Here is a 452,994-nt window from a genome sequence, read left to right on the forward strand (position 1 = left end):
ACGCGAATGTCCGAGAGCCGGTTCGAGCCGCCGCGCAGGCGGCGCATCATGAAGGTGATGCGGTGGCGCACCGAGAGCCAGTTCGGCGTCAGCTCCTCCTGCTCCATCAGCTCTTCGAAGGCGGCGACGATGCCGTGCTCGGGCGGAAGATAGAGCACGGAATTGCCGAGCTGGCGCGGCCGCTCCCAGGCGAAATAGGGTTTTGCCGGATCGATCTCGACGGGCTTCAAGAGCAGCACGTCGGCGTCGAGCCAGAGGCCGAGGCCCTTCGCCATCAGCTTCATGCGGAAGAAGTCGCTGAACTGCAGCGTGGTCCAGTCACGCCAGCTGCCGTCGGGCTGCGGCGGCCGCAACCGCTCGGAGAATGCGTGCGGCAGGATCGCCTCGGCCTCGGCGTTGGCAACGCCGGCGGGCAGGCCGGGAATGGTGTCGAAGCTGTAGACCGTGACCTTGTGGCCGGCAGCGAGCTGCGAGCGCAGACAGGTCTGGCGCAGCGCATCCATCGGGCCATGCCAGAAGGTGACGATCTCGGGGAGCATGCGCGAGCCATACGGATAAGCAGGGCAAAGAAAAAGCCCCGGCGCTGACAGCACCGGGGCTCGAACGAAAATCCGAGATCAGGCCCAGGCGCGCTCGCGCTTGAGTTTCTCTTCATAGGAATCGATCGAGGCCTTCTTCTCCATGGTGAGGCCGATGTCGTCGAGACCGTTGATGAGACAGTGCTTGCGGAACGGATCGATCTCGAACTTGACCTTGCCGCCGTCGGGGCCGCGGATCTCCTGGTTCGGCAGGTCGATCGTCAGCGTCGCGTTGGCGCCGCGCTCGGCGTCGTCGAACAGCTTGTCGAGATCTTCCTGCGAGACGCGGATCGGCAGAATGCCGTTCTTGAAGCAGTTGTTGTAGAAGATGTCGCCGAACGAGGTCGAGATCACGCAGCGGATGCCGAAGTCGAGCAGCGCCCAGGGCGCGTGCTCGCGGCTCGAGCCGCAGCCGAAATTGTCGCCGGCGACCAGCACCTTCGCGTTGCGATAGGCGGGCTGGTTGAGAACGAAATCCGGGTTCTCGCTGCCGTCGTCCTTGTAGCGCTGCTCGGAGAAGAGCCCCTTGCCAAGGCCGGTGCGCTTGATGGTCTTGAGGTACTGCTTCGGAATGATCATGTCGGTATCGACATTGACGATCTTCAGCGGCGCCGCGACGCCTTCCAGCGTGGTGAACTTGTCCATGGTTGCGCTTTCCCGCACGTGGTTCAGGGAGCCGGTATTTATCGCGATCGGGGGCCGAATCCTAGGCCGAATTGGGCAGGTCTGCCTTACCTCTCCTGCTTGCGGGGTATGAGGCTGGACTGGTGCGGCGTCGGGATTTCACCTCTCCCTTGGGATTTCACCTCTCCCCGCCGGGGAGAGGTGAAGAAGCTCCGCTCTACTCCGCCTTGGCCTCAATCGCGGCCATATCGTCGTCCGAAAGGCCGAAATGGTGGCCGATCTCATGGATCAGGACGTGGCGGACGATATGGCCGAGGCTTTCGTCGTGCTCGGCCCAATAATCCAGGATCGGCCGGCGGTAGAGCCACACCATGTTGGGCAGCCGCGCCACGTCGCCAAAGCTCTGATGCGGCAGGCCGACGCCCTGGAACAGGCCGAGCAGGTCGAACTCGCTCTCGCAGTCCATTTCGTCCAGGACCTCCTCGGTCGGGAAGTCGTCGACGCGGACAATCACGCCCTCGCAGAGCTTGCGAAATTCCACCGGCAGGCGCTCGAACACATCGTGAGCCATCGCTTCCATCTCGGCCAGCGACGGCGCTTTCAATTCCGTCCACATGGACCCCTTCTTACCGCGGGTTCCGCGGCGATGCATCTGGCTTTATAAGCGCGGCGAGGTTGACGGGCGCGACCAAAACGGGGAGCGTGGGCCTTGAATGGGACGTTTCAGGTGGGCGGAAAAATGCGAGCGAAAACAGCGCTGACTCTACTGTGCATGGGGTTGTTTTCGCAGTTTTGCGTTGGCGCGGAAGCGCAGACCGCCGACCCCGAGATTCGCTTCGCCCAGGCGGTTCCGCCTGACGACATACCCCCGCTGCGCAAGCGGCCCCCGGCGCGCTTGCGCGTCACGCCCTATTACAGCCCGGATGGCGTCTATCCGCGCTACAATCCCGGCCCCGACGCGGTCCGCGTCTGCAACGCGACCTATGTGCAGGAGTACCGGCCGAGCGGCACGGTGATCGTGCCGCGCGTGAGCTGCTACTGGCGCCGGGGCTGACCAGTTCAATGCCCGCGCCAGCCAACAGCGCCGTGGCCTCGTGAGGGTCGTGATGGCGCGATGGATTGGATTGGCTATTGCCGTGGCGCTCGCTGCCGGCGTGCCTCGCGCTTCCGCGGCGCAAAGGGCGACGATACCGGAGGCGTCGGCGGGGATCGCGGTTTTCGATGTCCGGCGACACGCGCGAGCCCGTGACATTGCGCGGCCTGCTGCGCGCCACGATCCACGCTACTACGCGCGGCCCGTCTACTATCGTCCTTATCCTTACCGCGTGCCGGTACCTTTCGTGTTCGGCTACGGGCCGTTCTGGACGCGCTAAAGCATGATCCGGAAAAGTGCGAAGCGGTTGTCCGGAAAGATCATGCGTAAACAACAAGCTGAAGCGCGATGACGATTCATCCAAATCTCATCGCACTTTAGCCCGCGGGGTCGAATCCCCTGACCAGCAGCACGGTCGCCTGTGCGCCGGCTTTGCGATCACGCGAGATCTCTTCGTACTCGGGCGAGTTCGAGAAGGCGAGGAATGCGGCCTCGTCGGCAAACGACATCATGACAAGCTTGTCATGCGGCCACGCGCCCTCGAGTACGCGCGGATGTTCGTCGGCGGCGAGCAGGCGCCCGTTGTACTTTCTGAACACGTCGAAGAACCGCGCCTGATAGCGGTCATAAGCTGCGCGGTCCGTCATCTTCAATTGCGCAATGGCGTAGACAGTCATTTGCAAAATTCCTTCCGTCGCGGCACTGCGTCGCATCGCCGAGGCCCAGTGTCGTTCATTCATGGCGCGTTCACATCGCCGTCCGCAATTTAATCTTGGGAGCGACCGTAATTGAACAGCGATGGCACGGCCGAGACGTCGCGTCGCAGCTCTGCTGTCCAGATTCAGGGAGGGTTCCATGCTGAGGATGTTGGGTCGTCGGGCTCGCCCGATGCGCGTGCTCGGGATCGCGGCCGCCGCGACGCTGATGCTGTCGGCCGGCACCGCGCGTCGCGCTGAAGCACTCACCTTGATCAATCCGGCGACGTCACCCGCGACGAAGGCCGCGACCGACGATCTCGTCACGCAGATACGTCACGGCGGCGGCGGACATGGCGGTGGCGGTCATTTCCACGGCGGTGGTGGCTTCCGCGGCGGTGGCGGACATTTCGGCGGCTTCCGCGGTGGCGGCTTCCATGGCGGCGGCTTCCGCGCTGCGCCGGCCTTTCACGGCGGCGGCATTCGTTACGGCGGATTTCGCCACTATGGCGGCTATCATCGTTACGGGATCTATCGTCCCCATTACGGCTATCGTCACTTCCACCGGCGCTATTATGTCGGGGGCTACTATCCCTACTATCACTATCCGCGTCGCTGCCGGATCATCTGGACCTATTACGGCCCGCGCCGCGTCTGCCGCTGGCCCCGCTGGCACTATCCGTACCGGTATTATTGGTGAGGTGATTTAGCACCGTCATTCCGGGATGGCGGCGCAAGCGCCAGACCTGGAATCTCGAGATTCTCGGGTGCGCAATAGCGCACCCTGGTTCGATGCTTCGCATCGCCCGGAATGACCGTGGATAATGGCGGCGCTTTAACTCAGAGCCAATCCTTCAGCTTCCAAGACGAAGCCTTCCACCGCATCAGATTCTCGAGCTTCCACTGCCGAAACATCGCCGGCGGCCAGCGGCTGAGCTTTGACGTCTCCTCCACCTCCGGCTTGGCAACGACGCGCAGCGGCGCCGCACGCCGGCGGTGCTGGCGCGTCGCTTCGCTGATCAGGTCGACATATTCAGGCTTGTTGGCCATGGCTTGCGTCCTCGCGAGATCGTCGCGAGGACGCAGTGTCGTTGTGGGCGCTTAACGGCGCTTTGCCGCGATCGCTACAATTGCAGGAACCGGCTTAGCGCCACTCCCGGACGTCGACGAAGTGACCCGCGATCGCCGCGGCCGCCGCCATCGCCGGCGACACCAGATGCGTGCGGCCCTTGAAGCCTTGGCGGCCCTCGAAGTTGCGGTTCGAGGTCGAGGCGCAGCGCTCTTCCGGCTTCAGCTTGTCCGGGTTCATCGCAAGGCACATCGAGCAGCCCGGCTCGCGCCATTCGAAGCCGGCCTTGATGAAGATCTTGTCCAGACCTTCAGCCTCGGCCTGCTCCTTCACGATGCCGGAGCCCGGCACGACCATGGCGTTGACGTTCGCCGAAACGGTCTTGCCTTCAGCAATCTTCGCCGCTGCGCGTAAGTCTTCGATGCGGCCGTTGGTGCAGGAGCCGATGAAGACGCGGTCGAGCTTGATGTCGGTGATCTTCGTCCCCGCGGTCAGGCCCATGTACTTCAGCGCGCGATGCTTGGAGATGCGCTTGGCCTCGTCCTCGATCTTGTCGGGATCGGGCACGATGCCGGTCACCGAGATCACGTCTTCGGGCGAGGTGCCCCAGGTCACGATCGGCGGCAGTTTTGCAGCATCGAGGCGCAGCTCGTGATCGAAATGCGCGCCTTCGTCGGAGCGCAGCGTCTCCCAATAGCGCATTGCCGCATCCCAGGCCGCGCCCTTCGGCGACTTCGGCCGGTCGCGCAGGAAGTCGAAGGCCTTCTGGTCGGGCGCAACGAGGCCGGCGCGGGCGCCGCCCTCGATCGACATGTTGCAGACCGTCATGCGGCCTTCCATCGAGAGCGCGCGGATCGCATCGCCCGCATATTCCAGCACGTAGCCGGTGCCGCCCGCGGTGCCGATCTCGCCGATGATGGCGAGGATGATGTCCTTGCCGGTCACGCCGTCGGGCAATTTGCCGTCGACGGTGACGCGCATGTTCTTGGCCTTCTTCTGGATCAGCGTCTGCGTCGCCAGCACGTGCTCGACCTCGCTCGTGCCGATGCCGTGGGCGAGCGCGCCGAACGCACCATGCGTCGAGGTGTGGCTGTCACCGCAGACGATGGTGGTGCCGGGCAGGGTAAAGCCCTGCTCGGGGCCGATGACGTGGACGATGCCCTGGCGCTTGTCGAACTCGTTGTAATATTCGATGCCGAATTCCCTGGCGTTCTCGGCCAGCGCCTTGATCTGCTCGATGCTCTCAGGATCCGGATTCGGCTTGGTGCGATCGGTGGTCGGCACGTTGTGGTCGACGACCGCGAGCGTCTTCTCGGGCGCGTGGACCTTGCGCCCCGTCGCGCGCAGGCCTTCGAACGCCTGCGGCGAGGTCACCTCATGCACCAGGTGACGATCGATATAGAGCAGGCAGGTGCCGTCCTCGGCTTCGTGCACCAGGTGGTCGTTCCAGATCTTGTCGTACAGGGTGGTCGGCTTGGACATGAGCTTGAGCTCCGGGAATGTTGGTAAGCGGATAGCGCGCCTGGCGCGCGGGCAACAAAATCGTCAGCGCAGCTTTTAGGCTGCGCGCGTAAGCTCTGACGTTGCCGAGGTCGCGAAGCGTCCGAAGAACCGGCCAGGCAGCCGCGAGCGATCGTCGATGACGATGCGCTGGACGGGGGCGAAGCTGGTCAGATCTGGAAACATTCCAAGAATATATAGCAGGCCGAACTGGAATCGCGAGTGGTTTCAAATGACCGCCACGCACACCATGCATGAGGAGCGCGCTCTTGGCGCGCGTCTCGAAGGATGAAGGCCCGGCCGGTGGCCTCGCCCTTCGAGACGCGCGTTCCGCGCTCCTCAGGGTGAGGGACGGGCACCTTGCGCGCCGCACTGACGCAACAAAAAAGCGCGGAGCCGAGCCCCGCGCTTTCGAAAAACTTGCCAGGTGGCGAGGTTTACTCGCCGACGGCAGCAGCGCGGTCCTGCTTCTCGACGATGCGGGCCGACTTGCCGCGGAGATTGCGGAGGTAATAGAGCTTGGCGCGACGCACCTTGCCGCGACGCACCACCTTGATCGAGTCGATCATCGGCGACATCACGGGGAACACGCGCTCCACGCCCTCGCCATAGGAGATCTTGCGGACGGTGAAGCTCTCGTTGAGACCGCCGCCGGAACGGCCGATGCAGACGCCCTCATAGGCCTGCACGCGGGTGCGGTCGCCCTCGACGACCTTCACGTTGACGATCACGGTGTCGCCGGGGCCGAATTCCGGAATGTCCTTGCCAGCGGACAGCTTGTCGAATTGCTCTTGTTCGAGCTGCTTGATCAGGTTCATGGGTAAATCTCCATCGGCGCGCCCAGCCTTGAAGAAACGGGGGCTGCGTGAAATTCGTCTATCCAGCCATTGCGGATTTGGCCGCTCCTATAAGGCAAGCCGGAGCGTTTGTCACCCGTCTGTCTTGTTTTTTGGCGTTTTTTGGCGGCCGGCCCGATTCGGGGCCTTGACCGGGATTTGAGCCCATAGATCCGGCCGTCGGGCCGCCGTCAGGGCCTCGGATTCGGCCCGCCGCCAGGCCGCCACCTTGGCGTGGTCGCCCGAGGTGAGGACCCCCGGGATCGGAACCCCCTCGAACAGCTGCGGGCGGGTGTATTGGGGGTATTCCAGAAGGCCGTCCGAAAAACTTTCCTCGGTTCCCGAGGCCTCCTTGCCCATCACGCCCGGCAGGAGCCGAACACAGGCGTCGATCAGGGCGAAGGCCGCGATTTCACCCCCCGACAGGACGTAATCGCCGATCGAGACCTCCTCCAGGCCGCGCCGGTCGATCACCCGCTGGTCTACCCCCTCGAACCGTCCGCAGACGATCAGGGGCCCGGGGCCTTGGGCGAGCTCGACCACCCGGACCTGGGTCAATGGCCGACCGCGGGGGCTCATCAGCAAGCGCGGCCGCTCAGCACCAATCCCAGCGGCATCGATGGCCGCCGCCAGCACATCCGCCCGCAGCACCATGCCCGGCCCGCCGCCGGCCGGGGTGTCATCGACGCTGCGGTGGCGATCGGTGGCCGAGGCCCGGATATCGCGCGCCTCGAGCTGCCACAGCCCGGCGGCCAGCGCCCGGCCGGCCAGACTCACGCCGAGCGGTCCCGGAAACATCTCCGGAAACAGCGTCAGCACGGTTGCGCGCCAGGGTGAGGGGTTGGTCATTCGATCTCAGTTCTCGCCGTCCCCGACAAGCGCGCCTCAAGCGCGCGCAGATCAGGGACCCATAACCAGCGCAGCCAGTTTTGCGATGGTTGGAGGCTCCAGCTTAGCCAAAAACCACGGCTTGTGGTTATGGGTCCCCGCTTTCGCGGCGACGACTCGGAGCGAGAGTTTCGCCCCGCTCCTCGCCCTCGATCTCGAGCGGCGGCGCGATCACGACGCGGCCGCCCTCGATGTCGACCTCCGGCACCACGGCGTTGGAGAACGGCAGCAGCATCGTCGCGCCCTTGGGCGGGGCAATCTCGATGATGTCGCCGGCGCCGAAATTATGGATCGCGAGCACGCGGCCGAGCGTCTCGCCGTCCGTGGTGACGGCGGCGAGCCCGATCAGATCGGTGTGGTAATATTCGTCCTCGTCGGTCGCGGGCAGCTTTTCGCGCGGAACGTAGAGCTCGACGCCGTTGAGGCGCTCGGCCTCATCGCGGGTCGTGACGCCCTTGAACGTCGCCACCAGATGATCTTTCGCCTCGCGCGCCGTCGCGACCTCGAACTGGCGCTTGCCGTCCTTGGCGAGAAGCGGCCCGTAGCGCCTGACGGCAAACGGATCTTCGGTGAAGGTCCACAGCTTGACCGCACCGCGCACACCATGCGCGGCGCCGATCCGCGCGACGCAGACCAGCGCCGACATGTCCTAGCCTCAGCCCTTGGCGGCGGCTTCGGCCTGCGCCTTGCGCTCCTTGCGCGGCACGGCCTTCTCAGGGTTGTTGCGCGCTTCGCGCTTCTTGACGCCGGCGGCGTCGAGGAAACGCGCCACGCGATCCGACGGCTGCGCGCCCTTGGCGAGCCAGGCCTTCACCTTCTCCATGTCGAGCTTGAGGCGGGTCTCGTTGTCCTTCGGCAGCAGCGGGTTGAAATGGCCGAGACGCTCGATGAAGCGGCCATCACGCGGAAAGCGCGAGTCGGCGACGACGACGTGATAGACGGGACGCTTCTTGGTGCCTGCGCGAGCGAGGCGGATAACGACGGACATTCAGTTCTCCTTCAAAGTACGTTTTGTTCGGTTGATTGGTATTCCGCGTTGCGTGAGGCCTGTTGCGGTCCCCCGCGACGAATTCCTCATTTCTTCTTGCCCGGGAAACCGCCGAGGCCCGGCAGCGTTGGCTTGCCGCTCAGCCCGGTGAGACCAGGAAGGTTCGGCAGGCCAGTGCGAAGACCAGGCGGCAGATCCTTCGGCAGGTTGGGCAGGCCTTGTCCGCCGCCACCCTGCATCTTCTCCTGCAGCGCTTTCATCTCTTCCGGCGAGGGCATCTTCATGCCGCCACCAAAACCCATCGCCTGCGCGATGCCGGCGAGCGGGCCGCGCTTGCCCGAGCCCATGGCCTTCATCATGTCGGCCATGTTCCGGTGCATCTTGAGCAGCTTGTTGACGTGCTCGACGCTCTGGCCGCTGCCGGCCGCGATGCGCTTCTTGCGGCTGGCCTTGAGCAGGTCCGGATGACGGCGCTCCTCGCGCGTCATGGAATCGATGATCGCGACCTGGCGCTTCAGGATCTTGTCGTCGATGCCGGCCGCCGCGATCTGGTTCTTCATCTTGGAGATGCCGGGCATCATGCCCATCAGGCCGCTGATGCCGCCCATGTTGGACATCTGCAACAGCTGCTCGCGCATGTCGTTGAGGTCGAACTGACCCTTGCGCATGCGCTCGGCGGTGCGCGCGGCCTTTTCGGCGTCGATATTGGCGGCGGCACGCTCGACCAGCGAGACCACGTCGCCCATGCCGAGGATGCGTCCGGCGATACGATCAGGATGGAAATCTTCCAGCGCATCGGTTTTTTCGCCGGTGCCGATCAGCTTGATCGGCTTGCCGGTGACGGCGCGCATCGACAGCGCGGCGCCGCCGCGGCCGTCGCCGTCGACGCGGGTCAGCACGATGCCGGTGAGGCCGACGCGCTGATCGAACGAGCGCGCGAGATTCACGGCGTCCTGGCCGGTGAGCGAGTCCGCAACCAGCAGCACTTCGTGCGGATTGGCGGCGGCTTTGATTGCAGCCGCTTCCGCCATCATCTCTTCGTCGAGCGTGGTGCGGCCGGCGGTGTCGAGCAGCACGATGTCGTAGCCGCCGAGCTTGCCGGCTTCCAGCGCGCGCTTGGCGATCTGCGGCGGCTGCTGACCCGCCACGATCGGCAGGGTCGGAATGTCGAGGTCGCGGCCGAGCACGGCCAGCTGTTCCATCGCCGCGGGGCGGTAGACGTCGAGCGAGGCCATCAGCACCTTGCGCTTGTCGCGCTGGACCAGGCGGCGGGCGAGCTTTGCGGTGGTGGTGGTCTTACCGGAGCCCTGCAGACCGACCATCATGATCGGCACCGGCGGCACGGCATTGACGTCGATGGTCTGGCCTTCGGCGCCGAGCGTGTTGATCAGCTCGTCATGGACGATCTTGACCACCATCTGACCGGGGGTGACCGACTTCACGACGGTGGCGCCGATCGCCTGCTCGCGGACGCGCTCGGTGAAGCTGCGCACCACCTCGAGCGCGACGTCGGCCTCGAGCAGCGCGCGGCGCACTTCGCGCATTGCGGCGTCGACGTCCTTTTCGGTCAGCGCACCGCGCCCCGTCAGACGATCGAGAATGCCACCAAGCCGTTCCGACAGATTGTCGAACAATGCCGTTGTCCTGTTGCTGCCTTCCCGACGGGAAGAGCGCTCCGTTATTCACCGCTGTCATGCCCCGCGGAGGCGGGGCATCCAGTACGCCGCGACTTCTCGGGTCCAGCCGAGCCGCCTCGGGGGTACTGGATCCCCCGCCTTCGCGGGGGATGACCACCTTCCTGGCAAACGATCTTCCAAACACCTTTGCGCCCGAGGGCGCACAGCGCTGTCGGGCGTTGACCTCCGGCCTCGAGGGCCGGTCGGCGGGTCGAAAAGAAAGCCTTTCCGAGAAAGTGGCGGGGTTAAACGCCGCTCACGCCCAAAAGTCAAGGAAAGTTAGGATGCCGCCGTGCCTTTGGTAGGGCAAGATACTGAAAATGTGCCCCTTTTGGTGACGGGTTCCTTTTCCGCCAGGCTGGCCCATATAGCCGGTGATGCCTTACCGTCCCGACCATCCCTGGTAGCCCGCCGTGCCGGTCACCCGCCGCCGCCTATTCGGACTGCTCGCCGGAGCCGGTGCTCTGGTCGGCATCCCCTCCTTCTGGATGTCCAGCATGAAAACCTATGACGGCCCCGCCTCCGACCATTTCAACGGCCTGCACTTCTTCGATCCGGACGGGGCGCCGCCGAAATCGCTTCGAGAGGTTTTGCGCTGGCAGTTCGACGGCGGCCGGCAGCGCGCGAAATGGCCGGACTGGGCTCCCAGCGCCCATGCCGACACCCCGCCGGAGCGTGTCGACGGTGACAAGGTGCGGCTCTCCTTCGTCGGCCACGCCAGCTGGCTGATCCAGGCGGGCGGTCTCAACATCCTCATCGATCCTGTCTGGTCAATGCGGGTCTCTCCGGTCGCCTGGGCCGGACCGAAGCGGCACAACGATCCCGGCATCGCCTTCGAGAAGCTGCCGAAGATCGACGTCGTGCTGGTCTCGCACGGGCACTACGATCATCTGGACATCGCGACGCTGTCGCGGCTCACCAAGAATTTCGCTCCGCGCGTGGTCACCCCGCTCGGCAACGACGTCACGATGCGCAGCGCCGATCCCACCATCAAGGCCGAAGCATTCGACTGGCACGATCGCGTCGAGCTCGGCGAAGGCGTCGCCGTGCATCTGGTGCCGACCCGGCATTGGACCGCGCGCGGCCTGTTCGACCGCAACAAGGCGCTGTGGGCGAGTTTCGTGTTGGAGACGCCGGCCGGCAAGATCTACGTCGTCTGCGATTCCGGCTATGGCGACGGCAGGCACTTTCGCCGCGTCGCCGAGAAGCACGGGAAGCTGCGCCTGGCGATTCTTCCGATCGGTGCCTACGAGCCGCGCTGGTTCATGCGGGACCAGCACATGAATCCCGAAGACGCCGTGAAGGCGCTGGCCGATTGCGGCGCCGAGGCCGCGCTCGGGCATCACCACGGCACGTTCCAGCTCACCGACGAAGCAATCGACGCGCCGGCCAAGGCGCTGGTCGAGGCCCTCGATGCCGCGAACATTCCTCAGGAGCGGTTCGTGGCGATGCAGCCCGGGCAGGTCGTGGAGATTTAGCGCGCGCGATTTACTCCGCTGTCACCACACATACAGCCCGTCGTCCCGGACAGGCGCGCCTCGAGCGCGCGCAGATCCGAGACCCATATCCAAGGGAGATGTTTGGCGACGACTCGGAGTGGGAGTTCTGCCCCACATTGTTCTCTGGTTATGGGTCCCCGCGCTCGCCATCGCGTTCGCGGGGACGACAGCGAAATTGGATCGCGCAGTGTGCCTCTTACGGCCTACTGTCCCTGCTTGATCGCCCAGCTCACATTCACCGTCACCGACAGCGTTTCCTCGCCCGGCGCAACGGCGGCCGGCGCAGCCATCGGGGCCGTCGCCATCCGCGCCTTGAACAGCGGTACTGGGCCGCCGCCCTCCGACACGTTGAGCGGCGCGCCCAGCGTGACGCCGGTGGCCTTGGCATAAATCTCCGCCTTGCGGCGGGCGTCCGCCACCGCCTGCTCGCGCGCGTCGTCGAGCAGTTTTGACGCCTGCGTCACCTCGAAGGAGATGTTGCCGATGTCGTTGGCGCCGGCGCTGACCAGCGTGTCGATGATGCCGGCCACCTTGGTCACGTCGCGGATCTTGACGGTGACGCGGTTGGAGGCGCGAAAGCCGACCACGGGCGAAGCACCGGTGGATTTGTTCTGGCCGTATTGCGGCTGCAGCGACAGGCGCGAGGTCTGGTAATCCGTCTCGGCGATCCCTGCGCCCTTCAGCGCCAGCAGCACCTTGCCCATCGCGGCGTTGTTGGCATCGGAGGCTTCTTTCGCCGTCTTGGCGTCGTTGGCGACGCCGGCATCGATGTGCGCGAGATCGGGCGCCGCGGAAATCGTGGCCTCGCCGCTCACCGTGATGGCGGACGGAAAATCGTCGGCGCGTGCGGAGGCGGTCAGCACGGCGGTGGCGAAAACGGCGGCGAGCAGGGCAGGCTTTTGCATCAGTCTCACTTCAGCGGCACGAAAACATTGATCACGAGCTTGTCCTCCGCCGTCTTCAGGGGATCGGTGAGGTACTCCTCGATGAAGGTGTCCTTGGCTTCCAGCTTCTTGTCGTCGAGGTGATTGGTGATCGCCTCATAGGTGTTGTCCATGTTGTCGTAGGAGCCGCGATGGACGAATTTCAGCGCCTTGCCTTCAGGCGATTTGCCGATGCTCATGTCCTTGGGCAGGTTCTTGGGCTCCTGGTCGACCGGGATCTCGGCGAGGAAGGTGAAGCCGGTGTCGTCGGTCGAGGTGTAGACGATCATCGAATTGCCTGATGGCTTGATGCCCTGCTTGTCCAACAGCGTGTTCAGCGCCTTGAAGGCATCGATCAGGGTGTCGAAGGCCGAGTCCCAATTGGCCGTGCCCTTGACCATCACGACCTTCTTGGCCTCGAGCGTGGTTTCGAGGCCAAAGGGATCGGCGGTCTGCACCGGGGCAGGAGTAGCGGCCGCGGCGGGCGGTGGGGCGGTCGGGCTGGGCGCGGCACTGGCCGCGGGTGCTGGCGATGCTGAAGGAGCGGGTGAGGCGCTGGCCGCTGGGGCGGGTGTTGCCAAAGGTGCGGGGGAGGGCGAGGCCGACGGGGCCGGCGAGGGGCTGACCGACGCGGCGGGCGCCGGGCTCGGGGTTTGCGCCAGAACCTCGCGCAGTCCAAATGACAGGCCAAGCGACAGGACCGCTGCCGGGACCAGTGCGGTCAGAGCGAAACGACGAAACCTGATCATTTTATTCTCCCCAAGATTCTCCCCAAGACCTTGCCCACCAAGGCCCAAATCCGGCTTTAGCGTCCCCGTTCGCGCGAACCGCGCCGTTCTAACACGCGAGCGCTGAATTCGTCCCATGACAGATGCGTCATAGCAGACGTCTCGGCACCGGCCGCAAATCGCTGGCCAAGCGGCCGAGGATCGCCATATAAGACAGGCGAAATTCGGGAACTTTCATGAGCGCGCTGGCCAACCACGCATTTGCCAAGATGAACGGCATCGGCAACGAGATCGTCGTTGTCGACATGCGCGATTCCGCAGGCCGGGTGACGCCGGACGATGCGCGCGCGGTGGCGTCCGCGAACGGCGGCGTGGCTTACGACCAGCTCATGGTGCTGCAGAAGCCGCGGCTCGACGGCACCGAGGCCTTCATCAGCATCTACAACAATGACGGCTCCGAAGCCGGCGCCTGCGGCAACGGCATGCGCTGCGTCGTGCGCCGCATCTTCGAGAAGACCGGCCAGACCACGGCGACCTTCGAGACCGCCGCCGGCCTGCTCAATGCCTGGCAGGGGCCGGCGCCCGATCTCTACACCGTCGACATGGGCGCGCCAAAATTCGGCTGGCAGGACATTCCGCTGGCGGAAGAGTTTCGCGACACCCGCTACATCGAATTGCAGATCGGGCCGATCGACAATCCGATCCTGCATTCGCCCTCCGTCGTGAGCATGGGCAATCCGCATGCGGTGTTCTGGGTCGACGACGTCAACGCCTACGATCTCGGCCGCTTCGGTCCGCTCCTGGAAAACCATCCGATCTTCCCGGAGCGCGCCAACATCACGCTCGCCCAGATCGTCGATCCCCAGCACATCACGATCCGCACCTGGGAGCGCGGCGCAGGCCTGACCAGGGCCTGCGGTTCGGCGGCTTGCGCCACCGCCGTCGCGGCAGCGCGGCTGAAGCGCGCCGCGCGCAAGGTCGAGATCGCATTGCCGGGCGGCAGGCTCGGCATCGAATGGCGGGAGCGCGACGACCACGTGCTGATGACGGGCACCGCGACCTTCGAATATGAGGGCCATTTCGATCCGGCGCTGTTCGCGCCGGTCGCCTGATGGCCGTCGACATCGTCACCTTCGGCTGCCGCCTCAATGCCTTCGAGGCCGAGGTGATCCGCAGCAAAGCGGAGGGCGCGGGCCTTTCCGACACCATCGTCATCAACAGCTGCGCCGTCACCAACGAGGCGGTGGCGCAGGCGCGCCAGTCGATCCGCAAGCTGAAGCGCGAGCGCCCCGAGGCGCGCATCGTCGTCACCGGCTGCGCGGCGCAGACGCAGAGCCAGATGTTCGCTGAGATGGCCGAGGTCGATCGTGTCGTCGGCAATGACGACAAGATGCGATCGTCTGCATGGCAGGAGACGCGCAGCGCCTTCGACTTTGGTGCCAGCGAAAAGATCGCTGTCAGCGACATCATGGCCGTGAGGGAGATGGCGCCGCATCTTATCGACGGCTATGCGAGCGGTCTGCCGCGCGTGTTCGTGCAGGTGCAGAACGGCTGCGATCATCGCTGCACCTTCTGCATCATCCCGTTCGGCCGCGGCAATTCGCGCTCGGTGCCGATGGGCGCCGTGGTCGAGCAGGTGCGAGCGCTGGTCGAGCGCGGTCATGCCGAGATCGTGCTGACCGGGGTCGATCTCACCAGCTATGGCACCGACCTGCCCGGCGCGCCGAAGCTCGGCATGTTGACCAAGCAGATCCTGAGGCACGTGCCGGAGCTGAAGCGCCTGCGCATCTCCTCGATCGATTCGATCGAGGCGGATGCCGATCTGCTCGACGCCATCGCCGACGATTCGCGGCTGATGCCGCATCTGCACCTGTCGCTGCAGTCCGGCGACGATATGATTTTGAAGCGCATGAAGCGACGGCATTCGCGCCGGGACGCCATCGTGTTCTGCGACCAGGTCCGCCGGCTGCGACCCGACGTTGCCTTCGGCGCCGACATCATCGCGGGCTTCCCGACCGAGACCGAGGAGATGTTTTCGCGCTCGCTCGAGCTCGTCGAGGAATGCGGCCTCACCTTCCTGCACGTCTTCCCCTACTCCCCGCGCCCCGGCACGCCGGCTGCGCGGATGCCGCAGGTGGCGGGTCCCAAGATCAAGGCGCGTGCGAAACGGCTGCGGGCCGCAGGCGAAGCGGCGCTGCGGCGGCGGCTGCAAGCCGAGATCGGCGCGACGCGCGATGTGCTGATCGAGAGCGGGGAGCAGGGCCGCACGGAGCATTATCTGCCGGTGGCGATTGCGGGCGAGCGGGTGGGGGGCATCGTGCCACGAGTGATTGCCGGCGTTGATGGCGAGCGGCTCACCACATAGTCGGTGTCGTCGCCCGGCTCGACCGGGCGACCCAGTACGCCGCGGCTTCTCAGTTTGATCTCCGCCGTCTCTGGAATACTGGATTGCCCGCCTTCGCGGGCAATGACGGCCGAGTGTGTGATGAGCAGCGCGCCCCCTACAGCGCTCTTACCTGCCAGAACCGCAGCGTGCGCTTGGCGTTCTCCGCCGTCATTCTCGCATAGTGTCCCTGCGCCCTGGCGATGTCCGCGGGCTTCATCGCACCTGTCGCGAAGCGGCTTTCGAGCACGGCCACGGTGGTCTCCCAGCTGAGCTGCGCGGCCTTGCACGGCACCAGCAGACCGTCTTCGCGCAGACTCTGCATCAGCGGGCGAATCACCTCGATCGTCGATCCGGACAACGCCGCCAGGGCCGCCACCGTCTCCTCATAGCGCCGCTGCCCGGCGAAGCCGAACAGCGTCGCCTCATCGAGCTGGCCGGTCGCCTTGAGATTCGCAATCGCGCGCTTGGCGCCCTCGAAATCGCGAACGCCGGACATCTCGCGCTCGACGCCGATGGTGACGGCTGCGATCGCGCTCTGGATTTCCTCGAACAGATGCGGCGGCGCGCGCGACAACAGGCGGGTGCGCACGGCATCCGTCGCCGAGCGCAGCAATTGGCGCCGCAGCTCCGATGGCAGATCGACGCGGATGCCGACGCTGACCGCGAGCTCCGGATCGCTCTCGGCCTGGCCGACGATGATGGCAAATCCGCCTCCGGAGACGCGTGCGCCGGGATTGGCCGCGAGCCTCCGGCTGACGCTGGGATAGCGGCGCGCCAGCAGCGCGTCGGTAACGATCTCCTTCAGCCACCAGCGGCCGGCGACCGCGAGCAGATGCGGCTCGCCCTTGCTTGATGCGATCTTCACCAGCTCGCCATCGTCGAGGCGCGCGGATTCCTGCAGCACCGGGCCGGCGATGCGGATCTCGTCATTGTTGGCGAGCCGGCGGATCACGGACGGCGGCGCCTGCGCGATCGGCGCGAGCTGCGCGCTGATCTCGGCCAGCGCCACGCGCGCGCCCATGTCGGCGATGGCGCGCAGCTCGATGGTGCCGATCAGGCGCGCGAGCACGTCGTCGAACAGCGCGATCTGCTCGTCGTCGAAATTGCCGGCGGAGCACAGGAACAGCTCGGTGACGCGCCGGGCCGTCTCCAGCCCCTTTTCCGGCGAGCCCATCCGAATCGCGGATTCGACCTCGTCGATGATCGATAGCCCGGCCTTGGTCATCACGCGCGGCTCGTCCTGAGCGGTTACGGAAGCTTTTTCTAAGCAACCGTGATCATTAGAGGCGAGCACTGAACGTTTCGTAAACCATGGTGATCCTCATCCTGAGGAACCCGCAAAGCGGGCGTCTCGAAGGATGGAGGCCGAGGTCTGGCAGCGGGGCTTCATGGTTCGAGACGGCCGCTGCGCGGCCTCCTCACCATGAGGGTCAGGCAGTTGGGTTACTCCCCATTCCAGCCGCAGGCCCTGAGCTTCTCATGCATATGAGGCGGGGCCGGCGCCACCACGCGGATCGGTTCCTTGTTCCGGGAGATCGGCACCACGATCTCGCGGGAATGCAGATGCAGGCGCGGCTCGCCGAAGCGCGGGCCGTTGCCGTAAATGTTGTCGCCGAAGATCGGCCAGCCCGTCGCGGCCGAATGCACCCGCAATTGATGGGTCCGGCCGGTGACGGGTTCCATGGCGAGCCAGGTGAAACCGTCGCCGCGGCCCATCACCCTCCAATTGGTGATCGCCTTCTGCCCTTCCGGATCCGGCTTCTGCCACCAGCCGCGTTCGGCATTGAGCCGGCCGAGCGGCATGTCGATCGTGCCCTCATCTTCGGCAGGGCCGCCCTCGACCACCGTCCAGTAGGTCTTGCCGATCTTGCCGTGCTTGAACAGCAGGCCGAGCGAGGCGGTTGCCTTGCGATGGCGGCCGAGCACGAGGCACCCCGAGGTGTCCTTGTCCAGCCGGTGGGCCAGCACCGGCGGCCGCGGCAGACCGAAACGGAGCGCGTCGAAGCAGGCTTCCAGGTTCGGCCCGCCCTTGGGGCCGCGATGCACCGGCAGGCCGGCCGGCTTGTCGATCACCAGCATCAAGCCGTCGCGATGAAGCACGCGCGCCAGGATTTCGTCTGATGTCAATTCGGGAACATCGAGCAAGGACAACGACTTTCGGTCAAGACTTTCGTTTGCAGGCCGGAACGGCTAACACGCCATCATGAACGATACCACCTCCGACACCCCAAAACTGAGCTGGTGGCGCCGCCTGTCCAACGGGCTCAAGCGCACCTCGTCCTCGCTCGGGACCGCGGTCGCCGACCTCGTCACCAAGCGCAAGCTCGACCGCGCCATGCTCGACGACATCGAGGACGTGCTGCTGCGCGCCGACCTCGGCACACAGGTCGCGGTGCGCATTGCCGACGCCGTCGGCGCGGGGCGCTACGACAAGGCAATCTCGGCGGACGAGGTCAAGGACGTCGTTGCGACCGAGGTCGAGAAGGTGCTCGCGCCGGTCGCAAAACCGCTCGAGATCGACACGGCCAAGAAGCCGTTCGTCATCCTCGTCGTCGGCGTCAACGGCTCCGGCAAGACCACCACGATCGGAAAGCTCTCGCAGAAATTCGCATCCGAAGGCCGCAAGGTGATGCTGGCCGCCGGCGATACGTTTCGCGCCGCCGCGATCGAGCAGCTCAAGGTCTGGGGCGAGCGGACGAAGACGCCGGTCATCGCGGCCGCGCAAGGCTCGGATTCGGCAAGCCTTGCCTTCAACGCGCTGACCGCGGCGAAGGAGCAGAACACCGACGTGCTCCTGATCGACACCGCCGGCCGCCTGCAGAACAAGGCCGAGCTGATGAACGAGCTTGAGAAGGTCGTGCGTGTCATCCGCAAGGTCGATGATACCGCGCCGCATGCGGTGCTGCTGGTGTTAGATGCCACCGTCGGCCAGAACGCGCTGTCGCAGGTCGAGGCCTTCCATCGCACCGCCGGGGTCACCGGCCTCGTGATGACCAAGCTCGACGGCACGGCGCGCGGCGGCATCCTGGTGGCGCTCGCCGAGAAGTTCAAGCTGCCGGTGCACTTCATCGGCGTCGGCGAGGGCGTCGACGATCTCGCGCCGTTCACCGCGCGCGACTTCGCCCGCGCCATCGCCGGAATCGAATAGCCTCATCCTTCGAGACGCCGCTTGCGCGGCTCCTCAGGATGAGATCGTGCCACATAAGAGGTCCTCATCCTGAGGAGACCGCGAAGCGGTCGTCTCGAAGGATGGGAGAGACGGAAGAGAGAATGGACAAGACCCAGCCGCATCCGCTGTTCAAGCTTGCGACCGAGCTCGGTCCGCTGCTCGTGTTCTTCTTCGTCAATGCGAAGTTCAATCTGTTCGCCGCGACCGGCGCTTTCATGGTTGCGATCGTGGCGGCGATGGCCGCCTCCTACGTGGTGACGCGCCACATCCCGATCATGGCGATCGTGACCGGCGTGATCGTGCTGGTGTTCGGCACGCTGACGCTGGTGCTGCACGACGAGACCTTCATCAAGGTCAAGCCGACCATCATCTACGGCCTGTTCGCCGTGATCCTCGGCGGCGGCCTGCTGTTCGGCCGCTCCTTCATCGCCGTGATGTTCGACCAGATGTTCAACCTGACGCCGCAGGGCTGGCGTATCCTCACGCTGCGCTGGGCGCTGTTCTTCGCCGGCCTGGCCGTGCTGAACGAGATCATCTGGCGCACCCAGAGCACGGATTTCTGGGTGAACTTCAAGGTGTTTGGCGTGACCACGCTGACCATGATCTTCGCCATCGCCCAGATGCCGCTGACCAAGCGCTACGGGATCGCGCCGGCATCGCTGGAAGCAAGCGAGGCGGAAGCGGGGGATGTCAGGAAGGGGTAGGGCGAAGCGTCGCTCCACATATCGCTGTCATGCCCCGGCTTGAGCGGGGCATCCAGTACGCTTATCCGATTGGCGTCTCTGGAATACCGGATCGCCCGATCAACTCGGGCGATCACAGTTGAGTATGCGGCGCGAGCGCGGCGATCAGCTCCCCGCCTTCAACGCCTTCTCCAGCTGCGGCATCAACACCGTCCGCAAATTGTCCGGCGTGATCGGGCCGACCAGCTTGTAGGCGATGGTGCCCTCGCGGCTGACGACGAACGTTTCTGGCACGCCATAGACGCCCCATTCGATCGAGGCGCGGCCGTTGGCATCGACGCCGACGCGGCCGAACGGGTTGCCGTAGCGGCCGAGGAAGCGCCGCGCGTTGTCGGAGGCGTCCTTGTAGTTGATGCCGACCAGTTGGAAGCGCTTGTCCTTGGCGAGCTCGGTCAGGAGCGGCGCCTCGTCATGGCACGGCACGCACCAGGACGCCCAGACATTGACCAGGGTGACCCTGCCCTTGAAGGCGGCGGGATCGAGCCCCGGCACCGGCGCATTGTCGGCCTGCAAGCCCTCGAGCGGCGGCAGCATCGTCTGCGGCGCCGGCCGGCCGATCAGCGCCGAAGGAATTCGCGAAGGATCGCCGCTGCCGAGCCGGAACCAGAACAGCAGCGCGAGGCCGAGGAAGGCAATCAGCGGCAGTGCCATCAGAAAGGTGCGCCGCTGCGGCGACGCGGAGCTCGACCGGTCGCTCATCGCCGCTCCGTCGCGCTGCGGCCTGAGCGGCGGGTGATGCCGCGCTCCTCCAGCTCGCGCAAGCGCTGCGTCTGGCTGCGATAATCGAGCATGACCCACCCGATGAGGATCACGATCACGAGTGCGGCAGCCGCGTAAGACGCCACAATGAAGGACGCGTAAGGACCGAGCGACATGATCACGCCGCCCCTTTTGACGCGTTTTCTTGATGTGAGCCGGTGCCCAACTCGCTCGAGAACGCGACGCGGCTCGCCTGCATCATCTGCAGCGAGCGGACGCGGCGGCGCAGGATCTCGTTGCGCATTGCCGCCAAATGCAGCGTGACGAACAGCAGCGTGAAGGCGATCGCCATCACGAGCAGCGGGATCAGGAAGGATTTGTCGAGCGTCGAGCCGCCCATGCGCATCACCGAGGCCGGCTGGTGCAGCGTGTTCCACCAGTCGACCGAGAACTTGATGATGGGCAGGTTGATCGCGCCGACCAGCGTCAGCACCGCGGCGGCGCGCGCCGCACGCGAGGGATCGTCGACCGCACGCCACAGCGCCATCAGGCCGAGATACATCAGGAACAGGATCAGAACGGAGGTCAGCCGCGCATCCCATTCCCAATAGGTGCCCCACATCGGCCGGCCCCACAGCGAGCCGGTGAGCAGAGCGAGGAAAGTGAAGCTGGCGCCGATCGGAGCAGCCGCTTTCGCGGCGACGTCGGCGAGCGGATGCCGCCACACCAGCGTGCCTAGCGAGGCAATGCTCATCACGCCCCAGACGAACATCGACAGCCAGGCATTGGGCACGTGGATGAACATGATCTTGACGGTCGCGCCCTGCTGATAGTCGTCCGGCGCGTATGCGGATTGATAGAGGCCGATGGCGAGCAGGATGACGGTCGCAGCCGCGAGCCACGGCAACACCCGCGCCGTCAGCGCGAGGAACCGGGTGGGGTTGGCGAGGTCGATCAGCGTCATGGTATCGTGATAGTCACCGGGGGCCGCTCAGGCAATCAGCACGAAAGTCCGTCGCGAAAGTTGATCGGGGTCAAGGTCAGTCCAGTCCATGCCGCAGGCTCGCCGCCGCCGCGAACGGGCCGATCACGAAGCTGACCAGCGAGAGGGCGCATAGAATCGAGAACGGCGCGCCGAAGGTCATCGGGCCGACGATCACCGCCTGCGAGGCCGCGACCCCGAAGATCAGCACGGGAATCGACAACGGCAGCACGAGAACGGCCATCAGCAATCCGCCACGGTGCAGCGTCACCGCCAGCGCCGCACCGATCATGCCAGTGAAGGTCAGGGCCGGGGTTCCCGCAAGCAGCGTCAGCGCCACCGCACCGGTCGCGACCATGTCGAGGTTGAGCAAAAGGCCGAGCAGCGGGGTTGCGACGATCAGCGGCAGGCCGGCGGCCAGCCAATGCGCCAGCGCCTTGGCGGCGCAGGCGAGCTCCAACGGCATCCGGCCCATCGTGATCAGGTCGAGCGAGCCGTCCTCGTGGTCGGCCATGAACAGCCGGTCCAGGGTCAGCAGGCTCGCCAGGAGCGCGCCGAGCCACAGGATCGCCGGTCCCAGCCGCGACAGCAGCGCCAGATCCGGCCCCACCGCGAACGGCATCAGCACCACCACGGTCAGGAAGAACAGCACCCCGATCAGCGCCCCGCCGCCGACGCGAAGCGCGATCCTGATGTCCCGGAGGATCAGGGCGGACAGGGCGGTCATGGGGTGCTCCCATTGTGCCCCAGGGGCGGTGCGCTCCCTCCCCCGCGTGCGGGGGAGGGCCGGGGAGAGGGTTTCTCGACAACGAAGATTCCCCCAGAGGAGAGAGCCCTCATCCGGGGCCATAGCCGATGCAAAGCATCGGCGTTTTTGAGGGACGGCGGCCAAGGGCCGCCTATGCCGGCCTCTCCCGCAAGCGGGAGCGGCGAGGGAGCGGAGAGGGCGGCGCCAGGCCGCTTGGAAAGCTGAGGGTGCATCGGAATCACGCCGTATCCCCGATCCGCAGCTCGCGCGATTCGATCCCGAGCGGCGCGTGGGTGGCGGCGACGATCATGCCGCCGCGCGACAGGTGCTCACGCATCAGGCCGCCGAACATGTCCTGGCCGGCCACATCCAGCGCCGTGGTCGGCTCGTCCAGGAGCCAGACCGGGCGGCGCACGGTCAGCAGCCGGGCCAGCGAGAGCCTGCGGCGCTGGCCGGCTGAGAGGAAGGCTGCGGGCAAATGGGTGGCATGGTCGAGGCCGACTTTGGCGAGGCTCTCGGCCGCCTCAAAACGCTCGCCGCCGAGAAAATCAGCCCAAAATGCCAGATTTTCCTCAACGCTCAGCGCCGGCTTCAGGGCATCGCGATGGCCGAGATAGTGGCACTGCTCCGCCAAGGTCAGCTCGCCGTCGCCTCCGTCCAGCGCGATCGTCCCGCCGGCGGGAACCAGCAGGCCCGCGATCAGCCGCAGCAGCGAGGTCTTGCCCGATCCGTTGCGACCCATCACCGCCAGGGCTTCGCCCGAGACGGCCGCGAAATCGAGGCCGGCGAACACCTCGCGCCCGCCCCGCACGCATCTGAGCCCATGACCTGCCAGCCGCATCTCGCCTCGCTTCAACCAGCTCACAGCCAGGCCTCAGGAAATCTTGGGGTAGCGCATGGGAATTTTTGGCTCAGCGGTTGCTGCGGCACGATTGTGGCTGTGGCGGTGCGGTTAGAAAGCTTCTATAAGCCCGGAACTAGTTGATGCAGCAACTCAACCTGCCCCTGCAAGCGGCCCAGCCTGATACGCTGACGGTGTTAAAATACCCTGCCGGGTATAACTAACAATTGGGATCTCCTACATGACCTCGCTCGACAGCTTCAAATGCAAAAAGACCCTCAAGGTCGGCGCCAAGACCTATGTCTATTACAGCCTGCCCACAGCCGAGAAGAATGGTCTGAAGGGAATTTCGAAGCTTCCCTATTCGATGAAGGTCCTGCTCGAGAATCTGCTGCGCAACGAGGACGGCCGCTCGGTCAAGAAGGAAGACATCGTCGCGGTGTCGAAATGGCTGCGCAAGAAGTCGCTGGAGCATGAGATCGCCTTCCGCCCGGCGCGCGTCCTGATGCAGGACTTCACCGGCGTGCCCGCGGTGGTCGACCTCGCCGCGATGCGCAACGCGATGCAGAAGCTCGGCGGCGAGCCTGAGAAGATCAATCCGCTGGTGCCGGTCGACCTCGTCATCGACCACTCCGTGATCGTGAACTTCTTCGGTGACAACAAGGCCTTCGGCAAGAACGTCGTCGAGGAATACAAGCAGAACCAGGAGCGCTACGAGTTCCTGAAGTGGGGTCAGAAGGCGTTCTCGAACTTCTCCGTGGTGCCGCCCGGCACCGGCATCTGCCACCAGGTCAACCTCGAATATCTGGCCCAGACGGTCTGGACCAAGAAGGAGAAGATGACGGTCGGCAAGAAGACCGGCACCTTCGAGGTCGCCTATCCCGATTCGCTGGTCGGCACCGACTCCCACACCACCATGGTCAACGGTCTCGCCGTGCTCGGCTGGGGCGTCGGCGGCATCGAGGCGGAAGCCTGCATGCTCGGCCAGCCGCTGTCGATGCTGCTGCCCAACGTCGTCGGCTTCAAGCTGAAGGGCGCGCTGAAGGAAGGCGTCACTGCGACCGATCTGGTGCTGACCGTGACGCAGATGCTGCGCAAGCTCGGCGTGGTCGGCAAGTTCGTCGAGTTCTTCGGCCCCGGCCTCGACCACCTCTCGGTCGCCGACAAGGCGACCATCGCCAACATGGCGCCCGAATACGGCGCGACCTGCGGCTTCTTCCCGGTCGACGCCGCCGCGCTCGACTACCTCAAGACCTCCGGCCGTGCCTCGGCCCGCGTCGCGCTGGTGCAGGCCTATGCCAAGGCGCAGGGCCTGTTCCGCACCGCCAAGTCGCCCGATCCGGTGTTCACGGAGTTGCTGACACTGGACCTCGGCGACGTCGTGCCGTCGATGGCCGGCCCGAAGCGTCCCGAAGGCCGCATCGCGCTGCCTTCGGTCGCCGAAGGCTTCTCGCTCGCGCTCGCCAGCGAGTACAAGAAGGCCGAGGAGCCGGCGAAGCGTTTCCCGGTCGAAGGCAAGGACTTCGATCTCGGCCATGGCGACGTCGTGATCGCGGCGATCACCTCCTGCACCAACACCTCGAATCCCAGCGTGTTGATCGGTGCGGGCCTGCTCGCGCGTAACGCGGCGGCCAAGGGCCTGAAAGCGAAGCCGTGGGTGAAGACCTCGCTCGCCCCGGGCAGCCAGGTCGTGGCCGAGTATCTCGCCAATTCCGGCCTCCAGAAGGATCTCGATAAGGTCGGCTTCAACCTGGTCGGCTTCGGCTGCACCACCTGCATCGGCAATTCCGGTCCGCTGCCGGAGGAGATCTCGAAGTCGATCAACGACAACGGCATCGTCGCCGCTGCCGTGCTCTCCGGTAACCGCAACTTCGAAGGCCGCGTCTCGCCGGACGTGCAGGCGAACTATCTGGCCTCGCCGCCGCTGGTCGTTGCGCACGCGCTCGCCGGCAGCGTCACCAAGAACCTCGCCACCGAGCCGCTCGGCGAGGGCAAGGACGGCAAGCCGGTGTACCTGAAGGACATCTGGCCGACGGCCAAGGAGATCAACGCCTTCATGAAGAAGTTCGTGACCGCGTCGATCTTCAAGAAGAAGTATGCCGACGTGTTCAAGGGCGATACCAACTGGCGCAAGATCAAGACGGTCGAGAGCGAGACCTATCGCTGGAACATGTCTTCGACCTATGTGCAGAACCCGCCTTACTTCGAAGGCATGAAGAAGGAGCCGGAGCCGGTCACCGACATCGTCGAGGCGCGCATCCTCGCCATGTTCGGCGACAAGATCACCACCGACCACATCTCGCCGGCCGGTTCGATCAAGCTCACCTCGCCCGCCGGCAAATATCTCAGCGAGCATCAGGTGCGCCCCGCCGATTTCAATCAGTACGGCACGCGTCGCGGCAACCACGAAGTGATGATGCGCGGCACCTTCGCCAACATCCGCATCAAGAACTTCATGCTCAAGGGCGCGGATGGAAACATCCCTGAGGGCGGTCTGACCAAGCACTGGCCCGACGGCGAGCAGATGTCGATCTACGACGCCGCGATGAAGTACCAGGAAGAGAAGGTGCCGCTGGTGGTGTTCGCCGGCGCCGAATACGGCAACGGCTCCTCGCGCGACTGGGCCGCCAAGGGTACGCGCCTGCTCGGCGTTCGCGCCGTGATCTGCCAGAGCTTCGAGCGTATCCATCGCTCCAACCTGGTCGGCATGGGCGTGCTGCCGCTGACCTTCGAGGAAGGCACCTCCTGGCAGTCGCTCGGCCTCAAGGGCGACGAGAAGGTGACCATCCGCGGCCTGCAAGGCGACCTCAGGCCGCGTCAGAAGCTGACCGCGGAGATCGTCTCCGGCGACGGTTCGTTGCAGCGCGTTTCGCTGCTCTGCCGCATCGATACGCTGGACGAGCTCGACTACTACCGCAACGGCGGCATCCTGCACTACGTGCTGCGCAAGCTCGCGGCGTAAGCGCGGATTTGTGAACGATGGCTCACTGCGAAGTGAGTAGAAGCCCTGACGAAGGCGGCCTATCAAAAGGCCGCCTTCACGCGTTTGCGGTACGCTTCAGATGGGCCCGCCCGGCGGAAAACCTCCCTTGGACGGTTGCCTGGACGAATGTGCCGCGCCCCGTAAGACTACGGTGACCATCAGGCGATAAGATTTCCCTCTCACGAGCAATGGTGTGCGGCGTTCGACATGACGACAATGACGGCTACTCATCCGATTTCCCGCTGGTCTGGTGCCCTCTGGTCGGGAGCTCTCGGCATCTGTGCGATCATCGCCGTCATACGCCCCGCCGAGGCTGATCCCCGCGCCGTTGTCGAATTATTTACCTCGCAGGGCTGTTCGTCCTGTCCGCCCGCCGACCAGATCATCGGCGATCTCTCCAAGGATCCCTCGGTCATCGCGCTGAGCATGCCGATCGATTATTGGGACTATCTCGGCTGGAAGGACACGCTGGCGGATTCGCGCTTCTCTGCGCGGCAACGTGCCTATTCGCGCATGCGCGGCGACCGCGAAGTCTACACACCGCAGGTCGTCGTCAACGGCTCCACGCATGTGATCGGCAGCGACCGCGCGGGCATCGAGAGTGCGATCGGCAAGACCGACAAGGGCGCCGGCGTGATGAGCGTGCCGGTGACGATGTCACTCTCGGGCAAGCAGATCAACGTCTCGGTGGACGCAAGCAAGGAGCCGACGGTCTCGCGCGGTGAAGTCTGGATCTGCTCGATCGCCAAGTCGGTGCCGATCGCGATCACCCGCGGCGAGAATCGCGGACAGCAGGTCACCTATCACAACGTGGTGCGCAACCTGCTCAAGGTCGGCGACTGGACCGGGCGTCCGGAAAGCTGGACGGTGCCGATCGAGAACCTCACGCGCGACGGCGTCGACGGCGCGGTGGTGTACGTCCAGGACGGCAGTCGTGAGAAGCCGGGCCCGATGCTGGGCGCGGCGTACACGTCGCTGCATTGATTCGTTTCTATCGCTACGTTCGCTCCCACTCCTCATGGTGAGGAGCGCACCCTTGCGCGCGTCTCGAACCATGCAAAGCCCCCGCTGATGCAGCTCGGCCTTGCATCCTTCGAGACGCCGCGCGAAGAGCGCGGCCCTTGGGATCGCGGCCTTTGGGATGAGGGGAGGGAATCTTCGCGCGGATGTTCGGAGAGAGTGGGCGCCGGAAACATCCCGACACAAACCAAAAAGGACCAACTTGCGTTGGCCCTCCTTGCCGTGCGTACAGACCCGATCCTGTTCGACCCCGGGGGGCTGGGGGCTGAGGAATCCGGAACCGAAAGGACCGGGTCAACGCACGCGATTCTTTTCGCAATGCAGGGCGGCAGGCGCTTGGCGGAAAAGCGGCGAGACTAAGATTCTTGAGCACGATCCCGTGACGGTTTGCCGCGACAGAGTTCCACCAGTGCGTGCGTCCCGATCCCCGTCCAATTCGATCGGTTGAACCCCTTGCGGTGCGGAACGGTTGGCGCGATCATGCGATTGTCATGAACTCGGTTCCGGTGACGGTTTTCGCGGATGCGGTTCATTGCAGTGCGATGAGGAGGCGCTTCCCATGAGCCTGATCTCGGAGGATGCCGATCCGAGCGAGCAGCGCGCGGCGGCGCGCTCCGCCGCGAATGCGCAGCCGAACCGGGTGACGTTCAACCGGCTCGAGCTGCATCGTATTCTCAATCTCTATGGCCGCATGGTCGCCGACGGCGAGTGGCGCGACTACGCCATCGACTTCCTGAAGGACCGCGCGGTGTTCTCGGTCTATCGCCGCGCCTCGGAAGTCCCGATCTATCGCATCGAGAAGGATCCGCGGCTCGCGCGCAAGCAGGGCATGTACAGCGTGATCTCGGCGACGGGCCTGATCCTGCGCCGCGGCCACGAACTCGAGCGCGTGCTGCTGGTGATCGATCGCAAGCTGGCCGTGGTGTGACGACCGTTGGTCGTCATTCCCGGGCGCGACGAAGTCGCGAACTCCGGCGCGCGGTTGCGCGCCCTGAGAATCTCGAGCTTGTCCATAACCTCTGGATTTCCGGGTTCGCGCTGACGCGCACCCCGGAATGACTGTGCAGTGCAGAACTACTTCCCCGGCACGCTCGTCGCCCCCTCGCCGAGGTCGCGCTGCATCATCACCGTGTCCAGCCAGCGGCCGAATTTCAGCCCGACATTGGGATGCGTGCCGATCATCTTGAAGCCGGCCCTGGTGTGCACGCCGATCGATCCGGCATTGGCGGAATCGCCGATCACCGCGATCATCTGGCGGAAGCCGCGCGCCTCGCATTCGGCGATCAGCCGTTCCAGCAGCAGAGTGCCGACACCGCGGCGGTGGAAGGAGGGATCGAGATAGATCGAGTTCTCCACCGTAAAACGATAGGCCGGCCGCGGGCGGTAGGCGCCGGCATAGGCGTAGCCGGCCACGCGCCCGTCCAGCATGGCGACGAAATAGGGATAGCCGCCCTCGATCAGCGCACGATAGCGGCGCGTCATCTCGGCAAGATCGGGCGGCTCCAGCTCGAACGTCGCGGTGCCCTCGCGGACGGCCTGTTGGTAGATGGCGGTAATGGCAGGAAGGTCGGCCTCGGTGGTGGGCCTGATTTCAGGTGCGGACATGGGGGCTGAGATTAGAGCCTTCCCGCGACTGCTGGAAGGGGGCAACGCTGCTTCCCCGCCGTCATTGCGAACGCAGCGAAAGCAATCCAGAAATGCATCCGCGGAGGCACTCTGAATTGCTTCGTCGCATCAGCGCAAAATCGCTACGCAATTTTGTCGCGAGCTCCTCGCAATGACGGAGTATGTGGCGGCAGCCACGCCCAAACAAAAACCCCGGCCTCGCGGCCGGGGTTTTGTGTCCTTCTCCCGTCCCAGAGCTTAATCGCGCTGGCCGAGGAGCTGCAGCAGCAGCGTGAACAGGTTGATGAAGTTCAAGTACAGCGACAGCGCGCCGGTGATGGCCGCACGCTCTGCGATGTCACCGCCGGCCGAGGCGTAGCCGTAGATGTAGTCGTTCTTCAGCCGCTGGGTATCCCAGGCGGTGAGGCCCGCGAACACCAGCACGCCGACCACCGAGACGATGAACTGCAGCATCGAGCTGGCCAGGAACAGGTTCACCAGGCTCGCGATGATGATGCCGATCAGGCCCATGAACAGGAACGAGCCCATCCCGGTCAGGTCACGCTTGGTGGTGTAGCCGTAGAGGCTGAGCGCACCGAAGGTCGCCGCCGTGATGAAGAACACCCGCACGATCGAGGTGTGGGTGAACACCAGGAAGATCGACGACAGCGAGATTCCCATCAGCGCCGAGAACACCCAGAACAGGATCTGGGCGGTCGAGGGGGCGAGGCGGTTGATGCCCGCCGAGATGACGAACACCATCGCCAGCGGCGCGAGCATGAACAGCCACTTCAGCGGGCTGACGAACATCGCGTAGCCGAACGGCGTCAGGAACAGCTTGCCGACGCGGACCGCTTCCGGGGTCGGAACGTCGGTCACGGCGGCCATGTAGACGCCGAGCGCGGCAAGGCCGGTGATGGCGAGGCCGATGCTCATGTAGTTGTAGATGCGCAGCATGTAAGCGCGCAGGCCGGCGTCGACCGTCGCGGCGTCAACACGCCCGGCGGCCCTGCCGAAAGGAGAAGCGTAGTTACGGTCTAGGTCCGACATGGTCGAATTCCCGTTGGTTGGTCCGGCCCGGCACGAGGGTCGCCATGCCGCCGGTTCGTCAAACTCTATCTCGGATACCGATGCCAGCCGACTAAATTTTGGCTAACAATCGGGGCTCCGAACCCATTCGATATGTGGGAAACTAACACATTCGCTGCAACCGTCCACGCGCGGCCGAATGTCGCCCTCGCCCGCAATCCCGACGAGCGGACCGTGGTTAATCGCAAGGAATCGTGCGATTTCGCTCCCTTGCGGTTAGCCGCTACCATTTGTCACAAATTCCGCAACACCGTGGCCGGCTTTTTGTTCAACGCCAGCAGCGTGCCGGCGAGCCCGAGCCCGACGGTGACGACCAGGGCGGCCGCGACCACGCCGGCCGCGCTGCCGGCCTGCCAGACGAAGCTCAGCGTCATCAGCCGCGTCACGATCATCCAGGCGGCGATGCTGCCGGCGATCACGCCGAACACCGCGGTGGCGAGCCCGATCAGGAGGTATTCGAGCGCATAGGCGCCGAGCAGCCGCAGCCGCGTCGCGCCCAGCGTCTTCAGGATCACCGCATCATAGACCCGGTGACGGTGGCCGGCGGCGAGCGCGCCGCCGAGCACCAGGATCGCCGAGATCAGGGTCACGGCGCTGGCGCCGCGGATCGCCAGCGCCAGATTGGTCACGACCGAGCCGACCGTCTCCATCACCTCGCGCACGCGCACGCTCGTCACCATAGGGTAGGCGTCGGCGACCTCTTTGATGATCTTGCCGTCGCCTGCCGCATTTCCGCCCGTCTCCGTCAGCGTCGCGATATGGGTGTGCGGCGCGCCCTTGAAGGCGTTGGGCGAGAACACGAGGACGAAATTGATGCCCATCCCCTGCCAGTCGATATTGCGCAGATTGCTGATCTTCGCCGGGATGTCGCGGCCGAGCACGTTGACCACCACCTCGTCCCCGAGCTTGAGGCCTAAACCGTCGGCGATCTTCTTCTCCATCGAGACCAGCGGCGGGCCGGAATAGTCCGCGCTCCACCACTCGCCCTCGACCACCTTCGAACCCTTCGGCAGCTCGGCCGTATAGGTCAGGCCGCGGTCGCTCTGCAGCACCCATTCGGAATCGGTGGTGGGCTTGAGCTCCTCGGCGCGCACGCCGCGCGCGGCGACGATGCGCCCGCGCAGCATCGGCACGTCCTCGACCGTCGCGCCTGGCGCGATCTGGCGCAGGTAGCCGTCGAACTGCTCGGCCTGCGCGCTCGGAATGTCGATGAAGAAGAACGAGGGTGCGCGATCGGGCAGCGCCGCGAGGAACTGCCGCCGCAGATTGCCGTCGATCTGGGTGATGGTGACGAGCACGGCGAGCCCGAGCCCGAGCGACAGCACGACCGACGGCGTCAGAGCGCCCGGCCGGTGGATGTTGGCGATCGCGAGCCGCAGCATCGGCAGTCGCGTCCGCGGCAGCCGCCGCGCCATCGTCATCAGCAGGGCGGCGATGCCGCGCAGCAGGGCGAACACGACGACGGAGGAGGCCACGAACACTGCGGCGATGCGCTTGTCGAACGACAGGCCGATCACGACCGCGATCAGCAGCGCGATCACCACGCCCATGAGGCCCAGATAACTCGCGCGCGGCCGGTGCCATTCGGAGCTGATGGTGTCGCGGAACAGCGCCGCCACCGGCACGTCATGCACGCGCCCGAGCGGCCACAGGCCGAAGGCGAGCGCTGTGAGCAGGCCATAGACGAAGGACAGTGCGAGCTCGTCGGCATGCACCGCCGGCACCACCGGCAGCGGCAAGAGCTTGCCGAACAGCCCGACGATGGCGAAGGGCATCGCCGCGCCGAGCGCAAGGCCGATCACCGAACCGATGCCCGCAAGCAGGATCACTTGCGCCAGATAGATGCCGAACACGTCGCCTCCGGTCGCGCCGACGGCCTTGAGGGCCGCGATCACCTCGAGCCGACGATCGATATGGCTCTTCACGGCATTGGCAACGCCGACGCCGCCGACCAGCAGCGCGGCGAGGCCGACCAGCGTCAGGAACTGGGTAAAACGGCTGATGTTGCGCTCGAGTTGCGGCGAGGCGTTGGAGCGGCTGCGGATCTCCCAGCCGGCCTGCGGCGCGGCGCTGCGCGCGTCCGCGATGAAGGCTTCGGTGGCGCGCTCGTTATTCGCGGTATCGGGCAGCTTGACCCGGTAGACCCAGCGCACCAGGCTGCCGGGCTGGATCAGGCCGGTGGCGCGCAAGGCCTCCTCGCTGATCAGGAAGCGCGGGCCGAAGCCGATGCCGCCGGCGAGCTTGTCGGGTTCGGCTTCGACGGTGGCGCGGATCTGGAACGTTGCGGACCCGATCGTGAGGCGGTCACCGTTCCTAAGCGACAGCCGCGCCAGCAGCGTCGGATCGGCCGCGGCGCCGAACGCGCCGTCACGCATCGCGAGCAGATCGGCCATCGGTAGCGGCGGTGCCAGTGTCAGCTGGCCCAGCATCGGATAGGTGTCGTCGACGGCCTTCATCTCGACCAGCGCGAGCTTGCCATCAGCCGAGCGCGCCATGCCGCGCAGGGTCGCGGCGGTCGAGACGGTGCCGCGCGAGCGCAGGAAGGCGACCTCCTCCGGCTTGGCCTCGCGCTGGAACAGCACGAAGGAGACGTCGCCGCCGAGCAGCGTGCGGCCCTCGCGGGCGAGACCGTCGGAGAGGCTCGCCGACACCGAGCCGACGCCGGCGATCGCCATCACGCCGAGCGCGATGCAGGCGATGAAGACATAGAATCCGCGCAAGCCCCCGCGCAATTCGCGCAGGGCGTAACGCAACGAGAGCGCGACGCCGCCCGGCTTCGCGAACGATTCGACAGCTGCGCTCATGCCGGCGCCGACTGCGTGTCGATGCGCCCGGAGCGCAGGCGGATGACGCGATCGCAGCGTTGCGCGAGCGAGGAATCGTGCGTCACCAGCACCAAGGTCATGCCGCGCTCGGCGTGCTTGCTGAACAGGAGATCGACGATCTGCTTTCCGGTTGCCTCGTCGAGATTGCCGGTGGGCTCGTCGGCGACGAGGATGGCGGGATCGGGCGCCAGCGCGCGCGCCAGCGCCACGCGCTGCTGCTCGCCGCCGGAGAGCTGCGTCGGGTAGTGATGCAGGCGATCGCCGAGCCCGACCGATTGCAGCTCCTGCGCCGCGCGCCTCGCAGCATCGGGATCGCCGGCAAGCTCGAGCGGCACCGCGACGTTCTCCAGCGCCGTCATGGTCGGGATCAGGTGGAAGGACTGGAAGACGATGCCGACCTGGCGGCCGCGGAAGCGCGCCAGCGCGTCCTCGTCGAGGGCATTGAAAGCCGTGCCATTGACCACCACCTCTCCGCTATCAGGACGCTCCAGCCCCGCCATCACCATCAGCAGCGTGGATTTGCCCGAGCCTGACGGGCCGATCAGGCCGATCGTCTCGCCCGAGGCGACGCGCAGGCTGATATCCTTCAGGATATGAACGCGTGCCGCGCCCGTGCCCAATGAGAGATTGACGTTGGAGATGGCGATGGTGTCCATCGCGGCCGTGGCGAGCGAAGAGGAATTGATGCGCGTGTCCATGGTCCGGTCATATGGCAACTCCGCACGCGGGGTCGAGAGGCGTTACGGATTGTTCATGCACATAGCCGTGTTGATGCTCGCCGTGATGACGATTGCGTCCCCCGCTTGGGCGGGCGCGACGAAACCGGTCAAGCTTGTCGTTCTCGGCGATTCCTTGAGCGCCGGTCTTGGCCTCCCGGCCCAGGAGGCATTCCCGCAAAAGCTTCAAAAATCATTGCAGATCAAGGGCATAGAGGTCAACATGACCAACGCCGGGGTGTCCGGCGACACCACCTCCGGCGGCCGCGACCGGCTGGACTGGTCGGTGCCCGACGGAACCGATGGCGTCATCGTCGAGCTCGGCGCCAACGACGCGCTGCGCGGCATTGATCCCGATGTGACGCGCGCCGCGTTGACCGAGATCATCCAGCGCCTGAAGGCGCGCAAGATCGCGGTGATGCTGTGCGGCATGCTGGCGCCGCCGAATTACGGCGCGGACTATGCGGCGCGCTTCAATTCGATTTATCCGGATCTGGCGAAACGATTCGATGTGCCGCTCTATCCGTTCTTCCTCGATGGCGTTGCGGCCGACGCCAAGCTCAATCAGGCCGACGGCATTCATCCGACTGCGGCCGGCGTCGACATCATCGTCGGCAGGATCATGCCCATGGTGGAGGCATTCATTGGCACGATCGCTGAGCAGCGGCGTTGAAAGCGGGCAGTCCCAACCCGAACTCCCAGGGATTTACGGGGGTGAGGCGGGCGAAGCTTCGCAGAGTCACACAACTGCGATAGGAATCAGGGTACCGGTGATTCGTCGCCGGCTCTAATTTGGATATGGTCCTTAGCTCGAGGGCTGTACCCAAGCATCGGGAGTGCGAAACGATGCCGCGTTTGTTCACGGGTCTGGAAATTCCGGCCGAGATCGGCCAGTCGCTTTCCAACTTGAGGGGTGGCCTCCCCGGCGCCCGCTGGATCGATCCCGAAAATTATCACGTCACCTTGCGCTTCATCGGCGACATCGATGGCGCCTCCGCCAACGAGATCGCCTCGATGCTGTTTCGCGTCGACCGCAAGCCATTCGAGGTGAAGGTGCAGGGCCTCACCAGCTTCGGCGGCCGCAAGCCGCGCGCGGTGGTCGCGACCATCGTGCCGAGCAAGCCGCTGATGGAATTGCAGGCCGAGCTCGAACGCATGATGCAGCGGATCGGCCTCGACCCGGAGGGACGCAAGTTCATTCCGCACGTCACGCTGGCCCGGCTGCACGACGCCTCCGACCGCGACGTCGCCGACTATCTCTCGCTGCGCGGCTACTTCCCAAGCAAGGCGTTCATGGCCGAACGCTTCGTGCTGTTCTCCTCGCGCGCCTCTACGGGCGGCGGCCCGTATGTGGTCGAGGACGCCTACGAACTGTGTGAGTAGCGCAGCTTCCGTGCCCCGGCCGCAGAGCCGGGGCCCAGCGCTCCGCGATGAATGAATTTTGGCTATGGACGAAATAGGGGGTCCCGTCTATGCGCAGCAGCGCGTCCGGGACTCGGAACGCATAGCGCCCCGCACCAATTGACGGCTTGCAATTTCCGTCCGTCTCTGGCGGTAAAGGGCCATGCTCTCCACCCCCAGTTCCCCATTCCGCGAGGCATACCAGGCCGAGATCGCCTCTGGCGCGATCGAGCCCGATGCCGCGCAGGCCGAGGTCGCCGAGGCCTATGCGGCGCTCGACCAGCGGCTCGCCACTTACAAGCCGCTGCGCAAGCAGGGCCTGCTCAGCCGCCTGTTCGGCAGCGGCGACAAGGATGATGCCCCGCGTGGGCTCTACATCCATGGCGAGGTCGGCCGCGGCAAGACCATGCTGATGGATCTGTTCTTCCAGCACTGCTCGGTCGAGCACAAGCGCCGCGCGCATTTCCACGAATTCATGGCGGACGTGCACGAGCGCATCTACGACTATCGCCAGAGCATCGCGCGCGGCGAGATCGCCGATGGCGACGTCATCGCGCTGACCGCAAATGCGATCTTTGAGGAGAGCTGGCTGCTCTGCTTCGACGAATTCCACGTCACCGACATCGCCGACGCGATGATCCTGGGCCGCCTGTTCGCGAAATTGTTCGATCTCGGCACCGTCGTGGTTGCGACCTCCAACGTCGCGCCCGACGATCTCTACAAGGGTGGCTTGAACCGCTCGCTGTTCCTGCCCTTCATCAAGCAGATCACCGATCACATGGACGTCGCGCGGCTCGATGCCCGCACCGACTTCCGGTTGGAGAAACTGCAGGGCGTGCCGATGTGGCTGACACCGGCGGATGGCGATGCGGACGCCGCGCTCGACCGTGCCTGGAAGCGGATGTCAGGTGGGGCACAATGCAGGCCGCGCGACATTTCGATCAAGGGCCGCATCCTGCACGTGCCGTGCTCGGCCCACGGCGTGGCGCGGTTCTCCTTCGCCGATCTCTGCGAGAAGCCGCTGGGTGCATCCGATTACCTCAGGCTGGCGCACGAGTATCACACCATCCTGGTCGACCATATTCCAGTCATGGACTTCTCCCAGCGCAACGCCGCCAAGCGGTTCATCACGCTGATCGATACGCTCTATGACAACGCCGTGAAGCTGATGGCTTCGGCCGACGCCAATCCGATCTCGCTCTACCTCGCCACCGAGGGCAATGAGGCCATGGAGTTCAAGCGGACCGCCTCGCGCCTGATCGAGATGAGCTCGGAATCCTATCTGGCGCTGCCTCACGGCCGCAAGGATTCCACCGCCAGCGGCTCGACCAAAGGCCTGGTGGAGACTTAAGTCCTATTTCGCTAGCGCTGTCATTCCGGGACGCGCGAAGCGCGAACCCGGAATCCATCGGGCCACAAGCTCTGTCGCCCGATGCATTCCGGGGCTGCGCCTATCGGCGCATCCCGGATGAGGGGCTGCGTGCCCGAGACGTCGGCAAGCCCGACAATTGGGCATTGGGCGACTTGAACGGGGAAGGCGAAAGGGATAACCACCCGTCTCAGTTTTCACCTCCTTACGTGTCTAAAGGACAGGTTCACATGGCGCGCGACAAGATTGCTTTGATTGGCTCCGGTCAGATCGGCGGAACGCTGGCTCACCTCATCGGCCTGAAAGAACTGGGCGACGTCGTGATGTTCGACATCGCCGAGGGCGTGCCGCAGGGCAAGGCGCTCGACATCGCGCAGTCCTCGCCGGTCGACGGCTTCGACGCGCACTACACCGGCGCGAACTCCTACGAGGCGCTCGACAACGCCAAGGTCTGCATCGTCACCGCCGGCGTGCCGCGCAAGCCCGGCATGAGCCGCGACGACCTCCTCTCCATCAACCTCAAGGTCATGGAGCAGGTCGGCGCCGGCATCAAGAAGTACGCTCCGGACGCGTTCGTCATCTGCATCACCAACCCGCTCGACGCGATGGTCTGGGCGCTGCAGAAGGCCTCGGGCCTGCCGCACAAGAAGGTCGTCGGCATGGCCGGCGTGCTGGACTCGGCGCGCTTCCGCTATTTCCTGGCCGACGAGTTCAACGTCTCGGTCGAGGACGTCACCGCCTTCGTGCTCGGCGGCCATGGCGACACCATGGTGCCGCTGGTGAAGTACTCCACCGTCGCCGGCATTCCGCTGCCCGACCTCGTCAAGATGGGCTGGACCTCGCAGGCGCGCCTCGACGAGATCGTCGACCGCACCCGCAACGGCGGCGCCGAGATCGTCAATTTGCTCAAGACCGGCTCGGCCTTCTACGCCCCGGCCGCGTCGGCGATCGCGATGGCCGAGAGCTATCTGAAGGACAAGAAGCGCGTGCTGCCCTGCGCCGCCTATCTCAATGGCGAATACAGCGTGAAGGACATGTATGTCGGCGTGCCCGTCGTGATCGGCTCCAAGGGCGTCGAGCGCGTGGTCGAGATCGACCTCGCCGGCAAGGACCGCGAGGCCTTCGACAAGTCGGTCGGCGCCGTGCAGGGCCTGGTCGACGCCTGCAAGAAGATCGCCCCCGACCTTCTCGGCCGCTAAGGCGCAAGCAGATACCCCGCCGAAGATCGAAATCCGGTCTTCGGCGGTTTCACTTCCGGACCCCGGCTGCAACCCTTGTTGAAGGCTGGGCGGGGCTCCGGTTCGCAGTCCAGAGACCTTGAAGGCAAAGAATCCGGGTTGCAGTTCCTGTGGTATATGGTATGCCAGCCACAAGACTGAGGTGGGCCCATGGGGTCACCGCCCGCGGGTTCAGGGAGCACCATATGAATATCCATGAATATCAGGCCAAAGCGCTGCTGAACGAGTTCGGCGTGCCGATCTCCAAGGGCGTGCCGGTCCTCAAAGCCGCCGACGCAGAAGCTGCGGCCAAGGCGCTGCCCGGGCCGGTCTGGGTGGTGAAGAGCCAGATCCACGCCGGCGGGCGCGGCAAGGGCAAGTTCAAGGAAGCCTCGGCCGGCGACAAGGGCGGTGTCCGCATCGCCAAATCGGCCGCCGAGGTCGCCGAATTCGCCAAGCAGATGCTGGGCGCAACCCTGGTGACGGTGCAGACCGGCCCGGCCGGCAAGCAGGTCAACCGCCTCTACATCGAGGACGGCTCCGACATCGACAAGGAGTTCTATCTCTCGATCCTGGTCGACCGCGAGACCTCGCGCGTCTCCTTCGTCGTCTCGACCGAGGGTGGCGTCAACATCGAGGACGTCGCGCACAACACGCCCGAGAAGATCGTGACCTTCTCAGTCGATCCCGCCACCGGAATCATGGGCCATCACGGCCGCACGGTTGCGAAGGCGCTCAAGCTCTCCGGTGATCTCGCCAAGCAGGCCGAGAAGCTCACGGCGCAGCTCTATGCCGCCTTCGTCGCCAAGGACATGTCGATGCTGGAGATCAACCCGCTGGTCGTGACCAAGCAGGGCCAGCTCCGCGTGCTCGACGCCAAGGTGTCGTTCGACGACAACGCGCTGTTCCGTCATCCCGAGGTGCTCGCGCTGCGCGACGAGACCGAGGAAGACGCCAAGGAAATCGAGGCGTCCAAGTACGACCTCAACTACGTCGCGCTCGACGGCAACATCGGCTGCATGGTCAACGGCGCCGGTCTTGCCATGGCGACGATGGACATCATCAAGCTCTACGGCATGGCGCCGGCGAACTTCCTCGACGTCGGCGGCAGCGCCAGCACGGAGAAGGTCGCGGCCGCATTCAAGATCATCACCGCCGATCCCAACGTGAAGGGCATCCTGGTCAACATCTTCGGCGGCATCATGAAGTGCGACGTGATCGCCGAGGGCGTCACGGCCGCGATGCGCGAGGTCGGTCTCAGCGTGCCGCTGGTGGTCCGTCTCGAAGGCACCAATGTCGAGCTCGGCAAGAAGATCATCCGCGAATCCGGCCTCAACGTGGTGCCGGCCGACAATCTCGACGACGCCGCGCAGAAGATCGTGAAGGCCGTCAAGGGAGGCTAAGGCCATGGCCCAGGACCATCTCGCCGCATCATCTCCGCTCCCCGAGCATGCGCGTCTCGCCGCGTTCGCCGGCGAATGGACTGGCGAAGAGGTGGTCTTTCCGTCGCGCTGGACGGAGGGCGGACCGGCGACCTCTCACGTCGTCGCGCGCATGGACCTCAACGGATTCTATCTGATCCAGGACGGTGTCCAGATGCGCGAGGGCAAGCAGGTCTTCGCCACCCACGGCATCTTCACCTACGATCGCGACGACCGGACCTACAAACTGTTCTGGTACGATTCGCTCGGCTACACGCCGCCCTCGCCCGCCTCCGGCGGGTGGGTCGGCAAGACCCTGACGCTGGTGCGCGGCTCGCTCCGTGGCAATGCGCGCCACGTCTACGAGATCATCGACGACAATTCCTATTCGTTGAAGATCCAGTTCTCGCCGGACGCGGAAGGCTGGTCCGACGTCCTCACCGGCGTCTACCGCCGCATCCACTGACCCTCTCACTCGTTAGTTCGCGAAAGCAGACCTCATGTCCATCCTGATCGACAAGAACACCAAGGTCATCTGCCAGGGCTTCACCGGCAAGAACGGCACCTTCCATTCCGAGGCCGCGATCGCCTACGGCACCAAGATGGTCGGTGGCACCTCGCCGGGCAAAGGCGGCTCGACGCATCTGGGCCTGCCGGTGTTCGACACCGTGCGCGAGGCGCGTGAGAAGACCGGCGCCGACGCGTCGGTGATCTACGTCCCGCCGCCGGGCGCGGCGGACGCGATCTGCGAAGCCATCGACGCCGAGATCCCGCTGATCGTCTGCATCACCGAGGGCATTCCTGTTATCGACATGGTGCGCGTGAAGCGCTCGCTGATCGGCTCCAAGTCGCGCCTGATCGGGCCGAACTGCCCGGGCGTCATGACCGCCGGTGAGTGCAAGATCGGCATCATGCCCGCCAATATCTTCAAGACCGGCTCGGTCGGCATCGTCTCCCGCTCGGGCACGCTGACCTATGAGGCCGTGTTCCAGACCTCCCAGGAAGGCCTCGGCCAGACCACCGCGGTCGGCATCGGCGGCGACCCGGTCAAGGGCACCGAGTTCATCGACGTGCTGGAGATGCTGCTCGCCGACCCCAAGACCGAATCGATCATCATGATCGGCGAGATCGGCGGTTCCGCCGAGGAGGACGCCGCCCAGTTCCTCAAGGACGAGGCCAAGCGCGGCCGTAAGAAGCCGATGGTCGGCTTCATCGCGGGCGTCACGGCCCCTCCCGGCCGCCGCATGGGCCATGCCGGCGCGATCATCTCGGGCGGCAAGGGCGACGCCGGTTCCAAGACCGAGGCGATGAAATCGGCAGGGATTACAGTGTCCCCGTCGCCCGCGCGCCTCGGCCATACGCTTGCCGAAAAGTTGAAGGGCTAATTCACTTCTTCGTGCTTTTCCGGGCGAAGTTTCGCAGCAAATAGGGTAAAGGGTGCCTGTCGCGTCGAGCCCTGTCGGGGAAGCTCGGCGCCAGCGCCGTTTGTTATGCGCGAACCGAAATCGCCAGGAACTCAAGTATGTCTCGCCAGGACGCGAACGCAGCCTTTGCCTTGTCATCCTTTTTGCAGGGCACCAACGCCACCTACATCGACGAAATCTACGCCCGCTACGAGAAGGACCCGACCTCGGTCGACGCCGAGTGGCAGGAGTTCTTCAAGAGCCTCAACGACCAGCCCGCTGACATCAGCAAGAACGCGGAAGGACCGTCCTGGGAGCGCGACAACTGGCCGCTGACCCCGCGGGACGATCTGACCTCCGCGCTCGACGGCAATTGGGCCGAGGTCGAGAAGGCGGTCGGCGCCAAGATCGCCGCCAAGGCCCAGGCCAAGGGCGCCGATATCTCTTCCGCCGATGTCCTCCAGGCCACGCGCGACTCCGTTCGCGCCCTGATGCTGATCCGCTCCTACCGCATGCGCGGCCACTTCCACGCCAAGCTCGACCCGCTCGGCATCGAAGCCCAGCGCAACCGCGAAGAGCTCGACCCGCGCACCTACGGCTTCAGCGAAGCCGATTACGACCGCAAGATCTTCCTCGATCACGTGCTCGGCCTCGAATACGGCACGCTGCGCGATATCGTCGCGATCTGCGAGCGCACCTACTGCCAGACGCTCGGCGTCGAGTTCATGCATATCAGCAATGCCGCGCAGAAGGCCTGGATCCAGGAGCGCATCGAGGGACCCGATAAGGAGATCTCGTTCACGCGCGAAGGCCGCAGAGCCATCCTGATGAAGCTGGTCGAAGCCGAAGGCTTCGAGAAGTTCTGCGACACCAAGTTCACCGGCACCAAGCGTTTCGGCCTCGACGGCGGCGAATCCCTGATCCCCGCGCTGGAGCAGATCATCAAGCGCGGCGGCAATCTCGGCGTGAAGGAGATCGTGCTCGGCATGCCGCATCGCGGCCGCCTCAACGTCCTGACGCAGGTGATGGGCAAGTCGCACCGCGCGCTGTTCCACGAGTTCAAGGGCGGCTCCGCCAACCCGGAGGACGTCGAAGGCTCCGGCGACGTCAAGTATCACCTCGGCGCTTCCTCGGACCGCGAGTTCGACGGCAACCGCATCCACCTGTCGCTGACCGCCAACCCCTCGCATCTCGAGATCGTCGATCCCGTCGTGCTCGGCAAGGTCCGCGCCAAGCAGGACCAGCACGGCGATCCGCCGGACATGCGCATCTCCGTGATGCCGCTCCTGATGCATGGCGACGCCGCGTTCGCCGGCCAGGGCGTGGTCGCCGAGTGCTTCGGCCTGTCGGACCTGAAGGGCTACCGCACCGGCGGCTCCGTGCACTTCATCGTCAACAACCAGATCGGCTTCACCACCTATCCGCGTTACTCGCGCTCCTCGCCCTATCCGTCCGATGTGGCGAAGATGATCGACGCGCCGATCTTCCACGTGAACGGCGACGATCCGGAAGCCGTCGTGTTCGCCGCCAAGGTCGCGACCGAGTTCCGGCAGAAATTCCACAAGCCCGTCGTCATCGACATGTGGTGCTATCGGCGCTACGGCCACAACGAGGGCGATGAGCCGGCGTTCACGCAGCCGGTCATGTACAAGCGGATCGCGGCCCATCCGTCGACGCTGTCGCTCTATGCCAAGCGCCTGATCGCCGAGGGCGTGGTCACCGAGGGCGAGGTCGACAAGCTGAAGGCCGACTGGCGCGCGCGGCTCGATGCCGAGTTCGAGGCCGGCACCTCCTACAAGCCGAACAAGGCCGACTGGCTCGACGGCAAGTGGGCCGGCTTCAAGATTGCCGACCAGGAAGAGGATGCGCGGCGCGGCGTCACCGGCGTCGACATTGCCACGCTGAAGGACATCGGCCGCAAGATCACCAAGGTGCCGGACGGCTTCCGCGTTCACCGCACCATCCAGCGTTTCCTCGATAACCGCTCGAAGGCGATCGACACTGGTACCGGTATCGACTGGGCGACCGGCGAGGCGTTGGCGTTCTGCTCGCTGCTGAACGAAAAACACCACGTCCGCCTGTCCGGACAGGATTCGGAGCGCGGCACCTTCTCGCAGCGCCACTCGGTCCTGATCGACCAGGAGGACGAAAGCCGCTACACGCCGTTCAACCATCTCGGCGGCGAGCAGGGCCATTACGAGGTCATCAACTCGCTGCTGTCGGAAGAGGCCGTGCTCGGCTTCGAATACGGCTACTCGCTCGCCGAGCCGAACACGCTGACGCTGTGGGAGGCCCAGTTCGGCGATTTCGCCAACGGCGCGCAGGTCGTGTTCGACCAGTTCATCTCCTCGGGCGAACGCAAATGGCTGCGCATGTCCGGTCTCGTCTGCCTGCTGCCGCACGGCTATGAAGGCCAGGGGCCGGAGCATTCCTCGGCGCGTCTCGAGCGTTACCTGCAGATGTGCGCGGAAGACAACATGCAGGTGGTCTACCCGACCACGCCGGCGAACTACTTCCACGTGCTGCGCCGGCAGCTGCATCGCGAGATCCGCAAGCCGCTGATCATGATGACGCCGAAGTCGCTGCTGCGCCACAAGCGGGCGGTGTCGCGTCTCGAGGAGCTCGCGAAGGGCACGACCTTCCACCGCATCCTCTACGATGACGCCCAGATGCTGCCGAACGAAGCGATCAAGCTCGTTCAGGACGAGAAGATCCGCCGCATCGTGCTGTGCTCCGGCAAGGTCTATTACGACCTCTACGAGGAGCGCGAGAGGCGCGGCATCGATGACATCTATCTGATGCGCGTCGAGCAGCTCTATCCGGTGCCGCTGAAGGCGCTGGTGGCCGAGCTGTCGCGCTTCAAGAAGGCCGAAGTGGTGTGGTGCCAGGAAGAGCCGCGCAACATGGGCGCCTGGCACTTCATCGAGCCCTATCTGGAATGGGTGCTGAACCAGGTGAACGGTGCGAGCCGGCGTCCGCGTTATGTCGGCCGCGCCGCTTCCGCCGCGACTGCCACGGGTCTGATGTCCAAGCATCAGGCGCAGCTGAAGGCGTTCCTGGACGAAGCACTGAGCTGAGAAGTTCTTTAGGACTCTGTCATGCCCCGCCCAGTGCGCAATTGCGCACGGGGGCGGGGCATCCAGTACGACGCGGCTTTCGTTCTGATCACGAAGGTCACGGCGTACTGGATTGCCCGCCTTCGCGGGCAATGACGTATGAAATTCATGACCGCTACTGGCGATCCCTTAAGGAAGAGACCATGACTGAAATTCGTGTGCCGACGCTCGGCGAATCCGTCACCGAGGCCACCATCGGCCGCTGGTTCAAGAAGGCCGGCGACCCCGTCGCCGTCGACGAGCCCTTGGTGGAGCTCGAGACCGACAAGGTCACCATCGAAGTCCCGGCGCCCTCCGCGGGCACGCTGAGCGAGATCATCGCCGCCGATGGCGCGACCGTTGCTGTGGGCGCGCTACTTGGTCAGATCACCGATGGTGCCGGCGCCGCCAAGCCCGCCGCCGCGCCGGCCAAGGCTGCTGCTCCTGCTGCTGCCGCTGCTCCCGCGCCGGCTCCCGCTGCCGCCGCCAAGGCGCCGCCGGCCGATGCCCCGCTCGCGCCTTCGGTGCGAAAACTGTCGGCCGAGACCGGCATCGACGCCTCCACCGTTCCGGGCTCCGGCAAGGACGGTCGCGTCACCAAGGGCGACATGCTGGCTGCGATCGAGCGCGCCGCGTCGGCGCCGACCCCGGTCAACCAGCCCGCCGCCGCCGTGCAGGTCCGCGCGCCGTCGCCGGCCGATGACGCCGCCCGCGAAGAGCGCGTCAAGATGACCCGCCTGCGCCAGACCATCGCGCGCCGCCTCAAGGACGTGCAGAACACCGCGGCCATGCTCACGACCTTCAACGAGGTCGACATGACCAACGTCATGGCGCTGCGCGCCCACTACAAGGACGCGTTCGAGAAGAAGCATGGCGCCAAGCTCGGCTTCATGGGCTTCTTCACCAAGGCCGTCGTGCAGGCGCTGAAGGACATCCCGGCCGTCAACGCCGAGATCGACGGCAGCGATTTGATCTACAAGAACTATTACCACATCGGCGTCGCCGTCGGCACCGACAAGGGCCTGGTCGTGCCCGTGGTGCGCGACTGCGACCACAAGTCGATCTCCGACATCGAGAAGAGCATCGCCGATTTCGGCCGCCGCGCCCGTGACGGCCAGCTCAAGATCGACGAGATGCAGGGCGGCACCTTCACGATCACCAATGGCGGCATCTACGGCTCGCTGATGTCGACGCCGATCCTGAACGCGCCGCAGTCCGGTATCCTCGGCATGCACAAGATCCAGGAGCGGCCGATGGTCGTCGGCGGCAAGATCGAGGTCCGCCCGATGATGTATCTGGCGTTGTCCTACGATCACCGCGTCATCGACGGCAAGGAAGCCGTCACCTTCCTGGTCCGGGTCAAGGAGAGCCTGGAAGATCCGGCGCGCCTGGTGCTCGATCTCTGATCCCCAATGCTCTGCGAGCGCCGTCGCGACCGACGCGACGGCGCATGTCGAACCATGGAGGCGCGCGTGACGGATAAAGTCGTTGTCATCACCGGCGGCAGCCGCGGCATCGGGCGGGCGACCGCGCTTGCGGCGGCCGCGCGCGGCTATCGCGTCGTGGTCGCTTATGCCAGCAACAAAAATGCCGCCGACGAGGTGGTCGCGCAGATCGAGGCCAAGAACGGCAAGGCCATCGCGGTGAAATGCGACGTCGCCGAGGAAGGCGACATCCTCAACCTGTTCAGGGAAGCCGACAAGTTCGGCACGCTCGGCGCGCTGGTCAACAATGGCGGCATCGTCGGCAAGAGCGGCGTGCGGGTCGACGAGATGTCGGCCGAGCGCATCCAGCGCGTCATGGCGGTCAACGTCACCGGCTCCATCCTCTGTGCGCGCGAGGCGGTGAAACGGATGTCGACCAAGCATGGCGGCAAGGGCGGCGTCATCGTCAATCTGTCGTCGGTCGCCGCCAAGCTCGGCTCGCCGAATACTTATGTCGACTATGCCGCCTCCAAGGGCGCGATCGATTCCTTCACCATTGGCCTCGGCTATGAGGTTGCGAACGAGGGCATTCGCGTCGCGGGCATTCGCCCGGGCCTGATCGACACCGAAATCCACGCCGCCGGCGGCGAGCCCGACCGCGCCCATCGTCTGGCCCATCTTGTGCCGATGAAGCGCGTCGGCACCGCCGATGAAATCGCCAACGCGATCGTCTGGCTGCTGTCGGACGAGGCGTCTTACGTCACCTCAGCGATTCTCGATGTGTCCGGCGGACGCTGACGCGCCGCGCGGACGCTGACACATCCTCATCACGCCTAACCTTACGGGACTTTCTCATGGCTACCTACGATCTCGTCGTCATCGGCACCGGACCGGGCGGTTATGTCTGCGCGGTGCGCGCGAGCCAGCTCGGCATGAAAGTCGCGGTGGTCGAAAAGAACGCCACGCTCGGCGGCACCTGCCTCAATGTCGGCTGCATGCCCTCGAAGGCGCTGCTGCACGCCTCCGAGATGTTCGAGGAAGCCGGGCATTCCTTCGCCAAGATGGGCGTCAGCGTTCCCGCGCCGAAGCTCGATCTTCCCGCGATGATGAACTTCAAGCAGCAGGGCATCGACGGCAACGTCAAGGGCGTCGAGTTCCTGATGAAGAAGAACAAGGTCGACGTGCTCAAGGGCACCGGCAAGATCTTGGGCACCGGCAAGGTCGAGGTCTCCGCCGACGGCAGGTCGCAGGTGGTCGAGACCAAGAACATCGTGATCGCCACCGGCTCCGACAGCGCGCGCCTCAAGGGCATCGAGATCGACGAGAAGCGCATCGTCTCCTCGACCGGCGCGCTGTCGCTGGAGAAGGTGCCAGGCAGATTGCTGGTCATTGGCGCCGGCGTGATCGGGCTCGAACTCGGCTCCGTGTGGCGCCGGCTCGGATCCGAGGTCATGGTGGTCGAATTCCTCGATCGCATCCTGCCCGGCATGGATGGCGAGGTCGCACGGCAATTCCAGCGAATCCTTGAGAAGCAGGGATTTGCATTCAAGCTGGGCTCGAAGGTCACCGGCGTCGAAGCGAACAGCAAGGCACTGCTCGCGAAAATCGAGCCGGCTGCCGGCGGTGCCGCCGAGACCATCGAGGCCGACGTCGTTCTGGTCTGCATCGGCCGCGCGCCCTACACCGATGGGCTCGGCCTGAAGGAAGCCGGCGTCGCGCTCGATGCGCGCGGCCGCGTCCAGATCGATCCGCATTTCGCCACCAGCCTCAAGGGCGTCTATGCCATCGGCGACGTCGTCGCAGGCCCGATGCTCGCGCACAAGGCCGAGGACGAAGGCGTTGCGGTCGCCGAGATCATCGCGGGGCAAGCGGGCCACGTGAACTACGATGTGATCCCGGGCGTCGTGTATACCACGCCGGAAGTGTCCTCCGTCGGCAAGACCGAGGAGGAATTGAAGCAGGCAGGCACAGCCTATACCGTCGGGAAGTTTCCCTTTACCGCCAACGGCCGCTCCAAGGTCAACCAGACCACCGACGGCTTCGTGAAGATTCTCGCAGATGCGAAGACCGATCGCGTGCTCGGCGTGCACATTATCGGCATTGAGGCCGGCGAAATGATCCATGAAGCCTGCGTTCTCATGGAGTTTGGTGGCAGCGCAGAAGATCTCGCGCGCACCTGCCATGCCCATCCGACCCGCTCGGAGGCGGTCAAGGAAGCCGCGCTTGCAGTCGGCAAGCGGGCCATCCATATGTAGCGACGCGCCCAGCACCGAAACGGGCGGGAACATATGCTGCGCCGCCTCCTTCAACCGGTCTGGGTCCTGCTTGCGATCGTCTTCCTGATCGAAGCCTGGCTGTGGGACCATCTCGAGCCGATCGTCGCGCGGGTCGTCGCAGCCATCCCGCTCGCGCGGTTCAAGCAATGGCTGACGGAGCGCGTCGATGCGCTGTCGCCGGCCATGACGCTGATCGTGTTCGCGGTCCCCATCATCCCGCTGTTTCCGCTCAAGCTGGTCGGCCTGTGGCTGCTGGCGCACGAATACTGGACCAGCGCAGTGTTCACGATCGTTTTCGCGAAGATGGTTGGCGTCGGCGTCACCGCCTTCGTGTTCGACGTGACGCGCGACAAGCTTTTGGAGATGCACTGGTTCGAGCGGATCTATGATCTGGTTCTGAAGGTGCGCGCCAGGGCCGCTGAGCTGGTCGACCCGATCAAGCGCCGCATCCGTCAGCTGATCGCCGGCGATGGCGAGGGCTGGTCTTCCCGCACGCTGCGCCTGATCCAGCGTTTTCGCAAGAGCGTGCACCAGGCGCGCTAGCTCTCTGTCACATATTCGCTGTTCGCCACATACTCGCTGTCATCGCCCGGCGCGATCCAGTATTCCAGAGACAGAGAGAGAGAGATGAGAACCGAGAAGCCGCAGCGTACTGGATGCCCCGGTCAAGCCGGGGCATGACACTGTCTGTGTGGCGTCAAACCGCACGCCACACACCCCTTAATGCAAATGCAACAGATGCGGCCACCACAGGCCGAGCGCGGTCATGATCAGGCCGGCGAGCGTCAGCACGCCGCTGACATAGGCGAGCGCGAACATGCCGGTGATGATGGTCGCCGACGCCAGCACGATGCCGATCTGGAAGGCCGCCGACGCCAGCTCGAAGTGATGGTACTTCGCGGTCGCCTCGTCGCGCTCGTGCTCGGCATGCTTGGCCTTCTCGGCGAGCTGCTCGGTGCCTTCGCCGGTCTCGGGCTCGGAGCGGTAGCGCTGCGCGGTCTTGGTCCAGTCCTCGACCTGTTTCTGTACCGACGCCTTCAGCGCGTCATCGCCGGTGCCGGCGAGCGTCAGCTTGCCCTGCTCGGCCGCGGTCTGCACGACGGTGCGGCGGATGCTCTTGGCCTGGAAGAATGCCCAGAGATTGGCGGCCTCGACGTTCTTGCTGATCGATTCGGTCTGGGCGCCCTTGCCGAGCGTCTCCGAGATCGCAAGGAACAGCGCCAGCACGGCGATCAGAAGGGCGATCTTCTTGTTCGAGCCGGACGCGTGCTCGGCGTGCTCGGCATGCTCCATGCTTTCATGTGCGCTCATATGTCCTCCTGTCTGGTTCCGCACGATTGACCCAACCGCGGGTGCCGCGCAAGAGGCATGCGCGGGATGACAGCTTGATGTCAGGATTCACCGCCGCGGATGCGCGCTGGCATAGACTTCCAGCAGCCGCTCGGAATCGATGCCGGTGTAGACCTGCGTGGTCGAGAGCGAGGAGTGGCCGAGCAATTCCTGGATGGCGCGGAGGTCGCCGCCGCGCGACAGCAGATGCGTGGCGAAGGAGTGGCGCAGTGCGTGCGGTGTGGCGCTGTCGGGAAGTCCCAGCGCGCCACGCAGCCGCTCCATCGCGAGCTGGATGATGCGCGGGCTGAGCGGCCCGCCGCGCGCGCCGACGAAGATCGGCCCTTCCGCGGGCAGCGAATACGGGCACATCGCGACGTACTCCTGCACCAGCTCGAGCACGTTCTGCAGCACCGGCACCATGCGGGTCTTGTTGCCCTTGCCTGTCACGACCAGCACGTCGCCTTCGCCGGGCCGCGGCACCTCGCGGCGCTTCAGGCCGAGCGCTTCGGAGATGCGCAGGCCCGAGCCATAGAGCAGCGCCATCACGGCGGCATCGCGCGCGAGAATCCAGCTCTCGCGTTCCTCGCCGGCGCGCTCGTCGGCGTCGGCAAGACGCTTTGCCGATGCCATCGGCAGTGGCTTCGGCAGGCTTTTTGCGACTTTTGGCGCGCGGATGGCCGACAATGCGCCGACCTTGCCTTTGCCCTCGCGCTCCAGAAAACGTCCAAACGAACGCAGCCCCGCGAGCGCGCGCATCAGGCTCCGGCCGGCAATGTCGTCCGCCCGGCGCATCGCCATGAAGGCGCGGATATCGGTGGCTTCGAGCGCCGCGAACCGTTCGAGCGTGACCCGCTCGCCCCAATGGGCACAGAGGAAATCCAGGCACTGCCGCAAGTCGCGGCCATAGGCCTCCAGCGTCTTCGGCGACAGTCGCCGCTCGGCGCCGAGATGCGACAGCCAGCGCGCCATCTCCTGCGTGATCGAGGGATCGGCGCTGGCGAGCTCGATGTTTGGGGCGGCCGCTTTGCTCATGCGCTCTGGACGTGGTGATTCCGCGCAGTATATCGCATCACACCAGTTTACTGTTCGCTAAGGTCGCCCCGCGGCGCTAGCCTCGCACTCCGGGTTCCGATTCTCCCTCCAAAGACTGTTGATGGATCACACCTCGCGCAGCAGCACCGCCCCCGCCAACGCGACCCGCATGGTCGACGTGCTGGTGCCGGTCGCGCTCGACCAGACCTATTCCTACAAAGTGCCGCGCGGCATGGAGCTGAAGGCGGGCGATCTCCTCAGTGTGCCGCTTGGGCCTCGCGAGGTCCTGGCCGTGGTCTGGGGCGAAAACGCCAACCCGGATCCACGCCTGCACAATCGCCTCAAGGAGGTCGGCGAAAAGCTCGATATCCCGCCGCTCAAGCCCGAGCTGCGCCAGATGGTCGACTGGGTCGCCAATTACACGCTGAGCCCGCGCGGCATGGTGCTGCGCATGTGCCTGCGCATGGGCGAGAATCTCGGTCCTGAGCGGGCGCGCGCCGGTGTACGCTTGGTCGGCGATCCCCCGAAGCGGCTGACGCCGGCGCGGCAGCGGGTGATCGCGCTGCTGTCGGACCGCCTGCTGCACGGCAAGTCCGAGGCGGCCAAGGAAGCCGGCGTCTCCTCGGGCGTGATCGACGGCCTCGTCGACGAAGGCACGCTCACGGTGGAGCCGATGCCGCCGCCTCCGCCGCCGCCGGCGCCCGATCCGGAATTCGGCCGGCCGGATTTCACGCCGCTGCAGCGCGCCGCGGTCGACACGATGCGCGCGCTGGCGGCCAACGGCACCTTCCACGTCGCGCTGCTCGACGGCGTCACCGGCTCCGGCAAGACGGAGGTCTATTTCGAGGCGGTGGCCGAGACGATCCGTCGTGGCAGGCAATCGCTGATCCTGATGCCGGAGATCGCGCTGACCGGACAGTTTCTCGATCGCTTTGCGCAGCGTTTTGGCGTGCGGCCGATCGAATGGCACTCCGAACTGACGCCGCGCACCCGCGCGCGCAATTGGGCGGCGATCTCCGCAGGGACTGCGCCGGTCGTGGTCGGCGCGCGCTCGGCGCTGTTTCTCCCCTATGCCAATCTCGGCCTGATCGTCGTCGACGAGGAGCACGACCAGGCCTACAAGCAGGACGATGGCGTGCACTATCACGCCCGCGACATGGCGGTGGTGCGCGGGCACATCGCAAAAATCCCGGTCGTGCTGGCGTCGGCGACGCCCTCGGTCGAGTCCGAGGTCAATGCGCGCAAGAACCGCTATCAGCGCATCGCGCTGCCCTCGCGCTTCGGCGGCCAGCACATGCCGCATATCGAGGCGATCGATCTGCGCCGCGAGCCGCCCGCGCGCGGCCGCTTCATCTCGCCGCGGCTTGCCGGCGAGATCAGGACCGCGATCGAAAAGCGCGAGCAGGCGCTCTTGTTCCTCAACCGCCGCGGCTATGCGCCGCTGACGCTCTGCCGTGCCTGCGGCCATCGCTTCGCCTGCACGATCTGCGACGCCTGGCTGGTCGATCACCGCTTCCGCCAGCGCCTGGTCTGTCACCATTGCGGTTTCTCGATGCCGCGCCCGCATCTCTGTCCGAACTGTTCGGCCGAGGAATCGCTGGTCGCCATTGGTCCCGGCGTCGAGCGCCTGCAGGAGGAGGCGGCGGCGTTGTTCCCGGAAGCGCGCACCATGGTGCTGTCGAGCGATCTCATCACCTCGATCGAGACGATGCGCTCCGAGCTTGCCGAAATCGCGGAGGGCCGCGTCGATATCATCATCGGCACGCAGCTCGTGGCAAAGGGTCACAACTTCCCGCGGCTCAATCTGGTCGGCGTGGTCGATGCGGATCTCGGTCTGTCCAATGGCGATCCGCGCGCGGCGGAACGGACCTGGCAATTGCTCAACCAGGTGATCGGCCGTGCCGGTCGCGAGCAGGGCCGCGGCGTCGGCTATCTGCAGACTCATCAGCCCGATCATCCCGTGATGCGGGCGCTCGTCGCCTGCGACCGCGAGGCCTTCTACGACAGCGAGATCGATCTGCGCGAGAAGACGCTCTATCCGCCGTTCGGCCGGCTCGCGAGCCTGATCATTTCCGCAGGCGACCGCCCGAGTGCCGAAGGTCTCGGCCGCAAGCTCGTCGCGCTCGCGCCCCGCGACGAGCGCGTCGTGGTGCTCGGCCCGGCCGAAGCCCCGCTCGCCGTCATCAAGGGCCGCTACCGCTTCCGCATCCTGGTGAAATCGGCGCGCGGTTTCGATCTCTCGGACTACTTGCGCAACTGGCTCGCCGTCTGCCCGAAGCCGACAGGCAATCAAAAGCTCGAAGTCGACGTCGATCCGCAGAGCTTTTTGTAGGGGCTAAAGCGCGATGAGATTTGGATGAATCGTCATCGCGCTTCAGCTTGTTGTTTACGCATGATCTTTCCGGAAAACCGCTTCGCACTTTTCCGGATCATGCTTTAGGCACACTCTCTCCACGTCATTGCGAGGAGCCCTTGCGACGAAGCAATCCGGAGTCCTTCCGCGGAAAGATGCTGGATTGCTTCGCTTCGCTCGCAATGACGTGGGAGAGGGGCGGTGGCCAAACAAAAAGCCCGCGGTCCCCCAAGACCACGGGCTTGTTTCAGGCGCGCATCAAACTGATGAAAACTGCGCGTGTAAGGCGAACGCCTTAGGAGACGACTTCCGCGGTGACGCGGCCGACGCCGGCGCCGGTGAGGCCGATGGCGCGGGCAGCGCCGGTGGAGAGGTCGAGGACACGGCCGCGAATGAACGGACCGCGGTCGTTGATGGTGACGATCACGCTCTGGCCGCGATGGGTGACGCGCAGCTTGGTGCCGAATGGCAGTGAACGGTGCGCCGCGGTCAAGGCGTTCTGGTTGAAGCGCTGACCCGAGGCGGTCCGGCTGCCGGACTCGTTGCCGTAATAGGAGGCCATGCCGGAGAAGCTGTGGCCGGTGCCGGAGGTCGGCGTCATCGACGCATTGGCATTCCGCCAATCGGAGCTCGCGTTGGTGTCAGCTTGGGCGTGGTGGCGGTGATGATGCCGGTGATGCCTGGATTTGGCGGAAGCCTCGGTGGCAGTTCCACCGACGAGGAGAGTTGCGGCAACGAAAGCGATCGCCGTGCGCGGCCGGGTCACAGAGCCCAGCGTCTTCAAAGACAGCATTTATCGGTCCCTAAGCTAGTATTGCCACATATGTGGCTAGTGGAGCCCCCATCAGTTTGTGAGCGGGTTGGCATTTCGATTCCTAATGCGGCGTGAATTAGGCAGTAAATCCGCGATGTTTGGTCATGAAATATCTTGTTACCGCCGCGCGATATTCGGTCGACGTGCCATATTCTTCGGCTTTAACGATTTATTAACCTATTGATTACTTGGGATTACTGTAAAGCCAAGTCATCGGCGCGACCATTTAGAATTCGGTAAGTATTCGGCGGGTGGAACTGGCGAGGCCGGATTCACGCCTCAGTGATCCGTGTTCATGGCCGCTATGCGCTGGCGGCAGGAACCAATGGAGAGGTCGCGACCGGGCTCACGCCCATTTTCCGCGACGTGGGAGGACATCGGCGCCAACTCGTCGCCGTCGCTCGCGAGGCCTCCCCGGCTGCGACGAACTGGCGACAGAACCTCATGCCTTTAATTTGGCGTCATGTTGCACCTGCGCGCCTGCTATGTTAGCAAAGCCGCGATTTTAACGAGCCCGGCACCTCCCGTGCTGGTCGAAAATCGAAGTCCCGCTTGAATTCCAAGGGCTTGGATCGCTAGGCGCCGCTTTGTGGCGACGGTTTTTCCCTTGCGAGTTTGACAGCATAAAGAGCGCGTCTGTGGCTGCAGAAGATACGTCCGTTTCAGGTGTGTCCGGCCGTTATGCAACGGCCTTGTTTGAACTGGCCCGCGACCAGAAAGTGGTCGACGAGGTCAAAGCCGATCTCGACAAATTCGATGCCCTGCTGAATGAGAGCGCCGATCTCAAGCGTCTCGTCCGCAGCCCGGTGTTCGCGGCGGACGCCCAGTCCCGGGCCCTCTCGGCCGTGCTGGACAAGGCCGGTATCGCCGGCATCACCGCCAACTTCCTGAAGGTGCTGACCGCCAACCGCCGCCTGTTCGCGGTGGCCGACGTCATTCGCGCCTATCGCGCTCTCGTCGCCAAGTTCAAGGGCGAGACGACGGCCGACATCACCGTCGCCGAAGCGCTCTCGGACAAGAATCTCGATGCCCTCAAGGTTGCCCTGAAGTCGGTGACCGGCAAGGATGTCGCGCTGAACGTGAAAGTCGATCCCTCGATCATCGGTGGCCTCGTCGTCAAGCTCGGCAGCCGCATGGTGGATGGTTCGCTTCGCACCAAACTCAATTCGATCAAGCACGCGATGAAAGAGGCAGGCTGATGGACATCCGCGCCGCGGAAATTTCCGCGATCCTCAAGGACCAGATCAAGAATTTCGGCCAGGAAGCTGAAGTCTCCGAAGTCGGACAGGTGCTGTCCGTCGGCGACGGTATCGCCCGCGTCTACGGTCTGGACAACGTCCAGGCCGGTGAAATGGTCGAGTTCGAGAACGGCACCCGCGGCATGGCGCTGAACCTCGAAACCGACAACGTCGGTGTCGTTATTTTCGGTGCCGACCGCGAGATCAAGGAAGGTCAGACCGTCAAGCGCACCCGCGCCATCGTGGACGCGCCGGTCGGCAAGGGCCTGCTCGGCCGCGTCGTCGACGCGCTCGGCAACCCGATCGACGGCAAGGGCCCGATCCAGGCCGAGAAGCGCATGCGCGTCGACGTCAAGGCGCCCGGCATCATTCCGCGCAAGTCGGTGAACGAGCCGATGGCGACCGGCCTCAAGGCGATCGACGCCCTGATCCCGATCGGCCGCGGCCAGCGCGAGCTGATCATCGGCGACCGCCAGACCGGCAAGACCGCGATCGCGCTCGACACCATCCTGAACCAGAAGCCGCTGAACGCGCAGCCGGACGAGAACATCAAGCTCTACTGCGTCTACGTCGCAGTCGGCCAGAAGCGCTCCACCGTCGCTCAGTTCGTGAAGGTGCTGGAGGAGCAGGGTGCGCTCGAATACTCGATCGTCGTCGCTGCCACCGCGTCCGATCCCGCGCCGATGCAGTACATCGCGCCGTTCACCGGCTGCACCATGGGCGAGTACTTCCGCGACAACGGCATGCACGCGGTCATCATCTATGACGACCTGTCCAAGCAGGCCGTCGCCTATCGCCAGATGTCGCTGCTGCTGCGCCGTCCGCCCGGGCGCGAAGCCTATCCGGGCGACGTGTTCTATCTGCACTCCCGCCTGCTCGAGCGCGCGGCGAAGCTGAACAAGGACATGGGCTCGGGCTCGCTGACGGCGCTGCCGGTCATCGAAACCCAGGCCAACGACGTGTCGGCCTACATCCCGACCAACGTCATCTCGATCACCGACGGCCAGATCTTCCTGGAAACCGACCTGTTCTTCCAAGGCATCCGTCCCGCCGTGAACGTCGGTCTGTCGGTGTCGCGCGTCGGCTCCTCGGCGCAGACCAAGGCCACCAAGAAGGTCGCCGGCAAGATCAAGGGCGAGCTCGCGCAGTACCGCGAAATGGCGGCCTTCGCGCAGTTCGGCTCCGACTTGGACGCCTCGACCCAGCGCCTGCTCAACCGCGGTTCGCGCCTGACCGAGCTCCTGAAGCAGCCGCAGTTCTCGCCGCTGAAGATGGAAGAGCAGGTTTGCGTGATCTGGGCCGGCACCAACGGCTATCTCGATCCGCTCCCGCTCAATAAGGTGCGCGCGTTCGAGGACGGCCTGCTCTCGCTGCTGCGCGGCAAGCACGCCGACATCCTCACCGCGATTCGCGACAGCCGCGATCTCTCCGACGACACCGCTGCCAAGCTGAAGTCGGCGGTCGACGGCTTTGCGAAGAGCTTCGCTTAAGCGGCATCATGGCCGGGCAAAAGCGCGAAGCGCGTCTTCGCATTTGATGTACCGGCTATCGACGTGTGAGGCGGTACGTGGATGCCCGGGGCGAGCCCGGGCATGACGATTGGGGTAGGCTAGCGGCTTGATCCGAGAGATCGAACCGCCGGGGTGAACGAAGAATGGCGTCACTTAAAGACATGCGCGTCCGCATCGCCTCCACGAAGGCGACGCAAAAGATCACCAAGGCCATGCAGATGGTCGCGGCCTCGAAGCTGCGCCGTGCGCAGACCGCGGCGGAAGCGGCGCGTCCCTATGCCAACAAGATGAGCGCGGTGATCTCCAACATCGCCAGCGCCGCGGCGGGCTCGCCCGGCGCGCCCAAGCTGCTGGCCGGCACCGGCAGGGACCAGGTGCACCTGCTGCTGGTCTGCACCGGCGAGCGGGGCCTGTCCGGCGCCTTCAACTCCTCCATCGTGCGTCTGGCCCGCGAGCGCGCTTTGGCGCTGGCCGCGCAGGGCAAGGAAGTGAAGTTCTTCTGCGTCGGCCGCAAGGGCTACGAGCAGCTCCGCCGCCAGTTCGACAAGCAGATCGTCGAGCATCTCGATCTGCGCAGCGTGCGCCAGCTCGGCTTCGTCAACGCCGAGGACATCGCCAAGAAGGTGCTGGCCCGTTTCGACGCCGGCGAGTTCGACGTCTGCACGCTGTTCTACGCGCAATTCAAGTCGGTGATCGCACAGGTCCCGACCGCCCAGCAGATCATTCCGCTGGTTGTCGAGGAAGGCGGTGCGAACGGCAGCGCGACCTCTTACGAATACGAGCCGGAGGAGGACGAGATCCTCACGCGCCTGTTGCCGCGCAATCTCGCGGTGCAGATCTTCCGCGCCCTGCTCGAGAACAACGCTTCGTTCTACGGTGCGCAGATGTCGGCGATGGACAACGCCACCCGCAACGCCGGCGAGATGATCCGCAAGCAGACGCTGGTCTACAACCGCACGCGTCAGGCCCAGATCACTAAGGAACTCATCGAAATCATCTCCGGCGCAGAAGCAGTCTGACCGGACACGAAATTCGGATCGAAGGAGACAGTAAATGGCTACAGCAGCCACACAGATCGGTCGCGTTACCCAGGTCATGGGCGCCGTCGTCGACGTGCAGTTCGAAGGCCACCTGCCGGCCATTCTCAACTCGCTGGAGACCAAGAACGGCAACAACCGCCTGGTGCTGGAAGTCGCGCAGCATCTCGGCGAGTCGACCGTCCGTACGATCGCGATGGACGCCACCGAAGGTCTGGTGCGCGGTCAGGAAGTGACCGACACGGGTCAGCCGATCTCGGTTCCCGTGGGTGATGGTACGCTGGGCCGCATCATGAACGTCATCGGCGAGCCGATCGACGAGGCCGGTCCGATCAAGTCGGAAGGCACCCGCGCGATTCACCAGGAAGCGCCGACCTACACCGACCAGTCGACCGAAGCCGAAATTCTCGTCACCGGCATCAAGGTCGTCGACCTGCTCGCGCCTTACGCCAAGGGCGGCAAGATCGGCCTGTTCGGCGGCGCCGGCGTCGGCAAGACCGTGCTGATTCAGGAGCTGATCAACAACGTCGCGAAGGCGCACGGCGGTTATTCCGTGTTCGCCGGCGTCGGCGAGCGTACCCGCGAGGGCAATGACCTCTATCACGAGTTCATCGAGTCCAAGGTCAACGCCGATCCGAAGAATCCGGATCCCAGCGTGAAGTCGAAGTGTGCGCTGGTGTTCGGCCAGATGAACGAGCCGCCGGGCGCCCGCGCCCGCGTCGGCCTGACCGGTCTGACCGTCGCCGAGCACTTCCGCGACCAGGGCCAGGACGTGCTGTTCTTCGTCGACAACATCTTCCGCTTCACGCAAGCCGGTTCGGAAGTGTCGGCGCTGCTCGGCCGTATTCCTTCGGCGGTGGGTTATCAGCCGACGCTCGCGACCGACATGGGCGCGCTGCAGGAGCGCATCACCACCACGCAGAAGGGTTCGATCACCTCGGTGCAGGCCATCTACGTGCCGGCCGACGACTTGACCGACCCGGCGCCCGCCACCTCGTTCGCGCACTTGGACGCCACCACGGTGCTGTCGCGCGCGATCTCGGAAAAGGGCATCTATCCGGCGGTGGACCCGCTCGACTCGACCTCGCGCATGCTCTCGCCGCTGGTCGTCGGCGAGGAGCACTACGCCGTCGCCCGTCAGGTCCAGCAGGTGCTGCAGCGCTACAAGTCGCTCCAGGACATCATCGCCATTCTCGGCATGGACGAGCTTTCGGAAGAGGACAAGCTGACGGTGGCCCGCGCCCGCAAGATCGAGCGCTTCCTGTCGCAGCCGTTCCACGTCGCCGAAATCTTCACGGGCTCGCCGGGCAAGTTCGTCGAGCTCGCCGACACCATCAAGGGCTTCAAGGGCCTGGTCGAAGGCAAGTACGATCACCTGCCGGAAGCTGCCTTCTACATGGTCGGCACCATCGAAGAAGCCGTCGAGAAGGGCAAGAAGCTGGCGGCGGAAGCGGCCTAAGCCTTCTCATCTCGTCATCGCCGGGCTTGACCCGGCGATCCATCAAAGAGATTTTTGATGGATGGACCCGCGGGTCGAGCCCGCGGGTGGCAAGCGGAAAAACGGATAACCCATGGCCACCTTCCACTTCGATCTCGTCTCTCCGGAAAAGCTCGCCTTCTCGGGTGAGGTCGACCAGGTCGACATCCCCGGCATCGAGGGTGATTTCGGCGTGCTGGCGGGACATGCGCCGGTCGTGGCTGCGATCCGGCCGGGCATTCTCACCGTGACCACGGCTGGCCGCCACGAAAAGATCATCGTGCTCGGCGGTCTCGCCGAAGTCTCCGACAGGGGCCTGACCGTGCTCGCCGACGTCGCGACGTCACTGGCCGAGCTCGACCGTGCCCAGTTCGCCGAGACGATCGCGGAGATGGAAGAGAATCTGAAAGAGCACGAAGGCAGCGAGCTCGATCAGGCCATTGCGCGGCTCGACCACTTCAAGAGCATCCAGCAGCAGCTCAGCTCCACGGCTATGCACTAAGCCCCGGGGCACCGCTCCGGGGCTCGAACAGACATTCCTGCAAAGGCACCCTTCAACAGGCTCAGCGCTCGTCACCACCGTGGCGGGCGCTGAAACTTTGTTGCACCGCGTCGCTGATGGCGGCATTCTGCCTCGCGGATTGTTCCGGGGGCCGGTGGCAGATGAAACGCAAGATCGCAGCGATTTTCGCGGCCGATATTGCCGGCTATTCGAGGCTGGTCGCGGAAGACGAAGAGGAGACGCTGCGGCGTCTCGCCTCCTATCGCGAGGTCGTCGACGATTTCATCGCCAAGGCCGGCGGGCGCATCTTCAACACGGCGGGCGATGCCGTGCTCGCGGAATTTCCGAGCGCGGTCGATGCCGTGCGCTGTGCGATCGACATCCAGGAAAGCTTGCGGACCCGCAACATGGCCTATCCGCCGAGCCGGCAGATGTCGTTTCGCATCGGCATCACCATCGGAGACGTGGTCGAGCGCGATGGCGACCTCCTCGGCGACGGCGTCAACATCGCGGCGCGGCTGGAGGGACTCGCCGAGGTTGGCGGCATCTGCGTCTCCCGCGCGGTGCATGAGCAGGTTGCCAACAAGCTGTCGGTGCAGTTCGCCGATATCGGCGCGCAGGAGGTCAAGAACATCCCGACGCCGGTGCACGCCTACATGGTGGCAATGCGGCGCGAGGACGGGAGCTATGCCAAGCCGCAAATGAAGAAGGCGGCCTCCAAGGTGGCCGCCGCGCCGGTTTGGATGTGGCCGCTGGTCGTCGCCGTGGTCTCGATCGTCGGGATCGTCGTCACCGGCTTCCTCTACAACGCCAAGCTCAAGCAGACCGCGCGTGTGGCAGCGCCGCCGGCCCCGACAAGCGCCGTGCCGTCCGCCAATGCAGCGGCGACGAGCCCGGCGCCGACCGAGGTCGCAAAGGCGCCGGTGGCGTCACCGAACGCCGCCGCCGCGATGGCTCCGATGCCATCACCATCCGCCTCGCCCGTGGTCGGCAAGTTTGCAGCCGACAACGTGCCCTTCATCAACGAGCGCGTCCGCAACTTCCTGGCGGGGGATTATTCCGCGGCCGGCGACTACAAGGCCTTCGCGCTCAATGTCGGCGGCTCCACCGGCTCGGCGTTGAACCAGCCGAACGAGGAGGCCGCACGCAGCATGGCGCTCGAGCAGTGCCAGAAGCGCGCCGATGCGGCGCAATCGCCGCGGCGCTGCGAGCTCTATGCGGTCGGCAATAACGTCGTCTACACGCACGGCAAGCCGCCAATGCCGCCGCAGCCTTGGGTGCGGCACGATGCGATGGTCGAGCGGCCGTTCGTGTCGAAGGATTTTCCGATGGTGCGCGACGCCGGGAAAGTCCGGCTCGAGAACATGTTCGTGCCGGCGGCGAAATCCCGCTCGGTCGCACTCGGCCCGGGCGGGCAATATTTCATGGTGCTGGGCGCATCATCCGACGAGGACGCGGCGCGGCGCTCCCTGGAATCGTGTGGCGCGATTGCCGGCGTTGCCTGCCTGGTCGTCGCGATCGACGACAATTTCGTCGTGCCGATCCCGACCTTGTTCAGGATCACCGGCTTCTTCCATGCCGCCTCCAGCGCCTCGATCGTGGCAGAGGCGCGCGGCGAAGTCGTACGCAAGCTCACCGACGTCATGGGCTGGAACGCCGTCGCCGTCGGCACCGCAGGCCGCCCCGGTCTCGGCCTGAAGGCCGCCGACGAGCAGACCGCCGTCAACACAGCCCTCGCCGATTGCGCCAAGCGCGACAGCGATTGCCACGTCATCGCCATCGGCCCGTTCACGGTGGGACCAATCAATTAAATTTAGTACTTGCTCCGATTGGGCTCGATTAACGCTCCGATGAAGGTGTGTTCCCCTCCCTTGTGGGGTCGGGAAGGGAACGGAGCGAGCGGTGCCCTCACACGCAAATCTCCGCCGAAATTTCTCTCATGATTTCAACCCCATCTCTACTGTGCATGGGGTTGTTTTCGCAGTTTCAGTTTGCGAACGCCGCAAACTCTCGCGCCACCGCGCGGTAGACCTCACGGCGGAACGGCACCACGATGTCGGCGACGCGGTCGAGGCGCTCCCAGCGCCAGGCGTCGAACTCCGCGGGCTGGCCGTTGCGCGGTGTCAGCGGGTCGATCTCGTCGTCGCGGCCGGTGAAGCGCAGCGCGAACCATTTTTGGCGCTGGCCGCGAAACTTTGCGAGGCGATGCGTCTGCGGTCCGTCGTAAGGCGGGAATTCGTAGGTGAACCAGTCGGTCTCGCCGAGATAGTCGGCGCTCGCGACGTTGGTCTCCTCCCAGAGTTCGCGCATCGCTGCATCGCGCAGGTTCTCGCCCTCGTCGACGCCGCCCTGGGGCATCTGCCAGTCGAGGCCGGGCAGGATGATCTCGGGCCCGTCGCCCTTGAAGCGGTGGCCGATCAGGACGCGGCCATCGGTATTGAACAGGGCGATCCCGACGTTGGGGCGGTAAGGTTTGTCGTTGGTCACTTGCAAAGTGTCTCTCTTCGTCATTCCAGGGCGATGCGAAGCATCGAACCCGGCATCTCGAGGTCCCGGGTTCGATGCTTCGCATCGCCCCGGGACGACAATAGAGACTATTGCTCCGCCAGCGCGGAAAATTCCTGCACCACGCGCTCATAGACCGGGCGCTTGAACGGGATGATCAGCCCGGTCAGATTCTTCATCGGCTCCCAGCGCCAGCTCACGAACTCCGCCTTGTGGCCGCCGCCGCCGGGATTCTCGACGTCGATCTCGCTGTCCTTGCCGGTGAAGCGAACCGCATACCATTTCTGGCGCTGACCGCGGTAGCGGCCTTTCCAGGCGCGCCCGGCGACCGTGCGTGGAATGTCGTAAGTGAGCCAGTCCGGGATTTCGCCGAGCCGCTCCACCGAGCGTACACTGGTCTCCTCATAGAGCTCGCGCTTGGCGGCCTCCCAGGTGTCCTCGCCGGGGTCGACACCGCCTTGCGGCATCTGCCAGACATGGGTGTCGTCGACATGCTCGATGCCGCCGGCGCGGCGGCCGATGAACACCAGTCCCTTTGGATTGATCAGCATCACACCGACACAGGTCCGGTAGGGCAGATCCTCGTAACGCGCCATTCCGCCAGACCTCTTGCCTGCACTTGGTGGGCATGCCGGTCCCGCGGGACCCGTGCCGCCAATTCGTTGATTTAGCTGGATTTTGATTTCAGCATCGCGGTTGTCAATGGCACCAAAAGGATACCTCGGTCGCCCAATGTCCTGGTCCAGGCGCCGATGCGCTCGATCGAGACGGGCAGGGCGGAGGCCGTGCCGACAGCGATGCCGCGCTCGCGCGCCGTCGATTCGAGCTTGTTCAGGGCGCGGTCGATCTCGGCCGGGGTCGGCACCGCGTCGATCGCGATGTCGCCCTTGCCGAACGGTATTGCTTGGTTCGCCGCGGCCTGGGGTGCGATGCTGCGGGGCGAGGAGCCGTCGTCGAAGAAGCCGAGGCCGCGCTTGGCCGCCTCGCGGATGATCGGCTGCATCGCGGGCTCAGTCGCGATGAAGCGGGCGCCCATGAAATTGGTGAGGCCCGCATAGCCCTGCATCCGGCTGAGGTGCCAGTACAGGCGATCCATGTTCTGGTCGGCGCTGAGCGAGGTCAGCAGCGTCTGCGGCCCCGGATCGTTGTCGGGGAAGTCGTAGGGCTCCATCGGGATCTGCAGGAAGATCTCGTGGCGCTGCGCGCGAGCCCGTTCGGCGAGCTTGCCGGGGTCGGCGCCGTAAGGCGTGAAGGCCAGCGTCACCGCCGGCGGTAGCTTCATGATGGCATCCAGGGTCTTGGCGGCGCCGACTCCGAGGCCGCCGATCACGATCGCGACCACCGGCATTTTGGCGGCCCTGGCGCGGTCGGCGTCTGCCGCATAGACGTTGAACGGCTTCAGCCCGTCGGCGATCACCGGGATCATGCCGTAACGTGATTTCTCCAGCAGCTTCGGATTGATCCCGGCCATCACGGACGGCGGGGCGGAGGCTGCCTCGTCCTTCTCCGCAGCATCGCCAGCGCCGATCACCACGTCGTGGCGGGCGCCGGTGGAGCCGTCGATCATGGTGATGGTCTTCTGCTCACCGGAGGCGGCCTGCTTCGGCGTTTCCTTGGTGTCCCGCTTGCTCTCCTGGCTGGCCGGTCTCTCGTCCGTGGCCTTGTCGATCGTCCTGGGCTCGCTGATCGCGATTCGCGTCACCGGCTCGCCGCCGAGCGGATCCTTGTTGAAGATGGCGAAGCCGGCAAAGGTGACGAGGAACAGGCCGAGCAGGACGGCCAGCAGCTGCATGGCGGTGAACGGCAGCCGCAGCCGGCGTTTCCGGCGCGGCTTGTCCTGTCCGAGCGGCGCGCTCAGATCATCGGCCGTTTCAGTCATGCACGATCCCGAATCACTCATCCCGACGATACCACGGCGGGGTCAAGCGGCGGCAGGCCGGGAGAGGCCGGGGACGACGGGAGTTCCCAGCAAAAAGGGCGGCTTCAAGAAGCCGCCCTTGTCGTGAGATCGCGCGTGGCGCCGACTTAGTTCGCCGCTTTGGGCTTGTCGGTCGCGGCCTTGTTGTCGCCGCCCGGCGTCGGTGCGGCAGAGGCGCTGTTCTTGATGCCGTGGAGCAGGTCGCCGGCAAGCTTGAGCGCCTTGTCGTCCTTGGCATCCGGCGGGACGTAGGACTGCGAGCCGGTCTTCTCGTCGCCATCGTTCTTCAGATGGCCGCGCAGCGAAGCCTCGCCCTTGGTGTCGGTGCGCGACTTCAGCTCGTCCGGCACGTCCTGCAGCACCTCGATGTCCGGGACGATGCCCTTGGCCTGGATCGACTTGCCCGACGGCGTGTAGTAGCGCGCGGTGGTCAGCCGCAGCGCACCGTTGCCCGAGCCGAGCGGGATGATGGTCTGCACCGAGCCCTTGCCGAACGAGCGCGTGCCGACGATGGTCGCGCGCTTGTGGTCCTGCAGCGCGCCGGCGACGATTTCCGACGCCGAGGCCGAGCCGCCATTGATCAGCACGATGACGGGCTTGCCCTTGGTCAGGTCGCCCGCATGCGCGGTGCGGCGCTGGGTCTCCTCGGCATTGCGGCCGCGGGTCGAGACGATCTCGCCCTTCTCCAGGAACGAGTCGGAGACGGTGACCGCTTCCTCGAGCAGGCCGCCCGGATTGTTGCGGAGGTCGATGATGTAGCCCTTCAGCTTGTCGCCGATCTGATTCGAGAGATTGCCGATCTCGCGCTTCAGGCCTTCGGTGGTCTGCTCGTTGAAGGTGGTGATGCGGATGTAGGCGATGTCATCCTGCTCGACGCGCGCGCGCACCGAGCGGACGCGGATGTTGTCGCGCACCAGGGTGACGTCGATGGGATTGTCCTGGCCCTTGCGGATGATCTTGAGCTTGATCTTGGTGTTGACCGGACCGCGCATCTTCTCGACCGCCTGGTTCAGGGTCAGGCCCTGCACCGCCTCGTCGTCGAGATTGGTGATGATGTCGTTGGCCATGATGCCGGCGCGCGAAGCGGGCGTGTCGTCGATCGGCGAGACCACCTTGATCAGGCCGTCTTCCATCGTGACCTCGATACCGAGGCCGCCGAACTCGCCGCGGGTCTGCACCTGCATGTCGCGGAAACTCTTGGCGTCCATGTAGCTCGAATGCGGATCGAGGCCGGTGAGCATGCCGCTGATGGCGGATTCGATCAGCTTGGTGTCGTCGGGCTTCTCGACATAATCGGAGCGCACGCGCTCGAAGACGTCACCGAACAGATTGAGCTGGCGATAGGTGTCCGCGGTCGCGGCCCTTGCGCTGGAGCCCATGAAGACCGCGCGCGGCTGGGTCACGAACAGCGTCAGCGCCGCGCCGGTAGCCGCGCTGAGGAGGATTACTGAAGTCTTGCGCATCATCCGCGAACCTTCTCGCCTTCATTTGCGGCCCACCATGGGCCTGGATCGATTGGAGTACCGTCTTTACGGAACTCGACATACAGCACAGGTTGACTCGCGTTCGTGGCGAGAATGGAGGCGACTTGAGAGGTCGACCCCATGGTCGCGACCGGCTCCCCCGTGAGCACAAACTGTCCGATGTTGACCGAAATGCGCTCCATCCCGGCGATCAGGACATGATACCCGCCCCCGGCATTGAGGATCAAGAGTTGTCCATAGCTGCGGAACGGGCCGGCGTACACAACCCAGCCATCGCACGGCGTCGTGACCTGGGAGCCGGGCTTGGTCGCCAACGAAATGCCCTTCTGGACCCCGCCGACGCCGTCGGAACCGCCAAAATCCCTGATCTTGTTACCGTTAACCGGAAGCGGCAGGAGGCCCTTGGCCGACGCGAAGGCGATCGCTGGGGTGGTGCGGGATTTATCCTTGAAAGCGCCCGGACCGGACTTGGCACTGGTATTGGCGCTGGCAGCCGCCTTGGCTTCGGCCTGCTTTGCAGCCTCGGCCGCCTTCTCGGCCGCCTTGGCGGCGCTTTGCAGGTCCTGCTCCATCTTGGCGATCAGCCCCTGGAGATCGCCGACCTGCTTTGACAGCGCGAGGGCGCGCGAATTCTCGGCGTCCAAGTCCTTCTCACGCGCCGCCTGCTGGCGCTGCCGCTCGTCGACCAAAGCGGTGAGCCGGGTCTGGTCGTTGCGGACCTTGTCGCGGTCGGAGGCGAGCTGGTCGCGCTCGGTGGCGATGGTCTTGCGCAAGGTCACGAGCTCGCCGAGCTCGCCCGCGATTTTCTCGGCGCGGCTGCGCAATTCCGGGACAACGGCGCCGAGCAGCATCGCCGTGCGCAATGACTGCAGCGCATCTTCGGGCCGCACCAGCAGCGCGGGCGGCGTGCGCCGGCCGGCGCGCTGCAAGGCCGCCAGCACCTCGACGATGTCGGCACGGCGCGAATCGAGCGAAGCGCGCATCTGCTGCTCGCGGCCGTTCAGCGCGCGCAGCCGCGCCTCGGCCTCGTCGATCCTGCTTTCCAGCGTGCGCACATTGGCGGCCGTCTCGATCAGCTGCTGATTGAGCTGGGTGCGATCCTGGCCGAGCGCGGTGATCTCGGCCTTGAGCTTGGCTTGCGCTTCCTCCGCGCTCTTCTGTCTCGCGCGCGCGGCTTCCAGCTCCTGCTCGCGCTGCTTGATCGCATCGGGCGAGACCGCCGCGGTTTGTGGGGGCGTCGCCGTTTGAGCTTGCGCGAAGCTTGCACCGGCAACGCCAGTGATCAGCAGCAGGTTGAGGAGCGGCGCTCGCATCGTGTCGGCAAAGGTGCTCGTTGTGGCGCACATCACGCGCGGTGATAGGGATGGCCGGCCAGGATGGTGGCGGCCCGATAAAGCTGTTCCAGAAGCATGACGCGGACCATTTGGTGCGGCCAGGTCGCAGAGCCGAACGCGATCGCAAGCTTGGCCTTACGGCGCAATTCGGGCGAAAGTCCGTCCGCCCCTCCGATCAAGAAGATGGTATGTCCGGCGCCTTCGTCACGCCAGCGCGCCAGATGCCGTGCGAATACGGTGGAGTCGAGATTCTGGCCGCGTTCGTCCAGTGCCACCAGGATCGACTTTTCCGGAATATGCGCCGAGATCGCCGTGGCCTCTTCGGCCATCCGTGTCGCCGCATCGCGTGCGCGGCTTTCGGCAATTTCGTGGATGCTGAGCTCGCGGAATCCAAGCTTGCGGCCGGCCTCCTCGAACCGCTCGAAATAGCGGTCGGCAAGCTCCCGTTCGGGGCCCTGCTTCAGTCGGCCCACCGCAATGACAGCAACACGCATGATTTCAGAGTCGCGTTGACAAGACCGCGCGCAACGAGCGCGCGCACGACGCTAGCATGCGCGTCAGCCGATTCGAAATCGGCTCAATGAGCCTAGATCGCCTTCGCCGCCCCTGGGCCCTGCGTGTACAATCGCTCGAGATTGTAGAACTCGCGGACCTCGGGTCTGAACACGTGCACGATCACGTCGCCGGAATCGATCAGCACCCAGTCGCAATTGGGCAAGCCCTCGACATGGATGTTCTTGATGCCGGTTTCCTTGAGGCTCTTCGTCACGTTCTCCGCGATCGCGCCGACGTGCCGGTTCACCCGGCCGGTGGTGACGATCATGTAGTCGGAATACGCCGATTTGCCGCGAAGGTCGATGGTGACCGTCTCTTCCGCCTTCATGTCCTCGAGGCGGGAGAGGATCAGGCTCAGCGTCTTGTCGGCGTCGGGTTGCGCCTTCAAGGCCACAGCTTTGGTCGATGTTTTACGCGCAGGCTTGGCAACCTTGGGTAAAACAGGCTTGGACAATACAGATGCGGTCAGGGACCATTCCTTTCACTGTATCGCGAACGCCGAATCCGGCGCTCACTGGCTACACTACATCATGTGGGGTTAAGGGTTTCAATATGCCAGAGAGCTCCCAGCCCGCACACTTTTCGTCTCACTTCGTACCTTTCCAGCTCCCGTCCGGGTTCCGTAAGCCCGTCGAGGAGAGATTCAGCTTCAATCCGGTCAGGAATACCCAGGCCGGCGCCGGCCGATCTGCAAGCAGGGCCGCCTTGTGCTCGGGCAGACGGTAGCGCGATAGCGCCTGGGCGGCGGGCGAGCTGAGGGCGCGAAAGCTCTGTGGCGGACGATCGATCACTGCCATCGGCACCTGGGCGGCGATGCGCCGCCAGTCCTGCCAACGATGGAATTGAGCGAGATTGTCGGCGCCCATGATCCAGACGAAGCGCAAGCCAGGGAAACGGCGGCGCAAGGTGTTGATCGTGTCGATAGTATAGCGGGTGCGAATGACGGATTCGAGACAGCTCACCTCGATGCGCGGATCGTTGGCGACGTCGCGCGCCGCCTGCATGCGCGCGCCGAGCTCGTGCAGATTGCCGTTCTCCTTGAGCGGATTGCCAGGCGTGACCAGCCACCAAATGCGATCGAGCTGCAATCGCTTGAGCGCGAACCGGCTGATCGCGCGATGCGCCTGATGCGGCGGATTGAACGAGCCGCCGAGCAGGCCAATGCGCATACCCTCCGCATGGGGAGGGACTGCTTGCGCCACAAAACGCGGCACGACGAAATTGTTGCTCAATGCCCGCCCTGCAACCTTGCTTACGGCCGCGTTTGCCCTGTGCCGTGAACGCGATATTTGAAGCTCGTCAACTGCTCGGCGCCGACCGGGCCGCGGGCATGGAAGCGGCCGGTGGCGATGCCGATCTCGGCGCCGAAACCGAACTCGCCGCCATCGGCGAACTGCGTCGAGGCGTTGTGCAGCACGATCGCGGAATCGACCTCGCTGAGGAATTTCTTCGCCGCACGCTCGTCGGCGCTCACGATGGCATCGGTGTGATGCGAGCCGTGGTTCTGGATATGCGCGATCGCACCGTCGACGCCGTCCACCACCTTCGCCGCGATGATCGCGTCGAGATATTCGGTGTCCCAATCCTCGTCGTTTGCAGGCTTGACGCGCGCATCCGCTTTCTGCACGGCGTCGTCGCCGCGCACTTCGCAGCCGGCATCGAGCAGCATCTCGACCAGCGGCTTCAGGCTCGATGCAGCAGCGGCGCGATCGACCAGCAGCGTCTCGGCCGCGCCGCAGACGCCGGTGCGCCGCATCTTGGCATTGAGCACGATCGACTTCGCCATGGCGAGGTCGGCGCTGGCATCGACATAGACGTGGTTGACGCCTTCGAGATGCGCGAACACAGGCACGCGCGCTTCCTGTTCGACGCGCGCGACGAGGCTCTTGCCGCCGCGCGGCACGATCACGTCGATGGCCCCGTTCAACCCTGACAGCATCATGCCGACCGCCGCGCGGTCGCGCGTCGGCACCAGCGTGATCGCAGCTTCAGGCAGGCCGGCTTCGCGCAGGCCCTGCACCAGGCAATCATGGATCGCGCGGCAGGAGCGGAAACTGTCCGAGCCGCCGCGCAGGATCACGGCATTGCCCGACTTCAGGCACAGCACGCCGGCATCCGCCGCCACGTTCGGACGGCTCTCGAAGATCACGCCGACGACGCCGAGCGGCACCCGTACGCGCTCGATGGTCATGCCGTTCGGCCGCTGCCAGCTCTCCGTGACGACGCCGATCGGATCGGCAATGCCGCGCACGATGCCGATGCCCTCGGCCATCCCTTCGACCCGCGCCGGCGTCAGCGTCAGGCGGTCGATGAAGGCGGAGGTCGCATTGGCGGAGGCGCGGGCCTCCGCGACGTCCTCGGCATTGGCAGCAAGGATCGCCGCGGAGTTCGCCCGGATCGCCCGTTCCATGGCTTCGAGCGCCCGGTTCTTCTGCTCCGGCGGCGCCAGCGCCAGCACGCGCGCGGCAGCGCGGGCTTTGGTGGCGAGATCGGACATCAGCGCCAAGAGATCGCCAGTCCGATCGGCATTGCCGTCAACGGCTTTGAGGGGGGCGGCCATGGGGTCAAACCTTCTGCTAAGGCAGTGTCCTAGCACGGAAATCCCGCTTTTGCGAAGGGCGGGGAGGGTATGGCAGGGCTTCGGGCGGCGGCGTTCCGACCAGGTCAATGACCCAGCCCGACGTCATTCCGGGGCGGTGCGTCAGCACCGAACCCGGAATCTCGAGACTCCCCGGTGCGCAATTGCGCACCTGAGGTCTGGTCCCTCGGACCATCCCGGAATGACGAAGCAAAGGTCCTTACCCGCCCACCACCAGATCATCCCGGTGGATCATCTCCGCGCGGCCGCTGATGCCGAGGATGGTCATCACGTCAGGGGAGGAGCGCCCTTTGATCCGCTCGGCATCGTCAGCGTCATAGGCGATCAGGCCGCGGCCGACCTCGCTGCTGTCGGGGCCGCGCACGATCACGGCATCGCCCCGGGCGAATTGGCCCTCGACCTTGATCACGCCAGCCGGCAGCAGGCTGGCGCCGGCGCGCAGCGCGGTCACCGCGCCGGCGTCGATGGTCAGCGTGCCCTTCGGCTCCAGCGTGCCCGCGATCCAGCGTTTTCGCGAGGTGATGGGATTGGCGGGCGTGAGGAACCAGGTGCAGCGGCCGCCATCGGCGATCGCCTGCAAGGGATGCTCGATCTTGCCGGAGGCGATCAGCATGTGGGTGCCGCCTGTCGTCGCGATCTTGGCCGCCTCGACCTTGGTGCGCATGCCGCCGCGCGACAGCTCGGACTCGGCATCCCCCGCCACAGCCTCGATCTCCGAGGATATGCTGTCGACGACGGGAATCAGTTTGGCGTTCGGGTTGTTCTTCGGCGGGGCGTCGTAGAGCCCGTCGATGTCGGACAGCAGCACGAGCAGGTCGGCGCTCGCCATGGTGGCAACGCGCGCGGCGAGGCGGTCATTGTCGCCATAGCGGATCTCGGTAGTGGCGACCGTGTCGTTCTCGTTGATCACGGGGATCGCACGCCACTCCAGCAGCTTGCCGATGGTGGAGCGGGCATTGAGATAGCGGCGGCGCTCCTCGGTATCCTGCAGCGTGACCAGGATCTGGCCGGCGTCGATGCCGTGGGCCCCGAGCACCTCCGACCAGATCCGCGCCAGCGTGATCTGGCCGACTGCGGCAGCGGCCTGGCTCTCCTCGAGCTTCAGCGGGCCGCGCGGCAATTTCAGCCGGCTGCGGCCGAGCGCGATCGAGCCGGAGGAGACGACGAGGACGTCGCGCCCTTCCTTGTGCAGCTTGGCCATGTCATCGGCGAGCGCGGCGAGCCAGGACGCCCGCACCTCGCCCTTGTCGGAATCGACCAGCAGCGCCGAGCCGACCTTGACGACGATGCGGCGGAATTGACTGAGTTCGGGGCTGGCCATGGCGCGCTTGGAGATCTGCTCTGCATTGGAAACGGCGGAGCGGAGAGAGCGGCGCCGGTGAGGCCTGCTTTTGCAGCATGACGATGGCCGGCGCAAGGCGCCGAGATGGTAAACGGCCGAAGGCGGCCTTGTCTTGGACGCCGTTCCGGTTCTAATGCGGGCAACCAAAAAAACGGGGCCGGAGAGCAAACCTATGAACCGCCGCAAATTCATCACCGGATGCTTGGGGCTGCCGCTCCTAGCGCAGGCGGGCGGGGCGCAAGCGCAGGCCGGGCTGAGCAAGATCATCTTCCCCTTCGCGGCCGGAGCCGGCGGCGACACGCTGTGCCGGCTCATCGCACAGGAGATGGCCCCGGTGCTGCAACGGACCATCGTGGTCGAGAACCGCACCGGTGGTGACGGCCTGATCGGCATCAAGGCGGTGAAGGGCGCAAGCCCGGACGGCAGCATGGTGCTGGTGACGACGGGGCCGACCATGTACCTGCTGCCGATGGTGGAGACGACACCGAGCTTCGACACGTCGAAGGATTTCATGCCGGTGTCGCTGCTGGCGCGGTTCGAATTTGCGCTGGTGATCAACCCGGCGGTCGATGCCACCGATCTCAAGAGCTTTGTGACTTGGCTCAAGGCGCATCCGGACAGGACCTCGTTCGGGGTGCCGAGCAACGGCACCATTCCGCATTTCATGGGTTCCAAGCTGGAGAAGGATCTCGGCATTCCCCTGACCCGCGTGCCCTATCGCGGCAGCGCCCCGATCCTCAACGACCTCGTCGGCGGCCACATTGCTTTCGGCATCACCACGTTGGCCGACGCGCTGCCGCAACATCGCGCCAAGGGCGTGAAGATCATCGTGGTCGCGAGCGCGGCCCGCTCGCCCTTTGCGCCTGAGGTGCCCACTCTGAAGGAGAGCGGCATCGATCTCGTTGCCGATGCCTGGTACGGCATGTGGCTTCCGGCCGGCAGCCCGCCGGATTTCGCCGCCAAGCTCGGCGCTGCGGCAAGCGCGGCGCTCGCCAAGCCCGAGGTGAAGGAGAAGCTGACGGCGATCGGGCTCATTCCGGTCGGCAGCAATGCGGACGGGCTGTCGAAGGAGCTCGCCGCGAATACGGCGTTCTGGCAGCCGATCGTGAAGGCGACTGGATACAAGATCGAGAATTAGGCCTCGCTCACACTCCAAGAAAGCTGTGCCCTGTTCGCTACATCTTCGCGCGCTGGGCGAGGCCGTCCTTGATTGCGGCGAGCTCTTTCTCGTCCCAGATGCCGATCAGGATGCCGCCCTTCACCTGGAGCTGGTTGTCGGCATAGGAGGCGATTTTCTCGCGCGGTGTCGTGATGTGGTCGTTCGGGTGCAGCGCCCAGTCGAACAGCTCGGCCTGCAGCCGCGCAATGATGCTTGCGCATTCCGGGTCATCGCCGCGGTCGACGTATTCCTCCGGATCGGTTTCGAGGTCGTACAGCATCGGGCGGAAGCCGGAGGCGTGGATGTATTTCCAGCGGCCGTCGAACACCATGAACAGGCGGCAGCGCTCGATCGGCTGGTTCAGCTTCAGCCGCACGTCCTGCATGGCGTAGTCGTATTCGGAGAACGCCACCTTGCGCCAGTCTGATGGCGTGGGCCCGCGCAGCAGCGGCAGCAGCGAACGTCCTTCGAGGATGTGGCCCGGCACTTTGCCGCCGAAATAATCGACGAAGGTCGGCGCGAGATCGATGGCCTCGACCAACGCATCGCTGCGCGTGCCACGCGTGGCGTCGGCGTCCCTGGAGGGATCGATGATGATCAGCGGGATCTTGGCCGACTGCTCGTGGAACAGATCCTTTTCGCCCATCCAGTGATCGCCGAGATAATCGCCATGATCGGAGGTGAACACGATCATGGTGGTCTCCAGCAGTCCGCGCGCCTCCAGGAATTTCATCAGCACGCCCATCTGGTCGTCGATCTGGGTGATCAGGCCCATATAGGTCGGGATCACCTTCTCCCGCGCCTCGTCGCGCGCCATGTTGCGAGAGTAGCGCATGTCCATATAGGCACCGAACACCGGATGCGGATTCTGCCGCTCGCGCTCGGAGCGAATCGCCGGAATCATGTCTTCGCTCGAATACATGCTGGCGTAGGGCTCCGGCGCGATGTAGGGCCAGTGCGGCTTGATATACGACAGATGCAGGCACCACGGCCGACCGTCGGTCTCGGCCTCGCTGATGAAATCCATCGCGCGCCGCGTCATGTAAGGCGTTTCGGAATGCTCGTCGGGCACACGCGCGGCCTTGTCGGCGTGCACCAGCAGCCAGCCGTTCTGCAGCGAGCCGTCGTCAGCCGCACCCGAATTGGCCCAATGCTCCCACGGATTGGCGGCGTCAAAACCTTGGCTGCGCAAATACTCGTCGTATTTCGGCCGCGGCCGACCGGTCGGATGCAGGCCGTCGTCGCGCTCGTAAGGCTCGAAGCCGCACTCGGCGACGTGCACGCCGATGACGGATTCCGGCGGGATGCCGAGCGCCTTCATGCCTTCGAGATCGGGCGCCATGTGGGTCTTGCCGACCAGCACGTTGCGCACGCCGATCTTGCCCAGGTGATCGCCGAGCGTGGGCTCGCCGACACGCAGCGGCCAGCCGTTCCAGTGCGAGCCGTGCGAGCGCATGTAGCGCCCTGTGTAGAACGACATCCGTGACGGGCCGCAGATCGGCGATTGCACATAGGCCTTGGTGAAGAGCACGCCGCGCCTCGCCATGGCGTCGATGTTGGGTGTCTTCAGCGTGGGATGGCCGGTGCAGCCGAGATAGTCATAGCGAAGCTGGTCGCACATGATCCAGAGTACGTTCTTCGCGCGCGCCATGCTTTGTCTCCGCCCCTTCTTGATTTTCTGAATGCTGCTCTATCGATGGCGCGAAGACAACCTCTCCCGGAGGGCCCGGAGGGAGAGGTCGGCATAGGCCGCCTTTGGCGCCCGTACTTGGCAGAACGGCGAAGCAAGCTTCGGCTACGGCGCCGGGTGAGGGGTTGCGCTCTCTCGTGGGACCTGAGCCCCCTCACCCGATTTGCTGCGCAAATCGACCTCTCCCCGTTGGCGAGAGGTATGGAGAGAGCGCCGCCCGCCTTAAGCCGACCACGGCTCCGCTTCGGCGGCGCTCTTGGCTTTGGCCGAGACCGGGCTTTCGCCGATCACATCCGCAAGCGCCCGCAGTGCTTCCTTGACGCCCTGGCCGGTGACGCCGGACAGCAGCAGCGGCGTCTTCTTGGCGGCGCGCTTGAGGCGATCTTTCTGCTTCTTCAGTTCGTCCGGCTCGACCGCGTCGATCTTGTTCAGCGCGACGATCTCGACCTTGTCGGTGAGCTGCCCGCCATAGGCATCGAGCTCCTTGCGCACCGTCTTGTAGGCCTTGCCGGCGTGCTCGCTGGTTGCGTCGACGAGATGCAGCAGCACGCGGCAGCGTTCGACATGGCCGAGGAAGCGGTCGCCGAGGCCCGCGCCTTCATGCGCGCCCTCGATCAAGCCGGGAATATCCGCCAGCACGAATTCGCGGCCGTCGGCATTCACGACGCCGAGCTGCGGATGCAGCGTGGTGAAGGGATAGTCGGCGATCTTCGGCTTCGCCGCGCTGACCTTGGAGAGGAAGGTCGACTTGCCGGCATTGGGCAGGCCGACCAGGCCGGCGTCCGCGATCAGCTTCAGCCGCAGCCAGATCCAGCGCTCTTCGCCGGGCTGGCCGGGATTGGCGTTGCGCGGCGCGCGGTTGGTCGACGATTTGAAATGCGCATTGCCGAACCCGCCATTGCCGCCCTCGGCCAGCACGAATTTCTCGCCGACCTTGGTGAAGTCGTGGATCAGCGTCTCGCGATCCTCGTCGAAGATCTGCGTGCCCACGGGGACCTTCAGCACGATGTTCTTGCCATTGGCGCCGTGGCGGTCGGAGCCCATGCCGTTCTCGCCCTTCTGGGCCTTGAAGTGCTGCTGGTAGCGGTAGTCGATCAGCGTGTTGAGCCCGTCGGCGACCTCGATGATGACATTGCCGCCGCGGCCGCCATTGCCGCCGGAGGGACCGCCGAATTCGATGAACTTCTCGCGGCGGAACGCCACGCAGCCGTTTCCGCCGTCACCGGAGCGGATATAGACCTTTGCTTCGTCGAGGAATTTCATGGGCCATAGGTAGGCCAGCCGGTCCCGTGCGGCAACCCGGATCGATGCGCAAATCGGCCGAAATTCCGCGAATTTCGGCCCTTGCTTAACCAGCCGGTCGCCGTCTGAGCAGGAATTTCTGCGTGCCCTCCAGCACCAGCTCCTTGCGCTGGTTGAACACGGTGCTTTTGAGCGTCACCACGCCGGTGGTGCGCCCCGGCACCAGCTCCGTGACCTCGAGCGCCGGATAGATGGTGTCGTCGGCGAACACCGGCTTGAGAAACCGGCTCGATTGCTCGAGGAAGCCGACCAGGGACTCCTCGACCATGAATGGAAACAGGCCCGCGCCGGGCGCGGTGTGGATCAGGGTCTGGAAGCCGTGGGCGAGCAGATGTGGCATGCCGCGGGCGCGGCAATATTCCACGTCGTAGTGTACCGGATGAGTGTCGCCGCTCGCGGTCTGGAATGCGGCGAACACTGCCGAGGTCTGGGTTCGGCTCGGCAGCACGAAACGTTCGCCGACGACGAAATCCTCAAACCAGCGTTGCGTCGGGATCATGCGATGCTGGGCCGGATCGAAATCGGTCATGTCAGGGCTCTTTCGTCGATGTCGCCTGTATCGCTACCGCGATGCGAAGAGTGCGACAATCGGTTCAATTTGGTGGATGTGGGCTTGTCCGTGTCGCTCTCGTCATTAAAACGGCCGCAAGCAAGATTACTGGCGACGCTCTTTCCCGTCATTGCGAGCGCAGCGAAGCAAATCCAGACGGTCGCTGCGGAAAGATTCTGGATTGCTTCGCTGCGCTCGCAATGACGATCTCTGACAGTCCGATCAATGCCCCTCTTCAAGAATCCCTCCGCCTATGACGATCGCTCCGCGCGCCTCGCCGGCATCGGACTCATGGTGCTGTCGATCTTCATGTTCTCGTTCGGCGACGCCATGGGCAAGTTCCTGGTCGGGACTTATTCGGTGGGACAGCTCTTGTTCCTGCGCGCCTGCGCGGCGCTGCTCTTGCTGTCGCCGCTGATCTGGAAGCAGCGCCACCAGTTCCTGCATCTGGAGCGGCCGGGCCTGCAGCTGTTTCGCGTCGTGCTCTCGACGCTGGAGGTCGCGGCCTTCTTCCTCGCGACGGTCTATCTGCCGCTCGCCGACGTCATTACCTATTATCTCGCCGGTCCCATCTTCGTCACCGCAATGTCGGCGATCTTCTTAGGGGAGAGGGTCGGCTGGCGGCGCTGGACCGCGATCCTGATCGGCTTCTGCGGCGTGTTGATCGCGCTGCGCCCCTCGGCGCAGACGGTCAGCCTGCCGGCACTGATCGCACTCGGCGGCAGTCTCTCCTTCGCAACGCTGATGCTGATCACACGCAGCCTGCGCAAGACGCCCGACATCGTGATGGCATCGTCGCAATTCGTCGGCACGTTCTCGCTGGGCGCCGTGCTGTCGGCGTTCCACTGGGTGCCGCCGAGCCCCGGCAGTCTCGTGATCTTCGCGCTCGCCGGATGCGTCTCGGTGACCGCGCTGTTCTGCGTCAACCGCTCGCTCAAGCTCGCGCCGGCCAGCGTTGTCGTGCCCTATCAATATTCGATGATCGTCTGGGCCGTGATCTTCGGCTTCGTCGTGTTCGGCGACGTCCCATCCATCGCAACACTCGTCGGCGCCACGATCATCATCGGCGCCGGGTTCTACATTTACTTGCGCGAACGGGATTTGGGACGTCCGAGCAGCGAAGTGAATCCGCCAGCGTAGCTCTTACCCTCCCCTGGAGGGACCCTGGAGGGGGAGGGTCGATCGCGCGAAGCGCGAGCGGGGTGGGGTGATCTCTCCGCTCGGGGACTGCTTCCGCTGAGAGACTGTCACCCCACCCCGTCTCACATTTCGCTGCGCTCAATGTGAGCCGACCCTCCCCCTCCAGGGCCTCCAGGGGAGGGTAAGCTATCTCACCCGTCGCGCACTGCTCCAGCTCTTCAGTGAGGCCCACACGCCGCGTGACAGGCGGAAGCAGTCGACGGGCGTGGAGGAGCCCAGCGCCAGGAAGCGGTGCAGCTGCACGCCGCTCCACTGGAAGCCGCACTTTTCCAGCACCTTGCGCGAGGCCGGATTGGTGACGCGGGCGCCGGCATGGAGATGATCGTCCTCGAACTCCTCGAAGAAGAAGTCGATCGCGCCGCGTGCGGCCTCGGTGGCAAAGCCCTGGCCCCAATGCTCGACGCCGAGCCAGTAGCCGAGCTCGGCATTGCCGGGCTTGGAGCAATCGATGCCGACCATGCCGACCGGTCCGCTATCGTGCTCGATCAGGAACACGGTCTCGCTGCCGAGCTCGGCGGTGGCGCGGATGAATTCGGCGGCGTCGTCCTGCGAATAGGGATGCGGCAGGCGGCGCGTGTTCTCGGCGACACGGCGGTCGTTGGCGAGCCGGGCGATGGTCCTGACGTCGGCGAGGGTCGGCCGCCGCAAGGTCAGCCGCTCGGTGGCGACGACGCTGGGTCTCGCCTCCCGCAAGGTCACGCTCGAGAAATCCTGCAACATGTCCGGCTCCGTGAAAGTCACTAAGTCAAAGTGAGCAAAGAAAAGGGGAGGCCGGTTTCCCGCCTCCCCTGGAGCCTTCGATCTCTGTGATCTCTGGGACTCCGCCGGTTCAGTCGGGACCGGCGGACTCCAATTTGATCCACCGTCTATTCAGCAGCCTCTGCGATCGGGAGTACCGATACAAAGGTGCGGCCGTTGGCTTTGGCCTGGAACGCAACGCGGCCCTCGATCTTGGCGAACAAAGTGTGGTCCGTACCCATGCCGACATTAAGGCCGGGGTGCCAGGTGGTGCCGCGCTGACGCGCAATGATGTTGCCGGGAGTGACGATCTCCCCGCCGAACGCCTTGATACCGAGGCGCTTGCCCTTGGAATCGCGTCCGTTGCGCGATGAACCGCCTGCTTTTTTGTGAGCCATGGCTCGTCTCCGAAATCCTGCGTATCTCTAGATCAATTCCTTGACGGAATCATTTCAAAATTTCTCACGCCTCAATTCGTGAATTGGCGTGATCAATTCCGTTTTATTCGGCGGCTTCCGTTGCCGGCTCCTTGGCCACCTTCTCCTTCTTCGGACGCGGGCCCTTGGTGGGCTTGGCGCCATCCGTCAGGATCTCGCTGACGCGCAGCACGGTAATCTCGTCGCGGTAGCCACGCTTGCGGCGCGAGTTCTTGCGGCGGCGCTTCTTGAACGCGATGACCTTCGGGCCGCGCTTGTGGTCGAGCACCTCGACCGCGACGGACGCACCCGCGACCGTCGGAACGCCCAGCACCGGCGTGTCGCCGCCGACCACCAGAACTTCATTCAACTGCACGATCGAGCCGACTTCGCCTTCGATCTTGCCTACTTCCAAGACATCATCCGGCACGACGCGGTATTGCTTGCCGCCGGTTTTGATGACTGCGAACATCGTTTTTTTCCTTCGTGTTCAATCCCGGCCTCGCGACGGGTATCGTCCGGGCCGGCTTTTTGTCAGTCGCTACGGGTTTATGCGAGTCTGCGCGGGCGGGAGTTATCCCTTTGAAAACCCAGGCAAAAACAAGCGGCGCGAGAAACGCCCCGCGCCGGCTGTGGGACTTATAGCCGCCGGGGGCGGAGAGTCAAGGCAAACCGCCGAAAAGGGCCCGAATTTGAAGGATTTGAGCCATTTCCGAACGTTCGGAGAATCTCCGGCCCGCTCTGCAACCAACCGGTTCCCATCCCGTTGTGTCCTCGCAAATTGGACACGCGGGCAAGGGCTACCATGGCTACGGACGAGCTGGTCAAGACAACGGGTATCGCCCAGCACGGGGCGAGCCGCCTGCCGTCGGTCGATGTCGACAGCTTCAACATCGAGATCAAGGACGATGACGGCTTTCTCGGCGATCGCGCCAGCAAGGGGGCGTTTCGCGAGATCCTCGAGGAATGGCGCAAGCCGCTGCGCAAGAGCGGCGAGGATCCGTTCGGCGACGAGCCGTCCGACAAGCTCAGCAAGAAGTCCCTTGATGCCGTCCTGGTCGGCGACGACACCGAGGCAACGGCCGTCGTGCACAGCGCGATCGAGGACTTCGCGCAGGAGCTCGCTTACGTCACGCGGCGATTCCTCAAGACCAAGGCCTGGGCCAAGACCGAATGCATCGTGGTCGGCGGCGGCTTTCGCGCCAGCCGGCTCGGCGAAATTGCCATTGCCCGGGCCGAGATCATCCTGAAATCGGAAGGCTTCAAGGTCGACCTGGTGCCGATTCGATTCGATCCTGACGATGCCGGCCTGATCGGAGCCCTGCACCTCGCGCCCTCCTGGATTTTCGAGGCCTATGACAGCATTCTCGCCGTCGACATCGGCGGAACCAACATCCGCTGCGGCATCGTCGAGACACGGTGGAAGAAGGCGCCCGACCTGTCCAAGGCGGTGGTCTTCAAATCCGATCTGTGGCGTCACGCCGATGACGAGCCGAGCCGCGAAGTCGCGGTGAAGCGGCTGGTCAAGATGCTCGAAGGCCTGATCGAAGACGCCGAGGCCGAAGGCTTCAAGCTCGCGCCGTTCATAGGCATCGCCTGTCCCGGAGTGATCAACGCGGACGGCTCGATCGAGAAGGGCGCGCAGAATCTCCCCGGCAATTGGGAGAGCAGCAAGTTCAACCTGCCGGCGAGCCTCATCGAAGCCATCCCGCAGATCGGCGAGCACGATGCTGCGATCGTGATGCACAATGACGGTGTCGTTCAGGGGCTGTCGGAAGTGCCGTTCATGCAGCACGTCGATCGTTGGGGCGTGCTCACCATCGGCACCGGGCTCGGCAATGCGCGCTTCACCAACCGCCGCAAGGAGAACGGCAACGGAAAAGACCGGGATTCCACGGAGAACGGGAAGAAAAAGGGTAAAGCGGACTAGCTAGCGTTTTCGAGCGAAGTGGAGACCGGTTCGCGTCAAGAAAACGCGTCAGACGAGGACCTGAAGCCCGTCCGGGCTCCAGAGTAACCTTGACCGGTTAGGTTAAGGACCGGATTGCGTTGCGCCATGCGGACTACACGCTAGGGTCGAATCGTCGCTTCCACTCGGCCGGCGAAGCCGCCCTTCCCGGCCAGTATTTCAATGAGCGGCACGGGACCGCCAGTGTTTACCGCGTCTGGCGGTCCCACCCCGTTCTCATCCCCTCAGCTCCAGCCGGCGCGCTGAAAGAACGCCGCGATCTCGGCTGCCGCGCGATCGGGATCTTCCCGATGCGGGAAGTGGCCGACGCCGGGAAACATCGCAAGATCGAGCGTGCTGAACGTCTCGCCCAGCCGATCGGTCCACGCATAGGGAAACAGCGGATCGTGCTCGGCCCAGCGCACGCAGGTCGGCACCTCAATCGTTGGAAGCGGTAGCGCTTCGCCTTTCATCATCGCGATCCGGCCGGCATGCGAGGCGCGATAATGCGCAAAGCCGCCGGCGAGATTGCCGTCTTTGAAGAAATTGTCGGCGAAGGCGTCGAGGACGTCGTCGAAGGCGCCCTTCCGGTGCGCCCAGCACTTGAGGAAATGGCCGATATAGAGCCGGCAGCTCTCGCGGCTCGCGCCGATCAGCGCAGGCGCAATCTCCATCTGGTGGAAGGACTGGTACCAGATGTGGTTGAGCCTATCAGGCGCGGCCATGCGCGGCCCGATCCCGGGATAGACGAAGTCGAAGAAGAAAAGCCCGGCGAGCCGCCCGGGCGCCTGGCGGGCCAGCGGCTGCATCATGGCGCCGCCGACGTCATGGCCGACCACGCCGAATCGGTCGATGCCGAGCCCGTCCATCAGCGCCAGCATGTCCGCCGCGTGGCCTTCCGGCCCGTAAGGGCCATCGGGCTTGTCGCTGTCGCCGAAGCCGCGAAGGTCCGGCGCTACGAGCATGAAGCGATCCGAAAGACGCGCCATGACCGGCTCCCAGGTCAGCCAGAATTCCGGCCAGCCATGCAGCAAAAGCAGCGGTTTGCCCTTTCCAGCGCGGACCAGGTGGAAATCGGCGCCATTGGCCGAGATCGTCAGATGCTCCATGGCGGTTCCTTTCGGAGCAAAAGCGTTTTCCAGCGAAGTGGCCACCGGTTCGCGTCAAGAAAACGCGTCAAAACAAAAATCCAGGGCTCCGTTCCGGTTCATCGGAGCGGAGCTCCAGGCCAAGAGGGACGACAAGGGCTGAACGAGGCAGCGGATTTTCCCCTTTGGCGCCTTGTCTGGCCCGCCATCCTCGCCTATTAACGCCCCCAACCACAGGGGCCGCAGCTCCTATATGGCGCCTTCAGGAGAGGTGGCAGAGTGGTTGAATGCACCGCACTCGAAATGCGGCATAGGTGCAAGCCTATCGGGGGTTCGAATCCCTCCCTCTCCGCCATAATAAAACGTGTCCGGCCCGGAGACATGGGTAACGAAACGTACCTAAGAGATGGGTGACAACCTCGTGCCGATCGGGTTGTCGCGGGGTTTCAAAGTCATCTGCTCCAAGTTCGCTTCAAATTGAGATGGCCTGCAATCTGCTGCATTTCAGCGTGACGCATTCATGGCACGGCTATTTTTGCTCGGCTCGCGCTATCGCCGTCAACCCCGCGCGTGCCGCGCCCCTTCGGGCTTCGGGGTTGACCGCGACAGCGGAGCCAAGCAAGTGGCCTTCCATGCCAAGAATGCACAAGAGCGCGTCTCCGTCAGGGCGCCGTGGTCGTGGCGGGGACATCGGTGATGGGCCTCGGACCGAACGGGTTGTCGAGAGGTTGCAAGGTCTTCTGTTCGAGATCGAAATAGCCGAGATCGTAATGCATGAAGCTGACGAGCCAGATGCCCTCGTCGACCTCCTTGATGCCGAGCTTCTGGCCAGCCAGGACGGTTGAGATGTTGATCCTCTTGCGATGCAGGCAGAGGCGGCCGCAGGCAGTGACGACGACGTCGCGGTCGTGGAAGGGATAGCTCAACTCCGGCAGGCCGGCATAGGCCCGCGCTGAGGCCGTGTAGACCTCGGCAGGGCACTTCATGCCGAGCGCCTCGTGGGGGCGCTCGGTATTGAACTCGTGCACGAAGGCATCGAAGCGCTCCTGCTGTTGCAGGCTGTTGAAGCCAGGCGGCCTGGTGGCCTCCTTCTTGAGGGTGAGGTGCATGCGCTCGTGCCGGCCATTTTGTTGCGGATGACCTGGCTTGATGCGCTCGATGGCGATACCGAGGCGGAGCCACCATACCGAGAGCTTGGAAAGATTGAACAAGGCATTGGGACTGGCAAACGGCACGCCATTGTCGGACCGAATGGCAAGCGGCAGGCCGCGCTCGCGGAACAGGCGCTCGAAGGCGGTCATGGCAGGCTCCTCGCGCGTGGAGTCGAGCGCCTCGCACAGCAGCAGGAAGCGCGCGGCATGATCGCTGACGGTCAGCGGGAAGCAGTAATGGCTGTTGCCAAGCTTGAACTCGCCTTTGAAGTCGGCGCACCAGACATCGTTCGGGGCAGTCCCTTGCGATAGCGACGTGCCGCGCGCGCGATGGCGCGGCCCGCCGCCCCGCCTGACCAGGCCGTGGCGATCGAGCACCGCATGAATGGTGCTTTTGGCCGGCACCCGGACATCGCCGTCGAGCCGTCGCACCAGGAGTTCGCGGATCTTGCGGGCCCCCCAATGCGGCTTCTCGGCCTTGAGCTGGACAATCAGCGTCTCGATCTGGGCCGGCAGTTGATTGGCGTAGCGAACCGGCCGCCTGGAGCGGTCGCTCAGCGCCTCCAGGCCATGTTCCTTGTAGCGATCGAAAATCTTGTAGCCGGTCTTACGGGAGATGCCGAACTCCCGGCAGACATCCGTCATGGCTTCCCCGTCCAACAGGCGGGCGACAAAGCGAAGGCGCTCCTCCATTACCGAACTCGCTTTCCACGGCATCCACACCTCCCGCAGAACAAAAGCGGAAAGTGTAACCCATGTGCCCGGTACGTTCTGTCACCTATGTCTCGGGCCGCTCAACGGCTTCAGGAAAGCCCCGCAAAATCCGGCCTTACCGCACGCCAGAGGTGTCTGGTGTAGCCCCTGCATGGCTTGCCAAGAGAGGCAATGCTAAATCCGAACGTCATTGTCTGCGAGCCTATTGCCTTCCCGACGCCGAATTCATGGCGCGCGACCAGTATCAGGACTTCATCGATGGATTCGGATTCCGCCGAACCCTGCTCTGTCACGGCGATGTTCCGCTCCAGCGCAAGATCAACATGGACTTCGTGCGCCGCTTCCATCTGCTGTCCTCGACAGAACCGGTCGCGCCGGACTTCTGCCTGGCGGATACATCCGAGCTGGAGTTCAAGACCCAGGAGGGAAGTTCGCTACGCGTTTCGCATCCTCTGTTGAAGTCAGCGTATCTCACGCTCGGGAGGGCATGGCCATCGACGCTGACGTTCGATGAATTGGTCGATGAAGCGACCCGCCAGCTGGACCCGCAACTGCCCTCGGCAGAGGATGTTCAGTTACTGGTGGAGGCAATGTTCGTTCTTGCCTGCAGCGGAGAGGTCGGCTTCTTCCTGTCGCGCCCCAAGCTGACACGGCATGTCAGCGACCGGCCTCTCGCCAGCCCGGTCGCACGCATGCAATCGCAGAGCGACACCATGGTTACGAACATGTTGCATCAGACCGTTCGTCTGGAAGATGAGCGTGGATGCCAGGCTCTTCAGCTTCTCGACGGCTCGAGAAGTTTCGATGAGCTGGTCGAAGTGATTTGTGGCGGCATGGCAAATGCCGCTGACCGACATCAGTCCTCGGTAGAGCGGGTAGATCCGGCGGCCGTGGCGGGAGACCTCCGTCAATTCCTGCAAACGGCCGCCAAACTTGGGCTGCTGATTGGCTAGCGTTCAATTCTTGAGGCAACGGATGGGTTGCTCCGAGCAGCGGTGCTATCCGCATGAAGAGGCATTGATTACCCGATCGGAGAGTCCTGTCCGCACTGTCCATATTGGAAGCGCAGGAATCGTTGGACCGGGAAGCTCGATTCGAACTGAGGCGGCTGGTCCGGCGCAAGTTACGTCTTGCGACCGGCCAGCACCCGCCGCAGCACGTCCCACATCCGCGGCTCGTTCATGTGCGCGACGTTGAATCGCATGAAGCTCGTGGCCGTCTGCGCCACGCTGAACACGTTGCCCGGCGCGAGCACGACGTTCTCCTCGAGTGCGGCGCGCGCAACGGCCGTGGCGTCCAGCCCATCGGAAAAGCGGCACCAGAGGAAGAAGCCGCCGCGCGGCATCAGCCAAGGCTCGATTCCCAGCGCCTGAAGTTTGCGCGCGATGTCGCGGCGGGTGCGGGTGAGCTTCCGTCTCAGTTCATCCATGTGCTTGCGATAGCTGCCGCCGGCCAGCACATTGGCGATGATGTCGGTCGCAACCGGGCTCGGTCCGCCAAAGCTTGTCGCGACCTGGAGGTCGACCAATTGCTCGATCCAGTCGGCGCGTCCCGCGATATAGCCGCAGCGCACCGAGGCCGACAGCGTCTTGGAGAAACTGCCGATGCGGATCACGCGATTGAGCCCGTCGAGTGCGGCAAGGCGCGGCGAGCGCTCCGGCTCGAAATCGCCGAAGATGTCGTTCTCGATGATGGTGAGATCGTGCGCGGCCGCCGCTGTCAGAAGCCGGTGCGCGGTCTGCAGCGACGTCGTCGCGCCGGTCGGGTTGTGCAGGGCTGAGTTGGTGATGTAGAGCCGCGGCCGTTCGCTGGCGAGGATCTGTTCGAAGCGCGCGACGTCGGCGCCCGACGGCGTGGTGGGCACGCTGATGATCTTCGCCTGATGCGCGCGCAGCAGCGCCCGAAAATTGAAGTAGCAGGGATCGTCGACCAGCACCGTGTCGCCGGGGCGGAGCAGGAAGCGGCAGATCAGGTCGGTTGCCTGCGTGCCGGAACCCGTCAGCATCAGCTGGTTGACCGAGGCCTCGATCTCGTCTTCGGCGAGTCGCTTCAGCAGCAGCCGGCGCAGAGCGGGCGAGCCGGACGTCGTGCCGTAATTGGTCGAGACGCTCGCATCCGTGCGGGCAAGTGCGCGCGCGGCGCGGCGCAAGGCGTCCTCCGGCATCCAGTCGGGCGGCAGCCAGCCGCAGCCGGGCTTGACCACGCTCGCGTCGGCATCGAGCGATTGCCTGGATACCCAGAACGGGTCGACCGCGCGGTCGCGGCGCGGCTCGGCTTCGGTCAAGGCCAGCGGCGGCATGACGCTCGGCGAAACATAGAAACCCGAGCCGCGGCGGGCGCGGATCAGGCCTTCGGCCGCCAGGCGATCATAGGCTTCCACCACAGTGGACGGCGAAACGCCCATGGCCGCGGCAAGACGGCGGATCGATGGCAGCCGGTCGCCGGCACCGAGCGCGCGGGCAGCGACCCTCGCGCGGATCGCACTCATCACGTCGATCGTCCGCGTTCCGTTGCGCCCCTTTGTCTGCGCCTCGCCGTCCAAACTGTGCGACCTTCCATATCAATACAGTTTGGCAGAATTGTACTGAATTGTCGCTGTCCTTGCCATCGCGGAAGTCCGAAGATCGCCGTCCAAAAGGGGGGGCCATGCACTCTACCGCCACCGGCTGGGGCCACGGGCTTCTCGGCGTCATCATCTTCAGCGGCTCGCTGCCGGCAACGCGCGTGGCCGTCGGCGGCTTCTCCGCGCTGTTCCTGACGTCCGCGCGCGCCGTCATCGCGGCGTTGATCGGGGCGGCGGTGCTAGTCGTGCTCCGTCAGACCCGACCGCAGCGGCACGATCTCGCCTCGCTCGCCATCGTCGCCATCGGCGTCGTGGTCGGCTTCCCCCTGCTGACCGCGCTCGCGCTCCAGCACATCACCTCGGCGCGTTCCATCGTCTTCATCGGCCTGTTGCCGCTGTCGACCGCGATCTTCGGCGTGCTGCGCGGCGGCGAGCGGCCGCAGCCGCTGTTCTGGCTGTTCGCCGTGCTCGGCAGCGCCACGGTGGCCGGCTTTGCCCTCTCCGGCGACGGCGCGGCGTCGCTCACCGGCGATCTCCTGATGGTGGCCGCGATCGTGCTGTGCGGCCTCGGCTATGCCGAAGGCGCCGCGCTGTCGCGCCGCCTCGGTGGCTGGCAGGTGATCTCCTGGGCGCTGCTGCTCGCGCTGCCGTTGATGCTGGCGCTCGCCATCCTGACGTGGCCGCCCGCCTGGAGCGGCGTCGACGTGCCCGCCTGGATCGGGCTCGCCTATGTCTCGGTCTTCAGCATGTTCGTCGGCTTCATCTTCTGGTACCGCGGGCTCGCAATCGGGGGCATTGCGCGCGTCGGCCAGCTTCAGCAGCTGCAGCCATTCTTCGGCCTCGCGCTCGCAGGTCTTCTGCTGCACGAGCCCGTGGCCTGGAGCATGATCGCCGCGACCGCGCTCGTGGTCGTCTGCGTCGTCTTCGCGCGGCGGTTTGCCTGAAGCCTATCGGCCTCACGCCTGCCCCATCACGGTCCGGGTCAGCGCGCTCCTCGCAAACTTCTTCAGCGGCATCGGCTTGCCGAACAGGAAGCCCTGCACGAGGTCGAAGCCGAGCTCGTTCGCCGCGACGAGGTCGGCGCGGCTCTCGACTCCTTGCGCCACCGCGCGTGCGCCGAAGCTCTGGGCCAGCTCGACGATGTGACGGCACACCGTGCGCTTGAGCCGGTCATTGCCGCTGCCGGTGACGAACTGCCGGTCGGCCTTCAGCCTGACGAAGGGAATCCTGTCGAGGCCCATCAGCTCCGGCCAATCGGCGCCGAGATTGTCGACGGCCAAGCCGATGTTGTGCAGACCGACCTCGCGCGCCACCTCGGTCAGGTGGTCGAGATCGCGGGTCGCTTCCTGGCTGTCGATCTCGACGGTCAGTCCGCCGAAGGCCGGATGCGTCGGCACGCGGCGGCAGAGATCGCGCACGGCCTGCGGTTCCCTGAGATAGCAGGCGGGCAGATTGATCGACAGATCGACCGGGCTTTGTTGCTCCAGCAGATAATGCCAGTCTTGCAAGGCACGATCGATCACGAACTCCGAGAGCTCCCGAAAATGCGGATCGTGCGGCTCCGGGATGAAGTAGGCCGGCGGCACCACGCCCCAGGTCGGATGCCGCATCCGCACCAAGGCCTCGGCGCCGCTGCGCACCAGCGTGCGCGCGTCGATCTTGGGCTGGTACCACAGCTCGAGCCAGCCGGCGTGCAAGGCTTCTCCGACATGCACGGCCGGGCTCGGCGCCGGCTCCTCCGGCAGCAGCATCGCAACGCGCTCGCGCAGCGTCTCCGCGGCAAAGGGCGTCGTGAGCGGCGGCAGCATCGCAAGGCCATATTCCTCACCGACCTGCCGCACGGCTTTGACGATGATCGACTCGCGGGCGCCGACGGCGAGAACCCTGCCGGCAAATGCCTCGCGCACCAATATCTCGAGGAATCGTCCCGGCTCGATGCCATCGGCGGCGACGCCGAGCAGGATCAGGTCCGGCAGTTCGGTGGCGAGCACGGTCTTCAGCTCATCGGCGCTGGCACATTCGCAGGTGACGAAGCCGAGATCCTCGAGCACCTCGCTGAGAAAGGCGCGCAAGTGACGCTTGCTGTCGGCCACGCAAGCGCGCGGCGTCACCTTTCGCCGTCCGAAGGTCACAGGCCTCCGGCCGACGAGTTCAGTCATCCCATCGTTCATTACACCACTCCCGTTCCGTGACGTTTTCTTAAACGCTGAGCGTGGGTTCAAATAAGGAGAGCTTCACATCGTTCTTGAATAATTTGAGTAACGTTAAGCCCTGCAATTCGAGCTAATTTGTCGACAGAATCTTCGAGAAGAATTCGCATACCCGAGCACCACACAGGCAACGACAAGTCAGCGCAGGCGAAATCTTCCTCGCGCGTCCGACTGTCGTTGCTTGCCGATGAACTGAGACGAGCGACGCGGTTGCATCGCCATCCGGTTCAACGATGACGCTTCCGCAGGATTAATTGCCGGCGGCTTTTTCGTGTTGCGCCGTGCCGATCGCCTTGTAGTCATACGTCGGATAGAATTCGGTGCGGTAAGCGCCCCACGCGGTATCCTCGATGACGCGGTTGACCTCGCGCAGCCGTCCGGCCGGCAGGCGCAGCGTGATCACCTGTCCGATGCCCATCATCACGTACCAGCTCACGACCTCGACGCCGGGCGGCGGAAACGCCTTGTAGAAGCCCTGCTTGTCGAGCTGCGCATTCAGCTCGTTCAACGGGCGGGACTGGTCATGCTTGAAGAAGACGGTGAGCAGCACCGCATTGTCGGCGGTCGGCGCCGCATTGCCTTGCTGCGGCACCGTCTGCGCCATCGTCGTGGAAGTCAGCGCCAGCGCGACCGTGAGCAGGGCAGACATCGTCAATATCCGTCGGTTCGACCTCATCGCGGATTTCCTTCCCAATGCTCGAGCGATGGATCGGAGCATAGGAGTGATGGCACGGCCGAAGAATTCATTTTCGCGCGATGCGCGCATGTCTCGATTTCGCTCGTGACGGTTCTGCGACAAGGCGCGCCGGATGAGACGGCGCGCGTGTGAAACACATCACATGTGCATTGCCGCAGCTGCGCTATTGGTCCGCGTAGCCGGTGGAGGGCTGTCGAGGATTACAGCTATGTCGATGCGGCGAATGATATCTTGGTGGTTCAGATTCGTGCTGTCAGGGCGATTTATGGATCGCTTCCTGTGCCTGCCGCGGTAGCCGCGCGCAACGTGTTGCTTCGCGACCGAACCCCGATCTAGTTTTGCCCGATCAATTTGCGGAACGCCGCCGCACCGTCCTGCATCGCGTCGCGGCCCTTCCAGGCGAGATAAGTCAGCTTGCCGCCGATCGTGTCGTGGCTGCGCAGGCGGCGCGAGCCGAGGATGTGTCCGACATTGGACGGGAAGCGGCTCACCTCGGCGGACACCAGCGCTGCGATCGCGTCCATCAATTGCCGGAGACGAATGCCCCACTCGCAACTTTCGATGCCGTCGATGCGGACCTTGAGCGCATATTCGGTGTCATAGATTTCGGCGAGCAGGTCGCGGGCGATCAGCACCCGGTTGTGCCGGAGCGCGAAGCGAAGCGCGAGACGCTTGTCGTCGAGCCGGTCGAGGACCATGGGAACGACGCAGGCATAGGGCGTGGCGGCAACGTCTGCGGCGGCCTTGCTCGCAGCGGCCTTGGTGGCGAGCCGCACCAATTGCCAGGACGTCTTCAGGCGCCGCGCCACCAGCGCCAGCGCGAAGGGCACCGCATGGGGATGCGCCTTCTTGAAGGCGTCGAGTTGCGCGGTGATCTGCGCGACCCGGCCGTCGTCGAACTTCGCGATCTTCTCGGGCAGCTCCTCGTCGAACTTCGGCAGCGCATCGCCGGCGCGCAACACATGCAGCATCTTCACGACGTCATCGAAGGCGGTGCGCGAGGCCGTGTATTGCGCGAGTTTGGCACGCGCAGAGTCGGCGCTCTCTGGCGAGGTGAGCGTGCTCTCGAGGACCTTGACGACCTTGGTCTGGAAGGTCGAGGCGATCTTCTGCACTTCCTTCGGGTTGTTGGCCGCGACCTGGTCGTTGATCGCCTTGATGTAGTCGCGCGCCATGGTCGGCAGCAGGTCGCGGCAGATCCATTCCCAGATCGGAGTGAGAGTGTTGCGCGAGATCCGCCCCATATTGGCATGCTCGGGCGCGCCGTCGATCAGCAGCAGCTCCAGCGGCGCGAAGAAATAACGCGAAGGATTGGTGGCGCGCGCCTGGGTCGATCCGTCCTTGCGGAACTCGGCGCGCAGGCGGGACTGGATGTCGGCCGAACCCGGCATGTCGATGCCGCACAGCTCGAGCCGTTCGAGCTCGCTGAGCAGACAGCTGCGCGACAGCGGCGTCAGCCTCTGCAGGAATTCCGACAGCCGATCGATCTCGTTCATGGCACGCAATCTTTCGCAGCGTGTCCCGCGGGCTTGCGGGCCCAATGCGTGGAGGCATTTGCGCGCTCTCAACCTCCCTAGAGAAGCAAGCCGCCGTTAATTATTCCGTAAACCCGGGGCGGAGGTCAGGGGAAGGCCGCGGCCAAGGAGTCCTATCCGCTCAGCCCAGATCTTGGGGAAAGCTCAACCCTTGCATGGTCGGGTGCAGCACCGCGCAAGCATAAATTGTGCCGAAGCCGCTATTTTTGCGCAAAATGGCCTAAATCACCGTAGTCTTACGGAGCAAAAAGTTAACCACAGACAGGCCCAGGTTCCGCTAAATCAGTGACATGGGGTCACAGAATGATACGGCCGGCGATTCGCGGCCGTCGGAATGGCACGAAGGCAGCGCTGCTTCCGCTGAAGAGCCCGAGTTCGTCCGCCTGAGCGCCGTCCGTGCCAAGGCAGCCGACGAAATGGCCGCTGCCATCGCCCGCGAGCTCAACGGCCCCCTGACGGCGCTCCTGCTCTACATGGGCGAGATCAAGCATCACAGCGACCAGCTCGCGCCCGCTACCGGCGATCGCGCCTATTTGCAGCGGGTGGTGGAGAACGCGCTGGCACAGACCGAACGCGTTTGCGGTCTGGTCAAACGGCTGGCCGGCCCTCACAAGGGCGGCCTGCCGATCCCGTCCGGCACGGAGGAGGCAGAATCGAAGGCCGCCCGCGTGCTGCAGCCGCAGCGCCTGCCGAACGCCGAACTCCTCGGCCCGTCCGGCCAGAAGCGGCTGACCAAGCGCGAACGCGAGGTGCTGAGGCTGATCAGCGAGGGCTACTCGAACAAGCAGGGCGCGCTTCGCATGCAGATCAGTCCGCGCACCTTCGAGAGCCACCGCGCCGAGGCGATGCGCAAGCTCGGTGCGCGCAACACCGCGGACCTCGTCCGCGCGGCGCTGCTGCATGCGATCGACTAGGTTTGAGCGGGTCTATTGCGCCGCCGCAGGCGGTGCGGACGAAGCTCGAGACGTTCTCGAGAACTTTGGAAACGCTCAGAAATAATCTTCGGCGAACGGACGTGCGCGCGCGGCGGGACGCAGCGGCTTGATCTCTTCCTTCGGCGCGTTCGGAATGATCGTGATGGTCCAGCGTGGAGGCATGCTCGATTCCTGCTCCAGCACCGAACGCACGAAGCCGGTCACGGTCGACCCGCCGGCCTTCACCGTCGCCATCCGGCCATTGAACTGTGCAATGCGGAAGCGACGAACCTCCTTCTGGTCTGCGGTCTCGTAGGTGAACATGGAAAACCCTCCTGGTTTTCCAGGACTATCGCGACCCATGATTAGCCATCTCTAAAAATCCCAAACCGTAGAAGTACGGCGGATTTTGCGCGGCGGCTCCTGCGCGCGGGCGGCGGCATAGGCGGCATCCATCCGGTCAAGGAGAACGCGGAATTCCGTCTCGCCGAGACCCTCCGTGGTTTTTTCCAGCCGCAACGCCAGCGCTGCGAGCCTGACATAGCCGAACGTCCCGGCCGCGCTCTTCAGCGAATGCGCTTCCCGCGCGATCCTGGCGTGGTGCTGCAAAGGCGAGAGCGTGCGGAACAGTTGCAGGCGCACGCAGGTCTCGCTCCAGAATACATCGCGCACTTCAGAGGCGCCGTCCTCGCCGATCTCGCGCACCAGCGCTTCGTATGCGCGCGGCTCGCGCGCAGGTTCGGCATCGAGCGCCTTCTGTGCAGGCGCGACGGTTACGTCAAACATGGCCTGCCTTGATCAATCACGTTTCGTTGGCGCGCGGCACGTGCCGGCGCGAGGCATGCCCCGTGTCTACCGCATTCGAATTTCAGTTCCGGTAGCAGGATGGCCCGTGTTTGCAGGTCGGCATTAGCCGGCCGTTTACCAATCGAGCGCGGCGATCAGCGCGTGCCGAGCAGGCGGTCGTACTGGGCCTTCACGATGGCGTAGCACTCGCAGGCCGTCTGGCGCAGGCCGTCCAGATTGGTGATCTGGATGTGTCCGCGGCTGTAGTGGATGAAATTGGCCTGCTGCAAGGAGTTGGCGACCAGCGACACGCTGTTGCGCCGCGCCCCGATCATCTGTGCCAGGGTCTCCTGGGTCAGCAGCAGTCGGGAGTCGCCCGACAGATCGTGGGTGTGCAACAGGCACCGCGACAGCCGCGATTCCACCGGATGGGCGGCGTTGCAGCCCGCGGTCTGCTGCACCTGGGCGTAGACCGCCAGCCCGTGGCGCGCGAGCAACGTGCGCAGGGTGCTGCTCTGGTCGGCGGCGATCCGCAGCCGCTCCAGATCCACCACCGAGGCGACGCCGGGAACCAGCACGATGGCGGTGTTCAACGCACACGCATCGCCCATGGTCGAAAGCGTCCCGAGCAAGCTGTCGCGGCCGATCATGGCGACTTGCACATGCTCGCCCTTGGCCAGCTCCACCACCAGCGAGATGACGCCGCGGTGGGGAAAATAGGCGCGCTCGAGCGCCTCACCGGTCTCGACCAGCACGGCGTCGTGGGGCAAATCGACCGTTCGCAGATGCGGGCGGATCAATTCATAGTCGTCTGCCGACAGTGCAGACAGGAAACCGTTGGGTGAACGCACCATCGTTCCCAAAGCTGCCTCCCCGGTTCCCTGCACTCCTCGAAGCGCGGCGTGAAATCACGCCCTACCCGGGTAAGTTGTATCATGTTCATGCCGGGATATGTTGGCGATTGGGGACAAGTTGTCCGTCCTTCGTGATCGGTCTGCGACGCTGCCCCGACGTCGGCATACAGCGATTGCGCGATGCTCCCGTCACGGCACGGCTCCCATCGGGCACAGGCGGTGGCGAGCAGTTGCAGCAACTGATTGGGCGGGTGGCCGCTCGCGGTCATGCAGGTTCAATCCAGCGGGTTCGATAGACGATCGGCGTGGCCTCCGTCCGTCATTCAGTTGCGTGGCGCATAAACAATACTAACCTAAGAGTTGTGGTGTCGTCCATATACCCGTTGGAGGGCAGACGGGGTCTCATTTGCGGCGAGGGAGGTGAATCCGGACTGCGCGCCCTCGAGGGCGAACTGGTCGACCTGATGATCATCGATATCTTCATGCCGCACATGCGCGGGTTCGAATCGATCCGGATCTTCCACGACCCGGCACCCGCTGTTCCGCTGATCGCGATGTCCGGCTACGCTTTCGCAAATCTGAACTCGCCCGCACCTGATTTCCTCCGGATGGCGCTGGAGCTCGGCGCCGCACGCTGTCTGCGCAAGCCGTTCACGCCGCACGCGCTGCTCGCCGCCATCAGCGATTGCCTGGCAGAGCACCGCCCCGACGGCGACATTGCCTCGGCCGCGCGGCTCGGTTAGCGCGGCACGAGCCGCTTCGGCCGTAGGGTAACCGTTCGTTTACCTCAAGCGCGCGGACCGCGCAGGTCGCGGCAACACCGCAAAAGGCGGATCACGAGTGTGCCGCAGCTTGTGTGGCTCGGGCCAATGCCCTGCATGCCGTCTCTATCGTTCTTCATGAGCAGGACTTTCCCGCGCGCCTCGCCGTTATCGGTCTTAGCTCGCATGTCCCTTCGCTGGGGCGCGGAGCCGCTTTTGCCGAAAAGCGCTGCAGCATGCAGTCGACCCGCAAACTTCTCTTCAATATCCGTAGTAGCACGGAGGATGAAATTAACGGGACTGTGAAATGGGATGTCTAACGATCCAGGCTAGGGGCGTCCATGCCCACGGTGGCTCAGGCGTCGCGTTCGGGTCCAGTCAGTAAGGCGTAGCTCATGGATGATCTGTTGCGGGAGTTTCTGACGGAGACCAGCGAGAGCCTGGACACCGTGGACAACCAGCTGGTGAAGTTCGAGCAGGAGCCGAACAACGCCAAGATCCTGGATAACATCTTCCGCCTGGTCCACACCATCAAGGGCACCTGCGGCTTCCTCGGCCTGCCGCGGCTGGAAGCGCTGGCGCATGCCGGCGAGACCTTGATGGGCAAATTCCGTGACGGCATGCCGGTGACCGGGCAGGCGGTGACGGTGATCCTGTCCTCGATCGACCGCATCAAGGAGATTTTGGCAGGTCTCGAGGCGACCGAAGCCGAGCCTGAGGGCAACGACCGCGACCTCATCGACAAGCTGGAAGCGATGGTCGAGCAGGGCATGGCGGCGATGTCGGCGTCGGCCTCGCCGATCGCGTCCGGCTCGGCGCAGCCGATGCCGAGCGGCACCATTCCGGTTGCTGACGCTCCGCCGCTGGCGCCGGATGCCCCGGCTGCTGCGCCGGCCAAGCAGATGACCACGGGCTCGCTGGTCGAGCAGACCCTGGAGCGCCCGTTGCGTCCGGGCGAAGTCTCGCTCGACGAGCTCGAGCGCGCCTTCCGCGAGACCGCGATCGAAGCGCCGGTGCCTGTTGTCAAAGCTGAGGCCGCGCCTGCGCCGGCCGCCGAAGCACCGGTCGCGAAGGAGGCGGCAAAACCCGCCAAGCCGGCGCCGAAGAAGTCGATGGCCGACGAGACGGCGAGCGAGGGCGACCGCGTCGCCAACCAGTCGATCCGCGTCAACGTGGATACGCTGGAGCATCTGATGACCATGGTCTCCGAGCTGGTCTTGACCCGCAACCAGCTGCTGGAGATCTCCCGCCGCAACGAGGACACCGAGTTCAAGGTGCCCTTGCAGCGCCTCTCCAACGTCACCGCCGAGCTGCAGGAGGGCGTCATGAAGACGCGCATGCAGCCGATCGGCAATGCCTGGCAGAAGCTGCCGCGCATCGTCCGCGACCTCTCGAGCGAACTCGGCAAGCAGATCGAATTGGAGATGCACGGCGCCGACACCGAGCTCGACCGCCAGGTGCTCGACCTGATCAAGGACCCGCTCACCCACATGGTGCGCAACTCCGCCGATCATGGCCTGGAGACCCCGGCCGAGCGCCTCGCCAGCGGCAAGGGCGAGCAGGGCACCATTCGCCTCTCCGCCTATCACGAGGGCGGCCACATCATCATCTGCATCGCCGACAACGGCCGCGGCCTCAACACCGAGAAGATCAAGGCCAAGGCGCTCTCGTCAGGTCTCGTCACCGAGGCCGAGCTGGAGAAGATGAGCGAAGCCCAGATCCACAAGTTCATCTTCGCGCCGGGCTTCTCCACCGCCGCCGTCATCACCTCGGTCTCGGGCCGCGGCGTCGGCATGGACGTGGTGCGCACCAACATCGACCAGATCGGCGGCACCATCGACATCAAGAGCGTGGCCGGCGAGGGCAGCTCGGTCACCATCAAGATCCCGCTGACGCTCGCCATCGTCTCGGCCCTGATCGTGGAAGCCGCCGGCGACCGCTTTGCCATTCCGCAGCTCTCGGTGGTCGAGCTGGTCCGCGCCCGCGCCAACAGCGAGCACCGCATCGAGCGCATCAAGGACACCGCGGTGCTGCGGCTGCGCAACAAGCTGCTGCCGCTGATCCACCTGAAGAAGCTCCTGAAGATCGACGACGGCGCCGCCAGCGATCCCGAGAACGGCTTCATCGTGGTGACGCAGGTCGGCAGCCAGACCTTCGGCATCGTCGTCGACGGCGTGTTCCACACCGAAGAGATCGTGGTCAAGCCGATGTCGACCAAGCTGCGTCACATCGACATGTTCTCCGGCAACACCATCTTGGGCGATGGCGCGGTGATCATGATCATCGATCCCAACGGCATTGCCAAGGCGCTCGGCGCCGCCGGCTCCTCGGCCCACGACATGGCGGATGACGCGGCCGGCCATCACATCGGCTCGGGCGAGCAGACCACCTCGCTGCTGGTGTTCCGCGCCGGCTCGTCGCAGCCCAAGGCGGTCCCGCTCGGCCTCGTCACGCGCCTGGAAGAGCTGCCGGCCGACAAGATCGAGTTCAGTAACGGCCGCTACATGGTGCAGTACCGCGAGCAGCTGATGCCGCTGGTCGCCATGGAAGGCGTCACCATTGCCGGCCAGGGCGCCCAGCCGATCCTGGTGTTCGCCGATGACGGCCGCTCCATGGGCCTCGTCGTCGACGAGATCATCGACATCGTCGAGGAACGGCTCAACATCGAGGTCGGCGGTTCGGGTTCGGGCATTCTCGGCTCGGCGGTGATCAAGGGCCAGGCCACCGAGGTGATCGACGTCGGCCACTTCCTGCCGATGGCGTTCGCCGACTGGTTCACCCGCAAGGAGATGCGGCCGTCGATGCACTCGCAGTCGGTGCTGCTGGTCGACGACTCTGCGTTCTTCCGCAACATGCTGGCGCCGGTGCTGAAGGCCGCCGGCTACCGCGTCCGCACCGCGGGAGGCGCGCAGGAGGGCCTCGCCGCGCTGCGCGCGCAAAACTTCGACGTGATCCTGACCGACATCGAGATGCCGGACATGAACGGGTTCGAGTTCGCCGAAGTGATCCGCGCCGACAAAATCTCGCCGCGACGCCGATCATCGGCCTCTCGGCGCTGGTGTCGCCGGCGGCGATCGAGCGCGGCCGCCAGGCCGGCTTCCACGATTATGTCGCCAAGTTCGACCGTCCCGGTCTGATCGCGGCGCTGAAGGAGCAGACCGCGGGCGCCGCCGGCGCCTCCGAGCTGAGCCGGGCGGCGGCGTAACCAACGGGATCAGGAGACACGCTGATGAGCAGCAAGATCCACGCCAGCGAAGGCACCATGGTCGAATACGTCACCGCGATGATCGGCGGCCAGCTGTTCGGGCTGCCGATCTCCCGCGTCCAGGACGTGTTCATGCCCGAGCGCGTCACCCGCGTGCCCTTGTCCTCGCGCGAGATCGCCGGCGTCTTGAACCTGCGCGGCCGCATCGTCACCGTGGTCGACATGCGCGCCCGTCTCGGCCTGCCCAGACCGGAGGACGGCAAGACGGCGATGGCGGTCGGCGTCGACCTGCGCGGCGAATCCTACGGCCTCCTGATCGACCAGATCGGCGAGGTGCTGCGCCTGCCCGAGGACGGCAAGGAGGAGAACCCCGTCAACCTCGACCCCCGCATGGCCAAGCTCGCCGGCGGTGTCCACCGCCTCGACGGCCAGCTCATGGTCGTCCTCGACGTCGATCGCGTCCTCGAGCTCGAAACCAAAGTGCAGATGGCGGCGTAAGCCAACGAAAACATCGAAGCCGGAGAACCAAAATGAAAACGTGTTTGGTCGTCGATGATTCCAGCGTCGTACGCAAGATCGCGCGCCGGATCCTGGAAGGCCTGGAATTCGAGGTCACCGAGGCCGAGGACGGCTCGAAGGCGCTCGAGATCTGTCGGCGCAAGCTGCCCGATGCCGTGCTGCTCGACTGGAACATGCCGGTCATGGACGGTTTCGAGTTCATGGGCCACATGCGCCGCCTGCCCGGCGGGGATCAGCCCAAGGTCGTGTTCTGCACCACCGAAAACAACGTGGCGCATATCGCTCAGGCACTCTCTGGCGGCGCCAACGAGTACATCATGAAGCCCTTCGACAAAGACATCATCGCCGACAAGTTCGCTGAAGTTGGTTTGATCCCGGTCGGACAAGCCATGGTCTGAGTGTGTCTGGCCCAAAGTGTTTGGGCCAGAGTGTTTCCAGTACAGCTTCGAAGAGGCCATCCGTGACCCCGACCGAGTACGAGTATCTGCGTAAGTTTCTGAAAGATAATTCCGGTCTCGACCTGTCCGCAGACAAGCAATACCTGATCGAAAGCCGCCTGCTGCCGCTCGCCCGCAAGGCCGGGCTTTCCGGCATCGCCGAACTGGTGCAGAAGCTGCAAGCCGGCTCGCGCGCGCTGATTACCGACGTGGTCGAAGCCATGACCACCAACGAGACCTTCTTCTTCCGTGACAAGGTCCCCTTCGATCATTTCCGCGACCACATCATGCCGGAGATCATCAAGGCGCGCGCCGGCAAACGCAGCGTGCGGATCTGGTGTGCCGCCGGCTCGACCGGCCAGGAACCCTATTCGCTGGCGATGTGCCTGAAGGAGATGAGCGCGGCCCTCACCGGCTGGCGCGTCGAGATCATCGCCACCGACCTGTCGCAGGAGGTGCTCGAGAAGGCCAAGGCCGGCGTCTACAGCCAGTTCGAGGTGCAGCGCGGTCTGCCGATCCAGATGCTGGTGAAGCATTTCAAGCAGATCGGCGAGACCTGGCAGATCAATCCCGAATTGCGGGCGATGGTCCAGCACCGGCAGCTCAACCTGCTGCACGATTTCGCCCAGCTCGGCACCTTCGACGTCATATTCTGCCGCAACGTGCTGATCTATTTCGACCAGGGCACCAAGATCAACATCTTCAACCGTCTGGCGCGCCAGATCGAGCCGGATGGTTTCCTGGTGCTGGGCGCCGCCGAAACCGTGGTCGGACTGACCGATACGTTCAGGCCAATTGCGGAGCGGCGCGGCCTCTACAGGCCGAACGACCCGCGTGCGGCAGCGGCCAAGCCGGTTCTCGCCGCAGTGGCGCCGCGCATGGCGGCGATGGCGGGACGCTAAGCATGGCTGAAGATGGCAAGGGCGCGGAGCGCGTGACGTTCAGCCGAGGTTATGATGTCTGCATCATGGCTATCGACGGCACCTGGCGGCGTGACTGCAAGCTCAACGCGATCTCCGACACGGACGCCGTTCTCACGGTGGAGGGCTCGATCCAGGGGTTGAACCTGAAAGAGTTTTTCCTGCTGCTGTCGTCGACGGGCCTCGCCTACCGTCGCTGCGAGCTGGTCCGCGTCAACGGCGCCGAAATGGACATCCAGTTCCTGCGCGGCAAGAACAGGAAGAAGCGCGGTAGCGCCGGCGGCCACGACGCCGCGGCGTGATCTGGCCGCAGCCGTCGCCGCTTTTTTCGACACCTTGCTTCACAATTGCTGAAAATATCCGAATCAATTGGCCGCAGCAGCTTTACGCGGCCTAAGCGCGACCCGTGTATCCATCGAAGGTCTCAATCTCAGGATACGGCAATGCCCAGAAGTCCTCTTTCCCCCATCCCTTCAAACCTGCCCGACGTCGCCGAGCGGCGTGCGCTTCAGCTCCTGGTGGTCGACGACGACGCCACGCAGCGCCGCCTGATCACGGTCGCGGCCAAGCAGGCCGGCCACGAAGTCACCGTGGCGCCATCCGTGGCGGATGCGATCGAGAAGCTGCGCGCTGGGCGCTTTGATTGCGTGACGCTCGATCTGGTGCTGGAGGATGGCGACGGCATCGACGTGCTGCGCGAGATGGCGAGCGCGAAATTCACCGGCTCCGTGATCGTCATCAGCGGCATGGACGGCAAGCGCCGCAGTGCCGCCCGCAGCTTCGCCCGTTCCGTCGGGATCGAGCTTCAAAGTTTGCCGAAGCCGCTGGATCTCGCGGCGCTGCGCATCAGCCTCGCCAATCTGGGCAAGACCGCGATGGGGCTGCCGGCGATCCACACCTGGGGTGGTGTCGCCAACGACGCGATCGTGGAACGGCACCGCGCCTAAAGCGCGGAGCTGCCATGCGATCGGGCGCGGTCGCCCGCCGCGCTTCCGGATTCCGACAGGCATTGCAGGGCGTGGCCGAGGCCCGCCAGGCAGGCGTTGAGGGCCGCGTTAGCGATGGCATAACGGGGCGTGACGTCGTCGAGCAAGAAAACGCCCGCGGAACCTTCCGGATCGCTGCCGTGTTCTTGGTCCATGGCCGCGGCGATCCGGCGCATGCTGGTCTCGATCTGTGCGATCAGCAAGCGAAGGTCTGCCGCAATCAACTCACGGCTCTCGCTTTCGGGCATTGCGACAGGAGGCGGCGTATCGGCCAAATTCAGCATGGATATTCTCCGTCTGATGCAATTAGGCGCCATGCCGCTACTTGTGCGTTAAGTCCATGTCCCGTACAAATACGGGTGGGCCGAATCCGCGCCGAACGCCACAAGTGTTGGCGCGGACGCTAGTCCTTCATGCCAACCGGATGTGGCAAATGGCCGAACAAAGCTCTCGCGGTGAAATCTTCGTGGTCGACGACGACCCTGCCGTCCGCGACACCCTGTCGATGGTGTTGAAGGCGGCGGGCTATGAGGTCATCTGTTTTGCGGACGGCGCAGCGCTGCTCTCCGTCGCGCGAAACCGCACACCGGCTGCGATCCTGCTCGACGTGCATATTCCCGGAAAGTCGGGTCTCGACATTTTGAAGGAGTTGCAGGGCGAGGATTATCCGGCGCCGATCTTCATGATCTCCGGGCAGGGCGACATCGCGATGGCGGTGGGCGCGATCAAGGGCGGCGCGCTCGACTTCATCGAGAAGCCGTTCCGCGGCAGCGAGATCGTCGGCCGGCTCGACGAGGCGATCGGCGCCTATGCGCGCAGGCAGGCGGAGAACGCGTCTCCGAAATTCGGCTCGCTGCATTTCCCCGGACGCGAGCCGTTGACTCGGAGGGAACGCGAGGTGCTGGAGCAATTCGCCTCCGGCGCCTCCAACAAGGAAGCCGGCCGCACGCTCGGCATCAGCCCGCGCACGATCGAGGACCACCGCGCCAACATCATGAAGAAGCTCGGCGCGCGCAACGCCGCCGACCTGATCCGCATCGTGATGACCGCGGCCCAGCGCGCCTCGTAGCTCGCAAGGTCTTTTTCTCTCGTGCCCCGGACGCGGCGCGTCACGTAGTGATGCACCGCAGAGCCGGGACACGCGATGGCGCCCTATGCTTGCAGCGCCTTGCGGATGATCCGCGCCAGATCCGATTTGCGATAGGGCTTTGCGAGCAGCAGAACACCCGAATCCAGCCGGCCGTGGTGGATGATTGCGTTCTCGGTGTAGCCTGACGTGTAGACCACCTTCAGATCGGGGCGCGTCTTCTGAAGCTCGTCGGCGAGCTGCCGTCCGTTCATCTTGCCGGGCATGATGACGTCGGTGAACAACAGGTCGAACGGCTTTCCGGCGGCGACGATCGCGAGCGCCTCGGCGGCGTTTGCGGCCTGCAAGGTGACGTAACCCAGCGAATGCAGTTGGGCCAGCACGTAGTCCCGCACCAGCCGGTCGTCCTCGACGACCAGAATCGTCTCGTGTCCACCCTCGATCGTCGCTGGCGTCACGCCCTCGCCGATCGCTGTCGGCGTCTTGCCGGGCGGCAGATACATCTTGATCGTGGTGCCGTGGCCCTCCTCGCTGTAGATCTTGATGTGACCTGCGGACTGTTTGATGAAGCCGTAGACCATCGAAAGCCCGAGCCCGGTGCCCTTGCCCGGTCCCTTCGAGGTGAAGAAGGGCTCGAACACCCTGGTCAACATGTTCGCAGGAATCCCGGTGCCGGTGTCGCTCACGGCGATCAGCATATAGTTCCCCGGCGGCACGTCGTTCGCGCTGGCATACGCCTCGTCGAGATAGGCGGCGCCGGTCTCCAGGATCAGCTTGCCGCCGCCGGGCATCGCGTCGCGAGCATTGAGCGCGAGGTTCAGGATCGCGGTGGTGAGCTGGTTGGGATCGACGATCGCGACGCAATTCTCGTCCTCAAACACCGATTCGATCTGGATCTGCTCGCCCAGCGTCGGCCGCAACAGTTTCGCGGTGTCGACGATCAGCGAGTTGATGTCGATCTCGCGCGGCTGGAGCGGCTGCTTGCGTGCGAAGGCGAGCAGGTGCTGGGTCAGATCGGCGCCGCGCGCGGCGGCCTCGTCGATCATTTTCGTGATGGCCGCGAGCTGCGGCTCCTTCGCGACTGCCTCCGCGAGAATCTCGATCGTCCCGGTGATGACGGTGAGAATGTTGTTGAAGTCATGCGCCACGCCGCCGGTCAGCTGGCCGACGGCCTCCATCTTCTCGGCATGGCGGATGCGCTCCTCGGCGGCGATCTTGTCGGTGAGGTCGCGGTAGAAGACGTTGAACAGCAGGCCCTCGCGGCGCTTCAGGGCGGTGACGCTCAGCTCGGCCTTGAATTCCTTGCCGTCCCGGCGGCGGCACATCAGCTCGCGGCGGCGGTTCAGCATCCTGCTGTCCATGTTCTCCAGGAATTGCTTCAGCCCCGCCCTGACCCTCTCGCGTTCACTCTCGGCGACGATGAGATCGATCGTGTTCTTGCCGAGCACCTCGTCGCGGCGCCAGCCGAACAGCTGCTCGGCCCGCGAGTTCCAGTTCAGGATGTTGCTGGTCTCGTCGGTCTGCACGAAGGCGTCGAGCGAGGTCTCGACGATGTTGCGGGCCAGCCGCTCGCTCTCGCGCAGCGATTCTTGCGCGAGCCGCGCTTCGGTCATGTCGCGTCCCGCAAAGAAGAAGCGATGCGCCGGCTCGGACCAGCTGCCGAGCCAGGACAGCCAGACCTCGCGGCCGCTCTTGTGGAAGCAGCGGGTGTCGGCGAGCTTGATGCGCTCGCCGCGACGCATCGCGCGCATCTCGGCGCGGCACTGCTCCAGATGGTCGGGATGAATGAAGTCGGCGCCGCTGCGGCCGATCATCTCGTCCGGCCGATAGCCGAGAATGGTCTCGCTGCTCGGACTGATCTGCGCGATATGGCCCCGCGCATCCATGATCATGATCAGGTCCTGCGACGTCTCGAAAATCTGGCGCCGCTCTTCGAGCTGCTGCTGCAGCGCCCGCTCGGCGCGCCGCGCCTCGGTCAGGCTGCGCGCGCTCCCGGAGGCGCCGATGATCTCGCCCGACGGTCCCCTGATCGGCGACAGGCCGAGCGAAATCTCGACCGGCGTTCCGTCCTTGCGCAGGCGCACCGTCTCGAAGCGTTCGATCGGCTCGCCCCGCGCGATCCGCCGCAAATAGTCCTTGCCGTGCTCGCGGCGATCGGGCGGCACAATGATCGACGTGGGCTTGCCGATCGCCTCCTCCGCCGAATAGCCATAAAGACGCTCGGCGGCCGGATTCCAGCCCGTGATGATGGCATCGAGCGTCTGCATCACGATCGCATCGTCGGACGATTCCACCGCGGCACTGAACAGGTTCTCGCGCGCCGCGTGATGGCTTCGCGCGGCCTCGGTGCGTCGATGCTCCTCGACCTCTCGTTCGAGCGCGGCCGTTTTCGCCCGGGTTTCCTCGACCATCTGGGCAAAGGCCCGCGCCAGCACGCCGGTCTCGCCGCTGGCATCGACGGGTATGTCCGCCGGTCGGCCGCTGCCGATGGCCTCCACCGCCTTGGTGAGACGCCCGATCGGGCGGGTCAATGAGCGCGCCAGCAGAACTGCGAGCGCGGCCGCGGCGAGAACGGCAAGCACGCCGACGAGCAGGGACGTTTTTTGAATGGCGGCCGGCACGTGGCCGAAGACGGACGGGGGAATGGTCACGATGATGGCGACCCATTCCTTGCTCGCAAGCCGTGCCGGCGCGATGGCCGCACCGCTCGGCCGGCCCGACTCATCGGTTGTGAGCCGCGTGGCTACGTCCGACGTGCCGGCGAGGGCCGAGAAGAACGGAAAGTCATTGCGCCAATCGGTGGGATGGCCGTGCAATGAGCCGAATTCCCGCGTGCGGTCGGGGTGGACGAGATAGTCGCCGCGCGAATTCACGACGTACAGCTCTCCTCCCGAATTCCTGGTCGCGCGGATGCGGTCGAGCGCCGGGCGCATGTCGATATTGGCGATGACGATCCCGAACGGCTTGTTGTCCGGCGTGAACAGGGGTGTCGCGATGCGAAGAGTCGGAACGTGCGGCTCCGTGGTCCCGCCCTGCCGCGTGGCGAGATCGACAGGCGAAACATAGATATCGCCCGGCGCCAGCCGTATCGTTTCCTGGAAATAGGTTCGCTCGCCCTTGCTCTCCAGTTCGTCGTCGGGGACGATCCGGGCCGTTCCATTCGGGCCGGAGCGGTCAACGCGGACCAGCTCGCGCTGGTTATCGTCGAGACCGATGATGCGAAACTGCCCATAGCTGGGCTTGGCATCGATCTCGGCGACAAGCCGCGCCGCGATGCGCTCGCGCCAGGTTTTCTCGGAGACGCCGTCGGAAGCGTCTATTCCTCCACCGAGGTGAGCGCGGATCAGGCCATTGATTGCCGCGGCGGAGCGATAGCCGGTCAAATCGCCGCGAGCACCGGCGACGTAGGATTCGAGATTGGCTGCGAGCAGGCGCGACTGGGCCTCGACCCGCTCCAGCACCCGCGGAATGACGGCCTGTGTGGTGTTGCGATAGCCGAGCCATCCGACTGCGGCCACGGTGACCGCCACCAGCAGGATCATCGCGATGGCCAGCCGCGTTGCCAGCGTCGTCGCAAGTCTCATGGGGATATTCGCAGGAATGGCCGTGGCGCGGCGCCGTTTCTGCCTTGAAGAGGAGGTGTTCTTGTCATCGGCGGCCGGAGCGGACATGGGACCCCTCCGGCTCGCCCGCGGTCAGGCAATCATCGACTACGGCAAGCAGTGCGCCGGGTCGGAACGGCTTTCGCAGGCTTGCCACCGCGCCGAGCTTGGTCGCCATCTTCAGGAAGTCCGGCTCGGCATACGCATCCGGCGTAGCCGAACGGCCGGAGATGACGACGATCGGAATGGCCGGGGCCAGCGCCCGGATGTGACGCATCGTCTCCAGTCCATCCATGCCGGGCATGAAGATGTCGAGAAACAGCAGGTCGAACTGGAGGGCTTCGAACAACGCCAGCCCCTCGCGGCCATCGCCGGCGACCGTCACGTGATGACCAGCCCGTTCCAGCAGCAGCCGGATGGTCATCTGTACGGCCGGATCGTCATCCACGATCAGGATGTTGGCCACGTCTGAAATCCTCCGATATCGGATGGGAATGCCCCAGCGACCGCAAATCAAGCCATAAGGTATGAAACTGTTGCGCGGATTCTCGTCTGCCGGCAAGCACTTCGGAGCCGCTCCGGCCGGAGGCGCCGATTTATTGCGGTGCAACGGCGGGTATGCACGCCTGAGTGCATATCAGAGGCTCGCCTTTGTCCTGCTCAGCGCCTTGCCGGCGATGGACAGCCTGTGAGAAGAGCAGGGCGAATCCTCCGGACAGACAAGAAACAAAATGACAAACAAGAAAAAGACACCCGACCAGCTCCGCAGCGCGCGCTGGTTCGCGCCCGACGATCTCCGCTCGTTCGGCCACCGCTCCCGCGCGATGCAGATGGGCTACGCGCCCGAGGAGTGGAAGGACCGCCCGATCATCGCGATCCTCAACACCTGGTCGGACGCACAGCCCTGCCACATGCACTTCAAGTCGCGTGTCGACGACGTCAAGCGCGGCATTCTGATGGCCGGCGGCCTGCCGCTGGAATTGCCTGCGCTGTCGCTGTCGGAATCGCTGCTGAAGCCGACCACCATGCTCTATCGCAATCTGCTGGCGATGGACGCGGAGGAACTCTTGCGCAGCCATCCCGTCGACGGCGTTGTGCTGATGGGCGGCTGCGACAAGACCACGCCGGCACTGCTGCTCGGCGCGACCTCGATGAACGTCCCGGCGATCTATCTGCCGGCCGGCCCGATGCTGCGCGGCAATTGGAAGGGCAAGACGCTCGGCTCCGGCTCCGATGGCTGGAAATACTGGGACGAGCGCCGTGCCGGAAAGATTTCTGAGAAGGACTGGCTCGATATCGAGGCCGGCATCGCCCGCAGCTATGGCACCTGCATGACCATGGGCACGGCTTCCACCATGACCGCGATTGCCGAGGCGATCGGCATGACGCTGCCCGGCGCTTCCTCGATTCCGGCTGCCGACGCCAACCACATCCGCATGGCCAGTGAATGCGGTCGCCGCATCGTCGAGATGGTCTGGGAGGATCTGACGCCGAAGGTGATCCAGACCCGCAAGGCGTTCGAGAATGCGATTGCGGTGGCGATGGCGATGGGATGCTCCACCAATGCAATCATCCATCTGATCGCGCAGGCCCGCCGCGCCGGCCAGGACGTCGGCCTCGACGATTTCGAGAAGACCAGCCGCAAGGTGCCCGTGATCGCCAACGTCCGTCCCAGCGGCGCTACGTATTTGATGGAAGATTTCTTCTATGCCGGCGGCCTGCCGGCGCTGATGGGCCAGATCAAGCCGCATCTGCATCTCGACTGCATCACCGTCACCGGAAAGACGCTGGGCGAGAACATCGAGGGCGCCGAGGTGCATAATGCCGACGTGATCCGCTCCGTCGACAATCCCATCTATAAGGAAGGCGCGCTCGCCGTGCTCAAGGGCAATCTCGCGCCCGGCGGCTGCGTCATCAAGCCCTCCGCCTGCGCGCCGCGCTTCCTCAAGCATACCGGCCCCGCGCTGGTGTTCGACGATTATCCCTCGATGAAGAAGGCAGTCGACGATCCCAATCTCGATGTCACCGAGGATCACATCCTCATCCTGCGCAACGCGGGGCCGCAGGGCGGGCCGGGCATGCCGGAATGGGGCATGCTGCCGATCCCGACCAAGCTCGTGAAGCAGGGCGTGCGCGACATGGTGCGCATCTCGGATGCACGCATGAGCGGCACCAGCTATGGCGCTTGCATCCTGCACGTCTCGCCCGAATCCTATATCGGCGGCCCGCTGGCGCTGGTGCAGAACGGCGACCGCATCACGCTGGACGTTGCCGCACGCACCATCAATCTCGATGTCCCCGAAGCCGAGCTGGCAAAACGCCGCGCCGCCTGGAAGCAGCCCGAGCGCCGCTTCGAGCGCGGCTATGGCTGGATGTTCACAAAACACATCAAGCAGGCCAACGACGGCTGCGACTTCGATTTCCTCGAGACCGGTTTCGGCGCGCCGATCGGCGAACCGTCGATTTATTGATGCGTCGTTCCGGGGCGTGAAGCGAACCCGGAACCTCGAGATTCCGGGTTCACTCGCTAACGCGAGTGCCCCGGAATGACAGATGAGGATATACAAATGACAAAACTCAGCGAAGCCACCCGCAACAAGCTCAAATCCGTTTCCACCGCCACGGTCGCCACCGCCTTGTTCAAGCGCGGCCTGCGCATCCAGATGATCCAGGATGTGCGTCCCGTCGGCGCGAGCCAGCCGACCATGGTCGGCGAGGCCTTCACGCTGCGCTACATGCCGGCGCGCGAGGACCTCAACACCATCGAGGTCTTCAGGGATCGTTCCCATCCGCAGCGCAAGGCGGTCGAGGATTGCCTGCCGGGTGCCGTGCTGGTGATGGACAGCCGCAAGGACGCGCGCGCGGCCTCGGCCGGTGCGCTCCTGGTCACACGGCTGATGAAGCGCGGCGTCGCCGGCGTCGTCACCGATGGCGGCTTTCGCGACTCCGCCGAGATCGCCAAGCTCGGCATCCCCGCCTATCACCATCGTCCCAGCGCGCCGACCAATCTGACGCTGCACCAAGCGATGAGATCAACGTCCCGATCGGCTGCGGCGATGCGCCGGTGTTCCCCGGCGACGTCATCCTCGGCGATGCCGACGGCGTGATCGTGATTCCCTCGCACCTCGCCGATGAGATCGCGAACGAAACTTTTGAGATGACTGCGTTCGAGGATTTCGTCACCGAGGAGGTCGGCAAGGGCCGCGGCATTTTTGGTCTCTATCCCGCCACTGATCCGCAAACGCGCACCGATTTCGCGGAATGGCGGAAGAAGAACGGTCGCTAAGGCCCGCACTGCTCTAGGTGTTTAGTCCCGGCCCCCGCGCGCAATTGCGCACTGGCCGGGACGACGGCGGTGGGTGTGGCTACACCCCAGCCGCCGCCATCCCCACGGCCCACAGCGCGAACGCGTACACGATCGCGACCTCGTCGAGCCGCTCGAACCGTCCCGAGGCGCCGCCGTGGCCGGCGCCCATATTGGTGCGCAGGAGAACCGGGCCGCCGCCGGTCATGGTGGCGCGCAGGCGCGCGATCCATTTCGCTGGCTCCCAGTAGGTGACGCGCGGATCGGTCAGCCCGCCCATCGCCAGGATCGCGGGATAGTCCTTTGCCGCGACATTGTCATAGGGCGAGTAGGACAGGATGGTGCGAAAATCCTTCTCGCTTTCGATCGGGTTGCCCCATTCCGGCCATTCCGGCGGCGTCAGCGGCAGCGTGTCGTCGAGCATGGTGTTGAGCACGTCGACGAACGGGACCTCGGCAACGATGCCGGCGAACAATTCGCCGGCGCGGTTGGCGACCGCACCCATCAGCATGCCGCCGGCCGATCCGCCATGGCCGACGATCCGCCTGGCACTGGTATATTTCGCCTCGATCAGAGCTCGCGCGCTCGCGGCAAAATCGTCGAAGCTGTTCGTCTTCTTCTCGCGCTTGCCGTCGAGATACCAGCTCCAGCCCTTGTCGGCGCCGCCGCGGATATGGGCGATGGCGTAGACGAAGCCGCGGTCCACCAGCGACAGGCGGTTGGCGCTGAACGAGGCCGGCATCGCCATGCCGTAGGAGCCGTAGCCGTAGAGCAGCAGCGGTGCCGAGCCGTCGAGCTCGATCCCGCGGCGATGGAGGATCGAGACCGGCACCTCGGCGCCGTCATGCGCCTTCGCCATGATGCGCGTGGTGACGTAGTCGGCAACGTTGTGGCCTGACGGAATCTCCTGCCGCTTGCGCAGCACGCGCGTTCGTCTCGCCATGTCGTAGTCGTAGACCTCCGATGGAGTCGTCATCGACGAATAGGTAAATCGCAAATTCGTCGTCTCGAATTCGTAAGAGCCCATCGTGTCGAGCGAATAGGCGGCCTCGTCGAAAGCGATGGCGTGCTCTTCCCCGCCAGCGAGATCGCGGATCACGATCGCCGGCAGCGCATGCGCGCGCTCGAGCCGCACCAGATGGCCGGCATAGAGATCGAGGTCGATGATGTAGATGCCGGGGCGATATGGGATCAGATCGCGCCAGTTCTTGCGCTCGGGTGAGCTGAGCGGCGCGGTGACAATCTTGAAGTCGATGGCATCGTCGGCATTGGTGAGGATAAACAGTTCGTCGCCGCGGTCGGCCAGCGAATATTGCACGCCTTCCTCGCGCGCTGCGACGAGGCGCGGCGGCGCTTCGGGCTTGGCGAGATCGATCAGCCGCTGCTCGCTCGTCTCGTGATCGCCGCCGGCGATGACGCAGAAGCGGCCGCTGGTGCTCTCGTGCAGATGGGTGAACCAGCCGGCATCCTGCTCCTCATAGACCAGCGTATCGTCGGCCTGCTTGGTGCCGAGCCTGTGCCGCCACACCTGCATCGGCCGATGATTGTCATCGAGCTTCACATAGAAGAAGCTCTTGCAGTCCGCGGCCCAGACCACGCCGCCGTCGGTCTCTTCGACGAGATCGTCGAGATCTTTTCCCGTCGCCCAGTCACGCACGCGGATCGAAAAATACTCCGAACCTTTTGTGTCCGCGCTCCAGGCCTGCAGCTTGTGATCGTACGAGTGGCGGCTGCCGCCGAACTTGAAATATTTGTGGTCCTTGGCGAGCGCATCGCCATCGAGCACGATCTCGCCCTCGCCGCCGTCGCGTGGCATGCGGCCGAACAGCTCGTGCTGCCCGCCCTCGCGAAACCGGCGAAAATAGGCAAAGGGCCCATCCGGCGACGGCACGCTGGAATCGTCCTCCTTGATCCGCCCCCGCATCTCGCCCACCAGCGTCTTCTGCAGCGCCGCGGTATGGCCGAGCAGGCTCTCGGTGTAGCCGTTCTCCTCATCCAGATATTTGCGGATGTCGGGATCGAGCACCTTGGGATCGCGCAGCACCTCCTGCCATTTCTCGTCCTTCAGCCAGGCATAGTCGTCGGTCACGGTGATGCCGTGCCGGGTGAATGAATGCGGCCGGCGCGGGGCGACGGGCGGGGTCTTGCTGGCGGTGTTGGGCAAGTCGATCCTCGGAGCTGGGATGTGTCTTGCCTCTATATCAGATCGAATGTGGGGAATTTAAAGAAGGCTGCTGCCTCGCGCTCCCGCTCCGACCCGAGGGCCCGCCATTGGCAGGCGCCTCGAAGCATGCGCTGTGGGCGAGCTATCCGCGACTTTTGATAGATCCGGTCGCGCTGCCGCAAGCGGGCAGGGATGAAGCTACGCCGCCACCTCTTCGCCGAGATACGACACCGCCGCCTCGAGCCCGCCCTTGCCGTGCGGGATACTCAGCGCGTTCAGCCCGACCTCGATCACACCGAGCGTGCCGAGCAGCATCGGCGCGTTGACGTGGCCCATATGGGCGATGCGGAAGGCTTGTCCCGAGAGATCGCCGATGCCGGTGCCGAGCACGACACCGCATTTGTCCTTGCAATAGCGTTGCAGCACGGCCGGGTCATGGCCGTTGCTCATGGTGACCGTGGTCACGGTGTTGGAGCGCTCGCTGGCCTCGGCCACGTTGAAGCCGAGCACCTGGCCTTCCGACCAGACGGAGACCGCGCGGCGCGCAGCTTCGCCGAGCAGGCTGTGGCGGCGGAAGGCGCTTTCAAGCCCTTCCTCGTATAGCAGGTCGATCGCCTGGCGCAGCGCGAACAACAGATGCACCGGCGCGGTGCCGGCATATTTGCGATAGTTCTCGGTGCCCTCGCGCTCGCTCCAGCTCCAATAGGGCGTCGACATGTTGGCCTTCTTGTGCACCTCGAGCGCGCGCGCATTGGCGGCGACGAAGCCGAGACCTGGCGGCGTCATCAGGCCCTTCTGCGAGCCGGACATCGCGACGTCGACGCCCCATTTGTCCATCTCGAACGGCATGCAGCCGAGCGAGGCGACGGTGTCGACCATGTAGAGCGCGGGATGGCCGCTCGCCTTGATCGCCTTGCCGATCGCCTCGATATCGTTCTGCACGCCGCTGGCCGTGTCGACCTGGACGACGACGACGGCCTTGATCTTGTGCTCCTTGTCGCGGCGCAGGCGTTCCTCGACCTCGTGCGGCCGCACCGCGCGGCGCCAGTCGCCCTTGAGCACCTCGACCTCGGCACCCATCAGCGCCGCCGCATTGCCCCAGCCGATCGCAAAGCGCCCGCTTTCCAGCACCAGCACCTTGTCGCCGCGCGACAGTACGTTGCTCAGCGCCGCTTCCCAGGCGCCGTGACCGTTGGCGATGTAGATGTAGGATTTGCCCTTGGTCGCAAACAGTTTCGAGATGTCGCTGAGCAGGCTCTCTGTCAGGTCGAGCATCTGCTTGGAGTAGATGTCGATCGCCGGACGGTGCATCGCCCGCAGCACCTCGTCGGGCATCGTGGTGGGCCCGGGGATGGCCAGAAACTCCCGGCCCGCGCGAACGGTCATTGCTGTCGGTCCTTGTTGCTTGAGAACAGGATGGTGGGTCGCTGAATCATACTTTTACGCGGCGGCAGCGTGTGAGAAAAGCGCGTAAAACGCAGGTCTGGCGTGGTTTTTTGCTTTGAGCATGGTCTCGTCGGAAAGCCGCTTCACACTTTGCGCCAACGCGGCCCTTCGGGTCCGGACCATGCTCTATCGCTTCGTCTCGCGGCAGCCGGCGGCCTCCGCCTCCTCGACCGAGCAGAACCAGCGGGTGCCCTTGCTGATCTTCATCCTGATCTGGGCGTACCAGCGGCTGGTCGGCTGGTGATAGATGCATTCGCCGGCGCTGTTCACATTGCCCTTGATGGTGCAGTCCGGCGAGGGCGCGACCGGTCCCGAGGCCGACGCGAGCAGCACCGCATGCGCTCCCTCCGGCGGCTCGGTGGCCCCCAGGATGGCGGTCTTCTTGTTGCGGACGCGCCAGTCCCAGGGCGCGATGAAGGCGCCCTGCCACATCCCGGCCTTGGCCTCGCGCGCGGCCTTTTCATCCGCCTCATAATCCCGGGACATGTGGGTGTAAGCCAGTGCCCAGCCGCTGCGCACCAGCCATTTCTGGATGTCCTCGCCGCCGACCTCGCAGCGAGCCACGGTGCGCCCGCGCCGGTCGATCGCGCGGGTGTGGCAGACCCAGGTCTTGCCCTCGGCGTATTTGGCGAGCTCGTCGCGGGCCGCGACGCCGCAGGTCCAGCGCTCGCTCTTGGTGTTGAGACAGAGCTGATCGACTGAGGGCGCGTCGATGCCGCCGAGCCGGATGCGCGTGTTGCCGATCACCACGGCATCGCCGGCGCGGACCTTTGCTGTGCCGGTGATGTCGGCAGCGTGCGCGAGCGAGGGGGCGAGGAAAGCAAGCGCAATCAGGAATCTTCGTAACATGCCTGTCCGGGTGTGATGAAAATCTCGATAGACGGCGCAATTGTGGTCGGCTTTTGGCCGCTCGGCCAGCGTTTGCCTGACAGGTGGACTTTCAACTTCCCGTCATTGTCGGCTTCTTACCCTCCCCTGGAGGGTCCCTGGAGGGGAGGGTCGGCATGCTATCGAGCGAAGCGAGATTGCATGACGGGGTGGGGTGATCTCTCCACTCGGGCACTGTTCGTCGCGGAGAGACCGTCACCCCACCCCGCTCGCGCTACGCGCGATCGACCCTCCCCCTCCAGGGGAGGAAGGACACATCACCCCCGCGCCATCGCCCTTTTCGCCGCTGCCAGTGCCATCAGCACGAACGCCGAGGTCACCTCCGGTCCGCCCACCAGAATCCGCGTCGGCGTCTTCATCTTATTCCATTCATAGGCGCGGAACGGGCCGCGGCGGCCGCCTTCGCCGAGGCTCGCGATGATGACGTTCAAGGCGGGCGCGAAGGAGCGCGGGTCGGCGCCGAGATGGCCGAGCGCGATCAGCGCCAGCGCGGCGTCGAACACGTTCATCTCGGCGGCCATCAGCTCGCCCTTGACGTAGGACAGCACGCGGTGGCGGATGAAATCGAAATCGCCGTCGGGATCGATCGCCGCCTGTGCCGACAGCGGCAGTGCCAGGAAGGCGGCATAGCAGCGGCCGAAATAGGCGCTGTAGAGTTCCGGCAAATAATAGATATGCGAGCGCGGATTGGCGAAGGCGCCGCTCGCCGCCAGGCGCCTCTGGAAGCCGATGATCCGATGCACGGTTGCGAGCCGCGCCGGCGTCTCCAGGATCTTCCAGCGTGCGAGGTTGCGAAAGCTGACCTCGAGAATGTCGAGATTGAGCGTCGGATCGAGGTCGTTGCCGTAAGGGCGCTCGCCCGCGAGATTGTCGATCCAGGTCGCAACCCCGCCCTCATAGTCGATATTGTCGTTGAGCGGCACGGTCACGCGCGGCGTGTTGACGCCGGCGCGCACCTGATAGCCCGAGTAGAAATCCAGGAGCGGCTGGTCGATGATGGGATCGGTGCAGCCGGCCTGCGTCGCCGCGGAGATCGAGCAGGCCGTGGTGTCGCAATCCGGCACGTAGATTCCGAAGCCGAGATCCTGCTTGATTTGCGCGAAGTAGCGGGAGAACCGTGGATGCGGCGCCGGCGCCAGCGCGGTGATGACGTTGAAGCGCGCGCCATCGATGCCCTCGACCTCCTCGCGGCTGATGTTGACGCAGAAATCGACCATGTCTGCGATGGCGCGCTCTGCCGCGATCTTGTCGGCCGGCGAGGCGAGCCCGGTCTCGACATAACTCAGCAGCGCCTCGATGAAGAACGCGTCGTAATAGGCGGAGCGGTGGCGGATCTGCACCGGCTCCCACATCGGCTCGGCAATGCCTTTCCAGGGCGGATTGACCACGGCGCGCGCGGGCGAGCGCGCGATGAAGACGCGGGCGAGGTTGAACAGCAGCGAGGAATTCTTGTACCCGCGTGCGTTCAGCCCCGTGAGCGCCATGATCAGCTCACGTCCGCGAAAATCGGGGTCGCCGATCAGGTTGAAGGCGGCATAGGTCGGCAGGAAACCATTGCGGCGGTACGAGCCGAGCAGATGCTGCGCGCAGTCGCGGATCGCGCCGTCGATCTGTGCGCCCTGCGGCAGGGCGGCGTTGAACGGCACCGGCGGCGGCTTGGGATGGTCGAGCGCGATGCTGTCGACGAGATCGGCGATCGGCCGTCCGACCGCCGCCCAGTCTGGCTCGACCTCGTCGCGGGCGCGGGTGAGCGCCTCGCGCAGCCGGCTCAGCTTGGCTTCGTCGCGCAGCTCGGGCAGGCCGGCGCGGCGGAGCAGTATCCGCAGCGCGGGATTGCCAAGTGCGGTCTGGTAGAATTTGGCCAGATGAGGATCGCCACCGGCCGCATCGGACAATACGGGATCGCAGACGTCGTAAAGTGAGGGGCCGTCCTTCCGCGCCGTCAGCGCCCGGCAGGCGGCGCCGGCAAAATAATGAAAGCTCATGAAATACCTGGTCGCGGGGGGCCCGGCCGGGGCCGGCGAGCGCGCAGCCGTTCGCACACCACCCCCTGCAAGTCGTTGAAAAGGCTACCCGGATTCGCGGAAAATACAAATGTGATAGGCGTCACAGAAAGGGCCGGCACGAAGGCTGCATGAGGAGCGTCCGGAAGGCTACGGGGGAGCCAAGAATGCATGAACTTGGTCTGGAGGATTAACCAATATATTCAGACGCTTAGCTCAAATTTTGAGCAATCTATTGCCCCAGGGCCTATATGCGGTTAAGGGTTTGTTTGGTGCGGCGCCGCAAATTGCGCGCAATTCGGGGGCACTTCCCCGGCCAATCCCTCAAACCCAAAGCCGCTATCGCGCTACTCAAACAGTGTGCGCGCGCTTGGCTGGACTTTGGCACAGGAAACAAACCGAGATGAATGTAAAGCAGCTCGACCTTTCCCGACGTACGATCGCCCTCGCCGCAGCCCTCGTCGGCACGGTGTCGCTCGCGATCGGCGCCCATGCTGCTCTCAACATGCGTGCGATCGATGCCGCCAAGGCTGTGACCACCGAACAGATCACCGGTTCGATCGGCCAGAGCTCGCGTCTCGCGCTCGTCATCGGCAATGGACATTATCCCGACGCCAACGCGCCGCTGACGCAGTCCATCAACGACGCCCGGGCGCTATCCTCGTCCCTGCGCAAGAACGGCTTTGACGTCGACATGGTGGAAGACGCGACCAAGGACGACATGGTCCGCGCCGTGGGCCGCCTGAAGTCCCGGATCACGCACGACAGCGTCGTCATGCTGTTCTTCGGCGGCTACGGCGTGCAAGCGGGACGCGAGAGCTACATGCTGCCGGTCGATGCCGTGATCTGGAAGGAAAGCGACGTCCGCCGCCATGGCGTCTCCATCGACGGCGTGCTCGAGATGATGAAGGAGCAGGGCGCCAAGGCCAAGCTCGTCGTGGTCGACGCCTCCCGGCGTAACCCTTACGAGCGCCGCTTCCGCTCCTACAGCCACGGCCTCGCGCCGATCAGCGCGTCCGACAATGCGCTGATCCTCACCTCCGCCTCGCCCGGCAAGGTCGTCGATGACGGCAAGGGCGAGCACAGCGTGCTGGTCAGCGAGTTCCTCAACAATCTCAGCAAGCCGGGCAGCGCCGAGAGCATCTTCAACAAGACCCGCCTCGCCATCTCCCGCGCCTCAGAAGGCGACCAGGTCCCGACCGTGTCGTCATCGTTGCTCGAAGACGTCCATTTCGGCGAAGCCGGCGGTTAGTTTCTTACCCTCCCCTGGAGGGTAGGGGAATCGCATATGGTGCTGGCAGGGTGTTGCCAAGCGGTTGGAACTGGATTCTTTGGGTGTCTCTCGATTCCAGAGGGAGACCTGAATGCGCAAGCTCAAGCGCCTGTTTCGACCGCTCAAGGACCCGCGCGCCAGCAACACCCGACATGATCTTGTGGAGATCCTCGTCATCGCCTTGGCGGCGACGCTGGCTGGCGCCAAGACCTGCACCGAGTTCGAGTTCTTTGGCCAAGGCCGCGAGGAGCTGTTGCGGCGCTTCCTGGAGCTCAGGCACGGCATTCCGAGCCACGATACGTTCAGCAACGTCTTCCGTGCGCTGGATCCGAAGGGGCTGGAAGCGGTTTTGCGCAAATTCAGCAAGAGCTTCGGCATCAAGGGGTGGTCAGCATCGACGGCAAGGCGCTGCGCGGGGCCTACACGCGGGGCCGGCAGGCCACGCCGCTGCATATGGTCAATGTCTGGGCCGCAGGCACTCGCATGGCGCTGGCTCAGAGAAAGGCTCCCAACCGCAACGAGGTTGCCGGGGCTCTCGAAGTTCTCGCGCTGCTCGATCTGGACGGGGCTCTTGTCACCGCCGACGCCTTGCATTGCCGGCCCGATACCGCGCAGGCCATCCTCGATCGGAAGGGGCACTACGTGTTGGCCATCAAGAGTAACCGTGGCCGGCTCTTCAAGGCCGCCAAGACGTTGGTCGATACAGCCCGAAAGCCCGCGCGAGCGAGTCAACGAAGAGCCACTGCCCACGGTCGCGCCGAGCGCCGGCAGGCCATCGTCGCGCCGGCTCCTCAGTTGGCGAAGCAATACGACTTCCCCGCTATCGCCGCAGTCGGTCGCATCGACAGCTGGCGCGCAAACTCTGGCAAGACCGCCAAGCATACGGTCCGATACTTCCTCGCCTCGCGCCTGCTGTCGGCCAAAAAGCTGCTCGAGGTCGTGCGTGCCCACTGGAGCATCGAGAACAACCTGCACTGGGTTCTCGACGTTCTGTTCGACGAAGATGCCTGCCGCAGCCGCAAAGAACACGCCGCCGAAAATCTCGCCCTCATCCGCAAGCTGGCCATCAATACCCTGCAGGCAACGCCCGGTCCTGCCCGCATCAGCCACAAAATGCTCCAAGCCAGATGGAATAATGACTTCCTTCTCTCCGCCCTCGCCCATATGCGATAGCCCTACCCTGGAGGGGGAGGGTCGATCGCGCGAAGCGCGAGCGGGGTGGGGTGATCTCTCCACTCGGGCACCGCTTCAATGGATAGACTGTCACCCCACCCCGCTTCGCATTTCGCTACGCTTCATGCGAAGCGACCCTCCCCCTCCAGGTAGGGTTATCGCAGATGGCGAGGGCGGAGAGAAGGAAGTCATTATTCCATCTGGCTTGGAGCATTTTGTGGCTGATGCGGGCAGGACCGGGCGTTGCCTGCAGGGTATTGATGGCCAGCTTGCGGATGAGGGCGAGATTTTCGGCGGCGTGATCCTTGCGGCTGCGGCAGGCATCCTCGTCGAACAGGACGTCGAGGACCCAGTGCAGGTTGTTCTCGATGCTCCAGTGGGCACGCACGACCTCGAGCAGCTTTTTGGCCGACAGCAGGCGCGAGGCGAGGAAGTATCGGACCGTGTGTTTGACAGCCTTGCCAGAGTTGGCGCGCCAACTGTCGATGCGACCGACTGCGGCGATAGCGGGGAAGTCGTATTGTTTCGCCAACTGAGGAGCCGGCGCGACGATGGCCTGTCGGCGTTCGACGCGGCCGTGGGCGGTGGCTCTTCGTTGACTCGCTCGCGCGGGCTTTCGGACTGTGTCGACCAGCGTCTTGACGGTCTTGAAGAGCCGGCCACGATTGCTCTTGATGGCCAACACGTAGTGCCCCTTCCGGTCGCGGATGGCCTGCGCGGTGTCGGGCCGGCAATGCAAGGCATCGGCGGTGACAAGAGCCCCGTCCAGATCGAGCAGGGCGAGAACTTCGAGAGCCCCGGCAACCTCGTTGCGGTTGGGAGCCTTTCTCTGGGCCAGCGCCATGCGAGTGCCTGCGGCCCAGACATTGACCATATGCAGCGGCGTGGCCTGCCGGCCCCGCGTGTAGGCCCCGCGCAGCGCCTTGCCGTCGATGCTGACCACCCCCTTGATGCCGAAGCTCTTGCTGAATTTGCGCAAAACCGCTTCCAGCCCCTTCGGATCCAGCGCACGGAAGACGTTGCTGAACGTATCGTGGCTCGGAATGCCGTGCCTGAGCTCCAGGAAGCGCCGCAACAGCTCCTCGCGGCCTTGGCCAAAGAACTCGAACTCGGTGCAGGTCTTGGCGCCAGCCAGCGTCGCCGCCAAGGCGATGACGAGGATCTCCACAAGATCATGTCGGGTGTTGCTGGCGCGCGGGTCCTTGAGCGGTCGAAACAGGCGCTTGAGCTTGCGCATTCAGGTCTCCCTCTGGAATCGAGAGACACCCAAAGAATCCAGTTCCAACCGCTTGGCAACACCCTGCCAGCACCATATGCGATTCCCCTACCCCTCCAGGGCCCCTCCAGGGGAGGGTGAAGGATCGCGGCTGCTACTTCGCTGCTTCCGCGCTCGCCATCACCGGACGCACCGGATCGCCTTCGCGCAGCAATGCGCCGGCGCGGGCGACGACGACATCGCCTTCGTTCAGGCCGTCGCGAACCTCGATATTGCCGCCCGACATCAAGCCGATCTCGACACGCTTGGTCTCGACGCGGTTGCGGCGGATCACCTGCACCACGGTGCCGGCGGATGAATATTGCACGGCGGTGAGCGGCACCGCGACGTTGCAGCTTTGCCCGGTCTTGATCAGCGCCCGCCCGCTCGCGTTCAGGAGCAGCCGCTTCTGCGAGGAGATGCCGATATAGACCATGCCCTGCTGGATGTTCGGCTCGACGGTCGGGCCGATCCGGCGCACCTTGCCGCTGATGTCGCCGGCGCCCGCGATCCTCACGGTGGCCTGTTGATTGACGGCGAGCTTGCGCACATCGGTGGTGGCCACGAGGCCGACGAGATCGTATTCGCTGCGCGCCACGATCGTGAATAGCGCCTCGCCCTTGGCCGAGGCGAAGTTGCCGATCTGCGCAGTCGAGGTCGCGATCACGCCCGCCACGGGCGCGGTGACCTGAAGCGTGCCGCCTTCGGGCAGCGCCAGCCGCGCCAGCACCTGGCCGGCGGTGGTGGTGTCGCCCGCTTCCGCCAGCACGTCCGTGACCTTGAGGCCGGGACGCTCGGGCCGCACCGAGGTTTCCTCCCGCGCGATGATCGTGCCGGTGGCTTCGACGATGTCGGAGAAGCAGGATTTCGCGACTTTCAGCACCGTGACCGCGGGTCCCTTGGGCGCATCGTCATCGGCCGCGCCGGCCGGATAGGGACTGAAGACGAGCACGCCGGCGACGGCTGCGGGGTACAGGTTTCGAACGACGGCACGGGACAAATGACGCATCGGAAATTCCACAGGGGCTATGCCTCCAATCGATAGCAGATGGCCGCCGCCCGCACTACGGCCGCGTGGTCCCGAGAGAGGACGCCGCGCCGCCGCGGGCAGTCGCGGCAAGTCCTTGACTACAAGTCCTTGATTACAAGTCCTTGATTAGTCGCAGGATTGGAGAAGAGGTTCGCCCCGAAGACGTCACGCCGCAGGCCGGCGTTGACCGTCAGCCGCGCCGATCGCCCAGCAGCTTGCCGGTGGTCCGATCGATCAGATGCAGCCGCGTGCAGGCCGGACAGGATACGGACACGTGGGTGCGATCGTCCGGCTCATCAGTAAGCCGATGCTGCACGTTCAGGCCGGTCTGAGGCATTTGAAGACGATCTGTCGGTCCATGCCCACTGATATGGCCCGAAGGCGGACGCTGCGAAAATTGCGGATGTTTACGTAAGTCCGTCGCCGCGGCCCCTCACGGCAGGCTCAGGAATTCGACCCAGTTCGGCTTCTTGCCGGTGGGGTAGGATTTCAGCCTGGCCAGTGCGCCGCTGCTCTGGTCGATGGCATAGACCGTCATGCCGTCCGAAAGCTCGCCGACCGCGGCGAGGTAGCGCCCGCTTGGATCGATCTGGAAGCCACGCGGCTGCTTCTCGGTCGGCACGCTGCCGATCGTGGTCAGCTTGCCGCTTGATGCATCGACCTTGTAGGCGGTGAGCGTGCTGGTGGTGCGCTCGGAGGCGTAGAGGAAGCGGCCGTCCGGCGTGATGTGGATGTCGGCGGCCCAAGCCTTCTTATCAGACTCTTTTCCGGAGAACCCTTCCGGCAGCGCGGTGGTGCGCTGGATTTCGTCCCATGCGCCGCTCCGCGCTTCATAGGCGAATGCCGCGACATCGCCGTTCAGCTCGTGGAGGAAATAGACGAACTTGCCGCCTGGGTGAAACACGAAGTGCCGCGGCCCCGACTTTTCCGCCACCTTGTGGGCCGGCGGATCGCTCGGCGTGAGCGTACCGGCCGCGGCATCGAAGGCGAAGCTCAACACCTGGTCGGAGCCGAGATTGGTCGCGAACGCGAAGCGGTTGTCGGGCGAGGGCAGGAAGGCGTGGGCGTTCAGCCCGGTCGGGATCACCTGCTTGGGCTCGCCGACGACGCCGCTGGCAAGAAGCGGATTCAGCGCCACCTTGTTGCCGCCATAGGAGGCGCTGAACAGGAACTTGCCGCTGCGGTCGACGGCGATATGGGCCATGCTGTCCGCGAGCGGTCCGTTGCCGAGATGGCTGAGCTGGCCAGTCTTCGGGTCGATCGCAAAGCTCACCGCGAGGTATGGCTGCGAGCGGACGCCGGCAATCATCACGCGGTGATCGGGTGTGATCGCGAGCGGCGTCGAGGAGCCGGGCTTTTCGACGCCTTTGAAGGCGGCCGTCTGCACCGGTGTCATCTCGCCGCTCTCGCTCATCTTGAACACGCTGATGTCGTTGCTGTCGGCGTTGCCGACATAGGCGAAGGTTTCGGCCATGCCCGCACGGACTCCAGAAATGACAATGAGAGAAGCGAACAGGGAAATGGCGATCGCAGCGCGTGGTGCGCGCGATGCGATGCGTCGGATCGGTCTCAACATGGGCTCCTCCTGAAAGCCGGCTCGCGGCATCCTCCTTTTGCCGCGAGGATAGCGGGAGGCGCGCCGCCGCACCAAATTCCAATTGGGATCGATCGATGCCGAAATGGTATCGGTCGCAGGATGACGAGTTAACGCACCGCCGCCGTGCGGGAGGGCAGATGCGGGCTGGACGGGCGGTCCGGCGGCCCGAGCATGGTCCACACGGTGACTGCAACCAGGGTGGCGGTCATGATGGTCCAGACGATCAGTCGTTTTCGCATCAGGCCAATCCGTCGGTAGAAATCGCGATGCACCAGGGCGCCAGCTCCATCGTGCACTACAAAGATGGGCGGTTCTATGAGTTCGTTCACAGTGCGAAAACGGCCGATCCTGTTGCGAACCAATGCCGTGCGAACGCATTGAACCGCATGCCCCGCGAAAACGATCTCGAAGGAAAGCCCGACATGGGCGGCAAGCATGGCGGTCAAGCCGGTCAGCCCAAGCTTGCGCCGCGGCCGCACCAGGGCGAGCACGACGAGGACGTCGTGGCAAAGCGCCACACCGGCCAAACCGATCGGACACCGCCACCGACCAAACAGAAATAGCGCCCGGCCCGTCCGCGCGTCGTAGGGCCGGGCTCGCGCTGGAAACGCCGGCATCGCGATGCGGTTAGCCCGGTGCGGCGGGCGCGAAAGAGAGTGAAAGCGAGAAAAGGGAGGCTGGCTCGTGTTTTGGATCTATTGGGACACCGCCTGGTCGCTGATCATCAGCGGCATCATGGTCGCCACCATCGTCAGCCACCCCGACGCCGAATTCGCCGAAGTGCGTGCGGCCCGACGTTCGATGTGAGCTTCCCGATCCCGCGGAGCTCGTCGCGGTTCAGGTCATGCTGCCGGGCATGAAGCAGCGGATCATGGGACGGCCGTTGACGTAATAAGGCCAGACCATGGTGCGCCCGGCGCGGTTGGGCTCGGTGATGACAGTGTCGTCGGGCACATTGACCCAATTGCCGAGAAGCCGTACCCGGTAATGTCCGTCCCGCGTCTCCCAGTCGACATCGGCCAGCGCAGTGCCGTCGGCGTCGGCACAACAGGGGCCGCCGCCCTTGCTGTGCAGGCTCTCGAACCAGCCCTTGAGGGGAGAGTTTGCGTAGCGCCCGTCGTCGCGGGCCTCCGCGGAGAGCCCGATGACGGCTGCAACCACCACGAGAGGGATCGTTCTGAAAGACAGGACCGCCATGTCACCTCGCTCGCTTTTCGCACGCGCGCGCCACGACGCCGGCGAAAAGCCGCCTGCGTTGCGCGTGATGCAATGTTGACAGGTGCCCGCCGGCCGGAGTTCCCGGCCGTCTCAGCGAGTCGATAACCACGAACTCGGAGGTTCGATCCTATTCTCGCGGTGACGGTGAACGGTGGCGCGGGGAAAGGCGCCGGACAATTCCGGACTATCGCCCTTCATGCAGCGTCTCGCACGGGCTCACGCGAATTGCATGTCTACCGATCTTCGGCGGCTTGTTGGCGATCGCGATCATGATATCAAGAACAGATGTTACGGACCCTCTGGCGTTTTGATCTCTTGGCGCAAGGATCGTGCAGTCGATCATCCATCTCGCGTCGAACAGTCCGACAGCAGTCAGTCTCCGCTTCACCGCGTTCGCCGTGCAGATGGCGATAGGTATGTAACCAGGCGGCGGGCCGGAGGCGGCCAGTGCGGCAGGAGCGGCGAGTGTCAGAGCAAGCGCCAGCCGTGGCGCGGTGCGAAAAAAATCGGTCACAGGAAATTCCTTAAAAATTATAGCCGCGGTGCGGCCTCGCGCATTTGACGCCGAGGGGACCTCGCCGGGTCATTCCGGACGCGCCGGGATGGAGGCATAATCCCATCGACCGTCTTGCTGCCGCAGCCAAATCGGCGCACTTTGCCGACCTCGGCTGATTTGCCACTCAAGGTCCTTTTCAGATGATCACCGCATCCAAGGCCTTCATTGCCTTTTGTCTGCTGGCGCTGGTCGGCACCGCGCTGGTGATCGGCCCGACCGAGCTGCGCCGCCTGCTGCCGGACGGGACGACGACCATCGTCGCCGCCAAGCCCGAAGCCAAGCCCGACGCCAAGCCCGAGACCAAAGTCGAGGCCAAGGTCGAGCTCAAGGTGGAGCCCGGAGCGGACGAGTCCAAACCAGAGCAGAAGCCGGACCAGCCAAAGCTTGCCGCCAGCGCGCCGCCTGCACCGGCCGCGGAGCCGAAGGCGGGCGCGCTGGGCGAAACCCAGAAGCAGGTCACGGCCGCGCTCGGCGATTTCGCGCCGATCAAGCCGGCGCCGGCGGTTGCGGATGCCGGGCCCCGGTTCGACGTCGCCCGCATCGACAGTCATGGCGAGGCGGCAGTGATTGCGGGCCGCGCCACGCCGGGTGCAAGGGTCGAGCTGCTGCGCGACGGCAAGCCGCTCGATGCCGTGGTCGCCGACGCTTCGGGCCAGTTCGTGATGACTCCGCCGCAGCTTCCTGCCGGTTCCTATGAACTGACGCTCCGGGCCAAGGCGCTTGACGGCACGGTGACGGAATCCGGCCGGACCATGCCGGTGACCATCGCCGAGGCGGCGCCGCCGCCCGCGCCGGCCGCGAAGCAGGATGCGCGGCAGGAGACCAAGCAGGCCGAGAAGACCGACGACAAGCCGGATGTCGTGGCCGCGCTGCCATCGGCCTCGCCGCACCTGGCTTCAGTGCCTGACAGGCAAGCGGCGCGGCCGAGGTTGATCGGCGCGCCGAAGACCAAGGCCTTCGCGCATGCGCCGGCGGCGACGGCGGTCGCATCGGCCTCGCCGGCGGAGGTGCTCACCACTGCACCGGCGGAAGCAGGCGGCAGCCGCGTTATCGCCCGCGGCGACAGCCTGTGGGCGCTCAGCCGGCTCGCTTACGGCGACGGCGCCCGCTACGGGGTGATCTTCAACGCCAACCGCGACAAGATCCACAACCCCGATTTGATCTATCCCGGGCAGACGTTCGTGCTGCCGCAAAAGCCGCAGTGACCCCGCGCCGGCATGGCCGGTGAGCGTTGCGACGCTTTGCCCTGCATCGCCGCGGAACAATCGGTTCCCTCGCGCGTCATTGTGATGCGACGCATTGCGCGCTTGGTGTGGGAGGGAGTGCCAAGACGTGGCCAGATTGGTCAAGTCGGCGGTCAGGTCAGCGATCATTTCGAGGCGCATGGGCTTGGCGCTGGCCGGCGCAGCTCTCGTGATTGCGGCAGTGTTGCTGCCTGACAGGGCCGAGGCGCAGTTCGGGTTGCGTGGCGGTCCGCTCGGGGTTGCGCGTTTCGCCGTCGGCCACATGATGGGCCTGTCGCGGCTGCGCCATTCCCGCATGGCCGTGCGCGGTGGCCGCTACCGCTCCGCCGCGCTGAGGTCGCAAGACCCGCGCGGAGCCGAGCGCGGCCAGCTATCCAATCCTTACGTCCTGCGTGCGGCCCTCACGGCGCAGGCTGCGCTGGCGGGCTGGCAAGGCGGCCGGCGGCCGCAGGGCTGGTGGCGCCATCCCGACGGCAGCTACGGCTGGGTCGGCCCGGTGTTCTGGCCGTTCGCGCATGACGATCTCACCACCGCAATCATCTTCGGCGATGCGACCAGCCTCTCGCTCTACGGCTACGGCGACATCTATGCCGCACTCTTCACGCCCTATGCCGCGCCCGAGCTTGCCGCTTACACCGTGCCGCAAGGCCGGCGCGCGCGAAGAATCCCGTCCGCGGAAACCCTCTGCGAGGCCAGCGACACCGGTGGCCTGCCGGTCGACCGGATCGCGAGCGCCGTTCAGCCGAACGAGCTGCAGCGCACCGCGCTCGACGAGCTCGCATCCGCCTGGAATGCGGCGCGCGACACCATCCGCGCGGCCTGCCCGGCGCAGGCTCCTGCGAATGCCTCCGAGCGCCTCGGCCTGATGCGCGAGCGACTCCAGGCCATGATCAAGGCGACGGACGCAATTGAAGCGCCGCTGACGAAATTCGTCGGCCTGCTCGATGACGACAAGAAAACCAGGCTCAACGCCCTCGCCAATGAGCGTCGCGCCGCGCTGGCGTCCCACCGGGCCAAGGACGCGAGCAAGGACGCGAGCAAGAACGCGACCAAGGACGCGCAGGCGGCCAAGGTCTGCCAGCCCGACTACGATCCCCGCTATGACGAAAACGCGCAGCGCCAATACGAGCAACTCGTCCAGCAGCAATGGCCCGCCGCCGAGATTGCCTCCACGCTCCACCTCGACGAGATCGCCCGCGCCCGCCTCGAAGTGCTGCAGGACACCACGCTGCGCACCATGCAGACGCTCAGCGCCTGCCCGACAGAGCCCGCCGCAACCGCGCAAGCCCGCCTCGCCGCCGTGAAGGCGCGGCTGGCGACGATGCTGGAAGCGGTGAACGGCGTCACTGATGCGCTCGACGATTTCGAGGCGGATCTAAGCGACGAGCAGAAGGCGGCGTTCGAGGCGATCGGGCCGAAGCGGGAGGTGTGAGGACCCGCACGCCCAGTCGAACTTCATCTCCCTGAAGTCGAGCTGCGCGTTGTCGCCGCCCAATCACCGCGGCGGCCGTAAAGCTGCGCCTTGGGGTGCGCGTCACGCCGCCGATGTCAGCGGTCGCGCCCGTTCGATGCGTTTGCACTGGCCTGAACTCTCGATGATGCCATCATGCCAGTGTTTTGCCCGACGTGTCAAAGCACCGGCCAGCCCAGACCGTCGTCACTGTCCGACTTTGATGCTCGGGTAACCCATTGATCTTCCAGCTCCCGCCTACTGTGCATGGGGTTGTTTTCGCAATTTTTGTTTTGGCTACCCCCGTCGCCGCACCACCGCGGCGTCCACCACGTTCTCCACCTCCTCGCGCCAGCTCAAAATCTCCATCGCCAGCACGGGGTGATTGAAGCCCTTGAGCTGGAGGTCGTCGAGGGCGCGGGCCTCGACCCATGGTTCGACCATGCCGTAGACGCGGCGGCTCACCACGATCTGGCCCGCCTTGGCTTCGCCGCAGAGACGGGAGGCGAGGTTGGTGACGCTGCCGATCGCGGCATATTCCAGCCGCTGCTCGAAGCCGACCTGGCCGAGCGTGGCGTAGCCGAGCGCGATGCCGATGCCGAACCCCAGGCTATGCCCGCGGTTGCGCCAGCGCTCGGTCAGCGGGCCGATGGTGTCGCGCATCTCCACCGCCATCTTCACCGCGCGCTTGGTGTGGTCCTCGAACTGGATCGGCGCGTTGAACAGCACCATCACGCCGTCGCCGGCATATTTGTCGAGCGTGCCCTCGTATTTGAAGATCAGCTGGCCGAGCGCGGCGTGATATTCGCGCAGCACGTTCATCGCCTCCTCCGGCTCCGTCGTTTCCGTGAACGCGGTGAAGCCGCGCAAATCGCAGAACACCACCGTGACCTCGCGGCGCTGGCTGGTGAGCAGTCCTTCCGGGCTGTCGGAGGAGGCGATCAGCTGCGCCACCTGCGGCGCCAGGAAGCGCTCGAGCTTGCGGATGCGCTCGATCTCGCCGAGCTGCGTCTTGACGCGCGCCTCCAGCGACTTGTTCCAGTCCTTGAGCTGCTCGGTCTGCTGCTTGAGCTTGTCGGCCTGGGCGCGCACGGTCTCGTTCGCGGCCTCCAGCGCGTGGCTCTTGTGATCGACCTCGGTGAACAGGTGCGCATTGCGCATCGCCAGCACGGCCTGGTTGGCGAAGGTGCGCATCAGGCCGATGATGCTGCCGGCGAACTCGCCGCCGGCGCGGCGCAGCACCACCAGCGAGCCTAGCGTGCCCTGCTGGTCGATCAGCGGCACCACCAGCACCGATTGGAAGCCGGCCGCGAGTGCGACCTCGCGCAGCGGCTGCTCGGCGGCCTCGCCGAGCTCGGCAAGCGCGATCGGCTCGCCGCTTCTGGCGGCATCGCTCAGGATGTTCTCGCCCTGCGCGACGGTGACATGCGCGCCCTCGGCGGATTTGTCGATGCCGTTGGCTTCGACCAGGTCGAAACATCGCGCCTCGGCGTCGAACCCGTAGATCAGCACCGCGTCGGCATGGGTGATCTCGATCGCGCGGGCGGCGATGGTCGCAAGCACGGCGTTGAGATCGAGCGAGGAGGCCACCGCACGGCCGACCTCCTCCAGCACCTTGAGCTCATGGATCGACTGCGCGAGATCGCGGGTGCGCTCCTCGACCTTGGTCTCCAGGTTCGAATAGGTCTCCTGGATCTGGTCGGCCATGCGGTTGAACTGCCCGGCGAGGTCTTCGAGCTCGTCGGAGGTGTGCACGTCGATGCGGTGGCTGAAATCGCCTTCGCCGAGCTTGTGCGCGCCGTCGCGCAGCGCCGTGATCGGGATGATCATGCGGCGGGCGAGCAGCGTGCCGGCGAGGATCGCGACCAACAGCCCCATGCCGATCAGAAGCGCGATGCGCACCAGCTGGTCGCGGATCGGCATCAAGGCCTGCGTGCTCGGCTGCTCGAACAGCACGCTCCAGCCGAGCTTCGGCACCATGCTCGCGGCGCTCATCACGGCTTGGCCGTTGAAGTCGGTGCCCGATGTGTCGGGCTCGTGGCCGGGCGCGATCGCGGCCGCAACCTGCGGCAGCTTGGAAAGGTCCTTGCCGATTTCGGGACCTTTCGACGATGTCGCCAGCACCCGGCCGCGCGGATCGACGACATAGGCGAAGGCTGCCTTGCCGACCTGGGCGTCTGACAGGAAGTCGGAGAGGAAGCTGAGATCGATCTCGGCCACGGTGACGCCGGCATTGAAGCCGGAATGCGCCACCGAGATCGACATCAGCGGCGTCCCGTCGGCGAACCAGGCCGAGGCATAGCTGACGCCGCGGGTGACGGCGTCGGTGAAGCGCACGTCGCGGGAGAGGTCGGCATTGGCGCCGGTCGTGGTCGACTGCCTGGAGACGCGCAGCACCTCGCGGCCGTCGCCGTTGAGCTGGAACAGCTGGTTGACGACCGAGACCTGGTGCAGCAGCGAGGCGTAATCGGCGCGGCGCTTCTCCAACGTGTCCTGGCTCGCGCGCGTCACCCAGCTGATCTGGCGCTCGAGCTCGGAGATCGACTGCTCGATGCGCCGGGCGGCTCCTTGCGCCTTGTCCTCCAGCCCGTTGGTCAGCTGTGTCCTGGTGGCGCGGTACGAGATCCAGGTCTCCATCGCGCCGTTGACGGCGAGGACGAACACGACGAGGCCGACGAGGGAGACGACGTATTTGGCGAACAGACCCTCGCGCAGAGATCGTGTCTTGTCGTTCGCTCCTGCCATCCCGATCCTCTCGCGCCGCCACTGACGCTGCGCGCTGCGGGCCGTAAAGCCCCTTCCGGGCCGTTCTACCACAATTTGGGCCAAGGGACGTCGCGCGGCCGTCGCGCGGCCGGTGTGGTTACTCCCTGTGGACTCCCGGGCAGGAAGCAGAGTGGTGAATTGTCGCAGCCTCATCCGTTCGGAGGACGCCGCAGGCGAGCAAGCCGGTCCAGCCCGCCAATCAACGATTGAAGAGCTGTCGCAGCACGTCGTTCATTGGCTGACTGTCCTGCTGCGCAGGCGGCGGGTCCTCCGGAGCTGGGGCAGGCGAGGCCTGCGGCGCCGGTGTGGAGGGCGTCACCGGCAGGCTGCGACTGCGGCCGGTGCCAGTGCCGGTTGCTGTGCCATTGGAAAGTCCCTGCTGAATCAGATTGCCGATCGCCTCCCCCAAGGGCCCGCCGAGCAGGTTGTTCTGCCCGGGCTGCTGGGCTTGCGGATTGGCATTGCCTCCGCCCGGCGCGGTGGTGCCGCCGAGCCCAAGGTTGCTGCCGAGGTTGCCCAGGATGTTGCCGAGCCCGGCGCCGTCGGGGCCGAACAGGCCTTTGCCCATCTCGCGCAGCTTGGCATAGGCGGCGTCCGGATTGTCCAGCACGCCGGCGATGTCAGGGTAGATCCGCGGCTGCGACCAACTGCCCTGGATCATCACGGGGATGCCGAAGCCGACGGGCTCGGAGGTGCGGCCTTGGCCTTCGGTCGTCATCACGAGCTTCGGCTCGACGCGAAAGCCCATCATCTTGGTGTCGAGGGCGATCGTGCCGGCGCCGGTGACGCGCACCAGCGGCCCGATCAGATTGAGATCGGTCGTCACCGCCTGACCCTTGTCGATGCGGAAGGAGGCCGAAAGCTGCGACAGATCCGTGCTCTGCTCCTGGCTGGGGTCCTGGTTTCGGTCCTGGTTTCCTTGCCAGCCGGACAGCGTGCTCGTCGTCAGCGAGCGGATCATCTGCGCGACATTGATGCCGCGGATAGCGCCATCCTGGAAATTGACGAAGGCCGTGCCCTGCATGTTCGCCATCAGCGCCCGCTGGCTGTTGCCGGCGCTGCGCAAAGCGAGCTTGGCCTGCAGCTTGCCGTCGATACGGTCGAATTCGGCGAGGCCCTGCAGCAGCGGCAGCGCGCGCACGCCGACGAGGTCGGAATGCATCGCAAAGCTCGGCGCGCCGGTGGTCGCATCGAGGACCACCTCGCCCGAGACCTGGCCGCCATAGACGCCGAGATTGGCGGTGCCGGCCTTCAGGACGCCGCCGGCGAGCTTGGCGTCGAGCGCCAGCGGCGCGATGCGCGCATCGCCGATCACGGCTTCGTTCGCGGAGATCCTCACCTGCGCATCGACATAGTTGAGCCCGGAGACGTCGATCGGCGCATTGCTCCAGGGCTGCCCGGACACGCCGTCCGGCGATTTCGCCAGGGGCATCGCGAGCCGCTGGAAATCGAGATCGACCTTGACCAGCGGCTTGCTCGCGATGTCGACCGAGGCCCAGCCGTTGAATGCGCCGTCGCCGAGCCTGCCATTCACGCCGTTGATCATCACGACATCGCCATTGAGCCGCATCTCGGCGTGACCGGTGAGCTGGGACTTCAGCACGCTGGGCATGTCGATGGCGAAATCCACCGGAACCGTCGGCCGTTCGGCCGGCAGTGCCGGCGAGGTTGCCTTGATGTCGAACTTGGTCGGATGCTCGCCGACGCGCGCGGTGCCGGTGATGTTGACCTTGCGGTCGCGGTCGACGATCGCCTCGGCGTTGACGGCGCTGATGCGGCCCTCGACACGATCGCGCAGGCGCGAGAACGCCACTTCGCCTTCGGTGACCTTGATGCGGTCGATCGTGGCAGCATTGGTGCCCAGCGCGATCGGCTTCGACGGGCTGCCGGCATTCGGCAGGCGCTCACGCAGCAGCGGCTGGTAGAATACGGGATGGGCGACGACAAGCTCGCTGATCTCAGGGCGGCCCGACCAGACGCTGGCGAGCGACATGTCGGCCTGCACGCTATCGATCGTCAGGCGCCTGATGCCGCTGCGGTCCTTGGGGTCGGCAAGCGTGAGGTCATTCAAGGTGATGTTCAGCGTCGGCCACAGACTGATCCTGGTGGTGCCGTCGATCGACAGGCGATAGCCGGTGGCGCTCTCGACCCGCGAGGCGATGGTCGAGGTCAGGAAGCCCGAGGGGATCCCGACCACGAGCAGGAGTGCGATCACGATGATGACGGCGGCCAAAGCCCCGCCGACGAATTTCAATGCTCTCATGTCGACTTTCCAACGACGGACAATCGGCGTCGAACCCGCCAGATGCCTCGTCCTTTGCGCCTTAAGTTTATCCCCGGACGGCAAGCGGCTCCAAGCGCGTAAAAATAGTCAGGGGGTACTGCAAAGTTATGTGACTTATGACACACTTCTCCGGCGCGGTTTTACGCGATCCTGAAGTTGATGGTTTCAAGCGATTTGCTGAGAACAATGACCAGGGCGTTCACAAGGACATTGAAATGAGCAAGCAGGCCGAATTTGCGGTCATCCTGAAGATGAACCCGATGTTCGCCGATCTCGGCGCAGACGAGCTCCAGCGGTTGTCCAATCTCTGTCACACGCAGCATTTGGGGAGCGGCGAGCTGCTGTTCCAGAAGGGCGATCCCGGCGATGCGCTGTTCGGCGTGCGTCGCGGCCAGGTCCGCATCGAGACCGGCGCCTCCGACGGCAGCCGGCTGACGCTGAATTTCATGGGGCCGGGCGACCTGTTCGGCGAGGTAGCGGTGCTGGACGGCCAGAACCGCACGGCAGACGCCACCGCGGGCGAGGCCAGCGAATTGTTCGTGCTGCGGCGCGACGATTTCCTCGGCTTCCTCGAGCGCGAGCCAAAAGTCGCGATCAAGATCATCGCCCTGCTGTGCCAGCGCATCCGCTGGCAGAGCGAGCGTATGGAAGAATCCATGCTGCAGCCGCTGCCGGTGCGGCTGGCGCGGCGGCTCTGCGCGCTCGCCGCCGATTTCGGCTCCGAGGTCCACATCTCGCAGGAGCAGCTCGGCGTCTTCGTCGGTGCCGCCCGCGAAAGCGTCAACCGCCAGCTTCAGGCCTGGCGCAAGGAAGCGATCCTCGATCTCCAGCGCGGCCGGATCTTGCTGCGGAACATGACCAAGCTGACCGCGATCGCGCGGAACGAGTAGGCTTACGAGCACGCCTCGTAAGCCTACTCCGCAGCTGGCCGCGCGACGCTCTTCGGTGCCGAAGTCGCCTGCGCCGGTGCGGAGTCGTGATGAGAGGCAACCTCCGCATCCTCGCTGTGCACGATCAGCCGCTTGGCGAAGCGCCAGATCAGGGCGCCGAAATCGTCCATCACCATGAACATCGCGGGCACGAACACCAGCGACAGGATGGTCGAGAAAATCAGGCCGCCGATCACCGCGAGCGCCATCGGCGAGCGGAACTCGCCGCCGGCGCCGACGGCGAGCGCGCTCGGCATCATGCCCGCGGCCATCGCGATCGTGGTCATCACGATCGGGCGGGCGCGTTTGATGCCGGCGTCGATCATGGCCTCCTCGCGCGGCTTGCCCGCACGGATGGATTCGATGGCGAATTCCACCAGCATGATCGCGTTCTTGGTGACGATGCCCATCAGCATCAGGATGCCGATCCACACCGGCGTGGTGAGCTGCTTGCCGGTGACGAGCAGGGCCGCGATGGCGCCGCCGATCGAGAGCGGCAGCGAGAACAGGATGGTGATAGGCTGCAGGAAGGTGCCGAACAGCAGCACCAGCACGGCGTAGACCATCATCAGTCCGGCCGTGATGGCGGTCGCGAAGCCGTCCGACAATTCGTTCAGGCTTTCGGCATCGCCCGAGGGCGAGACCTTCACACCCTTCGGCAGCGTCTTCATCACCGGCAGGTCGTAGATCTTCTTGGTGGCATCGCCGAGCGCGGCGGAGCCGACGAGGTCGGCGGCAACGGTCGCCTGCCGTTCACGATCGTAGCGGTTGATGCTGGTCGGACCCTGGTCGAGCTTGACGTCGGCGATGACCGAGAGCGGCACGCCACCCTTCTCGCCGTGCTCGCCGAGCGGCACGCGCAACTGCTCCAGCGTCTTCAGATTGCCGCGGGCTGCATCCTCGAGTTGCACGCGGATCGGCACCAGGCGATCGCCGACGTCGAACTTGGCGAGCGCGGGCCCGACGTCGCCAATGGTGGCGACACGGATGGTCTGCGACAGGCTTTCGGTGGAGACGCCGAGCCGTGCGGCGAGATCGGCGCGCGGCTCGATGCGCAGCTCGGGGCGCTCCAGCGAGGTCTCGGAGATCACGTTGGAGATGGTGGGAATGCGCTTCATCTGCGTCGCAAGCTCGCTCGCGACGTTGTTGACGATGTTGGGGTCGACACCGGTCACCACCAGCGAGATCGCGCGCAGGCCGTTCTCGTCCAGGAACCAGAAGCGGATGTCGGGAACGTTCTCCAGCTCCTGGCTGATCGAGAATTCGAGCTCGCGCTGGGTGATGTCGCGGCTGTCCTTGGGTGTGTAGTTGATGATCAGGGCTGCGCGCCGGACTTCCTGGGTTCCCGGCGGGACGCGTCCGCCGTCGACGAAGATGCTCTTGACCTCGGGCCGTTTGCGCAGGCGCGCGACGATGTCCTCGGTGACCTTTTCGGTGTAGGCGAGCTGGGTGCCCGGCGGCAGCTCGAGCGCAAGCAGCGAGCGGGCGCTGTCCTGGGCCGGCAGGAAGCCCTGCGGCAGCAGCGTGATGCTCCAGATCGAGGCGGCGAAGATCCCGAGGCCGATCAGCACCGTGATGAAATAGTGCTTCACCGACCAGGCCACGATCCCATGATAGGACCGCAGGATGCGGCCGGGCGGCGGCTCCGCATGCGAACTGTGCTTGAGGAAATAGGCGGCCAGCACCGGCGTGACGAAGCGCGCGGCTAGCAGCGAGAAGAACACCTGCACAGAGACGGTGATGCCGAACTGTTTGAAGAACTGTCCGGCGATGCCCGACATGAAGCTCGCCGGTGCGAAGATCGCGATGATGGTCAGCGAGATCGCGATCACCGCGAGGCCGATCTCGTCGGCGGCCTCGAGCGCGGCCCGGTAGGGCGACTTGCCCATGTTCATGTGCCGGACGATGTTCTCGATCTCGACGATGGCGTCGTCGACGAGAATGCCCGTCGACAGCGTGATGGCGAGGAAGCTGACGAGGTTGAGCGAGAAGCCGAGCAGGTCCATCGCCCAGAACGCCGGGAAGATCGACAGCGGCAGCGAGATCGCGGCGATGATGGTCGCGCGCAGGTCGCGCAGGAACAGCAGCACGATGACGACGGCGAGGATGGCGCCTTCGAACAAGGTCGAGATCGCCGCATGGTAATTGCCTTTGGTGTATTCGACCGAGGTGTCGATCAGCTTCAGGTCGACGTCGGGATAGGCGGTTTTCAGCGCGTCGATGCGCTTCTGCACGGCCTCGGCCACCTTCACGTCGCTGGCACCCTTGGAACGCTTGATGCCGAGCGCGACCACCGGCTCGCCGTTGAAGCGGGCGAAGGTGCGGCGATCGGCGATGGTGTCGGTGACGGTGCCGAGATCGTCGAGCCGGACCTCGCCGCCGCCGAACAGCGGGATCATGGTGCCGGCGAGATCGCCCAGCGTCTTGGCGCCGGCGAGCGTGCGGATCGCCTGGTCGTTCTTGCCGATCTCGGCGCGGCCGCCGGCGACGTCGACATTGGTGCCGCGCAGGCTCTGGCTGACATTGACCGCAGTAAGCCCCATCGCCTGCAGGCGGTCGGGATCGAGCGAGACCAGGATCTCGCGCTCGACGCCGCCGATGCGCTCGACCTGCGCGACGCCGCGCACGCCCTGCAGCGAGCGCTTGACCACGTCGTCGACGAAATAGGAGAGCTGCTCCGGCGTCTTGCCGGGCGAGATCGCGGCATAGGTCACGATCGGCAGGCCGATGACGTCGACGCGCTGGATCAGCGGCTCGGTGACGTTCTGCGGCAGGTTGGAGCGCACGCGCGTCACCGCGTCCTTGACGTCGTTGAGCGCGCGGTCCGTGTTGGTCTCGAGCGCGAACTGGATCGTGGTGACCGAGAGGCCGTCGGTGATCGAGGAGGTGATGTGCCTGACGCCCTCGACGCCGGAGACCGCGTCTTCAACCGTCTTGGTGACCTGGGATTCCAGCTCGGCCGGTGCCGCGCCGAATTGCGAGACCGCGACCGAGATCACGGGGATGTCGGCCGAGGGCAGCCGTGTGATCGCGAGCTTGGTGAAGGAGGTCCAGCCCAGAACCAGCAGGATGATCGAAAAAACGGCGGACGGCAGCGGATGACGTATAGACCATGCCGAGATATTGAGAGCCATCAGCGTACCCGCGTGCGATCGAGTTCATCGGCGAACATGGTCTTGATCTGGTCGCCGTCATGGAGCGAAGAGCCGGCGTCGGCCACGACGATTTCGCCGACCTCGAGCCCTTCCAGGATTTCCGTCGCGCTGTCGGACGACAGTCCGACCCGCACCTTGCGTGTCTCGACAATGTTGCCTTTGACGACCTGCACCGTCAGATGATCGATCGCGGTCTTGGGCACTGCCACGCCGCAGCTCCGCTTGGCGTCGATCGAGGCGCGGGCGAACACGCCGACCTTCAGTGAGGGATTGTTGGTGACGCTGATGCGGACGCGCCCGAGCTGGGTGGCGCGGTCGATTTCGGGCGCAACCAGCCGGACCCGTCCGATCAAATCGGGCGCATCGTCGCGGCTGATGCGCACGGTCGCGCCGGAGCTGAGCTTGGACATGTGCACCGCCGGAACCTGGGCGTCGAGCTCGATCTCATTGTTGACGGCGATGCGGAACATCGGACCTGCCTGCGGCGAGGCCGGCGCGCCGACGACGGTGCGGACCTCGGTGATGAGACCCGGCGCGGGTGCTTTCAGCGAGACCGGGCCTTGTGGGCCGGGCCGCTGCGGCTGGCCCGGAATCTGCGGCGGCGCAGTCAGCCGCGCCAGCTCCTGGTTGTCGGCGACGACGGTGCCCTCGGTAACCAGGAGGTCGGTGACCCTGGACCCCTCCTGGTCGGCAAGGACGACCGCCTCGCGGCGCGGCACGAAGAAGCCGGTCACCCGCACCAGGTCGGAGAAGCAGGCATTGGTCGACTTCGTCACGATGACGAGCGCCGTGCTTGGCGTCTCCTTCACCTCGGGGCGGCGCCGATGCTCGAACAGATAATAGCCGACGCCGAGCGCGAGGACGAACACGACGGTTCCGGCCGGCTTGAGATATTCAGTCAAATTCATCGCGGAATCATCCTGACCTGGCTCACGGCCATCCGCGCGAGGCCCAAACAGAGCGTTTCCCGGAAATAAAGCGGCGTCCCGCAAGGCCGCGGGACGCGCTTCGACAGCGAGACCTTACACCACATCACGACTTGTCACTGCAAAGGATTATGCCGTGCTCACTTCGATGCGGTGGTCTTGTTTTCCATGTTGACGACCTGCACGCGGCGATTGACCTCCGCCAGCGGCTGGCTCGGATTCTTGAGCTTGCTCTTGCCATAGCCGACGGTGACGAGATCGGTCGCGGAGATGTTGTACTTCTCGACGAGGTAGCGCTTGATCGAATCCGCGCGACGCTCCGAGAGGTCCTGGTTGTAAGCTTCGCCGCCGGCGGCGTCGGTGTGCCCTGCGACCACGAAGGTCGAGCCCTTCAGGTCGGGACTGGTCAAGGCACGGCCGAGCGCCTGCACTGATGGCAGCGATTTGGCGCTGATATTGGCTGAGTTGTAGTCGAACGTGATTTCGAGATCGATGTTCGGCTTGTCCTTGGCGACCGCCGCGATGTCCTCGCGCTCGGTCGACGACAATGAGCGCGTCGAGCGGCCGCGCACGGACTGAAGCAGCTTGGTCTCCGCTGCGTTCGGCGCGGGTTCCGTCTGCGGGCCGATCGAGAGGCCGCGGGTCAGGGGCTTCTTCGGCGCCGGCGCGAGCGCGCGGACGATCTCGTCCTCGGTGACATTCTTGCTGGTGCCGTCATCGCCCGCAAACGCAGCTGAGCTTGGCAGTGACAGCGCGGCGCCGACGGTGATGATGGACAGAATCGCGGTAAGCCCTTTTGCAGCCGATCTCATAGCCAGTCCCTCCTGCGCAGCCAGCTCGCGTATTTCAAATTCCAGCAACAGGCCGAAAAGGCCTGTTCCGGCGTCCGCCCATTGGTCTTCCCTGGGCTGTTCAAGGTTCGAGGCTTGGACTGCCTCATTCAAAAAAATATCAACGCACTCCGTAGCTTGCGAATTCCTGAACGATGTTCGGATCCATCGCCTTGGCATTGGCAATGTCCAGTGCCCCTTCCTGGGCCGAGCCGTTGCGTTGCTTGGCAAGGCCGCGTCCATAAAGCGAGGAGGTCAGGCGCGGATTGATCTTCAGGGCCGCGTCGAAATCGGCGATGGCATTCTTCACCGCGCCCGACTTGAGGTTGACCAGCCCGCGGCTGTCGAGCGCATCGACGAAGTTCGGCCGCAGCCGCAGCGCCTCGTTGCAATCCTTCAGCGCGCCCTGGAGATCGCCGACCACGGTGCGGGTCCAGCAGCGGTTGTTCAGCGCCTCGACATCCTTCGAATTGATCCGAAGGGTATCGTCAAAATCCTTGATGGCGAGCGTGTAGGCGCCCTTGCTGGCATAGACCTGGCCGCGCCGATACAGCGCATTCACGTCATCGGGATTGGCGGCGATCTTGGCGGTGAGGCTCTTGATCGTGGGATCGTCAGCCAGGACGGCGGCACTGGGCCCGCTGTCCGTGCTCGGTGCGGGAGCGGGATCAATCGGTTTCACCGGCGGTGGCGGCGGGGGCAGGGCGGCCTCGATCTGCGGTTTCGGCGGTGGGGCCGGCGCAGGCGCGGGGGCAGGTGGAGCAGCAGGGGCGGGTGCCGCAGCAGCATCGGCCGGCTTCGGCGCCGGAGGTGGTGTCGGCGGCGCGGGTGGAACGGGCGGCGGGTTGTTGGCGACGACGGCCGGCGCAGCAGGAGGTGCGGGCGGTGGCGTTGCGGGACGCGATCCGCCGGCTCCCGGAGTGAATGAGAAATCCTCGGCCAATGACGAGGAAATCCACGGCACCTGCTCGCCGCGCGAGGCGCGGGTGACGCCCATCTTGGTGCGGTTCAGCGTCTCCTCGGCCATCAGGTCGGGGACGCGGATTTCCTTCAGTAGCTCCTGGACGAACAGGCTGTGGTCGCCGCCGGCATCCGAGACCACCGAGGCCAGCGCCGCTGAATACATCACGAGCGTACCGTTCGGCGCGATGACAGGTGTAAGGCCCGCCGAGAAGCTGCGGAACCGGCGCTCGAAGGGGTTGCGCCTGGAGGCGTCGATCAGCGCGATCTTGACGCCGGCGCCGCGGGTGTGGAGCTCGCCGAGGACGGTCTCGAGGCTGAAACCATCGCGGCGCACGTCGGACTCCGTCCAGATCTGCGCATCGACCGGCAGCATGTAGCTCTGGCGCGCAGACTGGATGCCGAAGCCGCTGAAGAACACCAGCGCCACCGATCCCGGCTTGATCTTGCTGTAGAGCTTGTCGAAGGCGCGGCGCATGCCGTCGCCGGTCAGGTTCTCGCCGATCTCGACCGAAAAGCCGTCCCGCTTGAGCTCATCGGCGACGTCGCGCGCATCGTTGATCGGTTCCTTCAACGGAGCATCCGCGTCCGGATATTTGGCGTTGCCGATGACCAGCGCAAAGCGGTCACCGGCCGCAAGCGATGGAGCAGTCGGGACGAGCGAGATGAGCAAGGAGAGAAGAAGAAAGAAGCGAATTTTCATATTCAGCGCGGTCCAGCCAAAAAGGCGCCGTTCCAGCTTGCGCCGCGGCGACCTTAACTTACGCTTCCTGCATTATCAAACCGGGGACGGGGGGCGTCAACCGCTTGGAGATTCGGCATTATCGTGACGATGGACGGCAACGCAGGGGGCGTGCCGCGGGCGGAATAGACCGTTGTCATGACAGTACTCGGTGACCTGGTTCGATCCTATCGGCAGCATGCTGGGGTCATCATGGTGATGGAGCTGTGATTGGTCTCACATTGCAGCCCTGCCTCCGCCGCAACGCCCCACGTTTGACCTTTCCTGCCGGCGATGGCTTGGTGTGCTCGATGGTCCCACAACATCCAACTCAGAAAAGCAGACCATGGGAAACGTCTACGAAATCTACGCCCTGCGCTATGCGACGATGTCGCCGCGCACCCCCCACATGAACTTCCTCGTGCCCGACCCGCATGACAGTGCGGCGCAGGATCTCGACTATTTCGTCTGGTTGATCCGGGGGCACGGTCGCGACATCCTGGTCGACACGGGCTTCAATGCCGAGGAGGCGAGCGCGCGGGCGCGCAAGCTGACGCTCAATCCGGTCGATGCGCTGGAGCGTTTCGGCGTCGCGGCATCCGGCATCCGCGACATCATTGTGACGCATCTGCACTACGACCATGCCGGCAATCTCGACCGCTTCCCGAATGCGCGCTTCCATCTCCAGGAGCGCGAGATGGCTTACGCGACGGGCCGCTGCATGTGCAACGGACTGCTGCGACATCCGTTCTCGGTCGAGCACGTCACGCTGATGGTGCGCCATGTCTATGGCGAGCGCGTCACCTTCCATTCCGGCGACGGCGAGGTCGCGCCCGGCGTCACCGTGCATCGCGTCGGTGGCCATTCCGATGGCTTGCAGGTGGTGAAGGTCGAGACCGCGCGCGGGCCGGTGGTGCTGGCGTCCGATGCCGCGCATTACTACGCCAACCTCCAGCGCCGGAGCCCGTTCCCGATCGTCTACAATGTCGGCGACATGGCCGCAGGCTGGGAGACGATCGAGCGCCTCGCCGGCCACCCTGACAGGTTCATCCCCGGTCATGATCCGATCGTGACGGAAATCTATCCGCGTGCCAGCGACAAGGTCGACGCCTGGGCACTGCATCTGCCGCCGACGCGGTCGTTTGCGAAGTGACGGAATCCGGGGCGTCTACTTGTAAGTCCTAAGCGCGGCTCAGATCAGCCAGGCTTGATATCCGCTGTGCACCTGGAAGCAGTGCGCAAACAAGCATCGCCGGAGGCGCGTTGTGGGCCACAAAGGGCCATTGGCGATAACGTCTGAGCTTTCTAAGGCGGCATCGGCGACACCGAAGCTCATTCAGACGGCTGCAAATAGGCGCATGGGCTCGGCAAGTCCCTTAAGCACGGCCGATCCCTGATCGACGAACTTGAGGCCGGCACCTGCTACTAAATCCTTTACCGTGCTCGAGGCCAGCACTTCGCTCGCATGCGCATGCTGAGCTACCCGTGCTGCGATGTGCACAGCAATGCCGCCCACATCGTCGCCCATCATTTCAATCTCGCCGGTATGGACGCCGGCCCGTACTTCGAGATCGAGCGGCCGCACCGCGCTGACGATCCTCTGGGCGCAGCGAACGGCGCGCGCCGGGCCGTCGAAAAGGGCCAGAAATCCGTCGCCTGTAGTTTTAACTTCGCGTCCGCGATGCCGCTCCAGTTCCGAACGCACCGCCGCATGGTGCGCTTCCAGAGTTGAACGCCACTGCCTGTCGCCCACCAACGAGGCTTTCTTTGTCGAATCGACGATGTCGGTGAACAGCACGGTCGAGAGGACGCGATCGCCCTCGATGGTGGTAGCGGACACACCCATGAATTGTCTGATTTCCTCGACAAGCCGATCCTGATCTCCTGACCATGCGAGGTGATCACTACCCGGAAGTTCGATGTAGCGCGCGTGAGGAATTCTCTCTCCAAGCTCGCGGCCGGCGAATGCACGAATGCGCACGTCGTCGCGCCGATGCATGACCAGCGTAGGGACATGGATCGACGGCAGGATGGCCGTTACGTCGATCTCGCGGTTCATGCGCATCAGGTTGATCACATCAGACGGGCTGGCCGCCGAGCGCTCGAACTTGGCGAAGCGCTCCATGGCCCCGGGAATTGCGGCGGCCGACGGAGAGAAACTGGGCAGACTTTTGCCGGTTCCCCAGTTGGACCGGATATCGCGCTCCAGGGTCGCAAAGTCGTCAAACGGAACGGAAGCACCCACCGTGCGCGCATACGTGCCGAACAGGATGAGCCCCGCGACACGTTCAGGATAGGTCGCCGCGAACAGGATCGACATCGGCCCACCCTCCGAAACACCGAATAAATAGGCCCTCTTAGAACCCGCAGCGTCGAGCACGGCGCGGATATCGTCGATCCTTTCATCGAGATGCGGGACACCGACACCACGATCACTGAGACCCGTGCCGCGTTTGTCGAATCGGATCAATCGCGAGAACGAGCCGAGGTCGTTAAGGAAGCGCGCGACGTTGGGATTCTCCCACGCCTGCTCGAGATGCGATACAAAGCCCGGTGTCATGAGCAAGTCCGGACCGCCCTGTCCGGATATTTGATAAGCGACGAAGACGTCGCCGCTGGTCACATAGCGCGTCTCGACAACCATGGCTTCCCTCAAGCCTAGCCCGCTCGGTAGCTTACGGTTAACGGCCAAGCAGTGCAACTGAGTGGCGAAAACTCATGGGTTAGCGTTGCGATGGCCCCAGCTGCTCATGTGCGCTTCGGGTCAAAAGCGCCGATTTGAGTTTCAGCCGGCGACTTCCGGTCTGACCTCTTCTGCGGATACGGTCAGCCTCTGAGACGGGCGGCTGACGTGGTGTCAACGAGCGCCGGCGGGATTCCCACAAGCAGCGATATCGCGGGGAGATTTTCGAGCCGCGACCTCTGGCGGAGAGAATACTGCCAAATATCCTCCGTCACCTGCGAGCTGATATGTGGCGATCTCGCGATAGCCGACGGCGGTCAATTCGCAGCGCAAGAGCGCAATTGGCGTGCCATGCTTCGACGTCGGAAGCTCGAGATCGACAATTCCGACCCGCGCACCCTGCTTCAAGGCGGGCGCGAGATTGTAGAGGAAGGCATAGGGCTGGGCGATCTCGTGATACATATGCACGAGGATTGCGGCATCCAGCGAGGAAGCGGGCAGGCGCGGGTCGTGTGGTTCGCCGAGCGCGAACTGCACGTTCGTCAACTTCAGAAGCTCTGTTCGCTTTGCGAGTTCGATCAGGTAATCCCGCGTGACGTCCTGGGCAATGACAGAGCCGGCGGGTCCGACGAGGCGCGAGAGCCTGACCGTGTGGTAGCCATCGCCTGCTCCAATGTCGCCGACTGTCATGCCTGGTTTCAGCTCAAGAATACGTGCGATTTGACCGGCCTCATCGAGGGCGTCGCGGCGCTCTTCGGCGGCGCGGCGTGGGCTGACGATCCGTGCAACGGGGCGCTGCGGTGAGGGAAACTCGTTTGCAGCGACTCCGGGGGGAGCCAGATAACCTATATCAACGGCGTATGCGCGAGTTGCGGCAAATGCCACAAGTAGCGCCACTATATAAACTGGTGCCGTCACGAGCCTACCAAGCTTTCTCAACCGGTCTAGGCGTCTCCGCCTCTATGCATGCCCGTCCTAATACGCCTGCTTCGCGTCAGCCTCTTCGCTGGTCTGGATCAGATCGAGGCTCTGCTCGATCTTGCCGAGCAGGGCCGACAATTGCTTGCGCTCCTGCGCGGACAGGCAGGCGAGGATCTCGTCCTCACGACGCAGCAATTGCGGGAACAGCTCTTCGTAAAGCGTGCGGCCCTTCCTGGTCAGTTGCAGGCGGAATTCGCGGCGGTCGGCTTCGTTCTCGACCCGCTCGATCAGCTCTGCATGCAGCAGCGTGGTCACCGCGCGGCTGATGGTGGATTTGTGCGTGCGGGTGCACTGCGCGATGTACTGCGCGCTGCAGGCATCAACGCGAAAGCCGAGCGTGGCGAGCACGCGCCAGGCCGGAATGTCGAGGCCGTGACGTTCCTGATATTCGACCGCGAGCGCGGAACTCACCTCCGCTGCCAGCCGGTTGAGGCGGAACGGCACGAACTTGAACAGGTCGAGACGCGGCTTCGGCCGCGATGAAGCCTCGTCGGCCTGGGGTGTCTTCAGCGCGATGTCGCTGGATGTCCTCGCCACGGAGAGCGCTCCGAATTCCAGTTGACGGCCGGCCGGCTCCGGTCCAAAATAGTTGCACGTGAGACTATCTAGCAGATCAGTCCTCTTTTGACCAGAGCCGAGGTTAGTGTATGGCGCCGGCCAATACGCATCAGGCCAAGACCCAGTTCGGCTATCGCCGCCATCCCGATCAGGACCGCCCGGGGCCACGCCCCGCGGCGCATCCGGTCGTGATTGTCGGTGCCGGCCCGGTCGGCCTGTCGCTGGCGATCGATCTCGCCCAGCGCGGCCAGCGCGTCGTGCTGCTGGACGATGCCGACCGCATCGGCGAAGGCTCGCGCGCGATCTGCTTCTCGAAGCGCTCGCTGGAATATTGGGACCGACTCGGCGTCGGCGACCGCATGGTCGACAAGGGCGTGGTGTGGAGCGTCGGCCGGATCTTTCACGGCGAGCAGCAGCTCTACCAGTTCAATCTGCTGCCGGAAGACGGTCACAAGCGTCCGGCCTTCATCAATCTCCAGCAATATTACGCCGAAGCCTATCTGGTCGATCGCATCAACGAACTGCCCGAGATCGACCTGCGCTGGCGCAACAAGGTGACGGCGCTGGAGCAGCGCAACGACTCCGCGCTGCTGACGATCGAAACGCCTGAAGGCGCCTATCGCCTGAATGCGCAATATGTCATCGCCTGCGACGGTGCGCGGTCGTCGCTGCGCCAGATGGTCGGTGCGGAATTTGCGGGCCAGGTGTTCGAGGATCAGTTCCTGATCGCCGACGTCAAGATGACGGCGGAATTTCCCACCGAGCGTTGGTTCTGGTTCGATCCGCCGTTTCATGCCGGGCGTTCGGCGCTCTTGCACCGGCAGCCCAACGATGTCTGGCGCATCGATCTCCAGCTCAACCGTTACGCCGATCCTGTCGTCGAGAAGAAGCCGGAAAACGTGCGGCCGCGGATTGCGCGCATGCTCGGCCACGACAAGTTCGAGTTCGAGTGGATCTCGCTGTACAAATTCCAGTGCCGGCGGATGGACCGCTTCATCCATGGCCGCGTGATCTTCGCCGGCGATTCCGCGCATCAGGTCTCGCCCTTCGGTGCGCGCGGCGCCAACTCCGGACTTGAAGACGCAGAGAACCTGTCCTGGAAGCTCGATCGCGTGCTGCGGGGCAAATCGCCTGCGAGCCTGCTCGAGAGTTATCATACCGAGCGCAGCGCAGCCGCCGACGAGAACATCCGCGAATCCACCCGCTCGACCGATTTCATGGCACCGAACTCGCATCAGGAAGCGCGGCTGCGCAAGGCGGTGCTGTCGCTGGCCAAGGAGACCGAGTTCGGCAAGCGCATGGTCAACGGCGGACGACTCTCGGTGCCGTGCAGCTATGACTCGCCGCTGTCTTCGCTCGATGCGGATGCGTGGCGCGGTGGACCCTCGCCCGGCTGTTCGATGCTCGATGCACCCGTCGCAACGCGCGCCGGCGAGCAGATCTATCTGACGGATGCCTTCCGCAACGGTGGAACGGACTTCACCTTGCTGTCGTTCAGCAATGGCGCGCCGATCGATGCGCCCGATGGCATCAAGGGCATCCGCATTGGTGGCGAGGGCGGACTTGCCGATCCCTCGGGTCTGGCCGCAAAGCGCTACGCCGCCGAGCCGGGCTCCGCCTATCTGCTGAGGCCCGACGGCTATGTCGCGGCGCGCTTCCGCCATTCGACGCGTTCGGCGATCGCGGCGGCGTTGGCGCGGGCCGAAGGTTTGTATTGAGGTTTCGCATGCCGCTTTCAACCAGCTCGAACTTCGCACGTCCGGACGATGCCTTCCGCGCCATCGTCGAGGCGCATCGCGGCCTCACCGAGGAGCAGAGTGCGGATTTCGACGCGGCGCTGGTGCTGATCCTCGCCAATCATATCGGCGACATCGACGTGCTGCGCGAGGCGATCGGGCTCGCCAAGCGCCGCATGATCGATGACCAGCAGCAGCAACAGCAACAACAATAGACTTGTAAGGACGAACTGATGGCGAAGAACTTCGCATCCACCGGCGACCTCTCCGAGAAGACAATCACCTTCGCCGAGATCGGCCCCGATCTCTATGCCTTCACCGCCGAGGGCGATCCGAATACGGCCGTGATCGTCGGCGACGACGGCTGCCTCGTGTTCGATGCGCAGGCGACGCCGGCCATGGCGAACAAAGTGATCGAGCGCGTGCGCGCCGTCACCGACAAGCCGATCAAATATGTCGTGCTGTCGCATTATCACGCCGTGCGCGTGCTCGGAGCCTCCGCCTACAAGGCGCAAGGCATCGTCGCCTCGCAGGAAACCTATCGGCTGATCGAGGAGCGCGGCAAGCAGGATTGGGATTCCGAATACGGCCGCTTCCCGCGCCTGTTCCAGGACGCGCAGAGCATTCCCGGCCTGACCTGGCCGACGCTGACCTTCGAAGGCGAGATGTCGATCTACCTCGGCAAGCGCGAGGTGCGGCTGATGCAGCTGGGTGCTGGCCATACCTCCGGCGACATCGTCGCCTGGGTGCCGGATGCGGAGGTGATGTTCTCCGGGGATCTCATCGAATATCACTCGGCCTGCTATTGCGGCGATGCGCATTTGCGCGAATGGCCGATGACGCTGAATGAGATCCGCAACTTCAATCCCAAGGCGATCGCGCCCGGCCGAGGCGATGCGCTGAAGGGCACCGCTACGGTACGCGAGGCCATCGCGATGACGCGGGATTTCGTCACCTCGCTCTATGGCGCGGCCGAAATCTCGGTTGCCAAGGGCCGCACGCTGAAGGAGTCGATGGCGGCGACCCGCGAGGTGATGGATCCGAAATTTTCGAGTTTCGCCATCTACGAGCACTGCCTGCCGTTCAACGTGTCGCGCGCCTACGACGAAGCATCCGGGATCGATGATCCCGTGATCTGGACCGACAAGCGCGACCAGGAAATGTGGGCCGCCTTGCAAGGAGGAGGATAGTCATGAACATCAATACCTCGCCTGACCAGATCGTTCGCAGCTCGGCCCAGGTCACGCCGGGCTACATGTCCGGCTTCGGCAATAGTTTTGAGACCGAGGCGCTGCCTGGCGCGCTGCCGATCGGACGCAACTCGCCGCAGCGTTGCGCCTACGGGCTCTATGCCGAGCAGCTTTCCGGCTCGCCCTTCACCGCGCCGCGTGGCACCAATGAACGCTCCTGGCTGTATCGTATCCGTCCGTCGGTGAAGCATTCCGGCCGCTTCGAGAAGATCGATGCCGGGCTGTGGCGCTCGGCGCCATGCCACGAATACGATCTCCCGATCGCGCAGCTGCGCTGGGATCCGACGCCGATCCCGAAGGAGGAGCTCACCTTCGTCCAGGGCGTGCAGACCATGACGACGGCGGGCGATGTGAACACGCAAGCAGGCATGGCCGCGCATGTCTATCTCATCACCAAATCGATGGTGGATCAGCATTTCTACAACGCCGACGGCGAATTGCTGTTCGTGCTGCAGCAGGGCAATCTTCGCCTCGTCACTGAGTTCGGCCGCATCGATGCCGAGCCCGGCGAGATCGTAGTGATTCCGCGCGGCGCCAAGTTCCGTGTCGAGATTCCGAACGGGCCGGCGCGCGGCTATCTCTGCGAGAACTACGGCGGCGCCTTCACGCTGCCGGAGCGTGGCCCGATCGGCGCCAATTGTCTTGCCAATGCGCGCGACTTCCTGACGCCGGTCGCGAACTACGAGGACAAGGACACGCCGACCGAGCTGTTCGTGAAATGGGGCGGCTCGCTGTTCAAGACGACGCTGCCGCATTCACCGATCGACGTGGTCGCCTGGCACGGCAATTACGCGCCCTACAAATACGACCTGCGCGCGTTCTCCCCGGTCGGCGCGATCAGCTTCGATCATCCCGATCCCTCGATCTTCACGGTGCTGACCTCGCCCTCGGAGACCGCGGGCACGGCGAATATCGACTTCGTCATCTTCCCCGAGCGCTGGATGGTCGCGGAAAACACCTTCCGTCCGCCCTGGTACCACATGAACATCATGAGCGAGTTCATGGGCCTGATCTACGGCGTCTACGACGCCAAACCGCAGGGCTTCGTCCCCGGCGGCATCTCCTTGCACAATTGCATGCTGCCGCACGGACCTGATCGCGACGCCTTCGAGCACGCCAGCAATGGCGAGCTGAAGCCGGTGAAGCTCACGGGCACCATGGCCTTCATGTTCGAGACCCGCTATCCGCAGCGCGTCACCGCACACGCGGCGAGCTCCTCCACGCTCCAGGATGATTATGCCGATTGCTGGAAGGGCCTGGAGAAGCGCTTCGATCCGAGCAAGCCGTAGTCTTTCTTACCCTCCAGGGGAGGGTGACACCGCCACCGCTGCGCCATGGGAAACCAATGCCCCACCCCAACGACCCCAGCCTCCGCTCCTTCATCGAGGTCGACCCCGCCTCGGACTTTCCGATTCAGAACCTGCCCTATGGCGTGTTCTCGACCGCGGCCAATCCGACGCCGCGGGTTGGTGTGGCGATCGGAGGCTACGTGCTCGATCTCTGGGAGCTCGAGCAGGATTCCCGGCTCGACGTCGGCCCGTTCGGCGTGTTCTCCGGGGCCTCGCTCAATCCCTTCATGGCGTTGGGGCCGAAGGTGTGGGCGAAGACGCGGGCGCGGATCAGCGAACTGCTCCGTCACGATCATCATGAGCTGCGCGACAACGAGGAGCTGCGCAGCCGCGCGCTGGTGCCGATGCGCGATGCGAAGCTCCACATGCCGTTCGCGGTCTCCGGCTACACCGATTTCTATTCTTCCAAGGAGCACGCCACCAATGTCGGCGTGATGTTCCGCGGCAAGGACAATGCGCTGCAGCCGAACTGGCTGCACATGCCGATCGCCTATAACGGCCGCGCCTCCACCGTCGTGGTCTCCGGCACCAGGGTGAAGCGGCCGCGCGGGCAGCTGAAGCCGCCGAATGTGGAGCTGCCTAGCTTTGCGCCGTGCAAGCGGCTCGATTTCGAGCTGGAGATGGGCGCCGTCATCGGCCAGGCTTCGCCGATGGGCGGCATGCTCAGCGAGCAACAGGCCGAGGAGATGATCTTCGGATTCGTGCTGCTCAACGACTGGAGCGCGCGCGACATCCAGCAATGGGAATACGTGCCGCTCGGCCCATTCCTCGCAAAAGCCTTCGCGACCTCGATCAGCCCCTGGGTGGTGACGCGCGAGGCGCTGGAGCCGTTCCGCCTGAAGGGACCGGAGCAGCAGCCGGTGCCGCTCGACTATCTCAAGCAGACCAAGCCACAGAACTACGATGTCGAGCTCGATGTCTCCTTGCGCGCTGCGGGGGCCAATGCGCCCGTCAGCATCAGCCGCACCAACTTCAAATACATGTACTGGTCCTCGGTGCAGCAGCTGATGCACCATGCTTCTTCCGGCTGCGCCATGAATGTCGGCGATCTCCTCGGCAGCGGCACCATCTCCGGCCCGGAGAAGAACCAGCGCGGCAGCTTGTTGGAGATTTCTTGGAACGGCACCGAGCCGGTCGAGCTGCCCGGCGGCACCAAGCGCTCGTTCCTGGAGGACGGCGACAGCCTCGTGATGCGCGGCTGGTGCCAGGGCAACGGCTATCGCGTCGGGTTCGGCGAGGTCGAGGGGACGATTGTGGCGGCGGAGTGAGCCGCCGTCCCTGTCACAACCTCCGTCCTTGCGAGCGCAGCGAAGCAATCCAGAATCTCTCCGCGGCGGCAGTCTGGATTGCTCCGTCGCATCAGCGCAAAATTGCTACGCAATTTTGTCGCGAGCTCCTCGCAATGACGTGGAGAGAGAGCCTATCGTTTCTCCGGCGGCACGTCGCGGATTCGTGCGCAATGCGCTGCGACATCCTCCACGCTGTACTTCAGATGCACGCGCTTGTCTGACGGCACGTGCTTGGCCACGCACACGCCCGGCCGCCATTCCCGCGCCGGCCTGATCGGGCGCGGCACAAATCCGCCGCCGCAGTTCGGGCAGACGTTGAACAGCTTCGTTTCGACGCAATCCGCACAGAACGTGCATTCATAGGAGCAGATCCGCGCATCGGTTGCGTTCGGCGGCAGGTCGCGGTCACAATATTCGCAGTTCGGTCGCAGCTGCAGCGCCATGTTGAATCTCCGGACATGGAGCTGCGATCATCGCAGATCGTGTAGGCAGCGCGAATGCCATAGTTCCCTCGATTTCAGCCGGGCTTGATCTCCTTGAGCGGGAGCCGTGAGCTCTCCTTCAGCCGGTCGAGGACGATCGAGGAGCGCACATGCGCCACGCTCTGGTGCGGCATCAGGACGTCGTTGACGAGGTTGGACAGGCCCTTGAGGTCGCGCAGCACGGCTTTGAGCACGTAGTCGGCATCGCCCGTCAGCGAATACGCCTCCTGGATCTCGTCGATCCGGTTCACCAGCGCGCGGAAGCGCTTGGAGTTGTCCGGTGAGTGGGTCGCAAGCCCCACCTGGATGAAGGCGATCACGCCGAAGCCGAGCGCCTCGCTGGAAAGATCGGCGTGATAGCCTGATATCACCTTTTCCTCTTCCAGCCGCATCCGCCGCCGCGAGCATTGCGAGGCGGAGAGACCCGCGAGGTCGGCAAGCTCCTGGTTGGTGAGGCGGCCATCGTCCTGGAGTGCACCCAGGATCTTGAGGTCGAACGCGTCCACGGAAATCATGCGTCAATCGTCCAATTCATGCACGAGTCGTGCATAAGCTAGCGGAATCGTGTGCCGTTTGCACGCCCCTTGCGCGCTTCATGAAGGACAATTCCTCCCAGCCAGCAATTTGGGAGAACCGTCAATGGGTCCGTTTCCGCATGATGCACCGCCGGCCACTGTTAGCGCCGACAATCCGATGGGCACCGACGGATTCGAGTTCGTCGAATATGCGCATCCCCACCCGGAAGAGCTGCACGCGCTGTTCAAGCTGATGGGCTATGCACCCGTCGCGCGTCATAGAACTAAGAAGATCACGGTCTACCGCCAGGGCGACATCAACTATCTCGTCAACGAGGAGCCGGGTACTCACGGCTATGAGTTCGTCGCCGCGCATGGCCCCTGTGCGCCCTCGATGGCATTCCGCGTGGTCGATGCCAAGGCGGCCTATGACCGGGCGATTGCGCTCGGTGCCGAGCCGGCCGATGTGTCATCCGCACAGAAGACGCTCGACGTGCCCGCGATCAAGGGCATCGGCGGCAGCCTGCTTTATCTGGTCGATCGTTACGGTGACAAGGGCTCGGCCTATGATGCCGAGTTCGAATGGCTGGGCGCACGCGACCCGCGACCGGTCGGTGCCGGCCTGTTCTATCTCGACCATCTTACCCACAACGTTCATCGCGGCCGCATGGACGTCTGGGCCGGCTTTTATGAGAAGCTGTTCAACTTCCGCCAGATTCGCTTCTTCGACATCGAAGGCCGCGCCTCCGGCTTGTTTTCGCGAGCGCTGACCAGCCCCGACGGCAAGATCCGGATTCCGATCAACGAGGACGCCGGCGATTCCGGACAGATCGAGGAATATCTCAAGACCTATCGCGGTGAAGGCATCCAGCACATCGCCTGCGGCTGCCGCGACATCTACCGCACCATCGAAGGCCTGCGCGAAGCCGGCCTGCCGTTCATGCCGTCCCCGCCCGACACCTATTTCGAGCGGATCGATACGCGCCTGCCCAAGCACGGCGAAGACGTCGCACGGCTCCGCAAGAACGGCATCCTCATCGACGGCGAGGGCGTGGTCGAGGGTGGCCAGACCAAGGTGCTGCTGCAGATCTTCTCGGCCAACGCCATCGGCCCGATCTTCTTCGAGTTCATCCAGCGCAAGGGCGACGACGGCTTTGGCGAGGGCAATTTCAAGGCCCTGTTCGAATCGATCGAGGAGGACCAGATCCGCCGCGGGGTGCTGAAGGTGGAGAACGCGGCGTAGGGCGGCAGCCGCGCTGCCCTAGGGTGGGCAAAGGCGCGTAGCGCCGTGCCCACCATCTCTCTGTGATCTCGCTCAAAGTGGTGGGCACGCTTCGCTTTGCCCATGGAATCTACGAGAGCGTGCTCGTCGGCTCTACCTCTTCCACGCCTTCGTCACCGCGGTGATCTCCGCCGCTTCCGGCTCACGCACGGCCGATGGCGTGCGTGAGAATCGCGGCGCGGGTGCCGGCTGCTTCACGCCGTGGCGCTCGATGAAGACATTACGGGCGACCATGTGTGGATGTTGTGTCGCCTCCGACATGGTCAGCACCGGCGCGAAGCAGATGTCGGTGCCTTCCATGATCCTGCACCAGTCCTCGCGCGTCTTGCTCTTGAACACCGCCTTCAGCTTCTCCTTCAGCGCGGGCCAGGCCTTGCGGTCCATCTGCGCGTCGAAATCCGCATCCGTCAGGCCGGCGTGCTCGCGCAGCAGCGCGTAGAATTGCGGCTCGATCGAGCCGATCGAAATGAAGTGCCCGCAGGCGCATTCATAGACGCCATAGAAATGCGCGCCGCCGTCGAGGAAGTTCTGGTTGCGCTCCTCGGTCCAGCGGCCGATCGTGGTCATGTCGAAGAAGAACGACATCAGCGACGCCGCGCCGTCGCACATCGCGGCGTCGACCACCTGACCCTTGCCGGATTTTTGCGCTTCCAACAGCGCTGCGAGCACGCCGACGACCAGATAGAGCGCGCCGCCACCGAAATCTCCGACCAGGTTGAGCGGCGGCACCGGCGCTTCCTTCGTGCCGATCGCGGCGAGCGCGCCGGTGATGGAGATGTAGTTGATGTCGTGGCCGGCGGCGTTGGCGAGCGGGCCTTCCTGGCCCCAACCGGTCATGCGGCCATAGACGAGCTTCGGGTTGCGCGCGAGCACGACGTCGGGCCCGAGCCCGAGCCGCTCCATGACGCCGGGACGGAATCCTTCGATCAGCGCATCGGCGCTGGCCAGGAGGTCGAGCACCTCTGCGATCGCGCCCTTGTCCTTGAGGTCGAGCTCGATCAGCTTGCGGCCGCGGCCCGCGACCGATTTCATGCTCTTCTTGGCGCCGACGCGATCGAGCGTGACGACGTCGGCGCCCATGTCGGCCAGCATCATGCAGGCGAACGGACCGGGCCCGATGCCGGCGAATTCGACGATGCGGAAGCCCGCGAGCGGGCCGGAAGCGCGGCCGGACGAGCCTTCGGATTTGTCTTGGGCTGATTTCTGGGCTGATTTCTGGGCTGATTGATCGAGCACGTTTTTGTTTCCTCGGGTCGCGGGCGGTTGCCGGGATCCGGCAAGCGCCTCCGACGTTCCTCTGTGGGCGAGTTAATTGGCTGATTAACTTTTCCCGCCTTCACGCCAGTGAGGCAAGCGGTTTTCATGCATCGGCGCATAATAAAAGCGGCGCGCACCGAAGTGCGCGCCGCGGAAAATTTGTGCTGAGACGCTGGAGCGGGAGGGTCAGCCCGCTGCCGCCACCGCGCGCTGCGCCATCACCTTGACGAGGTTGGCGCGGTACTCCGCCGAGCCATGGATGTCAGCGAGCAATCCGCTCGCGGGAATGCTGACGCTGTCGATCGCCGCCGGCGACCAGTTCGTCTTCAGCGCGGCTTCGATCGCAGGCACCCGCATCACGCCGTTCTGCGAGGCACCGGTGGCGGCGACCCGAACCTCGCCCGACTTGGTCTGCGCGACGAACACGCCGGTCAGCGCGAAACGCGAGGCCGGATGCGGCATCTTGGAATAGCCGGCTTTCGCCGGAACCGGGAACGACACGGCGGTAATGATCTCGCCGTCTTCGAGCGCGGTCGTGAACAGGCCCTTGAAGAAATCGGCCGCCGCAATCGACCGTTTGTTGGTCTTCACGGTCGCATCGAGCGCAAGCAGCGCGGCCGGATAGTCGGCGGCGGGATCGTTGTTGGCGATCGAGCCGCCGATCGTGCCGCGGTAGCGCACGGCGGGATCGCCGATCAGCGAGGCCAGGTAGGCGAGCGCAGGGATCGCCTTCTTCGCGGCGTCGCTGGTCGCGACATCGTAATGCGGCGTGGCGGCCTTGATGGTCAGCGTATCGCCGGAGGCTTCGACGCCGATCATGTCCTTGATCTTGGCGACATCGATCACGTCGGAGGGACCTGCGAGGCGCTGCTTCATCACCGGCAGCAACGTCTGCCCGCCGGCGAGGAATTTCGCCTCGCTGCTCTTGGCGAACAGGCTGGCAGCCTCGTCGACCGAGGAGGCACGATGATAGGTGGTCTGGTACATCTTGGTTGCTCCTGAAATCTTTTCTCTGTCATTCCGGGATGCGCCGAAAGGCGCAGACCCGGAATCTCGAGGTTGAATTCTTAAGCTCCAGATTCCGGGTTCGACGCTTGGCCTCGCCCCGGAATGACGATGATGAGGCGGTTAAGCCGCGTGGATCGTGCGCCACACCCGGTCAGGGGTTGCGGGCATTTCCAGGTTGTTCTTGCCGATCGCATCCGTGATCGCGTTGATCACGGCCGCAGACGCCCCGATCGCGCCGGCCTCACCGCAACCCTTGATGCCCAGGGGATTGCCCGGGCACAGCGTCGTGGTGTGGGAGAGGTTGAACGAGGGCAGGTCGTCGGCGCGCGGCATGGCATAGTCCATGAACGAGGCCGTGACCGGCTGGCCGTTGGCATCGTAGATCGCGTGCTCGAGCAGTGCCTGGCCAATGCCTTGCGCGAGGCCGCCATGGACCTGGCCCTCGACGATCATCGGGTTGATCAGCCGGCCGAAATCGTCGGCCGCGACGAAGTTGATGAACGAGGTCTTGCCGGTGCCGGGATCGACTTCGAGCTCGCAAATATAAGCGCCGGCGGGGAAGGTGAAATTGGTCGGGTCGTAGAAGGCGCTCTCCTTCAGGCCCGGCTCCATCCCCTCAGGCAGATTGTGCGCGGTGTAGGCCGCAAGCGCGACCATCGGGAACGCGATCGCCTTGTCGGTGCCGGTCACCTTGAACTCTCCGTTCTCGATGACGATGTCGGCTTCCGAGGCTTCGAGCGCATGCGCTGCGATCTTCTTGGCCTTGGACTCGACCTTCTCCATCGCCTTCAGGATCGCGGTGAGGCCGACGGCCGCCGAGCGCGAGCCGTAGGTGCCCATGCCGAACTGCACCTTGTCGGTGTCGCCATGGACGATCGAGACCTGGCTGATGGGAACGCCGAGACGGTCTGCCACGAGCTGGCAGAAGGTGGTCTCGTGACCCTGGCCATGGCTGTGCGATCCCGTGAGGATCTCGATGGTGCCGACCGGATTGACGCGGACCTCAGCCGATTCCCACAGGCCGACGCCGGCGCCCAGGCTGCCGACCGCCTTGGACGGTGCGATGCCGCAGGCTTCGATGTAGCAGGACACCCCGATGCCGCGCAGCTTGCCTTGTGACTTTGCTTGCGCCTTGCGGGCAGGGAAGCCGGCATAGTCGATCGCCTTCATCGCGGCATCGAGCGAGGCGTTAAAGTCGCCGGTGTCGTAGGCCATGATGACCGGCGTCTGGTGCGGGAACTGGGTGATGAAGTTGGTCCGGCGCAATTGGGCCGGATCGACATTCAGCTGCCGCGCCGCCGTTTCCATCAGCCGCTCGATCAGATAGCTCGCCTCCGGCCGGCCCGCGCCGCGATAGGCATCGACCGGCGTGGTGTTGGTGTAGACCCCGATGACCTCGGCATGGATCGCCGGGATGTTGTACTGGCCCGACAGCAGCGTCGCGTAGAGATAGGTCGGCACCGAGGACGAGAACAGCGACATGTAGGCGCCGAAATTGGCGTAGGTCTTCACCCTCAGGCCAATGATCTTGTTGTTGGCGTCGAACGCCATCTCGGCATGGGTGATGTGGTCGCGGCCATGTGCGTCGGTGAGGAAGGCCTCGGTGCGGTCGCCGGTCCATTTGACGGGACGGCCGACTTTCTTCGAGGCCCACAACGCCACCATTTCTTCGGGGTAGATGAAGATCTTCGAGCCGAAGCCGCCGCCGACGTCGGGGGCGATCACGCGCAGCTTGTGCTCGGGCGCGATGTTGTAGAACGCCGACAGCACGAGGCGGGCGACGTGCGGGTTCTGCGACGTCGTGTAGAGCGTGAAGTGCTCTTCCGCCGCGTCGTAATCAGCGATCGCCGCGCGCGGCTCCATCGCATTCGGCGCGAGGCGGTTGTTAGTGACGTCGAGCTTCACCACATTGGCGGCCTTCGAGAAGGCGGCATTCACCGCGCCCTCGTCGCCGATCACCCAGTCATAGACCTGGTTGCCGGGGGCTTCGGGATGAAGCTGCGGCGCGCCGGTCTTGATCGCCGCGTGCATGTCGGCGACCGCGGGAAGCTCCTCGTAATCGACGACGACGGCCTCCGCCGCGTCGCGTGCCAGATTCTTGCTCTCGGCGATCACGACGGCGACGGCCTGGCCGACGAAGCGCACCGTCTCGGGCGCCATCGCCGGCCATGCACCCATCTTCATCGGGCTGCCGTCCTTGGAGGTGATGGCCCAGCCGCAGATCAGGTTGCCGACCTTGTCGTCGACGAGCTGCTTGCCGGTGAGCACCGCGACCACGCCCGGCATCTTCAGCGCGGCGGACGAGTCGATCCCCTTCACCTTGGCGTGCGCGTGCGGGCTGCGGATGAAATAGGCATGGGTCATGCCCGTCAGCTTGATGTCGTCGACGTAACGGCCCTTGCCGGTAATGAAGCGCTTGTCTTCCTTGCGCACGACGCGTGCGCCGATGCCTTCAACACCCATGTCTGGTCCTCCCGACCGGAAATTTGTTGACCCGCGCTTTCCCTCGAAAGCGGCGGTGGTTTTCTTGTTTGCGGCGGCCGCTTTACTCGGCCGCCTGCGCAACCTTCATGCGGCCGGCCGCATCCAGCACGGCTTTGACGATGTTGTGATAGCCGGTGCAGCGGCAGATATTGCCTTCGAGCTCGTGGCGGACGGTGGCTTCGTCGAGCTGTCCACCATGGCGTTGCACGATATCGATCGCCGACATGATCATGCCCGGCGTGCAATAGCCGCACTGCAGGCCGTGATTGTCGCGGAAAGCGGCCTGCATCGGATGCAGTTCCTCGCCCTTGGCGATGCCTTCGATGGTGGTGACGTTGGCACCGTCGGCCTGTCCTGCCAGCATGGTGCAGGATTTCACGGCGCGGCCGTCCATGTGCACGACGCAGGCGCCGCACTGACTGGTGTCGCAGCCGACATGGGTTCCCGTGAGATTGAGATGGTCGCGCAGGAGCTGGACCAGCAGCGTGCGGTCCTCGACGTCGACAGCAACGGCCTTGCCGTTGACCGTCAGTTTGACTGTAGACACTTGGAGTCCTCCCAGAGTGATTTTGATTGGTTCTAATTAGAGACAGCGCGAGCGAAACTTTGCAACTGGGATTTTGGCGACCGCGCGTCATGTAAAAGACATCGTGCGGCCGTCGCAGTCGTACGCTCCGGCCACGACAATCCGCACCGCCGCCGGTGCGTGGCGTGACCTTGCAGGAAGCTTGCGGAAAAGGTCGCTCCGCCATCTGCGATGGCACGTTCGACCGCCGTCATGCGAAGCGCTTTGTCCTGGTGGCGCCTGCCTTGGTCATGCTTGCCGCTTGCCCCTGGACTCGGCGCCGTCGTGCGTCGTTTCTCCCTTGAATGCCTTGTTCGTTGCGCAAATAGGAGCACGCGCTCCCGTCTTTGTAATCGCGATCTTGGTAGTAGGCGGAGACCACTTAAGTCATTGATTTTGCTTATGGCGATGCAGCGAAGCCGCGCCCGCCACGCGGCTCGCCGGCAAGCCGCGTCAGCCACGATCTTCTAGTACTTCCTGGCGATTGATCGCAGCCGGGCCTCCCCCTAGTCGGACCGTACAAGTCAACGACCAAAAGGGTGGAAGCGATGCAGATGAATGACAGTCAGCGGATCCCGGCGTCGAAGGCCACGGTGTGGGCTGCGCTCAACGATCCCGATATTCTCAGGCGCTGCATTCCCGGCTGCCAATCGCTCGAGATGACATCGTCGACGCAGATGACAGCGACTATTGTGCTGAAGGTCGGTCCAGTGAAGGCAACGTTCAGCGGCAAGGTGACGCTGACCGACATCGATGCGCCCAACGGCTACCGCATCATCGGCGAAGGCGCCGGCGGCGTCGCGGGCTTTGCCAAGGGCGGCGCGAAGGTCAGGCTGGAAGAAGAATCGCCTGACCTCACCATACTGCATTACGAAGCCGATGCGCAGATCGGCGGCAAGCTCGCACAGCTCGGCTCGCGACTGATCGAATCGACGTCGCGAAAACTTGCCGCGAACTTCTTCCAAAGCTTTGCAGGCGTGGTAGCGCCATCATCTTGACCGATGCACGCAAGGACAATCGGATTGCGAGCGCGATGCTTCCCAAATCCGATGACGCATTTCGGGCTGCAAAATACGGGCAAGACGCAAGCCGGGACAACGAGATGAGCGGCGAGAGCCGGCAATGATCTGCACTACTACCTTCCGCCTATACTAAGCGCGAAAAGGCGATGCTGTAATTTCGAACCATGGCTCGCGGGCAAACTGCGCGTCACGAGCGCAACGCGCTCAGGCGCCCAACGAGGCGTGCACAACAACATCGCGGAGGGAATACATGACCTTTGGAACGAAGGGCTTCTTGGCTGGCATCTCCATGATTGCGATGCTTGCCGCCGTTACACCGGGCGTTCGCGCCAACGACTCCCTGCTCAAGGCGCAATCCGATTCGAATCAGTGGGCTGTCGCCGGCCACGACTATGGCAACACGCGCTTCAGCCCGCTGAAGCAGATCAACACCGAAAACGCCGGCAAGCTGACGCTGGCTTATTCCTTCTCGCTGGCGTCGCTGCGTTCGAACGAATCCTCGCCGATCGTCGTCGGCAACACGCTCTACGTTTCGAGCTCGTGGGGGCCGAAATACGTCTATGCGCTCGATGCCGCCACCGGCGCGCGCAAATGGACCTGGGAGCCCGACATTCCCGAGGACGTGCTGCAATACGCCTGCTGCGACGTGAACAATCGCGGCGTCTCCTATGCCGACGGCAAGATCTTCGTCGGCCGCCTCGACGGCAAGCTGACGGCGCTCGATGCCGCGACCGGCAAGGCGCTGTGGACGGCGAAGGTGGTCGACTACAAGCAGGGTTCGGTCATCACCTCGCCGCCGCTCGTCGTGCGCGACAAGGTCATCACCGGTTTCGGTGGCGGCGAATACGGTGTCCGCGGTGCGCTCCAGGCCTTCGACATCAACACCGGCAAGCAGGTGTGGCAGACCTACACCGTTCCGTCCCCGGATGAGCCCGGTGGCGACACCTGGAAGGGCGATTCCGCCCAGCATGGCGGCGGCGCGGCCTGGCTGGTCGGCTCCTACGATCCGAAGAGCGACACGGTCTATTGGGGCACCAGCAATCCCGGCCCGTGGAACACGGCGGTGCGTTCGACCGGCGACGGCAATTTCGGCAAGCTGACCAACCTCTATACCGCCTCGACGCTGGCGCTCGATCCCAACACCGGCAAGATCAAGTGGCACATCCAGACCACGCCGGCCGACGCCTGGGACTATGACGGCGTCAACGAAGCCGTGCTCGCGGATCTGAAGATCGGCGGCAGCACCGTTCCGGCGCTCATGAAGGCGGATCGCAACGGCTTCTTCTTCGTCGCCAATCGCGAGACCGGCAAGGTGTTGTCGGCGGAGAAATACGTGTTCTCGAACTGGGCCAAGAAGTGGGACGTCGCCACGATGCGCGCGGTCGAGGATCCCGACAAGCGTCCCGGGCCGAATCATCCCGCCAAGGACATCTGCCCGAACCTGATCGGCGGCAAGAACTGGCAGCCGATGTCGTTCAACCCGCAGACCGGCCTCGTCTACATCCCGTCCAACAATGTCTGCATGGACTGGTCGGTCAGTGATGTCACCTACAAGCGTGGCGTGTTCTATCTCGGCGCCGAATTCCCGACCAAGGAAGGCCCCGGCGACTTCCTCGGCGAGCTCGTGGCCTGGGATCCGGTCGCGCAGAAGAAGGTCTGGTCGATCAAGGAAGACCTGCCGTTCAACGGCGGAACGCTGACCACTGGCGGTGGTCTCGTGTTTGCCGGCAACATCCATGGCGACTTCCGCGCCATCGATGCGAAATCCGGCAAGGTGCTGTGGAGCAAGAATCTCGGCTCCGGCATCGGCGCCGGCCCGGTGACCTACCAGGTCGACGGCAAGCAATATGTCGCCATCGTCGTCGGCCGCACGGCTGCGCTGCCTGCGTTCCTGGGCGAGGTAGGTAAGAAGATGACGGCCGCAGCCCCCGAGGGCGGTTCGCTCTTCGTGTTCTCCGTCCAGTGACCACTCGCGCGCGTATCCCCGAGGTGACGGGATACGCGCGCGTTTTTTTAAGACATGAGCTGCGCCATGGACGAGGCCTGTGCCGCCGCGCCTGGCCCAACAAGCTCCGGCCCAATGACGCCAAGGGAAACGCCAAGGAAAACGCAAAGGGAGACGAGGATGCGTCCGAATCATTCTGCCATCGGTGCGAGCCGATATCGCGCCATCGCAGGCCTGCTCGCATGTGCCGCCGCGCTGGTCGCTCCGGCCTTGCCGCTGCATGCCGAAGAGGCGCAGCCGCTCCGCCTCTGCGCCGATCCGACCAACCTTCCATTCTCTAGCGATAGTCCGTCGCAGCCGGGGTTCTATGTCGAGATCGGACAGGCCCTGGCGCAGGCGCTCGGCCGGCCGATCGCCTATGACTGGTACAAATCCTATTTCGGCAAGCGCACCGTGCGCGTCACGCTGCTCGGCAAGCAATGTGACGCCATGATCGGGCTGCCGCGCTCGGAGGATTTCATGGGACCGGCCGTGATTTTCTCCAACAGCTTCGCCAAGGAGGGCTATGCCCTCGTCGCCGCCAAGGGGCAGGTGTTCGGCGGCATCGACGGCCTCAGGGGCAAGCGCGTCGCCGTGCAGTTCGCCAGCACGCCGCAAAACCTGCTGGCGAGCCGTGACGACATCCAGAAGGTGACGGTGCTGTCGCCCGAGGAAGGCATGCAGGCGCTCGACCAGGGCAGGGCCGACGTCGCCTTCATCTGGGGGCCGGTCGCCGGCTGGCTGAACAAGACCGCCTACAACGGCCGCTATCAGATCGAGCTCACCGAAGGTGAAGGTCTGTCGTGGGACGCCGCCATCGGCTTTGCGAAGACCTCGGCCGAGCTGCGCGATCGCGTCGATGCCGTCTTGCCGCAGCTTCAGAAGACGATCGGTGAGCTCGCGGTGAAATATGGCCTGCCGACCGGCGAGCCGGTTCGTTTCGGCGCAGTGCCGGCAGCAATCACGACGGGGGCGGGAACCGGAGCCGGCGTGGCGCAGGTCGCCAATGTGGTGGCGACCGAAACCAAGGGCGATGCGGCCGCGCCACACGACGATGCCATCGGTGCGGGCAAGGAGATCTTCAACGGAACCTGTGCCCATTGCCACGGTCCCGATGCGGTCCAGAGCGAGCGTAAGATCGATCTGCGGCTGCTGCGTCACCGCTACGGCGATGACATGCGCGAGAAGTTCTGGACGACCGTGCACGAGGGACGGCCGACCAAGGGCATGCCGTCCTGGAAGGAGGTCTTCACCGACGACCAGTTCGACAGCATCTTTTCCTTCCTGCTGACGGTCCAGTCCGAATCGAATGACTGAACGACCTTGACCGAACCCGATCGGGAGAATGTGGTAGCGTCCGTCCGGCACCATCCCGGCGCCGGACGGGGGCCGCATGGTTCTGCCTCTTCCGCTGTCGTGGTGGATGCCTGTACGGTGGACTATTCGGCGGTGCAGTCCTGTGAAGGCGCCATGACCAGCTTCCTGATCATCGACGATCATCCCCTGTTTCGCGAGGCGCTCGGCAATGCGGTGCGGCTGGCCCTGCCGGAGGCGCGGATCTTCGAGGCGATGTCGATCGAGGATGCCCTTCGTGTCCTGATGGCAGAGCAGGGCGAGGGCATCGACCTCGCGCTGCTCGACCTCCTGCTGCCGGATGCGACGGGCTTCTCCGGCTTTCTGCGTTTGCGCGAAGCTTATCCGCGCCTGCCTGTCGCCATCGTGTCGAGCGACGAGGACCAGCGCGTCGTCCGCGAGGCGCTGGAGCTGGGGGCTGCCGGCTATCTGCCGAAGTCGATGTCGAAGCGCGAGCTGGCGCAATCGATCGAGGGCGTGTTGAAGGGATCGGTGTCGGTGCCGAAGGATTTCGTGGCGGCGCCGCAGCGGCGGCGGGCCGAGGCCAGCAAGGCGCTCGAGGTCAAGCTGCGCGAGCTCACGCCGCAGCAGCTTCGCGTGCTCGATCTGCTGCGGCGCGGCTATCCGAACCGGCAGATCGCCCAGGAGCTTCAGCTCGCCGAATCCACGGTGAAGGCGCACATCACCGAGATTCTGCGCAAGCTCGGCCTGTTCAGCCGCAACAAGGCGATCATCGAGGTCGGCAAGGTGGACCTGCCGGATCCAAAGGGCCGGCCCTATGCGCGGGCCGACCGCGGGCGGCCGCAATGACGCGCGATGTCGTGCTTGACGTCGGGCTTGACCTGGGTCAAGCCGGCCTGACCCGGCTGGCACATTCTCGTTCTCGTTCTTGCTTCGAACCCGGCAACGATTTGGGAATGGTTCATACGTGATGCGATTTCTGATTGTCGAAGACCATCCGCTGTTTCGCGAGGCCCTCGAGGGCGCGCTCCAGATGGTGGCGCCGGCGGCCGAGATCCTGCAGGCGACGTCGATCGACGGTGCGCTCGAGCAGGTCGCGGCGACCACCGAGCTCGACCTCATCCTGCTCGACCTGTCGATGCCGGGCACCACAGGTCTTTCGGGCATCATCCGCATCCGCAAGGCATTTCCCAAAATTCCCGTCGTCATCGTATCCGGGCATCAGGATCCGCAGATCATGTCCGGTGCCTTGTCGCTCGGCGTGTCCGGCTACATCCTCAAATCATCGTCCAAGCAGGATCTGGCGGAGTCGATCTGCGAGGTACTGCGCGGCTCGGTCTGTGTTCCCGCCGCCTATCGCGGATTTGTCCGCCCGCAACGTCCGTCCGGCCCCGCGCGGGATTTGCTGAAGCGCCTGCACGAACTGACGCCGCAGCAATTGCGCGTGCTCGAAATGCTCAAGCGCGGCCTGCAGAACAAGCAGATCGCCTATGAGCTGAAGATTTCCGAGACCACCGTGAAGGTCCACGTCTCCGACATCCTGCGCAAGCTGAACGTGCTGAGCCGCACCAAGGCCATCGTGGAAATGTCCCGGATCGATTTCGCGACGCTGGCAGCCGAGGGTGCCACGACCAGGCGCGAGCGGGCACAGCCGGATCAGCAGTGACGCGGTTATCTCGTCTCTGGCTCGCAGGTTGAGCGCACGCGAGCGATGATTTTAAGTTCAAATCATTGGCTTGATGAAATGTAAGATATTACCGGTACTGTGCATGGGGTTGTTTTGCGATATTTGATGTGAGCCCGCGGGCTAGCTCAGCAGGAACGACAGCAGCGCCCGCATCTCGGCAGGCTTGATCGGCTTCTTCAGCACTTCGAGACCGTGGAGGCTCGCTTCCTTCGCCGCCGTTTCGGAATAGTCGGCCGTGATGATCATGGCGGGCGTGTCGAGCTTCAAATGCTACCGGACGTCTGCAATGGCGGACAGGCCGCTCTCGCCGTGATCGAGGTGGAGATCGGCGATCACGGCATCGGGGGCGCCGCCGAGCTCGCCGAGGCGCACGAGCGCGTCCGCGGCCGATCGCGTGGTCGCGACGTCGCAGCCCCACCCCTCCAGCAGCGCGGCCATCGCTTCCGAGCCGTTCGGATCGTTCTCGATCAGCAGGATCTTGGCGCCTTCGAGCCCGCTATAATTGTAGTGCCGCTCGGCGAGCTTGACCTCCTGCACCTCGTCGCCGACCTCGGCGAGGTCGGCGGGCTCCAGCTGCAGGGTGAAGGTCGATCCCCTGCCGAGTTGCGACGACAGCCGCACCTCGTGCCCGAGCACGGTCGCGAAGCGGCGGACGATGGAGAGGCCGAGCCCGAAGCCGGCTTGGTCGGTCGCATTTGCCTCGCCGCGCTGGAATTCGCGGAAGATCGCGTCCTGCTGCGCCTGCGCAATTCCAGGTCCGGTGTCGGAGACCTGGACGCAGATCTGGTCGCCCCGCGGCCGGCATCCCATGACGACGCCGCCGCTGCGGGTATAGCGAACGGCATTGGCAAGCAGGTTCTGCAGGATCCGCCGCAGCATCATCGCATCCGACCTCACCGCGAGCTGTGAGCTGCGGATGCGCAAGGACAGGCCTTGCCGCGCGGCGATCGGTTCGAACTCGTTGCGGAGCTGCTCGAACAAGGGCGCCAGCGCGATCGCGCGCACCTCTGGCTTGAGCGCCCCGGCGTCGAGCTTCGCGATCTCCAGCAGCGACCGCAGCAGGTCCTCCAGCATCACCAGCGAACGGTCGGCCTGGTCGATGAGCAGGCCCGCCTCCTGTGATTCCATCATCTCGGTCAGTGCGGACAGGGTCAGGCGCGCCGCGTTGAGCGGCTGCAACAGGTCGTGGGTGACCGAGATCAGCACCGAGGATTTCAGCGAGCTTGCCGCTTCCGCCTGCTGCTTGGCGCGATAGAGACCCTCATTGGCGCGCTCGACCGAATGCAGCGCCTCGCGCAACTGGTGCGTCCGGTCGCGGACCTTGTGGTCGAGCGCGATGGCGGTTTCGAACAGGGAGAATGCGTTGAGCTGCTGGTCCATCGAGCGCTCGACGCGCGACATCAGCGCGGCATTGATCTTCCTCAGCTTCGCAGCTTCCCGCTGGAGCTGCTCGACGGTTTGCGGATCCTGCCACGTCTCCGTCACGCGGTGCGCCTTCCAATCGCAACCCCGGTGAAGGTCTGGTTCACATGCATCGAGCCGAACTGCTCGCCATAGGTGTGAAAGCCGACCACGCGGTTCTGCCGGTACAGTTCGGACATGTCGCGGGCGAGCTGGTGCTGCTCGGCGTCGAGCCGGCGGAGCAGGCACTCGAAGCCGATATAGAGCGAGACGTCTCCGATCTGGTCACGGATTTCGGCAAACGTCTCGCGGGTCGAGCCGACCAAGCTTTTCGACGATGCCGCCGTCAGCACCATGCCCTCATCGATAGCGCAGAAGAAATGCAGCGAGCCGTCCGGTTCGACGCGCTGGATCGAGCGCGCGTAATAGGAGCCGCCGACGCGCACCAGCACCGGGTGCGACGCAAAGGAGAACGGATCGAGCTTGGCGTCCATGATCCCGACCACACGCGAATATTCCAGTGCGGCAGGCTCTGCGTTCAGCTCCCTCACCGTCCGATTTTCGATGTCGGCCTCGGTCACGACCATCTTCTGCGCCTGCGGCTCGAAATTGTCGCACTTGAAGACGCGGAACGGCAGCGACGTGTTCAGCAGGACCAGCAGCGCGGCGTTGGTGTGCGCCTTGCCGTCGAAGAACACAAACGTCTTCTCGAAGCGCATCCCATCGCCCGCGGATCCGCCGACGACCGGAATGTCGTCCAGCGATGCATAGATCGCGGACATCACCGCTTCTTCGCGCCGGCACAGGCCGTCGATCAGGACCAGGCCGAAGGGACTGCCGCGGTCGACCTGCGGGGTAGCCCGCAACAGCTCGTGCCGGAGCTCGCCGCCGATCCGACGGCCGTCCTCGACGCGGAAGCTGTCGAGGTTGAGAATCGGCCGCACCGCCGCGGAGAACTCGGCGCGGCTGAACGCCAGCGCCACGACGCTGTTCTCGTCCCAGCCATCAGGGGCAAGCTCGCCCGCGGTGGTACAACCGCAGACCTGGGTCTCGTCGAATTGCCGGGTGATCTCGGCGATGAAGTGATGGGGGTCGTAGCTGGGGGAGAGGAACACCAGGATCAGCGCCAGCTCGTCGGACGGGAGCTGGGCCGCCAGTTCGGCCACGGCTTCATCGACGCTCGCAGCCTTCGACTTGGCCACGGCAATGCCAGGCGCACCGTCAAACCGAAAATCGGTTTGCCCCACTCCGTTTCTCCCCTCGAGGACCAGCTCGGTCTAACGCCAAGTGCCTGATAAGTATTCGAGAGTAAGGCGTTTTCCGGTTGGCTGCAACACGGCGCCCGACCCCCCACAAGGCCGGGTGGAGGAGCTCTCCATCCAGAATGCGGGCTGCACGGATTTACCACCCCTTGACGATTCTGCCTTAATTTTGCGCATGGTTCGGAAAGGGCTGCTTCCGGGCCGCAGAATCGCTGCAAGAACATGAGCTGGGGGTTGGGAATGTCCGGACGTATCGCGTCGTCGTCTAAGCGCACACTATTTCCGACCCTCAGGTTCCGCGCAAAAATCATCCTCGGCTTCGCCGCCGTGCTGGTGATCTCGGCCGGCAGCATGGCCTTCTCCTATTTCGGCTTCGAGCGCGTCGCCTCCGGGGTCGGGTCGTACCGCAGCAGCGTGTCCGAGGCCGATCTTGCCCGCAACATCGACCGTGAGCTGCTTGCCTATCGTTCGGCCGTCAAATATTTCGTCGTCACCGGCAAGGAAGACGACGCCAAGGCGGCCCTCGTTGCTGAAGCCAGCCTGAAGGACGCCATCGGCCAGGCCGTCAAGGGTGCCAAGAAGCCGGCGCGGCAGGAGAGTCTCGACAAGCTCACCAAAGAATTCTCCAACTTCTCCGCGACTTTCGCAAAGGTGCTCCAGGCCAAGCGCGACAGTGCGATGCTTGTGCAGAACCAGCTCAGCCGCAACGCCAACCTCCTGAAATACAAGCTCGACGACATCGGCAACAACGCGTCCGACGCCGAAGCACAGGCGATCGAGTTCGGCACCAAGCAGGTCAATGCCCAGTTCCAGACCGCGAGTGCGGCCGCGACCAATTTCGTGCTGACGTCCGACCAGGCGATCGCCACCAGCGCGCTGGCACGGCTGAAATTCGTCGAGAACTCGCTCAGCGCGGTCTACTCCATGGACGACAAGATCGTCGCCGGCCTGAAGGATGCCAGGGGACTGCTCGGTGCATATCGCGAAGCGCTGGAGAAGCTGATCGCCAATGCCAAGCTGGTCGATGATCTCGTCACCGAAATGAACGGCTCGGCCGGTGCGATCCTGCAAGGCGCGACCGCCATGAAGGCGGACCTCGTCGCCGAACAGCAGCGGTTGGATTCGGAGTCGGAGGCGACCATCGGTAAGACCGAGCAGCTGGTGCTGATGCTGGCCGTCGGCGGCACGCTGCTTGGCGCGGTCTTCGCTTTCCTGCTCGGCACCGGCATCTCGCGTCCGATGATCGCGATGTGCAGGGCGATGCGCGAGCTTGCCTCGGGCAATTTCGACGTCGTGCTGCCGGGTTTGGGGCGCAAGGACGAGATCGGCGAGATGGCGGGCGCGGTCGAGGAGTTCAAAGTTCAGGCGGTCGCCAAGGCCGAGCGCGATGCCGCCGCCAGCGAAGTCCAGAACCGGGAGCAGGCCGCCGCGCGTCGCGCCGAGCTGATCCGCTTTGCCGACGATTTCGAGAGCGCGGTCGGCGCCATCGTCTCCAACGTCTCGGCCTCGGCCGTGCAGCTGGAATCGGCGGCCTCCACGCTGACGCGCACCGCCGAGACCACGCAGAGCCTGTCGAGCCAGGTCGCCGGCGTTTCCGAGCAGGCCTCCTCCAACATGCAGTCGGTGGCGACCGCGACGGAAGAGCTCTCGGCCTCGGTCGAGGAGATCGGCCGCCAGGTCCGTGACTCCAGCCGCATCGCCGAAGCCGCCGTGATGCAGGCCAAGGAGACCGACGGCCGCATCGGCAAGCTGTCGCATGCCGCCCAGCAGATCGGCGAGGTGGTCAAGCTGATCACCGCGATCGCCGAGCAGACCAACCTGCTCGCGCTCAACGCCACCATCGAGGCGGCCCGCGCCGGTGAAGCCGGCCGCGGCTTTGCGGTCGTCGCGAGCGAGGTGAAGTCACTGGCGAGCCAGACCGCGAAGGCGACCGACGAGATCTCCTCGCACATCACGGGCATGCAGGGCGCCACGGCCGATCGGTCGCCGCGATCAAGGAGATCGGCGCGACCATCGGCCAGATCTCGTCGATCTCGACCTCGATCGCGAGCGCGGTCGAGCAGCAGGGCGCCGCGACGCAGGAGATCGCCCGCAGCGTCCAGACCGTCGCCCAGGGCACCCAGGCTGCAGCCACCGACATCGGTGAGGTCAACCGCGGCGCCGCCGAGACCGGCTCGGCTTCGGAAGAGGTGCTGAACTCGGCCAAGACGCTGTCGAGCGAAAGCACCCGTCTGCGCGCCGAGCTCGACCGCTTCATGGCGAATATCCGGGCGGCGTAGGCCGCACTGGTCGGGGACGACAGCGGAGATTGGCGTGGCACTCGATTTGTAACGGCGCGGGAAAGCGCGCCCTAGCAATTCCCTGCGTCACCTAACCGGCAGTTGCGGCGCCACAAATTTACTGCAGCTTTATCCTTTGCCCCGTAACGTGCAGAGGAGTCGAGAAGCGGGCTGCTTCCGGGCTGCGCCTGGTTTTCCGCGAATGGAATGGGGTGGGGAATGTCGGTTACGTCCAAGTCGAGCCAATCGAAGCTGCCAACGCTGCGTTTTCGCGCAAAAATCATCCTCGGCTTCGTCGCGGTGCTCGCCATCTTCGCCATCAGCATGGCATTTGCCTATTTCGGCTTCGAGCGGATCGCAGGCGCCGTGGCATCCTACCGCACCAGCGTATCGGAAGCCGATCTGGCGCGGACGGTCGATCGCGAGCTGATCGCCTATCAGGGGCTGGCACGGACCTATACCCTGACCGGAGCGGCGGATGACGAGACCGCAGCCAAGGCCGCCGAAGGGAATCTGAAGAGCGCGATCGCCAAGTCGATGGCGGCGACGACCGGCGCGGCTCGCCGTGAGCAGGTCGGCAAGCTCGAGGTCGAGTTCCAGAGCTTTACGAAAGTCTTCGGCGAGATCATCGCGCTGACGCGCGAGAACAACAAGATCGCGGCCGACGAGCTCAACAGTGTCGGCAACAAGATCCGTTTCAAATTCGACGATCTCGCCGATACCGCTGCGCTGGCGGGCCTCGCCTCGGTTCAGACCACGGCCAAGGACGTCACCTCGCAATATCTCGCGGTCTCCACCTCGGTCAGCGCCTTCGTGGCCAAGCCGGAGCCGAAGACCGCCGACGGCGTGATCGCCCGCGTCAAGTTCCTCGAGACGCTGCTGGTCTCCATCTACGCGAACGACCAGAAGATCACGGATCGCGTCAAGGAGATCGGCGATCTCTTGAAGCAGTACCGCACCTCGTTCGCAAAGCTGACCGAGAACGTGAAGGTCATCGTCAAGCTGAACGGCGAGATGACCAAGACGGCGGCGACCATCCTCAAGCACTCGGCCGAGCTGCGTTCGGATTTGACCGCCGATCAGCAACGCATCGAGGCGAGCGCCAATGCGACGATCGGGGAGACCGAGCAGCTGATGCTGATGCTGGCGCTCGGCGGGCTGGCCGTGGGCACCGTGCTGGCCTTGTGGCTCGGCAATGGCATCTCGCGTCCGATGATCGCGATGTGCAAGGCGATGCGCGAGCTTGCCTCGGGCAATTTCGACGTCGTGCTGCCGGGTTTGGGGCGCAAGGACGAGATCGGCGAGATGGCCGGCGCGGTCGAGGAGTTCAAGGTTCAGGCGGTCGCCAAGGCCGAGCGCGATGCCGCCGCCAGCGAAGTCCAGAACCGGGAGCAGGCCGCCGCGCGTCGCGCCGAGCTGATCCGCTTTGCCGACGATTTCGAGAGCGCGGTCGGCGCCATCGTCTCCAACGTCTCGGCCTCGGCCGTGCAGCTGGAATCGGCGGCCTCCACGCTGACGCGCACCGCCGAGACCACGCAGAGCCTGTCGAGCCAGGTCGCCGGCGTTTCCGAGCAGGCCTCCTCCAACATGCAGTCGGTGGCGACCGCGACGGAAGAGCTCTCGGCCTCGGTCGAGGAGATCGGCCGCCAGGTCCGTGACTCCAGCCGCATCGCCGAAGCCGCCGTGATGCAGGCCAAGGAGACCGACGGCCGCATCGGCAAGCTGTCGCATGCCGCCCAGCAGATCGGCGAGGTGGTCAAGCTGATCACCGCGATCGCCGAGCAGACCAACCTGCTCGCGCTCAACGCCACCATCGAGGCGGCCCGCGCCGGTGAGGCCGGCCGCGGCTTTGCGGTCGTGGCGAGCGAGGTGAAGTCACTGGCGAGCCAGACCGCGAAGGCGACCGACGAGATCTCCTCGCACATCACGGGCATGCAGGGCGCCACGGCCGAATCGGTCGCCGCGATCAAGGAGATCGGCGCGACCATCGGCCAGATCTCGTCGATCTCGACCTCGATCGCGAGCGCGGTCGAGCAGCAGGGCGCCGCGACGCAGGAGATCGCCCGCAGCGTCCAGACCGTCGCGCAGGGCACCCAGGCCGCAGCCACCGACATCGGCGAGGTCAACCGCGGCGCCGCCGAGACCGGCTCGGCTTCGGAAGAGGTGCTGAACTCGGCCAAGACGCTGTCGAGCGAAAGCACCCGTCTGCGCGCCGAGCTCGACCGCTTCATGGCGAATATCCGGGCGGCGTAGGGCGCACTGGTCGGGGATGACAGGGGAGAAAAAGCGCGCGTCTCACTCTTTCCCGAATGCCCGCTTCAGCTCTCCCTTGGCCCGTTCCAGCCGCGTCCGCTGCGTTTTCGGCAGCGTCTTGCCGGCGCGGTTGATGTAGAACGTCAGCATCGACAGCGCGGAGCGATAGGCGCCGGCCTTGCGGCGCCGACTGTGCTCGGCCGAACGCTTCAGCGAGGCCGCGATCTTCTTGGGGTCCTTGAACTTGAACACGCCGCGCTTGAGATCGAGCGCGTCGCTCTCCTGCGTCACGCGTTGCGACCAGCGCTTCGGTGCTGCATGACGACTTGACCTCTTGCGCGTCGTGCTCACCTTGCGACGCGCGCTGCTGCGCGCGCCTGTCTTGCGTGCGCCTGTCTTGCGTGAATGTGTCGTCTTTCTGACCTGAGCCATGCGTCAACTCCTTGGAGCTCAATCGGAAACGGGTGTTCTTGGAGACTGTTCCCGAGGGAACCGGGCCTCGTCGCAAACGTTGTCGCAGGTGGCAGGCAGAATGCCGCACCCCCATGATCGGACCGACCCCGTCCACGGCCTGTGAAGCGGGGCCGCTTCCATTGATCAGACGCAACAACCCGATGGAATTGCAGCAGAACCCAGCGCTGAACTATGCACCCGTAGTCCCGGCGGCGACCGCCACCGACCGTATCGTCGAGACCAGCATTCCCTCGCGGCTCGACGCGCTGCCGTGGAGCGGCTTTCATACCCGCGTCGTGCTGGCGCTCGGCATCACCTGGATTCTCGACGGGCTCGAAGTGACCTTGGCGGGTGCGCTCTCCGGCGCGCTGAAGCAGAGCCCGTCGCTGCATTTCTCCAATCTCGATCTCGGCATCGCCAACTCCGCCTATCTCGCCGGCGCCGTGCTCGGTGCACTCGGCTTCGGCTGGCTCACCGACCGCATCGGCCGCAAGAAGCTGTTCTTCATCACGCTTGCGCTCTATCTCTCGGCTACGGCCGCGACCGCGCTGTCATGGGATGTCGCGAGCTACGCGCTATTCCGCTTCCTCACCGGCGCCGGCATCGGCGGCGAGTACACCGCGATCAATTCGACCATCCAGGAGCTGGTGCCGGCGCGCTATCGCGGCTGGACCGATCTCGTCATCAACGGCAGCTTCTGGATCGGTGCTGCGATGGGCGCGGTGGCGGCTATCGTGCTGCTCGATCCCGCCGTAACCGGCCCCGATCTCGGCTGGCGCCTGGCTTATCTCATCGGTGCCTCCATCGGTCTCGTCGTGCTGTTGATGCGGATGTGGATCCCGGAAAGTCCGCGCTGGTTGATGATCCACGGGCGGCCAGACCAGGCCCACGCGATCGTCGACGACATCGAGCGTTCGGTGATCGGACGCGACCAGGATGCGAGCGAGGAGCGCTTTACGACGGTCCGGCTGAAGATGCGCGATCACACGCCGATCCGCGAAGTCGTGCATACGCTGTTTTCCGCCTATCGTCAGCGCGCGCTGGTCGGTCTCGTGCTGATGAGCGCGCAGGCGTTCTTCTACAACGCGATCTTCTTCACCTTCGCGCTGGTGCTGACCGATTTCTACGGGATCAGCGCCGATCATGTCGGCTGGTACCTGCTGCCCTTCGCCGCCGGCAACTTCCTCGGACCGCTGCTGCTCGGTCGCCTGTTCGACACGCTCGGCCGCCGTGTTATGATCATGTTCACCTACGGTGTCTCCGGGCTGCTGCTGGCGCTCTCGGGTTATCTGTTCACGATCGGCGTGCTCAGTGCGCAGGGGCAGACCATCGCCTGGATGGTGATCTTCTTCTTTGCATCGCCCGCCGCGAGCGCGGCCTATCTCACCGTCAGCGAGACCTTCCCCCTCGAAGTTCGCGCGCTGGCGATCGCGGTGTTCTATGCGGTCGGCACCGGCATCGGCGGCGTGATCGGGCCGGCGCTGTTCGGCGCGCTGATTGACACGGGATCACGCAACAGCGTGTTCGCCGGCTATCTGCTGGGGGCAGTCCTGATGATCGCGGCTGCGATCGTGGCGTGGCGCTATGCCGTCTCCGCGGAACGCAAATCGCTCGAACACGTCGCGCGCCCGCTCGCCTTTATGGAGTAGACTGATGAAATCGGAACTTGCGGAAATGACGTTGGAGCAGAAGCGCACCATGCGGGATGACGATACGCCGGAAACGGTGCCGGTGCCGCATGCGCTGGTGCCGCATCTCGATGAAATCGCCATCCTGCTCGACATCGACGGCACGCTGCTCGACCTGATGCCGACGCCGCGCGAGGTGTGGGTGCCGCCGGGCCTGTCGGAAACGCTGAAGCATCTGACCGAGCGCACCTCCGGAGCGCTGGCGCTGGTCAGCGGCCGCTCGCTCAACGACATCGACCTGATCTTCGCGCCCGATGTATTCCGCGCCGTCGCCGGCCATGGCGCGGAGATGCGGCTGTCGGTGGACAGTGAAGCGGATGATGTCCACGCCCCGCCGCTCGACAAGGAGCTGAAGCGGCGCCTGGCCGCCATCGCCAAGCTGAGCCCTGGCATCCTGCTCGAGGACAAGGGCTATTCGCTCGCGCTGCATTACCGCCTTGCGCCGCATGCGGAGAAGGCGATCTACGAATCCGTCTCGCTGATCCGCGCCGATCTGCCCAACGCGCCGATCGAGGTGCTGCCGGGCAAGTTCGTTTGCGAGATCAAGCATTCCGGCTTCACCAAGGCGAGCGGTGTGCGCGAATTGATGAAGCACGAGCCGTTCAGCGGACGACGCCCGCTCTTCATCGGCGACGACGTCACCGATGAAACGGTGTTTGCGATCATGCCCGACATGGACGGGCTCGCCTTCTCGGTCGGCCGCCGCGCCATGGGCGTGAACGGCCACTTCGACGCGCCGAGCGATGTGCGTGCGTTCCTTGCGCGCCTGCTCGATCCGAGGTGAAACCAAGGCAGCGCCACCTTACAGACACGAATGCATTCAGCGCAGCGCATTGCGCGGCGCAATGAATGCTGCGGAACAGAAACGGAAAAGCTTTGGCGGCGAAATTTGCCGGGTTCCGCAAGCGAAGCCAGTTCCAACGCACGCGCCCGATTTTGGTTTCAATTGGTTGAAACGATGATCCGGAACCATATTGATGAACGGCAGTTAAACGCGGTGGAATGAACAGGAGGGGACGACCTGTGAACTTGATCGTCGTTTCAAATCGCGTCGCCCGCGGCAAACCCAACGAGCCCATGACGGGCGGCCTTGCGGCGGCACTGCTTCCCGTGGTGGAACATTCTGGTGCGATCTGGGTCGGTTCCTCCGGCCGGGTGCGTGATGGCCATCAGAAGGAACCCTTCGCCGAGATCGAGGCGCTCGGGACGGGCGCGATTGCGACGCTGGATCTGCCGGCGGCGCATTACGGCGGTTATTACGAAGGCTTCGCCAATTCCGCGCTGTGGCCGGCACTGCATTCGCGCAGCGATCTGATCCGCGTCTCGCGCGAGGACTATGTCAGCTATCGCGAGGTCAATGCCTTCATGGCGCGGGCCCTGCTGCGCTTCCGAAAACCCAAGACCGCGTTCTGGGTACAGGACTATCATTTCCTCGCGCTTGGTGCCGAGTTGCGCGAGCTCGGCGTCGATGATCCGATCGGCTTCTTCCTGCATACGCCGTGGCCCGTCGCCGCGGTGATCCAGGGCGTGCCCAACCATCGTGAGCTGATCACGGCGATGCTGGCCTACGATCTGCTCGGCTTCCAGACCGAGGAAGATCGCCAGAATTTTCTCGGCTATGTCGGCGGCGAACTCGGTCTCGCCATCGAGGACGGCATTGCGATCTCGCAGCACGGGCGCACGCGCTGCGAAGTGTTTCCGATCGGCATCGATGCGGAGAAGTTCGCTGCCTATGCCGCAAAATCGGCCTCGCATCCTGACGTGTCGCGCCTGCGCCGCAGCCTCAACGGCGAGCGGCTCGCGATCGGCGTCGACCGGCTCGACTATTCGAAGGGTCTCGTCAATCGCATCAGCGCGTTCGACAGGCTCTGGACCGAGCACCCGCAGTTTGCGCGCAGCATCTCGCTGCTCCAGATCGCCAACCCCTCGCGCGGCGGCATCGAGGCCTATGGCAATCTCCAGAACGAGGTCGCGCGCCTCGTCTCCGACGTCAACGGCCGCCACGGCGAGGTCGACTGGACGCCGATCCGCTATTTGAACAAAGGCTTCAGCCAGGCCGTGCTCGCGGGACTCTACCGCGCCGCGCAGATCGGCGTGGTGACGCCGCTGCACGACGGCATGAACCTCGTCGCCAAGGAATATGTCGCCGCGCAAAACCCGGCCGATCCCGGCGTGCTGGTGCTGTCGAAATTCGCCGGCGCGGCCAACGAGCTCGACGCCGCACTGCTGGTCAATCCGCACGACATCGACGGCATGGCCCGCGCGATCGCGATCGCCGCCGCCATGCCGCTCACCGAGCGCAAGATGCGCTGGGACGCGATGATGAAGAAGCTGCGCGGCCACACCATCCAGCAATGGTCCGCCGATTTCGTTGCCGGGCTCGAGAAGTGCCGTACCGAAAAGGCCGCCGTCGCCCCACTCGCAGCCCAGCCGCCGCAGGCGCTGCGCTGGCTGAGGTCGGCGATATCAGGGGTGCGGTTGATTTGACTTTCTTCTCCCTCGCCCCGTTCTTACGGGGAGAGGGTCGGGGTGAGGGGCCTGTTTCCGCAAGGACGGTGACAGTCGGATTCGCGACGCCTCCTCAATAGCAATACGACAGGCCATCCAGGATCGCGCATTGCGGCTTGTTCGGCGCGCTGGGATCGTCCAGCGGCACCACGCCCTTGCCCTGGCCGACGAACACGCCGGGCCCGACATGCACCGAGCTCTTGTTGCCGATGATCACGCTCTGATGCGGCGTCGAGCTCGAGCGGGTGCCGTCCGGCCAGATGATGGCATTCCCCGACAGCACCCCGCGCCGCCCGTCGTCGCAGCTGACGTCGACGCCTTGCCGGGTGCAGACCCGCCCCAGGGCCGGGGCGGCGAGGGCGGAGCCGAGGGCCGAAATCAGGCTCAGGGCGGCGATGGTCTTGCAGATGGTCATGGCGTCCCCGGTGGTGTTTGGCGGCTTCCCGTGAATCGTCGCGCCAAACCCGCCTGCGGTTCAGCCGGCAGGCGTGCCAAGGCACGTGTGGAGGCCAGATATTATCCTGTAAATACAATAAGTTGCGGAAAAATTGCTCGATTTCCCCGCGATCCCTTGCAAAATCATCGGCGCCCCTTCAAGAGAGGGCGCTCCGGAGAGATGGCCGAGTGGCTTAAGGCGCACGCTTGGAAAGCGTGTGTGCGGGAAACCGTACCGTGGGTTCGAATCCCACTCTCTCCGCCATCCCACCAAATGTCCGGCCCGGAGACATGGGTAACGAAACGTACCTAAGAGATGGGTGACAACCTCGTGCCGATCGGGTTGTCGCGGGGTTTCAAAGTCATCTGCTCCAAGTTCGCTTCAAATTGAGATGGCCTGCAATCTGCTGCATTTCAGCGTGACGCATTCATGGCACGGCTATTTTTGCTCGGCTCGCGCTATCGCCGTCAACCCCGCGCGTGCCGCGCCCCTTCGGGCTTCGGGGGTTGACCGCGACAGCGGAGCCAAGCAAGTGGCCTTCCATGCCAAGAATGCACAAGAGCGCGTCTCCGTCAGGGCGCCGTGGTCGTGGCGGGGACATCGGTGATGGGCCTCGGACCGAACGGGTTGTCGAGAGGTTGCAAGGTCTTCTGTTCGAGATCGAAATAGCCGAGATCGTAATGCATGAAGCTGACGAGCCAGATGCCCTCGTCGACCTCCTTGATGCCGAGCTTCTGGCCAGCCAGGACGGTTGAGATGTTGATCCTCTTGCGATGCAGGCAGAGGCGGCCGCAGGCAGTGACGACGACGTCGCGGTCGTGGAAGGGATAGCTCAACTCCGGCAGGCCGGCATAGGCCCGCGCTGAGGCCGTGTAGACCTCGGCAGGACTTCATGCCGAGCGCCTCGTGGGGGCGCTCGGTATTGAACTCGTGCACGAAGGCATCGAAGCGCTCCTGCTGTTGCAGGCTGTTGAAGCCAGGCGGCCTGGTGGCCTCCTTCTTGAGGGTGAGGTGCATGCGCTCGTGCCGGCCATTTTGTTGCGGATGACCTGGCTTGATGCGCTCGATGGCGATACCGAGGCGGAGCCACCATACCGAGAGCTTGGAAAGATTGAACAAGGCATTGGGACTGGCAAACGGCACGCCATTGTCGGACCGAATGGCAAGCGGCAGGCCGCGCTCGCGGAACAGGCGCTCGAAGGCGGTCATGGCAGGCTCCTCGCGCGTGGAGTCGAGCGCCTCGCACAGCAGCAGGAAGCGCGCGGCATGATCGCTGACGGTCAGCGGGAAGCAGTAATGGCTGTTGCCAAGCTTGAACTCGCCTTTGAAGTCGGCGCACCAGACATCGTTCGGGGCAGTCCCTTGCGATAGCGACGTGCCGCGCGCGGCGATGGCGCGGCCCGCCGCCCCGCCTGACCAGGCCGTGGCGATCGAGCACCGCATGAATGGTGCTTTTGGCCGGCACCCGGACATCGCCGTCGAGCCGTCGCACCAGGAGTTCGCGGATCTTGCGGGCCCCCCAATGCGGCTTCTCGGCCTTGAGCTGGACAATCAGCGTCTCGATCTGGGCCGGCAGTTGATTGGCGTAGCGAACCGGCCGCCTGGAGCGGTCGCTCAGCGCCTCCAGGCCATGTTCCTTGTAGCGATCGAAAATCTTGTAGCCGGTCTTACGGGAGATGCCGAACTCCCGGCAGACATCCGTCATGGCTTCCCCGTCCAACAGGCGGGCGACAAAGCGAAGGCGCTCCTCCATTACCGAACTCGCTTTCCACGGCATCCACACCTCCCGCAGAACAAAAGCGGAAAGTGTAACCCATGTGCCCGGTACGTTCTGTCACCTATGTCTCGGGCCGCTCAAAAATGATCTCGTACTTCGATCTGGAGAGAGGCCAGAAACGCGGCCGTTTTCCTGCCTTTTTGCCGACGGAGAGGTCGGCTCACGCATCCAAGCTCGTGCCGGATAGGTCTGGAGAACCGAATTTTCTCCGAATCTTAGAACCCGCAAAATCGGTCCAGTACGGGATTTCAGGGAAAACCAACGGCTTATTTGAGTCGCCGTTTGAATCTCTCTCGCCCACCCAACCACTCTAGAAAAGAGCCAACTCGGGCCTCAAGAAGGCTTCGGAACTATGCCTTAAGCGTGCCTCGGCTCAATCCAAGCAACTGTTCGTACTTCGGTGCATGTCGGCGATCGGGAAGCCGGACAATTCCAGGAAGATTCAAGGTCGTCCGCTTCGACTGTTCGGCAAGTGACCGAATTACGAACAGTTTGCAATAGCCAGCGGCTGTCCCCTGTGAACCTCGGGTCGCCCAACGGGTCCCCTTTCCTCTACTGGGGCCCCTTGGAAAAACCGGGCCAGCCCCGTCTTCAAAAAACCGACTTAAAGGGCGCAGCCGCCGCCCAGCTCCCAACTGCGGTTTGCCCGAGGCTCAAAGCAATTCGACCTTCTTTTAGGTTGCAGCGGCTCGTCCTATCGGAGGAATGACGCCGACTGGCAATTTTCAATTCTTAGCGCCTCACGATGCCCGCTTGGCGGCTTACGGAGCTGCCGCCGAGCGTTACCTGCACGATGACCCCAACACGGCTATCTTCAAGCTCCGGCAATTCGCCGAGCTGCTGTGTAAGAGCGTTGCTGCTCGACACGCCCTCTACCTTGGCGAACGAGAGACTTTCGAGGAAACGCTCAGACGGCTTAGCCTCGAACGCATAGCGCCCAGAGAAGTCGCCGACGTTTTCCATGCCATCCGCAAGATTGGCAATCGAGCCGTCCATGAGGGCGAGGGGACCATCAGGGACGCACTGTCAGCCCTGAAGTTCGGCTGGCAACTTGGGATTTGGTTTCATCGCGTTTAGCCTTCTGTAGTTTCCTTCCGAGTTCGTGGGCGCTGGTCGGTTAAATGCGTTTCCCTCCGCAGAGACATCATCAAATGAAGCGACGCTTGACAATCTTCTTCCTGGTGAAACTTATCCGTCCAAGTTGGCCCACGGGAAAACGTTTTCTGTTCTCCAAAGGGACAAACGGCTTATTGCCATAAAGCAAAGGGGGCAGGTTCGATTTGTCAGACCAGGAGAGCTGGAGCCGGATCCAGAAAAGCGAGAGCGATTAGAGGGAATACAAAGGGTCCTGGCAGATGTTTATCGGAGCGGTCGACAAATCAGCAGGATCTTCGTGAACGAATTGGGCCACGTCGGATATCTTTATCGAGGTCAAGCCTATTTCGTTGGCTTCGCTCCCGAAGGCGATGCGGGCTTCGTCTTCGACGAAACTTAGCAGACCCGATTCGTCGGCCCCTTCTCAATCAGTCTCTCTAGGCGCTCTGAAGGACTCAACTGCATGCCGGAAGTGAATCGGTAGCAACAGTCGGCCGCTGGCCGACTTCTTCCATAACAACTGATTTGCGACATTCATTCGCTTCTGATCGAACGCTGTCACCAGTCCTGAAGGGCTTAGGCCGCTGAGGCTTGCTGAGCCGAAAGCAGCCGCTTCAGCCGGGATGCCGGGATGGCCGGGCTGAACAGATAGCCCTGCATTTGGCTACAGCCGAGCCGTCGCAGGATCTCGCGCTGCGCCTCGGTCTCAAGGCCTTCGGCGGTGGTTGCCATGTGGCGAGCCGCGGCCATATGCACAACGGCCTGGACGATCGGCGAGGAATCTTCGGGCTCACCGATATCGCTGATGAAGCTACGGTCGATCTTGATCTTGTCGAAGGGAAAGCGGTGCAGATAGCTCAATGACGAATAGCCGGTACCGAAATCATCGAGCGCGATGCGCACGCCGAGTTCGCGCAGTTGCTGTAGGATCGTGAGCGCCTCTTCGTCATCGCGGATCAAGACCGTTTCGGTAACTTCAAGCTCAAGCCGTCCCGGCGCCAGGCCGGATTCATTCAGTGCAGCGGCGACATTGAGCGCCAGTGTCTTCGAGCGGAACTGCACCGGCGAAACGTTGACTGCGACCCGGATCTGGCCCGGCCAGTTCGCAGCCTCAGTGCAGGCCTGTTTCAGCACCCATTCGCCGATCTCGCCGATCAGGCCGGTCTCCTCGGCGAGCGGGATGAACTCTGCAGGCGAAACCATGCCCCGTTCGGGGTGATGCCATCTGAGTAGCGCCTCGCAGCCTGTCACGACGTTGGCCGCGAGATCGACTAGTGGCTGGTAGTGCACCTCGAATTCGCTATTGGCGAGTGCCTGCCGCAGATCGAAACCGAGCTGACGTCGCTGCCTGACCTTGGCGTCGTATTCCGCTGCAAAAAAGCGGAATGTGCGGCGGCCATCGGATTTCGCGGCATACATCGCCAGATCCGCACATTTAAGCAATTCTTCGAGATTGTCGCCATGTTCCGGCGCGATTGCTATGCCGATGCTGGCGTCAATCGAAATCTCCTGACCCTTGCAGTACACGGACGCGCGCAGCGTTTTCAAAATCTGATCCGCCAACACCATTAACTCGGCTCGGTCGCCAGTGTCCGCCTTGATGACCGCGAATTCGTCGCCTCCAAGCCGCGCGACAAGATCGTGTGGGCCAACGCAGCTGCGGAGGCGGTTTGCGACTTGGCGCAGCAGCTCGTCGCCGATCTCGTGCCCGAGCGAGTCATTAACGCCTTTGAATTCGTCGACGTCGATATAAAGGATCGCGAACGGCTTGCCCTCGGCGAGCTCCGCCACCCGGCGTTCCAGGTGCCCGCGCATCAGCACGCGGTTGGGGAGATCGGTCAGTGCGTCGTAATGCGCCATATGCGCGATTCGTTCGTCGGCGCGGACGCGCTCGGTGACGTCTTCATGGGTGGCAAGCCATCCGCCCGAGGCGCTCGGTTGGTTCCTGATCTCGATCAGCCGGCCGTCACGGGTCTCCACGACGGAGCTCTGCAAGCGGCCGACGGTACCTAAGATGCCGTCGCAATAGGAATCGACGTCACCGGAGAATGAGCCGGTGTCGTGCCGATGCTTGATCACGTCGCGGAAATAGGCGCCCGGCTTCACCACGTCGGCCGACAGCCCGTACATCTCAATATAACGGCGGTTGCAGACGATGAGCCGCTCGTCCTGGTCGAACATCAGGAGACCCTGCGTCATCGTGTTCATCGCGGTATCCAATCGCTGCTTCTCGATTGAAAGCCGCCTCGTCATCTGGCGGAAGATCAAATAGAGCGTTAGGACCAATAGGCAGATCGATACCACCGCCACGGTAACGAAGAATTTTGTCTGCGTGCGCCAGGTCACGAGCGTCGCATCTAATGTCCTGGTCGCAACCACGACCAGCGGCTCGTCAGTGAGCATCTGCGAGGCGACCAGTCGATCCTTGCCGTCGACCGGGCTTGCGAGCTGGGTGGTGACGAAAGTACGGTCGAAGACAGCCATCTGCTCAGCCGAACCTCTATGGAAGTTTTGGCCGATCATCGCTTCGACATGTGGAACGCGTGCGAGCAACTGCCCATTCTGATGGTGCATCGCGATGGAAGACTCTCCGCTAAGACCTATCGAGGCGAAGAACTCTTCCAGCAGGTCCGGTGTGATCGCACGGGACACGACGCCCAGGAATTCTCCGCGCGGGCCAGAGATGCGTCTGGCGAATACAATTGCCTGCCCGCTGCCGAAACGACCGGGAACGACCTCGACCTCTTCCTGCGAGGCCGGATCATTTTTCAGGCGGTTGAAATAGCCTCGATCGGAGATCTTGATATCGGCGACCGGCCAGCGCTTCGACGAGTTGATCAACACGCCATTGGAATCGAACACATTGGCCCCGGCGATATCGGACCAACCGCTGGCCTTGGCTCGCAGCACCTCATGCATGGCGAGCGTCGCCATTTCGCTCCGGAACGTGTCCGGGGAATCGATGTCATGGCTTTCGAGCTCCACGATGATGCTCTTCTGCAGTACCGAGAAATCTGCAAACTCACGGTCAAAATGCCGCGCAAGGAGTCGCACGGTGCTCTCGAGGCTGGCGCGTCCGCTTTCGATCGCGCTCCGACGAAAGCGATCGACAGTCAGCGCCGTGCCGATCGCGGTCGCGGCCATTAGCACGAACCCGCCAACGATCAGCCAAGTCAGCGGCGCCCCGCTCCAGCGACGAACCAGCGCGCGCGTGCGCGCCTTGAAACGGATTGATGTGCTCATGCAGCCCCCTGTGGGATGCAAAATGCACAAGACTCCACAAGAGCTCGTTACCATCGAAGGTAACGAAATCGTAAACGATTACGTGACTTCGGTGCTGCTCGAGTCGGCGTTCGAGAACGAGGATCGACATGCTGATGTTCATCGCCCAGCCGGCCGACGAAATTGTGTTGGGCGCCAAGGCCATGCTGGCGGACGGCCTGTTCACGCGATTTCCAAAGCCAAACTTCGGCTTTGCTTTGCATGATGGCCCACTCTCATTCAGGGATTTTTTTCCCGGCCGCTGCACGAGCACGGGCAGCCAACAATTTATCAAATACTAGGTCTACCAGTTGCTTGGCGGCCCGTGCAACTCAAGCCTCCTTTCGACCGGAAAACGCTCTGGCCGATTTCGCTATTTATTTCCACTCCACCGATCCAGACCGCGTACTCATGAATCCTCGTCGATCCCGGCTTCGCTCTGGTACCCGCCACCTTTGTGCAATCGAAGCAAATGACGCGATGAGCCTCTTGGCGAAGTCATTGGCTTCCGAACTGTGTCTCCATTATGAGGCTACAATTGCTCGACCTGTTCGCGCAACTGGGAGAGGTCCCGTATAAGCGCGGCCAGCTTCTGCTCGAAATCATCCTTGACCGGTCCGGCCGGCAGTCGGTCGCGAATTTTGTCGGCGCCTATCAGGGCTGTCTGGAGATGCCCAACGGCGGTCCACAGCCTCGCTTTCGTGAGTCTGTCCAGTGCCTCCGCAAGAACGCGCTCACCTTCTTGGACCTCGAACGGTAATAGCGGCCGACCAGCTGGCTTGAAATGAACGACCGTCCCCATGGCTATCTCCAGATCTATTTTTGGATTGCTGGCGTGATTGTTGAATATGCGGCACTGGAAATGACTCGAAATGCGCGCTTAAGCGGCCTGGATGGCAGAGAGAAATCTCTGGACTTCGTGTTCCAAGCGACTGCGTTCTCTCGTGAGAGACTGCGCGGACGATAGCACCTGCGAGGATGCTGATCCTGCCTCGACTGCGCCCTGTTTTACTTCAGTTATGTTCGAAGCGACTTGTGCCGTTCCCCGGGCGGCATGCTGCAAGCTACGCGAAATGTCTCCGGTCGTATTGGCCTGCTCTTCCACGGCAGCGGCAATTGCGGCCGTAATCGCCGAAATGCGATCTATTGTTGTGCTGATATGTTTGATCGCGTCGGCTGATTCCTGCGTTGCGATTTGTATTTCGCTGATCTGCTCGCTTATCTCGCTGGTCGCCCGCGCGGTCTGGCCGGCGAGGGCTTTAACTTCGGAAGCAACGACCGCAAAGCCCCTGCCGGATTCTCCAGCCCGCGCCGCTTCTATCGTCGCGTTCAGAGCCAATAGGTTGGTTTGCCCTGCGATGGTCGTAATAAGGCTGACAACATCGCCTATGCGCGTTGCTGCCGTGGACAATTTTTGGATCCGATGATTGGTTTCTGCAGCCTGACCAACCGCTTCGCTCGCGATTTTGGTCGATGCCTCGACCTGTCGGCCGATCTCGCTAACGGACGATGTCATCTCCTCAGTAGCTGACGCGACAGTCTGAACATTGAGAGATGCTTCTTCGGACGCCGCCGCCACTGTTGCCGAAATATGCAGGGCTGTATCAGCGGTCTTAGATAGAGTCTCTGCAGCCGCTTCCAGTTCGCCGGAGGAGGTGGAGAGCGCGGCCACGAGTTCGCCGATCATTGATCGGAAGCCGCCGGTAATCGTGTCGATCCGCTGACCGCGTAAGATCTTGGCCTCGGCCTCTGCTGCGGCAAGCTTGTCCGCGGCTTGCTTTGCGATGAGGGACTCTTTGAAGACCTGCAGGGCAGCGGCCATTTGGCCGATCTCGGTATGCTTGGCCCGGCTATGGACCACCACGGTAACATCGCCGTTGGCCAAAGCCCGCATTGGCGCAATGATGGATCTAATCCCCATTGAGATGTCGCGCAACAGCAATAGGCCGACGATAGAACTGAGTACCAAGGTGAGGACAAGAGTCCCAACAATGAGAGCAAATGCGAAGGCATAGGTCTGCTCAGCACTCTGACCAGCGGCCGCTGCACGCTTGTTGTTGATGTCCATTGCCTTCAGCAGGGCCTGTCCACTGTCCTGACGCAGCGGCTGCATTTGATGAACGATCAGATCGCTGGCAGTGGCAATATCATTCCTGCGGGACGCAGCGAGCACGTCTGGAACTTGCGCGACATACGCGCTCCAGAGTTGTTGGAAGTCCGTGTAAAGCTTGCGCTCTTCCGGAGAGGAGAGCAGCGGCTCGTAGGCGGCGCCCTCCTTTTCGATGTCGCGCGTCAGATCGGCAAGAAGCTTCTCGGCTGAGGCTTTCTTCGCGGAGTCGGATTCCAGAATGTGATCGCGCACGACGCTGCCGTATCGGATGGTGTAGGCTCTGAGGTTACCGAGCAGGCGGACCGCGGGCAGCCAACGGGATTGGAACTCAGCGACGCCCCCCTGGATGAGCCGCATGTTGCTGATGGCGAGCAGGCCAGTGCCGCCGAACACGAGAAGGAGCAAAGAAATAAAGACGACGAGTTTGCTCCTGATCGAATAGCGCGAAAGCATGGCAAGCGACTCCTGCGAAATGAGCGACAGCACAAATGGAAAATATTGGAAGATGATGTTTCCTAAACGCCGTCATGCTGCAGGCCATCCAGTAAATTTTTTACCAAGATTTAGTTGAAATTTGCGTTGCAGCAATCATTGATTGCACATCTTTTGCGCAAGGCGGGCTAGGATTTAGGCTGTTGGAAATCCCTAAGCCTTCGTAGCAGCGGACATCGCGCATCGATCGAATTGCGAGGAATCATGGACGTTATTTCCACCGTGACCGATGACTGCGGCCAGGCCCTCCGTTTGGTCGGCCCCTGTGATTCAAACTCGCGCACTGGGGGCTCGCGGGCCAAATCCCGCCGAAAAGCAATCGCAGCGATTCGATCTGCTTCAGCCCGTATCTCTACCGCGCTCGCAACCGGATCGAGCGGTTCTTCAACAGGATTAAACAATGTCGCCGGGTTGCGACGCGCTACGAGAGGCTTGCCACCAACTATCTTGCCTTCGTTCAACTTGCATCAATCAGGCTATGGCTCCCCTTAATCAGTCCGCGGCCTAGAGCGCTCGGCCCGCCGTACGGGAAGAGCAGCGCCCGGCTGCTGTCCCGGGCGCAAATGCGATTTAGCCCTGGCTGCCAGCGAGGGTCAGATTAGGCCAATTTGAGGAGGCTTACGTGCTAACCGATTGAGGATGAGTTCGATTTTCGATCTACTCTGCCATTTCGCCATTCATCTAACCCTCGCTGGCAGCAATGGTTACATCGATTGAAAACCGCGCAGGACATGAGGATGTGCCTGACCGGAGGCCTCGCGCGATTCGCGGTTAGGATTCGCCGCTTGCAGTGCTGGCTGTCGCGGGAAGCGCGAGCACATGATCCAAAAATCGGCCTACGAAGACCTTCCCGAAAAAGTCCGCGCAGCATTTTCGGATTGCAAGCTGCTTTCGCTCGTGAAGATGCAGCGCTCTTGAACATGGAGCGCAAAACACTGCGCCGCACGGTTGCCAGAGGTGACATATCGGGCCGCCAGAAAGGGCAGGGCTCAAAGAAGCCGCGGTTGCCTTGACGATTGCCGATGGGGAGCGGAATTTGTCTTCGAGGTTGCTCCACGACATCGATCACGATCTCGCCTAAACTGACGTCTGCTAATGGCTCGTTAGGCGACTATCATTCGAGGAGCGTGGGATATCGGCTTCTGTGAACCCGAAGCCGACCTTAGGCGGCCGCGCCGCGTCCAGAGCGGTTCTGCCTGCATCATCTGTACGGGTGGCTTAGGTTGAATATGCTAGGCTCCATTCGATGGTCCAGTAGTCGACGCGATGAAGTGGGATCGCTTGGCGCAGCAGCGCTGCGCAGATCGCGCGCTTCTTTCAAAGCATTCCAATCAAAATAAAGTGCCCAGCCTCGGCCAGGAAAGTGGCGCTCATGATCGCGACCGTAAGGAACACTTCGCTCGGCGATAGAGGGTTCATGAATGTCTCGCATCTTGTCCCGGCCGAAATCCATGAGCCGGTCATGTAGCTTGTGTCTGAAGATCGCCGGGACCGAGACAATGTCAACAAAGCCATCGCCAATACTTTCGGGAGCCGCCGCTACGACGGCGCGATCCGGATGCCCGGCTCGTCGACCCAGGCTTCCCGCGCAAACCACCCGTGATCGGTGCGGCAGATCGGACAACGGGTGCGAGAGAAAAACACCGCGCGGCGTCCAAAGCTCTCGCGATCAGTCTGGATACCGGTGGGAATCGCGTGTCCGGTTTGCGGACATTTGACCATAACCATTCCCATGTTTCCCTCCCTTGCGATTTGTCTTTGTTGTATTTTGCAAGAAAGCACCGGCCGGTTGGAATACGCCTCTTGTTGGTGCGGGGTTGGGGGGCATCGCGCACCTTGTTGATCGAGCATGGGGCAGTGGGGCGTGCTCGCTCAGCTCGGCTTGCTCCAACCGGCCGGGTCCCTCCTCAAACGAATCTGGATGAGAAATTGAGCGCTCTTTTTTTAGCCCCCGCCTTGGTGGAGAACCCTGGTGAAGTGCTTCCTGATCGGCTCACTCGTTTCCGTCGCGAGCTTCTGGGCAAGCGCCCACAATTCCTTGTTCTGGTCGGAGGCGGTGTCGAACGCCTTGCGCGCTTGCGCCGCCGATAGGGTATAGACGTCGGTCGCTGACTTGCTGCCGAACAGATGGACGAAGAAATCGAGCGCAGAAGCGACATTGGCGTTTGAGATTTCGAACACCTTGAGCCCGTAGTCGGTCGTGCATCTCGCATTGCTCGAATAGGTCTCGCGCAGCGCCTCAGTCATCTCTTCCGATGCGGCCTTGATCTTCTCGCAACCTTCCCGTGCGCGGGCGAGGCCTCGCTCGGTAAGCTCGCGCCCCACGCCAGGCAAGGCGACCTTCGAGAAATCCAACCATGGCGTCCCGAAAACATTCGTTCCGTTCGGCGTCAGTTTCATTTCGCTTTCACTCACGCAACATTCCCTTTCTCAAGCGAAAGCATTCCTCGCGACGCTCGCTTGCGTCACGAGAGCTCACGCTCTGTGTTCGATCAGATTTTGGATGAGCCGTGATGTAGCCCCGACCCAACACGACTTTGTTAAAGAGAAACGGGAATGTCGGTCCGGTTTGCGACTCTCGCCCAAACTTTTTTTGAGATTGTCAACACAACGAAGGTATATGTGAGGAGTGCTGTGCATAACAGGGATATCCCAAGGGTTTGGGAAATTCCTTCCTCAGCGTAAGCATTGCAAAGGAGGCCGGCGCGAGCTGCGTTGGGATGCGCTACGTCCGAGCAAGAATGGACATCATCACGCAACATGCCGTTGAGGGCAGTCCGGACTTCGCATCAGCGATCCTTTGACCGCTGCAACGGAGAGCGTTCGGACCCCGCTCAAGCAGGATACTGGATCTGTTCTACTCTCAGTAGATCTACTGAGAACCTAACTGAGAACGGCCTTCATCGCGCCGCGCGGCTCGACTCCGGGTCAGCTGATGCTCGACGGCGACTTCGTCGCGACCTCATCGGCGTGCTGGAGGGCGAGACATGGCGATCTACCTGCATTTGCAAACCCACGGTATGGCACCGAAGGAGATTGCCTTTATTACAAAGGCTTACGAGCAAACGTTACGCACCCTGTGTGTTCAAGATCGCGATGATCCGCTCACGGAGTTGGTGGCGAAGACAATCATCAAGATCGTTCAAACCGGGATCAAAGACCCTGCACAGATTTCAGCGCAGGCAATCAGCGAACTCGAAATGCGCTAGCGATCTCCAAGACCGCTGGGAACTGAAACATTCCCGCGATCGCTGGGTTGGCTAGTGGGCTTCGGGGCTTCGCAACGTGCGAGGCGTGCCATGACCCCCCTCCCGGTGAGCGATGTGTTTCTCACGGTCGCAATCATGGCCGTGGCCTTCGTGATTGAGATCGGCCTTTTCATCCTGATCGGGATGTTCTGAATGGATCGGAGCGTCCTAGGTGCCTTAATTTCAGCTCAGATTTTTCAAGATTCCCCGCAACCATCGCCCCCGTTCGGCGTCATGCTCTATGGAGGAGCGCAGGCGACATCAGAGGTCCGCGGAATGATGGGCATGACGACCAGCTGAATCGGTCTCGAATGGGCGACATCATCCCTCCGGCACCCCGGCCAGGCGCATGCCCTCGCAGACGCGCTCTCGTTCGGCGAGATATGTCGGATTGTTGCTTGCTTCGCTTACAAGCAAGCGGCTGATGGTAAAGCCTGGATCGAGCTTAAGACCAACCTTTGCGGCGCTTCGCGCCTCATCTCTTTCGCCAAGCAGGCCCAAGGCCGCAGCGAGCCAGAAATGGGCCGCAGGAAAGTTGCGATTGGCCTCAATGCTTCGCCGTAGCCAAGCGACGGCTTCTGTGTCTGCGCCGATCAGTATCTTGGCCATGCCAGCAATATGCATCCAGCGGTGGGCAAAGATATCGCGAGGGGAGAGACGGAGAGCCTCGACGATATGGCCTTCTGTCTCAGCACCGCGACCCATAAAGAACTTTGCGATACCAATGGCGCTGTGAGCACCGACCAAATTGCGATCAATCTCCAAGGCCCGCTCACATTCAGCGATCCCTTGCGCGGACCGGTTTGTAAAAATGTAAGCCCCTCCCAGGATCCTGTGGGCTACTGCGTGGTCCGGGGCCAATGACAGCGCCTTGATCGCATTTGCTTCGGCTGCCGAAAGGTACGCGACTCGGTTATCAGCCAGCAGGGAAGCTCCGATCGTTAGATCAACGAGCGCCAAGCCGACCAATGCTCCGACGCTTCCGTGATCGATTGCCAAGGCGCGTTCGAAAAAGCTGCGCGCCTCGCTCATGTGCTCCACGCCCCTGTATGACCAGGCATAACCTTGAAAGTTCAAGTCCATCGCGTCGGGATTTACAGAACGTTCTGCCCGGCGCGCCTCCGCTGCAATCATTTGGGCATTCAGCGCGTTCGCCAGTCGCGCCACGATTTCGTCCTGCATGTCAAAGAGATCGGCGACCGGCTTGTCGAACCGCTCGGCCCAAAGGTGATTTTCCGTTTCCGAATCGATCAGCTGTACATTGAGCCGGAGTCGCTTGCCACTCCGCTGCACAGAGCCTTCGAGCACGTAGCGGACGTTTAGCTCACGCCCAACCTTCTTAAGGTCAACCGATTTTCCCTTGTAGGTAAATGCCGTATGGCGGCCGATCACGAACGAGCCGCTGATCCGCGACAAGTCAGTGGTCAAACTGTCGGTCACACCATCGGCGAAATGGTCTTGCTCGGGATCACCGCTGAGATTGGCGAAAGGCAGCACGACGATAGAAAGACGAGGGGGAGACGGCAGGTCGAGCTTCGCTCGCGACGGCCCTGGCGCCGAGCTGAGCCCATCCTGGACCACCGCATAGGCCCGAACCGAAAGCGCGATATTCTTGAGGTTCTGGACGCCCAGATCGGCGAATTCGACCCCTACCTTCCCGCGGACATGATCGTAGGCGGAGGACGAGATGCAGATGCCGCCTGGTTCTGCAATGCTCTCGAGCCGTGCCGCAATATTGACCCCATCGCCAAAAACGTCATGCGGCTCGACAATCACGTCGCCGACGTTGATGCCGACACGGAAGGCAATTCGTCCGTCTGCCGCATCGGCAACGGTAAGTTCTCTGATGCGCGTCTGGAACTGCACAGCAGCCCGAACCGCTTCCACCGCGCTCGGAAACTCTGCCAAGAACCCGTCGCCGGTATTCTTGACGATGCGCCCCCCGTGTTCAGAGATCGCGTGTGTAATACCATCCGTGAGGAGCGTAGTCAGTTTGGCGTGCGTGGCCTCCTCGTTAAGATGCATAAGCCGCGAATAGCCCACTACGTCAGCGGCCAAAATCGCCGCCAACCGACGCTCAACTCGGACTGGCCGCTCTTGCACCATTAGCAATCCACCTGGATACTAATTGCACTTGGTAGTCAATTGTACGACGGGACTTCGGAATTGCCCATACGGATGATGTCGTATATTGACCCGAAGGCGACTTCAGCGGTCTACGCCACGTGCCACGATACGATACATCGACCTCCCTTGAACCTTCAATCTGCCCTGTAGACCTACTTGTAAGGCGCAGCGGCCGGACTGACAGTCCTACTCACGCCTGACTCCGCTGGCAGTTGCGCCGATAACCGGAGGACATCAACCATGTTGCGACCATTGGTTCTCTCGTCGATGGTGTCGGCTATGGCAATTCCTGCATTGGCGCAGGACATCAAGCCCGAGCTGGAGAAAATAGGCGCGGCCTATACCGACTGCGTCGCCAAGCACGATGGCGCGTGTGTTGCGTCGCTCTATTCAAAGGACGGCATCCAAGTCAACGTGGTTGGAGAGGTGAAAACCGATCTGAAGGCGACCTATGAAGACTACTTCAAGGGCGGTGAGGACAAGATCGCCGTCAAGGTCAACTATGCCCAACCGCTAGGCAACGACATGGCATTGGCGGCGGGCGATGTCGATGTCACCTTCAATGTCGAGCCGAAACTCCGTCAGCTGTTTTGGTCCGCCGTCTACGTTAAGGAAGGCGGCCAGTGGAAAATCCGCATGCTGACGGCGGCCATCAAGCCGCCACCGCCGCCCACGGAAGCCAACGCCGACAAGAAGTAAACCAAGCAGCGGCGGGCGTCACCAAGCAGCGGCGCGCGGACAATTCGCGCCGCAGTCGAATAGTGACGGAATCTCTCCTTGCAGATTCCGCTGCCTTGGGCTGACATGTCCGGCATGGACTTCCATGCCCGCGGAAAGATATCCGCAACTTTCAAAGTCCGTAAGCTCTCGATGACAGGTCAGCGCTACTTCCTAACCCGGCAACAGCATAGGGGCTGTCCAAGTTTGTCCAACGTGAAGGCGGCGTCTCCCGGAGCGAGGGTCTGCTTCTGGCGCCACTAGCTGCCGATGCTGCCTTTTGGCCCGGAGCTTCCCTTTGCTTGTGCCCCGACTACGTCTGCTTTCGAAGGTAGGGCGGACAGTGCTTGCCGGATCACCTCGGCCAACGGCCGGCTTATGCCATCACGTCTGATATCCGAATGACGGCAGCTCCTGAAGAAAGCGGACGCCCCGTTGCGACAAGCTAACGTCCGCTTTACCCAACTGGGACATAGGCATAGATGCGACCGCACCGAGGCCGGCTCGCTTCTTCTTACAGGCAGAAATGCTGTCCAAAAATGGGAGTGGGCCACGCTGTGTTTTTAGCAGTAAGCTGCCCTACGCGCGGGATATGGCCTGCGTGCCTCTTCTAAAATCTAGAGGCGTACATTGCCCAGTCTTTCGGTTCGGCGCGCATGGACAGCGACTTCCAGGTGTTATGGAAGGACGACGACCGCATCTTTTGCCGGGCATCGCGCCAGGGCTCCGATGGTGGCCGCAAAACTGTGCTGGCCGTGCTTCCTGCCGAGCACGCCCCATCAACGAGCCGGGATCGCTTGGCTCACGAATATGCACTAAAGGACGAACTCGACAGCGCGTGGGCCTTGCGGCCGCTCGAACTGGTCAGCGAGGGCGGCCGACCCGTGCTGCTGCTCGAGGATCCCGGCGGCGAGCCGGTGGAGCGCCAGCTCCAAGCGCCCATGGAAGTGGGAACATTCTTGCATCTCGCCGTCCACATCACGGCGGCTCTAGGCAAGGTCCATCAGCGTGGGCTCGTGCACAAAGACATTAAGCCGCACAACATCATCGTGAATCGCGCGACCGGCGAAGTCAAACTCACGGGTTTCGGCATTGCCTCGCAACTCCGGCGCGAGCGCCAATCACCCGAACCGCCTGAAACCATCGCCGGCACCCTCGCCTATATGGCACCCGAGCAGACCGGACGAATGAACCGCTCGATCGACGCGCGCAGTGATCTATACGCGCTGGGCGTCACCTTCTATCAGATGCTCGCCGGCGCGCCCCCGTTTACCGCAGCCGATCCGATGGAATGGGTGCACTGCCATATTGCGAGGAGGCCTGTGCCGCCCGCCGAGCGTCGGAAGCAAGTGCCCAATTTCCTTTCGGCCATCATCATGAAGCTGCTCCACAAGACCGCCGAGGAGCGCTATCAGACCGCGGCCGGTCTGGAGAGCGATCTCCGGCGCTGCCTCGCGGCCTGGGAGGCTCGGCAGGGGATTGACGACTTCCCCCTGGGCGAGCGCGACATCCCGGACCGGCTGCTCATCCCCGAGACCCTCTATGGGCGCGCGCGAGACATCGAAGTCTTGCTCGCGGCCTTCGACCGCGTGGTTCAGAGCGGCACGCCTGAGCTGGTGTTGGTCTCGGGATACGCCGGCATCGGCAAGTCAGCTGTCGTCAACGAGCTGCACAAGGTGCTGGTGCCCTCGCGCGGCCTGTTCGCCGACGGCAAATTCGACCAATACAAGCGCGACATTCCCTATGCCACACTGGCGCAGGCGTTCCGCAGCCTGCTCCGGGGGCTTCTGGCGAAGAGCGAGGTCGAGCTGGCGCCCTGGCGCGATGCCCTGCACAAGGCGTTAGGCCCGAACGGCGGGTTATTGGTGGACCTCGTCCCCGAGCTGAGGCTTATCATCGGCGAGCCGCCGCGGGTGCCCGACCTGGCTCTGCAGGATGCGCAAAGGCGCTTCCACCAAGTGGTGCGGCAGTTCATCGGCGTGTTCGCGCGACCGGAGCATCCGCTGGCGCTATTCCTCGACGACCTGCAATGGCTCGACTCAGCGACGCTGGACCTGCTCGAGGATCTGCTGACTCAGGCGGATGTGAGCCATCTGCTGATGATCGGCGCTTACCGCGATAACGAGGTCGACGCCGCGCATCCTCTGCGGCGCAAGATCGCGGCCATCAAGAACCGCAGCGGCATGGTTGAGGAGATCGCGCTGGCGCCGCTTGCCACCGAGCATGTCGGGCAGCTGATCGCCGACTCGTTGCGTTGCGAGCCGAGGTATGCCGCGTCCCTGGTGCAGTTAGTGCAGGAGAAAGCAGGCGGCAATCCGTTCTTCGCCATCCAGTTTCTTTACGAGCTCGTCGAGGAGCGTTTGCTTGCGTTCGATCATACGTCGTCGTGCTGGACGTGGGATCTCGATCTCATTCGCGCCAAGGGCTATACCGACAATGTGGTGGACCTCATGGTCGGCAAACTCGCGCGCCTTCCGGCCAACACGCGGGAAGCGTTGCAGCAGCTCGCCTGTCTCGGTAACACCGCCACGATCACGCTGTTGGCCCTTGTTCTGGGAAGATCGGCGGCTGAAGTCGACGCAGCGCTGTGGGAAGCCGCGCACGAGGAGCTGGTCGAGCGACGGCAAGGCTACTACAGATTCACCCACGACCGGGTGCAGGAAGCCGCCTATTCAAGCAAACCGGAAGCCGAGCGTGCGGAAGCCCATCTCGCCATCGGCCGGCTGCTCGCGGCGAATACTCCCACAGAACAGCATGGGGACGTGATCTTCGACATTGTCAATCAGCTCAACCGCGGCGTTGCGTTGATCACCTCACGAGACGAACAAGCGAAGCTGACCGAGCTGAACCTGCTCGCAGCCAAGCGCGCCAAAGCGTCCACCGCCTATGACTCGGCACTGACTTATCTGAATGCCGGCGCGACCCTGTTGCCGGAGGATCGCTGGGAGAGCAGGCATGAACTTGCCTTCTCCCTGGAGATCAACCGGGCAGAATGCGAGTTTCTGACCGGCGCGCTGGCGGAAGCGGAGCGACGCCTGATGGCTCTCTCAGCCCGTGCGGCCGGCCCGGTCGAGTTAGCCACGGTCTCAAGCCTGCGCATCGACCTATACACGAGGCTCGATCGGAGTAGCGATGCAATTGCTGTTGCTCTCGATTACCTCCGCCACCTGACCATCGACTGGCCACCCCATCCCACCGAGGAGGAGGCGCGAGGTGAATACGACCGCGTCCGGTCCCAACTTGGCGGGCGCCGTATCGAAGCACTGATCGATTTGCCCTTAATGAGTGATCCGGTGTCTCTCGCGACTCTGGGCGTGCTGACCAGGCTGCTGCCGCCTGCACTATTCACGGATTTGAACCTCTTTTCCTTGACCGTTTGCCGAGCGGTTAATCTCAGCCTTGAGCACGGAAACTGCGATGCCTCGTGCGTTGCCTATATGAGGCTTGGGATGATTGCCGGTCCTCGCTTCGGCGACTACGAGACGGGATTTCGATTTGGTCTGCTCGGATATGAATTGGTCGAACGGCGCGGATTGACGCGATTTCATGCGCAGACCTACATGCTCTTCGGAGCGCACCTCGCACCATGGACGCGACATGTCCGGAGTGCGCGTGATTCGCTGCTTCGGGCTTTCGACGTCGCAAACAAAACCGGCGACCTCACGTTCGCCGCGTACGCCCGCGTCAATCTGAATTCGAATCTGCTCGCGGCTGGTGACCCGCTCGCGGAGGTGCAACGTGAAGTCGAGAGTGGCCTCGCATTTGCGAAAACGGCACAGTTCGGACTGGTCGTTGACGTTGTCGTCAGCCAACTGCAGCTCATCCGGACCCTGCGGGGGCTGACCTCGAAATTCGGCTCCTTCGACGATGAGCAGTTTGAAGAGCTTCAGACGGAGCGCCGGTTCGCCGAGAATGCCAACCTCATGCGAGCGGACTGCTGGTATTGGATCCGAAAGCAGCAGGCGCGCTTTTTTGCAGGCGACTACGCGGCGGCGATTGAGGCGTCTCAAAGGGCGCAGCGGCTGCTGTGGACGTCTATATCGCAGCTCGAAACTGCCGAATACGAATTCTATGGTGCATTGTCCCTCGCGATGGCCTGCGCCTCCGCCGCGCCTGCCCAGCACCGGGAGTACCTTGAGGCACTGGCGGCGCATCGGCGACAGATCCAAATCTGGGCAAAGAATTGTCCGGAGAATTTCGAGAATCGCGCTGCGCTTGTCGAGGCGGAGGTCGCCCGCTTGCAGGGCCGCGAGCTCGATGCCGAGCGCCTCTATGAACACGCTATCCGCTCGGCCCGGGCCAATGGCTTTGTTCAAAACGACGCGCTTGCCAACGAACTCGCCGCACGCTTCTACGCGGCGCGCGGGTTTGAGAGAATCGCTCGTGCGTACTTGGCCGACGCTCGGCGCGCCTATTTGCGGTGGGGGGCTGATGGCAAGGTGCGGCAACTCGATCGGCTCTATGCCCACTTGGCAGAGGAAACAGCGGCGCCCGGCCCGACGAGCACGATCGGGACTCCACTGGAGCAGCTCGACCTCGCCACCGTCATCAAGTTGTCGCAAGCGGTCTCGGGCGCAATCGTCCGGGAGAAGCTGCTCATCACCGTCATGCGCACCGCTATCGAGCACGCGGGCGCCGAGCGCGGCCTGTTGGTTCTGTCGCACGGGGCCGAGTTGCGAATTGCCGCCGAAGCGACCACCGACGGCGACACGGTCGTCGTGCAGCTGCGCGACGAGCCCGTGACGGCAGCGCTCCTGCCGGAGGCGATCCTCCACTACATCTTGCGTACGCGGGAGAGCATCATTCTCGATGATGCCGCAGCCCAGAAACCGTTTTCAGCGGATCCCTACATCATTCAGCGCCAAGCGCGCTCTGTTCTCGGCCTGCCGGTGATCGCTCATGCGAATTTCATCGGCGTGCTGTACCTGGAAAACAATCTGGCTGCGCATGTCTTCGCGCCGGGTCGGATCGCGGTGCTAAAGCTGCTCGCCTCGCAGGCGGCCATCGCGCTGGAGAATGCTCACTTGTACCAGGATCTCGCAGAACGCGAGGCTAGGATTCGGCGCCTGGTCGAGGCCAACATCATCGGGATTATCATCTGGGAACTTGGAGGTCGGATTCTGGAGGCGAATGATGCGTTTCTCCGCATCGTAGGATACGATCGCGAGGATCTCATTTCGGGCCGCCTACGCTGGACTGACCTTACACCACCGGAGTGGCTCGACCGCCACATGCGATTGTGGATCCCGGAGCTAAAGATGATGGGGAGCGTGCAGCCGTTCGAGAAGGAATATTTCCGCAAGGACGGCAGCCGCGTGCCCGTGTTGATCGGCATGGCTGCATTCGACGAGCGACGAGATTACGGCGTCTCTTTTGTCGTCGACCTGACGGATCGCAAGCTGTCGGAAGAGGCATTGCGGCAGAGCGAGGAGCGCTTTCGCACCCTTGTACAATTCTCCTTCGACGTGTACTGGGAATCGGATGCGCAGCATCGCTTCACCCGCCAGGAATTCGGCGAAGGTCTTGCCGACGCGCCGGCGCCTGGCTCTGAAATTGGGAAGACGTGGTGGGAAGTGCCCTATTTGGAGCCTGACGCGGAGGCCTGGCGCAAGCACCGGGAGACGCTCGATGCCCACCTGCCGTTCCGTGATTTCGAGCTGGCGCGGCCTACGCCTGACGGCGGCAAACGCTACGTGTCCATCTCGGGACTGCCGGTCCTCGACAATGCAGGGCGCTTCATCGGTTACCGCGGCGTCGGACGGGACACCACCGAGCGCAAGCGGGCCGAAGAGACCTTGCGGGAGGTGCAAAGGGAATTGGCGCATGCGAACCGCCTCGCCACCATGGGTGAGCTCACGGCCTCGATCGCCCATGAAGTAAGCCAACCGATCGCTGGCGCATCGATGAATGCCGATGCCGCCCTGCATTTCTTGGACAGAAACCCGCCGGATGTTGAGAGAGCCAGGGACACGCTCGGTTATGTTGTGAACGACACTGATCGAGCCCGCGACATCATCAGGCGTATACGTGATCTCATAAAAAAAGCACCGCCACTGAAGGATCGCCTGGATATCAACGAGGCGATCCGGGACGTGATCGAGCTCGCCCGCAGCGAAGCGGTGAAGAACGACGTCGTGATGCAGACGGAGCTCGGAGACGGTTTGCCACTCGTCGAAGGTGATCGCGTCCAACTGCAGCAAGTGATCCTCAACCTGATGGTCAATGCCATCCAAGCCATGGGCACGGTCGCGAGGGGATCGCGAAGCGTGCTCATTAAGACCGCTCGGGCCGAATCTGACGGCATTATCGTCGCGGTGAAGGATTCGGGACCAGGATTGGCGCCGGACGCTCTCAAGCGCATCTTCGACCCCTTCTACACGACGAAGCCTGGCGGTCTGGGGATGGGACTGTCGATCTGCCGCTCGATCATCGAAGCGCATGCCGGGCGCTTGTGGGTGACCTCCAATGCGCCCCATGGCGCGACTTTCCACTTCACGGTGCCAGCCCATCCGGGCAGCGCGTCGTGACGATCCCGCATGGTTGCTTTTGAGACCTCGCTCCGGCGTTCACGCCAGTTCCGATGTGTCAATTTGGAGTGGGCCATGGGGCTGGAGAAGGGCGAATTTAAGATCTGACGGCTATGCCGGGCTTTCGAAGAACGAAAGCCCATGGCCAAGCACCGCATTCACAGCATCGAGTTCAAGCGTCAGCCGCCATGTTGCAACGACTGATAGCGATCACGACCAGCCGATCCGTCGCCGTCATTCTCAACGCCTGGTCGCGCCGGGTGGTCTGTTATGCGATCAGCCGGTCGATTCATACGCGGCTGACGATCGCCGCCCTCGCGGCCGCGATCGAGCGACGACGCCCGTCAGCTGGATGCGTGCATCATTCGGATCGGGTTCGCAATACGCCTCCGAGCGCTATCGCGACACACTGACGGCGCACGCGCTTGTCGGCTCGATGGGTCGGCGCGGTAACCCGTACGACAACGCCAAGGCCGAGAGCTTCATGAACACCCTTGAAGGTCGAGGCTGTGTATCCAATGGCGTAGAAACGCTCGAGGACGTTATCGAGAACCTTCCCCGCTTCATCGACGGAGTTTACAATAAGCGCCGATTGCAATCCGCTCTCGGTTATCTCAGCCCGCAACAGTTTCGAGGATCAGCACGCCCGGCAGAGGGTCAAATCAGCCGCCTGACCCTGTCCGGCCCCACGGGCCCACTCCACTGATGGGGCAAATTTGCACGCCGAATAATATCGGATGAACGCCGGCGAATGCAGCGCCCTCAACGAATTGCATTTGAACGAATTGCATTTGATGAGAACGCATACGCGAATGTCGCGCCTTCACTTCAATGTGAAGCACTGCGTTGATGGCCGTCGTGCGTGGTCGGCACGCGAGCCATGGGGGAAACCGGCCACCAAACTGGAGCGGCGTCCGCCATCTTGCGTGCTGCGGCAGTGCCATTGCCCCAAGCACGGGCTGCGCCTCCTTGTCGGTCGCGCTGGTCTTTTAGCTTCCGCAGAGCAAGGCAAGCTGTTACCATTCTCGAAGGCCTGCTCGCTAGAAGCATCAACCCAACCGATAGCTCCCAATCACGCCACTCTACGTGCAGTGATGTGCGATGGTTCCGAAGACGCGGTACGCAAAGAGCGGTGATACTAAGATCGCCTATCAGGTTGTGGGGGATGGGCCTTTCGACCTTGTGTTTGTGCCTGGCTTCATCTCGAACTTAGACGTGGCCTGGGACGAGCCACGCGTCTGGCTGCTTTCTCCCGGCTGATCATGTTTGACAAGCGCGGCACTGGCCTCTCTGACCGGACTGTCGGCGTGCCGACTCTCGAGGAACGTATGGACGACGTTCGGGCTGTCATGGATTCCGTCGGCTCGCAACAGGCTGCGCTATTCGGCATCTCTGAAGGCGGCGCGATGTCCGTTTTGTTTGCGGCCACCTATCCAGAGCGCACGCGAGCTCTGGCGCTTTATGGAACGTACGGGCACTTCCGATCGTGGGTGCTGCCACCGGATAGGATCGAAGGTGCGCTTGAGCGCATGGAGAAGGCGTGGGGGACTGGTGAGAGCCTTGCGTTGTTTGCTCCAAGCGTGGCGGCCGATGAAAATTTTCGACAGTCCTGGGCACGTTTTGAGCGGCTCGGCGCCAGTCCGTCTGCTGTTGTGGCGCTTATGCGAATGAACAGCGAAATCGATGTTCGTCCCATTCTCCCGTCCATTCGAGTGCCGACGCTCATCGTTCATCGCCAAGGCGACGTTCGGGTCAACGTTGAGGCCGGGCGATTCATGGCGGAGAAGATCCCGAATGCGAAATACGTCGAACTACAGGGCAATGACCACTTGTTGTGGACCGGTGACACGGATCGCGTACTAGCAGGCTGTTGAAAAAGGCGCTCGCCGCCGACCGGCGACCGTGATTCATTGGCTCCGATGAGATTCGGAGATGGTGCGTGCGCGGCGGCGACAATCGAACGGGCGAACTGTTCAGCTACGTCGACCTGGAGGCGCGGGTGCGGCGTAATCATCCGCTGCGAGCGATCCGGACGATTGTGAACGAAGGGCTGTCGGCGCTGGAGCGAGAGTTTGCCGCGCTCTATTCGCCAATTGGGCGGCCGTCGATCCCGCCGGAGAAGCTGCTGCGGGCGATGCTGTTGCAGGCGTTTTATTCGATCCGCTCGGAGCGGCTTCTGATGGAGCGACTGGAATACGACCTGCTGTTCCGCTGGTTCGTCGGAATACTGGAGGGTTCAAATAGGTCCCGCGTCGCAGATCTCGCCGCAAGTCCAGCGCGGGACCTATTTGAAGCTGGATTGAACGAAGCCGCGTCTTGTGAGCGCGGACCTATGGGGGCTCGATCTAGGCGCCGGTAGGCGCGATTGACCCGATGTCGGGCCCGCGAGCGATTGTGGCCGCAGATTGTCGCTGATGTTGGCAGCAAAGGATGCCGCCGTCGATAGCGTCGAACGGCGCGTCAAGCCCAGGCGGCTGACTATCGCCCGTTCGCCGGGCGTTGTGAGCGTGCTTGATCGTTCCGACGGAGAACGTCGGCAGGGCAGCATGTGCAGTGGGAGCGAACAAATCGAGGTCGTCGGTCATGATGTGTCGCAGCGAGGTGCTGCGCGTCGCTGCGCTGGCGCACCCGGCACAGGCCCAATCTCGACCATGCGGCCTCCGCAGATGGGGCATAAGTCGAGGCGGTGACCAAGGAGGATGGCGCAGCGCTCACGATAGTTGACAGCTTCGGCAGGCGGAGGTGGCTGCGGCGCCTCAAGCGCCGCTCGGATGCGCGCGAGTTTGGCGGCGCGGCAGGCGTTCGCCAGGAAACCAAAATGACGGATGCGGCGAAACCCCTTCGGCAATATGTGGAGCAGAAAGCGACGAAGGAACTCCTCAGTGTCGAGCGTCATCACTTTGGATTTGTTGCCAGCGCGATAATCCTTCCACCGGAAGCGGACGTGGCCCTCGTCACAGGTAAGGAGCCGGCCGTTGGCGATCGCAACGCGATGGGTGTAGCGCCCGAGATAGGCCAGAACCTGTTCTGGTCCGCCGAAGGGACGCTTGGCGTAGACGACCCACTCGACTTTGCGGAGGGCGTTTAGATGGCGGGCGAATGCCGCTGGCTCGACGAGGTGCGCGAGATGGCCGAAGAACTGGAGCTTGGTGCCATTGAACGCCGCCTGCAGGCGCTCCAGGAACAGCCGACGATACAATCGTGACAGGACGCGAACGGGAAGGAAGAAGCCGGGGCGACAATGAACCCAGCTTCCATCAGGGGCGATCCCGCCGCCTGGCACGAGGCAATGGGCATGCGGATGATGCGTTAGGGTCTGGCCCCAGGTATGGAGAATGGCGATCATCCCGGTCTCGGCACCGAGATGCTTCGGGTCGGCGCTGATGAGACGGATCGTCTCGGCTGCTGCCTTGAGCAGGATGTCGTAGACCACCGTCTTGTTCTGCAGCGCGATGGCGGCCACCGGCGCCGGCACGGTGAAGACGACATGGAAATAGGGGACCGGCAGCAGGTCGGCCTGGCGCTCGGCGAGCCATTGGGCGCGCGCGAGCGCTTGGCACTTTGGACAGTGCCGATCGCGACAGCTGTTATAGGCGACGCGGACCAGGCCGCAGTCGTCGCACCGCTCGACGTGGCCGCCGAGCGTCGCTGTGCGACACGCCTCGATGGCCGCCATCACACGGCGCTGATCGGAGGACAGCCGAGGCCCCTGCGCGGCACGGAACGCGCCGCCGTGGCGGCGGAGGATGTCCGCCACCTCGAGCACGGGGCGCATATGCGCAGCTCAGTTGGGTGGGATCACCCTAACGGAGAGTCCATCGAATGGGCTGGTCGTGCGGGCGAGCAGATTGGTCGCAACCTGAGCGTAGCGCGCGGTCGATCCCAGGTCGGCATGTCCGAGCAGAACTTGAATGATGCGAATGTCGATCCCGCTTTCCAGGAGATGGGTCGCAAACGAGTGCCGGAGCGTATGGACAGTAATCGGCTTGGCAAGCCGAGCGCGGCGGCGGGCGGCGCGGCAGGCCGCCTGGACGCAGCGGACGCTGACATGTTCACTTGGGTCTTGGCCTGGAAATAGCCACAGTCCCGGCCGGGCTCGCATCCAGTACGTACGTAGAATCTCCAGCAGTCGCGGAGAAAGCATCGCGTAACGATCCCTGCCGCCCTTGCCGTTCTCGATGTGGATCAACATTCGCTTGCTGTCGATCGAGCTCACCTTCAGGCGGACGACTTCACTAACCCGTAAGCCAGCCGCATAAGCCGTCGCCAGCACGACGCGATTGCGCACCCCTGTAACCGCGTCCAGGAAGCGCTCGATCTCTTCGGCACTAAGCACGAGCGGGAGCTTGTCGGGCTTCTGGCCACCGATGATCCGCTCGAATGCCTCCGTCTGCCCGAGTGTGACGCCGTAGAAGAACCGCAGCGCGCAGGCCACCTGATTGATGTGGGACCACGAACGCTTTTGACCGATGAGATGCAGTTGGTAGGCGCGGACCTGCTCGAAACTCAACCGGTCCGGGGCGTAGCCAAAATGGCGGCTAAACTTTGCGATCGCATAGATATAGGATTGTTGAGTCGACGGCGACAGATTGCGGACCGTCATGTCCTCGATCATGCGCTGCCGAAGAGGGCTCATCGTAGCCATCTGGGTCTCCTGTCTTGAGAGGGGTGGTGCGAAGACCAACATCCTCTCAGACAGGACACCTCAGTTCAGCAGGCTTGCCCCCACTCCCGCGTAGCGGGTTCGTTCAATCGGCGTTGACGACGCAGCCTGGGACCATTCGGTGTTCTCGAAGAACCGCGACCGGCTGCTGGAAGGCGACATCGCGGCCAAGTTCCTGGCGGCGGTGCTGGCGCAGCCCAAGGTGAAGAGGCTTCTGTCGAGCGATCACTTCTCGGTCGACGGTACGCTGATCGAGGCCTGGGCCTCGATGAAGAGCGTCAAGCCGAAGGACGGCTCCGGCGAGCCGCCAGCGCCAGGCGGCGGGCGCAATGCCGAAGCGGACTTTCATGGCCAGAAACGCTCGAATGACACCCATGCTTCGACCACCGATCCGGACGCCAGGCTCTACCGCAAGGGCAAAGGCAAGGAGACGAAGCTGTGCTTCATCGGGCACGGGCTGATGGAGAACCGCCACGGCCTGCTGGTCGACGCCTGCCTGACGCAGGCCGGCGGGCATGCCGAACGGGTGGCCGCGCTGCACATGATCGAGCCTCGTGCCGACCGACCGACAGCGATCACGCTTGGCGCCGACAAAGCCTACGATGCAGAAGACTTCGTCAACGAACTGCGCTCGATGAACGTGACGCCGCATGTTGCACAGAACACCAGCGGCCGTAGTTCTGCGATTGACGGACGAACGACCCGGCACGGCGGCTATGCCATCAGTCAGCGCATCCGCAAGCGCATCGAGGAGGCATTCGGCTGGATCAAGACGGTTGCCGGGCAAGAGAAGACCAGCTTCCGTGGCCGTGATCGCGTCGCATGGGCCTTTACCTTCGCTGCCGCCGCCTACAATCTGGTGCGGCTGCCGAAGCTGATTGCGGAGACTGGCTGATGGCCAAGGTGCCCGGCTTCGCCAAGGCCTTTGTCGGCCGCTGGCGCATCGTCGAGATGGACGTCTGGGACAGCGAGTTCCTCGATCTTGCCGAAGAGGCGCATCTCACCTTCCAGGGCAAGTCCGATGGCGAAATCGCCTTTGGGGCTCTCAAGGGCTTCCTGGACGTGCGCTACGGCGCCCGCGACGGATCGGCCTGCGCCGAGTTCTCATGGGAAGGGCACGACGAGAATGATCCGTCCTGCGGTCGCGGATGGGCTATGATCGGCACTGCGGGCAGGCTCGTCGGCCACTTCTACATCCACAATGGCGACGATTCAGCCTTCGTTTGCGAACGCGGCTGAGTTCTTCAACAGCCTGCTAGATGAGGTTGAGGAGTTTTTTACTGGGTCGCGATCGGCCGCCGAAGCTGATCGCGTCCTCGCCACTGTTCTGTTTACCGATATTGTGAACTCAACCAAACGCGCGGAGAAGATCGGCGACCGCGCATGGCACGACCTGCTGGGTCACCACAATGCGATCGTGCGACGAGAACTGTTGCGGCATCGCGGCCGTGAAGTGAGGACATTGGGTGATGGGTTCTTAGCAACTTTCGACGGTCCGGCCCGATCGATCCGGTGCGCTCTTGCAATAAATGAAAGCGTCGAACCGCTCGGGTTGCAGGTGAGGGCCGGCCTTCACACGGGCGAGATTGAAGTTGCCGATGACGATGTCAGCGGAATCGCCGTGCACATCGCATCGCGCGTTGCGACGATGGCGAAGCCCGGACAGGTTTTGGTCTCGAATACCGTCCGTGACCTGGTGGCAGGATCAAACATTCGGTTCCATGACGAAGGTCATCATTCTAAAGGGCATTACTAATAGCGTCAGATTATTCGCGGTTGAACGGTAGAGAGAAGCTCAACGCGCAATTCGGATAGGGTGATCGACTTTGTCTTGAGGCTCTCGCCTCGACTGGCCATTCTGTAGCGAGAAGCTCGCCAAAGTACGAAATAGCTTGCACGTCACAGCAGATCTGCCTTTCCGAATTAATCGAACTGCAGGACGGCTGAGGCAACTCTAGCACCGGAGGGGAGATAAATCTAAGACCGTCGGCAGAATTGGCCAGGCGAGGTCTCAACGTTCTTGTCCAGGTTGCATCCTAGCAGAGCGGTTGCGGCTGACAGGCGGCCAGATCATGGAACAGGCCCGGTGACGCCTTGACTCCAAAGAGTAATCTGAGGACTAATTTACCGGAAATTGAGCTCCGCTCGGCGGGCGTCACTTCTGCCGGGCGAGGAGGGCATCGCCTGTGGCACGCCGGCATCACAGCTCGATTGGTTCAGGTTTGAGCGATACTGCGCCATTCAGGCCGCTGGACGCCCGATCTATCGCGAGCCCCCTAATTTTTGGGCAGAATAGCACGATCGTCCACGCGGGCAGAGGGGGGCGTGATTCGGCTGGAGATGGAAGGCCAACAGCCTCGTCCCCGATAAATCGCCGGAGGCATTTGCGGAATCTAGCGACCGAACGAAAATATGTCTCCATCTTGCGAGCCGATCTGCACCGCTCATCGGATCTGGTGACAGGCCTCGATTTAGAAGAGTCGATCGCGCGGCTCGCGCCGGCAATGGGTCAGATGCGATCGGCTGTGCATCAGTACGGGGGCATTATTCATCGAGAAATGGGTGATGGCATATTCGCCGTGTTCGGTGCGCCGGTCGCCAACGACATGCACGCGGTCCTGGCTTGCCTCGCTGCGCTCGACCTTCTGAGCCGGATTGAAGCGCTTGCGGATGGTAGCATTCGCGTGCGGGTTGGCGTGCACTCAGGCTTGGTAGTGGCCGGACCCCGGAAGCTCGACTACACCCAGATGTACGATTTTGACGGCCCTCCACTGATCATGGCTGAGCGCTTGCAAGCGGTGGCGGAGCCTGGCCAGGCGCTGGCGTCCGAGACGTGCTGGATGCTGGCCGGAGGCTATATCCATTTCGAAGCACCGGAAAGGCACCTTCTAAAGGGATTTGCCCAGCCAGTCATGGTTCATCCCATAAAAAGGGTTGGTGAGCTATCGAAATGGCAAGTGACCCTGGGGCGAGGTACAGCAGCATTCGTCGGTCGCGAGACGGAATTATCAAACTTACTTGCGCTTGGTGTCGCGGCTGCGAATGGCCCCGGTCGCGTTGCCCTTGTTTCGGGGGAACCGGGCGTGGGCAAGTCGCGCTTGGTGCGCGAGGCTGTGCACGTGCTGCATCAGCGCGGCTGGCATTCCGTGGAGGCGGAATGTAGCCCCATCATTGGCGATTCGCCGTTTTCCCTCCTCAAGGATATCCTGGTCAAATCTATTTCGGAGCTAAGTGGGGCTGATAAAGCGGGCGCCAACACCGACCTGCCAGATGTACAATCGGCTGCGCTGCGGATTCTGCTCGATGGAGTAGTTGCAGAAAGCCTTCCCGTATGGACAAAGCTAGCCTCCCGCGCGCGAACTCGTGCCATCATCGATATGGCTTGTTCGGTCGTGGCGCGTCGGGTTGGTGGGCAGCCGACATTGCTTCTCATTGAGGATGCGCAATGGGCTGATGAGGCAAGCGCCCCCGCCCTTGACGCAATAGTGGCGTTGGCCAAGCGTCTTCCACTTTTCGTGTTAATCACTGCTCGAACAGATGAGCTGCCCTCTTGGTGTGAGCCGGATGCCAGACTGGTACTAGCCCCACTAGCGCCCGATGAAGGCCTTGCAATGCTTAATCAGTTGCTTGGTCCATCGCCTCGCCTTCAGCTTTTAAAGGAACGAATTCTAGAGCACACGGGTGCGATGCCGTTGTTCCTAGAGGAAGTGTGTCGTGGGCTTATAGAAGCCGGTCGATTAAGGGGAGCGTGGGGTGAATTTGAGCCGGCCTTAGAGGGGACAGAGCTCGGCGTTCCTTTGACAGTTCAAGGTGTGATCGCGAGTCGCATTGATCGACTGGCCCCGCGCGAGAAGCGGGTCTTGCAAGTAGCCGCCTCGATCGGTCCTCAAGTGCCAAGCCGTTTACTCCGGGTGATCGCAGGTTTGGAGGAGGCGGTCTTCCGTCAAATCCATACCGCACTACTGGCGGCGGGTATGTTGGTGTGCGTCCCGCAGGCGGGAGAGGGGCAAAACACGTTCCCGCACGAATGCGTTCGCCAGGTTGCATACGATGCCACCCTGGAATCCGATAGGGTGAAACTACACAAGCGTGTTCTGACCGAGCTCGAGGCCGAGGCGGCTACTGCTCAGAACGCGCACGAGTTGGCAGCCATAATGGTGCACCACGCTGTTCAAGCCAAGGAATGGGCGCGTGCAGCCGATTTGGGGGCAACGATCGCGCGTCGCTGCTTTGGCCAATCTGCGTTTTCGGATGCGATGAAGCATTTCGAACTGGCAATAGCGTCGGTCGACAAGCTGCCGCCGTCACCGCAACGTGAGGCAATCGCGATTGATCTTAGGATTGAGGCGCGAATGGCTTACGGAAATCTAGGAAAGGTGAGCCGTTGGCTCGACTTGGCAAGAGAGGCCGAGGCGCGCGCACTCGCCTCCGGCGACAATAGACGACGAATTCCTGCGTTGGCCATGCGTGCGGCGGCGTTGAACTTCTATGGTGCGCCGGCCGAAGCGCTCGACGCGGGCGAGGCTGCAGTGCGCGAAGCAGGCCAGAGCGGCGAGCCTGGATGGTTGGCCTATGCGGAATACGGGTTGGGGCAGGCGCGGTTTATCGCCGGTCACTTCGTAAAGGCCGTAGAGATTTTGGAGAGAGCTTATAAGCGGTTTTATTTTGAAGGTGCTTCACCGCCACCCGGCGGCGGAGCAGCACAAGCTGCACTGCTTAGCTGTATGATGATCTGCGTCAGTAAAGTAGCGCTTGGGGACGAAGAGGGCGCTGTCGCGGCGCAAGCACGAGCAGATGAGATTGCGGCTCAGAATGAAGGTCCCGCTGCAGCGATAGCAGGGGGATTTAGCCGCGGAGTGCTTTTGCTCTCAAGAGATGAGCCGCAGGCGGCGGAAACGGCGCTGGCACACTCCCTCAAGCTTGCGCATCAGCATGAAGTGCACCTTTTCATACCCGTGCTTGCCAACCAGCATGGGCTTTCACTCTTGCGAGTAGGGCGCGTGACAGAAGCGCGAACGGCGTTTGAAATGGCCCGTGAAGAGGCCGAACTGCTTGGGCATCGGTCGGCTGCATTGCGCGCAGAGCTAGGTCTAGCGCTCTGTGAGGCAGCATCGACAACCCAACGCAACGTAGCAATAGAGATGGTTTGCCGATGTGAGCAGAGCGCTCAACAGAGCGGGTACCAGCCCCTAGAGCTGGAAGCGTTGCTCATCAAGAGTGCTTTAAATAGCGCATTGGGAGTGGAGTCTTCGGCGGACCGAAACAAAGCCGAGCAAATAGCAAAGCAAATCGGCGCCCTAGGAACGCAGCGCGAAGTTCATCGCACGCTTTCAAGGGTGCTGGATCGTTCACAGCTGGCGAGCTAACAAGGAGGAACGTCATGTCTGAAGAAGAAGACGGCAGGACCGAGAAGCAAGACACGCTCAATCGGCGTACCGTGCTAGCGGGTGGCGTTGCAACCGCGGCGACGGCCGCTCTCCCGCGGGCGGCGCTCGCTCAGCCGAAGGGTGCTGGCGGAATAGAAACCCGTGGCGCAATTTACATGGACCCCGATTATCTATCGACATTCAACGATCACGCCTACTCGCGGGGCAATATCGGTAATGTTCACAATCTAATTAAGAACAATTTCCTGAACAGAAGTGATCTTAAGTGGGGACTTTATCAACGCGACGTGGAGCCGGATCCTAAAAAGTGGGGCCGTACACCGCAAATTGGACAGGCCGCGTTCGACCATTGGCCCGACTTCTCTCAGGAAGCTCGTGATGACCTGGAGAAGCAGCCGGCGAGGTTTGCTGATCCGAAGAACGCAATGAACCCGTTCGACACCAGGCAAGTGGGCGCCAATCTGTTGGAGCATTTAGATGAGGTTATTCGCATTGCGCTGTGGGACTACGCAGTACCGATAAAGATCAAAGTGAATAAGAGTCGCAGACGGCATCACGGTCTTACAACCGAATGGGACCCTGCGCCGCAGCCCGGAACTAATCCAAACCTTCGATTGAATGGGCTGACCATCAACATCGATTGTCCCGACGGCGGATGGCAGGGTTACACGCTCTGGCGCAACAGATCTACGAGCGACCACATTACGAAATTCGAAGCCAATTGGGTGGTGCCCTCGCCACCAACGAACGATGAAGGGCAGATCATATTCATCTTCAATGGTCTGGAGAGCGTATCGGGACCAAATGCAACGGGAGGAATCTTACAGCCGGTCCTCCAGTGGACCACCAATGGTTGGTTCATCCGGAGCTGGTACGTGAGTGCTGATTTCGACCCTATGAAGTACCCGAACCTGCCTGATCCAGGCTCGGCGGTCGGCCAAGATCACCTGAGTGACGAGAACCGCTGTTACTCTAAGGCAATCCCAGTCACGACAGGAGATATAATTACCGGCTCTATTGAGGGCGGCAGAGATACTGGCGGAAAGTTCAACTATGTCTGCTCGCTTTCGCGTAACAATCAAATTCAGTCGGACACCAGACTGAAAATGGACGATATATCTGAGCTGACTTACGCCGTGTGTGCTGTCGAAAGTTACAAAGTAACCGTCACCCCTGCGGACTACCCCACGGCACCGATCGTATTAACCTCCCTCGACTTGCAACTTGAAAACAATCCCATCAGCCCAATCCAGTGGACGGAAAGCAAAAAGGCCGGCAGGGACTTCACCGCAAAGTCGTCTATGGCGGGACACAAGGTGGAGTTTAAGGTAGTCTGAAGTAAAAGCAGACCGGCTCGAGGATATTTTCTGGCCGCCCATAGCTTCGCATCTTGGGATCAAAGGCCTCAGGGCTGGCGGAAGGCGGATGGCCTTCTGTCGGGCAAGAGGGGCGTGCCACTGCTTCGGCGAGGCACTATTATACCGTTGCTCCTCCAGTATACTCTGGAGAGAAGCTTAAATTGCAGCTTCTGTCCCCCGAGGGAGAGCACCTGAGGCGCAGCGGTCGAGCAAGTTTTTTTCTAAATTCTCTCCCTCCGCCAGCCGGCAAAAATGATCTCGTACTTAGAGCTGCAGACAGGCCAAAAATTCGGCCGTTTTCTTGCTTTTCGCTTCGGTCGATTTGAACAAGCGGCCTCCGCAGCCGGCAGCATGAAAGAGCTGACCGGGACCGATCACTATCGTTTCGCTTTCAGAAACTTAAGCCAGGGTGCGCCTGACGTAACCAGTCCCTGGATGTCTTGGATAATCAGGGGTCGCTGACGCCAGAGGACCTGGGAAGATTCCTCCGGCGATCTCAAGCTTGGAATATGACTACGGAGCTTCGCGAATTTTCGTCCGGACCACTGGAGGTCGACAGCTCGAGAAATCGCGTGTTGTCGTAGGCGCTGTCCGGGTCACCTAGGTGAAGCTCCGCCTCTTCGATCTCGAGGTACTGACCGGCGATCAGCTTGCCTTCGTCACCCTTATCCTGCAGGTAATCTTTCTGTACGATCAGGTCGGCCATTGCAGCCGCTTCGTGGTAGCTATTTGCTTCTACCTCGATTTCGCCGATATGGACCTTGGCGTATGTCTGAACGTAAAACTTCGGCATCTACTTTGCTCCTAGTCCCAGAACGCTGCCTTCGAACACACCATTGCGATCCTTTCAATTCGCAAAACGGGGCTAGGCTGTCGCAGCGAAGCGTACCTGGAGGTGCACTGTGGGCGGACAAATTGAACGCAAGTCTCCCAGCAAGGAGACGAGAGAAGTCGAAACTGCGCTTCGCGAAAGTGAGCAGCGGTTGCGCTTCCTGGCCGCGATAGTCGAGTCCAGTGACGACGCGATTGTAAGCAAGAATCTCGATGGCATTATTACAAGCTGGAACAAAGGTGCCGAGCGTATATTTGGCTTCTCGGCCGGCGAGGCGATCGGCCAACCCATTACAATTGTAATCCCTCAGGACCGGCAGAGCGAAGAGCGCGAGATTCTCACGCGCATCAGACGAGGCGAGCGCATCGACCATTTTGAGACGGTTCGGCAACGCAAGAATGGCAGCTTGATCGTAATTTCGTTGACCGTTTCTCCTGTCAAAGATGACCATGGCAAAATTGTCGGTGCATCAAAGATCGCGAGAGATATTACGGAGCAGAAGAGGAATCAGGAGCTGATCACGACATTGGCGCGGGAGGCCGAGCACCGCAGCAAGAACCTGCTTGCGACCATTCGGGCGGTGGTTAGTCGTTCTCAATCAGACTCGCCGGAAGATCTCAAAGAAATAATTATTGGACGCATCGAAGCGCTTGAGAAAGTGTGCTCACTTTTTGTCGCGACACGCTGGATCGGTGCCGAGTTATCCGCGATCGCGACACAGGAACTGGCTCCATATTCCCAAAGCGGGAAGCGGGTACTCATAGACGGAGCGCAAATTCTACTAGAGCCCGGCATCGCTCAGGCAATTGCCATGACGTTGCACGAGCTGGCCACCAACGCTGCAAAATACGGTGCTTTGTCCCAGCCCAAGGGCCAGTTAAGCCTGCAATGGTCGCAGGGGGCTGACGGCAAATTATACCTGTTCTGGACTGAGACAGGTGGTCCAGACGTGCAGCAACCGACCCAGAACGGCGTTGGTGTCGGTATGATTGAAGGAATGATCAGCCACTTGAAGGGGACGGTCCGCTTTGATTGGCACAAAGAGGGACTTGTCTGCGAAATTATGGTCCCGCTCTGAGGCCGCAACTGATCCCGGCGGGTAGAGAGAATTGATCGCCTCCCAATGAGCATCGGCTGCCGCTTATGGCCCTTGGCCGAACAAGGCGCGGCCATTGTGGTGTCGGCTATCGCGGCTAGACCGGACGCGCGCTGTGCTCACTTCGACCGCCGCTTACCCAAAGCGGGCCTCGCGCTCAGTTTACGTGTTGGGATTCGCCGCGAGTATAATCGCTGCAGGGGATTGTAATGAGCCCAATCACGTGGCTCGTCGCCCGAGAGCCGGCAGGTGGTGGCTCCGAGGCACAAACCTCAATTCCGCTCGCTTTTTGCGTTATTCGGCACTTGGCGCCGAGGTTCTCTGGCGACAGGCGGCCCGTTACTAAGTGTTTGAAATCGTCTGTCCGCGACCCCGGGCGAAGATGCCGGTAAGTCATCTCGGGAGGGCGCGAGCCGTGGTGCTACATGGCGATCCGCGGACGTGCGAATGCCTGCGGATGTCATGCTTGCTGCGTGGGAGGATACCGCGCCCTAAAGCGCGATGAGATTTGGATGAATCGTCATCGCGCTTTAGCTTGTTGTTTACGCATGATCTTTCCGGAAAACCGCTTCGCACTTTTCCGGATCATGCTTTAGTGCTGGATGCGGCCCCGGTCTCTCCAGGCGATCCGAAAGTCTTTTCCCGTCAGGCGTCAGAACAGGCAGCGGTGGCCGTCTTTGAAGGTCTGAGGTCAGGACCGGTGGGAGGAACCACCAGAACGTCCACGTTGAGGGAGCGAAGAACTTCTTCCGTCACACTCCCGATCAACGCGCGAAGCAGCCCGGATCGGCTGTGCGTACCCATCACGAGCATGTCGGGTCGCTTCTCTGCAACCGCACGCGCGATCACCTGCATGGGAACGCCCTCGTCGACTCTAAGCGACCATCGCTGGGCGTCGAACTCATTGGCGACGAGAAAACTGCTCATTTCCTCCATCGCTCCGTGACGCTCGCTATCGACATATCCACTGATGACGTCGGAGCTCGCACCAGAGCTGAGCAATCGTCTCTTAGCCACCGGCGAGAAGGCGTGAAGGAGCGTCGAGCCGTCTTCCAAAAACCCGGCGGACAGACCGAAGCGGATCGCGTCGGCCGATGTCTCCGACATGTCGACTGGCACCAGAACCCGTTCGTAGTGCCGCTGCGCCTCGTTGTTCACCATCAGCACGGGATACTTTCCTCCGCGGACGACACGCTCGATAGTGGTCCCTGTAAAGATGTCGCGCAGAAACTGCTTGCGATGGGCCCCCATCACGATGAGATCGGCGCCGACCGCGGCGCTCGCGCGCAAGATTCCGTCGAAGGGGTGACCCGTGATCACGATCGGATGACAGCGCGCGTCATGCAGCTCGGGCATGGACCAGATCTGCTCCACCAGCACCCGCTGGGCCTCCCGTTCTTCCATGCGAACCAGATCGTCCGGCTGGTCTTCATCAACGACGTGAACAAGGTGCAGCTCGGCGCGGCGAGCGCGGGCCAGAAGGCCGGCTTGCCGCAGGGCGCGATGGGAACGCGTAGAGAAATCCGTCGCAGCGACGATGATCATGTCAGAACCCTTGTACTGGCCGACCGCGCCGCGTCTTTTCGGCAAGGCCGGCGATTTGATTGCTTCAAGGCCGGCTCATGACGCGGCAACGCGCGGGCGCGCCCTGAGATGAAGAGCGCGGTAGCGGGTCGCGATCAAAACCGTCAGGTGACAAAGCACCTTCCAGCGTCAACTTTCCGGGTCATGCGGCATCGGCGGCGGACGGCGAGCGAATGCCGCCCGAAACCCGTCGGGGTCGTAAATCCAGATGAACAGGATCCACGAGGTCAGAACCAGCAGTGCCAAAAAGACAGACATGAAGAACTCCCGGCTTGGTCAGAATCGTTGAGTTGCCGCGCCCGGGCGATACAAATCGCCCGGGTCACATGCCGATTTGCAGCCGGTTCTCCTGAATGTCTGGTCGCACTTTGGTCATCACGTCCTCTGTTTGGGATGCCGCAGATCTCTGAATGGCATCCGCATAATCAGGCCGGCGACGGGCCAACGATCGGCCGGCTGAAGTCGCGGAGAACGCGCACAGTTCAGCATCACGCCTACAATGGACTTAAGCGTGCGCCGCAGGGGATCAATTGCGACATTTAGTCGGCCTTGCCCGCCGAAGCGTCGCCTGGCGCCGCGTGAGGCAGCGCCCGGCCTACGGGTTCACCCAGCTGTGCCCGTTCCGCGGTGTCGCGAAAGCGGGCTGCGCCGACGAGAACGGTCAACGCGATCGGGGTGGTCACGGCGCCGAGTACGACGATCAGGATTTCGTGCAGCACCGCTCTGCTCTCCAGAACCGAGAAGCAGACCATCGAAGCGGCCGCGATGAAGACGGTGCCGAGTGTTGTTCCGAGCGTCGGCGCATGGACGCGCTCGTAGAATGTGCCGAGCCGCAAAAGGCCCAGCGAGCCGATCAGCGTGACGGCAGCGCCGGTCAAAAGGAAGACCGCTGTGAGGACGGCAGCCCAAGGCGGCAAGTGCTCGATGCCGTTCATTCGATCACCTCGCCGCGAAGGAGGAACTTGGCGAGCGCAACCGTCCCGACGAATCCGAACAGGGCCATGGCCAGGGCAGCCTCGAAATAAAGCGCCTCGCCGGTTCGAATCCCGACCGTCAGAAGCAACAACATTGCGTTGACGGACAACGTGTCGAAACCGAGAACGCGATCCTGAGCGCGCGGTCCAAGGAAGATGCGCAAAGCGCCGCAGCCGATCGCCAATCCCAGCAACACCTGCGCGACCAGGAGCGAGTAGGTCAGCATGAGCTGGCTCATTCGAATATCTCCAGCAGATGACGTTCGTAACGGTCCTTGATGGTGCGGATCCACTCCTCTTCATCGACGAGGTCCAGAACGTGGATGGTCAGCGCCCCTCTTTGGGCGTCGAAATTCACCCACAGCGTCCCCGGGGTCGACGTAATGATGCAGGCGAGCGAGGCCAGCCCGTAGGGGGCGCGCATGTCGAGCGGAATCTCCACGAAGCCCGGCGCTCGCTGCCACCGTCCAAAGCCGAGAACGATCCGCCCCACCGCCAGGTTCGAGCGCACGATGTCGACGGTGACCCGTGCCAACAGTCGCATAATGACGCCGGGTCGCCTGACCCGCACGCTCGGTATTTCCAGTACGGTCAGGATCCGACCACCGACGAGGGCGACCAAGCAGCCAAGCAGGATGTGCCCAAACGTGACCGCTTGATTGAGCAGCAGCCACAATGCGAGCAGGCAGGAGCTCACGATCGGAAAAGGCAGCAAGCGTGTCATTTGCCCTCCGCTTGTCGGCTGCTAGAGCCGGTGTTCAGGACGTCGCTGATGTAGTCCGCCGGCGCGTGGAGGGATTGCGCCGCGGCCTGCATGAAGCGGATCACGGGACCGGCCCAGACGGTTTGCGCAGCACAGATGAACAGCAGGAACATGATCGGCGCCATCTCGATCACGCGCACGCGCGGCACAGTGCGATCGGGCGAGGCCCAGAAGATACGGATTCCAGCGCGTGCCATCGCGACCAAGGTCGCGAAACCCGAGAGGATCAGCACTGCGAGCAGAGCCCATCCGCTGCCGGGAATGGCCCCCCCTGGCTGATCGGCCGGATGCAGAGCCGCCGCGAGCAGCGCGAATTTGGCGATAAATCCGGACAGCGGCGGCAAGCCGGCGATGACCAGCGCGCAGCCGATGAAAGCGACGCCGAGCAATCCCATGGTGGCCACGATCGCGACGCCCACGTCCCCTTCGGCTTGGTCTGTCTCGACCTCCTCTCCATAAGCTTCCCGCGTGACAGCGATCATGTCCGCTCCAGGTTCACGGCCGCGCTCGATGAGCTCGACGAGGAGAAAGAATGCTCCGATGCCGAGCGTCGAGCTGACCAGGTAGAAGAGCGCTCCACTGGTGACGCCGACCTGTCCCATCCCCGTGGCGGCGAGCACCGTTCCGGAGGATATGAGCACGGAGAAACCGCCGAGTCGGGCGGTGTCTTGCGAGGCCAATGTGCCGATCGCTCCGAACAGGATCGTCGCCAAGCCGGCCAACAACAAGAACTCCCTGCCGAAGCCGGCCGATGCGCCGGCGTCCTCGCCGAAAAGCAAGAGCGACAGGCGCAGCACGATATAGACGCCGACCTTCGTCATGATCGCAAAGATCGACGCCACCGGCGGACTTGCGGCGGCGTAGGCGGTCGGCAGCCAGAAGTTCAAGGGCCACATTCCGGCCTTGAGCAGGAAGGCAACCGCAAGCACGCCCGCACCTGCTTCGAGCAAGCCGCGGCTCTCGGCGGCGACCGCGTGCACGCGTGCCGCGAGATCCGCCATGTTGAGCGTTCCGGTCACGCCGTAGATCAGGCTGACCCCGATCAGAAACAACAGCGAGGCGGCGAGGTTGACGACGATGTAATGCAGCCCTGCCTTCACCCGTGCAAGGCCGGATCCGTGCAGCAGAAGACCGTACGACGCCGCCAGCAACAACTCGAAGAACACGAACAGGTTGAAGAGATCGCCCGTGAGGAAGGCGCCGTTGAGGCCCATCAGCAGGAATTGAAACAGCGGATGGAAATGCGCGCCTGCCCGGTGCCAGCGTGCAAGGGAGTACACCACCGAGGCCAGCGCGAGGACATTGGTCAGCAGCAGCATTAGAGCCGACAGCCGATCGAGAACGAGGACAATTCCGAATGGCGCAGGCCAATTGCCCAGACGATAGACGTCCCTTGTACCGGCATCCGAGAGTCCGAGCAGGATCGTGGCAATGCAAACGAGGGCAACGGTTACGCCGACGTTGAGGCCGGCGACGATCGAGCGGTGCTTCTCTCCATTGAGCAGCAGCATGCCGGCACCTGCCAGCAGGGGCAGGAGGATCGGCGCAATGACCAGACCAGAGGCGCCGCTCACGCTTCCGGCTCCTGGCCGTCGACATGATCGGTCCGGGCGAGGCCGCGGGATGCCAGCAGCACCACGAGGAAGAGCGCGGTGGTCGCGAAACTGATGACGATTGCAGTCAGTACAAGCGCCTGCGGAAGCGGATCGGCAAACCGCGCAGAATCTCCGGCCTCCTTTGCGATGAGCACCGGAGCCCCCGTCCGCACTCGCCCCATGGCCACGATGAACAGATTAACCGAGTAGGAAAGCAACGAGAGCCCGATGATAACCTGAAAGGTGCGCGGCCTGAGGATCAGCCAAACGCCGGACGCGGCAAGCGTACCGATACCGATCGCCAGCACGAACTCCATCAGACCAGTTCCTCCCTCGATGGCTCACTGGCCAAGCCTCGGCCGCTCTGAGGCGGAACTGCGTAGCGACGCAGCGATTGATGCGCGATCGCGATGAGCATCAGCACCGTGGCGCCGATCACGAGTGAGAACACGCCGACGTCGAAAAGGAATGCGCTCGCTGTGGGGACGCGGCCGACCAGCGGCAGTTCGGCATACGCAAAGTACGAGGTCAGAAACGGATATCCGAAAACGCACGCAGCTGCCCCCGTGCACCCAGCGAGCAGAAGCCCAATTCCCATCCAGCGTACCGGCATGACGTGCAGACGAGCTTCCACCCATGTCGTGCCGCGAGCCATGTACTGCAGGATGAACGCGGTCGCCATGGTGACGCCGGCCACGAAGCCTCCGCCCGGAAGATCGTGCCCGCGCAACAGCAGGAAGACCGCGACCACGCCGATTACGGGAAACATCAGCCTCATCATCAGCGACGCGGTCTCCGTGGTGTCCTTGGCGGTGTCACCCTTCTGTCGGTCGGGATGCGCCTCGTCGTGGCTGTCCTGGGCGTGCTGCTGTTCGGGAACGGGGATGCTCTCCGGCGCCGGACGGAAGCGGCGCAACAGCGCGTAGACGGTGAGCGCAACGACAGCGAGGACTGTGATCTCACCCATTGTGTCGAATCCGCGGAAGTCCACCAGGATGACGTTGACCACGTTGGTTCCGCCACCTTTGGTATAGGCGTTCTCGACGAAGTAGCGCGAGATGCTGTTCGTATCGGGATGCTGCATGGCTGCAAACGCGAGTGTCGCCAGCCCGACGCCGACGGAGAGCGCGATCGCGAAGTCACGTACGCGGTGCCATCGAATCCTGCCGGCTGGCGCTTCCGCCCCGGCCGGTGCGATACGTTTTGGCAACCAACGCAAGCCGAGTAGCAGCAGCACTGTCGTGACCGTCTCGACGACGATCTGCGTCAGGGCCACGTCGGGAGCCGATAGCCATACGAAGGTGACGCAGGTCACGAGACCGGCAGACCCGAGCAGGATCAGCGCGACGACGCGATGAAATTTGGCTTCGATCGCGGCGCCGACCGCGCAGGCGGCGCCGACCGTCCAAAGCAAAGCGAACGCAAGGTCAAATGTAGTCCGCAGGGGATTCGCCAGCGGGAGGCCGCGCGAATAGAGCGGCAGCAAGGCGGCGAGGAACGCCGTAGCGGCCAGGACTCTCAGTTGTGGCTGGAGACGTCGCGTCCCAAGCTTGCTCTCGAGCCAGCGTGCAAGACGCCAGGATAACGTCACCATCATCCAGTCGAAGATCTGCTTCCCGCTGAACCGGCCGAGCAAGGGCGGCCCCTCGTTGGCGAGAAGGTAGGAGCTCAGCATCACATAGACGCCGACGCCGCCAACCATCGCCAGAACGCTCATCAGCAATTCGGGCGTGAAGCCGTGCCATATCTTCAGACTGTACTCCGGCATGTTGGAACCGAGCACAGCGCCAGCGGCGGTATCGAGGACCGGTGCAACGGTCAACGCCGGCGCTATGCCCACCACGACGCATGCAAGCACGAGAAGCTCGGCCGGAAGTCGCATCAGGAGGGGCGGCTCGTGGGGGGTGCGCGGAAGACCGACGGGGGCGGGACCGAAGAATACGTCACGAATGAACCGGAGAGAATAGGCAACTGTGAAGGTGCTTGCCGCGGTGACGATGTAGGGAAGCGCTCGATCGACGAGTGAATTGTCATGGACTTCGATTGTTTCGGCGAAGAACATCTCTTTCGAGAGGAAGCCATTCAGCAGCGGCACGCCGGCCATGGACCCGGCCGCGACCATGGCCAGCGTCGCGGTGATCGGCATGAACGCGTAGAGACCGCTCAAGCGCCGAATGTCGCGCGTGCCGGTTTCGTGGTCGATGATGCCCGCCGCCATGAACAGCGATGCCTTGAACGTGGCATGATTCATGATGTGAAAGACCGCTGCGATCTGCCCGAACGGCGTGTCCAGTCCAGTCAAGAGCGTGATCAAGCCGAGATGGCTGATGGTCGAGTAAGCTAGCAGGCCCTTTAGATCCTGCTGGAATACCGCGAGAAACGCGCCCACCAGGAAGGTGATCAGACCGGCCGATCCCACCAGCCACAGCCATTCGTTCGATCCGCCGAGGGCGGGCCAGAGCCTGACCAAAAGAAACACACCGGCCTTCACCATCGTTGCCGAGTGCAGATAGGCCGATACGGGAGTCGGAGCCGCCATCGCGTGCGGCAGCCAAAAATGGAAGGGAAATTGGGCGCTCTTGGTCAGGGCGCCGAGCAGGATCAGCACGAGCGCGGGGACATAGAGCGGATGCGAACGGATCGCCTCTCCTGACGTCAACACCTTGTCCAGGTCATAGCTGCCGACGATGTGGCCAATCAGCAAGACGCCGGCGAAGAGGCAGAGCCCACCGCTCGAGGTGACCACCAGCGCCATACGCGCGCCGTCACGCGCAGCCGAATTGTGATGCCAGTAGCTGATCAGCAGGAACGAAAACAGGCTAGTCAGCTCCCAGAAGAACACGAGCTGGAGCAGGTTGCCGGAGAGCACGATCCCCAGCATCGCGCCCATGAACGCCAGCAGCAGGGAAAAGAACCGGGGCACGGGATCGCTGGGCGACATGTAATAGCGGGTATACAGCACCACCAGAAAGCCAATTCCGGTGATCAGCATGGCGAATGCCCATGCGAAGCCGTCGAGCCTCAACGCAAATTCCAGTCCAAGTTCAGCGATCCATTCCGTCCGCCAGCAGACAACGCCACCGTTCGTCACGCTCGGGTAAGCCATACCGACGAGGCTAAAGGCAGCAAGTGCGACGCCGCCGGCGAGCCACGCCTCAGCGTTGCGCGCATTGACTCGCAAAAGAGCCGCAGTACAGCTTCCGGCGAAAGGAAGCGCAAGGACGGCAAGGAGGAACATCGCGTTCGTTGCCCAGCTGCAAGATGTGTGTATTCGCTGACCCCGACTGCTTAGCCGACGCGAATAGATATCTCCACTGCTAGATTTGGCGCGGTTGCAAGTGATCGACCTTGAAGCCCTACTCCGCCAGAACCGCTGACAAGACTCGCTCTAAATTGAGCGGTTCAGATCCAGTGAGGAAAGGTGCCGACCAGAGCGGCAACTGGGGCCGCGATAGCGCCGAGCAAAGCGTAAAGGCCGCAGAGCACGATTGTCCGCCAGCCACTTGTATCGATTGGCTTGTCGTTTGGCTCGGTGTCCTCAGCTTGGCTGAACTCGGCGTGGCCCCGCGTCATCGTGGCCCTTCGTCTGTTCCGCCGCAGGTGCAAGCGATCGAGCAACATAACCACGTCCAGTCGGATTGCGACTCACATTCACGTCAAGGTCTACTATTCAACCGACAGATATCCTTTGCAGCGAGCGAGGATCGCGGCCATCCTCGATGGTCTTCACCTTGATCGTCCGGATTGCCCGCCACTGTGCGGTTTCGTCGCAATGTTTCCAGCTGAATGGCCACTATATTCAGTCTGCTATGACTTGTGTCGTCGACATCGATCCGCGCGTTGCGCGGCGTTGCTTGCACGCCGGACGGCTCGAAGCAGGAGCTTAGCCGGACGGTAGTTGGTGCCGTCCGGATTACCCCCTTCGTTCATCAAACGGATTTGGTGTGTGGCTCTCCCGCGAGGAGAAGCCCAGACAAGTAGGCATGGCGTGAACAACCCCTTTTTTCCGAACGTCACGCAAGGCTTTCGCGCCGAAGCCCGCAGGGACGAAGGCGGACTCGTTGCCGCTTGCTTCGGCTCGGCAAGCCGGCGCGGGTCAAACTTCCTCTGAGCCCTCCACCGCTATCTCATCCCACCAATTTCCACCTCCCATCTCCGGCCCGCTTCAGCGCGGGATCGCTCACCCGCACGTGCTCGGCGAGGAAATCGATGAAGGCACGGACGCGCGCGGGTAGCGGGGCGGCGTGGCCGACATAGACGGCGTGGATGTCTTCGCGGTCGCCGGGATTGTAGCTTTGCAGCACCGGCACGAGGCGGCCGGATTCGATGTCGGGGCCGATGTGGAAGAGGGCGAGGCGGGCGAGGCCGACGCCGCCGAGGCAGAGACGGCGGGCGGCTTCGCCGTCGCTGGCGCGCGCGACCGGAGCGGGCAGGGCCTGCTCGGTGTGGTCGCCACGCCTGAACGGCCAGCCGCGGATGCTGCGCGGAAAGGTCCAGCCGATGCCACGGTGATCGACGAGATCGGCCGGCGTCTTCGGCATGCCGCAGCGTGCGAGATAGTCCGGCGCGCCGACCACGACCATGCGGCTGGTGCCGAGCTTTCGCGCGACGAGGCGTGAGGCGCGCAGCGGGCCGACGCGAATGGCGACGTCGGCGCGCTCCTGCATCAGGTCGATCAGCGTATCGGTCAGCACGAGATCGAGCGTGACGTCCGGATGCTGCTTCAGGAAGCGCGGGATCAACGGCATCACATGCAGCATGCCGAACGGAATGTTGCAATTGACCGTGAGGCGGCCGCGCGGCGCCGCGCCTGAGGCCGCCTCGCGCTCGGCCTCCTCCATCTCGGCGAGGATGCGCAACGAGCGCTCGTAGAAGGCCTGGCCTTCCTCCGTCAGCGTCAGCTTGCGCGTGGTTCGGTTGACCAGCCGCGCGCCGAGGCGCGCCTCCAGACGCGAGATCAGCTTGCTGACGCCGGACGGGGTCAGGCGCAGCTTTCGCGCGGCCTGGGTGAATCCGCCGAGGTCGACGACGCGGACGAAGACCTCCATCTCGGCGGCGCGGTTGGTGTCGAAGCGGGCCATATTGAATTCACGTCACAAATGATTGGATTGCGGACATTCTAATGATTCTGCGGCCGTGCCGCTATCTGCGTGGCTCGTCTCACCCATCGGAGCCACGCATGCCTCCCGCCGTTCTCGCTCTCACCGCCGGTGCCTTCGGCATCGGCACCACCGAATTCATCATCATGGGCCTGTTGCTCCAGGTCGCCGCTGACATGCATGTCTCCGTGCCGGTTGCGGGCCTGCTCATCTCCGGCTATGCGCTCGGCGTGTTCGTGGGGGCGCCAGTCCTCACCCTCGCGACGCGCAAAATGCCGCGCAAGACGGTGCTGCTGGCGCTGATGGCGATCTTCACGCTGGGCAATGCGGCTTGCGCGCTGGCACCGAACTACGAATTGCTGATGGCCGCACGTGTGCTGACCTCGCTCGCCCACGGCACCTTTTTCGGCGTCGGTTCGGTCGTGGCCACCAGCCTCGTTGCCGAGGACAAGCGTGCGTCTGCGATAGCGACCATGTTCATCGGTCTCACGGTGGCAACGTTGCTCGGCGTGCCCTTTGGCGCCTGGTTCGGCCTGATGCTCGGCTGGCGCGCGGCGTTCTGGGCGGTGACTGTCATCGGCGTGATTGCGTTTGCGGTGGTCGCGCTGCTCGTCCCCGGCCATGTCGGCAATGGCGACAAGCCGATCTCGCTCGCCGAAGAAGTGGCGGTGCTCGGTCGTCCGCAGGTGCTGCTCGGTCTTGCGATGACCGTGTTCGGCTTCGCCGGCCTGTTCGTCGTCTTCACCTATATCCAGCCGATCCTGACACGTTTCACCGGCTTCTCGGAGGCCGCGGTCTCGCCGATTCTCTTGGTGTTCGGCGTCGGGCTTGCGATCGGCAACGTCGCCGGCGGCAGGCTTGCGGATCGCGGCCTCGCACGGGCCTTGACCGGCACGCTCGCCGGGCTTGCGATCGTGCTGCTTGGCCTGGCCGCCGTACTATCGGTCAAGATCCTTTCCATCGCGCTGATCTTGCTGCTCGGCATCGCCGCCTTCGCGACCGTCGCCCCGCTCCAGCTTCGGGTGCTGGAGGCTGCCGGCCCCAGCGGTCGCACGCTGGCCTCCAGCCTCAACATCGCCGCGTTCAATCTCGGCAACGCGCTCGGCGCCTGGGCCGGTGGCGTCACCATTGACCGCGGGCTCGGTCTCTCCACGCTGCCTTTGGTCGCAGCCGGGATCACGGCCATTGGTCTCGTGCTGGCGCTGTGGAGCCTCCGGCTCGACCGTGCGCCGGCCGGCGTCGCAGCGTCTCCGGCAGAGTAGGGCGAAGGCGTGCGGTGCGCTGACGATTGGTCGCATCGGCCCTCACGCCAACGCGCCATGCAGAAACGCGCTGTACAGCGCCGCATGTCGTCCGTAACCTCCGCCGCGCAATTGAAGGAGATGCTGGCGTGGCGAAGAAGACGGTGACCAAGAAGACCAAGAAGAAAAGTGTCTTGGAGAAAGAAGTGAAGACCCCGAGCAAGGCGAGCTCCAGCCGCAAGAGCGTGGTCGCGAAGCCGGCCAGGAAGGCGCCTCGGGCGAAGGCCGCCGCACCACGCCGCCCCAAGGGGGCGCCCTGGCAATGGTCGGCAGTCGAGACCGCCGCCGCGATCCGCTCCGGCGCCATCTCCGCGGTCGAGGCGGTCGAATCCCATCTCGAACGGATGCGCTCCGTCAATCCGCGGCTGAACGCCGTCGTCGTCGATCTCTCCAAGGAAGCACTTGCCGCGGCCCATGCGGCCGACAAGCAGCGCGCCAGAGGCGGCGAGCTCGGCCTCCTGCACGGCGTGCCTGTCACCATCAAGGAAAACGTCGACTACCAGGGCCGGCCGAACTTCAACGGCGTGCCCGCCAACAAGAACCTGGTTGCGCCCTCCGATGCGCCTGTCGTGCGCAACCTGAAGAAGGCCGGCGCGATCGTCATCGGGCTGACCAATACGCCCGAATTCTCCTTTCGCGGCTTTACCGACAATCCCCTGCACGGGCTGACGCTCAACCCCTGGGATCCCGATATCACCTGCGGCGGCTCCTCGGGCGGCGCGGGTTCGGCAGTCGCGGCGGGCATCGGCACCATCGCCCATGGCAACGATATCGGTGGCTCGCTGCGCTGGCCGGCGCATTGCAACGGCGTTGCCACCATCAAGCCGACGCAGGGCCGCATCCCCGCCTTCAACGCCAGCGCAACGGCGGAGCGGCCGATGCTGGCGCATCTGATGTCGGCGCAGGGGCCGCTCGCACGCCACGTCGCCGACGTTCGCCTTGCGCTGGAGGTGATGAGCCAGCGCGATCCGCGCGATCCCTGGTGGGTGCCGGCACCACTGGTCGGCGAGAAGCCGAAGGGACCGATCAAGGTCGCGCTGGCAAAGATCCCAGAGGACATGGACGTCGATCCGTCTGTCGCCGCGGCGCTGCGCCAGGCCGCGGACCATCTTGAACGGTCCGGCTATCGCGTCAGCGAGGTCGAGGTGCCAGACATCAACGGTGTCTGGCAGACCTGGTGCGACATCATCACCAACGAGACCGTGGTGATGCAGGAAGCCTCCATGCTGAAGGTCGCGTCCGAAGATTTTCACAAGGCCTGGGGCGGCATGAAAGCCAAGGCCAACGTGCTCGATCTGCCGGCCTGGATGCGCGCCACTGCCGCGCGCAACGGCCACATCCGCGCCTGGCAATTGTTCTTCGAGGACTATCCGGTGGTGCTGGCGCCGACCACGGTGAAGCCGACGCCGGGCCCGCGCGAGGATGCCGTCAGCGCCGAGCGCGTGCGCGAGATCTTCTGGGGCGAGATCCGCTTCATCTCCGCCATCAACGTGCTGGGTCTGCCCGGCGCAGTGGTGCCGGTGGCGCTCCACGAGGGCAAGCCGATCGGTGTGCAGCTGATTGCAGGGCGCTATCGCGAGGATCTCGCACTCGATGCCGCGGCCGCGATCGAGAAGCGCGTCGGCGTGCTGGCACATCGGCTGTGGGAGACGATGGCGTAAGCCTAAGCAAGCGCCGCCGCGTTGGAGATGCATTCCCCTTTCCCGCGGTGTGCGCTGTTGAGCACCGACTGTCTGTCCAGCGTCATGGCCGGGCTTGTCCCGGCCAACCACGCCTTTCCATGCAGCACAAAGACATGGATGCCCGGGACAAGCCAGGGCATGACGACCTCCGCCAAATGTGCAAATGCGATAACCCTGCCCATGGGGGAGGGGAGCTCGGCCGCGCAGGGCGAGACGACACCGCGCGAGACACGGCAAGGTCAGTTAATTGAATTTAACCGGATTTCCGGCCAATTCGCGAGCAAGCATTAGGGTTACTTCCTCGATCTCTAGGCGAATTATTGTCCGCTTTACCACCCGCCTCTAACAGAGGGACGGCGGATAACGCACACGCCTCATTGTAGGCCAATAAGTGCGGCCCGCTCCACGCGGAGGTGGCACGATGCGCAACGAGACGATCGCTATTCACGCCGGCTACGAGCCCGAAGCCACGACGCACGCCGTGGCCGTGCCGATCTACCAGACCGCGGCATACGCCTTCGACAGTGCCGATCACGGCGCGGCCCTGTTCAATCTCGAGACTGAGGGCTTTCGCTACAGCCGCATCGCCAATCCGACCAGCGCGGTGCTGGAGAAGCGCATCGCCCAACTCGAAGGCGGCGTCGGCGCGCTTGCGGTCGCGACCGGGCAGGCTGCGCTGCATTTTGCCTTCGTCAACGTCGCCGATCACGGCGGCAACATTGTTTCAGTGCCGCAGCTCTACGGCACCACGCACACGCTGCTCTCGCACATCCTGCCGCGCCAGGGCATTACCGGCCGTTTCGCCGAGAGCGACAAGCCGGAGGCGATCGAGAAGCTGATCGACGAAAACACCCGGGCCGTGTTCGCGGAGACCATCGGCAATCCCGCCGGCAATGTCTGCGACATCGAGGCGCTGGCGAAGATCGCCCACGCGCATGGCGTGCCGCTGATCGTCGACAACACCGTCGCAACCCCGATCCTGCTCAAGCCGTTCGACTACGGCGCCGACATCGCCGTGCATTCGCTGACCAAGTTCCTGGGCGGTCACGGCACCACGCTCGGCGGCGCCATCGTCGATTCCGGAAACTTCCCGTGGGCGAAATACGCCAATCGTTTTCCGGCCTACAACAAGCCCGACGCGTCCTATCACGGCCTCGTCTATGCCGAGCGGTTCGGCCGCACCGCCTATATCGAGCGCGCGCGCAGCGTCTACCAGCGCACCATGGGTTCGGTGTTGTCGCCGTTCAACGCCTTCCTGCTGCTCCAGGGTATCGAGACTGTCGCGCTGCGCATGGAGCGCCATGTCGAGAACGCCCGCAAGGTCGCCGAATTTTTGCGCGACGACCCGCGCGTGGCCTGGGTCAATTACACCGGCTTCCCGGACAGCCCCTATTATCCGCTGGTGCAGAAGTACTTGAATGGCAACGCCTCATCGCTGTTCACCTTCGGCATCAAAGGCGGCATGGAGGCCGGCAAGACCTTCTACGATGCGCTGAAGCTGATTACGCGGCTCGTCAATATCGGCGATGCCAAGTCGCTCGCCTGCCATCCGGCTTCGACCACGCACCGGCAGATGTCGGCGGAGCAGCAGCGCGTTGCCGGCGTGCTGCCGGAGACCATCCGTCTGTCGATCGGTATCGAGCATGTCTCTGACATCATCGAGGACGTCGACCAGGCGCTGGAAAAAGCCTGCCCATCGGCGCGCCTCGAGGCCGCGGAGTAGGCGCCGCCGCCCATGACGATCTTGATCGATAGCGATCAATTCATTGCAGGCCCGGCGCTGGTGCCCGCCGCGCACCATCTCGCGCGCGAAGCCGGCACCGAACTCACCATCGGTCTCGTCAACAACATGCCGGATGCGGCACTGAAGGCGACCGAGCGGCAGTTCATGAAGCTGCTCCAGGCCGCAGCAGGTGCGCGCCGTATCCGCTTCCACTGCTTCTCGCTTCCCAGCGTGAAGCGCTCGCCCGAAGCGAGGTGGCATGTCGAGAGCGAGTATTCCGACCTATCCGATCTCGAGCGTGGAAAACTCGATGGGCTGATCGTGACCGGCGCCGAGCCGATCGCGCCCGAGCTCGACCAGGAGCCATACTGGCGCGACCTCACGAGCCTGATCGACTGGGCCAAGACCAACACGCGATCGACGATCTGGTCGTGCCTTGCCGCGCATGCCGCGGTGCTGCATCTCGACGGCATTGAGCGGCGGCGGCTGCCGGCCAAATGCCACGGCATTTTCGATTGCGACGTCGTGATGAGCGATTCGCTGACCCATGCGGCGCCTTCGCCGCTCAAGGTCTCGCATTCACGTCTGAACGAAATCGCCGAGAGCGATCTCGCTGAGGCCGGCTATCAGGTGCTGACACGCTCGGCCGAAGCCGGCGTCGACGTCTTCGTTCGTCAATATGCCAGCCGCTTCGTGTTCTTCCAGGGCCACCCGGAGTATGACGCGCTGTCGCTCCAGCGCGAATATCTGCGCGACATCGGCCGCTATCTCGCGCGGGAGCGCGACAACTATCCGCGCCTGCCGGTGAGTTACTTTGACGCAGCGACCGAAGAGAAGCTGGCTCGGTTCGAGAAGAAGGCGACACACGAGCGCCATCCGGCGCTCACCAACGAGCTGCCTGGGCTGAGCTTGCGCGCCGATATCGACGCCGGCAACGCCGCGGCGGTGCTCTTCCGCAACTGGTTGCGCTATCTCGGCGCGGACGCCGATGCGGCGGTGGCGGCGCGCTAGCCGAAGCGGTCTTGATTCCGCGTTAGGATTACCCGTGCGTTAGGCTTGCCTCAACCTGCGCACGAATGTTTCAGTAGAGAAACAGGACACCACGGGAAACGCAGCGTGTGGTCGGCACTCCAGGGACGCGTGAACAATCGGCTGGCCCGGCATTTTCGGGCCGCGCCGCACCGGCTGCCCGTGCATGTGCCGATGGTGAGCTTCACCTTCGACGATGCCCCCGACAGCGCCGCAGGCGAGGGCGCCGAGCTTTTGGAGCAGCATGGCGGCCGCGGCACCTATTACCTCGCCGGCAGTCTGATCGATCGCCCCTCGGATCATTGGCATGGCCTGTCGAATGACGCGATCGTGCGGCTTCACCGCGTTGGACACGAGATTGCCTGCCACACCTTCTCGCATCAGAGCTCGGCCACTCTCGGCGAAGCCGCGATGGCTCGCGAGATCGAGCGGAACCGCAGTCATTTCCGCGGCATCGATGCTTCGATCACGCTGGAGAACTTCGCCTATCCCTATGGGATCGCCTCGGTCTGGCGCAAGCCGCAACTCGCAAAAGCCTTTCGCTCCGCGCGTGGCATCCTTCCCGGCGTCAACAGCGGCGTCATCGATCTCCAGTTCCTGCGCGCCTCGCCTTTGGTCGATTGCGAGATCGACAAGGCGGGCATCGATCGCTATTTCGACGAGGCAGTCGCAAGCGGCGGCTGGCTGATCTTGTACGGCCACGACGTCACCACTAGGCCGAGCCCCTATGGCTGCACGCCACATTTGATGCGTCATGCGCTGGAGGCCGCCGGCAAGCGCAACATGCCGATCGTGACCGTCGCAGAAGCGCTGCGACGGATCGGGGCGTAGCGTCTTTTTCCCTTCTCCCCCTTTGCGGGAGAAGGTGGCGCGAAGCGCCGGATGAGGGGTATGCCTCCGCAAAATCGAATTCGTGGATGGAGACCCCTCCCCCGTCTCGCCACTATGCGGCGAGCCACCCTCTCCCCGCAAGGCCGCAGGGGGAGAGGGGAAGGGGCGCACTCGCCCCGCAAACGGTCTTGCCACGCCGACGCCAGCATGCGACTGGCCTTGTGACGAATCTCACGGCCTGATCTGCTCCGCCATGTCCGCTCCCTCCACCGCTCCGCTGCCTGCGCCGGCCAATGGGCGCGATGCGCTGTCGGTGCTGCATTCGGTGTTCGGCCTGCCGGGTTTCCGCGGCGCGCAGGGCGAGATCATCCAGCACGTCACGGACGGCGGCAACTGCCTGGTTTTGATGCCGACCGGCGGTGGCAAGTCGCTGTGCTACCAGCTTCCGTCCTTGCTGCGTGAAGGCTGCGGCATCGTGGTGTCGCCCTTGATCGCCCTGATGCGCGACCAGGTCGCCGGCCTGATCGAGGCCGGCGTCAACGCCGCCGCGCTGAACTCGTCGCTGACGCCGCAGGAGGCGTCCGACATCGAGCGGCGCCTGCTCGCGGGCGACCTCGACCTGCTCTATGTCGCGCCGGAACGCCTGGTGACGCCCCGCTGCCTGTCGCTGCTGGCGCAGGCGAAGGTGGCGCTGTTTGCGATCGACGAGGCGCATTGCGTCTCGCAATGGGGCCATGATTTCCGGCCCGAATATGTCGGCCTTTCCATCATCGCCGAGCGCTTTCCCGACGTGCCGCGCATCGCGTTGACCGCGACCGCCGACGAGCTGACCCGCAAGGAGATCGTCGCGCGGCTTCAGCTCTCGGACGCGCCGCAATTCGTCTCGAGCTTCGACCGGCCCAACATCCGCTACGAGATCGTCGACAAGCGCAATTCGGTATCGCAGCTGAAGGAATTCATCCGCGAGCGCCACATGGGCGATGCCGGCGTGGTCTATTGCCTCTCGCGCAACCGGGTCGAGGAGGTCGCTGCCGCGCTTCAGGACGCCGGTATTGCGGCGCTGCCCTATCACGCCGGGCTCGATGGGTCGTTGCGCTCGCGCAACCAGGACCGCTTTCTCAACGAGGACGGCATCGTCATCGTCGCGACCGTCGCGTTCGGCATGGGCATCGACAAGCCCGACGTGCGCTTCGTCGCCCATCTGGATCTGCCCAAGAGCATCGAGGCCTATTACCAGGAGACGGGGCGCGCCGGCCGTGACGGCAAGCCATCGACGGCCTGGATGGCCTACGGGCTGTCGGACATCGTGCAGCAGCGTCGCATGATCGACGAGTCCAACGCCTCCGACGAGTTCAAGCGGGTCTCGATCGGCAAGCTCGATGCACTGGTCGGTCTTGCCGAAACGCCGCACTGCCGCCGACGGCGGCTGCTCGCCTATTTCGGCGAGATCGTGATGGGCGAGAGCTGCGGAAATTGCGACAATTGCCTGACGGCGCCCAAGATGCGCGACGGCAAGGTGCTGGCGCAGAAGCTGCTGTCCTGCGTCTACCGCACCGGACAGCGCTTTGGTGCGATGCATTTGATCGACGTGCTGATGGGGCGCCTGACCGAGAAGGTGACGCAGTTCGGTCACGACAAGCTGTCGGTGTTCGGCATCGGCCGCGAGCTCAACGAAAAGCAATGGCGCACGGTGCTGCGGCAATTGGTGGCGATGGGACATCTGCGAAGCGACAGCGAAGCTTACGGCGCGCTCAAGCTGACGGAGTCCTCGCGCGGCGTGCTGCGCGGCGAAACGGACGTGTGGCTGCGCGAGGAGGCGCCGGGCACCCGCATCCGGTCGAGCCGCGCCAAGTCCCGTCGCGGCGATCTCGCGCCCGCGGCCAGCGCGCCGCAAGGCGACGTCGATCCCGAGCTGCGCGCGCGCCTGCGTGCCTGGCGTTCTGAGGTCGCGCGCCAGCGCGGCGTGCCGGCCTACGTCGTACTCCACGATGCCACCATCGACGGCATCGTCCGGGCCTGGCCGACCACGCTGGACGAGCTGCGCAACGTGCCGGGCATCGGCGACAAGAAGCTCGAGCATTACGGCGACGAGCTGCTGCAGATCGTCAGGACGAGGTAGCCGCCAACTCAATTGTCATCCCGGACAAGCGCGCCAAAGCGCGCAGATCCGGGATCCGTAACCACAGGCCGATGTGGCTGGGGCAAGCTGCCAAGCACGAGTCTTCGCCAAACGCGGTCATGTGGTCGCGACGAGCGCAGGCGCTCGCGCGGGGGTCCCGGGTCTGCGCTGACGCTTGCCGGGGACGACAGCAGTTAATGAGGCGCGAGAGCCAGCTTCACTCACCCGTTACGGAACGCATACGCATATCCGTTCAGCGCCGGCGCGCCGCCGAGATGGGCGTAGAGAATCTTCGCGCCCTTCTCGAAATAGCCCTTCTTCGCAAGATCGATCAGGCCTTGCATCGACTTGCCCTCGTAGACGGGGTCGGTGATCATGCCTTCGAGACGCGCGGTGAGACGGATCGCCTCCTTGGTCTCTTCCGACGGCACGCCGTAGGCCGGATAGGCGTAGTCCTCGATCAGCACGACATCGTCGGCGACGAGCTCCTTGCCGAGCTCGACCAGCTTGGCGGTGTTCTGCGCGATCTCGAGCACCTGCGCCTTGGTCTGCGCGGGCGTGAAGGACGCATCGATGCCGATTACCTTGCGGGCGCGGCCGTCGGCGGCGAAGCCGACCAGCATGCCCGCATGGGTCGAGCCGGTGACGGTGCAGACCACGATATAGTCGAACTTGAAGCCGAGCTCTTTCTCCTGCTTGCGCACCTCCTCGGCGAAGCCGACATAGCCGAGCCCGCCGAACTTGTGCACGGAGGCGCCGGCCGGAATGGCGTAAGGCTTGCCGCCAGCGGCCTTCACCTCCTCGATCGCCTGCTCCCAGCTCTTGCGGATGCCGATGTCGAAGCCGTCATCGACCAGGCGCACGTCGGCGCCCATGATGCGCGAGAGCATGATGTTGCCGACGCGGTCGTACACTGCGTCCTCGTGCGGCACCCAGGCTTCCTGCACCAGGCGGCACTTCATGCCGAGCTTGGCGGCGACGGCGGCGATCATGCGGGTGTGGTTGGACTGCACGCCGCCGATCGACACCAGCGTGTCGGCGTTGGAGGCGATCGCGTCGGGGACGATGTATTCGAGCTTGCGCAGCTTGTTGCCGCCATAGGCGAGGCCGGAATTGCAGTCCTCGCGCTTGGCATAGACCTCGACGTGGCCGCCGAGATGTTTTGACAGCCGCTCCAGCTTCTCGATGGGCGTCGGACCGAAGGTCAGCGGATAGCGCGCGAATTTTTCCAGGTTCATGGATCATCCCCGTTGGCGTTGGTGTCTGCGACGTGGCTAGCATTGCGGCGCAAAAAGGTGCTCTCGAATTTTGCGCCCATATTGCACGTGATCTTGCGGAAGATGCGACTTCAGCTAAGACTTCTTCCGCCGATGCATCTCCAAGTGAAAGATTCTTCCATGTCCGGGCGGCTCGACCGTATCGACCTCAAGATATTGAGATTGCTGCAAAATAACGGGCGGCTGAGCAACGCCGAGCTGGCCGCATCAGTCGCGATCAGCCCCGCCACATGCCACCGCCGCACCCAGCGCCTGTTCGAGGACGGCTTCATCGCCACGGTGCGCGCCATGGTCGCGCCGAAAAAGGTGGCAAAGGGCACGCTGGTGATGGTCGGCGTCGTGCTCGACCGCTCGACGCCGGAGAGCTTTGCCACCTTCGAGCAGGCGATTGCGAAGTTGAAATTCGTGCTCGACTGCCACCTCGTCGCAGGCGACTTCGACTATTTCCTCAAGATCCGGGTCGGTGACATGGAGGATTTCAACCGCATCCACGGCGAGCAGCTCATCGCGCTGCCCGGCGTGCGCCAGACCCGCACCTTCTTCGTGATGAAGGAGGTCGTCGACAACGCGCCGCTGGAGTTTTGAGCCTCACACTTGATGCACGATCGGCATCATGAGAGATTCGCGCAATGCAGACATTCCCGTTCCGCCAGCACAATCCGGCCGGGCCGGCCTATCGGCGCGGCTGGGTCGACGAGGCCGTGGCCGCGATCGAGGCCGACCAGTGCCGCACCGCCGACACGCATCTGATTCGGCTGATCGTGCCGGCACTGTCCGGCATCGATATCTACCTGAAGGATGAATCCACGCATCCGACCGGCAGCCTGAAGCATCGGCTGGCGCGCTCGCTATTCCTCTACGCGCTGTGCAACGGCCATATCCGCGAAGGTACGTCCGTCGTCGAGGCCTCGTCGGGATCGACCGCGGTGTCGGAAGCCTATTTCGCGCAGATGATCGGCGTACCCTTCTATGCCGTTATGCCGCGCACGACCTCGGCGGAGAAGATCGCCGCGATCGAGCATTATGGCGGCAACTGCCACCTGATCGACGACGGCCGCGCGCTCTATGCGGAGGCTGCGGCGCTCGCAGCCCGTCTGAACGGCCATTACATGGACCAGTTCACCTTTGCCGAACGCGCCACCGACTGGCGCGGCAACAACAACATCGCCGAATCGATCTTCACGCAATTGCAGGGCGAGCCGCGCCCGCTGCCGGACTGGATCGTGATGGGCGCCGGCACCGGCGGCACCTCGGCCACTATCGGACGCTATCTGCGCTATCGCCAGTATCCGACGCGGCTGTGCGTTGCCGATGTCGAGCACTCCGCCTTCTTCGACTGCTTCCGCTCCCAGGACCGATCCCATGTCTGCGATCGGCCGTCGCTGATCGAGGGCGTCGGCCGGCCGCGCTGCGAACCTTCCTTCGTGCCGGGCGTGGTCGATCGCATGATGAAGATCCCGGATGCGGCGACGATCGCCGCGATGAACGTGTTGGCGCGCCGGCTGCGCCGCCCGGTCGGCGGCTCCACCGGCACCAATTTCCTGGCGCTGTGCCGGCTCGCCTCGGAGATGCGCCAGGCGAACGTCACGGGGTCGCTGGTGACGCTGATCTGCGATTCCGGCGAGCGCTACCGACAGACCTATTACGAGTCGGGATGGCTGAAAGCGCGCGGTCTCGACCCGGCACCGTTCGAGGCGACATTGTCGTCGTTACTCGCGACAGGTGAGCCCTTGAGACTCGATGTCGACGACGTCGTCAATCCGGAGAGCGCATAGGGCCCAAAGGTCCGTAGCTGACATCTTCGTGCGATTTACGAAATGGCACGGCCCGTCACGGCAACTTCACTTGCCTTGCGCGCGGCTGCAGGTGACGGTTGCGTCCTCTCAACGAGGAGATCCTGCCGTGCGACTTCCCATTATCGATCCGAAAGACCTGAGTGCCGAACAGAAGCCGCTCTATGACGACATGCGAGCCGGCATCAAGGATCATTTCAAGGGTTTTGTGAACATGCGCGACGACGGCGCGCTGCTCGGGCCCTGGAATCCCTGGATCCGCGAGCCGCGCTTCGGCAAGCCGGTATGGGAGCTGGTCAAAGCGATCGCGTCGAACCCGTTGCTGCCCGCTGCCGTCCGCGAGGTCGCGATCCTCGTCACCGGCTCGCATTTCCGGTCCGGTTACGAGCTCTATGCCCACGTGCTCGTTGCCGAGCAGCGTGGCCTCTCCGACGAGAAGCTCGCGACCATCGTCGCCGGGCAGCGACCGGTGGACCTCACCAAGCAGGAGGCGGTCGCCTACGATATGGCATCGGCACTGGTCGGCGGCGGCGTACTGCCGGAGCTGACCTGGCGCGCGGCGGTGAAGGAATTCGGCGAGCACGGCGCCGCTGAGCTGTCCTATCTCGTCGGCGTCTACTGTATGGTCTCGGTCACGCTCAACACCTTTGACGTGCCGGTGCCGGACTAGCGAGCTGGCTAATTGCGCACGGCGTAAAGGGGCGTTCGCAGCGTCAGCTGGTAGGCCGGCTTCGGCGTCCACGCGATCTGTGCGGTGATGCCGAACAGGCGGTTATCGTTGTCGTCCATGCGATCGAGGTCGAGGCGCAGGGTCGGCTGGGTGAAGGACGACGCCAGCGTCCGCCCCCCGAGCTGCGCGCCGCCGAAAGACTGCATGCCGACGCGCCCGGTGAACTTCCAGTTGCTTGGCCATTGATAATAACCGCCGGCATAGAGGATCGTGTTCGTTCCGATGCTGGCGAACGGGCTGGCGATGCTGGTCTTGGTGTATTGCATGCCGGCCAGCCAGCCCCGTGTCTCGTCCTCGTCGAGCGCGTAGTCGAATTCCAGGATGTTGTTCAAGGAATTCGTCATGCCCTGCTCGTTCGGCACCGACTGCGTCAGGGTCGACTGCAGCCTGATGGTCGGGATCTTCCCGCCGTTCTGCTGGAAGAGATCGGCCTGCACGCCGATGTTCCAGCTCGTGATGTCGAACGCCGACCAGCCGCCGCCGACGTCAATGGTCGAGCCCGACACGCCGCCATAAAGCGAGACGCGGTCGCTGACGTCGACGGTCAGCGGCAGGTCGACGGCGATGGATTTTGCCGCCGGCGAGCCGTTTGGCAGCGTTGCGCCTCCACGCACCGCCAGGGCTTCGAGCGCGGCCGATACCGAGGTGTTGCCGAAGCCGAGCCCGAGCGCGCCCGCCGGGGTCCTCGCATAGATTGTGCGCAAATCGAGGTAGATGTTCGGGACACGTGGCTTTGCGGGCTCGTCGTCCTCATCGTCGGCCGCGAAGGCTCCGCCGGCCGAGATCGCCAGACAAAGCAGTCCCGTCGCGGTAACGCGCAAAACCGAACGACGAGATTGGCTGCGAAGGGGCACGTGACGATCCGGCGCATGGCGATTTGACGGCGAAACCGGTGCTAGATGGAACGTGATCGCTCGTGCGGTCAAGCGCTCTTCGCAAGCGATGGACGGCATGGACGTGTGCGGTTACCCTGCCGTGATCGCACCGACACACTCGCCAGCCACAGTGCAGGCCGAACAATGGAGGACGACAGCCATGAACACGTCACGCCGCATCCTGCTCGCCGGAATGGCGGGGCTCGCCGTTGCTCCCACCGCTGCTGCCGCCGCTGCACCATCGGCAGAACCCGGCGACGTGACCGTAGCCGAAGAACGCTTTGCGCGCACGATTGCGGCCGCGCATGCCCCCGATATTATCTGCGCGCGGCAGGCCGAACGCTATGCGGACGCGCACTGGCCGGAGTATGTCGCGGCAGCGCGCGCGGTCATTGGCTCGAGGGCATGACGCTGCTTTCTTCCCTCTTCACCGCCCTGCGCACCTGCTCGCCGATCTGCGACAGCACGAGCTGAGCCTGTGGCAAGATCGCGCCCATGGCGTGGAAATTGTGGACCATGCCGTCGTGGCAGACATGCTCGACGGCGACGCCCGCGGCGAGCAGCTTGCGGGCATAGGCATTGCCCTCGTCGCGCATCGGGTCGTACTCGGCAGTGTGGATGATCGCGGGCGGCAGGCCCGAGAGCCGTGTCGCGCGCAACGGAGAGACACGCGGATGGGCGGTGTCGATGCCGTCAGGCAGATAGTCGGAAAGATCGGCTTCGATCGTGGCACGATCGATCAGGTGGCCCTCCGCAAAGGCCTCGCGCGAGGGCGAGGTCTCCTCGAAATCCAGCACCGGGCAGATCAGGCATTGCGCCACGATGGAGAGGCCGGCGTTTTGCAAAGCCTGCTGGCACACGATCGCCGCCAATGTGGCGCCGGCGGAATCGCCGCCGACAACCAGCCGTTCGGCGTCGATGCCCAGGGAGCGCGCCTCGCGCGCGACCCATTCGGTCGCGGCGATCGCATCGTCCACGGCAGCGGGAAATTTGTGCTCGGGTGCGAGCCGGTAGTCGACCGAGACCAGGCGGCAGCCGGTGGCATGCGCCAGCGCCGCCGCGATGCGGTCATGCGTGGCAATACTGCCGGCGACGAGGCCGCCGCCATGGAAGAACACGAAGCCCGGTGCGAGCTCCCCAGCGCTTGCCGGCGTGTAGAGGCGATAGGGCAGCTCGCCGCCCGCACCGGTCAGCATGCCGTCCGAGGTCGTCACATCCGGCGCCTCGGCGCGCGCGAACTGCATCAGCTTTGCCAGCGATTGCCGTCGCGCCTCCACGCTGGGCCGGCTCCGCGCCTGCGGCGCAGCCGCCGCCAACATGGTCAACAAACGCTTTGCGAGCGGATCGAGCGGCATGGGGACACTCCGTGACTGCCGGACATTATAGCCGGTTTGCGCGGTCCTAACCTCCCTGGAGGCAGAGGGTGCCCAAATCCCGCAGCAAATCGTTTAGAAATTGCGGCAATAGTGCCCGGATATTCTCAGGGGAGGCCGGTCATGGCCGAGATCAAAAAACCCATCGACTATTCGCCGAGCTGGACCTTCTTCGAGGGCAAATGGCACGACGGCAATGTGCCGATCATGGGCCCGCGCACGCATGCGGCCTGGCTCGGCTCGATCGTGTTCGACGGCGCGCGCGCGTTCGAGGGCGTTGCACCCGATCTCGACCGTCACGTCGCTCGCGCCAATCAATCCGCGATCAATTTCGGCCTGAAGCCGGTGGTCGATACCGATACCTGGCTCGCGCTCGCCAACGAAGGCATCGCGCGCTTTGCCGCGAATGCCGAGCTCTATATCCGTCCGATGTACTGGGCGCAGAACGGGAGCGGCGGCGGCGTGCTGTTCGACCCCGAGACCACCAATTGGTGCCTGTGCATCTACGAGGCGCCGATGCCAAAGCCTGTCGGCAACGCCATCACGTTGTCGCCGTTCCGCAGGCCCACCGCCGAATGCGCGCCGGTCGAGGCCAAGGCGGCTTGCCTCTATCCGAACAATTCGCGTGCGCTCGCGGAAGCTGCTTCGCGCGGCTTCCAGAACGCGCTGATGCTCGACATGCTCGGCAACGTCGCCGAGTTCGGCAATTCCAACGTGTTCATGGCCAAGGACGGCGTGGTCTTCACGCCGGTGCCGAACGGCACCTTCCTCAACGGCATCACGCGCCAGCGCGTCATCAGCCTGCTTCGCGGCGACGGCGTTACCGTGGTCGAGAAGACGCTGCGCTATGCCGATTTCCTGGCCGCCGACGAGATCTTTTCAACCGGCAATTTCGCCAAGGTCGCGCCCGTGATTCGCATCGACGAGCGCGAGCTGAAGCCGGGCCCGTTTTACACGAAAGCGCGAATGCTCTATTGGGACTTTGCGCATGCGGTGAAGCTGGCGGCGTAGGAGCCTGTCCCTCCGTCATTTGCGAGCGCAGCGAAGCAATCCTGGATTTTACCGCGGCGGCAGTCTGGATTTGCTTCGCTGCGCTCGCAATGACGAGTTTGCGGATCGTGCGGCGCCCTCACGAGCCGCGCCTGCGAAACCGGCTGAACTGAAACGCCTGCGTCGAATCCCACGGCGTGTGATGCGTCTCGCGCCGCGTCTCGACCAGCTCGAACTCCGGCCCAAGCTCCGCTGCAAGGCTGGCACTGTCGTGGCGCTGCACCGGCAGGCCGCTGCATTTCTCAGGACCATCAGGTGCAAACGTCGCAATGATGACGTGACCGCCAGGCGCAATTGCCGACCGCAGGCGCTCGACGTAAGCGGCCCTGTCGCGGAGATCGGTCAGGAAGTGAAACGCGGCGCGATCGTGCCAGACGTCGTAGGTCTTCGCCGTTTGCCACGTCGTGGCATCGGCGACGATCCAGTCGACCATCGAAGCGGCTCCGCCCAATCGCTTCTTCGCCGCGTCAAGCGCTTTGGCAGAAAGGTCCAGCACGGTGACGTCGCGATATCCGTCCTGCAACAGCGCATCGACCAACCGTGATGCTCCGCCGCCGACATCGATGATGGCTGCGTCATGGTTGGGGCCGGCAGCGCGGATCATCTCGAGCGAGATCGCCGGGCTGTCCTGAAACCAGCTGACCTCGGCCTCGCCCTTGGTGGCGTAGACGTGGTCCCAATGGGTGCTTCGCTCAGACATAGCTCGCGCTTCCGTGCGCGGGCGGCGCGAATAAAAGACTACTCGTCCTTCTTCGACATCCGCTCGAGACGATCCTGCATTTCCTTCATCTGCTGGCGCAGCTCGTCGATATTGCTGTCCTTCGGTGCCTCGGCATTCGCATCGGGCTCCGGCTCGGGAGTGGCGGCCGGACGGGGCGCTGCGAACGGCTTGAACATCGAGAAGGTCTGCTGGAACAGCTCCATGTTGCGGCGGACTTGCTCCTCCAGCGGAGCAAAAGGAGTGCCGGACAGCGTGTTGGCAATCTGCTTGCGGAACTTCTCTTGCTCCTGGGTCAGAGTCGCGATCGACTGCTCCAGATATTTCGGCACCACCATCTGCATGCTGTCGCCATAGAAGCGGATCAGCTGGCGGAGGAAGGTGGTCGGCAGCAGGTTCTGGCCGGCCTTGTTCTCCTGCTCGAAAATGATCTGGGCGAGCACAGAGCGGGTGATGTCGTCGCCGGTCTTGGCGTCATAGACCAGGAAATCCTCTCCGTCCTTGACCATGGCGGCGAGGTCTTCCAGCGTTACATAGGTACTCGTTCCGGTGTTATAGAGCCGGCGGTTCGCGTATTTCTTGATTGTGGTGGGTTGGTCTGATTTCGCCATGGGCTCTCACTTGCAAGCGCGGAGAACGGGAACCTGTCGGGCAATGCCGCAGGGCGGGAAGAGTACGCAACGCAACAAAATAAGCATTTTCAAAGGGCTCACGCTACCGTTTTGTGCGGCACGGTTAATTGCAGGGCAAAATCTTGCTTGCGAAAGCGCCAAGAACGCTGTTTTGAATGCGCTGCGGTATGAATTCGGTGCCCGGCCGATTGACATGCCTCAACGACGTTAACAGGATGGCTGACAGACTGGCGATTGCTTTTCCAGCCCGCCTGCCCCCTTTACAAGAACCTCAAGCCCCAGGAGATGCCCATGTCAGACGATGTCGTCATCGTCAGCGCCGCCCGCACCCCGGTCGGAAGCTTCAACGGAGCCTTCGCGACCCTTCCCGCCCACGATCTCGGCGCCGTCGCCATCAAGGCCGCGCTGGAGCGCGCGGGCATCGAGCCCGGCCGGGTCTCCGAAGTCATCATGGGTCAGATCCTGACCGCCGCCCAGGGCCAGAACCCCGCCCGCCAGGCTTCGATCGCCGCCGGAATTCCGGTGGAGAGCCCGGCCTGGGGCGTCAACCAGCTTTGCGGCTCGGGCCTGCGCACGGTCGCGCTCGGCTACCAGGCGCTGCTCAACGGCGATTCCGAGATCGTGGTCGCCGGCGGTCAGGAGTCCATGAGCATGGCCCCGCACGCCCAGCACCTGCGCGGCGGCGTCAAGATGGGCGGTCTCGAATTGGTCGACACCATGATCAAGGACGGCCTGTGGGATGCCTTCAACGGCTATCACATGGGCAACACCGCCGAGAACGTCGCGCGCCAATGGCAGATCACCCGCGCCCAGCAGGACGAGTTCGCGGTCGCCTCGCAGCAGAAGGCTGAGGCCGCGCAGAAGGCCGGCAAGTTCAACGACGAGATCGTTCCCGTCACCATCAAGACCCGCAAGGGCGACGTCGTCGTCAGCGCCGACGAATATCCGCGCCACGGCGCCACGCTGGAGGCGATGGCGAAGCTCAAGCCGGCTTTCGAGAAGGACGGCACGGTCACCGCGGGCTCGGCCTCCGGCATCAATGACGGCGCTGCCGCCGTGGTGCTGATGACGGCCAAGCAGGCGGCCAAGGAAGGCAAGAAGCCGCTCGCGCGCATCGTGTCTTGGGCGCAGGCCGGCGTCGATCCGAAGATCATGGGCTCGGGCCCGATCCCGGCCTCGCGCGCCGCGCTGAAGAAGGCCGGCTGGAATGTCGGCGATCTCGACCTGGTCGAGGCCAACGAGGCCTTTGCGGCACAGGCCTGCGCCGTCAACAAGGACCTCGGCTGGGATACCTCGAAGGTCAACGTCAACGGCGGCGCGATCGCGATCGGCCATCCGGTCGGCGCGTCCGGCGCACGCGTGCTGGTGACGCTGCTGCACGAAATGCAGAAGCGCGATTCGAAGAAGGGCCTGGCCACGCTGTGCATCGGCGGCGGCATGGGCATCGCCATGTGTGTGGCGCGCGACTGACGACGACCCGACACGCAGCTGACGCGTGCGCCGCACACGTCAGCGCGTGCGTTGCACGCGACTAAAAAGGCAGCGGTTGCAAATCAAATATTCTTCGCAACCACGCAAGCCTCGACTAAAGAGAAACGCCCGGCTCACGCCGGGCGTTTTGTTCTTGATGTCCGTCAAACGTCCCGCATAATCCGCTGTTAAAAACGATCACGTCAGAAACGTCTGAAGAGTCCAAGGGAAGGAATACGACATGGCACGTGTTGCACTGGTGACGGGTGGTACGCGAGGCATCGGAGCGGCGATCAGCAAGGCGCTGAAGGCGGCCGGCTACAAGGTCGCGGCAAGCTATGCCGGGAACGATGCGGCGGCGGAGAAATTCAAGGCCGAGACCGGCATCGCCGTCTACAAATGGGACGTCAGCAGTTTCGACGCCTGCGCCGAGGGCGTGAAGAAGGTCGAGGCCGATCTCGGGCCGATCGAGGTGCTCGTCAACAATGCCGGCATCACCCGCGACACCGCCTTCCACAAGATGACGCTTGAGCAGTGGAACGCGGTCATCAACACCAATCTCGGCTCGCTGTTCAACATGACGCGCCAAGTCATCGAGGGCATGCGCGCGCGCAAGTTCGGCCGCATCATCTCGATCTCGTCGATCAACGGCCAGAAGGGGCAGTTCGGCCAGGTCAACTATTCCGCCGCGAAAGCCGGTGACATCGGCTTCACCAAGGCGCTCGCGCTCGAGAACGCCAAGGGCGGCATCACCGTCAATGCGATCTGCCCCGGCTACATCAACACCGAAATGGTGCAGGCGGTGCCGAAGGACGTGCTGGAGAAGAGCGTGATCCCGCAGATCCCGGCCAGCCGGCTCGGCGAGCCCGAGGAGATTGCGCGCGCGGTCGTGTTCCTCGCGGCCGACGAGTCCGGCTTCATCACCGGCTCGACGCTGACGGTCAACGGCGGCCAGTACATGGTGTGATGCGATCGCATCACGTGGGGTGATATTCGCAACATCGTCATGCCCGGGCTTGTCCCGGGCATCATGCCCTGTCATTCGGGGGCGCCGCGACAGCGGCGAACTATGGTGCGCAATTGCGCACCTGAGAATCTCGAGATTCCGGGTCTGGCGCTATGCGCCATCCCGGAATGACAAGGGCTCCCTCGAATGACTCCCCGCACTGCCACGCTGATCGGATTGACCGCGATCCTGATGTGGTCGCTGCTCTCAGTGATGACGGTGGCGACGGGAAAGATCCCGGCGTTTCAGCTCGCTGCGATGACCTTCGCGATTGGCGGTGTCGTCGGCCTGCTCACCTGGATCGGGCGGAGCGGGGCGGCGAAAAGCCTTAAGCAGCCGCTCGTGGTCTGGGTCGTCGGCGTCGGTGGCCTGTTCGGCTATCACGCGCTGTATTTTCTCGCGCTGCGCTTCGCCCCGCCGGCCGAAGCCGGCCTTCTGAATTATCTGTGGCCGCTATTGATCGTGCTGTTCTCGTCATTCCTGCCCGGTGAGCGGCTGGCCGCGCATCACATCATCGGCGCCGTGCTCGGCCTCGTCGGCACCGTGCTGCTGTTCGCCGGCAACACCTCCGGCTTCGCGCCGGGCGCGGTGCCGGGATTGATCGCGGCCTTCATCGCCGCTTTCGTCTGGGCAAGCTATTCGGTGCTATCCCGTCGATTGAAGGCGGTGCCGACCGATGCCGTCGCGGGCTTCTGTCTCGCCACGGCCATACTGGCCGCGCTGATGCATGGCCTGCTTGAAACCACGGTCTGGCCGGAGACCACGGTGCAATGGCTCTCGGTCATCGCACTCGGCATCGGCCCCGTCGGTGCCGCGTTCTACGCCTGGGACATCGGCATGAAGCGCGGCGACATCCGCGTGCTCGGCGCCGCCTCCTACGCGACGCCGCTGCTCTCGACCGGATTCCTCATCGCTGCCGGTTTTGCCAAGGCCAGCACCAACATCGCGATTGCTGCGATCCTGATTGCCGGCGGCGGCCTGATCGCGGCGAAGGACATGGTGCTGCGGAAGAGGTGAAGATCACTACGGTTCCCAGCCCGCCGGCGCGAGCTCGAAGCCTGCGAACTCGAACGCGGGCGCCACGGTGCAGCCGACCAGCGTCCATTCGCCCGTGGTTTCCGCCATCTGCCAGGCATTCGCCGGCACGATGGCCTGCGGCCGCTCGCCGCTGACGAGGTCGGTGCCGAGCCGTACCTCGTGCTGCGAGCAGCCGTCATGGGCGATGCGCAGCATCAAGGGACTGCCGGCGTAATAGTGCCAGGTCTCGACCGCATCGACGCGATGCCAGTGCGAACGCTCGCCGCGCGCGAGCAGGAAGTAGATCAGGGTCGAGCGCGAACGCCCGTTGGCGTCCGTGGCTTGATCGCGAAACGTTTCGCGGTAATGCCCGCCTTCGGGATGCGGCCGGAGTTCGAGGCGCGCGATGATCTCGGCTGCGGTCGGCATCGATGCCCGCCAGGATTTGTTCTTCAGGACTTGTTCTTGCGCTCGCGGAGTTCGCCGAACACTGCGGCGGGATCCGCGCCCTTCATGTGCAGCTTGGCCGCGACCGCCGGCTCATCGGCGCGCAGGAACACGTTTGCGCGCTTCTCGTCACCCAGCAGCGAGGGAATGGTCGGCTTGTTCTCGGCCCGGAGCTTCGTCACCTCCGCGGCGCGCGCCTGCAGCGCCGCATTGTCCGGCTCGATGGTGAGAGCGAACTTGACGTTGGACGCCGTGTATTCGTGGCCGCAATAGAGCTTGAAGTCGTCGGGCAGGGCGCGCAGCTTCAGGAGCGAATCCCACATCATCGGATAGGTGCCCTCGAAGACGCGGCCGCATCCGATCGAGAACAGCGTATCGGCGGCGAACACCGCCTTCTCATTGTCGAACACGTAGGAGATATGGTCGAGCGTGTGGCCGGGCGTCTCCACGACACGCGCCAGCAAATTGCCGATCTTGATCACGTCGGCGTTGGCGACGCGCAGGTCGACATTCGCAATCTTCGTCGTCTTGTCGTGCGGTGCGACGACGCGGCAATTGTATCTCTGCTTGAGTTCGGCAACCCCCCCGACATGATCGCCATGATGATGGGTGATCAGGATGTCGGTCAGCTGCCAGCCCTCGCGCTCCAGGGCCTCGAGGATGGGACCGGCCTCCGGCGCGTCGATCGATGCCGTCGCTTTGGTTTCCACATCGTGGATCAGATAACCGAAATTGTCGTTTAAACAGGTGAAAGTACGAATTTCGGCGGCCATGTCATCTCCATCGCGCCCAGCCCCGGCAGACAAATATGGCGTTAACGTTGCGCAGGCAATGCAATATTCCGCGCGCAGCGGCGCCCTCGCGCATGTTACATTGCCGTCATGACCATCGACGTCGTCGACCTCCGCGAGTTCTACTCCCGCCGCCTCGGGATCGTGGCGCGGCAAATGATCAATCGCGGCATCAGGGAACGCTGGCCCAACGCCGCGGGCCAGCGCGTGCTCGGCATCGGCTATCCGACGCCCTATCTGGGGTTGTTCCGCGAGGACGCCGAGCGGTGCATCGCCTTCATGCCGGCGGCCCAGGGCGTGCTGAAATGGCCGACGGGCCGGCCGGCGCTGGCCTCGTTGGTGGATGAGTTCTCGCTGCCGCTTCCTGACGCTGCCGTCGACCGCATCCTGCTGGTCCACGCGCTGGAGATGTCGGACGATCCGGCTGCGCTGCTGCGCGAAGTGTGGCGGGTGCTGGCGCCCTCGGGGCGCGTCATCGCCGTGATCCCGAACCGGCGGGGGGTTTGGACCCGCACCGACAGCACGCCGTTCGGCCACGGCCGGCCCTATTCGCGCTCGCAGATCACCGAGCTCTTGCGCCAGACCTGGTTCACGCCGACCGCCTGGGGCGAGGCACTGTTCATGCCGCCTTATGCCGGCGGCTGGGTGTTGAAATCCGCGCAGATGTGGGAGCGTGCCGGTGCGGCGTTGTCGCTGCCCTTTGCCGGCGTCCATATCGTGGAGGCGACCAAGCAGGTCTACCGCGCGATCCCCGCCAAGCGCGAGCGCGTACGGCTCATTCCCTCGCTCGCGAAGCCGGTGCTGGTGCCGTCCTCGACGACGGTGACGCGGAGTTAGCTTCACCTCTCCTTACGGGCCTGACGGGACGGGTGATCCGTGCCCGTGCGTTCCCATAAATTCAACCAACGCACATCGTCACAAACAAATCGTCCCGGCGAGGCCGGGACGATCCAGATCAGAAAATCAGAAGGAGCTTACTCGCCCGGGGCGACCTCGTCGCTGGACGCGGCGGGAGCCGCTTCGCGCTCGGGACGCGGCCCATGCGGCCGGCGCCGCCGGCGCGGATAGCGCTCGCCGCCACCGCCGCCCTCGAAGCCGCCCTGGCCGCCGTTCACCTGCGGCTGCGCGCCGGTGATGAAGGACGGCAGGCGGTCGACACCGCCGGCATCGGCTATGACGGGCTGCGGCTGGTTCGCGGGCTGCGGCTGCGGCTGATATTGCGGCTGCGGACGATGGTCGCGTTCGCGGTGCTCGCGCGGCTGCTGGTTGTCACGCTGGTAGGGCTGCTGGTTGTCTCGCGGCTGGTGATCACGCTGGTGGTGATCGCGCTGCCCATCGCGGTCGCGCATGAAGGGCTGCTGCTGGGGCTGCGGGACGAAACCCGGCTCCTGGCCGAAGGCCGAGAAATTCTCGCCGTCGTCCTCGCCGTCGTCGCTGCTGCTGATGGGCTCATCGCCGCGCGGTTGCTGGTTCTGGCGGAACTGCTCCTGGGCCGCCGCGATCAGGCGGAAATAATGCTCGGCGTGCTGGTAGTAGTTCTCGGCTGCAACGGGGTCGCCGGAAGAGCGCGCGTCACGCGCAAGCTGGAGATACTTTTCGGCGATGTGCGAAGCGGTGCCGCGAATCTTGATGTCGGGTCCGTTGGATTCGTAGACCCGGGTCATCGGGTTCTGGCCGCGTCGGTTGTTGTTATTGTTGTTGCGGTTGCGCATCCGCTGCTTGTTTTGACCGTTTCTCATGTCCTGCCTTTAATTCCAGCCCTAAAGATTGCACGCATACTGATTGCTAGGAGTGACCTGGTGCCAGCGGCTCACACCTCTCGCGCGCACCGCGCGCAAAAGCGGATCGAACCCTGCCGATGTTCGTCGACCGTCGCGTTCAACAAAGACGCGTTCCCCACTCGCCAGCATACATTGCCAGCGAACCCATTCATTTCGCTTGCCGAAACAAGCCCAGCTTTCTTGCGTCAGTCTTCAAGCGCAATATCTGGCTTTCGTTCACGTTGCGGTCGGAGAGCAGCGCAGCTCCACTGGCCATCGCGCTCAACAGGACCTGCGGCTTGGAACCTTTAAATCAGTAAAGCTCTCGCCCGAGAGCCCGGCTTTCGCCCGTAGGTCTACGGGGCCGGCACCGATGTGTTGAACGGAACGTAGTCGTTCCCAGGCGATATTCCAAGAGGTTTTTGCAGCCCAAACCGGCTTTTATGGGGGCATTTTTCGGGCCGAAACCGCCCGTGGAATGCCTGCCAAGTCGGCCTTGGGTGGCCTGTCCAGCGATAACGCGGCGCCCCTCATCAAGGTTTCAATATTTTGGGCCTGGCCCTGTCCGGCCTCGACGATCAGCGCCCCGCCGGGGGCGAGGCGCTCGGCCGCCTGCGGGATCAGGGCGCGGTAGGCGTCGTATCCGTCATTGCCGCCGTCGAGCGCCAGATGCGGATCATGCTCGCGCACCTCGATGCTCAATTTCGGAATCTCGCCCGAGGGAATATAGGGCGGGTTCGAGACGATGAGATCGAACGGGCCGCGGAGCGCCGCCGCATAGGAGCAGGCGACGAAGGCGGCGCGGTCGGCGAGGCCGAGCGCCGCGGCATTGTTCCTGGCCGTTTTGAGCGCGTTCAGGCTGAGGTCGGTGCCGACGCCGAAAGCATCCGGAATTTCGTGCAGCAGCGCGAGCAGGATCGCGCCCGATCCGGTGCCGATGTCGGCGACGCGGGGCGGATGGGACGCCTGCCGCTCGCGAAAGATTTCGAGCGCAAGCTCGACCACGGTTTCGGTGTCGGGCCGCGGAACCAGGGTTGCTTCCGACAGGCGGAAGGGCAGGCCCCAGAATTCGCGGGTCCCGAGAATGCGCGCCACAGGCTCGCCAGCGATGCGGCGCTGCGCATGCTGCGCCAGCCGCGATGCTTCGGCTGCGGTGAGAGGACGGGCCGCCTGCGTGGCCAGGCCGGTGAGGTCGAGGCCGAGCGCCGCACTGATCAGGGTGCGGGCGTCGAGCTCGGCTTCGTCGAGCTGTGCCGATTTCAGCTGCGCAGCCAGCGTACGCCGGGCGCGCTCGATGGATTGTCCGGCGAAAGGGTTGCTCACGCTTCAGGCCGCCGCGCCCTGCGCAGCGAGCTGTGCGGCCTGGTGCTCTGTCGTCAATGCGTCGATCAATTCGCCCAGCGCTTCACCCGCGATCACCTGCGGCAGCTTGTAGAGCGTCAGGTTGATGCGATGGTCGGTGACGCGCCCTTGCGGGAAATTATAGGTGCGGATGCGCTCGGAGCGGTCGCCGGAGCCCACCTTCTCCTTGCGCTCGGCCGAGCGTGCGGCGTCGACGCGCTGGCGCTCGGCGTCGTAGATGCGTGAGCGCAGGATGTTCATGGCCGAGGCGCGGTTCTTGTGCTGCGAGCGGCTGTCCTGCATCATCACCACGATGCCGGTCGGGATGTGGGTGATGCGGATCGCCGATTCGGTCTTGTTGACGTGCTGACCGCCCGCGCCTTGCGCGCGCATGGTCTCGATCCGCAGATCCTCGTTCTTGATGTCGACGTCGACGTCTTCGACCTCCGGCAGCACGGCCACGGTCGCTGCCGAGGTGTGGATGCGCCCCTGCGTCTCGGTGTCGGGCACGCGCTGCACGCGGTGCACGCCGGATTCGAATTTCAGCTTCGAGAACGCGCCGCGGCCCTGCACCTCCGCGATGACTTCCTTGTAGCCGCCGACCGTGCCTTCGCTCGCCGAGATCACCTCCACCTTCCAGCCCTGCAAGGCCGCGAAGCGCTCGTACATCCGGAACAGGTCGCCGGCGAACAGCGAGGCCTCGTCGCCGCCGGTGCCGGCGCGGATTTCCAGCACCACGTTGCGGTCGTCCATGGCGTCCTTGGGCAAGAGCGCGACGCGGATCTTCTGGACCAGTTCCTCGATTCTGGGCGTCAGCTCGTCGCGCTCGGCTTCCGCCATGCTCCGCATCTCGGCATCGGTGGCGGGATCGGCGATCAGCGCCTCGGCGTCGGCGAGCTCCTTGACCGCGGAACGATAGGCTTTCACCGCCTCGACCAGCGGCGTGATCTCGGCGAGCTCGCGCGTGATCTGCACATATCGCTCGGAGGTGAGCTGCCCGAGCGATTCGGCCTCGAGCGAGGCGTGATGCGCGAGCAGGACGTCCAGTTTTGCTTCGGGGAGTGACGACATCGGTTCGGTCTCAAAGGGCGGAAGAAGGCGAGGCGGCAGGGAGCAGCGGCAGGTCCGCTACAACGCAAGGCCCTCGGCCTCCGCAAATTCCGTCAGCTTCTGCCGGATCGAGACGCTGCCCGCCGGCGCATCCAGCAGAGGGTTGAGTATGGCTTCGGCCTTCTTGGCGTCGAGGTCGAGCACCATCGCCTTGACCGGGCCGAGCGCAGTCGCCGAAAGCGACAGCGAGCGGTAGCCCAGCGCGATCAGCGCCAGCGCGCCGATCGGCTTGGACGCCATCTCGCCGCAGAGCGACAGCGACTTCTGCGCCGCGTGCGCCTTGCGTGCGATGTCGCGCAGCGCGCGCAGGATCGGCGCCGACATGGTGTCGAAGCGTTCGGACACCTTGGCATTGCCGCGGTCGACCGCGAACAGGAACTGGAACAGGTCGTTGGAACCGACCGAGATGAAATCGACCTTCTTCAGGAGCTCGTCGAGCTGATAGAGCAGAGCCGGCACCTCGACCATGGTGCCGATATCGATTCTTTCAGGCAGCGTGTGGCCGTGCTGGCGCAAGTAAGTGAGCTCGCGCTCGACCAGCGCCTTGGCTGCGTCGAATTCGGCGACCTCCGAGATCATCGGGAACATGATGCGCAGCGCGCGGCCGCCGCCGGCGCGCAGCAGCGCGCGGATCTGGCCGCGCAACAGGCCGGGGCGATCGAGCCCGAGCCGGATCGCGCGCCAGCCGAGCGCGGGATTTTCTTCGATCACCGCTTCCATATAGGGCAGCGCCTTGTCGCCGCCGATATCGAGGGTGCGGAACGTGACCGGCTTGCTGCCGGCGGCATCCAGAACGGTGCGATAGAGCGCGAGCTGGTCGCTGGTGCGCGGCAGGCTCTGGCCGACCATGAATTGCAGCTCGGTGCGGAACAGGCCGATGCCGGCGCTGCCGGTGTCCTCGATATGCGGCAGGTCGATGGCCAACCCTGCGTTGATCATCAGCTCGACCTTCTGGCCGTCCTTGGTGACGCAGGGCCGGTCGCGCAACGCCAGATACTGTGCCTGGCGGCGGGCCCGGAAGCGCACGCGCTCGGCGAAGGCGGCCTCGATCTCCTGCGACGGGCGCACATAGATCGTGCCGGAGGTGCCGTCGACGATGATGGGGTCGCCGGGATCGGCGATGCCGGGGGCGTTCGGGACTTCGCCGACGGCGGGAATGCCGAGCGCACGTGCCACGATCGAGACGTGGGAATTGGCGGTGCCTTCCTCCAGCACGATGCCGCGCAGGCGCTTGCGGTCGTAATCGAGCAGCGCCGCCGGGCCCATGGCGCGGGCGATGACGATGGCGTTGTCGGGCAGTTGCTCGCGTGATGGCGCATGATCCTGGCCGACGAGCTGTCGCATCAGGCGGTAGCCGAGATCCTCGAGATCGTGCAGGCGGTCGCGCAGATAGGGATCGGTCGAGCGCAGCATGCGCGCGCGGGTGTCGGACTGCACACGCTCGACGGCGGCCTCCGCCGTGAGGCCGGTGGCGACCGCCTCGTGCAGCTTGTGCGACCAGCCCTGGTCGTTGGCGAACATGCGGTAGGCTTCCAGCACGTCGCGATGCTCGCCGCCGTCGGCGACGTCGCCGCGCTCCAGCATGCGGTCGAGATCGGCGCGCAGCTTGGCCAGTGCGCTGTCGAGCCGCTTGATCTCCTTCGGCAGGTCCTCGGCGATGTAGTCCTTGATGACGACGCGCGGCTCGTGCAGCACGACGTGGCCGAGCGCGATGCCTTCCGAGAGGATGGCGCCGACCTTCTGCGCGGAATGGCGTGCGGCCGGCTCCAGGCCGGGCTTGGCGAGCGCCGACAGCTCGCCCGAGGCGATCAGCTCCGCCAGCACCATGGCGGTGGTTTGCAGCGCCTCGAGTTCCTCCTCGACATAGTTGCGCTTGGCGCGATTCTGCACCACCAGCACGCCGAGCGTGTTGCCGGCGCGCAGGATCGGCACGCCGAGGAAGGAGTGATAAATTTCTTCGCCGGTTTCGGGGCGGAACGAGAAGGCCGGGTGGCTCTGCGCATCGCTGAGGTTGAGCGGCGTCGCCTCGCTGGCGACGAGGCCGACGAGGCCCTCATGGGCGCTGAGCACGGTGTGGTGCACCGCCTCGCGGTTGAGGCCTTCAGTGGCGTAGAGCTCGAGCGTGTTGTCGACGCGCAGCACGTAGACCGAACACACCTCGGCCACCATGTTGGCGGCGATCAGCACCACGATCTTGTCCAGCCGCTCCTGGGCCGAGACCTGCTCCGCCATGGTTTCGCGGAGCCGTCTCAACAAGACGCGGGGACCTCCCGACGCGCTCCGCATGAACCGTCAATCTCCTCCGTCTGCCGGACCCGGCGATATCGGCCGGCGGCTGGCCCAAAATTCCAGAAAAACAACCAAATTGTTTGTCCGGCGCAGGCACAAGCCCAAAAATCTACTCGAGATTTGGCACTTGTACCGAATCAGCGCCGCCTGAACTGGGACACAGTCTGCGGCAGCCCACCCTGTCCGCCGTATAGCGAATTGAGGCTTGTTTTGCCAAGCAAAACGCCTGCCAAACGCGAAGGTGTGTACACCCCAGCGTTTGCTGCGACCGCTAAGAGAAAATTAGCCCAGGCATGGTCCGGAAAAGTGCGGAGCGGTTTTCCGGAAAGACCATGCTCAAACGACGATCTGAAGCGCGACGACGGGTCGTGCTTTAGGCCTGGTCGAGGCCGTAGAGCGTGTGCAGGGTGCGCACCGCAAGCTCGGTATAGGCGGTGTCGATCAAGACCGAGAATTTGATCTCGGAGGTTGTAATGGCCCGGATGTTGATGTTCCGCCCCGCAAGGGCCGAGAACGCCTGGGCGGCGACGCCGGCATGGCTGCGCATGCCGCTGCCGATCACCGAGATCTTGGCGACGTCGGTGGCGGTATCGAGCCGTGCATAGCCGATCTTGGCCTTGGCCGCGGTAATCGTCTCCTTGGCGCGGGTGTAGTCGGCCGCCGGCACCGTGAAGGTGAGGTCGGTGGTCTTGCCGTCCTCGGAAACATTTTGCACGATCATGTCGACGTTGATGTTGGCCTCCGCCAGGGGGCCGAAGATCGAGGCCGCAACGCCAGGCTTGTCCTCGATGTGGCGCACCGAGATCTGGGCCTCGTCCTTCGAAAAGGCGATGCCGGTGACGACGTGGCTTTCCATGATCTCCTCCTCGCTGCAGATCAGCGTGCCGGGCGGCTGGTTGGCATGCGGGTCGATATCCTCGGGCTTGTCGAAGCTCGAGCGGACGAAGATCGGCATGTTGTGGACCATGCCGAGTTCCACGGAGCGGACCTGGAGCACTTTGGCGCCCTGCGAGGCCAGTTCCAGCATGTCTTCGAACGCGATCTTGTCGAGCCTCTTGGCCTTCGGCACGATTCGCGGGTCGGTGGTGTAGACCCCGTCGACGTCGGTGTAGATATCGCAACGGTCCGCCTTGACGGCGGCGGCGATCGCCACGGCCGAGGTGTCGGAGCCGCCGCGGCCGAGCGTGGTGATGCGACCCGTCTCGGGGGTGATGCCCTGGAAGCCGGCGATGACCGCGACCTCCTTGCGCTCCTTGAAACGCTTGATGATCTCGCTGCCGTCGATGTCCTCGATCCGGGCCGAGGCATGGGCGTCGCTGGTCTTGATCGGGATCTGCCAGCCCTGCCAGGAGCGGGCCTGGATGCCCATGCCCTGGAGCACGATGGCAAGAAGGCCGGAGGTCACCTGTTCGCCCGAGGCGACCACGGCATCGTATTCGCGCGCATCGTGCATCGGTGAGGCCTCTGTGCACCAGGCCACCAGCTCGTTGGTCTTGCCAGCCATCGCCGAGACGACCACGGCCACTTCATGGCCGGCATCGACCTCACGCTTCACATGGCGTGCGACGTTGCGGATACGTTCGATGTTGGCGACGGACGTGCCGCCGAATTTCATCACGAGGCGGCTCATGACGACGCGTGCATTCCTTCATAAGGATCAGTATGGTGACCCGCACCGGACATGCCTCACGGGCACCGACCGCGCGTATACAGAGCGGCGGGGCCCGGGGCAAGCGGGTTCCTGCGGGGGCAGGGTGCGGGGGAGTGGGTTAACCGAGATCATGGCGCGCTATATCGACGAGATCCTGCAACCGGGCGAGCGGGTGCTGTATTCGACCAATGCGCACTGGATCTTCTACTTTCCGGCCATCGTGGCCTGGATCGTGGCGCTGGTTTTGTTCATCCTGTCGCGGCAGGCCACCGCCGAGGGGCTGGTTTTGCTTTGCCTCGTCGCCTCCGGTCTCGTGGCTCTGGCGGCCCTGTACTGGACCATCAAGGGCTGGTTCCATCGCTTCACCACCGAGACCGACGTCACCAACCTCAGGGTCGTGCACAAGACCGGTTTCATCAGGCGCCGAACCTTCGAGATGGCGCTCGACAAGGTCGAGAGCGTCGACGTCGACCAGACCATTCTTGGACGTATTCTCAACTACGGCGACGTGACGATTCGCGGCGTCGGCGAGGGGATCGAGACGATCAAGACGATCGCCTCGCCGCTCGCTTTCCGTAGTTCGATCACCACGCGGTAGGACCGCGCGTAACCATGAGCATGCAGCAAAATACTTCCCTCTCCGCCCAGCCGGGCTCGACCGTCGACGCCGCCGAGATCGCGAAATTCTCAAAACTTTCGGCGGAGTGGTGGGACCCCAAGGGCAAGATGGCGCCGCTGCACCGGATCAACCCGCTGCGGCTCGGCTATATCCGCGACGCCGCCTGTCGCAAGTTCGAGCGCAACGTCCGCAGCCTCAATTGCCTCGGGTCCTTGCGCGTGCTCGACATCGGCTGCGGCGCCGGCCTGCTCTGCGAACCGCTGTCGCGCCTGGGGGCTCAGGTCATCGGCATCGACCCTTCGGCGAGCAACATCGCGGCGGCGAAGCTGCACGCCGACAAGAGCCATCTTGCGATCGACTATCGCTGCACCACGGTGGAGGAGATCGACCCGCGCGAGCGCTTCGACATCGTGCTGGCGATGGAGGTGGTCGAGCACGTCACCGACGTCGGCATCTTCCTGAAGCGCTGCGCCTCAATGCTGAAGCCGAACGGCCTGATGGTGGTCTCGACGCTGAACCGCAACTGGAAGAGCTTCGCCCTTGCCATCGTCGGCGCCGAATACGTGCTGCGCTGGCTGCCGCGCGGCACTCACGAATGGAACAAGTTCGTCACGCCGGACGAGCTGACCAAATATCTGCTCGACAACCGCCTCGTCATCACCGAGCAGACCGGCGTCGTCTACTCACCGTTCGCCGATAAATGGAGCCTCTCGTCCGACATGGACGTGAACTATATGGTGGTCGCGGAAGCGATGGTGTGAGGCTGTGGCGCGATCTGTTTCTCCACAGTCGCTGTCGTCCCAGCGAACGCACTGCGTTCGCAGGGACGACACCGAATTTGTTGCGAGAGCATCGCACCCATGACACCCATGCGGTTGACCAGTGAGTCTGTTCCCGTCACGGTAATCGCTCTGTTTGTCTAACCTTTCCACCCCCCATGCTCACCATCGCCAGCCTCTGGATTCCCTTCACGATCATTGCTGCGCTGGGCCAAGTCGCGCGCAATGCGATGCAGCGGTCGCTGACGAAGCCGCTGGGGACCTGGGGGGCGACCAATATCCGCTTCCTGTTCGGCTTCCCGTTCTCGCTGCTGTTCCTCGGCGTGGTGCTGGTCGCGACCGGCGATCATATCGGCATGCCGCCGGCCGTGTTCTGGCCTTGGCTGCTGCTCGGGGCGCTCAGCCAGATCGTTGCGACCGGCCTGATGCTGCTCGCGATGAACGACCGCTCCTTCGTCGTGACCACGGCTTACCTCAAGACCGAAGCGATCCAGACCGCGATCTTCGGCTTCGTCTTCCTCGGCGATCATCTGACCTGGCTCAAGGTGCTGGCGATCGTGATCGCGACCGTCGGTGTCGTCATCACCGCGCTGCGGCCCGGCGGAGAGAAGAGCTTTGCGGAGTTGAAGCCGACCATCACCGGCCTCGTCGCGGCCGCGGCCTTCGCGCTCTCCGCGGTCGGTTTTCGCGGCGCCATCATCACCGTGCCGAACGTGTCGTTCGTGACGGCGTCGTCGTTCACGCTGGTGCTCGGCCTGTTCGTGCAGACGCTGGTGCTGACGATCTATCTGCTCTGGCGCGCGCCGGACGTGTTGCGCGGAATCCTCGGCATGTGGAGGCCGTCGATGCTGGCGGGCTTCACGGGCGCCTTCGCCTCGCAGTTCTGGTTCCTGGCGTTCGCGCTGACGGCCGCCGCCAACGTCCGCACGCTCGCCTTGATCGAGGTGCTGTTCGCGCAAGGCGTGGCCTACTATTCGTTCAAGCAGCCGATCGCGCCGCGCGAGCTTGCAGGCATCGCGCTGATCGTGGTCGGTGTGGCGGTGCTGGTGGGCGTCTAAAGCGCGATGCGATTTGGATGAATCGTCATCGCGCTTTAGCTTGTTGTTTGCGCATGATCTTTTCGGAAAACCGCTTCGCACTTTTCCGGATCATGCTTTAACTGGCTGTCATTCCGGGGCGCCCGAAGGGCGAACCCGGAATCTCGAGGAACTCAGGTGCGCAGCTGCGCACCTGAGTTCGCGCTTTGCGCGCCCCGGAACGACGGTGCTAATTTCGGTCTTCCGGCAGCGTCGGCAGCGGCGAGACCTCGATGCCTTCGTCGATCAGCGACTTCGCCTCGTCCGGCGAGGCCTCGCCGTAGATCGGACGGTGCTCCTTGTCGCCATAGTGCATGGCTCGAGCTTCCTTGGCGAAACGGTCGCCGACATTGTCGGCGTTCTTGACGATGTGATCGCGCAGTTCCTTGAGCTTGGCGCGCAGCTCGCGCTCCTGTGCCATCAGCAGCGAGGTCGGTCCGGACGGTGTAGTGTCGGGTGTGGCCGCAGCCACGGCTTCCGGCGGAGGCGTCGCGCGACCCTTCTTGCCGACGATGCGCGGCGCCATGATCGCCTTGCCGACCTTGGCCGAGCCGCAGATCGGGCAGGTCACGAGCTTTCGCTTCACCTGCGAATCATAGGCCGACGAGCTCTGAAACCAGCTCTCGAAGTCGTGGCCGCGGTCGCAGCGAAGCGCGTAGCGGATCATGCCGAGCCCCGCACGAGGTGCAAATGGTCAGGCCCCGCCTTGGGATCGGAGACGCCGAAGCGGCGGCCGTGCTGGAGCGATGGAATGGCGCGGCGCGCCGTCTCGACCTTGGCCGGGTCGACCTTGGCCATGATAATGCCGGGCTCGACGTCGCCCTCGGCGAGGATCTCGCCCCAGGGATCGATGATCAGCGAGTGGCCATAAGTCTCGCGCTTGTTCTCGTGCAGCCCGGCCTGCGCCGCGGCAAAGATGAAGCAGCCGGTCTCGATCGCACGCGCGCGCAGCAGCACGTGCCAATGCGCTTCGCCGGTCTTGCGGGTGAAGGCCGACGGCACCGTGATGAAATAGGCGCCGCTCTCGGCGAGAGCGCGATAGAGTGCCGGGAAGCGCAGATCGTAGCAGATCGTCAGCCCGATGCGGCCCCAGGGCAGATCCGAGATCACGGCGGTCTCGCCCGGCTGGTAGTTGGCGGATTCGCGATAGCTCTCCCCGTCCGGCAGCTCGATGTCGAACATGTGGATCTTGTCATAGCTCGCGAGCACATTGCCCTCGGGCCCGATCAGGAAGGAGCGGTTGACCGCCTTCTCCGGCGAGAAGCGCAGCGCCAGCGAGCCGACATGAAGGTGGATCTTCAGCTCCGCCGCGAGCGCTCGGTACGCCTTCAGCGAAGTGTCGTCCTCTTCGCTCTGCAGGTGCTCGAACAATGCCTTGCGGTTCAGCTGCATCATGTTGCTGACTTCGGGCGTCTGCACGTAGTCGGCGCCATTGGCCGCAGCCTGCCGGATCAGCCTGGTCGCCTGTTCCAGGCTCGGCCCGGGCAGCAGGCCGGTGCGCATTTGCACCATGGCGGCGGTGAAGGTGCGATTCTCGCTCATATGGCGGCCTTGATGCTCTCGAGCATGCCGTCGAGCTTGCCTTCGCGATCGAGCGCATAGAGGTCGTCACAGCCGCCGACATGGGTGCCGCCGATCCAGATCTGCGGGAAAGTCGAACCTTGGCCGGCGCGGCCGTACATTTCCTGGCGCCAGGACGGGTTCTTGGCGACGTCGAACTCGGTGAAGGTCGCCTTCTTGCGGGTCAGCAGCGATTTGGCGGCGGAACAATAGCCGCAGCCCGGCCTCGTATAGATCTCGACAGCAGCAGTCATCTCGTCAGGCGCTCTCATGTCATGAATTCATTGAATTATATGGGACTTCACCTGACCTCCACAACCCGGGCAAACACCAGCACGTCGACCTGGGCTGCCTTGGCGCGGAGCAGGGCGCGCGCGCAGGCATCCAATGTCGCACCCGAGGTCAGGACATCGTCGATCAGGACGATGCGGCGGCCCTGGATCTCGGCTTGACGCTCGGCAGATACCTGGAATGCGCCCTGCACATTGGTGGCGCGCTGGGCCCGCGACAGGCCGATCTGCTGCTCGGTCGCACGCACCCGCCGCAGCACATCGCCCCGCACCCTGATCCCGCTCTGCCGTTCGATGATGCGCGCCAGCGCTCCGGACTGGTTGTAGCGGCGGCGCCAGGCGCGCCGCCAATGCAGGGGCACCGGCACCAGCATGTCGGCGCCCGCCAGCAGCTCGCCGCCGGCGCGCGCCATCCAGCGGCCCATGGCCGGCGCCAGATCGGTGCGGTCCTGATACTTCAGCGCATGGACCAGCGTGCGCGCGACGTCGTCATAGCGCACCGCCGCGCGGGCGCGCTGGTAGGCCGGCGGGCTCGCAATCGCCTCCATCGACAGCATGTCGGGACCGGGATCATAGACGAAGGGGATGCCGAGCCGCGGACAAAAGGGCCGTTCGATGAACGACAGCCGCGCCCAGCACGAAGCGCAAACACCCTCGCCGTCCACCGGCTCGCGGCAGGACACGCACAGTGTCGGCAGCGCGATGTCGAGCGCGAACCGTGCTGCGCGCGACAGCACGCGGCCGCCGGCGGACCAGGCGGCACGCAGCGGTGCGGGGGATGGAACGGGCAGGGGTGGTGTCGGCGTCCATGAGGAGAGGCTAGCGTTGCACCATAGATTGCTCAAGCCGTCGTCTCGTGCCCCGGACGCAGCGCAGCGCTCCTTCAGCGCTGCGCTGCCGAGCCGGGGCCCATCTCACCGCGATCTGGCGCGCATTCCCTGGGTCCGGCTCTGCGCGGCGGCGCCAATGAGCACGGCGCGTCCGGATCACGAGAGTGATTGCCATGGCCGGCATGATCGGCGTAACCAGCGGCATGGCCCAGAACCGACAAACCCCGCCCGCTTTGTTCGATCGTGCCTTGCTGCACGCACGGCAGCGGCGTGCGCAGGCACAAGGTGCCGTGAGCTTCCTGCTCGATCGGGTCGCCGAGGACATGTCAGACCGGCTGGCCGCAGTGATGCGCGAGTTTCACGCTCCGGCTGATCTGTGGACGCCCGGCGAAGGTCTCAAAGTCCTACACGCGCGGCTTCCAGCGATGGCGCGGATCGCGATTGATGCGGCCGGCGCGGAAAAACTGCCTTTCGCACCCGAAAGCCTCGACCTCGTCGTCTCCGCCTTGGCGCTGCAATTCGTCAACGATCTGCCGGGCGTGCTTGCGCAGGTCCGGCGCGCGCTGAAGCCGGACGGGCTGCTGCTCGCCGCGATGATCGGCGGTGACAGCCTGACCGAGCTGCGCCAGGCCTTTGCCGCGGCGGAAGCCGAATGCGAGGGCGGTGTGTCGCCGCGCGTGGCGCCGTTCGCTGACCTTCGTGACATCGGCGCGCTGCTGCAGCGGGCCGGCTTTGCATTGCCGGTGACCGACGTCGACCGTGTCGTGGTGCGCTATGGCAATGCGTTCGCCCTGATGCAGGATCTCCGCCGCATGGGCGCGGCCAATGTGCTGATCCTGCGGCGGCGCACGCCGAGCCGGCGCGCGACGCTGTTGCGGATGGCCGAAATCTATGCCGAGCGCTTTGCCGATGCGGATGGCCGCATCCGTGCGACGTTCGACATCATCTGGCTGTCCGGTTGGGCCCCGCATGCGAGCCAGCAGCAGCCACTGAAGCCGGGGTCGGCCAAGGCGAGCCTGGCGGAGGCGGTGAAGAAGGCGGGGAAAGAGTGACGCGTGTTCCGGCCCCGCCGCAGCGTTCCTACGCTGCTGCGCGTCCGGGGCACGGCCCACCTCACATCAGCAAATCAATCAAATGCGGGATCAGCGGCATGTCCGCGGGCGGCATGGGATAATCGCGCAGCTTGTTGGCGCGGACCCAGGCGAGGTTCTGGCCCTCGCGCGGCGTGACCAGGCCTTCCCAGCGCCGGCAGATGTAGAGCGGCATCAGGAGATGGAAGGTTTCGTAGCCATAGCTGGCGAAGGTCAACGGCGCGAGGCACGGCTCGGCGACGGTGATGCCGAGCTCCTCATGGAGCTCCCGGATCAGGCTCTGCTCCGGCCGCTCGCCGGGCTCTAACTTGCCGCCGGGAAATTCCCAGAGGCCGGCCAGCGCCTTGCCCTCGGGGCGCTGCGCGATCAGAATGCGCTTGTCGGCGTCGACCAGTGCGCAGGCCACCACCAGTGTCAATTTGAGATCGGCCATGCGTGTCTGTCGCTCGCTGACGTTCGTCCGCAACGGTTTGTGTATTTCGAGGTGAGCCCGACGCAAGGGATTTCGGATGCCATGAACGCACTCTTCAAGAAGGCGGTGGCGGATGCGCGGATTTCGGGGTGACGCCAGAGGCGTCATTCCGGGGCGATGCGCCGGCATCGACCCCGGAATCTCGGGCATAAACTTCTGGATTCCGGGTTCTCGCCTCGCGAGCCCCGGAATGACGGCCGTGGAGCCTACGACCTGTAGTCCCCATTGATCGCGACGTATTCCTTGGTGAGATCGCAGGTCATGACGCGGTCGCGGCCCTTGCCGAGGCCGAGCGAGACCAGAATCGCGATCTCCGGCGCCTTCATCGCTTCCGAGACCTGCGTTTCGTCATAGCCTGGATCGCGCGCGCCGTTCTTGGCGACGCGGATACCGTTGAACGAGATCGAGAGCTTGTCGCGATCGGCCGGCTCGCCGGCCTTGCCGACCGCCATCACCACGCGGCCCCAATTGGCATCTTCGCCGGCGATGGCGGTCTTCACCAGCGGCGAGTTGGCGATCGACATCGCGATCTTGCGCGCCGAGGCCTTGGTCTTGGCGCCCTCGACCGTGATCTCGACCAGCTTGCGCGCGCCTTCGCCGTCGCGGGCCACCTGCTCGGCGAGGTTGGCGAGCACCTGGTTGAACGCCTTGACGAACGCCTTCAGGCGCGGGTCGCTGGCACGGCTGATCTTTGGCGCCCCCTGCTCGGCAGCGGCACCTGTCGCAAAGGCCAGCAGCGTGTCGGAGGTCGAGGTGTCGCCATCGATTGTCACGGCGTTGAAGGTGTCCTCGACGCCGCTCTTGAGCAGGGCCTGGAGCGCGGCGGGCGCGATCGGCGCGTCGGTGAAGATGAAGGACAGCATCGTCGCCATGTCGGGGGCGATCATGCCGGCGCCTTTGGCCATGCCGTTGATGGTGACCTTGGCCTTGCCGAGCTTGACGGTGGCGGTCGCGACCTTCGGGAAGGTGTCGGTGGTCATGATCGCCTTGGCCGCGGCCAGGTAGTTACCGGGCTCTGCAGCCTCGGCGAGGCGGCCGAGCACGCCGTCGAACTTGGTCGCGTCCAGCGGCTCGCCGATGACGCCGGTCGAGGCCAGGAAGATCTCGCTTTCGCTGCACCCGACCGCCTTGGCCGCGATCTTCGCGGTCAGCGCGGTGGAGGCGCGGCCGGTCTTGCCGGTGAAGGCATTGGCATTGCCGGAATTGACCACGAGTGCGCGCGCCTTGCCGCCCTTGAGCTTGGCGCGGCACCATTCGACCGGTGCCGACGGGCATTTCGATTTGGTGAAGACGCCGGCCACCGCAGTGCCCTTGTCCATCACCGCCAGCAGCACGTCCGTGCGGTTCTTGTAGCGGATGCCGGCCTCGGCCGTCGCAAGGCGGACGCCCGCGATCACGGGCATGTCGGGAACGTGTTTCGGGGCGAGGGGAGAGACGGAGGAGGACATCGCAGGCGCCTTGGTGGGATCTGGACAAGCAGATGCCCGGCGCGGGGGCCGGGCATCACGAAGGCTTAGATACTCTTCACGTTAGCGAAGTGACAGCGAATTCTTACTTCTTCGCCGGGGGAGCCATCTTGCTGTCGGAAGGCTTGGCGTCCTTGGAGGCATCCGCCGCCGGCTGGTCCAGCCGCTCGACCTTGGCTTCGGTGCGCAGCTTGGCGACGTAATCGGCCTGAGCCTTGCGGGTGACGTAGTTCTCGATCTGGGACTTGACCTGCTCGAAGTCCGGCGCCTTGCGGTTGCGCTTTTCCTCGACCTTGATGATGTGCCAGCCGAACTGCGACTTGACGGGATCGGAGATCTTGCCCGGCTCGAGCGCAAAAGCGACGGCCGAGAACTCCGGCACCATCTGCTCCTTGGTGAAGAAGCCGAGATCGCCGCCATCGGCGGAGCCCGGGTCCTTGGACTTCTTCTTGGCGAGCTCGGCGAAATCGGCGCCCTTATCGAGCTCGGCCTTCACGGCCTTGGCCTCGTCCTCGGTCTCGACCAGGATGTGGCGGGCGCGCACCTCCTGCTCGCCGGTGATCTGCTTGGAGGCCTCTTCATAGACCTTCTTCATGGCGTCCGGCGTGGTCGCGGCCTTGCCCTCGTTGGCGAGCAGGCTGTCCATCAGAAGCCGGTTGCGGGCGAACGCCAGACGCTTTTTGAATTCCTCGCTGTCGGCGAGCTTCTTGTCTTCGGCAGCCTTGCTGACGATCTTCATGTCGATCAGGAAGGACAGGACGTTCTCGTCCTTGGTCGCCGGGTCCATCTGCGCGAGGCTCGGCCCGAGTTCCTCCTCGGCCATGGTGACGTCGCTCTTCTTGATTTCCGTGCCATTGACCTTCGCCAGCACCGGATCATCGGCGGCCCGGAGCGGGCCCGCGAACGCCAGGGACAGCGCCAGAGCGAGGCTGCCAGCCAAGGCGGAGGCATGGCGGAAACGCTGGCCGGTGGTTACCGGGAACGAGGTGGTCATGGAAAATCCTTATGTTGAAGCAGGGGCCTGCTCGAAGCGGGGCGGACACTCGCCCAATTCAGGGGGGCTTGGCAACGCGAAAAGTCTGTCAAAATGATGAATTAGCCGCAATGCGCCCGCCGTTGACAAGGCCCTGACCGGGCCATATCTCTGCCCGGTCGCGACCATGGCGATGGCGTTTATTTTGCTGCGTTTTTGGCCGTTGAACCCAGACTTGCCCAATTCCCACCCATATGGCGGATGACCCCCGCAGTCCGGGCTCTGACGCCGCGAAGCGTCACGGTGAGTTGATAGGCAGACGGGTGACAACTTCTTGGCTGCAACGCGGTTAAATCGCGAACACAGGAACTAAGCATGATCGGCGCGCTCGCCCGCAAGTTTTTCGGCTCCGCCAATGACCGGCGGGTGAAGGGATATCAGTCCCGCGTCAACGCGATCAACGCGCTGGAGCCTGAGCTTTCAAAGCTCTCCGACGAGGCGCTCAAGGCCCGCACCGCGGAATTCAGGCAGCAGCTCGCAAACGGCAAGACGCTGGACGACCTCCTCGTCCCCGCCTTCGCCACCGTGCGCGAGGCCGCCAAGCGCACGCTCGGCCAGCGCCATTTCGACGTCCAGCTGATCGGCGGCATGGTGCTGCATGAGGGCGACATCTCCGAGATGAAGACCGGCGAAGGCAAGACGCTGGTGGCAACGCTTGCAGTCTACCTCAACGCGCTCGCCGGCAAGGGCGTCCACGTCGTCACCGTCAACGACTACCTCGCCCGCCGCGACTCCGGCTGGATGGGCCAGATCTACGGCTTCCTCGGCATGACCACCGGTGTGATCGTGCACGGGCTCGACGATGCCGAGCGCAAGGCGGCCTACGCCTGCGACATCACCTACGGCACCAACAACGAATACGGCTTCGATTATCTGCGCGACAACATGAAATACCGGCTCGAGGACATGGTCCAGCGGCCGCACTATTACGCGATCGTCGACGAGGTCGACTCCATCCTGATCGACGAAGCGCGCACGCCGCTGATCATCTCCGGTCCGCTCGACGACCGCTCCGACTTCTACAACACCATCGACACCTTCATGCCGAAGCTGGAGAAGGTGACCGACTACGAGGTCGACGAGAAGCAGCGCACGGTGACCTTGACCGAAGGCGGCATGGAGAAGCTGGAAACGCTGCTTCGCGACGCCGGCCAGCTCAAGGGCGAATCGCTCTACGACGTCGAGAACGTCTCGGTCGTGCATCACGTCAACCAGGCGCTGCGCGCCCACACGCTGTTCACCCGCGACAAGGACTACATCGTCCGCGACGGCGAGGTCGTCATCATCGACGAGTTCACCGGACGCATGATGCCGGGCCGGCGCTATTCGGAAGGCCTGCACCAGGCGCTGGAGGCCAAGGAGCACGTCGCGGTTCAGCCCGAAAACCAGACGCTCGCCTCGATCACCTTCCAGAACTACTTCCGCATGTACGAGAAGCTGGCGGGCATGACCGGCACGGCGGCGACCGAAGCCGACGAATTGTTCGACATCTACAAGCTCGAGGTCGTTGAGATCCCGACCAACCTGCCGGTCGCGCGTCTCGACGAAGACGACGAGGTCTACCGCACGCAGAAGGAAAAATACCAGGCCATCCTCGCCGAGATCGAGCGCGCCAATGCGCGGCTGCAGCCGGTGCTGGTCGGCACGGCCTCGATCGAGAAGTCGGAAGTGCTTGCCGAATTCCTCAAGAAGAACGGCTACAAGCAGATCGATTTCGGCAAGGAGGGCGCGCTGGACAAGCTCTATGCCGCGGCCCGCGCCGGCAAGCCGGCCAAGCTGTTCGCGGTGCTGAACGCGCGCTTCCACGAGCAGGAAGCCTATATCGTCGCCGAAGCCGGCGTGCCCGGCGCGATCACGATCGCCACCAACATGGCCGGCCGCGGCACCGACATCAAGCTCGGCGGCTCGCTGGAGATGCGCATCCAGCAGGAGACCGCAGGCATTACCGACGAGGCCGAGAAGGCCAGGAAGATCGAGCAGATCAAGGCCGACATCGAGCACTTCCGCGACATCGTGCTGAAGGCCGAGGAGACCGTCGAGGTCGAGCCGGCGAAGGGGAGCAAGTCCGCCAAGACCGTGAAGAAGCCCGGCGGCCTCTACATCATCGGCTCCGAGCGTCACGAATCCCGCCGCATCGACAACCAGCTGCGCGGCCGTTCCGGCCGTCAGGGCGACCCCGGCCGCTCGAAATTCTTCCTGTCGCTGGAAGACGACCTGATGCGCATCTTCGGCTCGGATCGCCTCGACAGCATGCTGCAGCGTCTCGGCCTGCAAGAGGGCGAGGCCATCATCCATCCCTGGATCAACAAGGCGCTGGAGAAGGCGCAGCAGAAGGTCGAGGCGCGCAACTTCGACATCCGCAAGAATCTCCTCAAGTTCGACAACGTCCAGAACGACCAGCGCAAGGTGATCTTCGATCAGCGCGTCGAGCTGATGAAGGACGAGAGCGTCGCCGAGACCATCGCCGACATGCGCCATGCCTTCATCGACGATCTCGTCGCCAAGCACGTGCCCGAGCATGCCTATGCCGAGCAGTGGGACGTCGCCGGGCTCAAGGACGAACTGAAGCGCGTGCTCGATCTCGACCTGCCGGTCGACGAATGGGCCAGGGAAGAGGGCATCGCCGACGAGGAGCTGCTCACGCGCATCGAGACCAAGGCCGACGAGCACATGGCGGCCAAGGTCGCGCAATGGGGCCCCGACGTGATGCGTTACGTCGAGAAGACCATCCTGTTGCAGACGCTCGACCATCTCTGGCGCGAGCACCTGATCATGCTCGATCATCTTCGCCAGGTCATCGGCCTGCGCGGCTACGGCCAGCGCGATCCCTTGCAGGAATACAAGACCGAAGCCTTCAACCTCTTCCAGGAGATGAGCGCTCATTTGCGCGAGGCCGTCACGGCGCAGCTGATGCGCGTCGAGATCGTCCCGCCGGAGCAGGAAGCCCCGGTGCTGCCTGCAATGGAAGCGCACAAGTTCGACCCGAGCACCGGCGAAGACGAGATGGCGCTCGCCAGCGTCACGCTGGCCCCGCAGCACACCGACGCCGCGCTGCGCGACCCCAAGAACCCCGCCAGCTGGGGCAAGGTCGGCCGCAACGAGGATTGCCCGTGCGGCTCGGGCAAGAAGTACAAGCACTGCCACGGGCGGTATGCGTGAGGTTCGAGTGAGGCGGGCCACCGCCGCCTCATTCTCCGTCATTGCGAGCGCAGCGAAGCAAATCCAGAATGCCCCCGCGGAGGGAGTCCGCAGCCTGCCTCGATTGCAGTCGCAACGATCAGCGCGTCGTAAAATGCAAAATTGTGGCCACGGGCAAGCGTGAGCGCTGCAGCGTGCGTGTCAGCCGTGAGTGGCACGATGTCCGGGAAGCGGAAACGAATTGACTGCACGGCGGCCTCGATGATCGGCCACTCCTGTCTCTGCTTCTTGCGCAGCACGTTGGTGAACTCGTTCAGCACCTGTGTGCTGATGACGCCACCGCCGGCAATCGTGTTCAGCGCCTGATCGCGCCGGACGTCGGTCGAGTAGGCGTAGATCAAGATATCGGTGTCGAAGAACGGGCTCACCGCTCGTTCGCTTCATGGCGCGGAACGCCTACTTCATCGCGGAGAAGCGGCTGTCGAACGAGTTCGACTGCACGATCGGCGCGGCGCCCGCCATCTGTCCGCTATCGGCTGTGCCCTCCGACACCGACGGCTTCAGCGCCGGACGGGTCTGGGCAAGCCGTGCATCCGGCTTTGCCGGTTCGGCGGGCTTGGCCGCCGCTACGGCCGGCTTCGGCGCATCCTTCGCGGCGTCCTTGGACTTGTCGTGCCCCGGCACGAATCTCGTCACTGCGGCCTTGAGCCGCGACGCGGCAGTAGGCGGGGTCGTGGACGTCTGGGCCGGAGCGACAGACGCGGTGGCCTGCTGCGGCGCTGGCGTTGCCGTCGCCGTGGTATCGGCGGCGCCGAGGCCCATCTTGCGGCCGAGGTTCGAGAAGAAGCCGCCGCTTGAGGCTTTTTCGGCAGGCTGCGCCGAGGCGACGCGGGTGCCGGTCGCGGGCACGGCGACCACAGGCTCTTCCTGCGGCGCGGGCGCGGACGCGACCGCATCGAGATTCGGCTTGGGCGGATTGACGTGGCCCGGGATCGTGCCCGGCGCCTTCGCCATCGCCAGCATCTGCAGCGTGGTGCCTTCGGCGCTCTCGGACAGGCCGGTCGAGCCTTCCGGAATTTTTGCGGCGAAGATCTTGTTCATGCCGCCGTCGATGCCGGTGTTCATGCGCGCCACCGGCGTGCCCTTGGCAACCAGCTTGGCGTATTCAGCCTCGTCCTTCGCCTGCTTCTCACGCACGGCGCTGGCGATGTCCTCGGGGATCACATAGGCCGGGCACTTGGCCGAGGCGTCGAACACCGGATCGCGCTTGGCGTCGGCCGGCTTGGCCGCGTCGAAGACGTACTTCTTCTCGCAGAAATCGACCTTCGGCTCCTGCCGCGTCACCTCGAAATGATCATAGCCTTCCTTGATCATCTTCCAGAACGGCATGTTCGGATTGTTCCGGTGCTTGGCCATGTTCACCGGCGTCATCCTGAACGGATAGGCCTGCAGCTGGAACGCCTTCTGGCCGCCGAAGAAGGATTCGCGTCCGAGCGAATAGATCTCCGCGATCTGCTCGTCCGTCATCGCGTAGCAGCCGCGCGAAGAACAGTCTCCGTGCACCATCAGCTGCGAGCCGGTGCGGCCCAGCGCCTTGTCGAACGCGTTCGGAAAGCCCGTGTTGAAGGAGAGGTAATAGGCCGACTGCGGATTCATCTGGCTCGGATTGATCGAGTAGAATCCTTCCGGCGCCTGACGGTCGCCCTCGCGCACCTTGGGGCCGAGATCGCCCGACCAGCGGCAGATCGGATAGGTCTTGAGCAGCGCGAACTGGCCGGAGCGGGTCTGCTTCCAGACCTCGAGCTCAGCCTCCTGCTTGAACAGGCGGACCAGGATCGGCGATTGCAGGTCCATGTCCTTCTCGGCCATGGCGGCGACCAGCTTCGGCGGCACCGGCTGGTTGGCCTTGGCGTTGGTCGCGAGCGAGACCTGGTCGGTGTCGCAGCCGGTGAGCAGAACGCCGGCCGTCATCAGCGCAACCGAAGCCAAGAGCGCGCGAGCAAGCGAACGAGAAATCAAGATGGACCCCACACCGTGCCGGGCAGCAAGCGCGAACCCCAATTCGTTTGGCGCATGATCCGACCGGGTACCCCGGGGGCCCGTCGCAACGGGCCCTTTTTAGACCACGCTCCAGCGCTTATGCCCTGAAGCCATTGATTAAAATTCTAACCTCTGGGTCATGTGGTCGCAACCCAAGCGGGGATCACGAGGACGTTGGCCCAAAGGTGTGGTCAACAGAGACTTAAACTGGGCCGGAACTTGGGCCCTGCGGCCGAGCCGGCACTGAGATCGCCGATTTGGGCAAAAAAAGGGTTAACGCGGGGTTACCGGGGGGTCTCGTGCACCGGCTACGCGGAGCGTCACTACGTGCCGCCCCGCGTCCGGGACACCAAATCGAGACGAATCAGCCCAGTTTCCGGCCGATATCGAGGAATTTCTGCCGCCGCTGCTTGCGGATCGCATCCCCGTCCAGGCCCCGGAGCTCGTCAAAGGCCTTCGCGATGGCCTCGCCTGTGGTGGCGATCATGGCGGCGGGGTCGCGATGGGCGCCGCCGACGGGCTCCTTCAGGATCTGATCGATCACCCCGAAGCGGAGCATGTCCTGGGCGGTGATCTTCATGTTGTTGGCGGCTTCCTGCGCCTTGGTGCCGTCGCGCCACAGGATGGAGGAGGCCGCCTCCGGCGAGATCACGCTGTAGATCGCGTGCTCCAGCATCAGCACCCTATTGGCGGTGGTGATGGCAATGGCGCCGCCCGACATGCCCTCGCCGGTGATGATGGCCACGTTCGGCACGGTCAGCGCCAGGCACGCGTCGGTCGAGCGCGCGATCGCCTCGGCTTGTCCCCGCTCTTCTGCGCCAATGCCGGGATAAGCGCCGGCGGAATCGGCGAGCGACAGCACCGGCAGGCCGAACCGCTCGGCCATCTCCATCAGCCGCACGCATTTGCGATAGCCCTCGGGCCGCGCCATGCCGAAATTGTGCCGGATCCGGCTCTCGGTGGAATCGCCCTTTTCCTGGCCCATCACGCAGATCGGCTCGCCGCGGAAGCGGCCGAAGCCGGCGACCAGCGCCTCGTCCTCGCCGAACTTGCGGTCACCGGCGAGCGGGGTGAATTCGGTGATCAGGCCCTTGATGAAATCGTTGAAATGCGGCCGCTGCGGATGCCGCGCAACCAGCGTCTTCTGCCACGGCGTCAGGTTCGTGTAGAGGTCGGCCAGCGCCTGCGCCGCCTTGTCCTCGATCCGGCCGATCTCGTCGCTGATGTCGGTGCCGGAGGCAGCGAGCGCGCGCAATTCGTCGACCTTGGAGTCGAGCTCGGCGACCGGCTTTTCGAAGTCGAGATAGCTGCGCATCTGGTCTTGCATCAACTCAATATAAGGGGACGGGGCTAAAGAAGCGAAGCGAGGTTAGGGTCACGGACAGAAGTGTAGCGTCTTCAATGGTTTGACTTGTGTGCTCGTGGCAGCCGGCCAAATCATGCGTGAGGCCACGGCTCTTTCTGCGGAGATGTGGTCGAAGTCAAGGCGGTTTCCTGGGATGCCCGTAGCCCATCTACGGTGCGTCACTTCTCCGCCAGCGGGTGCAGGTCGCGCACCAGGCTCTTCAGCCGCTCCTCGACCACGTGGGTGTAGATCTGGGTCGTGGAGATGTCGGTGTGGCCGAGCAGGGTCTGGACGATGCGCAGATCCGCGCCGTTGTGCAGCAGGTGGCTGGCAAAGGCGTGGCGCAGCACGTGCGGGGAGACCAGGCGGGCCTGAAGCCCGGAGGCGATTGCGAGCTCCTTGAGGTCGCGGGCGAAATGCTGCCGCGTCAGATGTCCGCTCTCGCCGAAGGAGGGGAACAGCCATTTCGAGGCGGCCACGCTGTTTTTCTTTTCCGTCTTTGCCGCGTCCGTCGCCGCGAGATAATCCGCCATCGCCTGCCGCGAGGCCTGGTTGAGCGGCACCAGGCGTTCCTTGTTGCCCTTGCCGCGCACCACGATCATGCGCGCATCGCGCTTGGCCGCCGAGCGCGGCAGCGCCACCAGCTCGGAAACGCGCAGGCCCGTGGCGTAGAGCACCTCGAGCAGACAATAGAGCCGCAAAGCGCGCAGCCGCTTCGAGGGCGAGGCATCCTCCGCCTCGCTCAATTCCTTGGCGCGGCGGAGCATGCGGTCGACGTCCGCGATCGACAGCACTTTTGGCAGGCCGCGGCCGCGCTTCGGGCCGGACAGGATGGCGGCGGGATCGTCGGCGCGGATGCGCTCGTTCAGCAGGAAACGATAGAGATGCCGCAGCGCCGACAGCCGCCGGGCGACGCTGGTGGATTTGAAGCCGCGGGTGTCGAGATCGGCGAGGTAGTCGCGCAGGACCTGCGTCTCCGCGTCCGCGAATGTATGGCCGACCCGGTCCAGAAATTCCGAGAAATCGGTGAGGTCGCGGCGATATGCGTCGAGCGTATTGGACCCGGCGCCCTGTTCCGCCGCGAGCATGTCGAGGAACAGGCCGGTGAGCTTGGCGTCTGAGGGCTGGGTAGGCATGCCCTGGAGGCTAGCTCCTATTTCTTGAGAAACTTATCCGGCGGGATCGTCACCGTCATTTCCCGCGGCTTCGGAGTGACGAAGTTCGCCAGCGCGAAGACCACGCCATAGACGATGCCGGCGATCACGGCGACGACCGTCAGGAAGCGGAACAAGCTCGGCATCGTTCTGAGGTCTCGGGTAGGGGTCCAGGCAGCCAAATTAACCAATGAAATCATCCAACATGTTCGCCGTTTCGTGGCAAGAGTCCTCTGGCGAGGGCCCCCATGGGGTCGTATAGGTGGCCAAACCATGCCGCATCTGGCGGCGGTTCGACTAGATCCAATCGAGCGAGACAATGTCCGACGCCGCGTTGCCGCTTCCTGCTTCGCCTGAGGCCGACATCCTGTCGGCGCTCGGTGCGCGCTCGATCGTGCTCGTCGGCATGATGGGAGCGGGCAAATCCACCATCGGCCGGCGCATGGCTCTCAGGCTCAAGCTGCCCTTCGTCGATGCCGACACCGAGATCGAGGCGGCGGCCGGCATGACCATACCGGAAATCTTCGAGCGCCATGGCGAGCAGCATTTCCGCGATGGCGAAGCCCGTGTGATCGCGCGCCTGCTCGACGGCGGTCCCGTGGTGCTGGCGACCGGCGGCGGCGCCTTCATGCGCGAGGAGACGCGTGCGCGCATCGCGGCGAAAGCGATCTCGATCTGGCTCAGGGCGGATCACGACGTCATCATGCGCCGCGTGCGCCGTCGTGCCGACCGTCCGCTGCTTCAGACCGCGGACCCCGAGGGAACCGTGACGCGCCTCCTCACCGAGCGCGAGCCGGTCTATGCCAATGCCGACCTCACGATCGCCTCGCGCGACGTGCCGCACGACAGAATCGTCGAGGAATGCATCGCGGCGCTGCACGCCCATCTGTGCGGCGGACAGGCCGCCAAACCACCTGCCGACGTTGCGAGTGCCGCACGATGACCGCGCCGATGAAACATTCCGATCCCGTCAAAGTCGGCGTCGCGCTGGAAAATCGCGCCTATGACATCGTCATCGGCCGCGGCGTGCTGTCGTCGCTCGGCGAGAGGGTCGCAGCCTTGCGGCCGGGCGTACGTACCGCTGTTGTCACCGACCGCACCGTCGCGAAATACTGGCTCGAGCCGACCGAGGCCTCGCTCGCGGCCGCCGGCATCCCGACCTCGCGTATCGTCGTTGAGGAAGGCGAAATCTCCAAGACCTATGCGGGCCTGGAAAAGGTCAGCGAAGCCCTGATCGCCGCTCGAATAGAGCGCAACGATCTCGTCATCGCGCTCGGCGGCGGCGTGGTCGGCGATCTCGCCGGCTTTGCCGCGGCGATCCTGCGCCGCGGCGTCGATTTCGTGCAGGTGCCGACCTCGCTGCTGGCGCAGGTCGATTCCTCCGTCGGCGGCAAGACCGGCATCAACTCGCCGCAGGGCAAGAATTTGCTCGGCGCCTTCCATCAGCCGGTGCTTGTTATCGCCGACACCGCCGTGCTCGACACGCTGTCGCCGCGTCAGTTCCGCGCCGGCTATGCCGAGGTGGCCAAATATGGCGTGCTCGGCGACGAGGCCTTCTTCACCTGGCTGGAGAAGAACCATTGCGACATCTTCAAGGGCGGCTCCGCGCGCGAGCATGCGATCGCGACCTCCTGCCGTGCCAAGGCCGGCGTCGTCTCGCGCGACGAGCGCGAGACCGGCGAGCGCGCGCTGCTCAATCTCGGCCACACCTTCGGTCACGCGCTGGAAGCCGCAACCGGCTTCTCCGACCGCCTTTTCCACGGCGAGGGCGTCGCCATCGGCATGACGCTGGCGGCCCAGTTCTCGGCGAAGCTCGGCATGATCGGCGAATCCGATGCGGCACGCGTCGAACGGCACCTGATTGAAGCGGGCTTGCCGACGCGCTTGCAGGACATCGCGGGCTTCGCGCAGGAAGGGCTTGCCGATGCCGACGCGCTGATGACGCTGATGGCGCAGGACAAGAAGGTCAAGCGCGGCAAGCTCACTTTCATCCTGCTGGAGGCCGTGGGCCGCGCCGTGATCGCGAAGGACGTCGAGCCGGCGCCGGTGCGCGACTTCCTGAAGGAGAAGCTCGCGCAGAAGGCCTGATGCGCGGCGGAGCTTTATCTCGCCAACGCGTTTTCGAGCGAAGTGGATACCGGCTCGCGTCAGGAAAACGCGTCAAAAGTAGCTAGAGTGGTGCATGGACTGGCTCGGATTCACCATCGTCGTCCTCTGCCTCTTGGTCTCGGCGTTCTTCGCCGCGAGCGAGACCGCGCTGACCGGCGCCTCGCGCGCCAGCATGCTCAGGCTTTCCAAGCAGGGTAATCGCGACGCCGACGTCGTCTCGGACCTGCTCGACATGCGCGAGCGCCTGATCGGCGCACTGTTGCTCGGCAACAACATCGCCAATATCGGTGCATCCGCGCTCGCAACCGGCATCTTCACATCGTGGTTCGGCGATGTCGGCGTGCTCTATGCCACCGGTGTGATGACCGCGCTGGTGGTGATCTTCGCCGAGGTGCTGCCCAAAACCATCGCGATCAACGCGCCTGACCGCATCGCGCTCGCGGTGGCGCGGCCGATGCGGCTGACGATGTATGTGCTGGGCCCGCTGCTCAGAGTGGTCGAGGTCATCGTACGGCTGCTGATGCGGCTGTTTGGCTTGGCCGGCGAGCATCAGGCCATTCTGTCTCCGACCGAACGCTTGCGCGGCGCGGTCGATCTGTTGCACCACGAGGGCAAGTTCGAGAAGCAGGACCGCGACATGCTCGGCGGCCTCTTGGACCTGCGTGAGCTCCAGGTGTCCGACGTCATGATCCATCGCACCGAGATGATGATGATCAACGCCGATCTGCCGCCGGAAGAGCTGGTGCGCGAGGTGCTGGCGACCGAATACACCCGCATTCCGCTCTGGCGCGAGAAGCCGGAGAACATCATCGGCGTGCTGCACGCCAAGGATTTGCTGCGCGCGATCCGCGCCTCCGACGGCGACACCTCACGCATCGACGTCTCCACCATCGCGCTGCCGCCCTGGTTCGTACCGGAGATGCGTCCGGTCTCCGAACAGCTGAAAGCGTTCCGCCGGCGGAAAACCCATTTCGCGCTCGTCGTCGACGAGTATGGCGAGGTCGAAGGCCTTGTGACGCTGGAAGACATCCTGGAGGAAATCGTCGGCGACATCTCCGACGAGCACGACGTCGTGGTGGCGGGCGTGCGCGCCCAGCCGGACGGCTCCGTCGTGGTCGACGGCTCGGTGCCGATCCGCGATCTCAACCGCGCCATGGATTGGCACCTGCCCGATGAAGAGGCGACGACGGTGGCCGGCCTCGTCATTCACGAGGCGCGCTCGATCCCCGACCGCGGCCAGAGCTTCACCTTCCACGGCTTCCGCTTCCGCGTCCTCCGCCGCGAGCGCAACCGCATCACCGCGCTGCGCATTTCGCCGGTGCCGCGCGAGGCCGAGCTGGAAGAGGCAAAGCCGAGAAGGGCGGGGACGTCGTTTTAGCCTCCCCACCGCTGTCGTCGTCCGCGCAGGCGGACGATCCAGTACTCCGCGGCGCCAGTTGTCGGACCTAGCTGGTGCGGCGGAGTACTGGATGCCCCTGCGCGGGGCATGACAGCGGAATTTGCGGCGGTCACCCTTCCCCCGGCGCCTGCGCACGGATCGCGAGCGCGTGCACGCCGCCGGAGAGTTCCGCGGCCAGCGCCGAATTTATCATGCGATGGCGGTCGACCAGGCTCTTCCCTTTGAAGGCGGCAGACACGATATACACACGGAAGTGCGTCTCACCGCCCGGCCGATGGCCGGCGTGGCCTTTATGCAGATGTGACTCGTCGACGACTTGCAGGCTTTCAGGCGTGAAAGCTTCCTGCAACTTGTTGCTGATAGTGTCTTTCATAGCCATCTGTGCCATTAAGGTGTGCGATCGCACCCCGTCAATACCCGGACGTCCGAGGTCACTGCGACCGGGTGCTCAGCGAATTGCAATGTCAAGTCTTGAAGGTTTGTGCATTGCGTAGTCAAAGTCAGCCATGCCGATCGATTCATCAAAGTTCTTCGACTCCATCCGCGTCAAGCCGAGAGGCGCGAAACCGGAAGCGAAGCCGCGCGAGACCGTGGTCGCCTGCGAATGGGCCGGCTGTCAGAACAAGGGCAGCCATCGCGCGCCGAAGGGACGCGAGAACCAGCGCGAGTACTGGCACTTCTGCCTGGACCACGTGCGCGAATACAACCAGAACTACAATTTCTTCTCCGGCATGAATGCCGAGGCCGTCGCGCGCTACCAGAAGGATGCGCTGACCGGCCATCGTCCGACCTGGAAGATGGGTGCCAATGGCGGCAAGAAGGGATCGGAAGCCGAGATCGATGGCGCCTTCGATCCGTTCAGCATGTTCTCAGAGATCAACGGCCGCGCCAGCTGGCGCGGCGGCCCGGAAGCTGCGCCCAAGGCCGAGACGCGCAAGGTGATGAACGCCGAGCGCAAGGCGCTTCAGGTCATGGGCCTCGGCGCCGACGCCACGCTCGCCGACGTCAAGAGCAAGTACAAGGCGCTGGTCAAGCAGCATCATCCGGACGTCAATGGCGGCGACCGCTCCACCGAAGACCGTCTGATCGAGATCATCAAGGCGTACAACTATCTGAAGACGGTGGTACGGGAGGCGTAGGGCCTCGCAGCTTCCTTTCCCCCCAAGCGTAATCCGGGACTTTTCTCTCACAACCACGACTTTCCCGGATTACGCTTTCCGCTCCATGCGGGGCTACTTCGTCACGCCTCCGGCATCGCCCCGACATAAGACGAGCTCGGCCGGATCAAGCGCCCGGTCCGCTGCTGCTCGCGCGCATGCGCGGTCCAGCCTGCGCTGCGTGCCACCGCGAAGATCGGCGTGAACGCCTGCCGTGGAATCGCCAGCGCATCGAGCAGGATCGCGGTGAAGAACTCGACATTCGTCTCCAGCGGCCGATCCGGATTCTTCTTGCGCAGCGCTTGCCGAATATAGGCCTCGACCTCGCCGGCGAACGGCAGGTCGGTGCCGTTGGATGCGAGCGCCTCGACCGCGGCCTTCAGCACGTCGGCGCGCGGATCGCGCACGCGGTAGACGCGGTGGCCAAATCCCATCATCCGCTCGCCACGCGCCAGCGCCGCATCCACCCACGGCTGGATGCGCTCGCGCGAGCCGATCGCGTCGAGCATTTCCAGCACCGGTTCCGGCGCGCCGCCATGCAGCGGACCCGTGAGCGCGCAATAGCCGGCGGTCACTGCGGCAAACAGGTCGGCTTGCGTCGAGGCCACCACGCGCGCGGTGAAGGTCGAGGCGTTCATGCCGTGATCGCTGGCGGTAACGAGATAGGCATCAAGCGCGGTGACCTCGCGCGCCGCAGGGGTGCGTCCGTGCAGCATGCGCAGCGTGTCGGCGGCATGGCTCGCGTCCGGATTCGGCGCGACCGGCTCGAGCCCCTTGGCGCGCCGGACCAGCGCGCCCGCGATCACCGGAAATGCGCCGACGATGGTCGCCTCATGTTCCAGGCCGTGCTCCGCGCGAAGCCCGGCGACCGCTGCGCGGAACCCGTCGATAATGCCCATGCCGCGCGTCGCCTGCAGCAACTCGTCCAGCCGCGCGAAGGCGCGCTCGCGCGCCGCGCCCAGGCTCGCCCGCACATTGGCTTCGCTGCGGCTGGTCCCGCTCGCGCCATTCCAGAGTCGGGCGGTGACGCCCTCGAAGCTCGATTCGGCGGCGAGGCGCCCGACATGCTCGCCGGCGATGATCAACTCGCCGCGCTCGCCATCGACGTGGCTCAGCACGGTCTCAGCCGCGGGAACGCCGTCCAGCCCGATCTGGCTTTTGGTGAGGTGGATGTTCATGGCCTGTATCCTTTCACGACTGGAAAGATCGGGCCTCTCGACAGATTGATCAATCTTGATTACATGAATCAATATGAAAAATTCTCCGGAGCTGTACCTGTCCGCCCGGGAAGCCGCTGCCGAGCTCGCGATCTCCCCGGCCACCCTTTATGCCTATGTCAGCCGCGGCCTGATCCGCTCCGAGCCGACGCCGGATTCGCGCAAGAACCGCTACCGCGCCGAGGACGTCCGCGCGTTGAAAGAGCGCCGGGTGCCGTCGCCGGAACCGCGCGGCCTGCGCAGCTTCGATGCCGACCTGCCGGTGATGGACACCGAGATTTCGACCATCACGGAGGAGGGCGCGATCTATCGCGGCGTCAATTGCGTCGATCTTTCCGAGAGCGACACGCTCGAGCACACCGCGACGCTGCTCTGGGACGTCTCCGGCGTCGATCCGTTCGATCCGGACAATCAGCCCGAGATGTCCGAGGAGATGCGCACGATCGCAGCGGCTGCGCACCGCGCCGCGCCGATCGACCGCGCCATTGCGGTGCTCGCGCTCGCCGCCAGCGCCGATCCGCGCGCCTTCACCCGAGCGCCCGACGGCCGCGCCATGGTCGGCGCGCGCATCGTCCGCCTGCTGGTTGCGACCATGCTCAACGCCGTGCCGTCGGCCGAGCCGCTGCATCAGCAGGTCGCGCGTGCCTGGGCGGCGGACAACAAGCACGCGCCCGACCTGATCCGCCGCGCGCTGGTGCTGCTCGCCGATCATGAGCTGAACGCCTCGACCTTCACCGCGCGCTGCGCCGCGTCGACCGGCCTCAATCTCTACGACTCCGTCATCGCCGGGCTCGCCGCGTTGAAAGGGCCGAAGCACGGCGGGGCCGGCGTGCTGGCTTCGCAGCTGGTCAAGACGCTGGTCGACCGCGACGTCGAGCCGATGGTGCGCGAGCGCGTCGCGCTCGGCGAGCGTTTCGCGGGTTTCGGCCATGGCGTCTACAAGCGCGGCGATCCCCGCGCGCAATCGCTGCTGAACGCACTCTCCCGCGCCGGCGCGCCGCGCAAATTCACCTGCGAGGTGCCCGAGCGGATCGCCGAAGCGACCGGCGAGTTCGTCAACATCGACTATGCGCTCGCAGTCCTCGTGCACGCCCTGCGCCTGCCGGCGGGCAGCGAGCTCGCACTGTTTGCGATGGCCCGCAGTGTCGGCTGGATCGCCCATGCCAGCGAGCAATTGCAGTTCGGCAAGCTGATCCGGCCCAGGGCGCGCTACGTCGGGCCGGTGCCAGGGAGACGGGCGGGGAGTTCGTGATCGCTCCACTTGCGGTCCGGTTCACGGCGGCAGCAGAAGCGCTTAATTGCTTTCCGTCCGGTCTACCTCCGGGCAGGCTCGTGGCACCTTCGATCTCCCCGGGAGCCATTTGTGTCGCAAGCCGCCGCCCTAACTCGCCGCAGTCGCCCGCTTCGTACCTCGGCCGAACTCAGTTCGGTCCTCGCGACGGCATATGAGCGCATCGATCGTGACCAATACCGCAATTGCTGGATCTATGTGAGGCCAAAGGAAGAGGCGCTGGCGGAGGCCGAGGCTCTCGCGCGGCGCAGCGCGCAGGGCGAACTGCTTCCTCTGCTCGGTGTGCCTTTCGGCGTGAAGGACAACATCGACGTGGCGGGCATGCCGACCTCGGCGGCCTGTCCGTCCTTCGCCTATGTTGCGGAGCGATCGGCTCAGTGCGTCGAGCACCTCGTCGCGGCGGGCGCAATCTGTCTCGGCAAGACCAATCTGGATCAGTTCGCAACCGGGCTATCCGGCGCCCGGTCACCTCACGGCGCCTGCCCGAGCGCCGCCGATGATCGCTATGTCGCGGGCGGATCGAGCTCGGGCTCGGCCGTCGCCGTGGCGGCCGGTCACGTTGCCTTCTCACTCGGCACCGACACCGGCGGCTCCGGCCGGGTGCCGGCAGGTTTCAACGGCGTCATCGGGATCAAGCCGACGGTCGGGCTTGTCTCATCCCGCGGGCTCGTTCCGAACTGCCCCACGCTCGATTGTCCGTCGATCTTCTGCAACTCCGTCACCGAGGGCAAATTGTTGCTGGAGCTCATCGAGGGCTTCGACGAGGCGGATCCCTACAGCCGCGAAGCGCGCGGCCGGTCATCCGCTGTTCCCCAGGAATTCCGCTTCGGGCGCATTTCCGCCTCTCAGCTCAATTCATTCGGGTTGCCTGAATGCGACGCGCTTTACGAGCAGGCTTGCGGGAGACTGGTGGGACTGGGAGGCGAGGCCCTCGAGATCGACTTCACGCCTTTCGCCGAGGCCGGCGAAATGCTGTTCTCGGGACCGTGGATCGCCGAACGCTACGCGGCGATCAGCAAGCTCTTTGACGTCGATCATGGCGATCTGCTGGAGGTCACGCGCAAAGTCCTGCATTCTGCGGCGCAATTTTCAGCGGCTGACGCATTCGCGGCGCAACATCGTCTCCTGAAGTTGCGCCGACAGGTCCAGCTCCTCTTCAAGCAGATCGACGTCCTGGTCGTGCCGACAGCGCCGCGTCCCTTCACCATTGCGGACATGCTGGAAGACCCCGTCACGCTCAATACGCGTCTTGGTCACTACTCCTATTCCGTCAATCTTCTGGATCTGTGTGCGGTGGCGCTTCCCAATGCGACGCTCACCAGCGGGATGCCGATGGGCGTCACTCTGCTGGCACCCGCATGGCACGACCACGCCCTCCTGGACTTCGCCTCGCGATGGCAGCCGGACAATGACGGCGCTCTGTTCGGACTGAACGTCTATTGCGCGGCGTCGGTTAGACGATCTCGAGGTCGAGCGCGCGCAAATTCAGAATGACGATCAGACCTCTGTCGTAGCGGATGATGCCTCTCGCCTGCATGCGAGAGAGCTGCACCGTCACCCATTGTCGTGTCGCTCCGATCAGGTTGGCGAGATCGCCATGGGTGAAGGGAATGCCGAGCACGATCTCGCGGCCGTGCTGCGAGCCGTAGATATTCGAGAGAAAGATCAGCAGACGCTGCAACCGCTCGGTCACCGATCGTGTGCCGAGCATTTGCGCCATGGCCGAGTAACACCTTGCCTTGAAGGCCAGCGCATCCAGCAGCGCTACCGCGATGGTCGCCGACTGAAGCGCAAGCTCGCGCAGCGCGGGGCCAGGCAGAAAGAGGAGCCGGCTGCGCTCGATCGCAACCGAAGACCACATATGCGCTCCGGAGCCGAAGAGGTCGGGCCCGCCGACGAAATTGCCGCCGAACCAGTAGGCGAGCGTCACCTCACGCCCCGAAGGTGCTGCGTAATAGCTGCGGATCCGGCCGGACTCGATCAGATATATGCCGTTCTGGGTCTCTCCCTGGCGCCAGATATGCTTGCCGCTGTCCAGAACCTGGTGGCGACCGATTGCCAGCACACGGCGCCGGTCAGCCTCGCTCAGATGGTCGAGCAAGCCTGGCAGCGATCTGACCAGAGCATCCGACTCCGCCAGCATGATCCCGGCCGTCGCCTTGAGAGTTGCCGCTGACATCTGCCCGCTCCATCGTAGCTGGAGCAGATCCATTCAAGAGCTATGCCAGCCCTCGCTGCGGCTAAATTGAAGCGAGCTCATCGCGCTTCAAGTCACTGCTTCCATTTGCTCGAACGCCTTGCGGCCTTCGGTCCGGATCAGGTCAAGGCAATCCCGCTTGAGCGCGAGATAGGCTGGGTCGGTCAGGATAGCGCTGGAGCGCGGGCGCGGCAGGGCCACCGAAAGATCCCGCAGGATGCGGCCCGGGCCGGCGCTCATGATCAGCACGCGATCCGACAGGAGAATGGCTTCGTCGATGTCATGCGTGACGAAAACTATCGTTGCGTTGATCCGGTCGCGCAGCTCGAGCAGGTTGTCCTGCATCACGGCCCGGGTCTGCGCGTCCAACGCACCGAAGGGTTCGTCCATGAGCAGCACACGCGGCTGGTTCGCGAGGGCGCGAGCAATCGCCACCCGCTGCTGCATGCCGCCTGAAAGCGTATGCGGATAGGCGCTGGCGAATTTTGTCAGCCCGATCATGTCGATCAGGTCGTCGGCGATCCGAAGCGCCTCCGTTTTGGACTTGCCGAGCGCGCGCGGTCCGTGAGCGATGTTACGGCGTACCGATTTCCAGGGGAACAGATGCGGCTGCTGAAAGACCATCCCGATATCCGGTCGAGGTGCCAGCATCGGCTTGCCGGCGACCGTGATCTCGCCTTCGAACGGCCGTTCGAGGCCCGCCATCGCGTTCAAGAGCGTAGACTTGCCGCAGCCCGACGGACCAACCAGCGAGACGAATTCACCCGGCATCACGGCCAGGGACACCCGGTCCACGGCAATGACCTCGCCGCGCGGCACATCGAACACGATGCTCAAATCCTCGACCCGGATGATTGCTTCCGGCGCCGTCGATGAAGGCTCCGGCTGAGCATCCACGAGCCGGAGCGGTGATGTCGGGCGAAGCGGGGTGTGCATCATCGCCACCATACGGCGCGCTCGGCAATGGCCTCGAAGGACCGATCGGCAACGAAGGAGAGCAGTCCGAGCGCCGCCAGCCCTCCCATGACCTGTCCGGTCTGCATGTTCTGTTGCGCAATCTCGATCCGGTAGACGATGCCGGCGAACGCACCCGCCAGCTCGGCGGCGACGAGCGTGTAAAAGGAGATGCTGACGGCGGTGCGCAGACCGACAACGATGTAGGGAAGCGCCCCCAGCAGGACGATCTCCGTGAGCATCTGCCGACGTGGCGTGCCGAGCATCAGCGCGGCGCGAATGAGGCCGCGATCGACCTTCTGAACGCCGATATGGGTCGCGAGCCATACGGTGAAGAACACGCCCCAGACGACCAGAAAGAGCTTGCCGGCCTCGGACAAGCCGAACCAGAGGATCACGATTGGCACGAAGGCGATCGGGGGGATCGGGCGGAGGATATGAAACAGCGGCGAGAGCAGGCTCGAGACCAGCCGGAACCGGCCCGTCAGCACGCCGAGCATGATCCCGCCCGTCGTCCCGATCAGGAAGCCCATGGTGACGCGGAATAGGCTCGCGGAAAGGTCGCCGACAAACTGCCCGCTGTGGATCCAGTCAAGGATGGCGACAGCGACCGTCGACGGCGGCGGGAACAGCACCGCGTTGACGATCCGGGAGCGCGCGATCAATTCCCAGACGCCGACGAAGGCTGGCACGGAAAGCGCGCCGAGAAGCATGCTCAGACGTCCGGCCGCCGTCGCGCGGTTGTGCCCGCCGGTGCTCATGGATTGGCCGACAGTGTCACACGTGCGGGATCAAGCGCCTTCAGCGGCGCCGCCACAATGACCTTCGAGAAATCAGGCATCTCCGCCCCCGGCGGGTGATTGCCGGTCTCGAGCCGCCAGGCCGCGTGCGTCTTCAGCGTCTCGAGCAGCTTGTCGTCTAGGCGCACGCGATAGACGTAATCCGACCAGATCGGCGCCAGCTCGTCGCGCTTCATGCCGCTTGCGGCGGCGACAATGTCGATCGCTTCGTCCGGATGGGACTTCATCCAGCCTTCCGCTTCAATGAGAGCCGCCAGGAATTTGCTGACGATTGCCGGGTTTGCCTCCAGATAGGGCCGCGTCACGACGATGTTGAAGGTCTCCGAGTAGAGCCCCTTGGTATCGAGCAGGACGGCGCCCTCGCCGAGCGCCTTCTTTGCATTCGCCAGGTGCGGCTCCCAGGTGTCGAACGCGTCGATGCTCCCCGCCGCCAGAGCGGGAAGCATCTCCTGGGGGCGAAGGTTGACGAGCGTGACATCCTTGGCGGTCAATCCCGCCGCCTTCAGCAGAGCCGAAGTGTAGACCTCGCTCCCTGTGCCGGCCGTGAAGCCGATGCGTTTGCCGCGCAGATCCGCTTTGGTCCTGATTGCGCCGGCCGCCGCCGTCATCGTCTTCAGATCCGAGTACTCCATGCCGGCGACGAAGGCGATCGGCTGCTGCGCCATCGCGGCCGCGGTGACCGGAGCTTCGGCGGTCGTCGCGATGTCCGCGCCTCCTCCCATCACCGTGTCGAGACACTGTTTTCCGCTGGTGAAATTCGAGACCGAGATATCGAGTCCCTGCTTGCCGAAGAGGCCGTTCGCCTTGGCGACGATCGCGAGGGCCGAGATCGGTGCGAGGTTCTGCGCAAGCCGTGCCTTCAGCACCTCCTCGGCCGCGGCCTGGCAAGCCGGATTCAAGATGCCCGCACAGGCCGAGATCGCAAACGAGACCATGCGAAGAGCTGTTTTCGCGCGCATGCAACCACCTCCGGTCATGTCGGCGGCCGCAACGGCCAGCCTGTGATTGGAGGAGGGTCATCCGAAGGCGATGCGCCGTGAAGCAATTAATCGACAACGTGTTCCGCTGACGAACATTTGCGCATCGCGGAGCCGTAGCGGATCGCAATTTGGGCAGCGGAAAGCTCTGTTTGCCCGCCTCTTGTGCGGCGTGCTGTCCGGCCCGCGGTCCTCAGCTATTCGGCAGTCGTGCTCGAGAGGAGCAAGGTCGCGGCCGCGAGCGGACGCCGGGCATCGCGCCATCAGGCCCGTGGTTTGGCTTCCGCGACTGCGCTGCCGTGCCGGCGGCGGATGGTCCAGATTGCAGCGCCGACAATGATTGCAACCCCAACGACGGTTAGAATCCAGACATGCTTGAACGGATGCCCCGCGTGCGGCACCCCGAAATATTGGTGGAAGGCCGACACCGCGAGCACGCCCGGCAGCACATGCGCCGGCGCCCAGAGCAGGATCGCGGGAACGTTCACTGCGTAGAATTTCGTGGGGGCCATGCCCAGCGCGCCGGCGGTCACGGGCACGAAGGCGCGGATCGGCGGCACGAAGCGGGCGAAGAACACGGCCCAGGTGCCGAAGCGGTTGAAGAAGCTTTCGCTCTCCGCGACCACGCGCGGATAATTGGTCAGCGGCCAGGTGTTGAGGATCTCGCGTTGCCGCCGGTGCCCGATCCAATAGGCCGACCCGTCACCCAACACCGCGCCAAGCGCCGCCGCCAGCAGCACCCACGGCAGCTGCAGCTCGCCGCCCGGCACGAGGGCGCTCAGCGCCAGGATGATGGTCGAGCCGGGGATCACCGATCCCACCACCGGAACGGCTTCGAGCAGCGCCGCCAGGAACAGGGCCAGATAGCCCAGCCACGCATGGGCCGAGACGAAGGAGATGAGAGGATCGAGGAAGGACGTCACGTCGTCTCTGTGGCGGGCTGGCGCGCGGGGCAGTGGACCCTACATAAGGAGAACCGGCGAAATTTGCCATTCGCATAGGTTGGGCCGGTCCTCCCGGGTGCGAAATGCGGGCGTGATTCGCAACGCAGCCCTCCAAAATCTGCGTTCCTTGCCTATCTAAATGAAAAGACAATGGAACTTTGATTGGAGGGCGGGCTTCTGCCCGTCCCGTGTCTCTGATAGGTTGCTTTCCAGCACCCAGCCGCAGCCAACGTGCGAATAACCGGTTTCGGGACCGCCCGGGACCTCGGAGGATTGATGACGACCGCCGCCCTGTCCAAAGTTGAGGAAGTTTCCGGTCTGCCCGACATGAAAGTGTCGGTGCGCCAGGTGTTCGGGATCGATAGTGATCTCGAAGTCCCTGCCTATTCCGAAGTCGATCCTCATGTGCCCGAAGTCGATTCCGACTACCGCTTCGACCGCGCCACCACGCTCGCCATTCTCGCCGGATTCGCCAAGAACCGCCGCGTGATGGTGACGGGCTATCACGGCACCGGCAAATCCACCCATATCGAGCAGGTCGCCGCCCGCCTGAACTGGCCCTGCGTGCGCGTCAACCTCGACAGCCACATCAGCCGCATCGACCTCGTCGGCAAGGACTCCATCGTGGTCCGCGACGGCAAGCAGGTCACCGAATTCCGCGACGGCATCCTGCCTTGGGCGCTGCAGAACAACGTCGCGCTGGTGTTCGACGAATACGACGCCGGCCGTCCCGACGTGATGTTCGTGATCCAGCGCGTGCTGGAAGTCTCGGGCCGCCTGACGCTCTTGGACCAGAACAAGGTGATCAAGCCGCACCCGGCATTCCGACTGTTCGCCACGGCGAATACGGTCGGCCTCGGCGACACCTCGGGCCTCTATCACGGCACCCAGCAGATCAACCAGGGCCAGATGGACCGCTGGTCGATCGTCACCACGCTGAACTATCTCAGCCATGACGAGGAAGTGGAGATCGTGCTGGCCAAGGCCAAGCATTATCGCACCCAGGAGGGCCGCGACATCGTCAACAAGATGGTGCGTCTTGCCGACCTCACCCGCAACGCCTTCGCCAATGGCGACCTGTCGACGGTGATGAGCCCGCGCACGGTGATCACCTGGGCGGAAAATTCCGACATCTTCGGCGATATCGGCTTTGCGTTCCGCGTCACCTTCCTCAACAAGTGCGACGAGCTCGAACGCCCCCTGGTCGCCGAGTTCTACCAGCGCTGCTTCAACGCGGAGCTGCCGGAATCGGCGGTGAACGTCGCGCTCAGCTGAGGTTTGAGATGTCGTCCCACCCTTCGGGACGACGGACAGGGCGAGATGACCACCTCCAACTCCAAATTCCGCAACAACAAGGAAGCGCCGACCGAGCCGTTCAAGCGCTCGGTCGCCTCCTGCCTCAAGGCGATCGCCAAGACGCCCGAGCTCGACATCTCCTTCGCGGCCGAGCGGCCCGGGCTCGCGCCGGGCAAAGCCCGCTTGCCCGAGCCGGCGCGCAAGATGACCAGGCGCGACGCCGCGATCGTGCGCGGCCATGCCGATTCCATCGCGCTCAAGCTCGCCTGTCACGATCCCAAGGTTCATCGCAAGCTGATGCCCGGCAATCCGCAGGCGCGCGGCGTGTTCGAGGCGGTCGAGCAGGCCCGCGTCGAGGCGATCGGCGCGCGCCGCATGGCGGGCGTTGCCAAGAACCTCACCGCGATGCTCGACGACCATTTCCACCGCGGCAAGTTCGACGAGATCACCGACCGTGCCGACGCGCCGCTGGCGGACGCGCTGGCGATGCTGGTGCGCGAGCGCCTCACCGGCCTGGCGCCGCCGACGGCCGCGAAGAAGATGGTCGACCTCTGGCGTCCCATTCTCGAAGACAAGATCGGCAAGCGGCTCGACCGGCTCGACGGCGTGCTCGAGGACCAGACTAGGTTCGGCGATGCCGTGCACGATCTGCTCTCGGCGCTCGAGCTCGGCGACGAGCGCAACGCCGACAGCGAGGACAATGACGAGAACGACGAGAACCAGGACGGCGACAACGATCAGTCCGGCGCCGAAGGCTCGCCCGATTCCGACGCCGCGCAGGAGATGAGCGCCGACCAGGCGCAGGCGACGAGCGAGGAAATGAGCGAGAGCGCGATGGAAAGCGCGCAGGCCTCGACCTCCGACACCTTCGATGACGGCGAGCTCGGCGACGACGAGACCCCGGGCGAGGCGACGCGTCCGAACCAGCACGGCAGGAACGAGCCGCGCGGGCCGGAATACCACGCCTTCGCGCCCAAGTTCGACGAGGTCATCGCCGCCGAAGACCTCTGCGACCATGACGAGCTGGAGCGGCTGCGCGCCTATCTCGACAAGCAGCTCGCGCATCTGCAAGGCATCGTCGCGCGCCTGGCCAACCGCCTGCAGCGCCGCCTGATGGCGCAGCAGAACCGCGCCTGGGAGTTCGATCTCGAAGAGGGCATCCTCGATCCCGCGCGGCTGTCGCGCGTCGTCACCGATCCCTATCACCCGCTGTCCTTCATGCACGAGAAGGAGGCGACGTTCCGCGACACCGTGGTGACGCTGCTGCTCGACAATTCCGGCTCGATGCGCGGACGCCCCATCACGGTCGCCGCCACCTGCGCCGACATCCTCGCGCGCACGCTGGAGCGTTGCGGCGTCAAGGTTGAGATTTTGGGCTTCACCACGCGCGCCTGGAAGGGCGGGCAATCGCGCGAAGCCTGGCTTGCCGCCGGCAAGCCGGCCAATCCCGGCCGCCTCAACGATCTCCGCCACATCATCTACAAGTCGGCGGATGCGCCCTGGCGCCGTGCGCGGAAGAATCTCGGTTTGATGATGCGCGAGGGTCTCTTGAAGGAGAACATCGACGGCGAGGCGCTGGACTGGGCGCACAAGCGCCTGCTCGGTCGCCCCGAGCAGCGCAAGATCCTGATGATGATCTCGGACGGCGCGCCGGTCGACGATTCCACCCTGTCGGTCAACCCCGGCAACTACCTCGAGCGGCATCTGCGCCACATCATCGAGGAGATCGAGACCCGCTCGCCGGTCGAGCTGATCGCGATCGGCATCGGCCATGACGTGACGCGCTACTACCGCCGCGCGGTGACGATCGTGGATGCCGAGGAGCTCGGCGGCGCCATCACCGAAAAACTCGCCGAGCTGTTCAGCGAGACGAACGCGGCGCCCACGCAAGCACCCGGTCGCCCGCGACGCAAATTGCATTCGTGAGCACGCCGTCATCCCGCCGCAGCTTTCTTGGCTTTGCCGCGGCAGGATTCTCCACTCTCGCGCTCTCGCGTCTCGCGCAGGCGCAAGCGGCGACCGAGCCACGCGAGCTCCAAGTCGAGCACGCCGTCGCCGCGCCTGTCAGCATCGAGGTCAACGCGCGTCCGATTCCCCATTTCGAACCGCGCGACCGCGCGCGCACGCGCTTCGGCTCGCTGGATTATCGCAGCGGCCTGGTACTGACCTCGCCCTATCGCGGCTTCGGCGGCCTGTCCGGCATCCGCTTCCTCGACGGCAAGGGCGAGCGCTTCGTCGCGATCTCCGACCAGGGCGGCTGGTTCACCGGCACCATCCGCTATTCCGGCCGCGAGATGGTCGGGCTCACCGACGTCGAGGCCGCGCCGCTGCTCGGCGCCGAGGGTCGGCCGATCACGGAAAAGCACCTCTGGTGGGATTCGGAATCGATCGCGCGCGACGGCAACCTCGTCTATGTCGGGCTCGAGCGCGTCAACCAGATCCTGCGCTACGATTTCGCCAAGGGCGGCACGCGTGCCCGCGGCGAGGTGATCGCCGTTCCGCCGGCCTTGCGCAAGCTGCCCTCCAACAAGGGCATTGAAGCGCTGGTGTTCATCCCGAAGGGCCAGCCGCTCGCGGGCACCTTGATCGCGTTCTCAGAGCGCGGGCTCGACGCCGACGGCAATCTCGTCGCCTTCCTGATCGGCGGCCCCACGCCCGGCCAGTTCAGCGTCCGCCGCACCGAGAAATACGACATCAGCGATGCCGTGCTGCTGCCCTCCGGCGAGCTCTTGATCCTCGAACGCAAATTCTCCTGGTTCACCGGCATCAACATCCGCATTCGCGCGATCCCCCTGAAGGGAATCGCGCCGGGCGCGCTGGTCGACGGCCCCGCGCTGTTCGCCGCCGATCTCGGCCACGAGATCGACAACATGGAAGGCATCGACGCCCATGTCACGCCCGACGGCGAGACCGTGCTGACCCTGGTGTCGGACGACAATTTCTCGATGCTGCAGCGGACGCTGCTGCTGCAGTTCACGCTGGTCGAGTAGGGCGGTCTCACCCCTCGTCATTGCGGAGGCATTCGCTTCCCATCGTGCGGCAATGCATTCCGTCGCGCCCGCCATTCCCCCCGCGCGCCTAGCAATCCGCGCTTTGCTCACTACACTCCCTGCATTGTTCCTCCATCTCCCGGAACTCCCCGCATGAGCGCCCTGTTTAACCCGATCAAGCTGCGCGGCCTCACCTTGAACAACCGCATCGTGGTGTCGCCGATGTGCCAATATTCGGCCGAGGACGGCGTCGCCACCGATTGGCACTTCACCCACATCAACAATCTCAGCCTGTCGGGTGCCGCGATGTTCTGCATCGAGGCGACGCATGTCGAGGCGATCGGCCGCATCACGGCGGGCTGCCTCGGGCTCTACAGCGATGCCTGCGAGGCCGCCTTGAGGCCGATCCTCAATTCGGTGCGGAGATATTCCTCCGCGGCGATCGGGATGCAGCTCGCCCATGCCGGCCGCAAAGCCAGCAGCGCGCGGCCGTGGGAGGGCGGCCAGCTGATTCCGGTCGAGCATGGCGGCTGGCAGACGGTGGCGCCATCGGCGGTGCCGCACAAGGAGGGCGAGGCCGCCCCGCTGGCGCTGGATGCGGCAGGCCTGAAGCGCATTCGCGAGGCCTTCGTCGACTGCACCAAACGCGCCGCGCGCCTCGGCATCGACGCCATCGAGGTGCATGGCGCGCACGGCTATCTCCTGCATCAATTCCTCTCGCCGATCTCCAACAAGCGCACCGACGAATATGGCGGCAGCCTCGCCAACCGCATGCGCTTTCCGCTCGAAGTGTTCGACGCGGTGCGCGCCGCGTTCCCCGCTGACAAGCCGGTCGGTATGCGGGTGTCGTCGACCGACTGGGTCGAGGGCGGCTGGGATCTGGCGCAAACGATAGAATTTGCGAGAGCGCTGAAGGCGCGCGGCGTCGACTGGATCGATGCCTCCTCCGGCGGCGTCTCGCCGCTGCAGAAGATCCCGCTCGGCCCCGGCTATCAGGTGCAGTTTGCCGATAGCATCAAGCGCGAGACCGGCTTGCCCACCATCGCCGTCGGCCTGATCAGCGATGCCAAGCATGCCGAGGAGATCGTCGCATCCGGCAAGGCCGACATGGTCGCGCTCGCCCGCGGCATGCTCTACGACCCGCGCTGGGGCTGGCACGCCGCCGCCGAGCTCGGCGGCGTGGTCGAGGTCCCGCCGCAATATTGGCGCTCGCAGCCACAGGCGCAAAAGGCGTTGTTCGGCAAGACCACGTTCGGGGCGAGGTGATTTCTTCACCTTCAGCGCAAACGAGGCTCCTCGCGGCCCCGCTTGCTGGGAGAGAGAGCTAAGCCGCCTGCTATAATCCCCTTCGCCTTCCACGCCCCCCAAAACTGGCCTAACCTCCGTCCCCTCAACGCCTCACGGAGGCCGGCCATGCGTTTTGGTATCCGCAAAACTGCCCATGTGTTCGAGCGCGTGGCTCTTGCGATGGCGGGAGCCGCGTGCGGCCTGTTCGTCGGCGCCTATGTGGGATCTGCGATCCCCACGCTGACCACGCAGGGATTCCTGCTGCTGATGATGGCCTTGGGCGCGGTCGGCTTCTATCTAGGCATCGACACGCCGCAAATGCCTTTCGACGACGCGCACAGCGCGATCGACGCCGCGGAATTTCTCAGCTCGGCCGGCACGCTCTGCGCCACGCTGACCGCGTTCGTCTCGGTCGCCGTGATCGTGCTGCGGCTCGATCCGCACCTGGCCTGGACCTGGCTCGTCTTCGCCGGCTGGATCGCCGGCGTCGCCATGCAGATCGTCGCCGGCGCCAAGGCGAGGATGCGGAAGTAGCTTTCTCTTACCCCTCCAGGACCCCTCCAGGGGAGGCTAAGGAAGATGCCTAGAACACCACGCCCACGCGCGTGCCGCGCTTCCAGGCGATGCGGCAGCGCTTCCTGGTGTTGACGTGGAGCAGCTCGAAACGATCGGGAATCTTGACCTGGCCGCCGAGATCGACGCAGGCGCCGCCGGGCGAATAGTCGATCAGCGTGCACGGGATCACCGGCGCGCGCGGGTCGGTGATGATCTTGGCCTGTCGCGACACCAGCCCGGCGGGCTTCACACGGACATACTTGCGCGGATGCATTGGCACGTCTCCTCCAATTCCGCAGGTATCGCGGCGGGTGGTTTGTCCCATGATGGAAAAGAGATGATGCGATCAGACTAAGGTTGCCGGAAGAATTTTAATGAAAAGTGTCGGCGAGAGCAGAAAGCGGCGGTAGCGGGGTGGGACGTCTCGCGTCAATCCGCCCTGTCGTTGCGCGACCCTGCCCACCACCGTGATTGCGAGCCAACGGGTCCGCGCGAAGCGCGGCCCGATGACAGGCTCCGCGAAGCAATCCAGAATCTTTCCGCGGAGGGACCCTGGATTGCTCACATGGGGATTTGGTGTGTCAAGGCGGTTTGTTCAGCTCTTTGTTCGATTGCAGGCCAGCTCTTCGTCCCGACCGTGGAGCACGTAGGATGGCGCGCGCAGATCGAGTCAAGGTCGGCCCGGAGGGCCGTCGCGAAGCGACTTGGCCTTGACTCGAGCGAGCACGCCATCAGGCTTTGGCAGTCGGGGCAGCGGGCGGATAACTCCTTTTCGTCAGGCGATCCAAGGGTCGAGCCGGTTGTTGCAATCTGGTTTGCTTGCCAGATCAAACTCACATTCGGTCGCCGCGCGGCGGCGGCTGCACCAACATTCCGCTTGCGGCGGGCAGGCTCGAGAGGACGAGACCATTCTTCGTTACGGCGTTTGAAGCCATGCAATCCATCGGTTCGTCCACCCGGATCGGCCGAGGCTGATCAATCTCGGCGGATTGGCTTTGAGGCTGAGGAGCGTGGTGTCAGGCGGCGGCCTTTATCTCGGCTCCCTCGATCACCACGCCCGCGGTCACGTACTTCCAGAGGGCCACGAGCAGCTTGCGCGCGAGCGCCACGATCGCGCGCTTGCGGCCGCGTTGGCTGTGCACCTTGAACCACTGGGTCAAAGCCGATTGAGGCTGGTGGCGTACCCAGAGCCAGGCGAGCTGGATCATCGTGGTTCTCAGGCGCGGATTGCCAGCCTTCGACACGCCTTGCTCGCGCTCGATGCCGCCACTGCGCCATGGCGTGGCTGCAAGGCCGGCATAGGATGCAATCTGGCGGCGGTTGGCGAACTGCCGGTAAAAGGCCTCCGACCAGAGAACGGCCGTGAAGTTCGGGCCCAGGCTCTTCAGTTCGAGCAGCATTGCCACCGGGTTCGATACGGTCTTCTCCCCCGCCGCCTTGCTCGCGGCCAGCAACGCATCCTGCTCGCGCTCCACCGCCGTGATCTGGTCGAGCAGCAGTTCGAGCCGGTCGAGTTCGCGGCTGATCTGCGCCTTCAGATGCGCCAGCAAGGCGCGCCCGTCGCCCGTCCGCAAGGCCTCCAGCCGCTTCCGCCGGTCTCGCCGCAGCGGCGCGTAGTCGAAGATCCCTTCGCGAACAGAAGACCCTTGATCCGGTTCACATGCTCGATCCGCTCCGCGATCAAGGTCTCTCGCTCGCGGCACAGCCTACGGCGGTCCTCCTCTGCCGGAGAGGGCGCAACGACCATGGCGCAGACCCGTACCTCGCCGCGCTTGTAGGCCAGCAGCGTCCGCAACAGCGTCTCGCCATCCAGCCGGTCCGTCTTGGCCCGCCGGCGCCGGCGCGGCGTCGCAATCGAGGCCGGATCGACTACGTGGCTCTCGATGCCTTCCTGCTGCAGGGCGCGGTGAAGCCAGAACCCGTCCAGCCCCGCCTCCTGGATCGCGATGATCGGATAGCTCTCACCCGTTCGCGCCTGCGCCTTGCGCTTCAGCTCCGCAAACAGCTTCAACAGTTCCGAAAGGTCGCCGGCCTTCATGCTGCGTTTGGACATCTTCTCGCCCTTGCAGGGCGACAGCGAAGTGACCAGCCATGTCGAACGGCTCAGTTCCAATGACACAAAAATTGCGCCAAACTGCGTGCGGATAGCGGCCAGTCCGTCGGAAGGATGATCGAGCAACATCGTCGTCTCCAGGTTGAATGGATTCAGCAACCCTCAGTCTGGCCTCAGACCTGGTCGCTATCCACTCCCCATGGAATCTTCGTCGCAAGAGCAAATGACGGGCGGAGAGGTCGCCGCCACCTCACCCCGTCACGCCCTCCTCCATCCCATCCGCCGCGACATCCACCCCCGGCTCCACCGGCATCGGCACCGTCACGTAATCCTTCGGCAGGTTCACCGGCCGATACCCCGGCTCCACCGCCATCCGCTTCAACACGCTCTCATGCACATGCGCGCCTTCGGGGATGACGCGCGGCTCGCAATCGGGGATGTAGAAGCCGAAATAGACCTTCCGCGCCGGCCATTCCTTGTACGTCGCACGCTTCGGCACGTACTCCAGCACGCGCCAGGCGGCCGTCATCGAATTGTGCAACTCGCCCGTCTTTCCGGTGTAAGCGGGCTCCACGTATTTGAACGGCGAGTTCTTGCGAGGGACTCCCCAGGCGAGCTGGTTCACCGTGCGCGGGTTGAACTTCAGCCCGGCCTTCTCGGCCTCCGCGATCATCCAGAGCAGCGGATATTTGGATTGCCCGCTCTCCGCTTCCGGATAGCCGCCGCCGACGTCGCAATGCACGCCGGCGAACCACACCTGCAGGATGTCCTGCGGCACCTTCTTCTCGTCGGGTACGTAGCGGTTGCTCCAGAACTCCTGCGGCTCTTCATACTGCTTCAGGCGGAACATGCAGCGCCGCTCGTCGATCGCGATCGCCTGCCGGAAGATCTTTACGCTGGGGTTGCGCAGCGTGAAGGCGAGCTCCTCCAGGCTGAACAGGAAGAAGAAATTGTCGCGCCGCGGCACGATCACGCTCGCCACCGTGTCCCAGACGCCGATGAAGTGGATGGTCGGCCAGCGCGTCGAGGTGATGCGCGCGAACTGGGCGGCGAGGTCGAAGGTATCCTTCGGCAGCGGCCCGCTCTCGTCGGTCGCGATATCCTTGAGATCCTCGATATCGTTGCCGCGCCCGGTGCCGGAATATTGCTTGTAGGCGACGAGCCCGCTCCCAGCGAGGTTCGCCTGCTCCGGCGAGATCAGCCCGATCTTGTGGATCAGCCCCGCCAGCACCCGAACCGTGTAGGCCCCGCGCGAAAACCCGAACAGATAGATCTTGTCGCCCGGCGCGTAATGCTGAACCAGGAAGCAATAGGCCGAGAGCACGTTGTCATCGAGCCCATAGCCGGTGGCGAGCCTCAGCACCAGGTTGATATTGGCCTTCCAGCGGTGCCACGTCGTCGGCTGCGTCACCGTGCCGACCCCGGGATCGTAAAACACCAGCTGCCGCGGCGACGTCTTGTCCGTCTTGCGCAGGCAGCGATAGAGCTTCAGGACGTTGGAGATGTTCTCCGAAATCTCGTTGCCGGTCCCGTCACAGCAGATGACGAGGTTCTTGCCGGTGGGCTTGTGGTCGGTGCTGGCTGCGTGCTCCATGGGATGCGCCTCCGGGTGATGCTACCGGGGCGAGTATAGCGGAAATGGATGACAGCGGGGAGGCAACGTCGCCGGCACCCAGCCCCATGGCCACATCGTCTGTTGACATTAACCTGTTGTTAACCATGCGGTTGCCTAATGTTGACGATGGGGGGATCACCATGTCGGCCCATGTGACGCGACCGAGGTTGATGCCTGTTTCGGCCGATCCGGCCATCCGGTCGGTGGCGAGGCTGGCTGTTCGCGCCAAGGCCGTCCTACAGGGCAAAGCGCCTGTCCTACGGAGCAAAGCCATGTTCGGAAAGGACGACTTAGTGGACAATCTCAGCCGCGATCTCGATCGCGCGCGCGGAAGACGAGATGCGCTCGCATCCGAAGCCGCGACTCTGGCGGCCCAGATCGCCGAAATTGAAGCCCGTCTTTCGGAAGAAAAGAAAAGGCGAGAGCGTGAGCGCGTCTTGAGCGAGGTCGAAGCGATCAAGACGCGAATCAAGCAAGCCGCCGGCGCGTTTGCGCCTGTCGTCGATGGTCTCTCGAGGGCGATCGAGCAGGCTGCGGCGGTTGTGCCCGAGGCGCGCGAGCTCAATAGTTTCCTGGTATCGGTGGCGACCGAGATCGACAGCGTGCTCGATCCCCTGCTCCGCGAACTGGATCAGCGCGCGGATGCGGTGCGAACCGGACACGCAGCGCTGGACCTGCCGAGTTCGGCCATTGAAGCGCCGCCCATCGAGCTGCCGAAAGACACCAACGAACGCCTGCTTCGTTTTCCGGCGTGGCTGTCCCGCGACAAGGAGACGGACAGGAAGGACACCGCCGAGAGCCCGCGCAGCACGGCAGCGTGACGCATCGGCACGCTGTGCAGCTCAAAAGCTCGTCTGCATATCTGACGTTCGGAGCGCGTTGAGAATTAGACCACCTCTCCCTGCTGGGAGAGGGTGATCCGGGCTGCCGAACCTGATCTCATCGCACCCTGGACTAGCCTAAAGCGGAATCGCTTTAAGTCGAATCGACTGGCCGCGGGCTCGTTCGAACCTCTCCCGCTTGCGGGAGAGGGAGCGCACCTCCTTCGCCACCCCTCAGTTGGCGGCGCGGCGCAGGAAGGCCGGGATATCGAGAACGGCCTCGTCGGGTGCATTGCGCGCAGGGGCGCGGCCGTAAGGATCGAGCGGCTGAAGCGCCGCCTGCCGCGCATAGTCCAGACCCGGCCTTGCCGGTGGCCCCACGGGGTGGTGCGGCGGCGGGCGGAGCGGCGGGCTTCCCGCTTGCGGAAGGGGGACACTGCGCTCGATGCGATCGGCGATGCGACGGCCGTCGTTGCGCAGCCTGCCGGCGAGCTGGGTGAGGGCGGTTTCCACCGGTAGCGCCTGCGCCGGATCGAGATTATCGATACCGGTCGCCACCACCGAGACGCGGACGATGCCTTCGAGGCTTTCGTCGAACGACGCACCGACGATGATGTTGGCGTCCGGGTCGGCCTCGTCGCGAATGCGGGTCGCGGCTTCGTCGACCTCGTACAGCATCAGATCCTTGCCGCCGGTGATGGAGATGATGAGGCCACTGGCACGCTTGATCGAGGGATTCTCGATCAGCGGATTGGAGATCGCGGCCACGGCGGCGGCGAGCACGCGCTTCTCGCCGGAAGCCTCGCCCCGTCCCATCATGGCCTTGCCCTTCTCCTTCATGACGGAGAGGACGTCGGCAAAATCGAGATTGATCAGGCCTTCCTTGACGATGAGGTCGCTGATGCAGGCCACGCCCGAATAAAGCACCTGGTCGGCAAGGGCGAAGGCATCGGCGAACGTGGTCTTCTCGCTGGCCACCCGGAACAGGTTCTGGTTCGGGATGATCAGGAGGGTGTCGACCGTCTTCAGCAGCTCCTCGATGCCGGCTTCGGCAAAGCGCATGCGGCGCTGGCCCTCGAAGTAGAACGGCTTGGTGACCACGCCGATGGTGAGGATGCCGAGTTCGCGCGCGATCCTGGCGACGATGGGTGCAGCCCCGGTGCCGGTGCCGCCGCCCATGCCGGCCGTCACGAACACCATGTGCGCACCGTTCAATTGCTCGCGGATCGTGTCGATCGCCTCTTCGGCCGCGGCGCGACCCAGCTCCGGCTGCGAGCCGGCGCCGAGGCCTGCGGTCACCCTTGTGCCGAGCTGGATGAGGCGCTTCGCCTTCGACATCGCCAGCGCCTGCGCGTCCGTGTTGGCGACCACGAACTCGACCCCTTGCAGTCCGGCCGTGATCATGTTGTTGACGGCATTGCCGCCGGCGCCGCCGACGCCGAAGACGACGATGCGGGCCTTCATTTCATGGATATCGGTATTGCCAGTCATTCTTCCCTCGCGATTGCTCCGGCAAGCCGGGGGTTAAAGAAAGTCTCGAGTGCTACCTGCAAGCCGCGCGGTCTGCTTTGACGATGGAAGCGGCCAGATGTCCCAATCGACGCGCGGCGTGTCCCGCGATCGAGTCGCCCCGGCGATCGGTCCGCAGCGCCGTCACTTCGTCGTCGAGTCGTGCCGCCCACGCATTGGCTGCCATGGTCTCGGCGATCGCCTGCTGCAGCTCGACGGCGAGGCGATCGGCGCGATCCCGCTCGCGCTCGAACACGGCCCTGTAGGCGGTCGCGACTTCTTCGAGCCGCGCGATCTCCGCCCTGAAGGCCCCGATCTTGATGGCCTCGATCTTTGCCATGGAGGCATCGACGGGATCTGCCCGGCGGTCCTTTCGTGGGCGGGGCGTGTACCGGAGCGTGGCGAGATCAACGCTCACCAGGGCTTTGCCGTCGCCCGAGCGCGAGCGCGGCAGGCCGCGACGTCTCGCCAGCGACCGCGCGGCCTCGCGCGAGATATCGAGGCGGGCACCGAGATCGGCATACGTCAACAACTCAACGCACATCGGCGCTTCTCCTGGAGCGAACCGGGAAGGCATTTCGAGCTAATGATGGCTGGACGATTACCGCAGGCTAGGGTGCGTTGGTTAATGGACGGTTAACATGCGAGGGGGGTGTTTACGGATAGCGTCACCGTGCCGATCCCCGGGATCGGAGAGCCCATCTGCCGCGGCTTCGTCTTGTCCGACTTGCGCAGGCGGCGATAGAGCTTCAGGACGTTGGAGATGTTCTCGCTGATCTCGTTGCCGGTCCCGTCACGGCGGATGACGAGGTTTTTCGGCGAGGGGTTGCGGTCGGTGTCGCGCGCGTGCTCCACGGAATGGGCGTCCGGGTGATGCTGCCGGCGCGAGAGTGGCGGATTTCGACGACAAAGTCGCATTTGGTAGATTTAGGTGAAGTGGTCGAAGCGGTGCATTTCGCTATAAACACTGCGGCGTCGGTGCAAGAGGGCTGATATCCTTCAACTCCTATCGGCCTTACGTATTATTGCACAGCTAGACAACCTCTGGTTTGGTGCCGAGGTGGGAGTTGGAAATGGCAAGTAAGCAATCCGATCTTGACTTGGGCGAGAATGACGAAGAGGAGGACTTCTCCTTTCCACCTGCCGAACGTCGAGTTGTAACTCAACCGTTAGATCTGTCAGTCCAAACCTTGGTCGAACAGTGGACGACTAAGCAGCTTGTCCTGCCCGAAATTCAACGCGAGTACGTATGGGATAACGCAAAAGCGAGTCGCTTAATTGAATCACTGCTCCTGAATATTCCGATACCGGTCTTGTATTTCGCCGAGACTGAGGAGGCGAAATACGAGATTTTTGATGGTCACCAACGTGTTCGGTCGATCGTTAATTTTCTTGGAGGAGTGTATCCTCTCTCCGGGTTGAATGTACTTAGAGAGTATCGCGGATTTCGCTACCTTGAGCTGCCAGAGCGTGAGCAGCGTTTTTTGCGAATGCGCACGCTTCGAACGATCCTGATCTCAATCGACTCTCACCCCAATATGAAGTTTGAAATTTATGAGCGTCTGAATACGGGATCGATATCCTTGAACGCTCAGGAGCTGAGAAACTCTATCTACCGTGGTCCATTCAACGATCTGCTTCATGAGCTCGCAAATAAATCAGCATTCCGAGACCTTATTGGAACGAAGGCGCCGCGAAAGCGCATGGTGGACGAAGAAGCAATTCTTCGATTTTTCGCAATGCGCGAACGGCTGAACACCTATAAGACTCCACTCAAGAAATTTCTAAACGAATATATGAGCAGTGTACGCTCGCTAAGTCCGGCGCAGATTAACGAATATCGTGCGACATTTTCTCGAGCGGTAGACGTCGCGGGTGCATTGCTTGGTGGTTCAGCCTTCCGCGTTCTCGGCTCCAACGGAGCTCCCACGGAGACGGCTGTCAATCGTGCTTTGCTTGAAGCCCAACTTTTGGCGTGCTCGTGGATTTCGGAAGACAAGCTACCTGATTCATCAAGAGTGCGCCGGTGCGTCGCTGCGCTTTTCAAAGATGAAAGCTTCACTGACGCGGTTCAGCGCGCGACAGGTGATAGGTCGCGAACTCTAAAAAGGGCTCGCGACACATTGGCGGCAATGCAGGAGGCGGGCGCGTTAGTTCAAGTTCATCATAATCTCGATCAGTAACCATGCCGTCGTCGTCGTTTCAGGCTCTGCAAGCCGCGTTGGACGAAGTTATTGACCTCGGAAAGGCCTCGCATCCGACGCTGGGGCCGCGAGCGCCGGAGTCGCTCCGGCTCGCCCGCGCAGTTGGTCGTGGTCAAGCGGTTTTGCTGTCATCCCATTTTGAGCGCTATATCTATTCATTGAACGAGGAACTTGTCGCATTCTTGAATCGGCAAAATCTCTCGGGGGCTAGGTTTCCAAATAGCATTAGGCTTCAGCATTCGATGATGCCGATTGATGAGCTAGGACGAACCGGTTGGGAGAACCGCGCACCGAAACTGACCGACTTTGTGTCGAGTGAATCATGGATTTGGACAGACCATAGCACCGGAAACCTCGTTCATGACCGATTGCTGTTGTGGATGAAGGCTCCTCACCCTAAGGATCTGGTCCGCTTCTTCAAGCTGTGGGGGGCTGAAGATATCTTTAAAGCAATAACGCGGACGGAAAGTGCTCGCAAAGCGCTGTGGTTAGGTGTGCAAGGACTAGTAGACTTACGAAACAATATCGCACACGGCGACTTCACCGCCCAGGCAACTCAAGCAGACATTAGTCGATACATGCGGGGGATTAGAGATTTTTGCGATCGAGTCGACCGTAAGGTTGCGGTGGTAGTTGCGAAGCAGTTCAGCGTTCCGCGACCGTGGTGAGCCGCGACTTTTCAAAGCATGCTAGTGTCGTCCGCCAATGGTGCAAATAGATTCTTTAAAGCGGTATTGTCGAAGGTATCTTCGTCTGTTCTACGGCCAGTTAGCTGTGGCGGTTCTGCATCTGAGGTGTCATCACGTACTTGTCCGATTCGTTCTTCGACTTTCAGTAGCGCATCTTTGATGATCACCTTTGAAAGGCCTATCCGGTTGCCCAGTTTCTCCAAAATAGTCGCATGGTCCGATAGGGTGGACTCTGAGTCCATTCCAGCCGTCCTCTCATAAGCTGACTCGATTTCACTAACAATTGCCTCCCTCATTGCGGCAATGACATCATTGCTAAACTCGTTCCTGTTCTCATCGATGCGATCGCACATCGATTCTAAGTCATCAGATGGAACATAGTTGTCTCTGAATATCCCGACGATCACTTGTTCTAGAAGGTCGATGATAGCCTTTGCCTGTATCAGGCTCTTGTAAAATTCATCGCGGCGTATTGCCAAGAATAGATCGATTAGCTTGGTTCCGTCGGACCATGCCGTGTATTCGGCCTTGTTGAGCAATATAATTGCCGACTGAGAGTACGCTTCACTATCAGCTACGACTGCCCAGTCGAGCAGAAGTTCGATGCGCTGTGATGGATACAAGTCATAAGGGTACGAGTGATGTGGTGGTTCGGCGCTTTGACGTCGCAATGGAAACTTTTCTGTCTCGCCCATCCCGGCAAACGCCTGAGCGAGAGCCACATCATTCTCCCCTGAAAATCGCTCCGAATCATGGTGTACGTGTCGCCAGAGCTCTCTTGCCCAAATGAAGCGCGGTGCGACAGACGCAAAGATTGTTAGCAATTTGATATCGTTTAAATATGCGTTCAGGTAGTCGCGCACTGATGGATTGAGGAAGGAGACTGTCCTTTCCCGAATCTTGATGAAGCTTCCTTCCAGGACTTTCACTGATTCCTCGAAATCCTTCGGGTCGTGGGGCAAGCCAAAGTGGCGACACAGCGTAGGATGAAGGACGTCGAAAACTAGCTTGAGTTCTCCGAGTTCGATGCCGTATTGAGAGCAGAAAAATAGACCCATCAGGAGATGGCGACACATCGCCGGAATGTGCGTCCTGAACGCGATATCCCATATCTGATGAGGATTGTTTAACGCTTCAACAAAGGCCGCAGCATAAGCCTCAGGCTTGATGTTATTCGGATCATATCGGTCATGGCCTCTATAATTCGCGGATTATAGTTTGGGTGATCGATAATCTCGCCGAGGACGGTGACGTCTGTAAGCGCCCGGCGGTACTCAATTGGCGGCTTAGCTACGACAAGATGATTGTAGAGGATTCGAGCTCGAATTCTTCGCGTGTATGCGCCTACATCGAGCAGATACTTTGTGATCTCCAAGCCGCGATCGGCGAGATGTTCCGACATTCGTCGTGCCTCCTCGAGAATGTAAGCTCGAGTGGTCAGGATGAATCGCGCATTCCTTGATTTTCTAACGCGTCGGATGAATTTGGCGAGTTCAGAATCTTTGTTGGCGAGGGATCGAGTATCAAGGGCAATCTTGCCGAGAAAATCGTCGAAGAAGAATACTTGCTGCTTGGTGTCGACAATTCGAGAGAAGCCATCGTCAAGGCTGCGAATTGCAACGAACTCCCACTCCTCGCTTATGTAGGCATAGGCGAGCATTTCGGCCAAGGTTGTTTTACCTACACCGGGTGGACCGGAGATTATGATTACATGATTAGCCTCTAGCCGCTGTCTCGCTTCGGAGAAGCTCGGATTTTGCGCGTAGACCTTTACTTTGTCCTCGATTTCTGCGCGAGACGCCGCGGTGTATGAGAATACGCCGGACCGAATAATGCGCTCCATCACTGCGGAGCTTGATAGCCATAGTTTTACGTTGGCTTTTTCAATTTCCGGAAAGCTCCGGAGAAGGGCGTTGAGATCTGCCGGACTGAATATGTCTTGTAAGCGCTTGAGCGCAGGGCCGATGAATCTCGCCAATTCAGATTTATTGTTTGGCGTTATTGTTCTTGAGGTCGCCAGCAGATAGCGGCTGGGTGCGAGCTTCTCGATTGCAGCGCGCTCGCGCTTCATGGTGGCCCGCAATGATGAGTACGGCGAACCAGAATAGTGCTTCGCCTGAAGCACTATGGTCTTTGATCCTTTTGCATGCCGACCATCGATTCCACCATCTGGCCCGGCGGAGAATGCTTCAAAGCGTACTTTTAATTCACGCCCAATAAGGTCGCGGACCAAGTCTTCGAAATCAGCTGGTGATAGGTTTTCAAATGAATAACTCATATCGTTCCACAACCATAGCGGGCGGCAATCAAGCTTGAAAACTGCTATATGGAAATTCCACAGAAAACAAAAACGGCCGGATCTTTCGATCCGGCCGCGACTCAAAACTCTACCGGCTAAGCCTACGCCACGCGACGCAACTTAGCCCCCGCCCAATTTCCGAAAATCTCAGCTCGCCTGCTTCGCCGGCTGCGCGTCGCCGACCTTCTTCTGGATGGCGCGCTTCAGTTCGACTGCGCGCGGGGAGAGGGCGTCGGGGTTGGCCTTGAGCAGGAAGGCATCGAGGCCGCCATTGTGGTCGACGCTCTTGACCGCGTTGGTGGAGACGCGCAGGCGCACGTTGCGGCCCAGGGCTTCCGACATGAACGTCACGTTGACGAGGTTCGGCAGGAAGCGGCGCTTGGTCTTGATGTTGGAGTGGCTGACCTTGTGGCCGACGAGGGGGCCCTTGGCCGTCAGTTCGCAGCGGCGAGACATGGCAAAATCCTTATCCGTGAACCCCCAACGATCTGCGGCCGCCATTTTTGGGCGCCACGGGGGCAAATTTTCTGTCCTTGCAGGGAGCGGGCGGACGTATAGGGGGGAAGGGGCGGGACGTCAAGGTTTTGGGCGGGGATTCGGCCGCCCGGGTGGTCCGCTCCCTCCCGCGCGCGGGGGAGGGCTGGGGAGAGGGCTCTCTCCTCTGCGAGGCCCGACGTCATGACGGATGGTGTCCCCCAGAGGAGAAAGCCCTCACCCGCGCTTCGCGCGACCTCTCCCGCAAGCGGGAGAGGAAGGGAGCCCGTGGTTACCTTCCGATCACCAAAACGGCAATGATTGTCGCACCTTACCATCACATAAAGGGCGTATTCGCCGCCGAAGACTCAGGTGGAGTTCCAAGGGCCAGACGCCCCCACATTGTTTGCCGCCGTTTTTGGCTTAAGTAACAGCGCATCGCGCCCCGATTGGATTGTTTCGTGCCGACAACGCCCCTTTTTGCGCAGGACCTGCGCCCGGCCCGCTTAGGCCTGGCCGGCTGGCTGGCTGTCTTTTGCGCGCTGGTCTTGGCCCTGGTCCTGCCGTGGGGCGTGGCGCCGGCCGCCGCGCAAGGCAAGCTCGAGGCGCAATATGAGGCGACGCTATCGGGCATTCCCGTCGGCAAGGGCGCCTGGAACATCGATATCCAGGACGACGTGTTCTCGGCGGCGGCCTCCGGCGGCACCACGGGGCTGCTGAAGTCGTTCACGGGCGGGTCCGGCACCGGCGCCAGCCAGGGGCGCATCGTCAATGGCGCGCTGGTGGCGACCGGCTACCAGGCCTCCACCACCACCCAGAAGAAGACCGAAGAGATCCGCATCACCCTCGACAAGGGCAATGTGAAGGATTTTGCCATCCTGCCGGAGCCGCCGGTCGATCCCGACCGCATCGTCGTCACCGAGGCGCACCGCCGCGGCGTCTGGGACCCCATGACGGCCTCGCTCCTGCGCGTGCCCGGCACCGGCGACCCCGTTGCGCCGGAGGCCTGCCACAACGCCGCGCCCGTGTTCGACGGCCGCATGCGCTACGATCTCAAGCTCGATTTCAAGCGCATGGAGACTGTGAAGGCGGAGAAGGGCTACCGGGGCCCGGTCGTGGTTTGCGCGCTCTATTTCGTGCCTGTCGCCGGCTACATCCCCGATCGCCCCGTGATCAAATACCTCGCCGCCCAGCGCAATATCGAGATCGCGTTTGCGCCGGTGGCGGGCACGCGCATCCTGGTCCCGTTCTGGCTGAAAGTGCCGACGCCGCTCGGGCCGGCCATGCTGGAAGCCACCAGCTTCGTCACCTCTCCCCAGCCCCCGCGGGTCGCGAAGACGCAGTGACCTTACCCTCCCCTGGAGGGGGAGGGTCGATCGCGCGCAGCGCGAGCGGGGTGGGGTGATCTCTCCGCACGAACGGTGCCCGTGGGGAGAGATCACCCCCACCCCGTCTCACATTCCGCAGTGCACCATGTGAGCCGACCCTCCCCCTCCAGGGGAGGGTAAAAAGAAGTCACGTTATTTCAATAACTTACCTACTGTGCATGGGGTTGTTTTCGCAGTTTTTGTTTGGCGCCCCGGATCCGGGAATCCATTTGACTCCACCCCGATTCTGATTCGACTCGGCGCCGTCCCCAGCTTTAACGAACCTGATCGCTTGTGCGGCCGCGCAAAACTCCATCTAGTGCGCAACCAATACGAGTCCCGCGACATGTTGCGTGAACGGAACAGGACTCACAGGGGAGTCAGCGATTCGGCCGCGATTCGTTCTAGAGTCGTTCCGAAGCTTAAAGCCAACGGGAAAAGCGTCGCAAAGTGAGACAGTTGCGCGGGATTTGGGGAAAGCGTTCCCACACCCACGGTGTCGTCGCCCGGCTTGACCGGGCGATCCAGTACGCCGCGGCGGTCGTGGTCGAGCCGAGAGGCCGCGGCGTACTGGATGCCCCGGTCCCGGCTCCGCCGAGGCTACGCCGGGGCCCACAGGGGTGCTCGGCCTGCCGAAGCTTCAGCAAAGGCAGCACGGGGCATGACAGCGGAGTGCGTGGTCGCCGCGTAGCGTTCGGAGACATGGCTGACAGGGCCCAGCCCCCTCACCGCCTCATCCAGCACTGACATTCGCCCAAATCGCCACTACCTAATCCCTCAGACATGGCTTTTTCTTCCTCCCCCTTTGCCTCCGAGCGCGCACTTTCCGATCGAGTGCCTGGCGCGGGCGTCACTGCGGTGCTCGGACCGACCAACACCGGCAAGACCCATCTCGCCATCGAGCGGATGCTCGCGCATCCCTCCGGCATGATCGGCCTGCCGCTGCGCCTGCTCGCGCGCGAGGTCTACAACAAGATCGCCGATCGCGCCGGCGCGGCCAGCGTCGCGCTCGTCACCGGCGAGGAGAAGATCAAGCCGAAGAACCCGCGCTATTGGGTGTCGACCGTCGAGGCGATGCCGCGCGATATCGACGTCTCCTTCCTCGCCGTCGACGAGGTCCAGATCGCCGCCGATCTCGAACGCGGCCACGTCTTCACCGATCGGCTGCTCAACCGCCGCGGCCGCGACGAGACGCTGCTGCTAGGGGCCGCCACCATGCGCCCGATCATCGAGCGGCTGCTCCCGGGCGTCTCCATGATCACGCGGCCGCGCCTGTCCAGCCTCGAATTCGCCGGCGACCGCAAGATCACGCGCCAGCCGCGCCGCACCGCCATCGTCGCGTTCTCGGCGGATGAAGTCTACGCCATCGCCGAGCTGATCCGCCGCCAGCACGGCGGCGCCGCCGTGGTATTGGGCTCGCTCTCGCCGCGCACACGCAATGCGCAGGTGGCGATGTTTCAGAACGGCGATGTCGATTATCTCGTCGCCACCGATGCCGTCGGCATGGGCCTCAATCTCGACGTCGATCACGTCGCCTTCGCCTCCGACCGCAAGTTCGACGGTTACCAGTTCCGCCGTCTGACGCCGGCCGAATTCGCGCAAGTAGCCGGCCGCGCCGGTCGCGCCACCCGCAACGGCACCTTCGGCACCACGGGCCGCTGCGCGCCGTTCGAGCCCGAGCTCGTCAACGCGCTGCAGAACCACACCTTCGATGCGGTGAAGGTGCTGCAATGGCGCAACTCCAGGCTGGATTTCTCTTCGCTCGGCGCCCTGCAGGTGTCGCTGAATCTCGCTCCCGGCCACGAGACCTTGACGCGCGCGCCGATCGCCGAGGACATGCGCGTGCTCGACCATGCCGCCCGTGACGGCGAGGTGCGCGATATCGCGCATGGCAAGGCGGCGGTGGAGCGCCTCTGGGACGTCTGCCAGGTCCCCGATTACCGCAAGCTGTCGCCGGCCGCCCATGCCGAGCTGGTGACGACGCTGTATGGCTTCCTGATGCAGAAAGGCTGCATTCCCGATTCCTGGTTCGAGGCCCAGGTCACCCAGGCCGACCGCATCGACGGCGACATCGACACGTTGTCGGCCCGAATCGCCCAAATCCGCACCTGGACCTTCGTCGCCAACCGCCCGGACTGGCTGAGAGACCCCGAACGCTGGCAGGGGATCACGCGGGAGGTCGAAAATAAATTATCGGATGCGCTCCATGAACGCTTGACTGAGCGTTTCGTTGATCGTCGGACCAGTGTATTGATGCGCCGCCTGCGGGAGAACACGAGCTTGAATACTGAAATCGGCAAGACCGGCGAAGTCATCGTCGAAGGCCATGTCATCGGCCGCCTCGACGGCTTCACCTTTGCACCGGATGCGGCGGAGGCCGGCTCCGATGCGAAAGCCTTGCAGGCCGCAGCGCAAGCCGTGCTCGCCGGCGAGATCAATGCGCGCGCCGAGAAGCTCGGCAATGCGCCGGACGAGCAGTTCGTGCTCACCTCCGAAGGCATCATCCGCTGGACCGGCGATGCCGTGGCGCGCCTCGCCGCCGCAGACGATGCGCTGCATCCGCGCATCCGCATCATCTCCGACGAGCGCCTGACCGGCGGCCCGCGCGACAAGGTGCAGGCGCGGCTCGAGCTCTGGCTCAAGACCCATATCGAAAAGCTGCTCGGGCCGATGTTCGAGCTGTCCAAGGCCGAGGACGTCACCGGCATTGCCCGCGGCATCGCCTATCAGCTGGTCGAGGCGCTCGGCGTGCTCGAGCGTCCGAAGATTGCGAGCGAGCTGAAGGATCTCGATCAACCCTCGCGCGCCGTCTTGCGGAAATACGGCGTCCGCTTCGGCGCCTACCACATCTATTTCCCCGGCCTGCTCAAGCCCGCCGCGCGTGCGCTCGCCGCGCTGCTCTGGGCGCTGAAGCAGGACAATGTCGATCTCTCCGCGTTGTCGGGCGCGCAGCATCTGGCATCGTCGGGGCGCACCTCGTTCCCGGTCGACAAGCAGCTGCCGCGCGATGCCTATCGCGTGCTCGGCTACAAGCAGGCCGGCGAGCGCGCCGTGCGCGTCGATATCCTGGAGCGGCTGGCCGATCTGATCCGCCCGGCGCTGGCCTGGCGCGAGAATTCGCCCGGCGAAAAGCCCGCCGGCGCGTTCGACGGCCGCAGCTTCGTGGTGACGCAGGCGATGACCTCGCTCACGGGCTCGGCCGGCGAAGACTTCGCCTCCGTGCTGCGCGCACTCGGCTATCGCATGGAGAAGCGTCCGCCGTTGCCACAGAAGCCTGCCGCCGTCGAGACGGTTGCGGCCGAGACACCGCCCGCCGAGGGCAGCGCGGAGACCTCGACCGAGACCGCGGCGGAGGCCGTCGCCGGCCTGCCGGTGGAGCCGGCTGCATCCACCGAAGCCGCTGCCGAATCCGTCACGGTCGAAGACGCGCCCGGCATGGAGCCGCACGACGAGCCCGTCCATGAGGAGCCGGCGCTCGAAGCGTCACCAGAAGCGCCCGTCACGCCCGAGGACGCCCCCGGCATCGTGCCGCCCGCCGAGGAAGCTGCGGCGTTCACCGAGGCTGCCGGCCTCGAAGCCGCTGCTGCCGAGACGGCCGCCACGGAAGCTGCCGCATCGCCCGACGCTGCCGCGCCTGAGGGGGCGGCCGCGCCCTCAGAACCCGCGCTCGTCGAGGTCTGGCGCCCGGCCGGCCGTCACGAGGATCGCAAGCCGCGCCACGAGCGCCATCGCCACCAGCGCCACCACCATCAGCCGCGTCCGCAGGCGGCTGCCGAAGCTGGCGCTGCACCCGGTGAAGCTGCTGAAGGCGCGAAGCCGAGCCATCGCCACGGCGGACATCGGAAGGATTTCCGCAAGGGCCGCGAAGAAGGTGGCGATCGCCGCGAGCAGCGCAGCGACAACAACCGCCGCTTCGAAGGCAAGGAGCGTGATCGCGGCAAGGGCAAGCCAGGCGATCGCGATGGCGGCCGCGAGCATCGTGGCCGCGACCGCGACAAGGGGCGCGATCGTCGCGATCGTGAGTCCGGCCCCTCGCTGCGTCCCTACGCTTCGAGCGCCAGTCCGCGCGAGCGCGACCGTCCCATTGATCCGAATTCGCCCTTCGCCAAGCTCGCCGCGCTGAAGGAGCAGCTGTCGGGGCGGAAGGAGTAGCCCCACGACCGAGCGCCAGCGCATCGACAAATGGCTGTGGCACGCCCGTGTGGTGAAGGCGCGCACCTCCGCCGCTGAGCTGGTCGTCACCGGCCATGTTCGCGTCAACGGCACGCGCGAGACATCGCCGGGGCATGCGATCAAGGCCGGCGACGTGCTCACCATCGCGCTCGATCGCACCGTGCGCGTTCTGAAGGTGATCGCCTTCAACGAACGCCGCGGCGATGCCGCCTCGGCACGGGTGCTCTACGAGGAGCTCGGGACGCGCAATTAATTGCGCTTGTTATTCATTTCTTGATCGATCAAACACACAAAGCCGTCATGATCGGGCCTTCCCGACCTTGCGGCGCCGGGCCATCCGCGCTAGGCAAGCCGCGACTTTTGAAAGAGCTTTTCGGAGCGTTGGATGACTTACGTCGTCACTGAAAACTGCATCAAGTGCAAGTACACCGACTGCGTCGAGGTCTGCCCGGTCGACTGCTTCTACGAGGGTGACAACATGCTCGTCATTCACCCCGACGAGTGCATCGATTGCGGTGTGTGCGAGCCGGAATGCCCCGCCGACGCGATCAAGCCGGACACGGAACCGGGCCTGGAAAAGTGGCTCGAGGTCAACGCCGAATACGCCAAGAGCTGGCCCAACATCACCCAGAAGAAAGAATCACCGGCCGACGCCAAGGAATTCGACGGTATGGAAGGCAAGTTCGAGAAATATTTTTCTCCGAACCCCGGCTCGGGAGACTAATTCGCGCCCAAACTTAACCCTAATAGCGGCGCTGCCGCCGAAAACCAGCCCTCAAGACCCCTAAATCATTGATTTTTGCGGGAAATGTGCTATATTGGGCACATTAAGCCGAACCCCGTCAGCCCCGTTGGCCCCTCTGGGTTCCCGTGAAACCAAATGTCGAACAGGGGCGTGGCAGTTTCCGCGCGCAGGCTGTGTCACAGAAAACGCGTAAAAAGAGTACTTCAGCGAGGGCTTCCCATAAGGAGGCCAAAAAAGTCGCCGCGGCCAGCCGTAGCGCATCCAAGGGTCGGACCGCGACGAAGGCGCCGGCTGCAAAGTCCTCGAAGAACAAAAGAAGCGCAATGCCTAACAAGACTGCCAAACCGGCCGCGAAAGCGACCGCTGCCAAGCCTGCTGCTGCCAAGCCTGTGATTGCCAAGCCAGTGACTGCCAAGGCTCCCGCTGCCAAGCCCGCGCCGAAGGCCCCTGTTGCTGCTGCGCCTGCCAAGGCTCCCGCCGCCGCCAAGCCGGCTGCCAAGCCCGCTGCTGCGCCGAAGGTCGAGGAAAAGAAGGTCGTGACCCAGCGTCAGGGCTTCAAGGCCAACGAATTCGTCGTCTATCCCGCTCACGGCGTCGGCCAGATCCTGGCCATCGAGGAGCAGGAGATCGCCGGTGCCAAGCTCGAGCTGTTCGTCATCAACTTCATCAAGGACAAGATGACGCTGCGCGTGCCGACCGCCAAGGTCGCCAATGTCGGCATGCGCAAGCTGTCCGATCCGGCCCTGGTGAAGAAGGCGCTGGAGACGCTCAAGGGCCGTGCGCGCGTCAAGCGCACGATGTGGTCGCGGCGCGCCCAGGAATACGAAGCGAAGATCAATTCGGGCGACATCGTCGCGATCGCGGAAGTTGTGCGCGACCTCTATCGCTCGGAGTCGCAGCCGGAGCAGTCGTATTCGGAACGCCAGCTCTATGAAGCGGCGCTCGACCGTCTCTCCCGTGAGATCGCGGTGGTGCAGCACTCGACCGAGACCGAAGCGGTCAAGGAGATCGAGGCCCAGCTCGCCAAGAGCCCGCGCCGCGCCAGCGCCAAGGCGGAAGCCGCCGACGGCGAAGCCGATACGGACGCCGAGGGCGATACCGACGATACCGATGGCGACGACACCACCGTCGCCGACGAGGCCGCGTAAGCGCCACGCCGATTGCAAGAGTTCAAAAGCCCGGCCGCTCGGCCGGGCTTTTTATTTGGGGCGTGAAGTGATGACGGGTCTTCGCGAACGTCGCCTCAACAAATTCGCTGTCGTCCCGGCGGAGGCCGGGACCCATATCCCAGGGAGAAGTTCGGCGAAGATTGGTTGTTCGGCACTCCTACCGATCGCAACGATAGATTCCGCGGTATGGCTCCCGGCCTTCGCCGGGACGACGAGAGGAGAGAGCATTCATCAAACGACGCGCGACGCTACTTCACCGGCCGCTTTTCGAGCTTCCTTGCCAGCGTCCGCCGGTGCATGCCCAGCCGGCGGGCCGCCTCCGAGATGTTGAACTCCGTCTCGATCAGGGTCTGGTGGATGCGCTCCCATTCCAGCGTCTTGATCGAGGTCGGCCGTGCATCGAGCGCGACCTCGGCGTTGCCTTCGGCCTTGTGGAAGGCGGCTTCGATGTCGTCGGTGTTCGACGGCTTTGCCAAATAGTGGCAGGCGCCCAGCTTGATCGCCTCGACGGCGGTGGAGATGCTGGCAAAGCCGGTCAGCACCACGATCAGCATGTCCGGATCATGCGTGTGCAAGAGCTCGACGCAGGCGAGGCCCGAGGCGCCGCCGAGCTTGAGGTCGACCACGGCATGGCCGAAAGTACGCTCCTCCAGCACCTTGCGCATCTCCTCGATCGAGTCGGCCACCACCACCTCGTAGCCGCGGCGCTCGAACGAGCGCTTCAGCGTGCGCGCGAAGCCGGAATCGTCCTCGACGACGATGAGTGAACGGTCAGGCGTCAAAATTCCCTCCGATCGCGAGCGTTGCGAGCGGCAGCGTCAAGCGCACGGTGGCGCCGCGCTTCCTGTGGTTCTCGGCGGTCACGCTGCCTCCCAGCTTGCGTACGACGTTCACCACCAGGAACAGGCCGAGCCCGCCGCCGGCGCGCCCCTTGCTCGACTGATAGGGCTTGCCGAGCTGCGCCAGCATCTCCGGCGCAAAGCCCGGGCCGCGGTCGGAGATTGACAGCACGAGATTGTCGCCTTCGCGCTCGGCCACGAGCTCGACCCAGTCGCGCGAGACCTCATAGGCATTGTCGAGCACGTTGAAGATCACCTGCTTCAGCGCGACGTCGGAGACGATCGCGACGTCCTCGCCGAACGTGTTGACGAAATAGAGCGTGCGGGCCGAGCGCGCGTTGCGCCATTCGTCGACCAGCGAGGTGACGAAGGCCGTCACCGTCGTCGGCGAGGAGCCTTCGCCGCGCGCTTCGCCCGCCGACACCAGGATGCCGGTCACGATCGATTTGCAGCGCTGCAGCGAAGTCTCCATCTCCGCGAGATCCTCGGCCAGCTCTTGATCTGCGGCGAGATCCGGCATGCGGCGCCAGTCGCTGAGGATCACCGAGAGCGAAGCGAGCGGTGTGCCGAGCTCATGTGCGGCGCCGGAGGCGAGCAGGCCCATGCGCACGATGTGGTCCTGCTCGGCGGCATGCTGGCGCAGCGCCGCAAGATGCGCGTCGCGCTCGCGCAGATTCCGGTTGATGCGGGTGACGAACACCACCAGCAGAACGGCATTGAGCACGAAGCCCAGGAGCATGCCAGTAACCGTGAGACTGTAGGTCTCACTGATCGGGTTCGGCGGCAGATCGAGCGGCCGGTAGGCCAATGTCAGCCAGACGAAGCTCGCGCAGGTCAGCGCGACCAACGACCAGGTCGAGCGGGCATCGAGCAGCACTGCGCCGAGCGTCACCTGGAGCAGGAACAGCGAGGTGAAGGGATTGGTAGCGCCGCCGGAGAGATAGAGCTGTGCGGTCAGCGCAGCGACGTCCAGCATCAAGGCGACCAGCAGCTCGTTATTGGTGATCGCGGCGCGATGGCGCACCCAGACCAGGCTGGAGACGTTGAGCAGCACCAGCGCGCCGATCACCGCGCCCATCCGCTCCAGCGGCAGGCGAATGCCGAGGCCGAAATGCACGGCACCGATGGTCACGATCTGGCCGACCACCGCGGTCCAGCGCAGCTGGATCAGCAGCGCCATGTTCTTGCGATTGGTCTCGTCGTCGGTGGGAGCCGGGCCGATCAGCTCGCTGCGCGCGTCCGCCTGCGATTGCAGCGTGACGGGCCCGCCGCCATGGGCAAGCGTTTGGGGAAGCGTCTTCCCGTCGTCAGGTCGGCTCGACGATCGTTCCAGCATCTGATCCCGTCCTGCGGGCGGCGGCATCCAAGCCGCCAGCCGGTTCCTGGACGAAGCGCTTGCGCCGGAACAGCCCGCCGCCGAATGTGACGAAAAACCTGCCGGCCAGCATGAAAGCCAGGGCAAACCACGTCAGCGCGTAGATCAGGTGGTTATTGGGAAAGCGGATCACGGTCAATCCGCCGATTGGACCGGCGGGAACTTGTGATCCGGCGTCGGCATCCACGAAGAAGGGCGCGACGTCATGAAGACCGCGTGCCGCCGCGATGGCGGCGACGTCCCGCGAATACCAGCGGTTGTGCTGGGGCACGTTGTTCCGGAGAAAACCGCCCTTCGGCTCCGTCACGCGGAGCAGGCCGGTGATCTCGACCTGACCATCGGGATTGCCGCCCCTGCGCGTCGATACGTCGCGCCGCTCGGACGGCACGAAGCCGCGGTTGATCAGCACCAGCGTGCCATCATCGCGCTCGAGCGGCGTCAGCACCCAATAGCCCGGGCCTTCCTCGGTGACGGCCTGAACCAGCGTCTCGCGGTCATGCAGGAAGCGGCCGCTGACGCTGACGTGCCGGTATTCGTCGTTTGCTGCGCTGATGGCGGGCCATGAAGCGGGCGAGGGGATCGGTTGGGCCGGAGCGTGGACGCGCTGCTCGACGCGGTCGATCAGAGCCAGCTTCCAGGCCCGTCGCTCGATCTGCCAGACGCCGAGCGCGATCAGAAGTACAAAGGCGACAAGCGAGAGGACCGTGAGCCACGGCGAGGGGGCGCGCACAGCCTCGCTGTGCGTCCCTCCTGTCCTGCGCGTCACGGTCCGAGCCTTGCTCAATCTGGAGCCTCGCTCAATTCATTCCCGTCATCTGGTGGACCGGCATCATGTTGCTGTTGAGGTGGCCCATCACCCACAGCGAACCGGACAGTGCGATCACCACCATGACGATGGTGAAGATCAGCGCCATCATGCTCCAGCCGTTCTCCGATGTCGTGTTCATGTGCAGGAAGTAGATCATGTGCACCACGATCTGCACGACCGCGAAGGCCATGATCACCAGCGCGGTGATCTGCTTGCTCGGCAGCGTACCGCTCATCACCAGCCAGAACGGGATCGCGGTGAGCACCACCGAGAGCACGAAGCCGAGCATGTAGCTCGAGAACGTGCCATGGGCGTGGCCATCGCCATGGTGATGGTCGTCCGCATGGGCGGCGTGGGTATCGGTGCTCATCGCAGAACTCCCAGGAGATAGACGAAGGTGAAGACGCCGATCCAGACCACGTCGAGGAAATGCCAGAACATCGACAGGCACATCAGACGGCGGCGGTTGGCCTCGATCAGGCCGAACTTTTGCACCTGTACCATCAGCGTCACCAGCCAGATCAGGCCGCAGGTGACGTGCAGGCCGTGGGTGCCGACCAAGGTGAAGAAGGCGGACAGGAAGGCGCTGCGCTGCGGCGTGGCGCCCTCGTGGATCATGTGGGCGAACTCGGTGAGCTCGATGCCGATGAAGGCGGCGCCGAACAGGCCGGTGATCGCCAGCCACATCTGGGTCTGGGCGGTCTTATTTTGCTGCATCGTCAGCATGGCAAAGCCGTAGGTGATCGACGACAGCAGCAGCATGGACGTGTTCACCGCGACCAGGTTCAGGTCGAACAGGTCCTTCGGCGCCGGCCCGGCGGCGTAGTTGCCGCCGAGCACGCCGAAGGTGGCGAACAGGATCGCGAAGATGAGGCAGTCGCTCATCAGGTAGATCCAGAAGCCGAGCGAGGTGCTGTAGCCTTCCGGATGGGGATGTTCGTCGGCGAGATAGAACAGCGGCTCGCCGGTTTGCGAGGGATTTACAGAGACAGTCATTTACTTGGCTCCGGCGAGCAGTTTGGTGCGCGCGTCCTCGGTCCGGATGACGTCTTCAGCCGGAATGTCGAAGTCGCGGTGGTAGTTGAAGGTGTGACCGATACCGACGGCGAGCATCGCAACGAAGCTCACGGCCGCCAGCCACCACATGTACCAGATCAGGCCGAAACCCATCGCGGTGGCGAAGCCGGCGAGGATGATGCCGGTGCCGGTGCTAGCAGGCATGTGGATCGGCTTGAACCCGGTGAGCGGACGCTGGTAGCCGCTCTTCTTCATGTCCCACCACGCGTCATTGTCGTGCACGACGGGGGTGAAGGCGAAGTTGTAGTCCGGCGGCGGCGAGGACGTCGCCCATTCCAGCGTGCGCGCGTTCCAGGGATCGCCGGTGACGTCCTTGAGCTGCTCGCGCTTGAGCAGGCTCACTGCGAACTGCATCAGCATCGAGAGGATGCCGATGAAGACGAAGAGCGCTCCGATCGCGGCGATGACGAACCAGATCTGCAAGCTGGGATCGTCGAACACGCGCAGGCGGCGGGTCACGCCCATCAGGCCGAGCACGTAGAGGGGCATGAAGGCCAGGTAGAACCCGGTGACCCAGAACCAGAACGACATCTTGCCCCAGAACGGATCGAGCTTGAAGCCGAACGCCTTCGGGAACCAGTAGTTGATGCCGGCGAAGGCGCCGAACACCACGCCGCCGATGATCACGTTGTGGAAGTGCGCGATCAGGAACAGGCTGTTGTGCAGCACGAAGTCGGCCGGCGGCACCGCGAGCAGCACGCCGGTCATGCCGCCGATCACGAAGGTCAGCATGAAGGCGATCGTCCACATCATCGGCAATTCGTAGCGGATGCGGCCGCGGTACATCGTGAACAGCCAGTTGAACATCTTCGCGCCCGTCGGGATCGAGATGATCATCGTGGTGATGCCGAAGAACGAATTGACGCTGGCTCCGGAGCCCATCGTGAAGAAGTGGTGCAGCCACACCAGGTACGACAGGATGGTGATGACGACCGTGGCGTAGACCATCGAGGTGTAGCCGAACAGCCGCTTGCCCGAGAAGGTCGAGGTGACCTCCGAGAAGATGCCGAACGCCGGGAGAACCAGGATGTAGACTTCGGGGTGGCCCCAGATCCAGATCAGGTTCACGTACATCATCGGGCTGCCGCCGAAATCGTTCGTGAAGAAGTTGGTGCCGACGTAGCGATCGAGCGACAGCAGCGCGAGCACGACGGTCAGGACCGGGAAGGAGGCGACGATCAGCACGTTGGTGCAGAGCGAGGTCCAGGTGAACACCGGCATCTTCATCATGGTCATGCCGGGGCAGCGCAGCTTGACGATGGTACAGATCAGGTTGATGCCGGATAATGTCGTTCCGACGCCGGCGACCTGCAGTGCCCAGATGTAGTAGTCGACGCCGACATCGGGACTGTAGCCGATGTTCGAGAGCGGCGGATAAGCCAGCCAGCCGGTGCGGGCGAATTCGCCGATGAACAGCGAGGCCATCACCAGCACCGCACCGCCGACCGTCATCCAGAAGCTGAAATTGTTCAGGAACGGGAACGACACGTCGCGTGCGCCGATCTGGAGCGGCACCACGTAGTTCATCAGGCCGGTGACCAGTGGCATCGCCACGAAGAAGATCATGATCACGCCGTGGGCGGTGAAGACCTGGTCGTAGTGATGGGCATTGAGGTAGCCTTCCGAGCCGCCAAAGGCGAGCATCTGCTGGCCGCGCATCATCAGTGCGTCGGCGAAGCCGCGCAGCAGCATCACGATACCGAGTATCATGTACATGATGCCGATGCGCTTGTGGTCCACCGTGGTGAACCATTCGCGCCAGAGATAGCCCCAGAGACGGAAATAGGTGAGGCCGCCAAGCAGCGCGGCGCCGCCGAGGGCGACCACCACGAAAGTGCCGACGACGATCGGCTCGTGCAGCGGCAGTGACTCGAAACCGAGCCGGCCGAAGATGAGCTTGAGAAGATCAGGAGACATGCGCGTTCTCTTTAGGAGTCTGACTTCGGACGCTGTCCGAGGAAGAAGGACGAGGACTTCAGCGGCGTGAACGAGGGCCGCTTCAGGCCGGCGCCGATGAGCGGCATTGTATCGGTGGGCGCCTTGATCGATGCGGTGGTCTGGCCTTGCGGCGCATCCGGTGTGCAGGTGCCGGCGACGAAGGTCGGCTCCGGTCCGAGCACCGTGCCGCGGCGGGCATACTTGTCGTAGGTGAGCGGCAGGGTGTTGTTCAGGCCCTCATGGCCGTTGCCGCCCTTGGCGTCGATGGCCATCATCTCGCTCTGGCACATCTTGCCGGTCTCGACGCACATGTTGAGGATCAGGCGGTAGAGATCGGCATCGACGCTGCCCCAGCGCCGCACCGGCTCGTTCTGGCTGGGCTTCTCCAACTGGAGATATTCGGCCCGGCCGAGCGATCCGCCGGCGGACTTGGCGCTGGCGATCCAGGCATCAAAGCCCTTGTCGTCGAGGCCCTGGAAGTTGAAGTGCATACCGGAGAAGCCGGCGCCGCTGTAGTTCGCCGAGAAACCCTTATAGGTGCCGGCGTGGTTCACGACGGCATGGAGCTTGGTCTCCATGCCCGGCATCGCATAGATCTGGCCGGCGAGCGCGGGGATGTAGAAGGAGTTCATCACCGAGGAGGCGGTGATGCGGAAGTTGATCGGGCGATCAACCGGCGCGGCGAGCTCGTTGACGGTGGCGATGCCGTAGTCCGGATAGATGAAGAGCCACTTCCAGTCGAGCGCGACGACATCGACCTCGAGCGGGGCTTTGGACTGGTCCACGGCGCGGTCGGCATGGATGCGGCCGAGGGTGCGATAGGGGTCGAGCAGATGCGTACCCATCCAGGTCAGCGCGCCCAGGCAGACGATGATCAAGAGCGGCGCGGACCAGATCACCAGCTCGAGCTTGGTCGAGTGGTCCCATTCCGGCTCGTAGCGAGCGGCCGTGTTTGATTGGCGATAGCGCCAGGCGAACAGCAGCGTCAGCGCCATCACGGGAAGGACGATCAGGAGCATCAGGACGGTGGAGATGATGACGAGGTCGCGCTGCTGGGCAGCGATGTCGCCGGCTGGCGCCAGCACGACATAGTCGCAGCCGCTGAGTGCGGCAGCCAGAGGTAGTAGCGCCAGGATCTTGAGACGAGACACGGGCCGAGCCTTTGAGAATGAGTTTCCTATGCGGGGCCAACGGGTAGCTGCGGCGCAACAATCCGGACATTGGACAATTTGTCCAATGTTGCAGTGCGGGAGGTTGGGTCAGACAAGGGCAGATTGCCTGGCGTCCGGCCGGGCGTTCGGCTTTGGTTTTCAGGACGTTAAGGGCGCACGAATGGCGACGGCACAGACCCCCGCAATGGCAGACCTCCACACGGGCGAACACGGCCACGATCAGGCCAGTCCCGGCGAGATCGCCATCGGCGTCATCATCGGCCGCACCTCCGAATTCTTCGACTTCTTCGTCTTCGCGATCGCTTCGGTGATTGTGTTCCCGCGCCTGGTGTTCCCGTTCGCGAGCGAACTGACCGGCACCCTCTATTCCTTCATGATCTTTGCGCTGGCCTTCATGGCCCGGCCGATCGGCACCGTCATTTTCATGACGATCGACCATGCCTACGGCAAAACGGCCAAGCTGATCTCGGCGCTGTTCCTGCTCGGCACCGCCACCGTGGCGCTCGCGTTCCTGCCCGGCTATCACGACATCGGCGTTGCCGCGATCTGGCTGCTGGCGCTGGCGCGCATCGCACAAGGTCTGGCCTGGGGCGGCGCCTGGGACGGCATGGCTTCGCTGCTGGCGTTGAACGCGCCGGCCTCGAAGCGCGGCTGGTACGCGATGGTGCCGCAGCTCGGCGCCCCGCTCGGACTGATCGTGGCGAGCGCGCTGTTCGCCTATTTCGCCGGCAACCTCTCGGCCGATGATTTCTTCGATTGGGGCTGGCGCTATCCGTTCTTCGTCGCCTTCGCCATCAACGTCGTCGCGCTGTTCGCGCGCCTGCGCATGGTGACGACGGAAGAATACGCGACGCTGTTCGAGACCCGCGAACTCCAGCCCGCGCGCATTTCCGAGACCGTCGCGCGCGAAGGCCACAACATCATGCTCGGCGCATTCGCGCCGCTGGCGAGCTTCGCGCTGTTCCACATGGTCACGGTGTTTCCGCTGTCCTGGGTGTTCCTGTTCACCCGCGAAAGCCCGGTGCGCTTCTTGATCATCGAGATCGTCGCTGCCGTGTTCGGCGTCGCCGCGATCGTTGTCTCCGGCATCATCGCCGACCGTGTCGGGCGCAAGTCGCTGCTGATGGGATCGGCGATCGCAATTGCGATCTACAGCGGCTTCGCGCCGCAACTGCTCGATGCCGGCGCGTTCGGCGAGACCATCTACATGGTGATCGGCTTCATCCTGCTCGGCCTGTCCTTCGGCCAGTCCTCCGGCGCGATCGCCTCGAACTTCAGGCAGGCGTACCGCTACACGGCGTCCGCGTTGACCTCCGACATGGCCTGGCTGTTCGGCGCCGGCTTTGCTCCACTGGTCGCGCTGCTGCTCGCCACCAATCTCGGCGTCATCGCTTCGGGCGCGTATCTGCTGTCAGGCGCGTTCTGGACCCTGCTCGCGCTCTGGCTCAGTGGCCAGCGTGAGGCGGGGGATATGGACGCGGGCCGTTAGCTATAGCGCGTAGCTTGTTGGGTGGGCGAAGGCGCTTTGCGCCGCGCCCACCATCTTTCGGAGATCGCAATAGAGAAGTGGTGGGGACGCTTGCGCTTTGCCCACTCTAAGGCAGTCGGGCGAGTGTCAATCCGCCACGATCTTCACGCGATCGCGCACCTTCACCTGCGCGGTGCGATCGAGGCCATTGAGCACGCGGAAGCGCTCGGCGGGATGGTCGACGCCGGCCATGCGGTGGGAGAGCGACTCAACGGTATCGCCGGGCTGCACGGTGATGACCTTGATGCGCAGCGGGCGCGCGGCCTGGATCTCGTCGAGCGTCAGGCGGCGGAATGAGTTGACGGTCTCGCGCGCGTTGCGCTCGCTCTCGGTCGATTTCTGCCGTGTCGCGAAGATGAAGCGGTAGACGTCGCTACCGAAGCGCAGCGCATAGACCTTGAACTGCCACTGATCGCCCTTGGCGGTGGCGGATGCCGCCGGAAAACCGTTGATGGTGAGATCCTCGGTCGAGGCCTTCTCGACGCCTTCCATCCAGCCCGAATTGAGGTAGTCGCCGAGCGATTGTTCGGCCGGCACGCGCACGACGTCGAAGCGCATCGCCTGTGCGCCGCCCTCGCGCACGCCGATCACGGCCTGCGCGGTGTTGTCGAGCGTGAAATTGTCCGGCGCCTGGAAGGTGAAGCCGAGCTTCGGATGCAGGAAGCGCCGGCCGCGGACAAAACCTTCGCTGGGGTCTTCGCCATAGACGAGGTTGTCGATCGCGGCGAGATAGCTTTCGCGGTCGCGCTCGGCGCCTTCAGGCGCAGTGTATTGCCGCGCGATGTTCTGCGCGTTCTGCACCCGCTCCGGGGTTGCCGGATGCGACGAGGTGAAATCCTGGGCGCGCGGATCGAGCGAGCTCTTGCCGGCCTTCAGCTCGGCATTACGCTCCATCGCCGACAGAAAGCGAGCAGCGCCATAAGGGTCGAAATGCGCCTTGGCGGAGATGCCGACGCCGATGCCGTCGGCCTCGAACTCCTGCTTGCGCGAGAAGCTCGCCATGGTGAGCTTGGTCTTGGCGAGCGCCAGCGCGGTGAGATCGGGATCGTTGCTCATGTCGGTGACGACGCGGGTGACGATCGCGGCCTGGCGAGCCTGGTCCTCGCGCATTGCCGCGTGCTTGGACAGCACATGCGCCATCTCGTGGCTGAGCACGGAGGACAATTCCGACGTATCGCTGGCAAGCGCGAGCAGGCCACGCGTGACGTAGAGCTGGCCGTTCGGCAGGGCGAAGGCGTTCACTGCGCCGGAATTGAGGATGGTGACCTTGTAGCCCTGGTCGGGACGGTCGGAGGCCGCGACCAGCCGGTCGACGGTCTTGCTGACGAGCGCCTCGAGCTTGGGGTCGTCATAGGTGCCGCCATAGCTCGCCAGGATGCGCTCGTGCTCCTTCTCGGTGGCGGGGGTTTGCGCCACGGCGGGCTTCGGCTTCGGCATCACCACGGTCGGCGGGGGCGCCGCCGTCTGGAACCGGCCCATATCGCCACAACCGGCGAGAGCCGTGCCCAGGACAAGGCACAGCGCAGCCGGCGCCGCCCGCAGCCGGCGGCGTTCACTCCGTACGTGCCGTTCTAGCACCCCATCCACGTCGCTTAACCCGTGCCTGGCCTGATCTAAGGCCTTACCCCTGTCGGCTCGCTTGCGCCCAGCAACTCGACCTGTCCCACAAGGCGCACATCGATGCGCGGCCCCGTATTCCCCTCAACCCAGCCCCGAACTCGAATACGCCTATTTTGCAGGGACTTAAGGGCGATGCCAGCGCTTTCGAACGCCGGTAGCGTGCGCTTTGAAATAGTCACGGCAAAGCCACGTGTCCAGTTCCGTCCGAAGTTGAGGTAGGTCGTTGCCCCAGCTTGCCGGACCGACAGGACTTTGCCCTCGACTACCGTAAAGCGCCCGATCTCCGCCAAAATATCGTCCGGACTTTCCGCGTTTTTTATGGCCGACGGGTCAGCCCAGCTGCCCATTTTTTGCCGCCGTGCCGCCGCCTCGGACGCCATCAGCGCGGTCGCGCAGTCCTTGTCCACAATCTCGGCGGAGACGAAGGCGTCGCCCTGGGCGAGCAGCATGGCCTGCACCGAGGTGTCGTTTTCGCCGATGAAGACCAGCGCACCCTGGCGGCCGTAGCGGTCGGGCGTGTCGTCGGCGCTGCGCAGCGTCACGTCGCGGCCGGAGAGCAGTGAGGTCAGCGCCTGCTTCGTGGTCGCCGTCTGCTCGATCCCCGTGAGGCGGATCTCGCGCCCGTCATCGAGACGCACGCTGCGCGCATCCACGATCGCCGCGACGCGGCCCTCGCCTTGTGACTCGAAATGGCACGGTGTCGCGAACGCGCCGTGAGCCGCGACGAGAAGAAATGCGACGATGGGATGGAGCAGTTGCGTCACGTGACCCGGAAAGGTTGCATTGCGGCCGGACTTTAACTCATGCGCGGTGAGACGCGAAGGGTCTTCCTCACACGCCGTCATTGCGAGGAGGCCTTCGCGACGAAGCAATCCAGAATCTTTCCCGCGGATGCATTTCTGGAATGCTTCGCTGCGCTCGCAATGACGACGTGGAACGTCTTGCGTCTTCTCACCATTCCGCTTTGCGGAAAACATGCGCGGCAATCACGCATTCGCTTCGTTCCCGCGCTTGCTGCCCTCTCGCGCATGCGGCATGATTGCGGCAAGAGCAATAACCAAGCCGCCATCAGAGACGGGCGATAGAGGGAGGTCGTTTTCGATGAAGACTATTTTGTCCGGCATTTTTGCCGCCGCGCTTGCCCTCAATGCGAGCGCCGCGCAGGCCCAGGACAAGCCGTCGCTGAAGATCGGCGGCATCCTCGACATGTCCAGCCTCTATGCAGATATCACGGGCCCCGGCAGCGAGACCGCGGCCAAGATGGCCGTCGAGGATTTTGGTGGCGAGGTGCTGGGGCGCAAGATCCAGGTGCTGGCGGCCGATCATCTCAACAAGGCCGATCTCTCCGCCAACATCGCCCGCGACATGCTCGACAATCAAGGCGTCGAGATGATCTACGACGTCGCGGCCTCCGCAACCGCGCTTGCCGCCGGCGAGATCGCGAAAGCACGCAACAAGATCATCATGTTCAACGGCCCGGGCTCGATCCGTCTCACCAACGAAGCCTGCGGTCCCTACACCATCCACTATGTGTTCGACACCTACGGCCAGGCCAATGTGACCGGTCTTGCGGCCGTGAAGTCCGGCCTCGACAGCTGGTTCTTTCTCACCGCGGATTACGCCTTCGGCCAGGATCTGGAGAAGGACACCAGCGCCGTCGTGACCAAGACCGGCGGCAAGGTGCTTGGCAGCGTGCGTCATCCGCTCAACACGTCGGATTTCTCGTCCTTCCTGCTCCAGGCCCAGGCCTCCAAGGCCAAGGTGATCGGACTAGCAAATGCCGGCGGCGACACCATCAACGCCATCAAGCAGGCGGCGGAGTTCGGCATCACCAAGGGTGGCCAGAAGGTCTCGCCGCTGCTCGCCTTCGTCACCGATATCGACTCGATCGGGCTGGAGACCGCGCAGGGCTTGCTGCTTGCCGAGGCATTCTATTGGGACCTCAACGACGACACGCGTGCATTCTCGAAGCGCTTCATGGAACGCACCAAGCGGATGCCGACCTCGGCGCAGGCTGGAGTCTATTCCTCCGTCACGCATTACCTCAAAGCCGTGAAGGCGGCCGGCACCACCGATGCCGCGGCGGTGATCAAGGTGATGAAGGAGACACCGATCAACGACTTTTTCGCCAAGAATGGCAAGATCCGCGAGGATGGCCGCATGATCCATGACATGTACTTGTTCGAGGTGAAGAAGCCCTCGGAGTCGAAGGGCCGCTGGGACGATTACAAGCTGCTCGCCACCGTGCCCGGCAACGAGGCGTTCCAGTCGCTGGAGCAGTCGCGCTGCCCGCTGGTGAAGAAGTGACGGCGTGACGTAAGTCACGACGTCATTGCGAGGAGCTCTTGCGGTGAAGCAATCCAGACCGCATCCGCGGAGACATCTCTGGATTGCTTCGCTTCGCTCGCAATGACGGTGTGGTGAGAGCTCGGTCAAACAACGAGAGGGAGACGCCCGATGAACGACATGGTCCTGCAAAAGCTCGAAGGCGGGCTGCTCACCATCACCATGAACCGCCCGGAGCGGAAGAACGCGCTCAATCCCGACATGGTGCGCGGGCTGGTCGAGGCGGCGCGGCGCGCGGCTGACGATCCGGAGGTACGTGCAGTGCTGTTCAAGGGCGCCGGCGGTTCGTTCTGCGTCGGCGGCGACGTCAAGTCGATGGCGGAGGGCCGCGCGCCGCTGCCGTTCGAGCAGAAGCTCGCGAATTTGCGCCGTGGCATGGAAGTCTCGCGCATCCTGCATCAGATGCCGAAGCCTGTCGTGGCGCAGCTCGATGGCGCGGCGGCCGGCGCGGGGCTTTCGATGGCGCTGTCCTGCGACCTGCGCATCGCCTCCGAATCCTGCAAGATCACGACGGCCTTTGCCAAGGTCGGCTTCTCCGGCGATTACGGCGGGACCTATTTCCTGACCCAACTGCTCGGCAGCGCGCGGGCGCGCGAGCTCTATCTGATGTCGCCGGTGCTCACGGCGAGGGAAGCTCACGCCATCGGCCTGGTGACCAAGGTCGTGCCCGACGCCGAGATCGACACCGCCGCGCACGAGCTCGCGCTGTCGCTGGCGCAAGGGCCCTCGATCGCGCTCGGCTACATCAAGCGCAACATCAATAATGCCGAGCATTTGGCGCTGGAGGATTGCTTCGACGGCGAGGCGATCCACCACACCCGCTGTGGTGATACCGCCGATCACAAGGAGGCCGCAAAAGCCTTCGTCGAGAAGCGCAAGCCCGCCTTCAGGGGCGAGTGACGATGTCGTCCTACATGCGCTTGCGGCAGATCTGCCTGGTCGCGCCGCAGCTCGAGCCGGTGATCACGGATATCGCCCGGATCATGGGCTTGGCCATCTGCTATCGCGACGGCAATGTCGCAAAATACGGCCTGGAGAACGCGCTGCTCCCGGTCGACACGATCCTGCTTGAAGTCGTGGCGCCCTTCAGGGACGGCACCACGGCCGGCCGCTTCATCGAGAAGACCGGCGGCCGCGGCGGCTACATGGCGATCTTCTGCTGCGATGATCCGGACGAGCGCGGCCGCAACGCCAACGCGCTCGGCGTGCGCACGGCCAACGTCATCGACCATGCACCTTATCATGGTGTGCAGCTCCACCCCCGCGACTGCCGCGCCGCCTTCATCGAGTTCAACCACACCGAAGGCAGCGACGATAGTCTGGGCGCCTATCCGCCGGCGGGACCGGACTGGCAAAAATTCATCCGCAAGGATGTGACGCAGGCGCTGACGGCGGTGGAGATGCAGAGCCCGGACCCGCAGGGCCTCGCGGAGCATTGGGGCAAGATCATCGGGGTTGCGCCACGCGATGCCGAATTGAGACTACCGAACGCCACCTTTCGCTTCGTGAAGGGCGCCAGCGAGATCATGAGCGCGCTGGAGTTTCGGGTGACTGACGCGGCGCAGGTGCTGCATGCCGCCAAGGCGAAGGGGCTCGCCGTTGCCGGGAATGAGTTTCTGCTCGGCGGGGTGACGTTTCGCGTGAGTTGATCACGCTGTACCCTCTCCCCTTGTGGGCCTTGTGGGAGAGGGTGGCTTCGCGAGAGCGAAGCCGGGTGAGGGGTTTCTATCCCCATGAACAGTTTTGCGCACGGAGAGAACCCCTGATCCGGCGCTTCGCGCCACCTTCTCCCACAGGGGGAGAAGGAAGAAGAGAACGTTCATCGCCGCGATCACCTTCCCTTAAAATTCGCCACCCGGCGCTCTTCCGTGGCCTTCACGCCTTCCTTGAAATCTTCAGTCGCGCGCAGCCTTGTCTGCTCGGCGAGCTCGTGATTGGTCGCGGCCATGACGCGGTCGGCGAGGCCGGCGCGCATCGTGGCGCGGGTCGAGAGCAGGCCGAGAGGGGAGCATTCGGCGATCTCGCCGGCGAGCTTCATCGCGGCCGCCTTCACCTGGTCCTGCGGCACCAGCTCGTTGGCCAGGCCCCATTTGTAGGCCTCTTCGCCGGTGACCCGGCGGCTGGTGTAGAACATCAGCTCAGCGTTGTTCTTGCCGATCAGCTCGGGCAGCGTCACGGTCAGGCCGAAGCCAGGATGGAAGCCGAGTTTGGTGAAATTCGCGGAAAAGCGCGCTTCGGGGCAGGTGACGCGAAAGTCGGCCGACACCGCGAGACCAAGGCCGCCGCCGATGGCTGCGCCCTGCACGGCGGCAACGATTGGCTTCTTGGCGCGGAAGATGCGCACGGCCTGGATGTAGAGGTGGCTGATCGGCCCGAGATTGTCGGCCGGATCGCCCTTCTTGGCTTGCTCGGCCTCGCGCGCTTCCTGCGCCTGCCGCGCCGGGTCGCCGAAATTGGCGCCGGCGCAGAACGCCTTGCCCTGCGCCGACAGAACGGAGGCGCGGATCTCGATGTCGCGGTCGAACTCGTCGAGCGCATCCGCGATCTGGTTGATCAGCGAGATGTCGAAGAAGTTGAGTGGCGGCCGGCGGATCTCGATGGTGCCGACATGCCCGACCTTCTCGACACCGATATCTTTATACGTGCTCATAGATTGTCTCCAAACGTCCCGATACGTCCGTGGCGAAGAACCACCCCTCCCATAGGGAGAGGTCGGCGCGGAGCGCGAGGCTGGCAGGTCGCCACGAGCGTTACCGCAAGCCAAGTCCGCGGGCGATGATGCCGCGCAGCACCTCGGTTGTGCCGCCCTGGATGGTGAGTTTCGGTGCGGTCTTGATGGCGAAGTCGAGCTGCCGCTCCAAGGTCTCGCGGTTGGTCGCGGTCTCCTCGACGAAGGCGGCGAGATCGCGCACGCGATGCGGCAGCTGCTGCTCCCAGACCGTGCCGATGTCCTTGACGATGGACGCCTCGACCACGGGCTCCTTGCCGGCTTCGAGCATGCCGGCGACCGAGACCGACATGCGCCGCATGGTGTGGAGCTGCGCGACCAGGCGCCCGATGCCTTCGGCGCTGCGCGTATCCGGATTGGGCCCGACTGCGCGCACCAGCTCGGTCAGCACGTAATAGGTTTCGAGGAAGCGCTCGGGGCCCGAGCGCTCATAGGCGAGCTCGCTCGTCGCCTGCTTCCAGGCGCCGTCGACCTCGCCGAGCACGTGGTCGTCGGGGATGAAGTGATCGGTGAAGACGACCTCGTTGAACTCGTACTGGCCGGTGATCTGGCCGATCGGGTTCACCTTGATGCCCGGCTGCTTCATCTTGACCAGGAACTGGGTCAGGCCGTGACGGCGGTTTTCCTTGGTCGGCGGCGAGGTCCGGAAGATTGCGATCATGTAGTCGGCGATGTGTGCCGACGAGGTCCAGATCTTGGTGCCGTTGATGAGATAGCCGCCGTCGGTCTTGGTCGCGCGCGTCTTCGCCGCGAACAGGTCGGAGCCGGAGTTCGGCTCGCTCATGCCGATGGCAAAGCAGATCTCGCCGCGGCAGATGCGCGGCAGGATGTCCATCTTGATGTGCTCGGGCGCATATTTCAGGAGCACCGGGCCGCTCTGGCGGTCTGCGACGAAGAAGCGGCGCGTCGGCGCGTTGGCGACGCGCATCTCCTCGGTCACCACGTAGCGTTCGAGGAACGAGCGCTCCTGGCCGCCATATTTCTTCGGCCAAGTCATGCCCAGCCAGCCCTTGGCGCCGACCCGGCGGGAGAACTCCGGCGCGTCGGTGTCTTCGCGGTTGGGCTTGTGCGGATCAAAAGTGCCGGCGGCGATTTCCTCGGCGAGGAAGGCGCGGACTTCCTTGCGCAGCTGCTCGCACTTCTCGGGCAGGCGGATCGGATCGAAACGGAGGGCAGCGGTCATTGTTGTCTCGTCCCCTGATCAGCGCGAAGCCACGAGCGGCCACAATTCGTCCGCGCCGCGGTTTGCTATGAGCTTGCCGAGCTCGACGGCCCAGTAGCTCTCCGAGCCGAAATCGTCGCGCCAGGCCAGCGCGCGCAGTGAGTAGCGGTGCAGGATATGCTCCATAGTGAAGCCGATCGCGCCATGGACTTGATGCGCCATACCGCCGCCCTTCTCGGCCGCTTCCGCGCAGCGGATTTTCGCGGAGGCGGCCTCGAGATAGACCTCGTCGTTGAGCGATTTCGCATTCGCGATGGCGTCGGCCGCCGAGGTTGCGGCCGCGAGCGCTGCGGCGGATTCGCCGGCAAGCCGCGCGAGATTGTGCTGCACCGCCTGGAATTTCGAGATCTTCTTCTCGAAGGCGACGCGTTCGTTGGAATAGCGCACGGAGATGTCGAGCATGGATTCCAGCGCGCCGGCGATCTGGAGGCTGCGTGCGACGCCGCCCATCAGCATCAGATTGGTCTGCTCAAAGTCCTTCGGTGCGGGCTTAATCGCAACGGGCTGCACTTTCTCGAGCGTCACGGTGTCGCTGTGGTCGTAGCCGACATTGAGGCCGGCCTCGATCCGCGCCTTGGTCGCATCCACCAGCGCAATCGCGGCGCCGTCCTTGCCGTGCGCCAGCACCGCAAAATGCTTCGCCGATTTTGCGAAAGGCACGCCGCGGGCGCGGCCGGAGAGCAAGCCGTCGGCATCGAGGCCGACGCGGTCCTTCGGAGACGCCGGCAGCACCGTCATCTTGCCGTCGGGCGAGGTGATCCTGGCCTGCGCCAGCAGCCAGCCGGCCAGCATGGTCTCGGCCAGCGGAACTGCGACGGCGAAACGGCCGGCGGCGTTCAACAGCGCAAAGCCGTCGGCGAGGCTTGCGCCGGAGCCGCCGAGATCGTCCGGTACCCAGGAGAGCGGCAGGCCGGCTTCGCTCAGCGCCTGCCACAGCGGCGCCTGCCAGGTATTCTTCCTGTCGTTGTTGATTTCTTGCGGATCGGCGAGATCGGCGAAGATTTTCTCCGCGGTCTCGACGACGATATTGTCACTCTCCGCCACAGCGTTCCCCGTGTCTTGCCATTGGCGCGTCCCGCCTCCGTGGGGCGGCGCGCACGTTCTTCTTGCGCCCGATGATCGGAAAAAGCCATGGCCCTGACAAGCGTTGATCGCAGGTCAACCTGCGGTGCGGGCATGGGCGCAAGGACCAATTGGAGGCTAATTCCGCTTAGCGGAGTTTGCTCGATTTGCAGGGCGCGGCAAACTCGCTAAACAGGGCGCCGCGATCAAAGACAGGGGAAGGAGATCGGGATGGCAAAGGACAGCTTGTGCGCAATCGTGACGGGGTCTGCTTCCGGCCTTGGCGCAGCAACCGCGGAAATTCTGGCGCGGAGCGGGGCGCGGCTCGTCATCAACTATTCGTCGAGCCAGAAGGAGGCCGACGCTACGGCTGAGCTCTGCCGCAAGGCCGGCGCGGCGGAGGTGCTGGTTGCGCAGGGCGACGTCTCGAAGGATGAGGATTGCCGCAAGATCGTCGCTGCCGCTGCGCCTTGGGGCCGGCTCGATATCCTCGTCAACAATGCCGGCACCACCAAGCACGTGGCTCACGCCGATCTCGATGGGTTGTCGGCTGAAGATTTCCAGCGGGTCTACGGCGTCAACACCATCGGCCCGTTCCAGATGGTGCGCGCGGCGCGCAGCCTGCTGGAAGCCGCTGCGAAGGCTTCGGGGCGTCCGTCGGCGGTCGTGAACGTCTCCTCGGTTGCCGGCATCAGTGGCGTCGGCTCGTCGATCGCGTATGCCGCGAGCAAGGGCGCGCTGAATACGATGACGCTGTCGCTGTCGCGCGCGCTCGCGCCGCTGATCCGCGTCAACACGGTCTGCCCCGGCTATATCGATACGCCCTGGTTCACCAAGGGCCGCGGCGAGGCCGGCGCCAAGCAGGTGCGCGACAGCGTCGTGGCGAAGGTGCCGCTCAAGGTTGCCTCATCCGCCGAAGATATCGCCCAGCTCGTCTGCTTCCTGGCAATGCCGGCCTCCAGCAACATGACCGGCGAGGTCGTGCGCATGGATGCGGGGATGCATTTGATTACGTGATTGGGTGTCTCGCCGCTCTCTCCCCGTCATGGCCGGGCTTGACCCGGCCATCCACGTGTTGTCACGCAGATCAAAAGACGTGGATGCCCGGGTCAGGCACGGGCATGACGATGTGGAGGCGGTGTGCCGCCCCTCGCTGGCTACCCCTTGATCACGCCGCTCGCCACGAGGCGATGCCAGATGAACAGCACCACTACGGCGCCGATCGTCGCCGTGATGAAGCCGGCACCCTGGTCAGGGCTGTAATGGCCGATGGCCTGGCCGACGAAGGTTGCCAGAAAGGCGCCGGCGATGCCGAGGATGGTGGTGAGGATGAAGCCGCTCGGATTGTTCGGTCCCGGCGCAAGCCAGCGCGCGATGAGGCCGGCGACGAAGCCGACGACGATGATCCACAACAGGCCGCCCATGCTCATGAGTGTGCTCCCCTTCCCGAGACCGCCATCAGATTCGCCCCGAGAGTTCGTTCTCAGTCGGCAGCCGTCCGTCCGGCGTCAGATGATCGATCACCTGCGGTAGATATTGGCTGAGACCAGAGAGCAGCTCCTCGCGTGACAGGCCGCTCTGGGCGGACAGGCTGTCGATCTGGTCGGCGCCGAGTGCGCTGGCGAGATCGCCCGGCGCGATCGGCTTGTTCTCGCCCTTGCCGACCCAGGAATTCGCGGTGTCGCCGTGACCGCTCTGCTGCAGCTGGTTGAGGAGATCGCCAAGCCCGCCGCTGAGCACGGTGCCGGCCGCGCCGCCCGCAAGCAGGCCGCCGAGGCCGCCCTTCAGTATATCGCTCAGTCCGCCACCCGCACCCGCGTTCACCGGCGGAGGCGCGGGCGACGGTTGCGGCGCCGAGCCCGACTGATTGGCGGTGAGATGCTTGAATGCCTTCCAGGCGAGGAGGCCGAGCAGCGCCATGGTCATCGGCGACATGCCGCCGGAGGATGATTGCTCTGAGCTGGGTGTGCTTGGGCCGCGCGGGCCTTTCTGCATGCCGTTGAGGACGTCGAGTAGACCCATGATGCTCTCCTTCGTCTCGTTCGGCGAGCGCTCGCCGCTGACTGCCCCCCGGGCGAAATCATATGGGGCACTCATGACGGTTACAAGGCGGCTGCGACGCAACCAATGGGCAGGCGGCGTTGCCTCTGCTATCGAAGGCCGGTCCTTCAGGGAGCGAGTTCAATGGTTACGGATCGACCGATCGTGGTGGCCGGCGCCGGCGCCATCGGCTGTTTCGTCGGCGGCATGCTGGCCGCGTCAGGCCGGCGTGTCGCGCTGCTGGTGCGGCCGCGGGTGAAGACCGAGATCGAGCGGTTCGGTCTGCGGCTGACCGATTTCGACGGCTCCGAGAAGAGGCTTGGCGCGGGTCAGCTTGCGTTGTCCGAGGATCCTGCGATCTTCCACGGCGCCGGCATCGTGCTGGTGACGGTGAAGAGCGCCGACACCGCCGCTGTCGCCGATCAGATCGCGCAGCATGCGCCGCAGGATGCGGTCGTCGTCTCACTCCAGAACGGCATCGGCAACGTCGCAGTGTTGCGCGAACAACTTGGCGACCATTTTAGGCGCGTGCTCGCCGGCATGGTGCCGTTCAACGTGGTCGCGATGGGCGAGGGCCGCTTCCACCGCTCGAGCTCCGGTGACATCCATGTCGGAGAAGACGAGGCGAACACCGCCGGGGCGCTTTCGGTGCCTGGCCTTAAGGTGCGTGCGAGAGGTGACATCACCGGCGTGCAATGGGGCAAGCTGATCATCAATCTGAACAACGCGCTCAGCGCGCTGTCCGACATGCCGCTCGCCGCACAACTGGCGAATCGCGAGTGGCGAAGATTGTTCGCCGACCAGATGGCGGAAGGGCTGGCTGCGCTGAAGGCCGACGGCATCGCGCCGGTTTCGTCGACGCCGATCCCGATGAAATGGTCTCCGGCATTGCTGCGGCTGCCAGACATGATCTTCGACGCGATCCTCGGGCGGACCATGAAGATCGATCCCGAGGCGCGCTCCTCGATGTGGCAGGATCTGAAGCAGGGCCGTAAAACCGAGATCGACTATCTCCAGGGTGCGGTCATCGCGCTCGCCGAGCAAAACGGCGTGAACGTGCCGCTGATGCGCCGCATTGTTGCGCTGATCAAGGAAGCCGAGGCGGCCGGCAACGGCCCGCCGCGGCTGACGCCGCAGCAGATCCGCGGGTCGGCGTGAGTGCGAAGGAGCTACGCCATGAAGCGTTGTCTGATGATCGGGGTCGCGCTGGCCGCGCTCTGCGGCGCATCGACGCTCGCCCTTGCGAGGCCGCCGACGGTCGTGAACTCTCCGGGCTATGACAGGCGATTGCAGGAGAGCAGGTCGCAGTTGGGTGGTTCGCCGACGGTAATCGCGCCCGCGAATCCAACGGTGCCCACGTCCAAGCGCAGCAAGAAGAAGCATCCAAACTGAAGCCTCACCCTCCGCCGTCGTCCCGGATCGGGGCTGACGCTTCTCGGGAGGACAGCGGAGTTTGCGGCCGCCGCGGAAAAGCCGAGAAGCTTACCCCTTTTTCGCGGGTTTGCTCGGCGTCGGGTTGAACAGCTTCTTCAGGTCGTTCAGGCTTTCCGATAGCCGCGGCCATTCGCAGCTGAACGAGCCCTTGGTGCAGGGCGCGCTCTTTGGTCTCGTGCCCACGGCCTGCTGAACCTTCGGCCGTTCGACCGGGATAGGCACGCGCTCGACTTCGGTCTGCAGCGCGACCTGCTGAAGCTGCCGCACCTGTTGCTCTTGCTGCTCGCGCTGTTGGCGCGCGGTGGCTTGGGCCGCTTCATTGCTGCGGCGCTGATTGGCGAGATACGCGGTGTAGGCTTCGTCGATCTTCTTCTGCTCCTCCGGCGTCGGATTGGGGCCGGCGATGTCGAAGGTGCGATCCTGGAGGAAGTCGTAATAGGAATAGCCGCCGCCCGGCTTGCGGCGGCCGGCAAACTTGGCGTTGCAATCAGCAAGCGCGGCTGTCTTCTCGGTCTTGGTTGCGGCCTTCTCGGCGGCGTCGGCGCATTCCTCGAAATCGACCGGCGCACGTTTCCACCATTGCGCCTCGGCATGCGCATGCATCAGCAGGTAAAACCCTGTTGCGGCAACGACAAGCAGCGCTGCACGATGCGATGTAACGACGGCCGACATTCTACGAGAGCATTCCCTATCAAACTCAACCCGAACTGAGTCGGGTCGGATTTTTGCCCCTTTATCGCCGCCTTGTCACCCATGGAACCCACATGGAACCCGGGAATTTCATGGCCGGGATGCTGACATTTTGTGCTTGACGTGGCGTGGGAGTCACAGCGTCGCGCCGGCAGGCTGTTACACTTATGTTGCGAGCGCCTCACTCCCCGCGGCAACGCCAAGAACACGAAGTGGAAACGCCTGATGCTGCTCCCCCTGTCCGATGTGCCGCGCTGGTACGCCGAGCGCAAACCGCAAGGCACGATCGCTATCCGTCACGGGCAGGACACGTTGACATGGGACGAGCTCGAGCGTTGCGCCAATCGGCGCGCGCGGGCGTTCGCGGCCAAGGGCGTCAAGCCTGGCGATTTCGTCGCGATCGGTTTGCCCAACGGCAACTCGTTCTTCGAGACCTCCTTTGCGGTATGGAAGTGCGGGGCGACGCCGACCTCGCTGTCATGGCGGCTGCCGCGCGGCGAGGCCGCCGCCGTGCTCGACATCCTCAAGCCCGCGCTGGTGGTCGGCGGCGAGGCCGACTGGAATGCGCCGAACCGCCTGCCTGCGGATTTCGTGCCGGAAGGTGTTTCGGACGAGCCGCTCAATCCGCCGGTGGCGCGCTACTGGAAGGCGATGACGTCAGGCGGCTCGACCGGCCGTCCCAAGGTGATCCTCGATCACCATCCGGCGGTGACCGACACCGTCGCGGCGCCGCCGCTCAACATTCCTTTCGGCGTCTCGCTGCTCAATCCCGGCCCGCTCTACCACAATGCGCCATTCATCGTGTCGCACTACGCGCTGTTCGCCGGCGGCAAGCTCACCGGCCTCACCAAATTCGATGCCGAGGAGACGCTGCGCCAGATCGAGCGTGAGCGCGTGCAATGGGTCAATTTCGTGCCGACCATGATGCACCGGATCTGGGCGCTGCCGGAGAGCGTGCGCAACTCGTACGACCTATCGAGCCTGCAGACGGTCTTCCATATGGCGGCGCCGATGCCGCCGTGGCTGAAGGAGAACTGGATCGCCTGGCTCGGACCGGAGCGGATCTGGGAGCTCTATGGCGGCACCGAGCGCCAGGGCGCCTGCATCATATCAGGCACCGAGTGGCTGACGCACAAGGGCTCGGTCGGCAAGATCGGCGATATGGCGAAGCTTCGCATCATTGGCGAGGACGGCAACGATGTCGCGCCGGGCGAGACCGGCGAGATCTACTTCCTCAACAATGACGGCAAGGACGCCACTTATCACTATCTCGGGGCCGAGCCGAAACGCCGCGCCGATGGCTGGGAATCGCTCGGCGATATCGGCCGGCTGGATGCAGAAGGCTATCTCTATCTCGGCGACCGCCTCGCCGACATGGTGCTGCGCGGCGGCGCCAACATCTATCCGGCCGAGGTCGAGGCTGCCGTCTCCGCCTGTCCCGGCGTGCGCTCCTGCGTGGTGGTCGGCTTGCCCGATCCGGAATTGGGCCAGCGCGTGCATGCGATCATCGAGCCGGAGCCCGATGCCGACGGCCAGGCCATTGCTGATGGAATGGCAGATTTCCTCAAGGACCGGCTCAGCCGCTACAAGCACCCTGAAAGCTTCGAATTCGTCAGCGCCCCGCCGCGCGATGATTCCGGAAAAGTTCGCCGCACGCTGTTGCGCGATGAGCGCGCAGCATGGATGAAGGAAGGGCGCGCTTTCCGGATTTTACCGGCGAAGGCGCGGGCGCACGCCGAATGAGACAAACACGGAAGGATTGACATGACGATCACCATCGCAGCGAGCAGCGTGCCGAAGCCGCCGGCCGATATCATCGAAGGTTTCAGGCACGCGCCGACCTCGGTGATCTCGGACAATCTCGCCCGGCTGCCGGGCGCAGTGGGGCTAAGGCCCTATCACCGCGGCGGCAAGCTGGTGGGGACGGCCTTCACCGTGCGCACCCGTCCCGGCGACAATCTCGCCATTCACCGTGCGCTCGAACTGGTCGGGCCCGGCGACGTCATCGTGGTCGATGGCGGCGGCGACGAGACGCGCGCGCTGGTCGGCGAGATCATGAAGAACATCGCGCAATGGCGCAAAGCCGAAGGCTACGTCATCGACGGCGCGATCCGCGATGTCGCGGCCTTCGCAGCGGACGACTTCCCCTGCTATGCGCGCGCGGTGATCCATCGCGGCCCCTACAAGAACGGTCCCGGCGAGATCAACGTGCCTGTCACGGTCGGCGGCAGCGTCATTTCGCCCGGCGACATCGTGGTCGGCGACGAGGACGGCGTGGTGTCGTTTCCGGCCGCCGGTGCTGCCGCGCTGCTGGACGCGGTGCGCGCCCAGGTCGCGCGCGAGGAGGAGACCATGAAGGCGATCCGCGAGGGCCGCTACCAGGGCTCCTATGGCAAAGCCTGATCGCAGAAGAACGAGGGGAGGATGACGTGAGCCAGAAGGACGAATTCCACAACATCGACAATCCCGGCGACGGGCTGTTTCGCGAGCTTGCAGCCGGAGTGACCACGCGCATCTTCTCCGGCGAGCAGGCGATGCTGTCGGTGGTGACGCTGGCGCCGCATGCGCAAGGCGCGCTGCATCATCACCCCGAGGAGCAATGGGGCGTGCTGCTCGACGGCTCGGCGATCCGCGTTCAGGGCGATGAGGAAGTCCCGGTGAAGAAGGGCGATTTCTGGCGCACGCCCGGCAACGTGCCGCACACCATGCGGGCCGGCCCCGACGGCGCCCGCGTGCTGGACATCTTCAGCCCGCCGCGGCCAGAATACAAAAAAGCAGGGTCGGGCTTCGGCACGACCTAAAGCATGATCCGGAAAAGTGCGAAGCGGTTTTCCGGAAAGATCATGCGTAAACAACAAGCTAAAGCGCGATGACGATTCATCCAAATCTCATCGCGCTTTAGCGCTCAAAAGTAGAAAAGCGCGAAACAAAAGGGAGGGGACCATGACGATCACACGGCGGGCCCTGCTGGCCGCGCCCGCCATCCTCGCGATGGCACCGGCAAGCGCGCAAGCCTCGAAAATCACGCTGGTCGTGCCGTTCCCGCCGGGCGGCTCGACCGATGCCATGGCGCGGCTGCTGCAGAGCAACCTGCAGACAAAGCTCAACCGTATCGTCGTGGTCGAGAACAAGTCGGGCGCCGCCGGCGCGCTCGGCGCAGCGCAGGTCGCCAAGAGCCCGGCGGATGGTGCGACGTTCCTGGTGACGTTCGATTCGCATGCGGTGATCCCGTCGATCCTCGACAAGCCGCCCGTCGATGTCGAGCGCGAGCTGATGCCGGTGTTGCTGATCGGCACCGCGCCCTACGTGATCGCGGCCGGCGCCGGCCGTCCCTACAAGAGTTTTGCCGACGTGGTGGCCGCCTGCAAGACGACGCCCGGCGCGGTGAAATACGCCTCCGTCGGCGTCGGCACGCTCGGCCATCTCGCCATGACCGTGCTCGGCAGCAAGGCCGGCGTCGACATCATGCACGTGCCCTATCGCGGCGGCGGCCCGGCCATGAACGACGTGCTCGGCGGCCATGTCGATCTGATTGCGGGATCGGCGGCGCTGGTCGCAGCCCAGCTCGGCACCAACATGCTGCGCCCGATCCTGCAGCTCGGCCGCGAGCGGCTGCAGGCCCTGCCGGATACGCCGACCGCGATCGAGGCCGGCTTTCCCGATTTCGAGACGCTGGCCTGGTGGGGCATCTTCGCGCCCGCGGGCACGCCGCCCGACATCGTCTTGGCCATGGCGACCGCGTCCCGGGAGATCCTGAGCGAGCCCGCGACTGCCGCCCAGCTCAAGGAGACCCAGCACATGACGCTGCTGCTCCAGGACGGCCCCGCCTTCAAGACCTTCTTCGACAAGCAGGTCGCCTATTGGGGCAAGGTGGTCAAGGACAACAACATCAGGGCGTAAGAGGCCTCAGCCCGGGATTGCCATCCCGGGTCCGGTGGCAGGTCCGGTGCGCTCGCGCTGAGCGTCAGAGCATCTTGCCAACGATCTTCGTCATATCCGCTGCCGAAAACGCGCGCAGCGTTTCGGTGCGGACATTGCCGAGTGCGCTGAGACTAAGGCTGAGCGACATCGCTGCAGCCTCATCTGGAGCCTCGAGAACGGTCACAACGTCATATCGTCCCTGCGTCCAGACGATCTCTTTCACAGTCACGCCGAACGTTTTGGCCATCTCCTTGAAGGCTTCGGCCCGCTTCGGCGAGTCCTTGACGTTGCGGACTCCCTGATCCGTGAAGTTGCCTAGCACAACATAGGTTACCATGGTCGTCCTCCCTGGATAGAACTTGAGGAAACCGCGCCGAGCTTGCCACGGCGGCTGAGACGGCGCCACTTGCGCGTTGGAACGTCAGCAGATGCGACTTATTCGGTCAGGACAACGGCCGAGCGAAACTGAGCTCATGGCCGTCGGGGTCGGTGAGATGGAAGTAGCGCTCACCCCATTCGGCATCGCGCGGCGTGGTGGACGGCGGCCACCCGGCGGCACGCGCCTGTGCGTAGGTCTCGTCGACATCGGCCACGTAGAAGATGACCCGGCCCCACCAGGACCAGCGCTTGTCTTCCGGCTGCGCAGTCAGGTTGAGATAGCCGGTGCCGGCGCGAAAGCTCGTGAATGCGGCGGCTTCACCGCCATACAGCAGCTCGAATCCGAGCGAGCGATAGAAATGCACGGCACGCGCCATGTCGTGGGTGCCGAGCGTGATGGCGCTGATGCTCTCGATCATGTGGGCTGCTCCGCCAAGAGGGATCTCGGCGCATTGTACGGCCGCCTTGCTCAGCTTGCAGATGATCTGGCCCGCCTTGCGGCTGGCGAACCGCATCCTGCTCTGCTATGAGGAGGCCGAACCCGCAGCTATCGGGTTCCGCGGTCCCGTAGCTCAGCCGGATAGAGCGGCGGTTTCCTAAACCGTAGGTCGGAAGTTCGAGTCTTCCCGGGATCGCCAGCCTCCGACCGCAAGAAACCCTATAAGCAAAGGGATTTGTGCTTCGTACGCGCTCCGTTCCGGTGAAAAACTCGCGCCAAAACGATATTACCGTCGATTACGCTCAGTACCATTGATTTCAACGGGTTACGCCCCAGTACCGTCTGTTCCGTGCAACACGGATGCAACACGGACGAGGTGTCGTGTTCGTAATTCGTTTCCTTTCCAATAGACAATTCGAAGCTCGTTTTCTGGACATTCCAGTCCGACAAATGGCCTGTGTTGGAATGAGATCGGAGGCGGCTTCGAGACTTCCGCACGAGCTGTAGCATGACCCCGCCGAGGGTGCCGCCGACGAAGCGCGCGCGGTGGCGATTCGGCTACTCGAAACTCGGCGCGGCTTCGCAGAGCGGAGTTGCTGTCTTTGGGGAAATGTCTGCTAAGTTGTGCCGACAGCCCTCACATCGAACGATTGGCTTCCGATATGGAATTGGACGCAAAGCCGCCCGTCGAAGGCACAAATTTTCGATTCACGATCTCGGGCGGTATCGGCACCACCCGCATCACTGTGCAAAGTGAACGGAAAAATGCTGCACGACGGCGATTGCCCCGATCCGCCTTGTCACGCGGAGATGCGCATACCCGCTGTCGTGGGGAACCGAATTGGTGGTGATCGCCAAGGACACTCACCAAGCTGGATCTAGACCGCAAGCTGAAGACGAGGACGGCAACGGAAACGCAGCCGATACGGCCGAGCATTCTGGACTTCATCGCTAATTACCGCGATCTGCAGGATCTCGACAAAGCGTCTCCGCGAGATCTTTATGTGACGATCAAGGCCATGCGCATCAAGAAGAAAAGTCCAGAAGCGGCCACCCCCGGCGGTGCTCCCAAGGCCGGCAGCGAGGCGCCAAACGGTTCCGACTTCGACGACTGATGCTTGGCCCTCCAATCGATATGTTGTGCCCGCTGTGAGGGTTGCAGACGCTTAAGTCCGCGAGGCCATAGCAGCCTCACTCGTCTTCGGCATGGGTTAATTTCAGACAATCGCCACAAAGTTAACCGACACGCGCCTTACAGTCAGTCTCCACAAGACCGCCATGTCCCAGTATTCACTCGATGTATTGCGTCAACGCTATGTCGTCGAGAAAAGACCGCTCGAGACCAGCGTGGAGCAGATCTTACGGGCCGACGGCCGCGCGGGAGCGCGTGCCATCTTGGCTGCAATCGATAAACGCCGCTTCGAAAATAGGTCCGAAGGCCAACGCCTCCGCAAGATGCTCCGCTTCGAGACCTCTCTCTGGGAGAGCGGCCATCATGCCGTGGCAGGCGTGGATGAGGCCGGAATGAGCCCTCTCGCCGGGCCGGTCTCCGCCGGTGCCGTGATCCTGAAACCTGGCACGCGGATAGTCGGGATCGACGACTCGAAAAAACTCGACGCCGCGGCTCGCGAAGAACTCGCGAAGGAGATCAAGGAAAAAGCAGTGAGTTGGTCTGTAGCGTTCGTCGAGGTCGAGGAGATCGACGCGATCAATATCTATTGGGCAGGCATCCAGGCTATGCAGCGTGCCGTCCAGGGGCTGGGCTTGACGCCGCAGCACTTGCTGATCGATGCGAAGCGGTTGAAGCAAATCGACATCCCGCAGCAGGCCATCATCAAAGGCGATGCCAAGTCAGCCAGCATCGCCGCCGCCTCAATCCTCGCGAAAGTCGAGCGCGACACCGTCATGCGAGCGGTCGACGTGCGTCACCCCGGCTACGGATTCGCGGACCACAAGGGTTACCCGGTGCCGGCTCATTATGAGGCGCTCGCCAGGCTTGGTGCATGCGCAGCTCACCGGAGGTCGTTCGGACCCGTCCGCAAGGCTCTCGGGCTACCGCCCCTGCCGCCCTGGCCTTCGGCATCCGAGCGATCCGTCGGCTGAACTCTAAGTCGTACGCTTCGTCTGAAGGGCATTATTTTCGCGACCGGCTCTTTTCGCGAACGACATCCTTGGCCTGTTTGTCTGACCGCAGACCGAGATAGACCGGCTGGCGCAGCTCGCCCTTGCTGGTCCACTCCGCGAACTTCACTTCCGCAACCAATGAAGGGCGCACCCAGGTCGTGACCTGCTCATCCTTCACCTTAGCAGGGAAGGGCGACTTGGCGGTCTTGAGCTTCACGAGCTTGCCGTGAAGCTCTTCGAGAGCTTGGTGGCTGAAGCCGGTGCCGACGTGGCCAATGTACCGCCATGCACCGTCTTCGCGTACCGCCAGCACGAGAGCGCCGAAGAAGGGCCGGGTTCGCCTGGGTGCCGTGAAGCCGGCGATTACAACCTCCTGACGCTGCGCGGTCTTCACTTTCAGCCAGTCGGGGGTCCGGCATCCGGACGCGTATGGGCTGTCGGCGCGCTTGGCCATGATGCCTTCGAGATGTCTCTGCTCAGCTTCTGCGAAGAACTTCGTTCCGCTGCCTTTGCGGTGCTTGCTGAACGCGATCAGCTTGTGGCGGGGCAGGATGGCCCTGAGCCGCTTCTTGCGCTCGAGGAGCGGCAGCGCACGCAGGTCCTCACCATTTGCGAACATCAGGTCGAACGCGCAGTAGAGAAGCTTAGCCTCGTGGCGCAGGGCGTTTTGAAGCAACTGGAAATGGGATACGCCATCAGTTCCAATCGCGACGAGCTCGCCATCGATCACGGCATCGGCCTTCACGCCTTCAAGTGCTTTCGCGACCTCCATGTAGGAGTGGCTGATGATTTTCCCGTTTCGGCTGTAGAGCGCGACCTTACCGCCCCGGATTTCCGCGACCATGCGGAAACCATCGAACTTGTCCTCGAAGACCCAATTGGGATCGTCGAACGGTGAATCGGTCAGCGTGGCCAGCATGGGCTGCAGGCGGCGAGGCAGGGTTGATTTTCGGGCCATAGCTGGACGATGGGACTAGAGAGGGACGGCAACTAGCACGATGCATCGTGAGTTCCCCGCGAGAAGTGAAGGCCTGGGTGTAAAATTGAAGATGGCGGAGTCCGAGACCTACACCGTTAGCCGACAAAGCGTGCCTGCCGCTTTTGGCACCCCATGGTTGCCTCGATGCTCGTCCTCCTGCTCTGATTTGCTAGGAAGGTATAATCTCGACGCGTATTGCGCCGAGCGCAGCCACTCCCCTCCCGGCGATGATCTCTGTGCGGCCGCCGGACACCAGGTCGAGCGAAGCATATTCCTCGAAGACGCGGACCGGGTCTGCGGCTCCCAGGATGGTGATTGCGCTGGTGAGACGTATCTGCCGTGTACGCGCCGCAACGGCCCGAGCAATATCGCGGGAGCCGAATCGAGAAACTCGTCGGTGTGGTGTTCGCCGATTCCGTAGATGTGGATGCCGAGCTCATCGGCGAGCTGGATCTCCTCCAGCACATGGTTGACGACCTGCGTCGGCAACTCCTCGAGCGTTTCCCCGCGCGGCGCGAAGAACAGCGGAGGTGCGAGCTTGGTCCCCGTCGCTACATGATGTTGTCCGACGGGCGCCCGCGGCCGGCACCCGCCATCGCGCATTCTACTTGCCGGCATGCGACTGCATGGTCTCGATCGGCAAGCAGCCAATCGCGGTCTTGTCACTTTGCCACGGCATGCCTCGCCGCCTCGATCTGGGCTTTTACCGCTTCGAGATTGAAGCTCGCTCCCCTCTGCATCGGCGGGAATTCGATGGCCGTCTTGGCCAACTCCTCCACTTTCTGCTGTATGAACACGAAGCGCCAGAATTCGTACTGGAACCAACCGAAGTAATGCTGCGCACCGTTCTTGGTGCCATTTTCCGGCCAACCCGTTCGCTCGAACGGATCGAGGCGCAGATTGGTAATGTAAGGCACATCGACCTTGCCCTTTTCACCCAGCCAACCCGCGGGCTGGTCGATGAAGCGGTACTTGTAGTCGTCGATGCGTATGGCACCTAGCGTGCTCTCGCCAAAATACCAGATCTCATGCCTGTTCGACGGCCCCTTGCCGGTGATCATGTCCATCTGGTTGTAGCCGTCGAGATAGACCTTGTAAGTGCGGTCGCCGATCTGCTTGCCCTTCTTCAGCTCCTCGGCAATGTTCGGATTTCCTGCGGCCGCCACCAGAGTCGGGAACCAGTCTAGCCCCGACATGATGCCGTTCTCGACCTTGCCGGCCGGCACGCGGCCTGGCCAGCGAATCATGGCCGGTGCACGATAACCGCCTTCCATGACCGTGCCCTTTGATTGCGCAAACGGCGTCTGTCCGCCATCTGGCCACGTGAAAACCTCAGTGCCGTTGTCGGTGGTGAAGACGACGATGGTGTTGTCGTCGACACCCATGTCCTTGAGCTTCTTCATCACCTCGCCGACGATATCGTCGAGCTGCGCCATGCCTGCTTCATGAATGGTCCAGCCGTTCCTCGAGTTGCGCATCGCCTCATACTTCTGCGACAGGTGAGTGACGATGTGCATGCGCGTTGGGTTGAGCCAGAGGAAGAATGGCTTGTTGTCGGCCTTGGCCTTCTCGATGAACTTGAAAGAAAAATCGCGAATTTCGTCGTCCACCGTCTCCATGCGCTTGGGATAGAGCGTGCCGGCATCCTCGATCCTCTGCTTGCCGACCTTGCCCCAACGCGGGTCGACGGTTGCATCGTCGCTGTCGGTCGCCCAGGAGTGAACCATGTTGCGCGGACCCACCACGTTCAGCAGCTCTTGCGGGTAGCCGGGGTGCGCGGGGTCTTCCATGGCGTCGAGATGGTACAGATAGCCGAAGAACTCGTCGAAACCGTGCACGGTCGGCAGAAACTCGTTCTTGTCGCCCAGGTGGTTCTTGCCGAACTGGCCGGTGGCGTAGCCCATTGACTTGAGCACATGGGCGATTGTCACGGCCTCCGCCGGAATCCCGATCGGCGCGCCGGCCTGACCAACCGTCGTCATGCCGGTGCGGATCGGCAACTCGCCGGTGATGAAGGCGGCGCGGCCGGCGGTGCAGCTTGCCTCGGCATAGTAATCGGTAAACAGCATTCCTTCGGCCGCGAGCTTGTCGAGGTTCGGCGTTCGTCCAGCCATCATGCCGCGGTGGTAGGCACCGATGTTCCAGATGCCGATGTCATCGCCCATGATGACGACGATGTTGGGCCGCTGGCCGCTCGGTGCCTGCTGCGCCTGGGCCAGTGCCTTTTCAACCGATGCGGCAGCGCCCAATGCGGACGCTGCCGCCAGGCTTGTCGTCGCGAGCAAAACGTGGCGACGGCTCATATCGCGTGAGGTGTTATCCTTGTCCTCGCTCATCATTTGCTCCCTTCCTTATGATGCATCGAAAACCAACGTGGCTCGTGGACGTATCCACCGCTTCCGCATGACGCGCAGCCGGGCGGTAGCGACGGCAGTAGCTCGGCGCGCAGAGATGCGAGCCGCCCTTGAGAACCTTGCGGGGAATTTTGATCCTGGGCAGAGACGGATCGTGGCTGTCTTGCTCTTGTCCGCCGCGCGGATTATGCGGAACACAGCAGGCTTTGGGGGCGTCGGGCTCATGTCTGGTAGACCACCAATCCGTGGTCCACTCCCAGACGTTACCGATCATGTCATGGAGACCGTAGCCATTCGGCGGGAACGCCGTTATCGGCGAGGTGCGGGCGTGACCATCGCCGTTGAGATTTTCGTACGGAAACGCGCCTTGCCAGGTGTTCGCCATTGACCTGCCGCCGGGCATGAACTCGTCGCCCCAGGCGAACTCGGCTCCGTCGAGGCCGCCGCGCGCGGCAAACTCCCATTCGGCTTCGGTCGGCAAGTCCTTGCCAGCCCATATCGCGTAGGCCTCGGCATCGCGATAGGCAATGTGGACCACGGGATGATCGTCGAGGCCGCTGATCGAACTGCGGGGGCCGTATGGCCGGCGCCAGTTGGCGCCAAATTTGAAACTCCACCATTGCGACCAGTCGCGCAAATCGACCGGACGCTTCGGTGGCGTGAAAACCAGCGAGCCGGCCTTGAGCATGTGCGGCAGCGCGCCTGGATAGTCCTTTGCCTCGGGCCGCGTCTCCGCTGACGTCACGTAGCCTGTTGCGTTGACGAACTTGCGAAAATCGCGATTGGTGACCGGCATCCGGTCCATCCAGAAGCCGCTCACCGAGACGCGATGGACGGGTGCCTCTTCGGCGTAGTGCCTGTCGGAGCCCATGCGGAACGTGCCGCCCGGAATCCAGTTCATGCCACCTTGGCTGGGCTCATCCGACAAAGGTACGCCTGCCGCAACGCCAACGTCGTGCATGGGCTACTCGCAGCGAACGAGAAGTTACGAGCGCCGCCCCGAGCATTTCAAAAATCTTTCCGACAGCTTTCCAGCATCGGTTCTGCGGGGGAGGAGCGCGGCTCAACCATTAGTCAGTCAACATGACAATCGAACATCTGAACCGGTGGCAAGTTCGCAGCCACACAACCTTCTTTTATTGATCTAGATCAATCCAGCCAGCTCGCCTTCCTTGTCGAGGGCCCCTGACGACTATGCAAGACACAGAAGGCTGTGGCGTCATGAACTCAGCCGTTCAATAGACCTCCGGCTGAACTCGAGTATGCCGATCTCGCATGGACCAACGGCGACGGTGTGGGCTTATCTTTTCCCGATCATGCCCTGGCAGCAGACATCATGGCGCCAATACGGGCTAGTTTGGACCCTTCTTCTTTTTGCTCGCGCCCTTCAAGGCTGCTGCCGAGGTCGTGACTGATCCATCGGTCATTTGAAGACAGGTCAAGAGATCGACATAGCTCGCTTCGCCTATCGTCGCCTCTCCCTCACACTGGGACCTGACAGCCGGGGAGTACGAAGACCAAATCGGGCCCAGCTGTTCACGCGCTGAGTTCTCATCGCTCAAACACTTGTCGAAACTCTGCGGTAGGCTCAAACTCATCGCCTTGTCGGCTTCTACCGATGCTCTGCAAGTAGCCTCGACGTTGAATTTTGGGATAGCATCGGAAATGGGCGTCAACAATTGAGTAGCCGCCGCCATGGCCATGATTGCGGGGTGCATCGGATATCCTTTCCTTCACAAAAAACAAACAGGCACGAGCGATGCCGCCAAGTCGCATAACGATTTGTGAGAAGTACCCATTGCGTCCTCCGATCAAAGGCTCGCTTCGCGGGAATATGGCTTCGGCTCCAACGTCGCCATAACGACTGGCCCTTCTTTCAAGAGAAAACCAATCTTGGGCGACGTCCGAAACGATGGTCGTTAGAAAGGAAAAAGAGGTGGCCAAGTCACAACTGTCTGCGAACTGGGCAGCACGAGATGCTTCCAGCAACGCGTTCTGCTTTTATTGATCTAGATCAATCACGCCAGTGGCTGATGCCTTGTCGAGAGCGCCCTGATGGTGATGCAAGAACGGCGGGGCTGTGGCATCTAGGACACAACCTTTCAACAAAACTCCAGATGAATGCAAGTTTGCCGATTTCGCATGGACGTGCGCCAGCATACTGTTTCCGAGTTCGCACCGGCCGGAGCCGGCAATGGCGCGATCGCGAGAGTCGGGGGATCGGCGATGCGGTACCTTGGATCGGGTTTAGGACGTAGATTTTCGCGGCGGCATTCGAGTGTTGGGGCGATTGCCGCTCTGCTGGTGCTGTCCAACCAGGCGGCTCGCGCCGATGAAAATGGCATCAGCTTTTGGGTACCCGGATTTTTTGGCAGCCTCGCGGCCGTTCCGCAGCAGGCACCGGGCTGGTCGGTGACCTCGATTTATTATCACACCTCTGTTTCCGCCGGCGGCGACGTGGCGCGGTCGCGCGAAATCACGCTTGGTCGCTTTCCCGCGAATCTAACGGCCACCGTGAACGCGAACGTCAACGCGAACGTGGATCTTGGCCTTTTGGCCGGAACTTACACCTTTGCGACACCCGTGCTGGGTGGTCAGGCTTCTGCCACCCTGTTGGCGTCCTACGGCTCCAACTCCACGTCGTTGGCCGGATCGCTCGTTGGGACATTGACGGGACCGGGCGGCGGCACGCTCCCGTTCTCGCGCTTCGACAGCATCGACAGCTCGCTCATTGCATTCGGCGACCTGATCCCGCAGTTCGCGCTGCGCTGGAATGCCGGAGTCAACAATTACATGACGTACGTTACCGCTGACCTCCCGGTCGGCGCCTACCAGTCGACCCGCCTGGCGAATTTGGGGATCGGACACTGGGCGATCGACGCGGGCGGCGGCTACACCTATTTCGATCCAAAGACCGGGCATGAATTTTCGGCGGTGCTGGGATTCACCTACAACTTCGTCAACCCCTCCACTCAATATCAAAGCGGCGTCGACATGCATCTCGACTGGGGCGCATCGCAATTCCTGACCAAGCAGTGGCAGGTCGGCCTCGTCGGCTACCTCTATCAGCAGCTCGGCTGCGACAGTGGCTCCGGCGATCGCGTCGGCTGCTTCCGGTCGCGCGTGGCCGGCGTCGGCCCGCAGGTCGGCTACATTTTCCCGGTCGGAGACATGCAGGGATATCTGAACCTGAAGGGCTACGGCGAATTCGCCAACGAAAATCGGCCAGCAGGCTGGAACGTTTGGCTGACGTTCAATCTTCAGCCCGCGGCGCCAACGCCGCCGACGTCCACAAGGCCGAGGTTCACAAAATAAGGATGCCGTGACGCTGCTGATCGCGCTGAAGGAATTCCCGCAATTCACGGAAGTTGAGAGACGCCCAGCGCCCGGACCGGGACCGAGACGACGTTTGGCGAACGCCACGGGGTCGAGACCCGCATGACCCGGGATGCCCAATTCATGTGTGAAGATATCGCTCACGACAGCAGCGACCGGCCCCTCACAATCGACAACGGGCGCTCCGGAGGAGCCGTGATCGATGATGAGGCGATTGGTTCCGTCATACATTTCCAGAAGTGCCATGCCGGCCAACTTCTCGTCGTCTCCGAACCGAACGAACCGACCTCCAACGAGCTGAGGGCGCCCGGCTGAATAGGCAACCGTCCAAACCGGTTCTTCCGGAGCGAGCGGCTCCTTGCGGATGATGGCGGTTCGCGACGATGAGGCGGCCCGTTGTAGTTCGATCACGGCCAGCCTTTCCATCTGACTACCCGCTAACCGGTGGATACGTGCGGGGACGGACTGGCCACCGTCCTCGCCGTCAATCGGCGTCCAGTCCTGATGCGAGAGATTCATCGCTGTCGCGACGTGCTCCGCCGTCACGATCGTGCTCGGCGAAAGAAACCAAGCGGTGCCCGTCGGCGCAAAGCCGCCGCTCCGTCCCAAGCACGTCTGGTCAATCCGAACCAAGCTCCAGGTCGAAGGTCGAACGCGTGATCTGGCGCTTTTCAACGTCGCCATCGACAGCAAGCTGCGCGGCTGCGATGTAGTCGCATTGAAAGTCGATGACGTTGCGCCAGGCGGGTATACGGCCGATCGCGCGATCGTCCGACAGAAGAAGACCGGTCGACCAGTCAAATTTGAACTAACGGAATCGATCCGTCAGGCCCCCACAGGCGGTCCGGGCCAAACTCAGACAAAAGGTTCGGAGACAGGCGGTCTGCTCACTGGCCCGGTTGAGCAGGTGGGCTGGGCCAATCCGATCGCAGATTGTTCGGGTTATTTCGATCGAATAAGTCCCGCCTAGTAAGGCCGCTCAGGCGAGGATCAATTGCGGATTCAATTCTGCGAAGCTCATGGCTTCGTGTGACTACGACCCCGGGTCTTACGACGCAATTAGCAGGATAACCAGCGTGTTGGCAGTAAACTACGGCACTCCCCGTTCCAGTGCTTCCAGCTAAGAACACAATTATTAGCGACGCCGACAACGCGATTGATCGCCGCATTTTTGCCTCCCGTGGCCAACCCAATCCTATGGCCAATCCACGAAGAAGTGTGGCGCTATTGCCAAAAATGGCAAGAGTCATTGGACAACGGATTTCCGCTTCGGGTCTTGGTTGTGTGAAAACACCATGACGCTTGACCGCGAGAGAAGAAGTTGTTCGTCCAACACCGATGTAGCCCTCAAGCTCTCAAGCGCCTTCAACGTTAAGGGACGAATTGAGAATGCAATTCTAGTCGTATCGATCTTTGCGTTTTTACAAAGCCAGGGTCATGAGCACCTGTTCGAACCGCCGTTCTCTCGCGTCCGGTTTACCCCGACGAGGAGCGGGCTCGGGCCGCACTTCGCTTTCGGGCCAGAAGCCGAAATGGCGGCATTGCCCTGCTCGACCCGTTTTAGTTCTGGACGTCAACATCGGCTCGTCAAACATTCCAGTCCTTCCGGGGGTGCCTCAAAAGACGCCGCGTAAGAGCTGATTTAGGTCAGGATCGACATTAGCGATGATGCCGGCCCACCACGATGGGCCGGCATGATGTAGATCCTCAAGCGCCGACCTTCTTGGCGGTAGGAACTGTCCATGTGCCGTTGATGATCGACGGGTCTGTTTCCTGCGGCCAGTACATGCGCAGCATGAGGATGAAATCTCCTTCAGGCGCGGGAAGCCAGTTTGCCTCCTTGTCTTTACCCGGCGAGTCCTTCTGGATGTAAAGATCGGTTGAGCCGTCCGGGTTTTCCTTTAGGTCCTGGCGCGCGCTGATCGAGTAGCGGTTGAGCGGATTGTTCACAAAGAAGTAGCTGCTGTCGTACATCGTGAGCGACCAGAATCCTTCGGCGGGAGGCAGGTGGCCCTTGGGAAAACGCATCACGTACTTGTTCGCGCCATTGTACTTTTGACCATCTGCATCCTTCTGCGAGGTCGGATAAACCGCATCCTGCGGGCGGTTGGCGCCGAGGCCAATCGCGGTGACCAAGGCTCGCATCAGATAATCGGTGCCGTAGATGCCGGTTTTCGTCGTGAAGGCAAAGCCATTCTCGTCCCTGATGGCCTTGTTGATCTTGAATTGAAGCATAATCCTGTCGAACGACAATTCCGGTACGCGCTTCAGGAAATCCGCCTTCAGCTTGCTCTCGTCAAACTCCTGTCCGGGGACGATGCCGATGCGCGCGAACTTGGCAAGCTGGGGCGCGTCGGCGGCGTAAGGCGGATTGGCTTTCATGAGCTCACAGAGCAGCTTGAAATACGCTCCTGCATCCATGCGGTTGACCTGTTCGCGCACGGCCGTCTTCATGTCGATCAAGGGATCGACCTTTCCCGGAGGCGGTGTGTACGGCTTGCCATAGGCACTGAGCGGAACGAGCTTGCACTCGTCCTGCAGCTTGTGCACGGCTGCATAGTCCTCCGGCGTGCCGGTACAATAGATGCGGCCAAGCAGCCACACGATGTTTGTCTGCGACTTGTACTCCTTCACGCCATCCGGCAGCATGCCTTTCCATCCAGGGCCGGTGATCGCGTAGGTCTGGGCCCCGGTGCCGGTGGTGCGTTTGCCGGGCACCTGGAAAACCGTCGTCCAACCGTCCAGCATCGGCATCAGGAAATAGCGTCCGTTCATGTCTGGGATGCTGAGGACCCATGGTTCTTTCCCGACGTCGAAAAATGAAGTCGTGTAGAGGGTGTCCGCGTTCGGTGCCGTGACGTCCTTGAACGAGGCGTCGGGATAGTGGCGCAACTTGATGATGTGGCCCATCGGCCCACGCGTGCCCACGGGTTCGGCGACGTTGGTTATGATCCGCCGGGTCATCTCCATCGTGACCAGCGGATAGCCGAATACATAGGCGTCGCTTGCGAGCCAGAGATCCTCCAAACCTTCGCCTACGCCAAGGAACGCATCCTGGGCCAAGGCCGACCGTGCCGCAGTTGCTCCTGCCAGCAGTCCTATTCCACCAAATGCCACGGATCGACGGGTGAACTTCATCGCATTTCCTTTCCTGAAATCAACTCACACTGACCGCAGTGATCTCAGGTTCGGCTAGCCGGTCACGGGCTTCTTTGATCTTGATCAATGAAAGGTTGCAAGAAGGGCAGCCCCGCGCGGGGCTACGATGGCGACTGTTCTGCGAAGCTCAATAGCCAGATGGATAGGGACGACTTCCGCTAATGGGATGGACCGGCCGTGCTTCGGCCCCGACAGCACGCAAAGCTGGCCCGGGACAGCGAAGAGACGGAGCACGCCATGTCTCAGCAAGCCAACTGCGCAATAGCCGTGATCGGCATCGATATCGGCAAGAACTCGTTCCACGTTGTGGGGCGCCAGATCCGCAAGGTAAGAGAAAAAGGCTTCTCCAGGATTGGTTGAGGACGCCAATGCGCGCGCAGCGCTGACGGATGCTTCCGGGCGGTCCAGCACGACGGCCTCGAACAGCGCGCCCCTGGTACTAGCTCGAAGTGTCGCAGCCCAATTCCCGTATGCCACGCAACTCATGAAGGCTTCGTTCGTCTTGTGGAGCCGTGGCGACTTCGATGTAGAACGCTGCCCAGTGCGCGAGATCCTCAGCCATCTGGGCGACAAGTGGACCACGCTCATCGTCATTGCTCTCGCCGAAGGACCACATCGGTTCAACGAGCTTCGTCGCGCTCTTGTGTCCAGAAAATCTGCCAGAATGTGCGAACGGGCGGTTCTCGCAAAACCGCCCGTCGCTGGATCTGAGCCCGTTCGTGCTCAAAGGCCTTGAGCCTGTCGGGGAGCGAGGGACAGATCCGGTGGTCTTCCTCAACCCGAACAGTTGCATGGGCTTCGAGCCCGAACCGAGCAAGGAAGGGAGTAGATGATGGCACAAAACGACGTCATTGTCGCTGGCATCGACGTGGCCAAGGACAAGGTGGATGTGTGCATTCGCTCATTGTCACAACGGCAGACGTTCGCGAGCAGCCCAGAAGGTCGGCGAGCGCTGATCCGCTGGCTTCGCAAGCACAAGGTCGGCAAAGCCGCCATGGAGGCTTCCGGTGGTTATGAGCGGGAGTGGGCCAAGGTGCTACGCCAGGATGGTATCGAAGGCTTGGTGGTGGATCCAAAGCGGGTGCGCAACTTCGCCAAATCGGCTGGACAGCTCGCCAAGAACGATCCGATCGATGCGGAGATGATTGCCTGGTTCGCCGAGACCTTCATTGAGGCAAGGGGGCAAGCCTACGATGCGGCACGCGAGAAGCTGGCGCAGATCGTGAGTGCGCGCCAGGCTCTGATTGACGTGCAGACGAGCTTGCGAAACAGGACGGAGCATTCCACTCCTGACGTCGTGCAGAAGATGCAAAATCGCCTGCTGAAGCGGCTCGCCGCCGAAATTGCCAAGCTGGAAGCAGCGATCGCAGCCCTGATCAAGACCACACCGCGTTTTGCCGAACTCGCCGAGATCATCGAGAGCGTACCAGGTCTTGCCGGGGGCACATCCGCCGGACTGATCGGGGCGATGCCGGAACTCGGCCAGATAGGCAACAAAGTGGCCGCGGCCCTGCTGGGTGCTGCGCCTTATGACGACGACAGCGGCAAACGTCGGGGCGTCCGTCATATCCAGGGCGGACGCCGCAAGGTCCGCAACGTCTTCTACATGGCGTCCATGGGAGCCGCGACCCGGCATAACCCCGTGCTCAAGGCCTTTTACGATCGCCTGATCGCCAAAGGCAAGGAGCCGAAGGTTGCGCTCACCGCCTGCATGCGCAAGCTGATCGTGATCCTGAACGTCATGATCGCACGCGGCGAGAAATGGGACGCCGGCCGGTACGAAGTGAGCAACTCCGCTCGGCTTCCGCCGAGCGCTTGCACGCCCTGAAGACCGGCGAGCGGACGGGGTCAAGGCCGGAAGCCGCCGGAGGCGGTGCCGCGCCAGCGCCAGCCTTGAGGCCGGCCGATCGCCGGGCTACTTCAACACAGTTGCTCCCCGACATCTCCAATCGCATGCTCACGCAAACCTTGCGGGATCTCCAGCGCGACGGACTTCTGTCTCGTCAAGTCTTCCCGACCAAGCCGCCAAGCGTCGAGTACTGGCTAACGCCGCTCGGACGGTCACGGCTCGATCCGCTCGCGGCGCTCGTCACCTGGGCGCAGAACACCCATGCCGATGTCAAGACGGCGCGATCGAAATTCGACAGGAGCGGGTCGGTTATCGCTAATGTCGATTCCTAACCGGCGCGTCCGCCGGCAGGCACCGGGGCCGTTGCTCGCAAATTATGGGCTGGACAATCCGCGGTTCCTCAAGCAGCTGCGAAGATCGAGGCTCTTGCTGATCGGCACGCAACGCATCGATCAGGCCGCACGTGACGAGGAAGTCTGGCCGGGAACGGCGGCGAGCAGCTCGCGCGTGTAGGCGTGCTCCGGTGCCGAGAACAAGGCGGCCGTCGGCTTCAGCTCGACGATGGCGCCGCGCTGCATCACTGCGATGCGGTCGCAGATCTGCGCGGCGACGCGCAGATCATGCGTGATGAACAGCATCGACAGGCCGAGGCGTTTCTTGAGGTCTTCCAAGAGATTGAGCACCTGCGCCTGAACGGAGACGTCGAGCGCGGAGACAGCCTCATCGGCGACGATGATCTCGGGCTCCAGCGCGAGTGCGCGCGCAATCCCGATGCGCTGGCGCTGGCCGCCGGAAAATTCATGCGGATAACGCTCCAGCGCGCTGGCATTGAGGCCGACGAGGCCGAGCAGTTCGCCGGCGCGCTTATGGGCCGTTGCGGCATCGGTGCCATGCGCGATCGGTCCGTCGGCGATGATATTGCCGACCTTGCGGCGCGGATTGAGCGAGGCGAACGGATCCTGGAAGATCATCTGGATGCGGCTGCGCGCCTTGCGGAGCTCCTTGCCGCCGATCCGGGTGAAGTCGATATCGCCGAGACGGATCGTGCCCTGGTCCGGCTCGATCAGCCGCATTACGAGCCGCGCCACCGAGGATTTGCCGGAGCCGGATTCGCCGACCAGTCCGAGCGTCTCGCCCTTGAGGATATCGAAATTGACCTCGTTGGCGGCGCGCACGCGGCGCTCCGGCTGAAACCAGCCACCGCCGGAGACATAGGTCTTGTCGAGGCCGACGACTTCGACCGCCTTGGCACGGCCCGCGAGCGGCGCGCGCTGCGGCGGCTGCATCGATGGCACAGCCGCAAGAAGGGCGCGAGTATAGCTGTGTTGCGGGCGCAGCAGCACATCGTCGGCCGCGCCTTGCTCGACCACCTTGCCGTGCTGGAGCACGATGACACGGTCCGCGATATCGGCGACGACGCCGAAATCATGGGTGATGAACATGACCGCCATGTTGCGGCTGCGCTGAAGGTCGCGGATGAGCTTGAGGATCTGCGCCTGCGTGGTGACGTCGAGCGCCGTGGTCGGCTCATCCGCGACCAGCACGGCCGGCTCCAGCGCAAGCGCCATCGCGATCATGGCGCGTTGGCGCTGGCCGCCGGAAAGCTGGTGCGGATAGGCGCGCATCGAACGTTCGGGGTCGGGCAGGCCGACCTCGCGCAGCAGCTGCAGCGCCTTCTGCGTCCGGTCCTTCGGCGTCAGCAAATTGTGCGCCTCGAACATTTCGGCGATCTGCTCGCCGATCCGCATCAACGGATTGAGCGCGGTCATCGGCTCCTGGAACACCATCGCGATGTGGCGGCCGCGCAGCGCGAGCCAGCCGGTCTCGTCGAGGGCGAGCAGGTTGTGGCCGTCATAGACGATCTCGCCGGCCTCGCGGCCGATCGTGTCGGGCAACAGTCCCATCAGCGCGTGCGCGCACATCGATTTGCCGGAGCCGGACTCGCCGACCACGCAAAGGATTTTCCCGGGTGTGAGATCGAGGGAGACGTCGTCGACGGCGTAGCGGCGGTCCGCGCCGGGCGGCAGCGCGAGCTTCAGGTTCTTGATCGAGACGACGGCCGTTGCGGCGGACATGTCAGCGTCCCTCCTTGTTGAGGCGCGGATTGAGCGCGTCGTTGAGACCTTCGCCGATCAGGTTCAGCGCGAGCACCGAGATCAGGATCGCGATGCCGGGAAACACCGTGATCCACCAGGCTTGTCGGATCACCGTGCGCCCGGCGCCGACCATGTAGCCCCAGGACATCAAATTGGGATCGCCGAGGCCGAGGAAGGAGAGCGAGGATTCCAGCAGGATCGCCGTTGCGACCATCAGTGAGGCCAGCACGATGACCGGCGACAGCGCGTTGGGCAGGATCTCGCGCCAGATGATCCAGCTGTGGCTCTGACCGGTGACCACGGCGGCCTGGACATATTCGCGGGTGCGGAGCGACAGCACCTCGCCGCGGACGAGGCGCGCCACCGGCGGCCAGCTCACGATCGCGATCGCCAGCACGATCGAGACGATCGAGGGCTGCAGGATCGCGACCAGCACGATCGCGAGTGCGAAGCTCGGCACGGTCTGGAAGAACTCCGTGAAGCGCATCAGGGCGTCGCCGATCCGGCCGCCGAAATAGCCGGCCATGGCGCCGACGGGAATGCCGACCGCCAGCGCGGCCATGGTCGAGACCAGGCCGACCAGCAGCGAGACGCGGGCGCCATGGACGATGCCGGCCAGCACGTCGCGGCCGAGCGCGTCGGTGCCGAGCGGCAGGCCCGGCGCCGTGAACGGCGGCAAGAAGGGACGCTGCACCATGCGCCAGGGCGAGGTCGGAAACAGCAGGGGACCGAAGACCGCAACAGCGACCGCCAGGATGAGGATCATGAGGCCAATCACGCCGCCTGGATTGCGCAGCATCGTGCGCCAGAAATTCATCATGACGCGAACTCGATGCGCGGATCGACCGAGCGGTAGATCAGGTCGGTGATCAGGTTGAAGGCAAGCACCATCGCCGAGCAGACGACGAAGACGCCGAGCAGGAGATTGTAGTCGCGCTGCAAGAGCGCCTCGTACATCAGTCTGCCGATGCCGGGCCACGCGAACACCGTCTCCGTCAGCACGGCGCCGCCGACCAGCGTTCCGGCTTGCAAGCCGGCAAGCGTCACCACCGGCAACAGCGCGTTGCGCAGCACGTGGCGGCGCTGGATCACGGCATTGCGCAGGCCCTTGGCCCGCGCGGTCTTGACGAAGTCATGCCGCTGCACCTCGAGCATCGAGGCGCGGGTCATGCGGGAATAGGTCGCCATGAAGAACAGACCGATCGTCGTCGCCGGCAGGATCAGATGGGCGCCGACGTCGAGCACGTGGGCAAGACCAGTGTAGTTTGCGCCGACCGTTTCGTAGCCAAAGCTGGGCAGCCAATCCACCGCGACCGAGAACAGCAGGATCGCCATCAGTGCCACCCAGAACAGCGGCGTTGCGTAGAAGATCAGCGAGAATATCGTGACGGCGGTATCGAGCCAGGTGCCGGCGAAGCGTGCGGCGAGCGTGCCGAAGAGGATGCCGAGCAGAAGCGATATCGCAAACGCCGTCAGTGTCAGCAACAGCGTCGCCGGTAGCCGCTCCACGATCAGTTGCGACACCGGCGCCTGCTGCCGGAAGGAGAAGCCGAGGTCGAGGGTCGCGATGCCCTTGACATAGATGAAGAGCTGCTCAGGCAGCGGCTTGTCCAGGCCGAATTTTTCCCGCAACTGATTGACGAACATCTGGTCGCTGGCGCCGGCTTCGCCCGCCATCACGACAGCCGGATCGCCCGGTGCCATGCGGATCAGCATGAAATTGAGCACCACGATCGCGAACAGAACGACAATGGCCTTTGCAAGTCTCTGGGCAATGAATGCGAGCATCGGTGATCTCGGTTGCGTTCGAGAGGGGACAGGAGGAAGCCGCGGCGCCTTGAAAGCGCGGCGGCTTCGTGGGATCGTCTACTTGTCGAGCCAGGCGTCGCGGAAGCCGTCGTTGACGCCGATCGCGGTGGTGATGAGGTTCTTGACGTTGCAGCGTGTGATGGTCGGGAACTGCAGTTCAAGCAGCCAGGCCACCGGCACATCGTCGACAAGGATCTTCTGCGCCTTGTCGTAAAATGGTTTGCGTGCCGAGTCGGAGAAGGCGACCGCGCCGTCGGCAAACAACTTGTCGATTTCCGGGTTCGAATAACCTTCGACGTTGTTGAACGGATTGCCCTTGAGGATCTGGCTGGAGACATAGGTGCGGCCGACGCCGAGCGCGGGATCGCCGTACTGATAGACATAGGTGAAGGCGATATCGTAGTCCCATTCCGAGGTCCGCTGATTCCACCCGGCGACATCGGTCGCGACCATGTCGACATTGATGCCGACATCCTGCAGGTTCTGCCGCACCGCCTCGGCCCAACGCTGCCAGGTTTCGCCATAGGGCAACGGCAGCAGGCGGACCTTCTCGCCGTTGTAGCCGGCTTCCTTCAGCAGAGCCTTGGCCTTGGCCGGGTCGTAGTCATATTTCGGCACGTCGCTGCTGTAGTACTTGATCGATGAGCCCGACGGACCGGTTGCGACGTTGCCGAGGCCGTTCCAGATCACGTCTTTCGCGAAATTGCGATCGAGCGCGTACATCACGGCCTGGCGGAATTTCTTGTTCGCGGTCGGGCCCTGGCGATTGTTCAGCCACAGCCAGGAATGCGGGCTGAAGAATTCCCAGCCGGCGCCGGTGACGCAGACATTCTTCAGCTTGGAGAGGCGCGGCACGTCGAAATTCTCGACCGAGCCGCCCGGCAGCACGTCGACCTTGCCGGTCTCGAACGCCACCGCGCGCGCGGCCGCATCCGGGATCACGTGCCAGTAGATCTCGTCGAGGTTCGGCTTGCCCTTGATGTAGTAGTTCGGGTTCTTGACCAGGCGAATGAACGAACCCTTCTGCCATTCCTTGAACATGAAGGGGCCGGTGCCAACAGGCGTGTTGTTGGCCGGATTGGTCTTGAAATCAGTGCCCTCATAGAGGTGCTTCGGGATCATCGGCAGCGAGCCGACCTCGAAGACTCCGAGGAACGGCCCGAACGGCTCCTTAAGGTTGAAGATCACGGTGCTGTCGTCAGGCGTCTCGATCTTGTCGACCTGCGCGAAATTGCTGCGCGCGCGGGGATGGGTCTGTTTGAGGAACTCGATCGAGAACACGACGTCGGCAGAGGTGAAGGGCTTGCCGTCATGCCAGGTGACGCCCTTGCGGAGCTTGAAGGTGTAGGTCTTGCCGTCCTCGCTGACATTCCAGCTCTCGGCGAGGCCCGGCAGCGGCTCGAGTTTCGGGCTGTAGCGGAGCAGGCCTTCATAGATATTGCCGGAGACCATCTGGGTCGGGCCGTTCTGTACCAGGCCCATCATCAGGCCCGGCGGTTCGGGCTGGATCACCGCGTTGATCACGCCACCGGTTTTCGGCTCTTGCGCGTACGCCGCAGTGCTCAGCGCACTCGCTACCATCAGGCTCAGCAATACTCGCTTCAACATGTCCAATCTCTCTTCTGGTTGGATGTTCCCGGGCGCGGCTCCGGGACAAGGACTTACGACTAGCTCACGAAATCAGGATCGGTCCGCTCCAGCATGCGCTTGAAGGCGGCCCATTCCGTGTCGGGCATGCCGTTCAGTTCGATGCTGTCGTAGAAGGTGGCGTATTGGCCCGCGGTCTTGTGTGCGACGGCATCGGAGAGCGGTGCGATCTCGGCGCCTGCGGCCTGGATCGCGAGCTGCGCGCGGCAGGAACGTTCCAGATTGTGCATTAGCTTGAAGGCCTCTGCGATCGAGCGGCCGCAGGTCAGCATGCCGTGATTGCGCAGGATCATCACATACTTGTCGCCGAGATCGGCGACCAGGCGTAGCCGCTCGTCGAGGTCGAGGGCGATGCCCTCATAGTCGTGGTAGGCGAGGCAACCGGTGAACTGCATCGACCATTGATTGAGCGGCAGCAGGCCCTGCTTCTGGCAGGACACTGCGACGCCGGCAACGGTGTGGGTGTGCAGCACGCATATTGCGTCATGACGCGCGGCGTGCACTGCGCTGTGGATGGTGAAGCCGGCCGGATTGATGCCAAGACCAAGCGGGTCGTCGATGATGTTGCCGTCGAGATCGACAGTGACGAGGTTCGATGCCGTCACCTCCTCGAAGCGCATGCCGTAGGGATTGATCAGGAAGCGGTCGTGCTGGCCCGGAAGTCGCGCCGAGATGTGGGTATAGATGCTGTCATCGAGCCCGAGCCGGTGGATCAGTCGGTAGGCCGCGGCGAGGTCGATGCGGAATTGCTGGTTCTGGTCCTTCACACCGTCGGGCCGCACATGCGTCGTCATCGTTGCTGCTTGTCCCTCTCCGCGGGCCGTTCTGTTGAGTTGCAATGCCCGCGTCACTAAACTGTCGACAATCTAAGGTTTGATCAAGACTAAACTGTCGACAATCGGCGATTAAATAATATACAAGGGTCGAAAATGGACCTTTAATGCGCACGATTTCCCCTCCGGTCGGCTTGCCGGCCCTCAACGAGACCGACCTTGTCCGCCAGGTCGCCCGCCGCCTGACTGAAGCCATCGTCCAAGGGCGGCTGCCGCCGGGATCAAAGGTCGTCGAGGCCGGAATCGCGCGCGAACTGGGGGTGAGCCGGGCGCCGGTGCGCGAGGCCGCGCGGCTGCTCGAGCAACAGGGCTTGCTCGTCGCCAATCCGCGCCGCGGCTTCTTCGTCCGGCAGTTTGCCGCCGATGATATCGACGAGATCTACGACTTGCGTCTCTGCGTCGAGCGTCATGCCGCGGTGCTTGCCGCGCGCAACCTGACGCCGGAGACGCGCGACAAGCTGCGCCGGCAAATCGACGTGCTGCACGAGACCGCCGATCTCGACGATCCGGCGCGGCAGGTCGAAGAGGACTACCGCTTCCATCGCCTGATCTGCGAGATCGGCGGTAACCGGCGGATGCTGCGGGTGTTCGACGATCTCGCCTCGGAGCTGCGCATGGTGATCGGCCTGATCGGCCGCCTCTATGACGATCCGCACGAGGTCGCGCGTACGCATGAGCCGGTGCTCGCTGCGATCGAAGCCGGTCATCCCGAACGTATCGTCGCGCTTATCGACTACCACATCGGTGTTGCCTGGCGCGAAGTCGGACGGCTGGTGCGCGAGATTCCTCCTTTGCCGCTTGCGGCGAAATAGACGCGCGTGATCTTGCTCAGGCGCAATGTCGTGCGATCCATCTCACTTATTCATCCGACAGGAGTGTCCCGTGAAGGCCGTCTATAGTGATCTACACCGCAGCCATGATCCGCAGTTCTTCCTGGTCCGCGGCGTGGTCCAGCGCACCACCGAGCAGCCCGAGCGTGCCGATCGCCTGCTGGCAGGCCTGAAGGCGGGCAAGCACACGCTGATCGAGCCGACCAAATTCGGGCAGGGGCCGCGGGCGCGCGTGCACAGTCCGGAATATCTGAGCTTTCTCGCCGAGGCTTGGGATGCATGGTCCGCGCTCGGCGATGCCGGGCCGGAGATGATCGCGAACATCCACCCGGTGCGCAACGCCGCCACCTATCCGACCCATATCGTAGGCAAGCTCGGCTGGCACACGGCGGACACTGCGGCCCCGATCGGCGCGGGCACCTGGGCCGGCGCCTGCGCCTCGAGCGACGTGGCGGTCACCGCTGCGCAGATGGTGCTTGACGGTGAGGATGCGGTTTATGCGCTGTGCCGTCCGCCCGGCCACCATGCCTATCGCGATATGGCCGGCGGTTTCTGCTTCCTCAACAACAGCGCGATCGCGGCCGAGCATCTGCGCCAGAAGCATGAGCGCGTCGTCATCCTCGACGTCGACGTGCATCACGGCAACGGCACGCAGGGCATCTTCTACGAGCGGCAGGATGTGTTCACCGTCTCGATCCACGCCGACCCGTCGTTCTTCTATCCGTTCGTCTGGGGCTACGCGCATGAGCGCGGCGCCGGACCCGGCCTCGGCGCCAATCTCAACATTCCCCTGGCCAAGGGTACCGGCGACGACGACTACATGAAGGCGCTCGCGGCGGCGGAGAGGGCGATCCGCTCCTTCGCGCCGACCGCGCTCGTGGTCGCGCTCGGCCTCGACGCCTCCGAGAAGGATCCGCTCGCCGGTCTCGCCGTCACCACCGATGGCTTCCGCCGGATCGGCGAGGGGCTGGCCCGGTTTGGACTGCCGACGGTGCTGGTGCAGGAAGGCGGCTATCTTTCCGACATCCTCGGCGCCAATCTGACCGCGGTGCTCGGCGGATTCGAAGCCGCGCGCTAGTAGCCGTCGCTCATTGCTGGTAGGCCATGATGGATGGGAACGGTGCGCCGGGAGACCGGCAGGAGATGGAAGGTGCAGGTCCTTTGCGGTGAAGGAGTAGCGACGTATTTCCTGTCGACGTAGACGAGACCGCGTCCGTCAAAGCTCTTGCGAATGGCGGTCACCTTGCAGATCAGGATATCGTGGCTTCTCGCTCGAAATGGATCCAGGCTTGCGCTTGATGACCTCCAGATCGAGTTGCTGGCTCCCGTCTAGCCGCCCTCCGCTCGTTTGCCGAGCCGCGCGTGTTGACCTCTTCCCAGGAACCAGACCTGAAACGGGAGCAGCCCGCGCCGCTTCCCGCCGCGTTCGACATCGGCGCTGGCGCTACGCCCCTTTTATGGCCGCAACAGATGTGCAACATCAGGCGGCTGAGTGACTGATTTCATGTGCCTCAAAACGGTTTCCTAAACCGTAGGTCGGAAGTTCGAGTCTTCCCGGGATCGCCAATTCGGCATGGCTCGTCGGCCCCGCTCGACAAGCTCTCCGGCGCGAAAATTGCTAAAGGCAGGAGACTTCCTTCCTCGGCTGACTGCCGCCAGTCGCCTCACTGCCACACATCCGGAGACAACGATGCCTTTCGACTTGATCCTGCGCGGGGGGCGGGTGATCGACCCGTCCCAGAAGCTCGATGCCGTGACCGATGTCGCCTTTGCCGGCGGCAAGGTCGCCGCGATCGGCAGCGGGCTCAAGGCGAACCCTGCGACAGAGGTACGCGACGTCTCGCGGTTCATCGTCACGCCGGGGCTGATCGATCTGCACACCCACGTTTACTGGGGCGGCACCTCGCTCGGCATCGATGCCGAGGAATTCTGCCGCACCTCCGGCGTCACCACCGCGGTCGATACCGGCAGCGCCGGGCCCGGCAATTTCGCCGGCTTCCGCAAGCATGTGATCGAGCCGAGCCAGGTTCGCATCCTCGCCTACCTGCACGTCTCGCATGCCGGCATCTTCGGCTTCTCGCACCGGATCATGGTCGGAGAGAGCGAGGAGCTGCGGCTGATGAATCCGATCGAGGCAGCCGAGGTGGCGGATGCCAACCGCGATCTCATCGTCGGCATCAAGGTGCGCGTCGGATTGCACTCCTCGGGCACCTCGGGGGCCGTGCCGCTCGACATCGCGCTCGAGGTCGCGAACGAGGTCGGCATGCCCCTGATGGCGCATATCGACCATCCGCCGCCAAGCTACGAGGACGTGCTCGCCCGTCTGCGTCCCGGCGACGTTCTCACCCATGCGTTCCGCCCCTTTCCCAACACGCCCGCGACCGCGCAAGGCACGGTGAAGAAGGCGGTGCTGGAGGCGCGCGAGCGCGGCGTGCTGTTCGATATCGGCCACGGCAAGGGCTCGTTCGCGTTCAAGACCGCGCGCGCCATGCTCGCCAACGGCTTCTATCCCGACACCATCTCCTCCGACATCCATCAGCTCTGCATCGACGGCCCGGCCTACGATCAGGTCACGACCATGTCGAAGTTCCTGTGCATGGGCATGGAGCTCTCCGACGTCATCGCGGCCTCGACGGTGAACGCGGCGATGGCGCTGCGCCGCCCCGAACTCGGCAGCCTCAAACCGGGCAGCGTCGGCGACGCCACGCTTGTTACGGTCAGGCAAGGCCAGTTCGACTATGAAGACGTCGTCGGCGAGCACCTGATCGGTAACAGCAAGATCGTCTCGGAGGGGGTCGTCATCGGCGGCCGCTGGTGGCATCCGAATTGAGACGGCGGCCCCTACAGCGACCTCGCGATCAAGAGCTTCATGATCTCGTTGGTGCCGCCGTAGATCTTCTGGATGCGGGAGTCGATGAAGATGCGCGAGATCGGGTATTCCTGCATGTAGCCGTAGCCGCCGAACAGCTGCAGGCATTCGTCGGCGGTCTCGACCTGCTTCTCCGAGCACCAATATTTCGCCATCGATGCCGTGACGGTGTCGAGGTCTTTTGCGATCAAGCGCTCGATGCACCAATCGACGAAGACGCGCGCGATCATCGCCTCGGTCTTGCGCTCGGCGAGCGTGAACGCGGTGTTCTGGAAGTCCAGCAGCGGCTTGCCGAACGCCTTCCGCTCCTTGGTGTACTCAGTGGTGAGCTTGACGGCGCGCTCCATCGAGGCGACGGCGCCGACCGCGAGCGCAAGCCGCTCCTGCGGCAATTGCTGCATCAGCTGGACAAAACCCTGGCCTTCCTCATTGCCGAGCAGGTTTTCCGGCGGCACCGTCACGTTGTCGAAAAACAGCTCCGAGGTGTCGGAGGCGTGCAGGCCGATCTTGTCGAGGTTGCGCCCGCGCTTGTAGCCGTCCGCGCCCTCGGTCTCGACCACGATCAGCGAGATGCCCTTGGCGCCCGCTTCGCCGGTGCGCGCGACCACGATGACGAGATCGGCGGCCTGGCCGTTGGTGATGAACGTCTTCTGGCCGTTGATGACATAGGAATTGCCCTGCTTCTTCGCCGTGGTCTTGACGGCTTGAAGATCAGACCCGGTGCCGGGCTCGGTCATGGCGATGGCACCGACCATCTCGCCGGAGGCCATCTTCGGCAGCCAGCGCTTCTTCTGCTCCTCCGAGCCGTAATTGAGGATGTAGTGCGCGACGATGGCGCTGTGCACGGAGACGCCGGTCGTCAGCTCCGGCACCGTGCTTTCGAGATCGTCCAACACGGCAGCATCATAAGCGAAGGTCGCACCTAAGCCGCCATATTCCTCGGGCACGCTCGCCAGCAGCGCACCCATCTCGCCGAGCCCGCGCCAGGCGAAGCGGTCGACCATCTTCTGCTCGCGCCATTTTTCGGCGTGCGGCGCCAGGTCCTTGGCGAGATATTTCCGGAACTGGTCGCGGAAGACGTCGAGCTCTTCGGTCATCCAGGAGGAGCGATAGGACATGATTACCTCATCTTGGCGTGGACGGCGCGTGCGCATCACGCGTGCCACAGCAGTCGGGGCCGACGCAAGCCTGCCCGCTTCTGGTAGGCCAACCAAGAGTAGGGATGATTGTGTTTTCAGGCTGCCGGCGCAGTGTCGCCGCCAGGCGTTATCCGGCCTGCGCCGTCTTGCCGCCATCGATGACGAACTGACCGCCGGTCGTGTAGGGATGATCGTCCGAGGCCAGCACCAGGGCGAAAGCTGCGATCTCCTCCGGTGTTGCCACGCGTTGCAGGCCTGGAACATGCGACTTGGCCCATTGCGCGATGGCGACATGCCAGGCGGCGTCAGGCAGATTCTCCATGCCCGACAGGCGGCGGATGAAGGGCGTATCCGTCGTGCCCGGGATCAGCGTGTTGATGCGGATGCCGTATCTTGCGTAGTCGAGCGCGGCGGCCTGAACCAGGCCGACCAGCCCGCGCTTGGCCGCCGAATAGGCGGAGCGGTTGGCCGTGGTCGCGATGGCGTTGGACGATGAGGTGACGACGATCGATCCGCCCTTCTGTAACATGTGCGGGATCTGATATTTCATCGACAGGAACACGCCGCGCAGGTCGGTGCCCAGCACGTCGTCGAACTCGGCCGCGCTGTACTCGTGCAGGGGTTTTTCGACCGAGATGCCGGCATTGTTGAAGGCGACGTCGAGCCGGACGTAGCGTTCGATGGTCTTGTCGACCAGCGCCTTCACCTCGGCCTCGTTGCGGAGATCGGCGCGAATGAAAACGGCCTCGCCGCCGGCCTCGCGCACCTCGTTCTCTACCTGCTTGCCGCGCTCGACGTTGCGGCCGCAGAAGGCGACCCGGCCGCCTTCGGCCGCGAACATCAGCGTCGCGGCGCGACCGATGCCGGAGGTGCCCCCCGTGACGATGATGACCTTGCCCTCGAATCGGCGCTTGCCGCTCGGCTTCTGCTGAGGCAGCGTCGCGGCCTGGCCGAGCGCCACGCCGCCGGCGAGGCCGCCGGCGGCCCCGGCGAGCACACCCAGGACCGCGCCCCCGACCAGATGACGGCGCTTTACCGGGCTGCTTTGGGTGATATCCTGCATTTCGGTCATTTCGAACTCCGGTCGCTCAATCTGAACAGTGTTAAGATTGGTAGACCGCGATCTAAACAGTGTCAAGTTACATGAAGAAGCAGGGCTCCTCAGGCAAACGCAGCGCCGGTTTGACCCGGTCGAAGCCGGAGCCCGGCTATCATCACGGCGAATTGCAGGAGGCGCTGATCGCCGCCAGCGAAGCCATTCTGGCCGAGCAGGGTGCCGAAGGTTTCACGCTGCGCGAGGCCGCCCGCCGCGCCGGGGTCTCGCCGGCTGCCCCGTCGCACCATTTCGGCAATGCGCAGGGCCTTCTGACCGAGGTCGCGATCCGCGGTTACGACGCGCTGGCCGAAGCCTTGCGCGCGGCAGCCTCCGGCAAGCAGGGCGCGCGCGAAAAACTTCGGGCCCAGGGACTTGCCTATGTCGATTTTGCGCTGAGACATCCCGGCCGCTTCCAGATGATGTTTGCGAACAAGCGACTCGTTGCTGACGATGCACGCTTGAAGCAAGCGAGCCGGGCCGCCGGCCACGCCTTCGAGACCGTCGTGGCCGAGCTGGTCGGCGGCACCGCGAAGGAGGCGAAGACGGCGGCTGCGGCGGCCTGGTCGACCGTTCACGGCTTTGCCAAGCTTGCACTCGAAGAGAAATTCGGCTCTGTGAGGAACGAGGGCGGACGCCGCGAGATCATGATGACGCTTGATCAGGTCCTGAACTATCTATGGTCGGCGAGTGGCGCGCGCCGTTGAGCGAGGCCTGGATGACGTCATGACGAGCAAGACGACGGAGCTCAAGCTCGACATCGAGCGCATCGGCACGGTCTCGGCGATGCTGACGCGGCCGGATCATGCGCGCGCCTGCTACGTGCTGGCGCACGGCGCGGGCGCCGATATGCGGCATTCCTTCATGGGGAAGGTCGCAGCGGGACTCGCGGAGCGCGGCATCGCGACGTTCCGCTTCAATTTCCCTTACATGGAAGAGAAGAAGGGGCGTCCCGACCAGCCGGCGGTCGCGCACGCCGCCATCCGCGCGGCGGTCGGGGAGGTGGCGCGGCTGTGTCCCGGCGTGAAGCTCATTGCGGGTGGCAAATCTTTCGGCGGACGCATGACCTCGCAGGCGCAGGCGAAGGCACCTTTGCCTGACGTCAAAGGCCTCGCCTTCCTCGGCTTTCCTCTGCATGCCGCGAAGAAGCCGTCTTCGGAGCGCGCCGAGCACCTCTCCGACATCGCCATCCCCATGCTGTTCCTGCAGGGCACGCGCGATGCGCTTGCCGATCTGAGCTATTTCAAGCCTGTCGTCGAGAAGCTCGGCCCGAAGGCGATGCTGCATCAGGTCGAAGGCGGCGATCATTCGTTTGCGGTGCTGAAGAAGTCCGGCCGTAGCAGTGACGAGGCGCTCACCGAGGTGCTGGATACGCTCGCGGCCTGGATCGATGTGCTCGCCTGAGCCTCACGCCGAATAAAGCCCCTTGTCGCGCGCCTTCTGGATCGCCAGCGCGGCGATCAGGTCGAGCGTCGGTGTCGACAGGCCGGCGGTGCGTGCGAAGGCTTGGGGCGCCTTCACCAGCACGTCGATCTCCATGGCGCGGCCGAGCTCGAAGTCCTGCAGCAGCGACGGCTTGTGATTGGGGGCGGGGCCGCTTCGGGTGACGCGCTTGACCTCGGGAATGAAATGCTGGGCAATCTCGTTGGCTTCGTTCAGCATGCGCGGGATCACCTCCGCGAAGGCGGGGTCGTCGCGCACGCCGCGCGCGGTCTGGCCGGTGAGCAGGCACAGCACCGAGAGCGACATGTTGGTCAGCAGCTTTGACCAGATCGCCTCGCGGATCTCGGCCACCGGCGGCGATTCCAGCCGCGCGTCGTTGAAGACCCCGCGCAGCCTGGTGATGCGCTCGCAATTGCGGTCGTCGCACTCGCCGATCAGAAGGCGATTGCGGTCCGGCGTCAGGTTCTGCACCACCCCGGGCGCGATGACCTCGTTGGAGGAGAAGATTACGCCGCCGATGATCCGCTCCTTCGGGATGCAGGCGCGCAGGCGCCCGCCGGGATCGAGGAAGGAAATGTCCGGCGGCGTCGGGTGCCGCGGCGGCAGGCCGATGCCGTACCACCAGGGAATGCCGTTCTGGGCGAACACGATCGCGGTATCGTCTTGCAGCAACGGCTTGATGCTGGACACCAGTCCCGGCAGCGCGGTTGCCTTCAGCGTGGAGATCACGACGTCCTGCGGGCCGAGCTGGGCCGGATCGCCTGACGCGTTCACCTTGGCCCCGGCCTCTGAATCGCCGACGCGCAGCTTGAGTCCATTGGCGCGCGCCGCCTCCAGATGCGCCCCGCGCATCACGCACGAGACCTCGTGGCCGGCGCGCGCCAGCCGTACCGCAATGTGGCTGCCGACGGCGCCCGCGCCGAAAATGCAGATGCGCATGATGATATCCCGAACCTATCCCTTGGTGCCGTCCGGCAGCAGCATGACACAAGCCGCCATGCGATGGACGCGGCCGCCCTACGCCGGAAAGATATGGATCGGGACATGCAGCCTCGGCCATAGTGCAGGGCAAATAAACGACCGGAGGATCGCCGATGACTGCCAGCCCCGTCCTGTGGAGCCTCGATCAGCGTGGGGTTGCGACCGTCACGTTGAACCGGCCGGAGGTGAACAACGCCTATGACGGTGCGCTGATATCAGGCGTGCTCGCGGCCATGGACGAGCTGGCTAAGAAGCCGAACCTGCGGGTGGTCGTTCTCAGGGGCAACGGCAAGCATTTCCAGGCCGGCGCGGACCTCAAATGGATCAATGGCGTGCGGCCGCAATCGGCCGAGGCCAACGAGGCGGCCTCGCGGGCGACCTTCGAGGCCGTGCAGCGGCTCAACACCGTGGCCGTCCCGACGGTCGCGTTGGTGCAGGGCGGCTGTTTCGGCGGCGGCACCGGCGTGATCGCGGCTTGCGATGTCGTGATTGCCGCGGACAACGCGCTGTTCTCGATCACCGAGGTGCGATGGGGCCTGACGGCGGCCATCATCATCCCGCAGCTCTGCGACGCGATCGGTGTCCGACAAGTGCGCCGCTACGCGCTGACCGGCGAACGCTTCGGCGCAGAGGATGCCCGCCGCATCGGCCTCGTGCACGAGGTGGTGGCGCTCGCAGATCTCGAAACCGCAGGCGCCAAGGTGGTCGAGCAGCTGCTCGCCAACGGACCCGAGGCGATGGCCGAGACCAAGAAGCTCGCGCTGGAGAGCTCGTTCGGCGGCATGGCGGTGGACGATGCGGTCTACAAGCGGCTGGTGCAGCTGCATTCGCTCAAGCGCCAGAGCACGGAGGCGGCGGAGGGACTGGCGTCATTTGCCGAGAAGCGGGCGGCGAAGTGGGGCGGCGGAATAGCCTGAACGTCAGCAGCCGCGGCAGATGTTGTTGATGCTGCGGTGGACCGCGTCGTCGTCCTGCCGCATCTGGCGCAGCGTTTCGAGCGTGTTGCTCTCGGCGATTGCTGGCGCCCGCTTGCGCTTCGCCGCGAGCTCGTCCTCCTGCCGCTTGTAGCAGGCTTCGCGCTCGGGCTTGGCCTGGATGAAGCGGCAGTTCTGCTCCACGGCCACGGCGGGGCAGGTTGAGATCGCGAGAACGACCAGGCCGGGCAGGGCGAATTTCAAAAGCGTCGAATCCATCTGTGAACCAAGGTGCTGGTCGTCGCCCGGCTTGACCGGGCGACCCAGTACGCCGCCGCCTCTCCGTACACGTTTGACGCCTCTGGAATACTGGATCGCGATGACAGTGGGGCGCGACGGCTCTTCTCTCAGGTCCGTCGTCTGAGGGCAATCGCCATTTTGTCCACCCGATGCTGCTCACAGCGACGGCGCCAGTGACGTTTTCAGCAGCGTCAGCAGCGCCTGCACCGCGGCCGCGTTGCGGCGCCGCTCGGGAATTGCAGCTTTCACCCACAGTTCCGGAATCGGAAAGTCGCGCAGCACGGGCTTCAGCCTGCCCTCGCGCAACGCATCCGCGACGAGATAATGCGAGATCAGTGCGATGCCGTTGCCGGCGATCGCGCTGCGTGCCAGCACGTGTGCTTCGTTGGAGGACAGCAGTGGGCTGACCTGGATGCTGATGCGGCCGCGCGGTCCGTCGAAGACCCATTCCGGTCCGGTCGGCATGAAGCTGAGGCAGCGATGCTCGACCAGATCGCGCGGATGTCTTGGCGTGCCATGTTTCTTCAAGTAAGCCGGCGAGGCGCAGAGCAGCCGCTTCAGCGGACACAGCGGCTCGTCGATCACACCGCCGAACGAATGCGGGAAGGCGCCGATGGCGATGTCAAAACCTTCGGTGACGGGATCGACGGGACGATCGATCAACACGATCTCGAGCTTCAGTCGCGGATTCTGGGTCTGGAAGGCGCTGAAGGCATCGGCGAGCCGTGCCACGGTCAGCGAGGTCGGCGCCTTGATGCGCAAGTGATCGACGAGATCGTGGCCCTTCTCGCCCATGCGCGAGAGCAGATCGGTCGCATCGGCCACGACGCCGCGCGCGCGATGCACATAGCGCTGCCCGGCTTCGGTGAGCCGCAATTGCCGGGTCGAGCGGTGAAACAGCGGCGTGCCGATCCGTGTCTCCAGCTGCGTGACGCGCTTGGCGACCACCGACGTCGAGACGTTGAGCTTTCGCGCGGCGGCAGAGAAGCCGGTGGCATCCGCGGTGGCGAGGAAGGCCTGAAGGTTCACCAGGATATCCATGTCGATCTTTCTCGATTCGCGAAAGCTGATCGCGTATTTTGGTGGATTGTACGCTTGCTCGCGTTAATTCATAGTCGCCCCAAGCAAGAGATTCCGGGAGCGGACGCGCCATGCGGGCCACGATGATCGAAGAACCGGCACGACGAGTGCCGCTCTATGGCGAATATGAAGTCGTCGTCCTCGGCGGTGGTCCGGCCGGCATCATGGCGGCGGCGTCCGCGGCGCGGGCCGGACGGCGGACCTTACTGATCGAACGCTACGGCTTTCTGGGCGGCATGGGCACCGCAGCCGGTGTCACCAACTTTTGCGGCCTGCACGGCAACGTCCATGGTGAGCACCGGCGGCTGGTGCAGGGCATGGCGTCGGAGCTGCTGGCGCGGATCGATCATCTCAACGGCCTCAATGCGCCGCATCTGATCCTCGGCAAGGTCTTCGCGCAAGCTTACGACACCGCGGCCTACAAGATCGCGGCCGACGAGCTGCTCGCCAGCCACAAGGTGAATATCCTCTTCCACGCGCTCGGCGCCGGCGTCGTCATGGCTGATGAGCGCCGCATCGACGCGTTGCTGGTCGAGACCAAGGCAGGTCGGCAGGCCGTGCGCGCGGAGATATTCATCGACTGCTCCGGCGACGGCGATCTCGCGGTCTGGGCCGGTGCGCCATTCGAAATCGGCGACGCGCACGGCCATCCGCTCTATCCCTCGATGATGCTCCGCCTCAACGGCATCGATCCCGCAAAGGCCGGCGAGGCCTGGCGCACCATTCCGCAATTGATGGAAAAGGCCGCGGCCGCCGGCACCCACGCATTCCCGCGCAAGAGCGCGATCGTGCGGCCGCAAAAGTCCGGCATCGAGTGGCGGGTGAACTTCACGCAAGTCGCACGCGAGGACGGCCAGGCCATCAACGGTATTGAGCCCGACGATCTCACCCGCGGCGAAATCGAAGGCCGCAAGCAGGCGCTCGCCGCGTTCGAATTCCTGCGCACCGTGCCGGGCTTTGAAAAATCCTACATCGTCGATCTGCCGCCGCAGCTCGGCATCCGCGAGACCCGCCGCATCAAGGGCGGCTATCAGCTCAGCGGCGAGGACGTGCTCGGCTGCGCCTCTTTCGCGGATTCCATCGGCGTCAACGGCTGGCCGATCGAAGCCCATGTTCCCGGCGACGTCGTCTTCACCTTCCCGCCGATCCCGGAATCCCGCGGCTACAACGAGCTGCCTTACCGGATGCTGGTGCCTGACCGCGTCGACAATCTCCTGGTCGCCGGCCGCTGTGCCTCGATGACCCATGAGGGTCAGTCGGCGGCGCGGGTCTCCGGTGCCTGTTTCGTGATGGGTGAGGCCGCCGGTTCCGCGGCGGCGCTGGCGTTGTCCGGAAACAGGATCCCGCGTGACATCCCCGTTGAAAAATTGCAGGAAACGTTGAAACAACAGGGCGCTTTCGTCGGGCGAGATCAGGCTGTGCCCGAAGGCCTTTAACGGACTGCAAGACAACGACGGTGGAGGGAACGGGATGATCGGGATAGTGCGGCTTGCGCTGGCAGGCCTGGTGGCGATCATGGCGATCGGCACCGCGCGGGCCGAGGACGCGCTGAAGGCCAAGATCGGCGTGCTCCGCCTGTCATCCTCCGCGCCGGTCTTCATCGCGCAGGACAAGGGCTACTTCCGCGACGCCGGATTGGAGGTCGAACTGAAATTCTTCGACGCGGCGCAGCCGATCGCGGTGGCCACCACCTCCGGCGACGTTGATTTCGGCGTCACCGCCTTCACTGCGGGCCTCTACAATCTCGCCGGCAAGGGCGTGCTGAAGGTGATCGGCGGCATGAGCCGCGAGAAGCCCGGCTATCCCCTGATCGGCTATTTCGCCAGCAACAATGCCTTCGCCGCGGGCTTGAAGACGCCGAAGGATCTCGCGGGCAAGCGCGTTGCGGTCACGCAGGTCGGATCGAGCTTTCACTATTCGCTCGGCCTGCTCGCCGACAAATACGGCTTCAAGCTCGCGGATGTGAAGATCGTGCCGCTGCAATCGCTGTCGAATGCGGCCGCCGCGCTGAAAGGCGAAACCGTCGATGCCGCGCTTCTACCCGTCTCCACTGCGCGAAAGCTGATGGACGAGGGCGGCGCGAAGTTTCTGGGCTGGGTCGGCGACGAGACGCCGTGGCAGTTAGGGGCGGTGTTCGCCTCGCCGAAGACGCTGACCAACAAGGCGCTGGTGACCAAGCTGCTCGGCGCTTTGACGAAGGCCGACCGCGAGTACCACGACGTCATTCTCGCCGCGATGAAAGATGGCGTTGCGCCGATCAATGAGCAGACAAAACCGCTGCTGGAGATCATCGCCAAGTACACCAATCTGCCGGTCGAGCAGGTCGTCGGCAATTGCGCCTATATCGATCCCGAGGGCAAGCTGGATGTGAAGAACGTCGACAACCAGATCAAATGGCTGCAGGAGCAGGGATTCGCGGACAAGGGTTTTGACGCGAACGGGATCATCGCCAAAGACTATGTGAAGGCGGATTGATGCGGCGAGCGCCATTCCAAACCCGTCATCCTTCGAGGCTCCCATCGCGGTGCATTTGCACCGCAATGCTCGCACCTCGGGATGACGCGGCGCGAATCGAAGGTGCCGCATGGACCTGATCGCCAGCCACATCACCCATCGCTTCGGCGATCTCGCCGTGCTCGACGATATCTCTTTCACCGTTAGCGCGGGCGAGGTGGTGGCAGTCGTGGGGCCCTCCGGCTGCGGCAAGAGCACGCTGCTGTCGATTCTCGGCGGGCTGCTGCAGCCGACCTCCGGCGCGCCCGAGCTGCGCGGCGCGCCGCCGGCGGACAGCCTCAATCCGCTGACCTTCGTGTTCCAGGATTTTGCGCTGCTGCCCTGGGCAACTGTGGAGGAGAACGTCGAATTTCCGTTGCTGCACACCCAGCTCTCGGCAGCCCAGCGCCGCGCGCTGGTCGAGGACGCCCTGCGCCGCACCGGCCTGACCGATTTCCGCCAGACTTATCCAAAGCAGCTGTCCGGCGGCATGCGCCAGCGCGTCGGCATCTCGCGCGCGCTTGCGGTGAAGCCCGCCATCCTGCTGATGGACGAGCCGCTGTCGGCGCTGGATTCGCAGACGCGCGAGCTCCTGATGGAGGATTTCGTCCGTCTGCTCGCCGATGGCGGCATGGGCGCGGTCTACGTCACCCACAATCTCGAAGAGGCCGCGCGGCTCGCCGACCGCATCGTTGTGCTGTCGCGGCGACCGGGGCGCATCCGCGAAGTCGTGCCTGTGCCGATGACGCGGGCGGCGCGCGGCGAGATCACTGCGCGTGAAAAGCTGCTGGACTTGCAGAACCAGATCTGGTCGCTGATCCGCAACGAAGCCATCGACGCCGAGCGCGAGGTCCAGCATGCTTGATCGCGCCGGCCTGCCTGCGAAGGATGAGACGACGCGCCGCGTCCACTTCCGCGGCGCCGGCTTCGTGCCTGCCTCGAGCCGTTTCGGCGGCTGGATTGCGCTCGCGCTGGTCATCGCGATATGGCAGGCGGCGGGCAGCACCAAGCTCGTCAACCCGCTGTTCCTGCCGGCGCCCTCGGCGATCGCGCGCGCGATCTACCAGCTCGCGGTCTCAGGCGCGCTCTGGCAGCATGTGTCCGCTTCGCTCTTGCGCATCGGCATCGGCTGGCTGCTTGGGACAGCGGCCGGCGTCGCCGTCGGCTTTGCCATCGGCCTGTCGCGGCTCGCGCGCAGCGTCGGCATCACTTTCATCTCGGCGTTATTTCCGATCCCGAAGATCGCGCTGCTGCCGCTGTTGATCCTCTGGCTCGGGATCGGCGAAGAGCCGAAGATCGCGACCATTGCGCTCGGGGTGTTCTTCTCGACCGCGATCTCGGTCTATAGCGGCGTCGATGCGGTGCCGCGCAACCTGATCCGGATGGCGCAGAGTTTCAACGTGCCCTTCGTCACCATCGTGCGCAAGGTGATCTGGCCGGGCGCGCTGCCCGCCGTCCTCGCCGGCTTCCGCATTACGGCTTCGGTGGCCCTGCTGCTCGTCGTCAGCGCCGAGATGATCGGCGCGCAATACGGCATCGGCGCCTTCGTGCTGCAGGCCGGCAATCTGATGCAGACCGATCAGCTGCTCGCCGGCGTGGTGATCCTTTCGGTATTCGGGCTGGCGGTGGGAAAGGTGATCGGCTGGCTGGAGATACGGCTGTTGCACTGGCGGTAGCCACGTCCGTCATTGCGAGGAGCGAAGCGACGAAGCAATCCAGATTCTCTCCGCGGAGAGATTCTGGATTGCTTTGCTTCGCTCGCAATGACGGGGTGGTTAGCCCCAGTGCCTCACGCGTTCCCGCGATCTTCCCTGAACAAATCCAGCTTCTGCTGCACGGGCCGATCCGAGAAGCTGAATAGCACGGCGTCCTCATCCGCCTCGTGCGTCACCCAGTGCCAGCTCGGGACGACGAACAGGTCGCGCGGGCCCCACTCGAAAACGGTGTCGCCAATGCGGCTGCGTCCCTTGCCCTCGATCGGGCAGAACACCGTCGCATCGGTCGAACGATAGCGCGCGGTGCCAAAACCCTTCGGCAGCAATTGAATGAACGTGCCGATCGTCGGCATCGCGAAGTCGCCGGTCTCGGGGTTGCTGAACTTCAGCTTCAGTCCGTGACATGCGTCCCAGTCCTGGCTCGCGCGGGCCTTCTCCAGGGCCTCTCGGGTATAAGCGTAGGGATAGCTGAAGATGGGCGATGTCTTCGAGCTCCGCTTGACGTCGACCGGCAAGAGGTTGTGGCCGTAGCGGGCAAAGCTGTCGCCGGCAGGTTTTGTAATTCTCTGCTGGTCCTCTTTCGAGCCTTCGGCGAAGGAGCAGTCGAAGAACTGCACCAAAGGAATATCGAGGCCATCCAGCCAGAACATCGGCTCATTCGTCTCGTTGGAATGATCGTGCCAGGTCATCGACGGCGTGATGATGAAGTCGCCGGGCTCCATCGCGGTACGTTCGCCGTCGACGGCGGTGTGGGCCCCCTTGCCTTCGAGCACGAAGCGCAGCGCCGACTGGCTGTGACGGTGCGCAGGCGCGACGTCGCCGGGCACCACCATCTGCACGCCGGCATAGAGCGAGGTCGTGATCTTGGATTGCCCGCGCAGGCCGGGATTCTCCAGCACCAGAACGCGCCGTTCGGCCTCCTTGGCGGTGATCAGCTTGCCGGCCTCCGTCATGTAGTCGCGGATGACGCCGAACTTCCAGAGGTGAGGGCGGCACGCGCTCTTCGGCTCCGGCGTGATCAGGTCGCTCATCACCGTCCAGAGCGCGGTGAGATTCTCGCCGTCGATCTTCTTGTAAAACGCCTCGCGTTCCGGCGTCTTGGTCACGGCTTCCATGGCGCGCCTCCTGTTCGTTTCTAAATTGACAGTATACTTACGATCTAGGTAGCGTCAATGCGACGAGTGAACTACAAGACAGTCATTCCGGGGCACGCGAAGCGTGAACCCTGAATCTCGAGATTCCGGGTTCTATGCTGACGCATCGCCCCGGAATGACAAACGGGAGGGTTCCAATGAAGCTGCACGGCTATTTCCGCTCCAGCGCCGCTTACCGCGTGCGGATCGCGCTGAACCTGAAGGGACTTGGCGCCGAGCATCTGCCGCATCACCTTCGCAAGGGCGAGCAATGTGCGCCCGCTTATCTTGCCATCAACCCGCAGGGCCTGGTGCCGGCCCTGGAGAACGATGCAGGTGCAGTGCTGACCCAATCGGTCGCGATTATCGAGTGGCTCGACGAGACTCACCCTAATCCGCCGCTGCTGCCGAAAGATCCGCTGCGGCGCGCCAAGGTGCGCGCGTTCGCGCTCGCGATCGCTTGCGACACCCATCCGGTGCAGAACCTGAAAGTGCTGGCGCGGTTGCGCGAGCTCGGCCTGCCCGAGGAGAAGGTCCAGGACTGGGCCGCCTGGGTCAATCGCGAGGGCCTTGCGGCTTGCGAGACGCTGATCAAGGACGAGCCGGTCCCGTTCTGCTTCGGCGATGCGCCGACGCTCGCCGACCTCTGCCTGGTGCCGCAGCTCGCCAATGCCCGCCGCTTCGGCGTCGATGTCTCGGCCTATCCGCGCCTGCTCAAGGCCGAGGCCGCCGCCAGGGCGCTGCCGGCGTTTGCCGATGCCGCACCGGAGAAGCAGCCCGATGCCGAATAAGCCTGCCGCTCCGATCACGATGGACGCCGTCTATGCCGCGCCGGGCTACCTGTTCCGGCGCATGCAGCAGATCGCGGTCTCGATCTTCATGGAGGAGTGCAAGGCGTTCGATCTCACGCCGGTGCAATATGCCGCGTTGGTCGCGATCCATACTCATCCCGGCATCGACGCGACGCGGCTCTCGGCCGTGATCGCCTTCGATCGCTCCACGCTCGGCAGCGTGATCGAGCGGCTGCTGGCCAAGGATTTTATCGAGCGCAAGCCGGCACCCGAGGACAAGCGGATCAAGTTGCTGTATCTGACGAAGTCAGGCGCGGCGATCCTGCGCGAGATCATCCCCGCCGTCGAGCGGGCCCAGGCGCGGATGCTGGAGCCGCTGAATCCCGCAGACCGCAAGACGCTGATGGGGCTCTTGGCGCAACTGGTGGATCTCAACAACGAGGCCTCGCGCGTCCCGCTGCGGGCCGAGGATGCTCTGGAACATCTGGGGAAGGGCGGGTGAGGCCCTGCTGCAGCCTCTAAAGCGCGATGGGATCAGGATGAATCACCATCGCGCTTTGGGTTATTGTTTGAGCATGATCTTTTCGGAAAACCGCTGCACACTTTTCGGGATCATGCTCTAACTCCGCTGTCATTCCCCGCGCTGGCGGGGAATCCAGTACGCCGCGGCTTCTCCATTCTAGCCGCGCCGTCTCTGGAATACTGGATCGCCCGTCTGCGCGGGCGATGACAGCGGTTGTGTAGCGGCGCGAGTGCGCTCCTGACTGTCCTTGCCCTCACATCCGCAGCAACGCCTGCCGGTCGATCTTCCCCGTGCCCGTCTTCGGCAGCTCGTCGATGAAAATCACCTCGCGCGGGTATTTGTAGGGCATTAGCTTGCCCTTCACGTAATCCTGCAGCCTGCGCGTCGCTTCGACCTGATCGGCAGCGCGGTCGTTCATCACCACCACCGCCTTCAGCGTCATGCGACGATCCGGTAACTCGGCGGCGAACACCGCGCATTCGCGGATGTCGGGGTGGTCGGCGAGACAGAGCTCGACTTCGAGCGGATAGACCCACTGGCCGGAGATCTTGATGAGATCGTCGGCGCGGCCGCGGAAGAAGTGAAAGCCGTCGGCATCGCGGACGAAGCGGTCGCCGGTGTAGATCCAGCCGCCCTCGCGAATGGTTTCGGCCGATTTGTCCGGCCGGTTCCAGTACAGCGGCGTGTTGGAATCGCCGCGGACCCACAAGATGCCTTCCTCGTTGTCGCCGACCTCGTTTCCATCCGTGTCGCGCAGCGCGACCTCGTAGCCGGGCACGCGCAAGCCGGCGGCACCGAGCTTCTTCTGCTCGGGGCGGTTGGAGAGATAGATGTGCAGCACCTCGGTCGAGCCGAGACCTTCGACGATCTCGAGGCCGGTGAGTGTCTTCCAGCCGTTGAAGACCTCGGCCGAGAGCACCTCGGCGGCGGAGAGCGACAGTCGCAGCGACGAGAAGTCGGTTTTGTCCGCGCCTTCGGCTTTTGTCAGCGACGTGTAGAGCGTCGGCAGGCCGAAGAAGACCGTCGGCCTGTATTGCTCGATCGCCGCGAAGATCGACGCAGGCTTCGGCTGGCCCGGCAGCAGCAGCGTCGCGGCGCCGGCCGAGAACGGGAAGGTGACGGAATTGCCGAAGCCGTAGGCGAAGAAGATCTTCGGCACCGAGAAGCAGACGTCATCGGGCGTCAGTCTCAGCACGTTCCGCGCAAAGGCGGCTTCGCTGTAGGCCATGTCGTGCTGCAGATGCACGATGCCCTTGGGCCGGCCGGTCGAGCCGGACGAGTACATCCAGAACGCCATTTCGTTGCGATGAGTCGGCGCTTCCGCCAGCTCAGTCGGGAACTGCGCGAGCCAGCTTGCCGCGGCGGCTGCCCGCGGCGCCGCGTGATCGCCCACCCCGCCATTGGTGACGATCAGCGTCCGCAGGCCCGTGTCCTTGCAGGCCTCTGCATTGAAGCGCGCGCAGAATTCGGACTCGACGACCGCGACAGTCGCGCCGGAATCGGCGAGATAGAATTGCAGGAGATCCGGCGGCGTCAGCGTGTTGATCAGGAGCGGCACGAAGCCGGCACGCACGGCGCCGAAGAACGCGGCCGGATAGGCCGGCGTATCGTCGAGGAACAAGAGCACGCGGTCGCCGCGCTTCAGCCCAAGCGAGGCGAAACCGTTGCCCCAGCGGCAGGCTTCGCCGCAGAGCTCGCCATAGGTCCGCGTGCCTGCCGGACCCATCAGCGCGAGCTTGTCGCCGCGGCCTTTGCCGAGATTGTCGAACAGCACGCGGCTGGCGTTGTAAATCTCAGGAATGGCAAAGCCGATCTCGCGCGCGCCGGGGCTGTCTGCGGGCACCTGGTCTCTGATCTCGTTGCTCATGGCGCATCTCCGCCGTTCTTGGCCGCCTCGTAGCGGGCCATGAAGGCCGGCGACATCGCGCGCAGCCGGGAATCGTCGATGCGGCCGGAGCGGGTGATATAGCTATAGGCAAAGTCCATCAGGGGAAGCTTCATGTGCTCGGCGAAGTGTTCGTACCAGGACGCACTCGTGCGCGCGGCATCGACGAGCTTCTGCACGATCGGCTTGCGCGTAGCCTGATAGCGATGCAACGCGGTCGCAAGATGCACATCCGACTCCAGCGCCTTGACCAGCGCGATGGCGTCCTCGATCGCGAGCCGCGTGCCCGAGCCGATCGAGAAATGTGCGGAATGCAGCGCGTCGCCGAGCAGCACCATGTTCTTGAACGACCAGTGCTCGTTCCAGACCCAGGGAAAGTTGCGCCAGACTGATTTGTTGGAGACGAGGCAATGACCGCCGAGCGTGTCGGCAAACACCTCCTCGCAGATGCCCTTGGACTGCTCGACGTCCTTGTAGGCGAAGCCATAGGCCTGCCATGTCGCGTGATCGCATTCGACCAGGAAGGTGCTCATGGTCGGCGAATAGCGGTAGTGATGGGCGTTGAAGGTGCCGCGGTCGGTCTTCACGAAGGTCTGCGACAGCGTGTCGAAACGTTTCGAGGTGCCGTACCAGACGAACTTGTTGGAGGAGTAGGACAATGAGGTGCCGAAATCGCCCTCATAGGCCCGGCGCACCAGCGAGTTCAGCCCGTCGGCGGCGACGATCAGGTCGTGGCCATTGAGCTGGTCGATGGCCTGAATCTGCGTGTCAAACCGCGGCGTGATGCCGGCGTCGAGCGCGCGCTGTTGCAGGAACTTGAGGAGCTCGAGCCGTCCGATCGAGGAGAAGCCGACGCCGTCGATGGCGACGCTGTCGCCGTGCAGGTTCAGCGTGATGTTCTCCCAGCTCTCCATATGCGGGGCGATCGCATCGACCGTCTCGGGGTCGTCGGCGCGCAGGAACTCAAGGGCCTGGTCAGAGAACACGACGCCAAAGCCCCAGGTCGCGTCGGCCGGGTTCTGTTCGAACAGGTCGACCTGATCCTCGGGGTGGCGCTTTTTCCAGAGATAGGCGAAGTAGAGCCCACCGGGCCCCCCGCCGATCACGGCGATCCGCAACGTCTGCCTCCCTAATTGACAGTATACTTACTATCTAGGGATAGACTAATGTGCTCCAGCGCCCGGCGCCAGCGGAATTATCGGCGTGGCCGGCGCGCCATAGCTCGCCTTCAGGCCCACGTTTGCGGGTGCCCGAAAACGTCAGATGCGAATCATAGCCAAACCGGGCCGGATTGGCCACCCGGGCGCGTCAGACGCAGCGCCTCACATAGACCCCGTTCACCAGCACCCTGGTGCAACGGACCGCGGGCACCGGCTTGCGGACCGCGACGGCCGCGTTCGGACCGGCGCAGCCGGCGCGATAGACGCCGCGGGCGCACACCACCGCATTGGCATCGGTGGTCTCGAACGTCATGGTTGCGGCGAAGGCGAACAGAGCAGAAGCAACGAGCAGCAATGAACGCATGTTGTCCTCCCGGACTTGTCGTGATCGAAACTGAGTCTCCACCCGCCGCAATTCAGTGCTGCGGACGTGCATAGTCCGCTTCGTCTTATCTCGCGGCGAAAGGTGCGAGTACCTCTCTGCAGGCCGGCGAGAGCGATGCCGCCCGATTGGAAATGCATTGTATGATCCGGCCGCCGCCGGGCGCCACGCCGGCGCAGAGCGTGCGGATATCGGCGCCGCAGGCCGATCTGGCGATGAACAGCTCCTCGCGCGGCAGCAATGGCCGCAGCACGATCGTGGCCGGCGCCGCGGCGGGCGCAGTCGCGGGAGCCGCACCTGCAGGTGCCGCCGTAGCCGCTGGACCGGATGCCGCGCTCAGCGCGCCTTGGCAGGAGGGTGAGACTCTTGCCTTGTTCTTCTCCAGGCATTCGAGCGCAGCCGCGCCGCCCGGCGTCACGCTCGCGCAGACTTTTGGATAGTCGGACCGGCAGGCGCTCTTGATGGCGGCGGCCTGCGCGCTGCTCGGCTGCTTGGCGGGGGCAGCCTTTGCCGCCACCGCTGGCGCGGCCGGCCTGGCCGGTTCAGCGGGCGGCGTGCTAGGCGCCGCCTGGGCCTTCGGTGCGGCGGGGGCCGCCGGCGCAGCTTCAGTCTTCGGCGCCGCCGGAGCGGCTTCAGCCTTCGGTGCCGCTGGGGGCTCGAGCGCGCGAACGGCGGTCTGGCATCCCGATGACAGGCTGGACATGTTCTTCTGCAGGCATTGAAACGCTTCCGCGCCGCCCGGCGTCACGCTCGAACAACGTGCCATGAAGTCCGACCGGCATGCCGAGCGGATAGCGCTCTTCTGGGCTTCGGTCGGCGCTTGCGCGACGGCGACCGTTGCAGTTGCGAACAGCACTGCTGCTGCCAGCAATGCGCTGCGCGTGGAGCCATGCTTCAATTTCCCGAACATCGGTATGAGTTCCTGCCCTATAGCTGGAGCGCTCTAATGACCGTTCGGCGCTCTAAAAAAAAGTGATGCGATTGCAATCGTCGGGAGCCATGCGATGCATGGCATCATTGGCCGCTTTGTCCGCGACCGCAAGCAGATTGTGTCGAAGGACGGCGCTGTGGGGCGACGCTACAGTTTCACCATGCGCTTGCCGCGGTTCTCGCCCGCGAGGAGCCCGATCAGCGCTTTCGGCGTATTCTCGAGCCCGTCGATGATGTCCTCCTGCACCTTCAGCTTGCCGGACTTGACCCAGGCTTGCAGGTCGGCGAGCGCGCGCTGGCTCTCCTTCATGTAATCCATCACGATGAAGCCCTGCATGACGAGCCGCTTCACCACGATCAGCCCGGGCACGCCGCGCGGGCCGTGCGCGGCGGGCGTGCCGTCATATTGCGAGATCGCGCCGCAGCAGGCGATGCGGCCGTAATTGTTCATCTGCGGCAGGCAGGCTTCCAGAATGTCGCCGCCGACATTGTCGAAATAGACGTCGATGCCGTCGGGCGCGGCGGCGCGCAGCGCCTTGAACACCGCGCCGTCCTTATAGTCCACGGCAGCATCGAAGCCGAGCTCGGAGGTCAGCCAGTTGCACTTATCAGTGCCACCGGCGATGCCGACCACGCGGCATCCCTTGATCTTCGCGATCTGCCCGACGATCGAGCCGACCGAACCCGCGGCCGCAGAAACCACGACCGTCTCGCCTTCCCTGGGCTTGCCGATCTCCAGGAGACCGAAATAGGCGGTGAGGCCGGCGATGCCGAACACGCTGAGCAGATGGGTCATCGGCTCGAGCTTCGGCATCTTGGTGAGATGCTTTGCCGGCACCGCGGCAAATTCCTGCCAGCCGGTGTCACCGAACACGATGTCGCCGGGCGCCAGCCCCTCGGCCTTCGAGCTCACGACCTCCGCGATGGCGCCGCCGGCCATCACGCTGTTGGCCTCGACGGCGGAGCGATAGGTCGCGCCGTGCATCCACGCGCGGTTGGCGGCGTCGAGCGAGATGTAACGCACGCGCAGCAGGGCCTCGCCGTCCTTCGGTTCCGGCACTGTGCTCTCCAGCATCTTGAAATGCTCGGGGCCGAGCTTGCCGCTGGGTTTTTCCACCAGCAGAATCTGGCGATTGATATGTCCGCTCATGGCGTTTCCCTCTTTGATTGTCCTGCCGATCACTGATGCAGTCGCCGCAAACAAAACGTGCAGGCCGCATGTGTTGTGCGCTGCATGAAGGCTAGATCGCCGCATCCCGTTTCACAACGGGAACATCGTGAAAACGCGGTCGCACGCAAAGCGTGTTGCGTCGCTCGGATATCTGCGACATCATGAAGCGTCGGCGTATGTGGGGGTAAGCGATGTCCAACAGGTTCACGCAATACATTCTGGCGGCGATGGTGCTCGGCATCATCATGGGTTCGGCGATCTACAATTTCCTGCCCGACACGCGCGCCGACTGGGCGTCCTCCATCAACCTGATCGCCATGATGTTCCTGCGCCTGATCAAGATGATCATCGCGCCCCTGGTGTTCGCGACCCTGGTCGGCGGCATCGCCCATATGGGCTCGGGCTCCAAGCTCGGCCGCATCTTCGCCAAGACCATGGGCTGGTTCATCAGCGCGTCTTTCGTCTCGCTGCTGCTCGGCCTGATCATGGTCAATCTGCTGCAGCCCGGCGCCAACTTCCCCGGCACGCTGCCGCAGGCGGGTCAATCGACCGGCCTGCCGGTCTCGGCCTTCTCGATCGAGAAATTCCTCACCCATCTGATCCCGACCTCGATCGCGGACGCGATGGCGCAGAACGAGATCCTGCAGATCGTGATCTTCGCCGTGTTCTTCTCGGTGGCGATGGGCTCCATGCCCGAACGTTCAAAGCCGATCCTGGCGATGATCGACGACGTCGGCCACATCATGCTGAAGGTGACAGCCTACGTCATGCTGTTCGCCCCGCTCGCAGTGTGGGCCGCGATCACCGCAACAGTGGCCAAGAACGGCCTCCTGGTGCTCTGGAAGCTCGTCGTGTTCATGGGCGGCTTCTATCTCTCGCTGGCGATCCTGTGGACCATCCTGGTCATCGTCGGCTTCATCGTCATCGGTCCGCGCTACAGCCATCTCTTGAAGCTGGTTCGTGAGCCGTTGATGATCGCGTTCTCGACCGCGAGCTCCGAGGCAGCCTATCCGAAGACGCTCGAGGCGCTCAACCGCTTCGGCGCCTCGTCGCGAATCTCGAGCTTCGTGCTGCCGCTCGGCTATTCCTTCAATCTCGACGGCACGATGATGTACTGCACTTTCGCGGCCGTCTTCATCGCGCAGAGCTATCACATCGACATGCCGCTCGGCACCCAGCTCGCGATGCTGGCGACGCTGATGATCACCTCGAAGGGCGTCGCCGGCGTGCCGCGCGCCTCCCTCGTGGTGATCGCCTCGACCCTGGCGCAGTTCAACATCCCCGAGGCGGGCCTCTTGATGATCATGGGCATCGACACCTTCCTCGACATGGGTCGGAGCGCCACCAACGTGATCGGCAACACGCTGGCGACCTCGGTCGTGGCGAAGTGGGAAGGCGAGCTTGGGCCCGAGCATGCGATGGGGCCGGACGACGCCGTGCCCGACGACATGGTGCCGGGCGAAGTGCCTGCCATGGCCGGCCATGGTTAGGGGTGAACCATGGGCCAGGCACTGGCGAGGTCAGTGATCGGCGGCATCCTGTGGCTCGCGGCAGCATTGCTGCTCGCGACTGCGGCGTCCGCCCAGACCGGCAGCGAAGGGCTGAGCCCCACGCTGTCGGCCATCAAGACAGCGCACGCCGTGCGGCTCGGCTATCGCGAGAGCTCACCGCCGTTCTCCTTCCTCGATCAGTCCGGCCGTCCGATCGGCTATAGCCTCGAGCTCTGCGAGGCCATTGTCGAGGAGATCGGCGTCGAGGTCGACGATCCCAATCTCAGAATCGAGTACGTCAAGGTCACCTCGGACGACCGGATCGACGCCGTGCTCCAGAACAAGATCGACCTCGAATGCGGCTCGACCACCGCCAATGCCGAGCGCGGCAAGCGCGTCGCCTTCTCGCCGCTGATGTTCGTCGCCGGCACCAAGCTGATGGTGCCGAAGGGAGCGGCTGTTTCCGGTGTCGCAGATTTGAAGGGCAGGACCGTGGTGGTGACCAAGGGCACGACCAACGAGCAGGCGATGCACGCCGTCGACAAGAAGCTCTCGCTCGGCCTCAACATCGTCACCGCGCCGGATCACGAGCAGTCGTTCCGGATGGTAGCCGACGGCAAGGCGGATGCGTTCGCGACCGACGACATCCTGCTCTACGGCCTGATCGCCCGCCACAAGGCACAGGAATATTTTCGCGTGGTCGGGGACTATCTGTCCTACGACCCCTACGGCATCATGTTCAGGAAAGGCGAGCCGCAACTTTCCGCCGTGGTCGAGCGCGCCTTCCGCAAGCTCGGCTCCAACCGTGACCTCGTCCCGCTCTACAACAAATGGTTCACCGCGAGGCTCCCCACGGGCGAACGCCTGAACGTGCCGATCTCGCTGCAACTGGAAGAGGCCTTCAAGGCCATGGACGATTCGCCCAGCGGCAATAATTAGGGGGATGTTGTTGTAACGCTCGCGCGGTGATCTCGGTTCACCCCTCCCCCTCGTCGGCCCACGAGGGGAGAAGGGATTGCAGCGTGCACGTGGCGCTCAGCGGCTTCCCCCAAACACCCGATCAAGCGCCGCGTCATACGTCGCCTGCACCAGCTCCGGATGCAGTTTGCCCAGCGCCTCCATCATCACGCCGGAATTGATCTCGAGCAATTTCCATTTGCCGTCGGCATGGACCACGTCGATCGACGCGAAAGCAATACCGATGGCGCGCGCGGCATCGCTCGCGAGCTTCACGCAAGCCGCGCGAAGCTCGCCGTCCGCGAGCAGCACCGGCTTTGCGCCGGCATCGAGATTGTGCCGCCAATCCGAGCCACGCTGCTTGCTGTAGACGACTTGGGGAACATCATCGAGCAGCACCACGCGGACCTCCTCCTCGATGGCGATATAGGGCGAGATCACGAGCCCTGTGCTCATCGAAAAGACCTCGCTGGCGGCGTGGTCCAGCTCCGCCTCCGTCGTCACCTTGAACACCGAGCGCCCCGATGTCCCCTCGTTCGGCTTCACCACCACGCCGTGCGGATGGTTCTGAAGCAGCCCAGCCATTGCCTCTCGCCAGGCGGCACCAACGACATCCTTGCCCAGCCTCGGGTTGAGGAAGAGTCGATGGGGAATGCAGGGCACGTCCGCCAGCGCCAGCGCCTCCGCGGTGGCCGATTTGTCGTTGGCGAGGCGGTGCGCGATGGCGCTGTTGAGGCCGATGTCGTAGCCGAAGGCGAAGTGGCGCTTCGGTCCCCGCCGCATCGCGATCAGCCAGCCGCCGGAGCGGACATCGACTGCAATGCCGCGGTCCGCACAATAGCGCCTGATCGCCTGAACGAAGATTCGCTCGCCGCTTGCCATGGTCCTTCGTCGCTCCTGTCGCCAAAAGCCGCAAAAATGCGGGAAGCGGCGCCAATCGGGATGAAAATCAGAGCTATTCTTAATGAAATTCTCGCGAGCGCGACGGAAATTAAGTGCTCCGACCACGCATCAGGGAGGAAAGAAATTGCCCTCCGCGCCTGTCCGGCAGCAGATTCATTGATGATGTGGCCAGTTCTGCCGCAAATGCCGGTTTGATCGGCATCAATTGCATCCGAAACGAGGTTGATTATTGGTCTCAATGGCGTAGATCACACACGCGAAATCCTCCGCCATGGCAATGGTGACCGCCCGTTTTCAGGGCCGGGCAACGCTTTTGCCCTAAAACCGCAGTTATTCGGAATATCGAAAATCATGAGCGCGTTTTACCGAGAGAAGGTTCTTTCCGTCCACCACTGGACCGACACGCTGTTCAGCTTCCGGGCCACGCGCGATACCGGCTTCCGGTTCCAGAACGGCCAGTTCGCCATGATCGGCCTGGAGATCGACGGCCGCCCGCTGCTGCGCGCCTACAGCATGGCGAGCGCCAATCACGAGGAACAGCTCGAGTTCTTCTCGATCAAGGTGCAGGACGGCCCGCTCACCTCGCGCCTGCAGAAGATCAAGGAAGGCGACACCATCCTGGTCGGCCGCAAGGCGACCGGCACGCTGATCACCGACAATTTGCTTCCCGGCAAGCGGCTGATGCTGCTCTCGACCGGCACGGGCCTCGCGCCCTTCGCCAGCCTGATCAAGGACCCCGAGGTCTACGACCAGTTCGAATCGATCGTGCTGGTGCATGGCTGCCGCCAGGTCTCCGAGCTCGCCTATGGCGAGAAGCTCGTCGCGACCTTGCGCGAGGATGAGCTGTTCGGCGAGCTGCTCGCGGACAAGCTCGTCTACTACCCGACAGTGACCCGCGAGCCGTTCAGGAACCGCGGCCGCATCACCGACCTCATCAACTCCGAGCAGATCTTCAACGATATCGGCCAAGGCCCGCTCGACATCGCAACCGACCGCATCATGATGTGCGGCAGCCCGGCGATGCTCGAAGAGCTGAAGGCGATGTTCGAGAGCCGCGATTTCGTCGAAGGAAGCGGCAACAAGCCCGGCCATTTCGTGATCGAGAAGGCCTTCGTCGAGCGGTAAGCGCCACGCCTCGTGCCCCGGACGCAGCGTCTTTCAGCGCTGCGCTGCAGAGCCGGGGCCATCTCGCGCATCGTATGGTGTTGTATTCTGGATCCCGGGTCTGCGCTTACGCTTCCCCGGGACACCGCCTGGCTTGCGGCCGCTTGCAGGCTAACCCAGCCCCGTCCCTCTGCTGCACCGCAAAACCCGTCCATCGGGCTGATTGATTTGTCTCGGCCGAATTCGCTAGCCTGAAACAGGGGCCGCGTCATATCCGTATGACAGGCAAAGGCGTATCGTACCGCCTCATGCTGGCGAGAGGATGGGAATCGTGGCCGACGACAACAAGACGCAGGAAGCTCCGAAACGTCTGCCGCTGGCGGAAGAGGGGATCCTGGAAACCCTACTGCTGCCCTTCTCGCCGCGCTTCATCGTGCTGACGATCTGCGCGGTGGTCACCGCGCTCTTGATCGGCATCGGCATCGTCGACCGCAAGATCTTCGACATTCTGCTGGTCCCGATCCTGATCTTCGGCGGGCTGACGCTGCTCGGCATCCGCGATCTCTTGCAGAAGAGCCACGCGGTGCTGCGCAACTACCCGATCTCCGCGCACATCCGCTTCCTGCTCGAAGAAATCCGGCCCGAGATGCGGCAGTACTTCTTCGAGAGCGAGAAGGACGGCATGCCGTTCTCGCGCGACACCCGCGCGGTGGTCTATCAGCGCGCCAAGATGGAGCTCGACAAGCGTCCGTTCGGCACCCAGGAGGACGTCTATCGCGAGGGTTACGAGTGGATGCATCACTCGGTCTCGCCGAAGCCGCATGCCAAGGAAAAATTCCGTGTCGTGATCGGTGGGCCGGATTGCGCAAAGCCCTATTCGGCCTCGGTGTTCAACATCTCGGCGATGAGCTTCGGCGCGCTCAGCCCGAATGCGGTGCGGGCCCTGAACGCCGGCGCCAAGAAGGGCGGCTTCGCGCACGACACCGGCGAGGGCGGCGTCAGCCCGTATCACCGTGAGATGGGCGGCGACATCATCTGGGAGATCGGCTCAGGCTATTTCGGCTGCCGTCACCTCGACGGCTCCTTCGACCCCGAGGCGTTCGCGCGCGTCGCCAGCGACGACCAGATCAAGATGGTCGAGCTCAAGATCAGCCAGGGCGCCAAGCCCGGCCATGGCGGCGTGCTGCCGGCGGCCAAGGTCTCGGAGGAGATCTCGAAAATCCGCGGCGTGGCGATGGGCGAGGACTGCATCTCGCCGGCCTCGCACCGGGTCTTCTCCACGCCTATCGGCATGATGCAGTTCATCGCGGAGATGCGCCGCCTCTCCGGCGGCAAGCCGGCCGGCTTCAAGCTGTGCATCGGCCATCCCTGGGAATTCCTGGCGATCTGCAAGGCGATGATCGAGACCGGGATCTATCCCGACTTCATCGTCGTCGACGGCAATGAGGGCGGCACCGGCGCCGCTCCGCTGGAGTTCATGGATCATCTGGGCATGCCGATGCGCGAGGGCGTCAATTTCGTCCACAACGCGCTGGTCGGCATCAATGCGCGCGACCGCATCAAGATCGGCGCCTCCGGCAAGATCGCCACCGCGTTCGACATGGCGCGCGCGATGGCGATCGGTGCCGATTGGTGCAATTCGGCGCGCGGATTCATGTTCTCGCTCGGCTGCATCCAGTCGCTGAGCTGCCACACCGACCGCTGCCCCACCGGGGTGGCGACGCAGGACCCGACGCGGGCGCGCGCGCTCTACGTGCCGCTCAAGATCGACCGCGTGCACAATTATCACCATGCGACCCTGCAATCGCTGACCGAGCTGATCGCCGCGGCCGGCCTCGAACACCCGCAGCAGTTGCGGCCGATCCATTTCAGCCAACGGACGTCGACGACCCAGGTGAAGTCCTTCGCCCAGCTGTATCCCGCGCTGCGCCCGGGCGAGCTGCTCGAGGGTACGGAAGATCCGCGCTTCCACGACGGTTGGCTGATGGCGCGTGCCGAGACGTTCCAGCCCGCGCTGTGAGCGCAGCTCCGCCGCATGATTCCGCCGGCTATCCCCGTGCAAATTTACCCGGCGCGAGGAGATCTTAACGTTTGTGTCAGCTTTGCGTGTAAATTGGGGGCATGAACGAGCGACGCAACGATGGCAGGCAACGCGTGCTGAAGGCCGCAACGATCGAATTCGGCGGCGGCGCGATCGATTGCACCGTCCGTAACTTTTCGAGCGGGGGCGCTGCGCTTGACGTGACGAGCCCCGTCGGTATCCCCGAGCAGTTCACCCTGTTCGTCCAGTCCGACGGACGACATCTGCCCTGCACCGTAATCTGGCGCAAGGAAAAGCGGATCGGCGTGAGCTTCGGGCGAGGGTCGAGTTAGCCGGAGCGAGTTTGCCCACGCCGCCGCCTACTCGGCGCGCCGGCTCGCCAGGATCTTGTCGATCCTCCGTCCATCCAGATCGACCACCTCGATGTGCCAGGCGCCGAAGTCGAAGGCGTCGCCGACATTGGGCAGCGCATTGAACTGTTGCAGCACGAGGCCTGCGACCGTGTTGTAGCGGTGCGGCGGCAATTCGACGCCGAGCAGCTCGCCGAATTCGTCGACCGGCATCCAGCCGGAGATCAGCAGTGAGCCGTCGGCGCGCCTGATGAAGGCCGGCTCGGGCGGTCCTTCCTCGGAATGGAAGGCGCCGACGATCGACTCGAGGATGTCGGCGGCCGTCACCATGCCTTCGAAGGCGCCGTATTCGTCATAGACGAAACCGACGTGAACCGGAGCCGCTTTCAGGATGGTCAGCACGTCGCGCGCATCCGCCGACACCGGGATGCCGGGCGCCTCGCGCACGAGCCCGCGCAGGTCCGGGTTACGTTCGTTCATATAGGCAACCAGCAGGTCCTTGGCCTGGAGCACGCCGATCGGCCTGTCGCGGTCGCCGTCGGAGACGGGGAAGCGCGAATGCGGGCTCTTGGCGATGATCTCGCGGATGGCGGCCGGATCGTCGTTCAGGTCGATCTCGTCGACCTCCGTACGCGGCGTCATGACCGCGCCGACCGGCCGGTCGCCGAGCCGCATCACGCCGGCGATCATCTCCTTCTCGCCGGGCTCGAGCACGCCCGCGCTCTCGGCCTCGCTGACGAGATGATGGATCTCGTCCTCCGAGACCTTCTCCTCGGCCTTGCCGCCGCGGCCGAGCAGCGTGAGGATCAGCTTGCCGGAGACGTCGAGCAGAAAGACGAGCGGCAGCGATATCTTCGCCAGCACGTGCATGGCGGGCGCGACCCGGACTGCGATGCTTTCGGGGTCGCGCAGCGCCGACCTGCTTCGGCACCAGCTCGCCGACGATCAAGGTGGCGTAGGTGATCAGCGTGACCACGATGCCGACCCCGACGATGTCGGCAAGCCCTGAGGAGAGGCCGAGCTCGAGCAGCCATTGCGTCAGCCGCTGCCCGAGTGTCGCGCCCGAGAACGCGCCGGAGAGCACGCCGACCAGCGTGATGCCGATCTGCACTGTCGACAGGAACTTGCCGGGATCAGCCGCCAGCGTCAGCGCCCGCTCGGCGCCGCGTACGCCCTTGGCCGCGAGCAGCGACAGCCGCGCCGGACGCGACGACACCACCGCCAGTTCGGACATGGAGAGCAGGCCGTTGATGACGATCAGGACGACGACGATGACGAGTTCCAGCGAGAGCATTGACATTCCGGAGGTAAGTAAGAGTGGCCGGATGGCGGCGCACGCCATTGATATAGGTATTCGGTGGGGAGGTGCCGGCAATTCTGCGCATCCGGCCCTCGGGGAACCCGCGCGGGGGCGTTTTCACCGTCCTTCACGATCACGCCGCCCGCTCACCGCGGCCGAACTCTCGCTGATGGATCGCATGCAGGGGCGCGTGGAGGCCGGCCGCAAGCGCATCGAGGCCGGCATCGACCAGCTCGGAAATCCGCCCCGGATCGCGACCGCTATGAAGGCGGCAACCGAATCCTATTTCGGTAAGGCCGCGGCTGCCGTGGACAAGGAGATTCCCGCAGCCCGAAGCGACGGCAAGTACGGCACCAACGCCGACGAATTGGCGACCGTGATCGTGCCGGCGATCCAGATTTTCTATGGCGTGCGCGACGCTGCGCGGCACGAGCCAGACCGGATCGGCCTCCCCCAACGTGCTCGCGTCGGCCAGATCGCTGTCCGGCGAGAGCACGCGTCTCAAGAGCGAGGTCGGAAAATTCCTGGACGCGATCCGGGCGGCGTAGAGTCCGTTGTGAGCGGAGGCGATTTCATCTAGGCTCGCAGCCCCGGGGATGTCGCAGCCTCCCCGTGAAGTGGTGATCCCACGCAAGCGCTGCTCGCTGATTCATGGAGCGAGCAATGGACGGGATCGCCACCGAGCTTCCGCTTTTCCTGCTTGCCACCTTCGCCGGCGCCTTCGTTGCCGGCCTTTCCGGCTTCGCCTTCGGTCTCATCGCGGCTTCGCTATGGCTCTACGTGCTGACGCCGCTTCAGAGCGCCAGCCTGATCGTCGGCTTCGGTCTTCTCGTCCAGGGCTATTCGGTCTGGAAGCTGCGCGCTGCGCTCGACTGGCGCCGGCTCTGGCCTTTCATCGCCGGTGCAGTCATCGGCGTGCCGGCCGGGGTGTCGCTTCTGACCTGGGCTGATCCGAAGAGTGTCCGCATCGCGGTTGGCGCAATTCTGATCGCCTATAGTCTCTATGCATTCTTCCGGCCGCAGCTCAAGCTCGTGGGCACCGTGACGCCGGCCGCCGACATCGCGGTCGGCTTCGTCAACGGCCTGCTTGGCGGGCTGACAGGTCTTGCCGGCATCGTCGTCACCGTCTGGTGCAATCTGCGCGGTCTGCCTAAGGACGTGCAGCGTGCCACATTCCAGCCGGTCGCAGTCGTGGTGTTCGTCATGGCGGCGCTCTGGCTGGGCGCCAAGGGGGCGCTCTCACTCGACACGGCGAAGCTGTTTGCGCTCGGCCTGCCGTTCCTGTTCGCCGGAACGTGGAGTGGGCTGAAGCTGTTCGGCCGGATCGACGAGACCACGTTCCGCAAAATCGTGCTGGCGCTGCTGTTCGTCTCGGGCGCCGCGGTGCTGTTCTGAGCCGCCGCTCAGAACTCCCCGTGGAGCCGTCCTGAAAACACCGATACCGGGCCGCGGTCCGCGTTATAGGCGGGATTGACGATGAGCTGGTAGTCGGCGGTGAAGGTCAGCGCCTTGTTCAGCGCGTAGGCGTAGTAGGCCTCCAGCACGCGTTCGCGGCGATAGTTGAGGCGGCCGTCGCCGATCAGCGGCCCGAGACCGCCGGCGGCGATGAAGTCGCGATGGTCCTGCGACAGCGCATTGATGGCGCCGGCGATGCCGACGACGTCGTCGGGCCGGCCCCATTTGATGCCTTTGACCGAGACGCCGCCGGATAGGCTGCTATCGATGTCGGTGAAGGTCATGATCTCGTTGCGGCCGTCATTCCAGCTCCAGCGGCCGAACACGCCGATGTCGTCGGTGATGGCCTGTTCGAGGTTGAACGCGTATCCATATTTGATACGGCCGCGGCGAGTCTGGCTGATATCCACGCCGAACGCGGGATTGTCCAGCGTCTCGCGATAGCTGCCGGCGAAAGCGCTGTTGACGAAACCTAGCGTGCGCAGCTTGCCCGGCTGGCCGAACAGCGAATAGCGCGTCTCCAGCTCCATCACATATTCGCCGCGCCGGCCAACGTTCATGTCGAAATTGTTGGAGTTCGACTCCGCGCCGATCAGGAAATAGCCCGCGCGCAACGCCCATTGCTTCTGGTTCAATTCGGCCGTGGCGCCATAGCCGAGGCCGAGCTTGTCGGCGGCATAGTCGAACGCGCCGGAGGCCCAGATCGACCAGTTCATGAAATCCTTGCGCGGATCATGCGCGTAGGAATTGCCGTCGAACACGTCCACCACGGAGAACTTGCCGACCTGCAAGGTCAGGCGCGAGACGTCGACCTTGCCGGCAAGCTGCAGCTGGCCGCTCGCCAGCTCCTCCTGCTCGCCGCCGAAGCCGAAGGTCTGGCGCACGAACAGCCGGGAGGCGTTGAAATGCGGATAGGGGAAGCCGGACTTCTGCGCTTCACCATTGGGGAAGCCGGCGGCACCCGTCGTGTTGTTGAAGCCGAAGCCCTGCAGCAGCTCGGGATTGAAATAGACTTCGCCACCGTCCCACAGCCGTGCATTCAGATAGAGCGAGTTGCTCCAGGTCTGCTGAAAATCCGGCGACGGGATCAGGCTGTTCGGACCGGTATAGGGTGCGCGGAACGCGGGATAGCCCTGTCCCAGCGCGGTCGACTGGCCGTGAATCTCCCAGCGATTCGACTCCGTATCGGTGATATCCGACTTTGGATTGTAGGTCGGCACGCCCGGCCAGTCGATCTTGCGATTGAGGCCGACCCGCAGGCTGTGAAAATCCATCGACGACGAATATTGCGCGCCGGAGGGGAAGGCGACGCCCACGTTCTCGAACTTGCTGTAGAGATATTCGAGCCGCGCGCTCCAATGCGGCGCGAAGGCGTATTCGACGCCGCCACCCGCGGTCCAGCCGAACCGCGTGTGCAGCACTTTTTCTTCGACGCCGCCGGTCGGCGTCGAAAGAAAACGCTCGCCGGCGAAGGCCGCGCCGCCGGTGGCGTAGAACAGCCAATTGCCATTGGCGTAGCCGAGCCGCGCGCGCAGGCTCGCGACATAGTCCCAGCGTTCCTCCGCACCCGACAGCGCAGTCGCCGCCGATGACACGACGTGGTTGGAGGGCAGATAGTTCGGAAACGAGATGTCTCCTTCGACGCCGAGCAGCAGGCCCGAATTGAAACGCCAATTGTAGCCGGCCTGGACGCCGCCGGTCGCGCCGGTGAACACATTGTTGTCGGTCGCAAGCGTGGGATCGGTCAGCGTTGCCGAGGACGTGCCGCGGGTGACGCCGACATGCGCGCCGATATAGAGGCCGGTCCAGTCATAGACCGCTTTCAGCGGCGGCGCCTTCAGCGGCAGATCGGCCGCGCGGCTGACGGCGGGAAAAACCATCACGCCCGAGGCGATTGCCGCGGCTGTCCGCAAATACCTGTAACGGTGACCTCTCAACGTCAAAACGCACGCCCCCAAAACGCGAATGTCGTCCACCCGCCGCGATATCCCTGCCGATTCGCGGCGGCCCTGTCATCAGGCCCGGTGCTTTCGCGCGTCGGCCGAGATGATCCGGTTTCGACGCGCTTTCTTCCAAAGTCCCTCAAAGTCCCTGCATGTGCAGCGAACCTTATTGCAATTAATTCGCAATAGCAATTAGCGCGGATTGCCGCAGGTGATGGTTCGCACCCTTGTGTGACGGGGCTGCAACAAATTCCCCAGCGCAAAGAGGATGACCCGCCCGGGGGGACAGCCGGGCGGGTCGGGGGCACGACACGGGGTGGATGAGGCGCCCGTGTCGGACGCGGGATCCACGTGTGAGATCGGCCTCAGGTACTCGAATCAGTAGCAGGTACGAACGCGGCCGACGTACTGGCCGAAGGCGTTGTACTGGGCGACCCAGCCGCAGCGGTGATAGCCGTAATAATAGGGGTCGTTGCTGGCAGCGATCGCGGAGCCGACGACGGCGGCGGTGGCGATGCCGGCGCCGACACCCCAAACCCAGCCGGGCTGCTTGGCTTCGGCCGAGGAGGTGGTGGACACGATGCTGCCGGTCACAGCGAGGGCAGCGAGAGCTGCCGCGGCAATCTTGGTCTTGATCGACATGTAAAACTCCATCCGGGGTTGAGGCGGTCCGTTGTGGCCCGCGTGCTCAGTTGGACGGAGGCTCTTCGCGTTCGGTTCGAAGAGCGGAGATTTGGCCGCCGAGAACAGATCTTTCCTGAATGAATCCAGGAGGATGTCCGCTAACCGAGAGGGCCCCTGGCGAGCCTGTTCACGTCGAAGTTATCGACCTCACGCAGCAGCTCGCAAAAGGCGCGCGCGCCCTGATCGAGCAGCTGCTCGCCCTTCTCAGGCAGGGCCAGCGTCGCATTGCCGACGGCGCCGCTGGGGTTGAGATCCTGCGCCTGCCAGGCGAATGGCGCCGGCCGCTGCGTCGACAGCCAGCGATACTGCTGCTCCATCGCGATGCTGCTCGCGGGAAAATCCGCGATCGCATTCATGCGCACTTGATCCGGATAGCGCGCCAGCATGATCGAGGTCTCGACCGCGCCGCCGTGAATGCCGTGGCGCACTTCATCGGCCGGGAACAATTTCTCCGCCGCAGAGAGCCGCGACCACGAGGTCGTCACCACGAACAGCTTGTGATGCGCGCGCAGATCCTGCGCGACCAGCATCATCGCCGCGCTGTTGCCGCCATGGCTGGTGATGAGGACGAGCTTCTTCACGCCGCGGCGTGCAACCTCCTCGCCGATCCCGGTCCATTTCTTCAGCGCAATTTCAGTCGGCAGCGTCTGCGTGCCCGGATAGTCGATATGCTCGGTGGAAATTCCGATTGGCTCGACGGGGAGGAAACTGGCTGGAACGCTTTCGGGCAGCAGTTCGCGCACACGCGCCAGATAAGCGTCCGCGATCAGCACGTCAGTCGTAAGAGGCAGATGCGGGCCATGCTGCTCGGTCGCCGCCAGCGGCAGCACCGCGATCCAGCGCGACACCTCCGCTGGGCCGGCATGAGCCCAGTCGATGTCGATCCAGTCACGGGGCGGCGTCATCGAGGTTTCCTTGCCCGAATTTGTCACGTAATTTGGGGTATGAGGGGACGCGGGCCTGGCCGGCTCGCGTCCCCTGATGTCATGCGGTTTTATCGCGTTGCGTTCACATCGGCCAGCCACGATCGACGGAGTGCCATCATGACCCCCTTTCATCTGCGGCGAGCGTTAATTGCGGGCTTGTTGGCCGCTCTCGCCTCCTTTGCACCCGCGCTGGCCGAGACGCTCGACAAGGTCACCTTCGGCACCAATTGGGTCGCGGAGGCCGAGCATGGCGGCTTCTTCCAGGCGGTCGCCGACGGCACCTACAAGAAGTATGGGCTCGACGTCACCATCGTCCCCGGTGGTCCCAACGAGAACAACCGGATGCTGCTGATCGCGGGCAAGATCGACTTCTTCATGGCCGCGAACACGCTGATGTCGTTCGATGCGGTCGCCAGCAACGTTCCCGTCGTCACCATCGCCGCGATTTTCCAGAAGGATCCGCAGGTGATGCTGACCCATCCGGACGCGAAGATCGGCAAGATCGAGGATCTCAAGCCGCTGACGCTGTTCGTCTCCAAGGAGGGCATGACCAGCTACTTCCAATGGCTGAAGTCCGAATACGGCTTCAGCGAGAAGAACGTGCGTCCCTATAATTTCAATCCGCAGCCCTTCATCGCCAATCCCAAGAGCGCGATGCAGGGTTACGTCACCTCCGAGCCGTTTGCCGTGGAAAAGGCCGCCGGCTTCAAGCCCAACGTGCTGCTGCTCGCCGATCACGGCTTCAACACCTATTCGACGCTGATCGAGACCCGCCGCGAGATCGTCGAGAAGAAGCCCGACCTGGTCCAGCGCTTCGTCGATGCCTCCATGATCGGCTGGTACAATTACATCTACCGCGACAATTCCGCCGGCAATGCCCTGATCAAGCAGCTCAACCCGGAAATGACCGACGATCTTTTGGCCTATTCCGTGGCCAAGATGAAGGAGCACGGCATCGTCGATTCCGGGGATTCCCTGAAGAACGGCATCGGCGCCATGAGCGACGAGCGCTATGCCTCCTTCTTCAACAAGATGGTCAAGGCCGGCGTCGTGAAGGCGGATCTCGACTTCCGCAAATCCTACACGCTGCGCTTCGTCAACAAGGGCGTCGGCGTCGAGCTCCGCCCGAACAAGCCGTAGCGCATGCCGAGATCAAACCGAGGCGTAGCCGCATCGTTCACCTCTCCCGAAGGGAGAGGTCGCATCGCATCGCTAGATGCGATGCGGGTGAGCGGTTACGCTCGCGCGTGGGAACGGCGCCCCCTCACCCGCGCCTTCGGCGCGACCTCTCCCCGTTGGGGAGAGGTGAGAGAGGCGGCGCGACCGAGCTCCACAACAGCCGACGATCGATGGTAGAGAGCAGAACTTCGCCCGCCGTCGAGGCCAGCCTGACCGCGCTCGCCGTCAGCCTGCGTGGCGTGACGAAGGTCTACGACAACGGCGTCATGGCGCTTGGCCCGTTCGACCTCGCTGTCCGCAAGGGCGAGTTCATCTCGCTGCTGGGGCCGTCCGGCTGCGGCAAGTCGACGGTGTTGCGGCTGATCGCCGAGCTCAGCGCGCCGTCATCAGGTACGGTGCGGCTGGCCCGGCACGAGGGCGAGGTGTTGCCGGGTCACGGCATTGGCTTCGTATTCCAGGAGCCGACCCTGATGCCCTGGACCAACGTGCGTGAGAACGTGCGGCTGCCCTTGAAGCTCGCAGGCGTGCCGAAGGCGGAGGGGCGCGCGCGTGCCGACGCGGCGCTGGCCAGCGTCGGCCTCGCCGATTTCGCCGGCGCGTTTCCGCGCGAACTATCCGGCGGCATGAAGATGCGGGTGTCGCTGGCGCGCGCACTCGTCACCGATCCCGATATCCTCTTGATGGACGAGCCGTTCGCGGCGCTCGACGAGATCACGCGATTCCGTCTCAACAATGATCTGCTCGCGCTGTGGCGGTCCTTGCGAAAGACCGTCGTCTTCGTCACCCATTCGGTGTTCGAATCCGTCTATCTGTCGCAGCGCGTCGTCGTCATGACCGCGCGGCCGGGCCGCATCCAGGCCGACATCCGCATCGAGACGGTCGAGCCGCGCGGCGAGGAGTTTCGCACCTCGGCCGCCTATTCCGATTATTGCCGCAGGGTGTCGGCCGCGCTGGCGCCGTCCTATTCGGGACAGTCGACGCTATGAGCGCGCAAGCTCCCGTGCCCCCGAGATCGTCCGCCTTGCAAAGCGCGATGCGCTTCGTGCTTCCCGTCATCGTGTTCGCAGCCGGCCTCCTCGCCTGGGAACTCGTGGTCCGCATCAAGGAGATCCCGCCTTACGTGCTGCCGGCGCCCTCCATCATCGTCCTGACGCTGATCAAGGACTGGGCGGTGCTGTCACAATCGCTCGCCACCACGCTTCTGACCACGCTCGAAGGTTTCGTCGCCGCCAGCATCGGCGGCATCGCGCTGGCGCTCGTGTTCAACCAGTCGAAATGGCTGGAATATTCGCTGTTCCCCTATGCCGTCGTGCTCCAGGTGACGCCGGTCATCGCGATCGCGCCGCTGCTGCTGATCTATCTGGAGCAGCAGACCGCGGTCGTCGTCTGCGCCTTCATCGTCGCCTTCTTCCCGGTGCTGTCGAACACCACGCTGGGCTTGAATTCGGTCGACCGCAACCTCGCCGGGCTGTTCCAGCTCTACGGCGCCTCGCCACAGCAAGCGCTGCGCTATCTCAAGCTGCCGGCGGCGCTGCCCTACATCCTCGGCGGCTTGCGCATCGCGGGCGGCCTGTCGCTGATCGGTGCGGTCGTGGCCGAGATCGCGGCCGGAACGGCCGGCGCCGGCTCCGGGCTCGCCTACAGGATCGCCGAGTCAGGCTACCGCTTGAACATACCCCGCATGTTCGCCGCGCTGCTTTTGTTGTCGCTGGCCGGGATTGTCATCTATGGGGTGCTGGCGCTAGTTTCGCACCTCGTTTTACGGCGCTGGCATGAGAGCGCGCTTGGAAAGGAAAACTGATGGCTGCCGGTTCGATTTCGTCCGAAAAGATCGATCTTTTGATTTATGGACCGGTGCGGCCGATCCTCGAGAATGGCTTTTCCGATCATTTCGTCGTGCACAAGGCGGAGACGCGCGGCGACCTCGAGCGGCTGACGCCGGCGGTCCGCGACAAGATCCGCGGCGTCGCCGTGACCTATCACACCGTGCGTGCCGACAGGGATTCGCTGTCGCAGCTGCCGAAGCTGGAGATGGTGGCGAGCTTTGGCGTCGGTTACGACCACATCGACGCCAAATACGCGGCCGAGAACAACATCGTCGTCACCAACACGCCCGACGTGCTGACCGAGGAGGTCGCCGACGTCGCGATGGGCCTTCTCATCGCCACCTTGCGCGAGTTCATCAAGGCTGATCGCTATGTGCGCTCCGGGCTGTGGCAGACGCAGAACTATCCGCTCAGCGTCGGCTCGCTGCGCGACCGCAAGGTCGGCATCGTCGGCATGGGCCGGATCGGGCAGGCCATCGCGCGCCGGCTCGACGCCTCGCTGGTGCCGGTGGTCTACCACTCGCGCAATCCGTCCAAGGACGTCTCCTACGAGCACTACCCCGATCTTATCGAGATGGCGCAGGCGGTCGACACCCTGATGGTGATCGTGCCGGGCGGCGCCTCCACCAACAAGATGATCGATGCCGAGGTGCTCAAGGCGCTCGGCCCGCGCGGCGTGCTGATCAACGTCGCGCGCGGCTCCGTGGTCGACGAGCCGGCGCTGATCCAGGCGCTGAAGTCGGGCACCATCCTCGCCGCCGGCCTCGACGTGTTCGCGGCCGAGCCGAACGTGCCGGACGAGCTCAAGACCATGCAGAACGTCGTGCTGCTGCCGCATATCGGCTCGGCCTCGGTGGTGACCCGCAACGCCATGGACCAGCTCGTCGTCGACAATCTCAAGTCCTGGTTCGCCGGCAAGGCGCCGTTGACGCCGGTTGCCGAAACGCCGTTCAAGGGGCGCTGATGAGAAGTCTTCGGGCCGTCGCATTCGCCGTCGCGACCAGCTTGGCCGCGATCGGCATCGCGCATGCGCAGGATGCGACGACCCTGAAGAAGCAGATGCCCGGGCAGTGGGAGCTCTCGACCACCGAGCGCAGCAAGACCTGCGTCGTCACGCTCAAAGGTGACGCCGCAGGCCAGGGATTCAAGCTGGAACTGGAGCCGGCCTGCAAGACGGCGCTGCCCTTCACCAAGGACATCGTCGCCTGGAGCGTGAAGGGCCTCGACATCGTTCGCTTGCAGGGTGCGACCGGTGAAGCCGTGATCGACTTCACCGAGGTCGAGGCCGGCATCTTCGAGGGCCTGCGCCAGGGTGAGGGCGTCTACATCCTGCAGGACCTCGCCGCCGCGCGTTCGATGGCCAAATCGATGGACCAGATGATCGGCGACTGGTCGATGGTGCGCGGCAACGGCCAGCCGGTCTGCGGGTTGACGCTGACCAACACCGAAGCGGGCCCGGACAATTTCCAGGTCTTCCTCAAGCCGAAATGCGATCCCGCCATCGCGCAGTTTAATCCGACGCAATGGCGGCTCGAGCGCGGCCAGATCATCCTGATGTCGAAAGCAGGCGAAGCCTGGCAGTTCGAGGCCGACGACAACGCGCAGTGGCGGCGCGTCCCCGACACCGCCGATCCCCTGATCATGCTGCGTCAATAGGCGCCTTTCGGTTCTTGCAATTTTTCCTGCGCCCATGTCGATCCGGCACCAGCTGGATCGTCATCCCAATAGCGAGCTGATCGCGCGGCCGAACCGGCCGTGTCTCGCCCTATCAGGAGTTTTGCATGCGCTTCATGTACATCGTCACCTCCAGCCAGCCGATGAAAGGTCCGACCCCCGCGCTGATGGAGGCCATGCAGAAGATTTCCGAGCGGGAAATCAAGGCGGGCCGGATGATCGACAATGGCGGCCTGATGCCACTTGCGACCGGCGCACGGGTGCGGATCGTCGACGGGGAACTGAGCGTCGTCGACGGTCCCTTCATCGAGGCCAAAGAAGTGGTCGGCGGCTATGCCATCTTCGAGCTGCGCGACAAGGCGGAAGCGCTGGCCATGGCCAAGGAGTTCATGCAGCTGCACCTCGACCACATGCCGGGCTGGGATGGCACCTGCGAGTTGCGGGCCTTCGCCACGCCGGGCGTCGACGGCGCCTGCGAGGTGAATGCGAAGGCGGCTGCGCACGCCTGATGGACGGCACCGCGCGCAACGGTCGGCGGCGATGACGGTCGCCGACACCGATCAAGCCATCCGTGCCACGATTCACGCAACCTGGCGCATCGTGCAGCCGCGGCTCATCGCGACGCTGTCGCGGATGCTGCGCGACGTGCCGCTTGCGGAAGAGTTGACCCAGGACGCGCTCGTTGCGGCGCTCGAGGCCTGGCCGAGCCTCGGCATTCCCGACAATCCCGGCGCATGGCTCATGACCACCGCGAAGCGCCGCGCGCTCGATGTCTTGCGCCGCGGCAGGATGCTGTTGGACAAGCACGACATGCTGGCGCGCGACCTGTTGCAGGAGCAGGAGATCGTGCCCGATTTTGGTGCCGCGCTCGACGATGATATCGGCGATGAATTGCTTCGGCTGGTCTTCACCGCCTGTCATCCCATCCTGTCGCGCGAAGCTCGCGCGGCGCTGGCACTGCGCATGATCTGCGGCCTCACCACCTCGGAGATCGCACGCGCCTATCTCGTGCCGGAAGCCACCATCTCCCAGCGCATCGTACGCGCCAAGCGGACGCTGTCGAATTCCGGCCTCGCCTATGAGACGCCGAGTGGTGAGGCTCTGTCGGAGCGCCTGGCCTCGGTGCTGGAGGTCGTCTACCTCATCTTCAACGAGGGCTATCTCGCGGCGCGCGGCGAGGAATGGCTGCGGCCGCAGCTCTGCGACGAAGCGCTGCGCATGGGCCGCGTGCTTGCAGGCCTGGCGCCGAACGAGCCTGAGGTTCACGGCCTCGTTGCGCTGATGGATTTGAATGCCGCGCGGACACGCGCGCGCACCGACGCGAATGGGGATCCCATTCTGCTGATGGACCAGGATCGCGCGCTCTGGGATTGGGTGCAGATCCGCCGCGGCCTCCGCTCGCTCGAATGTGCCGCCGAGCTCGGTGGCTCCGGAGGATTTTACGCGCTTCAGGCTGCAATTGCGGCGTGTCACGTCAGAGCGGCGACTGCCGTCGAGACCGATTGGCATCGCATCGCGCAGCTCTACGCCGAATTGGCGCAGCTGGTGCGCTCGCCGGTCATCGAGCTCAATCGCGCGGTCGCGGTCGGCATGGCCTGGGGACCGCAAGCCGGGCTCGACGTGCTGGACGCCGTCGCCGGCGCGCCAGCGCTGGCGACCTATCATCATCTGCCGGCGGTTCGTGGCGATTTTCTGCAAAAGCTCGGGCGGCTCGCGGAGGCGCGACAGGCGTTTGAAGCCGCCGCGCATCTTGCGACGAACGGGCGCGAACGCGCGCTGATGCAGCGTCGCGCCGCGGCACTCGACGCTCAGAATATCTAGGTCGTCACCTTCGGCGGCGGTGCGGTGCCTTGCGCCCATTTCTCCATCTTGCCGAGCACGCCCCAGACGGTGAGCGCGAGCGAGATCGGCATCGCGAACTGGCCAAGGCCGGGCACGGCCGACACGATCGTTCCGAGCAGACCGGCAAGACCGCCCGCATCGGGGCTCGCCGTCACCGAGGAGAGCAGCGCGGTGAGCAGCGAGCCGCCGATCCCGAGCGCGGTCTTCTTGCCGTCGAGCAGCTTGCCGATGGTCTCGCCGAGTGCGCCGTTGACCTGGCCGAGCATGGGCTTGCCGCCGCCGTTGTTGAGCAGGGTGCCGAGCAGGTCGACGACCTGCTTCAGCTGATCGACCGGGGCGGGACTGGTCGGGCTCACTGGTCCTGGCACGGGCGCCGTCTTGTTGATGAGGGCGAAAAGCCGCTCGAACAGGCTGACCGGGTCGTTGGTGGCAGGCAAAGTGTTGCCCGGCACAGTCGCTGGCAGCGTCACACCGCCGGCCGACGGTCGCAGCACTTGCGCGAGGTCCTCCAGCCGCTTCAGGATTTGCGACAGATCGCCGTTCTGCGCGGCGGGGCCCGGCTGCTGCATCGCGCGCGTGATCGCGGCGACGGTGGCGGCATCGAGCAGCCCGGTATCCCTCAGGCCGTGCTGCTGCTGAAACTGCGAGACGGCGGTCCTGGTCTTCGGTCCGCTGATGCCGTCCTCGGCGAGCGGCGGATTGGCGCCGAGCTTGTTGAGCGCCTGCTGCATGAGGATGACCGTCGAGGCCACATCGTCCTCCGGCTCGGTGCGGCCGGCGAATTGCGGGACGCTGTCGAGCGTGATCGAGGAATCCTGTGACATCATCGCATGCAGGATCACCGCGGTGCCGAGCTGGGAATCGACGTGACTGGAATCGAACACGTGGTCGCGGACGAATTTTCCGGCCCTTGCCTCTGGCGGGCCGTACAGCGTCGAGCCGCCGTAGAGATAGGGCGAATTGACGCCCTTGGCGTGATAGCCGAAGCCGTTGAACGCCTCGAGCCGGAACAGCATCCGCGCGATGCTCCAGTCCTGCGCGCCGATGAAGTTCTCGATCCTGAACGCGTCCACGGCACCGTCCACGAAGGTGGCGAATGGACCGCGCCCTTTCGGAACGATGGTGGTCACACGATGCAGCGACTCGCCGTTGCCGAGATACGTGTCGAAATCGAAGTTGGACTCGCGGTAGTGACAGAGCGCGGTGAAGTACCAGGGAACGCCCGTCAATCGCTCGATCTGCTGATAGGTCGCCTTGCCGTTGAGGGCCTTGCGGGCGACGGCATTCGCTTCGGTGAGGCGTCCCGCTCGGATTTCGAGACCGGCCCAATTCCGCTCATATTCGCTTTTCAAGCTCTCGAATGAGATCATTTTCCGCTCCCGCAAATTGACTGAATTATCGAGTCTCCGTGCAAGCCACAGTGAACCGGCTGGCGTGATCGACGCGTGACTGCAGCGTGATCTCTGGAAAATCTGGCAGTCCGCCGGTCCGGCGCATGTGAAATGGCTTACAGCGTTGACATGAAATCATTGGTAGAATCCTGCAACGCACCGCTCAAGGAACCGGCGCGGCCGTCGATCCATTAACAAGGCGAGACGGTCCGGCAAGGAGTCCTGCATGCCCAAGCGCGTCCTGGCGATCGGAATCGAACCCGGCAATGCCGACTACAGCGCATTTCCGCAGCTGACGCCGGAGCTCGTGCGCGACTACATCGAGGCGCAGCTCCTGCGCCTGCGCGATCTCGGCTTCGAGGTCACGAGCTGCCTGATCGATCTCGATGCGACGGCCGAAGCCGGAGTCACGGCGGCCTTGCGCGACGAGCGCTTCGATTGCATCGTGATCGGCGCCGGCCTGCGCGAGCCGAGGGAGCGCCTGCTGCTGTTCGAGAGGGTGCTGAACCTCGTCCATCGCCTGGCGCCTGACGCCGCGATCTGCTTCAACACCACGCCTGCCGACACCGCGGAGGCGGTGCAGCGGTGGGTCGAGCCGTGAAAGCCGGCAATTGTCAGCGGTATTGGTGCCGAGCGGTCATCGGATGCACGTCGGCATTGGATCAGTTGACTGCGCGCGCATGGACGATCTCGCGCGCCCCGACCGGGCGCACGTCAGACGCGTCGAGAGTCACAACGGCAACCGTGTCCCCCGACAGGGTCGTGAATTCGACTTCGAAGGCTTCGCCTTCTTGATGCACCAGGACGACGGTGCCCACGTCACCGGCGGTTAGCCGTTCCGAAGGCACATCCCGCTTCAATACGACAAGGTCCAATTCATTAATCATCAGTACTAATCCTCCTCGGTACCAAGGTCACGTGGCATGTCTGTTTCTCAAACGTGTCCCAAGGATGCTATTCGTGGCCGGTGTATTCCGTGACGGACGTTGGATCTCGCGCCTAGATCAGCCGCATCCCGCGCAGGCTGGCATGCCCGCTCCTGCCGACGATGATGTGATCGTGCACGGCGATCCCCAGCGGCTTGGCGATGTCGATGATCGCTTTCGTCATCTGGATGTCGGCCTGTGACGGCGAGGGATCGCCGGAGGGGTGGTTGTGCACCAGGATCAGCGCGGTCGCCGACAGCTCGAGCGCGCGCTTGATCACCTCGCGCGGATAGACCGGGGTGTGGTCGACGGTGCCGGTCTGCTGCACCTCGTCGGCGATCAGCTGGTTGCGCTTGTCGAGGAAGAGCAGGCGAAACTGCTCCTTGTCGGCAAACGCCATGCTGGTCCGGCAATAGTCGATCACCTCGTTCCAGGACGACAGCGCGTTGCGGCCGTTGACCCCGCCCTTGGCGACGCGATGCGCCGCCGCAGCGATCAGCTTGAGCTGGTTGATCGCGGACTCGCCGACGCCGTCGACCTCGCGTAAGCGCGCCACCGGCGCATGCACGACCTCGGCGAACGAGCCGAACGTCTTGATCAGCGTCTTCGCCAGCGGCTTGGTGTCGCGCCGCGGCAGCGCCGGAAACAGCGCCATCTCCAGCAGCTCGTAGTCGCTGAGTGCATCCGCGCCTGCGCTATAGAAGCGCTCGCGCAGCCGCTCGCGATGGCCGAGATAGTGCGGCGCGTCCTCAGGCTTGCTCTTGTCGTGGTCGGATCTGGCTGGCATGGGCCGCCAGCATTGCCTTGTCGAGAAAAATTTTCAATCGAGAATTGTAGTCCTCTCGTGACTGCCGCATGGGCTTGGGCGTGGCGCAGAACGCGCGCGGTCCAGGGATGGATGGTTACGGGGACACCGATCGCCGAGCGGTTGATGCGTCCGAGGTCGCTATCTGCGTCGTGGAAGCTCATCAGGTGTTGAATCAGCGACACCGCCTCAATTGATGTGTTGCTCGCGCCTACGTTCTCAGGGGCTCAGGATTGCCCTGGGTGGGACCGTTGCGCGTGCGATGACTGGCGGCACCACATTGGTGCATTGAGACTGCCTCGGGGATTGAGGTCGGCACCTTGGCTGGCGCAAGCGAGCTCCAGATCAAGCGCATTCTGGTCGACGGAATTTCTCAAACGACAATTGCAAGTCCCCTCATCGCTTCCGCATGGGGCCGGTTACCGCCATGACGCCGATGACGATAAACGTCATGCCGGCCAGCATCGACCACGTGAAGCTCTCGCCAAGGAGCGTGGTCCCAAGCGCCACGGCGAAGCCGGCGCGCAGGTAGCTACCGCTCGTCGTTCCGAGCGGACCAAGCGTATGGATCAGGCGGAAATAGATCACCATGGCGAGTGCGGTGCAGACGCTCGCCAGGCCGAGCACTGCCATGATCGCCTGCATCGTCGGCGCCAGTGTCCAGGGCCGATCGAGCACGGCGGCGATGGGCAGCATCAGGGCCGCGGCGCAGCTCATCGCGCCGGCGGCCGTGACGATCGCGGGAAGATACGCGAACCGCTGCCCCCAGATCGGTGCCAGCGCGTAGCAGAAGCTCGCCGCCAGGACGGCGGCCTGCGCCAGCGGCGCGGTGGTGCCGAACCCCGAGCGCGCATCAACTCGCATGGTGAGGGCGACGCCGGCCAGGCCCAGCGCAACGCCGATGATCTTGCGGCCGCTGATCGCCTCTCGCCCGCGTCCGGTCGACAGCGCGATCGCTAGCACGAACATCGGCGGGGTCGCATTGAGCACGCCGGCGAGACCGCTCGTGATATGCGTTTCGCCCCAGCTGATCAGGGTGAAAGGCAGCGCGCTTTGCAGCAGCCCTTGCACGACGAAAGCCGCCCACACCGGCCCTTCGCGCGGCAGGGCATGCCCCTGCGCGAGGGCGACCAGGATCAGGAGAACGGCCGCGATCGTCACCCGCGCCGCGACCATCGTGAAGGGCGGGATCGTCGGAAGCGCGACCTTGATGAGCGTGAATGAGCTGCCCCAGATCAGGGAGAGAAGCAGCAGGAGTCCGATCTCGAACGCGAGACGGGTTTGTCTTGGTGTCGTCTGTTGTGCCTGTGTGCTCATGCGATCTGCTCCGGAATCCATCGAGACCATGAACAGGAGCGGCGCTGCAGGCTGGCTGGATTCGGACCTCATCGCCCGGTCGAGTCCGATTTCAGCTACCCGGAAGGGCGGCTTGAAACTATGATTTGGCCATGACGACAGGCTCGGCGCATCGGCAGACGCTGCCGCCGCATCTCGACTGGGAAACCTGCGATCGGGCGCGCCTTGCGCGTGCGCGCGCTTTCGACGGCCTGTTCTTCTCCGGCGTTCGCTCGACGGGCATCTATTGCCGGCCGGTCTGTCCGGTGCGTCCGGCCCGCTCTGAGAACGTCACCTTCTATGCGACCGCGGCGGCCGCCGAGCGAGCCGGCTTTCGCCCGTGCCTGCGCTGCCGGCCGGAAACCGCGCCGGGCTCGCCGGCCTGGATGGGGACGGCGACCACCGTCGCGCGCGGGATGCGCCTGATCAATGACGGCTTTCTCGATCGCGCGACCATGACCGAGCTTGCGGAAACCCTGGGCGTGGGGCCGCGTCACCTGCTCCGCCTGTTCATGCGTCATGCCGGCGCAAGCCCGAGTGAGATCGCCGCCACGCGCCGCGTACAGGAAGCCAAGCGGCTTATCGACCAGACCGAGATGACATTGGTAGAGATTGCGTTTGCGGCCGGCTTCGGCAGCGTTCGCAGGTTCAACGACGCTTTTGCCGCGACTTACAAGAGGACGCCTTCGTCATTCCGCCGCCGGCGCCAGGACAACGCGATCAGGCGCCGATCTGCTTCTCGCCGTGCCGTTCCGACAGTGTGAAGATCTCCACGCCCGTCGCGGTGACGCCGACGGAGTGCTCGAACTGCGCCGACAGTGAGCGGTCGCGGGTGACCGCGGTCCAGCCGTCGGAGAGGATTTTGACGTGCGGCTTGCCGAGATTGATCATCGGCTCGATGGTGAAGAACATGCCGGGCTTGAGCTGCACGCCCTCGCCGGGCCGGCCGATGTGGATGATGTTGGGCTCGTCGTGGAACATGCGCCCGAGGCCATGGCCGCAGAAATCGCGCACCACGCTCATGCCCTGCGGCTCGACGAAGCTCTGAATGGCGTGGCCGATGTCGCCGGTGGTGGCGCCGGGCTTCACCGCGGCGATGCCGCGCATCATCGCCTCATAAGTGACTTCGATCAGCCGCTCGGCCTTGCGGGCGATCGGGCCCACCGCATACATCCGGCTGGAATCGCCATACCAGCCGTCGACGATGAAGGTGACGTCGATGTTGACGATGTCGCCCTCCTTCAGCGGACGGTCGCCCGGCATGCCGTGGCAGACCACGTGGTTGAGCGAGGTGCAGGTCGAATATCGATAGCCGCGATACATCAGCGTCGCCGGATAGGCGCCGTGGCTGAAGGCGAAATCGCGGACGAATTCGTCGATCTTCGAGGTCGGCACGCCGGGGGCGACGATGTCGGTGAGCTCGTCGAGGCATTTCGCCACCAGCGCCCCCGCCTTGCGCATGCCGGCAAAGGCATTCGGCCCATGCAGCTTGATCTGTCCGGTCTTGCGCAGGGAGGTATCGGTGGCTTCGACGTAGCTCATGCGTGTCAAATCTTCTCGGGGCTGATCTCGATATCGGCGGAAAGGCTTGATTTCACGCTCTAATTTAATGATTGGCAGCCTTCATGCAAGCCGAGGCAGAGCGTTTTCGAGCGAAGTGGCTACCGGTTCGCGTGAAGAAAACGCGTCAAAAACAAGAGGCTTGCCAGCCTTGGATGGGAAAGTGCCCTAATTCGGGACTTCTACGGTGGTTTCCACCGGCAGGGCGCCGCCGCGGATGCGGATTTCGCGGACGGGGTAGGGAACCCGGATGCCCTCGCGCTTGAACGCGTCCCACAGCGCCAGCATCACGTCGCTCTTAACCCTGTCCATGCCGTCGGGATCGGCGATCCAGAAGGTCAGCGAGAACTTCATGCCGGCCTCTGCGAACTCGGTCAAAATGCAGGTCGGCGGCTTGCCCTTCTGGGCGCGCGGATGGGCAGCAGCGGTCTCGGCAGCGAGCGTGCAGACCAGGCGGGGATCGGCGTCGTAATTGGTGCCGAAGGCGATCTTCACCAGCGTGTTCTTGTCGGTATAGGTCCAGTTGACGACCTTCTGCGTCACCAGGTCCTCGTTCGGCACCAGGAATTCGCGCCCGTCGCCGGCGGCGACGGAAATATAGCGCGTCTTCATCGCGCTGATCCGCCCGGTATTGTCGCCGATGGTGACGAGATCGCCGGGCTTCACCGATTTGTCGGCGAGCAGGATGATGCCCGAGATGAAATTGGCCACGATCTTCTGCAGGCCGATACCGATGCCGACGCCGACCGCGCCGGAGAACACCGCGAGCGCCGACAGGTCGATGCCGACGGCGCCGAGCGCAATGACGATTGCGACGGCAAGCAGCCCGATGCGGATGATCTTCACCAGCAGCACCTGCACCGACGGCGTCAGGTCGGTGGTGGCGTTGATCCGGCTCTCGGCGAAATTGCTCGCGATGTTGGTCAGCCAGAGCGCGATCAGCAGCAGCGCGCCGGCCTTGAGCGCCAAGAGCGGGGTCAACCTGAGACCGCCGAGCACGATCGCGAACGAATCCAGCAGGTCGACCGTCGCATCGAGCTGGCCGACGATGGAGAGCGCGGCGACGAACCACGCCGTGATCGACACCAGCTTGACGATGAAGGCGTTGCGGAGCACCGAGGTCACGAGCCGGATCACGAGCCAGGCGAAGCCGAGCTTGGCTGCGACCATCAGGAGATAGCTGCGGCTCGGCCAGGTCGCGTGGTACATCACCACGCGCGAGATGATCACGAGCAGCGTGAACACCGCCGTCGAGGCGCTGGAGACCATCACCCGGACGAAGTGCCGGAGCGGCAGCGGCCAGCGCATCGCCAGTGACGTCATGTCGACGCGGCTGCGAATGGCGGCCTCCGCGGCATAGGCGATGCCGGCCGCGGCCAGGATGAGACCGAATTGCAGGTAGAACCAGGGCGAGGAGATTTCCGCCCCGACGCTGCGCGCGGTCGTCTGCACGAACTCCATGAAGTCTTTGAGGTCCATGTCCATCGGTCTCGTCGGCAAAGCGGGGAGGAATTGATTCGAGGGAGCCGCAGAATCCCACAAAGGGCACGGCCCGGCCATCGATACACCGCCAAGTGAAGCGCGTTAAGGCCGCAAAATGCCGACAGATTGCCGCGAGGAGCGGAAATGGGTTGGCGCGCGAGTCTGCCGACGATAAGGATGAAATTCCAGCGATTTGTACCCGGAAGGTGGATGGCCTCCCTCGACTCCGTCAGTCTCGCCATATTGCTCGGCGCCGTCCTCGTCATGGCCGGTATCCTGTCGAGCCTGCTTGCGCTGCGCTTCGGCGCGCCGCTGCTGCTCGTCTTCCTTGCCATCGGCATGGTCGCCGGCGAGTCCGGCCCCGGGCATCTGCAGTTCGACGACGTCCGCACCACCTATCTGGTCGGCTCCGTCGCGCTCGCCTTGATCCTGTTCGACGGCGGCTTGCGCACGCGCTTTGCCAGCATCCGCACGGTGCTCGCGCCCTCCGTGGTGCTCGCGACCGTCGGCGTGCTGCTGACCGCCGTCGTCACGGCGCCGTTCGCGAAATACGCGCTCGACCTCAACTGGGCGGAGTCGCTGCTGGTCGGTGCCGTGGTGGCCTCGACCGACGCGGCCGCCGTGTTCCTGCTGGTGCATACCCAGGGCCTGCGCCTGCGCCCGCGCGTCGGCGCAACGCTGGAGGCGGAATCCGGCACCAACGATCCGTTCGCGATCTTCCTCACGCTGATGCTGGTGGAATACATCTCGGTCGGCTCGAGCTCGCCCGGGCATGTGCTGATGGAGTTCCTCCTGGAGGCGGCGCTGGGCGCCATCGTCGGCGTCATCGGCGGCCGCCTCGTCGTGATCGCCCTCAACCAGGTGGCGCTGCCGCAGGGCCTGCACGCTCCGTTCGTGACCACGGGCGCGCTCGTGATCTTCGGCGGCTCGCAGATCATGCACGCCTCCGGCTTCCTCGCGGTCTATCTCGCCGGCATCATCATCGGCAACCGGCCGACCCGCGCGCATAATTCGGTGGTGACGTTCCTCGATGCCGCGACCTGGCTGGCGCAGATCGTGATGTTCGTGCTGCTCGGCCTTCTGGTCTCGCCGAGCCGGCTCGGCGCCAGCATATTGCCGGCGGTCGCCGTCGCGCTCGTCCTGATGCTGATCGCGCGGCCCCTCGCGGTGTTTGCGTGCCTTATGCCATTCCGCTTCAACTGGCGCGAAAAGATCTTCATCGCCTGGACCGGCTTGCGCGGCGCGGTCGCGATCTTCCTGGCCTCGATCCCGATGCTGGTCGGGCTGTCCAAGGCCTATCTCTATTTCGACGTCGCCTTCGTCGTCGTCATCATCTCGCTCTTGCTGCAAGGCTGGACCCTGGCGCCCGCGGCGCGCAAGCTGCATGTGGCACTGCCGCGCGCCGAGCGCGGCCCGCGCCGCGTCGAACTGGATCTGCCCGGCCAGCTCGAACAGCAACTGGTCGGCTATCCGGTGCGGCCCAAGAGCCTGTATTTCCGCCGCGGCCTGATCCCGTCCTGGTCCAAGCCGACACTCGTCATCCGCAACGAGAACATCCTGACGCCGACCGAAGCCGACCCGATCGCGCCCGGGGACTACATCTACCTGCTGGCCCCGCCGGAAAAGGCCGAGTCGCTCGACCGCTTTTTCGTCGACATGCAGCCGAGCTCGGCGCCCGATCCGCATCTGCTCGGCGACTTCATGGTCTCCGGCGAGCACACCCTCGCCGAGCTCGCGGAGATCTACGGCGTGAAGGTGAGCGAGGACGAGGGCAAGCTCACGCTCGCCGATTATTTCGACGTCCATCTCGACCGCGCGCCGAAGGAGGGTGCCGAGCTCGCGCTGGACGAGATCGTGCTTGTCGCGCGCTCGATCTCCGGGGGCCGCGTCAACGTCGTCGGCCTCCGTCTGCCCGAAGAAGACGAGACGCCCGCGCAGCTGACGCGCGCGCAGGCGCTGCGCAAGAGACTTGCGGAGCTGTGGACCTCGGTCGCGGGGGTCTGACGCTGCCGTAGGGAGGCAAAGGCGCCCTTGCGCCGTGCCCATCAAATGGGCACGGCGCGAGCTCAAAGGTGGCGTCGCAATTTGCGGGAACGGAACACCAGGCAGCCGCAGCCAAATCGCCGCAACCGCCGAAAGTTTCCGCTGTTCCGCCAAGTTGATAGCCGGAACGCTGCGCCGTTCCGCCCGTTCTCAGCCCGAGCAACGTCTTTGACAGGAGGAGTTCCATGCGAAGTTTCATCCTGCCTGCCATCGTCGCGATCGGCCTCGGATCGGCCGCGCCGGCGATGGCCTATGACACCGGCGACCAGATTTCCATGCAAGTCGCGCTCGACGTTGCCAGTGATCTTGGCGTCGCCACGGTCTCGCACACGAACTTCCTCGGCGATGAATGGCAGATCGAAGGCCGCGATCGCGCCGGGCGCTGGATGGAAGTCGATGTCGATGCGAGGACGGGCGAGGTGCGCAACGTCGATCGCGGCTGGTAGCTATTCGTAGCCCGGATGGCGCTTCGCGCAATCCGGGCTGCAAGTGCCTCACATCAGCACCTTCACCCCACCGAGACTCGTCACGCGGCCCTGCTTCAGCGTCACGATCTGCGTCGCGAGCTGGCGCAGTTCGGCTGCGTCGTGGCTGACATAGACCATGGGTACGTTGGCTTCATCCCGCAGCCGCACCAGATAGGGCAGGATCTCGAGCTTGCGCCCCTCGTCGAGCGCGCCGAGCGGCTCGTCGAGCAGCAGCAGCCTCGGCTTCGACAACAGCGCGCGTCCGAGCGCGACGCGCTGGCGCTCGCCGCCGGAGAGTCGTCCGGGGCGGCGGCCGAGCAGGGCACCGATGTCGAGCAGGTCGATGATGCGCCTGTGCTGGACAGGATCGGACGGCAGGCGGTTCATCCGCCGTCCGTAATCGAGGTTCTGCGCGACGTCGAGATGCGGGAACAGCCGCGCGTCCTGGAACACATAGCCGATGCGACGGCGCCAGGCCGGGACATGGATGCCTGCCGCGGTATCGTCGACGGTCTCGCCGTCGATCACGATGGTCCCGCGGTCGGGCCGCAACAGCCCGGCGATCATGTTCACCAGCGACGTCTTGCCGGCGCCCGAGGCGCCGAACAGGCCGATGACGCGGCCTTCGCTGCTGAAGGATGCATGCAGCGAGAATTCGCCAAGCTGCTTTTCGATGTCGACCCGCAGCATGGTCAGTTTCCGTGCAGCCGCGCGGTGGCGCGGCGGGCGAACCATTCGGCGGCAATCAATGCGCCCAGCGCCAGCGCGATCGAGACGATCACCAGCCGTCCCGCAGCGGCATCACCGTCCGGCGTCTGGATCAGCGAATAGATCGCGGAGGAAATCGTCTGGGTCTCGCCGGGAATGTTGGAGACGAAGGTGATCGTCGCGCCGAACTCGCCGATCGCCTTGGCAAAGCCCAGCACCATGCCGGCGAGCACGCCGGGCAGCGCCAGCGGCAGCGTCACCGTGAAGAACACCTTCCACGGCGCCGCGCCAAGCGTCTCGGCGGCCTGCTCGAGCCGGCGGTCGATCGCCTCGATCGACAGCCGCATCGGGCGCACCAGCAGCGGAAACGACATCACGCCGCAGGCGAGCGCCGCGCCAGTCCAGCGGAATGCGAAGACGATGCCGAGATGGTCGGCGAGAAAGCCGCCGACGAGGCCGCGGCGGCCGAAGGTGAGAAGCAGGAGATAGCCGGTGACGACAGGCGGCAGCACCAGCGGCAGATGCACGACGGCGTCGAGCATCGACTTGCCCCAGAAGTCACGTCGCGCGAGCAGCCATGCCAGCGCAATACCGAATGGCGTCGCGACCAGCGTTGCGACGATGGCGACCCTGAGCGAAAGCAGGATCGCCGTCCATTCGGCGGGGGAAATCTCAGACATCAAGCCGCAAATATCACGTCGTCGGGGTGACCAGGAACTTGAAGCCGTACTTTTCCAGAATGGTCTTGGCCGCCGTCGAGCGCAGGAAGGCGAGATAGTCATTGGTCTGCGGCTTGGCGGTGGTGGTCGCAGCGACCGGATAGATGATCGCGGGATGTGAATCCGCCGGGAAGGTGCCGACGATCTTCACGCCGGGCTCGATCTTGGCGTCGGTGGAATAGACGATGCCGAGTACGGCCTCGCCGCGGGCGACCAGCGTCAGCGCCGCGCGCACGCTCTCGGCCATCGCGAATTTCGGCTCCGCGGCCTGCCAGGCGCCGAGCTTTTCCAGCGCCGCCTTGGCATATTTGCCGACCGGCACAGCTTTGACGTCGCCGGTCGCGATCTTGCCGTCGCCGGCGAGCTTGGCGAGATCGAAGCCTTGCGCGATCGTCACGTCGTCGATCCTGGAATCCTTCGGCGCGATCAGCACGATGCTGTTGCCGAGCAGGTTGACTCTGGAAGGCTCGTTGATGGTCTTCCTGGAGATCGCGTAGTCCATCCAGTCGGTGTCGGCCGAGACGAACACGTCGGCCGGCGCGCCCTGCTCGATCTGCTTGGCGAGCACCGAGCTTGCGGCATAGCTGACGATGAACTTGACGCCGGTTCTGGCGGTGTAGGCGGCGTCGATCTCGTCCAGCGCGTTCTTCATCGAGGCGGCGGCGAACACGGTGATGGTCTTGTCCTCGGCCGCGGCCGGCGAGAGGGCCGCGCCGGCGAGGATGACGAAGGCAGTGAAAAGTCCTGATAGACGAAACATGGGATGCGCTCCGTGCGAGCTCGCGCGCGCAAGGCAGCACGCGCAAATCTGGCGTCGAATGGGTCAGATGCGACGGGCGGAAGCGCTGTTCCACGGTCCCTTGCGACGGCTTACGGCCGGCGGGGATATCGCAGTAGCGAAGATAGCAGGCCGCGCCGCTAGGTCAAACCTGGTTCGTCATCCCAGGACAAGTGCGCCTAAATCACCGCTGTCGTCCCGGACAAGCGTAGCGCTGGACAATGCGTAGCGTTGTCCAGAGCGGAGCGCCGATCCGAGATCCATAGTCACAGGCAGGTGTGGTTACGGGGACTCGGTGTGGCTTGCCGCGCCACATCGCCCGCTGTGATTACGGGGCTCGGATCGGCGCGCGCTTGTCCGGGACGACGGCATTGCGCTAGCGTCGTTTACGGCTGCGCATCCGCCGCGTGCAGCACCGCCTTGCAGGCGGCCGGCATTTGCGCCAGCGTCATCGGCGGCTTCGGCTTTGGCGGCTCCGGCGGCGGCTTGGGATGCAGCACCGCATCGGAGAACCAATAGGCGAGATCGGCGGGCTTGCAGCCTTCGTCCTCGGCCTGTGACGGCTGGCCCTCGCATTCGCCGGCGCCCGCCGGGCAGCGCATGCGGATGTGGAAGTGGTAGTCGTGGCCCCACCAGGGGCGGATCTTCGACAGCCACGCGCGATCGCCCTTGGCCTCGCGGCACAACGCCTTCTTGATTGCGGCGTTGACGAAGATGCGCTGCACGGCGGGCTCCTGCGCCGCATCGCGCAGCACCAGCACGTGACCTGGCGTGAACACCCTGGGGTCGACATCGAGCCGGTCCGGGCGCACCATCATCACCGCCGACATGTCCTCGCGCTCCTCGCGCGAGAGCCGGCGGTCCGGCATCGGCGTCAGCCAGATGTCGGCGTCGAGACCGATCTGGTGGCTGGAATGGCCTGACAGCGCCGGCCCGCCGCGCGGCTGGGCGATGTCGCCGACCAGGATGCCGGGCCAGCCCGCGTCCTTGTGGGCTTTCGCGGCGAGCCGCTTGATCAGCGCGATCATGTCGGGGTGACCGTAGCTGCGGTTGCGCGACAGCCGCATCACCTGCCAATACTCGCCGTTGATCGGAATCTGCTCCGCGCCGCCGATGCAGCCCTTGGTGTAGGAGCCGATGACATGGGCCGGCCCTTTCGAGGGCAGCAGCTTTCGCGCGAACAGCTCCTTGGCGGCGAGATCGGGATCGTTCGGGTTGGCGAGCGGCGGCAGCGGCTTCGGGTTGATGCTGCCCTTGTCCTGGGCCGGCGCGTCGCCGGCGCTCAGGCAGGCGAGCGAGAGCAGGAGGAGGGTGATGCAGCGGCGACTCATGCTGGCGTCCTTATAGCCCAATGCTGCATCAGGGTTAAGAATGAGGCCGTGAGCCGGCTATCGGCTCATCGCAGCTCGCCCAAATCGCGTCTCGAGCTCGCGGTTTCTTAACGGTGCAATAACCCTATCCTGCATTGACCAAAATTCGTGCGCGGCGTGAGGAAAATCTGCAGCTCGCATGCAATCACGCGCGATTTCGGAACTGATTCAAGCGCCCGCGCAATTTTGTGCCAGATTGATCATCGATTGCTGTGCAGGACTCAGTCTGACGGTGCCTGCCGCCGCGGCCGCGCCGCGCAAACAGGCAGCAAGCTCCGCCGCGGGCTGACGGCGGCCGGTCAAGATTACTTTTTTTTCAGACACTTGCCCCAACACTTGCGGCCGCTGGGCGCGACTGGGATGAGTGACGTTGAGTTTGGGGTCTCGAACAACGAAGAAGCGAAAGCAAAGCGTGCTTGCCCGCGCCGGCGAAAAGGCGCGCAAGCCGCGCTTCGCGCGCGCGCCGCGTGCCCTTTCCGAACGCGACCAAGTCCTGCGCAGCCGTGCCGAGGCGGAAGCCGCGATCGCCGAAGCGCGCAAATCCCATGAGCGCCTGCGTCAGGCCATCGACATTCTGCCGCAGGGCATTGTGTTTCTCGATGCCGAAGGCCGCTACGTCCTCTGGAACAAGAAATACGCCGAGATCTACAGCAAGACCGCCGATCTGTTCAAGGAGGGCGCGCGCCTCGAAGACACGCTGCGCATCGGCGTTGCCCGCGGCGACTATCCCGACGCCATCGGCAACGAGGACGCGTGGATCGCCGACCGGCTGCAAAAGCTCTATCAGCCCGGCGCGCGCCACGAGCAGAAGCTGTCGGACGGCCGCGTCATCCTGATCGACGAGCGCTTGACCGATGACGGCGGCGTCGTCGGCCTGCGCGTCGACATCACCGAATTGAAGCAGCGCGAGGCCTCGTTCCGCCTGCTGTTCGACGGCAATCCCGTGCCCATGATCATCTGCGCGCTGGACGACGAGCGCATCATCGGTGTCAACGAGGCCGCAATCGCGCATTACGGCTATAGCCGGGCCGAGTTCGAGCGACTGAAGATCCGCTCCTTGCAGGCGTTCGACAGCGAGCCGCCCTGGACCACCGATCCGACCGGCGAGGAGCAGGCCGGCCGTACCTGGAAGCACGTCAAGGCCGACGGCGCGCTGATCGATCTTGCGATCTATTCCCGCGAATTGATCTATGCCGAGCGGCCGGCAGTGCTGCTCGCGCTGATGGACATCACCGAGCGCAAGCGCGCCGAGGCGCGGCTCGCCTTCATGGCCCAGCATGACGGGCTGACCGGCCTGCCCAATCGCAGCCTGCTGCGGCAGCAGATGGACGAGATGCTGCTGCACACGCGGCGCAGCGCCGAGAAGGTCGCGCTGCTGATCCTCGGGCTCGACAATTTCAAGGCGGTCAACGACACGCTGGGGCATGGGGTCGGCGACAAGCTCCTGCGCGGCGTCGCCAAGCGGCTGCGCTCGACCTTGCGCGAGGAGGACGCGCTGGCGCGCCTTAACTCCGACGAGTTCGCGGTTCTGCAGAGCGGATTGGCGCGGCCGGAAGACGCGGTGGGTCTCGCAAAACGCCTGCTGGAGGCCATTGCCGATCCCTATCTGCTCGACGGCCATTCCGTGGTGATCGGCGCCTCGATCGGCATCGCGATGGCGCCGGGCGATGGCGATGATCCCGAGAAGCTGCTCAAGAGCGCCGACATGGCGCTGTCGCGCGCGAAAGCGGATGCGCGTGGCACCTTCGCCTTCTTCGAGGCCGCGCTCGATGCGAAGGCGCAGAGCCGCCGCAAGATCGAGGTCGAGCTGCGCGATGCGATCCAGAACGACGTGCTGCGTCCCTATTACCAGCCGCTGATCGACCTCCAGAGCGGCCGCATCACCGGCTTCGAGGCGCTGGTGCGCTGGCCGCATGCCGAGCGCGGCATGGTCTCGCCGGCCGAGTTCATCCCGGTCGCCGAGGACACCGGCCTGATCAATCCGCTCGGCGGGCTGATGCTGCGCCGGGCCTGCCTCGATGCCGCGGCCTGGCCCGACGACGTCCGCGTCGCCGTCAACCTGTCGCCGCTGCAGTTCCGCAGCGGCAATCTGCTCTCGATGGTGACGGACGCGCTGAAACATTCCGGCCTGCCGCCGCGCCGGCTCGAGCTCGAGATCACCGAGACGCTGCTCCTGGAGAAGAGCGCGCAGGTGCTGGCGACGCTGCACGCGCTGCGCGCACTGGGGGTGCGCATCTCTATGGACGATTTCGGCACCGGCTATTCCAGCCTCAGCTACCTACGCAGCTTTCCCTTCGACAAGATCAAGATCGACCAGTCGTTCGTGCGCGATTTGGCGGCCAACCGCGAAGCCCAGGCGATCATCCGCTCCATCGTCAGCCTCGGCAAGGGCCTTGGCGTCACCATCACCGCCGAAGGCGTCGAGACCGAAGCCGAGCTGAGCTGTCTCCGCGCCGAAGGCTGCCATGAGGGGCAGGGCTTTCTGTTCAGCAAGGCCCGGCCGAATGCCGAGATCATCAGCCTGCTCGCCGCACAGCGCGGCATCGATGGCGACGAGGACGCTGCGCTGGTGGCGTGAGTCGGCGCTGGCCGCTTGTTGCCTCCCGCCAAAATCACCTTCCCCACGTCTCGTAATGCGTGTCGCGCGGTTGGATCTGCTGCGCGATTGCGCCAGTGTCTTGCTGTCCTTCGCGGCTCATGCACTGCTCAGCATGCTGGAACAGCCTGGCATCGCAGACGCTGCTCACTTTCGCAGGGCTGGGCCTGATGAGCGCCCTGCTGATATCGCTCGCCGCAATCGATCGCGGTGTGGCTCCTGAGCTCCGGCCGTTGTAGTTTGGACATGAATGCGCAGACGGGTGAGCCCATGTCGGTGCAGGTAAGCCGCTCGCCATCGGAAGCCGACAGTTCGGTCTATCTCCGCTTTGGGGGCCGGTCGGATATCGACCCGGGTGCACCACCCGTAAATTTCCCAAGTGCCGACCCCCGGCCGCAGTCGTTAAATTGTGCAGGTCGTGGGGCCGCACCATGAAGACACCGAAGCCAAAGCAATGGGCCGAGCAGGAGATTCGGCGGCTGGTCGCGCTGGCCCGGCGGGGCGTTGGAGTATCGAAGATAGCCGCGGAACTGGGTCGCCACGCCGGATCAGTCAGGCGAATGGCACGAACGAAGGGACTACTGTTGAAGAAGTAGCCGCCGGGTAGGGCGCTGCCTGATCGAGGAGGCGCGCGGACGTGGCTCTACAGCCCGAAGCCTCGGCCGATGTCGCGCATAAGACTGAGCGCAGCCTCGGTATTGCGACCATAGAAGAGCGCTCGATCGAGCTGAGAAAAGATGCCCATTCCGAATAGCGCTATAGCGATGCCTCTAAGCATGGTTGTGGACCGGGTTTGAACGATGCTGCGAAAGTTCAAAACGGCCCCAGCCGCAGGATGGGGGTAACAGCCGGGGCCGGCATTCCCATTCCAATGTGCCGCACGGCGGCGGGCGGCACTCTTCAGCTTAGACACACGGAAGCTAACAAATCATTTTATTCCGCACTCACCCCGTGAGAGCCGCGGCCGGTTTCGTGATGTCGGGCTCTCGATCGGGCGGCGAGCCAACCGAGCAACGTTCGAAATCCTCGAACGGCGCATCCCTGGCCAAATGCTCCCAATATTCAGCTTCGGCGAGCAGTTTCCAACTTCGATCAGGATGACGCGCGGCTGTCTGGCGGCACAACACTGCCATCGCGCGCAGGCGACCCGCAGTATCCATCTACTCCTCCCGTTATTCTCGTCGATTATTCTTGTTGATTGCACAGTATTTTCATTTTTTGCGTCGGAGTCATTACGATTATGACATAAAACTAATTTTCACCTTTCGAAGCGCGTTTTGATTTTCGTTACGCTTTAAATCGCGCTTCGAGCACAACGGGCGCAATCCAGCCGGTGGGATTGGCGGAGCGAAGCGAAACCCATCAAACTTCATTCTTACGAATTGGAACGGGCAAGAACGCGAACCTGCGTCCCGCCCGCTAGGGCGAAGCGGTTTCGCGAAGGGCTCAATCCATCTTGCGGGCGCGCTCGTCCTCCTGGCCGGGACATGGCGACCGGATGGTGGATTGGTCCGTCATCGTCGTGCCTGAATTGAACCTGTTCGGCTTCCGCCTGCACCAACGGCGCGTAGGTCCGTGATATCAGCGACGAAGGAAGGCGCGATGAAGGCCGTGAAAGCATCGATCCGTGTTGCAGTCACAGCGCTTGCTTCTGGCGGCGCTCTATGCGCGTCAGGGGCGTAACGCCGAGGCCGAGCGGCTGTTCAAGCGCTCGGTGGCCACATGCGAGAAAACCCTCGGCCCCAACCATCCGGATCTCGCCGGCGTCCTGGACAACCTCGCCGGTCTCTACAAGGATCAGGGCCGCTATGCCGATGCCCAGCAGGTCCTGAAACGGTCGATGGCCATCCGAGAGAAGACAAGACCGATCTGACGTCCCATGCGCGACTTGATCCCCGCCGCCGCCGAAAATCGCCCGGTTCGCTCCCTTCTCACCGGCCTGATCGCATTTGCCTTCGCGGCGATTGCCTCGCCTTGTGTCGCCAGCGAGTGGCGTTACGGGTGTCGGGGCGTGCTGCCCAGCGGCGATGAGCCGGTCATCATCTTCAATCGCTCCTCGCTCATCATGTTGCCGAAGGCCTGGGTCCGCGGATCGCTGCTCGGTTCGGTCAACGGTCAGCTCTTGAGCTCGAGCTTTCGCGCAGCCGATAACAATTCGGGGCTTGTCCCGAAGATGGTGTTCGCGCGCGACGATCATCCCGACGAGAAGCTGACCCTGATCGAAAAATCGTCACAGACGATCTCGGATGTTCACCGTCCGGCTGGAAGGCAACCGCGTTCCGAGCAAATCACCACCTACCGCAAGGTCCATCGGTGGGTGAGCGACGGCATCTATCAGGGGCCCTACGATATCAAGATGGATTGCGTAAACTACGAGCTTTCGGCGCCCCGTCGATAGCTTTGCCGGGGACGCGCGGCGCGTCCCGATAGGCTCAAAGCTCAGTGTCCCACGCGGAAATGACGTCCTGGAGGCCGATCCGCCAAGGGCCGATCGTTCCCGCTGGACGAGCCACCGACCGTTCCCGCTGGACGAGCCAAAAGACATGCTGGCCACACTTTTCCAACTTTTTTGCGCGCTGACGGCCGAACCATGTCGGCTTGGGCCGGTCTCGATCGTCCTTGGGTGGACGTCCGGATGAGCCGTGAGATGGACCCGACTCATGCGACGTGATTTCGTCGATTCGAGCTGTCAAAGTCGGAACTGGAGCAAATGCCCATGAGGATCACCGTCGAAACCAGCGTAGCCGCCCCCATCGATCGGGTCTGGCGTGCCTATACGACGCCTGCCGACATCGTGAAGTGGAATGCTGCGTCCGACGACTGGCACACGACCAAGGCGACGGTCGACCTGCGGGAAGGCGGCACTTTCTCGTCTCGGATGGAGGCCAAAGACGGCAGCATGGGCTTCGACTTCGCCGGCACCTACACGACGATCGTCGAACACAAACTGATCGAATATGCGTTCGGCGATCGCAAGGCCGAAGTCGAGTTCGTGCCCGGCCCGAACGGGGTCGTCGTCCGCGTCGTCTTCGATGCCGAAACGATGCACTCGGTCGAGCAGCAGAAAGGTGGCTGGCAGGCGATCCTCGACAATTTTGCACGGTACGTCGAGGCGAAGCAGAAGCCGTCGTAGGCGTGCGGAGGGCGTAGCAGCTCGTAGCAACCATTAAGTCGCGGCGGTGGGTCGAGCGACTTGTCCGCCGTAGCTCGAAGAGCGAAGGCGGAAGCAAAACGCATCAAGCCTCACCCTCGCATGTCGGATCGAGCTGCACTCGCCTTGGCGATGGGTTTCGCAAGAGCTCAATACATCCTACGCACTGGATTGAGGCCCGTAAGCCGCCACCTGTTGTCGTGCCTGGATGTCGAGATCAGATGCTGCGTGCCTGTCTCACACGGGCTGCGACGATGCCACCATACCCCTGTTTTGCCCGACGGGTCAAATCGATTTCGTAAAATCAAAAAATGCAATGCCACCAAGGAGTCGGCTACTGTGCATGGGGTTGTTTTCGCGGTTTTTGTTTGCGGGCCCCCGATGACGGACCGACCTCGTCGGTGTCCAAAGCGGCCGGCCGTTGCCTCAGCTATCCACCTTCAGCGCGGCGATGAAGGCTTCCTGCGGGATGTCGACCTTGCCGAACTGCCGCATCTTCTTCTTGCCTTCCTTCTGCTTCTCCAGAAGTTTTCGTTTGCGCGTGATGTCGCCGCCGTAGCACTTTGCGGTGACGTCCTTGCGCAGCGCGCGGACCGTCTCGCGGGCGATCACCTTGCCGCCGATCGCCGCCTGGATCGGGATCTGGAACATGTGCGGCGGGATCAGCTCCTTCATCTTCTCGACCATGGCGCGGCCGCGCCCTTCCGCGCGGGTGCGGTGGACCAGCATCGAGAGCGCATCGACCGGCTCGGCATTGACCAGGATCTGCATCTTGACGAGATCGGCCGGCTTGTAGTCGGTCAGGTGATAGTCGAACGAGGCGTAGCCTTTGGAGACCGATTTCAGGCGGTCGTAGAAATCGAACACGACCTCGTTGAGCGGCAGGTCGTATTTCACCATGGCGCGGGAGCCGACGTAAGTGAGCTCCTTCTGCGAGCCGCGGCGGTCCTGGCACAGCTTCAGCACGCTGCCGAGATATTCGTCGGGCGTGAGGATCGTCGCCTCGATCCAGGGCTCGTCGATCTCGGCGATCTTGACCACGTCGGGCATGTCGACGGGATTGTGGATCTCGATCTCCTGGCCGTCGGTGAGCTTCATCTTGTAGATGACGCTCGGCGCGGTCGCGATCAGGTTGAGATCGAATTCGCGCGATAGCCGCTCCTGGATGATTTCGAGGTGAAGCAAGCCGAGGAAGCCGCAGCGGAAGCCGAAGCCGAGCGCGGCTGACGTCTCCATCTCGAAGGAGAAGCTGGCGTCGTTGAGGCGCAGCTTGCCCATCGCCGCGCGCAGTGTCTCGAAGTCATCCGCATCGACCGGGAATAGGCCGCAGAACACCACGGGGATCGCCGGCTTGAAGCCGGGCAGCATCTCGGCGACCGGCTTCCTGTCGTCGGTGATGGTGTCGCCGACGCGGGTGTCGGCGACTTCCTTGATCGCGGCGGTGATGAAGCCGATCTCGCCGGGACCGAGTTCGTCGACCTGCTGCATCTTCGGCGTGAAGAAGCCGACGCGCTCGACATCGTAGGCCGCGCCGGTGCCCATCATGCGCACGCGCTGGCCCTTCCTCATCGTGCCGTCGACGATGCGCACCAGCACGACGACGCCGAGATAGACATCGTACCAGCTGTCGACCAGGAGCGCCTTGAGCGTCGCGTCGCGGTCGCCCTTCGGCGGCGGCAGACGGGTGACGATGGCTTCAAGCACGTCGGGAACGCCGAGGCCGGTCTTGGCCGAGATCATCACCGCGTCGGAGGCATCGATGCCGATGACGTCCTCGATCTGCTGCTTGACCTTCTCGGGCTCGGCCGCGGGGAGGTCGACCTTGTTCAGGACCGGGACGATCTCGTGATTGTTGTCCAGCGCCTGGTAGACGTTGGCGAGCGTCTGCGCCTCGACGCCCTGGCTGGCGTCGACGACGAGCAGGGAACCCTCGCAGGCCGCCAGCGACCGCGAGACCTCGTAGGCGAAGTCGACATGGCCGGGCGTATCCATCAGGTTGAAGATGTAATCCTTGCCGTCCTTGGCGCGGTACTGCAGGCGCACCGTCTGCGCCTTGATGGTGATGCCGCGCTCGCGCTCGATGTCCATGGAATCGAGCACCTGCTCCTTGCCCGCCATCTCGCGGTCGGAGAGACCGCCGGTCATCTGGATCAGGCGGTCGGCCAGCGTCGATTTGCCATGGTCGATATGGGCGACGATGGAGAAGTTGCGGATGTTGGAAATGGGGACGGTCGTCATGGGCGCGGGATACCACTCACATCCCCGTGCGGCAACCATATTGCTGTATTTTCAGGGCCTTTCTTCACGCCAAGCTGATTCCACGGACGCCCAAAACGCGCTAGCAAGCGGCCCATGTCCACGACCTCTCTTCCCACTGCCGGAGCGCGGGCGAAGACCCGCCTGGGTTACAACCGCTTCCGCGCCTGGCTGGTTGCCTGCGCGATCCGTCCCGAGGCCCGTCTGTGGCTGGTGATCCAGCTCGCCATCCTGCATGCGGTGCTCTGGACCTTCATCCTGATCAATCTCAAGGCGGCGCAGGACGTTCACATGGACGTCGCAGAAGCCTGGGGCTGGGGCCAGAAATTCCTGTGGGGCTACGGCAAGCACCCGCCGCTGTCGGGCTGGGTCGCCGGCCTTTGGTTCAAGGCGTTCCCGGCGGCGGATTGGGCGACCTATGCGCTGGCGATGGCGACGGTGAGCGGCGGCATGGTGATCTGCTGGCTCGTGAGCTTGCGCGTGGTGGACGCGCGGCGCGCGTTCCTGGTCGTCATGATGATCGCACTCTACCCGATCTTCAATTTCAAGGGTTTCAAGTACAATCCGGACCTGCTCCAGCTCGTCACGTTGCCGCTCCTGGTGCTCGCTTATCTCAATGCGTTCGAGAAACGGAGCTGGCAATCCGGAGTCTTCCTTGGCCTTGCCGGCGCGCTGGCGCTGATGACCAAATATTGGGTGCTGACCATGATCGGCGCCATCGGCCTTGCCGCGCTGATCCATCCCGACCGGCTGCGCTTCCTGTCGTCGCCGGCGCCATGGGTCGCGATCGCGACGATGGTCGTGGCGATGATCCCGCACATCGTCTGGCTGGCGGATGCGCATTTCGTGCCGCTGATCTATGCCGGGGACACCTACAGCCTTCAGGACAAGAGCCAGGTGCATCAGCTCGTCGCCGGCTATGCTCTGCATAACGTCGCGCTGCTGGCATTGCCGGTGGCGCTCGCGGCGCTGGCCATGGCGCTGGTGCCGCCCTGGGTCAAATTGCTGCTGCGCGCGCCCACGCGCATCGTCACGCGCGCCTGGGCGCGCGGCGCCAATGCAGGCGTCGATCTCTCGCAGGCGCTGAACGTCTGGATTGTCCAGGTCATCGTCGCGGTCGGCCCGCCGCTCGGCGCGCTCGCCTTCAGCATCTACTTGAAGACCGATTGGGGCATCTCGCTGTTCTTCCTGGTGCCGCTGGCGCTGGTCGCGATTCCCGCGCTGCGGGTGCAGAGCGCGGTGCTGTTCAACATCGCCGCGATCTGGCTCGTGCTCAGCGTCGCGACGCTTGCCGCCTCGCCCTGGATCGCCGCGCGCGAGATGGCGGCCAATGCCGGCAACACCGCGACCTATGGCGCGCGCTCCGAGCTGGCGCGCAAACTGACGCAGGAGTGGCACATGCGCTTTGCCTCGCGCTGGGCCGTCGTCGCCGGCACCATGGAGTCGATCCAGCCGATGGTGTTCTACAGCCCGGATCATCCGTCCGCGTTCACGCCGAACGAGCCGTGGAGTTCGGGTCTGACGTCACTCGACGACGTCAGGACGTATGGATTCATCGGCGTGTTCGATCCGACCGACGAACGCCTGCCCAAGTTCGAGAAATGGGTATCCGAGACCGCGCCGAACGCCGAGCGCATGGTGATGTCGACGCGCCGCTTCACCCACGGCAAGGCCGGCCCGTCGATGAGCTGGAACATTTACATCGCGCCACCGGGGAAGTGAGGCTGTCGTCGTTCCGGGGCACGCCAAGCGTGAACCCGGAAGCTCGCGATTCCCCGGTGCGCAATTGCGCACCTGAGGTCTGGTGCTGTCGCACCATCCCGGAATGACGTTGGGGTCCTAAACCCCTTCCTCGTTGAACTTGCTCTCGACGAGCTCGGTGATCGCCGCGAGCGCGGCTTCGGCGTCAGTACCCGCCGCCGACACCGTGATCGTCGTGCCAGGACCAGCGGCCAGCATCATCAGGCCCATGATCGAGGTGCCGCCGACGGTCTCGCCGCCGCGCGTCACCCACACCTGCGCGTTGAAGCGCTCGACCGCCTGGACGAACTTCGCCGAGGCGCGCGCATGCAGGCCGCGCTTGTTGATGATCAGAAGCTCCTTGGAGATCGCGCCCGCGGGCGCGCCCGTCCCCGCTTGTGGCGCCTCGTCGCTCATTTGCCGGCGAGCACGCGGCTGGCGATGGTGACGTATTTGCGGCCCGCTTCCTGGGCCATCGCGATCGCGTCCGGCAGCGGACGTTCCTCGCGCACCTTGGCGAGCTTCACCAGCATGGGCAGGTTGATGCCCGCGAGCACTTCGACCTTGGGCCGGCTCATGCAGGATATTGCGAGGTTCGACGGTGTGCCGCCGAACATGTCGGTGAGGATCGCAACGCCGTCGCCGGAATCGACGCGGTTAACCGCCTCGATGATGTCGCTTCGGCAGAGATCGGAATCATCCTCGGCGCCGATCGTGATCGCTTCGATTTGCTTTTGTGGGCCCATGACATGTTCAAGCGCTGCCTTGAATTCGTCGGCAAGGCGCCCGTGGGTCACAAGTACTAGACCAATCATCGGAAAACTCCTCGCGGGCGCTTTTGGTGCACCGCACGAACGCGCCACTTTGACCATCCAGAGCCCCCGCGCAAGAGGGGATGTTGCGTATCTCCCTGAATATAGACGGATGGATAAGGGGAGCTGCACCGGTCTATTCGGTCGCGATAGTGGGCTTCATATGGTTACCATTTCCCTTCAAACAATCGCCAGAAGGGTTAACCGAAGATGAACTCTTGGTAGTGGTCAAGGCCGCAACAACCAAGGGGAGGGGCGAATAGTCGCGGGGGACCGGGATTCGCGGTATTTCGACACCAGAAATGCTGGTTTTCAGGGATTCGGCCGCAGGCAGGCGCTCCGCATCCGCCACATTCAGATCGACCACGAGGCCGATGGTCGCACGCTCCACGAAGTCGCAGCGGCGGATTCCTAAGCCCCGGATCTCGATCAGACCAGCCAATGCCGGCACAGGGCGGACCTCAATTTCATGGCCGACTGTCGCCAGATGGACACGGTCATCACCGACCAGAACGGCCCTGTCCACAACGCCCGACCGGCCTGCCATGATCAAATCGAAGGCAAGGCGCGACTTGCCGGATCCCGAGGGCCCGCGGATCAGCACGGCAAAAGTCCCGACCTTGACGGCGGAGGCGTGAACGCTGGGCCCGCCGTCGCTCATAGGGCCGGCAGCCTCACCACGAAGCGCGCACCGGCAACCGTCGGAGCTCCGTCGGCATCGAGCGGGCCAGGACGGTTCTCCGCCCAGATGCGTCCGCCATGGGCGTCGACGATCTGCTTGGAGATCGACAGGCCGAGGCCGGAATTCTGGCCAAAGCCCTGATGCGGACGGTCGGTGTAGAAGCGCTCGAAGATGCGCTCCAGCGCGTCGTCGCGAATGCCGGGGCCTTCATCGTCGACCACGATCTCGATCTCGCCGCGCACGCGGCGGCAGGTGAGGCGCACCTTGCTGCCGGCTTCCGAGAACGATTGTGCATTGGAGAGCAGATTGGAAATCACTTGCCCGAGCCGAGAATCGTGACCCATCACGGAGAAAGTGTCGGTCGGGCTGCGGCCCTCGAAGCGCGTCTCGACCGCGACATCGTGGCCGAGCTTGGTTTCATTGGCGACGGACGCCAGCGTCGTCAGCAGGCGGCGCAGGTCGACCGGGATGGCGTCCTGGCGCTGCAATTCGGCATCGAGTCGGCTGGCGTCGGAGATGTCGGAGATCAGCCGGTCGAGCCGCTTGACGTCGTGCTCGATCACCTCGAGCAGGCGTGCGCGGCTGCTCTCGTTGCGGGCCAGCGGCAGCGTCTCGACCGCCGAGCGCAACGAGGTCAGCGGGTTCTTCAATTCATGGGCGACGTCGGCGGCGAACATCTCGATCGCCTCGATGCGGCTGTAGAGCGCGCTGGTCATGTCGCGCAGCGCGCCGGAGAGGTGGCCGATCTCGTCGCGGCGGCGGGTGAAATCGGGAATCTCGATGCGCGCCTTGATGCGGCGGCGGACGCGCTCGGCGCTGTCGGCGAGCCGGCGCACGGGCCCGGCGATCGTGCTCGCCAGCAAGAGCGACAGCATGATCATGACGGCGGCGGCGACGCCGCCGACCTTCAGGATCGCGAGACGCTCGGCCGTGACCATCTGGTCGATGTCGTCACCTTGCGTCGACAGCATCAGCGCGCCGTGGATTGCGCGCGAGCGGAGCACGGGGACCGCGACGGACACGATCACCTCGCCGCGCGCATTGACCCGCACCATCGAACGCTTCTGGCCCTGAAGAGCGTCGCCCACCTCCGCATAGCCGTTGCCGTTCTCGGGCCCGAGCTCGCGATAGAGCGGCAGATCGCCGCGGTTCAGCCAGGTACGCACCGCGACCATGCCGCGCTCGACGATGCCGGGCTTCTCGGCCGGCGGCGGCAGGTCGTAGCGCAGCACGTTTTCGAGGTTGCGGCTGTCGAGCAGCAGGCTGCCGTTCGGATCGTAGATGCGGGCGCGCGTCTTGGTCGGCGAGATCAGCGTGCGCAGCACCGGCGCCACGCGCTCCGGATTGATCGGGAAGTCCAGCGGCGAATATTCGTCCGAGCCGCCATAGGTCTCGCCCGGCTTGAGGTCGAGCAGCCTGTCGGGATCGATGGTGATGGCGTTGGTCTGCACCGTGGCGGAGGCCGCGATCGCGCCGGCGATGATCTCGGCCTGGACCAGCAGGCTCTGCGCGCGCGCGTCGATCAGGCCGGCGCGGAATTGCGACAGGTACAGGATGCTCGCCACCAGTGCGACGAGACCGGCGAGGTTGAGCGAGACGATGCGGCGGGTCAGGCTCGAGAAGGACAGCGCAAAGAAGAACTGCCCGGCGCGCTTCAGCCAGTTCAGCGGCCGCCAGCCCTGCGGCTTATCATCGGTGACGTGGTCCGGAACGCCGTCGGATACGAGATCCCCGGCGCTCTGGTTTGGGTCAGGCTGCGTTCGGTCAAGCAATGCTTACGCCCGCGTTAGGACAGGCCGTGCGAAGGTCCCCCCGCATCCTAGAGCGATCCTGGCCCCGATGGAACGAGAACCGGAGATGCTCTCTCGATCGTCGTGGAGGGCGCCCGCCGCCTCAGGCTTCCTTGAAACGGTAGCCGACGCCGTAAAGCGTCTCGATCATCTCGAACTCGTTGTCGACCACCTTGAACTTCTTGCGCAGCCGCTTGATGTGGCTGTCGATGGTGCGGTCGTCGACATAGACCTGGTCGTCATAGGCGGCGTCCATCAACGCGTTGCGGCTCTTCACCACGCCGGGCCGGGTCGCGAGCGCCTGCAGGATCAGGAATTCGGTGACGGTCAGCGTCACCGGCTCGTTCTTCCAGGTGCAGGTATGGCGTTCCGGATCCATGCGCAAAAGGCCGCGGTCGAGCGCCTTGGCGTCGTTCTCCTTGGGCGCGACGGTCGGGTCCTTCGGCGCCGAACGGCGCAGCACCGCCTTGACGCGCTCGACCAGAAGGCGCTGCGAGAACGGTTTACGGATGAAGTCGTCGGCGCCCATCTTGAGGCCGAACAGCTCGTCGATCTCTTCGTCCTTGGAGGTGAGGAAGATCACCGGCAGGTCCGATTTCTGCCTGAGACGACGCAGCGTCTCCATGCCGTCCATGCGCGGCATCTTGATGTCGAGGATGGCAAGATCGGGCTGGGTGGTGCGAAAACCGTCGAGCGCGGAGGCACCGTCGGTGTAGGTCATGATGCGGTAGCCTTCGGCTTCCAGCGCGATCGAGACGGATGTGAGAATGTTGCGGTCGTCGTCGACCAAAGCGATTGTGGGCATGAGCCTCTGCTTTCTGCTTTCCGTTTGGGTCGTGGCTTGAAACGGCGAGCAATCAGTGATGCGCCGCATACATGGGTGCCGAACTCGGCATTCGAACCTTGTCACCGAGCAATGCAAGCTGGGCTGAAGTGTGACCAAGTTCCACGAAACACGGCAGATTCGCCGCGTCTCGACCCGTAACCGGGCCCCCGTTTACCCGAAACAAGGCCCCCCATGCAACCACCTGACCCGAGAAAGCCGATGCAACCGACCCCGGATTTCGACCCCGCAAAGCTCGCCAAATCGCTGCTGAGGCGATCCCGGCAGGGCGCGCTGGCGACGCTGATGGCCGGCAGCGGCGATCCCTATTGTTCCCTGGTCAATCTCGCCAGCCACCCCGATGGCTCGCCGATCCTCCTGATCTCGCGCCTCGCCGTGCACACCCGGAACATCCTCGCAGACAGCCGGGTCTCGCTGATGCTGGACGAGCGCGCGGCCGGCGATCCCCTGGAAGGTGCCCGGATCATGCTGTCAGGCCGCGCGGAACAGGCCGCCGCGAACAAGGATCTGCTCCAGCGACGGTATCTCAGTGCCCATCCGTCGGCAGAGGGCTTTGTTTCCTTTAAGGATTTCTCCTTCTTCCTGATCCGGCCCACGGGAACTCATCTGGTCGCGGGTTTCGGCCGGATCATCGACCTCAAGCCTGAGCAATTCCTGACGGACCTCACCGGCGCCGAGGACCTGCTGGCCGCGGAAGAGGGCGCCGTGGAGCACATGAACGCCGACCATCGCGATGCCATGAACCTCTATGCAACAAAGCTCCTCGGCGGCGCCGCGGGGGATTGGCGCTGCACCGGCTGTGACCCTGAAGGCCTCGACATGCAGGACGGCCGAACGACACTGCGGCTGGAGTTCCCGGAGCGGGTGACGGATGGCACGGGCTTGCGCAAGATGCTGGTCCGCCTCGCTGGCGAAGCGCGCATGAAGGTGGACCAGAGCGCAACAGATTGAACGCCGCCGCCCATCGCTGCGACCCAGATCGTAACCGGTCCGGGTCGGCAGCGAGAGGGTTCATGACGCATCGTCGTTTGGCACTGGCCGCGGGCCTGGCACTCGCCATCACCACGTCCTTTGCTCCGCCTGCTCTCGCCCAGAAGGTCAGTCCCGCCGCACAGGGCGCGCGGATCAATGCGCTCATGAGCGCCGGCAAATATGCGGAAGCGCTTCCGCTCGCGCAGGCGATGGTCACGAGCCTGGAGAAGGGCGATGACGGCCGCGAATTGTCCGCCGCACTCAACAATCTCGGCCAGGTCTATGCCGGCCAGGGTCGCGACGATCTGGCCGAGCCGATCTACAAGCGGGCCATCGCGCTGTTGGAAAAGTCGCTCGGCCTCGACACCGCCTTGATCGCACCCGAGCTGAGCAATCTCGCCGCGCTATATCAGCGGCAGGGCCGCTTCACTGAAGCCGAGCCGTTGTTCAAGCGCGCGCTCACCGTCAGCGAAAGGAGCCTGTCGCGCGAGCATCCCGATGTCGGCCGGGCCCTCAACAATCTCGCCACGCTTTATGTGAAGCAGGAGCGCTTTGCCGAGGCGGAGCCGCTGTTTCAGCGGGCGCTCGCGATCTATCAGAAAGCCGCCGGGCCCGAGCATCCCGCGGTTGCGACCATCCTGAACAACATCGGTCAGGTCGATCGCGACCTCAACCGCGACGCCGATGCCGAAGCGCCGATCAAGCGCTCGCTCGCCATCCGCGAAAAAGTGCTCGGGCCAGATCATCCCGATGTCGCGCGTTCGCTCAACAATCTCGCCGGGCTCTACGAGCACCAGCAGCGCTATGCCGAGGCCGAGCCGCTTTATCGCCGCGCCCTGTCGATCCGTGAGCGTGCACTCGGACCAGATCATCCTGACGTCGCGACCTCGACGAGCAATCTCGCTTATTTCCTGCAGGCGACGGGACGGACTGCCGACGCCTTGCCGTTCGCGCAGAAGACGCTCGCTGCCAATCGTGCGCAGCTGCGGGTCGTGCTGCCGATCCTGCTCGCGGCGCGGCAGCAATCGCTGCTGGCGAGCGACAAGGCACTCGATGATGCGCTCGGTGCGATCCAGCGCGGCACGCAATCTTCGGCCGCTTCTGCGGTGAACAAGCTCGCGGTGCGGCTGGCCGCCGGCAGCGACCGGCTCGCTGAGCTCGTGCGGAAGGATCAGGATCTCGCAGCCGAGTCCGAAGCGCTCGACAAGGCGATCATCGCTGCGGTGTCGAAGCAATCCGCCCAGCGCGACGTTGCGGCCGAGCAGCGCAGCCGCGCGCGGATCGCGGCGATCGCGAGCGCGCGCGACGGATTGCAGAAGACGCTCGCCATCGAGTTTCCCGACTATTCCTCGCTCTCCAACCCGCTGCCGCTGGCGGTGAAGGACATCCAGCCACTGCTGTCGGCCGACGAGGCGATGGTGATCTATTGCGTCGTCGACAAGCAGAGCTATGTCGTCGCGATCACGCGCGAGGGCGTCGACTGGAAGGAGATTTCTCTCGGAGCGGATGCGCTGGCGCAGAAGGTGGCCGCTTTCCGCAAGGGGCTGGATGTCGGCAAGGCGCACGACGCTTCCGGCAAATCGGGCCTGTTCGATCTCGCGCTCGCGAGCGAGCTCTATGTCGCGCTGCTCGGCCCGGTCGAGGCGCTGACGAAGGACAAGCGCAACCTGCTGGTCGTGCCCTCGGCGGCGCTGACCGCATTGCCGTTTCATCTGCTGGTCACGGAGAAGCCGCAGGCTGCGATCCCGGACCGGCTCGAGGGCTATCGCGATGCCGCCTGGCTGCTGCGGCTTCAGGCCGTCTCGGTGCTGCCGTCGGTGATCGGCCTGAAATCGCTGCGCGCCTTTGCCCGCAGGGACCAAGGGGTCAAGCCGATGACCGGTTTCGGCGATCCCGTGTTCAACCCTGCAGCCGAAGCGCCTGCCGACCGGCGCGCCGCCAGCGGCAAGATCGCCGCGCGCAACGTCGCGACCATTGCCTATGCCGACTTCTGGCGCGGCGCAGGTGTCGATCGCGCGCGGCTGGCGCAGGCATTGCCGCAACTGCCCGATACTGCCGATGAGCTGAACGCGGTGGCGAGGAACGTCGGCGCCACTGATGCCGATATTCATCTCGGACGCGATGCCAGCGAAACGACGCTCAAGCGTGCAGCGCTTGCCCAATACGGCATCATCTACTTTGCCACCCACGGCCTCGTCGCCGGCGACGTCAAGGGACTGGGTGAACCCTCGCTCGCGCTCTCGATTCCCGATCAGCCATCGGAGCTCGACGACGGTCTTCTGACCGCGAGCGAAGTGGCTCAGCTCAAGCTCAACGCCGATTGGGTGGTGCTGTCCGCCTGCAACACCATCGCCGGCGACAAGCCCGGCGCCGAGGCACTGTCGGGACTGGCGCGCTCGTTCTTCTACGCAGGTGCCCGCGCACTGCTGGTTTCGCATTGGGCCGTGGATTCCGAAGCTGCGACCCGCCTGACCACATCGACGTTCGAGCTGCTCAAGAACGAACCGAAGATCGGTCGTGCCGAAGCCTTGCGCCGCGCGATGTTGACTTATCTCGACGACGCCTCGTCACCACGCAACGCTTATCCCGCGATGTGGGCACCGTTCGCGCTGATCGGCGAGGGCGAGGTACGATAGGAAGCTGCTACACGGATTGTGCGTCGCAATAACGGGACGTAACGCGCCAACGCGCATTTGGTTGCGCGATCATTCGCACTTTTTTCGATGCGCTTGCTCAGAGCTGACATGCGCGACGTTTGGCGCGGTCCTTGAATAAACCAAATCCTGCGGGATCAGCTTGGCAAGGCCAGCGTTCATCAGTATTACGTCGTTCAGCCGAGGCCGAACGAACGGCCCATTAATCACGGTGACCGCGATGGCGCCAAACTTGGTCGCGCTGGGTGTCGCGGGTTCTAGGAGGATCTTTTCGTGCAAGAGACGGGCGTGCGTAACGGTGCCTTCGGCGCCGACAAATTCGGCTTAAAGAACCTCAAGCAGGTTCACTGGAACCTCGGTGCGCCACAACTCTATCAATACTCGCTCTCGGCGGGTGAGGCGGTGCTCTCCGCTGACGGCGCGCTCTGCGCCGACACGGGCGAGTTCACCGGGCGCAGCCCGAAGGACAAGTTCACGGTGCGTGACGCCACCACCGACAAGAAGATGTGGTGGGCCGGCAACCAGTCGATCACCTCCGAGCAGTTCGAGACGCTCTACCAGGACTTCCTCAAGCACGCCGAAGGCAAGCGCCTGTTCGCGCAGGACCTCTATGGCGGCGCCGACCCGGCCTACCGGATCAAGACACGCGTCTTCACCGAGCTCGCCTGGCACTCGCTGTTCATCCGCACGCTTCTGATCCGCCCCGAGGCGATCGAGCTGTCGAACTTCGTGCCGGAGCTCACCATCATCGACATGCCGAGCTTCCGCGCCGATCCCAAACGCCACGGCGTGCGTTCGGAGAACGTCGTCGCGATCGATTTCGCCCGCAAGATCGTCCTGATCGGCGGGTCCTATTATGCCGGCGAGATGAAGAAGTCGGTCTTCACCACGCTGAATTATTACCTGCCCGAGCGCGGCGTGATGCCGATGCACTGCTCGGCCAATATCGGCTCCAAGGGCGACACGGCGATCTTCTTCGGGCTGTCAGGCACCGGCAAGACCACGCTGTCGGCCGACCCGAACCGCACGCTGATCGGCGACGACGAGCACGGCTGGGGCCCGAACGGCGTCTTCAATTTCGAGGGCGGCTGCTATGCCAAGTGCATCAAGCTCTCGAAGGAAGCCGAGCCGGAGATCTATGCGGCATCGACCCGCTTCGGTGCGGTGCTCGAGAACTGCGTGCTCGACGATGACACCCGCGTGGTCGATTTCGACGACGGCTCCAAGACCGAGAACACGCGCTCGGCCTATCCGCTCGACTTCATTCCGAACGCCTCCCGCACCGGCCGCGCGCCGCAGCCGAAGAACGTGGTGATGCTCGCCGCCGACGCCTTCGGCGTGCTGCCGCCGATCGCAAAGCTGTCGCCGGCGCAGGCGATGTATCACTTCCTGTCGGGCTACACCGCCAAGGTCGCCGGCACCGAGCGCGGCCTCGGCAACGAGCCGCAGCCGGAATTCTCCACCTGCTTCGGCTCGCCCTTCCTGCCGCTCGACCCATCCGTCTACGGCAACATGCTGCGCGACCTCATCGCCCAGCACAATGTCGATTGCTGGCTCGTCAACACGGGGTGGACCGGCGGCAAATATGGTGTCGGCTCGCGCATGCCGATCAAGGTGACGCGCGCACTGCTGACCGCCGCGCTCGACGGTTCGCTTCGCAACGTCGAATTCCGCACCGACAAGTATTTCGGCTTCGCGGTCCCGACCGCGCTGCCGGGCGTGCCGGCCGAGATCCTGAACCCGGTGAACACCTGGAAGGACAAGGACGAGTTCGACAAGACCGCCCGCGCACTGGTCGGCATGTTCCAGAAGAACTTCGCCAAGTTCGAAGCCCAGGTCGACGCCGAAGTGCGCGCCGCCGCGCCCGACGTGAAGCTGGCGGCGGAGTAGGTTCGCTTCTCTCTGTCAATGCAAAAGGGCGGCCGCAAGGCCGCCCTTTTCGTTTGTGGGCACGACCTCTCCACTCGTCATTGCGAGCGGAGCGAAGATTCCATGGGGAGTGGATAGCGACCAGGTCTGAGGCCAGACTGAGGGTTGCTGAATCCATTCAACCTGGAGACGACGATGTTGCTCGATCATCCTTCCGACGGACTGGCCGCTATCCGCACGCAGTTTGGCGCAATTTTTGTGTCATTGGAACTGAGCCGTTCGACATGGCTGGTCACTTCGCTGTCGCCCTGCAAGGGCGAGAAGATGTCCAAACGCAGCATGAAGGCCGGCGACCTTTCGGAACTGTTGAAGCTGTTTGCGGAGCTGAAGCGCAAGGCGCAGGCGCGAACGGGTGAGAGCTATCCGCTCATCGCGATCCAGGAGGCGGGGCTGGACGGGTTCTGGCTTCACCGCGCCCTGCAGCAGGAAGGCATCGAGAGCCACGTAGTCGATCCGGCCTCGATTGCGACGCCGCGCCGGCGCCGGCGGGCCAAGACGGACCGGCTGGATGGCGAGACGCTGTTGCGGACGCTGCTGGCCTACAAGCGCGGCGAGGTACGGGTCTGCGCCATGGTCGTTGCGCCCTCTCCGGCAGAGGAGGACCGCCGTAGGCTGTGCCGCGAGCGAGAGACCTTGATCGCGGAGCGGATCGAGCATGTGAACCGGATCAAGGGTCTTCTGTTCGCGCAAGGGATCTTCGACTACGCGCCGCTGCGGCGAGACCGGCGGAAGCGGCTGGAGGCCTTGCGGACGGGCGACGGGCGCGCCTTGCTGGCGCATCTGAAGGCGCAGATCAGCCGCGAACTCGACCGGCTCGAACTGCTGCTCGACCAGATCACGGCGGTGGAGCGCGAGCAGGATGCGTTGCTGGCCGCGAGCAAGGCGGCGGGGAGAAGACCGTATCGAACCCGGTGGCAATGCTGCTCGAACTGAAGAGCCTGGGCCCGAACTTCACGGCCGTTCTCTGGTCGGAGGCCTTTTACCGGCAGTTCGCCAACCGCCGCCAGATTGCATCCTATGCCGGCCTTGCAGCCACGCCATGGCGCAGTGGCGGCATCGAGCGCGAGCAAGGCGTGTCGAAGGCTGGCAATCCGCGCCTGAGAACCACGATGATCCAGCTCGCCTGGCTCTGGGTACGCCACCAGCCTCAATCGGCTTTGACCCAGTGGTTCAAGGTGCACAGCCAACGCGGCCGCAAGCGCGCGATCGTGGCGCTCGCGCGCAAGCTGCTCGTGGCCCTCTGGAAGTACGTGACCGCGGGCGTGGTGATCGAGGGAGCCGAGATAAAGGCCGCCGCCTGACACCACGCTCCTCAGCCTCAAAGCCAATCCGCCGAGATTGATCAGCCTCGGCCGATCCGGGTGGACGAACCGATGGATTGCATGGCTTCAAACGCCGTAACGAAGAATGGTCTCGTCCTCTCGAGCCTGCCCGCCGCAAGCGGAATGTTGGTGCAGCCGCCGCCGCGCGGCGACCGAATGTGAGTTTGATCTGGCAAGCAAACCAGATTGCAAAAACCGGCTCGACCCTTGGATCGCCTGACGAAAAGGAGTTATCCGCCCGCTGCCCCGACTGCCAAAGCCTGATGGCGTGCTCGCTCGAGTCAAGGCCAAGTCGCTTCGCGACGGCCCTACGGGCCGACCTTGACTCGATCTGCGCGCGCCATCCTACGTGCTCCACGGTCGGGACGAAGAGCTGGCCTGCAATCGAACAAAGAGCTGAACAAACCGCCTTGACACACCAAATCCCCATGTGAGCAATCCAGAAATCCATCCGCGATTGCTTCGCCGCTACGCTCCTCGCAATGACGTGGGAGCACCTACGCCTTGAAATACGCGATCTGCGTCGTGGTCGCGAGCAGCCGTCCGTTCGGCGACCACAGCTCGCCGTTCTGGTCGCCATAGCTCCTGTGGAAGATCTTTGCGTCCGCCGTCGCGAGCACGCGCGTGATGTCTTCAGTCGCGAGTTCCTCGGCATCGGTGTGGAAATAGGTCGTCAGCGACACCGTGCCGAACGGCACCAGCTCGCGCCGGGCGTGGAAGATGCGGCCGAAGAAGGCGTCCGACATCGACATCAGCGACAGCATGTCGAGCTTGCGCGGGGTGCGGTCGCTGATCCAGATCTTCGAATAGGTGCTGGCGGGCTCGGCTTGCGGCGGGCCGATCCGCATCTCGCCCTCGACGAAGCGGAATTCGTACTGGTTGGCCCAGGACGCCGAGATCTTCGGGAATGGCAGGGTCTCCTCGAACGGCTTGGCGTCCGGGCATTTCGCCACCCTGTGCTCCCACGAAGGCCGGCGCTCGGCGAACACGGCGGTGGCGAGCGTTGCGACCTCGCCGCCGCCCTGGCTGAGCTCGACGCTCCAGTGCTGGCTGGATCGGTTGGCTTTGACCAGCCGCACGTCGAGATCGAACGGGCCCTTGGCGATCGGCGCGCAATAATTGACGGTGACGGCGAGCGGATCGCCGGCGCGTTCGGGATGGTCGATCAGTGCGCGCAAAATGGTCGCAGCCGTCGCGCCGCCGAACGGGCCGACAAAGGCCCAGTAATCGTCGCTGGTGTGTCCCTGCCAGCTCGAGCCACCCGCGGTGATGCGCGTGGCCTCGTCGAAGGGATGCGGGAGTCTGGCGTGCATTGTTTGTCCTCGGTGTCTCCCCGCCGTCATTGCGAGGAGCCCTCGCGACGAAGCGATCCAGGCTGTCGCCGCGGATGCATTTTCTGGATTGCTTTGCTGCGCTCGCAATGACGGTGTTCGAGGTTACGGCGTCGGTATCGCTGACGCCGCCCTGGGCGATGATGATAGTCATATCATCATCCCCTTCGCGGGATGCAATAACCCCGCAGGTAACGCTGGATTTCGCTCCGCGGAAAATCAGCCCGCGGCGTCGCGCAAATCCGGCAGCAGCGGCGTGGTCGGGTTGACCGGCACGTTCCAGATCTCCTCGGCATATTCGCGGATGGTGCGGTCCGAGGAGAACCAGGCCATGCGCGCGACGTTGAGGATGGAGGCGCGCGTCCAGGCCGGCGCGACCAGCCAGCGCGCATCGACCGCGCGCTGCGCCTCGTAATAGGAATCGAAATCGGCGCTGACCATGTAATGGTCGAGATAGCGCAGCGCGTGCGCGATGGATTCGAAGCGGCCGGGATCGCCGGGCGAGAATTCGCCGGCGCCGATCGCATTGATGGCGCGCTGCAGCTTCGGCGAATTGCGGATCACGTCGGAGGCATCCAGCCCCTGCTTGCGCCGGATCATCACGTCGCCGGCCTCCATGCCGAAGATCGCGATGTTCTCCGCGCCGACATGGTCGCGGATCTCGATGTTGGCGCCGTCGAGCGTGCCGATGGTGATGGCGCCGTTCAGCGCGAGCTTCATGTTGCCGGTGCCGGAAGCCTCCATGCCGGCGGTGGAGATCTGCTCGGACAAATCGGCCGCGGGAATGATCACTTCGGCGAGGCTGACATTGTAGTCCGGGAGGAACACGACCTTGAGCTTGCCGCCGATCGCGGGATCGTTGTTGACGATGTCGGCGACGTCGTTGATCAGCTTGATGATCAGCTTTGCGTAGCGGTAGCTTGCCGCCGCCTTGCCGGCGAAGATCTTCACCCGCGGCACCCAATTGCCGTTGGGGTCGTCCTTGATCGCCTGGTACAGCGCGACCGTCTCGACGACGTTGAGCAGCTGGCGCTTGTACTCATGGATGCGCTTGATCTGGACGTCGAACAGTGCGCTGGGATCGACCTTGATGCCGAGCCGCTCGCCGATCAGGCGGGCGAGCTGTGTCTTGTTGTGGTGCTTGACGCTGCGGAATTTCTGCTGGAACGCGACGTCACTGGCGCGCGCCTCGATCAGGCTGAGCTGGGTCGGATCGTCGAGCACGGCATCGCCGCAGGTCTCGCGCAACAGCTCGGTCAGCTTCGGGTTCGCCAGCATCAGCCAGCGCCGGAAGGTGATGCCGTTGGTCTTGTTGGTGATGCGGCCGGGATAGAGATGGTTGAGATCGTGGAACACGGTCTCGCGCATCAGGTCGGAATGCATCGCCGAGACGCCGTTGATGCGGTGCGAGCCGACGAAGGCGAGCTGGCCCATCCGCACGCGGCGGCCGCTCTTCTCGTCGATCAGCGAGACCGAGGCGCGGAAGTCGATGTCGCCGGGGCAGCGCGCCTCGGCGAGCGCCAGATGCTGCACGTTGATGCGGTAGATGATCTCGAGATGCCGCGGCAGCAGCTGCTCGAACAGCTCGACCGGCCAGGTCTCCAGTGCCTCCGGCAGCAGCGTGTGGTTGGTGTAGGAGAGCGTGGCGACCGTGATCTTCCAGGCCTCGTCCCAGCGGAAATTGTGGAGGTCGACGAGGATCCGCATCAGCTCGGTGACGGCAAGGCTCGGATGGGTGTCGTTGAGCTGCACCGCGACCTTGCCGGCGAGGCTGCGCAGCTGGCCGTCGGAGGCGAGATGCCGCTTCACCAGGTCCTGGAGCGAGGCGGAGACGAAGAAATATTCCTGGCGCAGCCGCAGCTCGCGGCCCGCCGGGCTCTCGTCGTTCGGGTAGAGGAATTTGCAGATCGCCTCCGCACGCGCCTGCTCGGCACTGGCGCTGACATAATCGCCCTTGTTGAAGGCATCGAGCTTGAGCGGATCGGGCGAGCGCGCCGACCACAGCCGCAGCGCGTTGACGTGCTGGCCGCGCCAGCCGACGATCGGCGTGTCGTAGGCGATCGCCTGCACCGTCTCGGCCGGGTGCCAGATCGCGCGGTCGCGGCCCTTGTCGTCGATGTGCTCGACGCCGCCGCCGAAATGGACGTGATAGATCACCTCGGGCCGCTGCAATTCCCAGGGGTTGCCGAAGCTCAGCCATTCGTCCGGATATTCCTGCTGCCAGCCTTGATTGATGATCTGGCGAAACAGGCCGTAATCGTAGCGGATGCCGTAGCCGATCGCGGGAATCGACAACGTCGCCATGCTCTCCATGAAGCAGGCGGCGAGCCGGCCGAGGCCGCCATTGCCGAGCGCCGCGTCCGGCTCGCATTTGCGCAGCTCCGGCAGCGACACGCCGAGATCGCCGAGCGCGACCTCGAAGATCTTCAGAAGGCCCATGTTGTTGAGCGCGTCGGTGAAGAGCCGGCCGATCAGGAATTCGAGCGAGAGATAATAGACGCGCTTGCGCCCCGCATCGTAGCTTTGCTTCTCGGCCGTGAGCCAGCGATGCACGATGCGGTCGCGCAGCGCGAGCGCCGCGGCCTGATACCAGTCGTGCCTGGTCGCCATCCCCGCGTCCTTGCCAACGGCAAGGCGCAGCTTTGCCAGGATCGCGCCCTTGATCTCAGCCAGCGCGAGTTCGTCGATGGGCTGCCCGGGGGGCGGAAAACTGGACTGGAACGATTGATCTTGCAAAGCCGTCACTTCCTAGGTCGAAAGAACTCTTACCAATCTACGCGTCCTGCCCTTGCACCGGAACTGTCGCCCGAGCGGTCGTGCACTGCGCTGGCGCAAATTTATGCAAGGAACGGGCCGAGTTGGGAACCCGGACGAGCACGGAGAAACCCGGGATTCGGTGCTACATTAGGGAAGATTCAGCCATCAGTGTGGAGACGCCCCATGAGACCGCTGACGCGACTGCTGATCGAACTCGCCACTGCGGCCCTGCTCGTCGTCTGCATCAGCGTCACCACCGCGGCGTTTGCCGATGGCAGATCCGCTCGCAGCGCCGACGGCCTCAGTTGCGGCTTTACGGTCCCGCAGAATGCGTCGCCCGCAGCCCGCTGCGCCGCGATCAAGCGCCAATGCGGCGGCAAGTTCTATGCAAATGCGTGCGGCGACAAGCTGATGTCCGCGGCCAGGTGAGCGCCCTGACGTCCAGCGAATTCAGGCCGCCTTGCTCTGCACCGCATCGCAAAATTCGGCGAGACGATCCGCAAGCCGAAGCGTTGCCGGGCTCGCATCCGGCGAAGCCATCAGCGCGACCTCGGTCTTGTTGATCGGTGCAAAGCCATCCTTTGCCGTCAGCACGCGGTGATCGGACTGGATCGCCATCTCCGACAGGATGCTCAATCCCATGCCGGCGGCGACCGCGGCCTGGATGCCGGCCAGACTCGATGACGTGTAGGCGGTGTGCCAGGCGCGGCCCGCGCTTTCCAGCGCATGGATGGCGCCGGCGCGATAGATGCAGCCGAGTGGAAAGCCGATCAGCGGCACCGACGACACGTTGACGTCGACCGGGTGGCTCTTGCTGGTGACCCAGTGCACCCGCTCGGGCCACACCGCGATCGCGTCCTTCGCGCCGGCCTCGCGCTTGTAGAGCGCAAGATCGAGCTCGCCGCGTTCGAGATCGCGGGCGAGATGCTTGCTCTGGTCGGCGCGCACGTCGAGCCGCAACCCCGGATGCGAGCGCGAGAACGCGCCCAGCAATTTGGCCAGCCGATAGGCCGCAAAATCCTCGGGAATGCCGAGCCGGATCGCGCCTTCGCCGCCGGGCTGACGCAGCACGTCGCGCGCCTCCTCGGCGAGCGAGAGCAGCCGTCGCGCATAGGAGAGCAGCCGCTCGCCGGCCTCGGTCGGGCGTACGTCCTTGCCGTCACGGTGCAGCAGCACCTGACCGACATCATCCTCCAGCCGCTTGATCTGCTGGCTCACGGTCGACTGCGTGCGGTGAACGCGCGCGCCGGCGCGGGTGAAGCCGCCCGCCTCGACCACCGAGACGAAGCTGCGCAGGAGCTCCAGATCGAGCATCGGCGCCTCCATTCGAAAATCCACTGGTATCGAGTTAATCATTTAATTTCCAAATGGCAAGCTGCCTCCCTAGATCGAGGGCCAGAAGAAAAACATCCGAGAATGCCCTCATGTCCCTCGCCACCTCGCTTCCCGCGCCCCGCAGCCGCTTCAATACGCTGCCGCTTGCCATCGGCCTGTTCTGTCTGCTCTGGAGTTATGCCTTCGTCGCCGGCAAGATCGGCGTCACCCATTGCCCGCCGTTGATCCTGCTCGCCGCGCGTTTCTCGCTCGCGGGCATCTTGATCCTGGGTGCGACGCTGATCCGCGGCGAGGCTTGGTCGCTGTCATGGCGCGATGCCGCCGTCTTCGCGGTGCTCGGCATCGCCAACAACGCGCTCTATCTCGGGCTCGGCTACACCGGGCTGCAATCGGTCTCCGCCGGCCTCGGCGGGCTGATCGTGTCGGCCAATCCGGTGTTCACGGCGGCGCTCGCCGCGCTTCTGCTCGGCGAAGGCATGACCTGGCGCAAGGCGAGCGGCCTCTTGCTCGGCGTCATCGGCGTGACGGCGATCGTCTGGCATCGCCTGTCGGTCGGCACCGATTCCCTGCATGGCATCGTCTTCACGCTGGCTTCGCTCGCCTCGATCGTTGCCGGCACCATCCTGTTCAAGCTGCTGGCGCCGAAGGGGTCGTTGTGGATCGGCAACGGCGTGCAGAACCTGGCTGCAGGCGTAGCGCTGACGCCGATCGCGCTCACCTTCGCCGATGTCGACGCGATCGACTATACGCCGAGCCTGATCGGCGCCTTCGCCTTCCTCGTGCTCGGCGGCTCAATTCTCGCTTACTGGCTCTGGTTTCATCTCTTGAAAGTGTGTGGCGCGACTGCCGCCAGCGCCTATCATTTCCTGATGCCGCCGCTCGGCATGCTGTTCGCCTTCCTGGTGCTCGGCGAACATATCGAGGCCCGCGACCTGCTCGGGATCATTCCGGTCGCGCTCGGCATTTACCTGGTGACGCGGCCGGCAAAGCCCGCCTCATGACAGGAGTTCATCATGCCCGTTTCCATCACCCTGATCGGCGGTCCTACCGCGCTGATCGAGATCGACGGCTTCCGCCTGCTCACCGACCCGACCTTCGACGCGCCCGGCGCGTACCAGCTGCCGCATGTGAAGCTGGAGAAGACGATCGGGCCTGCCGTGAGGCCTGACGCGATCGGCCCGGTCGATGCGGTGCTGCTCAGCCACGACCAGCACTCCGACAATCTCGACAATTCCGGCCGCGACTATCTGTTCAAGATCAAGCGCGTGCTGACGACCGAGGCGGGCGCAAAGCGCCTCGGCGGCCATGTCGAGGGCCTTGCGCCCTGGGCGACCGCGCGTCTGGAGGATGGCGACGGCAACACGCTGACCATCACCGCGACGCCCGCGCGTCACGGCCCCGCCGGCATCGAGCCGCTGTCGGGCGACGTCATCGGTTTCGTGGTGTCATCGAGCCGGAAGGACACGCGCCCGGTCTATATCAGCGGCGACACCACCTGGTTCGACGGCGTCGCCGAGGTCGCGCGCCGCTTCAAATGCGGCGTGGTGCTGCCCTTCGCGGGCGCGGCGCAAACGCGCGGGCCGTTCCATCTCACCATGGACACCAACGACACCATCGAGACCGCGCGCGCCTTTCCCGATGCGATGATCGTGCCGCTGCATACCGAAGGCTGGGCACATTTCCGCCAGAACGGCGAGGACCTGCGCAAGACCTTCGACGTGCTCGGCTTCGGACCCCGGCTGCGCCTGCTGGAGCCGGGCGTGCCGACCGTGGTCGAGGCGCCGTGATCGCGCCACCCGTCATTGCGAGGAGCCCTTGCGACGAAGCAAATCCAGAGTCTTTCCGCGGCGGCAGTCTGGATTGCTTCGCTTCGCTCGCAATGACGGAGTGTGCGGCTAATCCTTCCTGAACACAATCGACGCCATCCAGCCCGTCATCAGCGCCATGGCCGCGGTAGCGAGGCCGTAGATCAGGCCGTTCTGCCGCGCCGTGGTCGCGACGAACTGCTCGAAGCCGACCTTGACGATCTCGAATGCGGTCTCGGTCTTGCCGATGAAGGCACCGTTCGCGAACAGCTTGATCTCGATCTCATAGGTGCCGATCGGCACCTCCGCCGGCAGTGGAATGCCGGTGCGGAACAGCGTCGGAGTCAGGAACGTCACTGCGCTCGCATCTTCGCGATAGAGCCCGCCCTGAGTGCGCAGGCGGATGAAGGCCGAGCGGAACGCATCGTTCGGCACGACGTCGGCGTAGTCGCCGCCGACCCGCTGCGTCAGCAGCACGTTGTTGAGCCCGATCTGCTGCCGCCGCGCGATCTCGGGCGAGGTGATGGCGTCGAAGGGGCGGTTGGCGAACAGCGCGAGATAGCTCGGCACCTGCAGGAACTGGCGGTAATCGGTGTTGATCCAGATGCCGAAGGTGCGCTCCTTGCGCCGCGTCACCATGTCGGCGCGCGGGCCCATCACGGTGACCACGAGATCGTAAGCCGTGCGGTCGGCCGGCGTCGTCGCATCCCTCTCGACCGAGCCGAACAGCACCAGCTCCTCGCCGGAATAGTTCGGCGTCACCGTGACGCGGTGGTTGGAGACCGAGACGATCAGCCGCTCGGCCCGCGCGGCGCCGCCGAGCAGCAGGACGAGAACGATGGCGAGAAGCGCGCGCATCATCCGTTCACTCCAAGCTCGCGAATGGTGAAGAGATCCGAGGGCTGGATCACCAGCTCGATCGCGAAGCGGACGCCGACCGAGAGGATCAAGAGGCCGAGCAGCAGCCGCAGCTGCTCGCCGCGGATCTTCTGGCCGGCGCGTGCGCCGAACTGCGCCCCGGTGACGCCGCCGACCATCAGGATCAGCGCCAGCACGGCGTCGACGAGGTGATTGGTCACGGCGTGCAGCAGGGTCGCGAACAGCATCGTCACCAGCGTGAGCACCATCGAGGTCCCGATCACCGTCGAGGTCGGTACCCTCAGCAGATAGATCATGATCGGCACCAGGATGAAGCCGCCGCCGATGCCCATGATGGCGCCGATGAAGCCGATCATGATGCCGACGACCACGACTGGGATCACGGACAGATAGATCTTCGAGCGCTTGAACCGCATCTTCAGCGGCAGGCCGTGGATCCAGTTGTGCGTGCGGCGCGGCGGCAGCGCGCCGCGCCGGGTCCGCATCAATGCGCGCAGGCCCTCGGAGAACATCAGGCTGCCGACGGTGCTGAGCAGCACGACGTAGGAGAGCGCGATCATCAGATCGAGCTGGCCGAGCGCGCGCAGCTGCGTGAAGGTCCACACGCCGAGCGCCGTCCCGGTCACGCCACCGCATAACAGTACACTCGCCAGCGCCGGATCGATCGCGCGCCGCCGCCAGTAAGAGAGCGCTCCGGAAAAAGAGGAGGCCGCGATGTGGCTCGCCACGGAAGCGACCGCCACCGCCGGCGTGATGCCGATGAAGATCAGCAGCGGCGTCATCAGAAAGCCGCCGCCGATGCCGAACATGCCGGAGACGAAGCCGACGGCCGCGCCCATCGCCAGCACGAGGAAGACGTTGACTGGGAGATCGGCGATCGGGAGGTAAAGCTGCATTGAGGGACCACGCTCCGGCGAGACGGATCGATTATCGCGGAATGCTCGCCGGACGGTCGGAACGATTGCCGCGCCCCTCAATAGCGGAATTTGGCGGCAGGCGGATCAGGAATTTTTGGCATGGGGAATCGCCGCGACCAGTTGGGGGGACGATGCCAGCCAGGCGCTCAGTCCACCTCTCCCCGTCGGAGAGAGGTGAACCGAGACCGTCAACGAGCAGTAAGTTCTAAAGCATGATCCGGAAAAGTGTGCAGCGGTTTTCCGAAACGATCATGCTCAAACAATAACCTGAAGCGCGATGGTGATTCATCTTGATCCCATCGCGCTTTAATGCGCCGCTGACGCCGAGCGCTTGGCGGCGACCGGCTTCGGCGCTGGCTTTGCGCTTGCCTGCGGCGCGCTATCCCAGCCGCCGTTCGGGGTCGCAACGTTGACGGCGTCGTCGGGTTGCGGCTCGGCGCTGAAGGTCTGGATCGCGAGCTTGGCAGCGGCGAGCGATTGCGGGTCGAGGCGCTTCGCCACATCGTCGCGCTTGCTGGCCGCATCGGCATCGCCCTGCGCGGCGGCCAGGCTGAACCATTTGTAGGATTCGGCGAGGTTCTGCTCGACGCCGATGCCGCGGGCATAGAGGATGCCGAGGTTGAACTGGCTGTCGGCGACGCCGCGATCGGCAGCCTTTCGGAACCACTGCGCCGCGCTCTTGTAGTTGGCGCCGCGGCCGCCGCCATCGGCATCGAGCACCGCGAGATTGTGCATCGCCTTGGCGTTGCCGCGCTCGGCGGCTTGAGTGTAATAGCGGCGCGCGATGTCGGCGTCCTTCTTCACCCCTAGGCCCTTTTCGTACAGGGTGCCGAGGCGGAAGGTCGCAGGGACGACGCCGGCCTGCGCCGCGCGGTCGTACCACTTCGCCGCTTCGTCATAATTCGTGGCGATGCCCTTGCCTTCCGCAAAGCGCACGCCGATCTCGTAGGCCGCGGTCGCATCGCCCTTCATCGCAGCGGTGCGCAGGGCCGGACCGCCGATGCCATCAGGGAGCTTCTCGCTCGGCGGCACCTGGACGAGGCCGAGCTTGGCGCGGCTGGTGCCCGACAGCGCGCCGGTGACGTCGCTGCTGGAAGCAGGCGGCGGCACGGTCGCGGCGGGCGCCTGCGGGATTTCGACCGAGGCGGTGCTGCCGGAATTGGGCGTGGGAGGCGGCGCAGTATTGTTCTGCGATTGCCGTCCGATCGGCGTCGGCGAGGTCATCGACGGCGTGACCTGCTCGGGCACGGCCGGCTTGGTCTCGACCGGCGATGGCGCGGCCTGCGGTGCCGGCTCGTTCGGAATATTCTGCATCGCCGGCGGTGCGCTGCCGCCATCGAGCAGGTTCATCGCCATCTTGAAGGTGCCGAGCACGATCACGACCACGCTCGCGCCGACCAGCAGCGAGCGGATCTTCGAGGTGATGGTCGAGCCACCTTCCTGGCCCTTGTCCTTGCCGCGGCTCGCCGCCGTCTTGGCGGCGCGGCCGGCTTTCTCGGGTGGCTGCGCGGCGGCAGCTTGCGCGGCGCGGCGTGCGGCTGCGATGAAGCTCGACGACGACACCGGCTCCTTCGGAGCCGCGGGAATTTCGCTGATCGCACTCTCTGAGGCGGCGATGCGCTCCGAGGGCGTGGCGACGCGCCCGCCCGGCCGCGTGCCCGGCTCGAGCGGATGATCCGGCGGCAGTTCTGGCACGATCGCAGCGCGCGCCGGCGCCGTATGCGGCTCCAGGATTTCGCTGATCGCGCGCGGCGGAATGGGCGGTGCCGCTGGCACCGGCGGTGGGGCGGCCGGACTGGCAGCGTGGAATTCGCGCGGCGCGGCGACGAAGGCGGCCGGTGCAGCCTGCGCGGCAGCGGGATTGGGCAGCTCAGGCTTCGGATCGTATTTCGGCGGCTGCGGCTGCGGCCGCGGCTCGCGCGCCATCGGCGCCGGCTCGATCGGTGCCGCCATCGGCATCGGCTGCGGGGCGGGGGCCGGCGGCGCGGTGCGCACCGCGCGCAGATCGCCTTCGATCATGGAGAGGCGATCGACGATGTGGCCGAGCGCACTGTGGACGGCCTCGAGCGAGTCCTGGGTGTGCCGGTTGGTCTCGGCCTGGCTGAAACGGATGTCGGAGAGCTCGCGCTTGACGAGATCGACCATGCCGGAATCGGGCGGCGGGGCGGAGTTGCGACTCTCGGCCAGCGCGGCATAGGTCGCCTGCTGCCGCTCCAGGTGCCTGAGGATGTCGTGCAGCCCGTCCTCGACGCGGCTCAAATTGTTGTTGCGCGGATCGGAGGCGGCTTCGATCCGCTCCAGCAGATAGGAGACGCGCTGTTCGAGATGGGCGAAGGTCGAGGCCGAGTCGTTGCCGACCTGCATGCGGTCGAAACGGTCCGACAGCGCGCGGATCGCGGCTTCGAGATGCTCGGTGCTCTCGGATGGCTGGGGCCGCTCGCGGGTTTCGAGCGCGGCGGTGAGCGCCGCAATGCGCTGCTCCAGCACCGCGAAGCTGTCGCCGTGGCCGGACGCGCGGGTGATCTGGTCGACCTTGGACGACAGCAGCTGCACGTCTTCGGACAGACGCGCGAGCGCCTCGTTGGACGCGACGTTGGAAACGATGGCGCGCAGCGCGGAGATCGCGCCTTCGAGCTGCTGCACGGTCGAGGGGTCGTCATTGGCGCGCAGGATCAGGTCGAGCTTGGCGCCGAGATTGCGGATCGCCTCGTCGTAGCCGGTGAGCTGCTCGGCCGGGGTCAGCGTGCGCAGCACCTGCTTGATGTCGGACAATGCGCGCTCGATGCCCGCGAGGATCTGGCCGTCGGTGCCGTTGGAGCGGGTCTCGTCGATACGACGGTGCAGCGAGCGGATCTCGTTCTCGATCGATTCGATCGCGCGCCGCGGCATCGCCTCGGTGATGGCGGCACGGATTTCGGCAAGCTCGCTGCGGAAAGCGGCGATCGCCTGCTCGGTAGTGTCGGGACGCTGGAGCGACTCGATCTGGCTGGTGATCTTGAGCAGATGGCGTTCGAGCGAGGAGAAATCCGGCCCCGGCTGCGGGGGCGGCGGCGCGTAGGCAGGTGCGGGCGGCGCCATCGGAGGCGCGTAAGGAGCCGCAGGCGCAAGCGACGGGGCGGCACGCGGCGGCATCTGCCTGGGCGTAAAGCCGTCGAGCTCGCTCTGGCGCGCCGTGATCTCGGCGACCGCGACGTCGAACGACGCCGGGCTCAGGGGTGGTGAGCTGCGATAGACCTGCGCGGCCGCGCGCTCGACCGCATCGGCCTGGCGCTGGCGCGTGTCGGCCGGGGCGGGGCGTGGCGCCTGCTGCGGCTGCCGCTGCGGACGGGAGATTTGCGACAGGCGCGCATCGAGCCGCGAGATCGCATCATTGAGCTGGCGCGCGACGCCCTGCTCGCGCGAGACGTCTCGTTCACGAGAAGAGTCTTGGCGCGGGGCGGGCTTTGAAATCCGTTCGATCTGCTGGGTGATCGCGTCGAGCCGCTGGTGGATGTCGGCGACTTCGCGGCTCTCCTGACTCGGCATGTGGTGCGGACGCTGGTCGTAGGGTCCGCGAAAGTTCGGCGGGGTCGTCTCGCCGAGCGTGGAGTTCAGCCAGTCGTTGAGTGACATGCCGGCTCTGCGCGCAGCAGCTTCGGCCCGCTCCCTGACGGAGGGATCGATGCCGTCAACACTCCACGATACGCGCGAATTCATGACTCTGTCCGGTTCCGACTCCGGCGCCCCACCCGGCGCCTTCAGCTTCCCCACGCGTGCCGGTTGCAAAGACAATCGAATTTGGCGCGGGTCGTCTGCCTCGAAAACCGACTTTTTCCTGTTACGGTAAATAACGAGTTAAGGAATGCGGCGCGGCTGTCTTAAAGTTGGGCGGGGGGAACTCGGGCACCCGAGCGGCGCCACTGCATCCAGGTGGCCTGCTGCCGCAGAAGGCGGGCGATCCAGTACGCCGCGGCGGCTCGATTCCAGCCGCGCCGCCCCGGAGTACGGGATGCCCCGCTTTCGCGGGGCATGACACCGGTGGGTGTGGTGACAGTCTCCTGTCGCGTCGGGCTCAGCCCTTCCCCTCGCGCTTGCCATCCTCGATCGGCACCACCGCGGCCTTGCCGCTCATCGTCGACAGCGCCGACAGAGCCTCTTCGCAGAAATCCGCCACCATCTGCTCGTGACGGGCCCCTAAGCGGAGCAGGAGCAGGTTGCCGAGATCGAGCCGGCCTTCCGCCGTGCCGTCCGGAAAACGCTTCTTCAGGATGCGCTCGTAATTGGCATGGCGGTCGCGATGGTGCTCCAGGCGGGCCATCAGGTCAGTGCGCATCGGTTCGATATCGACGCTGTCGAGCGCATGAAGCCGGACCAGGAGGTCGTCCTTGATAGAAGGCGGCGTGCTTGGCCGCGCGGCCCAGTGCCGCAGCGCTGTTCGGCCCTCGGGAGTGAGCGTATAGATCAGTTTGTTGGGCTTGCCTGTCTGCACGACCTCGCGGCCCTGGATGTAGCCGCGGTCGCGCAGCTTGGAGAGCTCGCGGTAGATTTGCTGGTGGTCGGCCTTCCAGAAGAAGCCGATCGAGGAATCGAAGGTCTTGGCGAGCTCGTAGCCCGTCATCGGACGTTCCGTCAGGCATGCGAGGATTGCGTCGCCCAGCGCCATCACCGGCCTCCTGTTCTTGATCTCCGACCAATATGCTTGACTTTATGCGCATCGGCGCATATGCGTCAATGTGCATATGAGGCAGCGTGCAGGCGGGCCAAAATCCCGGCTGAAAAATCCAGCGGAATCAACCTTCTGGCTACTGTGCATGGGGTTGTTTTCGTAACTTTTGCCCTTGGCCTAGGGAGGCACCTGAGAATGACCGGCCTCGATTCCTGGTACGCCTACATGAAGTCTCATGACCGCGCCGCGCTCTGGGACCTCCTGCATCCCGACGCTGTGTTCGAAAGCCCCGTCGTGCACACACCGCAGCGCGGCCGCGAAATCACCTTCAAATACCTCTCCAGCGCCGAGAAGGTGCTCGGTGGCCCCGGCTTCACCTATGTCGGCGAGTGGACGAACGAGCGCGGCGCCGTGCTCGAATTCAAGACCATGATCGACGGCATCGAGATCAACGGCGTCGACATCATCAGCTTCGATGCCGAGGGACGCATCACCCATTTCAAGGTGATGGTCCGGCCGCTCAAGGCCATCAACATGCTGCACCGCCTGATGGCGGAGCAGCTTGCCGCCGCCCAATCATAAGCCCAACATCATCCCTTCAGGGCCCATGCCGGGAGACCATCATGCCGATCTATAAAGCCCCTGTCGAAGACGTGAACTTCCTGCTCAACGACGTCTTCCAGATCGACCGCTACGACAATCTGCCGGGCTTCTCCGATGCGTCGAGCGACGTGCGCGAGGCGATCCTGGGCGAAGCCGCCAAGCTCGCCGAAGAAGTGCTGCAGCCGCTCAATCGCGTGGGCGATCTCGAAGGCTGCAAGCGGGCCGACGACGGCAGTGTCACCACGCCGAAGGGGTTCAAGGACGCCTTCAAGCAAGTGGCCGAAGGCGGCTGGCTCGGCCTGTCGGCGCCGACCGAGTTCGGGGGCCAGGGTCTGCCGGTGACGCTCTCGCAAGCCGTCAACGAATTCCAGATCTCCGCCAACATGGCGTTCTCGATGTATGGCGGCCTCACCATGGGCGCGACCGCGGCGCTGCTCGTCCATGGAAGCCCTGAGCAGAAGAAGACTTACGTGCCGAAGATGGTGGCGGGCCAATGGACCGGCACCATGAACCTCACTGAGCCGCATTGCGGCACCGATCTCGGCATGCTCCGCACCAAGGCCGTGCGCCAGGCCGACGGCAGCTTCAAGATCACGGGCACCAAGATCTTCATCTCGGCCGGCGAGCACGATCTCGCCGAAAACATCATCCATCTCGTGCTCGCCCGCATCGAGGGCGCGCCCGCCGGCATCAAGGGCGTGTCGCTGTTCGTGGTGCCGAAATTCCTCGTGAATGCCGATGGTTCGGTCGGGGCACGGAACGGCGTCGTCTGCGGCTCGATCGAGCACAAGATGGGCATCCACGGTAATTCGACGTGTGTGATGAACTACGACAACGCCACCGGCTGGCTGATCGGCGAAGAGAACAAGGGCATGCAAGGCATGTTCGTGATGATGAACGAAGCCAGGCTCGGCGTCGCCGTGCAGGGCCTCGCACAGTCGGAGGTCGCCTATCAGAACGCGGTCGCCTATGCCCGCGAGCGCATCCAAGGCCGTTCCCTCACCGGTGCCAAGGCACCTGACAAGCCGGCCGATCCGATCATCGTGCATCCCGACGTGCGCCGCACGCTGCTCTCGATCCGTGCCTTCAACGAAGCCGCGCGCGCATTCGTGATCTGGACCGCACTGAAGAGCGACGTCGCCCATCGTTCCGAAGACCCCAGGGATCGCCAGGCCGCCGACGACCACATGGGCCTGATGACGCCGGTGCTGAAGGGTTTCCTCACCGATTACGGCTTCGCCAACGCGGTGCAGGCGCAGCAGATGTATGGCGGCCACGGTTACATCGCCGAGCAGGGCATGGAGCAGTTCGTGCGCGATGCCCGTATTGCGATGATCTATGAAGGCGCCAACGGCATCCAGGCGCTCGACCTGGTCGGCCGCAAGCTGCCGCGCGACGGTGGCCGTGCCATCATGGCGTTCTTCGGCGAGGTCATGGCTTTCGCCAAGGAGAACGGCGGCGACGAGGCGATGAAGCCTTTCATCACCCCGCTCTCGACTTCGCTCGGCCATCTCCAGCAAGCCACCACCTGGCTGATGCAAAACGCGATGGCGAAGCCGGACAATGCGGGAGCAGCCGCGACCGACTACCTGCACCTCTTCGGCTTCGTCGCGCTCGGCTACATGTGGGCGAAGATGGCCAAGGTGACGCAGGCGAAGATTGCCGAGTCGGGCGCCACGCCCTATCTCTCGACCAAGCTCGTCACCGGCCGCTTCTTCATGGAGCGGATGCTGCCGGAGACCGCGGCCAATCTCGCGCGCATCCAGGCCGGCTGCGCCACCATCATGGAATTGCCGGCGGAAGCGTTCTGAAGCCTGCTTCCGCCGGCGTTTCCCAACAGCTTTCGAACATCACATCAGGAGGGCGTCATGCCTGAGGCATTCATCTACGATCACGTCCGCACCCCGCGCGGCCGCGGCAAGCCGGATGGCGCGCTGCACGAAGTCACGGCGCTCGCACTCGCCACGGTGCCGCTGAAGGCACTGAAGGACCGCAACAACCTGCCCGAGGACTCCGTCGACGACGTCGTGCTCGGCGTGGTCGATCCGGTCGGCGAAGCCGGCTCCGACATCGCGCGCTTCGCCGCGCTGAAGGCGGGCCTCGGCGAAGCCGTGCCGGGCGTGCAGATCAGCCGCTTCTGCGCCTCCGGCCTCGATGCCGTGAACTTCGCCGCCGCGCAGATCATGAGCGGCCAACACGATCTGGTGATCGGCGGCGGCGCCGAATCCATGAGCCGCGTCGGCATCGGCGCCTCCGGCGGCGCCTGGCCGATGGACCCCTCGATCGCAGTGCCGGCTTATTTCATGCCGCAGGGCGTCTCGGCCGATCTGATCGCCACCAAGTATGGCTTCTCCCGCGACGACGTCGATGCCTACGCCGTGCAGAGCCAGCAACGCGCCGGCAAGGCCTGGGACGAGGGCCGCTTCGACAAGTCGGTCGTGCCGGTGAAGGACATCAACGGCCTCACCATTCTCGCCAAGGACGAGCATATGCGCCCCAACACGACGATGCAGTCGCTGGCGCAGCTGCAGCCCTCGTTCACGATGATGGCGCAGATGGGCGGCTTCGACGGCGTCGCGGTGCAGTCGCACCCCGAGATCGAGCGCGTCAACTACGTGCACCACGCCGGCAATTCGTCGGGTATCGTCGACGGCGCCGGCGCGGTGCTGCTCGGCAGCAAAGAGGCAGGCGCGAAATACGGCATGAAGCCACGTGCGAAGATCCGCGCCTTCGCCAACATTGGCTCCGAGCCGGCGATGATGCTGACGGGTCCGGTCGACGTCACCGAAAAGCTCTTTGCGCGCTCCGGCATGAAGAAGTCGGACATCGACCTGTTCGAGCTCAACGAGGCCTTCGCCTCCGTCGTGCTGCGCTACATCCAGGCCTTCGACATCGATAACGCCAAGATCAACGTCAACGGCGGCGCGATCGCGCTCGGCCATCCGTTAGGGGCGACCGGTGCGATGATTCTCGGCACCGTGCTCGACGAGCTCGAGCGCACCAACAAGTCCACCGCCCTTGTGACGCTGTGCATCGGTGGCGGCATGGGCACCGCGACCATCATCGAGCGCGTGTAACGAGCTGCCGCAGGGTGGGCAAAGCGAAGCGTGCCCACCACTGCTGCCTTTCGCGAATGAGGGTGGGCACGGCGCAAGAGCGCCTTTGCCCACCCGACGAGATCTCAAGTCAACCGCCGCGCCTGAGATCGGCTGCGGCACCGAGGAGCAGCCACCATGTCTTACAAGAACTTCAAGGTTGAGACCGATTCCGACGGCATCGCGCTCGTCACCTGGGACATCCCGGGCCGTTCGATGAACGTGCTCGACGAGACCTCGACCAATGAGCTCGATGCGATCGTCAAGGCAACCACCGCTGACGCGGCCGTGAAGGGCATCGTCATCACCTCTGCCAAGGAAGCGTTCTGCGCCGGTGCCGACTTGTCCATGCTCGAGGGCATGAACCAGGCCTACGCCAAGGTGTTCAAGGAGCAGGGCGAAACCGCCGCGAACCAGATGCTGTTCGACCAGAGCCGGCGCTTCTCGCAGGTGCTGCGCTCGATCGAGATCTCGGGCAAGCCGTGGGCGGCCGCGATCAACGGCCTCGCGCTCGGCGGCGGCTTCGAGATCACGCTGTGCTGCCACTACCGCGTGGCGGCCGAGAATCCCAAGACGCGCCTCGGCCTGCCCGAGGTCAAGGTCGGCCTGTTTCCGGGCGCCGGCGGCACGCAGCGCGTGCCGCCTGGTGCCGCCGCAGGACGCGATGACCATCCTGCTCAAGGGCGACCCCGTCACGGTCGAGAAGGCCAAGGCGCTGAATTTGATTCACGCCATCGTTCCTGCCGCCGACCTCATCAAGGCCGCGAAGGACTGGATCAAGGGCGGCGGCAAGGCGGTCGCGCCCTGGGACGAGAAGGGCTTCAAGCTGCCGGGAGGTCCGGTGTTCTCCAAAGCCGGCATGATGATGTTCCCCGCCGGCAACGCGATCTATCGCCGCGAGACCTACGACAATTATCCGGCCGCGCGCGCCATCATGAGCTGCGTCTATGAGGGCCTGCAGCTGCCGATCGACGCCGCTTTGCGCGTGGAGTCGCGCTACTTCACCTCGGTGCTGCGCTCGAAGGAGGCGGCCGCGATGATCCGCAGCCTGTTCCTGTCGATGCAGGAGCTCAACAAGGGCGCGCGCCGCCCGAAGGACGTGCCGCCGACCAAGGCGAAGAAGATCGCCGTGATCGGCGCCGGCTTCATGGGCGCCAGCGTCGGCTATGTCTCGGCCCGTGCCGGCCTCGACGTCGTCCTGATCGATCGCGACCAGGAGAGCGCCGACAAGGGCAAGGCGCACGCGCAGAAGGTGATCGAGGACCAGATCAAGAAGGGCCGCGCCAAGCCGGCCGACGCTGAAGCGCTGCTCGCGCGCATCACGGCGACGGCGGATTACGCCTCGCTCGAGGATGTCGATCTCGTCATCGAGGCGGTGTTCGAGGATCGCAAGGTCAAGGCGGAGACCTTCGCCAAGGCGCAGCAATATCTCAAGCCGGATGTGATCTTCGCGTCCAACACCTCGACGCTGCCGATCACCTCGCTGGCCGAGAGTTTCAGGGATCAGGGCAAGTTCATCGGCATTCACTTCTTCTCGCCGGTCGAGAAGATGATGCTGGTCGAGATCATCCTCGGCAAGAACACCGGCGACGTCGCGCTGGCGACCGCGCTCGACTATGTCCGCCAGATCGGCAAGACGCCGATCGTGGTGAACGACTCTCGCGGCTTCTTCGCCAATCGCTGCGTCGGCCGCTATGTCGCCGAAGGCAACGAGATGTTCCTCGAAGGCGTGCCGCCGGCGATGATCGAGAACTGCGCCAAGATGGCCGGCATGCCGGTCGGCCCGCTCTCGCTGTCGGACGAAGTCGCGCTCGACCTCGGCCTCAAGATCATGAAGGCGACCGAAGCCGATCTCGGCCCCAACGCCATCAATCCCGATCAGAAGAAGCTGATGGTGGAGATGGTCGAGAAGCAGGGCCGGCTCGGCCGCAAGAACAGCAAGGGCTTCTACGACTATCCTGAGAAGGGCAAGGGCCAGAAGAGCCTGTGGCCTGGCCTCTCGGCGCTGCAGCCGAAGCAGCTCGACCCCGATACGCTCGATATCGAGGAGCTGAAGCAGCGCTTCCTGGTCGTACAGGCCGTGGAAGCCGCGCGCACGGTGGAGGATCACGTCATCACCGATCCGCGCGAGGCGGATGTCGGCTCGATCCTCGGCTTCGGCTTCGCGCCGTTCACCGGTGGCACGCTGTCCTATATCGACTTCATGGGCACGAAGAAGTTCGTCGAACTTTGCCACAAGCTGGAGGCGAAATACGGCTCGCGCTTCACGCCGCCGAAACTCCTGGAAGAGATGGCAGCGAAGGGCGAGACGTTCTACGGACGCTTCGCGCCCAAGAAGGCGGCGGCCTGAGAGAGGCCTGTAGCCCTGATGGAGCGTGAGCGAAATCCGGGTTACGCAGAGACAAAAATGCCGGATCATTGATCCGGCATTTTTTATTTTCCATCTCAGAACGGCGCGAATGCGCGGCCCGATACCGTCTCGTCGGCGGGACTGGCGTTCCAGCCGCCTTCGTCGTTCCGGCCACGCTCGCTCGGCACCACTCTTGCTGATCATCCACCGGATGACCCATTGGCATTGAAGGTGTCCCGCAATGATCCCCCCGGTGTCTCAAGGCAGCGCAGCCGGCGTTGCGGTGAGATGCGCTCCCCTATTGCTGCTGGTTCGGCCGTGGCCGCGCCGCAGGCTGCTCCGGCTGCGCAGAAAGATTCCTTCGTGGGTCGGCCTGGCCCTACTCGTCCTCGCCTTTGACATGGCGCTGGCCGTGCTTGCCTGGTTCGCCGTCGGTCTCGTCCTGCACTGAAAGCTCCCCTCTGTGCACGTAGAAGGTCGCCGCCAGATAGGCGACCTGGCCGGCAATCAGGCAGCCGACGACGATTGGAACGCCCGTCCAAAAGCCAAAGCCCGAGGTCTGAAGCACCGTTGCGGCAAGGATCGCGGTCACCGGCGAGACCAGCAACAGAGCCCAGACTCGGAAGAATAGCCCCGTCGCCAAGCCAGTGATTGCGCTCGCGAGCAGCAGGAGGAGTACGGTCGTCACGATAGCTGTCCGGTCCAGCGGTCTGCGTCGTGTCCCGCGCTGAAGCTGAGCCAAGTGGATTGCTCCCACAAGGATGGTGACGACCGCGGAGCGCACAACGCAGAGTTATTGTTAACCCTGACAATGCTCGTAAAATTGACGTCAGTGCGCCTCGAAATTTCGGATTCCGCGAGCGACCGGATCGTCGGTCCGGCTCTTCGGCGTCCCGCCCGTCCCGCTCCGTGAAAGGCGGACCAACCTTCTTGGAACTGGCGCGGGCGGGCGCCAGCGCCTCGGCTCAAGCCGGATCGCCGGTCATCTGGACAATCACACGGCCTTCGGTCACGATCTCATCGCAGTCGAGGCCCAGCGCAGGGACCTGGCCCCCAAGGGGTTCAGCTTCAGGTCATCCTCGCCATTTTCGAGCTTCTTGGCGCCGATTCGACCTCGACCAGCTCATCGGCCAGGCGGGCTTCCAGGACCGCGATCCGGGGACAGTGGACAGGCACCGGGCGAAGCGTACGGTTTCACGGAATTTCCTCCGCCTGAAGCTTGGTTCGGCCGAAAGGACGACTACATGCACCTGCTTGAAATAGTCAAGATTGATGCAGGTGCATCAAATGGAGTAAGAGACGGGCGACGAGCTTGAGCGGGACCATGAAACGCAGACCATCGACCGAGGCAACAGCCGCCTGGATCCGCCTGATGCGGGTGCAGAGCCGCGTGCTCGACTGCGTCGAGCAGGACTTGAAGAAGGCCGGCTTCCCACCCCTGGCCTGGTATGACGCGCTGCTCGAATTGTCGCGGGCCCCCTCGGGCGAGCTGCGGCCGGTCGAACTCGAGCGGCAGATGCTGATCCCGCAATATTCTACCTCGCGGCTGATCGACCGCCTGGTCGACGAGGGCCTTGCCTCGCGGCGCGAATGCAAGATCGACAAGCGCGGCCAGTTCGTCGAGATCACGGAAGCCGGCCGCGAGCTGCAGAAGCGGATGTGGGGCGCCTATTCGGCTGCGATCGAGAAATATGTCGGTTCGAAACTGTCGGATGCCGATGCCGTCAAGCTCAGCAGTCTGCTCGACCGCCTGGGCTGCTCGTGCGGCGAGATGAAACTGCCGCCCGCGGGCGTCAACGAAAGCATGCCGTCGCGATGATTGCGCGGCAAACCCGCTCATCCGCGCAACCGGTGGGTTCGCGGGCCATCCCTGTCACCCGCGCGCGTTCGGTCGAAGCGCTTTTTGAATAGAGTTTGATATGGCGCGAGACCAGATCGATATGACGCCGCTGCAATCACGCGACGAGCTCGTCGCGTGGTTCGAGGCCGGCTGCAAGGACCCGTCCGAATTCCGCATGGGCACCGAGCACGAGAAGACGCCGTTCACGCTCGACGGCCACCGTCCGGTGCCTTACGGGGGGGCGCGCGGCATCGGTGCGCTGCTCGAAGGCATGAAGCTCCTGCTCGGCTGGGAGCCGATCATGGAGCAGGGCAACATCATCGGCCTCTACGATGTCACGGGCGGCGGTGCGATCTCGCTCGAGCCCGGCGGACAGTTCGAGCTCTCCGGCGCGCCGGTCGAGAACGTGCACCAGACCCAGAGCGAGTTGATGGCGCATCTTGCGCAGGTGCGCGAGATCGCAGCGCCGCTCGGCATCGGCTTCCTCGGGCTCGGCATGACGCCGTCCTGGTCGCGCGCCGATATCCCGGTGATGCCCAAGGGCCGCTACAAGATCATGACCAATTACATGCCGAAGGTCGGTCAGTACGGCCTCGACATGATGTACCGGACTTGCACGGTGCAGACCAATCTCGACTTCTCCTCCGAAGCCGACATGGTCAAGAAGCTGCGCGTCTCGCTCGCGCTCCAGCCGGTCGCGACTGCGCTGTTCGCCAATTCGCCGTTCACCGAGGGCAAGCCGAATGGCTTCCTCTCTTTCCGGTCCGAGATCTGGCGCGACACCGACAACGCGCGCGCCGGCATGATGCCGTGGGCGTTCGACGACGGCATGGGATTCGAGCGCTATGTCGACTACGCGCTCGACGTGCCCATGTATTTCGTCAAGCGCGGCGAGGAGTACATCGACGTGTCGGGCTCCTCGTTCCGCGCGTTCTTCGATGGCCGCAACAACAATCTTCCCGGCGAGCGTCCGACGCTGTCGGACTGGGCCAACCATCTCTCGACGATCTTCCCGGAAGTGCGGCTCAAGCGTTATCTCGAGATGCGCGGCTCCGACGGCGGACCGTGGGGCCGTCTGCCGGCGCTGCCGGCATTCTGGGTCGGGCTGCTCTACGATGGGGCTTCGCTCGATGCCGCCTGGGACATGGTGAAGCACTGGAGTGCGCATGAGCGTCAGGCCTTGCGCGATGACGTGCCGCGCTTCGGCTTCAAGGCGCGGATCAAGGATCGCTATCTGTTCGAGATCGCCAAGGAGTGCCTCGTTCTGGCTCATGCCGGCCTGCGCCGCCGCGGCCGAATTGACCAGCTTGGCCGCGATGAGACCCGGCACCTCGAGCCGCTCGATCGCATCATCGATTCCGGCCGGACGCCGGCCGAGGAGATGCTGGAGAAGTTCAACGGTCCTTGGAAAGGCTCGGTGGAACCAGCCTACGCGGAGTATGCGTTCTAGACCTTGTTTGAGCATGATCTTCTCGGATAATCGCGTCACACTTTGCGCTAACACGGCCGTTGGGGTCATGCGTTAGGCCAACGATCCGGATTTCAGCCGTTCATCGCCCATACAGGTTTGCGGCGATCAAATGACCGGCCGAAAAACCTGAGCGTCGTCAATAACTCGAAAGCTGTTCTGATGGGGAAGGGCCGCCTGTCCGGGGCCGTCATGGCCAGCGTCGCGGCATGTGTCACGCTGCTTTCGCTCGCATTTGCGAGTGTGCCGGCGCCTGCCCAGACGGCGTTCGATCGGCCCGGCGGCGACTATTTCAGCACGCCGGTCACCTCGGGCGATCCCGAGGATTGCGCGCTGCTGTGCGAGCGCGATCGCCGCTGCCGCTCCTGGAGCTTCAGTTATCCCGACGTCGACGGTGCCGCGGCGGTGTGCTGGCTGAAGAACAGCGTGCCGGCGCGCGTGCCGGGAAGTTGCTGTATCTCGGGGGTCCGCGGCGCCGGCGTGATCGAGCCGCGCGTCGAGGGCGTCGAGAGCTCGATCGACCGCCCTGGCGGCGATTTGCGCAATTTCGAGCTCAAGGACGGTGAAAGCGTCGAGGCCTGCAAGGCCGCCTGCACCGCCGACAACAAATGCCGTGCGTTCACCTATGCCCGCCCCGGCTATACCGGGCGTGAGGCGCGCTGTTTCCTGAAGAAGGAGATCAAGCCGCCGCGAAGGAAGGCGGGATTCACGTCGGGCGTGGTGCGGTAGTCGTTGTCACGTGCCCCGGGCGCGGCGGAGCACGAAGTGATGCGCGGCTGAACTAGGGCCACGCCACACAGGGATCCGATGTGCCATGGGTCCCGGCTCTGCGCCGCATCGTTTCACGATGCGACTTGTCCGGGACACGAGCATCACTCCGCCGCAATCACCGTAAGCTCGGGCCAGAGCGCCTTCCATCGCGCGGCCTTCGCCTCATAATTGGCGATTGAGAAATTTTCCGCCCGGTTGGGCCGCACGATCAATCTCCCGACGTCGTCGAAGCCGTGCGGGGCGTAGACCTCGTAGCCATCGGCAGCGCGCCTCACTCCGATTTGCGTGTTCTGCGTCAGGAAGCGATCGATGCCGTCTGCCGTGCAGCTTAGCGGCGGGTAGGGCAGGCCGTGCTTGGCGGGGTACCATAGATGCACGCGCGCCTGGTTGCGGGCCTCGATTTTGGCACCGAGATGCGCGAGCCGCGCGTGCAGCGTGCGGATCACCGCGTCCTCGGCCTCCCATGACGTATCAGGATCGAAATAGAACACGTCGTAATCTGCGATGCCGTGATCGATCGCACGGCGCGTGAGCATGTTCCACACGGTCTGCACCAGGCATCCCGAAACCAGCCACGCATCCGGCAGCGCGAGGCGATGGAGCTCGTCTAGAATCGTGGCGTTGACCGGATTGCGCAAGGCAAGAGCGAGGAATTCGTCTCTTCTCACCCAATGACCAGTCAATGCACGGCGGTGAAGAACCGCGCCAGCCTGAACCCGGACAGCCAGGTCCACACCGGCTGGCCGCGCATGCCGAGATCCCAGGAGCCGAGCACCGCATCGGCACGGCCGATCAGATTGTCGATCGGCAAGAGGCCGACACCGCCGGAGCGCAGCGGCACGCGGCTATCGGCGGAATTGTCGCGGTTGTCGCCGAGCACGAAGAGGTGACCAGCGGGCACCGTCACTTCGGGCGTGTTGTCGAGCGGACCGCTGTCGCGCATCTTGAAGATCAGATGCGAGACGCCGTTCGGCAGCGTCTCGACGTAGCGATAGGCGGGCTCGCTGCCGCCATGGTCGTCCTCCGCGGCGCCGACGCCATCGGGCTTCAGCTCGGCGGGGCGGTCGTTGATGAAGAGCTGGCCTTGCCGCATCTGGATGCGGTCGCCGGGCAGGCCCACGACGCGCTTGACCCAGGCCTGCGAGCGATCGCCGGGCCAGCGGAAGACCACGACGTCGCCGAGCTTCGGCGTCTCCGCGAAGACGCGGCCGCTCTCGGGCAGGCTGATCTGGATCGGCAGCGACGAGGTGCCGTAGCCATAGGGGAATTTCGAGGCGAGCAGCGCATCGCCGATCAACAGCGTCGGCTCCATCGAGCCCGACGGCACGTAGAACGGCTCGGCAAGCGCGCCCTTGGCGATGAAGACCGCGGCGACGATGCCGGCGAGCTGAGCGATCTGTCCACCCCAGCCGCTGCTTTTGCGCTTGGCGGGCGCAGTTACTTTCTCAACACTCATGCGCCTGTTCCACCTACCGTAATGCGTTCCATCAGCAGCGACGGTTGGCCGACGCCGACAGGCACGCCCTGGCCATTCTTGCCGCAGGTGCCGATCCCGGTGTCGAGCGCGAGGTCGTTGCCGATCATGCGGATGCGATGCAGGTCGGTCGGCCCGTTGCCGATCAGCATGGCGCCCTTCAAAGGCGCACCGATCTTGCCGTTCTCGATCTTGTAGGCCTCGGTGCACTGGAACACGTATTTGCCCGAGGTGATGTCGACCTGGCCGCCACCGAAATTCGCGGCGAACACGCCGTTCTTCACCGAGGCGATGATCTCGCCCGGCTCGCGGTCGCCCGCGAGCATGTAGGTGTTGGTCATGCGCGGCATCGGCACATGGGCATAACCCTGGCGACGGCCGTTGCCGGTCGGCTTCATGTTCATCAGCCGTGCGTTCTGACGATCCTGCATGTAGCCGACGAGGATGCCGTCCTCGATCAGCACGGTGCGATTGGTCGGCGTGCCCTCGTCGTCGATCGACAGCGAGCCGCGCCGCGAGGCAATGGTGCCGTCGTCGACCACGGTGACGCCCTTGGCCGCGACCTGCTGGCCCATCAAGCCGGCAAATGCCGACGTCTTCTTGCGGTTGAAGTCGCCTTCGAGGCCATGGCCGACCGCTTCATGCAACATCACGCCGGGCCAGCCGGCGCCGAGCACGACGTCCATTTCGCCGGCGGGGGCGGGAATCGATTCCAGGTTGACGAGCGCTTCGCGCAGCGCGCCGTCGGCGGCCTCGCGCCAGGACTTGGTCGCGATGAACTCGGCATAGCCGGCGCGGCCGCCATAGCCCTTGCTGCCGCTCTCCTGGCGGTCGCCCTGGCCGGCGACGACGGAGATGTTGACGCGCACCAGCGGACGGATGTCGCGATAGCTCTCGCCGTCGGGCCGCAGGATCTCGACGACCTGCCAGGTCGCGCCGAGACTCACGGTGACCTGCCGCACCCGCGGATCCTTGTCGCGCAGGTAAGCGTCGATCTCGGCCAGCAGCTTGACCTTGGTCTCGAAGCCCGGCGCATCGAGCGGGTTGTCGTCGCCATAGAGCCGCACATTGGTGTGCGCCGGCGGTGCGGCGAAGCTGCCGGAGTAGCCGCCGCGCACGGCAGCGACGGCGTCCGCGGCGCGAATCAGCGCCGGCAGCGACACGTCGGAGGAATGCGCGTAACCGACCGCGTCGTCCTTGACGGCGCGCAGGCCGAACCCCTGCGAGGTGTCGTAGGTCGCCTGCTTCAGCCGCCCATTGTCGAACATCAGCGCTTCGGTCTGGCTGTATTCCAGGAACAATTCGCCGTCGTCAGCGCCCGAAAGCCCGCGCGCGATCTCGTGGCGAACCTGGTCGCGGTCGAGATTGGCACGGTCGAGCAGGGAGGTTGTGGCAGGGTTGGTCATTCGTCCGTCCATTATCGGAAGATGTGGGGCAAGATAATGGTTTCGGACCGGTTCCGCGAGGGCGCCAGGTCTCACATTACGGAAACAATAGGATTGCCAGTTCAGCCGCCCCTACGGCAGCTTGTCGTACCCCTCACCCAGCCCGTTCAGGCTGAGCGGGAAGCCGATGCCTTCTTCCGGGGTCTCGAAGATGATGAAGGTCGCGGTCTTGGCGCTGCGGAGCTGGCCGAGCAGCTTGTCCTCCAGGACGACCTCGGCGACGCAGCCGTTGGGGAGGCAGCGGACGAAGCCGGCGCGACCGACGTCCTGGTTGTCGAGCTTGAGGCCGAGGCCGGAGGGCAACAGGACCCCGAGCGGGGCGACCACGCGCATCAGGCGGCTCTTCTGGTCGGCGGTCTTGAGCACGATCACGGTCAGGCCGGCATTGGAGCGGTCTTCCGCCACCACGCTCTGGATCAGGGCGCACTGCTCGGTCTGGGCGCCCGGCGGGGTGTCGCAGCGGATCTGCCAGTCGCCATGGACGGAGCGTACCGCGCCCTGCGCATGGGCAAGGCCCGGCAGCGCGAGGAGGACGATCGCAGCCACGAGGGCGGCCAGCGCCCGGAGGCCGTTCGCCGGCCTTGCCATCGATCTCGAAAGCCCCATCGGGTCGGTCCCTCTGCTCGCCTGGGTCACTCGCACCCTGGCGGACTGATACGGGAATGACGGCGTCTTGAAGGCGATTCCCAAGCAAATTCCGCGCCGCCCACACCGCCATCGCCCGCTCGAATCAGGCTCCTGCGCGGCTGCCTGCCAGTGCCTAACGCGGGCAATTCCGCTGTCAAGCCGCAGCTTCCCGGGAAGCGGTATTTTTGTCTGATGTTGCTGGGAAATATCCTGCCGGTGATGGCTGGCAGACCAGGCTCAAGACTGCATTGCGATAGATCAAGAATTATGGTTTGAGAGGCTTGATTTCGCGTTCTAGCGATCTGGCCCCGATTCCTCTTAGAGGTATTCTTGCGTGGCGGTTTGTCGGACTGGCGGATCGAATAAGCGTTTCCCGGAAACAGGGGAACGCACTTGGGGTGATTTCGTAAGGGGAGCGCGAACGGCATGAGGATGTCGATGGGTCGGGTGGGCCGGCAATTGCTGGGATTGGCCACCATCGCCTTGGTGGCGGCTGGCGTCACGCTGGCGACGGGTGGTGCGGCATTCGCCGAGCTCGGGCAGCCGGCTCCGTGGGAGTGGACGCTCCAGCAGTCCGGTTCCCCGGTGATGGACAACATCGTCTGGTTCCACAATTTCCTGTTCGTGCTGATCAC

The 452,994-nt window shown here is 64.1% G+C and carries 395 protein-coding genes, 4 tRNA genes and 17 pseudogenes (2 of these 416 cut by a window edge); 197 read left to right on the top strand and 219 right to left on the bottom strand.

Features of this window, described 5'->3' with window-relative positions:
- The 3 genes from P6U27_RS01600 to P6U27_RS01610 form a co-directional block, all read right to left on the bottom strand.
- On the bottom strand, positions 1-539 hold the 5' portion of the coding sequence (locus tag P6U27_RS01600) for a hypothetical protein (RefSeq protein WP_129145067.1). It extends 247 nt beyond the left edge of the window; the window shows 539 of its 786 coding nt (coding positions 1-539); the start codon lies at positions 537-539; the stop codon falls past the left edge of the window.
- Positions 540-617: 78 nt separating this feature from the next.
- On the bottom strand, positions 618-1,223 hold the full coding sequence (gene leuD / locus P6U27_RS01605; protein WP_122400372.1) for a 3-isopropylmalate dehydratase small subunit: 606 nt from the start codon (positions 1,221-1,223) through the stop codon (positions 618-620).
- A gap of 196 nt (positions 1,224-1,419) precedes the next feature.
- Complete coding sequence (locus P6U27_RS01610; RefSeq protein ID WP_122400373.1) at positions 1,420-1,818, bottom strand: metallopeptidase family protein; 399 nt, start codon at positions 1,816-1,818, stop codon at positions 1,420-1,422.
- A gap of 156 nt (positions 1,819-1,974) precedes the next feature.
- Here P6U27_RS01610 and P6U27_RS01615 point away from each other — a divergent pair, with 156 nt between their 5' ends.
- Positions 1,975-2,256 carry a hypothetical protein gene (locus P6U27_RS01615; RefSeq protein ID WP_164937106.1) on the top strand — a complete coding sequence of 94 codons (282 nt, stop codon included), beginning with the start codon at positions 1,975-1,977 and terminating at the stop codon, positions 2,254-2,256.
- Positions 2,257-2,308: 52 nt separating this feature from the next.
- Positions 2,309-2,575 (top strand): hypothetical protein, encoded by a 267-nt coding sequence (locus P6U27_RS01620; RefSeq protein WP_122400374.1) that lies wholly within the window; start codon positions 2,309-2,311, stop codon positions 2,573-2,575.
- A gap of 97 nt (positions 2,576-2,672) precedes the next feature.
- Here the strand turns inward: P6U27_RS01620 and P6U27_RS01625 are convergent, their stop codons facing one another.
- Complete coding sequence (locus P6U27_RS01625) at positions 2,673-2,972, bottom strand: DUF1330 domain-containing protein (RefSeq protein ID WP_162500061.1); 300 nt, start codon at positions 2,970-2,972, stop codon at positions 2,673-2,675.
- Between the two features lie 178 nt (positions 2,973-3,150).
- Between P6U27_RS01625 and P6U27_RS01630 the strand changes: the two genes are divergently transcribed.
- Positions 3,151-3,690: a hypothetical protein gene (locus tag P6U27_RS01630; protein WP_122400376.1), complete on the top strand. Its 540-nt coding sequence runs from the start codon at positions 3,151-3,153 to the stop codon at positions 3,688-3,690.
- Positions 3,691-3,830: 140 nt separating this feature from the next.
- On the opposite strand, the gene P6U27_RS01635 is transcribed toward P6U27_RS01630, so the two are convergent.
- The 7 genes from P6U27_RS01635 to ffh all read right to left on the bottom strand — a co-directional run bounded on the left by P6U27_RS01635 (position 3,831) and on the right by ffh (position 9,905).
- A complete protein-coding gene (locus P6U27_RS01635; RefSeq protein WP_122400377.1) occupies positions 3,831-4,040 on the bottom strand; it encodes a hypothetical protein in 210 nt (69 codons plus the stop codon).
- Between the two features lie 94 nt (positions 4,041-4,134).
- Positions 4,135-5,541 carry a 3-isopropylmalate dehydratase large subunit gene (gene leuC, locus P6U27_RS01640; protein WP_122400378.1) on the bottom strand — a complete coding sequence of 469 codons (1,407 nt, stop codon included), beginning with the start codon at positions 5,539-5,541 and terminating at the stop codon, positions 4,135-4,137.
- 455 nt (positions 5,542-5,996) lie between these two features.
- The gene (rplS, locus tag P6U27_RS01645) at positions 5,997-6,377 is read right to left on the bottom strand and encodes a 50S ribosomal protein L19 (RefSeq protein WP_027573014.1); all 381 of its coding nucleotides are present in this window, start codon (positions 6,375-6,377) and stop codon (positions 5,997-5,999) included.
- 111 nt (positions 6,378-6,488) lie between these two features.
- Positions 6,489-7,244, bottom strand: coding sequence for a tRNA (guanosine(37)-N1)-methyltransferase TrmD (gene trmD, locus P6U27_RS01650; protein ID WP_122400379.1), 756 nt, complete (start codon positions 7,242-7,244; stop codon positions 6,489-6,491).
- A 127-nt stretch (positions 7,245-7,371) separates the two neighbouring features.
- Entirely contained in the window at positions 7,372-7,929 is a 558-nt protein-coding gene (gene rimM, locus P6U27_RS01655) for a ribosome maturation factor RimM (protein ID WP_122400380.1), read from the bottom strand.
- 9 nt (positions 7,930-7,938) lie between these two features.
- Positions 7,939-8,271: a 30S ribosomal protein S16 gene (gene rpsP / locus P6U27_RS01660; protein ID WP_122400381.1), complete on the bottom strand. Its 333-nt coding sequence runs from the start codon at positions 8,269-8,271 to the stop codon at positions 7,939-7,941.
- Positions 8,272-8,357: 86 nt separating this feature from the next.
- Positions 8,358-9,905, bottom strand: a complete 1,548-nt coding sequence (gene ffh, locus P6U27_RS01665; protein ID WP_122400382.1) for a signal recognition particle protein — start codon at positions 9,903-9,905, stop codon at positions 8,358-8,360.
- Positions 9,906-10,360: 455 nt separating this feature from the next.
- Here ffh and P6U27_RS01670 point away from each other — a divergent pair, with 455 nt between their 5' ends.
- A complete protein-coding gene (locus P6U27_RS01670; protein ID WP_164937107.1) occupies positions 10,361-11,425 on the top strand; it encodes an MBL fold metallo-hydrolase in 1,065 nt (354 codons plus the stop codon).
- A gap of 224 nt (positions 11,426-11,649) precedes the next feature.
- Here the strand turns inward: P6U27_RS01670 and P6U27_RS01675 are convergent, their stop codons facing one another.
- Together P6U27_RS01675 and P6U27_RS01680 are read right to left on the bottom strand one after the other, a co-directional pair.
- Positions 11,650-12,351 carry an SIMPL domain-containing protein gene (locus P6U27_RS01675; protein ID WP_162500063.1) on the bottom strand — a complete coding sequence of 234 codons (702 nt, stop codon included), beginning with the start codon at positions 12,349-12,351 and terminating at the stop codon, positions 11,650-11,652.
- 5 nt (positions 12,352-12,356) lie between these two features.
- Positions 12,357-13,118, bottom strand: coding sequence for a GyrI-like domain-containing protein (locus tag P6U27_RS01680; RefSeq protein WP_122400384.1), 762 nt, complete (start codon positions 13,116-13,118; stop codon positions 12,357-12,359).
- 215 nt (positions 13,119-13,333) lie between these two features.
- On the opposite strand from P6U27_RS01680, the gene dapF reads away from it, so the two are divergent.
- Together dapF and mtaB are read left to right on the top strand one after the other, a co-directional pair.
- A complete protein-coding gene (gene dapF, locus P6U27_RS01685) occupies positions 13,334-14,209 on the top strand; it encodes a diaminopimelate epimerase (protein WP_122400385.1) in 876 nt (291 codons plus the stop codon).
- Positions 14,209-15,462, top strand: coding sequence for a tRNA (N(6)-L-threonylcarbamoyladenosine(37)-C(2))-methylthiotransferase MtaB (gene mtaB, locus P6U27_RS01690; RefSeq protein ID WP_122400386.1), 1,254 nt, complete (start codon positions 14,209-14,211; stop codon positions 15,460-15,462). Before dapF ends, mtaB begins: the two co-directional genes overlap by 1 nt.
- 136 nt (positions 15,463-15,598) lie before the next feature.
- Here mtaB and P6U27_RS01695 read toward each other — a convergent pair whose 3' ends face one another.
- Positions 15,599-16,708 carry a DUF2336 domain-containing protein gene (locus P6U27_RS01695; protein ID WP_122400387.1) on the bottom strand — a complete coding sequence of 370 codons (1,110 nt, stop codon included), beginning with the start codon at positions 16,706-16,708 and terminating at the stop codon, positions 15,599-15,601.
- A 218-nt stretch (positions 16,709-16,926) separates the two neighbouring features.
- Complete coding sequence (locus P6U27_RS01700) at positions 16,927-17,628, bottom strand: RluA family pseudouridine synthase (RefSeq protein WP_162500533.1); 702 nt, start codon at positions 17,626-17,628, stop codon at positions 16,927-16,929.
- Positions 17,629-17,686: 58 nt separating this feature from the next.
- On the opposite strand from P6U27_RS01700, the gene ftsY reads away from it, so the two are divergent.
- Both ftsY and P6U27_RS01710 read left to right on the top strand, forming a co-directional pair.
- Complete coding sequence (ftsY, locus tag P6U27_RS01705; RefSeq protein ID WP_407193590.1) at positions 17,687-18,631, top strand: signal recognition particle-docking protein FtsY; 945 nt, start codon at positions 17,687-17,689, stop codon at positions 18,629-18,631.
- A 122-nt stretch (positions 18,632-18,753) separates the two neighbouring features.
- The gene (locus tag P6U27_RS01710; protein ID WP_122400389.1) at positions 18,754-19,356 is read left to right on the top strand and encodes a septation protein A; all 603 of its coding nucleotides are present in this window, start codon (positions 18,754-18,756) and stop codon (positions 19,354-19,356) included.
- Between the two features lie 144 nt (positions 19,357-19,500).
- Here P6U27_RS01710 and P6U27_RS01715 read toward each other — a convergent pair whose 3' ends face one another.
- The 5 genes from P6U27_RS01715 to ccmA form a co-directional block, all read right to left on the bottom strand.
- Entirely contained in the window at positions 19,501-20,094 is a 594-nt protein-coding gene (locus tag P6U27_RS01715; protein WP_122400390.1) for a DsbE family thiol:disulfide interchange protein, read from the bottom strand.
- Positions 20,091-20,276, bottom strand: a complete 186-nt coding sequence (gene ccmD / locus P6U27_RS01720; protein WP_122400391.1) for a heme exporter protein CcmD — start codon at positions 20,274-20,276, stop codon at positions 20,091-20,093. Before ccmD ends, P6U27_RS01715 begins: the two co-directional genes overlap by 4 nt.
- Entirely contained in the window at positions 20,273-21,058 is a 786-nt protein-coding gene (locus tag P6U27_RS01725; protein WP_122400392.1) for a heme ABC transporter permease, read from the bottom strand. The genes ccmD and P6U27_RS01725 overlap by 4 nt, the downstream gene beginning before the upstream one ends.
- 76 nt (positions 21,059-21,134) lie before the next feature.
- Positions 21,135-21,803 (bottom strand): heme exporter protein CcmB, encoded by a 669-nt coding sequence (ccmB, locus tag P6U27_RS01730; RefSeq protein ID WP_129145078.1) that lies wholly within the window; start codon positions 21,801-21,803, stop codon positions 21,135-21,137.
- Between the two features lie 259 nt (positions 21,804-22,062).
- The gene (gene ccmA / locus P6U27_RS01735) at positions 22,063-22,665 is read right to left on the bottom strand and encodes a heme ABC exporter ATP-binding protein CcmA (protein WP_122406322.1); all 603 of its coding nucleotides are present in this window, start codon (positions 22,663-22,665) and stop codon (positions 22,063-22,065) included.
- A gap of 241 nt (positions 22,666-22,906) precedes the next feature.
- Between ccmA and acnA the strand changes: the two genes are divergently transcribed.
- The 3 genes from acnA (at position 22,907) to P6U27_RS01750 (ending at position 27,596) form a co-directional block, all read left to right on the top strand.
- The gene (gene acnA, locus P6U27_RS01740; protein ID WP_122400394.1) at positions 22,907-25,627 is read left to right on the top strand and encodes an aconitate hydratase AcnA; all 2,721 of its coding nucleotides are present in this window, start codon (positions 22,907-22,909) and stop codon (positions 25,625-25,627) included.
- A 228-nt stretch (positions 25,628-25,855) separates the two neighbouring features.
- Positions 25,856-26,632 carry a thioredoxin family protein gene (locus P6U27_RS01745; RefSeq protein ID WP_122400395.1) on the top strand — a complete coding sequence of 259 codons (777 nt, stop codon included), beginning with the start codon at positions 25,856-25,858 and terminating at the stop codon, positions 26,630-26,632.
- A gap of 595 nt (positions 26,633-27,227) precedes the next feature.
- Complete coding sequence (locus P6U27_RS01750; RefSeq protein ID WP_122400397.1) at positions 27,228-27,596, top strand: DUF2794 domain-containing protein; 369 nt, start codon at positions 27,228-27,230, stop codon at positions 27,594-27,596.
- Positions 27,597-27,742: 146 nt separating this feature from the next.
- On the opposite strand, the gene P6U27_RS01755 is transcribed toward P6U27_RS01750, so the two are convergent.
- From P6U27_RS01755 to P6U27_RS01770, 4 genes are all read right to left on the bottom strand, one after another.
- On the bottom strand, positions 27,743-28,273 hold the full coding sequence (locus tag P6U27_RS01755; protein WP_122400398.1) for a GNAT family N-acetyltransferase: 531 nt from the start codon (positions 28,271-28,273) through the stop codon (positions 27,743-27,745).
- Positions 28,274-28,531: 258 nt separating this feature from the next.
- Positions 28,532-29,323 (bottom strand): Bax inhibitor-1/YccA family protein, encoded by a 792-nt coding sequence (locus tag P6U27_RS01760; RefSeq protein ID WP_025575992.1) that lies wholly within the window; start codon positions 29,321-29,323, stop codon positions 28,532-28,534.
- Between the two features lie 272 nt (positions 29,324-29,595).
- On the bottom strand, positions 29,596-32,166 hold the full coding sequence (locus P6U27_RS01765; protein ID WP_122400399.1) for an ABC transporter permease: 2,571 nt from the start codon (positions 32,164-32,166) through the stop codon (positions 29,596-29,598).
- Complete coding sequence (locus P6U27_RS01770) at positions 32,163-32,885, bottom strand: ABC transporter ATP-binding protein (protein ID WP_122400400.1); 723 nt, start codon at positions 32,883-32,885, stop codon at positions 32,163-32,165. The genes P6U27_RS01765 and P6U27_RS01770 overlap by 4 nt, the downstream gene beginning before the upstream one ends.
- 55 nt (positions 32,886-32,940) lie before the next feature.
- Here P6U27_RS01770 and P6U27_RS01775 point away from each other — a divergent pair, with 55 nt between their 5' ends.
- The 12 genes from P6U27_RS01775 to P6U27_RS01830 all read left to right on the top strand — a co-directional run bounded on the left by P6U27_RS01775 (position 32,941) and on the right by P6U27_RS01830 (position 47,052).
- Positions 32,941-33,576, top strand: a complete 636-nt coding sequence (locus tag P6U27_RS01775) for an arylesterase (RefSeq protein WP_162500064.1) — start codon at positions 32,941-32,943, stop codon at positions 33,574-33,576.
- 173 nt (positions 33,577-33,749) lie between these two features.
- Positions 33,750-34,286: an RNA 2',3'-cyclic phosphodiesterase gene (gene thpR, locus P6U27_RS01780; protein ID WP_122400402.1), complete on the top strand. Its 537-nt coding sequence runs from the start codon at positions 33,750-33,752 to the stop codon at positions 34,284-34,286.
- 181 nt (positions 34,287-34,467) lie between these two features.
- Complete coding sequence (zapE, locus tag P6U27_RS01785) at positions 34,468-35,655, top strand: cell division protein ZapE (protein ID WP_122400403.1); 1,188 nt, start codon at positions 34,468-34,470, stop codon at positions 35,653-35,655.
- Between the two features lie 248 nt (positions 35,656-35,903).
- A complete protein-coding gene (gene mdh / locus P6U27_RS01790) occupies positions 35,904-36,872 on the top strand; it encodes a malate dehydrogenase (protein ID WP_129146184.1) in 969 nt (322 codons plus the stop codon).
- Positions 36,873-37,096: 224 nt separating this feature from the next.
- The gene (gene sucC / locus P6U27_RS01795; RefSeq protein ID WP_407193591.1) at positions 37,097-38,293 is read left to right on the top strand and encodes an ADP-forming succinate--CoA ligase subunit beta; all 1,197 of its coding nucleotides are present in this window, start codon (positions 37,097-37,099) and stop codon (positions 38,291-38,293) included.
- A gap of 4 nt (positions 38,294-38,297) precedes the next feature.
- Positions 38,298-38,777, top strand: a complete 480-nt coding sequence (locus tag P6U27_RS01800; RefSeq protein WP_122400406.1) for a DUF1579 domain-containing protein — start codon at positions 38,298-38,300, stop codon at positions 38,775-38,777.
- A gap of 34 nt (positions 38,778-38,811) precedes the next feature.
- The gene (gene sucD / locus P6U27_RS01805; protein ID WP_122400407.1) at positions 38,812-39,696 is read left to right on the top strand and encodes a succinate--CoA ligase subunit alpha; all 885 of its coding nucleotides are present in this window, start codon (positions 38,812-38,814) and stop codon (positions 39,694-39,696) included.
- A gap of 137 nt (positions 39,697-39,833) precedes the next feature.
- On the top strand, positions 39,834-42,791 hold the full coding sequence (locus P6U27_RS01810; RefSeq protein ID WP_122400408.1) for a 2-oxoglutarate dehydrogenase E1 component: 2,958 nt from the start codon (positions 39,834-39,836) through the stop codon (positions 42,789-42,791).
- Between the two features lie 182 nt (positions 42,792-42,973).
- Complete coding sequence (odhB, locus tag P6U27_RS01815; protein ID WP_122400409.1) at positions 42,974-44,215, top strand: 2-oxoglutarate dehydrogenase complex dihydrolipoyllysine-residue succinyltransferase; 1,242 nt, start codon at positions 42,974-42,976, stop codon at positions 44,213-44,215.
- Positions 44,216-44,269: 54 nt separating this feature from the next.
- Positions 44,270-45,031: an SDR family oxidoreductase gene (locus tag P6U27_RS01820; RefSeq protein WP_122406323.1), complete on the top strand. Its 762-nt coding sequence runs from the start codon at positions 44,270-44,272 to the stop codon at positions 45,029-45,031.
- Positions 45,032-45,087: 56 nt separating this feature from the next.
- A complete protein-coding gene (lpdA, locus tag P6U27_RS01825; protein WP_407193592.1) occupies positions 45,088-46,488 on the top strand; it encodes a dihydrolipoyl dehydrogenase in 1,401 nt (466 codons plus the stop codon).
- Between the two features lie 33 nt (positions 46,489-46,521).
- Positions 46,522-47,052 (top strand): hypothetical protein, encoded by a 531-nt coding sequence (locus tag P6U27_RS01830; protein WP_122400411.1) that lies wholly within the window; start codon positions 46,522-46,524, stop codon positions 47,050-47,052.
- Between the two features lie 177 nt (positions 47,053-47,229).
- On the opposite strand, the gene P6U27_RS01835 is transcribed toward P6U27_RS01830, so the two are convergent.
- Positions 47,230-47,820: a DUF4337 domain-containing protein gene (locus P6U27_RS01835; RefSeq protein ID WP_122400412.1), complete on the bottom strand. Its 591-nt coding sequence runs from the start codon at positions 47,818-47,820 to the stop codon at positions 47,230-47,232.
- Between the two features lie 87 nt (positions 47,821-47,907).
- On the bottom strand, positions 47,908-48,873 hold the full coding sequence (locus tag P6U27_RS01840) for a tyrosine recombinase XerC (protein WP_122400413.1): 966 nt from the start codon (positions 48,871-48,873) through the stop codon (positions 47,908-47,910).
- Positions 48,874-48,994: 121 nt separating this feature from the next.
- Between P6U27_RS01840 and P6U27_RS01845 the strand changes: the two genes are divergently transcribed.
- Complete coding sequence (locus P6U27_RS01845) at positions 48,995-51,205, top strand: primosomal protein N' (RefSeq protein WP_122400414.1); 2,211 nt, start codon at positions 48,995-48,997, stop codon at positions 51,203-51,205.
- Between the two features lie 316 nt (positions 51,206-51,521).
- On the opposite strand, the gene P6U27_RS01850 is transcribed toward P6U27_RS01845, so the two are convergent.
- Entirely contained in the window at positions 51,522-52,019 is a 498-nt protein-coding gene (locus P6U27_RS01850; RefSeq protein WP_122400416.1) for a septal ring lytic transglycosylase RlpA family protein, read from the bottom strand.
- 659 nt (positions 52,020-52,678) lie between these two features.
- On the opposite strand from P6U27_RS01850, the gene P6U27_RS01855 reads away from it, so the two are divergent.
- The 6 genes from P6U27_RS01855 (at position 52,679) to P6U27_RS01880 (ending at position 59,616) form a co-directional block, all read left to right on the top strand.
- Positions 52,679-53,239, top strand: a complete 561-nt coding sequence (locus P6U27_RS01855; protein ID WP_122400417.1) for a F0F1 ATP synthase subunit delta — start codon at positions 52,679-52,681, stop codon at positions 53,237-53,239.
- Positions 53,239-54,768 carry a F0F1 ATP synthase subunit alpha gene (atpA, locus tag P6U27_RS01860; RefSeq protein WP_122400418.1) on the top strand — a complete coding sequence of 510 codons (1,530 nt, stop codon included), beginning with the start codon at positions 53,239-53,241 and terminating at the stop codon, positions 54,766-54,768. The genes P6U27_RS01855 and atpA overlap by 1 nt, the downstream gene beginning before the upstream one ends.
- Before the next feature lie 164 nt (positions 54,769-54,932).
- Positions 54,933-55,808: a F0F1 ATP synthase subunit gamma gene (locus tag P6U27_RS01865; RefSeq protein WP_122400419.1), complete on the top strand. Its 876-nt coding sequence runs from the start codon at positions 54,933-54,935 to the stop codon at positions 55,806-55,808.
- 34 nt (positions 55,809-55,842) lie between these two features.
- Positions 55,843-57,285, top strand: coding sequence for a F0F1 ATP synthase subunit beta (gene atpD, locus P6U27_RS01870; protein ID WP_122400420.1), 1,443 nt, complete (start codon positions 55,843-55,845; stop codon positions 57,283-57,285).
- Between the two features lie 112 nt (positions 57,286-57,397).
- A complete protein-coding gene (locus tag P6U27_RS01875) occupies positions 57,398-57,805 on the top strand; it encodes a F0F1 ATP synthase subunit epsilon (protein WP_122400421.1) in 408 nt (135 codons plus the stop codon).
- 161 nt (positions 57,806-57,966) lie between these two features.
- Positions 57,967-59,616, top strand: a complete 1,650-nt coding sequence (locus P6U27_RS01880; RefSeq protein ID WP_407193593.1) for an adenylate/guanylate cyclase domain-containing protein — start codon at positions 57,967-57,969, stop codon at positions 59,614-59,616.
- Positions 59,617-59,791: 175 nt separating this feature from the next.
- Here the strand turns inward: P6U27_RS01880 and P6U27_RS01885 are convergent, their stop codons facing one another.
- The 10 genes from P6U27_RS01885 to proB all read right to left on the bottom strand — a co-directional run bounded on the left by P6U27_RS01885 (position 59,792) and on the right by proB (position 69,521).
- On the bottom strand, positions 59,792-60,292 hold the full coding sequence (locus P6U27_RS01885; RefSeq protein ID WP_122406324.1) for an RNA pyrophosphohydrolase: 501 nt from the start codon (positions 60,290-60,292) through the stop codon (positions 59,792-59,794).
- Between the two features lie 107 nt (positions 60,293-60,399).
- Positions 60,400-60,906, bottom strand: coding sequence for an RNA pyrophosphohydrolase (locus tag P6U27_RS01890; RefSeq protein ID WP_407193594.1), 507 nt, complete (start codon positions 60,904-60,906; stop codon positions 60,400-60,402).
- Between the two features lie 71 nt (positions 60,907-60,977).
- Positions 60,978-62,189: a divergent polysaccharide deacetylase family protein gene (locus P6U27_RS01895; RefSeq protein WP_122400424.1), complete on the bottom strand. Its 1,212-nt coding sequence runs from the start codon at positions 62,187-62,189 to the stop codon at positions 60,978-60,980.
- 146 nt (positions 62,190-62,335) lie between these two features.
- Positions 62,336-63,694, bottom strand: a complete 1,359-nt coding sequence (locus tag P6U27_RS01900; RefSeq protein ID WP_122400425.1) for a S41 family peptidase — start codon at positions 63,692-63,694, stop codon at positions 62,336-62,338.
- On the bottom strand, positions 63,691-65,025 hold the full coding sequence (locus tag P6U27_RS01905) for a murein hydrolase activator EnvC (RefSeq protein ID WP_122406325.1): 1,335 nt from the start codon (positions 65,023-65,025) through the stop codon (positions 63,691-63,693). The genes P6U27_RS01900 and P6U27_RS01905 overlap by 4 nt, the downstream gene beginning before the upstream one ends.
- 32 nt (positions 65,026-65,057) lie before the next feature.
- Positions 65,058-65,540 carry a 23S rRNA (pseudouridine(1915)-N(3))-methyltransferase RlmH gene (rlmH, locus tag P6U27_RS01910; RefSeq protein ID WP_407193595.1) on the bottom strand — a complete coding sequence of 161 codons (483 nt, stop codon included), beginning with the start codon at positions 65,538-65,540 and terminating at the stop codon, positions 65,058-65,060.
- A gap of 92 nt (positions 65,541-65,632) precedes the next feature.
- Positions 65,633-65,989, bottom strand: a complete 357-nt coding sequence (gene rsfS / locus P6U27_RS01915) for a ribosome silencing factor (RefSeq protein WP_092289999.1) — start codon at positions 65,987-65,989, stop codon at positions 65,633-65,635.
- Positions 65,990-66,188: 199 nt separating this feature from the next.
- Positions 66,189-66,833: a nicotinate-nucleotide adenylyltransferase gene (locus P6U27_RS01920; RefSeq protein ID WP_162500066.1), complete on the bottom strand. Its 645-nt coding sequence runs from the start codon at positions 66,831-66,833 to the stop codon at positions 66,189-66,191.
- 20 nt (positions 66,834-66,853) lie between these two features.
- Positions 66,854-68,161, bottom strand: a complete 1,308-nt coding sequence (locus P6U27_RS01925; RefSeq protein WP_122400427.1) for a glutamate-5-semialdehyde dehydrogenase — start codon at positions 68,159-68,161, stop codon at positions 66,854-66,856.
- A gap of 238 nt (positions 68,162-68,399) precedes the next feature.
- Positions 68,400-69,521, bottom strand: coding sequence for a glutamate 5-kinase (proB, locus tag P6U27_RS01930; RefSeq protein ID WP_122400428.1), 1,122 nt, complete (start codon positions 69,519-69,521; stop codon positions 68,400-68,402).
- Positions 69,522-69,714: 193 nt separating this feature from the next.
- Here proB and P6U27_RS01935 point away from each other — a divergent pair, with 193 nt between their 5' ends.
- Positions 69,715-70,680 carry a Bug family tripartite tricarboxylate transporter substrate binding protein gene (locus P6U27_RS01935; protein ID WP_162500067.1) on the top strand — a complete coding sequence of 322 codons (966 nt, stop codon included), beginning with the start codon at positions 69,715-69,717 and terminating at the stop codon, positions 70,678-70,680.
- A 37-nt stretch (positions 70,681-70,717) separates the two neighbouring features.
- On the opposite strand, the gene P6U27_RS01940 is transcribed toward P6U27_RS01935, so the two are convergent.
- The 3 genes from P6U27_RS01940 to P6U27_RS01950 form a co-directional block, all read right to left on the bottom strand.
- Complete coding sequence (locus P6U27_RS01940; RefSeq protein WP_122400430.1) at positions 70,718-72,352, bottom strand: alkaline phosphatase family protein; 1,635 nt, start codon at positions 72,350-72,352, stop codon at positions 70,718-70,720.
- A gap of 261 nt (positions 72,353-72,613) precedes the next feature.
- Positions 72,614-73,654 carry a GTPase ObgE gene (gene obgE, locus P6U27_RS01945; protein WP_122400431.1) on the bottom strand — a complete coding sequence of 347 codons (1,041 nt, stop codon included), beginning with the start codon at positions 73,652-73,654 and terminating at the stop codon, positions 72,614-72,616.
- An 85-nt stretch (positions 73,655-73,739) separates the two neighbouring features.
- Complete coding sequence (locus tag P6U27_RS01950) at positions 73,740-74,222, bottom strand: MaoC family dehydratase (RefSeq protein WP_122400432.1); 483 nt, start codon at positions 74,220-74,222, stop codon at positions 73,740-73,742.
- 246 nt (positions 74,223-74,468) lie between these two features.
- Between P6U27_RS01950 and P6U27_RS01955 the strand changes: the two genes are divergently transcribed.
- Positions 74,469-75,383 (top strand): DMT family transporter, encoded by a 915-nt coding sequence (locus tag P6U27_RS01955; RefSeq protein ID WP_122400433.1) that lies wholly within the window; start codon positions 74,469-74,471, stop codon positions 75,381-75,383.
- Between the two features lie 186 nt (positions 75,384-75,569).
- Here P6U27_RS01955 and P6U27_RS01960 read toward each other — a convergent pair whose 3' ends face one another.
- The 3 genes from P6U27_RS01960 to rplU form a co-directional block, all read right to left on the bottom strand.
- Positions 75,570-76,163, bottom strand: a complete 594-nt coding sequence (locus tag P6U27_RS01960; RefSeq protein WP_162500068.1) for a GNAT family N-acetyltransferase — start codon at positions 76,161-76,163, stop codon at positions 75,570-75,572.
- Positions 76,164-76,309: 146 nt separating this feature from the next.
- Complete coding sequence (rpmA, locus tag P6U27_RS01965; RefSeq protein ID WP_008538809.1) at positions 76,310-76,579, bottom strand: 50S ribosomal protein L27; 270 nt, start codon at positions 76,577-76,579, stop codon at positions 76,310-76,312.
- A gap of 103 nt (positions 76,580-76,682) precedes the next feature.
- Positions 76,683-77,069 carry a 50S ribosomal protein L21 gene (rplU, locus tag P6U27_RS01970; protein ID WP_027572946.1) on the bottom strand — a complete coding sequence of 129 codons (387 nt, stop codon included), beginning with the start codon at positions 77,067-77,069 and terminating at the stop codon, positions 76,683-76,685.
- Between the two features lie 333 nt (positions 77,070-77,402).
- On the opposite strand from rplU, the gene P6U27_RS01975 reads away from it, so the two are divergent.
- Positions 77,403-78,527: an ROK family protein gene (locus P6U27_RS01975; protein ID WP_122400435.1), complete on the top strand. Its 1,125-nt coding sequence runs from the start codon at positions 77,403-77,405 to the stop codon at positions 78,525-78,527.
- A 263-nt stretch (positions 78,528-78,790) separates the two neighbouring features.
- Here P6U27_RS01975 and P6U27_RS01980 read toward each other — a convergent pair whose 3' ends face one another.
- Positions 78,791-79,654: an alpha/beta fold hydrolase gene (locus tag P6U27_RS01980; RefSeq protein ID WP_122400436.1), complete on the bottom strand. Its 864-nt coding sequence runs from the start codon at positions 79,652-79,654 to the stop codon at positions 78,791-78,793.
- A gap of 244 nt (positions 79,655-79,898) precedes the next feature.
- Here P6U27_RS01980 and P6U27_RS01985 point away from each other — a divergent pair.
- Positions 79,899-79,988, top strand: a tRNA-Ser gene (locus P6U27_RS01985).
- 307 nt (positions 79,989-80,295) lie between these two features.
- Here P6U27_RS01985 and P6U27_RS01990 read toward each other — a convergent pair.
- Positions 80,296-81,501: an integrase core domain-containing protein gene (locus tag P6U27_RS01990; RefSeq protein ID WP_122400437.1), complete on the bottom strand. Its 1,206-nt coding sequence runs from the start codon at positions 81,499-81,501 to the stop codon at positions 80,296-80,298.
- A gap of 224 nt (positions 81,502-81,725) precedes the next feature.
- Between P6U27_RS01990 and P6U27_RS01995 the strand changes: the two genes are divergently transcribed.
- On the top strand, positions 81,726-82,451 hold the full coding sequence (locus tag P6U27_RS01995) for a hypothetical protein (protein WP_407193596.1): 726 nt from the start codon (positions 81,726-81,728) through the stop codon (positions 82,449-82,451).
- A 170-nt stretch (positions 82,452-82,621) separates the two neighbouring features.
- On the opposite strand, the gene P6U27_RS02000 is transcribed toward P6U27_RS01995, so the two are convergent.
- Entirely contained in the window at positions 82,622-83,986 is a 1,365-nt protein-coding gene (locus P6U27_RS02000) for a PLP-dependent aminotransferase family protein (protein ID WP_407193597.1), read from the bottom strand.
- Between the two features lie 158 nt (positions 83,987-84,144).
- Between P6U27_RS02000 and P6U27_RS02005 the strand changes: the two genes are divergently transcribed.
- Positions 84,145-85,005 (top strand): DMT family transporter, encoded by an 861-nt coding sequence (locus P6U27_RS02005; protein ID WP_122400440.1) that lies wholly within the window; start codon positions 84,145-84,147, stop codon positions 85,003-85,005.
- Between the two features lie 12 nt (positions 85,006-85,017).
- On the opposite strand, the gene P6U27_RS02010 is transcribed toward P6U27_RS02005, so the two are convergent.
- The 3 genes from P6U27_RS02010 to P6U27_RS02020 all read right to left on the bottom strand — a co-directional run bounded on the left by P6U27_RS02010 (position 85,018) and on the right by P6U27_RS02020 (position 88,464).
- Positions 85,018-86,232, bottom strand: a complete 1,215-nt coding sequence (locus P6U27_RS02010; RefSeq protein ID WP_122400441.1) for an EAL domain-containing protein — start codon at positions 86,230-86,232, stop codon at positions 85,018-85,020.
- Positions 86,233-86,521: 289 nt separating this feature from the next.
- Positions 86,522-86,947: a hypothetical protein gene (locus tag P6U27_RS02015; RefSeq protein WP_162500069.1), complete on the bottom strand. Its 426-nt coding sequence runs from the start codon at positions 86,945-86,947 to the stop codon at positions 86,522-86,524.
- A gap of 353 nt (positions 86,948-87,300) precedes the next feature.
- Entirely contained in the window at positions 87,301-88,464 is a 1,164-nt protein-coding gene (locus P6U27_RS02020; RefSeq protein ID WP_122400443.1) for a hypothetical protein, read from the bottom strand.
- A gap of 329 nt (positions 88,465-88,793) precedes the next feature.
- On the opposite strand from P6U27_RS02020, the gene P6U27_RS02025 reads away from it, so the two are divergent.
- Entirely contained in the window at positions 88,794-89,417 is a 624-nt protein-coding gene (locus tag P6U27_RS02025) for a LuxR C-terminal-related transcriptional regulator (RefSeq protein ID WP_407193598.1), read from the top strand.
- Between the two features lie 75 nt (positions 89,418-89,492).
- Here P6U27_RS02025 and P6U27_RS02030 read toward each other — a convergent pair whose 3' ends face one another.
- The 3 genes from P6U27_RS02030 to P6U27_RS02040 form a co-directional block, all read right to left on the bottom strand.
- Positions 89,493-89,741, bottom strand: coding sequence for a hypothetical protein (locus tag P6U27_RS02030; protein ID WP_122400445.1), 249 nt, complete (start codon positions 89,739-89,741; stop codon positions 89,493-89,495).
- Positions 89,742-89,792: 51 nt separating this feature from the next.
- Positions 89,793-90,203: an Hpt domain-containing protein gene (locus tag P6U27_RS02035; RefSeq protein ID WP_122400446.1), complete on the bottom strand. Its 411-nt coding sequence runs from the start codon at positions 90,201-90,203 to the stop codon at positions 89,793-89,795.
- Between the two features lie 155 nt (positions 90,204-90,358).
- Positions 90,359-91,057, bottom strand: coding sequence for a Crp/Fnr family transcriptional regulator (locus tag P6U27_RS02040; protein WP_174221622.1), 699 nt, complete (start codon positions 91,055-91,057; stop codon positions 90,359-90,361).
- A 362-nt stretch (positions 91,058-91,419) separates the two neighbouring features.
- On the opposite strand from P6U27_RS02040, the gene P6U27_RS02045 reads away from it, so the two are divergent.
- The 7 genes and pseudogenes from P6U27_RS02045 to P6U27_RS02075 all read left to right on the top strand — a co-directional run bounded on the left by P6U27_RS02045 (position 91,420) and on the right by P6U27_RS02075 (position 97,846).
- Complete coding sequence (locus P6U27_RS02045) at positions 91,420-91,800, top strand: response regulator (protein WP_407194540.1); 381 nt, start codon at positions 91,420-91,422, stop codon at positions 91,798-91,800.
- 413 nt (positions 91,801-92,213) lie between these two features.
- Positions 92,214-95,023 (top strand): annotated as a pseudogene (locus tag P6U27_RS02050) (chemotaxis protein CheW).
- Between the two features lie 24 nt (positions 95,024-95,047).
- Positions 95,048-95,521: a chemotaxis protein CheW gene (locus P6U27_RS02055; protein WP_407193599.1), complete on the top strand. Its 474-nt coding sequence runs from the start codon at positions 95,048-95,050 to the stop codon at positions 95,519-95,521.
- A gap of 32 nt (positions 95,522-95,553) precedes the next feature.
- Positions 95,554-95,940, top strand: coding sequence for a response regulator (locus tag P6U27_RS02060; protein WP_129146386.1), 387 nt, complete (start codon positions 95,554-95,556; stop codon positions 95,938-95,940).
- A gap of 62 nt (positions 95,941-96,002) precedes the next feature.
- Complete coding sequence (locus P6U27_RS02065; protein WP_407193600.1) at positions 96,003-96,881, top strand: CheR family methyltransferase; 879 nt, start codon at positions 96,003-96,005, stop codon at positions 96,879-96,881.
- Between the two features lie 2 nt (positions 96,882-96,883).
- Positions 96,884-97,201 carry a PilZ domain-containing protein gene (locus P6U27_RS02070; RefSeq protein ID WP_122400451.1) on the top strand — a complete coding sequence of 106 codons (318 nt, stop codon included), beginning with the start codon at positions 96,884-96,886 and terminating at the stop codon, positions 97,199-97,201.
- Positions 97,202-97,342: 141 nt separating this feature from the next.
- Entirely contained in the window at positions 97,343-97,846 is a 504-nt protein-coding gene (locus tag P6U27_RS02075) for a response regulator (RefSeq protein WP_122400452.1), read from the top strand.
- Here the strand turns inward: P6U27_RS02075 and P6U27_RS02080 are convergent.
- The gene (locus P6U27_RS02080; protein WP_122400453.1) at positions 97,843-98,169 is read right to left on the bottom strand and encodes a hypothetical protein; all 327 of its coding nucleotides are present in this window, start codon (positions 98,167-98,169) and stop codon (positions 97,843-97,845) included. The genes P6U27_RS02075 and P6U27_RS02080 overlap by 4 nt on opposite strands.
- A gap of 149 nt (positions 98,170-98,318) precedes the next feature.
- Here P6U27_RS02080 and P6U27_RS02085 point away from each other — a divergent pair, with 149 nt between their 5' ends.
- Positions 98,319-98,954 (top strand): response regulator transcription factor, encoded by a 636-nt coding sequence (locus P6U27_RS02085; protein WP_129146383.1) that lies wholly within the window; start codon positions 98,319-98,321, stop codon positions 98,952-98,954.
- A gap of 83 nt (positions 98,955-99,037) precedes the next feature.
- Here the strand turns inward: P6U27_RS02085 and P6U27_RS02090 are convergent, their stop codons facing one another.
- On the bottom strand, positions 99,038-102,643 hold the full coding sequence (locus tag P6U27_RS02090; protein WP_407193601.1) for a PAS domain S-box protein: 3,606 nt from the start codon (positions 102,641-102,643) through the stop codon (positions 99,038-99,040).
- Positions 102,621-103,040, bottom strand: coding sequence for a response regulator (locus P6U27_RS02095; RefSeq protein WP_407193602.1), 420 nt, complete (start codon positions 103,038-103,040; stop codon positions 102,621-102,623). Before P6U27_RS02095 ends, P6U27_RS02090 begins: the two co-directional genes overlap by 23 nt.
- 265 nt (positions 103,041-103,305) lie before the next feature.
- Between P6U27_RS02095 and araD the strand changes: the two genes are divergently transcribed.
- Positions 103,306-105,045: an L-arabinonate dehydratase gene (gene araD / locus P6U27_RS02100; RefSeq protein ID WP_407193603.1), complete on the top strand. Its 1,740-nt coding sequence runs from the start codon at positions 103,306-103,308 to the stop codon at positions 105,043-105,045.
- 96 nt (positions 105,046-105,141) lie between these two features.
- Positions 105,142-105,860, top strand: a pseudogene (locus P6U27_RS02105) (ribonuclease activity regulator RraA).
- A gap of 79 nt (positions 105,861-105,939) precedes the next feature.
- Here the strand turns inward: P6U27_RS02105 and P6U27_RS02110 are convergent.
- From P6U27_RS02110 to P6U27_RS02125, 4 genes are all read right to left on the bottom strand, one after another.
- A complete protein-coding gene (locus tag P6U27_RS02110) occupies positions 105,940-108,042 on the bottom strand; it encodes a S9 family peptidase (protein ID WP_407193604.1) in 2,103 nt (700 codons plus the stop codon).
- 198 nt (positions 108,043-108,240) lie between these two features.
- Positions 108,241-109,428 carry an alanine--glyoxylate aminotransferase family protein gene (locus P6U27_RS02115; RefSeq protein WP_122400459.1) on the bottom strand — a complete coding sequence of 396 codons (1,188 nt, stop codon included), beginning with the start codon at positions 109,426-109,428 and terminating at the stop codon, positions 108,241-108,243.
- A gap of 186 nt (positions 109,429-109,614) precedes the next feature.
- Complete coding sequence (locus tag P6U27_RS02120) at positions 109,615-110,337, bottom strand: thermonuclease family protein (RefSeq protein WP_122400460.1); 723 nt, start codon at positions 110,335-110,337, stop codon at positions 109,615-109,617.
- 296 nt (positions 110,338-110,633) lie between these two features.
- Positions 110,634-112,361: a hypothetical protein gene (locus tag P6U27_RS02125; RefSeq protein ID WP_407193605.1), complete on the bottom strand. Its 1,728-nt coding sequence runs from the start codon at positions 112,359-112,361 to the stop codon at positions 110,634-110,636.
- Between the two features lie 421 nt (positions 112,362-112,782).
- Here P6U27_RS02125 and P6U27_RS02130 point away from each other — a divergent pair, with 421 nt between their 5' ends.
- Both P6U27_RS02130 and P6U27_RS02135 read left to right on the top strand, forming a co-directional pair.
- Positions 112,783-113,631, top strand: a complete 849-nt coding sequence (locus P6U27_RS02130; RefSeq protein WP_122400462.1) for a caspase family protein — start codon at positions 112,783-112,785, stop codon at positions 113,629-113,631.
- Between the two features lie 112 nt (positions 113,632-113,743).
- A pseudogene (locus P6U27_RS02135) lies at positions 113,744-114,825 on the top strand (ISAs1 family transposase).
- 115 nt (positions 114,826-114,940) lie between these two features.
- Here P6U27_RS02135 and P6U27_RS02140 read toward each other — a convergent pair.
- From P6U27_RS02140 to P6U27_RS02160, 5 genes are all read right to left on the bottom strand, one after another.
- Entirely contained in the window at positions 114,941-116,062 is a 1,122-nt protein-coding gene (locus P6U27_RS02140) for an ISAs1 family transposase (protein ID WP_407120420.1), read from the bottom strand.
- A gap of 133 nt (positions 116,063-116,195) precedes the next feature.
- A complete protein-coding gene (locus P6U27_RS02145) occupies positions 116,196-117,089 on the bottom strand; it encodes an efflux RND transporter periplasmic adaptor subunit (RefSeq protein WP_164937189.1) in 894 nt (297 codons plus the stop codon).
- Between the two features lie 211 nt (positions 117,090-117,300).
- On the bottom strand, positions 117,301-117,447 hold the full coding sequence (locus tag P6U27_RS02150) for a hypothetical protein (protein WP_407193606.1): 147 nt from the start codon (positions 117,445-117,447) through the stop codon (positions 117,301-117,303).
- A gap of 96 nt (positions 117,448-117,543) precedes the next feature.
- Positions 117,544-118,686 carry a lactonase family protein gene (locus P6U27_RS02155; protein WP_407193607.1) on the bottom strand — a complete coding sequence of 381 codons (1,143 nt, stop codon included), beginning with the start codon at positions 118,684-118,686 and terminating at the stop codon, positions 117,544-117,546.
- Positions 118,687-118,814: 128 nt separating this feature from the next.
- Entirely contained in the window at positions 118,815-118,946 is a 132-nt protein-coding gene (locus tag P6U27_RS02160; protein ID WP_407193608.1) for a hypothetical protein, read from the bottom strand.
- Positions 118,947-118,973: 27 nt separating this feature from the next.
- On the opposite strand from P6U27_RS02160, the gene P6U27_RS02165 reads away from it, so the two are divergent.
- Both P6U27_RS02165 and P6U27_RS02170 read left to right on the top strand, forming a co-directional pair.
- Positions 118,974-119,270 carry a hypothetical protein gene (locus tag P6U27_RS02165; protein ID WP_407193609.1) on the top strand — a complete coding sequence of 99 codons (297 nt, stop codon included), beginning with the start codon at positions 118,974-118,976 and terminating at the stop codon, positions 119,268-119,270.
- Positions 119,271-119,391: 121 nt separating this feature from the next.
- Positions 119,392-119,514 (top strand): hypothetical protein, encoded by a 123-nt coding sequence (locus tag P6U27_RS02170; protein WP_256375944.1) that lies wholly within the window; start codon positions 119,392-119,394, stop codon positions 119,512-119,514.
- Between the two features lie 30 nt (positions 119,515-119,544).
- On the opposite strand, the gene P6U27_RS02175 is transcribed toward P6U27_RS02170, so the two are convergent.
- Together P6U27_RS02175 and P6U27_RS02180 are read right to left on the bottom strand one after the other, a co-directional pair.
- On the bottom strand, positions 119,545-119,904 hold the full coding sequence (locus tag P6U27_RS02175; RefSeq protein ID WP_407193610.1) for a hypothetical protein: 360 nt from the start codon (positions 119,902-119,904) through the stop codon (positions 119,545-119,547).
- A 205-nt stretch (positions 119,905-120,109) separates the two neighbouring features.
- Positions 120,110-120,439 (bottom strand): hypothetical protein, encoded by a 330-nt coding sequence (locus P6U27_RS02180; protein WP_407193611.1) that lies wholly within the window; start codon positions 120,437-120,439, stop codon positions 120,110-120,112.
- Positions 120,440-120,621: 182 nt separating this feature from the next.
- Between P6U27_RS02180 and P6U27_RS02185 the strand changes: the two genes are divergently transcribed.
- On the top strand, positions 120,622-121,686 hold the full coding sequence (locus tag P6U27_RS02185) for a LysM peptidoglycan-binding domain-containing protein (protein WP_407193612.1): 1,065 nt from the start codon (positions 120,622-120,624) through the stop codon (positions 121,684-121,686).
- Between the two features lie 178 nt (positions 121,687-121,864).
- Positions 121,865-123,157: a Spy/CpxP family protein refolding chaperone gene (locus tag P6U27_RS02190; RefSeq protein ID WP_407194541.1), complete on the top strand. Its 1,293-nt coding sequence runs from the start codon at positions 121,865-121,867 to the stop codon at positions 123,155-123,157.
- Positions 123,158-123,472: 315 nt separating this feature from the next.
- Here the strand turns inward: P6U27_RS02190 and P6U27_RS02195 are convergent, their stop codons facing one another.
- Positions 123,473-125,920 (bottom strand): adenylate/guanylate cyclase domain-containing protein, encoded by a 2,448-nt coding sequence (locus P6U27_RS02195; protein ID WP_407193613.1) that lies wholly within the window; start codon positions 125,918-125,920, stop codon positions 123,473-123,475.
- Positions 125,921-126,140: 220 nt separating this feature from the next.
- Positions 126,141-128,204 (bottom strand): AsmA family protein, encoded by a 2,064-nt coding sequence (locus P6U27_RS02200; RefSeq protein WP_407193614.1) that lies wholly within the window; start codon positions 128,202-128,204, stop codon positions 126,141-126,143.
- Between the two features lie 236 nt (positions 128,205-128,440).
- Here P6U27_RS02200 and P6U27_RS02205 point away from each other — a divergent pair, with 236 nt between their 5' ends.
- On the top strand, positions 128,441-129,115 hold the full coding sequence (locus P6U27_RS02205) for a Crp/Fnr family transcriptional regulator (RefSeq protein WP_122406329.1): 675 nt from the start codon (positions 128,441-128,443) through the stop codon (positions 129,113-129,115).
- 23 nt (positions 129,116-129,138) lie between these two features.
- On the opposite strand, the gene P6U27_RS02210 is transcribed toward P6U27_RS02205, so the two are convergent.
- The 4 genes from P6U27_RS02210 to P6U27_RS02225 all read right to left on the bottom strand — a co-directional run bounded on the left by P6U27_RS02210 (position 129,139) and on the right by P6U27_RS02225 (position 135,728).
- Positions 129,139-132,288, bottom strand: a complete 3,150-nt coding sequence (locus P6U27_RS02210) for an efflux RND transporter permease subunit (RefSeq protein ID WP_407193615.1) — start codon at positions 132,286-132,288, stop codon at positions 129,139-129,141.
- Positions 132,288-133,217 carry an efflux RND transporter periplasmic adaptor subunit gene (locus P6U27_RS02215; RefSeq protein WP_122400471.1) on the bottom strand — a complete coding sequence of 310 codons (930 nt, stop codon included), beginning with the start codon at positions 133,215-133,217 and terminating at the stop codon, positions 132,288-132,290. The genes P6U27_RS02210 and P6U27_RS02215 overlap by 1 nt, the downstream gene beginning before the upstream one ends.
- A gap of 158 nt (positions 133,218-133,375) precedes the next feature.
- Complete coding sequence (locus P6U27_RS02220; RefSeq protein WP_407193616.1) at positions 133,376-134,047, bottom strand: OmpA family protein; 672 nt, start codon at positions 134,045-134,047, stop codon at positions 133,376-133,378.
- A gap of 139 nt (positions 134,048-134,186) precedes the next feature.
- The gene (locus tag P6U27_RS02225; RefSeq protein ID WP_122400472.1) at positions 134,187-135,728 is read right to left on the bottom strand and encodes a caspase family protein; all 1,542 of its coding nucleotides are present in this window, start codon (positions 135,726-135,728) and stop codon (positions 134,187-134,189) included.
- Positions 135,729-136,092: 364 nt separating this feature from the next.
- Between P6U27_RS02225 and P6U27_RS02230 the strand changes: the two genes are divergently transcribed.
- Positions 136,093-136,899, top strand: a complete 807-nt coding sequence (locus tag P6U27_RS02230) for an N-acyl homoserine lactonase family protein (RefSeq protein WP_407193617.1) — start codon at positions 136,093-136,095, stop codon at positions 136,897-136,899.
- A 183-nt stretch (positions 136,900-137,082) separates the two neighbouring features.
- On the opposite strand, the gene P6U27_RS02235 is transcribed toward P6U27_RS02230, so the two are convergent.
- From P6U27_RS02235 to P6U27_RS02245, 3 genes are all read right to left on the bottom strand, one after another.
- Complete coding sequence (locus tag P6U27_RS02235; protein ID WP_407193618.1) at positions 137,083-138,390, bottom strand: adenylate/guanylate cyclase domain-containing protein; 1,308 nt, start codon at positions 138,388-138,390, stop codon at positions 137,083-137,085.
- Between the two features lie 213 nt (positions 138,391-138,603).
- Positions 138,604-139,347, bottom strand: coding sequence for a class I SAM-dependent methyltransferase (locus P6U27_RS02240; RefSeq protein WP_407193619.1), 744 nt, complete (start codon positions 139,345-139,347; stop codon positions 138,604-138,606).
- A gap of 57 nt (positions 139,348-139,404) precedes the next feature.
- Entirely contained in the window at positions 139,405-139,947 is a 543-nt protein-coding gene (locus tag P6U27_RS02245; protein ID WP_122400475.1) for a MarR family winged helix-turn-helix transcriptional regulator, read from the bottom strand.
- A gap of 110 nt (positions 139,948-140,057) precedes the next feature.
- Here P6U27_RS02245 and P6U27_RS02250 point away from each other — a divergent pair, with 110 nt between their 5' ends.
- The 5 genes from P6U27_RS02250 to fahA are packed head-to-tail and all read left to right on the top strand — an operon-like array spanning position 140,058 to position 145,571.
- A complete protein-coding gene (locus tag P6U27_RS02250; RefSeq protein WP_407193620.1) occupies positions 140,058-141,686 on the top strand; it encodes an FAD-dependent oxidoreductase in 1,629 nt (542 codons plus the stop codon).
- Between the two features lie 8 nt (positions 141,687-141,694).
- Positions 141,695-141,919 carry a DUF2783 domain-containing protein gene (locus P6U27_RS02255; protein ID WP_122400477.1) on the top strand — a complete coding sequence of 75 codons (225 nt, stop codon included), beginning with the start codon at positions 141,695-141,697 and terminating at the stop codon, positions 141,917-141,919.
- Between the two features lie 18 nt (positions 141,920-141,937).
- A complete protein-coding gene (locus tag P6U27_RS02260) occupies positions 141,938-142,894 on the top strand; it encodes an MBL fold metallo-hydrolase (protein WP_129145664.1) in 957 nt (318 codons plus the stop codon).
- 2 nt (positions 142,895-142,896) lie between these two features.
- Complete coding sequence (hmgA, locus tag P6U27_RS02265) at positions 142,897-144,243, top strand: homogentisate 1,2-dioxygenase (protein WP_407193621.1); 1,347 nt, start codon at positions 142,897-142,899, stop codon at positions 144,241-144,243.
- 56 nt (positions 144,244-144,299) lie between these two features.
- Entirely contained in the window at positions 144,300-145,571 is a 1,272-nt protein-coding gene (gene fahA / locus P6U27_RS02270; protein WP_407193622.1) for a fumarylacetoacetase, read from the top strand.
- Between the two features lie 152 nt (positions 145,572-145,723).
- Here fahA and P6U27_RS02275 read toward each other — a convergent pair whose 3' ends face one another.
- Together P6U27_RS02275 and P6U27_RS02280 are read right to left on the bottom strand one after the other, a co-directional pair.
- A complete protein-coding gene (locus P6U27_RS02275; protein ID WP_209296348.1) occupies positions 145,724-146,035 on the bottom strand; it encodes a DUF1272 domain-containing protein in 312 nt (103 codons plus the stop codon).
- Positions 146,036-146,109: 74 nt separating this feature from the next.
- Entirely contained in the window at positions 146,110-146,589 is a 480-nt protein-coding gene (locus tag P6U27_RS02280; RefSeq protein ID WP_100180721.1) for an Lrp/AsnC family transcriptional regulator, read from the bottom strand.
- Between the two features lie 124 nt (positions 146,590-146,713).
- On the opposite strand from P6U27_RS02280, the gene hppD reads away from it, so the two are divergent.
- A complete protein-coding gene (hppD, locus tag P6U27_RS02285; protein WP_407193623.1) occupies positions 146,714-147,832 on the top strand; it encodes a 4-hydroxyphenylpyruvate dioxygenase in 1,119 nt (372 codons plus the stop codon).
- A gap of 132 nt (positions 147,833-147,964) precedes the next feature.
- Here hppD and P6U27_RS02290 read toward each other — a convergent pair whose 3' ends face one another.
- From P6U27_RS02290 to P6U27_RS02305, 4 genes are all read right to left on the bottom strand, one after another.
- Positions 147,965-149,107, bottom strand: a complete 1,143-nt coding sequence (locus P6U27_RS02290) for a CaiB/BaiF CoA transferase family protein (protein ID WP_407193624.1) — start codon at positions 149,105-149,107, stop codon at positions 147,965-147,967.
- Between the two features lie 207 nt (positions 149,108-149,314).
- The gene (locus P6U27_RS02295; protein ID WP_407193625.1) at positions 149,315-150,115 is read right to left on the bottom strand and encodes an FAD binding domain-containing protein; all 801 of its coding nucleotides are present in this window, start codon (positions 150,113-150,115) and stop codon (positions 149,315-149,317) included.
- 141 nt (positions 150,116-150,256) lie between these two features.
- Positions 150,257-152,599: a xanthine dehydrogenase family protein molybdopterin-binding subunit gene (locus P6U27_RS02300; protein ID WP_129145657.1), complete on the bottom strand. Its 2,343-nt coding sequence runs from the start codon at positions 152,597-152,599 to the stop codon at positions 150,257-150,259.
- A gap of 82 nt (positions 152,600-152,681) precedes the next feature.
- A complete protein-coding gene (locus tag P6U27_RS02305) occupies positions 152,682-153,167 on the bottom strand; it encodes a (2Fe-2S)-binding protein (RefSeq protein ID WP_122400488.1) in 486 nt (161 codons plus the stop codon).
- 566 nt (positions 153,168-153,733) lie between these two features.
- On the opposite strand from P6U27_RS02305, the gene P6U27_RS02310 reads away from it, so the two are divergent.
- The 5 genes from P6U27_RS02310 to P6U27_RS02330 all read left to right on the top strand — a co-directional run bounded on the left by P6U27_RS02310 (position 153,734) and on the right by P6U27_RS02330 (position 159,171).
- Complete coding sequence (locus P6U27_RS02310; RefSeq protein ID WP_407193626.1) at positions 153,734-154,183, top strand: SRPBCC family protein; 450 nt, start codon at positions 153,734-153,736, stop codon at positions 154,181-154,183.
- A 274-nt stretch (positions 154,184-154,457) separates the two neighbouring features.
- Entirely contained in the window at positions 154,458-156,173 is a 1,716-nt protein-coding gene (locus P6U27_RS02315; protein WP_407193627.1) for a PQQ-dependent methanol/ethanol family dehydrogenase, read from the top strand.
- Between the two features lie 159 nt (positions 156,174-156,332).
- Entirely contained in the window at positions 156,333-157,508 is a 1,176-nt protein-coding gene (locus P6U27_RS02320) for a c-type cytochrome (RefSeq protein WP_407193628.1), read from the top strand.
- A gap of 153 nt (positions 157,509-157,661) precedes the next feature.
- A complete protein-coding gene (locus tag P6U27_RS02325) occupies positions 157,662-158,354 on the top strand; it encodes a response regulator transcription factor (protein ID WP_122400491.1) in 693 nt (230 codons plus the stop codon).
- Positions 158,355-158,475: 121 nt separating this feature from the next.
- Positions 158,476-159,171 (top strand): response regulator, encoded by a 696-nt coding sequence (locus P6U27_RS02330; protein ID WP_407193629.1) that lies wholly within the window; start codon positions 158,476-158,478, stop codon positions 159,169-159,171.
- A gap of 141 nt (positions 159,172-159,312) precedes the next feature.
- Here P6U27_RS02330 and P6U27_RS02335 read toward each other — a convergent pair.
- Positions 159,313-160,677, bottom strand: a pseudogene (locus tag P6U27_RS02335) (ATP-binding protein).
- On the bottom strand, positions 160,674-161,840 hold the full coding sequence (locus P6U27_RS02340) for an FIST N-terminal domain-containing protein (protein ID WP_407193630.1): 1,167 nt from the start codon (positions 161,838-161,840) through the stop codon (positions 160,674-160,676). Before P6U27_RS02340 ends, P6U27_RS02335 begins: the two are co-directional and overlap by 4 nt.
- A gap of 255 nt (positions 161,841-162,095) precedes the next feature.
- On the opposite strand from P6U27_RS02340, the pseudogene P6U27_RS02345 reads away from it, so the two are divergent.
- Positions 162,096-164,134, top strand: a pseudogene (locus tag P6U27_RS02345) (methyl-accepting chemotaxis protein).
- Positions 164,135-164,353: 219 nt separating this feature from the next.
- On the top strand, positions 164,354-166,387 hold the full coding sequence (locus P6U27_RS02350) for a methyl-accepting chemotaxis protein (RefSeq protein WP_407120412.1): 2,034 nt from the start codon (positions 164,354-164,356) through the stop codon (positions 166,385-166,387).
- Between the two features lie 42 nt (positions 166,388-166,429).
- Here the strand turns inward: P6U27_RS02350 and P6U27_RS02355 are convergent, their stop codons facing one another.
- The gene (locus P6U27_RS02355) at positions 166,430-166,819 is read right to left on the bottom strand and encodes a DUF3175 domain-containing protein (RefSeq protein ID WP_407193631.1); all 390 of its coding nucleotides are present in this window, start codon (positions 166,817-166,819) and stop codon (positions 166,430-166,432) included.
- A 182-nt stretch (positions 166,820-167,001) separates the two neighbouring features.
- Here P6U27_RS02355 and P6U27_RS02360 point away from each other — a divergent pair, with 182 nt between their 5' ends.
- From P6U27_RS02360 to P6U27_RS02375, 4 genes are read left to right on the top strand one after another with little or no spacing between them, the layout of a single operon-like run.
- On the top strand, positions 167,002-168,489 hold the full coding sequence (locus P6U27_RS02360) for an MFS transporter (protein WP_162500535.1): 1,488 nt from the start codon (positions 167,002-167,004) through the stop codon (positions 168,487-168,489).
- Positions 168,490-168,493: 4 nt separating this feature from the next.
- Positions 168,494-169,312 (top strand): trehalose-phosphatase, encoded by an 819-nt coding sequence (gene otsB / locus P6U27_RS02365; RefSeq protein WP_122400498.1) that lies wholly within the window; start codon positions 168,494-168,496, stop codon positions 169,310-169,312.
- 30 nt (positions 169,313-169,342) lie between these two features.
- Entirely contained in the window at positions 169,343-169,534 is a 192-nt protein-coding gene (locus tag P6U27_RS02370; protein ID WP_407193632.1) for a hypothetical protein, read from the top strand.
- A 17-nt stretch (positions 169,535-169,551) separates the two neighbouring features.
- The gene (locus P6U27_RS02375) at positions 169,552-171,015 is read left to right on the top strand and encodes a trehalose-6-phosphate synthase (protein ID WP_162500075.1); all 1,464 of its coding nucleotides are present in this window, start codon (positions 169,552-169,554) and stop codon (positions 171,013-171,015) included.
- A 94-nt stretch (positions 171,016-171,109) separates the two neighbouring features.
- Here the strand turns inward: P6U27_RS02375 and P6U27_RS02380 are convergent, their stop codons facing one another.
- The gene (locus tag P6U27_RS02380) at positions 171,110-171,451 is read right to left on the bottom strand and encodes a hypothetical protein (protein ID WP_129145648.1); all 342 of its coding nucleotides are present in this window, start codon (positions 171,449-171,451) and stop codon (positions 171,110-171,112) included.
- Positions 171,452-171,646: 195 nt separating this feature from the next.
- Here P6U27_RS02380 and P6U27_RS02385 point away from each other — a divergent pair.
- Positions 171,647-171,736, top strand: a tRNA-Ser gene (locus P6U27_RS02385).
- 308 nt (positions 171,737-172,044) lie between these two features.
- Here the strand turns inward: P6U27_RS02385 and P6U27_RS02390 are convergent.
- A pseudogene (locus tag P6U27_RS02390) lies at positions 172,045-173,249 on the bottom strand (integrase core domain-containing protein).
- A 705-nt stretch (positions 173,250-173,954) separates the two neighbouring features.
- Here P6U27_RS02390 and P6U27_RS02395 point away from each other — a divergent pair.
- Positions 173,955-174,326, top strand: a complete 372-nt coding sequence (locus P6U27_RS02395; protein WP_129146221.1) for a DUF4145 domain-containing protein — start codon at positions 173,955-173,957, stop codon at positions 174,324-174,326.
- Positions 174,327-174,920: 594 nt separating this feature from the next.
- Here P6U27_RS02395 and P6U27_RS02400 read toward each other — a convergent pair.
- Positions 174,921-177,587 carry an EAL domain-containing protein gene (locus tag P6U27_RS02400; protein WP_407193633.1) on the bottom strand — a complete coding sequence of 889 codons (2,667 nt, stop codon included), beginning with the start codon at positions 177,585-177,587 and terminating at the stop codon, positions 174,921-174,923.
- Positions 177,588-177,715: 128 nt separating this feature from the next.
- Here P6U27_RS02400 and P6U27_RS02405 point away from each other — a divergent pair, with 128 nt between their 5' ends.
- Positions 177,716-177,907 (top strand): hypothetical protein, encoded by a 192-nt coding sequence (locus tag P6U27_RS02405; protein WP_129146223.1) that lies wholly within the window; start codon positions 177,716-177,718, stop codon positions 177,905-177,907.
- Positions 177,908-178,137: 230 nt separating this feature from the next.
- On the opposite strand, the gene P6U27_RS02410 is transcribed toward P6U27_RS02405, so the two are convergent.
- Complete coding sequence (locus tag P6U27_RS02410; RefSeq protein ID WP_129146224.1) at positions 178,138-178,407, bottom strand: hypothetical protein; 270 nt, start codon at positions 178,405-178,407, stop codon at positions 178,138-178,140.
- A gap of 78 nt (positions 178,408-178,485) precedes the next feature.
- Positions 178,486-180,168: a methyl-accepting chemotaxis protein gene (locus P6U27_RS02415; RefSeq protein ID WP_407193634.1), complete on the bottom strand. Its 1,683-nt coding sequence runs from the start codon at positions 180,166-180,168 to the stop codon at positions 178,486-178,488.
- Positions 180,169-180,494: 326 nt separating this feature from the next.
- Between P6U27_RS02415 and P6U27_RS02420 the strand changes: the two are divergent.
- A pseudogene (locus P6U27_RS02420) lies at positions 180,495-180,692 on the top strand (transposase); the annotation flags it as partial.
- Positions 180,693-181,746: 1,054 nt separating this feature from the next.
- Here the strand turns inward: P6U27_RS02420 and P6U27_RS02425 are convergent.
- The gene (locus P6U27_RS02425) at positions 181,747-181,941 is read right to left on the bottom strand and encodes a hypothetical protein (RefSeq protein WP_129146226.1); all 195 of its coding nucleotides are present in this window, start codon (positions 181,939-181,941) and stop codon (positions 181,747-181,749) included.
- Positions 181,942-182,151: 210 nt separating this feature from the next.
- Positions 182,152-182,622 (bottom strand): phasin family protein, encoded by a 471-nt coding sequence (locus tag P6U27_RS02430; protein WP_407193635.1) that lies wholly within the window; start codon positions 182,620-182,622, stop codon positions 182,152-182,154.
- A 572-nt stretch (positions 182,623-183,194) separates the two neighbouring features.
- On the opposite strand from P6U27_RS02430, the gene P6U27_RS02435 reads away from it, so the two are divergent.
- Positions 183,195-183,416, top strand: a complete 222-nt coding sequence (locus tag P6U27_RS02435; RefSeq protein ID WP_129146227.1) for a hypothetical protein — start codon at positions 183,195-183,197, stop codon at positions 183,414-183,416.
- Positions 183,417-183,776: 360 nt separating this feature from the next.
- Here the strand turns inward: P6U27_RS02435 and P6U27_RS02440 are convergent, their stop codons facing one another.
- Positions 183,777-185,561 carry an adenylate/guanylate cyclase domain-containing protein gene (locus P6U27_RS02440; RefSeq protein ID WP_407120410.1) on the bottom strand — a complete coding sequence of 595 codons (1,785 nt, stop codon included), beginning with the start codon at positions 185,559-185,561 and terminating at the stop codon, positions 183,777-183,779.
- 261 nt (positions 185,562-185,822) lie between these two features.
- Here P6U27_RS02440 and P6U27_RS02445 point away from each other — a divergent pair, with 261 nt between their 5' ends.
- The 5 genes and pseudogenes from P6U27_RS02445 to P6U27_RS02465 all read left to right on the top strand — a co-directional run.
- Positions 185,823-186,281 (top strand): nuclear transport factor 2 family protein, encoded by a 459-nt coding sequence (locus P6U27_RS02445; RefSeq protein WP_129146229.1) that lies wholly within the window; start codon positions 185,823-185,825, stop codon positions 186,279-186,281.
- A 674-nt stretch (positions 186,282-186,955) separates the two neighbouring features.
- Positions 186,956-192,826, top strand: coding sequence for an AAA family ATPase (locus tag P6U27_RS02450; protein WP_407193636.1), 5,871 nt, complete (start codon positions 186,956-186,958; stop codon positions 192,824-192,826).
- Between the two features lie 352 nt (positions 192,827-193,178).
- Positions 193,179-193,532, top strand: a complete 354-nt coding sequence (locus P6U27_RS02455; protein ID WP_407120407.1) for an integrase core domain-containing protein — start codon at positions 193,179-193,181, stop codon at positions 193,530-193,532.
- A 556-nt stretch (positions 193,533-194,088) separates the two neighbouring features.
- Positions 194,089-194,700 carry an alpha/beta fold hydrolase gene (locus tag P6U27_RS02460; protein WP_245509711.1) on the top strand — a complete coding sequence of 204 codons (612 nt, stop codon included), beginning with the start codon at positions 194,089-194,091 and terminating at the stop codon, positions 194,698-194,700.
- Positions 194,701-194,765: 65 nt separating this feature from the next.
- Positions 194,766-195,053, top strand: a pseudogene (locus P6U27_RS02465) (transposase); the annotation flags it as partial.
- Between the two features lie 354 nt (positions 195,054-195,407).
- On the opposite strand, the gene P6U27_RS02470 reads toward P6U27_RS02465, so the two are convergent.
- Both P6U27_RS02470 and P6U27_RS02475 read right to left on the bottom strand, forming a co-directional pair.
- Complete coding sequence (locus tag P6U27_RS02470) at positions 195,408-196,601, bottom strand: IS91 family transposase (RefSeq protein ID WP_407193637.1); 1,194 nt, start codon at positions 196,599-196,601, stop codon at positions 195,408-195,410.
- A 9-nt stretch (positions 196,602-196,610) separates the two neighbouring features.
- Complete coding sequence (locus tag P6U27_RS02475) at positions 196,611-197,471, bottom strand: site-specific integrase (RefSeq protein ID WP_162500198.1); 861 nt, start codon at positions 197,469-197,471, stop codon at positions 196,611-196,613.
- Positions 197,472-197,577: 106 nt separating this feature from the next.
- On the opposite strand from P6U27_RS02475, the pseudogene P6U27_RS02480 reads away from it, so the two are divergent.
- The 5 genes and pseudogenes from P6U27_RS02480 to P6U27_RS02500 all read left to right on the top strand — a co-directional run.
- Positions 197,578-198,384, top strand: a pseudogene (locus P6U27_RS02480) (IS5 family transposase); the annotation flags it as partial.
- Positions 198,384-198,728 carry a hypothetical protein gene (locus P6U27_RS02485; RefSeq protein WP_122402509.1) on the top strand — a complete coding sequence of 115 codons (345 nt, stop codon included), beginning with the start codon at positions 198,384-198,386 and terminating at the stop codon, positions 198,726-198,728. The pseudogene P6U27_RS02480 and the gene P6U27_RS02485, both read left to right, overlap by 1 nt.
- Complete coding sequence (locus tag P6U27_RS02490; protein ID WP_407193638.1) at positions 198,691-199,245, top strand: adenylate/guanylate cyclase domain-containing protein; 555 nt, start codon at positions 198,691-198,693, stop codon at positions 199,243-199,245. Before P6U27_RS02485 ends, P6U27_RS02490 begins: the two co-directional genes overlap by 38 nt.
- Positions 199,246-199,945: 700 nt before the next feature.
- Positions 199,946-202,855 carry an AAA family ATPase gene (locus tag P6U27_RS02495; protein ID WP_245509568.1) on the top strand — a complete coding sequence of 970 codons (2,910 nt, stop codon included), beginning with the start codon at positions 199,946-199,948 and terminating at the stop codon, positions 202,853-202,855.
- A 14-nt stretch (positions 202,856-202,869) separates the two neighbouring features.
- Positions 202,870-204,213, top strand: a complete 1,344-nt coding sequence (locus P6U27_RS02500) for a hypothetical protein (protein WP_129144429.1) — start codon at positions 202,870-202,872, stop codon at positions 204,211-204,213.
- Positions 204,214-204,730: 517 nt separating this feature from the next.
- On the opposite strand, the gene P6U27_RS02505 is transcribed toward P6U27_RS02500, so the two are convergent.
- Positions 204,731-205,027 (bottom strand): hypothetical protein, encoded by a 297-nt coding sequence (locus P6U27_RS02505; protein WP_407193639.1) that lies wholly within the window; start codon positions 205,025-205,027, stop codon positions 204,731-204,733.
- A 109-nt stretch (positions 205,028-205,136) separates the two neighbouring features.
- Here P6U27_RS02505 and P6U27_RS02510 point away from each other — a divergent pair, with 109 nt between their 5' ends.
- A complete protein-coding gene (locus tag P6U27_RS02510; protein WP_129144431.1) occupies positions 205,137-206,144 on the top strand; it encodes a PAS domain S-box protein in 1,008 nt (335 codons plus the stop codon).
- A 663-nt stretch (positions 206,145-206,807) separates the two neighbouring features.
- Here the strand turns inward: P6U27_RS02510 and P6U27_RS02515 are convergent.
- From P6U27_RS02515 to P6U27_RS02555, 9 genes are all read right to left on the bottom strand, one after another.
- The gene (locus P6U27_RS02515; RefSeq protein WP_129144432.1) at positions 206,808-207,707 is read right to left on the bottom strand and encodes a universal stress protein; all 900 of its coding nucleotides are present in this window, start codon (positions 207,705-207,707) and stop codon (positions 206,808-206,810) included.
- A gap of 168 nt (positions 207,708-207,875) precedes the next feature.
- Positions 207,876-208,004: a hypothetical protein gene (locus tag P6U27_RS02520; protein WP_283810494.1), complete on the bottom strand. Its 129-nt coding sequence runs from the start codon at positions 208,002-208,004 to the stop codon at positions 207,876-207,878.
- Positions 208,005-208,285: 281 nt separating this feature from the next.
- Entirely contained in the window at positions 208,286-208,681 is a 396-nt protein-coding gene (mnhG, locus tag P6U27_RS02525; RefSeq protein WP_122400503.1) for a monovalent cation/H(+) antiporter subunit G, read from the bottom strand.
- Entirely contained in the window at positions 208,678-208,959 is a 282-nt protein-coding gene (locus P6U27_RS02530; protein WP_122400504.1) for a K+/H+ antiporter subunit F, read from the bottom strand. Before P6U27_RS02530 ends, mnhG begins: the two co-directional genes overlap by 4 nt.
- Positions 208,956-209,444, bottom strand: coding sequence for a Na+/H+ antiporter subunit E (locus tag P6U27_RS02535; RefSeq protein WP_129144433.1), 489 nt, complete (start codon positions 209,442-209,444; stop codon positions 208,956-208,958). Before P6U27_RS02535 ends, P6U27_RS02530 begins: the two co-directional genes overlap by 4 nt.
- On the bottom strand, positions 209,441-210,994 hold the full coding sequence (locus tag P6U27_RS02540; RefSeq protein WP_407194542.1) for a monovalent cation/H+ antiporter subunit D: 1,554 nt from the start codon (positions 210,992-210,994) through the stop codon (positions 209,441-209,443). Before P6U27_RS02540 ends, P6U27_RS02535 begins: the two co-directional genes overlap by 4 nt.
- A 59-nt stretch (positions 210,995-211,053) precedes the next feature.
- Positions 211,054-211,395 carry a Na+/H+ antiporter subunit C gene (locus tag P6U27_RS02545; RefSeq protein WP_407193640.1) on the bottom strand — a complete coding sequence of 114 codons (342 nt, stop codon included), beginning with the start codon at positions 211,393-211,395 and terminating at the stop codon, positions 211,054-211,056.
- A complete protein-coding gene (locus tag P6U27_RS02550) occupies positions 211,395-214,316 on the bottom strand; it encodes a monovalent cation/H+ antiporter subunit A (RefSeq protein ID WP_407193641.1) in 2,922 nt (973 codons plus the stop codon). Before P6U27_RS02550 ends, P6U27_RS02545 begins: the two co-directional genes overlap by 1 nt.
- A gap of 889 nt (positions 214,317-215,205) precedes the next feature.
- A complete protein-coding gene (locus P6U27_RS02555; RefSeq protein WP_209296058.1) occupies positions 215,206-216,159 on the bottom strand; it encodes a LysR family transcriptional regulator in 954 nt (317 codons plus the stop codon).
- Positions 216,160-216,257: 98 nt separating this feature from the next.
- Between P6U27_RS02555 and P6U27_RS02560 the strand changes: the two genes are divergently transcribed.
- Positions 216,258-217,439, top strand: coding sequence for an MFS transporter (locus P6U27_RS02560; protein ID WP_209296059.1), 1,182 nt, complete (start codon positions 216,258-216,260; stop codon positions 217,437-217,439).
- 128 nt (positions 217,440-217,567) lie between these two features.
- Positions 217,568-219,139: an amidase family protein gene (locus P6U27_RS02565; RefSeq protein ID WP_122400510.1), complete on the top strand. Its 1,572-nt coding sequence runs from the start codon at positions 217,568-217,570 to the stop codon at positions 219,137-219,139.
- Positions 219,140-219,141: 2 nt separating this feature from the next.
- Here P6U27_RS02565 and P6U27_RS02570 read toward each other — a convergent pair whose 3' ends face one another.
- Positions 219,142-219,300, bottom strand: a complete 159-nt coding sequence (locus P6U27_RS02570; protein WP_407120400.1) for a hypothetical protein — start codon at positions 219,298-219,300, stop codon at positions 219,142-219,144.
- Between the two features lie 281 nt (positions 219,301-219,581).
- Here P6U27_RS02570 and P6U27_RS02575 point away from each other — a divergent pair, with 281 nt between their 5' ends.
- From P6U27_RS02575 to recQ, 4 genes are all read left to right on the top strand, one after another.
- Positions 219,582-220,883, top strand: coding sequence for an O-acetylhomoserine aminocarboxypropyltransferase/cysteine synthase family protein (locus tag P6U27_RS02575; protein WP_122400512.1), 1,302 nt, complete (start codon positions 219,582-219,584; stop codon positions 220,881-220,883).
- 12 nt (positions 220,884-220,895) lie between these two features.
- Positions 220,896-221,894: a homoserine O-succinyltransferase gene (locus P6U27_RS02580; protein ID WP_129144439.1), complete on the top strand. Its 999-nt coding sequence runs from the start codon at positions 220,896-220,898 to the stop codon at positions 221,892-221,894.
- Between the two features lie 105 nt (positions 221,895-221,999).
- A complete protein-coding gene (locus P6U27_RS02585) occupies positions 222,000-222,743 on the top strand; it encodes a polysaccharide deacetylase family protein (protein WP_129144440.1) in 744 nt (247 codons plus the stop codon).
- A gap of 253 nt (positions 222,744-222,996) precedes the next feature.
- Positions 222,997-224,862, top strand: a complete 1,866-nt coding sequence (gene recQ, locus P6U27_RS02590) for a DNA helicase RecQ (protein ID WP_129144441.1) — start codon at positions 222,997-222,999, stop codon at positions 224,860-224,862.
- A gap of 221 nt (positions 224,863-225,083) precedes the next feature.
- On the opposite strand, the gene P6U27_RS02595 is transcribed toward recQ, so the two are convergent.
- Positions 225,084-226,100 carry a 1-aminocyclopropane-1-carboxylate deaminase gene (locus tag P6U27_RS02595; RefSeq protein WP_122400516.1) on the bottom strand — a complete coding sequence of 339 codons (1,017 nt, stop codon included), beginning with the start codon at positions 226,098-226,100 and terminating at the stop codon, positions 225,084-225,086.
- 159 nt (positions 226,101-226,259) lie between these two features.
- On the opposite strand from P6U27_RS02595, the gene P6U27_RS02600 reads away from it, so the two are divergent.
- The 3 genes from P6U27_RS02600 (at position 226,260) to P6U27_RS02610 (ending at position 228,602) form a co-directional block, all read left to right on the top strand.
- Positions 226,260-226,724, top strand: a complete 465-nt coding sequence (locus P6U27_RS02600; protein WP_407193642.1) for an Lrp/AsnC family transcriptional regulator — start codon at positions 226,260-226,262, stop codon at positions 226,722-226,724.
- A gap of 44 nt (positions 226,725-226,768) precedes the next feature.
- Positions 226,769-227,914, top strand: a complete 1,146-nt coding sequence (locus P6U27_RS02605; protein ID WP_129144443.1) for a PLP-dependent cysteine synthase family protein — start codon at positions 226,769-226,771, stop codon at positions 227,912-227,914.
- Positions 227,915-228,041: 127 nt separating this feature from the next.
- A complete protein-coding gene (locus P6U27_RS02610; protein WP_407193643.1) occupies positions 228,042-228,602 on the top strand; it encodes a carboxymuconolactone decarboxylase family protein in 561 nt (186 codons plus the stop codon).
- A gap of 8 nt (positions 228,603-228,610) precedes the next feature.
- On the opposite strand, the gene P6U27_RS02615 is transcribed toward P6U27_RS02610, so the two are convergent.
- Positions 228,611-229,483, bottom strand: a complete 873-nt coding sequence (locus tag P6U27_RS02615) for a hypothetical protein (protein ID WP_407194543.1) — start codon at positions 229,481-229,483, stop codon at positions 228,611-228,613.
- A gap of 214 nt (positions 229,484-229,697) precedes the next feature.
- Here P6U27_RS02615 and P6U27_RS02620 point away from each other — a divergent pair, with 214 nt between their 5' ends.
- Positions 229,698-229,946, top strand: a complete 249-nt coding sequence (locus P6U27_RS02620) for a hypothetical protein (protein ID WP_129144444.1) — start codon at positions 229,698-229,700, stop codon at positions 229,944-229,946.
- Here the strand turns inward: P6U27_RS02620 and P6U27_RS02625 are convergent.
- On the bottom strand, positions 229,927-230,892 hold the full coding sequence (locus P6U27_RS02625) for an alpha/beta hydrolase (protein ID WP_129144445.1): 966 nt from the start codon (positions 230,890-230,892) through the stop codon (positions 229,927-229,929). The two genes, P6U27_RS02620 and P6U27_RS02625, sit on opposite strands and share 20 nt — an antisense overlap.
- 141 nt (positions 230,893-231,033) lie before the next feature.
- On the opposite strand from P6U27_RS02625, the gene P6U27_RS02630 reads away from it, so the two are divergent.
- Positions 231,034-231,921 carry a branched-chain amino acid aminotransferase gene (locus P6U27_RS02630; RefSeq protein ID WP_129144446.1) on the top strand — a complete coding sequence of 296 codons (888 nt, stop codon included), beginning with the start codon at positions 231,034-231,036 and terminating at the stop codon, positions 231,919-231,921.
- 118 nt (positions 231,922-232,039) lie between these two features.
- On the opposite strand, the gene P6U27_RS02635 is transcribed toward P6U27_RS02630, so the two are convergent.
- Positions 232,040-232,660: a trans-aconitate 2-methyltransferase gene (locus P6U27_RS02635; protein ID WP_129144447.1), complete on the bottom strand. Its 621-nt coding sequence runs from the start codon at positions 232,658-232,660 to the stop codon at positions 232,040-232,042.
- A gap of 38 nt (positions 232,661-232,698) precedes the next feature.
- Positions 232,699-233,289 (bottom strand): polyhydroxyalkanoate synthesis repressor PhaR, encoded by a 591-nt coding sequence (phaR, locus tag P6U27_RS02640; protein ID WP_122400524.1) that lies wholly within the window; start codon positions 233,287-233,289, stop codon positions 232,699-232,701.
- A gap of 312 nt (positions 233,290-233,601) precedes the next feature.
- Between phaR and P6U27_RS02645 the strand changes: the two genes are divergently transcribed.
- The 3 genes from P6U27_RS02645 (at position 233,602) to P6U27_RS02655 (ending at position 236,803) form a co-directional block, all read left to right on the top strand.
- Positions 233,602-234,780, top strand: coding sequence for an acetyl-CoA C-acetyltransferase (locus P6U27_RS02645; protein ID WP_122400525.1), 1,179 nt, complete (start codon positions 233,602-233,604; stop codon positions 234,778-234,780).
- 241 nt (positions 234,781-235,021) lie between these two features.
- Positions 235,022-235,747, top strand: coding sequence for an acetoacetyl-CoA reductase (phbB, locus tag P6U27_RS02650; protein WP_122400526.1), 726 nt, complete (start codon positions 235,022-235,024; stop codon positions 235,745-235,747).
- Between the two features lie 186 nt (positions 235,748-235,933).
- On the top strand, positions 235,934-236,803 hold the full coding sequence (locus P6U27_RS02655; protein ID WP_407120395.1) for a DMT family transporter: 870 nt from the start codon (positions 235,934-235,936) through the stop codon (positions 236,801-236,803).
- Between the two features lie 6 nt (positions 236,804-236,809).
- Here the strand turns inward: P6U27_RS02655 and P6U27_RS02660 are convergent, their stop codons facing one another.
- Both P6U27_RS02660 and gloB read right to left on the bottom strand, forming a co-directional pair.
- Positions 236,810-237,232, bottom strand: a complete 423-nt coding sequence (locus P6U27_RS02660; protein ID WP_027577422.1) for a cupin domain-containing protein — start codon at positions 237,230-237,232, stop codon at positions 236,810-236,812.
- A 23-nt stretch (positions 237,233-237,255) separates the two neighbouring features.
- Positions 237,256-238,023, bottom strand: a complete 768-nt coding sequence (gene gloB / locus P6U27_RS02665) for a hydroxyacylglutathione hydrolase (protein WP_209296067.1) — start codon at positions 238,021-238,023, stop codon at positions 237,256-237,258.
- Between the two features lie 108 nt (positions 238,024-238,131).
- Here gloB and P6U27_RS02670 point away from each other — a divergent pair, with 108 nt between their 5' ends.
- Positions 238,132-238,878: a class I SAM-dependent methyltransferase gene (locus P6U27_RS02670; protein ID WP_122400528.1), complete on the top strand. Its 747-nt coding sequence runs from the start codon at positions 238,132-238,134 to the stop codon at positions 238,876-238,878.
- Between the two features lie 137 nt (positions 238,879-239,015).
- Here the strand turns inward: P6U27_RS02670 and P6U27_RS02675 are convergent, their stop codons facing one another.
- The 5 genes from P6U27_RS02675 to P6U27_RS02695 form a co-directional block, all read right to left on the bottom strand.
- Entirely contained in the window at positions 239,016-239,780 is a 765-nt protein-coding gene (locus P6U27_RS02675; protein WP_122400529.1) for a DUF4167 domain-containing protein, read from the bottom strand.
- 462 nt (positions 239,781-240,242) lie between these two features.
- Positions 240,243-241,124: a peptide chain release factor N(5)-glutamine methyltransferase gene (gene prmC / locus P6U27_RS02680; protein ID WP_407193644.1), complete on the bottom strand. Its 882-nt coding sequence runs from the start codon at positions 241,122-241,124 to the stop codon at positions 240,243-240,245.
- Positions 241,125-241,127: 3 nt separating this feature from the next.
- Complete coding sequence (gene prfA, locus P6U27_RS02685) at positions 241,128-242,213, bottom strand: peptide chain release factor 1 (RefSeq protein ID WP_407193645.1); 1,086 nt, start codon at positions 242,211-242,213, stop codon at positions 241,128-241,130.
- Between the two features lie 57 nt (positions 242,214-242,270).
- Positions 242,271-244,538, bottom strand: a complete 2,268-nt coding sequence (gene ptsP, locus P6U27_RS02690; RefSeq protein ID WP_122400532.1) for a phosphoenolpyruvate--protein phosphotransferase — start codon at positions 244,536-244,538, stop codon at positions 242,271-242,273.
- Positions 244,539-244,914: 376 nt separating this feature from the next.
- Positions 244,915-246,171, bottom strand: coding sequence for an aspartate kinase (locus tag P6U27_RS02695; RefSeq protein ID WP_122400533.1), 1,257 nt, complete (start codon positions 246,169-246,171; stop codon positions 244,915-244,917).
- Positions 246,172-246,322: 151 nt separating this feature from the next.
- On the opposite strand from P6U27_RS02695, the gene P6U27_RS02700 reads away from it, so the two are divergent.
- From P6U27_RS02700 to P6U27_RS02710, 3 genes are all read left to right on the top strand, one after another.
- A complete protein-coding gene (locus tag P6U27_RS02700; protein ID WP_122400534.1) occupies positions 246,323-246,790 on the top strand; it encodes a PH domain-containing protein in 468 nt (155 codons plus the stop codon).
- Between the two features lie 14 nt (positions 246,791-246,804).
- A complete protein-coding gene (gene ubiG, locus P6U27_RS02705; RefSeq protein WP_162500077.1) occupies positions 246,805-247,572 on the top strand; it encodes a bifunctional 2-polyprenyl-6-hydroxyphenol methylase/3-demethylubiquinol 3-O-methyltransferase UbiG in 768 nt (255 codons plus the stop codon).
- Positions 247,573-247,748: 176 nt separating this feature from the next.
- A complete protein-coding gene (locus P6U27_RS02710) occupies positions 247,749-248,648 on the top strand; it encodes an EamA family transporter (protein ID WP_122400535.1) in 900 nt (299 codons plus the stop codon).
- A 208-nt stretch (positions 248,649-248,856) separates the two neighbouring features.
- On the opposite strand, the gene P6U27_RS02715 is transcribed toward P6U27_RS02710, so the two are convergent.
- From P6U27_RS02715 to P6U27_RS02730, 4 genes and pseudogenes are all read right to left on the bottom strand, one after another.
- Positions 248,857-249,333 carry a DUF1178 family protein gene (locus P6U27_RS02715; RefSeq protein WP_407193646.1) on the bottom strand — a complete coding sequence of 159 codons (477 nt, stop codon included), beginning with the start codon at positions 249,331-249,333 and terminating at the stop codon, positions 248,857-248,859.
- On the bottom strand, positions 249,330-250,208 hold the full coding sequence (locus P6U27_RS02720) for a carbon-nitrogen hydrolase family protein (protein WP_122400537.1): 879 nt from the start codon (positions 250,206-250,208) through the stop codon (positions 249,330-249,332). Before P6U27_RS02720 ends, P6U27_RS02715 begins: the two co-directional genes overlap by 4 nt.
- Entirely contained in the window at positions 250,205-250,480 is a 276-nt protein-coding gene (grxC, locus tag P6U27_RS02725) for a glutaredoxin 3 (RefSeq protein ID WP_122400538.1), read from the bottom strand. Before grxC ends, P6U27_RS02720 begins: the two co-directional genes overlap by 4 nt.
- Positions 250,481-250,527: 47 nt before the next feature.
- Positions 250,528-251,326: pseudogene (locus tag P6U27_RS02730) on the bottom strand (ComF family protein).
- Between the two features lie 202 nt (positions 251,327-251,528).
- Here P6U27_RS02730 and P6U27_RS02735 point away from each other — a divergent pair.
- Positions 251,529-252,398 (top strand): methyltransferase domain-containing protein, encoded by an 870-nt coding sequence (locus tag P6U27_RS02735; RefSeq protein WP_162500536.1) that lies wholly within the window; start codon positions 251,529-251,531, stop codon positions 252,396-252,398.
- Positions 252,399-252,459: 61 nt separating this feature from the next.
- Here P6U27_RS02735 and P6U27_RS02740 read toward each other — a convergent pair whose 3' ends face one another.
- The 3 genes from P6U27_RS02740 to P6U27_RS02750 all read right to left on the bottom strand — a co-directional run bounded on the left by P6U27_RS02740 (position 252,460) and on the right by P6U27_RS02750 (position 255,369).
- Positions 252,460-252,870 (bottom strand): (deoxy)nucleoside triphosphate pyrophosphohydrolase, encoded by a 411-nt coding sequence (locus P6U27_RS02740; protein ID WP_122400541.1) that lies wholly within the window; start codon positions 252,868-252,870, stop codon positions 252,460-252,462.
- Between the two features lie 245 nt (positions 252,871-253,115).
- Positions 253,116-254,357, bottom strand: a complete 1,242-nt coding sequence (gene argJ / locus P6U27_RS02745) for a bifunctional glutamate N-acetyltransferase/amino-acid acetyltransferase ArgJ (protein WP_122400542.1) — start codon at positions 254,355-254,357, stop codon at positions 253,116-253,118.
- A 103-nt stretch (positions 254,358-254,460) separates the two neighbouring features.
- A complete protein-coding gene (locus P6U27_RS02750) occupies positions 254,461-255,369 on the bottom strand; it encodes a peptidylprolyl isomerase (RefSeq protein ID WP_122400543.1) in 909 nt (302 codons plus the stop codon).
- A 354-nt stretch (positions 255,370-255,723) separates the two neighbouring features.
- Here P6U27_RS02750 and secA point away from each other — a divergent pair, with 354 nt between their 5' ends.
- The gene (gene secA, locus P6U27_RS02755) at positions 255,724-258,567 is read left to right on the top strand and encodes a preprotein translocase subunit SecA (protein ID WP_122400544.1); all 2,844 of its coding nucleotides are present in this window, start codon (positions 255,724-255,726) and stop codon (positions 258,565-258,567) included.
- Between the two features lie 38 nt (positions 258,568-258,605).
- Here secA and P6U27_RS02760 read toward each other — a convergent pair whose 3' ends face one another.
- The 5 genes from P6U27_RS02760 to P6U27_RS02780 all read right to left on the bottom strand — a co-directional run bounded on the left by P6U27_RS02760 (position 258,606) and on the right by P6U27_RS02780 (position 263,231).
- On the bottom strand, positions 258,606-258,974 hold the full coding sequence (locus P6U27_RS02760) for a PIN domain-containing protein (protein WP_407193647.1): 369 nt from the start codon (positions 258,972-258,974) through the stop codon (positions 258,606-258,608).
- A 28-nt stretch (positions 258,975-259,002) separates the two neighbouring features.
- Positions 259,003-260,517 (bottom strand): L,D-transpeptidase family protein, encoded by a 1,515-nt coding sequence (locus tag P6U27_RS02765; protein WP_407193648.1) that lies wholly within the window; start codon positions 260,515-260,517, stop codon positions 259,003-259,005.
- Between the two features lie 433 nt (positions 260,518-260,950).
- The gene (locus tag P6U27_RS02770) at positions 260,951-261,913 is read right to left on the bottom strand and encodes an acetyl-CoA carboxylase carboxyltransferase subunit alpha (RefSeq protein WP_122400547.1); all 963 of its coding nucleotides are present in this window, start codon (positions 261,911-261,913) and stop codon (positions 260,951-260,953) included.
- A 197-nt stretch (positions 261,914-262,110) separates the two neighbouring features.
- The gene (gene xerD / locus P6U27_RS02775) at positions 262,111-263,067 is read right to left on the bottom strand and encodes a site-specific tyrosine recombinase XerD (RefSeq protein ID WP_407193649.1); all 957 of its coding nucleotides are present in this window, start codon (positions 263,065-263,067) and stop codon (positions 262,111-262,113) included.
- Positions 263,068-263,084: 17 nt separating this feature from the next.
- Positions 263,085-263,231, bottom strand: a complete 147-nt coding sequence (locus tag P6U27_RS02780; RefSeq protein ID WP_035710058.1) for a hypothetical protein — start codon at positions 263,229-263,231, stop codon at positions 263,085-263,087.
- A gap of 173 nt (positions 263,232-263,404) precedes the next feature.
- Between P6U27_RS02780 and P6U27_RS02785 the strand changes: the two genes are divergently transcribed.
- The 3 genes from P6U27_RS02785 (at position 263,405) to P6U27_RS02795 (ending at position 266,572) form a co-directional block, all read left to right on the top strand.
- Positions 263,405-264,028 carry a shikimate kinase gene (locus P6U27_RS02785; protein ID WP_407193650.1) on the top strand — a complete coding sequence of 208 codons (624 nt, stop codon included), beginning with the start codon at positions 263,405-263,407 and terminating at the stop codon, positions 264,026-264,028.
- Positions 264,025-265,173 carry a 3-dehydroquinate synthase gene (aroB, locus tag P6U27_RS02790; protein ID WP_209296078.1) on the top strand — a complete coding sequence of 383 codons (1,149 nt, stop codon included), beginning with the start codon at positions 264,025-264,027 and terminating at the stop codon, positions 265,171-265,173. The genes P6U27_RS02785 and aroB overlap by 4 nt, the downstream gene beginning before the upstream one ends.
- A gap of 94 nt (positions 265,174-265,267) precedes the next feature.
- Positions 265,268-266,572, top strand: coding sequence for an HlyC/CorC family transporter (locus tag P6U27_RS02795; protein WP_122400551.1), 1,305 nt, complete (start codon positions 265,268-265,270; stop codon positions 266,570-266,572).
- 130 nt (positions 266,573-266,702) lie between these two features.
- Here the strand turns inward: P6U27_RS02795 and P6U27_RS02800 are convergent, their stop codons facing one another.
- A complete protein-coding gene (locus P6U27_RS02800; RefSeq protein ID WP_407193651.1) occupies positions 266,703-266,972 on the bottom strand; it encodes a BolA family protein in 270 nt (89 codons plus the stop codon).
- A gap of 127 nt (positions 266,973-267,099) precedes the next feature.
- Between P6U27_RS02800 and P6U27_RS02805 the strand changes: the two genes are divergently transcribed.
- Positions 267,100-267,732 (top strand): J domain-containing protein, encoded by a 633-nt coding sequence (locus P6U27_RS02805; RefSeq protein ID WP_129144461.1) that lies wholly within the window; start codon positions 267,100-267,102, stop codon positions 267,730-267,732.
- Positions 267,733-267,833: 101 nt separating this feature from the next.
- Here the strand turns inward: P6U27_RS02805 and P6U27_RS02810 are convergent, their stop codons facing one another.
- A complete protein-coding gene (locus tag P6U27_RS02810; protein ID WP_407193652.1) occupies positions 267,834-268,928 on the bottom strand; it encodes a citrate synthase/methylcitrate synthase in 1,095 nt (364 codons plus the stop codon).
- A gap of 73 nt (positions 268,929-269,001) precedes the next feature.
- Between P6U27_RS02810 and P6U27_RS02815 the strand changes: the two genes are divergently transcribed.
- Both P6U27_RS02815 and atzF read left to right on the top strand, forming a co-directional pair.
- On the top strand, positions 269,002-270,219 hold the full coding sequence (locus P6U27_RS02815; protein ID WP_407193653.1) for a citrate/2-methylcitrate synthase: 1,218 nt from the start codon (positions 269,002-269,004) through the stop codon (positions 270,217-270,219).
- Between the two features lie 9 nt (positions 270,220-270,228).
- Complete coding sequence (atzF, locus tag P6U27_RS02820; protein WP_407193654.1) at positions 270,229-271,752, top strand: allophanate hydrolase; 1,524 nt, start codon at positions 270,229-270,231, stop codon at positions 271,750-271,752.
- Here the strand turns inward: atzF and P6U27_RS02825 are convergent.
- From P6U27_RS02825 to P6U27_RS02845, 5 genes are all read right to left on the bottom strand, one after another.
- On the bottom strand, positions 271,712-272,437 hold the full coding sequence (locus P6U27_RS02825) for a Crp/Fnr family transcriptional regulator (protein WP_209296082.1): 726 nt from the start codon (positions 272,435-272,437) through the stop codon (positions 271,712-271,714). The genes atzF and P6U27_RS02825 overlap by 41 nt on opposite strands.
- An 87-nt stretch (positions 272,438-272,524) precedes the next feature.
- Positions 272,525-273,403, bottom strand: coding sequence for an ABC transporter ATP-binding protein (locus tag P6U27_RS02830; RefSeq protein ID WP_407193655.1), 879 nt, complete (start codon positions 273,401-273,403; stop codon positions 272,525-272,527).
- On the bottom strand, positions 273,391-274,170 hold the full coding sequence (locus P6U27_RS02835; protein WP_209296084.1) for an ABC transporter permease: 780 nt from the start codon (positions 274,168-274,170) through the stop codon (positions 273,391-273,393). The genes P6U27_RS02830 and P6U27_RS02835 overlap by 13 nt, the downstream gene beginning before the upstream one ends.
- Positions 274,167-275,168, bottom strand: coding sequence for an ABC transporter substrate-binding protein (locus P6U27_RS02840; RefSeq protein WP_209296085.1), 1,002 nt, complete (start codon positions 275,166-275,168; stop codon positions 274,167-274,169). The genes P6U27_RS02835 and P6U27_RS02840 overlap by 4 nt, the downstream gene beginning before the upstream one ends.
- Before the next feature lie 281 nt (positions 275,169-275,449).
- Positions 275,450-276,109 carry a DedA family protein gene (locus P6U27_RS02845; RefSeq protein WP_209296086.1) on the bottom strand — a complete coding sequence of 220 codons (660 nt, stop codon included), beginning with the start codon at positions 276,107-276,109 and terminating at the stop codon, positions 275,450-275,452.
- Between the two features lie 297 nt (positions 276,110-276,406).
- On the opposite strand from P6U27_RS02845, the gene cobS reads away from it, so the two are divergent.
- The 5 genes from cobS (at position 276,407) to P6U27_RS02870 (ending at position 282,237) form a co-directional block, all read left to right on the top strand.
- The gene (gene cobS, locus P6U27_RS02850) at positions 276,407-277,405 is read left to right on the top strand and encodes a cobaltochelatase subunit CobS (protein ID WP_122400559.1); all 999 of its coding nucleotides are present in this window, start codon (positions 276,407-276,409) and stop codon (positions 277,403-277,405) included.
- A gap of 45 nt (positions 277,406-277,450) precedes the next feature.
- On the top strand, positions 277,451-279,352 hold the full coding sequence (gene cobT, locus P6U27_RS02855) for a cobaltochelatase subunit CobT (RefSeq protein ID WP_122400560.1): 1,902 nt from the start codon (positions 277,451-277,453) through the stop codon (positions 279,350-279,352).
- Positions 279,349-280,416 (top strand): esterase-like activity of phytase family protein, encoded by a 1,068-nt coding sequence (locus P6U27_RS02860; protein WP_407193656.1) that lies wholly within the window; start codon positions 279,349-279,351, stop codon positions 280,414-280,416. The genes cobT and P6U27_RS02860 overlap by 4 nt, the downstream gene beginning before the upstream one ends.
- Positions 280,417-280,569: 153 nt before the next feature.
- On the top strand, positions 280,570-281,682 hold the full coding sequence (locus P6U27_RS02865) for an NADH:flavin oxidoreductase/NADH oxidase (RefSeq protein ID WP_129144469.1): 1,113 nt from the start codon (positions 280,570-280,572) through the stop codon (positions 281,680-281,682).
- A 147-nt stretch (positions 281,683-281,829) separates the two neighbouring features.
- Positions 281,830-282,237 (top strand): hypothetical protein, encoded by a 408-nt coding sequence (locus P6U27_RS02870; RefSeq protein ID WP_122400563.1) that lies wholly within the window; start codon positions 281,830-281,832, stop codon positions 282,235-282,237.
- Between the two features lie 49 nt (positions 282,238-282,286).
- On the opposite strand, the gene P6U27_RS02875 is transcribed toward P6U27_RS02870, so the two are convergent.
- From P6U27_RS02875 to P6U27_RS02885, 3 genes and pseudogenes are all read right to left on the bottom strand, one after another.
- Entirely contained in the window at positions 282,287-282,532 is a 246-nt protein-coding gene (locus P6U27_RS02875; RefSeq protein ID WP_027573877.1) for a PilZ domain-containing protein, read from the bottom strand.
- Positions 282,533-283,274: 742 nt separating this feature from the next.
- Positions 283,275-284,440 (bottom strand): annotated as a pseudogene (locus P6U27_RS02880) (IS110 family transposase).
- Between the two features lie 121 nt (positions 284,441-284,561).
- A complete protein-coding gene (locus P6U27_RS02885; protein WP_407193657.1) occupies positions 284,562-285,905 on the bottom strand; it encodes a DUF2235 domain-containing protein in 1,344 nt (447 codons plus the stop codon).
- Between the two features lie 44 nt (positions 285,906-285,949).
- On the opposite strand from P6U27_RS02885, the gene P6U27_RS02890 reads away from it, so the two are divergent.
- Positions 285,950-286,747, top strand: coding sequence for a hypothetical protein (locus P6U27_RS02890; protein ID WP_407193658.1), 798 nt, complete (start codon positions 285,950-285,952; stop codon positions 286,745-286,747).
- 234 nt (positions 286,748-286,981) lie between these two features.
- Here P6U27_RS02890 and ftsZ read toward each other — a convergent pair whose 3' ends face one another.
- From ftsZ to P6U27_RS02905, 3 genes and pseudogenes are all read right to left on the bottom strand, one after another.
- On the bottom strand, positions 286,982-288,238 hold the full coding sequence (ftsZ, locus tag P6U27_RS02895; RefSeq protein ID WP_209296743.1) for a cell division protein FtsZ: 1,257 nt from the start codon (positions 288,236-288,238) through the stop codon (positions 286,982-286,984).
- A 52-nt stretch (positions 288,239-288,290) separates the two neighbouring features.
- Positions 288,291-288,800, bottom strand: coding sequence for a hypothetical protein (locus P6U27_RS02900; protein WP_407193659.1), 510 nt, complete (start codon positions 288,798-288,800; stop codon positions 288,291-288,293).
- 122 nt (positions 288,801-288,922) lie between these two features.
- Positions 288,923-289,111 (bottom strand): annotated as a pseudogene (locus P6U27_RS02905) (phospholipase effector Tle1 domain-containing protein); the annotation flags it as partial.
- A gap of 218 nt (positions 289,112-289,329) precedes the next feature.
- Between P6U27_RS02905 and P6U27_RS02910 the strand changes: the two are divergent.
- Both P6U27_RS02910 and P6U27_RS02915 read left to right on the top strand, forming a co-directional pair.
- Entirely contained in the window at positions 289,330-290,439 is a 1,110-nt protein-coding gene (locus P6U27_RS02910; RefSeq protein ID WP_407193660.1) for a DUF262 domain-containing protein, read from the top strand.
- A gap of 38 nt (positions 290,440-290,477) precedes the next feature.
- Positions 290,478-291,128 (top strand): HEPN domain-containing protein, encoded by a 651-nt coding sequence (locus tag P6U27_RS02915; RefSeq protein WP_407193661.1) that lies wholly within the window; start codon positions 290,478-290,480, stop codon positions 291,126-291,128.
- A gap of 11 nt (positions 291,129-291,139) precedes the next feature.
- Here the strand turns inward: P6U27_RS02915 and P6U27_RS02920 are convergent, their stop codons facing one another.
- The 3 genes from P6U27_RS02920 to rpmB all read right to left on the bottom strand — a co-directional run bounded on the left by P6U27_RS02920 (position 291,140) and on the right by rpmB (position 293,904).
- Positions 291,140-292,207 (bottom strand): hypothetical protein, encoded by a 1,068-nt coding sequence (locus P6U27_RS02920; protein ID WP_407193662.1) that lies wholly within the window; start codon positions 292,205-292,207, stop codon positions 291,140-291,142.
- 68 nt (positions 292,208-292,275) lie between these two features.
- Entirely contained in the window at positions 292,276-293,427 is a 1,152-nt protein-coding gene (locus P6U27_RS02925; RefSeq protein ID WP_407193663.1) for a restriction endonuclease, read from the bottom strand.
- A 168-nt stretch (positions 293,428-293,595) separates the two neighbouring features.
- Positions 293,596-293,904, bottom strand: a complete 309-nt coding sequence (gene rpmB / locus P6U27_RS02930; RefSeq protein ID WP_122406340.1) for a 50S ribosomal protein L28 — start codon at positions 293,902-293,904, stop codon at positions 293,596-293,598.
- A 530-nt stretch (positions 293,905-294,434) separates the two neighbouring features.
- Here rpmB and P6U27_RS02935 point away from each other — a divergent pair.
- From P6U27_RS02935 to P6U27_RS02955, 5 genes are all read left to right on the top strand, one after another.
- A complete protein-coding gene (locus P6U27_RS02935; RefSeq protein WP_376707275.1) occupies positions 294,435-295,268 on the top strand; it encodes a DUF3108 domain-containing protein in 834 nt (277 codons plus the stop codon).
- Between the two features lie 804 nt (positions 295,269-296,072).
- Complete coding sequence (locus P6U27_RS02940; RefSeq protein WP_407193664.1) at positions 296,073-299,441, top strand: helicase-related protein; 3,369 nt, start codon at positions 296,073-296,075, stop codon at positions 299,439-299,441.
- Positions 299,442-299,463: 22 nt separating this feature from the next.
- Complete coding sequence (locus P6U27_RS02945; protein WP_122400573.1) at positions 299,464-299,715, top strand: RNA-binding S4 domain-containing protein; 252 nt, start codon at positions 299,464-299,466, stop codon at positions 299,713-299,715.
- A gap of 132 nt (positions 299,716-299,847) precedes the next feature.
- A complete protein-coding gene (gene fdxA / locus P6U27_RS02950) occupies positions 299,848-300,186 on the top strand; it encodes a ferredoxin FdxA (RefSeq protein ID WP_063698041.1) in 339 nt (112 codons plus the stop codon).
- A 344-nt stretch (positions 300,187-300,530) separates the two neighbouring features.
- Positions 300,531-301,355, top strand: a complete 825-nt coding sequence (locus P6U27_RS02955; RefSeq protein WP_162500082.1) for a CarD family transcriptional regulator — start codon at positions 300,531-300,533, stop codon at positions 301,353-301,355.
- Between the two features lie 269 nt (positions 301,356-301,624).
- On the opposite strand, the gene P6U27_RS02960 is transcribed toward P6U27_RS02955, so the two are convergent.
- The 7 genes from P6U27_RS02960 to cyoA are packed head-to-tail and all read right to left on the bottom strand — an operon-like array spanning position 301,625 to position 308,564.
- Positions 301,625-302,158 (bottom strand): response regulator transcription factor, encoded by a 534-nt coding sequence (locus P6U27_RS02960; RefSeq protein ID WP_122400575.1) that lies wholly within the window; start codon positions 302,156-302,158, stop codon positions 301,625-301,627.
- Positions 302,148-303,551 carry an ATP-binding protein gene (locus P6U27_RS02965; RefSeq protein WP_407193665.1) on the bottom strand — a complete coding sequence of 468 codons (1,404 nt, stop codon included), beginning with the start codon at positions 303,549-303,551 and terminating at the stop codon, positions 302,148-302,150. The genes P6U27_RS02960 and P6U27_RS02965 overlap by 11 nt, the downstream gene beginning before the upstream one ends.
- Positions 303,523-304,374, bottom strand: a complete 852-nt coding sequence (locus tag P6U27_RS02970; protein ID WP_407193666.1) for an SURF1 family protein — start codon at positions 304,372-304,374, stop codon at positions 303,523-303,525. The genes P6U27_RS02965 and P6U27_RS02970 overlap by 29 nt, the downstream gene beginning before the upstream one ends.
- Before the next feature lie 13 nt (positions 304,375-304,387).
- Positions 304,388-304,768 carry a cytochrome o ubiquinol oxidase subunit IV gene (gene cyoD / locus P6U27_RS02975; protein ID WP_122400578.1) on the bottom strand — a complete coding sequence of 127 codons (381 nt, stop codon included), beginning with the start codon at positions 304,766-304,768 and terminating at the stop codon, positions 304,388-304,390.
- Positions 304,765-305,394 carry a cytochrome o ubiquinol oxidase subunit III gene (cyoC, locus tag P6U27_RS02980; RefSeq protein ID WP_407193667.1) on the bottom strand — a complete coding sequence of 210 codons (630 nt, stop codon included), beginning with the start codon at positions 305,392-305,394 and terminating at the stop codon, positions 304,765-304,767. Before cyoC ends, cyoD begins: the two co-directional genes overlap by 4 nt.
- Positions 305,395-307,392: a cytochrome o ubiquinol oxidase subunit I gene (gene cyoB, locus P6U27_RS02985; protein ID WP_407193668.1), complete on the bottom strand. Its 1,998-nt coding sequence runs from the start codon at positions 307,390-307,392 to the stop codon at positions 305,395-305,397.
- An 11-nt stretch (positions 307,393-307,403) separates the two neighbouring features.
- On the bottom strand, positions 307,404-308,564 hold the full coding sequence (cyoA, locus tag P6U27_RS02990; protein ID WP_407193669.1) for a ubiquinol oxidase subunit II: 1,161 nt from the start codon (positions 308,562-308,564) through the stop codon (positions 307,404-307,406).
- A 181-nt stretch (positions 308,565-308,745) separates the two neighbouring features.
- On the opposite strand from cyoA, the gene P6U27_RS02995 reads away from it, so the two are divergent.
- The gene (locus P6U27_RS02995) at positions 308,746-310,074 is read left to right on the top strand and encodes an MFS transporter (RefSeq protein WP_122400582.1); all 1,329 of its coding nucleotides are present in this window, start codon (positions 308,746-308,748) and stop codon (positions 310,072-310,074) included.
- Positions 310,075-310,200: 126 nt separating this feature from the next.
- Here the strand turns inward: P6U27_RS02995 and P6U27_RS03000 are convergent, their stop codons facing one another.
- The gene (locus P6U27_RS03000) at positions 310,201-311,592 is read right to left on the bottom strand and encodes a M48 family metalloprotease (protein ID WP_244607851.1); all 1,392 of its coding nucleotides are present in this window, start codon (positions 311,590-311,592) and stop codon (positions 310,201-310,203) included.
- 134 nt (positions 311,593-311,726) lie between these two features.
- Positions 311,727-312,578, bottom strand: coding sequence for a thermonuclease family protein (locus P6U27_RS03005; RefSeq protein ID WP_407194544.1), 852 nt, complete (start codon positions 312,576-312,578; stop codon positions 311,727-311,729).
- Between the two features lie 256 nt (positions 312,579-312,834).
- Here P6U27_RS03005 and P6U27_RS03010 point away from each other — a divergent pair, with 256 nt between their 5' ends.
- The 3 genes from P6U27_RS03010 (at position 312,835) to P6U27_RS03020 (ending at position 315,728) form a co-directional block, all read left to right on the top strand.
- On the top strand, positions 312,835-314,040 hold the full coding sequence (locus P6U27_RS03010) for an ABC transporter substrate-binding protein (protein WP_129143389.1): 1,206 nt from the start codon (positions 312,835-312,837) through the stop codon (positions 314,038-314,040).
- Positions 314,041-314,190: 150 nt separating this feature from the next.
- Positions 314,191-314,979: an enoyl-CoA hydratase gene (locus P6U27_RS03015; protein WP_122400586.1), complete on the top strand. Its 789-nt coding sequence runs from the start codon at positions 314,191-314,193 to the stop codon at positions 314,977-314,979.
- A gap of 2 nt (positions 314,980-314,981) precedes the next feature.
- The gene (locus P6U27_RS03020) at positions 314,982-315,728 is read left to right on the top strand and encodes a hypothetical protein (RefSeq protein WP_162500084.1); all 747 of its coding nucleotides are present in this window, start codon (positions 314,982-314,984) and stop codon (positions 315,726-315,728) included.
- 182 nt (positions 315,729-315,910) lie between these two features.
- Here the strand turns inward: P6U27_RS03020 and P6U27_RS03025 are convergent, their stop codons facing one another.
- From P6U27_RS03025 to P6U27_RS03035, 3 genes are all read right to left on the bottom strand, one after another.
- The gene (locus tag P6U27_RS03025) at positions 315,911-316,729 is read right to left on the bottom strand and encodes an enoyl-CoA hydratase/isomerase family protein (RefSeq protein ID WP_122400588.1); all 819 of its coding nucleotides are present in this window, start codon (positions 316,727-316,729) and stop codon (positions 315,911-315,913) included.
- 100 nt (positions 316,730-316,829) lie between these two features.
- Complete coding sequence (locus tag P6U27_RS03030) at positions 316,830-317,990, bottom strand: acyl-CoA dehydrogenase family protein (RefSeq protein WP_122400589.1); 1,161 nt, start codon at positions 317,988-317,990, stop codon at positions 316,830-316,832.
- Between the two features lie 18 nt (positions 317,991-318,008).
- Positions 318,009-319,073 carry an acyl-CoA dehydrogenase family protein gene (locus P6U27_RS03035; RefSeq protein WP_407193670.1) on the bottom strand — a complete coding sequence of 355 codons (1,065 nt, stop codon included), beginning with the start codon at positions 319,071-319,073 and terminating at the stop codon, positions 318,009-318,011.
- A gap of 249 nt (positions 319,074-319,322) precedes the next feature.
- Between P6U27_RS03035 and P6U27_RS03040 the strand changes: the two genes are divergently transcribed.
- Entirely contained in the window at positions 319,323-320,108 is a 786-nt protein-coding gene (locus P6U27_RS03040) for an SDR family NAD(P)-dependent oxidoreductase (RefSeq protein WP_129143391.1), read from the top strand.
- 140 nt (positions 320,109-320,248) lie between these two features.
- On the opposite strand, the gene P6U27_RS03045 is transcribed toward P6U27_RS03040, so the two are convergent.
- Positions 320,249-320,521: a GlsB/YeaQ/YmgE family stress response membrane protein gene (locus P6U27_RS03045; protein WP_174221543.1), complete on the bottom strand. Its 273-nt coding sequence runs from the start codon at positions 320,519-320,521 to the stop codon at positions 320,249-320,251.
- 28 nt (positions 320,522-320,549) lie between these two features.
- A complete protein-coding gene (locus P6U27_RS03050) occupies positions 320,550-321,113 on the bottom strand; it encodes a YidB family protein (protein ID WP_129143392.1) in 564 nt (187 codons plus the stop codon).
- A 162-nt stretch (positions 321,114-321,275) separates the two neighbouring features.
- On the opposite strand from P6U27_RS03050, the gene P6U27_RS03055 reads away from it, so the two are divergent.
- Both P6U27_RS03055 and P6U27_RS03060 read left to right on the top strand, forming a co-directional pair.
- Positions 321,276-322,289, top strand: coding sequence for a 2-dehydropantoate 2-reductase (locus P6U27_RS03055; RefSeq protein WP_407193671.1), 1,014 nt, complete (start codon positions 321,276-321,278; stop codon positions 322,287-322,289).
- A gap of 18 nt (positions 322,290-322,307) precedes the next feature.
- Entirely contained in the window at positions 322,308-322,523 is a 216-nt protein-coding gene (locus P6U27_RS03060) for a hypothetical protein (protein ID WP_129143393.1), read from the top strand.
- Positions 322,524-322,613: 90 nt separating this feature from the next.
- Here the strand turns inward: P6U27_RS03060 and P6U27_RS03065 are convergent, their stop codons facing one another.
- Positions 322,614-323,237 (bottom strand): hypothetical protein, encoded by a 624-nt coding sequence (locus P6U27_RS03065; RefSeq protein WP_164936871.1) that lies wholly within the window; start codon positions 323,235-323,237, stop codon positions 322,614-322,616.
- Positions 323,238-323,480: 243 nt separating this feature from the next.
- Between P6U27_RS03065 and P6U27_RS03070 the strand changes: the two genes are divergently transcribed.
- The 4 genes from P6U27_RS03070 to P6U27_RS03085 all read left to right on the top strand — a co-directional run bounded on the left by P6U27_RS03070 (position 323,481) and on the right by P6U27_RS03085 (position 327,155).
- The gene (locus P6U27_RS03070; protein WP_129143394.1) at positions 323,481-324,998 is read left to right on the top strand and encodes an AMP-binding protein; all 1,518 of its coding nucleotides are present in this window, start codon (positions 323,481-323,483) and stop codon (positions 324,996-324,998) included.
- 21 nt (positions 324,999-325,019) lie between these two features.
- Positions 325,020-325,658 (top strand): RraA family protein, encoded by a 639-nt coding sequence (locus tag P6U27_RS03075; protein WP_122400595.1) that lies wholly within the window; start codon positions 325,020-325,022, stop codon positions 325,656-325,658.
- A gap of 26 nt (positions 325,659-325,684) precedes the next feature.
- Positions 325,685-326,056, top strand: coding sequence for a cupin domain-containing protein (locus P6U27_RS03080; protein ID WP_122400596.1), 372 nt, complete (start codon positions 325,685-325,687; stop codon positions 326,054-326,056).
- Positions 326,057-326,198: 142 nt separating this feature from the next.
- A complete protein-coding gene (locus tag P6U27_RS03085; RefSeq protein ID WP_407193672.1) occupies positions 326,199-327,155 on the top strand; it encodes a tripartite tricarboxylate transporter substrate-binding protein in 957 nt (318 codons plus the stop codon).
- A gap of 64 nt (positions 327,156-327,219) precedes the next feature.
- Here the strand turns inward: P6U27_RS03085 and P6U27_RS03090 are convergent, their stop codons facing one another.
- Both P6U27_RS03090 and P6U27_RS03095 read right to left on the bottom strand, forming a co-directional pair.
- On the bottom strand, positions 327,220-327,513 hold the full coding sequence (locus P6U27_RS03090) for a GYD domain-containing protein (RefSeq protein WP_014490344.1): 294 nt from the start codon (positions 327,511-327,513) through the stop codon (positions 327,220-327,222).
- Positions 327,514-327,619: 106 nt separating this feature from the next.
- Positions 327,620-327,973 carry a VOC family protein gene (locus P6U27_RS03095; RefSeq protein ID WP_129143458.1) on the bottom strand — a complete coding sequence of 118 codons (354 nt, stop codon included), beginning with the start codon at positions 327,971-327,973 and terminating at the stop codon, positions 327,620-327,622.
- A gap of 142 nt (positions 327,974-328,115) precedes the next feature.
- Here P6U27_RS03095 and P6U27_RS03100 point away from each other — a divergent pair.
- Both P6U27_RS03100 and P6U27_RS03105 read left to right on the top strand, forming a co-directional pair.
- Positions 328,116-328,192 (top strand) — tRNA-Arg (locus P6U27_RS03100).
- Positions 328,193-329,271: 1,079 nt separating this feature from the next.
- Positions 329,272-330,096 (top strand): ribonuclease HII, encoded by an 825-nt coding sequence (locus P6U27_RS03105; protein WP_129143397.1) that lies wholly within the window; start codon positions 329,272-329,274, stop codon positions 330,094-330,096.
- Between the two features lie 31 nt (positions 330,097-330,127).
- On the opposite strand, the gene ligD is transcribed toward P6U27_RS03105, so the two are convergent.
- The 5 genes from ligD to P6U27_RS03130 all read right to left on the bottom strand — a co-directional run bounded on the left by ligD (position 330,128) and on the right by P6U27_RS03130 (position 335,168).
- Complete coding sequence (gene ligD / locus P6U27_RS03110) at positions 330,128-331,075, bottom strand: non-homologous end-joining DNA ligase (RefSeq protein ID WP_129143398.1); 948 nt, start codon at positions 331,073-331,075, stop codon at positions 330,128-330,130.
- A gap of 190 nt (positions 331,076-331,265) precedes the next feature.
- A complete protein-coding gene (locus P6U27_RS03115) occupies positions 331,266-331,463 on the bottom strand; it encodes an LLM class flavin-dependent oxidoreductase (protein WP_407194545.1) in 198 nt (65 codons plus the stop codon).
- A 295-nt stretch (positions 331,464-331,758) separates the two neighbouring features.
- A complete protein-coding gene (locus tag P6U27_RS03120) occupies positions 331,759-333,432 on the bottom strand; it encodes an arylsulfatase (RefSeq protein ID WP_164936872.1) in 1,674 nt (557 codons plus the stop codon).
- Positions 333,413-334,411, bottom strand: a complete 999-nt coding sequence (locus tag P6U27_RS03125) for a formylglycine-generating enzyme family protein (protein WP_129143399.1) — start codon at positions 334,409-334,411, stop codon at positions 333,413-333,415. The genes P6U27_RS03120 and P6U27_RS03125 overlap by 20 nt, the downstream gene beginning before the upstream one ends.
- Positions 334,412-334,802: 391 nt before the next feature.
- Positions 334,803-335,168 carry a hypothetical protein gene (locus P6U27_RS03130; RefSeq protein ID WP_122400602.1) on the bottom strand — a complete coding sequence of 122 codons (366 nt, stop codon included), beginning with the start codon at positions 335,166-335,168 and terminating at the stop codon, positions 334,803-334,805.
- Between the two features lie 508 nt (positions 335,169-335,676).
- Between P6U27_RS03130 and P6U27_RS03135 the strand changes: the two genes are divergently transcribed.
- Complete coding sequence (locus P6U27_RS03135) at positions 335,677-336,765, top strand: transporter (RefSeq protein WP_245509492.1); 1,089 nt, start codon at positions 335,677-335,679, stop codon at positions 336,763-336,765.
- 228 nt (positions 336,766-336,993) lie between these two features.
- On the opposite strand, the pseudogene P6U27_RS03140 reads toward P6U27_RS03135, so the two are convergent.
- A pseudogene (locus P6U27_RS03140) lies at positions 336,994-337,470 on the bottom strand (hypothetical protein); the annotation flags it as partial.
- Between P6U27_RS03140 and P6U27_RS03145 the strand changes: the two are divergent.
- Positions 337,361-337,756: a hypothetical protein gene (locus P6U27_RS03145; RefSeq protein WP_407120370.1), complete on the top strand. Its 396-nt coding sequence runs from the start codon at positions 337,361-337,363 to the stop codon at positions 337,754-337,756. The pseudogene P6U27_RS03140 and the gene P6U27_RS03145 overlap by 110 nt on opposite strands.
- Before the next feature lie 737 nt (positions 337,757-338,493).
- On the opposite strand, the gene P6U27_RS03150 is transcribed toward P6U27_RS03145, so the two are convergent.
- Positions 338,494-339,924: a DUF1254 domain-containing protein gene (locus P6U27_RS03150; protein ID WP_129143401.1), complete on the bottom strand. Its 1,431-nt coding sequence runs from the start codon at positions 339,922-339,924 to the stop codon at positions 338,494-338,496.
- A gap of 258 nt (positions 339,925-340,182) precedes the next feature.
- On the opposite strand from P6U27_RS03150, the gene P6U27_RS03155 reads away from it, so the two are divergent.
- The 4 genes from P6U27_RS03155 (at position 340,183) to P6U27_RS03170 (ending at position 342,126) form a co-directional block, all read left to right on the top strand.
- Positions 340,183-340,305, top strand: a complete 123-nt coding sequence (locus tag P6U27_RS03155) for a hypothetical protein (protein ID WP_283810462.1) — start codon at positions 340,183-340,185, stop codon at positions 340,303-340,305.
- Positions 340,306-340,429: 124 nt separating this feature from the next.
- On the top strand, positions 340,430-340,681 hold the full coding sequence (locus P6U27_RS03160) for a winged helix-turn-helix transcriptional regulator (protein ID WP_407193673.1): 252 nt from the start codon (positions 340,430-340,432) through the stop codon (positions 340,679-340,681).
- A gap of 93 nt (positions 340,682-340,774) precedes the next feature.
- Complete coding sequence (locus P6U27_RS03165; protein WP_407193674.1) at positions 340,775-341,773, top strand: IS110 family transposase; 999 nt, start codon at positions 340,775-340,777, stop codon at positions 341,771-341,773.
- Complete coding sequence (locus P6U27_RS03170; RefSeq protein WP_407193675.1) at positions 341,707-342,126, top strand: winged helix-turn-helix transcriptional regulator; 420 nt, start codon at positions 341,707-341,709, stop codon at positions 342,124-342,126. The genes P6U27_RS03165 and P6U27_RS03170 overlap by 67 nt, the downstream gene beginning before the upstream one ends.
- A gap of 120 nt (positions 342,127-342,246) precedes the next feature.
- On the opposite strand, the gene P6U27_RS03175 is transcribed toward P6U27_RS03170, so the two are convergent.
- The 5 genes from P6U27_RS03175 to P6U27_RS03195 form a co-directional block, all read right to left on the bottom strand.
- The gene (locus P6U27_RS03175) at positions 342,247-343,869 is read right to left on the bottom strand and encodes an ABC transporter ATP-binding protein (protein ID WP_407193676.1); all 1,623 of its coding nucleotides are present in this window, start codon (positions 343,867-343,869) and stop codon (positions 342,247-342,249) included.
- A gap of 1 nt (position 343,870) precedes the next feature.
- Positions 343,871-344,710, bottom strand: a complete 840-nt coding sequence (locus tag P6U27_RS03180) for an ABC transporter permease (protein WP_162500086.1) — start codon at positions 344,708-344,710, stop codon at positions 343,871-343,873.
- Positions 344,707-345,678, bottom strand: coding sequence for an ABC transporter permease (locus tag P6U27_RS03185; protein ID WP_122400607.1), 972 nt, complete (start codon positions 345,676-345,678; stop codon positions 344,707-344,709). The genes P6U27_RS03180 and P6U27_RS03185 overlap by 4 nt, the downstream gene beginning before the upstream one ends.
- Before the next feature lie 78 nt (positions 345,679-345,756).
- Positions 345,757-347,307: an ABC transporter substrate-binding protein gene (locus P6U27_RS03190; RefSeq protein ID WP_122400608.1), complete on the bottom strand. Its 1,551-nt coding sequence runs from the start codon at positions 347,305-347,307 to the stop codon at positions 345,757-345,759.
- Between the two features lie 59 nt (positions 347,308-347,366).
- On the bottom strand, positions 347,367-348,140 hold the full coding sequence (locus tag P6U27_RS03195) for a class II aldolase/adducin family protein (protein WP_122400609.1): 774 nt from the start codon (positions 348,138-348,140) through the stop codon (positions 347,367-347,369).
- A gap of 146 nt (positions 348,141-348,286) precedes the next feature.
- Here P6U27_RS03195 and P6U27_RS03200 point away from each other — a divergent pair, with 146 nt between their 5' ends.
- From P6U27_RS03200 to P6U27_RS03215, 4 genes are all read left to right on the top strand, one after another.
- Positions 348,287-348,991 carry a GntR family transcriptional regulator gene (locus P6U27_RS03200; protein ID WP_122400610.1) on the top strand — a complete coding sequence of 235 codons (705 nt, stop codon included), beginning with the start codon at positions 348,287-348,289 and terminating at the stop codon, positions 348,989-348,991.
- A gap of 70 nt (positions 348,992-349,061) precedes the next feature.
- A complete protein-coding gene (locus P6U27_RS03205) occupies positions 349,062-350,087 on the top strand; it encodes a histone deacetylase family protein (protein ID WP_122400611.1) in 1,026 nt (341 codons plus the stop codon).
- Between the two features lie 420 nt (positions 350,088-350,507).
- Positions 350,508-350,575: transfer RNA gene (locus P6U27_RS03210), tRNA-Ser, on the top strand.
- A gap of 124 nt (positions 350,576-350,699) precedes the next feature.
- Complete coding sequence (locus P6U27_RS03215; protein ID WP_129143404.1) at positions 350,700-351,839, top strand: amidohydrolase/deacetylase family metallohydrolase; 1,140 nt, start codon at positions 350,700-350,702, stop codon at positions 351,837-351,839.
- An 11-nt stretch (positions 351,840-351,850) separates the two neighbouring features.
- Here the strand turns inward: P6U27_RS03215 and P6U27_RS03220 are convergent, their stop codons facing one another.
- Together P6U27_RS03220 and P6U27_RS03225 are read right to left on the bottom strand one after the other, a co-directional pair.
- A complete protein-coding gene (locus P6U27_RS03220; RefSeq protein WP_129143405.1) occupies positions 351,851-352,996 on the bottom strand; it encodes an acyl-CoA dehydrogenase family protein in 1,146 nt (381 codons plus the stop codon).
- 148 nt (positions 352,997-353,144) lie between these two features.
- Positions 353,145-354,089 (bottom strand): SDR family NAD(P)-dependent oxidoreductase, encoded by a 945-nt coding sequence (locus tag P6U27_RS03225; RefSeq protein ID WP_245162737.1) that lies wholly within the window; start codon positions 354,087-354,089, stop codon positions 353,145-353,147.
- Between the two features lie 59 nt (positions 354,090-354,148).
- Here P6U27_RS03225 and P6U27_RS03230 point away from each other — a divergent pair, with 59 nt between their 5' ends.
- Positions 354,149-354,817 (top strand): TetR/AcrR family transcriptional regulator, encoded by a 669-nt coding sequence (locus tag P6U27_RS03230; RefSeq protein WP_407193677.1) that lies wholly within the window; start codon positions 354,149-354,151, stop codon positions 354,815-354,817.
- A 19-nt stretch (positions 354,818-354,836) separates the two neighbouring features.
- Entirely contained in the window at positions 354,837-355,514 is a 678-nt protein-coding gene (locus P6U27_RS03235) for an alpha/beta family hydrolase (RefSeq protein ID WP_129143407.1), read from the top strand.
- 3 nt (positions 355,515-355,517) lie between these two features.
- On the opposite strand, the gene P6U27_RS03240 is transcribed toward P6U27_RS03235, so the two are convergent.
- Complete coding sequence (locus tag P6U27_RS03240) at positions 355,518-356,492, bottom strand: ketopantoate reductase family protein (RefSeq protein ID WP_122400614.1); 975 nt, start codon at positions 356,490-356,492, stop codon at positions 355,518-355,520.
- 155 nt (positions 356,493-356,647) lie between these two features.
- Between P6U27_RS03240 and P6U27_RS03245 the strand changes: the two genes are divergently transcribed.
- The gene (locus tag P6U27_RS03245; RefSeq protein WP_129143408.1) at positions 356,648-357,451 is read left to right on the top strand and encodes an enoyl-CoA hydratase-related protein; all 804 of its coding nucleotides are present in this window, start codon (positions 356,648-356,650) and stop codon (positions 357,449-357,451) included.
- Positions 357,452-357,454: 3 nt separating this feature from the next.
- Here the strand turns inward: P6U27_RS03245 and P6U27_RS03250 are convergent, their stop codons facing one another.
- Together P6U27_RS03250 and P6U27_RS03255 are read right to left on the bottom strand one after the other, a co-directional pair.
- On the bottom strand, positions 357,455-357,727 hold the full coding sequence (locus tag P6U27_RS03250) for a hypothetical protein (protein WP_122400616.1): 273 nt from the start codon (positions 357,725-357,727) through the stop codon (positions 357,455-357,457).
- Between the two features lie 177 nt (positions 357,728-357,904).
- Complete coding sequence (locus P6U27_RS03255) at positions 357,905-358,789, bottom strand: LysR family transcriptional regulator (RefSeq protein ID WP_129143409.1); 885 nt, start codon at positions 358,787-358,789, stop codon at positions 357,905-357,907.
- Between the two features lie 110 nt (positions 358,790-358,899).
- Here P6U27_RS03255 and P6U27_RS03260 point away from each other — a divergent pair, with 110 nt between their 5' ends.
- The 4 genes from P6U27_RS03260 (at position 358,900) to P6U27_RS03275 (ending at position 362,997) form a co-directional block, all read left to right on the top strand.
- A complete protein-coding gene (locus P6U27_RS03260) occupies positions 358,900-360,264 on the top strand; it encodes an FAD-dependent oxidoreductase (RefSeq protein WP_407193678.1) in 1,365 nt (454 codons plus the stop codon).
- A 34-nt stretch (positions 360,265-360,298) separates the two neighbouring features.
- Positions 360,299-361,303 (top strand): ABC transporter substrate-binding protein, encoded by a 1,005-nt coding sequence (locus P6U27_RS03265; protein WP_129143411.1) that lies wholly within the window; start codon positions 360,299-360,301, stop codon positions 361,301-361,303.
- Positions 361,304-361,412: 109 nt separating this feature from the next.
- Entirely contained in the window at positions 361,413-362,186 is a 774-nt protein-coding gene (locus P6U27_RS03270; RefSeq protein WP_129143412.1) for an ABC transporter ATP-binding protein, read from the top strand.
- A complete protein-coding gene (locus P6U27_RS03275) occupies positions 362,179-362,997 on the top strand; it encodes an ABC transporter permease (protein ID WP_129143413.1) in 819 nt (272 codons plus the stop codon). Before P6U27_RS03270 ends, P6U27_RS03275 begins: the two co-directional genes overlap by 8 nt.
- Positions 362,998-363,110: 113 nt before the next feature.
- Here the strand turns inward: P6U27_RS03275 and gtdA are convergent, their stop codons facing one another.
- Positions 363,111-364,151: a gentisate 1,2-dioxygenase gene (gene gtdA, locus P6U27_RS03280; protein ID WP_129143414.1), complete on the bottom strand. Its 1,041-nt coding sequence runs from the start codon at positions 364,149-364,151 to the stop codon at positions 363,111-363,113.
- 176 nt (positions 364,152-364,327) lie between these two features.
- Here gtdA and maiA point away from each other — a divergent pair, with 176 nt between their 5' ends.
- Together maiA and P6U27_RS03290 are read left to right on the top strand one after the other, a co-directional pair.
- Positions 364,328-364,960, top strand: a complete 633-nt coding sequence (gene maiA / locus P6U27_RS03285) for a maleylacetoacetate isomerase (RefSeq protein ID WP_129143415.1) — start codon at positions 364,328-364,330, stop codon at positions 364,958-364,960.
- Complete coding sequence (locus P6U27_RS03290) at positions 364,950-365,462, top strand: MarR family winged helix-turn-helix transcriptional regulator (RefSeq protein ID WP_164936874.1); 513 nt, start codon at positions 364,950-364,952, stop codon at positions 365,460-365,462. The genes maiA and P6U27_RS03290 overlap by 11 nt, the downstream gene beginning before the upstream one ends.
- A 274-nt stretch (positions 365,463-365,736) precedes the next feature.
- Here the strand turns inward: P6U27_RS03290 and P6U27_RS03295 are convergent, their stop codons facing one another.
- The 5 genes from P6U27_RS03295 to P6U27_RS03315 all read right to left on the bottom strand — a co-directional run bounded on the left by P6U27_RS03295 (position 365,737) and on the right by P6U27_RS03315 (position 370,990).
- Complete coding sequence (locus P6U27_RS03295; protein ID WP_129143417.1) at positions 365,737-367,350, bottom strand: benzoate-CoA ligase family protein; 1,614 nt, start codon at positions 367,348-367,350, stop codon at positions 365,737-365,739.
- Positions 367,347-368,486: an FAD-dependent monooxygenase gene (locus tag P6U27_RS03300; RefSeq protein ID WP_162500088.1), complete on the bottom strand. Its 1,140-nt coding sequence runs from the start codon at positions 368,484-368,486 to the stop codon at positions 367,347-367,349. Before P6U27_RS03300 ends, P6U27_RS03295 begins: the two co-directional genes overlap by 4 nt.
- 190 nt (positions 368,487-368,676) lie before the next feature.
- Positions 368,677-368,892, bottom strand: coding sequence for a hypothetical protein (locus tag P6U27_RS03305; RefSeq protein ID WP_129143418.1), 216 nt, complete (start codon positions 368,890-368,892; stop codon positions 368,677-368,679).
- An 85-nt stretch (positions 368,893-368,977) separates the two neighbouring features.
- The gene (locus tag P6U27_RS03310) at positions 368,978-369,820 is read right to left on the bottom strand and encodes a cysteine rich repeat-containing protein (RefSeq protein ID WP_407193679.1); all 843 of its coding nucleotides are present in this window, start codon (positions 369,818-369,820) and stop codon (positions 368,978-368,980) included.
- Between the two features lie 168 nt (positions 369,821-369,988).
- The gene (locus P6U27_RS03315) at positions 369,989-370,990 is read right to left on the bottom strand and encodes an NADP-dependent oxidoreductase (protein WP_129143420.1); all 1,002 of its coding nucleotides are present in this window, start codon (positions 370,988-370,990) and stop codon (positions 369,989-369,991) included.
- Between the two features lie 212 nt (positions 370,991-371,202).
- Between P6U27_RS03315 and P6U27_RS03320 the strand changes: the two genes are divergently transcribed.
- Both P6U27_RS03320 and P6U27_RS03325 read left to right on the top strand, forming a co-directional pair.
- Positions 371,203-372,501 carry a dicarboxylate/amino acid:cation symporter gene (locus P6U27_RS03320; protein WP_129143421.1) on the top strand — a complete coding sequence of 433 codons (1,299 nt, stop codon included), beginning with the start codon at positions 371,203-371,205 and terminating at the stop codon, positions 372,499-372,501.
- A 9-nt stretch (positions 372,502-372,510) separates the two neighbouring features.
- Positions 372,511-373,440, top strand: a complete 930-nt coding sequence (locus P6U27_RS03325) for an amino acid ABC transporter substrate-binding protein (protein ID WP_129143422.1) — start codon at positions 372,511-372,513, stop codon at positions 373,438-373,440.
- A 96-nt stretch (positions 373,441-373,536) separates the two neighbouring features.
- Here P6U27_RS03325 and P6U27_RS03330 read toward each other — a convergent pair whose 3' ends face one another.
- Complete coding sequence (locus P6U27_RS03330; RefSeq protein ID WP_407193680.1) at positions 373,537-374,340, bottom strand: RimK family alpha-L-glutamate ligase; 804 nt, start codon at positions 374,338-374,340, stop codon at positions 373,537-373,539.
- 372 nt (positions 374,341-374,712) lie between these two features.
- On the opposite strand from P6U27_RS03330, the gene P6U27_RS03335 reads away from it, so the two are divergent.
- The 3 genes from P6U27_RS03335 (at position 374,713) to P6U27_RS03345 (ending at position 377,838) form a co-directional block, all read left to right on the top strand.
- Positions 374,713-375,486 (top strand): ferredoxin--NADP reductase, encoded by a 774-nt coding sequence (locus tag P6U27_RS03335; RefSeq protein ID WP_129143424.1) that lies wholly within the window; start codon positions 374,713-374,715, stop codon positions 375,484-375,486.
- Positions 375,487-375,787: 301 nt separating this feature from the next.
- Positions 375,788-377,485, top strand: coding sequence for an FMN-binding glutamate synthase family protein (locus tag P6U27_RS03340; protein ID WP_208738484.1), 1,698 nt, complete (start codon positions 375,788-375,790; stop codon positions 377,483-377,485).
- Between the two features lie 101 nt (positions 377,486-377,586).
- Positions 377,587-377,838 (top strand): PilZ domain-containing protein, encoded by a 252-nt coding sequence (locus P6U27_RS03345; RefSeq protein WP_122400634.1) that lies wholly within the window; start codon positions 377,587-377,589, stop codon positions 377,836-377,838.
- A gap of 27 nt (positions 377,839-377,865) precedes the next feature.
- Here P6U27_RS03345 and P6U27_RS03350 read toward each other — a convergent pair.
- Positions 377,866-379,150, bottom strand: a pseudogene (locus P6U27_RS03350) (hemolysin family protein).
- Here P6U27_RS03350 and P6U27_RS03355 point away from each other — a divergent pair.
- Positions 379,128-379,736 (top strand): hypothetical protein, encoded by a 609-nt coding sequence (locus P6U27_RS03355; protein ID WP_407193681.1) that lies wholly within the window; start codon positions 379,128-379,130, stop codon positions 379,734-379,736. The pseudogene P6U27_RS03350 and the gene P6U27_RS03355 overlap by 23 nt on opposite strands.
- Before the next feature lie 83 nt (positions 379,737-379,819).
- Positions 379,820-380,551, top strand: coding sequence for a sulfite exporter TauE/SafE family protein (locus P6U27_RS03360; protein ID WP_129143426.1), 732 nt, complete (start codon positions 379,820-379,822; stop codon positions 380,549-380,551).
- Positions 380,552-380,559: 8 nt separating this feature from the next.
- Here P6U27_RS03360 and P6U27_RS03365 read toward each other — a convergent pair whose 3' ends face one another.
- The 3 genes from P6U27_RS03365 to P6U27_RS03375 all read right to left on the bottom strand — a co-directional run bounded on the left by P6U27_RS03365 (position 380,560) and on the right by P6U27_RS03375 (position 384,143).
- On the bottom strand, positions 380,560-382,491 hold the full coding sequence (locus P6U27_RS03365) for a carbohydrate porin (RefSeq protein ID WP_245509493.1): 1,932 nt from the start codon (positions 382,489-382,491) through the stop codon (positions 380,560-380,562).
- 441 nt (positions 382,492-382,932) lie between these two features.
- Positions 382,933-383,196: a hypothetical protein gene (locus P6U27_RS03370; protein ID WP_162500090.1), complete on the bottom strand. Its 264-nt coding sequence runs from the start codon at positions 383,194-383,196 to the stop codon at positions 382,933-382,935.
- A gap of 140 nt (positions 383,197-383,336) precedes the next feature.
- A complete protein-coding gene (locus P6U27_RS03375; RefSeq protein ID WP_129143428.1) occupies positions 383,337-384,143 on the bottom strand; it encodes a creatininase family protein in 807 nt (268 codons plus the stop codon).
- Between the two features lie 138 nt (positions 384,144-384,281).
- Here P6U27_RS03375 and P6U27_RS03380 point away from each other — a divergent pair, with 138 nt between their 5' ends.
- The 7 genes from P6U27_RS03380 to P6U27_RS03410 all read left to right on the top strand — a co-directional run bounded on the left by P6U27_RS03380 (position 384,282) and on the right by P6U27_RS03410 (position 390,664).
- The gene (locus P6U27_RS03380) at positions 384,282-385,304 is read left to right on the top strand and encodes an ABC transporter substrate-binding protein (protein WP_122400639.1); all 1,023 of its coding nucleotides are present in this window, start codon (positions 384,282-384,284) and stop codon (positions 385,302-385,304) included.
- Positions 385,305-385,513: 209 nt separating this feature from the next.
- Positions 385,514-386,329: an ABC transporter ATP-binding protein gene (locus tag P6U27_RS03385; RefSeq protein WP_129143429.1), complete on the top strand. Its 816-nt coding sequence runs from the start codon at positions 385,514-385,516 to the stop codon at positions 386,327-386,329.
- The gene (locus tag P6U27_RS03390; RefSeq protein ID WP_129143430.1) at positions 386,326-387,144 is read left to right on the top strand and encodes an ABC transporter permease; all 819 of its coding nucleotides are present in this window, start codon (positions 386,326-386,328) and stop codon (positions 387,142-387,144) included. The genes P6U27_RS03385 and P6U27_RS03390 overlap by 4 nt, the downstream gene beginning before the upstream one ends.
- Positions 387,144-388,133 (top strand): 2-hydroxyacid dehydrogenase, encoded by a 990-nt coding sequence (locus tag P6U27_RS03395; protein ID WP_122400642.1) that lies wholly within the window; start codon positions 387,144-387,146, stop codon positions 388,131-388,133. The genes P6U27_RS03390 and P6U27_RS03395 overlap by 1 nt, the downstream gene beginning before the upstream one ends.
- Positions 388,133-388,825 carry an AprI/Inh family metalloprotease inhibitor gene (locus P6U27_RS03400; RefSeq protein WP_122400643.1) on the top strand — a complete coding sequence of 231 codons (693 nt, stop codon included), beginning with the start codon at positions 388,133-388,135 and terminating at the stop codon, positions 388,823-388,825. The genes P6U27_RS03395 and P6U27_RS03400 overlap by 1 nt, the downstream gene beginning before the upstream one ends.
- A gap of 125 nt (positions 388,826-388,950) precedes the next feature.
- Positions 388,951-389,352 carry a YciI family protein gene (locus tag P6U27_RS03405; RefSeq protein ID WP_122400644.1) on the top strand — a complete coding sequence of 134 codons (402 nt, stop codon included), beginning with the start codon at positions 388,951-388,953 and terminating at the stop codon, positions 389,350-389,352.
- Positions 389,353-389,383: 31 nt separating this feature from the next.
- Positions 389,384-390,664: an RNA polymerase sigma factor gene (locus P6U27_RS03410; protein ID WP_164936879.1), complete on the top strand. Its 1,281-nt coding sequence runs from the start codon at positions 389,384-389,386 to the stop codon at positions 390,662-390,664.
- Here the strand turns inward: P6U27_RS03410 and P6U27_RS03415 are convergent.
- The gene (locus tag P6U27_RS03415; RefSeq protein ID WP_122400646.1) at positions 390,661-392,055 is read right to left on the bottom strand and encodes a peptidoglycan-binding protein; all 1,395 of its coding nucleotides are present in this window, start codon (positions 392,053-392,055) and stop codon (positions 390,661-390,663) included. The two genes, P6U27_RS03410 and P6U27_RS03415, sit on opposite strands and share 4 nt — an antisense overlap.
- Before the next feature lie 247 nt (positions 392,056-392,302).
- Here P6U27_RS03415 and P6U27_RS03420 point away from each other — a divergent pair, with 247 nt between their 5' ends.
- Entirely contained in the window at positions 392,303-392,677 is a 375-nt protein-coding gene (locus P6U27_RS03420; RefSeq protein ID WP_122400647.1) for a hypothetical protein, read from the top strand.
- A 61-nt stretch (positions 392,678-392,738) separates the two neighbouring features.
- Here the strand turns inward: P6U27_RS03420 and P6U27_RS03425 are convergent, their stop codons facing one another.
- From P6U27_RS03425 to P6U27_RS03435, 3 genes are all read right to left on the bottom strand, one after another.
- Complete coding sequence (locus P6U27_RS03425) at positions 392,739-392,963, bottom strand: DUF4926 domain-containing protein (protein ID WP_122400648.1); 225 nt, start codon at positions 392,961-392,963, stop codon at positions 392,739-392,741.
- 112 nt (positions 392,964-393,075) lie between these two features.
- Complete coding sequence (gene radC / locus P6U27_RS03430; protein WP_122400649.1) at positions 393,076-393,789, bottom strand: DNA repair protein RadC; 714 nt, start codon at positions 393,787-393,789, stop codon at positions 393,076-393,078.
- 414 nt (positions 393,790-394,203) lie between these two features.
- Positions 394,204-395,124, bottom strand: a complete 921-nt coding sequence (locus tag P6U27_RS03435) for a DMT family transporter (RefSeq protein WP_129143432.1) — start codon at positions 395,122-395,124, stop codon at positions 394,204-394,206.
- A 131-nt stretch (positions 395,125-395,255) separates the two neighbouring features.
- On the opposite strand from P6U27_RS03435, the gene P6U27_RS03440 reads away from it, so the two are divergent.
- Positions 395,256-395,906, top strand: a complete 651-nt coding sequence (locus tag P6U27_RS03440) for a bifunctional transcriptional activator/DNA repair enzyme AdaA (RefSeq protein WP_129143433.1) — start codon at positions 395,256-395,258, stop codon at positions 395,904-395,906.
- On the opposite strand, the gene map is transcribed toward P6U27_RS03440, so the two are convergent.
- Both map and P6U27_RS03450 read right to left on the bottom strand, forming a co-directional pair.
- Complete coding sequence (gene map, locus P6U27_RS03445; protein ID WP_122400653.1) at positions 395,863-396,684, bottom strand: type I methionyl aminopeptidase; 822 nt, start codon at positions 396,682-396,684, stop codon at positions 395,863-395,865. The two genes, P6U27_RS03440 and map, sit on opposite strands and share 44 nt — an antisense overlap.
- 186 nt (positions 396,685-396,870) lie before the next feature.
- On the bottom strand, positions 396,871-398,187 hold the full coding sequence (locus P6U27_RS03450; RefSeq protein ID WP_122400654.1) for a mechanosensitive ion channel family protein: 1,317 nt from the start codon (positions 398,185-398,187) through the stop codon (positions 396,871-396,873).
- A gap of 207 nt (positions 398,188-398,394) precedes the next feature.
- On the opposite strand from P6U27_RS03450, the gene P6U27_RS03455 reads away from it, so the two are divergent.
- Both P6U27_RS03455 and P6U27_RS03460 read left to right on the top strand, forming a co-directional pair.
- Positions 398,395-400,188, top strand: a complete 1,794-nt coding sequence (locus P6U27_RS03455) for a potassium/proton antiporter (RefSeq protein WP_129143434.1) — start codon at positions 398,395-398,397, stop codon at positions 400,186-400,188.
- A gap of 224 nt (positions 400,189-400,412) precedes the next feature.
- Positions 400,413-400,673: a PepSY domain-containing protein gene (locus tag P6U27_RS03460; RefSeq protein ID WP_122400656.1), complete on the top strand. Its 261-nt coding sequence runs from the start codon at positions 400,413-400,415 to the stop codon at positions 400,671-400,673.
- Between the two features lie 48 nt (positions 400,674-400,721).
- On the opposite strand, the gene modC is transcribed toward P6U27_RS03460, so the two are convergent.
- The 4 genes from modC to mepA form a co-directional block, all read right to left on the bottom strand.
- Positions 400,722-401,384 (bottom strand): molybdenum ABC transporter ATP-binding protein, encoded by a 663-nt coding sequence (gene modC / locus P6U27_RS03465; protein WP_129143435.1) that lies wholly within the window; start codon positions 401,382-401,384, stop codon positions 400,722-400,724.
- 2 nt (positions 401,385-401,386) lie between these two features.
- Entirely contained in the window at positions 401,387-402,082 is a 696-nt protein-coding gene (modB, locus tag P6U27_RS03470) for a molybdate ABC transporter permease subunit (protein ID WP_122400658.1), read from the bottom strand.
- Positions 402,083-402,095: 13 nt separating this feature from the next.
- Positions 402,096-402,881, bottom strand: coding sequence for a molybdate ABC transporter substrate-binding protein (gene modA / locus P6U27_RS03475; RefSeq protein ID WP_122400659.1), 786 nt, complete (start codon positions 402,879-402,881; stop codon positions 402,096-402,098).
- A 404-nt stretch (positions 402,882-403,285) separates the two neighbouring features.
- Positions 403,286-404,230, bottom strand: a complete 945-nt coding sequence (gene mepA, locus P6U27_RS03480) for a penicillin-insensitive murein endopeptidase (protein ID WP_129143436.1) — start codon at positions 404,228-404,230, stop codon at positions 403,286-403,288.
- Positions 404,231-404,681: 451 nt separating this feature from the next.
- Between mepA and P6U27_RS03485 the strand changes: the two genes are divergently transcribed.
- From P6U27_RS03485 to P6U27_RS03500, 4 genes are all read left to right on the top strand, one after another.
- Positions 404,682-406,847: an EAL domain-containing protein gene (locus P6U27_RS03485; RefSeq protein ID WP_129143437.1), complete on the top strand. Its 2,166-nt coding sequence runs from the start codon at positions 404,682-404,684 to the stop codon at positions 406,845-406,847.
- 1,645 nt (positions 406,848-408,492) lie between these two features.
- Positions 408,493-408,738, top strand: a complete 246-nt coding sequence (locus tag P6U27_RS03490; protein WP_244607853.1) for a tetratricopeptide repeat protein — start codon at positions 408,493-408,495, stop codon at positions 408,736-408,738.
- A gap of 6 nt (positions 408,739-408,744) precedes the next feature.
- The gene (locus P6U27_RS03495; protein ID WP_407193682.1) at positions 408,745-409,263 is read left to right on the top strand and encodes a hypothetical protein; all 519 of its coding nucleotides are present in this window, start codon (positions 408,745-408,747) and stop codon (positions 409,261-409,263) included.
- 318 nt (positions 409,264-409,581) lie between these two features.
- On the top strand, positions 409,582-409,998 hold the full coding sequence (locus P6U27_RS03500; protein WP_122400664.1) for an SRPBCC family protein: 417 nt from the start codon (positions 409,582-409,584) through the stop codon (positions 409,996-409,998).
- Positions 409,999-410,442: 444 nt separating this feature from the next.
- Here P6U27_RS03500 and lepA read toward each other — a convergent pair whose 3' ends face one another.
- A complete protein-coding gene (lepA, locus tag P6U27_RS03505) occupies positions 410,443-412,254 on the bottom strand; it encodes a translation elongation factor 4 (protein WP_122400665.1) in 1,812 nt (603 codons plus the stop codon).
- Positions 412,255-412,368: 114 nt separating this feature from the next.
- Here lepA and P6U27_RS03510 point away from each other — a divergent pair, with 114 nt between their 5' ends.
- Positions 412,369-413,994, top strand: a complete 1,626-nt coding sequence (locus P6U27_RS03510) for a glycosyltransferase family 39 protein (RefSeq protein ID WP_129143438.1) — start codon at positions 412,369-412,371, stop codon at positions 413,992-413,994.
- Positions 413,995-414,111: 117 nt separating this feature from the next.
- Here P6U27_RS03510 and P6U27_RS03515 read toward each other — a convergent pair whose 3' ends face one another.
- The 5 genes from P6U27_RS03515 to P6U27_RS03535 all read right to left on the bottom strand — a co-directional run bounded on the left by P6U27_RS03515 (position 414,112) and on the right by P6U27_RS03535 (position 418,101).
- Complete coding sequence (locus tag P6U27_RS03515; protein WP_122400667.1) at positions 414,112-414,429, bottom strand: HPr family phosphocarrier protein; 318 nt, start codon at positions 414,427-414,429, stop codon at positions 414,112-414,114.
- Entirely contained in the window at positions 414,426-414,827 is a 402-nt protein-coding gene (locus P6U27_RS03520) for a PTS sugar transporter subunit IIA (protein ID WP_007597752.1), read from the bottom strand. The genes P6U27_RS03515 and P6U27_RS03520 overlap by 4 nt, the downstream gene beginning before the upstream one ends.
- 133 nt (positions 414,828-414,960) lie before the next feature.
- Positions 414,961-415,485: an HPr kinase/phosphorylase gene (locus tag P6U27_RS03525; protein ID WP_122400668.1), complete on the bottom strand. Its 525-nt coding sequence runs from the start codon at positions 415,483-415,485 to the stop codon at positions 414,961-414,963.
- The gene (locus P6U27_RS03530; protein ID WP_122400669.1) at positions 415,482-417,278 is read right to left on the bottom strand and encodes a sensor histidine kinase; all 1,797 of its coding nucleotides are present in this window, start codon (positions 417,276-417,278) and stop codon (positions 415,482-415,484) included. Before P6U27_RS03530 ends, P6U27_RS03525 begins: the two co-directional genes overlap by 4 nt.
- Before the next feature lie 121 nt (positions 417,279-417,399).
- Complete coding sequence (locus P6U27_RS03535; RefSeq protein WP_008542552.1) at positions 417,400-418,101, bottom strand: response regulator transcription factor; 702 nt, start codon at positions 418,099-418,101, stop codon at positions 417,400-417,402.
- Positions 418,102-418,341: 240 nt separating this feature from the next.
- On the opposite strand from P6U27_RS03535, the gene P6U27_RS03540 reads away from it, so the two are divergent.
- The 4 genes and pseudogenes from P6U27_RS03540 to P6U27_RS03555 all read left to right on the top strand — a co-directional run bounded on the left by P6U27_RS03540 (position 418,342) and on the right by P6U27_RS03555 (position 424,996).
- Positions 418,342-419,091: a HugZ family protein gene (locus P6U27_RS03540; protein ID WP_122400670.1), complete on the top strand. Its 750-nt coding sequence runs from the start codon at positions 418,342-418,344 to the stop codon at positions 419,089-419,091.
- A gap of 62 nt (positions 419,092-419,153) precedes the next feature.
- The gene (locus tag P6U27_RS03545; RefSeq protein WP_407193683.1) at positions 419,154-421,748 is read left to right on the top strand and encodes a CHAT domain-containing tetratricopeptide repeat protein; all 2,595 of its coding nucleotides are present in this window, start codon (positions 419,154-419,156) and stop codon (positions 421,746-421,748) included.
- A 291-nt stretch (positions 421,749-422,039) separates the two neighbouring features.
- Positions 422,040-423,656, top strand: a complete 1,617-nt coding sequence (locus tag P6U27_RS03550; protein WP_122400673.1) for a phosphoenolpyruvate carboxykinase — start codon at positions 422,040-422,042, stop codon at positions 423,654-423,656.
- Between the two features lie 174 nt (positions 423,657-423,830).
- Positions 423,831-424,996: pseudogene (locus P6U27_RS03555) on the top strand (IS110 family transposase).
- A gap of 518 nt (positions 424,997-425,514) precedes the next feature.
- On the opposite strand, the gene P6U27_RS03560 reads toward P6U27_RS03555, so the two are convergent.
- Positions 425,515-426,330, bottom strand: coding sequence for an acyl-CoA thioesterase II (locus P6U27_RS03560; protein WP_122400674.1), 816 nt, complete (start codon positions 426,328-426,330; stop codon positions 425,515-425,517).
- A gap of 237 nt (positions 426,331-426,567) precedes the next feature.
- Entirely contained in the window at positions 426,568-429,084 is a 2,517-nt protein-coding gene (locus P6U27_RS03565; protein WP_162500092.1) for a glycogen/starch/alpha-glucan phosphorylase, read from the bottom strand.
- A 204-nt stretch (positions 429,085-429,288) separates the two neighbouring features.
- On the opposite strand from P6U27_RS03565, the gene P6U27_RS03570 reads away from it, so the two are divergent.
- Positions 429,289-429,534, top strand: coding sequence for a hypothetical protein (locus P6U27_RS03570; RefSeq protein WP_122400677.1), 246 nt, complete (start codon positions 429,289-429,291; stop codon positions 429,532-429,534).
- Between the two features lie 21 nt (positions 429,535-429,555).
- Here P6U27_RS03570 and P6U27_RS03575 read toward each other — a convergent pair whose 3' ends face one another.
- Entirely contained in the window at positions 429,556-430,419 is an 864-nt protein-coding gene (locus P6U27_RS03575; RefSeq protein ID WP_162500538.1) for a LysR family transcriptional regulator, read from the bottom strand.
- Positions 430,420-430,529: 110 nt separating this feature from the next.
- Here P6U27_RS03575 and P6U27_RS03580 point away from each other — a divergent pair, with 110 nt between their 5' ends.
- The gene (locus tag P6U27_RS03580; protein ID WP_122400679.1) at positions 430,530-431,441 is read left to right on the top strand and encodes a DMT family transporter; all 912 of its coding nucleotides are present in this window, start codon (positions 430,530-430,532) and stop codon (positions 431,439-431,441) included.
- 12 nt (positions 431,442-431,453) lie between these two features.
- Positions 431,454-432,227, top strand: coding sequence for an MBL fold metallo-hydrolase (locus P6U27_RS03585; protein ID WP_122400680.1), 774 nt, complete (start codon positions 431,454-431,456; stop codon positions 432,225-432,227).
- A gap of 108 nt (positions 432,228-432,335) precedes the next feature.
- Here P6U27_RS03585 and P6U27_RS03590 read toward each other — a convergent pair whose 3' ends face one another.
- From P6U27_RS03590 to P6U27_RS03605, 4 genes are all read right to left on the bottom strand, one after another.
- Positions 432,336-433,106 (bottom strand): TIGR02186 family protein, encoded by a 771-nt coding sequence (locus P6U27_RS03590; protein WP_122400681.1) that lies wholly within the window; start codon positions 433,104-433,106, stop codon positions 432,336-432,338.
- Positions 433,103-434,020, bottom strand: coding sequence for a sulfite exporter TauE/SafE family protein (locus P6U27_RS03595; protein WP_122400682.1), 918 nt, complete (start codon positions 434,018-434,020; stop codon positions 433,103-433,105). The genes P6U27_RS03590 and P6U27_RS03595 overlap by 4 nt, the downstream gene beginning before the upstream one ends.
- A gap of 327 nt (positions 434,021-434,347) precedes the next feature.
- Positions 434,348-437,737, bottom strand: a complete 3,390-nt coding sequence (locus tag P6U27_RS03600; protein WP_162500093.1) for a tetratricopeptide repeat protein — start codon at positions 437,735-437,737, stop codon at positions 434,348-434,350.
- Positions 437,738-438,092: 355 nt separating this feature from the next.
- Complete coding sequence (locus P6U27_RS03605) at positions 438,093-438,683, bottom strand: PadR family transcriptional regulator (RefSeq protein ID WP_122400684.1); 591 nt, start codon at positions 438,681-438,683, stop codon at positions 438,093-438,095.
- A 198-nt stretch (positions 438,684-438,881) separates the two neighbouring features.
- Between P6U27_RS03605 and P6U27_RS03610 the strand changes: the two genes are divergently transcribed.
- The 4 genes and pseudogenes from P6U27_RS03610 (at position 438,882) to P6U27_RS03625 (ending at position 444,734) form a co-directional block, all read left to right on the top strand.
- On the top strand, positions 438,882-439,268 hold the full coding sequence (locus P6U27_RS03610; RefSeq protein ID WP_122400685.1) for a nuclear transport factor 2 family protein: 387 nt from the start codon (positions 438,882-438,884) through the stop codon (positions 439,266-439,268).
- 41 nt (positions 439,269-439,309) lie between these two features.
- Positions 439,310-441,100, top strand: coding sequence for an acyl-CoA dehydrogenase C-terminal domain-containing protein (locus tag P6U27_RS03615; protein WP_122400686.1), 1,791 nt, complete (start codon positions 439,310-439,312; stop codon positions 441,098-441,100).
- Between the two features lie 57 nt (positions 441,101-441,157).
- On the top strand, positions 441,158-442,366 hold the full coding sequence (locus P6U27_RS03620) for an acetyl-CoA C-acetyltransferase (RefSeq protein WP_122400687.1): 1,209 nt from the start codon (positions 441,158-441,160) through the stop codon (positions 442,364-442,366).
- A gap of 156 nt (positions 442,367-442,522) precedes the next feature.
- Positions 442,523-444,734: pseudogene (locus P6U27_RS03625) on the top strand (FAD-dependent oxidoreductase).
- 379 nt (positions 444,735-445,113) lie between these two features.
- Here the strand turns inward: P6U27_RS03625 and P6U27_RS03630 are convergent.
- The gene (locus tag P6U27_RS03630) at positions 445,114-445,422 is read right to left on the bottom strand and encodes a hypothetical protein (RefSeq protein WP_129143443.1); all 309 of its coding nucleotides are present in this window, start codon (positions 445,420-445,422) and stop codon (positions 445,114-445,116) included.
- 280 nt (positions 445,423-445,702) lie between these two features.
- Positions 445,703-445,932, bottom strand: a pseudogene (locus P6U27_RS03635) (glutathione transferase GstA); the annotation flags it as partial.
- A 126-nt stretch (positions 445,933-446,058) separates the two neighbouring features.
- Here P6U27_RS03635 and P6U27_RS03640 point away from each other — a divergent pair.
- The 3 genes from P6U27_RS03640 (at position 446,059) to P6U27_RS03650 (ending at position 448,771) form a co-directional block, all read left to right on the top strand.
- Positions 446,059-446,553: a MarR family winged helix-turn-helix transcriptional regulator gene (locus P6U27_RS03640; protein WP_122400690.1), complete on the top strand. Its 495-nt coding sequence runs from the start codon at positions 446,059-446,061 to the stop codon at positions 446,551-446,553.
- Between the two features lie 100 nt (positions 446,554-446,653).
- Positions 446,654-448,024 (top strand): glutamate--cysteine ligase, encoded by a 1,371-nt coding sequence (locus tag P6U27_RS03645; RefSeq protein WP_122400691.1) that lies wholly within the window; start codon positions 446,654-446,656, stop codon positions 448,022-448,024.
- Between the two features lie 180 nt (positions 448,025-448,204).
- A complete protein-coding gene (locus tag P6U27_RS03650) occupies positions 448,205-448,771 on the top strand; it encodes a PAN domain-containing protein (protein WP_122400692.1) in 567 nt (188 codons plus the stop codon).
- Positions 448,772-448,914: 143 nt separating this feature from the next.
- Here P6U27_RS03650 and P6U27_RS03655 read toward each other — a convergent pair whose 3' ends face one another.
- The 4 genes from P6U27_RS03655 to P6U27_RS03670 all read right to left on the bottom strand — a co-directional run bounded on the left by P6U27_RS03655 (position 448,915) and on the right by P6U27_RS03670 (position 452,338).
- Entirely contained in the window at positions 448,915-449,481 is a 567-nt protein-coding gene (locus tag P6U27_RS03655) for a nucleotidyltransferase family protein (RefSeq protein WP_122400693.1), read from the bottom strand.
- Between the two features lie 11 nt (positions 449,482-449,492).
- Positions 449,493-450,269 carry a signal peptidase I gene (gene lepB, locus P6U27_RS03660; protein ID WP_122400694.1) on the bottom strand — a complete coding sequence of 259 codons (777 nt, stop codon included), beginning with the start codon at positions 450,267-450,269 and terminating at the stop codon, positions 449,493-449,495.
- Positions 450,266-451,693: a metalloprotease TldD gene (tldD, locus tag P6U27_RS03665; RefSeq protein WP_407193684.1), complete on the bottom strand. Its 1,428-nt coding sequence runs from the start codon at positions 451,691-451,693 to the stop codon at positions 450,266-450,268. The genes lepB and tldD overlap by 4 nt, the downstream gene beginning before the upstream one ends.
- A 111-nt stretch (positions 451,694-451,804) precedes the next feature.
- Positions 451,805-452,338, bottom strand: a complete 534-nt coding sequence (locus P6U27_RS03670; RefSeq protein WP_122400696.1) for an invasion associated locus B family protein — start codon at positions 452,336-452,338, stop codon at positions 451,805-451,807.
- A 447-nt stretch (positions 452,339-452,785) separates the two neighbouring features.
- Between P6U27_RS03670 and coxB the strand changes: the two genes are divergently transcribed.
- Positions 452,786-452,994, top strand: the 5' end (the start) of a protein-coding gene (coxB, locus tag P6U27_RS03675; RefSeq protein WP_122400697.1) for a cytochrome c oxidase subunit II. Its footprint extends 646 nt past the window's final position; only the first 209 of its 855 coding nucleotides appear in the window; its start codon is at positions 452,786-452,788; its stop codon lies off the right edge, out of view.

The sequence above is a fragment of the Bradyrhizobium sp. STM 3566 genome (assembly GCF_045571445.1).
GTDB lineage: Bacteria > Pseudomonadota > Alphaproteobacteria > Rhizobiales > Xanthobacteraceae > Bradyrhizobium > Bradyrhizobium vignae.

Excerpts from the sequence above, each read along its gene's own strand:
- P6U27_RS01750 (WP_122400397.1), top strand. The coding sequence starts at position 27,228 with ATGAGCCTGATCTCGGAGGATGCCGATCCGAGCGAGCAGCGCGCGGCG.
- P6U27_RS02710 (WP_122400535.1), top strand. The coding sequence starts at position 247,749 with ATGCTCACCATCGCCAGCCTCTGGATTCCCTTCACGATCATTGCTGCG.
- P6U27_RS02535 (WP_129144433.1), bottom strand. The coding sequence starts at position 209,444 with ATGACACGCTTGCTGCCTTTTCCGATCGTGAGCTCCTGCCTGCTCGCA.
- P6U27_RS03510 (WP_129143438.1), top strand. The coding sequence starts at position 412,369 with ATGTCCACGACCTCTCTTCCCACTGCCGGAGCGCGGGCGAAGACCCGC.
- modC (WP_129143435.1), bottom strand. The coding sequence starts at position 401,384 with ATGCTGCGGGTCGACATCGAAAAGCAGCTTGGCGAATTCTCGCTGCAT.
- P6U27_RS02040 (WP_174221622.1), bottom strand. The coding sequence starts at position 91,057 with ATGGTGCGTTCACCCAACGGTTTCCTGTCTGCACTGTCGGCAGACGAC.
- P6U27_RS02010 (WP_122400441.1), bottom strand. The coding sequence starts at position 86,232 with ATGAACGATGGGATGACTGAACTCGTCGGCCGGAGGCCTGTGACCTTC.
- phaR (WP_122400524.1), bottom strand. The coding sequence starts at position 233,289 with ATGGCGAAATCAGACCAACCCACCACAATCAAGAAATACGCGAACCGC.
- P6U27_RS03235 (WP_129143407.1), top strand. The coding sequence starts at position 354,837 with ATGACGAGCAAGACGACGGAGCTCAAGCTCGACATCGAGCGCATCGGC.
- P6U27_RS03045 (WP_174221543.1), bottom strand. The coding sequence starts at position 320,521 with ATGAGCATGGGCGGCCTGTTGTGGATCATCGTCGTCGGCTTCGTCGCC.
- P6U27_RS03585 (WP_122400680.1), top strand. The coding sequence starts at position 431,454 with ATGCCCGTTTCCATCACCCTGATCGGCGGTCCTACCGCGCTGATCGAG.
- gtdA (WP_129143414.1), bottom strand. The coding sequence starts at position 364,151 with ATGGAAGCCGTGACCAAGACGCCGGAACGCGAGGCGTTTTACAAGAAG.
- P6U27_RS03195 (WP_122400609.1), bottom strand. The coding sequence starts at position 348,140 with ATGACGACGCATGTGCGGCCCGACGGTGTGAAGGACCAGAACCAGCAA.
- P6U27_RS01715 (WP_122400390.1), bottom strand. The coding sequence starts at position 20,094 with ATGAGCGACCGGTCGAGCTCCGCGTCGCCGCAGCGGCGCACCTTTCTG.
- P6U27_RS03525 (WP_122400668.1), bottom strand. The coding sequence starts at position 415,485 with ATGAGCGACGGCGGGCCCAGCGTTCACGCCTCCGCCGTCAAGGTCGGG.
- P6U27_RS02910 (WP_407193660.1), top strand. The coding sequence starts at position 289,330 with ATGGCAAGTAAGCAATCCGATCTTGACTTGGGCGAGAATGACGAAGAG.
- P6U27_RS02000 (WP_407193597.1), bottom strand. The coding sequence starts at position 83,986 with ATGAGTGCGATCCGCGCGAGGGTCGCTGCCCGCGCGCTCGGTGCCGGC.
- P6U27_RS03640 (WP_122400690.1), top strand. The coding sequence starts at position 446,059 with ATGAAACGCAGACCATCGACCGAGGCAACAGCCGCCTGGATCCGCCTG.
- P6U27_RS01830 (WP_122400411.1), top strand. The coding sequence starts at position 46,522 with ATGCTGCGCCGCCTCCTTCAACCGGTCTGGGTCCTGCTTGCGATCGTC.
- P6U27_RS01905 (WP_122406325.1), bottom strand. The coding sequence starts at position 65,025 with ATGCGAGCGCCGCTCCTCAACCTGCTGCTGATCACTGGCGTTGCCGGT.
- P6U27_RS02885 (WP_407193657.1), bottom strand. The coding sequence starts at position 285,905 with ATGGAGCACGCAGCCAGCACCGACCACAAGCCCACCGGCAAGAACCTC.
- P6U27_RS02740 (WP_122400541.1), bottom strand. The coding sequence starts at position 252,870 with ATGGCCGATCTCAAATTGACACTGGTGGTGGCCTGCGCACTGGTCGAC.
- P6U27_RS03590 (WP_122400681.1), bottom strand. The coding sequence starts at position 433,106 with ATGATGCGCGCGCTTCTCGCCATCGTTCTCGTCCTGCTGCTCGGCGGC.
- P6U27_RS02145 (WP_164937189.1), bottom strand. The coding sequence starts at position 117,089 with ATGCGTCATTTGTCCCGTGCCGTCGTTCGAAACCTGTACCCCGCAGCC.
- P6U27_RS01810 (WP_122400408.1), top strand. The coding sequence starts at position 39,834 with ATGTCTCGCCAGGACGCGAACGCAGCCTTTGCCTTGTCATCCTTTTTG.
- obgE (WP_122400431.1), bottom strand. The coding sequence starts at position 73,654 with ATGAAATTCCTCGACGAAGCAAAGGTCTATATCCGCTCCGGTGACGGC.
- P6U27_RS03320 (WP_129143421.1), top strand. The coding sequence starts at position 371,203 with ATGTCCAACAGGTTCACGCAATACATTCTGGCGGCGATGGTGCTCGGC.
- P6U27_RS03425 (WP_122400648.1), bottom strand. The coding sequence starts at position 392,963 with ATGATTAATGAATTGGACCTTGTCGTATTGAAGCGGGATGTGCCTTCG.
- P6U27_RS03090 (WP_014490344.1), bottom strand. The coding sequence starts at position 327,513 with ATGGTAACCTATGTTGTGCTAGGCAACTTCACGGATCAGGGAGTCCGC.
- P6U27_RS02315 (WP_407193627.1), top strand. The coding sequence starts at position 154,458 with ATGACCTTTGGAACGAAGGGCTTCTTGGCTGGCATCTCCATGATTGCG.
- P6U27_RS02875 (WP_027573877.1), bottom strand. The coding sequence starts at position 282,532 with ATGCATCCGCGCAAGTATGTCCGTGTGAAGCCCGCCGGGCTGGTGTCG.
- sucC (WP_407193591.1), top strand. The coding sequence starts at position 37,097 with ATGAATATCCATGAATATCAGGCCAAAGCGCTGCTGAACGAGTTCGGC.
- P6U27_RS02215 (WP_122400471.1), bottom strand. The coding sequence starts at position 133,217 with ATGAATTTGACTGAATATCTCAAGCCGGCCGGAACCGTCGTGTTCGTC.
- P6U27_RS01695 (WP_122400387.1), bottom strand. The coding sequence starts at position 16,708 with ATGACCAAGGCCGGGCTATCGATCATCGACGAGGTCGAATCCGCGATT.
- P6U27_RS02625 (WP_129144445.1), bottom strand. The coding sequence starts at position 230,892 with ATGCCGCTCGATCCGCTCGCAAAGCGTTTGTTGACCATGTTGGCGGCG.
- P6U27_RS02500 (WP_129144429.1), top strand. The coding sequence starts at position 202,870 with ATGTCTGAAGAAGAAGACGGCAGGACCGAGAAGCAAGACACGCTCAAT.
- P6U27_RS03620 (WP_122400687.1), top strand. The coding sequence starts at position 441,158 with ATGCCTGAGGCATTCATCTACGATCACGTCCGCACCCCGCGCGGCCGC.
- P6U27_RS02540 (WP_407194542.1), bottom strand. The coding sequence starts at position 210,994 with ATGCTGCTGCTCAATGGAGAGAAGCACCGCTCGATCGTCGCCGGCCTC.
- P6U27_RS01625 (WP_162500061.1), bottom strand. The coding sequence starts at position 2,972 with ATGACTGTCTACGCCATTGCGCAATTGAAGATGACGGACCGCGCAGCT.
- P6U27_RS02295 (WP_407193625.1), bottom strand. The coding sequence starts at position 150,115 with ATGTACCAGACCACCTATCATCGTGCCTCCTCGGTCGACGAGGCTGCC.
- rplU (WP_027572946.1), bottom strand. The coding sequence starts at position 77,069 with ATGTTCGCAGTCATCAAAACCGGCGGCAAGCAATACCGCGTCGTGCCG.
- P6U27_RS03315 (WP_129143420.1), bottom strand. The coding sequence starts at position 370,990 with ATGAGCGGACATATCAATCGCCAGATTCTGCTGGTGGAAAAACCCAGC.
- P6U27_RS01770 (WP_122400400.1), bottom strand. The coding sequence starts at position 32,885 with ATGGACACGCGCATCAATTCCTCTTCGCTCGCCACGGCCGCGATGGAC.
- P6U27_RS03580 (WP_122400679.1), top strand. The coding sequence starts at position 430,530 with ATGTCCCTCGCCACCTCGCTTCCCGCGCCCCGCAGCCGCTTCAATACG.
- P6U27_RS02450 (WP_407193636.1), top strand. The coding sequence starts at position 186,956 with ATGGACAGCGACTTCCAGGTGTTATGGAAGGACGACGACCGCATCTTT.
- P6U27_RS01620 (WP_122400374.1), top strand. The coding sequence starts at position 2,309 with ATGGCGCGATGGATTGGATTGGCTATTGCCGTGGCGCTCGCTGCCGGC.
- P6U27_RS03170 (WP_407193675.1), top strand. The coding sequence starts at position 341,707 with ATGGGACGCCGGCCGGTACGAAGTGAGCAACTCCGCTCGGCTTCCGCC.
- P6U27_RS02190 (WP_407194541.1), top strand. The coding sequence starts at position 121,865 with ATGGGCTTGGCGCTGGCCGGCGCAGCTCTCGTGATTGCGGCAGTGTTG.
- P6U27_RS03365 (WP_245509493.1), bottom strand. The coding sequence starts at position 382,491 with ATGGTTTTTCCCGCCGTCAGCCGCGCGGCCGATCTGCCGCTGAAGGCG.
- P6U27_RS03520 (WP_007597752.1), bottom strand. The coding sequence starts at position 414,827 with ATGATTGGTCTAGTACTTGTGACCCACGGGCGCCTTGCCGACGAATTC.
- P6U27_RS02355 (WP_407193631.1), bottom strand. The coding sequence starts at position 166,819 with ATGGCTCAGGTCAGAAAGACGACACATTCACGCAAGACAGGCGCACGC.
- P6U27_RS02670 (WP_122400528.1), top strand. The coding sequence starts at position 238,132 with ATGACCATCGACGTCGTCGACCTCCGCGAGTTCTACTCCCGCCGCCTC.
- P6U27_RS03030 (WP_122400589.1), bottom strand. The coding sequence starts at position 317,990 with ATGACCGCTGCCCTCCGTTTCGATCCGATCCGCCTGCCCGAGAAGTGC.
- P6U27_RS03610 (WP_122400685.1), top strand. The coding sequence starts at position 438,882 with ATGACCGGCCTCGATTCCTGGTACGCCTACATGAAGTCTCATGACCGC.
- P6U27_RS02600 (WP_407193642.1), top strand. The coding sequence starts at position 226,260 with ATGTCCGGGCGGCTCGACCGTATCGACCTCAAGATATTGAGATTGCTG.
- lepB (WP_122400694.1), bottom strand. The coding sequence starts at position 450,269 with ATGAGTGTTGAGAAAGTAACTGCGCCCGCCAAGCGCAAAAGCAGCGGC.
- P6U27_RS02250 (WP_407193620.1), top strand. The coding sequence starts at position 140,058 with ATGGCGCCGGCCAATACGCATCAGGCCAAGACCCAGTTCGGCTATCGC.
- P6U27_RS03015 (WP_122400586.1), top strand. The coding sequence starts at position 314,191 with ATGAACGACATGGTCCTGCAAAAGCTCGAAGGCGGGCTGCTCACCATC.
- P6U27_RS02920 (WP_407193662.1), bottom strand. The coding sequence starts at position 292,207 with ATGGGTCTATTTTTCTGCTCTCAATACGGCATCGAACTCGGAGAACTC.
- P6U27_RS01635 (WP_122400377.1), bottom strand. The coding sequence starts at position 4,040 with ATGGCCAACAAGCCTGAATATGTCGACCTGATCAGCGAAGCGACGCGC.
- P6U27_RS03250 (WP_122400616.1), bottom strand. The coding sequence starts at position 357,727 with ATGGATTCGACGCTTTTGAAATTCGCCCTGCCCGGCCTGGTCGTTCTC.
- P6U27_RS02185 (WP_407193612.1), top strand. The coding sequence starts at position 120,622 with ATGATCACCGCATCCAAGGCCTTCATTGCCTTTTGTCTGCTGGCGCTG.
- rimM (WP_122400380.1), bottom strand. The coding sequence starts at position 7,929 with ATGTCGGCGCTGGTCTGCGTCGCGCGGATCGGCGCCGCGCATGGTGTG.
- P6U27_RS03455 (WP_129143434.1), top strand. The coding sequence starts at position 398,395 with ATGGCCTCCCTCGACTCCGTCAGTCTCGCCATATTGCTCGGCGCCGTC.
- P6U27_RS02410 (WP_129146224.1), bottom strand. The coding sequence starts at position 178,407 with ATGGGGACGGTCGTTCATTTCAAGCCAGCTGGTCGGCCGCTATTACCG.
- modB (WP_122400658.1), bottom strand. The coding sequence starts at position 402,082 with ATGTCTGAGATTTCCCCCGCCGAATGGACGGCGATCCTGCTTTCGCTC.
- P6U27_RS02630 (WP_129144446.1), top strand. The coding sequence starts at position 231,034 with ATGGCCGAGATCAAAAAACCCATCGACTATTCGCCGAGCTGGACCTTC.
- P6U27_RS03340 (WP_208738484.1), top strand. The coding sequence starts at position 375,788 with ATGGGAATCGTGGCCGACGACAACAAGACGCAGGAAGCTCCGAAACGT.
- P6U27_RS03265 (WP_129143411.1), top strand. The coding sequence starts at position 360,299 with ATGATCGGGATAGTGCGGCTTGCGCTGGCAGGCCTGGTGGCGATCATG.
- P6U27_RS02675 (WP_122400529.1), bottom strand. The coding sequence starts at position 239,780 with ATGAGAAACGGTCAAAACAAGCAGCGGATGCGCAACCGCAACAACAAT.
- P6U27_RS03190 (WP_122400608.1), bottom strand. The coding sequence starts at position 347,307 with ATGTTGAAGCGAGTATTGCTGAGCCTGATGGTAGCGAGTGCGCTGAGC.
- P6U27_RS03075 (WP_122400595.1), top strand. The coding sequence starts at position 325,020 with ATGACGATCACCATCGCAGCGAGCAGCGTGCCGAAGCCGCCGGCCGAT.
- rpmB (WP_122406340.1), bottom strand. The coding sequence starts at position 293,904 with ATGTCTCGCCGCTGCGAACTGACGGCCAAGGGCCCCCTCGTCGGCCAC.
- P6U27_RS02035 (WP_122400446.1), bottom strand. The coding sequence starts at position 90,203 with ATGTTTGACGTAACCGTCGCGCCTGCACAGAAGGCGCTCGATGCCGAA.
- cyoB (WP_407193668.1), bottom strand. The coding sequence starts at position 307,392 with ATGTCTCCTGATCTTCTCAAGCTCATCTTCGGCCGGCTCGGTTTCGAG.
- ccmA (WP_122406322.1), bottom strand. The coding sequence starts at position 22,665 with ATGCGGCTGGCAGGTCATGGGCTCAGATGCGTGCGGGGCGGGCGCGAG.
- P6U27_RS01980 (WP_122400436.1), bottom strand. The coding sequence starts at position 79,654 with ATGGAGCATCTGACGATCTCGGCCAATGGCGCCGATTTCCACCTGGTC.
- P6U27_RS02810 (WP_407193652.1), bottom strand. The coding sequence starts at position 268,928 with ATGAACATCCACCTCACCAAAAGCCAGATCGGGCTGGACGGCGTTCCC.
- P6U27_RS02955 (WP_162500082.1), top strand. The coding sequence starts at position 300,531 with ATGCCTAACAAGACTGCCAAACCGGCCGCGAAAGCGACCGCTGCCAAG.
- P6U27_RS03595 (WP_122400682.1), bottom strand. The coding sequence starts at position 434,020 with ATGCAGCTTTACCTCCCGATCGCCGATCTCCCAGTCAACGTCTTCCTC.
- P6U27_RS03405 (WP_122400644.1), top strand. The coding sequence starts at position 388,951 with ATGCGCTTCATGTACATCGTCACCTCCAGCCAGCCGATGAAAGGTCCG.
- proB (WP_122400428.1), bottom strand. The coding sequence starts at position 69,521 with ATGGCCAGCCCCGAACTCAGTCAATTCCGCCGCATCGTCGTCAAGGTC.
- P6U27_RS03150 (WP_129143401.1), bottom strand. The coding sequence starts at position 339,924 with ATGAAGTTCACCCGTCGATCCGTGGCATTTGGTGGAATAGGACTGCTG.
- grxC (WP_122400538.1), bottom strand. The coding sequence starts at position 250,480 with ATGACTGCTGCTGTCGAGATCTATACGAGGCCGGGCTGCGGCTATTGT.
- P6U27_RS01765 (WP_122400399.1), bottom strand. The coding sequence starts at position 32,166 with ATGAGCGCAGCTGTCGAATCGTTCGCGAAGCCGGGCGGCGTCGCGCTC.
- P6U27_RS01960 (WP_162500068.1), bottom strand. The coding sequence starts at position 76,163 with ATGTTGCAGGATTTCTCGAGCGTGACCTTGCGGGAGGCGAGACCCAGC.
- P6U27_RS02210 (WP_407193615.1), bottom strand. The coding sequence starts at position 132,288 with ATGGCTCTCAATATCTCGGCATGGTCTATACGTCATCCGCTGCCGTCC.
- P6U27_RS01755 (WP_122400398.1), bottom strand. The coding sequence starts at position 28,273 with ATGTCCGCACCTGAAATCAGGCCCACCACCGAGGCCGACCTTCCTGCC.
- P6U27_RS03200 (WP_122400610.1), top strand. The coding sequence starts at position 348,287 with ATGCGCACGATTTCCCCTCCGGTCGGCTTGCCGGCCCTCAACGAGACC.
- P6U27_RS02865 (WP_129144469.1), top strand. The coding sequence starts at position 280,570 with ATGAGCGCCCTGTTTAACCCGATCAAGCTGCGCGGCCTCACCTTGAAC.
- P6U27_RS02485 (WP_122402509.1), top strand. The coding sequence starts at position 198,384 with ATGGCCAAGGTGCCCGGCTTCGCCAAGGCCTTTGTCGGCCGCTGGCGC.
- P6U27_RS02595 (WP_122400516.1), bottom strand. The coding sequence starts at position 226,100 with ATGAACCTGGAAAAATTCGCGCGCTATCCGCTGACCTTCGGTCCGACG.
- P6U27_RS03310 (WP_407193679.1), bottom strand. The coding sequence starts at position 369,820 with ATGTTCGGGAAATTGAAGCATGGCTCCACGCGCAGCGCATTGCTGGCA.
- phbB (WP_122400526.1), top strand. The coding sequence starts at position 235,022 with ATGGCACGTGTTGCACTGGTGACGGGTGGTACGCGAGGCATCGGAGCG.
- P6U27_RS01865 (WP_122400419.1), top strand. The coding sequence starts at position 54,933 with ATGGCGTCACTTAAAGACATGCGCGTCCGCATCGCCTCCACGAAGGCG.
- P6U27_RS03570 (WP_122400677.1), top strand. The coding sequence starts at position 429,289 with ATGAGACCGCTGACGCGACTGCTGATCGAACTCGCCACTGCGGCCCTG.
- P6U27_RS03005 (WP_407194544.1), bottom strand. The coding sequence starts at position 312,578 with ATGACGGCGTGTGAGGAAGACCCTTCGCGTCTCACCGCGCATGAGTTA.
- secA (WP_122400544.1), top strand. The coding sequence starts at position 255,724 with ATGATCGGCGCGCTCGCCCGCAAGTTTTTCGGCTCCGCCAATGACCGG.
- P6U27_RS02490 (WP_407193638.1), top strand. The coding sequence starts at position 198,691 with ATGGCGACGATTCAGCCTTCGTTTGCGAACGCGGCTGAGTTCTTCAAC.
- P6U27_RS02130 (WP_122400462.1), top strand. The coding sequence starts at position 112,783 with ATGAATGTAAAGCAGCTCGACCTTTCCCGACGTACGATCGCCCTCGCC.
- P6U27_RS02620 (WP_129144444.1), top strand. The coding sequence starts at position 229,698 with ATGAACACGTCACGCCGCATCCTGCTCGCCGGAATGGCGGGGCTCGCC.
- rplS (WP_027573014.1), bottom strand. The coding sequence starts at position 6,377 with ATGAACCTGATCAAGCAGCTCGAACAAGAGCAATTCGACAAGCTGTCC.
- P6U27_RS02370 (WP_407193632.1), top strand. The coding sequence starts at position 169,343 with ATGCATTCAGCGCAGCGCATTGCGCGGCGCAATGAATGCTGCGGAACA.
- P6U27_RS02520 (WP_283810494.1), bottom strand. The coding sequence starts at position 208,004 with ATGTCTGTCTTTTTGGCACTGCTGGTTCTGACCTCGTGGATCCTGTTC.
- P6U27_RS01975 (WP_122400435.1), top strand. The coding sequence starts at position 77,403 with ATGGCTACGGACGAGCTGGTCAAGACAACGGGTATCGCCCAGCACGGG.
- P6U27_RS02330 (WP_407193629.1), top strand. The coding sequence starts at position 158,476 with ATGCGATTTCTGATTGTCGAAGACCATCCGCTGTTTCGCGAGGCCCTC.
- P6U27_RS02325 (WP_122400491.1), top strand. The coding sequence starts at position 157,662 with ATGACCAGCTTCCTGATCATCGACGATCATCCCCTGTTTCGCGAGGCG.
- P6U27_RS03270 (WP_129143412.1), top strand. The coding sequence starts at position 361,413 with ATGGACCTGATCGCCAGCCACATCACCCATCGCTTCGGCGATCTCGCC.
- P6U27_RS03645 (WP_122400691.1), top strand. The coding sequence starts at position 446,654 with ATGGCGCGAGACCAGATCGATATGACGCCGCTGCAATCACGCGACGAG.
- P6U27_RS02545 (WP_407193640.1), bottom strand. The coding sequence starts at position 211,395 with ATGGAGTTCGTGCTGGCGATCGGTATCGGTACGCTTGCCGCGTCCGGC.
- P6U27_RS03670 (WP_122400696.1), bottom strand. The coding sequence starts at position 452,338 with ATGGGGCTTTCGAGATCGATGGCAAGGCCGGCGAACGGCCTCCGGGCG.
- map (WP_122400653.1), bottom strand. The coding sequence starts at position 396,684 with ATGAGCTACGTCGAAGCCACCGATACCTCCCTGCGCAAGACCGGACAG.
- P6U27_RS02445 (WP_129146229.1), top strand. The coding sequence starts at position 185,823 with ATGTTGCGACCATTGGTTCTCTCGTCGATGGTGTCGGCTATGGCAATT.
- P6U27_RS02470 (WP_407193637.1), bottom strand. The coding sequence starts at position 196,601 with ATGCGCCCCGTGCTCGAGGTGGCGGACATCCTCCGCCGCCACGGCGGC.
- P6U27_RS02435 (WP_129146227.1), top strand. The coding sequence starts at position 183,195 with ATGGCGATCTACCTGCATTTGCAAACCCACGGTATGGCACCGAAGGAG.
- P6U27_RS01630 (WP_122400376.1), top strand. The coding sequence starts at position 3,151 with ATGCTGAGGATGTTGGGTCGTCGGGCTCGCCCGATGCGCGTGCTCGGG.
- P6U27_RS02070 (WP_122400451.1), top strand. The coding sequence starts at position 96,884 with ATGGCTGAAGATGGCAAGGGCGCGGAGCGCGTGACGTTCAGCCGAGGT.
- P6U27_RS01900 (WP_122400425.1), bottom strand. The coding sequence starts at position 63,694 with ATGATGCGCAAGACTTCAGTAATCCTCCTCAGCGCGGCTACCGGCGCG.
- ftsY (WP_407193590.1), top strand. The coding sequence starts at position 17,687 with ATGAACGATACCACCTCCGACACCCCAAAACTGAGCTGGTGGCGCCGC.
- tldD (WP_407193684.1), bottom strand. The coding sequence starts at position 451,693 with ATGACCAACCCTGCCACAACCTCCCTGCTCGACCGTGCCAATCTCGAC.
- P6U27_RS01890 (WP_407193594.1), bottom strand. The coding sequence starts at position 60,906 with ATGGCGCGTTACGAGGATCTGCCCTACCGGACCTGTGTCGGTGTGATG.
- P6U27_RS02890 (WP_407193658.1), top strand. The coding sequence starts at position 285,950 with ATGGATGACAGCGGGGAGGCAACGTCGCCGGCACCCAGCCCCATGGCC.
- P6U27_RS01800 (WP_122400406.1), top strand. The coding sequence starts at position 38,298 with ATGGCCCAGGACCATCTCGCCGCATCATCTCCGCTCCCCGAGCATGCG.
- mdh (WP_129146184.1), top strand. The coding sequence starts at position 35,904 with ATGGCGCGCGACAAGATTGCTTTGATTGGCTCCGGTCAGATCGGCGGA.
- P6U27_RS03180 (WP_162500086.1), bottom strand. The coding sequence starts at position 344,710 with ATGATGAATTTCTGGCGCACGATGCTGCGCAATCCAGGCGGCGTGATT.
- P6U27_RS02835 (WP_209296084.1), bottom strand. The coding sequence starts at position 274,170 with ATGAGCACCGGCGGGCACAACCGCGCGACGGCGGCCGGACGTCTGAGC.
- P6U27_RS03225 (WP_245162737.1), bottom strand. The coding sequence starts at position 354,089 with ATGACCGAAATGCAGGATATCACCCAAAGCAGCCCGGTAAAGCGCCGT.
- recQ (WP_129144441.1), top strand. The coding sequence starts at position 222,997 with ATGTCCGCTCCCTCCACCGCTCCGCTGCCTGCGCCGGCCAATGGGCGC.
- P6U27_RS02160 (WP_407193608.1), bottom strand. The coding sequence starts at position 118,946 with ATGCGAAAACGACTGATCGTCTGGACCATCATGACCGCCACCCTGGTT.
- P6U27_RS03535 (WP_008542552.1), bottom strand. The coding sequence starts at position 418,101 with ATGCCCACAATCGCTTTGGTCGACGACGACCGCAACATTCTCACATCC.
- P6U27_RS02425 (WP_129146226.1), bottom strand. The coding sequence starts at position 181,941 with ATGGGAATGGTTATGGTCAAATGTCCGCAAACCGGACACGCGATTCCC.
- P6U27_RS02090 (WP_407193601.1), bottom strand. The coding sequence starts at position 102,643 with ATGTCCGCTCCGGCCGCCGATGACAAGAACACCTCCTCTTCAAGGCAG.
- P6U27_RS01845 (WP_122400414.1), top strand. The coding sequence starts at position 48,995 with ATGGATCACACCTCGCGCAGCAGCACCGCCCCCGCCAACGCGACCCGC.
- P6U27_RS03460 (WP_122400656.1), top strand. The coding sequence starts at position 400,413 with ATGCGAAGTTTCATCCTGCCTGCCATCGTCGCGATCGGCCTCGGATCG.
- fdxA (WP_063698041.1), top strand. The coding sequence starts at position 299,848 with ATGACTTACGTCGTCACTGAAAACTGCATCAAGTGCAAGTACACCGAC.
- P6U27_RS03355 (WP_407193681.1), top strand. The coding sequence starts at position 379,128 with ATGACGAGTTCCAGCGAGAGCATTGACATTCCGGAGGTAAGTAAGAGT.
- P6U27_RS01875 (WP_122400421.1), top strand. The coding sequence starts at position 57,398 with ATGGCCACCTTCCACTTCGATCTCGTCTCTCCGGAAAAGCTCGCCTTC.
- P6U27_RS01840 (WP_122400413.1), bottom strand. The coding sequence starts at position 48,873 with ATGAGCAAAGCGGCCGCCCCAAACATCGAGCTCGCCAGCGCCGATCCC.
- P6U27_RS02530 (WP_122400504.1), bottom strand. The coding sequence starts at position 208,959 with ATGAGCCAGCTCATGCTGACCTACTCGCTCCTGGTCGCGCAGGTGTTG.
- modA (WP_122400659.1), bottom strand. The coding sequence starts at position 402,881 with ATGTTTCGTCTATCAGGACTTTTCACTGCCTTCGTCATCCTCGCCGGC.
- P6U27_RS02830 (WP_407193655.1), bottom strand. The coding sequence starts at position 273,403 with ATGGTGGCGATGATGCACACCCCGCTTCGCCCGACATCACCGCTCCGG.
- P6U27_RS03545 (WP_407193683.1), top strand. The coding sequence starts at position 419,154 with ATGACGCATCGTCGTTTGGCACTGGCCGCGGGCCTGGCACTCGCCATC.
- hppD (WP_407193623.1), top strand. The coding sequence starts at position 146,714 with ATGGGTCCGTTTCCGCATGATGCACCGCCGGCCACTGTTAGCGCCGAC.
- mnhG (WP_122400503.1), bottom strand. The coding sequence starts at position 208,681 with ATGAACGGCATCGAGCACTTGCCGCCTTGGGCTGCCGTCCTCACAGCG.
- P6U27_RS03560 (WP_122400674.1), bottom strand. The coding sequence starts at position 426,330 with ATGCACGCCAGACTCCCGCATCCCTTCGACGAGGCCACGCGCATCACC.
- P6U27_RS02870 (WP_122400563.1), top strand. The coding sequence starts at position 281,830 with ATGCGTTTTGGTATCCGCAAAACTGCCCATGTGTTCGAGCGCGTGGCT.
- P6U27_RS03065 (WP_164936871.1), bottom strand. The coding sequence starts at position 323,237 with ATGTCGGCCGTCGTTACATCGCATCGTGCAGCGCTGCTTGTCGTTGCC.
- P6U27_RS02995 (WP_122400582.1), top strand. The coding sequence starts at position 308,746 with ATGGCGACGGCACAGACCCCCGCAATGGCAGACCTCCACACGGGCGAA.
- P6U27_RS03295 (WP_129143417.1), bottom strand. The coding sequence starts at position 367,350 with ATGAGCAACGAGATCAGAGACCAGGTGCCCGCAGACAGCCCCGGCGCG.
- P6U27_RS03345 (WP_122400634.1), top strand. The coding sequence starts at position 377,587 with ATGAACGAGCGACGCAACGATGGCAGGCAACGCGTGCTGAAGGCCGCA.
- P6U27_RS01760 (WP_025575992.1), bottom strand. The coding sequence starts at position 29,323 with ATGTCGGACCTAGACCGTAACTACGCTTCTCCTTTCGGCAGGGCCGCC.
- P6U27_RS02440 (WP_407120410.1), bottom strand. The coding sequence starts at position 185,561 with ATGGTGCAAGAGCGGCCAGTCCGAGTTGAGCGTCGGTTGGCGGCGATT.
- P6U27_RS02125 (WP_407193605.1), bottom strand. The coding sequence starts at position 112,361 with ATGAGCTTTCATTATTTTGCCGGCGCCGCCTGCCGGGCGCTGACGGCG.
- P6U27_RS03085 (WP_407193672.1), top strand. The coding sequence starts at position 326,199 with ATGACGATCACACGGCGGGCCCTGCTGGCCGCGCCCGCCATCCTCGCG.
- P6U27_RS03125 (WP_129143399.1), bottom strand. The coding sequence starts at position 334,411 with ATGCACGACGTTGGCGTTGCGGCAGGCGTACCTTTGTCGGATGAGCCC.
- ccmB (WP_129145078.1), bottom strand. The coding sequence starts at position 21,803 with ATGACCGCCCTGTCCGCCCTGATCCTCCGGGACATCAGGATCGCGCTT.
- P6U27_RS02660 (WP_027577422.1), bottom strand. The coding sequence starts at position 237,232 with ATGCCGACCGCAGCCGAGATCATCGCGCGCCTCGAACTCCGGCCGCAT.
- P6U27_RS02395 (WP_129146221.1), top strand. The coding sequence starts at position 173,955 with ATGACGCCGACTGGCAATTTTCAATTCTTAGCGCCTCACGATGCCCGC.
- P6U27_RS02195 (WP_407193613.1), bottom strand. The coding sequence starts at position 125,920 with ATGGCAGGAGCGAACGACAAGACACGATCTCTGCGCGAGGGTCTGTTC.
- P6U27_RS02925 (WP_407193663.1), bottom strand. The coding sequence starts at position 293,427 with ATGAGTTATTCATTTGAAAACCTATCACCAGCTGATTTCGAAGACTTG.
- P6U27_RS02795 (WP_122400551.1), top strand. The coding sequence starts at position 265,268 with ATGGACTGGCTCGGATTCACCATCGTCGTCCTCTGCCTCTTGGTCTCG.
- P6U27_RS03160 (WP_407193673.1), top strand. The coding sequence starts at position 340,430 with ATGAAGGCTTCGTTCGTCTTGTGGAGCCGTGGCGACTTCGATGTAGAA.
- P6U27_RS03245 (WP_129143408.1), top strand. The coding sequence starts at position 356,648 with ATGACTGCCAGCCCCGTCCTGTGGAGCCTCGATCAGCGTGGGGTTGCG.
- P6U27_RS03335 (WP_129143424.1), top strand. The coding sequence starts at position 374,713 with ATGAGCGCGTTTTACCGAGAGAAGGTTCTTTCCGTCCACCACTGGACC.
- P6U27_RS03135 (WP_245509492.1), top strand. The coding sequence starts at position 335,677 with ATGCGGTACCTTGGATCGGGTTTAGGACGTAGATTTTCGCGGCGGCAT.
- P6U27_RS02175 (WP_407193610.1), bottom strand. The coding sequence starts at position 119,904 with ATGGCGGTCCTGTCTTTCAGAACGATCCCTCTCGTGGTGGTTGCAGCC.
- thpR (WP_122400402.1), top strand. The coding sequence starts at position 33,750 with ATGCCGCGTTTGTTCACGGGTCTGGAAATTCCGGCCGAGATCGGCCAG.
- P6U27_RS02400 (WP_407193633.1), bottom strand. The coding sequence starts at position 177,587 with ATGAGCACATCAATCCGTTTCAAGGCGCGCACGCGCGCGCTGGTTCGT.
- ftsZ (WP_209296743.1), bottom strand. The coding sequence starts at position 288,238 with ATGACTGGCAATACCGATATCCATGAAATGAAGGCCCGCATCGTCGTC.
- cobT (WP_122400560.1), top strand. The coding sequence starts at position 277,451 with ATGACCACCTCCAACTCCAAATTCCGCAACAACAAGGAAGCGCCGACC.
- P6U27_RS03255 (WP_129143409.1), bottom strand. The coding sequence starts at position 358,789 with ATGGATATCCTGGTGAACCTTCAGGCCTTCCTCGCCACCGCGGATGCC.
- atpA (WP_122400418.1), top strand. The coding sequence starts at position 53,239 with ATGGACATCCGCGCCGCGGAAATTTCCGCGATCCTCAAGGACCAGATC.
- P6U27_RS03120 (WP_164936872.1), bottom strand. The coding sequence starts at position 333,432 with ATGAGCGAGGACAAGGATAACACCTCACGCGATATGAGCCGTCGCCAC.
- P6U27_RS02015 (WP_162500069.1), bottom strand. The coding sequence starts at position 86,947 with ATGAGGTCGAACCGACGGATATTGACGATGTCTGCCCTGCTCACGGTC.
- cobS (WP_122400559.1), top strand. The coding sequence starts at position 276,407 with ATGACGACCGCCGCCCTGTCCAAAGTTGAGGAAGTTTCCGGTCTGCCC.
- P6U27_RS03330 (WP_407193680.1), bottom strand. The coding sequence starts at position 374,340 with ATGGCAAGCGGCGAGCGAATCTTCGTTCAGGCGATCAGGCGCTATTGT.
- P6U27_RS02255 (WP_122400477.1), top strand. The coding sequence starts at position 141,695 with ATGCCGCTTTCAACCAGCTCGAACTTCGCACGTCCGGACGATGCCTTC.
- mtaB (WP_122400386.1), top strand. The coding sequence starts at position 14,209 with ATGGCCGTCGACATCGTCACCTTCGGCTGCCGCCTCAATGCCTTCGAG.
- P6U27_RS03305 (WP_129143418.1), bottom strand. The coding sequence starts at position 368,892 with ATGCGTTCATTGCTGCTCGTTGCTTCTGCTCTGTTCGCCTTCGCCGCA.
- P6U27_RS01745 (WP_122400395.1), top strand. The coding sequence starts at position 25,856 with ATGACGACAATGACGGCTACTCATCCGATTTCCCGCTGGTCTGGTGCC.
- P6U27_RS02940 (WP_407193664.1), top strand. The coding sequence starts at position 296,073 with ATGGCTTTTTCTTCCTCCCCCTTTGCCTCCGAGCGCGCACTTTCCGAT.
- P6U27_RS02030 (WP_122400445.1), bottom strand. The coding sequence starts at position 89,741 with ATGTTCACCTACGAGACCGCAGACCAGAAGGAGGTTCGTCGCTTCCGC.
- xerD (WP_407193649.1), bottom strand. The coding sequence starts at position 263,067 with ATGCCTACCCAGCCCTCAGACGCCAAGCTCACCGGCCTGTTCCTCGAC.
- P6U27_RS02555 (WP_209296058.1), bottom strand. The coding sequence starts at position 216,159 with ATGGCCCGCTTCGACACCAACCGCGCCGCCGAGATGGAGGTCTTCGTC.
- P6U27_RS03130 (WP_122400602.1), bottom strand. The coding sequence starts at position 335,168 with ATGCACCCCGCAATCATGGCCATGGCGGCGGCTACTCAATTGTTGACG.
- ubiG (WP_162500077.1), top strand. The coding sequence starts at position 246,805 with ATGAGCATGCAGCAAAATACTTCCCTCTCCGCCCAGCCGGGCTCGACC.
- P6U27_RS02140 (WP_407120420.1), bottom strand. The coding sequence starts at position 116,062 with ATGCGCAAGCTCAAGCGCCTGTTTCGACCGCTCAAGGACCCGCGCGCC.
- P6U27_RS03155 (WP_283810462.1), top strand. The coding sequence starts at position 340,183 with ATGTCTCAGCAAGCCAACTGCGCAATAGCCGTGATCGGCATCGATATC.
- P6U27_RS02900 (WP_407193659.1), bottom strand. The coding sequence starts at position 288,800 with ATGTGCGTTGAGTTGTTGACGTATGCCGATCTCGGTGCCCGCCTCGAT.
- P6U27_RS03240 (WP_122400614.1), bottom strand. The coding sequence starts at position 356,492 with ATGCGCATCTGCATTTTCGGCGCGGGCGCCGTCGGCAGCCACATTGCG.
- P6U27_RS01610 (WP_122400373.1), bottom strand. The coding sequence starts at position 1,818 with ATGTGGACGGAATTGAAAGCGCCGTCGCTGGCCGAGATGGAAGCGATG.
- P6U27_RS03450 (WP_122400654.1), bottom strand. The coding sequence starts at position 398,187 with ATGGACATGGACCTCAAAGACTTCATGGAGTTCGTGCAGACGACCGCG.
- P6U27_RS01880 (WP_407193593.1), top strand. The coding sequence starts at position 57,967 with ATGAAACGCAAGATCGCAGCGATTTTCGCGGCCGATATTGCCGGCTAT.
- P6U27_RS03175 (WP_407193676.1), bottom strand. The coding sequence starts at position 343,869 with ATGTCCGCCGCAACGGCCGTCGTCTCGATCAAGAACCTGAAGCTCGCG.
- radC (WP_122400649.1), bottom strand. The coding sequence starts at position 393,789 with ATGCCAGCCAGATCCGACCACGACAAGAGCAAGCCTGAGGACGCGCCG.
- P6U27_RS02235 (WP_407193618.1), bottom strand. The coding sequence starts at position 138,390 with ATGGTTGTCGAGACGCGCTATGTGACCAGCGGCGACGTCTTCGTCGCT.
- P6U27_RS02205 (WP_122406329.1), top strand. The coding sequence starts at position 128,441 with ATGAGCAAGCAGGCCGAATTTGCGGTCATCCTGAAGATGAACCCGATG.
- P6U27_RS02720 (WP_122400537.1), bottom strand. The coding sequence starts at position 250,208 with ATGAGCGAGAATCGCACCTTCACCGCCGCCATGGTGCAAATGCGCACC.
- P6U27_RS03605 (WP_122400684.1), bottom strand. The coding sequence starts at position 438,683 with ATGGCGCTGGGCGACGCAATCCTCGCATGCCTGACGGAACGTCCGATG.
- P6U27_RS02415 (WP_407193634.1), bottom strand. The coding sequence starts at position 180,168 with ATGCTTTCGCGCTATTCGATCAGGAGCAAACTCGTCGTCTTTATTTCT.
- P6U27_RS03055 (WP_407193671.1), top strand. The coding sequence starts at position 321,276 with ATGGTTACGGATCGACCGATCGTGGTGGCCGGCGCCGGCGCCATCGGC.
- P6U27_RS03495 (WP_407193682.1), top strand. The coding sequence starts at position 408,745 with ATGCGCGACTTGATCCCCGCCGCCGCCGAAAATCGCCCGGTTCGCTCC.
- P6U27_RS01775 (WP_162500064.1), top strand. The coding sequence starts at position 32,941 with ATGCACATAGCCGTGTTGATGCTCGCCGTGATGACGATTGCGTCCCCC.
- P6U27_RS03540 (WP_122400670.1), top strand. The coding sequence starts at position 418,342 with ATGCAACCGACCCCGGATTTCGACCCCGCAAAGCTCGCCAAATCGCTG.
- ptsP (WP_122400532.1), bottom strand. The coding sequence starts at position 244,538 with ATGCGGAGCGCGTCGGGAGGTCCCCGCGTCTTGTTGAGACGGCTCCGC.
- rpmA (WP_008538809.1), bottom strand. The coding sequence starts at position 76,579 with ATGGCTCACAAAAAAGCAGGCGGTTCATCGCGCAACGGACGCGATTCC.
- P6U27_RS02165 (WP_407193609.1), top strand. The coding sequence starts at position 118,974 with ATGCACCAGGGCGCCAGCTCCATCGTGCACTACAAAGATGGGCGGTTC.
- cyoC (WP_407193667.1), bottom strand. The coding sequence starts at position 305,394 with ATGACTGTCTCTGTAAATCCCTCGCAAACCGGCGAGCCGCTGTTCTAT.
- argJ (WP_122400542.1), bottom strand. The coding sequence starts at position 254,357 with ATGTCCTCCTCCGTCTCTCCCCTCGCCCCGAAACACGTTCCCGACATG.
- P6U27_RS02150 (WP_407193606.1), bottom strand. The coding sequence starts at position 117,447 with ATGCCTCAGACCGGCCTGAACGTGCAGCATCGGCTTACTGATGAGCCG.
- P6U27_RS03375 (WP_129143428.1), bottom strand. The coding sequence starts at position 384,143 with ATGACGCCGCCCCGTGACTGGATCGACATCGACTGGGCTCATGCCGGC.
- P6U27_RS02405 (WP_129146223.1), top strand. The coding sequence starts at position 177,716 with ATGCTGATGTTCATCGCCCAGCCGGCCGACGAAATTGTGTTGGGCGCC.
- P6U27_RS03165 (WP_407193674.1), top strand. The coding sequence starts at position 340,775 with ATGATGGCACAAAACGACGTCATTGTCGCTGGCATCGACGTGGCCAAG.
- P6U27_RS02475 (WP_162500198.1), bottom strand. The coding sequence starts at position 197,471 with ATGGCTACGATGAGCCCTCTTCGGCAGCGCATGATCGAGGACATGACG.
- P6U27_RS02570 (WP_407120400.1), bottom strand. The coding sequence starts at position 219,300 with ATGCCCTGGCTTGTCCCGGGCATCCATGTCTTTGTGCTGCATGGAAAG.
- atpD (WP_122400420.1), top strand. The coding sequence starts at position 55,843 with ATGGCTACAGCAGCCACACAGATCGGTCGCGTTACCCAGGTCATGGGC.
- P6U27_RS02085 (WP_129146383.1), top strand. The coding sequence starts at position 98,319 with ATGGCCGAACAAAGCTCTCGCGGTGAAATCTTCGTGGTCGACGACGAC.
- P6U27_RS02080 (WP_122400453.1), bottom strand. The coding sequence starts at position 98,169 with ATGCTGAATTTGGCCGATACGCCGCCTCCTGTCGCAATGCCCGAAAGC.
- P6U27_RS02020 (WP_122400443.1), bottom strand. The coding sequence starts at position 88,464 with ATGAACGAGATCGATCGGCTGTCGGAATTCCTGCAGAGGCTGACGCCG.
- P6U27_RS03290 (WP_164936874.1), top strand. The coding sequence starts at position 364,950 with ATGCCGAATAAGCCTGCCGCTCCGATCACGATGGACGCCGTCTATGCC.
- P6U27_RS02025 (WP_407193598.1), top strand. The coding sequence starts at position 88,794 with ATGGGGTCACAGAATGATACGGCCGGCGATTCGCGGCCGTCGGAATGG.
- ligD (WP_129143398.1), bottom strand. The coding sequence starts at position 331,075 with ATGGCCCGAAAATCAACCCTGCCTCGCCGCCTGCAGCCCATGCTGGCC.
- P6U27_RS03275 (WP_129143413.1), top strand. The coding sequence starts at position 362,179 with ATGCTTGATCGCGCCGGCCTGCCTGCGAAGGATGAGACGACGCGCCGC.
- P6U27_RS02280 (WP_100180721.1), bottom strand. The coding sequence starts at position 146,589 with ATGATTTCCGTGGACGCGTTCGACCTCAAGATCCTGGGTGCACTCCAG.
- P6U27_RS02800 (WP_407193651.1), bottom strand. The coding sequence starts at position 266,972 with ATGGCTATGAAAGACACTATCAGCAACAAGTTGCAGGAAGCTTTCACG.
- prfA (WP_407193645.1), bottom strand. The coding sequence starts at position 242,213 with ATGTCGTCACTCCCCGAAGCAAAACTGGACGTCCTGCTCGCGCATCAC.
- P6U27_RS01850 (WP_122400416.1), bottom strand. The coding sequence starts at position 52,019 with ATGCTGTCTTTGAAGACGCTGGGCTCTGTGACCCGGCCGCGCACGGCG.
- P6U27_RS01955 (WP_122400433.1), top strand. The coding sequence starts at position 74,469 with ATGCCCCTCTTCAAGAATCCCTCCGCCTATGACGATCGCTCCGCGCGC.
- araD (WP_407193603.1), top strand. The coding sequence starts at position 103,306 with ATGACAAACAAGAAAAAGACACCCGACCAGCTCCGCAGCGCGCGCTGG.
- P6U27_RS02805 (WP_129144461.1), top strand. The coding sequence starts at position 267,100 with ATGCCGATCGATTCATCAAAGTTCTTCGACTCCATCCGCGTCAAGCCG.
- P6U27_RS02700 (WP_122400534.1), top strand. The coding sequence starts at position 246,323 with ATGGCGCGCTATATCGACGAGATCCTGCAACCGGGCGAGCGGGTGCTG.
- P6U27_RS01995 (WP_407193596.1), top strand. The coding sequence starts at position 81,726 with ATGGCGCGCGACCAGTATCAGGACTTCATCGATGGATTCGGATTCCGC.
- P6U27_RS03000 (WP_244607851.1), bottom strand. The coding sequence starts at position 311,592 with ATGGGCCGGTTCCAGACGGCGGCGCCCCCGCCGACCGTGGTGATGCCG.
- P6U27_RS01895 (WP_122400424.1), bottom strand. The coding sequence starts at position 62,189 with ATGACTGAAACGGCCGATGATCTGAGCGCGCCGCTCGGACAGGACAAG.
- gloB (WP_209296067.1), bottom strand. The coding sequence starts at position 238,023 with ATGGCCGCCGAAATTCGTACTTTCACCTGTTTAAACGACAATTTCGGT.
- P6U27_RS01710 (WP_122400389.1), top strand. The coding sequence starts at position 18,754 with ATGGACAAGACCCAGCCGCATCCGCTGTTCAAGCTTGCGACCGAGCTC.
- P6U27_RS02965 (WP_407193665.1), bottom strand. The coding sequence starts at position 303,551 with ATGCTGGAACGATCGTCGAGCCGACCTGACGACGGGAAGACGCTTCCC.
- P6U27_RS02635 (WP_129144447.1), bottom strand. The coding sequence starts at position 232,660 with ATGTCTGAGCGAAGCACCCATTGGGACCACGTCTACGCCACCAAGGGC.
- rlmH (WP_407193595.1), bottom strand. The coding sequence starts at position 65,540 with ATGCGTGTTGCTGTCATTGCGGTGGGCCGACTGAAGCAGGGCCCCGAA.
- lepA (WP_122400665.1), bottom strand. The coding sequence starts at position 412,254 with ATGACGACCGTCCCCATTTCCAACATCCGCAACTTCTCCATCGTCGCC.
- P6U27_RS02580 (WP_129144439.1), top strand. The coding sequence starts at position 220,896 with ATGACGATCTTGATCGATAGCGATCAATTCATTGCAGGCCCGGCGCTG.
- P6U27_RS02770 (WP_122400547.1), bottom strand. The coding sequence starts at position 261,913 with ATGCAAGACCAGATGCGCAGCTATCTCGACTTCGAAAAGCCGGTCGCC.
- P6U27_RS02780 (WP_035710058.1), bottom strand. The coding sequence starts at position 263,231 with ATGCCGAGCTTGTTCCGCTTCCTGACGGTCGTCGCCGTGATCGCCGGC.
- P6U27_RS02765 (WP_407193648.1), bottom strand. The coding sequence starts at position 260,517 with ATGACGGCCGGCGTTCTGCTCACCGGCTGCGACACCGACCAGGTCTCG.
- P6U27_RS02060 (WP_129146386.1), top strand. The coding sequence starts at position 95,554 with ATGAAAACGTGTTTGGTCGTCGATGATTCCAGCGTCGTACGCAAGATC.
- P6U27_RS02320 (WP_407193628.1), top strand. The coding sequence starts at position 156,333 with ATGCGTCCGAATCATTCTGCCATCGGTGCGAGCCGATATCGCGCCATC.
- maiA (WP_129143415.1), top strand. The coding sequence starts at position 364,328 with ATGAAGCTGCACGGCTATTTCCGCTCCAGCGCCGCTTACCGCGTGCGG.
- leuD (WP_122400372.1), bottom strand. The coding sequence starts at position 1,223 with ATGGACAAGTTCACCACGCTGGAAGGCGTCGCGGCGCCGCTGAAGATC.
- P6U27_RS02120 (WP_122400460.1), bottom strand. The coding sequence starts at position 110,337 with ATGTTACGAAGATTCCTGATTGCGCTTGCTTTCCTCGCCCCCTCGCTC.
- odhB (WP_122400409.1), top strand. The coding sequence starts at position 42,974 with ATGACTGAAATTCGTGTGCCGACGCTCGGCGAATCCGTCACCGAGGCC.
- P6U27_RS03500 (WP_122400664.1), top strand. The coding sequence starts at position 409,582 with ATGAGGATCACCGTCGAAACCAGCGTAGCCGCCCCCATCGATCGGGTC.
- P6U27_RS03070 (WP_129143394.1), top strand. The coding sequence starts at position 323,481 with ATGCTGCTCCCCCTGTCCGATGTGCCGCGCTGGTACGCCGAGCGCAAA.
- P6U27_RS03435 (WP_129143432.1), bottom strand. The coding sequence starts at position 395,124 with ATGAGCACACAGGCACAACAGACGACACCAAGACAAACCCGTCTCGCG.
- P6U27_RS03420 (WP_122400647.1), top strand. The coding sequence starts at position 392,303 with ATGCCCAAGCGCGTCCTGGCGATCGGAATCGAACCCGGCAATGCCGAC.
- P6U27_RS02645 (WP_122400525.1), top strand. The coding sequence starts at position 233,602 with ATGTCAGACGATGTCGTCATCGTCAGCGCCGCCCGCACCCCGGTCGGA.
- P6U27_RS03575 (WP_162500538.1), bottom strand. The coding sequence starts at position 430,419 with ATGCTCGATCTGGAGCTCCTGCGCAGCTTCGTCTCGGTGGTCGAGGCG.
- P6U27_RS02575 (WP_122400512.1), top strand. The coding sequence starts at position 219,582 with ATGCGCAACGAGACGATCGCTATTCACGCCGGCTACGAGCCCGAAGCC.
- P6U27_RS03615 (WP_122400686.1), top strand. The coding sequence starts at position 439,310 with ATGCCGATCTATAAAGCCCCTGTCGAAGACGTGAACTTCCTGCTCAAC.
- P6U27_RS02750 (WP_122400543.1), bottom strand. The coding sequence starts at position 255,369 with ATGACCACCTCGTTCCCGGTAACCACCGGCCAGCGTTTCCGCCATGCC.
- P6U27_RS03020 (WP_162500084.1), top strand. The coding sequence starts at position 314,982 with ATGTCGTCCTACATGCGCTTGCGGCAGATCTGCCTGGTCGCGCCGCAG.
- P6U27_RS02455 (WP_407120407.1), top strand. The coding sequence starts at position 193,179 with ATGCGTGCATCATTCGGATCGGGTTCGCAATACGCCTCCGAGCGCTAT.
- P6U27_RS03010 (WP_129143389.1), top strand. The coding sequence starts at position 312,835 with ATGAAGACTATTTTGTCCGGCATTTTTGCCGCCGCGCTTGCCCTCAAT.
- leuC (WP_122400378.1), bottom strand. The coding sequence starts at position 5,541 with ATGTCCAAGCCGACCACCCTGTACGACAAGATCTGGAACGACCACCTG.
- P6U27_RS02300 (WP_129145657.1), bottom strand. The coding sequence starts at position 152,599 with ATGGGTGTTGAAGGCATCGGCGCACGCGTCGTGCGCAAGGAAGACAAG.
- P6U27_RS02655 (WP_407120395.1), top strand. The coding sequence starts at position 235,934 with ATGACTCCCCGCACTGCCACGCTGATCGGATTGACCGCGATCCTGATG.
- P6U27_RS02230 (WP_407193617.1), top strand. The coding sequence starts at position 136,093 with ATGGGAAACGTCTACGAAATCTACGCCCTGCGCTATGCGACGATGTCG.
- P6U27_RS02815 (WP_407193653.1), top strand. The coding sequence starts at position 269,002 with ATGAAAAATTCTCCGGAGCTGTACCTGTCCGCCCGGGAAGCCGCTGCC.
- P6U27_RS01935 (WP_162500067.1), top strand. The coding sequence starts at position 69,715 with ATGAACCGCCGCAAATTCATCACCGGATGCTTGGGGCTGCCGCTCCTA.
- hmgA (WP_407193621.1), top strand. The coding sequence starts at position 142,897 with ATGAACATCAATACCTCGCCTGACCAGATCGTTCGCAGCTCGGCCCAG.
- P6U27_RS03410 (WP_164936879.1), top strand. The coding sequence starts at position 389,384 with ATGACGGTCGCCGACACCGATCAAGCCATCCGTGCCACGATTCACGCA.
- P6U27_RS03515 (WP_122400667.1), bottom strand. The coding sequence starts at position 414,429 with ATGAGCGACGAGGCGCCACAAGCGGGGACGGGCGCGCCCGCGGGCGCG.
- P6U27_RS02380 (WP_129145648.1), bottom strand. The coding sequence starts at position 171,451 with ATGACCATCTGCAAGACCATCGCCGCCCTGAGCCTGATTTCGGCCCTC.
- P6U27_RS03400 (WP_122400643.1), top strand. The coding sequence starts at position 388,133 with ATGAGAAGTCTTCGGGCCGTCGCATTCGCCGTCGCGACCAGCTTGGCC.
- P6U27_RS03395 (WP_122400642.1), top strand. The coding sequence starts at position 387,144 with ATGGCTGCCGGTTCGATTTCGTCCGAAAAGATCGATCTTTTGATTTAT.
- rpsP (WP_122400381.1), bottom strand. The coding sequence starts at position 8,271 with ATGTCCGTCGTTATCCGCCTCGCTCGCGCAGGCACCAAGAAGCGTCCC.
- P6U27_RS03105 (WP_129143397.1), top strand. The coding sequence starts at position 329,272 with ATGTCCCAGTATTCACTCGATGTATTGCGTCAACGCTATGTCGTCGAG.
- P6U27_RS02350 (WP_407120412.1), top strand. The coding sequence starts at position 164,354 with ATGTCGGTTACGTCCAAGTCGAGCCAATCGAAGCTGCCAACGCTGCGT.
- P6U27_RS02005 (WP_122400440.1), top strand. The coding sequence starts at position 84,145 with ATGCACTCTACCGCCACCGGCTGGGGCCACGGGCTTCTCGGCGTCATC.
- cyoD (WP_122400578.1), bottom strand. The coding sequence starts at position 304,768 with ATGAGCACCGATACCCACGCCGCCCATGCGGACGACCATCACCATGGC.
- P6U27_RS03215 (WP_129143404.1), top strand. The coding sequence starts at position 350,700 with ATGCCTTTCGACTTGATCCTGCGCGGGGGGCGGGTGATCGACCCGTCC.
- dapF (WP_122400385.1), top strand. The coding sequence starts at position 13,334 with ATGAGCGCGCTGGCCAACCACGCATTTGCCAAGATGAACGGCATCGGC.
- trmD (WP_122400379.1), bottom strand. The coding sequence starts at position 7,244 with ATGACCAACCCCTCACCCTGGCGCGCAACCGTGCTGACGCTGTTTCCG.
- P6U27_RS02605 (WP_129144443.1), top strand. The coding sequence starts at position 226,769 with ATGCAGACATTCCCGTTCCGCCAGCACAATCCGGCCGGGCCGGCCTAT.
- P6U27_RS01675 (WP_162500063.1), bottom strand. The coding sequence starts at position 12,351 with ATGCAAAAGCCTGCCCTGCTCGCCGCCGTTTTCGCCACCGCCGTGCTG.
- aroB (WP_209296078.1), top strand. The coding sequence starts at position 264,025 with ATGACCGCGCCGATGAAACATTCCGATCCCGTCAAAGTCGGCGTCGCG.
- lpdA (WP_407193592.1), top strand. The coding sequence starts at position 45,088 with ATGGCTACCTACGATCTCGTCGTCATCGGCACCGGACCGGGCGGTTAT.
- P6U27_RS02550 (WP_407193641.1), bottom strand. The coding sequence starts at position 214,316 with ATGTTCCTCCTTGCCGTCCTTGCGCTTCCTTTCGCCGGAAGCTGTACT.
- mepA (WP_129143436.1), bottom strand. The coding sequence starts at position 404,230 with ATGAGTCGCCGCTGCATCACCCTCCTCCTGCTCTCGCTCGCCTGCCTG.
- P6U27_RS03650 (WP_122400692.1), top strand. The coding sequence starts at position 448,205 with ATGGGGAAGGGCCGCCTGTCCGGGGCCGTCATGGCCAGCGTCGCGGCA.
- P6U27_RS03040 (WP_129143391.1), top strand. The coding sequence starts at position 319,323 with ATGGCAAAGGACAGCTTGTGCGCAATCGTGACGGGGTCTGCTTCCGGC.
- sucD (WP_122400407.1), top strand. The coding sequence starts at position 38,812 with ATGTCCATCCTGATCGACAAGAACACCAAGGTCATCTGCCAGGGCTTC.
- P6U27_RS03025 (WP_122400588.1), bottom strand. The coding sequence starts at position 316,729 with ATGAGCACGTATAAAGATATCGGTGTCGAGAAGGTCGGGCATGTCGGC.
- P6U27_RS03050 (WP_129143392.1), bottom strand. The coding sequence starts at position 321,113 with ATGGGTCTACTCGACGTCCTCAACGGCATGCAGAAAGGCCCGCGCGGC.
- P6U27_RS02275 (WP_209296348.1), bottom strand. The coding sequence starts at position 146,035 with ATGGCGCTGCAGCTGCGACCGAACTGCGAATATTGTGACCGCGACCTG.
- P6U27_RS03360 (WP_129143426.1), top strand. The coding sequence starts at position 379,820 with ATGGACGGGATCGCCACCGAGCTTCCGCTTTTCCTGCTTGCCACCTTC.
- P6U27_RS03325 (WP_129143422.1), top strand. The coding sequence starts at position 372,511 with ATGGGCCAGGCACTGGCGAGGTCAGTGATCGGCGGCATCCTGTGGCTC.
- P6U27_RS01990 (WP_122400437.1), bottom strand. The coding sequence starts at position 81,501 with ATGCCGTGGAAAGCGAGTTCGGTAATGGAGGAGCGCCTTCGCTTTGTC.
- P6U27_RS02225 (WP_122400472.1), bottom strand. The coding sequence starts at position 135,728 with ATGAAAATTCGCTTCTTTCTTCTTCTCTCCTTGCTCATCTCGCTCGTC.
- P6U27_RS02075 (WP_122400452.1), top strand. The coding sequence starts at position 97,343 with ATGCCCAGAAGTCCTCTTTCCCCCATCCCTTCAAACCTGCCCGACGTC.
- acnA (WP_122400394.1), top strand. The coding sequence starts at position 22,907 with ATGACCTCGCTCGACAGCTTCAAATGCAAAAAGACCCTCAAGGTCGGC.
- P6U27_RS02505 (WP_407193639.1), bottom strand. The coding sequence starts at position 205,027 with ATGCCGAAGTTTTACGTTCAGACATACGCCAAGGTCCATATCGGCGAA.
- P6U27_RS02155 (WP_407193607.1), bottom strand. The coding sequence starts at position 118,686 with ATGTTGAGACCGATCCGACGCATCGCATCGCGCGCACCACGCGCTGCG.
- P6U27_RS01615 (WP_164937106.1), top strand. The coding sequence starts at position 1,975 with ATGGGGTTGTTTTCGCAGTTTTGCGTTGGCGCGGAAGCGCAGACCGCC.
- P6U27_RS03415 (WP_122400646.1), bottom strand. The coding sequence starts at position 392,055 with ATGATCTCATTCGAGAGCTTGAAAAGCGAATATGAGCGGAATTGGGCC.
- P6U27_RS02825 (WP_209296082.1), bottom strand. The coding sequence starts at position 272,437 with ATGTCAGCGGCAACTCTCAAGGCGACGGCCGGGATCATGCTGGCGGAG.
- P6U27_RS01925 (WP_122400427.1), bottom strand. The coding sequence starts at position 68,161 with ATGGCCGCCCCCCTCAAAGCCGTTGACGGCAATGCCGATCGGACTGGC.
- P6U27_RS02840 (WP_209296085.1), bottom strand. The coding sequence starts at position 275,168 with ATGCGCGCGAAAACAGCTCTTCGCATGGTCTCGTTTGCGATCTCGGCC.
- P6U27_RS03185 (WP_122400607.1), bottom strand. The coding sequence starts at position 345,678 with ATGCTCGCATTCATTGCCCAGAGACTTGCAAAGGCCATTGTCGTTCTG.
- P6U27_RS02560 (WP_209296059.1), top strand. The coding sequence starts at position 216,258 with ATGCCTCCCGCCGTTCTCGCTCTCACCGCCGGTGCCTTCGGCATCGGC.
- P6U27_RS02460 (WP_245509711.1), top strand. The coding sequence starts at position 194,089 with ATGTTTGACAAGCGCGGCACTGGCCTCTCTGACCGGACTGTCGGCGTG.
- P6U27_RS02715 (WP_407193646.1), bottom strand. The coding sequence starts at position 249,333 with ATGATCCGCTACGCGCTTCGCTGCGACCGCGGCCACGACTTCGAGAGC.
- P6U27_RS03060 (WP_129143393.1), top strand. The coding sequence starts at position 322,308 with ATGAAGCGTTGTCTGATGATCGGGGTCGCGCTGGCCGCGCTCTGCGGC.
- P6U27_RS02360 (WP_162500535.1), top strand. The coding sequence starts at position 167,002 with ATGGAATTGCAGCAGAACCCAGCGCTGAACTATGCACCCGTAGTCCCG.
- P6U27_RS01940 (WP_122400430.1), bottom strand. The coding sequence starts at position 72,352 with ATGGCGCGCGCGAAGAACGTACTCTGGATCATGTGCGACCAGCTTCGC.
- P6U27_RS02200 (WP_407193614.1), bottom strand. The coding sequence starts at position 128,204 with ATGAGAGCATTGAAATTCGTCGGCGGGGCTTTGGCCGCCGTCATCATC.
- P6U27_RS02220 (WP_407193616.1), bottom strand. The coding sequence starts at position 134,047 with ATGAGATCGGCTGCAAAAGGGCTTACCGCGATTCTGTCCATCATCACC.
- P6U27_RS03600 (WP_162500093.1), bottom strand. The coding sequence starts at position 437,737 with ATGAATTCGCGCGTATCGTGGAGTGTTGACGGCATCGATCCCTCCGTC.
- P6U27_RS03390 (WP_129143430.1), top strand. The coding sequence starts at position 386,326 with ATGAGCGCGCAAGCTCCCGTGCCCCCGAGATCGTCCGCCTTGCAAAGC.
- otsB (WP_122400498.1), top strand. The coding sequence starts at position 168,494 with ATGAAATCGGAACTTGCGGAAATGACGTTGGAGCAGAAGCGCACCATG.
- P6U27_RS02695 (WP_122400533.1), bottom strand. The coding sequence starts at position 246,171 with ATGAGCCGCCTCGTGATGAAATTCGGCGGCACGTCCGTCGCCAACATC.
- P6U27_RS01725 (WP_122400392.1), bottom strand. The coding sequence starts at position 21,058 with ATGACGCTGATCGACCTCGCCAACCCCACCCGGTTCCTCGCGCTGACG.
- P6U27_RS03370 (WP_162500090.1), bottom strand. The coding sequence starts at position 383,196 with ATGTCGATCAAGACCAAGATTGCCGCGGCAGCTCTCGCTGCCCTCGCT.
- P6U27_RS03220 (WP_129143405.1), bottom strand. The coding sequence starts at position 352,996 with ATGTCCTATCGCTCCTCCTGGATGACCGAAGAGCTCGACGTCTTCCGC.
- P6U27_RS01835 (WP_122400412.1), bottom strand. The coding sequence starts at position 47,820 with ATGAGCGCACATGAAAGCATGGAGCATGCCGAGCACGCCGAGCACGCG.
- P6U27_RS02785 (WP_407193650.1), top strand. The coding sequence starts at position 263,405 with ATGTCCGACGCCGCGTTGCCGCTTCCTGCTTCGCCTGAGGCCGACATC.
- P6U27_RS01950 (WP_122400432.1), bottom strand. The coding sequence starts at position 74,222 with ATGACCGATTTCGATCCGGCCCAGCATCGCATGATCCCGACGCAACGC.
- zapE (WP_122400403.1), top strand. The coding sequence starts at position 34,468 with ATGCTCTCCACCCCCAGTTCCCCATTCCGCGAGGCATACCAGGCCGAG.
- P6U27_RS03440 (WP_129143433.1), top strand. The coding sequence starts at position 395,256 with ATGACGACAGGCTCGGCGCATCGGCAGACGCTGCCGCCGCATCTCGAC.
- P6U27_RS03095 (WP_129143458.1), bottom strand. The coding sequence starts at position 327,973 with ATGATCGAGAGCATCAGCGCCATCACGCTCGGCACCCACGACATGGCG.
- P6U27_RS02735 (WP_162500536.1), top strand. The coding sequence starts at position 251,529 with ATGATCGGCGTAACCAGCGGCATGGCCCAGAACCGACAAACCCCGCCC.
- P6U27_RS02310 (WP_407193626.1), top strand. The coding sequence starts at position 153,734 with ATGCAGATGAATGACAGTCAGCGGATCCCGGCGTCGAAGGCCACGGTG.
- P6U27_RS02115 (WP_122400459.1), bottom strand. The coding sequence starts at position 109,428 with ATGACCGTTCGCGCGGGCCGGGAGTTTCTGGCCATCCCCGGGCCCACC.
- P6U27_RS02055 (WP_407193599.1), top strand. The coding sequence starts at position 95,048 with ATGAGCAGCAAGATCCACGCCAGCGAAGGCACCATGGTCGAATACGTC.
- P6U27_RS01680 (WP_122400384.1), bottom strand. The coding sequence starts at position 13,118 with ATGATCAGGTTTCGTCGTTTCGCTCTGACCGCACTGGTCCCGGCAGCG.
- P6U27_RS03260 (WP_407193678.1), top strand. The coding sequence starts at position 358,900 with ATGCGGGCCACGATGATCGAAGAACCGGCACGACGAGTGCCGCTCTAT.
- P6U27_RS03380 (WP_122400639.1), top strand. The coding sequence starts at position 384,282 with ATGACCCCCTTTCATCTGCGGCGAGCGTTAATTGCGGGCTTGTTGGCC.
- fahA (WP_407193622.1), top strand. The coding sequence starts at position 144,300 with ATGCCCCACCCCAACGACCCCAGCCTCCGCTCCTTCATCGAGGTCGAC.
- P6U27_RS03385 (WP_129143429.1), top strand. The coding sequence starts at position 385,514 with ATGGTAGAGAGCAGAACTTCGCCCGCCGTCGAGGCCAGCCTGACCGCG.
- P6U27_RS01820 (WP_122406323.1), top strand. The coding sequence starts at position 44,270 with ATGGAGGCGCGCGTGACGGATAAAGTCGTTGTCATCACCGGCGGCAGC.
- P6U27_RS02515 (WP_129144432.1), bottom strand. The coding sequence starts at position 207,707 with ATGATCATCGTCGCTGCGACGGATTTCTCTACGCGTTCCCATCGCGCC.
- P6U27_RS02260 (WP_129145664.1), top strand. The coding sequence starts at position 141,938 with ATGGCGAAGAACTTCGCATCCACCGGCGACCTCTCCGAGAAGACAATC.